Below are 447,888 nucleotides of genomic sequence, written 5' to 3' on the forward strand. Positions count from 1 at the left end.
AAAATCAAGCCGGCCAAATCCGTCTTGTTATTCTCAAACAGCTCGGCCAAGCTGCAGTGGAAGCTGGCTTCAGCCGTGAAGACATGGCAGCCTTGCTGCAAAGCATCTAATTGCCCATTGCAAGCGGGTTGGCTAATTTATCAAGTTGGTACAGCAATACAGGCCGATGCCATATCGGGAATAAAAATCTTAGTTTTGCAGAAACTCGCCTTTTTGTGGAAATCTTACTTTCAGGTAGCCTCTCATACAGCAGGCTACCTGAAAATTATTTTGGCTGTTGGGCATGGTTTAAGTTTAAGGTTTGCTGAAAAATAAGGCTTTGTCTTTGGTAATAATCCAGAGGATCAATATAAGCAGCAAACCAGTTTGGATGATTTTGCTATCGGGATGAGTGGCAAAAATTTCGTTGCCGAGGTTGGCAGATAGGTGGAACAACACAGCAATCAGGATACTGCGGCCGCTTTTCAGATACAGCCAGTTGGAAAGCAACACGAATACAATCATGCTGAACACAAAATTGGCGGTATATAGCGCGCCTTCAGCTACTACTTGGCTATGGTAGTAGCCTTGAATAAAGGCCAGCGGCAGATGCCACAGCGCCCAATATACGGTAAAGATCATGGAGGCGGCGAACATACTGAATCGGCTCAATAGCGCATCGGTGCCATAGCTGTGCCAGGCCAGCTCTTCAATGATGGCAGCAGAAATGAGGAGGAACCACGGCGAGACCATAGCTGAGCTAAATGAGGGGTTGCCGGAGAGGTGGAATTGCGCCATGCTGTGGCCAAACAGCAAGGAGATAAATTGTGCCAATATCAAAGTAAACGGCAGGAGCAGAAGGGTGCACAGCAGATAGCGTTTGGGAAAACCGCCCAGCTTCAGCAGCCGGTTGGCAGCATCGGCACGCAAGCTGGGGTTGCTTCGCAGCAGCCATAATGCCAGCAACATTGGCGATACCAGCCCGGCTATGCCTAAGCCGATTTGTACATATAGCATGGCCTTCGAAGGCTGATGATGGCTAATATAGGCGGCGGTGAACCACAATAGCCAGGGAATGAGCAGGGAAAGGGAGAAGAAGGTGAGGGGGCGGTAGGTTTGTCGCATGATAGTTTGGTATTTGCTATGCTGGAAAAGTTTTCAGGTAGCCTGTCTCAGAACAAAAGGCTACCTGAAAAACAAAATAGCGGCTTGAAAAATCGTCTGCTTGCCGTTACCCGTTTCAGGTAGCCCTCTGCTTGGTTTGGGGCTACCTGAAAGCGTAAGCTTCAACGAAGTTAAAACCGTTCGCCGTTTAAAGCGTGTAGCCAGTTTGCAGCTCTTCGTCGCCCACCAGCTCGAGCAAGAGTGCGTAGAGTGGGGCGAGTTCGCGGTAGCGGCGGGCGGTGCGGCGCAGGTAGTTGAGGAAGCGGGGGATTTCGGGGCGGTATTTGCCTTTGCCGTCGCGGTGCCACAGGCGGGCGAAAATGCCGGCCACTTTCAAGTGCCGCTGCACACCCATCCATTCGAAATCGCGGTAGAAACTGTCGAAATCGGCGGATACGGGCAGGCCGGCGGCGCGGGCTTTTTCCCAGTAGCGCACAGCCAGGTCGATCACAAACTCTTCTTCCCATTCGATAAATGCGTCGCGCAGGAGAGAAACCAGGTCGTAAGTAATCGGGCCGTAGAGCGCGTCTTGGAAATCCAGCACGCCGGGGCGGCCCGGGGTGAGCATCAGGTTGCGTACGATGAAATCGCGATGCACATACACTTGCGGCTGGGCGGTAAGCACGGGCAGGAGGGCGTTGAGCGTTTGCTGCCACAGCTGTTGCTGTTTGAAGTTCAGGCTTTTGCCCAGCTCTTTGGCCATAAACCAATCGGGGAACAGCTGCATTTCCCGGCGCATCACGGCTTCGTCGTATTCGGGCAGTACGCCGGGGCGGCTGGATTTTTGCAGTTCGATCAGCGTGTCGAGCGCATCCAAAAGCAGGGTGCGTTGCACTTCTGGGCGGGTGTCGTGTTCCAGTGCGGCCAAGTAGGGCACTTTGCCGAAGTCTTCCAAGGCGGCGAAACCGTGTTCGATATCGTGGTGGAACACTTGCGGCACATGCACGGCGGCAAAAATCTCGCGCACGCGCAAATAGGGTTTGATGCTCATTTTGTCGGGCGGTGCGTCCATGCAGATCACGCTCTCGCCGTTTTCGAATACGGCGCGGAAATAGCGGCGGAAATCGGCATCCGCTGCGGCGAAGGAAAGGATGAAATCCTGCTGCGGATAACGTTTTTGCAGCCAGTTTTGCAATTCTTTTTCTCGTTCCATAATGTTTTTCGGGTTAAAATATGCGCCATTTTAAACCCGCTGTAAAAAAATTGGGGTGATTCTTTGTCTTGCTTTTTCCGATTGAGCCCGATGGCGGCCGCCGTGTTGGCCGGTTTGAGCCTGCCGGCCATGCTGCAGGCCGAGCCGTTGTCGCTGGCGGCAGAGGGAGGGGCAGCCTGCCACAGGCTGGATGCGCCCAAACAGATGATTGCGCCGGTGAAAACCAGCGGCGAAGGTGCATTGGCCGAAGGTGTTACCCGCGTGAATGCCGACCGTGTTATCGGCCAGAGCGATGTGCGCGTGCGTGCTGAGGGCGATGTGGTGGTGGAGCGCGGCAACCAGGTGCTCAACGCGCAATGGATTGACTATAATCAGCCGCAAGATACCGTGCATGCCGGTGGCCGCTTCATTTTGGAGCAGGGCGGTGGGCACGTGAGTGGCGAAAATCTGCGTTATAAGATGGACACCCGCCAGGGTGAGGCCACCAATGCCCGCTTCGAAGTCGAAAGCAGCAGCGGCCGCCGCCTGCAGGGCACCAGCCGAACTCTGCGCATAGATGGCGAAAACCGCTACCACTTGGAAAACGGCCGCTTCAACACCTGCGACTCGGGCGATGAGAGTTGGTATATCCGTGCTAAAAACATTGAAGCGGACTACGAACGCAATATTGGCATGGCACGCAATGCTTCGCTGGTGGTGGGTGGTGTGCCGCTGTTTTATACGCCGTGGATTGATTTTCCGCTCAACGGCAACCGTAAAAGCGGCTTTTTAGTACCTACCTTCAAAGCTGGCTCCAACGGTGCGGAAATCACCGTTCCCTATTATTTCAACCTTGCTCCGAACTACGACTTCACGCTTACGCCCAAACTCTATAGCCGGCGTGGCCTGCAGCTGGCCGGCCAGTTCCGCTATCTGCGGCCTAAATACCAGGGAGATATAAGTTTGGCCGTACTGCCCAAAGACCAGCTTAGCCGGCACGCCACCCGTAGCAAAATCGATTGGAACCACCAACATCAATTCAGCCGCACCCTCAGCGGCGGTGTGGATTTCCACCAAGTATCCGATGACGATTACTACCGCGATTTCTACAACCGTACTGATATCGCCACCAATGTTAATCTCAACCGCCAGTTGTGGCTGCGCCACCAAACCGAATTGTGGACTGGCCGCTTCGACAGCTACGCCACTGTGCAGAAATACCAAACTCTGGCCAATGCCGACGGCTACAAAGGCGACCAACCCTATGCACTGTTGCCGCGCCTAAGCAGCCAGTGGCAGAAGCGTTTCGGCATCGCCAACTTCCAAATGTTCGGTCAATACAGCAACTTCCGCCACGATAGTAAACAGGAAGGCAGCCGTTTGGTGCTCAATCCCAGTGTGAGTGCGGAATTTAACCGCAGCTGGGGCTATATCCGTCCTAAGCTCGGCCTGCACGCCACTTATTACAGCCTTGACAGCCACAACGGCGTACAGGCACACAATTTCAGCCGCATACTGCCTACCTTCAGCGTGGAGAGCGGTATGGTGTTCGAGCGGCCGGCCAGCTGGCAGGGGCGAGATTATGTGCAAACCTTAGAGCCGCGCCTGTTCTACACCTACATCCCCGCCAAGCAGCAAAACGACATTCCGTTGTTCGATACTGCCGAAAATAGCTTCACCTACAGCCAGCTGTTTCGCGAAAACCGCTTCTCTGGCCACGACCGCATCAATGCCGCCAACTTCCTCACCATGGCAGTGCAAACCCGCCTGTATGATGCCCGAAACGGCGCAGAACGCTTCTCCGCCGGTCTCGGCCAGCGCCTGTATTTCACTCGCGACGATGTGCTGCTCGACGGCAGCCGCGTGCAGCGGCGCAGCGGCCATTCCGATTTGCTGGCCTTCGCCGACGGTCGGGTAACCGACAATATCTGGCTGAACAGCGAAGTGCACTACGACACCAGCCAAAATGCCGCGGCCAAATATCATTTCGGCCTGCGCTACAGCCCAGAGCCCGGCAAAACCGTGGGCGCGCGCTACCAATACCGCCGCCACGGCGAAATTTACGACGACGTATACGGCAAAGTACGCCGGGCAGACGTGTATTTCCAATGGCCGGTGAACCGCAACCTGTACCTGGTCGGCCGCCACAGCTATTCCTTCAGCGAGCATAAGCCAGTGGAACACCTTTTGGGCATGGAATACATCAGCGGCTGCGGCTGCTGGAGCTTGAGTGCCGTCGGTCAGCATTATGTAAACGGTGTGAACTCCAGCAAAAACGCCTTCTTCCTCCAGCTGCGCCTGCGTGATTTAAGCAGCTTGGGCAACAATCCTTTCGAGCAACTCCGCCAGTCGATTCCTGGCTACACTAACATTGATGAGGTAATGCGTAAATGAAAATGAAAACTTTGGTTTTGGTGCTGGGCATGAGCTTGGCTTTTCAGGTAGCCTTGGCCAACACCGTGCGGTCGGTAGACAACATCGTGGCCGTGGTGGAGAACGAAGTCATCACCCAGCGTGAGCTCGATCAGGCCGTGGCCCACACCCGCAGTCAAATGCCGCGCGGTACGCAAGTATCCGAGCAGGAATTGCAGCGGCAAACCCTGATGCAGCTGGTGAACCAATCACTTTTGGTGCAGGCCGGCCGACGCAACAATATTCAAGTGCCGGATGCTGAAGTGGAAGCCGAAATTGCCCGTATCGCCGCTTCCCGCCGCCAAAGCGTGGCTCAGTTTGAAGCTGCCCAAGCCCGCTTTGGCATCGACAAAACTGCCTTGCGCCGCCAAGTGCGCGATAGTATGCTCGCCCAACGTGTGCAACAGGGGCAAACTGCTGGTGAGGTCAAAGTGAGTGAAGACGAAATCAATGCCGCTATCGCCCGCGCCCGTGCCCAAGGCATTACCCTGCCGCAGGCCGCACCCAAAACCCAATACCATGCCCAGCATATTTTGATTGCCAGCCAAGGCGAGCGTGCTCAGCGGCTGGCGCAACGCCTGGCGCAAAATGCCCAACGCGGCGCCGATTTTTCCGCCCTGGCTCGCCAGTATTCGCAAGACGGCAGTGCTGCCAATGGCGGTGATTTGGGCTGGCTCTCCGAAGGCGAAACCGTGCCCGAGTTTGAACGTGCCATGCGCGGCTTGAAGCCTGGTCAGGTGAGCGCACCGGTACACACCCAGTTCGGTTGGCACGTGATCCGCCTAGTGGAAGCGCGCACGCCGAACACGCCCGATGCCCGCATCCGCGCCGGCGTGCACGATGCCATCGCTGCCCAGAAAACCCAAGCCGCCATGCAGGGCCTGCTCCAGCAGCTGCATCAAAACAGCTTTATTTCCATTCGGATGCAGTAGGCAGATTGGCCGCATGGGATGATTGGCCTATCCTCTGCGGCCAATTTACAGGCTACCTGAAAGTTTCAGGTAGCCTCATGCTCGGCCAATTTGCTGTTGCAGGCCATCAATGCCGTATTTATTTTTCAGGTAGCCTTTAAAGGCTACCTGAAACCCATACCAACCCTAACCGATAGAGAATAGAGATCCGACATGCGCCCGCTCACCGCCACCATCCGCCTCAGCCACCTGCGCCACAACTACCAACTGCTCAAACGCCTGCACGGCAATAAGATGCTCGCCGTGGTGAAAGCCGATGCCTACGGCCACGGCGCCGTGCGCTGCGCCCGTGCACTGGCCGCTTTGGCCGACGGTTTCGCCGTGGCCACGCTGGATGAGGGCATCGAACTGCGCGAAGCCGGCATCAGCGCGCCCATCGTGATGCTCGAAGGCGTGTTTGAGCCCGCCGAATACGCTGCGGTAGATGAATATCGCCTGTGGCCGGGCGTACAAAACCAATGGCAGCTCGAAAGCCTGCTGGCACACCGCTGGCGCGAGCCGGTAACCGTTTGGCTGAAAATGGATTCCGGCATGCACCGCGTGGGCTTCTTCCCGCAAAACTTCGCCCCCGCCCACCAAGCCCTGCGCCAAAGCCCGCAGGTGGCGCATATTGTGAACATGACCCACTTCGCCCGCGCCGACGAGCCGGAACAATCGATGACCGCCGCCCAGCTGGCCGCCTTCGACACCGCCGTGGCCGGCCTTTCCGGCGCACAGAGTCTCGCCAACTCCGCCGCCATCATCACCCACCCCGCCGCCCGCCGCGACTGGGGGCGCGCCGGCATCGCCCTCTACGGCATCGACCCCTTCCCCGGCGCCTGCCCCGAACTCAAACCCGTGATGCGCCTCACCAGCCGCATCTTTGCCGAACGCACCCTCCAGCCCGGCGAGCCCGTCGGCTACGGCGCATCCTTCATAACCGAACGCTCCACCCGCATCGGCATTGCTGCCTGCGGTTATGCCGACGGCTACCCCCGCACCGCACAAAACGGCTGCCTGCTCACCGTAAACGGCCAACCCAGCCGCCTCATCGGCCGCGTGAGCATGGATATGCTTGCCGTCGAGCTTGACCATCATCAAGGCGTGGGCAGCGAAGTGGAGTTGTGGGGCGACGCCGTTTCTGTAGCCACCGTGGCCCAATCTGCTGGGACGATTTCCTACGAGCTGCTGTGCCACATCAAACGGGCCAACTATGTGTATCAAGAGTAATCAATAAGTTGAAGGCTACCTGAAAAAAGCTTCAACAGCGTTTCTGCGAAGTTTCAACGCAGTTAAAACAGTTGTGCATTTTCAGGTAGCCTTTGGCCTGTTATTTGAGGCTGTATAAAGCCATCATTCATCGACAATACTACCCATGACAATACCCATGAAAAAACTTCTCCCCTTCCTGCTCTTCGCCCCCTTGTGCGCCCAAGCCCAACCGCTTGGTACAGGTACATACAAATACGTTGAATGGGGCGTCCACGGCGGTGCCGACATCCGAAAAATGCTAGTGATCGAGGTGTTGCCCAGCAGCCAGTACTGCCTGCTTTCCATCATGGATTACAAAGAAGACAGCGCCGCGGGCAGGTGGCAGCGCAGCGGCAACAGCATTCGTCTCGGCAACGGCCTGCGCCTGCAGCAGAGAAACGGCCAAGTGTATGCCGGCCAACAAGCTGTGCAATACGAACCCTATGCCAGCAAAGACAGAGAAGACTACGCCGCCGGGGTTTGTAAGGAAATAGAAGCCAATAGCACGCCGTCTCGGTAAAGTCGTTCCGCTGCTTGGAGGCTACCTGAAAAAGCAGCCCGGCATTCATCCCCGACGTTTTACCAAACCCGCCCAACACACATCAAACCACCCATGCCGCAAACCCTTTCCCCCGAAAGCCTGATCGAAGCCGCGTTGCTCACCCAGCCCGAGCCGTTGCCCGAACGCCGCCTGCGCGCCCTGTGCGAGCCGCCGCTTTCTGCCGATAAGCTCGAAGACGTGCTCGAAGCCCTACAACAACGCTGGCAGGGCAGGGCACTGCAATTGGTGCATACCCACGAGGGCTGGCGGTTTCAGGTAGCCTCTGCCGCCTTCGAGCGGCTTGGCAGCCTGGAAGAGCAGCGTACACCGCGATATTCCCGCGCCGTGATGGAAACTTTGGCCATCATCGCCTACCGCCAGCCGGTAACGCGCGGCGACATCGAAGCCATCCGTGGCGTGGCGGTGTCGCAAAACGTGATGCAAACCCTGCAAGAACGTGGCTGGATAGAAAGTGTGGGCAAGCGCGACACCATCGGCCGCCCCAGCCTGTGGGCCACCACCAAAACCTTCCTCACTGATTTGCAAATCGACACCCTCGAATCCCTGCCGCCCCTGGCTGAACTGGGTGAGTTGGTGTTGCCTGAGTTGGGTATTCATGGTGCAACGGCAGAAGAAGAGATGGTGGAAGAAGAGGACGTGGAATAGAGCATTCGAGCGCGCCCCATATTTTCAGGTAGCCTGATGAAGGCTACCTGAAAAGTATCCGCTCCAGTACAATCCCGCCATCTTTCTGCTCAGCACAAGCCCACGTTTTAGCTTCGCAGAAACCCACTCCGTTCGTTTTAACTGCGTTGAAGCTCACGCTTTCAGGTAGCCTTCCCCATGAGCGCCGATTTCAAACAACAACTTAAGCTCACCGACGCCACCGCCGGCAGGCTCGCCAAGCTGCATATCCGCAGCCTGTGGGATGCCGTGCTGCACCTGCCCCTGCGCTACGAAGACGAAACCCATATCACCCCGATCAAAGACGCGCCCGTGGGCGTATCCTGCCAAGTGGAAGGCGAAGTGGCGCATCAGGAAATCCAATTCCGCCCGCGTCGCCAGCTGATTGCCCAAATCCGCGACCAATCCGGCAGCGTGCTGCACCTGCGCTTTATCCATTTCTACCCCAGCCAGCAAAAACAGCTCGCCAAGGGCAAACGCATCCGGGCCATCGGCGAAATCCGCCACGGCTTTTTCGGCGACGAAATGGTGCACCCAAAAATCCGCGATGCCGAGAGCCAAAGCCTGGCCGAGAGCCTCACCCCCGTGTATCCCACCGTGTCCGGCCTCAGCCAGCCCACGCTGCGCCGCATTATCCGGCAAGCCCTCGATCAAACTGATTTGGCCGATACGCTACCTGAAAGCCTGCTGGCCAAACTCAAGTTGCCACTGCTAGCCGAAAGCCTGCACCTTCTGCACGCGCCGCCGCCTGAGTACGGCATTAGCCAATTATCGGACGGCAGCCTGCCTGCCTGGCAGCGGCTCAAGTTCGACGAACTGCTCGCCCAACAGCTTTCCATGCGCCTGGCCCGCGCACAGCGGCTCAGCGGGCAGGCCGTGCCGCTGGTGGGCGACGGCAGCCTGGCCGAGCCGCTGGTTCAGAGCCTGCCTTTTGCCCTCACTGCCGCGCAGGAGCGCGTGTTGGCCGAAATCCGCCAAGATTTGGCGCAGCCGCACCCGATGCACCGCCTGCTGCAAGGCGATGTAGGCAGCGGCAAAACCATTGTGGCCGCGCTTTCCGCGCTGGCTGCCATCGAAGCGGGCGCGCAAGTGGCCGTGATGGCGCCCACCGAAATCCTCGCCGAGCAGCACCACATCAAATTCCGCCAATGGCTCGAGCCGCTGGGCATCAGCGTGGTCTGGCTTTCAGGTAGCCTCAAAAAGAAAGAAAAAGACCAAGCCAAAGCCGCGCTGGCCGACGGCCGTATCCGCTTGGCCGTGGGCACGCACGCCCTGTTTCAAGACGACGTATCCTTCCAAAACCTCGGCCTGGTGATTGTGGACGAGCAGCACCGCTTCGGCGTGGCGCAGCGCCTCGCCCTGAAAAACAAAGGCCGCGACGTGCACCAGCTGATGATGTCCGCTACCCCCATTCCGCGCACGTTGGCCATGAGCTTCTTCGCCGACCTCGATGTTTCGGTTATCGACGAGCTGCCGCCCGGCCGCACGCCGATTAAAACCCGCTTGGTCAACAACATCCGCCGCCGCGAAGTGGAAGGCTTTGTGCTGGCTACCTGTAAAAAAGGGCAGCAGGCCTATTGGGTGTGCCCGTTGATTGAAGAGAGCGAAGCGCTGCAGCTGCAAACCGCCACCGATACGCTCGCCGAGCTGCAGGCCGCCCTGCCCGAGCTCACCATCGGCTTAGTGCACGGCCGCATGAAAAGCTTGGAGAAAGCCGCCGTAATGGCCGAATTTGCCGCCGGGCGGATTCATGTGCTGGTAGCCACCACCGTGATCGAGGTGGGGGTGGACGTGCCCAACGCCGCCCTGATGGTGATCGAACATGCCGAGCGCATGGGGCTTTCCCAGCTGCACCAATTGCGCGGCCGAGTGGGGCGCGGCGCTGCGGTGTCGAGCTGCGTGCTGCTGTTTGCCGAGCCATTGGGCGACACCGCCAAAGCCCGCCTCAAAGTGATCTACGAAAATACCGATGGCTTTGAAATCGCCCGCCAAGACCTCAGCATCCGCGGCCCCGGCGAATTTCTCGGCGCCCGCCAAAGTGGCCTGCCCATGCTGCGTTTTGCCGATCTGGAGCAAGACCTGCCCCTCTTGGAAGCCGCACGCCGGATCGCGCCCGAGCTCATCGCCCGCCACCCCGATATTGTGGAAAAACACTTGGAACGCTGGCTTGCCAGCCGCGAAGGGTATTTAGGGGTATGAGCGGGGAAAGACCACCTGAGAACGGATTCCGTTAAAATTGAAAGAAGTAGGCAAATTCAAAATATCGGTGTGGCAACACCGGCCTACAAAGGAAGTGGAGGGTAGGGAGGCGTGACCACGCTGCCGTTTGGGCGGAATTGGATGGGAGAAAAGATACTGCTACATATTTTGTCAAATTCTCACTGTATAAAGGATGGTTAAATATACACCTTTTGGTTTTATTACATTTCTCGGATTATGTCGCCGACACATTAAAACTCAAAATCCTATCCTATCGGGCAGGGCCATTATTCCTGCTGCACTTCGCTTGGCGGCGACCTGCCTGCCTCTATCTCCTACGGAGCTAAAAGCATTCAGGCTGCTTTGGGTTGGTATGGCTTTCCGCTCTTCAGTACGGCAAAGCAGTAAACGGCCAATTTGCACATGATGCACAAACAATCTGCTCGCCCCGGCATTGTAAATGCCATGACGGCTGGCATGTACAATGCCGCCCTCGCCGTCTTACCAAACAGCTCAACAAGCTGGTAAAAGTGCGGGCCTTGGGCAAAGACCGCAACGAGCTCCTGCGTCTCACCGATATTAACCACGGCTAGGCAGTGGCGTAACCGATAAGAGCTATGTGATTGAAATCACGGGCACCCGCGATAAACTCGACAGCTTCCTCGAAACCGTGCCCAAAGGTTTGATTCTGGAAACCGTGCGCACCGGCGCTGCCAGCATCGGGCACGGGAAGCGCAGTTTGAAGATTTGATGTTTACTTGACCGGCGTATAGCTGAAACACATTGTTTTATACAAGATGAGCTAACGCAGTAGGAAGTGCTTTAACTATAAAGCCGGTTGGATATTTTCAGGTAGCCTGTATGCAAAGCAGGCTACCTGAAGCCAGTAGCCGCCAAGCATACCGAAGACCAAAGTAACGATAGGGGCTTCACTTAACTGCTTTTGAATTGTTAGCGATAAGATCTTCTTATGCAAATAAAACAGAGGAAACCACTTTATCTTTGCTGGAGATTATAGTTAATGCGCAGTTTTCACTATTCCTCCATTTGTGAGGAATAGCGGAAATCCTTGCTGCAACTAGTTTGCAAGCGATAGAATCCCCATTCATTAAGGCATCCTGCTACATTTTCAATCGAGTTTTTACTGTGGATACTCCAGTTTACAACTTCTCCGCCGGCCCGGCTGTGCTGCCCGAATCCGTATTGCGTACCGCGCAAAGCGAAATGTTCGACTACAACGGCACGGGCTTTTCCGTGATGACTATGAGCCACCGCTCTGATGTGTTCATGAGTATCCTCTATCATGCCAAGCAGGATTTGCGCCAGCTCTTGAATATTCCTGATAACTATAAAGTTTTGTTTTTGCAAGGAGGTGCCAGCGCACAGTTCAACATGACCGTGATGAACCTGAGCAACGGCTTCAAGCGTGTTGATTCCGTGGTGAGCGGCAACTGGAGCCGCATTGCTCATCATGAAATGGGCAAATTGTCGGATGTCAACATCCATCTGGCCGCGCATGGCGGCGAGCAGTTTGATTACACCGACCTGCCGCCGGTTGCGTCTTGGGATATTGACCCGAGCTCCGCCTTCGTGCATTTCGTGATTAACGAAACCGTGCATGGTCTGCAATACCATGAAGTGCCCAAACTGGGTGCAGATATGCCGCCCTTGGTGTGCGATATGTCGAGCGAGATTCTTTCCCGCCGCATCAATGTGGCCGATTTCGGCGTGATTTATGCCGGCGCGCAGAAAAACATCGGCCCTTCCGGCACCACCATTGTCATCATCCGCGAAGACCTGCTCGAGCGCTGCTCCAGCCGCGTGCCCGATGTGTGGAACTATCGTTCGCACATCGACCGCCAAGGTATGTATAACACCCCGGCCACCTATCCCATCTACATTTCCGGCCTCGTGTTCCGCTGGTTGCAGTCGCAGGGCGGGGTAGGACAGATGGAAACCATCAACACCCTCAAAGCCAAAACCCTGTATGCCGCCATCGACAACAGCGGCGGTTTCTACCGCAACCGAGTTTCGCCTGCCGCCCGCTCCAAAATGAACGTGATCTTCACCACCGGGAACAAAGAATTAGACGAACTTTTCGTTCAAGAATCCACCACCCGCGGCCTACGCCTGCTGGGCGGCTACAAGAGCATGGGCGGTATGCGCGCCAGTATCTACAATGCCATGCCCTTGCAAGGGGTGGAGGCGCTGATTGAATTTATGCGCGAATTTCAGAAACGCTACGGCTGATGCGTGTTGAACATAATTCGCTGAAGTGATTGTTTTTTCATACAAGGTGAGTTTATGCAGTAGGAAGAAACCAGGGCATTGGCGATAGGCGTATAATGAGGCTACCTGATAATTATTTTCAGGTAGCCTCTGTTTTTACTTCGTGAAAGCCTCGCTTGAGCTTTGAGAAATTCTTTCAGGTAGCCTCTTATTTGGTTTGTTTCTGGTGTGCAAACAGATAGTTCACAGGAGAAAGCCATGATTAAAATAGAAAATGCCATCAGCGAAACCCTGCTGATTTCGCTCTATATGAAATACCGTGCCTCCCAGCAGGCCAATCCTATCCTCACCGACCCCGCCGCCTGCCGCTTGGTGCCGCAGATCGACTATGATTTTGCCAAGTTCGACCGCGCCAAGCCCACTCTCATCGGCACAGCCATCCGTGCCCGCTATTTCGACCGGCTCACCGCCGATTTCATCCGACGTCAAAGCCGCCCGGTGGTCGTTATCCTCGGCTGCGGGCTCGACAGCCGCCGCGAACGACTCGGCAGCGAAGCAGACGGCATACCGTTTTATCAGCTTGATTTGGAAGACGTTATCCAATGGCGGCGCGCCATCCTGCCGCCGCAAAGCAACGAAACCCTGATTGCCGCCTCCGCCTTCGACACTGAATGGATGGATGATTTGCATGTCCGCCACCCCGATGCCCAATTCCTGTTCGTGATTGAAGGCGTGCTGATGTATTTTCCCAACGACACGGTACGCGCCTTGTTCCAAAGCCTTGCCGCCCGTTTCCACGGTAGCGAAATCGCCTTCGATATGTGCAACCGCTGGGCGGTAAAAAACTCTGCCCGCCACGATGCCATGAGGCATGTTAGTGCCCGCTTTGAATCCTTTTGCGACAACGAACGCGAGCCGGAGAAATGGGCAGATAATCTGTGCTTCATTTCCAACAGCTATATCGTTGGCGACTTCTCTGACGAGTGGAAACGCATCGGCTTCGTCTCTAGCCTGATTATGCGCCTGGTGCGCGTTATCCGCGAAAGTAGCCGCATGTTGCACTATCGGATTGATTGAACGCGGCCTTGCCCTTTGTTTGGTGGAAATAAAGGCTACCTGAAAGCGCAAGCTTCAACGAAGTTAAAACGAGAACGCGGGTTTATGCGCGGCTATGGTTTCAGGTAGCCTTTATCTATGGAACGGGCTAACGGTTTAATCGTCGGGATCGAATTTGGAAGAGAGGATGCGGCCGCTGCGGGCGTCCACAATCACTTCATAATCGCCACGCCGGCCGTCTAAATCCACTTCATACACACGGCGGCCGTGCCAGGTGGTGAGGTACACGTCGGTTACGCGGGCACGGGTGTGGCGGGCAGCACAGGTGCTCGAATCAAAGTTCGGAGGTTGAGGAAACTGAAGCCGCGCGCGATAAATATCCCCACTTCGGCGCGATAAATCAGTCCTGATATTATTGCACCCTATGCAACAACGTTACAAATCCCACCTTACTTGGTGGGATTTTTTACATCAAGCCGGCTCTGCGTTGATGGGGTAGTTGGCAATCAACAGCTCGTCAGCCTCGGTAGTGGCCTCCTTATTGATGCTGTAGCGCAGGCTGACCTCTTTAAACTGGAAGCCGGTGAAGATCTCCCTAATGGCCGGCACGTCGTTAATCGATAGCAGGAAGCGCCCTTTGATGTGGCGTAGCTGCTCGGCCAGCCGTTCGAAGTCGTCCTTAGCGAAGATGCCTTTGCCGTACATCGTCTCACAGTCCCAATACGGCGGGTCGATGTAGAAGAAGGTGCCGGGCTTGTCGTAGCGGGCGATGAAGTCGTCGTAGTTGAGCCGCTCCAGCATCACCCCCTGCAGGCGGCGGTGGCTGTGTTGCAGCTCCTCGGCCAACCTGTCGGCGCGGAACTTGGGCGGGCGCGTGCTGGTGGCGGCGCAGCAGAACCCTGCCGCCTTGCCGCCGAAGCCCATGCGGTGCAGGTAGAGGAAGCGTACCGCACGCTGGATGTCGGTCAGGGTGGTGGGATTGCAATGCTGCAGCCGGCAATACTCATCGCGGCTGGGCAGCAGGTATTCGGCCTGCCGCAGCAGCTCGGGCAGGTGGTTTTGAACACACCTATATAGGTTGATGACATCAGCGTTGATGTCGTTGATGGCCTCCACTTTGGAAGGCGGCTTTTTGAACAGCACCCATGCCGCACCGCCGAACACTTCGGCGTAGCAGGTGTGGTCTGACGGGATTAACGGAATGATGGTACCGGCCAGGCGGTATTTGCCGCCCAGCCAGCCCCTAAGCGGACTGACGGGATTGATGTTGCCCATGATGCTTGCTCCTTGAAGTTTGGCGCTCGCGGGCACTCTGAGTTGTTAAAGAACCAAATTGGTTGGCCGCTTTGCAGCGCGGGCATTTGATTTCCAGCTCACCCTCGCCTTTGGCCAACAGCTTATTGCAGTTTTTGCAACGATATTGCATTTTTGCAGCCACACTGTTCCAAGTCTTCTACTTTTTCTTTGATGGCTTGCCATTGTAAAGCAGTGAGTTGCTCTGTTGATTTGCTGCCATTAACGATGTTTACTGACCCCGATTGGATAAGTTGGTCAACATCTCCTTCAATCTTGATATTTCCCAATTTGCGTTCCTTGCAGTCTTATTTTGTTGTTTTCTTGAAATTGATTTCGGCATGATCTCCAGCTTGAATTTGTTGGCCTACATTGCCTGCCACGAAGGTCTGCATGGGCTGGATACCTTGCAGCATAAATTGGCGTATTTGCGGGCTGGCTGCGCGAAAGGCTGCCAGTAATTGCTGTTCTTCATCATTGATGGCTTGAGCTGATCGGATGCCTAAAACCACATATTGGATATCAACACCAATTTTTGCGACTGCAGCCAAATATTCGGCATTCGGGTACGACTCGTTGTTCTCATATTTTAGCTGGGCTTGCTTTCTCACTCCTCCCACTGCTCCCATAGCTGTTTGATTTAAACCAATCTTTTCCCTTTCTTCCCGCAGTCTCTGGCCGATAGACACATCAAACCTCCAAAGTATGAAAAAAAATACTTAACTGGTACGTTTTTTCGTACCATAATCTAGCCATGTTCTAGCAAAGTATTTTGCCACAAATAAGGATAAAGCAACATGAAAAAAGTAAAGACCCCTGAGCAGGTCAAAGCGGAATTCCACCGCAAAGGATGGACATTTTCGGGCTGGGCAAGACAGAACGGATATCGAGAGCAAGAAGTCTACCGTGTCTTGAATGGCTTCACTAAAGGCAAGTATGGAAAAGCTCACGAAATTGCGGTGAAGCTCGGGTTGAAAGCTGCAGCATAGGGAGGCATGGAATGGCAAGCAGTAAAGGAACTAGGATTTTAAAAGTATTCAAAGCATTAGATGCACATCCAATTATCGGAATCAGCAATAAGGAGATTTCAGACGGCCTCGGCATTTCCCCTTCATATGTAAGCCGGGATTTGGAAGATCTGATTGAGGAGGGGCTGGTGGTCAAACTGGATAACGGCAATTTTTCCTATAGTATCAAAACGCTTCAGATTGCAGAGGGCTTCAGACGGCAAACTGAATATTTGAGAGGCAAGCTGGAAGAAACCGACCAGCGTGTGAACAGATTTTGAAAAGTGACGCTGGCGTCACTTTTGGAGAACCAACATGAACAAAGAAATTATCGAACACGACACCCTTAATATGGCAGCCAACCACGCGGCGATGAACAGCGTGATGGTGATGGAACAATGGGGGAATGGCGAGAGTTACAACGAGGAACGATGGGTGGAGCGTGCTAGGCAAGCGGCACGTAAGACCTTGGAAGGAATGTTTGAGCTAGGGCGGGCTTTAATTGTGCTGAAAGAGCACACGGAGCATGGCCGATTCCGCGAGATTACAGAAGAAGAATTAGGACTGCACTACCGTGAGACTGCCCGTTTAATGAATGCAACCCGCCGCTTTGCTACACCACAAATGCAGAAAGCTGCACCAAAGTTGATGGAGCTGGGTAAATCCAAACTGCTGGAGCTGCTGGTAGAAGAGGATGAGGCGATAGTCGATTTAGCTGACGGCGGCGACATCAATGGTCACACTCTAGACGACATTGACCGCATGACCCGCAACGAACTCCGCGCCGCTCTGCGCGAGAGCCGCGAAACCGCCGAGGCCAAAGACAAAATCATCGCCGACAAAAATAAGAAGGTGGACGAGCTGGCCGAGAAACTGGCCAAGAAGCAGACGGGCAAAGAGCCGAGCCCCGAAGACGTGGGCAGCGAGCTGACCATGCAGCTCTCCAGTTTGGAAGTGGCCGCCCGCAGCGACTTGAGCCGCTTTGCCGAGGTCTTCGAACAGATGCTGGCACACGGCGAAGCCAACGGCTACGACCACCGCCCGCAGATGGTGGCGGCCATCAACCAAATCATCCGAGATGCCGAAACCCTGCGCGAACGCTTTACCCTGCCGCAAGAAGCGCCGACCAACGCCAAGCCGGAATGGCTGGACGGGGAGTAAACCATGAACCCTGCATTGACCGAGAAACTGGCTGCCGTGGCCGCTCATGCAGCCACCCTCGGCCACGGCGAGAAGGCAGGCTACCTGAAAAGCCAGGCGGCCGAGCTGGGCATCAGCGTGGCCACGCTGTACCGCAAGCTGGAAGCGGTCAGCGTGAAGCCCTGCCGCAAACGGCGCAGCGATGCCGGCCGCTCGGAATTAAGCCTGCACGAGGCGCAGCTGATTTCGGCCGTGCTGATGGAGGCGATGCGGCGCAACGGCAAACGGCTGATGTCGGTAGCCCGCGCGGTGGAGATGCTGCGCGCCAACGGCAAAATCGATGCCGCCCGCGTGGATGAGGAAACGGGCGAGGTGCTGCCCTTGTCCGAGAGCACGGTTATCCGCGCCCTGCGCGAATACAAACTGCATCCCGACCAACTGCTGCAACCCGCGCCGGTGAACCGCATGAAATCGGAGCACCCGAATCACTGCTGGCAGATCGACCCCAGCCTGTGCGTGCTCTACTACCTGCCGCGCAGCGGCGAGGACAGCGGCCTGCGGGTAATGAAGCAGGAAGAGTTCTACAAAAACAAACCGAAAAACGTGGTCAAAATCGAAAACGACCGTGTGTGGCGCTACACCGGCACCGACCACGCCAGCGGCACTATCCTTGCCCGCTACTACTTCGGCGGCGAGACCAGCGCCAACCTGTGCGACTTCTTTATCTTCATGATGCAGGAGAAGGCGGACATCCTGAAAGACCCGTTCCGCGGCGTGCCGCGCATGGTGATGCTCGACCCGGGCAGTGCGAATACCTCGGCAGCGTTTAAAAACCTATGCAAGTCGCTAGACGTGCATGTGCAGATCAACAAGCCGGGCAACCCGCGCGCCAAAGGACAGGTGGAAAAAGGCAACGACATTGTGGAAACGGCGTTTGAAAGCAGCCTGCGCTTTACCGAGGTGCACGACATTGGGCAGACCGCACCTGCCCACCCTAATGAAAGCGAGGACGACGATATGTTACTACGAAAAGCCACTTTGACCCAAGCCACCCGCCGTTATTTCGGCCTGGTACGCGACCCGTTCAACGATGAAATCCGCAGCGCGGAAGACGTGTATATGACCCCTGATGTGCGCTATGTGCGTGAGGCAATGTTTCAGACGGCCTGCCACGGCGGCTTTGTAGCGGTGGTCGGCGAAAGCGGCGCGGGCAAGTCCACCCTGCGCGAAGACCTGCAAGACCGCATCAACCGTGATGGCAGGCAGGTCATCACCATCGAACCGTATGTGCTGGCGATGGAAGACAACGATGTGAAGGGTAAAACCCTGAAAGCCGCGCACATTGCCGCCGCCATCTTGGAAGCCGTATCGCCCGGCACCCGACCCTACCGCGATTCGGAAGCACGTTTCCGCCAAATCCACCGCGCCCTGCAGGAGAGCGCGAAGGCGGGCAACAAACATGTGCTGATGATTGAAGAGGCACACGGCCTGCCGATTCCCACCCTGAAGCACCTGAAACGCTTCTTCGAATTGAAAAACGGGTTTGACCGCCTGCTCGGCATCGTACTGATCGGCCAAACCGAACTGGCACAAAAGCTCAGCGAAAACAACCCGGCGGTGCGCGAAGTGGTGCAGCGCTGCGAGGTGGTGACGCTCTTGCCGCTGACCGACGGACGGCTGGCAGGCTACCTGAAACACAAAATCGAACGCGCCGGCGGCGACATCACCAAAATTATGGACGAGAGCGCAATTGACGCGGTGGCCGAACGGCTGACGGTGCGCGGCCGCAGCGGGCGCGGGGTGGAAGAGCACAGCCTGCTCTACCCGCTGGCGGTCAATAACCTAGTTAGTGCCGCAATGAATCAGGCGGCCGAGCTGCAGATGCCGGTGGACGGCGACATGGTAAGGGGGGTGTGAGATGAGTGCATTTTGGAACTGGTTTGTACAGGCAAGCTGCTGGCAGGTGCTCGGCAACGCGCTGACCTTGGCGCTGGCGCTGGTCATCATCGGCATCGGTATCGGCGAAGCGGTGCGTTATATCCGCATCAGTTGGAAAGGATAAACCATGTGGTCGGAATTAAAAAACGTTGCCCGCCGCGAAGCTCGGAACTGGTTGATTGCCGCCATCGTGGCAGTGGCCTAACCAAGGATATTCGGGACAACGACTGCCGCATCGTCGAAGGCTGCCTGAACCGGCTCATCGACTGGATCTGCGGTTTCAACTTTGCCGCCGACACCCCGCGCCCTCAGTTCGTGCTATACACCGAAGAAGCAGGCGACAAGACCTTGGCCGAACGCGACCAAATCCTGACCGGCTGCGGTGTCAGATTATCCGAAAGCTACTGGAAACGTGCTTACAACCTGAGCGACGACGATATTGTTCAGGTAGCCTCTCCGACAAATGCGACGCCGGCGTCACCTTTGGCCGACTTCGCCGAACACCGGCCGGCTGCCGATGTCGGCTTAGTCATCGACACCCTCGCCCCTCTTTCAGGTAGCCTCAATGCACAGGGGCAGGCATTAACCGATATCTTGATTGGCAGCCTGAAACAGGGTGCGGCCACGCCCGAAGCGGTACTGGACAGGCTGACCGCCGCTTATCCGAATATGGATGATGCCGCGCTTCAAGAGGAATTGGCACGCTTAATCTTCCTGGCCGAACTGGTCGGCAGGGTGGAAGCTGCTGAGGAGCTGGCCGAATGAACCCCGAAGACATCAAAGCCATCTTCGGCATGCAGCCCGAAGCCGCCGTAGCCTACCTGCGGCAAAAAGGCATCAATGTATCGTGGGACTGGCAGGACATGCTGGACGATGCGCACGCCACCGCCTTCACTGTGGCCAAAACCGCCGGCATGGATGTGGTTGGCGATATCTATGCCGCCGTGGTCAAAGCCGCTGAAAGCGGGCAGACCTTGGAGCAGTTCAGCGAGCAGCTGACGCCGGTATTGCAGGCCAAAGGCTGGTGGGGCAGGCAGGACGTGCCGCACCCGGACACCGGCGAAATCCAAACCGTGCGCCTGGGCAGCCCGCACCGCCTGAAAACCATCTACCTGACCAATATGCAGTCGGCCTATATGGCCGGGCGTTATGCCGAGATGACGGATGCGATAGATACCCACCCATACTGGGAATACGTGGCGGTCAACGACGAGCGCACCCGCGAGACCCACCGCCTGCTGCACGGCAGCGTTTATGCCGCCGACGACCCGGTGTGGGACAGCCTGTATCCGCCCTTGGACTACCGCTGCCGCTGCCGGGTTCGCCCCTTGTCGCGCAGCCGGGGCGAAGGCCGCGTGCAGCCCAGCCCGCAGCTGGAAACCCAAACCGTGGACATCGGTGTCAACCAATATACCGGCGAAGAACGCCATGCCCGGCGCACCGGCATCCGCATCAACGGCAAATTCGTCGCCCCCAATGCCGGCTTCAATGCCAACCAAGGCAAGGCCATGCTCTCGCGCATGGCTTCGGTGGCGGTGGATAAGGCGCAGGCCGCCCATCCCGATATTGCCCGTGTGGCGCTGCGGCAGATGATGGGCAACGAGCGTTTCAAATCCTCGCTCAATGCCGCCCAGCTGGCTTGGGTGCTGCAATTATTGAGGGGGTGATGGCTATGGTGTATCTAGACTGGAATCCCGATGACGAGCATAGCGGCGATGTACAAGTCGACCGTGCATACGATTTGAGTTCCATTTTATTGAGCTATAACGGCCTGACCATCCGTCTAGACGGACATCAGGCATTCGTCATCATGCAGGGGCTGGCCGAGGTGTTGAACTACGAACTGTTAGAACGCGCACTCGGGGAGGAAGACGATGCTTGAAATCAGCCTGGACGACAGCGACCTGAAACGCGGCCTCGGGCAGCTGCTGCACAATGCCCGCCACCCGCGCCCGATGATGCGAGCCATTGCCGCCGAGCTGCTCAGCATCACCGAAGACAACTTCGCCCACGAAAGCTGGGGTGGTAGGAAATGGCCGGCTACCGCTCGCGGCGGCAAAATCCTGCAAAAGAGCGGGCAGCTGGCCGCCAGCATCCACACTGCCTCCGGCAGCAACTTCGCCCGCATCGGCACCAACAAACCCTACGCCGCCATCCACCAGTTCGGTGGCACGGTCAAAGCCAAAAACAAACCCTATCTGGTATTCAAAGTCAGCGACGGCTTCCGCAGGGTCAAACAGGTCAAAATCCCCGCCCGTCCCTACCTGCCGATGAGCAAAGGCGGTACACTTCAGGCCGGCGCCGAATCCCGCCTGCTGGATGTCGCCCTCGATGCTTTGGCACGGGGTGTCCGAAAATAAAAAAGCGGGCAAATCCGCCCGCTCTATTTTGTTGCACCCAGTGCAACGTTGTTACAAATTTCCCATCCCCCTTCATCCATCCTCATCCAACTTAATCCCATTTATCTCACAGACCCCTTATATTTATCTCACTGGGTTTCAGGAAACCGGGAAAGGCTACTTGAAGGATATGGCGTCAATTTTAACGAGACTCTAATGTGTTCGTTTTAACTTCGTTGAAGCTTGCGCTTTCAGGTAGCCTTCTTGCTTACTGGATGCGGGTAACAGCTTTCACATCCACTTCGGTGCGGCGCCATTCTTGATCGATTTCAGCTTCGATGCGTACTTTATCGCGCGGGGAAACGTTCAGGCCACGCCATACGTCATCGTCGATTTCCACTTCGATACGGCCGCTGGCATCGCGGAAGATATAGTGTTCGTGGCGCACTTGGCGTTCGATGTAGCCTTCCAAGATAACGTAGCTGTCGTCCGGTACGCTGCGCAGGGCAGAAACGCTTACGGCATTTGGGGAGGCAGACGCTTGGCCATTTTCGGAGAAGCCGGCGGAAGCGGTGGCGGATACGGCTAACAGGGCGGTGAAGAGCAAAGCGTTTTTCATGGTGTTTTCCCTTATTCAAGATTGTGGTTTATCGGGCGGCAACCGGTGTTGCCTGAGTTGATGGCTCGCATTATAGGCAGGCAAGCTTAGCGGAAAATTAGGGTTGCGTGAAAAAATGTAAATTATGCAAACTGGCAAAAGCTGCCTATAGTGGGTGAATTTAAATCAGGGTGCAGCGGTATGGTTTAAATTTATCCGCTATAAAACAATCCGGCCGTATCCATTGCGGGATTCGGCCGGGCGGAACTACACGGCTTATTGTAAACCTTGAGTAAAGTTGTCCGCAGCATCCATTTCTTCGTTGCTCATGCGTTTGGCAATGTTGCTCATGATGGAGTTGGTGCGCTGGCCGCTTTGTGTAGATGCGGAGTTGGTCTACCACACAAGATTTGTGCTGACCGGCCAGGCGTGGGTAAGCCACTGTACCGTCTTTCTGGGTTTGGTTGCCCGGAATGCCCGCGCTACAGGAGCCGTGCCACGACATACATGCAGGCAAGCTACCACGATGCGTGCCTAATCTCTATTTTTATAAACGTGGTACTCTATACTAAATTTTACTTTTTGTTCTAGCTATGTCGCTTTTTAAAAACGCCAAATTTTATACCACCGTTAATCACTTAAGAGACCTACCCAATACCTCTGCCGAAATTGCTTTCGTGGGGCGCAGCAACGCCGGCAAATCCAGCGCCATCAATACGCTCACCGCCCACACCCGCCTGGCTTATGTTTCCAAAACCCCAGGCCGCACCCAGCATATCAACTTCTTCAGCTTGGCTAATGGGCACTATATGGTGGATTTGCCCGGCTACGGCTATGCCCAAGTGCCCGAAGCCGTGCGCGCGCATTGGGTGCAGCTGCTTGGCGGCTACCTGCAAACCCGCGCCCAGCTTATCGGGCTGGTGTTGGTGATGGACGCGCGCCATCCGCTCAAGGAGCTGGACAAGCAAATGCTGGAATTTTTTGCCAGCACCGGCAAACCCGTGCATATTTTGTTGTCGAAAGCCGACAAACTTTCCAAAAACGAGCAGATTAAAACCCTCGCTGCCGTGTGCCGCGCCCTCCAGCCTTTTGCCGAGCGACAAGCGGTAGGGGCGCAACTGTTTTCCAGCCTGAAAAAACAGGGTATGGAGGAAGTGGATGCCGTAGTGGCTGCATGGTTTGCGCAATGGGAGGCAGAATATGCCCGGCCGGAGAGCGAACAGGTTGCCGAAAACGGAGAAGAGGCTACCTGAAAAACGAAATAGTCGAAAATTGATTAGCCCGTGGCTGAAACCATTATTTTCCATGCTGGGTAAGCCAGCACCTTATGAAGTGATATGCCCCGCGGTAGAGAGAAACCGATTTTCAGGTAGCCTCAGTTATGGCTACCTGAAAAGCTGCTAAAGCAACATCAACAGGCTAGCTGAAAGCCGCATGGTTTAAACTTTCCCAACAGTATTTCAGGTTATAATCCGCCGCATGCAAAAATCTCTCTCTCTCTTTCTCAACGGCGAAGCCGCCACTGAAGCCTTCGGCAACCGCATCGCGCCCGATTTGGCCGCACCGCTGGTGGTGTGGCTGGAAGGCGATTTGGGCGCGGGCAAAACCACGCTGGTGCGCGCTATTTTGCGCCGGCTTGGGCATGCGGGCGCAGTGAAAAGCCCCACTTATGCCATTGTGGAAAGCTACCGGTCAAACGGCCTGGCGGTAAACCATTTCGATTTATACCGCTTTGCTGCGCCGGAAGAGTGGGAAGATGCCGGGCTGGGCGAACTGTTTGCCGAGCCCGCACTCCATTTCATCGAATGGCCGCAACGCGCTGTAGGCTTCGTGCCCACAGCCGATTTGCGTATCGCGCTGCAAAACAGCGGCAGCGGCCGTGTCTGTACCCTTTCCGCAGATTCCGAAAAAGGCAAGCAACTCATCGAATTATGGCAAAACTTACCCGCCGAACTTTCTTAAGCAGCGGCGCCGGCCTGCTGCTCCTGAGCATTGTGCCCACGGGCGAAGCGCACGGCACGCCGCAGTTTGTGGCCGTGCGCATTTGGCCGGCCTCTTCCTACACCCGTGCCACGCTCGAATCCACCCGCCCTCTGCAACATAAATACTTCCTGCTGGACAACCCACGCCGCCTGGTGGTGGACATTCAGGGAGCGAGCCTCGATAGCGTGGTGCAGAGCCTGCCGCAGAAGCTCAGCCGTAGCGACCCGTATGTGGCCGGCATCCGCGTGGGGCAGTTCAACCCCGACACCATCCGCGTGGTGATGGATTTGAAAACCGCCGTGAACCCGCAAGTGTTTGCGCTTACGCCGGTGGCTAATTTCAAACACCGCTTGGTGATCGACCTCTATCCCACCCAGGCTGTGGCGTTGGCACAAGAAGCGAACGATCCGCTGATGGCGCTCTTGCAAGACTACACCAATGGCCGTATCCGCCAAGACGGCACCGCCACTGCGCAGGCGCGAACCACCAGCGTGCCGCCGGTACAAAATCATGCCGGCGGCAACCGGCGCGGCAACCGCAAGCTGGTGGTGATGCTCGATCCCGGCCACGGCGGCGAAGATTCCGGCGCGGTCGGCCCCAGCGGCCTGCGCGAAAAAGACGTGGTGCTTTCGATTGCGCGCGAAGCCAAACGTGAAATGGAGCGGCTCGGCTATCAGGTGTACATGACACGCAATGAAGACGTGTTTATCCCGTTGGGTGTGCGCGTGGCCAAGGCACGCAGCCGCAAAGCCGATATTTTCATTTCGATTCATGCCGATGCCTTCACCACACCGCGGCCGCGCGGCACCGGCGTGTATGCCTTAAGCCGGGGTCGGGCTACCAGCGCTGCCGCCCGCTGGCTGGCGCAATCGCAAAACGCCTCCGACCAAATTGGCGGTATCCGCGTGAGCGGCAACCGGCAGGTGGACCACACGCTGTTTGACCTGGTGCAAACAGCCACCATCAACGACAGCTTGCGCCTGGGCAAATCGGTGCTCGACGAAATGGGCAAAATCAACCGTTTGCACAAAGGCCATGTGGATCAGGCCGGCTTCGCTGTGCTCAAAGCGCCGGATATTCCGTCGATCTTGGTGGAAACCGCCTTCATTTCCAACCCCACCGAAGAGCGGATGCTGGCCAGCAGCCAGTTCCGCCAAAAAGCCGCCCGCGCCATTGCCGCCGGGGCGCAGCAATATCTGGCCACGGCTGCGGTGGCAAGGCGTTAGCTGCTTGGCCGGTAGCCGGCAAGCGTTAAAGGCTACCTGAAAAGGCAAACCCGTTTGTAGAGGCAGGCGGGTTTACTTTTTCAGGTAGCCTTTGCATTCGCGCCGGGTTGGCTGCCTGTGCTACACTTCATGCATTGTTTGTTTGCTTGGAAATCATGATGAAATTGAAATTTGCCCCCGCTTTAGCCGTTTTGTTTGTGTTGGCCGCATGCAGCAGCGAGCAGCCGATTACGCCTGTGCCGGAGGCACAGAAGGCGGTGCCGGAAGCATCGACTTTGCCGGTGTCGGAAACCGGGTTCAGCCAAAATGCCGAGGTGCAGCGTTTTATCCGGCAGCAGGCCGGATTGGGTGTGATGGGCGAAGGCCAGTTGCAGCAGTTTTTCGCGCAGTCGGTGTATAAGGGCAATATTGTCAACATCATGAACCGTCCCGGCACGTCACGCCCGTGGTATGAGTTCCGCAGTGGCAATGCCGGCGCGGGCAAAATCAACGGCGGCCGCCGTTTCTACCAGCAATACCGCCAAGTGCTCGATCAAGTGGCGCGCGAATACGGCGTGCCGGCGGAAGTGTTGGTGGCAATTGTGGGCATTGAAACTAACTACGGCAGCAATATGGGCAGCTTCCGCCTGGCCGATTCGCTGCCCACGTTGGCGTTCGGCTATCCGCGCCGGGGCGAGTTTTTCCAGCAGGAGCTGCATGAATTCCTGCTGATGGCCAAAGAAGAAGGGCGCGATCCGTTCAGTTTCACCGGCAGCTATGCCGGGGCGATGGGGATGCCGCAGTTTATACCGTCGAGCTACCGCAAATGGGCGGTGGATTACGATGGCGACGGCCAGCGCAACATTTGGGGTAGTGTGCCGGATGTGGCGGCTTCGGTGGCCAACTATCTGAAGGCGCACGGCTGGCAGCGCGGCGGCAAAGTGATGGTGCCGGTGTCGATGGTGCCTACGACGGAATTGCTGGCGCTGATTGATGAAAAAACTGCACTGAATAAAACCGTGGGCGAGCTGCGTCGAATGGGGGTAACGCCGCTGGAGGAAGTGGCCGACCACGAAAAAGCCGTGCTGTTCCGCCTGGAAACTGCGCCCGGCCAGTATGACTACTATATCGGCCTCAACAATTTCTTCGCTGTTTGGCAATACAACCACAGCCGCCTGTATGTGAGCGCGGTGCGTGAAATCGCCAACGGCGTGGGCGGCGGCAAGCTGTAGACCACGTTGCAACAAAGGCTACCTGAAAAGCGATTGGCTGTTTTCAGGTAGCCTTTGGTTTGCACAAATAAAACGCTGTTTTTGTATTGGGCCATCTGTGCAGCAATAGAGGCTGGCTGAAAAGCAATCAACTGTTTTCAGGTAGCCTTTTCCGTTACAATACGCCACTCAAAAAATTCAGCCAAGAAAGCACACACCATGCCCAAAGTAACCATCTTGCCGCACAGCGAATTGTGCCCCGAAGGCAAAATCATCGAAAACGCCCCCGAAGGCGAAAGCATTTGCAGCCTGTTGCTCGACAACGGCATCGAAATCGAGCATGCCTGCGAGCAATCCTGCGCCTGCACCACCTGCCATGTGATCGTGCGCCAAGGCTTCGACAGCCTGGAAGAACCGAGCGAAATCGAAGAAGACCTGCTCGACCAAGCCTGGGGCTTGGAAGCCGAATCGCGCTTGAGCTGCCAGGCCAAAGTGGCCGGCGAAGATTTGGTGGTGGAAATTCCCAAATACACCATCAACCACGCCCGTGAACATCATTAAGCCTGGCGCTCCCCAGCCGCCGGCCGTACACATCTAGTTTCAGGTAGCCTCATCATGAAATGGACCGACACCCAACGCATCGCCGAAGAGCTCTTCGACCGCCATCCCGACATTGATCCGAAAACCGTCCGCTTCACCCAGCTGCGCCAGCTCATCCTCGATTTGCCCGAGTTTGATGACGACCCGCAGCGTTGCGGCGAGCGCATCCTCGAAGCCGTGCAGCAGGCTTGGATAGACGAAGTCGAGTAAGCAGCCAGCCAATATAGTGGATTAACAAAAACCAGTACGGCGTTGCCTCGCCTTGCCGTACTCCCTGTACTGTCTGCGGCTTCGTCGCCTTGTCCTGATTTTTGTTAATCCACTATATTTCAATTCCATTGAAGCACACACTTTCAGGTAGCCTCACTATCGATGCAGGCTACCTGAAAAATTCATTCCGAAAGCAAACGCCATGAAAATCGCCACTTGGAACGTAAATTCCCTCAAAGTGCGCCTGCCGCACGTGAGCGACTGGCTGATTCAGCATCAGCCCGATGTGCTCTGCCTGCAAGAGCTCAAGCTGGATCAAGATCAGTTCCCGCTTTCCGCCTTCGAAATGCTCGGCTACCGCGCCGTGTGGAGTGGGCAGAAAACCTACAACGGCGTGGCCATCCTCAGCAAAGAAGAAGCGCAAAACGTGCACACCGGCCTGCCCGCCATGCCAAACGACCCGCAACGGCGCGTGATTGCCGCCACCATCGGCGGTGTGCGCGTGGTGGACGTATATTGCGTGAACGGCGAGGCCGTGGGCAGCGAAAAATTTGCCTATAAGCAGCAATGGTTTGCCGCGCTGGCCGAATTTATCCGCAACGAATTGGAGCAACACCCGGAATTGGTATTGCTTGGCGATTTCAACATAGCTCCCGCCGATTTGGATGTGTACGACCCCGAAAAATGGCAGGGTAAAATCCTCTGCTCTGCCGAAGAGCGCGCCTGGTTTCAAACCCTGCTCGACCTCGGCCTCACCGACAGCCTGCGCCGCCTGCACCCCGCCGAACCGCTCTACACCTGGTGGGACTACCGCATGAATATGTTCCGCCGCAAACTCGGCCTGCGCATCGACCACATCCTCGCCAGCCAAGCTCTGCTGCCACGCCTTACCGCCGCCGGTGTAGACACCGCTCCACGCGCGCTGGAACGCCCCAGCGACCATGCGCCGGTGTGGGCGGAGTTTGAATAGCACATCGTTGCCGCAATGAAAAAGGCTACCTGAAAGCAATGCCTTGGCGAAACCGAGGTTGGGCTTTCAGGTAGCCTTTTTGTATCAAAATCAGAGCAAGCAGGGCTTACGATTGCATCGTCCAAGCCACGCTGCCGCCGGCGCGCATGGGGACGAGGTTACCGCCGTTGCCGATGGGGAAACTGTTGGGCACAGTTTGCGCTTGTTTCACCAGGGTGATGGTGTCGGTATTTTCCGGCAGGCCGTAGAAGCGGGCGCCGTTTTTCGAAGCGAAGGCTTCGAGTTTGCCGAGCGCGCCAATTTGCTCGAAGGCTTCGGCGTAGAGCTCGATGGCGGTGGCGGCGCTGAACATGCCGGCGCAGCCGCAGGCGTTTTCCTTGGCGTGTTGCGGGTGCGGCGCGGAGTCGGTGCCGAGGAAGAATTTGTGCGATTGCGCGCCGGATACGGCTTCGAGCAGGGCTTGGCGGTGGCTTTCACGTTTGAGCACGGGCAGGCAGTAGTGGTGCGGGTGCACGCCGCCCACCAAGAGGTCGTTGCGGTTGAGCAGCAGGTGCTGCGGGGTAACGCTGGCGGCGAGGTTTTCGCCGCTTTGGCACACGAGGCGGGCGGCTTCGGCGGTGGTGATGTGTTCGAACACGGTTTTGAGGCCGGGCACTTTATCCAGCATGGGCAGGAGGATGCGCTCGATGAATGCGGCTTCGCGGTCAAAGATGTCGATGGCCGGGTCGGTTACTTCACCGTGTACCAGGAAGCGCAGGTCTTGGGCGGCGATTTCTTCAAGCACGGGCAGGAGTTTGAACAGGTCGGTTACGCCGCTGTCGGAGTTGGTGGTGGCGCCGGCAGGGTAGAGTTTGAAGGCAACGATGCCGGCGGCTTTGGCTTCCCGCACCAGGGCGGGGGTGGCGTGGTCGGTGAGATAGAGCGTCATCAACGGTTGGAAGCGGCTGCCGGCGGACAGGGCGGCGAGGATGCGTTCGCGGTAGACCAAGGCATCGGCCACGCTAATCACTGGGGGCTTGAGATTGGGCATGATCACGGCGCGGCCCATCTGGTGGGCGGTGTGCGGCAAAACGTGGCGCAGGGTGTCGCCGTCGCGCAGGTGCAGGTGCATGTCGTCGGGGCGGAGGAGGGTGAGGGTTTGCATGGTAGGGGCTTTCGTGATTTGGAGCGTTATATTTTCAGGTAGCCTTTGGATGCCGGGCGGATAAGGCTACCTGAAACCGTGTTGCAAGATTGGTTAAAACGATATTGCGGTGAAGCCGGGTTATTTGTGTTGGATCACCAAAACGAACACGCCGTTATCCGTACCGGAAGCGAGCAGCTGGTGGCCGGTTTGGCGGCAGAAGGCGGCGAAGTCGTCGGGGGTGCCGGGGTCGGTGGCACGCACGGAGAGTATCTGCCCGGCTTCCAAAGTGGCCAGCGCTTTTTTGGCGCGGAGGATGGGCAAAGGGCATTTGAGGCCGCTGAGGTCGAGCTCCAGGGTGGGGGACATGATGGTGGTTTCTATATGGTTGGGTGGGAGTGGATTATAGCGGAAAGTGGGGTGTGGACTGAGCCTGTGGTGAAAAAAAGGCTACCTGAATTTTCAGGTAGCCTTTTTAATGTGGCAACAGCCTAGTGCAAAGCCTGCCACACTTTCAATGCGTCGGCGGTGGCTTTCACGTCGTGCACGCGCAGGATGGCGGCGCCGCGTTCGGTGGCGGCTATGGCGGCGGCAACGCTGCCGTGGATGCGTTGGGCGGGGTCGGCCTCACCGGTGATTTCGCCGATCATGCGTTTGCGCGATACGCCGATGAGCAGGGGTAGGCCGGTTTGTGCCTGCAAATCGGGCAGGTGGCGCATGAGTTGGGTGTTGTGCTGGAGGGTTTTGCCGAAGCCGAAGCCGGGATCGAGCACGATGCGTTCGGAGCAGATGCCAGCGGCTTGGCAGGCTTGGGCACGGGCTTTCAGGTAGCCCGCCACTTCACTTACTACGTTTTGGTATTGCGGGTTGTTTTGCATGGTTTCGGGCAGGCCCTGCATGTGCATTAGGCAGATGCCGGAGTTGGGGTAGGCGGCGAGCAGTTCGATGGCACCGCTGTCTTCCAGGGCGGATACGTCGTTGATGATGTCGGCCAGGCCCTTGCCGAGCAGGCGTTGCATGATGGCGGTGCGGCGGGTGTCCACGCTGAGCGGGACGTTCCATTTGATGATTTCGCTCACGATAGGTTGCAGCCGTGCCCATTCTTCTTCGGGGGAAACGTGGTCGGCACCGGGGCGGGTGGATTCGCCGCCGATATCGAGAATGTGTGCGCCTTCGGTAAGCAAGCGTTCGGCATGGGCGAGGGCGGCGCTGCTGCTGCGGGAATAGGTGCCGCCGTCGGAGAAGGAATCGGGGGTAAGGTTGATGATGCCCATGATTTTGGGCGTGGATAAGTCGATGCGAAAGCGCCCGGCTTGCCAAGAGGGTTGTGTCATGTGAGGCTACCTGAAAAAGAGGGAAAACAGAATTATAAGCCTGCGCTGAGAAAAGGTCTTCTTTGTTGTGCTAGGTAGTGGAAATAGGATTAGTGCGGTGTGTTTGAAACGAAAATAGCTGAAAAAATGATATTATGCAGTGAAAAAATAGTTAGCTTGAACAGTGTTTAGCGGCGGCTAGGGCGCGGATATTTTTGGCCTTATGGGATTAAGAAACAAAAATATCATGGCACTTGGGTGTGGGTGCCAGAAGTTGCTGTGCATCAAATGCATACAATATATGTCGGTGTTAATATTTACTTTGAAAAGTAAAAGGCATATACTGCGATTCAGCGTTGAGGGTGGTGGAAAAGCTTTATACAGCCAGCTGCCTAGTCCAGCTAACTAATAGAAGCAGGTGATGTTGTTTGGATAATAAGGCCTGCCAAGCCTTCCTGAGTTACAAAGTAGAGAGTATGAATTGGTTTCGGGAAGCTTTAAATTATTTGTTTTTATTTTGTTTTTGTGGAGATCTTGTCGAAAATGAATTACGATAAAACCGTAGCGGAAATGTTGAACGTGGATGGTGCCCTGGCTGCCGCAGTAGTGGATTACTCCAGCGGTATGTTGTTGGCCGGTGGCGGTAGCCCCTCAATCGATTTGGAAATTGCCGCCGCAGGTAACACAGAAGTAATCCGTGCTAAAAAGAAAACCATGCAAATGCTTGGTTTGAAGGATGAAGTAGAAGACGTTTTGATGACCCTAGGTACCCAATATCACCTGCTGCGTCCGCTGCCCCGTCATGACGGTCTGTTTCTGTACTCTGTGCTGGACAGAAGCAAAGCTAACTTGGCTTTGGCTCGCCGTTCTCTGATTAACGCCGAACGCAACTTGGGCTAATTGCAATATTCGAAACCGGCTGTCTATTACCAGACAGCCGGTTTTTATTGTTTGCTACACAGGGCATGGTGCGGGAAAAATACAATGACCTATGCACCTTTTCTACTATGCACTTGCCGTAGCCAGCAGCAGATTTTGCACCGCCATGTGGACGCGCACGGCCACCAAGGGCTACCTAAAAACAGCCCCGAAGCCGATGCCTACTTGCGCGCTGTCGCCCGATGTTTTAAATCGCGTGCGTGCGGTTCCGCACATACCCTATGCACCCCGCAAAGGGAAAGGCTACCTGAAAACGGTTGGTTGTCGTGGGGGCGTGGGCAGGCAGGCTGTTGTCTGAGTATTAAAACCGCATGTGTGTGTTTCCGCGCACTTTGCGCGTCCAGCAACGGAAAGGCTACCTGAAAATTGTTTTAGCCCAGCAGGAATAAATCACGGCCGTGTTGTTTAAGCCAGGCGGTAGCGGCGGGTCGGTGCGGGGTGTGTTGTTCGACTTCTGCCCAAAAGGCAGGGCTGTGGTTGGGGTGGCGCAGGTGGGCGAGTTCGTGCACGCAGACGTAGTCGGCCACATATTCGGGTGCGCCGACGAGCCGCCAATTGAGGCGGATATTGCGGCGGCGGCATACGCCCCAGAAGGTTTTGGCGCGGCTAAGGGCGGTGTGCTCTGGAATAAGTTGCAGGCGCTGGACGTGTGCGGCAAGGCGGGAGAGGAGATAGGCTTCGGCCAGTGGCTGGAGATGTTGGCGCAGGAGGGCTTGCTGCTGCGGCCATTCGGCTGCGGGCAGGAGGATGCGGCCAGTCTGGATTTGGATGGCGGCTTGGGCGTGGGATTGCAGTTGGTGTGGCTGGCCGTAGAGCCAGAGATGGCCGGGGGCAGTAGGCGGGGCAGGGCTTCGCCGGAGCATTTGCTGCAGGGCAGTTTCATTATATTGCAGCCAGCGGCGCAACTCGGGCAGACTTAGCTGTGGAGGAATGCTGAGCCGCAGGCTGTGTTCGCCGTGTGCCCGCAGGATGATGTTTTTCTTGGCACGGCGGCTGAGGTGGAGTTGGATGGTTTGGCCGTTGGCGAGGGTGTGGGTGAGGAGCGGCATGGCGGTTTTCAGGCAGGATTTTGGGGTTAGTGTAAGCAAATATGGTTTCAGGTAGCCTTAGGCTACCTGAAAATATTTATGCTGGTGCAACCACATCAGCCAACAACTGGCAGACCTACGTCCGATATTTGTGCCTAAAACTGCTGTTTAGTATGAATACCCGACCTGCGGTTTGATGTTTCAGGTAGCCTTTGAGCAAACAAAAGGCTACCTGAAAGTTTAATTGGATTGACCGGCGGCTTCCGGCTGGGCGGATACGGCTTCGACGGCAACAGCTTGGTGTAAGGTGGTGAGCTTGCGGGTGAGGATGTTGAGGATGAGGCCGTAGGCGGGCAGGAAGAAGAGTGTGCCGATCACGAGTTTGAACAGGTAATCGACAAAGGCGATGTGCGGCCAGTTGGCGGCCATAAAGGCATCGCTGCTGCCGGCGAAGGCGATGGAGAAGAAAAGCACGGTATCCACGGCGTTGCCGGCAAAGGTGGAAGCGGTGGGGGCAATCCACCAGGATTTCAGCTGACGCAGGCGGTTGAACACGACAATATCGAGAATTTGACCGACGGCATAGGCAGCAAAGCTGGCCAGGGCGATGCGGAACACGGGCATCACGAACACGGCAAGCGCGCTCCAGCCTGTCCACGCGCCTTCTTGGAACAGCACGGAAAAGGCATAAGAAACGAGCAAGGCGGGGAACATAACGAAGAAGATAATGCGCCGGGCGAGGCTTTGGCCGAAGATGCGCACGGTTAAATCAGTGGCAAGGAAGATGAATGGGAAGCTGAGCGCGCCCCAGGTGGAATGCACTTCAAAGCCGTTGGGCAGGGTTATGCTGAAGGGGAACTGCACGAGATAGTTGCTGGCAGCAATCACCAGGATGTGGAAGAAAACGAGCCAACGGAGGGCTTGCTGCTGTTGGGGGGGGGTGAAGCGGTAGTTTTGCATGAATGGTCCTTAGTTTTGGTTTAGATAAAAATCTGCGCGGGAGGGTTGCGAACCGCGCTGGGGTTGGAAACAGGGTTTCAGGTAGCCTTTTGGTTAATGCGGCAAAACTTAATCTTCGCCGCCTGCTTCAAAGGAGAAGCTGAGGCCGGCAAACCATTGGCTGAAGTGGTCGGCAATTTTTTGGTAGAACAAATCGCTGTAAATCAGCCAAACGGATTGGTTGGGCAGGAGGAACAGGCGGCCTTCGTTGTAGCTGCCGATGGTAAAGCCCTGCTGCATTTCTTCCAGCGATAATTGCGGCCCATCGCTGCGGGTTTCGGTGGCTTTGAAGTAGAACTCGGGGTTGGAGAGGTCTGCGTAGTAGGGCAGGCCATTGCGGTCTGTTTTGCACAATAGCTTGGGCGGTTCGAAATCCACATTTTTACCTTCAGGTGTTTCATACACTTGGATAGCATGTACTTGGGCAATCATAGCGAGGTATTCGGCAGGAAGCGGCTGACCGGCGTAGTGGGTGGGCAGGGTGTGGGGCATGATGTTTTCTATAAATTTAGGAGATAGGCGTATATGCTACCTGAAAAATATGGCTGCTATGTTTCCTGCCCAAACTCTGCCTGCATGATTTGGCAGGCCTGTTCAAAAACGGCTTGTTCTTCATTGTCGAAAACCGGCAGGGAGAGGGTGAGTCGTTTGGCTTCGTTTAGGCTGATGCGGCGGTTGGCTTGCACGAAGGCAATACAGGCCAGCAATGCCGCGCCGTGCTGTTTCAGCTGCTGAACTTCGGCAGCCAGTGCTGCGTTCTCCAGCGGAGGAAGAGCGGAGGAAGAGAGGCGGCACGGTTTTTAATTTCAGCAATCGGCATGGGTTTCAGCTAGCCCGTAGGCTTAGCATATCGTGTGTAAACAGCCGCTCGCGCGCCATTTGCTCGAACGGTGTGCCGGGGCGGCCATAGTTGGCAAACGGATGGATGGCAATGCCGCCGCGCGGGGTGAATTCGCCGAACACTTCAATATATTTCGGGTTCATCAGTTTGATGAGGTCTTTCATGATGATGTTGATGCAATCTTCGTGAAAGTCGCCATGGTTGCGGAAGCTGAAGAGGTAGAGCTTGAGCGATTTGCTTTCCACCATTTTGATGTCGGGGATATAGCGGATGAGGATGGTGGCGAAATCGGGCTGGCCGGTAAGCGGGCACAGGCTGGTGAATTCGGGGCAGACGAATTTGACGAAGTAATCGTTGCCGGGGTGTTTGTTGTCGAACGCTTCGAGGATTTCGGGGGCGTAGGTTGAGGGATATTGCGTGCCGGTGTTGCCCAGCAGGGAAAGGCCGCTGAGCTCTTCTTTGTTGCGCATGGGAGTCCTTAGTTTTGGTAACGCGGGAGGGTTGCGAACCGCAGTTTGGAAAAAAGGAGCGGATTATAAAGGATTTTTAGGCTACCTGAAAGCGCGGCTTCAACGAAGTTAAAATGCAGTTTCCGCCGGAAGCTGAGTTTCTGCGAGGCCAAGTTTTCAGGTAGCCTTTGGCAGGTTTGCGCTAAATTTCTCCGGTGCGCAGGGCGGCGAGGACGGGGGCGGTTTTTGGGGAAAAGCCGCGCCAGAGGCGGTAGGATTCGGCGGCTTGTTCCACCAGCATGCCCAAGCCGTCGGCGCTGCGTTGTGCGCCGGATTCAGTGGCGAAATGCATAAAGGTAGTGGGCTCGTGGCCGTAGGCCATGTCGTAGGCGAGTTCGCATTGTGCAAACACGGCAGGGGCAATGGCGGGCACTTGGCCGCTCAGGCTGCCAGAGGTGGCGTTAATAATAATATCGAAACCGGCGGCAGGCAGCTCGCCCAACTCGGCGGCACAGATGCCGAAAATGGCAGCCAGCTCTTGCACTTTGGCAGCGGTGCGGTTAGCAATAGTGAGACTGGCTGGGCGGCATTCGAGTAGAGGCAGAATCACGCCGCGCGCTGCACCGCCGGCGCCGATGAGGAGGATGCGCTTGCCGGCTAGGGCTACCTGAAAGTTGCGGCCAATATCGGCCACCAAGCCGAAGCCATCGGTGTTGTCGGCGTGGATTTGGCTGTTCCCCTGCCTAATCAGCGTGTTGGCTGCGCCGGTTGCGCGGGCGCGCTCGGAAAGGCTGTCTGCCCAGGCATAGGCATCGGTTTTGAAAGGCACAGTTACGTTTGCGCCCGCGCCGCCCGCAGCGAAAAAGGCGGCGGCAGTTTGGGCGAAGCAGCTCGGTTCGGCCAGCAATCGTTCATATTTGATGGTCACGCCTTCTTGGGCGGCAAACATTTGGTGGATAGTTGGTGAGCGGCTGTGAGCCACGGGGTTGCCGAAAACGGCGTAACGGGAAGCAGGCATGGTGTGCAGCAGAGAAAAGAAAAGTGCTGAATTATAGCCAAATATATGCCTCAACGCTTGCAAAGCTGCCATGTCGCCCCATCTTACTGTTTGACTGCCGAAGCAGGCAGCAGCGGCCGGCTGAATTTTTTGCAAACGGCGTATTTGCTGCTACAATCAATATTCGTTTCTTTTTTATTTGATATTCAAGAGGAGTTTTTCCACATGCAACCACGCAATGTTTACGATTACACCGACGTGGGCAGCAGCGTTTCCGCACAAAGCACCATTTTGCGTAAAACCTACGGCTTGCTCGGGCTCTCGTTTCTTCCGGCGGCTGCCGGCGCATTCGTCGCCATGGCCACCGGTCTGAGCCTGTTCAGCTTTACCGGCAACTATTGGATTGCTGTGGGCATTTTCTTCGCCTTTTTCTACGGCATTAGCTTTCTAATCGAGAAAAACCGCCACAGCAATGTGGGTGCTGCCCTGCTGATGGTGCTCACTTTCGGCCTGGGCTTCACGCTGGGTCCGATTTTGAACTACAGCCTGGCGCTTTCCAACGGCATAGAACTCATCGGCATTGCCGCCGTCATGACTGCCGCCGTATTTCTGAGCATGGCAGCCATGGCCAAATCGCCCACCTTCCAAACCAACAGCATCGCCCGCTTCGTTAGCGTGGGTTTCGTGGTGGCCGTTATTGCCATGGTTGCCAGCTTCTTCCTGCAGATTCCTGCACTCTCGCTCACCGTATCTGCCTTATTCTCAATCGTCAGCTCAGTGTTGATTATGTGGCAAGTGCGCGTGGTAATTGAAGGCGGTGAAGACAGCCACATTAGTGCCGCGCTGACTTTGTTTGTTGCCATCTACAACATCTTCGTCAGCCTGCTGCGCCTGCTGTTGGCATTTGCCGGTGAAGACTAAGTCGCTTTAAGTAGATTGGATAAAGGCTACCTGAAAAATTTCAGGTAGCCTTTTGTTATGGAAAAATATATAGCTCAACGTTATTACGCTGAAGCCAACGGCTTGAGCATGATGCACCACCATATGCTGTAATAGGCTTCTTTGCGCGGCTAGGGGAATTGGGCAAGCTGTTTCTCGGCAGCGGCATTGTCTTGGTTGTCTATCATAAACTCTGCATTCAGTGTTTCGTTTTCGGCTTGGGCATAAAAAAGTGGATTAATGATATTGCGTTTTCATGGTTTGCCATACCACTATCACTGGCGCCTTTGGTCACCCAGTAACCCAGAATTGCTTGAAAACTTTCACCGTTGCAGCTTATCCAGATTTCGTGTGGGCAAGGTTTTCACCGGTATTGAACGCATCGAGCAAAATGTGCAGGCTGTTGGTGCAGAAGTTGTGTAGGTTGCGCGAGAGGGCTTCTTCCAGGTTTTCGCCGATGCCGTCGCAGCATTCGTAGAGTTCGCGCCCGTCGGGCAGGGTAATGCCGACATCAAAACGGCTCACCACCGCACCGTTGCCGTGTTGGTGCGGAAACGCCCAGGTTTCAAGCTGCACGGGCACGGCGAAATTGGGCAGGATTTTTTCGCCCTGCGTTTGGCAGGCATAGCCGTGGGCTTGCAGGATTTCGGCGAGGGCCTCGTTGAGGTTTAGGGTATCGAGTTCTTGAGGCTCCATGAGTTTGTTCTTGAGGCTACCTGAAAAATATGGTGGCTGGTAGGACTATGTTGTTAGCGATTCTATCAAAGTTTGGTGTAGCCTTAGTGCTGTTTGGTCATTTCGCTAATACAGCGCCGTACGCTGCGTTTAAATGAAACCAAGCGGTTTCCTGGCGTGGCGGAGTAGATGTCGTCGACCAAACAGCGGCCGTTTGGGCTGCATTGCAGCACGAATTGCACTTGGGTGGCCGAGAAATCGCCGGGAAACTGCTGAAATACGGCTTCGATTCGGCCGTTGGCCAGTGGCCGGATGTTCAGCGTCCGGTTTAGGCTGGCTTGATCCCAATCCTGCCCGGCAATAATCGGGTCGTAATCGATGCAGCCGACTTCGTTCGGTGCTGTATGCTGTTTGTCTTCTTGGTATACAGCCTGTAGATCGGCGGAAAAATGGCGTTCCGGATGTGCATGAATGGTATTGCCGTTTTGATAGGGTACATATAGGCTATGGATCAAGGCCAGTTTTTGTGGGCGGAAATTGTCTGCCCCAGCTGTTGTGGCGCAGGCAAGCAATAGGGTGGTCAAAATATATTTTTGCATATTGCTTCTCCTAATAATTGTGGGCTGAAACAATGTTTCTTCATTATATCAGTTATATAAAAGGCTACCTGAAACTTTCAGGTAGCCTTTTGCCATACGGAAAAGCTTAATGCCTGAAATGCCGCACGTCCGTTACCACCATGGCGATGTCGTGTTCGTCCGCCGCATCGAAGACTTCCTGATCGCGCATCGAGCCTGCGGGATGGATGATGGCTTTGATGCCCTGTTCGGCAATCACGTCCACGCCGTCGCGGAAGGGGAAGAAGGCGTCGGAGGCGGCGCATGCGCCGTTTAAGTCTAGGCCTGCGTCCTGCGCTTTGCGGGCGGCGATGCGGGTGCTGTCCACGCGGCTCATTTGGCCTGCACCAATGCCGTAGGTTTGACCGCCTTTGCCGAATACAATGGCGTTGGATTTGACGTATTTTGCGACGTTCCAGACGAACAGCAAATCGTTCCATTCCTGCTCGGTCGGTTGGCGTTTGGAGACGACTTTCAAATCGGCGCGGCTGATGCGGTGGATGTCGGGCGTTTGTACCAACAGCCCGCCGCCGACGCGTTTGAGTTCGAAGCGATTCGCGCCTGCTTCGAGCGGGGTTGTTAGAGAAATTTGCAATACGCGCACGTTTTTCTTGGCGGCGGCGATTTCGAGTGCTTCGGCGGTGAACTTCGGCGCCATCAAGACTTCCATAAATTGGTTGTCGGTAATCTGTTGCACGGTTGCGCCGTCGACTTCGCGGTTGAAGGCGATGATGCCGCCGAACGCGCTGGTGGTATCCGTGGCGTAGGCGAGTTTGTAGGCGGTCAATGTATCGCCTGCAACCGCGACGCCGCACGGATTGGCGTGTTTCACAATCACGCAGGCAGGCGTGTCGAAGGATTTGACGGCTTCCCAAGCGGCATCGGCATCGGCAATGTTGTTATACGACAATTCTTTGCCTTGCAGTTGTTTGTAGGCGGCGAGGCTGCCTGCGGCGGGGTACACATCGCGGTAAAACGCGGCGCGTTGGTGCGGGTTTTCGCCGTAGCGCATGTCTTGAACTTTAATCCAGCTTTGGTTGAACTGGCTCGGGAATTCACCGATTTCGGGCGTGCCGCTCAACACGTCGTCTGAAAGCGAGGTTAAGTAGTTGGAAATTATGCTGTCGTATTGGGCGGTGTGGCTGAACGCCTTGCGCGACAGGTTAAAACGGGTTTTGTCGCTCAACGCGCCGCCGTTGGCTTCCATTTCGGCGGCGATGGCGGGGAAGTCGGCGGTGTCGGTAATGATGGCGACGTGTTTCCAGTTTTTCGCGGCGGAGCGCACCATGGTCGGGCCGCCGATGTCGATGTTTTCAATCGCATCTTCCAGCGTGCAGTCGGGCTTGGCGATGGTGGCGGCGAAAGGGTAGAGGTTCACGCACACCAGGTCGATATTGCCGATGTCGTGTTCTTCCATGGTGGCAACGTGATCAAGCAAATCGCGTCGGCCGAGGATGCCGCCATGGATTTTCGGATGCAGGGTTTTCACGCGGCCATCGAGCATTTCGGGGAAACCGGTGTAGTCGGATACTTCGATCACGGGAATGCCCGCATCGGCAAGCAGCTTCGCTGTGCCGCCGGTGGAGAGGATTTCGACACTGAGTTTATGCAGGGCTTGGGCAAATTCGACTGCGCCGGTTTTATCGGACAGGCTGATGAGGGCACGTTTGATGGAAGGCATGGGGGAGTCCTTTTGTGGTAGCTGGTGGGAAGGGGAGAGGCTACCTGAACAGAGCTTCCGAAGGAAGTAAAGTTTCTGCGAAGCTAAATTTCAGGTGGCCTTTATGGCAGGCATTTCATGTAGTGAATTAACAAAAACCGGTATGGTGTAGGTTCGCCTTGTCGTACTGATTGTACTGTCCTCGGCTCGCTGCCTTGTCCCGATTTTTGTTAATCCACTATATGAGGAGGGCTGTTAATTTACACGCCGCAGCTGGCTTTTGTGGATATAGCCTTGGAATACGGCATCGTTGCCGTATTCGTCTTTTTCGGTGTATACGCCCTGGTTGTCGTATAGCAGCCAGTTGTCTTTGCTCAAACCTGGAACAATTTGCACGCGTGTGCCGTTGGATAGCGTTTTGATGATTGGGGCTCTGCCAGTTGGGCAGCCAGGGTGGATGCTGTGGACATTTGCTGAGCCGTTAGGGCTGGCGACAATGTAGTTTTGCACAATAACGCCCTGGTTTTGGTGCACAAATCCGATGCGCCGGCCATCTAGGCGGATGTGGTACCAATTGCCCTGCCTGCTGAGGATTTCGCGTTGTGCGCTGCGGTAATCCAGCCTGGCGAGGATTCTGCTGTTGGCATTGGGCGCGGTGCGGACGTTTGCCGTGCCTCGGCTTCGATGTGGGGCAGGAAGTAGTCTGCAGCTTGGGCAGACAGGCTGGCGGCGGTGAGTAGGGCGGCTAGGAAGGTTTTCATTTGGAAGGGCTTCTGTTTGGGCTTAAAAGCCTGGTGGGCAAGGGGCTACCTGAAATTTCAGGTAACCTCATTCATCAACGGTTGTTTTGGATACGTTGATTAGCGCGGTGGGCAGCTGGGCTATTGGGGTAGGTTTGCATCAGCTTGCGCCAGGTGGCGCGGGCGATGTCTCGCTGCTGCATGCCCCATTGGCAGTGGCCGACACTGTAAAGGGCCTCGGCGGCTTTGGGGTTGGCGGCGAAGCGGGCGGCGAAGCGTTGGCCGGTGAGGATGACGGATTCGCAGTTGCGCAGTTTTTCGTGGCTCTGCATGAGCAGGAAGAGGGCGTTTTGCTCGGTGCGGCCGCCGCTGCCGCTGCGTTCGGCGAAGCGCAGCTGCTGTAGGGCCTGGCTGTAGAGGCCGCTGCGATAGAGTTGCAGGGCTTGTTGATAGGCTTGCTCTTGCGGGTTTTCAGCCGGAGTGGTGGCAGGCTCGGCACTGCTGTGGCTGGTGCTGCGGCGGGAGGCGGCTCGAGCATCGAGGAGCTGAGCGAGCTGCTGCTGGCGTTGTTGCAGTTCGCTAATTTGGCCGCGTAGTTCGACAATTTGTTGTTGCAGCTGGCTGATTTGCTGGTTGTGGGCGGTAAGTTCGGTTACGATGCGCTGCGAGGGTTGGGGGCTGCCGGCGGCGGATGGTCGTGTGGGGGGGAGAGCGGTACAAGCAGCGAGGCCGCAGAGGACAGCTGGAATAATCAGGCGCATGGGGTTTCCTCGGGATGACGTTTGCGCAGCAGTGTAAGGCCGTCGCCCAGGGGCAGGGTGAGGGCGGCGACGCGGGAGTCGGTTTGCAGGGATTGGTTGAAGGCGCGGATGCGCTCGATGGATTCGGGCGCGGGCTCGGCATTTTCCTGATACACGCGGCCGCCGAGTAGGAGGTTGTCGATGGCGATGAGGCCGCCGGGGCGCAGCAGGGTGAGGCAGCGTTCGTAGTAGTGGGCGGTGGGCGGTTTGTCGGCATCGATAAGGGCGAAATCGTAACTGCCGCTGCGGCCTTGCTCGATAAGTTGGTCGAGCGTGATGAGGGCGGGCTGGAGGTGGAGCTCGATTTTGTGTTCCACGCCGGCTTCGCGCCAGAAGCGGCGCGCGGTGTTGGTGTAGGTGATGTTGATGTCGCAGGCGGTGAGGCGGCCGTGTTCGGGCAGGGCGAGGGCGACGGCGGTGCTGCTGTAGCCGGTGAACACGCCGATTTCGAGGCAGCGCTCGGCGCGGATGAGCTGCACGAGAAAGGCGAGGAGTTGGGCTTGCTCGGCGGCCAGGTGCATTTTGCCCATGCGGTGCTGCGCGGTGGTTTGGCGCAGGTATTGCAACACTTCTGCTTCGGACGGGTTGATGCTTTTCAGGTAGCCTGCAAGGCCGGGGGGCAGATGGTCGGTGGCTGCGGTCATGGCGCGGCGCGGAGTTTAGTAGGAATAGTAGGTGTAGGGTTTTTTGGCGACTTTGCCGGCGGCGAAATCGGCCTGCTCTTCGGGGTTGAGCTCAACATCCCACAACAGGCCGCGGTTTTGGAGGCGGCGTTCTTGCTCTTCGGGGTGTTCTTCAATGTATTTTTGCAGGAACTGGGTGGCGTCGGATTGGTAGTTATACATGGCGTGTTTTCCTGTGGTGCGGGGTAGCGGCGATTATAACGGAAAGCGCTTGGTTTGGCAGCCGTTGTGGCGAAAGGTTATACTGCGCACTTTATCTTAAGCACGCGCCTGCGTGCACGCCGCAGGCTACCTGAAAAACAAGAAGAGAATACCCCCTATGCTGACTAGATGGCTGCGCAAAATCCTGCCGGGCAAACCTGAAGCCGCCTCAACACATTCACACAAACAGGTGCTGCCGCAAAACGAACACGGCATCACGCCGGACAGGATCAGCTATGCGGCAGAAAAGGTAGTGTCGCGGCTGCAGCAGGCCGGGTTTGAGGCTTATGTGGTGGGCGGCGCGGTGCGCGATTTGCTTTTGGGCATCGAGCCGAAAGATTTCGACGTAGCCACCAACGCCCGCCCCGAAGAAGTGCGCAAAGTATTCCGCCGCAGCCGCATCATCGGCCGCCGCTTTCAGATTGTGCACGTGATGGTGGGGCCGGAAACGATTGAAGTCACCACCTTCCGCGGCGGCAGCCGCCCTGCGCGGCAAAACGAACACGGCCGCATCATGCAAGACAACAGCTACGGCAGCATGGAGCAAGATGCCGCCCGCCGCGATTTCACCTGCAACGCTCTGTATTACAACCCCGCACGCGGGGAAATCACCGATTTCCACCACGGCGTGGCCGACATCCGCGCCAAACGGCTGGTGATGATTGGCGACACCCGCGCACGCTATCAGGAAGACCCGGTGCGCATGCTGCGCGCCGCCCGGCTTTCCGGCAAACTCGGTTTTCAGGTAGCCCCCGATACCGCCGCGTCGATTACCGAATGCTTGCACCTGTTGCCCAAAGAGCCGCTGGCGCGCCTGTTCGATGAAGTGATGAAACTCTTGTTTTCCGGCGCAGCCATCGACTGCCTCAAACAGATGCAGGCCTTGGGCATGGATGGCCAAAGCGTGCACCCCCTGCTTGCTTGCGCCTTGGAAAGGCTACCTGAAAACCAAGGGCGCGGCATCGTGGCGCTTACTCTCAACAGCACTGACAGCCGCCTGCGCGCCGACCAAGGCGTATCGGTGGGCTTTGTGCTGGCCGCCGTGTTGTGGCCGCAGGTGCGCGAAGCCTGGCAGCGCGCTCAGAATAGCGGGCTCAGAACCATGCCCGCACTCAGCGCCGCCGTAGCCGAAACCCGCGCCCACATGGAAAAAGGTTGGGGCGTGCCGCACCGCTTCACCGCCTCGATGCGCGAAATCTGGCAGCTCCAGCCCCAGTTCGAGCACCGGCGCGGCGCCCGCCCCTTCCGCCTGCTTGCCCAGCCCCGTTTCCGCGCCGCCTACGATTTCCTGCTGCTGCGCGCCCGCGCCGGCGAAGTGGAGCAGGGCATCGCCGACTGGTGGACAGCCTTCCAAGAAGCCGATGAAGAACAGCGCAAACAGATGATTCAAGCCGCCGAACAACGCCCAGACAGCGGCGACGCACCGGCCAAAAAACGCCGCCGCCGGCGCAAGAAGAAAACAGGCGCGGCGGATAAGGGCGCGGCTGAATAGGCGGGATTTGCTTGAAGTAGCCGTAGGCCGGATTCCCGAATCCGATACCTCATTCAAAGGCTACCTGAAAATCCCGCCGACTCCGTTTTCAGGTAGCCCAATTCCAATCACTCCATGATTAAACACACCAAATGAAGCAAGCTATTATTGCCTTGGGCAGCAACCTCGAGCAGCCCGTTTCCCAACTGCAAAGCGCGCTGGCCGCGCTGGCTGCGCACCCGCAAGTGCAGGTGCTGGCGGCTTCCTCGTTTTACCGCACCGCGCCGGTGGGCTATGCCGATCAGTCCGACTTCATCAACGCCGCAGCGTTGCTGGCTACCGATTTGCCCGCTGCCGAACTGCTCGCACTGCTGCACCAAACCGAAGCCGCCGCCGGCCGCGTGCGCAGCTTCCGCAATGCCCCGCGCACGCTGGATTTGGACTTAATCGACTACGCCGGCCAAACGCTCGACAGCCCAGCCTTGCAGCTGCCCCACCCACGCGCCCATCAGCGCGGCTTCGTGATGATTCCCCTGGCCGAAATCGCTCCGCAGCACATCCTGCCCGGCCAAACCGCCACCGCTGCCGAGCTGGCCGCTGCTCTGGGTAATGAAGGCGTACAACGTTTAGATGAAACAGACAGTTAAGTTTTTCAGGTAGCCTTTAAACGGCTGCCTGACCCCCGAAAGGCTACCTGAAACATTCCAAGGAGAAACTATGCAGTCAGACTACCGCTACATTGTTGTGGAAGGCCCCATCGGCAGCGGCAAATCCCCGCTTAGCCGCAAGCTGGCCGAGCATTTCGGCTGCACCCTCATCAGTGAACAGCCCGAGCAGAACCCGTTTTTGGAGCAGTTCTACCTCAATGCCGCCAACCACGGCCTGGCCGCCGAGCTCTACTTCCTGCTACGCCGCACCGAAACGCTCAACCTCATCGCCGCTGCCGACGAAATCGGCAATGCCAACCACAGTATGCAGCGTGTGGTGAGCGATTTCTTATTGGAAAAAGACCAGATTTTCGTGCCCACCATCCTGCGCGAAGACGAGCAGATGCTGTATTGGCAGCTCAAGCAAAAAATCATGCCCGAAATTCCCGTGCCCGATTTGGTGATTTACCTGCAAACCAGCGCCGGAGCCGCCGAAGCGCAGCTGCACAGCCGGGGCGACAACCACATCAACCTGTTCCCGCCCGGCTACCTGCAGCAGGTGCACGAGGAGTACCACCGCTATTTCTACCTCTACGACCGCGCCCCGCTGCTGATTGCTAATACCGAAGAGCTGGATTTTGTGAACAACCCCGACCACTTCCAACTGCTGCTGCATGCCATCGCCAATATGCGCGGCAGCCGGCATTATCTGAATTTGAGCGAACGCTAGGGCGGAATGGTAAAGGCTACCTGAAATGTTTCAGGTAGCCTTATTTTAAGACGGGGTGCGGCGGAAGCTCACGGCCTGCATCACGTGGCGCTGGTTTACGGTGTCGCTGCCGGCCAAGTCGGCCAGGGTACGGGCGATGCGCAGGATGCGGTGGTAGCTGCGGGCGGAAAGCGAAAGTTTTTCCAGCACGGCAGAGAGGGCGGCTTTGGCTTTGGGCTCGATGGCGGACAGCTCATCCAGCTCGGTTACGTTGAGCAAGGCATTGCTTTTGCCTTGCCGCTGCTGTTGGCGTTCGCGAGCGGCCAGTACGCGTTCCCGCACGGCAGCGCTGGGTTCGCCGGGTGTGGCTTGGGTAAGCTCGGCGGCGGAGAGGGCGGGCACTTCGATAATCAAATCAACCCTGTCCAGAAGTGGGCCGGAAATTTTGCCGCGATAACGGGCGATGCTTTCGGGCGTGCAGCGGCAGGGTTTGGCGGGGTGGCCGAGGTAGCCGCAGGGGCAGGGATTCATGGCGGCGACCAGCTGGAAACGGGCGGGATAGGTGGCTTGGCGGCTGGCGCGGGAAATGTGGATGAGGCCGTTTTCCAGCGGTTCGCGCAGCATTTCCAGCACCTTGCGGTCGAATTCGGGCAATTCGTCGAGAAACAATACGCCGTTGTGCGCCAGGGAAATTTCGCCGGGCTTGGGGTCGGAACCGCCGCCCACCATGGCGGCGGCGCTGGCGCTGTGGTGCGGCGAACGGAAGGGGCGGCGGCGGGAGAAGCTGTGCTGCTGGGGCAGCAGCGAACGCAGCGCCCAGGTTTCGGTGATTTCGTCGTCGGAGAGCGGCGGCAGGATGCCGGGTAGGCGTTGCGCCAGCATAGATTTGCCAGTGCCGGGCGGGCCGCTCATCAGGATGCTGTGGCCGCCGGCAGCGGCAATTTCGAGCGCGAGCCGCGCGGTGTGCTGGCCTTTTACATCTTGCAGGTCGGGATAGGGCGCTTCTTCGGCCGCTTCAGCACGGGCTTGGCAGCGGGGCAGGGCAGCGATGCCGTTGAGGTGGGCGGCCACGGCCACCAGGCTTTCGGCAGCCAATACTTCGGCACGTTCAATCAGCGCGGCCTGCCCGGCGCTTTCTTGCGGCAAAATAAAACGACGCCGCGCCTGCGTGCTCTGCCACACCATGGCCAGCGCGCCGCGCACCGGGCGCAGCAGGCCGGACAAGGCCAACTCGCCAGCCAGCTCGTATTTGGCCAATTCTTCGGGCGAAATGGCGATTTGGCCGGAGGCTGCGAGGATGCCCACGGCAATCGGCAGGTCGAAACGACCGGATTCTTTGGGCAGATCTGCCGGGGCAAGATTGACGGTGATTTTTTTGGCGGGGAAGTCGAAGCCGCTTTGGATGATGGCGGCGCGCACGCGGTCGCGGCTTTCTTTCACTTCAGTGTCGGGCAGGCCGACGATATTGAACGCGGGCAGGCCGTTGGCCAAGTGGGCTTCCACTTCCACCAAGGGCGCGGCCATGCCGCTGAGCGCCCGGCTGTATACCACCGCCAAACTCATGCCGCGATTCCTATTGCTGTTCGGAAGGGTTGGGCAGGGCGGCCGGAGCGGCGGCTTCCAGCTTGGCTAGGCGTGCTTCTAAAGCGGCCAGTTTTTCGCGGGTTTTGATGAGTACCTGTTGTTGGATGTCGAACTCTTCACGTGTTACCAAATCGAGCTTGCCGAATGTGCTGCCGAGCAGGGTTTTCACGTTTTTTTCCACGTCTTTCACCGGGCTTTCGGCAATGGCGTTGCCGATTTTTCCGGCGAGTTCGTCGAGGATTTGTTTGGCCAACATGGGGTTTCCTTTATTTTTGAAGGGTTGGGATGGGCGCATTGTATAAGTGCGGGAATAGGGCGGCAAGCAGTAAAAGGCTACCTGAAAAATTTCAGGTAGCCTTTTGGGCCCGATTTATTGCCACTCGAAACGCAGCAGGCGCATGATTAAAAACAGGCCGAGCAGGCTGATGAGCACATACAGGCTGCTGGACATGCTGTGCCAGAAAGAGAGCTCTCCACCGAGCAGGTTGGAGAGCCAATGCGTCTGCCCGCCGCGGAGGGCACGGATAAGCGGCACCAGCGCAAATTGCGAGATGGCCAGCAGCAGCCAAGTGAGGGCGACGATGCGCGAGCTGAGTTTGCTGCGTTGGCCGTAGCTGCGCTGCTGCGCCGAGAGGCCGGCCAAATAAAGAATGGCCCACACAAACAACCCGATATAGTTTACCGCGCTAAACAGCGTACCGGCCAGGTTGCCGGCCTGCTCTTTGGGCAGAGATTGGAACAATAGCGGCGCCACGCCGTAGCCGGCCAAAAGATACGCGCCAAACCACACGGCGGCCAACAGGGCCAACACTCGATTTGCAAACATTCGTTTCCTTTCTCTGCTTTTTGTTTAAAACGAAACGCAGTGTACCGTATTCTTTGCATACTTTCAGCTGCCGGGCCGATACTTTACCTGCTATAAAATCAGCCTACATTGCGTTACAATCCCGCACTTTACGTTGCCGACACACCATTATGTCCAATAAACCAAAACACGAACACGAAGCCAACAAACTGCACAAACGCCTGCGCCACGCCGTGGGCCAAGCGATTAACGATTTCAATATGATTGAAGAGGGCGACAAAATCATGGTCTGCCTCTCTGGCGGCAAAGACAGCTACGCCCTTTTGGACATCCTGCGCCACTTGCAAGCCTCCGCGCCGATCAATTTCGAGCTGGTGGCGGTGAATCTCGACCAAAAACAGCCCGGCTTTCCCGAACATGTGTTGCCGGAATATCTGACTTCCATCGGCGTGCCGTTCAAAATTGTGGAAGAAGACACCTATTCCACCGTGAAGCGCGTGCTCGATGAAGGTAAAACCACCTGCTCGCTGTGCAGCCGCCTGCGGCGCGGAATTTTGTACCGCACGGCCAAAGAGCTGGGCTGCACCAAAATCGCGCTCGGCCACCACCGCGACGACATCCTCGCCACCCTGTTTTTAAACATGTTCTACGGCGGCAAGCTCAAAGCCATGCCGCCCAAGCTGGTGAGCGACAACGGCGAGCACATCGTCATCCGCCCGCTGGCCTATGTGAAAGAAAAAGACTTGATCAAATACGCCGAAATCAAGCAGTTCCCCATTATTCCCTGCAACTTGTGCGGCTCGCAGCCCAATCTGCAGCGGCAGGTGGTGGGCGAAATGCTGAAAGACTGGGACAAACGCTTCCCCGGCCGTATCGAAAGTATGTTTTCCGCGCTGCAAAACGTGGTGCCCTCGCATTTGGCCGATACCGAACTGTTTGATTTTGCCGGTTTGCAACGCGGTCAGACCTTGAAACACGGCGGCGATTTGGCCTTCGACAGCGAAACCGTTTTCTTTAACGCCCCGCGTGACGATGAAGACGAAGGGCTACCTGAAAAACCCGCACGCAAAGTGATTAATATCTTGGGCAGCAAGCCGAAAACCGGAGTCTGCGGTGCGGGATAAATTCATTTCACTCTTACAGTTTATTCCCCTGCTGATACTGATGCAGGTGCTGCCGACATTGGCCTGGCTGCTCGGCGGCATGGGCAGAAGCATGGCTGCCCAAGCTGTGGCTGCACTGCTGTTTACGGTTGCCGCCGTGGCCATGTGCAGGCTATCCCTGCAGCTCTACCTTAAGCAGGCAGACGGCTATTTCCATGATTGGCAAAGCCGGTTTTCCGGCAAAAAACTGTTGTGGGCGGTGGGCTATATTGCGTTGATGCTGGCCACCAACCCGCTCTACGAAATACTGATGGCTGCGCTGGGCCTAGAAAGCAGCGTGGACAACCTGCAAAATCAGCGCATGGTTATGGAAATGCTGCAACGTGCCCCGCTGACGATGGCGGCCTATATCCTGCTATTTGCGCCGATTTTGGAAGAGCTGCTGCTGCGTGGCATTTTTTTCCAAAGCTTCGGCAGCGTAGAAAACCGCACCAAACGCTGGCTGTTGTTGTTGCTGTCTGCCTTCATCTTCGGCAGCCTGCACAGCCCGCCGGTACATTACGATTTCCTGTTGTATTTCACCATAGGACTGGTGCTCGGCGCGGCCTATCTACACACCAGAGATTTGAAATACCCGATTTTGATTCATATGGTAAACAACACATTGGGCTTGGCCGGGATGTTGTTTGAGTAAGAATGGGGGAAGGCTACCTGAAAGCAGTTTGATTTTTGGGTAGCCTGATGGAGATGTCGATGCCAACAGACGAATGGGCGGAGCTCAAAAGCAAACAAGAACGCTACCGCCGCCGCGTGCGTGAATTTGTGCAGCAAAACAGACTGGTGGGTGCGATGAACAACACCAAATGGCGGGAGCTGCGTGAGGCAATGGATGAATGGAAAATGCGCCGGCCTATGAAATCAAGTATTTGTTTGACGAAATATCGGAAGCGGAGGTTGAGCAAGCCATAGCTGAAACAACGGTGGCAATCGGCGATTGGGGCCATGAGCATTTTTATCCGATGTTCGACATTAGAATGGGTGAAAATTCGGAAATTGCGCTCGGTGTTTCGCGGGCACCTGATTGCGCGGGAAATCGTGGATAATAGCGAGGGTATCCGCGCGATATTGGATCGGTTTGCCATTCCATATGTGGAGGGCGAGTTGTGCTTCACGGTATATGGCTACCTGAAAGCTTGAGTGCCGGAAAAGCAAAGATACAGGCTACCTGAAAGTGTTTCAGGTAGCCTCTCTCTACACCCAGCCGCTTAAGTTTTCTTGTGCGATATCGGCCAGAGCCTCGATGAAGATGGGGTTGTCGTTGAGGCAGGGGATGAAGCGGAAGGTTTGGCCGCCGGCTTCGTGGAATTGTTCGCATCCTTTTATCGCGAGCTCTTCTAGGGATTCCAGGCAGTCGCTCACGAAGCCTGGGCAGAAAATGTCAAGTTCGCGGATGTTGTGTTTGGCAGGCAGTTCAGTGAGCAAATCGGTGGTGGCAGGACCTATCCAGCGGTTGCGGCCAAAGTGGCTTTGGAAGGCGAGATACCATTCTTGGGTGGTGAGCTGCAGGGCTTTAGCCAGCATTTCTGCGCTGGCATGGCATTCGGCCTCGTAAGGGTCGCCCTGCTGCACGGCGGCTTTGAGGATGGCATTAAAGCTGAACAGGATGCGTTGGCCGCGGCCGTGCAGCTGCCAGTAAGCGCGGATATGTGCGGCCATGGCTTGGATGTAACTGGGGTGGTTGTAGAAGCGGCTGATGGTGCGCAGACTGATTTGGTTGCGCTGTTGGAGCAATACGCTCAACACCTTATCCAGCGCGGCGCCACTGCTGCTGGCAGCGTATTGCGGATAGAGGGGGATGGCGAGCAAGCGGTCTACCCCTTGGGCTTTCATGACGGCGATAGCATCGGCCACGGCAGGCACGCCGTAGGACATGGCGTGTCCCACCAGCACTTGCGGCAGCTCGGCTTGCAGGGCGGCAGCCTGTTTGGCTGTGAATACAGCCAGCGGAGAGCCTTCTCTTTGCCAGATCTGGCGGTAGCTATGTGCGCTTTTTTTTGCACGGAAGGGCAGGATGATGCCGTGCAGCAGCGGCTGCCACAACAAGCGTGGCAGCTCGACCACGCGCGGGTCGGACAAGAATTCGCGCAAGAAATGGCGCATGGCTTCGGGTGTGGGCGCAGCGGGCGTGCCGAGGTTGACCAGAAGAATGCCGACTCGAGCTTGCTGCCGGCCGCCGTGTGGCGGCTCGGGTTGGAAGTGGGGCATGGGGGCTCCTTGGGTGTTTTTATTGGAGGCTACCTGAAAACATCGGCTCCAATATTTCTATAAGTCATCCTTCCTTGCCAATATTTTACGCACTCCGCTCACATCGGCGGGGGAAACGATGCCCGCGTCTTCCAAAGCCTGCATCAGGTTGGCGGCTCGGTTGTAACCGATGCGCAGTTGGCGTTGCAGCGAGGAGATGGAGGTTTTGCGGCTTTCCAGAATAAAGGCGACGGCTTGGTCGAACATTTCGTCGCCGGCGGCATTGGGGTTGACGGCGTTTACGGTTTCCTGCGCGGCTTCGCCGGAGAGCAGGCCTTCGATGTAGTTGGCGCCCTGCTGGCGTTTGGCGAAGGAGGCTACCTCGTGCACTTCGTGGTCGCTCACAAACGCGCCTTGCAGACGCACGGGCTCGGCGCTGCCGGGCTGGAGGAAGAGGAGGTCGCCGTATTTGAGCAGGTCTTCCGCGCCCATTTGATCGAGGATGGTGCGGCTGTCGATGCGGCTTTGCACGGTGAAGGCCATGCGGGTGGGGATGTTGGCCTTAATCAGGCCGGTTACCACGTCCACGCTGGGGCGCTGGGTAGCCACAATCAGATGCATACCGGCAGCGCGGGCTTTTTGCGCCAAGCGGGCGATTTGCGTTTCCACCGCTTTTTTCTCGGTCATCATCAAATCGGCCAATTCATCAATCACAATCACGATATAGGGCAGCTTTTGCAGCGGCTCGGGCTCGTCGGGGTTGGGGCTGAAGGGATTGGGCAGCGGCTTGCCGGAAGCGGCGGCCTCGGCCACTTTTTGGTTGAAGCCGGCCAGGTTGCGCACGCCGGCATGGGCGAGCAGGCGGTAGCGTTTTTCCATCTCGGCCACACACCAATTCAGCGCCTGCCCGGCCTCGCGCATATCGGTTACCACCGGGCAGAGCAGGTGCGGAATGCCTTCATACACGGAAAGTTCCAGCATTTTCGGGTCGATCATGATAAAGCGCACTTCATCCGGCGCGGCCTTATACAGTATCGACATAATCATGGCGTTCACGCCCACCGATTTGCCCGAGCCGGTCATGCCGCCCACCAAAAGATGCGGCATTTTGCCCAAATCGGCCACCACCGGCTGCCCGGCAATATCTTTGCCCAAGGCCACGGTGAGCTTGGATTGCGCGGCGGCAAACACCGGCGAGGAAAGGATTTCGCGCAGCAGCACTTCCTGCCGCTTCTCGTTCGGCACTTCGATGCCCATGGTGCTCTTGCCAGAAATGGTTTCCACCACGCGCACCGACTGCATGGAAAGCGAACGCGCCAAATCTTTGGCCAGATTGGTAATCTGGCTGCCTTTCACGCCTTGCGCCGGCTCGATTTCAAAACGCGTAATCACCGGCCCGGCGGTGGCGCTCACCACGGTAACCTGAATGCCGAACTCGGCCAGCTTGGCCTCGATGCGCTCGGCCATGTGCTGCAGGGCTTCGGGATTGATTTCCGGTTTGTGCTCCTGCGGGCGCGTGAGCAAATCCAATTCCGGCAGCAGATATTCGCCGTCTTCGACCTGCCGTTTGGGGGCGAACAAATCTTTCTGCCGCTCGGGCGCGGGTTTTTCTTTTTCAGGTAGCCCTTGGCTGGCAGGCTGGTTAATCTGCACCGCCACCGGCTTGCGGTTGCTGCTGGCACCTTCCACCGTTGTCACTTCTTCGGCGGTGATGGTTTTTGCCGTGCGCACCATACGGCGGGCAAACTTCGCATTCGGTATGTCGCGCACAAATTGGTGCGGCTGGCGGATAAGCCGATACCATAGCCATTCCAGCTGCGCCCCCGCTTTTTCCAGCAGCGTGAGCCACGATACCTGCAACAGCAGCGACAGCCCCGCCACAATCAGCACTGCCTGCACCAGCAGGCTACCTGAAACCCCCAGCAGCCGCATAAAGCCGCTGCCGAGTGATTGGCCGATTAAGCCGCCCGCGCCCATCGGCAGGCTGTCATGCAATTCTGCCGACCAGGCCGCTGCCTCCAAAAGCGGGCTGCCAAATAGCAGCAGCGCCGCACCGCTCAAGCCCATGCCCAAGTGATACGGCTTCTTGTTGCTCTGCTTCACGCTGCGGAAATTGCGGTAGAGCCACACCGCTGCCGCCAGCAGCAGCCACCACACCGACAGCCCGAACAGATAATAGGCCACATCCGCCGTGTATGCGCCCACGAGTCCGGCCAGATTGTGCGGCTCATTATCGGTGGGAATGCTGCGCGACCAAGCCGGGTCGTCCATGGTGAAGCTCGCCAGCGCCAAAGCCAGGCACACAGAAAACAGCAGCACCAACAGCCACAGCATATCCGCCAGCAGCGAAATGGATTGTGACGCCGCCGTAGCCGCCGAAGGCATATGGCTCCGGCGCGCGGATTTGGAAGGGGGATTATGCCGGTTTGGCTTCGGCTTGGCGGGTTTGCGGGAAGGTTTCTTGCTCATATTTCACAACTGCCGGCAGCCTGATAGGGGCTACCTGAAAAACGGTGGATAACTGATTACAGCCAGGGATGACGGCCGGGAGCGGCCATACAAAACGCCGCATTATAGCAGTATTGCCCAAGGCTCGGCGCGGCAAGGGCGGGCGGAAAAGGCTACCTGAGAATCTCAGGTAGCCTTTCGGGGTTGACTTGGCGCGGTAGGGTATGTGGCGCAGCCACGCACGCGGATAGGAACTTCAAGCAACGCGTGCGTGCGTTCCGCAACACCCTACCCATGCTGCCACTATGCGTTGCAGTACGGCGGCTCGGAATGGGCGTTATTGTGTCGAATTGTTGGCAGCAATCCGGCTGACTTTGCCGTTGCGCACGAAAATGGTTACGCCTTCGGTTCTTCTTGGCAGATATGTTCCGGCATTGGTCGCCACGGGGCTGAGCTCTCTGACTGCCACTTGACCTAGCGTCGGATTTTTGCTGGTAGTGCTCAAAATATTGAACTGAGATATAGCGAAGGTGCCGGCCGCGTTTACCATGCTGGTCGTTGTTTCATCCGCTTCCCGCGTAGTTACATAATTCAGTTGCAGCGAACCGCCGGCCCGCCTAGAGGAAGTGGGCTGGCCGCACAATTCGATAACTTCATTATGGGTGGTTTGCCCCGGCTTGATGTTTTGACGAACCCAGTTGATGTTGCTGCAACCGTTTGCGGAATTGCTGCCGGGCAGGCCGAGGGTTTCACATCCGGTGAGCGTGAAAGCAGCTATAGATAGATAGGTTTTTTCATGTCCATCATAATTTCCTTAATTTACGAAATATTCGGTGCATTTCGGGCAATTTGCCTGCCGTCATGCCTTAAAACATCGGATACATCGCTCTGAAAATACTGCCTTCACAGCTTGCTGGGAATATAGCTGGTTTAATAATTTTTTGCAAGCAAATCTTTTTAAATTTGAATGCGATACATCAAATATCGGCATCAATCCGCTTCTCATCAGATTATTCCCGCCCCGAAAATTTTCAGGTAGCCTATAATCCGCGCCGTCCTATAAGCAAAGCACACACCATGAGCCACACTGAATCCCAAGCCAACACCTGTTTCCACTGCGGCCTGCCCGTGCCGCGCCCTATACGCCGTTGAACCCGCAAAGCTTGGTGAGTGGCAGCCCCGAGCATCCGCCGATTAATGTGAATATGCCTGAGCCGTGCAGCGTGCGTTCGATAATTTGGCTGCACACGCGGCGGAATACCCTGTGCAGTTCGACAACGATGCCGACCACCGCCGCGCCATCGCCGATTTGCAGCCTTTGGGCGTGCTACTCGACAGCCTCGTGCAAAACAACACGCCGCGTGCCGGTGCCGCGCCCAGCCAAGGGTATTTGGTGCTCCTGCAAATGCGCGCCCGCCTCAACTGGATAGGGCACAACCTCGATCAGGCAGGCTATGCCGAACGCGCCGAAGCCGACTACGCCCGCCTGCTTGCCCTCGCTCCTGCCGCTGCCAAACCCGCCGTGCTGGGCGAATTCGGCAATTTCCTCGCTTCCAGCGCCCGCATGGAACGTGCCATCCCCATGCTGCGCACTGCCTACCAAGCCGGTCATAAAGAAAGCGGCCGGGATTTGGCCACTGCTCTTTTAACGCAAAATAAACGCAGCGAAGCCCTGCCGCTGCTGCGCGAATATGTGCGCAACTTCCCGCAAGACCAAAAAGGCCGGGCCATCCTCAATGCGGTGGAACAGGGCAGGGTGGAAACGCACACGGTGCATCCGAGCCATTTGCAGCGTTTGTCTAAGCAGCATCGGCGTTAAAATTGCCTTGCCGATTTGAATGCAAAACAGGCTACCTGAAGATTTTAGCTTCGCAGAAACTGCAGTTTTAACTGCGTTGAAACTTTGCTTTCAGGTAGCCTGTTTGCCTAGGAGAACACTATGCCGCAGAATCCACCGAAAATCTATACCGCCGCCCAGATGCGCGAGCGCGAACAGGCTGCTGTGGCGGCCGGCACCAGCTTTTTGCAGCTGATGGAAAATGCCGGGCAGGCCGCTGCTGCCGATTTGTTGCGCCGGTTGCCCGAGCCCGGCCGCGCCCTCTTGGTGTGCGGCAAAGGCAATAACGGTGGCGATGCGCTGGTGATTGCCCGCGTGTTGCAGCAGCGCGGCTGGCAGGCCGATATTGTGCTGCTCTTGGGCGCGATACTGTCGGATTTGGCCGAAACCAACCGCCAACGCCTTCAGGGCTTGGATGGTATCCGCTTCCTGCCGGCTGAGGCATTACCTGCCGAGCTGGAGCAAGGCTACAGCCTGATTATAGACGGCATTTCGGCACCGGTTTTTCAGGTAGCCTGCCGCCCGAGGCCGCGGAATGTTGCCGCCAGATCAACCGCGCTGTTGGCTACAAAGTGGCGCTCGATATCCCCACCGGCCTCAACGGCGACACAGGAGAAGCCGCCGCCGACACCTTCCGCGCCAACCTCACCTACGCCTTCGCCGCGCTCAAACCCGCCCACGCCGGCCCCACCGCGCAGCAGTGGTGCGGCGAGATTGTGTGTTTGGATATCGGGATTGATTAGGGCGAACGGCTGACTATAGCTAAAGCACTGCTCTTCCTAGAGCGTTGGCCGCTTTGTCATACATGTGTATTGCCTGCGGCTTGCCGCCTGGTATGAGAAATGTGCTTCAGCTATAGCAAAGACTATCTGAAAACGGAGTGTGGGTTTCAGGTAGCCTTTGATGTATTGGCGGCAATCTTGTCGGCTTGCGGTTTATTGCGTTCTCCCTATGGCTAGGGTTTTAATTTCTTCCTGCTGTGTTAGCTCGCTTTGCCGTATTACTTGTACTGTTTGCCGCCCGCCGCTTGGTATGAAGAAATAATGATTTCAGCTATATGAGAAAGGTGTTTCAGCCATAGCTCTCTTCCACGGTGGGAGTGGATGATTTTCAGGTAGCCTGCCGGAATGCAGGCTACCTGAAAAATGGGCAGATGCTTGGCCTGTTTAGGGTTTGCGGTAGATCAGGCGGATGGTGTCGCCTTCTTGTGGCTTCTGGAAGCTGGAGCAGCTTGGCGATGATTTGCCGGGTGTCTTCTTCGTTGTAGCTGTGGTTCGACCAGTCGGCAAAAGTGTGGTAGGCAGCTTGGATAAAGCCCTGGTGGATACGGATGTCGGCACGGTATTGTAGGTTTTGCACCAGGGTTTCGGGCCGGATGTTTTCGATATTGCCGTATTGGCCTGGGGGCAGGGTGAGTTCGTTGTTTTCTTTGTGCAGGGTAACTTGGCCGTTGATGTCTTGCCAGGTGAGGGTGTTGTTGTCTTTCTGCACGGTGCGGCCGGGGAGGTTGAAGCTGGTTTGCACGTTGCCGCCCCAGCTGATGTGGCGGCGGGCATTGAGGAGGAAGCCTTCTGGGAAGTAGGTGTGGAGCTATGGGGAGTCGGATACGATGTGGATTTTGCTGTCGATGCAGTAGTTGGAGAGTGAACGATGGATGGTGTCGCTGCTCCGGATGGTAATTTTATTCCTAGGCTGGCAGGGGTCGAGAACGAGGTTGCCTTACCATTGGGCACTGCCGGATAGGACGCCCAGCTTGGGTTGGGTTTGGAAGTTGGCCAGGTTGGAGAAGCGGTGCATGAGCTTGAGGGAGTAGGCATTGCCTGTTTGCTGTTGGTTAACATAGAGGCTGCCGCCTGCGGTTGCGCCACTGAATACGAGGAGGCCGGCAATGCCGACGATGAGGGCTTTGTTCATGATGGGCTTTCGGGATGGTGGGGGAGAGGAAATTTTAGCATGCCTGCGGTTTGCCGCCTGATAGGGGAATCAATAATTGCTTTGGCTCTACTGAGGAAATGGTTGATTTAGCTCTAGCCGAATAATTTCAGGTAGCCTTTCGTGATGAAAAGCCTACCTGAAATTATTTTTGCATGGGCTTACTTAACGATTTCCACCGGGCCGTGGTCATCGCAGTGGTCGCTGTGTTGGTGGTGCAGCCGGCCGTTTACGATGTAGTCGATGTGGTCGCCGTGCGGTACGGCTTCGTGGCCGCAGCCTTCGCCGTGAACATGGCCGTTACAGGTTTGCACGGGGTGGCAGCCGTCGGGGTTGGTGGCGTTTACATCGAGGCTGTGTTCATCATAGTGGCTGTTGTGTTCGTGGTGCAGGTGGCCGTCGTGGATGTAGTCGATGTGGTCGCCGTGTTTAATTGCGGTATGGCCGCAGCCTTGGCCGTGAACGTGTTGGTGGTTGGCATGGGTATGGCAGTTGCTCATTTTGTTTCCTTTCATAAGGGTGTGTTTGTAGATGGGGCGATGATAGTAGAAACGGATGTTGATTGCAAGTAATTTGTTGATTTATATAAATTTATAATCCAGTATAACGTAACGGGGTAGGGTATAACATTGGCGAGAGCAGCTGAGTTTGTTTAGGTTGAATCGAAAAAATTTCAGGTAGCCTGCTGGGAAAGGCTACCTGAAAAATATTGTGCGGCTTGCTTAGGCTTTGGCCAAGGCGGCTTTGAGCTGTTTGAGGCTATGCCAGGCTTGGGCTTTGAGCTCGGGCTGGCGCAGGAGGATGGCGGGGTGGGGGACTGTGAAGGCGGGGGTATGGCCGATGAGCTGTTCGAGCAGCCAGCGGCGGGCGGGGTCGTAGAAGCTGTTGCCGAGCAGGAGGACGGCTTGCGGCTGTGCCCAGGCGAATTCTTGGCGGATAAAGGCGGCGCAGTGCACTTGTTCTTCGGGGGTGGCTTTGAGGGCGATGCGCGGTGTGCAGCGTAGCCAGGCGGTGCGGAAAACTTGTTCGGGCGCCAGGCCGATGGCGGCGAGCATGTTGTCGAGCAGCCGGCCGTGCCGGCCGCTGATGAGCCGGCCGGTTTCGTCGTCGCTGGGGGCGGGGTTGAGGCTGATCACCATGAGGCGGGCGGGTATGGCGCTGTAGCCGCTGAGGGCTTGTTTGCGCTGGCTGTGTAGGGAGCAGGTGGCACAGGCGGCGGCTTGCTGTTGCAGCTCTTCTATGTTGGCGAAGGTGGCAGGGGGCAGTGCTGCCCAAAGCCGTTGCACGGCGGCGAGGGGGTCGCTTTCGTTATCGGTTTGCGTAGGTGTGGGCTGGAGTGGTTGGGAAGTGGCCATGGCAGCCAACACGTCGGCACGGTGGCCTTGCGGGGGCGGCGTGGTGCGGGCGGCCGGTTGGTTTGGCGCAAGGGTGTGGTTTGGATGTTGCTGAAGTCCGCCGGCCCCGATTTGACGAAGTTCACCTCGTTCACTTTCAGGTAGCCTAGGTTGGGCTGCGGGGGTGATGGAGTGGGGCGGGTTGGGTTGAAGCGCGTTGTGTCCGCTTGGGCGGGGGTCGTTACGCTCGTTTTCAGGTAGCCTTTGCGATTCGGGGCGGGTGTTTTCGGCAATGCGGGCGCTGCGTTTGAGCCACATGGGGCCGAGGCCGAGGGCTTCGTGCAGGCGGGGGTAGCGGCTGCTCAGCATGGTTTCTCCATCAGCAGGGCGTCTTCGCGGCTGCCGTCCAGGCAAGGGTAGTAGCCGGGGCGGCTGCCGCAGGGGATGAAGCCGTGTTGTTGATACAGGACAATGGCAGCTTGGTTGCTGTGGCGCACTTCGAGGAAGATGCGGCGGATGTTTTTGGCATTGGCCTGTTTGAACAGGTGGCCGAGCAGCAGGCTGGCCACGCCTTGGCGGCGGTGGACAGGGGCGGTGTCGATGAGATGCAGCTCGGCTTCGTCGAGGATGGTTTGCCATACGATGAGCCCGGCCAGCTCGCGGCCTTGTTCGGCCAAGAGCACGGTTTCGTTGGCATGGCCGATGCAGGCGGCGAATTGCTTTTCCGACCAAGGGGAGGGATTGCATTGCGCATCGAGCGCGGCCAGGGCAGCGCTGTCGCCCGGGCGGGCAAGGCGGACGATCATGCCGCTCCTTTGCGCGCGGCCTGTTCGGCGGCGGTGAGGGCGACTTTGTTGCGCACGTAGAGCAGTTCGGCCTCGGCGGCGGAAACGGTGGGGTAGCGGCCGGAGGCGGCCAGCGCCAAGTAGTGCTCGGCGGTGGGCATATCGGATCGGCCGGGGAAGGGCGGGAGCTCGGGCAGGGCGAAAGCGTTGCCGATGCCGCTGATGCCATCAGGGTTGAGGCTACCTGAAAGGTTTTCAGGTAGCCTGATTTCGCCGGCTTTGCCCACTTGGTAATCGCTCAAGCGTTGTTGGGTTTGGGTGTTGAACCAAGCATAGAACACTTCGCCCATGCGCGCATCAGTGGCTGCCAGCACGGCAGCTTGGCCGGGGCAGAGCGAAGCGACTGCATCGAGGCAGGGCACGGGGATGAGCGGGATGCCGAACGGTGCGGCCAAGCCTTGTGCCACACCGGCGCCGATGCGCAGGCCGGTAAATGCGCCCGGGCCTTGGGCATAGGCGATGGCGGCCAGTTCGCGCACCGTCAGCCCGGCTTCGTCCAGCAGGACGGCAATCTGCGGCAGGATGAGTTCGGACTGCCGGTTGCCGGTTTCCTGATGGAACAGGCGGGTGTGGCCGTTGTGCCGCAACGCCAACGACAACCACTGGGTGGAGGTGTCGATGGCGAGCAGCGGCTGTTCGGCGGAAACGGTGTGGCTCATGCTATGCAGCTTCAGTCTGCTGCCACGATTTTGGACAGGTTGCGTACCAGCGCGGAGAGCATAGACAAGTCGGCCGGTTCGTGGTGCTGCATGTCGGCAATCTGGCTGCGGGCTGCGGCGATTTTGGCGGCGGCACGGCTGTTGCTGCCGGCCTGCAGGAAGTCGCGCGTGAATTCCAAATGGATATTGGTGGCGTCTTCATACATGGCCAAACCGGCTTGCGACTGCCATTGGTTGTCGCTCGGCAGCTTGGCGATGGCGCGGTAAATCCAGCTCATGTTCAGCTTTTCAGAGAGCATGAAGTAGGCCTTGGCAACGGTGGCGATGGGCTTGTCGATTTTGGCAGCCAAATCCACCACGGCCAACACATTGGCGGCAAAGGGCAGACGCGCGAGCATGGCCACATCCTGCTGGCTGAGCACATCGTAGCTGCTGAGCCAGGTTTCGCGTTCGGCGATACTGGGGTGCTCTTCGGCCTGAATGCGCTCCGGCAGTTGCTGCATGAACTCAGTAGTAGGAGCGCGATAGTGGCTGATGAGGCTGCCGATGTTGTCGAAGGGGCGTTTGCTGCGCAGCAGCTGGCCGGCTACATGGCCGATAAGGTCGGCAATGTCGGCGCACAGGCGCATTTGTGCTTCGGCAGGCAGGCGGTTGTCGAGAGCCTGCACGGCTTGGAAACGGGCTTCACCGTCGAGCAGGATGTCGGCCACCCAGTAGGCGCGCACCACGTCGGCCACGGAAGCTTGGTTTTCTTCGCTGCAACGCTGGATGAAGTGCATACCCATACGGTTGATGACGCGGTTGGCCAGCTGGTTGGCGATGATTTCGCGCCGCAGATAGTGCTGCTGCATTTCGCTGCCGTATTGCTGCTGGAGCGGGGCAGGGAAATAGCGGATAAGCGCGGGCAGGAAGTTGGGATCGTCGGGGAGATCGCTGCCCAAGAGGTTGTCTTGGCAGTGCATTTTGCTGTAGGACAGCAATACTGCAACTTCCGGGTTGCTCAGGCCTTCCCCGGCTTCAGCGCGGCGTTTGATTTCGGCTTCATCCGGCAGGAATTCCACAGCGCGGTCGAAGCCGGCGTTTTCTTCCAGATAGCGGATGAGCGCGGCAGCGGTTTTCAGGTAGCCTGCCAGGTTGAGCTGGGCAACGGAGAGGGCTTGGGTTTGCAGATAGTTGTCTTGCAACACCAGTTGCGCCACTTCGCCGGTCATGTCCCGGAGCAATTCGTCGCGCTCTTCCAGCGTCAGGTGTTCGGCGCGTACAGCTTCGCCGAGTAAGATTTTGATGTTTACTTCGTGGTCGGAGCAATCTACGCCGGCGGAGTTGTCGATGGCGTCGGTGCAGCAGCGGCCGCCATTTTGCCAGTATTCGATACGGCCCAGTTGGGTGGCGCCGAGGTTGCCGCCTTCGCCCAACACTTTGGCGCGCATTTCGCCGCCGTTCACGCGCACTTCGTCGTTGGCCTTGTCGCGCACGTCGGCATGGCTTTCGGAAGCGGCTTTGATGTAGGTGCCGATACCGCCGTTGTAGATCAGTTCCACATCGGCTTTGAGCAGCTCGCGGATGAGCTCGTTGGGGGTGAGGCTGTCGGCTTCGATACCAAGCCAGGCTTTCACTTCCGGCGTGATGGCGATGGATTTGGCACTGCGGTCATACACGCCGCCGCCCTGCGAAATCTGCGCACGGCTGTATTTTTCCCAACCGCCGCCGCTTTGGAACAGGCGTTTGCGTTCTTCAAAGCTCTTGGCAGCACTGGGGTTCGGATCGATGAAGATGTGGCGGTGGTTGAAGGCGGCTTTGAGCAGGATATGCTCGGACAGCAGCATACCGTTGCCGAATACGTCGCCACCCATGTCGCCAATGCCGACTACGGTGAAGTCTTCGTTTTGGATGTCTTTACCCAAATGGCGGAAATGGCGTTTTACCGATTCCCACGCACCGCGTGCGGTGATACCCATGCCTTTGTGGTCGTAGCCGGCGCTGCCGCCGGAGGCGAAAGCGTCGTCCAGCCAGAAGCCGTGTTCGGCGGAGAGGGCGTTGGCGGTGTCGGAGAAGGAGGCGGTGCCTTTGTCGGCAGCCACTACCAAATAGGGGTCGTCGCCGTCGCGGCGGTGTACTTGCGGCGGCGGCTCGATGCCTTCGGCGGTGCGGTTGTCTGTGAGGTCGAGCAGGGCGTTGATGAAGATCTGATAGCAGGCGACGCCTTCTTTCAGGTAGCCTTCACGATCGGTAGCGGCATCTGGCAGTTGTTTGCACACGAAACCGCCTTTGGAGCCGCCGGGCACGATCACGGCGTTTTTCACCATCTGCGCTTTCACCAAGCCCAGCACTTCGGTGCGGAAGTCGTCGAAACGGTCGGACCAGCGCAGGCCGCCGCGCGCCACTTTGCTGCCGCGCAGGTGGGTGCCTTCCACGCGCGGGCTGTACACCCAAATTTCAAACAGCGGGAGCGGCTTGGGCAGGAAGGGGATGTCTTTGGACTTGATTTTCAGGCTGATTTCGGATTTCAGGCCGCCTTCTTTATCGGTTTGCCAGAAGTTGGTACGGCACACGGCCAAAATCACGGAGCGGAAAGCGTTGATGATGCGCTCTTCGTCCAGCGAAGGCACGTCGGCCAAGAGGCCGGTGAGTTCGCTGTTAATCATCAGCGCACGGTTATCGTCAGCTTCTTCAGGGTGCAGGCGGGCAGCAAACAGCTCCACCAGCTTGGCGGCGATGGCGCCGTGGCGGATGAGGGTTTGCTCGATGCGCTCTTGTGAGAACGGCAGGGTAACCTGTTTCAGGTATTTGGCCAGTGCGCGCAGCAGCACGCTATTGCGCCAGGTGATGCCGGCGGAGAGCACGAGGGCGTTGAAGCGGTCGTTTTCCACACGGCCTGCCCATACTTCGGCAAACAGTGCGGGCAGTTCGCTGCCCAAGGCATCACAGCCATCGGCTTGGGCGTGGACGGCCACATTGGGTTTGAGGGAGAAGTAGTTCAGGCCGACGGCGCTGTTTTCGGTGTGCAGGATATAGGGCACGGCGGTATGCACGTCGAACCCCATGTTCCCAATAATGGGCAGGGTTTGCGACAGCGGCGGGCTGATTTGCGGGGTGTAGAGGCGCAGCGCGTAGGGCGCGGCCGGATTTTCCTGCTCGGAGAAAACAGTAACCAACTCGTGGTCGTCGTTGAGGAGTTCGGCGTGTTTGAGATCGACAATCGCCTGATCGGGGCTGAAGGCTTCGCGGTAGGCGGCGGAGAAGGCGGTATCGTTTTCGTGGGCGGCAGATGCAGCTTTGGCCTTGGTTTTTTGTTTGGCTTCAGGCTGTTTTTTCTGTTCGGCTTTGGGTTGTGGTGCGGCAGCCTGTGGAGTGGCTTCGGCATTGGCTGTCAGGCCGGCAACGTGTTGTTCCAGCTCGCTGCGGGTAAAGGCAGGCAGTTTGCCGGCATTGGTGCGGCACAGGAATTGGATGCAGGCGAGCGGGTTGTCGTCGGTCAGTTGCACGGCGTATTCGCAGCTTTCGGCGGCCAGAATGGTTTTCAGGTAGCCTGCAATGCGTTGGCACAGTTGGCTGCCAAATTGTTCTTTGGGCAGATAGCACAGTACGGAAACGTAGCGTTTGAATACATCGCTGCGGGCAAACAGGCGCACGCGCGGGCGCTGGCCCAGCGCAAGCAGGCCGGCAGCAGCTTTGGTCAGTTCTTCATTGCTGGATTCAAACAGCTCGTCGCGCGGGTAGGTTTGCAGCAGGTGGCGCAGGTTGTGCTCTTGATGGCTACCATCGGCAAAATCAAAGTGGTTCAGCACATGTTTGGCTTTGTCGCGCAGTATGGGGATGTTCCAAATGCTGTCTGTGTAGGCGGTGGCGGTGTAGAGACCGATGAAGCACCATTGGCCGACAACTTGGCCGTTGGCGTTGAGTTTTTGGATGCTGACTTGGTTAAGATAGGCCGGGCGGTGGATGCGACTACGCTGCTGCGATTTGTTGAGCAGCAGGCGGTCGTGGCGCAGCCATTGTTTTTTGTCGGCATCGGAGAGGGCGGCAAAATCATCGGCAATCAGATTGCTGTTGCCGGCAAGAATGCCTCGCGCGGTGTTGGCTTTGGCCTGCAGGCGCGGGCTGCCAGAATGGTTGACCAAATCGTATTCGCAGAAGCCCATCAGGAGGAAATGGCGGTCGGCCAGCCAGCTGAGGAAGGAGACGATTTCCGCATCTTGGCTGCGGCCTTCGTTCAGAATCATCTGGTTGACCAGTAAAAGCTGGCCGCGCAGTTTGTGTTCGCTTTCCACAATTGTGCCCAATTCGGCTAAGAGGCTGCGGATTTGTTCGGCCAGTTTTTGATCCTGTGCGGCCTCGCCGCCTTCCAGATATACGGCCACCAATGTTTCCTGTGCGCTGCTTTCTTTGGCAGCTTCTTCAAGAGCGGCAGCTTTGCCGTCTGCATTGCGTTTTACCTGCCATGCGCTGTGCAACACAGCCAAAGGCACACGCTGCCCACGGTTGAGCAGCATCAACAGGGAATCGAGTAAGAAGGGGAGATGGTCGGCCACAATTTCCACCAGTGTGTGCTGTACGGTGTTGCCGGTGGGTGAAACGCGCACCACAGCTTTGCCGGCGGCACGGGGCTCTTGGGCGAGCTTACGGTGCGAATCGGCGGTAGATAAGAGCTCGGTGTCGCTATAGCGGGCTAGGTCGGCAAAGTCGGCCTGGCGATAGTAGCTGGCTAGGAAGGGGAGGAAATCTTCTGCAAAATTCTGTTGGCGGGCACTGTCTTGCAGGCGCAAAACGGGGGTCGGCAGGCTCATGCTGGGGCTCCTCTTGAGCTTCTTGGGTTGGTATGGTGGATTGCAACCTGAGCAACGCAGTTTGGCCGCGTTTCTCTTTGCCGGTTTTAACCCATCATAATGAAAATTAAGACGGGCTAATGATACGCGAAATATGCCGTTTGAGGTAGGGTGTGGCGGGGTGGTGGTGGTAGGATGTGGCGGAGAGGTTTCAGGTAGCCTCAGATGTGGGAAAGGCAATAGCCGAAATACTTTGTTTTATAGAGTGTTATAGCGAAAGTGATTATTTTTAGGGGCAAGGTGGTAAGCCCGTAGGGGCGCAATAATCCATCGAGGGAACGTGTCTTGTTGTTTACTGTATAAAGAATGTATTGCGATTGTTGCTTGTAATAAAGAAAAGGCTACCTGAAACACTTTTCAGGCAGCCCTCACTCTTAAATTCCAATCGGTCTCAGGAAACCTGCTGCTGATACCACTCGATAAATGCTGCTGGCTCGGTAAAGCCGATGAGCGGGCTACTGCGGCGGCCATCGGGGTGGATAACGAAGATGCCGGGCGGACCGGGCAGACCGTATTCCTGTAATAGCGCGCGATGCTCGGGCGTGTTGTCGGTGAGGTCGATTTTAAATACACGATCGGGCGGCACAGCAGCCTGCACTTCGGGGCGGCTGAAGGTTTTATGTTCCATCTCTTTGCAGCTGGCGCACCAGTCAGCATAAAAATCCAGCACCACCGGCTTACCACTGGCCAAAGCCCTCTGCATGGCACTGTTGAGCTGCTGCGGCGTGGTAAATACTTGGTGTGCGGTTTGCTGCGGCGGGAACACGGTGAGCGCTTGGTGCAGGAAGGTGGGCTGCATGCGCACGCTCTGCACGGCAAAAAACACGCCGATGGTGAGCAAGAGGCTGCCCAGCCCCATAGCCAGCGGCTTGAGTTGCCGCGCACGCAGGTGTTTGCCCAAGAGCAGGCCACCGGGAATCACCAGCAGCAGGGAATAGAGCGAAACGGTGAGAACATAGGGCAGGAAGGGGGCAGCCAGATACACGGCCACGGCCAAAAGGATGATACCGAAGGCGTGTTTGATGCTGTTCATCCACGTACCAGCCTTGGGCAGGATATGCCCGCCGAAAGTACCTACCAACACCAAGGGTACACCAGTGCCCAGCGCCATGCTGTATAAGGCCAGGCCGCCTAGCGCGGCATCGCCGGTTTGGCCGATATAGCCCAAGGCCACGGCCAAGGGTGGCGCCACGCAGGGGCCAACAATTAGTGCTGAGAGCATACCCATCACAAATACGGAAGCCATTTTGCCGCCGGAAAGCTTGCTGCTTTGCTGCTGGAAATAACTCTGGATAAAGGAGGGCAGCTGGATGGTAAATACGTCAAACATGCCCAGCGCCAGCACTACAATCAGCGCGGCAGCGGAAAGCACTACCCATGACTGTTGCAGCCACACGGTGAGCAGCGAGCCGGTGAGTCCGGCCAATACGCCCACAGCGGCATAGGTGAGCGCCAGCCCCTGCACATAAACCGAAGACAAAATCAGCCCACGGCGTTTGCCGGCATTGGCACGGTCTCCCACGATAATGCTCGACACAATGGGCAGCAGGGGATACATGCAGGCGGTAAAGCTCAAGCCAATGCCAAAACTAAAAAAAGCCAGCAGGTTCGCCCCCAATGTATCGCGTGACAGACTGAATGGGCTTTTGCGTTGCTGCGGCACGGGGCTGGCAGCGGGCGTGCCATCCTGCGGTGCAGTAAAGCGGTTGCTGCCGCTGGCAGGCGGGGTGGACGTATCGCCATATACACCCGTACCTTTAATTTCCAGCGTTTTCGTTACTGGCGGATAGCATATGCCCACATCTGCACAGCCTTGGTAGGTGAGCGTGAGGCGGTAAGCGGCGGGTGCAGTGGATTGGAAGGGCAGTTTGACAACAGCTTGGCGGTAATGCACAGTTTGTTTGCCGAAGAACTCATCTTCCTTTTCTTTACCCGGCGAAAATTCAGCTGCGCCCAACAGGCCGGAAGGCTCGGTTTCCACACGAATTTTCTCTTGATAGAGATAATAGCCATCGGCAATCTGGAACTGCACAGTCACATCTTGCTCACCCACTGCCACCGTGGGGCGGAATGCTTGCTCCGACGGCAGCAGGTTGCTGGCATCCACCGCATGCGCGGCCATACCTGAGCATAACAGCACGGGCAGGATGAAAGATTGAATAAATTTTTTGAACATAAAGGTTACCTGAAAATTAAAGACACAGAAATCTGCGTATATTATAAGGAAATAGTATCATGCCAGCTATGGGCTTAATTTAACAAAGCGATTGATGGGATTAACTTTGCCGCCACAGCCGACCTGCTGAATAGACGGATGGTCCACGCTGTTTCTGACAGCCACCGCAAAATAATTGCGCCCGTTGCCACCCTTCTGCTTGAAAAGCCGCCATCCCTCCCCATTTGGCAGGTCAAATGCTCTCTATCTAAAAGGAACTCCCATGTCTCATCACCATAACCACCAGCAACACCAAAGCCCAGAAACCGAATTCCCGCAGCAAGAAGCACAGGCTGAAGCTGCCAAGGCGCAGGACAACGCTGAAGCCACTGCCGAGCTTACGCCCGAGCAGCTTGCTCAGCGTGTAGCCGAGCTTGAAGCCGAGCTGGCCGACATCAACAAATACCATCAGGCCGAGTTACAAAACCTGGGCCGCCGCCATCAAGAAGAAATCCAGGCCGCTCACAAATTTGCCGCCAAGAAATTTGCCGGAGAGCTGTTGAAAGTAAAAGACTATTTGGAGATGGCACTACTTGATCAAAGCGGCAATTTCGACGCGCTGAAAATGGGCGTGGACATGACCCTTACCGAGCTCAAACATGCCTTCGAGCAGGCTCAGATTAAAGAAATCCTGCCCCAGCCCGGCGACAAGCTCGACCCGCACCGCCACCAGGCTTTCCAAACCGTGGAAAGCGAGCAAGAGCCCAACACCATCGTCAGCGTGATGCAGAAAGGCTATACCCTGCACGATCGCGTGCTGCGTCCGGCCACCGTATCCGTAGCCAAGGTGCCAGAGGCGAAATAGCTTTCGGCCTATAAACAGACTGAGACCTTTGCAAAACCCCAGATTTGAGTGCAGTTCAAAGCGGTAGCATCGCAGAATGCGTAGATAATATTGAAATATTTTCAAGCGTTCGAGAAGCGCACCGCGCAGAAATGTGCCAAATATGGGGTTTTGCAACGGTCTCAGACTTTCAGGTAGCCTTCTATATCGAATGAAGGCTACCTGAAAATTTTGGCAACACAGTAAAGCGATTGCTTCAATAAAAGGCTACCTGAAGGTTCCAGGTAGCCTTTGTTGCGACCATTTTTATCTGTTATTGCTGACCATCTGCCATTTTGCCGAAACGCCGGATGCCATTTTCGCACACCCATACGTCTAGCTGCATATCGTATTCTTCGGCAGGCAGGATGTCGGTTTCCTGGCAGGCGAAGCCGACACCGATTTTGTGCGGGCATAGGCGGTGACGGGTGGCGGCGAAGGTAACGTCGTAGAAGCCGCCGCCTTGGCCGAGGCGGTAGCCGCGCCGGTCGATGCCGACTAGGGGGATGATGATGCTGTGCAGGTTGTGGATGCGGATTTTGCGGCCGGCAAATTGGGGGATGTTCAGCTTACCTTGGCGGCGGCGTTCGGGGCGGCCTTGTTGCGGGAAAGGGGTAAACCACAGGCGCTGGCGGCGCGGCTCGATATAGGGCAGGTAGAGCTCGGTGCCGCGTTGGCGGGCGGCAGCGGCGAGGCTGTCGAGCCGCAGCTCGCTGCCGATGGGCCAATAGATGGCCAGCCGTTTGCCACGTTTCAGGTAGCCTTTGAGCAGGTTGTTGATGCGTTTCTCGGCACGCTGCCGTGCGGTGGGTGGCAGATCTTGCCGTTGGTGGCGGAAGTGGCGGCGGAGGTCGGTTTTACTTGGCATGGCAGGCTCAGTGGTTTAGGTGAGGCCTTTTTTCAGACGGGTCCAGCTTTCTGGGTCTTCCTGCCATTCTACGCTTTCACCGCGCAGTATGGCCTGCATCATTTGGGCGGTTTCGGTGTCGATTTCGCGGGCGGCTTGGAGCAGAGGCTCGTTGGCGAATATGGGCAGGTCGGGGTTGTATTTTTCGGCCATTTTGTCCATCTGGTAGCGGTCACGGGCAGCGTAAAATTCACTGAGTTCTTGTGCTTTTTCGGGGTTGATGCCGAGTTTTTCCAGAGCGAGGCGGCCGCTGCGGATGGCGGCATCCACGGTTTCGCGGATGATGTAGTTAGCACCGGCATGGTGCAGGTAGTAGGCGTGGATACGGTCGTGGGCACGGGTAATTATGGGTAGGTTGGGGTAGTGGCGCTGTACGAATTCTACGATTTCGGTTGCCTGCTCGAGGTTGCCGATGCAGATAATGAGCAGCTTGGCGTGTGCCAGGCCGATGGAATTGAGTAGCTCGGGGCGGGTAGCGTCGCCGTAGTAGGTTTTGCTGCCGTATTTGGTGAGGCCTTCCACGGTGTCGGCCTGGTAGTCGATAACGGTGGTGTGGAAACCGCAGGCGGTGAGCATGTTATTGATTTGTTGTCCGAAACGGCCGTGGCCGAGTAGGATGATGGGGTTTTCTTCTTCAATCATGTCTTGCGGGCGCTCTTGGTTTTCTTCCACGATGCCGCGCGGGGCGATCACTTTGTCGTAGAAGATGAACAAAAGCGGGGTGAGCAGCATGGAAAGGGCGACCACCAGCGAGATGCGGTCGGCCATGGCGCGCGGCAGCACATGGCTCTGGCGGGCGATGGAAAGCAGCACAAAGCCGAATTCACCGGCCTGCGCCAGACTCAGCGCGAGTAGCTTGCTGCCCATGCGTGGCAGGCGGAACAGTAGGCCTAGGATAAAGAGAATGCTGCCTTTCACTGCCAGCGTGGCTAAGGTGATGGTGGATACTACCCAGAATTCTTTGGATAAAAGGGTGAAATTCATGCCTGCGCCCACGGTGATGAAAAACAGCCCCAAAAGCAGGCCTTTGAAGGGTTCGAGGTGGCTTTCCATTTCGTGTCGGTAGGAGTTGTTTGCCAGCGCCACGCCGGCCACGAACGCGCCCAGCGCGGGGGAGAGGCCGATGAGCGACATCAGTGTGGCGATACCCACCACTAAGGCCAGGGTGAACATGGTGAACATTTCGTTGAGGCGGACTTTGCTGATGAAGCAGAACATGCGCGGCACAAGGTAGCGCACGCTCACGGCAATCGCCAAGATGGCGGCAATGCTCACGGTGGCAAGTACCCAGCCGGGTTGGTTCGCCAGAAGGTTGGTGGTGTGCTGGTTGCTTTGGTGGTGGTGGGTGGCGGCCAGGAGCGGTAAAAGTGCCAGCATCGGGATGGCAGCCACATCTTGAAACAGCAGGATGGCAAAGCCGGCCTGCCCGCCGGGTGACCGCATCAGGTTTTTTTCGTTGAAGGTTTGCAGCACGATGGCGGTGGAGGAGAGAGCTAGGATGCAGCCCACGGCTATGCCCATTTGCCAGCTTTTACCAATGGTTACGGTGATACCGGCAATGACTGCTATTGAGAGCAGCACTTGCAATCCGCCTAGTCCTAAGAGCTTGTGCCGCAGCTGCCATAGCTTTTGCGGCGCCAGTTCCAAGCCGACCAGAAACAGCATCATCACTACGCCGAATTCGGCAACGTGTTGGATGGATTCGGTTTCTTTGCTGGCCAAGCCTAAAATTGGGCCGATGGCGATACCAGCCATCAAATAGCCCAACACCGAGCCCAAGCCCAGTTTTTTGGAGGTAAGCACAGCAGCCACAGCGAAGGCAAGATAGATGAAAGTGTAGGGTAAGATAGAAGTCATGGGCTTGTGGTGCTAGGTGAGTGGTTGTTATAACAAGGGCTTAGGGTTTCAGGTAGCCTATTTGACGGGCGAGAGGCTGCCTGAAAATAGATAGTGGTGTTTGCACCGTTTGTTTGGGCGAAACTTGTTGCACTCGTTTTAACTTTGTTGAAACTTACGTTTTCAGGTAGCCTTTCGGCAATTATTGCCGCGCGGCTTCGGCAATCAGTTTGTTCACCAGCTGCGGCACGCCGTCTTTGGCTTTGGCTTCGATGATGCTGATATCGACCAAGCCCACCGGCGGGCGCGGATCGACCAGATAGCGTTCGGCTTCGTAGGGAGCATATTCCAACAGGCCAGCAGCGGGATACACCTGCATCGAGGTGCCGACTACCAGCACTTTGTCAGCCTGCGACACCCATCGGGCAGCGGTTTCAATCAGCGGCACAGCCTCGCCGAACCAAACGATGTACGGGCGCATGGGGTGGCCTTGGGGGTCGGTGTCAGCAGTGGATTGGTCGCCCGTCCATTCGATCACGTAGTTTTCATCAGCGCTACTGCGGGCTTTGTTCAATTCGCCGTGCAGGTGTAGCACGGTGCTGCTGCCGGCACGTTCGTGCAGGTCGTCCACGTTCTGGGTAACGATTTGAACTTGGTAGTATTTTTCCAGTTCGGCCAGCGCATGGTGGGCGGCGTTGGGCTTGGCAGCCTGCGCTTGGCGGCGGCGCTCGTTGTAGAAATCGATCACGAGCTTGGGATTACGCGCGAATGCTTTGGGGGTGCACACATCCTCCACTTTGTAGCCTTCCCACAGGCCGTCGGTGTCGCGGAAGGTGCGCAGGCCACTGTCGGCACTGATGCCGGCACCGGTGAGGACGACGATTTTTTGCATGGTTTGCTTTCTTTCAGGTTTTGTTTGAAATACTTGTTTTCAGGTAGCTTGAGTTGTTTGAAAGAGGCTGCCTGAAAAATAGGATATGGATTTTCAGGTAGCCTTTGTATTTAAAACCGGCGGTGTTGCAGGGCTGGCAGTTGATTGCGCACGGTGTGCAGGCGTTGGGGCTTGAGTTCGGCTATGATCCAGCCTTCGCCTTCGGGCCGCTCGGCGAGGATTTCGCCCCAGGGGTCGATAATCATGCTGTGGCCGTAGGTGCGCCGGCCGCTGTCGTGCAGGCCGCCTTGGGCGGCGGCGATAACGTAGCATTGGTTTTCGATGGCGCGGGCCTGCAACAGGGTCTGCCAGTGGGCTTTGCCGGTGGTGTAGGTGAAGGCGGCGGGCAGGAGGAGTACGTCGAACGGCTGCTGGGCACGGAAGATTTCGGGGAAGCGCAAGTCGTAGCACACGCCTTGGCCGTAGCGCCAGCCGTCGATTTCCACAGACGAGGGGATGCTGTTGCCAGCTTCGATGGTGTCGGCTTCGCGGTAGCTTTCGCCGATGCCGGTGTAGCTGAAGAGGTGGGCTTTATCGTAGCGGCTGAGGCACTGGCCGTCGCGGCCGTATACGAGCAGGCTGTTGATGATTTTGCCGCTTTCGTTGGCGAGCAGGGGGATGCTGCCGCCGAATAAGACGATGCGGTGGCGGGCGGCCAGCTCGGACATGAAGATTTGCAGGGGGCCGCGGCCGAATTGTTCGGCTTGGGCGAGTTTGTCGGTGTCGTGCCGGCCCATCAGCGGCCAGTATTCGGGCAGCAGCACCCAGTTGGCGCCGGCTTGGGCGGCAGCGGCTACTTGCTGTACGACGCTGCGGCGGTTGACGGCGGGGTCGGTGTGGGAAACGAGTTGGATGGCGGCGGCGCGGATGGTTTGCATGGTGTGTTCGATGTCGGATTGGAAAACTAAGGGGAGGCTACCTGAAAGCATCTGCTTCAACGGGGTTAAAGCAATATTTTGTTGCGGGCGGCTGTTTCGGCGAAGCCAAAATTATTTCAGGTAGCCCAAGGGTTTATTGTTGGTGCAACCGGGTGGCGTAATCCACTTCTTCGCGGCTGCCCATGATTACGGCTACGCGTTGGTGCAGGCCTTCTGGCTGGATATCGAGCATGTTTTCGCGGGCGTTGGTGGCCGCGCCGCCTGCTTGTTCGATGATGAGACTCAAGGGGTTGGCTTCATACATCAGGCGCAGTTTGCCGGGTTTGGCCGGGTCGCGCGCGTCTTTGGGATACATAAAGATGCCGCCGCGCATGAGGATGCGGTGGATTTCGGCCACCATGCTGGCCACCCAGCGCATATTGTAGTTTTTGCCGCGGGGGCCGGTTTCCCCGGCGAGCAGTTCGGCAATGTATTGCTGCATGGGCGGCTGCCAATGGCGCTGGTTGGACATATTGATGGCAAATTCGCGCGTGGCCTGTGGAATTTGCGGGTTGAGCTGGGTTTGGACAAATTGGCCTCTGGCATCCAGCGTAAACACAGCCACGCCGTGGCGCAGACAGAACACGAGCTGGGTTTGCGGCCCGTAGAGCGTGTAGCCGCTGGCTACTTGGGCGCGGCCGCTTTGCAGGAAGGATTGAGTGGAAAGCGGGCCTGCAGGTTTTTCCAAGATGGAGAAGATGGTACCGACCGAAATATTGATGTCGATATTGGACGAGCCGTCTAAAGGGTCGAACAGCACGAGGTAGCGGCCTTGATCGTTGGCGGATACAAACTGCTCCTCTTCCTCGCTGGCCAAGCCGGCCACGGCGGGGTTGGCAGAGAGGGAGTCAATCAAGATTTGGTTGGCGATCACGTCCAGTTTTTTCTGGGCTTCGTCTTGCACATTGCTGCTGCCGGCTTCACCCAGTACGCCGGCGAGCGCGCCCTGGCGCACTTGGCCGCTGATGATTTGGCAGGCTTGGACGATGGTGGAAACCACGCTGCCTAATTCGGCGGGGAGGTGGTGTTCGGCGAGGTGTTGCTGGAGGAATTGGGATAGAGTGGGCATGGGGAAAACTCGATTAGGATGTTTTTGTGGGTTATCTGTGTTAAAGGCTACCTGAAAAGTTTGGCATGGCAGCGCCGTTACGCTGGATTTGAACTGCGTAGGGACTTTATTTCCAGGTAGCCTGTTGGCATGGCCATATTTTACCCGCACAGCGGCTTGGCGGGGTAGGGTTTGCAGGGAGAAATTTGACGTGCAGCCATGTTTTGGCGTGGGAAGTTTAACGGCGCTTATTACTGCCGACGCGGCCTGGCTGAACTGTGCATTCCGCTTCGCGCTGAATGCATTTTACTTTGTGCCGGAATGGCGGAGTGAGGTGTTGGCTTGTCTGTTCGTAGTGTTGGCTAATCAAGCGTATTATTGGCGGTATCATGGCTTTAGTTAATCACCCTGTTCAGCACGTTTTGTCTAATCGGCGTGCGGTAGAAGGTAATCATGATGTTCACCTCTTCCTGTGTATAGGTTTGGTTTATTGCATTGTGACTGATTCCATGCAATTGGTTCAGTACTTCTTCAGATTGGAATACTTCGCGGTTAATACCGGTAATATATTGCTCGGCAGCGTGTTGTTCGAGGTTCGGACAGGGGTTATTGTTGGTTCGGTGAGGCGATTTTCTGGTTGGTGAAATCGGAGGTGGTGGACACGGTGGTGCACAGGCAAGTGGAAAGATTTAGCGGATCAATCAGTTGGTCGAGCACTTAGTTCAGATGGGGTTTGTGTTGTAGCGGGAGGGGAGTTAGGAGTGCGGCCAAGGCGAGGCTGCGCAGTAGGTGTGGGATATAAGCTTCTTTCTAGGCTGAGAGGCTACCACCTGAAAGTAGAACGTACATTGGGCGGTTGCCACAGAATTGGCTATTGTTCGTCACGGTGATACTCGTGAGTAAAAAAACTGCAATCATCGTGCCCGTGGGCGGTGAGCGGCTTGCGCCGGCGGTGGTGGTGCTGTTTCAGCCGTACCAGCAGCCATAGCAGCAGTGCTAGCAATAAGAAAGAGAGAGATAAATCAAACATCGTTATTCTCCCGCAAGTAATAGCGCAAAACACCTTGCATCCTCAATTATTTTGTAATTTATCTAGTAAGGCAACAAGTCTTGGTTGTATGGGATGAAGTTGTCTGGTTGTGGGTATCAGAATTAGTTTTACTATTTGTTTGTTATCGCAGCGCAAGGGTAAGAGTTCAAAGCTTGCCGCTTTTAGCAGAATGCTGTTTACATATTATGTTTCAACGAGCCTCTCTTTTTCGGAAACCCTCTGTATCTATTTTGAATTATAGCGATTTCTTTACATTTATGTCTAGTATAGTGACCAAAAAAGGTGAAAAAAGATAAAACATATGCGCAACAAGTGAATGGTTGTGGGCAATAAGCATAAAAATTCACTCGTTTACACATTATTTGTAAAAATCGTGCTTGTTTTTATGTCTATAGAAATGTCTATATATGGCGGCATCTACTATATTCTCGGTTTAGATTGAAAGTCTATTATGAACTCGATATCGATCTCCTGATTGTTTATTTAGTCGGTGTAAATGCATTAGCCGAGGTACTGCGCCTACATGATCCCGAAGGAGTTACCTCCACGGCGGCAATTTACAAATGGCGCGCACGCGGCGCTCGCTGCCGCTGGCGCAGCTGCAAAGGCTGACTACTCTGGCTGAAGTGCAGGGCAGGTCGTTGGACTTGAATGCTTTTTTGGAGCAGTAGCCTACTTTGCAGCATGTCCCGGCACAGCCCGGTAGTAGCCGCATAGTGGTCGATACCACTCTACGCGATGGTGAGCAATCTCCGGGCGCCGCCATAACCAAGGAAGAAAAAGTACGTGTGGCACGACAGCTGGAGAGGCTGGGGGTGGATGTAATCGAGGCCGGCAACGTCAGCTTGGAAGAAATCGTGATGGTGCTGGAAGTGCGGCACGACTTGTTTGGCCTGGAAACCGGCATCGATACCACTCAAATCGTACCCGCGTCTAAGCTGGTGTCCAGCATCACCGGCTATCCGGTGCAGCCCAATAATGCCATTATGGGTGCCAATTTTTGCCCACGAATCCGGCATCTACCAAGATGGCATACTTAAACATCTGGAAACCTATGAGGTCATGTCGGCCGAATCAGTGGGTTGGTCGGCCAACCGATTGAGTTTGGGTAAACTTTCTGACTGCAATGCCTTCAAAAACCAAATTGGCTGAGCTGGGTATCAAATTGGGTAGCGAGGAAACACTCAATACTGCTTTTGCCCGCTTCAAAGAACTGGCCAATAAAAAACGTGAGATTTTTGATAAATACCTGCATGTGCTGGTGTCAGACGAAATATTCAATCTTACGCCAGACCGTTACAAAATCATCTCCCAGCGCATCATTACCGAAACCAGCGAATTACCGCGTGCCGAAATTGTGTTTAGTGCCGATGGCGAAGAGCAGCATGCCGAAGCCACCGGCTCCGGCCCGGTGGATGCAATTTTCAAAGCCATCGAAAGCGTGGTGCAAAGCGGTGCTGAATTGCAGATTTATTCGGTGAACACGGTAACTTTTGGTACGGAAAGCCAAGGCGAAACCGGTGTGCGCCTGGCCAGAAACGGCCGCGTGGCCAACGGCCAGGGTGCGGACACCGATATTCTGGCCGCTACCGCCAAAGCCTATCTTTCCGCGTTGAACAAGCTGGAAGGCGGTGAAAAAGTGAAGGCGCAAGGCGGGATTTAGCCGGGTTCTGTTTTCCGTTTGCTTTTGAAGTACCGCCCTTCGGCATCATGTTGTGGGGCGGTTTGATTTTGCGCGAAAGGCTACCTGAAACTATGTGGTATGGTTTTCAGGTAGCCTTTTTGTTGTGCAGGAGGCGGGGATGTACACATCTGAGCAATGCAGGTATCCCCGCCTGAGTTTTGCAGCGCCAGACTTCTTTCAGGTAGCCTGAATCATTCTGTATGAGCAGGGCGGTTTGTGCCCCAGCTAGTTGATCCCTGCCACATCAAATCTGACTAAAGCCTGTGTTTTTATATTTAAACTAGCTGGTTTTGCCGCTTCGGTATTGCCTGGCTTACCGGCCCGAACAACATGGGCTGCGCCATGTTTGGCAAAGGCAAATTGGCTGGAAACGTGTTGTCCGCATTTAAAAGGCTACCTGAAAATTTCAGGTAGCCTTTTATGGATTGGCTTAGGCATCCGGCAGGGTGGTTGCTGTGTCGCTGTCTTGGGTGAACCGCGTGCAGACTTCGAGGATGTCGCTGCCGAACTTTTGAATTTTGGCTTCGCCCAAGCCGTAGATGTTTTGCAGTTCGGTGAGGCTGGCGGGGCGTTGCTGCACGATGTCTTGCAGGGTGCGGTCGCCGCACACGATGTAGGCGGGCACATTGTCTGCGCGGGCGCGTTCGGTGCGCCATTGGCGCAGGGCTTGCCAGAGGCATTCTTCGCGCTCGGTGCGCAGCCATTGTTCGCGCGGGGTGCGGGTGGCGGATTTTTCGCGTTTGAGCGGGCGCAGCATCACGGTCTGCTTGCCTTGCAGCACGGGGCGGGCGGCTTGGGTGAGCATGAGGGCGTGGTAGTTGTGCGGGTCGGTGGCGAGCAGGCCTTGGCCGATGCATTGGCGGATGACGCTGCGCCATTCTTTGTTGGACAGGGCGGCGCCGATTCCATAGGTGGAGAGCTGGTCGTGGCGGTTTTGGCGGATCCAGTCGTCGGCTTTGCCGCGCAATACGTGGATAACGTAGCCGGCGGCAAAGCGCTGGCCGACGCGGTAAACGCAGCTGAGGAGTTTCTGCACGTTTTCGGTGGCGTTGAAGAGGACGGGCGGGTGCAGGCAGTTGTCGCAGTGGCCGCAGGGGGGGATTTCTTCGCCGAAGTGGCGCAACAGGGCGGCGCGGCGGCAGCCGGAGGTTTCGCATACGGCAAACATGGCTTCGAGTTTTTGCTGTTCGATTTGCTTTTGGAAGTCGTTGCTGTTGCTGGTTTGGATGCGTTCGCGCAGCAGGGAGTAGTCGTTGAGGCCATAGCACAGCCAGCTGGCGGCAGGCTGTCCGTCGCGCCCGGCGCGGCCGCTTTCCTGGTAGAAGTGTTCGATGCTTTGCGGCATGTCGAGGTGGGCGACGAAGCGCACGTCGGGTTTGTCGATGCCCATGCCGAAGGCGACGGTGGCCACGATGATGAGGCCTTCTTCGCGGGTGAAGCGGTGCTGGTTTTCGTTGCGCTCGGTCATGGTGAGGCCGGCGTGATAAGGCAGGGCGCGGTAGCCGTATTCGTTTAAAAAGGCGGCGGTGTCTTCTACTTTTTTGCGGCTTAAGCAGTAAATGATGCCGCTTTCGCCGTGGGGGCGGTTATGCAGAAAATCGAGCAGCTGTTTTTTGCCGTTGTTTTTTTCGATGATTTGGTAGTAGATGTTGGGGCGGTCGAAGCTGGCGATGTATTCGGCGGCGTTTTCCAGCTTAAGGTAGTGTTTGATGTCGGCACGGGTTTCGGCGTCGGCAGTGGCGGTGAGGGCGATGCGGGGGATGGCGGGGTAGCGGTCGGCCAGGAGGCCGAGCTGGCGGTATTCGGGGCGGAAGTCGTGCCCCCATTGGCTCACGCAGTGGGCTTCATCGATGGCGAACAGGCTGATTTCGGTGTGGTCGAGAAAGCGCAGGAAGCGTTCGCTCACCAGGCGTTCGGGAGAAACGTAGAGCAGTTTCAGGTAGCCTGCCTCGATGGTGTCGGCAATCTGCTGCACCTGACTGCTGCCGATGCCACTGTGCACGCTGGCGGCGGCCACGCCTGCAGCCTGCAGGGCGGCCACTTGGTCGTCCATCAGGGCAATCAGCGGCGACACCACCACGGCCAGCCCGCGCCGCATCAGGGCGGGAATTTGATAACACAGGGATTTGCCGCCGCCGGTGGGCATCAGCACCAGCAGGTTTTGCCCTTCTGCCAGTGCGTTCACGATTTCTTCCTGCCGCCCCCGGAAGGCGTGATAGCCGAAAACTTCGCGCAGGATGTTGAGGGCGGAGAGCTGTGGCATGAGCAGTTTTCCGTTTGCGGGATTTGTTGGATATAATGGCGCGGATTTTATAGCGTTTGAAGGCTACCTGAAAGGATTTTTATGCAACTGAAGAGATTGGCCGGGCTGTGTGCGGTGTTAGTATTAGCGGGTTGTCCGAGCATGAGCAGCGGGCCGAGCCTGGGCGGCAGCTGGAGAGAAGTGGGGTTGAGCCAAAACGGCAATATGCGTTACGAAATAGACACTTCCAGTATTCGGAAAGAAGGCAGCCGGGTTAGCTTCCGCGAGCGGATTACCGTGTCGGATGTGGGGCGTGAGCATTATGTGAACACGCCGCATTTCAAAACGGCGGTAAACCAATGGCAGTTCGACTGCCAGACGCGTACACGCCGTTTGGCTGCGGTGGATATGTGGGATGCTTCCGGCAACAAGCTGGCTGCTAACCAATATGAAACGGCCAGGCGGCCTACCCAGCCGATTGTAAAAGGCTCAGCCGGCGGCAAGCAGTTTGAAATTGCCTGCGGCAGAACTTTGTGATTTTTTCAGAATTAAGGAGAGAAAATATGCGGATCAAGGGAGTTGTGGCCGGGCTGTGCCTGCTGGCCGCCGCTACACCCGCTTGGGCGGATGATGCGGCACAAACCGAGCTTTTGAGTGCACAGATGGCGTATCAGGAAGCATTAAAGGCGCAAACCGATAACGGCAGCCGTGTGAATACGTTGCGTACCCGTTTGGAAGCAGCGCAAACTGTTTTGCAGCAGAAACAGGCGGAAATCACGCAGTTGCAAACGCAATTGAATGAGGCGGATGTGGCCGCGCAGCAATCGAATACCACGCTGGAAGAAGCCGGCCGCCGGTTGGACGCGGCTTGGACGGCAGTACGCGGACAGCAGCGTTAAGCGGAGATTAATTGCAAATAGACTTGTAACTTTGCAGAAACTGGTTTTGACTAGTTAAACCTGCGCTTTCAGGTAGCCTTTCCGTACGGAGAGGCTACTTGAAAGTTTATGTGGTGGTTTTGATGTTGGAGTTTGTATGGGAGAGGCTACCTGAAAGCACGGCACAGCAAAGTTTCTGCGCAGTTAAAATTTCAGGTAGCCTTTGCTTACACAGCTATATCGGCATATAAAAAAACCGGCCTGATTATTCAGGCCGGTTGGTTTATGCTGCGAGGGCATAGAGCCCCGTACTGCGTGGGTTAAGCTTTAACAATCTTAACTTTGTAGCGGCCGTCTTCTTGACGGTAAGCACCGTGGATGTCGGTTTCGAAGCCGGGGAAGTGGGCACCGATTTCGCACAGCATCATCAGGAATTCCAAGATGGGCTTGCTCTCTTCGGTGATCATTTCACCAGGCATTACCAACGGTACGCCGGGAGGATAGGGCAGAATCATGTTGGCGTTGATCTTGCCTACCATGTCTTCCAAGTAGCAGTCTTCAATCTGACCTTTCAGCTCAAGCTGGAAGGCTTTGTGCGGGTTCATCACCATAGTCGGCAACACTTCGAATGCGCTGAACATGAGTTCAGGCAGGTTGTGTTTGCAGATCAGGCTGTGGATGCCTTGTGCCAATTCTTGAATCCGCATGTCTTTGTAGAAAGAGGGAGATTCGTTGAATACGCGCGGCAATACTTCTTCCACGGTGGCGTTGGCATCGTACAGGGACTTGAACTCGTTCAGTGAGCGCAGCAGACTGAGGGCTTTGGTGTCGTCTACGCCGATGCTGAAGAGCACGAGGATGTTGTAGGGGCCGGTTTTCTCCACGATGATGCCGCGGTCTTCCAAGAATTTGGAAACGAGGGTGGCGGGGATACCAGTTTTTTCCAGCTGGCCGTTTTTATCTAAGCCCGGGGTGAGTAAGGTTACCTTGACCGGGTCGAGGTACATGTGCTGGGCGTCGATATTTTTGAAGCCGTGCCATTTGTCGGTTTGATGCAGTTCCCAGCATTCGATGTTATCAACGTTTTCAGGTTGCCATACGTCGAAATACCATGAATCGGCATGGGCTTTGTATTTTTTGATTTCCTTACGGAATTTAACGGCACGCTCCAGGGAATCCTGCATCAGGCGTTTACCTGCGTTGCCGCGCATCATGGCTGCTGCCACTTCGGTAGAGGCTACCATGGGGTAGAACGGAGAAGTGGAGGTGTGCATCATGTAGGCTTCGCCGAAGGTGGCGGTGTTCAGGTTACCCTTAACGTGAATCATGGAAGCCTGTGAGAATGCAGCCAGCAGTTTGTGGGTGGAGTGGGTTTCAAAGATTACCTTGTCTTTAACCTGTTTGCCGCCCATACCGGTTTTGCCGTTGTAGATCGGGCTGAAGTTGGTGTAGGGAACCCAAGCAGAGTCGAAGTGGATGGATTTCACATCCAAGGTGTCTTTGATCTTGTCGGTGTTGTAGAACAGGCCGTCATAAGTGGAGTTGGTGATTACGGCGTGTACCGGCCAAGTGGCACCCGGAACTTTGGCGAGTTTTTCGGTGATGACTTCTTTGGTGAATTCTTTTTGCGGAATACCACCCAAGATACCGTAGGCGTTACGGGTCGGTTTCAGGTACACCGGAGTAATGTCGCTCATCATCAACAGATGAGTTAACGATTTGTGGCAGTTACGGTCGATCAGTACGGTACTGCCGGCGGGCACTGAGTACATACCCACGATTTTGTTGGCAGTAGAAGTACCGTTGGTTACGATGTAGCTATGGTCGGCATTGAAGGTTTTGGCGATGTATTCTTCGGCTTCTTTGTGCGGACCGGAGTGGTCGAGCAGAGAGCCTAGCTCGCCCATGGAAACGGAAATGTCGGATTTGAAAGTGTTTTTGCCGTAGAAGTCGTAGAACAGGCTGCCTACGGGAGATTTCAAGAAAGCGGTACCGCTCATGTGGCCCGGAGTACAGAATGTATATTTGTTTTTAACAACGTAGTCAAACAGGGCTTTGGTGAAGGGAGGTGTGATATTGTCGATATAGTGGCAGATTGCTTTTTCAATTTTATCAACAACGTCTTCGTTGCTGAACAGGTGGCAATCAATGAAGGTGGCGTGGTCGCCTACAGCACCGAAGTCCACGGGTTTGTCGCAGTCGGTAGGCTTCAGAATGAATACAGGCAACTCATCGTTGAGCGCAATAATTTTCTTGTCTAATTCTTGGTTGAAAATATCCAGTGTACAAAGCACGGAACCTATTCTGGCATCATGTTTCAAAAGCGTCAGTATTTCTTGCTGGTCATGGGCTATTCGGATGGCGTAACCACCCTTTTCCAAAGTTGCAATCAAGCTCTTCAGATAGTCACCAAGTTCCTTATGACCACAGCCTAATAATATATTCTTCATGATCTAAATCCTTTAGATAAATTAAAAAACAGCTGCTTTGCTAGCCGGATAAACCCGGCTTTTTGCTGCTGCTGCTGTGCCAGAATAGCACAGCAGCAGCGGCAACTTGTGTTTTGCCGTTTGCGAACACAACGACAAAAATAAACCTGCATACTACGGTATATGCAGGCAAGGGGGATAGTGCGTTAATGATATCCTGAGACAAGCTGTCTGGCGGCGGGTAGAATATCTGTCTTACAGTTAAATACTGCTAAGGAAATTTAACAGTTGCTTTAGCTGTTGCGTTCAAGTGGACAAATGCTAAAATCATTTGCATCCTTGCATGCATATAGAGCCAGTTGATTTTAAAGAGCAATATCTTAATAATTTGACTGAATTGGCAATTTATTTTGAATGCCTATCTATTTATTGATACATCATATCATAAAATATTGTGATATGGGTTGACTTTAGTCAGAAAATTTTAGAGTAAACATACTAACTAAAGGAAGCTGGTGGGAAGGTGCTGGCAGCAAGGGTTGAGTGTGAATTTACGTAAATGGAAATGGTGAGTACTGGGGTATTTAATCGTTGAGAAAAATAAGTTTCCCGCAAATATATTGGGAGGGGGTATTATGTAGAGCACATTTTCCTACAGGGCGGCAAGCCACAGACAATACAGGAGTACGGTAAGGTGAGTTAACGCAATTAGGATATGAAGTGCTTTGGCCATATTTTCAGGTAGCCTCTGCCTGCTGCCAAGCGGGGCATTGCCATTTGGGTGCATCTTGGAAGCGGTAGGCAGCCATTTTATCCAGCAGGGCAGAGATGCCACTGTCCACACATACTAGGCCGGTATTGGCGGTGGGCATGAAACCTTGGTTGGCGGTGTGCTGCAACAGGGTGGTAATGGGATCGAAAAAGCCGTTGATATTGAGCAGGCCGATGGGTTTGCTGTGCAGCTTGAGTTGGGCGGCAGAGAGCACTTCAAACAGCTCTTCGTAGGTGCCCAGTCCGCCGGGCAAGGCGATGAAGGCGTCGGCCTGTTCAATCATTTTGGTGCGCCGATCGGCCATATTGTCGGTGATGATGAGCTCGGTGAGGCGGCCATGAGCCATTTCTTCGTGGCGCAGGAAGGTGGGGATGATGCCGGTTACTTTACCGCCGGCAGCCAGGGCGGCAGAAGCCACTTCGCCCATCAGGCCGATGCCACCACCGCCGTACACCAGCCGGCTGCCGCGTTCGGCAATAGCACGCCCCAGCTCGCGGGCGGCTTGGCTGTAGCTCGGGTCTTCGCCGAGGTTGGAGCCACAATAGACGACGATGTTGTTCATAGCATTCATATTTATTCTTTCAGGTAGCCCGAGGCCTTAGCCAAATAATGCTTGCGGCACATTTCTGGGTTGCATGTGCACGCCTTAAACTGCATCTATATTCGGCGGCTTGGTGCAGGCCTCATCCTCTTGAAGGGTAGTGGTTTCGGCAATTAGCCGGTAAAGGTGAAAGGGCGAATTATAGCGAAATAGGAATTTTTGCGCACAAGCCGGAGGGTAGGACGGGCAAAGGCTACCTGAAAATGCTACAACAGCTTTTCAGGTAGCCTTTGGCTTTAGTGGGACTGATGTTTTCAGGTAGCCTGAAACTTGTATGGTGCAAAAAAAACAGGCTGCCGAAGTAATCGGCAGCCTGTTTGGCGTGTATCGTTAATGCCCGTGGTGGCAGCCGCCACCACCGGCCGAGGCCATGGCTTCGGCCGCTTGTGCGTCGGCGTGGTAGCTGGAGCGCACCATGGCACCGATAGCAGCGTTGGTAAAACCTATGGCGTAGGCTTCATGTTCGAACTGCTTGAACATTTCGGGGGTAACGTAGCGCAATACGGGCAGGTGGCTGTTGCTGGGCTGCAGGTATTGCCCCACAGTGATCATTTCGATGTTGTTGGCACGCATATCGCGCATGATTTCGCGCACTTCATCGTCGGTTTCGCCCAAGCCTACCATGATGCCGGATTTGGTGGGGATGTGCGGCATCATTTCTTTATAGCGGCGCAGCAGCTCGAGCGAATGCTGGTAGTTGGCGCCGGGGCGGGCCTGTTTGTAGAGGCGCGGGTGGGTTTCTAGGTTGTGGTTCATCACATCGGGCGGGGTTTTGGCCAGAATTTCGAGGGCAATATCCATGCGGCCGCGGAAATCGGGTACGAGGATTTCGATTTTAGTATTGGGGCTGCGCTCGCGGATGGCAGTGATGCAGTCGGCAAAGTGCTGGGCACCGCCATCGCGCAAATCGTCACGGTCTACCGAGGTGATAACAACGTAGCGCAAATTCATGGCGGCCACGCTGGAGGCGAGATGTTGCGGCTCTTCGGTATCGAGCGCGTTGGGGCGGCCGTGGCCGACATCGCAGAAGGGGCAGCGGCGAGTGCAGATATCACCCATAATCATGAAGGTGGCGGTGCCGCGGCTGAAGCATTCGCCGATATTGGGGCAGCTGGCTTCTTCGCACACGGTGTGCATTTTCTGATCGCGCAGGATATTTTTGATTTCAAAGAACTTCTTGCCGGTGGGCAGCTGAGCGCGAATCCATTCTGGTTTTTTCAGTTTCTGCTCCAGCGGCACAACCTTAATCGGGATACGGGCAACTTTGGCCGCACCTTTGTGTTTTACGCCGCGGCTGTTGTCTTGTTTGGCGGGGTTTTCTGTGGCCATGGCTTGTTCCTTTGCTGTGTTTTCAATGTGGTGTGTACTTTTCAGGTAGCTGGCGGGTGGTCAGTCGGCCTGTTTTTCAGGTAGCCTCAACTGCTGCTGCAAATGGTTGGTCAGTTTGGCGGCCACGTCGGCCACGGAGGGGACGGGCTGCACCAAGTCGGCGATTTGAGTCATTTCCAGCTCGGTGTAGCCGCAGGGGTTGATTTGGCGGAAGGGGCTTAAGTCCATATTTACGTTTAATGCCAAGCCGTGATACACCGCGCCGCGTTTAATGCGCAGGCCGAGGGAGGCGATTTTTTTGCCTTCCACATACACGCCGGGACGTTTCGGGTCGGCTGCGGCGAAGATGCCGTATTCAGCCAGGGTGGCGATGATGCTGTTTTCCAAACGGCTTACCAAGTCGCGCACGCTGATTTTGCGGCGTTTGAAGTCGATTAGGGTATATACCACCAGCTGGCCGGGGCCGTGGTAGGTAATTTGGCCGCCACGGTCGATCTGCACCACAGGGATGTTGCTGCGTGCCAAGAGATGCTCGGCTTTGCCGGCCATGCCTTGAGTGAACACGGGCGGATGTTCCACCACCCAAAGCTCGTCTTTCGTGCGCTCGCTGCGGGCATCGGTGAAGGCTTTCATGGCGTGGAAAATCGGGCTGTATTCGGCCAAGCCAAGCTGGATGACTTTCATCACAGCACCACTTTCACCAAGGGGTGTGAGGTGAGTGCTAGGTAAATATTATCGAGCTGCGACTTGCTGTGGGCGTTTATGGTAACGGTTATGCCCTGATAGTTGCCGTGACTACTTTCGCGGTGGCGCATATCGTGTTCGGCGGTGTCTGGCGCGTGCAGGCGCACGGTTTCCAATATCTGCACAGCAAATTCGGGATGTTTGGCGCCCATGATTTTGATGGAGAAGCGGCAGGGGAATTCCAGCAGGGTTTCTTGGTTGGTTTCGCTCATGGTGGCCTTTCAAACGGCCGCCGTTCGGAGTGGCGGCGCGGTATAATCAAGGCGGCATTTTACTGGAAAACCGATGGCTTGAACAACACGCCGCGGTGTGGCGGAAATAGGGTTTCAGGTAGCCTTTGGCGCCAGATAAAGGCTACCTGAAAAGATTAAATGCCTGTTTTTTATGTCTGCCTTAAATTAAGAATGATACGGGATTGGTTCGCTACTTTGTTTCATTCCGAAAGGGGAACCGCTATAGTGTGTCAGAAAACCGCTGCCTGTTCCGTCTAAGCTATGTCTTCCACTTTTTCGAAAGCTCAAACTATGCTACGCAAAATATTGCTACTCTTAGCCGCTATCATTCCAGCCGTTCTCATCCTCGGCTTTTTTGCCCCCAAATTCATCGCCCAAGCCAAACCTGGAGCCCATGCCATGCCCAGTAACCCCGCCTTTGCTCAACGCCTCGTTTCCTTGCACACTCCCGGCGGTCAGCCCGTACAAACCCTACTCAAAAGTAACCGCCCCACATTGGTTAAATTCTGGGCCAGCTGGTGCCCCTTGTGTTTGAGCGAGTTACAAACTACTGCCGAATGGCAGCAATCTGCCGAGTTTTCCGGCGAAAATGCCCGTGCTAACCTGATTACCATTGCCTCGCCTGGCTTCCTCGGCGAAAAGCCAGAAGCCGAATTTAAAGAATGGTTTGCTAAGCTAGACTACCCCGGCCTTCAGGTAGCCCTCGACGACGGCAGCCTAGCCAAAGCCGCCGGTGTTGGTGTGTATCCTAGCTGGGTATTACTCTCTGCCGACGGAGAAATCTTGCGCGTGCACAAAGGTAGTTTGCAGCATGAACAAGCCCTCGCCTTACTCGATAACCCTAATGCCGACCTCGCCGCCGTGCCCGTACAGCAGCACTACACCGCCGCCGACGGCAGCAGCCGCACCGCACAGACCAAAACCATCTACCTTGCCGGTGGTTGCTTCTGGGGTGTAGAAGCCTATATGCAGCGCCTGCCTGGCGTGGTGGATGCCGTATCCGGCTACGCTAACGGTCAAACTGCCAACCCCAGCTATGAAGATGTAATCCGCGGCAGCGGCCACGCTGAAACCGTGAAGGTGGATTACGACCCCGAGCGCATCAGCCTGGCAGACCTTCTACGCTACTACTTCCGCGTTATCGACCCCACCTCGCTCAATCAGCAAGGTAACGACCGAGGCCGCCAATACCGCACCGGTATCTACTACACCGACCCTGCCGAAGCTAAGACCGTACGCGCCGCCCTGGCTGCCGAACAGCGTAAACATCGCCGTCCCATCGTAGTGGAAGCCTTGCCCTTGCAACACTTCTATCCTGCCGAGGCCTATCACCAAGACTACCTCGCCAAAAACCCCAACGGCTACTGCCATATCGACATCGGCCTCGCTGACAAGCCGCTTGACCCTGCCGAGGGAAGCAGCCCTGCCCCCGCCAAAGGCTTCAACCCTGCCACCTACCGCAAGCCAGACGACGCCACCCTGCGCCGTACTCTCACCGACGAGCAATACCGCGTTACCCAAAAAGGTGACACTGAACGTGCCTTCAGTCACCAGTATGATGACCTGTTCGAGCCCGGCCTGTATGTTGATATTGTTAGCGGTCAGCCTCTGTTTAGCAGCCGCGACAAATTCAACTCCCACTGTGGCTGGCCCAGCTTCACCCGTCCCATCAGTCCTGATGCCATCACCAAACACGACGACTACAGCTACCATATGCACCGCACCGAAGTGCGCAGCAGCGCTGCCCACTCCCACCTCGGCCACGTCTTCCCCGACGGCCCAAAAGACCGCGGCGGCCTGCGCTACTGCATCAACGGTGCCAGCCTGCGCTTCATCCCCGAAAACCAAATGCAGCAGCAGGGCTACGGCAGCTACCTGAAAGATTTGCATTAAGTGTGGATAAATGCAGAAAAGGCTACCTGAAGGTTCAGGTAGCCTTTGTTTTGTATAGATAGCGGATAGGCTACCTGAAAAGGGATAGGAAGTTTTCAGGTAGCCTTTTGTATGGCAGGTAGCCGTTTGGTTGTTTATCTTCAGTTAGCCTCTTAAATACTCAGTGTATCCATCTCAAGTCTGTTTTATTTTAAAGCCAAGCTGCGTCCACGCAAATACTGCTAGAGCGGCAGCGGCTAGGGCGGTGCCCACCCAGCCTAGCGTACCCAGCCCCCAGTGGCGCGAGATGATGCCGCCCAAGAGCGCGCCGCCGCCGATGCCGATGTTGTAGCTGCCAGAGTAAATCGCATTGGCCACATCGGTGGCATCCGGAGCGTAGCGGATCACATGGGCAACCATGCTCAAGCCCAATACCCCGATGCCAGTTCCCCAAACCAGCGAGAGTGCAAACATGGCTGCCATGCTGCCGCCTAAAGGTCTCAACAGCAGTAATGAAACCAGCAGCAAGGCTGCCGAGCTGAGTAGAGTGGGATTCGGGTGTTTTGGATAGAAGCGCGAATACAGCCAGCTCGCCATCATGCCCGACAGGCCGAATACCAGCAGCAGCGCTGTGGCCGTATCCGGCGGCATATGGGTGATTTCCAGCACATAAGGCTCGATGTAGCTATAGGCCGTGAAATGCGCGCTCACAATCAGCACTGCCATCGCATACATTCCTAGTAGGTGAGGGCGTTTGGCCAACAGCGGCAAGCTTTTGAGCGAACCCGCGTTTTTGCTTTCCAGGCGCGGCAGGATTTTGGCCAACAGCACCATCACGCCCAAGGCCAACATGCCAATCAGCGCGAAGGTAAACCGCCAGCCCAGCCACTGCCCCACCAGCCGCCCCAACGGCAAACCCAACACCGTGGCCATAGATGTGCCCAATGAGAGCCAACCCAAAGTTTGCTGCCGCCTGCCCACTGGTGCCAGACGCATCACTAGTGAAGCGGTGATGGCCCAAAACAGCGCGTGGGTAAAGGCAATCAGCACGCGCGAAGCCAAGAGCACGGGAAAGCTCCACGCCACAGCGGAAAGCCCGTGCCCGGCCACAAACACGGCAAACAGCGCAAGCAGCAGCCTGCGCCGTTCCGCGTTGGCTACCAGCAGCATCAACGGCAACGAAGCCAGCGATACTACCCAGGCATACACGGTAATCATGATACCCGTGTCGGCGGCAGACATATTGAAGCCCTTGCCAATATCGGTGAGCATGGCGATGGGGATGAATTCGGTGGTGCATACCACAAAGGCCGCCACCGAAATCGCAAACACGCGCAGATAGGCCAGTAGGATGGGGGCATGGGGGTGATGTTTGAGCATGGGCGTATATGGAAAGCGAAGTAATGTTTTCAGGTAGCCTTTAAACCCTGATCCAGCAGGCGGTTTAAGGGTTCAATATTCTTGCAATCAGTGCCTTATCCCTGCCCACCATATTCGGAATCTGCACCTGAATGCCGTTGCCGGGGGCAACTTCCGCCGCTTCGCCCCTACGCTTCATGGCTTGCAGCACGATGGTTTGGTTGCCTTGCGGGTGAATGATTTCCAGCGTGTCGCCCACGGCGAAGCGGTTTTTCACTTCCACGGTGGCCCAGCCTTCGGCGTCGATTTCGGTAACGCGGCCGACGTATTGGCTCTGTTTGGCCACGGAATGGCCGGTGAGGTAGTTTTGGTAGTCTTGTGTTTGGTGACGCTCAAGGAAGCCGGAGGTGTAGCCGCGGTTGGCAAGGCCTTCGAGTTCGGCCAGCAGGCTGTAGTCGAAGGGGCGGCCGGCTACGGCGTCGTCGATGGCTTTGCGGTAGGCCTGAGCCACACGGGCGACGTAGTACACGGATTTGGTACGGCCTTCCACTTTCAGGCTGTCCACGCCGATGCGGGCGAGCTCGGCCACTTGTTCTACGGCGCGCAAGTCTTTGGAATTCATGATGTAGGTGCCGTGTTCGTCTTCCATAATCGGCATCATTTCGCCGGGGCGGTTGCTCTCTTCGATGAGGAAGATTTTGTTGGCGGCGGGGTGGCGCACTTGGCCGTTGATGCCTTCGAAGGCGGCGTTGGCTTCTTCTTGGGCTTTGTTGAAATCAAAGCCTTGCAGCAGGCGGGCGTCGCCCATTTCGTCGATTTCGGCAGGGTGGACTTTATAGTCCCAGCGGCAGGAGTTGGTGCAGGTGCCTTGGTTGGGGTCGCGGTGGTTGAAGTAGCCGGAGAGCAGGCAGCGGCCGGAGTAGGCGATGCAGAGTGCGCCGTGCACGAATACTTCGAGCTCAACATCGGGGGACTCTTGGCGGATTTCGGCAATTTCTTCCATGCTCAATTCGCGCGACAAAATAATGCGTTCCACGCCGATGCGCTGCCAGAATTTCACGCCCCAGTAGTTGGTGGTGTTGGCCTGCACAGAGAGGTGGACGGGCATATTGGGCCAGCGTTCGCGGGTAACCATAATCAGACCGGGGTCGGCCATAATCAGCGCGTCGGGCTTCATGGCAACCAGCGGCTCCATATCGGCCACAAAGGTTTTGAGCTTGCTGTTGTGTGGCAGGGTGTTGACGGTGAGGTAGAACTTTTTACCGTGTGAGTGGGCTTCGGCAATGCCGGCTTGCAATACGTCGAGCTTGGCGAATTCGTTGTTGCGGGCGCGCAGGGAATAGCGCGGGCTGCCGGCATACACGGCATCGGCGCCGTAATCGAAGGCGGTACGCATGCGCTCGGGACCGCCGGCGGGGAGAAGGAGTTCGGGAGATTTCATGATGATAAATATGTAATTGGAATAATAAAGATTTTTGCTTCGCGGAAGATCAGCTTTGGCTACGCCAAGACATTACTTTCAGGTAGCCTCTAAAGATTTTCAGGTAGCCTCTTTAAGTAGGCTACCTGAAAAACATCGGCTTCCACAGAAGCAGTAGTCAAACGGATTATAGCGCAAAATAGCGACTAACCGGTTTCGGCTGAGTCGTGCTTGGGCGCGGGCTCCCAAATCTGCGAGGTGAAGAGTTGTGCGTCGTGCACATAGGGGTTGTTTTGGTCCCACACGTAGCCGGCAAACACGGCGCTGAGCATGCGGTCGGTTTCCGGTGTGCGTTGGCTGCTGAAAATCATGTCTTGCAGCGTACCGGAATACCAGGCATCCACATAGTGCCGGAACACGTTTACGCCGGACATTAGCGGGCGGGCGAATTCGTTTTGCCAGTTTACCTGCTGACCGTTCAGCTGGCGGGCCACCAAATCGGCGGCGAGTTTGGCCGAGTGGGTGGCGATGGTTACGCCGGAGGAGAATACCGGGTCGAGAAATTCGGCGGCGTTACCCAAAAGGGCGAAGTGGCGACCGTAGAGCGATTTTACGCTAGCGGAATAGCCAGGCAGGTAGATGAACGGGAAGTCGTTATCCCATTGCGTGTTTTTCAAAATGCGGCGCAAGATTGGCACTTCCAGGGCGAATTTCTTCAGGATAACGGTGGAACTTTCCAGCCCAAGTTTTTCAGGCAGTCCTACTACACCGATGGAGGAGCGGCCGTTGGAAAAGGGAATCAGCCACAGCCAAATGTCGCGGTGTTCGGGGTGGATGCACACCAGGTTTTTGTTGCGGTCGAAGGCTGGGTCGGTGATGTGATCGTCGATGTGGGTGAAGTGCACGTGGCGTAAGGGCAGGTCGGAGGGGATGTCCCAACTGAGCATGCGCGGCAGTACACGATGGTAGCCGCTGGCGTCCAGCACGAAGCGCGCACCCAGCACATAAGGGTCGCCACCTTCCTGTTGCACCACCAGTTTGGCGAAATCACCGTGGTTGTCGAAGGCCTTTACCGTGGAGCCGAACTGCACAGTTACGCCCTGCTTGATGGCTTCGTCAATCAAGATTTTGTCGAAACGGGTACGCTCTACATTAAATGCAGTAGAAGGGCCGGGGGAGAATTTGTCGGTGAATTTAAAGCTGGTGTTGTGTTCGCCCCAAGATAAGGCAAAGCCGTTTTTATATTGAAAGCCGAAGCCGGCTTGCACGGCGAGCAGGAAACCGGCCTCATGCAGCAGCTCTATGCAGTACGGCAGTAGGCTCTCGCCGATAACGAAACGTGGGAAATGCTGCTTTTCCACCACGCAAACATTAAATCCCCGCTTGTTCAACAAAGCGGCCGCCACCGCCCCCGAGGGGCCGGCACCGATGATGACGACGTCGTAATGCTGAATCATGTTTTCCCTTTATTATTCGTTTCCGCCCGACTCTGCGGGCGTTGGCAAGATTATTCATTTGCATCTGCTTTGTCGGCACACCCCACGCACGGCGGCAAGGCTTAAATGGCTTAGAAATTGGTTTGATTATAAATGAATTAGATAAAAATTGTCTGAAACCAACCGCCGTGAGCAATACGGCACCACTCCTGCCTGCTAGAGCTGTGTTGCCCAGTAAGCAATAGGCCTATAGGCTACCTGAAAGCAATTAGCCTGCCAAGCCGTATTGGTTTTCAAATTAGCGGATTAACTTCGCTTCCGCTGTGGTGTGAGCCCGCCTTGCTGTGCCTTAGTTGCAGTTGGCGGCTCGCAGCCCGATGTCGGAGACAAATTTAATCCTCTACTGTTCCAAGAAGGCCGTACAATATTGCCCGTTATCCAGGTTACCTGAAACTCCAAGGACCCCGCCATGCAGGATTTCCACGTTGCACAACTGTCGCTGCCGCCGCAGGGCACCCACCTTGTCGAGGCTTCCGCCGGCACGGGTAAAACTTACAATATTGCCGCGCTATTTACCCGCTTGGTGGTGCTTGAAGGCTGGGCGCCGGAAAACATACTGGTGGTTACCTTCACCGATGCTGCCACCGCTGAGCTGAAAAATCGCCTGCGCGCTCAGCTGGGCGAAGCCCTGGCTGCTCTGCAAAGCGGGGAAACGCCGGCCGATGAATTTCTGCAACACCTGCTGGCCGAAGCATTGACCAAACAAGAGCGCAGTAAACTCATCCTGCAGCTGCAGGCCGCCCTTTCCGACTTCGACACCGCCGCCATCTACACCATCCACGGCTTCTGTCTGCGCGTGCTGGGCGACTACGCCTTTTTGTGCGGCGTGCCCTTTGAGCTGGAAACCGGCCCCGCTGATACCGCCGCCCGCCTGGTGGCCGCGCAGGATTTCTGGCGCGAACACGTGGCCGACCACCCACAAAACGCGCGCATCGCTGCCCGCTTCGGCATCACCCCCGCCTCCGTGCTGGCCGAATTTTCAGGTAGCCTCAAACGCACCTTTTTGGACTACAGGCTACCTGAAAACCGTCTGCCGCAAATACAGAAAGGCCTCCACGCCGCTTGGCAGAAGCTGCAACGGAATGCGGAGGAAATCGAAGCCGTGTACCGCCGCATCAAGCCGCAGCTTCACGGCGGCACATTCAATGCCTCTATCGACACCCTGTTTACCGAGCTCCGGCAAGCCGTACAAGAAGGCTTGGAGCAGCCCGTGCTTTCCAGGCCGGACAAGCTGCTGTGTTTTGAAGACAACGCCCTGCGCGGCAAAATCCGGAAAAACCAGCATATTGAAGAAGCCGACATCGCCGCCCTGCAGCCCTTGGCCGTTCTCGGCCACCGCCTGGCCGAAATTAGCGAGGCCGAGCAGGAAGCCGCCATCCGCCTCAAACTTGAATGTTTGGGCTACCTGAAAACCCGTTTGGCCGAAGACAAGCGCCGCAGCCCGCGCCGCGACTACGACGACTTGCTGCTCGATGTGCATGCCGCCCTGTCCAACCCCGAACATCCCGAGCAGGCGGAAGCGCTCGCCCAAGCCCTGGCGGCCAAATGGCGCGTGGCGCTCATCGACGAATTCCAAGACACCGACCCGCTGCAATATGCCATTTTCCACACCGCCTTTATCCGCCAAGGCGTGCCCGTATTTTTGGTGGGTGACCCCAAGCAGGCCATCTACGGCTTTCGCGGTGCCGACATCCATGCCTACCTCGCCGCCGCCGCCGATACCGCCCCCGAGCAAAGCTATACCCTGCACACCAACTACCGCAGCCACCGCAATTTGGTAAACGGCATCGGCCATCTGTTTGCTGCCCGCAGCCGCCCCTTCGTGCTGCCGCAGATTGCCTATCCCAATGTGCAGGCTGCCCGCGCCGAGAGCCTGCTCAGCCCTGCGCCCGAAGCCGCCGTGGCCGTGCGCTGGATCAATCCGGCTGGCGAAAGCGAAGGGAAGTTGCCGAATAAAGATTCTTTGCGCGAGCTCTGTGCCGATTATTGCGCCCGCGAAATTGCCGCACGGCTTAATCAGGCGCTTTCAGGTAGCCTTTCTATCGGCGGCAAACACGGCGGCGAAAACATGCCGCTGCATCCGGGCCAGGTAGCCGTATTGGTTCGCACCCACAGTGAAGCCGCCCTAGTCGCGCGCGCGCTCAAGCGCCGGGGTGTGCGCAGCGTATTGCTGCAACAGCAATCGGTGTTCGACACGCCCGAGGCCGAAGCCCTGCACGCACTGTTGCTGTTCTGGCTGGCACCGCAGCAAACCGAATACCTGCGCTTCGTGCTCGGCGGCATTTTCTATGGCTACACCGCGCAAGACCTAGCCGAATTGAACGGCAACGAAAACCGCCTGGCCGAGTGGATCACCCTGGCCGAAACCGCCGCCGAAACCTGGCAGCAGCACGGCATCTACACTGCGCTCACCCGCTTCGCCTGCCAAAGCGGCCTCGAGCAGTACCTTCTGCACACCCGCAACGAGCGCAGCTTCACCAATTTCTGGCAGCTAGCCGAAATCTTGGCGTTGGCCGCCGACGAATGCGTCACGCCTTCCGCATTGGCGCAATGGCTGGAAACACAGTTGCAAAACGTTGAAAAAAACAAAAAAAACACAGAATACCAGCTGCGGCTGGAAAGCGATGAAGACTTGGTAAAAATCGTTACCATGCACGCTGCCAAAGGGCTGGAATACCCGCTGGTGTTTTGCCCTTTCGTGTGGGATGCCAGCGACCAATTGGTGAAAGACTGGAATCTCATCAGCCAAAGTAACGGCCGCAACTTGTTGTTGGCCAAAGCCCAGCTGGGCAAAGAAGATGAGCGGCAGCTGTTTGCCGAAGACCTCGGCGAACGCCTGCGCCTGCTGTATGTCGCGCTCACTCGTGCCCGTGAGCAGCTCATGCTCTATGCCGCCCCTTGCAGCAACACTCCGGAAAACACCTTTGCTTACCTCTTGGCCGAAACAGGCGAAGACGATTGTCATGCCATCCGCAGCCGCTGGGATAGCCTGAAAGGCCAAGATCGAGCAGAAGCACTGCGCCAAGCTTGGCTCAAACGCATCCAAGGCGCCGCGCCTGGCCAGTTGCAATGGCTGGAAGACGAGCCGCCAGAAGCCCGCTACCACGCCCGCGACGAACAGCAGGGCAGTTATCGTGCCCTCGTGCTGCCAGAACGGCCGCTGCAATTTATCCGCCATACCAGCTTTACCGGCCTGAGCCGTCAAACTCTAGCTGCCGAAGAGTGGCTACCTGAAAAACTGCTGGCTGATGAGACCCCCGCTGCTGAAACCGAAAGGTTACCTGAAGGTGCAAGCGACGAGTTGCGTTCCAACGGTCAAAATGCAGTTCAGCCAAATGGGCAGGGCGACTTGTGGCCAAACGAAGCCGAAACCGCTCTGCTAGCCTTCCCCGCCGGCACCACCCCCGGCATCTGCCTGCACAGTATTTTGGAAAAAACCGATTTCGTTTGCCCCGCCGCCGAACAAGCGGCATCCTATGCCGATATCTTGGCCAAACACGGCTTCGAGGCCGAACAATGGCTGCCGGCGGTGTTGGAAATGGTGGAAGCTGTGCGCCGTGTGCCATTGGCAGAAAATATGCAGCTGGCCGATATTACCGCTGCCTGCCGCGTGGCGGAAATGGGCTTCGTGCTACACCTGCACGATTTCGGTTTGCAACGCCTGCGCCGTTGGTTTGCCCGTCCCGACATCGGGCTACCTGAAAATGCCGCCACCCACCTGCTGCAGCTGGATTTCCATACCGTAAACGGTTTCCTCAATGGTTTCATCGACCTAATTGCGGCAGACGAAAATAGCAGGGTATGCGTAATCGACCACAAATTCAACCACTTGGGCAATCATTTGGCAGATTACGGCCAAGCCGCCATGAGTGCGGCGGTGAGCGAACACCATTATTACCTGCAGGCGCTGATTTACGCCGTAGCCACCGCACGCTACCTGAAACAACGCCATGCCCTGCCCGAATACATCCATGTGCGCTACCTGTTTGTGCGCGGCCTGAATCCGCACGGCCAAGAAGGCCTGTGGTGCTGGGACATCCCTGTTTCCACCCTGCAAGAATGGCTCGAATAGTCGCAGCCGTGCCGACGGGGAAAGGCGTGGCAGAAAAATCAGCATAAATAACAATCCTTAGCCAAGTTTTCCAGAATGGATGTTGACTATTTGTCAAATCTACCTATAATATGCCGTTTTCGTAAGTATGGCGCAGCCGGAAAACGCCCAAGCGGGAATAGCTCAGTTGGTAGAGCGCAACCTTGCCAAGGTTGAGGTCGCGAGTTCGAGACTCGTTTCCCGCTCCAAGTTTTCAATCATCCGAATCCCAAGCGGGAATAGCTCAGTTGGTAGAGCGCAACCTTGCCAAGGTTGAGGTCGCGAGTTCGAGACTCGTTTCCCGCTCCACTATCCACTTAGTTGTTGGTTCGGGTGCTATGCGGGAATAGCTCAGTTGGTAGAGCGCAACCTTGCCAAGGTTGAGGTCGCGAGTTCGAGACTCGTTTCCCGCTCCAAGTTTTAGCAATTTGGCCGATACAGTCGGCCAAAAGCTAATTTGGCGGGATAGCAAAGTGGTTATGCAGCGGCCTGCAAAGCCGTGTACGCCGGTTCGATTCCGACTCCCGCCTCCAAAATACCATAGTGAATGTAAGCCGCAGGCAGCAAATAGCCATCGCGGTATTGGTTTAAATTAACCATACATCAATCAGCATGGCGGGGTGGCAGAGTGTTTATGCTGCGTGGGGTGCAACCCTCGCATAGGCCGGTTAAAATCCGCGCCCCCGCCTCCAATCATCCAGGCTGCCAGCCGCAGCCCGGCCCGAGTGGTGGAATTGGTAGACACAACGGACTTAAAATCCGTCGCTCCTTAATACGAGCGTACCGGTTCGATTCCGGTCTCGGGCACCACAAACCGCTTTTCGGCGGTTCTTTTATTTTGTCTAATTAATATCTGCTTAAGTATATATTGCTAAGTACTTCACTTCATACAGAGTTAATTCGTCTTGCTATAGTTCTGTGTTGTCTGCGGCTGGCAACCTTGTACGAGTAATATGGCAAGGTAAGCCGACGTGGTACTGGTTTAAAGTTAATTTGCTTATAGTTGTGTATTTGGCAAGTATGCGGGTGGATCCTTCTCATTTTTCTGCAGGAGTTTTGTCAGCAAAACCGCCAGCCTGATTATTTCAGGCCGGCGGTTGCTTAATAATGTGCGCTATATTACTGCCCGTTTTTGGCTGCCCATTCGGCGGGAGTGGCGGCTACGGAGATGGAAAGGGCATGCAGTTCGTTGCTGGCCAGCCGGTCGGCGAGGCCATCTTTGATCAGGCGGTGACGGGCAAGGCGGGGTTTGCCTTCAAAATCGGTAGACACGATGGCAGCGAAAAAATGATGGCCGTCGCCTTCCACTTGAATCATTTCGGCGTTGATGATTTCGCCAATCATGGCTTGGACTTGTTCGGGAGTGAGCATGTGGGATTCCTTTTGATTTCTTAAGAGGTTTGTGTGAGGGGCGTATTCTACCGTAAACTGTTAGGGTGCGCTTTGTTTGTGTTGGGAGGCACTTAAAAAGTTTCAGGTAGCCTGTGTCGCGTAACGGGCTACCTGAAACTTTGATGCGGTTTGAAAAACAGCCCGTGCGGGCGGCGATTTAGCGGAAGCCGTGCTCTCGCTTTATTGCGTTTTCGCTTTCGTTGCAGCCCAAGCTTCAGGTAGCCTCTGTGGCGGGCTGTAAAACATACAGGCTCACGGTTTCGCGTAGCCGAGCAACGGCAAGGGGGTTGGCGGCATCGCGGCTTTTGGGGTGTTGCGGTCGAGTGTCGAGGCGTTGGCTGACGGTGAGGCCGGCGGCGGCGATACGTTCGGCCAATTCATTCGGTCGGCGCAGGCCGAGGTGTTCGGCAAGGTCGGACATGATGAGCCAGATTTGGCCGCCGGGATTGAGGTGGGCAGGGGCGTGTTGCAAAAAGGCTTGCAGCATGGCACTGCCGGGGTCGTAGAGGGCGGTTTCGATATCGGCGGCGGGTTTGGCGGGCAACCAGGGCGGGTTGCAAACGATCAGGTCGGCGCGGCCTTCGGGGAAAAGGTCGGTTTGCAGAAGCTTGATTTGGGACAGGCCGAGGCGTTGGAAATTGGCACTAGCACAGGCGACGGCGCGCGGGCTGTTGTCGGTGGCGGTAATCGCTTGGAGACCGCGCCGGGCGAGCAGGGCGGCAATTACGCCGCTGCCGGTGCCGATGTCGAAAGCACTTTGAGCGTGGGGCGGCAAGGGAGCTGTGGCGATAAGGCTGAGATATTCACCACGCAAGGGGGAGAACACGCCAAATGGCACATGGATACGCGCACCAAGCGCGGCAATTTCTACGCCTTTTTTGTGCCATTGGTGGGCACCGGTGAATCCGAGCAGCAGGTTGAGCGGCAGCAGGAATGGCTCGCTGTTCGGTTCGCCGAACACGTCGGCTAGGGTGGCGGATACATCGGGAGCGCGCCGCAGGTTCAGCTGATAGCCAGCATCGATTTCCACTAGCAGCATGTTGGCCAACCGGCTGCGTTGGGCCTGCTGCATGCGGTGGGTGTGGAAATCGGGCGAGGTGGCGGGCGGCAGTTGGCGTTTAATGGCGGAGAGCAGCTGCACGGCCTGATGATAATCGCCGCGCCAAAGCAGGGCTTGGCTTTGGCGGAGGCTTTTGAGCGCGGCTTTGGCAGAAAGGCCTGCTTCAGCTACGGTGAGCGCGGTAGGCGGCTTCTGCGCGGCGGTGTTGCGCCATTTGGCTTGGCGGGTCTGGCCTTGTTCTTGCCAAGTGAAGATATGGGGCATAGTGGGTTCGCTTGGTTTGGGTTTCAGGTAGCCTTTGTGCAAGGAAGAGGCTACCTGAAATTTTACTAATGTATTTTCAGCTTTCTACTGGCCTCACACCTACTCTGCCAAGCCATCCAGCAACTTCTGATGGATCCCGCCGAAGCCACCGTTGCTCATCACGAGGATGTGGTCGCCGCTTCGGGCGTTGCTCAGGATGCTTTGCACGAAGGCGTCGAAATCGTTGCCGGTATGCAGTTTGCTGCCGAGCGGGGCGAGGGCGGCGGCCACATCCCATTCCACGCCGCCGCCGTAGCAGAACACTTGGTCGGCTTCGGCCAGGCTTTCTGGCAGGGCAGCCTTCATGCTGCCGAGCTTCATGGTGTTGGAGCGCGGTTCGAGCACGGCGATGATGCGCGCGCTGCCCACTTTCTGCCGTAGGCCGGCCACGGTGGTAGCAATGGCGGTGGGGTGGTGGGCAAAGTCGTCATACACGGTGATGCCACGCACGCAGCCTTTCACTTCCATGCGCCGCTTCACGTTTTGGAATTGCGAAAGCGCTTCGCAGGCTACCTGAATACTCACGCCAGCATGGCGTGCAGCGGCGATCACGGCCAGCGCGTTGAGACAGTTGTGTTCGCCCAACAGCTGCCAGCCGATGCGGCCGACGGTTTGGCCGTGGTGCAGCACATCGAATGCGCCGTTCTCGTCTGGTTCACCAGCCTGCCAGCCTTCTGCGCTGCCGAAGTTTTCCACCGGCGTCCAGCAGCCTTGCGCCAACACGGTTTGCAGGCTCTCTTTGCGGCCGTTGCACACAATCAGGCCGTTGCCCGGGATGGTGCGCACCAGGTGGTGGAACTGGGTTTGGATGGCGGCGAGGTTGGGGAAAATGTCGGCGTGGTCGTATTCGAGGTTGTTCAGAATGGCGGTGCGCGGGCGGTAGTGCACGAATTTACTGCGCTTGTCGAAGAAGGCGGTGTCGTATTCGTCGGCTTCAATCACGAAAAATGGCGAACGGCTGGCCGGGTCGGCTTTGGGCGCCTGCGGCAGGCGGGCGGAAATGCCGAAGTTTTGCGGGATGCCGCCGATGAGGAAGCCGGGAGCCAGGCCGGCGTATTCCAACACCCAGGCCAGCATGGAGGCGGTGGTGGTTTTGCCGTGCGTACCGGCCACGCCGAGCACCCAGCGGCCGTGCAGCACGTTTTCGGCCAGCCATTGCGGGCCGGACACATAAGGCAGGCCGCGATTCAAAATAGCCTCGATCACCGGCATGCCGCGCTTGGCCACATTGCCGACCACATACACGTCGGCGGGAAATTTGTTCAGCTGTTCGGCATCGAAGCCTTCGTGCACGGCAATGCCCAAATCGGCCAGCTGCGTGCTCATCGGCGGATACATTTTGGCGTCGCAGCCGCTCACTTTGAAACCCGCTTCCTGGGCGATGGCGGCCAGCCCGCCCATGAATGTGCCGCCGATGCCGATAATGTGGATGTGTTGCATAGCCGAAAGCCTTATCTGGAAATGGAAAGGCGGAATTATAACGGATTGGCGCGACAGCGGGCATTTGATGCTTGGCCGGCTTTCGGCGGAACAAAAGGCTGCCTGCGGGCGGCGGCTCGGGCGCGGCTGAAAATATTGATGATGCGGTTTCAGGTAGCCTTTCGGATAAACCCTTTGATTTGACAATAAAACCGCTAAAACTTAGAATCGCGCCGTTTTTAAATTTGCAGCCGGATAAAGCATGAGCAAACGTGTGTTGGTGGTGTCGTATTCGCAGAGCGGGCAGTTGGCGCGCCTGAAGGAGAGTTTCCTGAGCGATGTGCGCGGTGCGGAAGGAATCGAGGTGGACGATGTGGTGCTGCGGCCGCAGCAGTCGTTTGCGTTTCCGTGGCGTTTCCTGCCGTTTTTTGATGCTTTTCCCGAAACCGTGCATTTGCAGCCCGCGCCCATCGAGCCGCCGAAGCTGGCGCATGAGCGCTATGATTTGGTGGTGATTGCCTACAGCGTGTGGTTTTTGTCGCCCGCGCAGCCGGTTACGGCGTTTCTGCAAAGCGAGGCCGCGCGGCGCGTGTTGCATGACACGCCGGTAATCACGCTCATCGGCTGCCGCAATATGTGGCTGATGGCGCAGGAGAAAATGAAGCGGCTGCTGGCCGGTGCGGGCGCGCGGCTGGTGGGCAATGTGGTGAAAATCGACCAATGCGGCAGCGCGGCGAGCTTCATCACCACGCCGCTGTGGATGTTTACCGGCAAACGGCAGGCGGTATCGTGGCTGCCCCCTGCGGGCATCAGCGAAGCAGAAATCGCCGATGCGGCGCGTTTCGGGCAGCGCACCGCAGAAGCTTTGCAGCACGATGAAACATTAGACGAAACGCTGCTGCAACACATGGGCGCGGTGAAGATAAACGAAAAACTGATGGTCAGCGAGCGCGTGGGGCACCGAAGCTTTTTGGTGTGGGGCAAACTGGTGATGGCCGCCGGGCACGTATCGCCGCTCTTAAGGCGGCTGGTATTGTGTGTGTATATCGTGTTTCTGCTGGGGATGATTCTCACCGTGGTGCCGATCGGCGCGCTGCTCAAAACCTTGCTTGCCCCACTGCGCCGTGAACAGATGCGGCGGGAACGGGAATATTATGCTGCGCCGTCGGGGGAATGATGAGGAAAGGCTACCTGAATAATCAGATAGCCTTTTGTTTTAATGTACATAAATGGTTGTGAGCTACTAAGCATAGATCGGATTTCTGAATCAGACATCTCTGACATTGCGGCCATAATAGCAGTAGGCGAGGGCATCCCAAGTTTTGTCGGATACGGGTATCCGCTCTGCTTCGCTTTCAGGTAGCCTCACGTTAAAACTGCTTTTCCAATTCTACAAATACTTGCTGGCTTTTACGTTCTGCCCACACATGGCTGCTGCGGATGCGCTGCCAAGAGAAATTCAACTTCGGGGTTAGGCCTAGGATGGTCCAGTTTCTGTGCCACAGTGAAGCAGAGTATTGGATCTCGCGGTCGCGGCGTTGTTCGGGCGGGAAGCCTTGCGGAGTGATATTTAGCGCGGTGCCGCGGAAAAGGCGTTCGGCGAAGGAGACGTTAAGCCGGGTGGAGAGGCCGCCTAGAGCATCCCAATCGTGAATCCAGCCTGCGCCGATGCCGTGGCGGTGGTAGGCGGCATTGTTCGGTTTGCCGCGCAGGGTGGACTGTTCTGGCAGCATCTGGTTGAAATTCAGCCCGGCATACAGCGTGTTGCGCGATGTGGCGCGCCAGGCCAGGGAAATGCTTTCCCCCAAATACCAACCGTTATACATTTCTGCTTTTTCGCTCATTCGGTAATACTGGCGATAGGCATCCAATGCGGTATGAAGCTGCCAGCGCGGGGTGAGCAGGTGGCTGTATTCCGTGCGCAGTCCGGAAGCGTGCGCCCACATGTACATTTTCAGCGTGTGGTTGTTTTGTGGTTTGCGGTTTTCCCAATTGTCTGTGCCGCTAAGCTGGAATTGGTAAAACGGCATCACCAACAGCCGCTGCCGCGCATCTTGCCAGAGCCAGCCCGTGCCCAAGCGGCCGTAGGCGCTGTCGTAGGCCGACTTGTTGCTCCAGTAATAATTGGTGCCGCTCACATCCAGCTGCACGCGCAGGTTGTGATGCCCGGCCAATGCCTGGTTTTTTGTCAAGCCCAGGCTGTAGGCTATGCCCACTGCATCTTCTGCGCGCTCTCGGCTGCAGCCGAACGGGCTGCAATGCGGCAGCGCCGCGTTGTTCACATTGTTATCAAATGAAGGGGAAAGCCCACCGCTCCACTGCCATTGCTGCTGTTTGGTGATATGGTTCAGATAATGTTGCACATTATTCTGCACCTCCGCCGGCACTTCCGGCTTGTTCTGCACTGTTTCAAATAGCTGCGCCGATTCGTGCCATTGCTTATCTTCTGCCAGCATCGCCGCCAAATCCAGGCGGATGCGTACATCCTGCGGCTCTTCTGCCACCAATTTCCGGTAAATTTGCACCGCGCGCGCGTAATCGCCCGTATATTTTGCCTGCATGCCTTGCGCACGACGCAGCAACACTGTGTCTGGCTGCGGTATTTGCGCATACAGCGAAGTCAAATCCGCCAGCAATTCCGGCTGTGGTGGGCTGTTTAACACCTGCACTAACATATGCGCCAATAATTGTGGCCGTGCTAGCAAATCCTGCTGTGTGAGCACTGGCGCAGCTTGCTGCCCATCTGTTACTGCAGGCATTTGCACATTATTTTCCAACTGCCGCAGCCATTGCTGCTGCCCTGTTTGTAAAAAACGTTTCTGATCCTGTTCTGGCGTGGTGTCTCCCCAGCTGTGTTGCGCAACACACAACGTAGAAATAATCAGAAACACACTCGTTTTCATCTGCATATATACAAATAATCTATTGAAAATAATGAGAATATGATAGATATGGTTTCGTTAAGTTTGGACATTTCATGCAAACAAAACAGTTTCCTTATCTACAAAAATGAGATATATTACCATTATTTTTAACAAAGGCAGGACTTATTAAGTAACTATGAAACACCTAATTTTATCTTTGTTTGTGGCTGCTGCGTTGGCAGGGTGTGCGGGTAACGGCGGGGTAACCATTCCCGATGGCACTGCACCTGTGCCTCCGCTCATGCCGGCTGATCCCAGCAAAATTCTCGGCCCGGCGACCAGTGGCGATACCCCTACCGTTTTCCAAACGGGCAGCGGCCAACTGCGTTATGTGTCGTGGAATCAGATGATGTTTGGTCAATCTTTCCCGACCGACAAGTTTATCTATCGCGCACCTGATGGTAAAGATTACGCTTTTGATGGGTTTACCAACCCGCCAAACTTTTCAGGCCGTTTTGTTCCCGACAAAACACAACCCACCAAAATTACCCCTCAATCCACCCCGGAAGGCAATAAATTATTGGTTTGCTGCGAGGGCTTCGATTCCAACCTGCCCGCCGGCTATTTGACTGCCACTCGCTACGGTGTTTGGATCGGCAATGGGCAAATCGATATGTTTGCCGGCGGTATTGCTGCGCCAGTGGCTGATATGCAGAAACGCAACGGTGCTACTGCGCCTACTGGTAAAGCCACTTATGAAGTATGGGCATTCCGTGTGAAAGATGGCTCGGTAACGGCTTCCACATACAATCCAGCAGACGCAAGCAAACGTTCCTTGCTGACTGTTAACTTCAACACCGGCAAAGTGGGCGGCACCATCAAAGGCAATGCGGATTTCGGCGCGGATATTAATTTCCGCGATGTTACTCTCAGTGGCAATACTTTCAGCGGCAGCGTTACCTCCGGTGGCGTTGATGGGCAAGTAAGTGGCGGCCTGTTCGGCAAAAAAGGATATTATGGGCCAGCGGGTACCGAAATTGGTGGGAAAATCACTTTCGGTAGCAACCAAAGTCTCAACAGCGTATTCGGCGGTTCAGTACCACAGCGCAGTTACCGTGATGAAAACTCCACTTCAAATGATTTAACCCCGCTTACTCCTTAATTTAATTTTCAGGTAGCCTTTTGCAGGGTATGTGTCAATTTGGCGCACACCCTGCAATATATTTGGCTAATTAATGAAATTGTTTTTCAGGTAGCCTTTATTATTTCAAACTTTTTAATAGAATCATGAAAACACATATCCATCAACACCGACCAAGTATTTTATTCTTGGCTTTGTGTAGCATCTTTTCCGCCCCGGTTTGGGCATCAGGCGAAACTGAGGACACCAGTTCTGCCCAATTGGAAACCATTGAAATCCAAGGCCGCAAACATACGCCGCGTCAGCTTGGACGTGAACGTATCCGACGGGAGCAGCTGGATAAAGAAATGGTGCAGGATATCCGCGATATGGTGCGTTATGACCCCGGTATCAGTGTGGCCGAAGGCGGCCGGGCCGGCTCCAACGGTTTCAGTATCCGGGGTGTGGATAAAGACCGTGTGGCCATTGTGGTGGACGGTCTTGATCAAGGCGAAAGCCGCTCTTCCTCTGCCTTCCAGGAGCTGTTTGGTGCATACGGCAATTTCAATGCCAACCGCAACGCCGCTGAGCTGGAGCACATGAGCGAAGTAACCATCAGCAAAGGCGCGGATTCCATCACGGCCGGCAGCGGTGCGTTGGGTGGTGCGGTGATTTACCGTACCAAGTCGCCGCGCGATTATGTGGATGAAGACAAGCCTTATTATGTTGGGATGAAAACCGGTTATCTGAGCCGCTCCGAACAATGGTTGGCCAGCATTACCGCTGCCGGTCGATTGGGCAAGTTTGACGCTTTGGTGGTTGGTACCGTGCGCAACGGACATGAAACCAAAAACTACAGCGAAGCCAAAGATGTAAATCTCAGCTTCAACAATAACTACCAATTCGGCAACACAAAATATAGCGGCGTGGCGCGCGGCATTCCCGACCCACAAAACACCGAAGACCATTCCGATTTATTCCGCCTCGGTTACCACTTCAACGACAGCAACTATCTGAGCGGCATTTACGAAACTACACGACAAGATCGGGAAACAGATGAATTATCTAATCTTTTTGGCGCTTATGACAGCACTAGCTACCGCTACCGCCGCGATGTTGCCTACCGCCGCCGCGTTGGCCTAGAATATGAAAACCTACTGGACTGGGGGCCGTGGAATAAGCTGACCGTAAGCCTCGACCGGCAAAAAATCCGCATGACCACCATGACTTGGGATATTCCCACTCAAGATTACATCCGCCGAATGGGACGCAGTGCCGAAAACTACTTTATCCGCCGTAGTCTGAATTACGAAACCAACCAATTCAAAGTGGCCGCCGAAAAACATCTCGATTTTGGCAAAAATGTATTGTGGGATACGGCATATGGCGTGGGTGGATCTCACAAACGCAATACTAACAGTAACACCAGTTATTGGACTTTCGTTTTCTATCCCGATCGTCTGGCTTCCGACCGCGATGAAAAAGAATTTTTGGTCAGCACCCAATCCAATAACTACAATCTTTATTGGAACAACACTCTGCGCTTTAACGAACGCTTCAAGCTGAATCTCGGTGTGCGCTACGACCACACCAAAATGCACACTTTGGATACGGAAAGCTTCAACCCCGATGTAAAAGGCCAGCTCGAAGCCAAGGGTATTTGGAACCAACAAGCACGCTTTAGCTCGCCCAGTTATGTGGCTGCGCTGGATTGGAATATCAGTCCGTCTGTAACCCTGCAGAGTAAATACAGTACCGGTTTCCGCGCGCCCACCACCGATGAAATGTGGTTCTACTTTCCCAACACCTTGTTTTATGTTGAGCCCAATCCGAATCTGAAAGCGGAACGCTCCAAAAATGTTGAGCTGGGCATAGATGTGCACGGCAATTGGGGGCATGTACGCCTTTCTGGCTACCGCACCCGTTACACCGATTTCATCGATTTTGTACATCGTGGTTACAGAGAGGTTATGACTTGGAACTATACCAACAAAACCTTGAGCAACCGCGAATATGCCGACGTTTACCAGAACGTAAACCGTTCCCAAGCCGAAATTAAAGGTTTGGAGCTGAAAGCACGCTGGAATCTCGACAGCATCGGCCTGCCGGCCGGCATGTATACTACGTTGGCCGCCAATTACACCAAAGGCGAAGCTGACGGACGTATTCCAATTAATGCTATCCAGCCGTTTAACGGTGTTATCGGTTTCGGCTACCAGCAGCCTGACAGTCGTTGGGGTGTGGATTTGAATATCAGCTATTTCGCGCGCAAAAAACCAGAAGACACTATCGCCTCCTATGACGATACTGGCCGCACTTTCCCTTTTGTCCGCCACAGCAGCAACATCTGGCTGGCCGATCTGACTGCGAATTACCAGTTCAGAAAACACATTACTATACGTGGCGGCATCTACAACCTGTTTAACCGCCGCTACTATACCTGGGAAACCCTGCGCAGCATCCGCGAATTCGGCACCGTAAACCGTGTGAACAACCAAACCCATGCAGGTATCGAACGCTTCAGCGCCCCGGGCCGCAATTTCAGCCTTGTTATTGAAGCTAAGTTTTAAATCCTTGCCGATGGCAGAAACTCCGCTTCCTTGCGGAGGCTTCGTTTTAATTGCGTTGAAGCTCACACTTTCAGGTAGTCGCTGCACTTCTTGGGAGGTTACCTGGAATTACGTTGGCTACACACTTTAAAAAAGGAAAACAAACCATGCAAGATATCCCTTTCAAGCAATACCTGAAAGAAAACTGCCGCACCACCCACGACAGCGTGGACGAGCTGGTGATGTCGGTTAAACCTTTCGACAACACCGAAAACTACATCCGCTTTCTGCAGCTGCAAGCCGTGTTCCACAAAATTGTGGACGACATCTACAAAAACCCGCAGCTCAACGAAAAAATCACCGGCCTGGCCGAGCTTGCCCGCTACGATGATGTAATCCTCGATCTGCAAGACCTGAACGCTGCCGAAAAAGCCGTTTCCCTGCCCATTCCCAAACCCGAAGGCGCAGAAGCATTGGGCTGGCTCTATTGTGCCGAAGGCTCCAACGTGGGCGCCGCCTTCTTGTTTAAAGATGCGCAAAACAACCTTGGCTACAACGCCGAACACGGTGCCCGCCACCTCGGCCCGCACGCCGATGGCAGGGGCAAACATTGGCGCCGTTTTGCCGAGCAGCTGAACAATCTGGGCATTTCCGACAGTGAACGCGAACAAGCCCTGCAAGGCGCGCTCACCGCTTTTGCCTTCTACAAAAAACTGCTGCGCGAAATCTTCGAATTGCCCGAAGCCGCGTAAGGCTTGATAGCCGTTTTCGGCATAACAAAAGGCTACCTGAAACTTTAGCTTTGCAGAAACTTCTCTGCATTACGTTTTCAGGTAGCCTTTTTTAATAATGGTAGTTACAGCCGAAGTACTTATTTCTTGATACCAAGCGCTCCAACGCTGTATGTAGGAGTAAGTGCTTCAGCTATATGGGATCAAACTGCGGACATCATCTCATGCCAGATTGTTTGAGCTGCTCGTAGCCGCCACGGTTTTGTACGTTGGTGTAACCCATGCTTTCCAGCACTTGTTTGGCGGTTTCGGCACGGCGGCCGCTACGGCAGTAGAGGTTGATGGGGGTATTTTTATTGGGAACGTGGTCGGCAATCTGTTGGCCGATTTGGTCGTGCGGAATGTTTTTGGCGTTTTCCAGATGGCCTGCGGCATATTCCTCGGGCGTGCGCACGTCGATCCACACGGCTTCTTGGCGGGCGGGGGCGTGGCGCGGTTGGCTCTGTTGTTGGGCAGGCTTGCGGCTGTGCTGGCCGTGGGCGGAAGCGGCAACGGGCAGGGCGGTCAACAGGGCGATGGCGGCTAGAGAGAGGGTTTTCTTCATGATGTACCTTTCTTGATGGCGGGGGAGTTTTTCAGGTAGCCTGTTATTCATTAAAGGCTACCTGAAAACCGGTTTAGGCTTCGCGGGCGTCTTCCACGGCTTCGAGGGCGCGCAGGGAATAGATGTAGGCAGCGCCGGCGTTGAGAGAGATGGCAGTGGCGAGTGCACCGGCCACTTCGCTTTCGGTGGCACCGGCTTTCACAGCGGCTTGGGCGTGCACGGCAATGCAGCTTTCGCAGTGGGTGGTAACGGCCACAGCCAGGGCGATGAGTTCGCGGGTTTTGGCATCCAGCGCTTCGGCTGCGGCAGCGCTTTCGAGGGCGGCATAGCCGGCCAGCATTTTGGGGTGGTCTTTGCCGAGTTTGGTAAAGGATTGTTTAACGTGGGTAGCGTGTTTTTTCCAATCTAAAAACATGATGTTATCCTTAGCAATAAACTCAAATGAAATTTGAACGGATAGCTTTTATCGAAACTGCCTGATGCGGCGTATGATGGCATAAGTTTTAGAGCAAGAATTGACTGATCGTCTCATTCTTTTGACTGCGTGCTATAGCTGAAACAATTATTTTTTTCCTACAAGGCGACGAGCCATGAACGGTAAAAGTACGGCAAGGCGAGCCAACGCTGTATGAAGGAATAAGTGTTTTAGCGATATATTTCCGCCATTGGCCAATAAGGAGAATGAAAATGGATGTGTTAGACAAATTAATTTATCTGGCATGGCTGCGTGGTCGGATTGATGTGTGCTGCCGGCTGGGCGGTGGATTTCACTTGGTACACGAAACCGAGCCGGAAACAGCGCGGCTGCATTGGGTGGTGTCGGGTAGCGGCTGGCTGCGGGTAGGTGACGGGCAAGCAGTGGCTTTGCATACGGGCGATGCGGTACTGCTTCCCTATGATACGGCACACAGTATTACCGACAGTTTGGAAGGTTTGGCGCAACCAGCGGGCAAGCCGCAGCTTCACGGAAACGGAGTGTTGGCAGTGAAAGACTGCGGCGGCAACCGCTTGCAACTGTTGTGCGGCCAATACCGCTATACGCGCCATGCAGCGCTGTGGCTGGGTATGCCGGAATACCTGCTTTTACCGCTACCGGAAATGCGGCAAACGGCATCGATGATGCTGGATGAGGCGGAAAGGCTGCGCTATGGTAGCGGTACGGTGGTGAACGCGCTCTCGCAGGTGATGCTGGTGGCCGTGCTGCGACGCTATCGGCAGCAGAGCAGTGCCCCATCTTTTTTGTCGCAGCTGGAAGACCCACGTCTAAGCGGGCTGTTGCAGGCGGTGTTGCTCGCGCCGCAGGATGAGTGGCCAATTGCACGGATGGCGGAAATGGCGAAACTTTCGCGGGCACAGCTGATGCGTTTGTTTAAATCGGTAACCGGGGTGAGTCCGCACCGCTTTGTGCTGTCTATCCGCTTGCAGCAGGCGGCAGTGCAGCTGGCGGCAAGTGCGGATACGATTTTGCGCATTGCGTTGGAAAACGGCTTTGTGTCGGAATCGCATTTCAACCGCGCGTTTAAACAGTATTTCGGGCAAACACCGAAGCAATACCGCGTACAGCAGCTGGAAGAGGCAGAGAAGGCTGTAGCTTGAGAATAGTGAGAATAGTGTTTTAATTAATGAAGGCTACCTGAAAACATGCGCTGTGTTCGCTGTGCTTTCAGGTAGCCTTTAGTTGCATATGGCGGTATCTGGTTTTACCTATTCCAGATAAAAGGCTACCTGGAACTTTCAGGTAGCCTTTTGTGTGTATCAGAAATTAGAACAGGCGTTGGCGGCGGCGGCTGATTTCAAAGCCGTGGTTTTGGCTGTTGGTGCAGGTCATGCCACTGGTGCGGCTGGTGCACTGCCAGCCGTCGCCGCGCAGGGTTTGGCCGTAGGGCAGCACGCGGCTGTCGGGGCTAGCGAGGCTATCGCCAACGCAGCCCATTTGGGTGCGGCCGGTGCGGGAGATGGAGAAATTGCCGCCCCAATCGAGTTTACAATCACGCGGTTTGGGCCGGATGGGGCGGTCGGGCTGGGGAATCTGGCATTCCACTACGCCGGGGGAGTGGTCGTACATGCAGTTGATGTTGCCGCTGGGGCTGCGGAAAAGTTTGATGTCGGCATGGGCGGTGCCAGCGGCGAGCAGGATGGCTGCGGCGGTAAGGGGGAGGGTACGCATGATGTTACTCCTTATATAGAGAGTGGTTATAAAAGTGATTGGTAAACAGATAGTTAGAAGCGGTACAGGCTGTCTGGACTGATTTGGAAGCCGTGGCCTTCGGTATTGGTGCAACTTAGACTGCCGGATTGGGCAGTACATTGCCAGCCAGGTTGGTTAAAGAGTTTGAAGGGCTGGTTGTCGGGGAGGGCATAGCTGCCTGCTTGGAATTTGGCGTAGTTGTGGTGGTTGCAGTTGAGGTGGGCGGGGCCTTTTGCAAATAGGGAGATATTGCCGCTCCATTGGCCGTTCCAAGTTCCGAAGGGGCAGTCTTGAGGTTCGCGTTCTACAGGAATGGGTTTGGTAGGCGGGGGAATTTCGCAGGTGAGTTGGGGGGCGTAGCCACCGTATCGGCAGGTGATTTGGCCATCTACACTGTGGAAGAATGCCACTCTGGCATGGGTGCCGGCGGCGGCGAGTAGGATGGCTGCGGCTGCTATGGGTAAGGTACGCATGGTGTTGCTCTATTAGAGTGGTTGGGAAAGGAGAATTGTATCTCAAAGTTGGATGTTTTTTAGCTTTGTAAAAACTAGTTTTAGCTTCTTTAAATAATTTCTCAGAAACTCTACTTCCTTCGAAAAGCTTGTTTCAGATAGCCTTTTGCTGCATTCTAAAGAGGCTACCTGAAAAATATTTCAGGGTTTCACAGCACGGCTTGCGGATAGGCGCCGATGATTTTTACGAAGGCGGCGCATTCGGCAAGGGCTTCGAGGGCGGGCTGGATTTGGGGGCTGTCGGCGTGGCCTTCGATGTCAATAAAGAAGAGGTAGTCCCACAGGCCGGCGCGGCTGGGGCGGCTTTCGAGCTTGGTCATGGAGATGCCGTGCTCGGAGAAGGGTTGGAGCAGGCGGTGCACGGTGCCGGGGCGGTTGGGGGCGGAGACGATGAGGGAGGTTTTGTCGCGGCCAGAGGGCCGGGTGCGGCTGTGGCCGAAGATGAGGAAGCGGGTGTTGTTGTTGGGCTCGTCTTCGATGTTGGCGGCGAGTTTGGCCAGGTGGTAGTGCTCGGCGGCGGTCTGGCCGGCAATGGCGGCGGCTTGCGGTTCGGCGGCGGCGAGGCGGGCGGCTTCGGCGTTGCTGGCCACGGAAATGCGGGTGGCGTGTGGCAGGTGGTGGTTGAGCCATTCGTGGCATTGGACCAGCGCTTGGGTGTGGGCATACACTTTTTCCGGCTGAGGGCTGCCGCCGGGTTGCTGCAATAAATGGTGCTGGATACGCAGGAGCACTTCGCCGCAGGCACGCAGGGGGGTGGAAACCATGAGGTCGAGGGTGCGCCCGACCAGGCCTTCGGTGGAGTTTTCCACAGGGGCAACGGCGTAGTCGGCCTGGCGGGTTTCCACGAGGCAGAAGCATTCGTCGATGGAGGGGCAGGGCTGGGTGCGGGCGGCGTGGCCGAAGTGCTTCACGGCGGCTTGCTGGGTAAATGTGGCTTCGGGGCCGAGGTAGGCGATGGTGAGCGGGCGTTCTACGGCGAGGCATTCGCTCATGATTTCGCGGAACAGGCGGGCAACAGCTTCGTCGGACAGGATGCCGGCGGCGGTTTGGTTCAGGCTTCGAATGCGCTGCAACACTTGGGATTCACGCTCGGGGCGGTAGACGGTGCCGGTGCCTTTGAGCTCGCCAATGGCGCGGGCGTGGGCGGCGCGTTGATTGAGCAGGCTGAGGATTTCGGCGTCGATGGCGTTGATGGCCTGGCGGTGGGGGGCGAGGGATTGGTCGGGCATGGCACGGCCTTTGTGCGGGTTGGGGATGGGTTGATTGTATAGCAGATTAGCGTCCTTTTGATACAGGCCGCAGCGGAAGTGAAGTGGGCTTGCTATGGCGCAGAAAAACGGGGCGTTGGTGTGGGCTGAATGTTTTCAGGTAGTCTTGGAGCGGGCGGGAGGCTACCTGAAAAGCATTGCGGGAAAAGTTGGGCAAAGGCTGCCTAAGGCTGATACAAAACGTTTATAATCCCGCATTTTCAGGTAGCCTTTGTTGCCAAGGGCTGCTGCTTCAACCTAAAGATTAAAGAAATTCAACTGAAACATGGACAAACTGAAAATTACCGGCAACGGCCCATTGCACGGCGAAATTGTGATTTCCGGCGCTAAAAATGCTGCCTTGCCGCTGATGTGCGCCGGGCTTTTAACTGAAGACATTCTGCATTTGACCAACGTGCCGATGCTGGCCGATGTGAAAACCACGCACAAACTCTTGCAAGGCATGGGCGCGGAGGTGGAAAGCGACGGTGTGAGCGAATTCAAAATCAACGGCGGCACGGTAAACAATACTTGCGCGCCGTATGAGTTGGTGAAAACCATGCGTGCTTCCATTTTGGTGCTCGGCCCCACGCTGGCGCGTTTCGGCGAGGCGGAAGTAAGCCTGCCCGGCGGCTGCGCCATCGGCTCGCGGCCGGTAGACCAGCACTTGAAAGGGCTGGAAACCATGGGCGCGGAAATTGTGATCGAGCACGGTTATGTGAAGGCACGCGGCAAGCTCAAAGGCGCGCGTGTGGTGATGGATATGGTTACCGTGGGCGGCACGGAAAACCTGCTGATGGCAGCCACGCTGGCTGAAGGCACCACCGTGCTGGAAAACTGCGCAGTGGAGCCGGAAGTGGTGGATTTGGCCGAATGCCTGGTGAAGATGGGCGCGAAAATCAGCGGCATCGGCACGCCCTCCATGACCGTCGAAGGAGTGGAAAAACTGCACGGCTGTACTCACAGCGTGGTGCCCGACCGCATCGAAGCCGGCACTTTCCTCTGCGCCGTAGCCATGACCGGCGGGCAGGTACGCCTGAAAAATGCCGCGCCCAAAACCATGGAAGCGGTATTGGACAAGTTGGTGGAAGCAGGGGCGGAAATCCAAACCGGCGAAAATTGGATTGACATTAAAATGACGCAGCGTCCGAAAGCTGTAGACGTGCGCACCGTGCCGCATCCGGGCTTTCCCACCGATATGCAGGCGCAGTTTATGGCGATGAACGCGGTGGCCGATGGCAGCAGCCGGATGGTGGAAACCATTTTTGAAAACCGCTTCATGCATGTGCCCGAGCTCAACCGTATGGGTGCACATATCAGCGCCGAGGGCAACACCGCGCTGGTGAAAGGTGTGGAGCAACTTTCCGGCGCCGCAGTGATGGCTACCGACCTACGCGCTTCGGCCAGCCTGGTGATTGCCGGCCTGGTGGCCGATGGCGACACCATCGTGGAGCGCATCTATCACTTGGATCGCGGCTACGAGCATATTGAAGAGAAGCTGAGCAAAGTGGGCGCGAAAATCGAACGTTTGAAACAGTAGTCAATTCGACAGTAAAGGCTACCTGAAAAACCAACCGTAGGGGTTTCAGGTAGCCTCAAGCATCAGGAAGAAAAAACAGCCCGATATTCGGGCTGTTCTTTAAATATTTGCCGGTTTGGATTATCGGCAGGACAAGCCCAAGATGGTGGGCGGGTTGCCGTTGGACAGTTTGATGCGGCAAGTAGTGCCGGAAGTGCCGGATACCACGGCATAGCGTGCACCGCCTTCGTTGCGGGTGCTGATATTCATCGGCTCTTTCACGCCCATGGATTTGGATGTTTGCGCCAAGTTTTGCACCAATTCAGACGGCAGGCCGGAAGAGTCGTTGCCGATTTTTACACCGTCGGCCCATGCGGACGCAATCGGCAACAAGGCCAGCATCAGAATAGTTAATTTGCGTTGCATAGTTAGTTCTCCTGTGAAAAATGGCTACCGTTGCCGGTAGCTGTGGAAACACTCTACTATATCGGAGTAAGGGTTGACAATGATTATGCCGCTTTTTACCTACGGCAGTGTCGGTAAGTGTCGCATTTTGTGGGCAAGTAATCTAATGGCTTTAAATAAATTTCTTTATAAATTAGCCTATTAGTGGGCTAATTTGTTGCCTGATGTGAAGCGGTCGATAGCCAAGCGCGTACTGCCGATTAAATATTTTCAATGGATTGCCACACATGAACCGAAACAATTCCCCCCTGCCTGCCTACTGGCCGCCGTTTTGGCTGCGTGGCGGGCATTTGCAGAGCATTTGGCCGAAACTGGTGCGCATTGGTAGCCCGGCCTATCGGCGTGAGCTTTTGCCCGACAGCCTGGGCGCTACCGAAGTGGCCTACGATTTTGTGGATGGCAAACGCCCCGATGCCCCGCTATTGATGCTGTTTCACGGGCTGGAAGGCAGCAGCGCCAGCCATTATGCCCGCGCCCTGATGTTTGCCGCGCAACGGCACGGCTGGCACGGTGTGGTGGCGCATTTCCGCAGCTGCGGCGAAGTGGAAAACCGCGCGTCTGTGTTTTATCACTCCGGCGACAGCGCCGAAGTCGCGCACATGTTGCAATTAATGCACTCGCGCTACCCGCGCATCTGCGCCGTCGGTATTTCCTTGGGCGGCAACGCATTGGCCAAATACCTGGCCGAGCAGGGCAACCGTGCCATTCCGCAGGCTGCAGCCGTGGTGAGCGCGCCGTTAGATTTAACCGCCGCCTCGCATCGGCTGGAGCAGGGCTTGAGCAAAATGTTGTATGCACCTTATTTCCTGCGTTCGCTGTTGCCTAAAGCTGCTGCTTGCGCCGCCCGTTTTCCGCATATTGATGCCGCTGCCGTGCAAGCCGCCGCCAGCCTCACCGATTTCGACAACAGCTTCACCGCCCCCTTACACGGCTTTGCCGATGCCACCGACTACTACCGCCGATCCAGCGCCAAACCCCTGTTGCGCCAAATCGCCGTACCTACCCTGATTTTAAATGCGCTGAACGACCCCTTCATTCCTGCCGAATCACTGCCGCAGGCGGGCGATGTGTCGCCAGCCGTTACCCTGTTGCAGCCCGAATACGGCGGCCACGCCGGCTTTCCCGGCACGGCTGATTTAGATTGGCTACCGGATACCGTGTTGCGTTATTTCGATGGCGTGGCAGTAAAGGCTACCTGAAAAGGTAGGAAGATTTTTCAGGTAGCCTCTAATCAGAGTTGAAAGGAAACATCATGACCATTACCCAAAACTATCTCGCCGGTTTGCAGCAAGCCTACGTCCAATGCGGCGGTACAGACGAGTAGGCACACTTTGTCGACATCAAGCACGGTATCGCCCCTGAAGATGTCCATACTTTGCAAGTCACCTATCCGCAAACGTCTGCCTCCCCCTGCTTGAGCTGCTCGCTTTCGCCGACGGCACCTACTGGCGCGAATACCAAGGCGAAACAGTCAGCTTGTTTCTGCTCGGCTCTGATATTATGGAATATCCCTACTATCTGTTCTCCGCCTGGCAGATGCTGGAAAGCAAAAGTCCACAATATTTGTCCGACTACATCAACCGAGTCTACCCTGCTGAAGAAGTGGCCGTGGATGACCGTATCACCCGCGATGCAGCCAATGCCTGCTGGCTACATTTCTCCGACTGCATGAACAACGGAGGCACCTCGCAGATGTTTATCGATCTCACCCCATCGGCATCCGGCAAGGGTGGGCAAATCGTTCGCTACCTGCATGATCCCGACGAGCTGGAAGTGATTGCCGACAGTTTCGATGAATATCTGCTTGCCTTAATTGAAGATAGATACGATTTTATTCATTAAAGACGATTTTTAAGTAGAGTTAATAGATACCGTGGTAAAGAGGCTACCTGAAAACCGATATTCTCAGGTAGTCTTGATTTAATAAACTGCTACAATCAGCCAGCCGACGCAGTCGAAAGCGCGTATAATGCCTGCCGTTTGAATTTTCCAACCATGAAGAGAGGCTGCCATGACTATCCGCTACAAGCGTGTTTTATTGAAACTTTCCGGCGAGGCATTGATGGGTAACGATGCCTTTGGCATCAATCGTGCCACGATTATGGGCATTGTCGGGCAGATTGTGGAAATCGCCAAAATGGGCGTGGAAGTGGGTGTGGTGGTGGGCGGCGGCAACCTGTTTCGCGGTGTGGCCGCACAAGCCAGCGATATGGACCGTGCCACTGCCGATTACATGGGCATGCTTGCCACCGTGATGAACGCGTTGGCTTTGAAAGATGCGTTTGAAAGCCTTGGCCAGTCTGCGCGCGTACAATCAGCGCTTTCCATGCAGCAGATTGTCGAAACCTATGCCCGCCCCAAAGCCATCCAATATCTGGAAGAAGGTAAAGTGATGATTTTTGCCGCTGGCACGGGCAACCCCTTCTTCACCACCGACACCGCTGCCGCGCTGCGTGGTGCAGAAATGAACTGCGACATCATGCTCAAGGCCACCAATGTGGACGGCGTGTACACCGCCGACCCGAAAAAAGATGCTTCGGCCACGCGCTATCAAGACATCACGTTTGACGAAGCCATCGTGAAAAACCTGAAAGTGATGGATGCTACTGCCTTGGCGCTGTGCCGCGAGCGCAAACTGAACATCGTGGTGTTCGGCATCGCCAAAGAAGGCGCGCTCAAACGGGTGGTGCTGGGCGAAGACGAAGGCACTTTGGTGCATATTTGATTGAATTGGTAAGATTGCAGGCCGCTTCCTAATTAGGAGGCGGCCTGATGTTTTGGGTTTCAGGTAGCCTGCTATAAAATCCGCCCAACCCAAATTTGGCCTCCACAGAAGCTCAGCTTCCTTTGGCAATCTTGTTTCGGCTAGCCTTTCGTGCCGCAGAAAAAATGCCCGTTGCAACAACGGGCGTTGGTGTGTTGGGCAAGCCTGCTTATTTTTGCAGCAACACGCGCAGCATCCAGGCGGTTTTCTCGTGGGTTTGCATGCGGGTGGTGAGCAGATCGGCAGTGGGCTCGTCGTTGGCTTGGTCCACAGCGGGAAACAGCTCGCGGCAGGTGCGGATCACGGTTTCCTGTCCTTCCACCAGTTCGCGGATCATGGCAAGGGCATCGTTGCTGCTTTGGCCATCGGGGATAGACGTGAGTTTGGCGAATTCGCTGTAGGAACCCGGCGCTTTGAAGCCAAGTGCGCGGATGCGTTCGGCAATTTCGTCCACGGCCAGCGCCAGCTCGTTGTATTGCTCTTCAAACATGGTGTGCAGGCTGTGGAACATCGGGCCTTCCACGTTCCAGTGGTAGTTGTGGGTTTTCAGATAGAGGGTGTAGGTGTCGGCCAGCACTTTAGACAGGCCTTGGGCGATGGTTTGGCGTTGGGTTTCGTTGATACCGATGTTGATGCTCATGATGGCTCCTTATTAAACAGAGTTGGGAAAAAGAATTACTGTTTGATTGGTAGCCATTGTAGTGCTGAGTATTTTATTTTTACAATTAAAAATTACTTTTCGATTGATTTTTTTATTTTAATTAATACCCAAGAGAAGGCTACCTGAAAGGTTTCAGGTAGCCTTATATTATGTTCTGATATGTTTGAAAGATTGGCTATAAAAGGTGAGCGTGGGCATTTGCTGTTGTTTTAGCGTAGCACTTCCTGTTCGAGCGAATCGTTGCGGGTTTGCAGGCGCATGCCGTGCTGGCCGACGCTCCAGCATTGGGCATTGGCGCTGCGGCTGCACAGGCGCTTGCCATCGCTATACCATTCTTGATTGCGGTTGCCAGTGCAGGGTTCGAGGGTGATGCTGCTGCCGGTTTGGGTGAGGCATTGGCTATTTTGGCGGATGGTGCCGTTGCGGACGATACGTTCGAAATATTGATTGGGTGCGTTGCGGCAGGGGCGAAGGGTGAGGGTGCGGTTGTGGACGGTGATGCATTCGCTGCCGATACGCATGGTGTTGCCATCGGGGAGCTTGGATTCAGATTGTTTTTCGCGAGCAAAAGCAGTGCTGCTCGGGGCTTTTGTGTGGAGTTTGGGTGCATTGGGCGGGATGGGGCGCACGGGGCAATAGGGCAGAGGGCAGGCAGTGAGGAGGAGGGAGGAGAGCAGGATGAGGCGGCGCATGGGGTGATCCTCGTGGGTTCAGGTAGCTTTTTATATAGTGAGGCTGGGAATATGGCATAATTTGCTGCTGTGGAATTTAGCAAATGCTGGCTTGATAGGAAAGTGGTTTGTGTAGTTTTGTATAGCGGTTTGGTGTTGTTGTGGGCGGGGTTTGTCTGTTTGTGCGGCGAGGTGTTAAGCCGGATGCAGATGCAGTATTATCAGGCCGGAGAGCAGGCGGGTGCGCTGTTTATGGTGGTGGTGCACCCGGTAGCCGGAAAACCTTGCCGCAGCGGGCAAAGCAAGGTAGTATCCCGCCCGTTATGCACTATTGCCGTGGCAGCCGGAAGGCTACCTGAAAACATTTCAATTAAGGAAACCCTATGATCAAAGAAATCCAAACCTCAGCCGAAACCAAGATGCAGCGTTCGGTGGAAGTGCTGCGCGAAAACTTAGCCAAAGTGCGCACCGGCCGCGCTCACACCGGCTTGCTCGATCAGGTGGAAGTGGAATACTACGGCAGCATGGTGCCGGTGAGCCAGGTGGCCAACGTAACCCTGCTTGACGCGCGCACCATCAGCGTGAAGCCCTATGAGAGCAATATGGCTGCCGCAGTGGAAAAAGCTATCCGCGATTCCAACCTCGGCCTGAATCCTGCTTCTATGGGCGACCTCATCCGCGTGCCGATGCCGATGCTCACCGAAGAGCGCCGCAAAGACCTGATTAAAGTAGTGCGCGGCGAAGCTGAAGATGGTCGCGTGTCTATCCGCAACGTGCGCCGCGATGCCAACGACCACATCAAAAAATTGCTGAAAGATAAAGAAGTGTCGGAAGACGATGCCCGCCGCGGCGAAGAGCAGATCCAGAAGCTTACCGACAAATACATCGCCGAAGTAGATAAGCTGCTGGAGCATAAAGAAGAAGATTTGATGGTGGTGTAAACCATCCGAGCGATACGGCGGCACGGGCTGATATATTTGCCCGTGCCGCCTCAGGCTACCTGAAACCTGCCTAGCCCGAGGAAAGCATATGAGCAGCAGCACCCAAAGCATCCCTGAACGCACCAATATCCCACGCCATGTTTGCGTGATTATGGACGGCAACGGCCGTTGGGCGAAAAAACGCTTGCTGCCGCGCGTGATGGGGCACAAACGCGGCCTCACCGCCCTGGAAAACCTAGCCGCCCGCTGCGCCGAGCTCGGCGTGGAATACCTCACCGTATTCGCCTTTTCCACCGAAAACTGGCGCCGCCCCGAAGACGAAGTTTCCTTTTTAATGAAACTGTTTTTGCAGGCGCTAGACGGGAAGGTGGCCAAAATGCATCAAAACAACCTGCGGCTCAAAGTGATCGGTAACCGCAGCCGCTTCCCCGCCGCGATTGTGGCCGGCATTGAAGCCGCCGAACGGCTTACTGCCGACAACACCGGCCTCACGCTCACCGTGGCTGCTGACTACGGCGGCCGCTGGGATATCCTGCAAGCTGCCAACCGGCTGATTGCCGAAGGCAAAAGCGAAATCACCGAAGACGACCTCTCTCAGCGCCTTTCCTTGGCCGAAGCCCCCGAACCCGACCTGTTTATCCGCACCGGCGGCGAAACCCGCATCAGCAACTTCATGCTCTGGCAAATGGCCTATGCCGAGTTTTATTTCACCGACGCGCTGTGGCCGGATTTCGACGCTGCCGAGTTCGACCGCGCCATTTCTTCCTTCCGGGTGCGCGAACGCCGTTTCGGCCGCACCAGCGAACAACTGCCACCGGAACAGCAGCGCGATTGAGTAGTTGGTTTTCAATTGGGTAGTGCGGCGATGGGCGGATGCCTGTTGCCGCTTTATTTTAGCGCTACAACTCAAGCTCATACTATGAACTATAGTGAATTCTCCATCCACATCGAAAACCTCCGCCAATCATTCGCCAACCGCGATCTCGAAGACTATCTCCTGGCGCTCTATGCCCTGTTGCAAAGCCAACAGGATGCCGTTTGCACTCCCACCCTCTGCCTCAGCCTGCTGCAAGAAGCCTTTACTGCCCCGCCTGCACCGTTTAACGAACAATGGCTGCTCATCCGCCAGATGCCCGATGAGCAGCTGAAAACAAGCGATCCGTGGCAATACGCCTGCGCCGTGATTATTTTTCAGGTAGCCGAGTTGCAGCGCATGCGTGGCCAAGAGCTGCAAAATGAATTGCGCCATTACGGCATCACCTCCGAAACCGGCTATAGCTGGTACAACTTCGACCCGCTCACCCTTTTGGAATGCGGCGCGCAGGGGTTGGAAGATAGTTTGGGGGAAGAAGCGGTTGTGGCAGATGATTGGTCGCTGTTGGGCGATTTGTTGGACTTAGGGCGTTATTACGAATAAGTAGCACGAAAGGCTACCTGAAATTTTCAGGTAGCCTTTACTTTGGACAGCCAAAACCGTTTGCGCTAAAATGCCGCGTTTTCCGTTTTCCCTGATTTGACTGAAAGAGATATAAATTATGAAAACCGCACAAGAATTGCGCGCCGGCAACGTATTCATGGTGGGCAGCGAGCCGATGGTGGTACAGAAAACCGAATACATCAAAGGCGGCCGCTCCTCTGCCAAAGTGAGCATGAAGCTGAAAAACCTGCTCACCGGCGCAAACAGCGAAACCATCGTGAAAGCCGACGACAAATTCGACGTTATCCAGCTCGACCGCAAACAATGCACCTACAGCTATTTTGCTGATCCGATGTATGTATTCATGGATGAAGAGTTCAACCAATACGAAGTTGAAGGCGAAAACATCGGCGACAACCTGAAATTCATCGTAGACGGCATGGAAGACATGTGCGAAGTAACCTTCTACGAAGGCAACCCGATTTCCGTGGAATTGCCCACCATCATCGTGCGCGAAGTGGAATACACCGAGCCCGCCGTTAAAGGCGACACTTCCGGTAAAGTGATGAAACCCGCACGCCTCGTGGGTGGTACCGAAATCCAAGTGATGGCCTATATTGAAAACGGCGACAAAGTGGAAATCGACTCCCGTACCGGCGAATTCCGCAAACGCGCCTAATTGCCGAATCTGGCCGGTATAGCTCAGTTGGTAGAGCAGCGCATTCGTAATGCGAAGGTCGGGGGTTCAACTCCCTTTACCGGCACCAATCCAAGCCCCGCTTTTCGCGGGGCTTTTTGCTGAGCGGGTTTCAGGTAGCCTATATGCTTTACTTCTTCAAGCGCAATATTTCGCGCAGGGTGCCGTCGTATAGCCAAATCATGGCGCATAGGGCATACAGGCAGGCAGATGCGGGGGCATTGCCGCTGCGCATCATTTCGAGTGCTACCGGATCGCGCCACGACCAATACAGCCAGTAGATGCCATCGACGGAAAACCACATGCCAAACAATGCCAGCGGCAGGTATTTCCACTGCCGGCGTGCCAGTATGCGTGAGTTGGTGGGGGCGGAAAAAGTAGGTGCTGAAGGCCATCGGGAAACTGATGGGGGTGTCCCAGTAGGGCGCGGGCAGGAGGTAGGAGCTGGCAATAAAGATGGCGATGCCGCAGGCACGAAAAAACAGCTTTCAGGGGCGGAGGTAGTCGTGAAAGGATTTATGAAGGGTATGTTCAGGTAGCTTGGGGGTGTTATATTTACTGGAAAATTGGTTTAAGTAGGATTAATAGCTGTTCCAATCGAACATGAAACAAGGCGGGCTCCCTATTTGGAGACGGTTGTTTATTTGCTTGAGGATGAGACTGAATAGGTGGATAATTTAACCACATCGGAAGCAAAGGTAGCCCCTGGCTGGGAAATGAGATTACCTGAAAAATTTCTTGATTTTAGTGTATTGATAAGTAATAATAAAAGATATCAAGTTTGATTTAGGTTAAGAGAAGCACTATTGGTTAGAGTTTTCTGCCCAAAACGGCATGAAGAATGCCATTCTTTAATGGTGAATTCTAATTTGTAACGTTGTTTTATTTATTTATATTAAACAGGAGGTTATTATGGCTTCAGCAATAGAGCGTCCGGCTGCTTGGACAGGCTTTGTTAGCGGTGATTGGGAAAATAGCATTGATGTACGCGATTTCATCCAAAAAAACTACACGCCTTATGAAGGCGATGGTAGCTTTTTAGCGCCGGCCACCAATGCCACTACCAAGCTGTGGGCGGAGGTGATGGAAGGCATCAAGGTGGAAAATAAAACCCACGCTCCGTATAAAATTGATGCGCAAGTTGTTTCCGGCATCACCAGCCACGCGCCCGGCTATATCGACAAAGACTTGGAAACCATTGTCGGCCTGCAAACCGATGAGCCGCTGAAACGCTCCATCATGCCTTTCGGCGGTCTGAAGATGGTGAAAGATTCCTGTAAGATTTATGGTGTGGAGCTAAATCCCGAAGTGGAAGAAATCTTCACTAAATATCGTAAAACCCACAACCAAGGCGTGTTTGATGTGTACACGCCCGACATCCGCCGTTGTCGGAAATCAGGCGTTTTAACTGGTTTGCCCGATGCCTACGGCCGTGGCCGCATTATCGGCGACTACCGCCGTGTGGCCCTTTACGGTATCGACCGCCTGATGGAAGACAAAACCGAACAGTATCATTCTTTACAAGCCGATTTGGAATCTGGCAAAAACTTGGAAAGCGTTATTCGCCTGCGCGAAGAAATCAACGAGCAGCATATTGCACTGAAGCAGATGAAGGAAATGGCTGCCTCCTACGGTTTCGATATTTCCGGCCCAGCCAAAAACGCGCAAGAAGCCATCCAATGGACTTACTTCGCCTACCTCGCCGCCGTGAAGTCGCAAAACGGCGCAGCCATGTCGTTTGGTCGTGTGTCTTCCTTCTTGGATATTTATATCGAGCGCGACCTGAAAAACGGCATTATCACCGAAAGCCAAGCACAAGAATTCATCGACCATTTGGTGATGAAACTGCGTATGGTTCGTTTCCTGCGCACGCCCGAATACGACCAGCTCTTTTCCGGCGACCCGATTTGGGCTACCGAATCCATCGGTGGTATGGGCTTGGATGGCCGCACATTGGTAACCCGCACCAACTTCCGTGTGCTGCACACTCTGTACAACATGGGCCCATCTCCCGAGCCGAACATCACCGTATTGTGGTCTGAAAAACTGCCGCAAGGTTTCAAAGAGTTCTGTGCCAAAGTGTCTATCGATACTTCGTCTATCCAATACGAAAACGACGACCTGATGCGCCCCGACTTCAACAGTGACGATTACGCCATTGCCTGCTGCGTGAGCCCTATGGTGGTCGGTAAGCATATGCAGTTCTTCGGTGCGCGAGCCAACTTGGCCAAAACCCTGCTGTATGCAATCAATGGCGGCGTGGACGAAAAATCTAAAGACCAAGTCGGTCCGAAAACCGAGCCGATTAAAGACGCAGTGCTCGACTACGACACCGTGTTCGATCGCATGGATAAATTCATGGACTGGTTGGCCACTCAATATGTTACCGCTCTGAATTGCATCCACTACATGCACGACAAATACAGCTACGAAGCAGCCTTGATGGCTTTGCACGACCGCGACGTGCGCCGCACCATGGCTTGCGGTATTGCCGGCCTGTCTGTGGCTGCCGACTCTTTGTCTGCCATCAAATACGCTAAAGTGAAACCGATCCGCGACGAAAACGGCATTGCCGTGGACTTTGAAATCGAAGGAGAATACCCGCAGTTCGGTAATAACGACGACCGTGTGGACAGCATCGCCTGCGACCTGGTAGAGCGTTTCATGAAGAAAGTGGCTACTCATCCGACCTACCGCAACGCCATCCCAACCCAGTCTGTGCTGACCATCACATCTAACGTGGTATATGGCAAAAAAACTGGTAATACTCCGGATGGTCGCCGCGCAGGTGCTCCGTTCGGCCCGGGTGCTAACCCCATGCACGGCCGTGATGTAAGCGGCGCCGTGGCTTCGCTGACTTCCGTGGCCAAACTGCCGTTTGAGTTTGCCAAAGACGGTATTTCCTACACCTTCTCCATCATCCCCGGTGCGTTGGGTAAAGACGAAAGCTCCCGCGAACGCAACCTGGCCGGTATGATGGACGGCTACTTCCACCACGAAGCTGGTGTGGAAGGCGGCCAGCATCTCAACGTGAACGTGCTCAACCGCGAAATGTTGGTGGATGCGATGGAACACCCGGAAAAATATCCGCAGCTCACTATCCGCGTGTCCGGCTATGCCGTGCGTTTCAACTCGCTCACCAAAGAGCAGCAGCAAGACGTGATCACCCGCACCTTCACCAGCCGGATGTAATCATGCCCAGCTAGCAGGAATCAGTGCCGGAACTCATTCCGGCACTTTTGTTTCCTCCCGTTTTCAGGTAGCCTGATTCCTGTTGTAAAGGTTACCTGAGAATCTATAGCCCAAGATAGCCCAAGTAGGGTAGGGTGGGCTTTCAAAACACTACAAGCCATAAAGGCTACCTGAAACCCAACGCACACCAACCACCATGCCAGAATCCATCCCCATCAGTCCCGGTGCCCCACCGAAAAAACAGCCCGACACTCGCAGCCGCTCCTACAAAGGTATCGGCTACATCCACTCTATAGAAACCGGTGGTGCCGTAGACGGCCCCGGCCTGCGCTTCGTCCTCTTCATGCAGGGCTGCCTTATGCGCTGTCTCTACTGTCACAACCGCGACACTTGGGACAGGCACAGTGAAAAAGAGCTGCACTTCACTGTGCCCCAGCTCATGCAGCAAGTGCTCTCCTACAAACACTACTTTCGCGCCACCGGTGGCGGCGTAACCGCCACCGGCGGCGAACCCCTGCTGCAATACCAATTCATCCGCGACTGGTTTGTAGCCTGCCGCGAGCACGACATCCACACCTGCCTCGACACCAATGGCTACGCCCTGCACTACGACAGTGCCCTGGAAGAGCTGTTGGACAATACCAACCTCGTCATGCTAGATTTAAAGCAAATCGATCCCGAAATCCACAAAGTGTTGGTTGGCATCCCCAACACCAAAGTTTTGCGGTTTGCCCGCCATCTTGCCGAACGAAATCAGCCCACCCGCATCCGCTATGTCGTCGTACCCGGCTACACCGACGACGACCGTTCCGCCCACTTGCTCGGTGAATTTATTGCCGATATGCCCAACGCCGACACCGTGGAAATCCTTCCCTACCACGAACTAGGCGCCCACAAATGGGAGCTGTGCGGCGACGAATACAAGCTCAAAGGCGTGCATCCCCCGCCCAAAGAAACCGTCCTGCGGATAAAGGAAATCATCGAAAGCTATGGTAAACAAACCATCGTATAAGCCCGCCCGAATAGGCTGCCTGAAAAGAGGCTAACATATTTCAGGTAGCTTTCTGCCATATGGCAGAAAGCTAGGGCAAAGTTGCCATGCCTACTATATAGGCTGGAGGCGGTGAGCATTCGTGAAAAGGCTACCTGAAAAGCTGTTTTCGATTTTTCAGGCAGCCTGCCGCAAGCATCAGCTTCCAATAATTCAAGAATTTCAGGTAGCCTCACCGACACATCCCTTATACTGTTCATTTCACCCCCCCCTTTTTTTTACTCCAGAAAGGCTCACCATGAGCCACGCTCAAGGCTTCGTCCTCCTAAAAGAAAAACGCTTCGACTCTGCCTGCCTCCTGCACACCCTGTAACACGAATGGGGCATCAGCCTAGACGAAGGCGAAGACATCACCAACGAAGACGGTAACCTCACTTCAATATAAACAGCCTCCTCTGCGCCCTCTTACTCATGCCCGTCTTGCTGGCCGATGGTGAAGCCGAGCAAAACGCCGTCTTCAACTACTACTGGCCGGAAGCCGTGGAAGAAGACGCACATCCTGCTTGTCGTGATGCCCATTAGCGACGCCGCCCCAATTGACGTGATGAGCCTCTATAGCAAACTTGCCAGTGTTGCCCTTGCCGACGAAAACAGCATCGGCATCTATACCTCAGGCACCGCCGTCTTCGCCCCGATTTCTATCGTGACGTATGCAGCATTCTGCACGAAGTCGGCCTGCTCATTCTCGCCTGGATATTTATCGGCCTCTCTGGCAGCGAAGAAGGCAGCAATGCCTACATCATCGGTCTGGAGCAATTCAATAAAATGGAGCTCGAAATTCTCAACAACACGCACGAGCCCGCCGACCTACATACCTTTCTGTGCAATATCAGCGACTACCTCATCTCGCAAAACATCACCCTGCAAGACGGCGAAACCATCGGCTTCAATGCCGAAGAAAAACTCGCCATCACCCGCTCCACAGCCGTAGCCGGCGTGGCTGAAGAAACCCTGAAAATCGACTACTAAACAGTGTTGTTTCAGACGATCTTAACGGCGTAATTGTGGAAGAACGGCTGTAATAACAACTTTTTGATAAGGAGGAAAATAATGAAGTATGATAATTTTTTCCTGTAAGTGATCTTGCTACGAGCTGCCGCTTTTACCAAGATGTGTTGGATTTGCCCGTTAAATTCGATTTTTTCTAAAAACGGCATGGTTGCTTTTCGGGTAGGCGATGAAGAAGCTGCCATTATTCTCAAAGAACGGAAAAAGTTCCCCGGTATGACTCCTACTGTGTGGATTGAAGTGGAAGATGTGCAGGCAAGATATGCCGCATTATAGGGTAGAAATATCCGTTTCCTAAGCGAGCCATTCCGCATCCGTACCAGATGGATGGTGGAAATTGTCGATCTGTCGGGCAATCGGTTAGGATTTATTGATTATCAGGAATAAACGCAGATTAAAGTGCTCATGTAATAAAAAGAAACATGGGCATCTAGCGATATAGATAAAGGCTATCTGAAAGTGCCGGAAAGCATTTTCAGGTAGCCTTTCCTCCTATAAAAAACTGCCTGCAAACAATTGCAGGCAGTTTTGGTGCAAAATTGGCAGAACCGGCTTATTTGGCAGCGGCGGTACCGAAGTATTGCTGGTGGATGCGGTTGTATTCACCGCTGGCTTTGATGGCGGCCAGGGCTTTATTGAGGGTGTCGCGCAGTTCAGTGTCGTCTTGGCGCAGGGCGATACCGTAGTGTTCGGCTTCGAAATCGGGCACTTTAATCATGGTGAAGCCTTTGTCGCCGTTGTGTTTGATGAATTCCATCACCACGGAGCTGTCGCTCACGGCTGCGTCCACGCCGCCGTTTTGCAATTCTTTCAGCAAGAGGGGCAGGCTTTCGAAGCGGGTTACTTTGGGATTGGTGGCGCCCAAGAGTTTGGAAGCGGCCAAATCGCCAGTGTTGCCGGTTACCACGCCTACGCGGTTGAGATTTTTTAAATCTTCCACAGAAGCTACCTGTTTGCCTTCGGGCACGGCCACTACTTGAGTGATTTCAAAGTAGGGGTCGGTGAAGAGCATGCTTTGTTGGCGTTCGGGGGTGATGGTTACGGCAGCCACTACCACGTCGGCATCACCGTTGCGCAGGCTGTTGAAGAGGCTGTCCCAAGATTGGTCTTTAAATTCCACGCGGTAGCCGGCTTCTTTGGCTAAGGCGTTGATGAGGTCGATATCGAAACCGCTGAGGCTGCCGTCAGGGTTTTTAGATTCGAAGGGGGCGAATTCGGCATTGGTGGCCACGCGCAATACTTTTTCGCTGCCGGGGGCGGAAGCGCTGGAGGCGTTGGCATCGGCAGGTTGCGAGGCTTGCTGGGTGCCGCCGGAATTGCCGCAGCCGCTGAGGACGATGGCGGAGCAGGCCAGAGCGGTGGCCAGCCATTTTTTCATGTTCATTGTCGGTTCTCCTAGATTGGTTTGGATGTTAATTAATGATTGCGCTCTGTGCACATCATTCGGGAACACATCATACAACCATATGCGGAAATTCTAAAGGTTTATTGCAGAATATAGCCCAAGCACCTTATTTCTTCTGAGGCGGTAGCGCACTTTGTTGCCTTATTCATGCTGTCTGTAGGCCGCATTGCGGGAAGAAGTAATTGCTTCAACGATATCGGGTAAGGCTACCTGAAAGCATCGGCTGCTGCGAAGCTAAAATGCTATTTCATTGTTCAGCCTGTATCGAAGATAGCCTGCTTCGCTGCAACAGGCAGGCTCAAGCTACGCCGTGTGGGCGAAACTCCACTATAATAGCGGCTGTTATCATCTTAATCGGTGCACTTTAAACCATGTCGTATCCGTTTGCCCCCGAACAGCCCGAGCGCCGCCGCCTGCTCGCTTCGCTGGCTGCCGTTTCCGCCGTTGCTTGCCTGTCTCAAGCCGCCCGTGCCGGGGCGCAGCGTGAGGAGACGCTGTCGGACGATGTGACTTCGGTGATGCGCCATTCGGTGAATAATGTGAACCCGCCGCGCCTAGTGTTTGAAAACCCGTATAACGCGCCACGCTGGCTCAATGATATGTCGCTGCGGCTGGCGCGTTTTGTGTCCGACCCGCTGGAACGCCGCCGCCTGCTCATCAACATCCAATACGAAACCACCCGTGCCGGGCTGGATACGCAGTTGATTCTGGGACTGATTACGGTGGAAAGCGCGTTTCGGCAGTATGCCATCAGCAGCGTGGGCGCACGCGGGCTGATGCAGGTGATGCCGTTTTGGCAGCGCTACATCGGCAAGCCGGAACACAACTTATTCGATATCCGCACCAACCTGCGCTACGGCTGCACCATCCTGCGTCACTACAGCAATCTGGAAAACGGCAATATGGAGCGGGCATTGGCGCGCTACAACGGCAGCCTAGGTAGCCGGCGTTATCCCGACGCGGTGATCGGCGCGTGGCAGAACCGCTGGCAATGGTCTTAGTGGAACAGGCTACCTGAAAGTCTAATCAAACATCTACCCTTGCCGAAAAGCTCCCGATGGCGCAAGGCTTCGGGTATAATTACTAAAATTTTTCCCTAACTACTTCCATTTGAACACCATGCCCTGAATCTCCTGCACCGCCTTATTGTCCAAAGAATGGGGTGCGCTAGCACATAGCTTCCCGACGTATATGTGCGTATGCTGAGTATGTTTTTGGTGTTGCCTGCCAAAGAACTGCCTAGTAGTACGCCTGCGTATAGCGTTTAGTGATTGTGGCGGTTGCCAGGCTTTTGGCGGATTTAACGTGCGAAGAAGTGCGTACCCGTGCCATGGCTCCAATGGGGTTTATCGATTTCACTTTTGCTGCTAGCATAGTAGTTTTGCCGTTGTTCACCCGCTACGTCAACATTTTCGGCCTGTTTGCATCCACCGGTGTATTGTGTATGTTGGCTGTAGTGTGGTGTGTGGATTATGTCCAATCCGTAGCGGGGTCGTTTTCATGAAGATATGAGAATGAAGACTTCCGCATCAGCGAGGCGTTACGCAACAAACGCCTGATGCAGCTCAATTTCAGTATTTTTGTTCTGCAGGCGGTGATAATGGAAATTTTTGCCAGTCTGTCGATTGTGATGCGCGGTTTGGTATGTCCAAAGAATGGTATTGGTAGCTTTATCTGTCAGCGGTGCTGCTGGAATTGGCGATTGTGGTGGACGAAACGTGCAACAGGCTCAAGCAGGTGTTTGTAGCTAGTATCATGCTGATTGCAGCGGTTTTGTGCGGAATTTATGTCGACCAGGCTTTGCTCTTGGCTATTGGCGTATCGCTGGTGGTGTATTTTGTCGGCTTCAATATTTTGGAAGTCAGCCTGCTGTCTATCGTATCAAGAGTGGCGCCGATGGATTTGAGAGACATAGCCACATGTACAACATGGCGCAATCCATCGGCGTGCGCAATCTGGCGCCCCCGGTATGGCAGAGCTGCGAAGAGTGGCTTTTGGCCGTGTTGCAGCAGTTTGAAGGTGTGGAAGCTGCCAGCCTCAGCGCCGACCGTCCAACCGTTTACATCAAGGCGCGGCAGCATGGTTTCGATGAAGCCGCCGCCAAACAGATTATTTTAGGAGGAAATCATGTTGAATAAAGTGATGCTTATCGGCAACTTGGGGCGTGACCCTGAAGTGCGCTACCTGCCTAGCGGCGACGCAGTGGCCAATTTTTCTATTGCTACTAGCGAAAACTGGAAAGACCGCAACGGCCAGCGCCAAGAGCGTACCGAATGGCATAACATCAGTATGTTTGGCCGTTTGGCAGAGATTGCCGGCCAATATCTGAAAAAAGGCAGCAAAGTGTATATTGAAGGCCGCATCCAAAGCCGCAAATACATCGGCAAAGACGGCATCGAGCGCACTGCTTACGACATCGTGGCCAGCGAAATGAAAATGCTTGATGGTCGTAACAGCGGCAGCAGCCCCTACGAAGGCAGCGACCAATACGCAGCCGCACCCAGCAGCCCACGCCCGCAGCCCGCTCAAAGCTACAATGAACCGGCCTACGCTGCCGAGCCGCCCGCTCCGCCACGCCGCCAAGCCGCAGCACCCGCCCCGGCACCGATTGACGATATCGATGACGATATTCCATTTTAAACGGTAAGTTGATGACAACAATCCGCCGCCTGTTCCCGAATAGAAGCAGGCGGCGGGTTTGGTTTGGGTTTTCAGGTAGCCTTTTGCTGTAGAGAAATTGCCGGTTATTTGCTGTTTTCGGCAAACAGGTCTCGGTCGAATAAATCCGGTTCGGCTTGCCGTTGTCGGCAGTCGATGCGGATGTCTTCTTTCACCATGCAGCAGCAGGTGAGGATTTCGTTGGGCAGAAGCATGGCCAGCGGGCTTTCTCGGTATGCAACGCTGCCGGATAGGAGTTTGACGCGGCAGGAGCCGCAATAGCCGCTGCGGCATTGGTATTCGATTTCGTGGCCGGTGCGCTCCAAGGCTTCGAGCAGGGTTTCGCCTTCCTGCATGGTGAAGCGGGTGCTGTGGGTGGTAATCTGGGGCATGGCGTGCGGTGTTTGGTTTGGTGCAGTGAAAATTTCAGGTAGCCTTTCTTATGCGCGGGCAGGCATAAAGGCTACCTGAAATTGTTTGGCCTGGCCAAGGCCGGATTTCTTTTGGGGTTAAAGCTGACTGACGGTCTGCTTCAAGATGTAGAGGTTGGCCAGTTCGCCTTCCACTTGTTTACCGTCGGCATCCAGCGCCCAAATCTGGCCGTTGCCGATTTGGTAGAGCCGCTCGCCGCCGGCTTTGTCGAGCTGGAATACTTCTTGCGGCTTGCGCCAAGTGAAGCGGCCATCGGTTTTTTCAGTAAACGGCTGGCGCTGCTTATAGGTTTCGGTGAGTAGGTAGCTGCCGTCTTCTTGCAATATCAAGGTGGTTTCGATGCCTTCGCAAGAGGCGCAGGGCAGCACGCCATAGTAGCGGCCACTCCATTGGGCGGCAGGTTGTGCAGCAGTGGAAGCAGCTGATGCGGCAGGCTCAGCAGCAGGCTGTGAGGCAGCAACAGTGGAAGCAGCCGCCGGGGTGGAGCCCGGTGTGGCATTGTCTTGCGGGGCACAGGCGGCCAGCAGGAGGATAAGGGGGAGGGCGGATCTTGTTTGCATCTTAAATCCTTTCTCGATGGTTTGGCATTGTGACGAACTAACGGGTAAGTTGCCAACGGCCGTCGCGTTTGGTAATGAGAATGTTGTAACTGTTTTTGGCGTCTTCGTAGGAAGAGAGGCCGGTAAATACTTTGATTTCACATGTATAAATTCCACGTTTAACTTTACCGCCACCGGTACGGGTGCAGGATTTGCCCGTGGCTAAATGGCTGCCTTTAGGCAGGTTGCGGTTGGCCTCATTAGCCAGTTTTAGGACAGTTTGCTGCGGTGGGGGCGTGATAGTTATATCGCCGGTGCTTAGGTAATTGTAGCCGCCGTAGGCGATAGCCCCGACGATGAGCCAGCTAACGAGTTTTCCAATGTCCATAGAAATATCTCCTTAAATGAGTTGATTTTATTAACTTAATTCTGCTTTAAAAATCGACATATCAGTAGTAATAGGTGTTTCCAGAGGTGTATCAGTTTCAGCCTCTGCTGCGGCCAGTTGTTTCTTCTCGGCCAAATACTGCCCGATTTGCCGCACCAACTCCTGCGTGCCCTGATGGGCGAGTGCGCTGATTTCAAATAGGCGCGGGGTTTGCCAATTGAAGCCAGGCTCGCCGGGGGCCGGGTAGTCCCAGCCGACGGCTTCGAGGAATTCGGCTTTGCGTTCGGCAGCCTCTTCCGGCGTGAGCATATCTAGTTTGTTCAGCACTAACCAGCGCGGTTTGTCAAACAGTTCGTCGTCGTATTTTTTCAGCTCGTTGATGATGGCCAGCGCTTCGGCGGCGGGGCTGACGGCTTCGTCGAACGGGGCCAAGTCTACCACGTGCAGCAAGAGGCCGGTACGCGAAAGGTGTTTCAAAAAGCGGTGTCCCAGCCCGGCGCCTTCGGCCGCACCTTCAATCAGGCCTGGGATATCGGCCATCACAAAGCTTTGGCTTTCGTCCACGCGCACCACGCCCAGGTTGGGGTGCAGCGTGGTGAAGGGGTAGTCGGCCACTTTGGGGCGGGCGGCAGACACGGCGCGGATCAGGGTGGATTTGCCGGTATTGGGCATGCCCAACAGGCCGACGTCGGCCAACACTTTCAGTTCCAACAGCAATCGGCGCGCCTCGCCGGGTTCGCCGGGCGTGGCCTGTTTGGGCGCACGATTGACCGAAGATTTGAAATGGATGTTGCCCAAGCCGCCTTTGCCGCCGCGCGCCAGGCAAACGCGCTGGCCGTGCCGCGTGAGGTCGGCCACGATTTCGCCGGTGTCGGCATCTCGGATTAGTGTGCCTACGGGCATTTGCAGCTCGATATCGTCGGCGCCGGCGCCGTAGCGGTCGGAGCCGTGGCCTCTTTCGCCGTTTTTGGCCTGATAACGTTTCACAAAACGGTATTCCACCAGCGTGTTTACGTTTTCGTTGGCCACGGCGAACACGCTGCCGCCGCGCCCGCCGTCGCCGCCATCCGGCCCGCCGCGCGGCACGTATTTTTCGCGGCGGAAGCTGACCGCGCCGTTGCCGCCGCGCCCGGCGGCGACTTCGATTTTGGCTTCGTCGATAAATTTCATTTGCGCTTTCCGTTTTCAGGTAGCCTCTTTGGGGCTACCTGAAAATTTTGATTCGTTATGTAGGATGATGCTTGCGGCTGGAATGGGTATGGCTGTGCGCCGGATTTTGCTTTAGCCAGCCGTGTGCAAATATGCACATTATAAAGGACTGGCGCAAAGGCTACCTGAAAATTTGTGCCATGTTTTCGTTTTGCAGAAACTGTGCCTTGGCTGCGCCAATTATCGTCTCACTGTGTTACAGCGGACGTTTTCAGGTAGCCTGCTGCTTAAACCGACAGCATCACGTATTTGGTTTCCAAATATTCTTCCAGTCCGTATTTGCCGCCTTCGCGGCCGATGCCTGATTGCTTCACGCCGCCGAAGGGGGCGGCTTCGTTGGAAATCACGCCGGTGTTGATGCCGACCATGCCGTATTCCAAGCCTTCCATCATGCGTGTGGCCGTGCCGAGGCTGCGTGTGTAGCAATAGGCGGCCAGGCCGTATTCGGTGGCGTTGGCCTGTTGCAACACGTCTGCTTCGCTCTCGAAACGGAACGCGGGGGCGAGTGGGCCGAAGGTTTCTTCGCGCGCCACTTTCATGCCGGCATGGGCGTGGCGGATAACGGTGGGCTGGAAGAACAGTTCGCCTGCTGAGTGGCGCGCACCGCCGGCAACTACTTCGCCACCATGAGCGAGCGCGTCGGCCAGGTGTTCTTCCACTTTGGCCAGCGCGGCTTCATCAATCAGCGGGCCGCATTCCGTGCCGCTTTCCAAACCGCTGCCCACTTTCAGGTAGCCTGCCGCTTGGGCGAATTTGCGGACAAATTCGTCATACACGCCGCTTTGCACATAGATGCGGTTGGCACACACGCAGGTTTGGCCGGCGTTGCGGAATTTGCAGGCAATCGCGCCGGAGACGGCGGCATCGATGTCGGCATCGTTGAACACGATAAACGGCGCGTTGCCGCCCAGCTCCATCGAGGTTTTCTTGATGGTGGAAGCGCATTGCGCCTGCAGCTGTCGGCCGACGGCGGTGGAGCCGGTGAAGCTGAATTTTTTTACCGTATCGCTTTCGGTGAGCACGCGGCCGATTTCGCGCGACGAGCCGGTGATTACGTTGAACACGCCCGCCGGAATGCCGGCACGTTCGGCCAAGGCGGCAATGGCTAGAGCGGAAAACGGCGTTTGTGAGGCAGGGCGGATGACGAAGGTGCAGCCGGCGGCCAGCGCGGGCGCGGCTTTGCGCGTGATCATGGCGTTGGGGAAGTTCCACGGCGTAATCGCGGCACACACGCCGACGGGCTGCTTGAGCACCAAAATACGTTTGTCGGGCGCGGGGCCGGGAATGGTGTCGCCATAAACGCGCTTGGCTTCTTCGGCATACCATTCGATGTAGGACGCGCCGTAGGCAATTTCGCCGCGCGCCTCGGCCAGCGGCTTGCCTTGCTCCAGCGTGAGTAGGGTGGCGAGCTCCTCCTGTGCTTCCATCATTAAATCAAACCAACGGCGCAGGATTTGGCTGCGTTGTTTGGCAGTGAGCGCACGCCAGGCGGGCAGTGCGGCCTGGGCAGCGGCCACCACGCATTCGGCTTCCGCCGCGCCCATATCCGGCACGCTGCCGATGATTTGGCTGGTGGCAGGGTTGGATACGGCAATGGTACGGCCGCTGTCGGCATCAAGCCATTGGCCGTTGATGTAGCACTGGGTGCGCAGGAGGGCGGGATGGTTGGGCTGGGTCATGGAGGCTACCTGAAAAGGATTGGAAGTAATAGGAAAGTTACCCTGAAAAATGGTTTGATGCAGCATCCGGCAAGCCGGGAGATTACCTGACTGAGTAGGCCGGATCGGATAGTATTAGCTTGGTAAATCGAGTTGTTAACAGAAACGTGTTTTCAGGAAAGGTTACTGTTTCTCAGGGAATACCGCTCGATAATATTCAGCTACAGGTGCATTCTCATCAATATTGATGCCTAATTCTTTCAGATATTGCTGCGCTGCGTGGCGGCTTCTTCTACCAAATTTGCTGTCTGCCTTTATTGCATAACCATGTGTGGCAAGGAACTGCTGGATTTGCCGTGCCTGTTCGGCTTCCGATAAGGCGGTATCTACCTCGGTCGGTACGGGCTGTCGACAGAAGGGAACATACGTTTGTGCGGTTTCGCTTTGGCATATCTGTTCTACCGCGCTGCCAAAAGAGATGTTGATTTTCGGCACATAGTCTGCCGATGCGGCCCAGCCGTAGGCGCAGGCTGCCAGCCACAGGCCACCTGCCCAACGGGACATCAGCCAGAAGGCTTTGCGATTGCGTATCTGCTGATGGTAGGCGGCGGGAACTTTGCGCCGCTGCCACCACACTGCCAACCTGCTGGGTAGGCTAATCAGTATGCCTGCAATGGCAGTATATATGGCAACGTTCAACGCACTGAAAATTATTGTGCCTATTGGGTGCTGAGCCATGTTATCTTGCATATAAGCAATCATGGACAGTGTTTGCAGTGTCAGGAAGGGTACCCCAAAGAGCAGCCAAACACCTGCCGAATAAGCGGGCGAGACTTTGTCCATAATGCGGTTGAGCGCGACAGCCAGTGCATCCGACATTTCGCGGCTGATAAAGAATTGGCAGGCTTCCTGTACTATACGTCCGGTGTTTTGTACGGTGTCGGTACGATGGGCAGCAATGCGGCGCATGGCTTCGTCCAGCACAGGCTGCCCGGCATAGCGGTTGAAAAACGAAATGGCGCGTCTTTTATTCAAAAGGCCTTTTGTAGGGATTTTTTGGTTTAAGTATGCCAGCTCGTCTGCGAATAAATCATCAAAAATATGCGGCCGTAAGTAGGGATAGGGCGGGTTGGAAAAGGCATAGCAGGCGTATTGCCGCTGGTGTAGGGAGAAATCCAAACAGATAGCAGGGCTTTCACCGCGATAGGCTACCTGAAAGGTATTGGCACCTGTTTCTAGAGCAGATATGGTTTCAAAGGGGATTTTGGCGGTCAGGAATTTGGCGGTGGAGTGGTTCAAAAGGTCAGACAACACATTATAGGCAGGAATGGAGTCTGCATTTTCAAATTTGAGCGTCAGTTTGGCGGCTGCTTCAGCATAAGTGTGGCGAATGCGGGTGAAAAAACCGTGTCCGTTGCATTCGCGGCAACGCACCTTGCCACGGCCCGAGCAGGTGCTGCAGGTGGTATGCCCGCTGCCGTGGCAGCCATAGCAGCTTTTGTACACTGTTTTGTTGCCGCGATAATTGCCTTTGTAGTCATATTCCGGTACCTGTTCGCTGCGTCGACCCGACCCTCCGCACGAAGAACAGCTGTTATGGCCTCTGCCGCTGCACGATTTGCAGCGTACTTTGCCGCTGCCGCGGCAGGTGGTGCAGTATTCTCGCACGGAATAGCTTGGAAAACGGTGAAAAGAGTGTTTGTTGTCTGTCCAAGCCAGACCCTGCCCGTTTGCTTTGCGCAATTTGTTGGTAAAGCCAGCACGCAAATCGCGGTTGTTTGCCACTTCGTGCGCCAGCTGTGTGGTGTGGGCTTCGAAGGCAGCGGTATCCGAACCAAAATGTATTTCTGCTGCAGCATTACCCACTGATTTTTGGTCGTCTGAATCGGCATAAAACCGCCAATCGGCCAGGGCATGGATAATAAAATCCGTGTCGCTATGATTTTGCGGTAAAACGTCTTCGGCGGTTGCCTGGTTTCCGTTTACCAGATTGCGGATTTGCAAAAGCAGGTTGCCGGCCAAATCCTGATAACGTTCTTGGACCATGGCAAAATTTTCCAAATAGTCGGTTATGTGGATTTCTGCACGATAGAGTAGGGTAGGCCTAGTTGTTTTAAAGGCTACCTGAAAGCAATGATTGCCAGCTTTCAGGTAGCCTTTGCCTATTTACTCGAGCTCCAGCACGGCGGAGGTGTACACGTCTTGTACGTCGTCCAGTGTTTCCAGGGCGTCGATCAGGCGCTGCATTTTGGCGGCATCTTCGCCGGTGAGCACGGTTTCGTTTTGGGCGCGCATGGTGACGTCGCCGTCTTCGGCTTTGAAGCCGGCGGTTTCGAGCGCGGCTTTGATGCCGGCCCAGTCGTTGGGGGCGGTGATGACTTCAAATGAGCCGTCGTCGTGTGCAACAACGTCTTCGGCGCCAGCTTCGAGGGCGGCTTCCATCAGGGCGTCTTCTTCGGTGTCGGGGCCGAACAGGAGGTAGCCTTGGTGTTTGAAGTTGAAGGCTACGCAGCCGTCGGTGCCGAGGTTGCCGCCGTGTTTGCTGAAGGCGTGGCGCACGTCGGCCACGGTGCGGGTTTTGTTGTCGGTGAGGCAGTCCACCATCAGGGCGGCGCCGCCGATGCCGTAGCCTTCGTAGCGCAGTTCGGTGTATTCCACGCCTTCGAGGTTGCCGGTGCCTTTGTCGATGGCGCGTTGGACGTTGTCTTTGGGCATGTTGGCGTCCCAGGCTTTGTCCATGGCCAGGCGCAGGCGGGGGTTGGAGGCGGGATCGCCGCCGCCGAGGCGGGCGGCTACGGTGATTTCTTTGATCAGTTTGGTGAAGATTTTGCCGCGTTGGGCATCAACGCGGGCTTTTTTGTGTTGGATATTCGCCCATTTGCTATGGCCGGCCATATTGCTTTCCTTGTTTATCTGGTGGGATGACAAAGCGTGATTTTAGCATTTTCAGGTAGCGTGTTGAACAGCGGGGCGCGGGAGGAGGGGCGGATGGTTTTCAGGTAGCTTTTGTTGGGAATGGAGGCTACCTGAAAAACCAAACCGGCCATATAGACCGGTTTTGTATGATGGAAGCGGTATCACAGGCTCCACACATAATTGAGCCATTCGTTATCTTGCTTGGCGCCAAGGCGGGCATAGAAGCGCTGGCCGCCTTTGTTCCACGGGGCAACCGTCCATTTGATTTGCACGCAGTTGTGCTTTTGGGCTTCCTCTTTTAGCACGAGCATCAATTTTTCACCGGTGTTCTGCCCGCGATAGGCTTCGTCTACATACAGCTCTTTGATATATACAGCAGGGCGGTTATGCAGGGTGTAGGGTAGGAAGTAGTACACAATCATGCCGACCAGCTTGTCGTCGTCGGTGGCCACAAAGCTGTAGAAATCGGGCGGATTTTTGCGGAAGCCGCTGTTCACCACCACTTCCGGGGTAATAGCGAAGTCGTTGATATATTTTTCGAATACGGCCAAGCCTTTCATCAGCTCCCACAGCTGCGGGGCATCGCTTTCTACGGCTTTACGGATGACGATACTCATGTTTTGCTCCTAGTTACAGTTAAAGGAAATCTCGTGTGTGAATATACGCCTATACAGAGGTAGGAGGCTACCTGAAAAATGGCATAGCGGTTTCAGGTAGCCTTTAGCCTAATCGGCCAGCGGGTCAAGCATTTGGGAAAAGGCCTGCTCAAACTGGGCTAGGCCGTCTTGCTGGAGCTTGGCGGCCAAGGCTTCGAGGTCAATGCCGAGGGCGGCGATTTCGTCCAGAATCGGCTGTGCAGGCATGGCAGGGAGGGAGAGGGCATCGGCAGCGCGGTCATGGTCGGTAAAGGCGTGCAGCACGGCATCGGGCAGGGTGTTGACGGTGTGTGGGGCGATCAGGTTGTCCACATACAGGGTGTCGGGGTAGATGGGGTTTTTCACGCCGGTGCTGGCCCAGAGCAGGCGGGCGGTGGGCACGGTGTTGCTTGGCTGGCCGAAGAATTGCTGCCAATCTTGATAGGCGGCCTGCGCCAGGGACAGAGCGGTTTTGCCTTGCAGGTGCGGCGGTAGTTGGGGGTCGAGCGCGGTGTCGATGCGGGAGATGAAAAAGCTGGCCACCAGCTGCGGCGTAGCCTGACCTGTGCGTTGCGCCAATCCTTGCTGATAGGCTTGGTAGGCGCGTATGGTTTGGGCACGGGAGAACAGCAGGGTGAGGTTGATGTTGATGCCGTCGGCCAACAAGGCGGGCAGGGCGGCGAGGCCGGCATCGGTGGCGGGGATTTTAATCATGGCATTGGGGCGGCCGATCAAATTCCACAGGCGGCGCGCTTCGGCAATAGTGCCTTCGGTGTCGTGCGAGAGTGCGGGGTCGCATTCGATGCTCACCAGCCCGCTGTTGCCTTCTGCAGCAAACTGCGCAGCAAACACATCACAGGCGGCCTGCACGTCGGCCACAGCCAGGGTTTCATAGCGCGCTTTGGCAGAAAGCGGCTGCTGCTTTAATTGGGCGATTTCGGCTGTGTATAATGCGTCGCCGGCCAGCGCTTGGCGGAAGATGGCCGGATTGGAGGTAACCCCGCTTACGCCGCTTTGCTGCAACTTAGCCAACGTGCCGGAGCGCACGAGCGAACGGGAAAGGTTGTCGAGCCAAATTTGCTGGCCGAGCTGTTTGACTTCCTGCAAAATAGCCATATTTTGAGCCTCTGCTGAATGTGTAAATTTTGGAAATTACCTGATTCCGGCGGCCGCCGCAAGCCGGAATGAAGAAAGAAGAATGATGAGTGAACAACAATATCTCGCCCACGCCCGCGAAGTGCTGGCGATAGAAGCCGATGCGCTGCGCGCCCTGTCCGACTCGTTGGAAGGCAGTTTTTTCCGCGCCTGTGAAGCCGTGCTGGCCTGCGAAGGCCGCGTGGTGGTGAGCGGCATCGGCAAGAGCGGACATATCGGGCGCAAAATCGCCGCCACACTGGCCTCTACCGGCACGCCCGCCTTTTTCGTGCATCCGGCCGAAGCCGCGCACGGTGATTTGGGCATGATTGTGGATGGCGACGTGGTGCTGGCCATTTCCAACTCCGGCGAGAGCGACGAAATCGCCGTGATCCTGCCCGCGCTCAAGCGTAAAAACATCACGCTGATCGGTATGACCGGCCGCCCCGAATCCACGCTGGCGCGCCATGCCGACATCCACCTCACCGTGGCCGTGCCGCAGGAAGCCTGCCCGCTCGGCCTCGCGCCCACCAGCAGCAGCACCGCTGCATTGGCTTTGGGCGACGCTCTGGCCGTGGCGCTGTTGCGTGCCCGTGCCTTTACGCCTGACGATTTCGCCCTCAGCCACCCTGCCGGCAGCCTGGGCAAACGCCTGCTGCTGCAAGTGGCCGACGTGATGCACTCAGGCGATGAATTGCCCGTGGTGCGCCTGGATACGCCTTTTGCCGACCTGATTGTGTGCATGAGCGAAAAAGGCTTGGGCATGGTGGCCGTGGCCGACGAGGCAGGCTACCTGAAAGGCATTTTTACCGACGGCGATTTGCGCCGACTGTTCCAGCAGCAGCGCGACCTCTCCGGCCTCACTGCCCAAGCCGTGATGGGGGCGCATCCGAAAACCATCACGCCAAACCGCCTGGCTACCGAGGCGCTGAAAACCATGCAGCAAAACCGCGTGAACGGCTTGCCGGTGTGCGATGAGGCGGGCAGGCTGTTGGGCGCGCTGAATATGCACGATTTGCTCAAAGCGCGGATTGTGTAGGCGCGCCGGGTGGTTGCCATAAAGGCTACCTGAAAACCGAAGCTAAGTTTTCAGGTAGCCTTTATCTTTGGAAAAATTAGATGAAACAACAAACTATTTCTTATGCAGCGCCGCTGTTGGTGTTGGGCTGCGTGGTGTTTGGGCTGGGTAGCCTGATTGTGAAATTTGTGCAGGTAGGCTCGTATGCGGTGGCGTTTTGGCGGCTGGCGGTGGCGGCAGTGGTGTTTTGGCTGCTGATGCGCCATTTCGGGCAGAAGCTGCCGCAGAGCCGCCTGGCGTTGCGTTTTGCTGCGTTGGCGGGGGTGTTTCTGGCTATCGATTTGGCGTTGTGGCACGAGAGCATCCATGCGGTGGGGCCGGGCATTTCTACGCTGCTCAACAGCTTGCAGATTTTCTTTTTATCGGCCATCGGCGTGATTTTTTACGGCGAACGCTTGGGCAGGTTGCAGCTGGCGAGCCTGCTGTTGGCGGTGGCCGGGGTGGCGCTTATCGGCAGCCCGGAGTTCGGGCACAACGGCCGGGCAGTGTGGGGGTTTGTGAGCGGTACGGCTTCGGGGGCGATGCTGGCGCTGTCGATGGTGTTTGTGCGCAAAACGCATGAGGCAGAGCGGGTGGCGCTGTTTCCGATGATGATGGTGCTCAGCGCGGGCGGGGCGTTGGCATTGGTGGTGCCGGCGCTATTGCTCGACAGCGGGGCGCTGTATCCGGCCAGCTGGCGCGATGTGGGGCTGGTGCTGGTGTATGGCGTGGTGATGCAATGCTTTGCCTGGGGCTTGATTGCTTATGCGATTCCGCTGCTGTCGCTCTCGCTCACCGGGCTGCTGTTGCTTTCCGAGCCGGTGGCGGCGCTGCTGATTGATTATTTTCTGCTGGATAAGCCGATTAACGGCTGGCAGTGGATCGGTGCGGCACTGACTTTGGCGGCGATTTATTTGGGTTCTCTGAAGAAAAACACGGCTTGAGGCTACCTGAAAACGAGCGCGGCGCGTTTCTGCGAAGTAAACCCGCTTGGCCAATTAAAGCCATATTCCTGCCGATGCGTGGCATTTGGTTTTCAGGTAGCCTTGTTTTATAGCGTATGTGTGGTGTTTTATTGCTCTAAATTTTGGTTTGAATAAATAAAATTGCCGATATTTGGTGATGCGGTGCTTGACCGACCGGGGGCGATTCTTTACGATTGTTTGCAAAATCGTTGTTGATGTAAGTTGCGGCGGCCGCTGAGCTTTGGCAAATGGCCGCCATTCACATTTTAAGAGGTATTCGAACGTGTCTAATCCGCAAAATCCCAAGCGCGAAACCTTCTCCAGCCGTCGGGCGTTTATGTTTGCCGCCATCGGCTCGGCGGTGGGTTTGGGCAATATCTGGCGCTTTCCCTATGTAGCGTATAAAAACGGCGGTGGGGCGTTTATCCTGCCGTATTTGGTGGCGCTGCTCACGGCGGGCATCCCGCTTTTGTTTCTCGATTATGCGGTGGGCCACCGCTACCGCGGCTCGCCGCCTTTGGCTTTCCGCCGCCTCGACCGCCGGTTTGAAACCATCGGCTGGTGGAATGTGTTGGTGAACGTGCTCATCGGGCTTTACTACGCGGTGATTTTGGGCTGGGCGGCCAGCTACACCTATTATTCGCTCAATGCGGCCTGGGGTGCGAATCCTGCCGATTTCTTCTTCAAAGACTATTTGCAGATGGCTTCGGATGTGTCGGCGCAGATGCAGTTTGTGGCGCAGGTAACCGTGCCGCTGGTGCTGGTGTGGCTGGCTACTCTGCTGATTTTGGCCTTCGGCGTGCAAAAAGGCGTGGCGCGCGCGTCCACTTTCTTTATGCCGCTGTTGGTGGTAATGTTTGTGCTCTTGGTGGGGATTGCGCTGTTTTTGCCGGGTGCGGCCAAGGGTTTGGACGTGTTGTTTACCCCGGATTGGAGCAAGCTGGCCAGCTCGGAAGTGTGGGTGGCGGCCTATGGGCAGATTTTCTTCTCGCTCTCGGTGTGCTTCGGTATCATGATTACTTATTCTTCCTACATGAAGCGTGATTCGGACTTAACCGGCACGGGCATGGTGGTGGCGTTTGCTAACAGCAGCTTCGAATTGCTGGCCGGTATCGGCGTGTTTGCCGCGCTGGGCTTTATTGCCACGGCCAACGGGCAGCAGGTGGGCGATGTGGCCGCCGGCGGCATCGGCTTGGCCTTTATCGCGTTTCCCACCATCATCAACCAGGCGCCGGCTGGCGCGCTGATCGGCCTGCTGTTTTTCGGCTCGCTGGTGTTTGCCGGGCTCACTTCGCTGATTTCCGTGCTGGAAGTGGTGATTGCAGCGGTGCAGGACAAACTGAAAACCGGCCGCGTGGCTGCCACCTTGGTGGTGGGCGTGCCGATGATGACGGCTTCCGTGCTACTGTTCGGCACCACTACCGGCCTGCCGGTGTTGGATGTGTTGGATAAATTTGTGAACACCTACGGTATCGTGGCCGCCGGCTTCCTGTATGTGTTGTGCGTGGTGCTGAGCCGCCATCTGGGCGTGCTCTCCCGCCACATCAACAAAACTTCTTCGCTGAAAGTGGGCAAAATCTGGCTGCTGTTTGTGGGCGCGGTAACGCCCCTGGTGTTGGGCACCATGTTCTTCACCGACACACGCTCGCTGCTCACCGAAGGCTATGGAGGCTACCCGGCTTGGTTTGTGAACATCTACGGCTGGGGCACGGCTATCGGGGTGGTGGTGTTTGCCTTCCTACTTTCCCTCCTGCCGTGGAAACACGAAGACAAACTGCAAGAAACCCCTGTTGAAACCGAAGGAGACGAACAATGAGCACGATTGCGATTGTGATGATGGTGGTGGCGCTGGTGGTGATCTGGGGCGGATTGATTGTGTCGATCATGCGGCTGCCGGAAGACCACGGCAGCGGGCAGGAGTAAGCAGCCGATTGTGAACAAAGGCTACCTGAAAGTTTCAGGTAGCCTTTTTTAGTTTTCAGGTAGCCTCACTGCAAGTAGACATTAAGTTCGGCCAATCTGCATCAAGGCTACCTGAAATCTTTCAGGTAGCCTGACAAGCAGGGCAGGAACAGCACCGAAGTGGTAAAATCCAGCTTTCGGTTTTTAGTATGGAAACGGGCAAAAACGGCCCGCAATCAGGAAAATTTGGCAGATATGACAGAACAAATAACGCGCGAGAGTATGCAGTATGACGTGGTGATCGTGGGCGCGGGCGTGGCCGGGCTGTCGGCGGCGATACGGCTCAAGCAGCTCTCGGCCGAGGCAGGCAGCGACATCAGCGTGTGCGTGGTGGAAAAAGGCTCAGAAGTGGGCGCGCATATTTTGTCTGGCGCGGTGTTCACCCCCAAGGTGCTGAACGAGTTGCTGCCCGATTGGCGCGAGCGCGGTGCGCCGCTCAAGCAGCCGGTAAAAGGCGAGCGGCTGCTTTTCCTCACGCGCCAATCCGCGCTGCCGCTGCCCCTGCCGCCCAGTTTCCACAATCAGGGCAACTACATCATCAGCTTGGGCGTGTTGTGCCGCTGGTTGGCGGAGCAGGCTGAAGGTTTGGGTGTGGAGATTTACCCCGGCTTTGCCGCCGCCGAAGTGCTGTATCGGGAAGACGGCAGCGTAAAAGGCATTGCCACTGGCGATATGGGCATTGGCAAAGACGGCCAGCCCACCGATGCCTACCAGCCCGGCATGGAGCTGTGGGGGCGGCAGACGGTGTTTGCCGAGGGCTGCCGCGGTTCGTTGTCCGAACAGCTGATTGCCAAGTTCCAATTAGACCGCCACAGCCAGCCGCAAACCTACGGCCTGGGTGTGAAGGAGATTTGGGAAGTGCGGCCTGAACAGTCGCAGCCCGGCAACGTGGTGCACACCGTGGGCTGGCCGCTGGATGCCCGCACCTATGGCGGCTCCTTCCTCTACCACTTGGCCGATAACAAAGTGGCCGTCGGCTTCGTGGTGGGGCTGGACTATCAAAACCCCTACCTCTCGCCGTTTGAAGAGTTTCAACGGTTTAAAACCCATCCCGCTATCCGCCCCGTGTTTGAAGGCGGGAGGCGCATTGCCTATGGCGCGCGCGCGCTCACCGAGGGCGGTTTGCAGAGCCTGCCCAAACTCACTTTCCCCGGCGGCGTGCTGGTGGGCGATGCGGCGGGTTTCCTCAATGTGCCCAGCATCAAGGGCGCGCATACCGCTATGAAATCGGCCATGCTGGCCGCCGAAGCTGTGTTTGGCGTGCTGCAAAACAATGCGGCGGAAGAGGGCGCCGAAGCTGCGGCCTATGCTGAAGCCTTCCGCCAATCCTGGCTGCACGACGAGCTCTACCGCGCCCGTAATATCCGCCCCGCCTTTAAATGGGGCTTCTGGCCGGCCATGGGGCTCAATGCGCTGGATGTGTATCTGTTTCGCGGCCGCGCTCCGTGGACCATCGGCCATCACGGCAGCGATCGTGCCAGCCTGAAGCCGGCTGCCGTGTGCCGCCCCATTGAATATCCCAAACCGGACGGCCAAGTGTCGTTCGACCGCGCCAGCAGCGTGTATCTGGCCAACACCCATCACGAAGAAAACCAGCCGCCGCACCTGAAGCTCGCTAGCGAACAGACTGCTATCGAGGTGGGTTACCGCCGCTTCGCTGCCACCGAAACGCGCTACTGCCCCGCCGGCGTGTATGAAATTGTGCAGGAAAACGGTAAACCGCGCCTGCAAATCCATGCTGCCGACTGTATCCACTGCAAAACTTGCGATATCAAAGACCCCGCCGCCAACATCACCTGGAGTTGCCCTGAAGGCGGCGGAGGACCGAATTACGGCGAGATGTAGCGGCCGGTAGGTTTCAAGTAGCCTTTTTTTGATGAGTTTGGCAGGAAGCAGCGGATTGGGCGATTTGATTTTCAAGTAGCCTTTATGGCGCCGCTCGGCAGAACTATGCCGATATTCCTTATACACAGAGTAGATAGCTATTCGCTGATATCGGCACCATGCCCACTAAGTGTTCGACGTTCTGTTCAATAGGTTTCAAAACCCAATTAGGTTGAACAAACAGGCTACCTGAAACTTCACACTCCAAACAGGTAAAAGCAAACTCCCCAACCTTGCCGGTTGGGGAGTTTTAATACTGGCGGAGTAGGAGGGATTCGAACCCTCGATACAGGTTTTAGCCCATATGCACCCTTAGCAGGGGTGTGCCTTCAGCCTCTCAGCCACTACTCCGTGTTCGGAACGGCGGATAATATAGGAAGCGTACCTAAAAGGCAAGATATTTTGTGCCCAGGGCGGGTGCTTGGGTTTGATAGACTTGAAGTGTAAAGATTTTTAGCTGACAGAATAGCAGGCAGTTTGCAACGGATAAGCAGCATAAATGTACCAACGGCTTACCGCTTCATCGCTGTTTGCTATAATGTGCAAAGAAATGTTTTGTTCATTTAACGTACTACTGCGTTTGGGAATGGCTTGTGCCGACAAGCAAATTTTTCAGCCGCAACGGATAAATCAATATGAAACGATTGGGTTTTAAGCTGAGCAGCGGTATTGGCAGGGCGCTGTCGCACAAAATCAAACAAACGCAGCGCCTGTCGCGCAAAACGGCGGCGGTGATTTTGCTGTTGATGGGGGCAGCCTTGGTGTCGCTGGTGTCGCTAGGGTTTGCCAAATTGGCGGATTATGCGCTGCATCTGAACGCCAAATGGTCTCAGCAGTATCCGATGGCAGCGTTTGCAGTGTTGCCGGCAGCGATGATGCTGATTGTGTGGTTCACGCGCCGTTATGCGCCTTATACGGCGGGCAGCGGGATTCCGCAGGTGTTGGCCACGCTTTCGATGCCGAAAGTGAAAGGAAGCAACCGCTTGGTGGCTTTGGGGCGCACGGCTTTGAAAATCCCGCTTACGTTTTTGGGCATGTTGGTCGGGGCTTCCATTGGGCGCGAGGGGCCTTCGGTGCAGGTGGGGGCGGCGGTAATGCTGGCATGGGGCTCTTGGTGCAAACGCTACAATTTGGCATTCAAACGCTTGCAGGACAAGGAATTGCTGGCGGCAGGCGCGGCTGGCGGTTTGGCGGCGGCATTCAATGCGCCGCTGGCCGGGGTGATTTTTGCGATTGAAGAGCTGGGGCGTTCGGTGTCGCTGCATTGGGAGCGGCAGATTTTTATCGGCGTGCTGGCTTCGGGCTTTTTTTTGGTGGCGATTGAGGGTAACAGCACCTATTTTCAAGGCTTTAACGCCGGGCAAACGGCGGAGCATATGTTGCGCTGGGCCTTGCTTTGTGCTGCGGTGTGCGGCGTGGCAGGCGGGCTGTTTGCGCGTTTTTTAAGCAAGGGTGCAACTTGGCTGGCGCTGTCGAAATGGCGCAACTGGATGCGCCGGCACCCGATTTGGCTGGCGGGCGTGTTCGGCTTGATGCTGGCCGCCTTGGGCGTACTGTTTAACGGGAAAACCTACGGCACGGGCTATGATGTGGCGGCAGCCGCGCTGCACGGGCAGACGGATTTGGCCTACGGCCTGGCCGGAGCGAAGTGGGCAGCCACGGTGCTTTCCTATTGGGCGGGCATTCCGGGCGGGATTTTCACGCCTTCGTTGGCCATCGGTGCGCTCTTGGGCGTGCACATTGCCCAAGTTGCCGGCGCGGAAGCACCGGCGGCGATTTTGGCCTTGCTGTGCATGGCTGCGTTTTTAGCAGCGGCCACGCAAGCGCCGCTTACGGCCAGCGTGGTGGTGATGGAAATGACGGGCAGCCAGTCGCTGCTGTTTTGGATGTTGGTGTCGTCGATTGCGGCTTCGGTGATTGCCCGCCAGTTTTGCCCGCAGCCGTTCTACCATTTTGCGGCAGGACGTTTCCGCCAGCGCGTGCGCGAGGAATTGCAGCGGGAAGAGGAAGCGCGGTTGGCGGAAGGAGCGACAAAGTAATGGAAAAGGCTACCTGAAAATACTTTTCAGGTAGCCTTTCAGCCTCAAACGGCAGGTTTTAGCGCTGATTGTAAATACCGTAGTCGTAGCCTACGCAGAAGGCTGTACCATTCGCTCCTTTGCTTGTTCGGGTGCCGGTATAAAAGCATCGGTCGTTTCTCACACCATGTACCGCCTGACATGCGTTCATGGCCTGTTCGGCCGCTACTACATCATTGTCGTTGATGGCAAGGAATAGATCGTTGATTGAACGAGGATTATCCGTGGCTTTCACCAGTACTGCGCAAGTATTGCTGAAGGTGGCAAACACTTGGCAATTAGAAGAAACGCATTGCTTCTGTGCTTCTTCAACTGCTCTTTCTTCAGAAAGGTATCCGCCCGGCCAGCTTACCCCTCTGTTGTTAAAGTCCCAAGCCAAAGCCATCCAATACGGCGTGGCGCGGAAACGGGCGATACGTGCTTGCACCTCCGCCTCGCGCTGCTCCCAGGCGCGTATTTCAGCGGCGGTGGGGCCGGAGTAGGTTGGCTGTTGTTGTGCTTCGCGGTTCTGCTGGATTTGCTTGTTCAGCCCGTCTGCCAGCCACGGGTCGAAACCATCCGCCCAAGCCAAGCCCGCGCTGCCCAATAGCAGTGCCGCCAACGCGCCCGCTGCCGTGTTCATCATGGTTTGCTTCATCTTGCCGCTCCTGTTTGGAAAGGGGAATAAGGGTATTGCCGATGATCTGATTGTAACAAAAAACAAGATATTGTAAACATCTATCCCGCTGCTTGAAGGCTACCTGAAAAGTGAGGCATGTCGGGCATTGATGCCGGATTATGTGTTTGTATCTGTAAAGTGTCGGGTACCAATGCCCGATCTGCGGGCTGCCATTTTCTGCAGGGTGGGCTAAAGCCCACCCTGCACATGTATCGATTTTTCTGTGTGTTGGCTATTGCCTTTAGTTGGCAAAGGGCTACCTGAAAATGGGAAGATATGTTTTTCAGGTAGCCTTTGTTTGTGTTGGAAGAGGCTACCTGAAAAATGCTGCGGCAAAAAAAGCCGCCCGATTGAATGTGTCGGGCGGCTGCTTTTCTAGCTGTTTTGTTATGGCTTATTTGCTGGCTTTCAAAATGCGGCGGATGAAAATAAGCATACCGCCAATGAAGAAGGCCAAGCCGAGGAATTCGCCTGTGGTGTCCCAGTTTTCGAGGTTCAGCGCCAGTGGGGAGTCTGAGCCGCCGCTGGTAACAGACAGGGCAATAATCAGAGCCATAATCACGCCGATCAAGCTCTCGCCCACAATCAGGCCGGCGGCAAACAGGGTGCCTACGCGTTCGGCATCTTTCTGTTTGGCCTCATCTTTGCCAATATGGCGTTTCAGGAAGGCAGCCATGATGGCACCGATGGCAATCGGCATATTGATAGCCGGCGGCAGGTAGATGCCCATGCCCACGGCCAAGGTGGGCAGCATCAGTTTGGAGCCGCTGCGTTTGAATATTTCGTTGATGATGATGAGTACCACACCAATACCGATACCGGTGAGGATGTAGTTCCATTGCAGCGAGTGCGAGAAGATGGCTTTGGCGATGGTGGTCATCAGCGTGGCCTGCGGGGCAGCCAGAGCTTGGCTCGGATCCATATCCGGGCGCGGCATGGCGCCGGTGAAACCGTAGGCAGCGTGAAGCAGCTCAAGCACAGAAGATACCACAAATGCACCCACCACACAGCCGATAATCAGCGCCACTTCCTGCCGCCACGGGGTGGCTTTAATCAGGTAGCCGGTTTTCAGGTCTTGTAGGTTATCGTTGGAGATGGAGGCCACGGCCACTACGGCGGAGCCGCAGAATAGGGTGAGCGCCACTAGGAAGTTGCGCGAGCCTTCATCGGCAAACAGGTTGTTGGCACTACCGACACCCAGCAACACCAGTGAAATGGCCACCACGGAGATGATGCCGATGCCAGAAATCGGGCTGGAAGAAGAGCCTACCAAGCCGGCCATATAGCCGCAGGCGGCTGCCACCAGGAAACCGATAACGAAGGCCAGCAGGGTGCAGACCACTACCAGCAGCCAAGCCGTGCCTGTGGGCAGGTTGGCATCAGCCACGAAGTGGTAGAAGGAAAAGCCCAATAGCAGCATCATACCCAGTGCGTAGGCAATCATGGCTTTGGGCGACAAGTCTTGCTCAACGCGTTCCAGTGCAGCGCCCTCGCCGCCTCTGATGGCACGGAACGACATTTTCATGCCTTCGAGGGTGGGTTTGAGCAGGGTAATCAGTGTCCAGATAGCAGCAATACCGATGGTGCCCGCGCCGATAAAGCGCACTTTTTCTTTCCACAGCTGCATGGCGAAAGCGACCATTTCCATATCGGCTGGCTGCGGATTGGTAGCAGAGAAATAGGGGATGGCGATGCCCCAGGCAATCGCAATGCCCACCAGCATGGCAATACCGCTGGCCAGGCCGACCAAATAGCCTGCGCCGAGCAGCGCCAAGGAGAAGCCCATCGGGATTTGGAAAATAGATGCGCCGGCTTTGAACCACAGGCTGGCGCTGTCGGCCACTACGCGCAGGCCGTTGCTGGCGAAACTGAAAATACCGGAAATCACGCCGCCGGTAACGATTTCGCCGATACCACTGTCAGCCTTTTGCGCGGTGTCGGCATTTTCTTCGCCCACCACGCCGTCGCCGCTGCCGACTTTCAAAATCTCAGCCGCAGCCACGCCTTCGGGATAGGGCAAATCGCTTTTCACCACCATGGCATAGCGCAGCGGGATGGTGAAAATCACCCCCAAAATACCGCCGGCCATACACAGCAGAGTGGTTTGCCAAAACGGGAAACCTGTCCAATAGCCGCTCATCAAGAGGCCGGGCAGGATGAAGATCACGGAAGAGAGCGTACCCGCGGCAGAAGCCTGGGTTTGCACCATGTTGTTTTCAAGGATATTACTGCCTTTGGCGAACTTCAAAATTGCCATAGAAATCACAGCAGCTGGAATAGAAGAGGCGAAAGTGAGACCAACTTTCAGCCCCAAATAAATATTGGAAGCGGTGAACACAACAGTGATCAATGCACCCAATATCATGCCGCGCAGGGTAAGCTCCCTGTAGTTGGCATAAGGGTCGTGAGTTGAGAGAGACATAATCTTTACCTTCGGTTGGAATGAGGTTGCATTTTTTTTCGATATTCCGATTATGTCAATAGGAAATTAGCAAATGTAAATAATTATTTACAATTTACTAAAAAATAACAGAAAAGAAATTATGCATGATTATTTGAAATATTTTGATAATATATTGAATTAATTCTATATAACAAAATAATATCATAGTATGAAAAATCATTAATCAGGAAATGCTTGTTGTGTGTTAATTTATATTTAACGTAAACTTACATATGGATATGAGGATATATGGTAGAGACGGGGAAAGTAGAAGAGATATTTTGAGCAGAAAGAGCAGCAGATGCCGGCTAATTGTTTGATAGGGTTATATGCGGACAAGAGAGAGAAAGGCTACCTGAAAATTTCAGGTAGCCTGATTAATAGCGGGCGTTTACAGCACCGATTTCACGGCATTGACAACATTTTCCACGGTAAAGCCGAATTCTTTAAACAGTACGTCGGCAGGGGCGGATTCGCCGAAGCGGTTGATGCCGACGACTGCGCCGTTCAGGCCGACGTATTTGTACCAGCCGTCGGCGTGTCCGGCTTCTACGGCGATGCGCGGCAGGCCTTTGGGCAGGACGGCGGCTTGATAGGCGGCATCTTGGCGGTCGAACACGTTGGTGGACGGCATGGACACGACACGCACGGCGATGTTTTGCGCGGCGAGTGCTTTTTGCGCTTCCAAAGCCAGCCCGACTTCGGAACCGGTGGCAATGATGACGGCTTGAGCGTTGCCTTGGGCTTCGCTGATGACGTAGCCGCCGCGTTTGATGTCGTTCAGTTGTTGCTCGTTGCGCGCTTGGAAATTCAGGTTTTGACGGCTGAAAATCAGGCAGGACGGGTGGTCTTCGGCTTTTGCCGCTTCCGCCCATGCCACCAGCGATTCGGCGGTATCGCACGGGCGCCATACGTCCATATTCGGAATCAGGCGCAGGGTGGCGGTTTGCTCAATGGGTTGGTGGGTCGGGCCGTCTTCGCCGAGGCCGATGGAATCGTGGGTGAACACGAACACGGGGTTGATTTTCATCAGCGCCGCCATGCGCAGGGCGTTGCGTTCGTATTCGCTGAACATCAGGAAAGTCGCGCCGAAGGGTTTCACGCCGCCGTGCAGGGCAAGGCCGTTCATGATGGCACCCATGCCGAACTCGCGCACGCCGTAGTGGATGTAGTTGCCGCCTTTTTCGCGGGTAACGGAAACGCTGCCCGGCCAGTCGGTCAGGTTGGACGGGGTCAGGTCGGCAGAACCGCCCACCAGCTCGGGCAACTTTTTGGCGAGGATTTCGATGCTGTTTTGGCTGGCTTTGCGGGTGGCGATGGTTTCGGCTTTGGCGCACACTTCTTGCAAGGCCGTCTGAATATAGGCATCGAAGTTTTCAGGTAGCCTGTGTTCCATGCGGCGCACGAATTCTGCGGCTTCGGCAGGATATTTGGCTTGGTATTGTGCGAACAGCCCGTTCCATTCCGCTTCCAATTTCGCGCCTTGTTCTTTCGCGTTCCATGCGTCGTAAATTTCTTGCGGGATTTCAAATGCGGGGTAAGCCCAGCCCAGATGTTTGCGCGTGGCTTCGATTTCGTCTGCGCCCAAAGGTGCGCCGTGGGTTTTGTGGCTGCCCTCTTTGTTGGCGCTGCCTTTGCCGATTAAGGTTTTGCAGCAGATGAGGGACGGTTTGCCGGTTTCGGCGCGGGCGGCTTCGATGGCGGCTTGAATGGCGGCGGTGTCGTGGCCGTTTACGTTGGGAACGACGTGCCAGCCGTAGCTTTCAAAGCGTTGCGGGATGTTTTCGGTAAACCAGCCATCCACTTTGCCGTCGATGGAAATATTGTTGTCATCATATAAAACAATCAGTTTGCCCAAGCCCAGGGTGCCGGCGAGCGAACAGGCTTCGTGCGATACGCCTTCCATCAGGCAGCCGTCGCCCATGAAGACGTAGGTGTAGTGATCGACGATGTTCAAACCGTCTTTATTGAACTCGGCGGCAAGGATTTTTTCCGCCAATGCCATGCCCACTGCGTTGGCAATGCCTTGTCCCAACGGGCCGGTCGTGGTTTCCACGCCGTCGGTGTAGCCGTATTCGGGGTGGCCTGGGGTTTTGCTGTGCAGTTGGCGGAAGTTTTTCAGGTCTTCGATGCTCAGGTTGTAGCCGGTCAGGTGCAGCAGGCTGTACAACAGCATGGACGCGTGGCCGTTGGAGAGGATGAAGCGGTCGCGGTTGTAGAATTTGGGGTTGGCAGGGTTGTGGTGCAGGAATTTTGTCCACAAGACTTCCGCCATTTCCGCCATGCCCATAGGCGCGCCGGGGTGGCCGGAGTTGGCTTTCTGGATGGCATCGGCGGAGAGGAAGCGGATGGCGTTGGCAAGTTGGGAGGGCATAGTGTTTCCTAAATGATTGGTTTAGATAGAGTAATGAGGCTACCTGAAAATTACCCGGCAAGCGAAAACGGCGCAAATTATCGCACTTTTACGCAGTGCGTTCAAAACATCAGGCGAACAGCTTTTCCAGTGCGGCCTCAATATCGCGGCGCACCACGGCTTTGCTGCAGTTGCTGTTGATAACCGCATAGCGCTCGGGTGCGGCGGCGGCGCGCTCTAGGTAGCTTTGTCGCACACGGGTGAAGAAATCGGATTTTTCCTGCTCGAAGCGGTCTTTGTGGCGGCTGCGTTCGATGCGTGCCAAGGAAATTTCCAACGGCACGTCGAGCAGGATGGTGAGGCTGGGGCGCAGGCTGCCCTGCACCCATTGTTCGAGCTGGGCAATATCGGCTTCTGGCAGGCCGCGGCCGCCGCCTTGGTAGGCGAAGGTGGCATCGGTGAAGCGGTCGGACACCACGGAGACGCCGCGCTCCAGAGCGGGCAGGATAACACTTTCGATATGCTGGGCGCGGGCGGCAAACATGAGCAGGGTTTCGGCACGCAGGCAGGCCTGGGTTTGCGGGCTGAGCAGCAGGCGGCGCAAGGCTTCGCCCAAGGGTGTGCCGCCGGGCTCGCGGGTGAACAAGACGGGGCGCCCTTGTGCGGCAAACCATTCGCGGATTACGGCCAGCTGGGTGGTTTTGCCGGCGCCATCGATGCCGTCAAGGGTGATGAAATGGGCGGTCATTGTTTAACTCCGTTGAAGCTTTGCTTTTAGGTGGCCTGTTGCTGGGAGGAGGCTACCTGAAAGTATGCGGATGATTTTTCAGGTAGCCTTTTTGTTTAAGTATTGGTCTGTGGTTTAAATTTTACGGGCTTAGTTTACTTAAAATTTTCAAGATAAACACAGACAGTAGGATAAACATAACAAGCACGCTGGTTTTTAGATAGTAGTAACTGTTGCGTGTACCGCGAAACGAGCTCTGGATGTTTTGTGTACTGTTTTTGAGAACGGTATGCCCTTGGCTATCGGTGATTTCGCTGATATTGCCGTAGGTTCTGCCGGGAATACCGTTTTTATTTTCCAAGTAGCTGACGAAGTTTATAGAAGAGTTATGTAGTTGGCTGACTTGTGATCTGCCGCATAGCTGCTCTTTGATGCCCAAACAGCTGGCTTGGGCAAGCAGTTCATTTTTATTGTTGTAGATGAGTAATGTATGGCCAGAGCCCCTGATGCCGTTATAGCTGGATTTTAAAACCATATCGCCTTGCAGGGTTGAATATTGGGGTGTGGTCAGTTTTTCTTTTAGAGCAACAGGGGTAACGAAAAACAGTAAGCCAAACAGGAAGATGCTGTAAGTGTATAAGCCGATTTTATCCATACTAGGGAAAATCAGCGTATCAACTTTTCGGAGAAGGGATTGGGGCATGAGTTTTCCAATGGCGGATAAGGTGTCTTGGCTTTTCAGGCAGCCTTTGGCTGGATAGAGGCTACCTGAAAAATATGCGGGGTTTCAGGCAGCCTTTTGGTTTTAGGGTTTGCTTGGCTGCTCGGGAGGCTCGCTTTCGGCGGGGGCTTGGGCTTCGGTTTTCAGGTGTTTGCGCAATACGAAGGCTTGGGCGGCGAGGAAGATGCCCATCAGGATGAGCTGGCCGTAGCTTTTGAAGTGGATAAACAGGTTTTTGGCCTGCTCGGAGGCGTCGTAGTGGTAGAGGCCGAACCAGTAGTGCAGGGCGGCGAGCAGGAGGAAGAAGGCGGCCCAGGCGTAGGTGAGGCGCTGCCAGCCTTGCGGGCTGAAGCGGAATACGTCTTTGGCCACGGGCTGCATCAGGGGTTTGCCGATGAGGGCGCTCACGGCCAGGGCGAGGGCGAAGCTGAGGTTGATGATGGGGGTTTTCCAGCGCAGGTAGAGGTCGTCGCGCAGGAGGATGGTGGCGCCGCAGAAGAGGATGGTGAGCACGAGTACCACCCATTGCTGTTTGGTGAGCCGCCATTTTTGCCGCACAAGGTGGATGCCGTACACAATCAGGGTGGCGGCCAATACGGCGGCAGCGCCGGCCAAGAGGCCGAATTTCTTGGATGCGATGAAAAAGGCGATGAGGGGGAGGAGGTCGAGCAGGGCGGTCATGTTACGGTCTTTTCAAAATATAGCGGCGGACGTTGGCGTTGTGTTCGTCTAATGTGCGGCTGAATTCGCTTTTACCGGTGTTATCCATGCGGGAGACGAAATAGAGGTAGTCGGCGCCGCTGGGGTGGGCGGCGGCTTGGAGGGCGGCTTCGCCGGGCAGGGCGATGGGGGTGGGGGGCAGGCCGTCGCGGGTGTAGGTGTTGTAGGGGGTGTCGCGCTGGAGGTCGGCGCGGCGGATGCGGCCGTTATAGGCGCTGCCCATACCATAAATCACGGTGGGGTCGGTTTGCAGGCGCATGCCTTGGTTGAGGCGGTTGACGAATACGGCGGCCACGTTGGCGCGGTCTTCTTCGTGGGCGGTTTCTTTTTCGATGATGCTGGCCATGGTAAGCAGCTCGTAGGGGTTTTTATACGGCAAATTGCCGGCACGGTCGTTCCAGGCGGATTGCAGCTGGCCTTGCATGCGGCGGTAGGCGAGGCGGTAGATTTGCAAATCGCTGCTGTCGTAGTCGATTTCGTAGCTGTCGGGGAAGAAGCGGCCTTCGGGATGCTGGATGTCGGCATCGGAGGCGATGGCGGCGAGGAGTTGGCGGTCGCTCCAGCCGGCGGTGTCGTGGCGGATGTCGGCGGTTTGGTTGATGAGACGGCGCATTTGGGCAAAACGCATACCTTCGATGATGCGTACAGTGATGGTGTCGGGGCGGCCGTTTTTGAGGTGGCGCAGGATTTGCCAGGAGGAGGCGCGGGGCTGGAGGCGGTAGTTGCCGGGCAGGAACTGTTTATGGGTGCCGGTAAGGTAGGCGGCAGCCACGAACACCCAGCGGCTGTAGATGGCGTCGTTGGCAGCGAGGGTGCGGCTCACGCTGCCGATGCCGTTGCCGCGCTCCACGCGCAGACGTTGGCTATGGGTGTCTTTGGGGGCGAAGAGGAGGCCGGCAAATAGGGTGGCAGCCAGCAGGATGAGGACAAGCAGGGAATAGAGGATTTTTTTCAGCATGGGTTTCGGTGTGGCCGATTAAAGGGCGGCAGTATAGCCCAGGGCGGGGCGGCTGCGAAGCGGTGTGGTTGATTTGGAGGGTGGGCAAAGGCTACCTGAAACTGCTTTTTTGTTTTTCAGGTAGCCTTTTTGCAGTTTGCAGGCCGAAGTTTATTCTTCTTTGCCAAACCAGCGTTGCCAGCCTTCGCGGATTGGCGGGGCGGTTTTCAGCAGGTACACCAGCACCACTATATTGCCCGCTGCCACGATGAGGTAAAGCAGGTTGATGCTGTCGAACAGCCACAAGAGGATGGCGGAGAGCAGGGCGGCGGCCACCATGAAGAGGCCGTTGATGATGTTGTTGGCGGCGATGGCGTGAGCACGGAATTCTTCGCTGCTGGCGGTTTGCAACCAGGTGTAGAGCGGCACGGAGAAAAAGCCGCCGCAGAAGCCGAGCAACACGATGCAGAGCATCACGGCATAGGCATCGCCGCGCAACAGGAAGCTGCCGATGCCGCTGTATTCGTGATAGTGCGTGCCATGCACGAGGGCAACGAGCAGCAGGCCGAATATGGCCATGCCCACCGTACCCACGGCCACCCAGCCGAGGTTGAGCCGGCGGTGACTGAGTTTGGCGCACAGCACGGAGCCGCTGCCGATGCCGATGGAAAATAGGGTGAGCATCAGATTGAACACATTATCGTTGCCGCCCAGGTGCAGTTTGGTAAAGGTGGGCAGCTGGGTGGTGTACACCGCGCCGATAAACCAAAACCAGGAAATGCCGATGATGGCGGCGTAGATTTCGCGGTTGGCAAAGGCTTGTTTTAGAATGGCTTTGGAGTTGCGCACAATGTGCCAGTCGATTTTTGCTTCCGGGGTTTTCGGCGCCACGCGCGGCATAAACAGGCTGGAGATGAGGCCGCCGGCAGCAATGATGAGCAGGAAAACAGATACCGTGATGCCGCCGATGCCGGCCAGAATGGTGCCCAAAATTTGGCCGAACAGGATGGCGAGAAACGTGCCGCCTTCCACCAGGCTGTTGCCCACAATCAATTCGTGTTCGTCCAAATAATCGGGCAACACGGCGTATTTAAGCGGGCCGAACAGGGTGGAATGCAGGCCCATCAGGAAAATGCAGAGCAGCAAAAGTAGCAGTGATTGGCTGAGGAAGCCCACTGTAGCCAGCAGCATAATCAGCACTTCGGCCACCTTCACCGCCACCGCCATGCGGCTGCGGTCGAATTTGTTGCACAGCTGGCCGGAGAGGGCGGAAAACAGGAAAAAGGGCAACACAAACAACAGCGCGCTCACGTTAATCATTTGTGCCGGCTCGATGAAGCCGTTTTTACCCAAACCATAAAAGCTGATCATGGTGGCCAGCGCGATTTTGAACAGGTTGTCGTTGAGCGCGCCGAGGAATTGGGTGCCGAACAGCGGGGCAAAGCGGCGCGATACGGCAAATTTGAAGCCTGGATTCATGGTTTGTCCTGCGGGGGTGGGGAGTCGGGATGCACGGAATCGTCGTCCATCAGAATGCGGTGGGCGGGGCCTTCCAAATCGTCAAACTGGCCGTTGTGGCCGGACCACCAAAAGAAATAGCCGATTACGAAGGCTAGCACGATGCTGATGGGAATCAGGATAAACACGCTGTCCATCAAAGGTTTCCTTCCAAATCGGTGAGCAGCAGGGTGTGGCCGCCGAGGCGCAGGTATTGCTGGCGGATATCGGCCGCCAGGCCGCCTTCGGCATCATACAGGGCAATGCCCTCGCCATGCGGCTGCCAAACCAGCAGCTGGCCGGCCAGGGCTTCCAATGCGCGGGCAGGCGCGGTATCTTCCGGCGGCAGCGCGGCGGCGTGCGCCTGAATCATGGCGTTGCCGGAGACGGGCTCGTCGTCGTTGTCGGCGGTGAGCACGAGGAAACCGAGCAGGGTGCCGTTGGGGGTGCTGAGGGTGAATTGGCGCATTTTCAGGTAGCCTTTGTTGTTGGGCGGGTTCGGTATGACCCGCTTACTTTTTTCAGGTAGCCTTAATCGGCGGGCTGGCTGTTGAGCAGCCAGTATTGCAGGCCGACCAGGGTTTTGCCGTCTTGAATCTGGTTGTTGGCAATGGCTTCCCGCACGGCTTGGCGCGAGAGCAATACGGTTTCGACAAATTCGTCTTGGTCGGGCTTGCGGGTGCTGGTGGGCGTGATGCCTTCGGCGAGGTAGAGGTACATTTTCTCGTTGCAGAAGCCGGGGGCGGTGTAGAAGGTATGCAGCAGTCGAACGGATTGGGCGCGGTAGGGGGTTTCTTCTTCCAGTTCGCGCGCGGCGCACACGGCCGGGTCTTCATCGGGGTCGAGCTTGCCGGCGGGTAGCTCGAGCAGGGCCTGGCCGGTGGCGTAGCGCCATTGGCGCACCAGCACCACTTCGTCTGCTTCGGTAACGGCCAGCACACAGGCGGCGCCGGGGTGGCGGATAACAATGCGGTAGCTTTGGTTGCCGTTGGGCAGGCGCACAGTATCGTGGGCAATGGTAACGAATTTGCCGTCGAAAATCGGTTCGGAAGAGAGTTGGGTTTCGGTGAGGTTCATTGCAGTGGGGTGAGGCTACCTGAAATTTTCAGGTAGCCTTTTCTAGAAACAGATTATTGGGAAACGTAGCCGCGCAGTTCTTTGGCCTTGTTGCGGGCCTCGGTGGCGGTGCATTCGAGGCGGGCAAGCTGGCCGTTGTTGCCGCCGCCGGCCTGTTGGGCGGCTTGGGCACATTTGGCTGCGCTGCTGGCAGCCCAGGATTGGTAGTCTTGACCGATGATGTCTTTCACATCGGCAGGCACGCTCTGCCACACATTGCGCAATTCCTGCTGGGCGGCTTGGGCGCGCTGGGTGGTTTCAGTGAGCTGGTTGCCGGTGAAAGTTTCGGCTTCCTGCTTGAGGGTGGGGATGCGCTGCTGCAGCTCGCGGGTGTCGCATTCGATACGCAGTGCTTCTTGCTCTAGCGGATCGGTGGAGTCGGCCTTGCTTTGGTAGGTGCATTGGCTCACCCGCAGACGTGCCCATTGGCTTTGCGCATCTTTGAGCGCGGTTTGGACGGCGTCGGGCAGTGCTTGCCAAGTCTTGTTCAGGTTTTCTTGCGCCTGTTTGTTTTCGGTGCGCAAGAGTTCGATACGGGCTTGCAGACGGTTTTGGTCGAGCGAGTTTAGCTCTTGCTGGCGGGTTTCCTCGGCTGCGGATTTCTGGCGGATTTCGGCTACTTGTTTGGCCAAATCGGGGGCGGCGAGGTAGAAGGACAGGGGCGGCTGCAGGCCGGAGGAGGCGGTTTTGCTGTCTACGTTGATAACGAGTTTGTCGCCGCTGTCGGTTTGGCTGACGGTGTAGTTGAGCAGGCGAATGTAGCCGCCTTGGCCGTCTGGTTTGAGGGTGGGGTCGCCGGCGGTCATCATTTCGTTGTATTCGATGCCGTCGCTTTCATTGATCTCCATGTAGTCGGAAATGCTTTGTTTCAGGCGGGCTTGGGCTTCCGGTTTGGGGGCAAAGCGCAGGGTGGCTTCGCAGGCAAGTTGTTTGTTGTCTTCGGAAGCGGCTTGGGTGGTGCGGATGTCGGTGATTTCGAAGCCGAGCTGGTCGAGTGCGGCCTGGATTTCGGCGGCGCCAACCTGTGGGGCAGGTAGTTCGCTGCCGCTGGGCGGGAAGGCTGTGGCCTGAATCTGGGCTTTGAGCCGTTCGAGCGCTTCGGGCGCTTGGCAGCTGAGGGCGGCAGGTTTGGCTTCTTCTTTGCCACAGGCGGCCAGCGAGGCAGCAATCAGGAGGGCGAGGACGGGTTTAATCAGGGGTTTCATGTTTGGATTCCTTGATTAGGAGATGGATAACAGTATTCTAACCCGCCGTGGTGAGCCGTGGCGGGAAATTTTGCTTTTGCAGCTAAAGCGTTTTACCTCCTGCGGTGGTGGTTCGCCACGCACACACGCTGTTGGTAGTCCGACACTTGGGAGAAGGAAGCATGGTTTGGCTATCGTTGAGGCCGTAGTTTTTCAGCTAGCCTTTCGATGGCTGGAGGAGGCTACCTGAAACAGGAGGATTCTGTTTTCAGGTAGCCTGTGTTTGGTGTGGGCTGAAAGGCTACCTGAAAGTTTGCGTCATCCCGGTGCTATTGCAGCAGCAGCCCGAAGCGGATACCGATTTTGCGCCATTGGGCGGCATCATCGGCCAGCGCGCCGGCGGTGAGGGGGTTGTCTTCTGGCCATTGACGGCTGATGGCGAGGGTGTAGTTTTTGTTTTCGTAGCTCAGTCGGGTGCCTGCGGGCAGGGTGTGCGGCAGGCGGGCGCGGCAGAATAGTACGGCCAGGCGCAGGGCGGCCACGGCAAGCCACATGGTGGGGCTGATGGGCAGTTCGGCCATTTTTCTCAAATCACCGCGCTGACCGAGCACCAAGGTGGCAAGGATTTGCTGCTCTTGGCGGGAAAATCCGGGCATGTCGGCCTGCTCGAGGATGTAGGCGGAGTGTTTGTGATAGGCGGTGTAGGCAATGTCGGTGCCGATTTCGTGCACGAGGGCGGCCCAGCGCAGGTATTGTTGCCAATAGTGGCGCTCTTTTTCGGGTTCGCCTTCGGCGAGCATCTCGAAGAACTGGGCGGCAAGGGCGGTCACGCGTTGGGCTTGGTTTTGGCTGACGTGGTAGCGCTGTTGGAAGTGGGCGATGGTTTGCTCGCGCATGTCTTCGTTGAGTTGGCGGCCGATGAGGTCATAGAACACGCCGTCGCGCAGGGCGGCGTCGGTTACGGTCATGCTGTCGATATCGAGCTCGGCGAAGACGGCACTCATCACGGCCAGCCCGCCGGCGAATACTTCGATGCGGTCGGCCTTCATGCCGTCGAATTTGGCTTTTTTGGCGCTGCCGGCTTCAATCAGGCGGGCGGCGATTTTTTGCAGGGCGGCGGGAGTGATGCGGTTGTCTTCGGGATTGGCGGCGGCAATGAGGTCGCGCAGGGTGCGGGCGGTGCCGGAAGTGCCTACGGCCAGCTGCCAGCCGGTGCTTTTTAACAGCTTGGCAATGCGCTGGATTTCGCTTCGGGCAGTATTGACGGCCAGCTTGAAGGATTCGGCGGATACTTTGCCTTTGGGGAAGAAACGCAGGCTGTAGCTCACGCAGCCGAGATTGAGGCTTTCGGTGATATCGGGCTGCAGGCGGCTGCCGATCACGAATTCGGTGGAGCCGCCGCCAATATCGACCACCAGCATCTGCCCGCTGCCTGGCGGCAGGGTGTGGATGACGCCGGTGTAGATAAGGCGGGCTTCTTCGCGCCCGGCGATGATTTCGATGGGAAAGCCCAAGGCAGCTTCGGCGCGGGGCATGAAGGGAGCGATATTTTTGGCCACGCGGAAGGTGTTGGTGGCCACGGCGCGCACCTGCTCGGGCGGAAAGCCGCGCAGGCGTTCGTGGAATTTGGCCAGGCAGGCCAGTGCCCGCTCTTGGGCGGCTTGGTCGAGTTGTTTGTGTTCGTCCAGCCCGGCGGCAAAGCGCACCATATCTTTGATGGAGTCAACGATTTGCAGCTGCCCGTTGTGGTTGGTGCAGATTTGCAGGCGGAAACTGTTGGAGCCGAGGTCTACCGCGGCCAGCATATTGGCGGGAATGGTCATATTGCTTGTGTTGGATAGAAAGCGTGTATCTTACCTTGCGGCGCCTAGTGTGTCATTATGCTGCGGAATTTCAGCTCGCCTCTAGGGGAAGCGGCTTTGTTATAATGCGCTTGAGGCTACCTGAAAATTGGTTTTCTATTTTTCAGGTAGCCTGCGTTATGGTTTAGATTGAGTGTGAAAGGTTGGTTTATGCGGATTCGTGCGTGCAATGCTGTGCTGAAACGCGGTGTGGCGGCGGGACTGTTGGTGCTGCTTGGAGCCTGCTCGCTGGTGAACTATCGGCCGGTGGCCACTATTTCGAAAGTGGACACCACGCAGGGCTACCGGCTGGAGCAGAGCATCGCGCAGCAAAACGACGATGTATTCGTGGTGCTGCTGTTTTCCGGCGGCGGCACGCGTGCGGCGGCTTTGGGCTACGGCGTGCTCGAAGAGCTGGTCAAGCAGCCGGTGTATATCGAAGGGCGGGAAAAACCGCTGCTCGATAGCGTGGACTTGGTGTACGGCGTGTCCGGCGGCTCGGTATTGGCCACTTATTATTCGCTCCACGGGCGCGACACCATCCCCGCATTCGAACAGCAATTCTTGAAGCAGAATTTCCAAAAGCAGGTGAGCCGGCAAGTGTTTTCGCTGGCCAACCTGCCGCGCCTGACTTCGCCCGAATTCGGGCGCGGCGATTTGTTGCAGGAGCAGTTTGAAGCCACTCTGTTCGGCCACGCCACCTTCGGCGATTTGGCCAGGCGGCGCAAAGGCCCGTTTGCCGTGGTGTCGGCCACCGATATGTCGATAGGGCGGCGCTTTGATTTCACGCAAGAATTTTTCGACGTGATGTGCCTCAACCTTTCCGATTTGCGCCTGGCGCGCGCCGTGGCCGCTTCCAGCGCCGTGCCCGTAGTGTTCAGCCCGATTACGATCAACAACAACGGCGGCAACTGCGGCTACACCCTGCCGCCGCGCCTGCAAAACGCGCTGGAACACGGCAGCGACGAACAGCAGCAAACCCGAACCCGCCGCGAGTTCGGCCAAGAGTTGGCGCTATATCAAAACAGCAAAAGCCGCCCCTACATCCACCTGCTCGACGGCGGCCTCACCGACAACCTCGGTTTGCGCGGCCTGCTGGAAGCCGCTGAAATCTACCCCAGCCATACCCTATACCGCCAGCTGGCCAACCAAAACGTGCGCAAAATCATCGTAATCAGCGTGAACGCGCAAAACCAGCCCGACAGCATCATCGACCAAAGCGCCAAAGTGCCCGGCCTCTACGATGTGTTGAGTGCCATCATCAACGTGCCCATCGACCAAAATTCGCAGGAGTCGCTACGCCGCATCCGCGCCGTGGCCGACCAATGGAACAGCCAGGCCGGCAGCCGCAAAGGCCATCCGATCAGCATGCATTTCGTGAGCCTCAGCCTGCGCGACTTGCCCGATTCCCCCCTGCGCAAAAACGTGCTCAATATTTCCACCAGCTTTTACCTGCCGCGCGAAGACATCAACAACCTGAAAGAGGCTGCCCGCGTGCTGATGCGCCAATCGCCCGAATACGCCCGGGTGCTGACTGCCTTATCGAAAGAAGCGGGGTCAGAATCAGGGGCTCAAGAAGGCTCGACTGCTTCGGCTCAAGATGCCTGCAAAAACGGCACAGCGGCAGCTAGGGCGGATTGCTTGGAGGAAGGTAAGGCAGAGTGAGGATAGTTGGTTAAGCTGAAAGGCTACCTGAAAGATTTCAGGTAGCCTTTTATAGTGGGTGGATAAGCCAAGACATGCTGGGTTGCCTTACCGTATTGATCAGCTTTCAGGTAGCTTGCTTTTTACGTGCACCCCACACAAACAGCGCCACACCCGCCCATACCCACAGATAGCCGGCAAACTGCATACGGCTGAACGGCTCGTGGAAGGCAGTGAGTCCGAGTAGGAATTGCAGGCTGGGCGAGAGGTATTGCAGTATGCCGATGGTGGTGAGGCGGATGCGTTGCGCGGCGGCGGCAAACAGCAGCAGCGGAATCATGGTGGCGGCACCGCTGCCGATTACAATGGCCAAGGGCAGGGGTGGCAATTGGGTGAAGACCAGGCTGCCGTGCCAATAATGCCAGCCCAGATACAGGAGGGCAAAGGGCAGCAACATCAGTGTTTCCAGCGTGAAGCCGGGCAGGGCTGGCAGCGGGGCAAGTTTACGCAACAGGCCGTATATGCTCCAGCTGACGCCGAGGCCCAGTGCAATCCAAGGCATCTGCCCGCCCCATGCAGAAAGCCACACCACGCCCACGATGGCTAAAAGAATGGCGCCGATTTGCAATGGGCGCAGGGCTTCGCGCAGAAATAGGCGGCCGCAGAAGATGCTGGCGAGGGGTGCGATGAAGTAGCCTAGGCTGGCTTGCAATACCTGCCGTTGGGTGATGGCGGCCAAATAGAGCAGCCAGTTTGTTGCCAATAGGGTGGAACAGAGGGCGAAGGCGGTGAGGGTTTGGCGGCTTTTGATGGCTTGTGCGAGCTGGGTGCGGGCGGAAGGTGAGCAGGCTACCGTGCCGATGGCGAGCAGCGATGCCCATACGATACGGTGCGCCATCAGTTGCCCGGCGCCGATGGGCTGGCCGGCCAGGGGCAGCCAGTAGAGCGGGAAAAAGCCCCAAATCAGATAGCAGCCGATGACGCAGTAGAGGCCCCGGCGGTATTCGGTGGAGTGGGTGGTATTCATGATGTGTTGGTGAATGGTGTAGAGACTACCTGGAAGTGTTGGCTTCAGCGTGGCCATAGCTCAAGAGTTTATATTTTCATGCGGTGTGGATGCACCTTGCTGTATTACTTGTACTCTGCCGCTTGCTACCTTACATGAAAAAAATAAGTGTTTAGCTATCGAATCAAACGAAACCTATAAGCCAGTTTGTTTGGGTTACACGAGAACGGTAGAGGCTACCTGAAAATCCGTCGGGCGGTTTCAGATAGCCTCTATACAGCCGTTTGGCCGTTACATCAGGTTCAAATCACTTACACGCTCGAAGATGTGCGTACTTTCGCGGCCTTCTTCGTAGAGCTTGATGCGCAGGCGCAAGTCGTTGGCGGATTCGGCCTGGCGCAGGGCTTCGTCGTAGTCGATTTCGCCGTTGATGTAGAGGCGGAACAAGTCTTGGTCGAAGGTTTGCATGCCGTCGTCCTCAGCGCGTTCCATCAGCTCGCGAGCCTCAAGCAACTGGTTTTTGAATACGTGATCCTGCATAGCGGGGGTGTTGATAAGCAGGTCGATGATGGCATTTCGGCCTTTGCCGCCTTTTTTCAGCACCAAACGCTGGCCGATAATGGCCACTAGGTTCAGCGCCAAGTCCATCAGAATCTGCGGATGCCGCTCTTCAGGATACAAGTTCATAATACGCTCAACGGTTTGGCTGGCGTTGGTGGCGTGAATGGTGAAGAAGCACAAGTGACCGGTTTGAGCCAGTTGCAGGGCATATTCCATGGAGTGTTCGTTACGCACCTCACCCACGCAGACTACGTCGGGCGCTTGACGCATAGCACTTTGCACGGCTGCACCCCAGCTGTGGGTGTCGAGGCCGACTTCGCGCTGGGTGATGATGCTCTTGATTGGGCTGTGGATATACTCGATCGGGTCTTCGATGGTTACGATGTGGCCGGCGGAGTGTTTGTTGCGCCAGTCAAGCATCGCGGCCTGCGAAGTGGATTTACCGGAACCGGTGGGGCCGGCCAGAATAATCAGGCCGCGCTTGCGCATGGAGAGCTCTTTGAGCACTTGCGGCAGGCGCAGGTCGTCTATGGTGAGAATGTTGGTGGTGATGCGGCGCATTACCAAGCCGATGCGGCCTTGCTCGTGGTAGGCGTTCACACGGAAACGGATGCCGTTTTGCGATTGCAGGGAGTAGTTCAGCTCCCACTCCACCGGGAATTTGGCTTTCTGCTCGTCGTTAAAAGTGGAGTAAACGATTTGTGCGGCTTCTTCTTCGGCGAGCGGTTTTACCGGAATCGGCACCAGCGTACCGTCGATTTTGAACGAAGGCGGGAAGTTGCTGCTGATGAAGATATCGGAAGCGTTGCGTTTGAGCGATTCATCGGCCATTTTTTCCAGTAGCGGGTGCAGTTTGGCGCGCTCGCGGGTTAAGTGCTGGTTCGGGCCGTGGCCAATAGGCTGTGCCGGCGCGGCATGCAGCGGCGGATGGCTAGACACGGCTGGTGCGGGACGGGCGGTAGGCTGCTGCGGGGCAGTCTGAGCCAGAGTCGGTTTGGCTGGGGTCTGCATTGGTTGGGCGGCATGGGGTGCAAGGGCTGCTGCGTATTTAGATTTAAGTTGCGGCTGCGGTTGTGCTGCTTGCGGCTGCACTGGTTGGGCAGGCGGCGTAATGGGCTGTGCCACGAAACCTGGTTCAATCAATTCCGGTTTGCCGAATGTGCTTTCGGGCAAATCGGGCAGCGGCGGAATATCGAGTGTACCAGTGGCCAGCTGGCTTTCCATGGAAGCCAAATTGCCATTCGGCATCATGGCGGCAGTAACGGGAGTGGGTTCGGGCGGTAGGTCGTCGCGTTGGTTGGCCATTTCGGAGAGCAGCTCGGCCAAGTTTTGTTTGTGCTGATCGTTTGACATGATGTTTTCCCTTGTACGATTGTCGGTTTAGACGAGTTGGTCGGGGTTCTGCGCTTTGGCGCGGGCGGCATCGATGCTGATAATGCCGCGTTTGAGCAGGGCCTGCAGGGATTGGTCGAGCGTCTGCATACCGTGTGCTTGGCCGGTTTGCAGGGCAGAACCGATTTGGGCGATTTTGTTTTCGCGGATCAGGTTGCGCACGGCGGCGGTGGAAATCAGGATTTCGTGCGCGGCCACACGGCCTTTGCCGTCTTTGGTTTTGAGCAGGGTTTGCGAAATCACGGCGCGCAGTGATTCGGAAAGCATGGAACGCACCATCTCTTTTTCGCCGGCGGGGAACACGTCGATAATACGGTCCACGGTTTTGGCTGCACCGGTGGTATGCAGGGTGGCGAATACTAGGTGGCCGGTTTCGGCGGCGGTGAGCGCCAAACCGATGGTTTCCGGGTCGCGCATCTCACCCACCAGGATGATATCCGGGTCTTCACGCAGTGCGGAGCGCAGAGCGTTGGCGAAGCTGTGGGTGTGTTGGTGCAGTTCGCGTTGGTTCACCAAGCATTGTTTACTCTGGTGCACAAACTCGATCGGGTCTTCGATAGTGAGGATGTGGTGGTGATGGTTTTCGTTGATGTAGTTGATCATCGCTGCCAGGGTGGTGGATTTACCGGAACCGGTGGGGCCGGTTACCAGCACCAGGCCGCGCGGCTGGTCGGAAATTTTTTGGAATACTTTGGGCGCGTTCAATTCTTCCAGTGTGAGTACTTTGCTGGGAATAGTACGGAATACGGCAGCCGGACCACGTTCGGTGTTGAATGCATTCACACGGAAACGGGCGATGTTGGGCAGTTCGAAGGAAAAGTCGGTTTCCAGCCGTTGTTGGTAGTCTTTGCGCTGGTGGTCGTTCATGATGGAAGAGATCATGTTGCCCACTTCTTCGGCGCTCATTTCCGGCAGGTTGATGCGGCGCACGTCGCCGTGCACGCGGATCATAGGTGGTAGGCCAGCGGAGAGGTGCAAGTCGGATGCTTTGTTTTTCACGCTGAACGCGAGTAGGTCGGTAATCTGCATGGCGTTTGAAACTCCCTTTTCAGTAATTTTTTTGCAGTTTTGCTAAAAACAGTTCATTGTAAATACAGATGGCAGGATAAATAAAGGAAAACTTGTATTTTCATGTAAAATTGGCGGTTATCTGAAACAGGATACAGGGTTTTGGCATGTTTCTGGCTATTGGCCGGGATGATGCCCAGTCAGACAGAGGCTACCTGAAAATCCATTCTGTTTATTTTTCAGGTAGCCTCCTGCAATCTACCGGCCAATCAAACGCCATTTCAAACACCCTTTCTTATCATGATGACCCCGCAACAAAAAGGCCTAGCCTGGACGGCGGCGATGGCGCTGTTTATGCAGTCGCTGGACGCCACCATTTTGAACACCGCGCTGCCGGTGATGTCGGCAAGCCTGCACGAATCGCCGCTGCAAATGGAGCTGGCCATCATCAGCTATGCGCTTACTGTGGCCGCGCTGATTCCACTATCGGGCTGGCTGGCCGACCGGCTGGGTACGCTCAACGTGTTCCGGCTGGCGGTGGCGGTGTTCGTGCTCGGTTCGGTGGCCTGCGCCGCCTCGCCCACTTTAAACTGGCTGGTGCTGGCACGGATTTTGCAGGGCGTGGGTGGCGCGCTGATGATGCCGGTGGCGCGGTTGGCGATCATCCGCACCGTGCCCAAATCGGAATTGGTAGCGGCATGGAATTTGATGTCGATGACCGGCCTCATCGGTCCCATCGTTGGGCCGATTTTAGGCGGCTGGATGGCGGTAAACCTGTCTTGGCACTGGATTTTCTTTATCAATATCCCCATCGGTCTGCTTGGTATTGCCGTTGCCGGCCGCTATATGCCCAATGTGCGCACCGATACGCAACCATTAGATTGGCAAGGATTCCTGCTGTTTGCCGGCGGCCTGGTGGGGATTACCTACGGGCTGGAGCTGGCAGCGGAAAACCTGCACAACGGCAGCCGCTCCTTATTGATAATCGGGCTGGGCGCAGCGGCCATGTGGCTGTATGCCGTGTATGCACGGCGTGCTAAAAATCCACTGCTACCGCTTTCCTTGTTCCGGGTGCATACTTTCAGCATCGGGTTGGCTGCCAATTTGATGTTCCGAGTGCTCTCTTCCGGCATCCCCTTCCTGGTGCCGCTGATGCTTCAGGTAGCTTTTGGCTACAATGCCGAAATGGCCGGCTGGATGCTCGCGCCGGTGGCGTTGAGCTCGATTTTAATGAAGCCGTTTACCGCGCCGATTTTGGTGCGCTTCGGCTATAAGACCACGCTTTTGGGCGTGGCCGTGGCCATGTCGGCCGTGGTGGCCGCGCTGTCGCTGCTCGATTCGGACAGCTCGATAACGTTTTACATGCTGCTGGCCACCTGCTTCGGCCTGTGCCAATCCCTGATGTTTACCGCCATCAACACCCTTACCATCGGTGATTTGTCGAACGAAGAAGCCAGCGCGGGTTCGACCATGCTCAGCGTGGTGCAGCAGGTGGGCATCGGCATCGGCATTGCCGTGGCCGCTGTGATTTTGGGCGCATACCGTGCCGCCGTGGGCGAAACCGGTGCACTGCTGGAACAGGCCTTCAGCTACACCTACCTGTCGTTGGCCACCTTCGGCTTGGTGCTGCTGTGGCTGCTGGCCAAACTGCACTCTGGCGACGGCAGGCATTTAAACCGCAAGGCTACCTGAAACCTTCATCCGCACATTTGAATAGATTTGAAAGCCATCATGAGCAATACCACCCCCAACTACCTCACCCCCTCCGGCTGGCAGGCATTGAAAGACGAGCTCTACCAGCTGGTGAACAAAGAGCGCCCCGAAATCGTGCAAATCGTCAACTGGGCGGCTAGCAATGGCGACCGCAGCGAAAACGGCGACTATCTCTATGGCAAGCGCCGTATGCGCGAAATCGACCGCCGCATCCGCTTCCTCACCAAACGGCTGGAAGCGGCGCAAGTGGTCGATCCCGAAACCCGCGAAGCCACCGACCAAATCTTCTTCGGCGCCACCGTGGAGCTGCTGCGCGGCAACGGCGAAGAGCAAACCGTGCGCATCGTGGGCGTGGACGAAATCGATACCGCTCGCCACAAAATTTCCTGGACTTCCCCGCTGGCCCGCGCCCTGCTTAAAGCCCGCGAAGGCGATGAAATTGTGTTCCACGGGCCGGAAGGGAGGGAAGAAATCGAAGTGTTGTCTGTAGCTTATGTGAAGATAGAGTAGGGGCAGATATATCGTATGGGGAAAGGCTACCTGAAAATTTTCGGGTAGCCTTTTGCTGGCAGCGGTGTTGCCATGCTTAAACAACATCCGTTTTTAGCCGGCCTGGTGCAGAGATGATGGCCATGCTTGGATAGCGTGCCGACAGGTATAAAATTTATTCCTATAAGGTTGCAGGCTACCTGAAATTTAGCAGATTGAGTGAAACGAAATGACGGAATAGTTTCAGGTAGCTTTTCATCATATTGCAGGCTATAATCCGCCGCCATTAGTCGGGGTGCCGTGCAGGCGGCTGAGAAAATACCCGTTGTACCTGATACAGCTAGGGTCTGCCGGCAATTACTGGTTTCCGCGTCTTTTCGCTTCCAAAGCAGCATCTTCCGCGTTGGAAATCCTCATAAGGTGTCCAGCCTTGCTGTGGTTTCTACCTTGAGTCTGCCACTTTGGGAACAAAAATCCGCTTGGAAAAGTAATTGCCAATAGCCCCAATACTGGCGTAGGAAACTATGTAGGCGGCTAGGCATCAAACAGTACAGTTGAGGCTACCTAAAAGCACAGCTGAAGAGCCCGCCATATTCTCTTGATACAACACCACTTCTCGCCCGATCCAACAGCGGGCGTTTTTCTTGCCCGTTCCGCCAATCACTAGGAATAAAGTAATATGGAAATCAAATATCTAGATCAAGTTCGTGCCCGTAATCCGCTGGTGCACAACATCACCAACATCGTGGCGGCCAATTTCTCGGCCAATGGCCTGCTGGCGATTGGTGCGTCGCCGATTATGGCCGATAGCGTGGATGAAATGGCGGAACTGGCGGCAGTTAGCTCGGCAGTGGTGCTGAACATCGGCACGCTGAACAAGCAGAAGGTGGAAGCCATGCTGGTGGCGGGCAAATCGGCCAACCGCGCGGGCGTTCCGGTGGTGCTTGATCCGGTGGGCGCAGGCTTTACCCAGCTGCGGCGCGAAACCACGGCGCAGCTGTTGGCAGAAATCCGATTTGCTGCTGTGCGCGGCAATGCGGGCGAAATGGCGCATATTGCCGGGGTGGAATGGCAGGCCAAAGGCGTGGATGCAGGCAGCGGCTCGGCTGATTTGCACAGCATCGCCCAACGCATTGCGCAGCAATACGGTTGCGTTGCCGCCATCAGCGGCGAAACCGACTACGTTTCTAACGGCAGCCGCACTGCTAAGCTGAATAACGGCACACTACTATTCCCCAAAGTAACCGCTTCCGGCTGCCTGTTGAGCACGGTGGTGGGTGCATTTGCCGCCGTAGCCGCGCCGGAAGACTATTTGCACTCCGTGGCCGAAGCCTGCACCGTGTATGCCGTGGCGGGTGAATTGGCGGCGCAGGGCTTGCAGCCTGCGCAGAGTGGCTCGTTCGCATGGAAGCTGATCGACAGCCTGGCCGCTGTATCAGCACAGGAAGTAGCGGCACGCGCGAAAGTAGAATGGATTTAACGGCTTAATTAGGAGAGAACAGATGACGCAAATTGCACAAGCCCTCACCATCGCCGGTTCAGACAGCGGCGGCGGCGCCGGTATTCAGGCCGATTTGAAAACCTTTCAAATGCGCGGCGTATACGGCATGAGCGTGCTGGCGGCGGTCACTGCGCAAAACACGCTCGGTGTGCAGGCCATCCACGGCGTGCCGCTCGATATTATCCGCGCGCAAATCGATTCCATCGCCGCCGATCTTCAGGTAGCCGCTTTTAAAATCGGCATGCTCGGCACGGCCGAAGTGATTGAATGCGTGGCGGAAAAAATCTCAGGCAAACCGTTTGGCCGGCTGGTGCTCGATCCGGTGATGGTGGCCAAAGGCGGTGCGCCGCTGTTGCAGCAAAACGCCGTGGCCGCGCTCAAACGGCATTTGCTGCCGTTGGCCGACGTGCTTACGCCCAACCTGCCCGAAGCTGAAGCACTCACCGGCATCGACATCCAAACCGATGCCGATGCCGAACGCGCTGCCCGCATCTTGCAGGAAGCCGGTGTGCAAACCGTGGTGATTAAAGGCGGCCACAGCGGCGAATCACAAAGCGAAATCTGCCGCGACTGGGTGTTTATGCCCGATGGGCAGTTCACTTTGGAAAGCCCGCGCTTCCCCACCCCGCACACCCACGGCACCGGCTGTACCTTCTCCGCCTGCCTCACTGCCGAGCTGGCCAAAGGCGCAGCGGTGGAAGCGGCCATCCGCACCGCCAAACAGTGCATCACCGCCGCCATCTCGCAGCCCATCAACATCGGCCACGGCCACGGGCCGGTAAACCATTGGGCGATGCGCGTAGAGTGTGGGAAGTAAGCAGACAGCTTGGCTGTAGGCAAAAGGCTACCTGAAAAGTTTTGGTTTCGTTGAGACCATGTTTTCAGGTAGCCTTTCCCGTTGCAGGCGTAGGGCGTGTACGGAACACACGCTTGTTGTTTACTATCCCAAACCACGTGTACCGCACAAACCCTGCATAGCCTGCAAAGGCTACCTGAAAACCCGTATTTTCATTTTTTAGGTAGCCCATGCTGCCCCTCAGGCCGCCTGCTTGTTTCGTGTGTAGGGTGCGTGCCGCAGGCACACACCCTACACGTCGGCCAAGCATTCGCCTGTAGCTCGGCATTTCGCCTCCTATAGTGGATTAAATTTAAATCAGGACAAGGCGGCGAGCCGCAGACAGTACAAATAGTACGGCAAGGCGAGCCAACGCTGTACTGGTTTAAATTTAATTCACTATAATTGAAGAAATCATACCCGCCCGTTATCCTGCTTCAGGCTACCTGAAAACGGATTTCTGATTTTCAGGTAGCCTTTGCCTGTATGGCCGGAAGGCTACCTGAAACTTGATGTGCTGAAGCAAACGGCTTGGAACAAGATTCCAAGCCGTTTATTTATTGTGTCCATTCCGCCCGGAACATGCCCCTCAAGGCGTTGGAGAGGCGGATTTCTTCGGCGTGTTCCAGCATGTCGCGGGTGATGTGCGTTTCGATGACTGCATCCGCACCCAAGTAGGTTTGCGGCTGCTGCAACACGGCTTGGCGCATGACGCCGTTGAGGATGTCCAAATCCAGAGATGGGGTGAGCCATTGTCCTTGGTATTTGACGAATACGTTGCTTCTGCCGCCTTCGAGCAGGAGGCCGTCTGAATTGAAAAACAGGCTGTCGAACGCGCCTTGTGTTTCGGCGGTTTGCCACGCTTGGTCGTACAGGGCGCGGCGGGAAGTTTTGAAGCGGCGCAGGTAGTCGCGGCGCGGGAGGGGGTGCGGGGCGGGGATGACGCGCTGCGGGGCGTGCAGCTCGGCGGTGGCGGCATGACTGAGGATGAGGCCGTCTGAAACGAGTTCGGCTTTCAGGCGGAAGAGGCCGTCGGGCAAGTCGGCGATGTATTGCCGGATTCGGGTTTCGCAGTCGTCGGGCAGGAGCAGGTTGAGGGCTTGGGCGGAGGTTTTCAGACGGCCTAAATGCAGGTCGAGCAGGCGGCATTGCCTGTTTTCCACGCGCATGGTTTCGAAGATGCCGAAGGCGGGGCGCAATTCGTTGAGAAAACGGGCTTTCCAGCCGCATTCCCGATATTCGGCGGCGGGGTTGCTGTCGATGACGATGCCGGAACCGACGCCGTATATGCCTTGATATAGTGGATTAACTTTAAACCAGCACGGCGTTGCCTCGCCTTGCCTTACTATCTGTACTGTCTGCGGCTTCGTCGCCTTGTCTTGATTTAAATTTAATCCACTATCTAGGTCGTCTGAAATCGGTTCTGAAACGGGTTTGAGCAACAAGGTACGGATGACGACGTTGAATATGCCTTCAAACCCCAGCCCGCCCGCGCAGGGTTTCAGGTAGCCGATGCTGCCGGTGTACATGCCGCTCGGTTCGGTTTCGAGCGATTCGATAATCTGCATACTCATGCGTTTGGGCGCGCCGGTGATGCTGCCGCAGGGAAAGGCGGCGCGGTGTTCGTCTTGTCTGTCGCCTAAAATTGGTGTGGTGCCTTTCATCGGTTCGGTGCTGATGGTGCCATCCGCACCGATTTTGAGGAAGAGTTCGGGCGAGAAACACAGCGTCCACGCAGATTTCCCTTCCGTATCGGGCAGGTGGGACAAGACGGTATACAGAACGGGTTGGCGCAGGCGGCAAACCAATGTAGAGCAAGATTGCCGCCGCGTTCAGATTCAATCCCCATCAGCGGCAAACCGAATTCGTAGTCTGCAAACAACACAGCATGCAGCCCTTTTTGCCAGCCCTTTTGCAGCGCATCATCCAGTGAATCCAGTTCGTTATGATGGAAAAGGCGGATTTCCACATGATTTTGATAGAGTTTTTCGCGGCCGCTCACGGCATCATCAAACAGGGCGAAATAGGGTATGGCTGTGAATGGGCAAGATATGAAGGATAGGATCATACGCGCTTTAGGGGATGGAGTTTGGGTTTACCTGAAAAACGGATGATGGTTTTCAGGTAGCCTCATTACCATGAAACATGGATATAACTAAAGCGAATTGAATCTGCCATGGTGTAAACGCCATCTGGATTGCGGGAGAATAAAGGACAGTTGGTGGGAACAGCCGGCAAAGCGGCTGCGGCTTTAAAAGGGGTGGAATGCTACCTGAAAAAGCATTTCCACTCCGCTTAACTATGCAAAAGAGGGTGAAACAAACGGCCAATCAGCGCTCGGGTACGGGCAAAGCCAGCCGTAGCGGTCTTCAGCCAAGTCGTATTGGATGTCAGTAATCGCATTGTGGATGGCTGTGCCATGCTCTTGGCTTTGCAGCACGATTTCCTTTCCATTGATAACAAAGGAAGTAACCGGCGACACCACGGCTACCGTTCCGGTGAGGGTGGCTTCTGCTCTGTTTTCTGCCGCTGCTTGCAATTCGGCCACGGTGAAATTGCACTCACTCACTTTGTAGCCCAAATCGGCGGCTACATGCAATACGGAATCGCGGGTTATACCGTGCAGGAATTCTTCGGTGGGCGGCTGCTTGGTAATGATTTCGTTGCCATTAATCAGCGCAAAGTTGGACGCGTCGGTTTCCTGCACGTCGCCGTTCGGGCAGAACAAGCTTGGTTGGCGCCGTATTGCTCTCGGGCGCGCACCACGTTTTGCAGTGCGGAGGTATAGTTGCCACCGCATTTCACCCGGCCCATGTGCGGTGCACAGCGGATGTGTTCGGTTTCCACCAACAGCTTCATCGGTGAACCCACTTTGAAATAGTCGCCCACCGGCGAAGCCAAAATATACAGCATGGCCGAAGACGAGCCCACGCCGGCCTTGCCGATTGCCGGGTCGGTGCCGATAAGCGTGGGCGCAGATACATGGCGGCGGGCGCATCCGGCACAGGCAGTTCCAACAGTTTCATACTCTGCTGCATACAGGCGATATTCACTTCCAGATGGAAGATAACGATACAGCCATTTTACTGGCGGAAGGCCTTCAGCCCTTCAAAGCACTCACTGCCGTAATGCAGGCTGCTTGGCCGATGGCAGGGAGAGCGAATCGGAAGACTGCCGGCGCATCGGCTGCCATGCGCCATCGGAAAAAACCAACACCGGCATCTCGCGGTGGAAAACGCTGCCGAAAACGGCAGGAACTGCTTTTCCATAATATTTCTTTGTGATTTGTGCTAAGGCGCCAAAGATATTCTTGAAGCAAAGCGTTTGACAAGCCTTTTGTGCCAAAAATTGCATCCAAGAAGACTACCTGAACAACGGTTTCTGCGAAAAGCATACCTGCCATCAAGGCGTTTACGCTCCGCAGACGGGTTTTCAGGTAGCCTGTTTGCCGGATTGGGGCGCAGGTTTGGGATTAAATAGCAAATTGCGTTAAGCGGGGTGTGTTGCTCTGATGAATGTTGAGGTGAAGGTTTTGTAGGGGATAAGCACTCAATAGAAGCAGTTTCAGAAGCTTCGGTATTTATCGCATTGCCCTTATGCACCTTATGCAAAAGGCTACCTGAAAATCGGAATAAACCGTTTCAGGTAGCCTTTTGGTATTGGACTGGCACTTACAGGGAGGAGAAGGTGTCGCATTGCGCCGGGTCGCCGCTTTGCAGGCCGCGGCGGAACCATTGCAGGCGTTGGGCGGAGGTGCCGTGGGTGAAGCTGTCGGGCACGGCGTAGCCGCGGCTGCGTTGTTGCAGGCGGTCGTCGCCCACGGCTTCGGCGGCGTTGAAGGCTTCTTCCAAGTCGCCCTGCTCAAACAGCTGGCGTGCTTGCGCGCGGTTGGCCCACACGCCGGCTAGGCAGTCGGCCTGCAGCTCCACCATCACGGAGAGGCGATTGGCATCGCGCTCGCTCATGCGGGCGTGGGCACGGTTTACGCGCTCCATGGTGCCGTCGAGGTTTTGCACATGGTGGCCGACTTCGTGGGCAATCACATAGGCAAAGGCCGCATCGCCCGCTGCGCCGAGCTGGTTTTTCATGTCGTCGTAAAACGAGAGGTCGAGGTAAACCTTTTGGTCGGCCGGGCAGTAGAACGGGCCCATCGCGGATTGGCCGGTGCCGCAGGCGGTGGGGGTGCTGCCGCGGTAGAGCACCATTTTTGGCTGCACATATTGCCGGCCCTGGCTGCGGAAATATTCGCCCCAAGCGTCTTCGGTGGTGGCGAGAATTTGCGAGGAGAACTGCGCCAGCTGCTCTTCTTCGGGGCTGATGGTGCGCTGCTGCTGTTGTTGCATCTGCGGCATCTGCATGCCGCCGCCGGTGAGGCCGCTCAAATCCACGCCGTAATAGGCGCCGATGAGCACGATAATCAGGCCGGCAAGGCCCATTTTGCCGCCGCCTCCGCCACCTCTGCCGCCGCCAAGGCTGCGACGGTCTTCGATGTTGCTGCTGCTGCGTTGATTGTCGAGTTTCATATTGGAATTCCTTGGGTTGGTGTGGTTTAGGGCAATTATATAACAGGCTACCTGAAAAGCATGCGGAGATTAGAAACTTGCTTCGCTGGTTTTAGCTTCGTTGAAGCCGGTGCTTTCAGGTAGCCTTGGCGTGTGCGGCGTGGATTTATTCGATGGCGTATTCGATGGTTACGACTAGGCGCACTTGTTTGCCGACGGTGGTTTTGTCGTAGCTGCCGCCGTATTCGTCGTCGCCGCTGCTGCCACTGTCAGCATAGATATTGAACGAGCCTTGCGAAGCGGAGCGCATGGCGCCGACTTTGCCGCCGCCGGTGGAGGCGAATTCGGCAGCGCGGCGGCGGGCGTCTTCGGTGGCCTGCTTAATCAGGCTGTGTTTGATGGTTTCGAGGTTGCCGAGCAGGTATTGCGGGGCCTCGAAATTGATGGCGTCATTGCCGGCGCGCAGGGCGAGGATGTTTTGGTGGGCACTTTGGATGCGGTCGAGTTTGCTGCTGGCCACGGTGAGCTGCTGCTTGCCATTGTAGCCGTTGGGGGTGCGGATTTCGTTGCCGTGGGCATCGTGTTCCACCAAGAAGGCGGGGCTGATTTCGGGAGCAGCGGTTTGGATCTCGGCTGCATCAAAGCCTTGGCTGCGTAGGAATTGTTCGAGTTTGGGGCGTTGCTGGTTCAGACGGTCAAGCACTTCCTGATAGCTGGCGCCGTGTACACTCACGGCGGTGTTCCAGCGGGCGCGCTCGGACTGGAAGTTTTGTTCGGCCAGGCCTTTTACGGTGATCGTGCCGGGCTGGCGGAAATTTTTAAACTGGCCGCCCAACACGAAGGCTGCGGCCACGAGGCCGATGGCGAGTAGGGCACCGAGGGCTTTAACGCTGCCGGAGAGGGCTTTTTCTGTGGACATAATGCTTTCCTTTGCGCTTGGTGGAAGAGAGTCGGCGGAGGCTACCTGAAAAGGTATAGACGGATTTTCAGGTAGCCTTTGATGCTATTCCTGCCAGCCGCGTTTGAGTTTGTCCAGCTCCCGGCGGTCGCGTTTGGTGGGGCGGCCGTCGGGGTAGGTGGCGCTGATGCGGCTGGCCTGGTCGAGCGCTTTTTGCGCTTCGCGTTTGGCGGCGGTGGCGCTGTCTTCGGCGTAGAGGGCGCGTGCTTCGGGGGCGGGGCGGCGCTGGTGGTTGAGCGCGAGCACGGTGATTTTGTAGGGCAAGGAGTTGAGCGTGAGGTCGATGGTGTCGCCCGGCTCGATGTTTTTGCTGTTTTTCACTTTCGCACCGTTCACCAGCACACGCCCGAGCTCGATGTGTTTCTGTGCCATGCCGCGCGTTTTGAAGAAACGTGCTGCCCACAGCCATTTGTCGAGCCGCATGTGGTGTTCTTCGTGTGAATTTTTGCCTGCCATAGTTGCCTCCGTGTTCAAGCGGTTATTTTATACCAAAGGCCGGGAATACGGCTAACGGCTGGCGGTTAGATTTGTATGTAGTATGTATGCAAATGTATTCGTAATATTTTTATATTTATTATCATTGTGTTGATTTATTTTTATTGGGTGCTGATACGAAAAATATTGCGTATATAAACCGTTTTCGCTATTTTTGAATACATGGGCTGGGTGATTTATTCCGAGAGGCTTAAACGCAGCTGCATTGCCACCGAAGCGCAGTTTTTGCTGGCGCAATATGTGTTTGAAACCCTGCGCTACCGCCGCTACGAATGGAAGTGCGACGTGCTGAACCAGGCCTCGCGTCGTGCTGCTGAGCGATTGGGCTTCCGTTTCGAAGGCATTTTCCGGCGGTGGTGTATAAAGGCCGCAACCGCGACACGGCCTGGTTTGCCATGCTGGATTCAGAATGGCCGCAGATTAAGCGGCGGATGCAGCGCTGGTTGGACGAAGAGAATTTCGATGAACACGGTCGGCAGCGCCGTGCCATTACAAGAGATTAAATGAAATGGAAATATGGTTTCAGGTAGCCTCTTCCCACCGCCTGAAGGCTATCTGAAAGCACTGCTTCAACGGAGCTCAAACAAAGTGAGTTTCTGCGAAGCGGAAAATCCGATTAACCGACAACCCGTGAAAGATCCCGCCATGTGGAATTTAATCAACACCCCCGAAACCGAAATTTTCGGCATCGCCATTGCCCTGATACTGATGCTCGGCCTGCTCGAGCTGCTCTCGCTCTTGGCAGGCGGCTTCACCGACTGGCTCGATAATCTGTTGCCCGACAGCCTGGTGGAAGCGGATTTAGATGGCGATTTGCACGCCGGCATCGAAGGGGCGGGCGCATTGGTGCGCTTTTTGGATTGGCTGTATGTGGAGCGGGTGCTGCTGCTGGTGTTTCTCGCCATGTTCAGGCTGGTGGGCTATGTGCTGCAATCCTTGTGCGCGAGGCTGTTTGAAGGCTACCTGAACGCTTGGCTGGCAGTTGCGGCGGCACTGTTTCTTGCGCTGCCTTTGGTGCACTTCATGACGGGCGGGCTCTATAAAATCATGCCCAAAGACGGAACTACCGCCATTTCGCAGGAAAGCCTAGGCCAGCAGCATTATGTGATGGCCGAGCCCGACCCGATGGCGAAGGTGTGCTGAAGCAGGGCGATGCAGTGCTTTTGGTGTCGCTGGAGGGGAATACGTTTAAGGCGATTTTGAATCCGAGCGGGAGCTCGGTGGATTAAGGCTACCTGAAAATGGCAAGCTAAATAGGAGATATAGAATGACTCATACCATGCCAGATTTGCCACCTAGAGCCGAGCCTTCCAGCCGGCAGGATACGGAGCTGGTGTTCCGGCAGTTGGGGTTGCTGACGGCGGCATCGCTGGTGTGGCTGCTGATTGCTCTCTCTTGTTTGATGGGGGTGGCGAATACCACGCTGCGGATGCAACAGATCAGCAGTTTGCTGCTGAGTGGCTTTTTCTTGGGGCGGTGCTGGCAGCGATTGTGCAAAATCCGTTATAGCGCGTCAGAGGATTGCCTGTTGGTATATGCCGTGTCGCTGTGTGGCTGGCGGTTGGCGGGAAGTTATCCGTTGGACGGATTTACCGGGTTGTATCGCAGCGGCAAGGGCTCGATTGCCGAAGTGTGGCTGGCGGGCAAAAACGGCGGGCAGGATGTGCTGCTGGACAGGATATTTTTGGGCACGGGTGCTCTGCAGAAACGCTTTGTGGCTGGTTTGGCAGATTTGAGCCATGCCACTGGGCTGCCTTTGCTGGAGCCCAGTGAGGCTACCTGAAAATAGCAGCCAAATTTTATGGTACTCAAAGCGGATGCCTAAACAGCTTTCAGGTAGCCTGCAATGGAGTAAATTATGACGGATTGGGTGGGGAGATTGCTGGTTTTGCCGGTTTATATTTTGCTCAGCCTGTTTTTCAAATGGATTCTCTCGTGGGGCGGAGCGGAAAAAATCGAGGGTTGGAAAGCGGGCTGGCTGATCGGCTGGGTGGCGGACGATTGGGATACGGAGCAGATCCGGATGTGGGCACTGCTGACATGGATCGGCTGGACGGTGTTTTGCCTGCTGGCTTTGGTAGTGTAGGGTAGTCAGACGGCTTTCAGGTAGTCTGCAATATATAAAGAGGAAGCCATGCAACAGAATAAAAACAAAATCGTGATGTTGTATCCGGGCTAGTTTGGGGATGTGATGTTGGAAGGCATGCTGGTTAGTGTGGCGCTGGCATTGTTTGCGTTTATGGCGGCAGACCCTGTTCAGTACCTTGGGTGTGGGCTGGAGGCTGGCTCTGCTTGGCCTGCTGGCAGCCTTGATATTTGCCGGTGTGGGTGGGCTGATTGCCGTGTGGCCTCAGCGCAATTCCGCTTCTTTCTGCCCGGCACACACAATTTGGTGGGTAATCGTACCGCCACAGTATTGCGTAACCAGTATGTCCAATTCTTCCTGTGCGGCGCGTAGTTCGTCGTCTCCCACTTCGGCTAATGCTTCAATCACAAACACACAGTTGGTTGTATTTGGGCTAATGACGGTGCGTGCCACTTCACGCCAGTTCCAGCATCGGCAAATGGCGCCGGCGTTGTCTTTATAGAAAATCTCGCCCTCTGCTAGCGCCTGTGCCTCATCTTTGCCCAACACAATCACCGGCACTTCATCCGCTCCGGCGTAGGTTAGCTGCAAATTACCCTGCATGGCATCCAAATCTTCTCCGCCCACTGCACGGTGTATTTGAGCGAAATATAGTTATAAATATCTACCAACGGGCTGATGCTGCCCAAACCTTTTCCTTTAGAAACGCGTTTATATAGCGCTTCTACCGAGCTTGGATATTCTTTGGCTTTCACACCAAATTGTCGATATGCCTCGCGCCAGGCAGCAATTTTCGGCAATTGTGCTACAGGCTGTTCTCCACAATTTTCCGCTACATTATTTGCCACCTGCTGCAATTGTGGCAGGAAAGCAGACACATCTGCCTTATTGTTCACCCCACATGCCACACTAATACCAATACGCAATCCAGGAAATTGGGTAAACAATTGTTGGTCTGCTACAAATTTCATCTTAATATTCCTTACTAGCTCAATCTTGTCCGAAAGTAGGCAGATTATACGAATAGCAGATTGGCAAGCCAATACGGTAAAGGCGATATAATCCCCGCTTTCTGCCCGCCAAAGGCTACCTGAAAATGCCCGTTCCCCCGCCCGATACGCCGAACAGCCCCGGCATCGCCACGCTGTTCGGCCAGCCGGTTACCGACCTGCCCGCCGACCTCTTTATCCCGCCCGATGCGCTGCAGGTGGTGCTGCACAGCTTTGAAGGCCCGCTCGATCTGCTGCTGTATCTTATCCGCAAGCAAAACATCGACGTGCTGGATATTCCCATGCTCAAGATTACCGAGCAATATCTGGCTTATATCTCGCAAATGGACGAGCAAAACCTGGATTTGGCCGCGGAATATCTGCTGATGGCGGCCGTGCTGATTGAAATCAAATCGCGCCTGTTGCTACCCGTGCCGCCCGCTGCCGCAGACGAAGACATTGCCGACCCGCGCGCCGAATTGGTACGCCGCCTCTTGGCCTACGAGCAGATGAAGCTCGCCGCTGTGGGGTTGGATGCGCTGCCCCGCGCCGGCCGCGATTTCGCCTGGGCATATCTGCCGCTGGAAATTGCCACCGCCGCCAAGCTGCCAGAAGTACAGCTGGCCGACCTCACCCAAGCCTGGCTAGCTATCCTCTCCCGCGCCGGCCAACGCCGCAGCCACACGGTGGTGCAGGAAAACGAAGCCCTTTCAGTGCGTGCCACCATGAGCCGCATCCTGCGGCGTCTGCAAGACGGCGGCTGCCGCTTCAGCCGATTGTTTGAGCCGGAAAGCGGCGTGGCGCAAGTGGTGGTGTGCTTTATCGCCCTGTTGGAGCTGGTGAAAGAAGGGCTGGTGCGCCTCACTCAGGAAGACGGCGCATTTGGCAATATTTTAGTGAGCCTGCCCGGAGAGGCAGATGAAACTGCCGTGCCGCAAAGAGAAGGCGAAGATGAAAATAAATAGAAAGGCTACCTGAAAAACCGTTTGCCATTTTTCAGGTAGCCTTGACAAAGCCTCCTGCCAGTCAAACAATAACGCCCCTCCGCCTCCCAAAGGCTACCTGAAAACATATTGTCTTACAGTAGAAACCACTATGCCCGCAAATTCCGCTCTCTATCGCATCCTCATCCAACACTACCTCGATCTCCCCCACTCCCGCGCCATCGGCCTGTGCTATGAAGGTATCCGTGCCCGCCGCCCCGTGCTCAGTTTCGATTGGCGGCCTCATCTTGTTGGCCGCCACGACACCCAGATCATCCACGGCGGCACCATCACCACCCTGGTCGATATGGTTTCCGCCTGCGCGGTAACCGCCCAGCTGCCCAGTGCCGAAATCCTCGCCACCCTCGATATGCGCATCGACTATATGCACCCCGCCACCCCCGGCCGCCGCATCTACGGACGCGCCGAATGCTACCGCCTGGCCGGCCAAGTGGCCTTCGTGCGCAGCTGCTGCTACCAAGAAGACCCTGCCGACCCCTTCGCCTTGGGCATGGCCACTTTCATGCGTACCCCGCTCACCCCAGAAGAACAAGCTAAACTACAGGAGATGTTGCAAGCATGAACAACACCCTATTCACCCTTTCCAGAGAACTCACGGCAGAAGCCGCCGAACTCATCCCCTACACCGGATTCATTGGCCTGCAATGCGGCGAATCCAACGGAAATCCCCTGTTTGCCTTACCATACAAACGCGAAAATATCGGCAACGTTTTCCTGCCTGCCCTGCACGGTGGCATGCTCGGCGGCTTCATCGAAAGCTGCGCCGTGCTCTTCCTCTACCGCCAGGCCGGCCTCGCCGAGTTGCCTAAAATGATCGATTTCTCGCTCGACTACCTGCGCAGCGGCAAGCCGGAAACCACCTACGCTCGCTGCTCCCTCACCCGCCAAGGCAGCCGCATCGCCAACGTGGCCGTGGAAGCCTGGCAATCCGATCCCGCCAAACCCATCGTCGTGGCCCGCTGCCACTTCCAAATGCCCGCCGCCCAATAGCTTTCCACCTTCGACATGTAAAAAATTTCAGGTAGCCTGTTAACAGAAAACAGGCTACCTGAAATTTTTATAATGAATGAAAAAAGAATGCTGCGGTGTTGGTTCTCCTCGCTGTCCTATCTGCAGCTCGCCTTTTTATCCAATTCTTATTTCCATCCGCTCTATTGGGATGACACATCAAACCCTAATCCACATACTCTCCCTCATCCTTATTCAAAAACGCATACGGTACGCCAATCAGCAGCCCACCGCCAATCCAATTTGCCACAAAAGCCACGCTGCAATGGCGCAGGATATTCAGCGCTTCGAAATGCGACACGCTATCGGCAATCTGATTGAAGCCCACCAGCGCAAACGAAGCAAAGTTTGCCGCCACGTGTTCGTTGGCCAAAAACACAAACATATACACCGCCGCAAACACTGCCGCAATCTTCGCCGCCTGTTCCTTCAGCAGCAGATAGGATAACACCGCCACGTTTACAAACAGATTAGCGAAAATCCCCTCCGACAGCACTAGGCCGTTCGGTCGTTCCAGTTTGTGCCCCACCATATTGGCCAAATAGCCATCCGCCGAAATATGGGCAAACGCGCTGGTTTGGTTGAACAGCCAAGCGGTGAAAATCGAGCCGATTAAATTAAATGCCGTGCAGTAGAGCAAAATAATCAGCGCCTTTTCCCATTTGATTTTTTTGAGGAAGGTGCCGGCCGTGAGGTACATCATATTGGAAGTGGTAAGTTCCGCATTAAGAAACAAGATATACACCAGCCCCCAAGAGAAGAAAAACGGAAAGGCAAAACGCCCCAGTGAAGGATGCACTTGTGGGGAGGTGTTTATTTTTGCACTGGGATGACCGGAGGCAAAAAACGGCGGAAAACTTTATCAGGTGCGGATTTGAGCGAAGCTGGTGCGAGAAAAAACTTGCACCAGCTTTTGCTTGGGTTTGATAAAAAATGCGTTATCTTTTGCACCGGAATAAGCGGGGATTAAACGCTTTTAAAGCAGAATTTAAGCAATTATGGTTTTATCAGGAGGTGGGTATTTAAAGAGCACGGCCAAGCCAAACCACTTTACCAATAATAGATACATTACTGCTGGCGGCATCCCCATTTTCCAGCGGTACCGTGAACGGCTGATATTCCTGATTGGCACTGGTGATCAGCAAAGAATCAGGCAGGCGTTGAACGCGTTTGACAAAAATCTCATTACCGATGCGCAAGGCATACAGACCATCAGAGGCCTCGGTTTGGCTGTGATCGACCAAAATGGCATCTTTATCATTTAGCACGCCGACCATGCTGTCGCCTTTAACCATGACCACTGTCAGCGTGGAAAAATCAGATGTAATGTAGCTCTCTAGCCAATCGCGGCGGAAGGCGAGGCAGGATTTTGGCCGGTCGTTATCCACCCAAGCGCCTTGCCCAGCAGATACAGATACTTCATAGAACGGGATAAAGACAAATTCATCAATATCTACAACATTCCCATTTACATCTAATGGCTGAGTGCTGCCTATCCGGCTTATACGCCTAGCTTCTTGCAGACTTTTTACTATCTGATCAGTCTTCTTCAACTGCTCTTGCAGTATTCGCTGCCCTTCCTGCTCTAATTCGTCAGAAATACTTTGCTCTCCTTCTAAATAGGGAGCACCTTGCCCTGTGGCCAGCCATAACAGGTTCACTTGAGAGGCGTCAGCGATTTTGATCAGGTTGGTGGTGCTGGGCTCTGCACCCTCTTTAACCCATTTTGTGGCCGTTGGGTAGGCCACATCCACTCTTCTTGCTAGTTCGGAGACACTACCAAGCCTCTTTACGACTATCTCCATGCGCTTCGCAAACTCAACGTTAAAGTTTTCCATACGAAGACTAACCTCAGCCTATAAATAACTATAACGTTAATCTTAAAATAAATTATCCTTGAAATCATGTATTTATAACTAAACCTAATAAAATCTCCTAGATTTTAAGTTTAACGCTATAAATTTTACTTGCTAATTTTAAGTTTAACGCTATAATGCCTACATCTAGTCAATTCCCAAACTGACAAAAAATAGGTATTTCAAGATGAAAAAAAATACAGCTCAAAAGGTAACAGCAGAGCCTTTGGATTGGCACCGCGCCGACATCATTGCTGCGTTGAAAAAACGGGGTTGGACTATCCGGGCACTGGCCGAACAAGCCAATGTGCATCCGACCACAATTTACGGCGCGCTCATCAAACCCTATCCGAAAAGTGAGCGGGTTATCGCTGATGCGCTGGGTTTGAAGCCCGAACAAATTTGGCCACAACGTTATGCAGCACGCAATTTCCATCCAGTGCTGCGCCGTGCAGTTAATGTCTAAATACGTATTTAGATAATACGTATTGTACGGATAGAAATCCAAAAAATCACGAATTTAAATTCTCGATTGATAAATTTTTACCATGAGAACCATCAGACGACAGGCGAAAGCCACTTCTCTAGACCATGCGATTGAGCTGGCCAAACGGTATGCCAAGGAACAGCACCGTCCATCTAAAGTGATGGCCGACCTGATGGGGGTGGAGCTTAAAACCTATTACCGCTGGTTGTTGGATAACACTTTGCCGCTCAATCGGATAGCCCAGTTTGAGGCACTAACGGGCAGCCGATTTATTAGCGAATACCTAAGCGTGCTGCACGGCGACCGGGTAGTCATTGAAATTCCGCGCGGCCGCAAGGGCAAAGCGGCGGATATGGCACAAGTACAAAGCCAAACAGCCGAGGCTTTGGCGCTGTTGGCTAAATGGCACGAAGACGGCAGCGGCGTAGACGAGACTATAGCGGCATTAACTAATGTGTTGGCTTTGCTGGCTTATCAGCGCGAGAACGTGAAAAAGGCCGGTAATCCGGAATTGGATTTTGGGGATGAAAGCCATGAGTGAATATTTAAGTGCGGCTGAATTAGCACAGCTCAACATCCCTTCTCTGCCTAAAACCCCTAAAGGTATCTCCGATAAAGCTAAGCGCGAATATTGGCCAAGCCGTAGGCGTGCGCAACGCGGTGGCGGTATGGAATACCAAGTAGCCGGGCTACCTGAACCCATCCAAATCGCGGTGCGGGAGCGGCAGGCGGCTCAATTGTTGGCGCAGTCGCAGCCGGCGGCACTGCCGAGCGTTGCCAAGGCCAAACGGCCTGTGGCGGTGCGGCGGATGGAGCAGTTGGGTTTGCCGATTGACGACTATGCGATGGGTTTGAACGACAAGCAGCGCGACTGTGCCCATGCGCGGATGGCACTGGCGGCGGAGGTGTTGCGGCTGCATGAGGTAACCGGCTTTGGCATTACGGATGCGGTGCAGTTTGTGGTGCGGCAGGTGGAAAGCGGGCAGTTATCGGAAACGCTGGCGTATTTGGTGCCGGTGGCCAATGCCCGCGCCAACAACCAACGCGGCATCAGTGTACGCACGCTGAAAGGCTGGGTGGCGGCCTACCGTGCCGCCACCTCGCCCAACGAGCGGCTGGCTGCCTTGGCACCGCGCCCGACCAAAAAAGAGACGCCGGTGGTGCAGATTGCCTGGCTGGCCGACTTTATGGCGCACCACTGCCGCCCGAGCGCCCCGAAGTTGGCGCACAGCTATCAGGAATTTGCCAAAGGCTGGCTGGCTACCCAACCGGCCTACGAACTGCCGAGCTTGGATACGGTGCGGCGGGTGTGGAAAAAGCTGCCGCAGATTATGCAGCAGCGCGGGCGGATGACCGGGGCGGCCTATAAATCGCTGCTGCCCTATATCCGGCGCGACTGGCAGGCTTTACGGCCAAATGATGTGTGGATCGGCGATGGCCACAGCTTTAAAGCCAAAGTGCAGCACCCTATCCACGGCCAGCCGTTTAAACCCGAAGTAACCGTGATTATCGACGGCTGCACGCGCATGGTGGTGGGGTTTAGCTTTTCGCTCGCCGAAAGCTGTGTGGCGGTAGCAGATGCGCTGCGTATCGGCATCAAACACAACGGCGTGCCGCTGATGTACTACTCCGACAACGGCGGCGGCCAAACCGGCAAAACCATCGACCATGAAATCACCGGCCTGACTGCACGGCTCGGCATCCACCACGAAACCGGCCTACCGGGTAACCCACAGGGGCGCGGCATCATCGAGAGATGGTGGCAGGACAACCTGATCCGGCTGGCCGCGCAATACGAAACCTTTACCGGCTCCAGCATGGATCGGAGTACGCAAAACCTGCTCTACCGCAAGATGGACAGCGCGTTTAACGCATGGCGACAGGGCAAGGAATTGACACCCGAACAGCAGCGCTACAAGGCCAAGCTGCCGAGCTGGCAGCAGTTTATGGCGGATGTGATGCAGTGTATTGCCGATTACAACAACCGGCCGCACAGCGAGCTGCCGAAAAACGCCGACGGCGTGCACTACACCCCGCTGCAATACCGCGACCTGCGGATGCAGCAGGAAAACCTCGCCCCCGACCTGCTGGCTGAAGCGGAGCTGGACGTGCTGTTTAGGCCGCAGGAAGTGCGCAAGGCGGCACGCGGGCAGATTGAGCTGTTCGGCAATGTGTATTTTTCGACCGAATTGGCCGAGCTGCACGGCGAAGACGTGCGGGTGGCCTACGACTACGACGATGCCGAGTGGGTGTATGTGTACAAGATGGACGGCAGCTTTGTGTGCAAAGCCAAGGTGGACGGCAATAAACGCGCGGCCATGCCGATTACGGTGCGCGACCAACTGGCGGAAAAACGTGCCAAAGGCCGCATCAAACGCGCGGAAAACACCATCCGGCTGGCGAAAGAAGAAACCCGCCCGGCCATCGAGCACCAGCCCGATTTTGGCCTGCTGGTTGGCAATGGGAACTACGAACCCGTGCCGGCGAAAAAACCTCAGATATTTATGTTTGAGAGCGACCGCGACGAATGGGAGCGGACGCAGGCGAAGTAAAACAGGCAGCCTGCGGCAACAGGCTACCTGAAACCCTGAAAACCCCTTTTTAAAAGGATTTTAAAGATGAGCATCAGACAGGATTTACAAGACTATATCAGCGATAACGGCCTCTCGCAATCGGCGGTGGCGCGTGCGGTGGGCGTCACCTCGCCTGTGGTGAACCAATACTTGCACGGGAAGTATCCGGGCAATGTGCAGGAAATCGAACGCAAGATTGCCGCCTATCTGCAAAAGCAGCGCGAGCGCGAAGCCGAAAGAAAGCTGGAGGTGGACTATGTACTGACGACTACGGCCAAGCGGGTGCGCGACGTGCTGCGGCTGGCGCACGTGGAAGGCGAAGCGGTGGTGCTGTTCGGGCAGGCCGGCTTGGGCAAAACCAGCTCGCTGCGCGAATACTGCAAACAGGCACCCGACGCGCTGATGATTGAAACCGATCCGACCTATACCGCCAAAGTGCTGCTGCAAAAGCTGGCCGCCATGCTGGGCGCAGAGGGCAAAGGCAGCTTGAACGAGCTGATGGATGCGGTGGTGGGCAGGCTGAAAGACAGCGGCCGCATTATCTTAGTGGACGAGGCGGAAAACCTGCCGCTGCGGGCGTTGGAATGCCTGCGCCGCGTGCACGACAAAACCGGCTGCGGTTTGGTGTTGGCCGGGATGCCGCGCCTGTTGGTGAACCTGCGCGGCAAAAACGGCGAATTGAAACAGCTCTACAGCCGCATGGCCTTTAAATTGGATTTAGGCGAGAGCGTGCCGGATGAAGATTTGGCGCAGATTGTGGCCCAAGCGATGCCGGATATGGATGAGGAGGCCGCCGCCGAGCTGGTGCGCACCGCCGCAGGCAACGCACGGCGGCTGGACAAGATGTTGCGTGGGGTAGTGCGGCTCGCCCGGATTAACCGACAGGAACCCTCCGTGGAAATGGTACGGCAGTTTGCCGAGATGTTGATTCACTAAGCAAAGAGGAGATGAAAAATGTGTGAATTTTGGACATGGTTTAACCAAGCTAATTTCGGCAGCGTAGTAGGCGCGGCGCTTACTTTGGCGGTTGCGATTGCGGTTATCGGGTTGGGCGTGGGCTACGCCATCCAGTTTGTGCTCAAAGGTATCCAAGACGGGAGGAAATAATGTGGCAAGACAGCTTAAAACCGGCGCTGCGGCGCTGGATGGTGGGCACGCTGATTGCGCTGGCCTATGCCGCCATGACCGGCAGCTGCACCCCGCAACCGGCCGCAAACAGGGTGCTGGTACAGGCCGAGCCGGCAACCGAACGCATGGCTGCCTTGCAACGGCAGGTCGACCGCGAAGCAATGCAATGGGAAGCGGCCTACAGCCGCATGAGCGACCAAGAGCGGATGCGCGGCATCGTGTATGACCCCATCCCAAGGCTACCTGAAAACGAAAGGACAAAACCATGATTAGGCGACCGATTAGACGACGCGGCTACAACTTGAGCGACGAGGAATTTAAGGCGCAATTAACGGAGCAGCGGATATTGCAGCGAAAGGCTAGGCAGGCACAACAAACACAGCTCAAACAGGCGAGCTACCGGAAAAAACAGAGGAGATAAGCATGGGTCAGCAGGAAAAACTCGAAAACAAAATGGCGATTTGCCAAGCAATGGACGGCCAGCCGCCGCTACGGATTGAGCGGCTCGCCCAGTTGAGCGGCGTATCCGGCCGGGACTTGACCGATGCGCTGCTTGAACTGGAAAGGGTTGGTGCCGTTGCCTCCACCCTGAAAGGCGACAAGATGGTTTACAGCCTGGCATCTGCCAAACCTGTGTCGGACAAAAAACCTGCCGGGAAAAGTGAAAAAGAGATGCGCGAAAACGTGCTGCGCTACTTTAAAGGCCGCCCGAGGCAGGATGTAAGCACCCGCAGCATCAACGCCATGCTCGGCAGCCATCAGGCAGGCACCAGTGTATTGAACAAACTGAAAGAAGAAGGCCTGATTGAGCGCTCCGGACACGGGATATGGCGGCTGGTAGGCGGGCTACCTGAAAATCAGGACGGCGGGCAACCTGTGACACTTCAAACGGTTGTATTGGCTGAAATGGGCACCGAGCCTGCCCCGCAGCCGAGGCTGGAAGAAGACGATACCGTAGTTTTAACCGCAGCCAATGCCGACGAGAAGCCCAGCGACGAGCACGACATCAAAATCGGCGGCTTTAGTGACGGTAGTTTCAGCATCGACAAGGGCAACGGCCTATGGAAGATGCAGTTGAGCCGCGGGCAAATGTTGAAAGTGGTGGGGTTTGTGAAGAAGTTTTTGGCGATGGAGGGGGCGTGAGATGAAGGAACGTCCGATTTTATTCAGCGATCCGATGGTGCGGGCGATTTTGGCCGGCCGCAAAACGCAGACCCGGCGCATCGTTAAGCCACAGTCTGCCGTGCTGACCGACCAAATGGCGCGCCGCTTAGGGGTACGCCCGCCCGCTGTTGAAAACGCCGCCGTCATCCCTTGCCCTTACGGCCAGGCAGGCGACCGCTTGTGGGTGCGTGAAGCATGGGCGCTGCACCCGGAAACAGGCAGCCTGCTCTACAAGGCCGATGATGCCGCACCCGACAACATCAAATGGAAGCCATCCATCCACCTGCCACGCAAACACAGCCGCATCCTGCTTGAGGTGGTCGACACCGGGGTGGAGCGCCTGAAATCCATCAGCCGGGAGGATGCGCAGGCGGAGGGTACGGATAGCGACCCGGAGACGAATTGCCCAATCGACAGATTTTTCAACTATTGGTGCTACCTAAACGGCTTTGATTCTTGGGATGCAAACTCGTGGGTTTGGGTGGTTAAGTTTAAGAAATTAGAGGTTTGAAATGGATAAGCAAAAGGTACTGGAAAAAATCAAAAAATGCCTGGCGCTGGGCGAATCGGCCAACGGACACGAGGCGGCGCAGGCCATCCGGCAGGCACAAATCCTGATGAAAAAGTACGGCATCAGCGAAATGGATGTGGAGCTGTCTGCCGTAACCGAAAAAGGCGTACCGGTCGCTGCAACACTGCCGACTTGGCATCAGATATTGATTTCCCAGTGTGCCAAGGCGTTCGGGGTGAAAAGTTACCAGTGCACGCAGTGGGGTTTGGCCGAAGCACGGTTTTTCGGCATCGGCATCAAGCCGGAGCTGGCCGCCTACGCTTACGAGGTATTACTGCGCCAACTGAAAAAAGAGCGGCGCGAATACATCAAAACCGAGCTTAAAGCGGTGCGCCTGCCGCGCAATAAGACAGCCCGCGCCGACCAATTTTGCACAGGTTGGGTATATGCCGTTGCGCAAAAAGTCAAAGAGTTTGCCACCGAGCCGGAAGAAAAAGACATGCTCGAACGCTACCAAAAACAGCTCGGCGAAATGGAGCAGGCCAAAAAACGCGACGTGCACGGCGGCTCAAAAGCCAGCAGAGAGCAGGATTTGGCTGCCGGAGTAAGAAAAGGCCGCGAGGCGCAGCTGTACCACGCGATGGACGGCGGCGAAGAGCAGAAACAATTAGGTTTAAACGGATAAAGGAGCAGGAAATGACACAGCGAATCAAATTTGGCGACATGGTGCGCTTCCATGATGGGGTTAAAGCGGTGGTGTTGGACTGCGACGGCACTACCATGACAGTCGGCTATCACAGTGATGGATTTGACTATTTCAAGGTGGCCGATATTGGTAAGGGCATTGAGCTGATTCCAAATTTGGAAACGCAAAGGCTCGATTGGATGATCCTGCGCGGGTGCCCGGACAACATGAGTGCCGAAGAGAGGGAGTTCGCTTTGGGAGCCGTGCGCGAACTCATCGACGTCTATATCCGGCTGGCTGCCGAACAGGGAGCGGCAGCATGAAAACCCGTTGCCCGTGCTGCGGCGCGGAAAACTCGCTGGATGCGCTGATTGCCCACGAGCAGGCGCGGCAGAGCCTGTGGACGCTGGCCAATATCGGCGGGGCGATGACGCTGGGGTTAGTGAAATACCTCGGCCTGTTTCGCCCGAACAAGTCCGCGCTCTCTCAAGCTCGCATGGCCACGCTGATGGCCGAACTGTTGCCGGACATCCAAGCCGGGCAGATTTACCGCAACGGCCAATCCTACCCCGCCCCAGTGGCCGCCTGGGCTTATGCGTTTGGCGAGGTGCTGGCCGCCCGCGACAGCGGCCGCCTGAAAACCCCGCTCAAATCCCACGGCTACCTGTACGAGATTATCGCCGGTTGGGCGGGTAATGTGGCATCGGTGTCGGTATCCATCAACGACAGCACCTCCACCCCGGCCATTATCGGCGGCAACCGGCCACGGGGAAGCAAAGTGGTGGATGCCGTACAACAACTGGAGGAAATGAAAAATGAGCAAGCCACTGCCCAAGTTTGTCAGCGATGAGCTACTGACCGGGCTGCAAAAACTGATGATGCTGAGGCTGGAAGGTGCGCCGCCCGCCGACGGCATCAAATTGACGGCCAGTGTATGGGTGGAGGCCATCGCCTCAGTGAATATCAGTTGGGCCGAACAGTTGGACAAAGGGCGAATCACCGCGGGATTTACCCGGTTATTTGCCGAAATCGAACGCTGGCCGACACCCAAGATGCTGATTAGGTGTCTGCCGCCGAGGCCGGAGCCGCCGAAGTTGGAACACAAACGGCAACTCACGCCGGAAGAAGAAGCCCGGGGACGGGAAAACCTGAAAAAACTGTATCAAATAATCGCTGAAATCTTTGAAAGGAAAAAGCAATGGTAGCAAAAAAGAAAACCCGCATTAAACAGGCCGCGCTGACGGCCGCCGTACAGAGCCGCGTGGAAGCCTCGGCGCAAATCCGCCGCATCGGCGACTTGGCACGCGAAGTAAAACGCTTGGAAGCCGAGATGGGCGACAAGCAGGCGGCCATCGAGCAGGAGTACAACGAGCTGGCCGACCCGCTGCGCGCCGAACTGGCCGAGCTCACCGGCGGCGTGCAGGCCTACTGCGAAGCCAACCGCGAAGAGCTGACCGAAGGCTACAAAACCAAGACCGTGGATTTTGTAACCGGCATCGTGAAATGGCGTGCCGACCCGCCCAGCGTGCGTGTAACCGGTGTGGCGGCGGTGTTGGCCTACCTGAAGGAAAAAACCGCGCTGGCTCGCTTTGTGCGGCTGAAAGAAGAAATCAACAAGGAGGCCATCCTCAACGAGGCCGAGCTGTTTGCCGACGGGCAGGTGCCGGGTATCAAGATTATGAGCGGGGTGGAGAAAATCGTGATCGAACCCAGCGACCCGGAATTAGCGGGGGTGTGAGATGGCTGTAATGCTGAATGAAGGCAAGTCCTGCGCCGATAAAGCAGGCAGAGAAATCAACTGCACCCTGAAAATTGATGTGTCCGACACCATCAATACTTGCGGCTACCGCGCTCTGGAGTTGGCACGGCACTACTGTGCCACGGCTGAAGCCTACCGCCGAGAAGGCCGCTGGTGGTTTGCCTGGGCGGCTATATGGTTTGCCATCAGTGCCGCAATTTGGTTTGCTATGTAGGAGCTTGAAAAAATGAAGAAATATCTATTGGTAGAAATGCCCGATTTTTCGGTTTGGCGCGTGCCGGTGCAGGTTATCGCTGATGCCTACACCGATTATTACGCCGAGCGCGACGGCCAAGACCGCGAGAAGGTCAAAGCCCAAACCGAGCGGCTGTTTACCACGCATGAATTTGAAATCGAAGATTGGGCGGCCAACAGCATGGATTGGGACGAGGTCAAAGCCCATGCCGTACAGGTCAAGGCCAGCGAGGTGGATTACCAAGAAGGCTGGATAAACGGCAACAAATGTGTAACCGACGATGAAGGGCAGACAATGGTTAAGGATACCTGAAACCCATAACAACCCGATAATTACACTATGTGTAAATGTGTAATTCCCAATTTTTGAAACCCGCGCGGCACGGTTTGCCGCAGTTTAAAACAGTTAAATAGGAGTTAAACCATGAATAAACCGGATTTAATTAAGGCTATCGCCGAACACGGCAAGATGAGCCGCGCCGAAGCCGAAATTGCGCTGCTGGCGGTGCAGCATACCATCCGCGAGGCTTTGGCCAACGGACGGAGGGTGCCACTCAACGGCTTCGGCGTGTTTGAGGTGGTGGAAACCGCCGCCCGTACCGGCCGCAATCCGAAAACCGGGGAGCCGGTGCAGGTGGCGGCCAAACGCAAGGTACGGTTTAAGCCGAGCGCGCAGCTCAAAGAGCTGGTGAATCAGTGATGCTCAATCCATGCCGCTGCCGGATGCGGCGGCATGAGTGGATCATTACAAGAGGCTACCTGAAAAATGCAGGCCAATCTGAACAAACTGAAAGCCAAAATCCACATTGGCAAAGCGCAACTGGGTTTGGACGACGACACCTACCGTGCCCTGCTGCGCCGAGAAACGGGCAAAAGCTCCTGCGCCAAAATGACCCTGCGTGAGCTGGAAGCGGTGCTCGCGGCCATGCAGCGGCAGGGTTTTGCCGCCAGCCGCCCGATGGGGCGCCGCCCCAGCCCGCGCCGCTCGGCCTTCAAGATGATCGGCAAGGTAGAGGCGCTGCTGTTGGATAACGGCCTGACTTGGGCTTATGCGCACGGGATGGCCAAACGGATGTTTGGCGTGGACCAAGTGCATTGGCTGTCCGACGATAAACTGCACAAACTGGTGGCGGCCTTGCAGATTTATGCCAACCGCCGGAAAGGGGAAAAATAATGTCGTTTGAACACTACGATGAAACGGATTTTGATGCGGTGCGCCACCTGCTGCCCGACAGCGTGATGGAGATGGTGGGGCTGATTGGCGCCGAGCCGACGCTCGCGCTGCTGCGCGCCTACGGCGGCACCACGTTCCCGGTGAGCTGCAACGTGAAACGCGCCGGGCAGGCCACCCATGCGGCGCTGGCCGAAGTGGTGGGCGAGCAGGCGGCAGACAAGCTGTGCCGCGCCTTCGGGCAAAGGCAGCGGCTGTGGCTGCCGAAATGCGAACGGGCAGTGCGAGAGCTGCTGCACCGTAAAATCCGCCGCCAGTTTGACGAGCTGGTGAGCCGCGATAACATGACCGCGTTTTGGGCGGTGCAGAATTTGGCGCAATGCCACCACCTTACCGACCGCACGGTGTGGGACATCCTCAAAAAGACCGACAATGCCCCGCCGCCGGAGAGCCGGCAAATCTCGCTGCTTTAACCGTGTGAGCCACCTCAAGCATTTTCAGGCAGCCTGCCGTTGGACAATAACCCCAGTGTAACCACTGGGGTTTTTATCATGTTTATTACCATTACAGCCGGCCACAGCAACACCGACCCGGGCGCCGTGAACGGCAGCGACCGCGAGGCGGACATTGCGCAGGACATGCGCAATATCGTGGCCTCTATCCTGCGTACCGATTACGGCTTAGAGGTTAAAACCGACGGCGAGGGCAAGGGCAATATGCCGTTGCGTGATGCGGTAAAGCTCATTAAAGGCAGCCGCTTGGCGGTGGAATTTCACACCAACGCGGCACTCAACAAAACCGCCACCGGCATTGAAGCCTTATCCGTCCCGAAAAACAAGGCGGCCTGCCAGCGTATATGCGCGGCGGTGGCCGCTGCCAGCGGCTGGAAGCTGCGCGGCGAGGGTGGCTATAAGCCCGACAATGCCGGTCAGCACAGCCGTTTGGCTTATGCGCAGGCGGGCGGCATTATCTTGGAGCCGTTTTTTATCAGCAACGATGCGGATTTGGCGCAGTGGAAGCAGACCAAGTGGAGTATCTGCCGCGCGGTGGCCGAAGCGATTGCGGCGGAGGTAGCGGCATGAGTCTGAAGAAAACATTGGTGGCTCTGGCTTTGGGTAGTTTGCCCAAGCACACCCACCCGCACCTGCCGCCACGGCGCGATGTGTGGATGGACCAGCCACTACCGAACTGGAAGCGCAGCGGCGTGGCAGCGGCCAAACGGGCGGCCAAACGGCGCAGAAAGGCGAAACGATGAGCGGATTTAAACACTGGATGACCGGGGCATTTACCAACCCGACCACCGGCCAGGCATCTCATACCAAAATTTGGGCGAATGTTTCCTGTGCGGCCATGACCTACAAGTTTTTGGTAACGGATGCGCCGATGGAAATATGGGCGGTTTACGGCTGCATTGTGGGTGGTTACGTCCTAGGTAAGCGCGGCTTGAGCATCATCCCGCAACTGGCACAAATCAAGCAAGGAAAGGAGCGCGAAAATGATGTGGATGCCCCTACTGAGTAAGCTGCTGCCCGCAGGTAGCTTGTGGAAAAAGCTGCTGCCGCTGCTGCTGGCTTTGGCCGTGGCGGCCACCTGCTACCGTGCAGGCTACCTGAACCGCGACGGCAAAGCTAAAACTGAGATGGCCGCAGTGGCCGCCGCACACCAACAGGCACAGCTGGAGGCGGAACGCGCCTACAGCGCCAAGCTGGCCGAAGTCAGCGCGGAAAAACAGAAGTGGCACGACTTCTCGCAGCAGCAATCGGCCAAGCTGGCTGAAACCACCCGTCAATTGGACACCCAAACCACACGCATCAAACAGGAGATAGCAAATGCAGTCAAAAACGATCAAAGCAGCGGCCGTTGTTATAGCGGCCTTGGCGCTGGCAGCCTGCAGCTCTACAAACAAGCCCTCGGCTACAGCGCCGATTAAAGTGGTGGAGCGGCCGACCTTGCCGCCCGCTCCGGCGGAACTGTTGGCCGATTACGAACGCCCAGCGCCGCCGGTTTCAGGTAGCCCTGAGGCGCTGCTCAACCACGCCGCCGAGTACGGCGCATGGTGCGGCAAGCGCGATGCGCAGGCGCGTGGCTGGCAGGCTTGGTATGGCAACGGCCGAGGGGCTAATCGTGAGTAGATACCGCGAATTAGTACAACAGCAACTGGCGGTAGATCATGCCGGCATCGAGCTTAAGCTGGCGCGGGCGCGCGAGCAGGAAGGATTTGTGCTCTCGGTGGAGCACAAGCTGTCGGCCGGCAGCTGGAGCTACCAAATGGGCATGACCGCCAACCTGCGCGTGGTGTTTTACCTACCACACTGCCGCCTGCCGCCGAATCAGCAGTATCAGGCTGTGAAAGAGGCTTTGTCGGTTTGCGGCGAAGTGGAAGCCGATGTGGACAAAGGCCGCCCCTGCCTATATGTGGGCAGCCGGCGGCAGCCCGGTATCGATTGCCAAGTGATATTTGGGGAGGATGCGGATGAGCACGCCTTTGACTATTGAGTATGTATTCGGCGGCGGGGTGAGCTTTTTGGTGGCCGCTCTGTGGTATTACATCAAAAGCCTAGCCGACCGCTTTAAAGAGGCCGAACACGACCGGCAGGAGCTGCGCGAGCGGTTGCATACGGTGGAAATGGGCTATCAAACCAAAATCGAGGCGCGGGAGGCGCGGAGCGAGATTTTGGGCTTATTAAACGAGATTAAAAACCAACTGGAAAAAGTCAGCGACAAGCTGGACAGGAAGGCGGATAAAACATGAACGACCCCGTTGTAACCATGCTGCGCGAAATCAGCGCAAAACAGGATGTAACCATTGCCAAACAGGAAGCGATGGACAAACGGCTGGCCGAAATACAGGCCGATTGCCAGCGTATTGCCCGTACCAACGGCGGCTTGGCCGGTGCGGTATCCGGCGCGGTAAGCGGCGGCGTGGTGGCCACCGGCATTGCCTTTATCCGCGCTAAATTCGGCTTTTAAATTGGATTGATTATGGCTCACCCGAAAGAAACCCGCGACCGCCTGCGCCAGCTGTATGTATCCGGCAATCAAACGCTGGAGACGGCGGCGATCATGTGCGGAACCACGCAGGCCACCGCCCGCCGCTGGCGCGAACAGGCGCGCGAGCGCGGCGACGATTGGGACAAAATGCGCGCCGCCTACACTTTGGCCGGCGGCAGCATCGAGGAGCTGGGGCGGGCAACGATGGCCGGCTTCTTGCAACAATACAGCTCGACCATGGAGCTGCTGCAACAGGACGGCGACCTAGGCCCGGCAGAAAAGGTCAAGCTGTTGGCCAGTTTGGCCGATGCCTATAACAAGACCGTGGCCGCAAACAAGCGGGTATTGCCCGAAATACAGGAATCTGCGGTTGCCATTAAAGTCATCGAAAAACTGTTTGCCTATATTGCAGACCGGCATCCCGATATGTTGGCTGCGTTTGATGAGGTACTACAAGGCTTTCAAACTGTCATTGAGAAAGAGTTTTAATCATGCAGGGAAAATTAAGCCAATCCGAACTGCGCGCCAGAATGTCCGCCATACGGGCAGACATCAACCGGCGCATCAGTGCGGCGGATATCGGATTGTCTGCCGCACCTGCGGATATTGCCGAGCGTCGCGCCAAAGTGATGCAGTGTACGCCCGAAGCATTCCGTTTTTTCTGCAAGACTTATCTGCCGCATTATTTCCCCGACGACAGCGAATCTGTTTTCCATACATGGGCATACACAGAACTGCCCGAAATCGAAAAAGAACCGGAGTCGGTCTTGCAGGGTTGCGCGGCATCGCGCGGCGAAGCGAAAACATCGTTGACCGTACAGGCGTTTTCCCTTTGGCGCGAAGTGCGCAATGCCAAACACAATACCGTCATCGTGTCCGACACCGAAGACCAAGCCGACGCCATCGTCGAAGCCATCAAAACCGAACTGACCGACAATCCCGCGTTGCAGTTGGACTTTCCCGAAGTCTGCGGGCAGGGGCAGGTATGGCGTATCGGTGAAATCCGAACCCGCCAAAACAACCAATTCAAAGCCTATGGCGCAGGACAGGGCATCCGCGGCGCGAAAAAAGGCGAGGTGCGCCCCGATGCGGTCTATCTCGACGACTTGGAAAATGAAAAACACACCGAAAACATCCGCCTGCGCGACAAACTGACTAAGTGGATAGGCAGCGTTATCAATCCTTTGGGCGGCGCGGGCGCGAAGTGCGACATTTTATATGTCGGTACGATTTTATGTTTGGACAGCGTATTGGCTCGGGTGTTGAAAAACCCGTTTTGGCGCAGTGTGCGCTTTTCCGCCATCATGAAGTGGCCTGTCAATATGGACTTGTGGGCGGAATGGGAAAATATCTACCGTAACACGCCGAAAGAAAACCGCGCCAACGAAAAGGCGGCTCAGTCGTTTTACGAAGCAAACGAAGCGGCAATGTTGGAAGGCAGCGAAGTGAGTTGGAGCAAACGACCGCTTCTCGCCCTGATGAAAATCCGCGCCCGCGACGGTATCCATGTTTTTAACTGTGAATATCAAAATCAGCCGGGCAATCCCGAAAATGCGATTTTTGCTGATTATTTGGACAACTGTTATTACCGCACTCTGCCGCATGATGTCGTGTATTTTGGTGCGGTTGATCCTTCACTGGGCAAACAGGGCAAAGGCACTGATCCGTCTGCCATTCTTGTCGGCGGCTACCAACGCGCCACCGGCACGCTGTTTGTGGTGGAGGCGTCCATCAAGAAGCGTGTCCCGAGCCTGATTATTCAGGATGTCATTAGAATGCAAAAGCAGTACAGCTGCCTACTGTGGGTCATCGAAACCGTTCAGTTTCAGGAGTTCTTCAAGGACGAACTGATTAAAGAGGCGGCAAAACAGGGGGCGCATGTTCCTGCGCGCGGAGTCAAACCAAGCGCAGAAAAAGTGATGAGAATTGAAAGTATCCAGCCGCATTTTGCCAACGGATTTATCAAACTGTTACCGGAGCAGCGTGTATTGATTGAGCAGTTGCGGGAGTTTCCCGATGCCGACCACGACGACGGCCCCGATGCACTGCATATGCTGTGGATGCTGGCGCAAAGCGGCTTCGGGGCGATTGACTACACCGCCGTACCGCGCCACAACGACAGCAACGGGGTGCTGACTTTCGGCAGCGGCGCTTGGTAACAACCCGCTGAGGCGGCTCAAACGGTTTCAGACGGCCTTACATCTGACAATAGCGGCAAGATTAACTGCATCTTGCCGCTTAATTATGTCTATCAAATCCCGTTTTACCGCCGTTTTATCCGCTATTACAGGCAACACCGAGCCTGCGCCGAAAGCACCGCGCAAGGGCGAGCAGACCGCGCAGCTGGCCAAAGCCCGCGGCACCATCGGCGAGCATCCGAGCAAGGGACTGACACCGCAGAAGCTGCACCAGATTTTAGAGGGGGCGGAAGACGGCGACATCACGGCGCAGTCGGAATTGTTTGCCGATATGGAGGAAAAAGACGGCCACATCTTTGCCGAAATGAGCAAGCGCAAACGCGCTTTAACCGGCTTGGATTGGCGGGTATCCGCTCCGAAAAATGCCGATGAGGCCGGGCGGCAGCTGGCGGAAGAGGTGGCGGGCTGGCTCTACGGCCTGCCGGACTTTGAGGCGCTGCTGTTTGACCTGTTGGATGCGCTCGGCCACGGCTTCGCCGCGGTGGAAATCAGCTGGCAGCAGGTGGACGGCTTATGGCTGCCGGCCAAGTTTACCCACCGCCCGCAGGGTTGGTTTACCCTGAAACACAACCGGCTCAAGCTGCTGGGCGTGAACGGGCAGGAGCCGCAGGACTTGTGGCCGCTGGGCTGGATTGTGCACCGCCATCAGGCGCGCAGCGGCTTCTTGGCGCGCGGCGGGCTGATGCGCTCGCTGGCGTGGCCGTATCTGTTTAAAAACTACTCGGTGCGCGACTTGGCCGAGTTTTTGGAGATTTACGGCCTGCCGGTGCGGCTCGGGAAATACCCGGCAGGCGCGTCGGACAAAGAAAAAACCACCCTGCTCAACGCACTGGTGGGCATCGGCCACAATGCGGCTGGCATCATCCCGGAAACCATGATACTGGAGTTGTTGGACGCGGCCAGCGGCAGCGGCGACACCTTTATGAGCATGGTGGACTGGTGCGAGCGCACCCAATCCAAAATCATCTTGGGCGGCACGCTGACCACGCAGGCAGACGGCAAAACCAGTACCAACGCGCTGGGGCAAATCCACAATGAAGTGCGGCATGACTTGCTGGCGTCCGACGCCAAGCAGCTGGCGGCCACGCTGACCCGGCAGCTCATTGCGCCGCTGCTGTATCTCAATAAGGGCATCACCGACCCAGCCAACATCCCCTATTTTGAGTTTGACACCCGCCAGCCGGAAGACATGAAGCTGTATGCCGAGGCGCTGCCCGAATTGGTGCAGCTCGGCATGAAAATCCCGCTGGAATGGGCGCACGAAAAGCTGGCCATCCCGCAGGCGGCAGACGACCAAGACATGCTGGCCATGCGTGATGCCAAGCCGGAACTACGGCAGGCGCAGGCCAGCCGCTACCGGCAGGTAGCCTTGTCGCGGCAGGGCGAAATCATCTATCCCGACCAGCTGGCATTGGACGACGGTATTGCAGGCTACCTGAAAAATACCGAGCTGCCTGCATTGCTCGAGCCGCTGATTAAGCAACTCGGCCAAGCCATCGCCGAAGGCGGCAGCTACGAGGATGCGGCGGCACGCCTGCTGGCGGCCTACCCGCAATTGGACACCGCGCAGCTGCAAGAGGCGCTGGGGCGCATGCTGTTTGTGGCGGACTTGTGGGGGCAGATCGGTGGGCGCTAATCAAGTGGATTTGGCCTATGCCTTCGGACTGCCGCCGGAGCGTGCCATCCGTTATTTTGAGACTTTGGGCTACACGGTGCCGACCGATTGGCCGCAGCGGATGCAACAAGCAGCGGCCAAGGCGCAGACCATCGCCGGCATCTACCGGCAGGATGTGGTGGCCGACATCCACCGCGCGCTGGGCGAATCGGTGGCCAAGGGCACGCCGTTTGCCAAATTTAGGGATGCGGTGGAGCGGCAGCTGACGGCTAAGGGGCTGCATCTGGATCAGGCAGGCGATATGGTGGATGCCGCCACCGGCGAGCTGCTGGGCAAAGGCATCACGCCGCAGCGCTTGGAGGTGATTTACCGCACCAATATGCAAAATGCGTATATGGCCGGACGTTGGCAGGAATTGCAAGACAACCGTGCCGCCATGCCTTATCTGCAATACACCGCCGTTATGGACAACCGCACCCGCCCGCTGCACCGCGAGCTGCACGGGCAGGTGTATCACATCGACGACCCGTTTTGGGATACCTATTATCCGCCCAACGGCTTTAACTGCCGATGCACGGTAACCGCCTACAGCGCGGCCGATTTGACCCGGCGCGGGCTGGAGGTTTCTGACAGCGAGGGGCGGCTGGAGGAGGTGTACCGCGTGGTGAATAAAGCGGGCGACACCGAACCGACCCGCGCCATCCGTTTGGCCGACGGTCGCTCCTTTATGGCCGACCGCGGCTTTGACGGCAACGTGGGCAAGCGGCACTTGGCGCAGCTGGGGCAGTTGCAAATGCAACGGGCGGTGGATTTACCGCCGCGGTTGGCGAGTATGTCGGTTAATCAGGCATTGGATAACCTGATTTTGCGCCGGGCGGTGGCAGATGATTTGTATCAGGCCTATCAGAGATTGATGACGGCCAACCGGCCGCAGAACCAGCCTGCATTTGTCGGCGCGGTCGGCCTCCACACTTTGGATGAGTTGGCCCGCCGGCAACTGCCGTTGCCGCAGAGTGCGATTATTGCCTCATCGGACAGCTTGGTGCGCCATGCCCAACGTTCGGTTAAGGCCGGGGTGGATAAGACGCTGCCGGCACATTTCTGGCAGCATTTGCCCGACCATATCCGCCAGCCGTTATCGGTATATTTTGAGGCGGCGGCCAACGCCGAAACCAACCCGTCCTTGCTCTACTTTTACGCAGACCCGATGGATGCGGATTATCTGTATAAGCTGGTGGTGCAGATGGATTATGACGGCTTCCGCCGCTCGAAAAATCCCACTACGGGCAAGCGTGAAAACCTGATTGTGAATGTGGTGGATACAGGAACAAGAATTAAGAGAACCGGCACGGATTGGCCTAAATATGTCCTGCTGCACGGGAAGGATTTGAAATAGGGTAAATAAGGCGGTGGTAGGACTTGAACCTACATCATAACCTCGTGATACGAGCTTAACCTTTAGCCTTAGCCTTGCGGCATTACATTAGGAAACTCCCGCCCTATTTGTGAATTACAGTATAGCTATGATCGAAATCGAAATCAAGACGTTAGAGTTGCAGCAAAACATCAGCCGCGCAGCGCAGGGATTGGAGCAGCGCGGCAGCCTGATGCGCCTGATTGCCGGCAGGCTGCATCAGGCGGTGGATGAAAATTTTAACAACCAAGGCCGCCCGGCTTGGGCGGGGCTGAAGCTGGGCAGCCAGCTCTCCCGTGCCGGGGCGCTGACGAAACGCGGGCAGGTATCGCAGGCGCGGTTTGACAAGCATGTGCGTAACCACAAAATCCTGCAAAACACCGGCCGCCTGCGCAACAGCATCACCGAGGCCAGCGACAACGATAGCGCGCGGGTGGGAACCAATGTGGCCTATGCCGCCATCCACAACTTCGGCGGGCAAACCGCCGCGCACATGATTTACCCGCGCCACAAAAAGGCGCTGGCATGGGCCACCGGGGCGTATCCGGTAAAAAGCGTGAAGCACCCCGGCAGCCGCATCCCGGCACGTCCGTTTATGCAGCTCACGCCGCAAGACGAGCACGAGCTGGTGGAGACGGTGAGCGACTATTTGGCCTCCGTCTGCGGCCTACCGAAAGGCAGTTAACGACACTCCGCCCAAAATCGCGCCAAACGGCGTTTAAACGGCTTGGGTATAGTTTGGTATATCCCCGCGCCAGACCCCCGCTAAAAAACGCGCTTTATAGCCTCTTTATAACCATCGCACCGCAGCCGCCCCGCCGGCTGTTTCATCCGCGCCAAAACCAAGTGAGGCGCTTCAAAGATTTTTTCCCCAATTCCGGCTGCACAATGCGGCCATGAACAAGCATACCTCTCCCCCGTTTTTACTGGCTGCCTGTTCCGTCCCGGTGGACGGTACGGTGCAGCGCATCCAGCTGATTCCCGCCGGCGAGTTCCGCGCCAACGACGGCCGCCCGGTTGATGCGCCGTTTTGGCGTTTAAACCCGCAGCGTGCCGCCGCCTTGGTGGCCGAGCTTAATGCGCGGCCGGTACGGCTGATGGTGGATTACGAACATCAAACCCTGTTTACCTCACAAAACGGACAGCCCAACCCGGCATCGGGCTGGCTCTCCGGTTTTGAATGGGTCGACGGCAAGGGGCTGTATGCCGAGGTGCAGTGGACGGCCGCGGCCAAGCAGCGGATTGCCGGCGGCGAATACCGTTATATCTCGCCGGTGTTTCAATACACGGCCGCAGGCGACATTCTGAATTTACTGCCGCCCGCGCTCACCAACACCCCGGCGCTTGACCAACTCGACCCGGTGGCCTTGGCTGCCGCCTCCCGATTACTTAACCCCCTCCAACCCTCTCAAAAGGACGAAGCAATGAACGAAGCACAAAAGCTGATGCTGTCGCTGCTCGGGCTGCCTGAAACCGCCAGCGAGGCGGAGCAGCTGGCCGCGATGCAGCAAATCCAAAGCAGCACCGACGGCAAAAAGCTGGCTGAAGCCTTGGCCGCCGCCAAAGAAGCGGCCAAGCCGGAAAACAAGCCGGCCGAGCCGAACCCGCCCGCCGCCCCTGCCGCACCGGCAGGCCAGCCGGCCAATGACGAGACCGGCGCACCCAATACCGCCGCCGCCTCGCAGCAGGTGCCGCTGTCGGCACTGCAAGGCTTGCAGCAGCAGGTGGCCGCTTTGAGCCAGCAGCTCGCTGCACACGAAGCGGAGAAAACCGCACAACTGATTACCGCCGCCCTCTCCGACGGCCGACTGCTGCCGGCACAAAAGGCATGGGCGGAAGGCTTGGGCAAATCCAACCCGCAGGCGCTGGCCGAATTTTTGGCCACGGCGCAGCCTTTGGCCGCCCTAAGCGCCACGCAGACCGGCGGCATCCCGCCTGCTGCCGCAGAAAAAGGCCTGACTGCCGACGAGGCAAAGGTGGCGGAGATGCTGGGCATCAGCGCCGAAGATTACGCAAAACAAAAACAGGAGTAAGCAGCCATGATTATTACCCCGGACGCCCTTAAAGCCCTGATGACCGGCTTTAAGAAAAACTACCAAGACGGCTTGCAGATTGCCAAAAGCCAATATAAGGACATCGCCACCGTGGTGCCATCCAGCACCAAATCCAACACCTACGGCTGGCTCGGCCAATGGCCGGGTTTTAGGGAGTGGGTGGGCGATCGTGCCTTTAATGATATGGCAGCGCATAGCTACGCCATTGCCAACAAACACTTTGAGAGCTCTGTCAAAGTAAACCGCGACGACATCGAGGACGACAATATCGGCATTTACGCGCCGCTGTTTACCGAGATGGGCCGCGCCGCTGCCGCCTTCCCCGACCAGCAGGTGTTCGAGCTGCTGAAAAAAGGCAACGCCACCCTGTGCTACGACGGCCAAAACTTTTTTGACACCGACCACCCGGTATTTGAAAAAGTGGACGGCACCGGCAACAAAACCTTGGTTAAAAACCTGTTTACCGCCACCGGCGGCACGCAGGGCACGCCGTGGTATCTGCTGGATACCAGCCGCGCACTAAAACCGCTGATTTACCAAGAGCGCAAGGCCATGCAGTTTACTGCCATGACCAAAGGCGATGACGAGGGCGTGTTTATGCGCAACGAGTACCGCTACGGTGCTGATTGCCGCTCCAATGTGGGTTTTGGTTTTTGGCAGATGGCCGCGATGTCTACCGAGGCATTGACCCCGGAAAACTTTGCCAAGGTGTACGACGCCATGATCAGCCAAAAAGGCGACGGCGGCCGCCCGCTCGACATCAAGCCGACCCTGTTGTTGGTACCGACCACGATGGGCGACTTAGCCAACAGCATCATCAAACCCGACAAATACGAGAACGGCAAATACAACCCGCACCACAACAAAGTGCAGGTTATCGCTACCCCGTGGTTGTTGTAACCCCTTTTGCGGCGGCTTTAACCGGTTTAAAGCCGCCGTTTTGGAGCAAATAAATGGCAAAAAACAAACCCCAAGACGATGCAGTGCAAAAGCCGCTGCAAGGCACGCCGGACAATCCGCCCGAGCAGCAGCAAGAAGCGCAAGGCGGTCAAACCGAGCAGCAGCCGGAGGCGCAGGACAGCCTGCCCGAAAACCAGCCGGAACAGCAGCAAGACCATCCCGACACCCCGCCTGAAACCAGGCCGTCTGAAGGACAGCCGGGGAGCAAGCCTGACGACACTGACACCGCGCCGAACGAAGCCGAAACCGAAGAAGTCCTTGCCGAGCAGCCCAACCCGCCTGCACAGCCGGTATTGGTGCCGGTGGCCAGCGGCGAAGCACCGGTTGAGGGCGCGGAAATGGTGGCCGTTAAAACCCGCAACGCTACGCGGTTTTACCGCTGCGGCCTCGAATTTACCCGCGAAATCCGCATTGTGGAACGCAGCGCAATGGACGAGGCCGATTGGCAGCGTTTATTGGCCGAACCGAATTTGACGGTACAGGGCGTGGTGTTGATGACGCCCGATGCCGCCTACGACGAGGACGTGCCGCAATGATCAGCTATGCCACGCTCGACGAACTGTGCCTGCGCTACGGCGACAACACCGTATTGCAGCTCACCGACTTAGAGCGGCGCGGCCAAATCAATGCCGACATCGCACAGCAGGCGCTATTGGACGCCACCGCCGAAATCGACGGCTACCTGAACCGCTACACGCGGCCGTTTCCGCAGATTCCGCGGCTGCTCACGGTGTACTGCTGCGACATCGCCATCTACCGCTTGGCCACCGGTATGCGCCAAGGCAACGATGATATGGACACCCGCTACAAAAACGCCATCGATTACCTCAAGCAGGTGGCGCGCGGCACGGCCACCATCAGCGGGCTGCCTGAAAACGGCCAGCTCGGCACCGGCGACACCGTGATGTTTAACAAGCCGCAACAAAAGGTATTCGGCCGTGATCGCCCTTATTGAGGCTGCCATCGTGCAGCGCCTGCGCCAAGGCTTGGGCAAGCTGGTTACCGGCGTGCACAGCTACGGCGGCGAGCTGGACGACGAGGGGCTGTATCAGGTGGTGCAGCAGTTGCCGGCCGCTTGGGTGACTTTTGCCGGCATCGACAAAACCGAAGCCGTTAAAGTCAACCGCACCAAGCACAAGGCCGAAGCCAAGTTTGTGGTGATGGTGGCCGCCCGCTCCCTGCGGAGCGAGGAAGCCAGCCGCGCCGGCGGCATCAGCCACTGGGAAATCGGTAGCTACCAACTGATTTACGCGGTGCGCCGCCTGCTGGCCAATCAGGATTTGGGCTTGGCCATCGACAAGCTGCAGCCGCGCGCGGTGCGCACCCTGTTTAACGGCAGGATGGAGCGGCAGGAAGCCATGAGCGTGTATGCCTGCGAATTTGCCACCCATTGGATCGAGGAGGCGTTGGACAACGGCCACTGGCCGCAAGTGCCGCCGCCCCCGCCGCCGGGCAGCCCGCCATCGACGCCGCACCCCGACCAAATCTTTGTAACCTATCAGGCGGCCACCAGCCCGCCCGACCCCGAACTGAAAGGTGCGAACCTACATGTGCACGCGCCGCCCGACAACCCCACCCCCGCCATCGAGGCGGAAGTTGAATTAGGAGATACGCCATGACCATCTTGGTAAGAGCCGCCGCCGGCCTGAAAGTGCCGAAGGAAGGCGAGCCGCACCGCTATATCGACGAGCATCAGGCCGTCGCCGTGGAGGAGAGCGCCTACTATCTGCGCTGCCTCGAGTGCGGCGACTTGGTGCGCGAATCCGAGGCCGAATCCGAGCCTGATCCCAAACCCGCCAAAGGAGGCAAATAATGGCCAGCGCCAACATCAGTTTTGACAAAATCCCGGCATCTACGCGCAAACCCGGCGTGTACGCCGAATGGAACCTCAAACGCGCCATGCGCAACCTGCCTACCAACCGGCAGCGCGTGCTGTTGATTGCCCAGCACACCACCGACTTGGGGGCAGTATCCGCCCTGACGGATGTGTATTCCGCCGCCGAAGTGGCCGAGCGCTACGGTGCGGGCAGTCAGGCACATTTAATGGCCGATGCCGCCATTAAAGCCTACGCCAATGCCGCCCTGAGCATCATCACGCTGGCCGACAACAGCGCCGGCGTGGCCGCCGCAGGCAAAATCACCATTACCGGCAATGCCACCACGCAGGGCGTGCTGCGCGTGGGCATCGGCAACGCCGACGTGCTGATGGTGCCTGTGGCCGCCGGCGACAGCGCCGATACCGTCGGCAAAGCCGTCAAGGCTGCGATTGCCGCCCAGCCCGGCCTGCCGGTGTCTGCCGCCGAAGCCGCCGGCGTGGTGACCATCACCGCCAAAAACAAAGGCACCGAGGGCAATGCCATCCGCCTGTTGGCGGCCTGCACCGCCGCCGGTATCACTACTGCCGTTACGGCAATGGCGGGCGGCGACGCCAACCCCGACATCCAGCCCGCGCTCACTGCCGTAATCGCCGAAGGCCACGACATTATTGCCTGCGGCATCAGCGACGAGGCCAATCTGCTCAAACTGCGTGCACACCTCGAAAAAGTCGGTGCGCCTACCGAAAAACGCTGGGCCGTCGGCGTGTACGGCCACAGCGGCACCTTGGCTACCGCCACCACCTTGGCCGGCAAACTCAACAACGGTTTTATGCTTTGCGCCTGGTATCGCGGTACGCCCAGCCTGCCGTGCGAACTGGCGGCAGCTTTTGCATCCGTGATGGCGAGCGAAGAAGACCCCGCCCGCCCGTTGAACACGCTGGCTCTGGAAGGCATCGGCCTGTGCGACAGCAAAGACAAAACCATGCGTACCGAGCAGGAAAACGCGCTCTACAACGGCGTGGCACCGGTGGAAACCAGTCCGGACGGCAGCCGGGCGCAGATTGTGCGGGCGATTACCACCTACACCAAGACCGCCAACGGCACCGCCGACGAGAGCCTGCTGGACGTGACCACCGTGCGCACCCTGATTTACGTGAGCAAAGCCTGCATCCAGCGCGTGGCCTTGCGCTTTCCGCGTGAGAAACTCTCCGACAAAACCCCGGCGCGGGTGCGCAGTGAGCTTATCGACGTGCTGATGCGCTGCGAAGAGCTGGAGATTTTAGAGCAGGTGGAAGCCAACCTGCCCAACCTCATCGTGGAGCGCGACCGGCAAAACGTGAACATGCTGGACGTGCGCATCCCATCCGACGTAGTGAACGGCCTGCACGTGGTCGGCATGGTGGTAGACCTCTATTTATAGGAGCATAAAACATGAGTACCGAATACATCGGCAGCGTAACCCTCTATCTCGACGCCGCGGAGGTGGAAATCACCAAAATCGACGTCAAAGACAGCACCGGCCGCAAGCCCGTGAAAACCATGAACCGCAGCCGCCGCACCAAAGGCTTCACCCGCGGCGTGGGCCAATACGACATCACTGCCACCGCCGTGATGCCTACCGACGGCACCGCCATCAACTGGGGCAGCATCGAGGACGCCAAAATCTCACTGGTGCCCGACGTGCCCGGCGCGAAACCCACCAGCTACCTCGGTTTCTGCGTAACCGAGGTGGGCGAAAGCTACACGGTGGACAACGAGATGGTGATCGACATCACCGGCTTTGCCATCCGCAAGGTGCTGGAGTAAAGGCTACCTGAAAATGGTAAAATCAAGCCCTGTCCTGAATCGGCAGGGCTTTTTTATGGAGAAGGGAAAATGAGAAAACTATTGTGCGGCGTGCTTATCGCCCTCGGGCTGGCCGCCTGCGGAAAGCAGGAGCAGCAGGCACCGGCGGTGTCTGAACCGGCTTCGGAAGCACAGGTGCAAAGCAGCTATTGCCCGCCGCCGTTGGGCATGACGGCTGAAACTTTATTGGAAAACATAGATGCCGGGCTGAAAAGTACAGGCGCATCAGCACGGGTAATCAACAAAGAGATTGTCCAAAACGAATGCGGCCATGATGTAATGATGGTAACCGATTTTGGTGGGGTTATTATTAAGATTGACGATAACCAAAATGTCTTATCTTTGGCTGCTGGGTATGAAATGACCGGCAATACCGTGAAAGATGTTGCTCACGCTTTGCCGGCAATACAGGTGATGACCTCGCCGTATGGCCGTGCCAAATTAGGTGAGCTGGCCATTGGGCAAGATTTGCTGAAAGCACTGCCTGAAGTTTTGAATGCCGCCGCCAGACAACAAGGCGAAGCCACTCAAGATATTATTCGTGATGGCTACAAATACAGCATCACGGTAGAAAACCGGAATGTGGCTTTTGTAGTGAGGAAAGCAGAATAGCGACCCCTCTGAAACGTCTCAACTACTTCCCCCTAAGCCTTTAAACGACAATTAAACCTACTCTTTATCTTGGTTTAATCAACGTTTAAAGGCTTTTCTTATGTCTGATAAAAAACCCTCTAATTCCATTGGTGCCGACCTGCTCCCCGCTGCCGTTACCGATTACAACCTTGTGGTGGCCGATGACCGCAAAACAGTTTCGGGTAGCCTGAAATACGGCATCGAATATGCAGGCAGCCTGCATTATGACTTTGTGATGCACCTGCCAACTGTGCGTGAAGACATGAATATCGACCCGCTGTTGGACGGGCAGGCGCGGATGCTGGAGAGCTACGCCCTGGCCATCGACCGCTTGGGCGACATTCCCGCCGAACAGATTGATGCCAACCTGTTGGCCGACGGTTTGGCCGCCGGCGATTTTGATGCGCTGTATTTCGCGCAGGAATTGCTGGCAAAAAAGCGGCTGCGCCCGAACTCGACCGCTACCGATTAGCGGTGTTGCTGCTCGGACGCTTCGGGCTGTCGGAAGAGCGGGTGGGTGAGATGACGCTGCCCGAACTCAACAGCTTTGTGCGGCAGGCACGCCAGCTTTTATCCACCTATCAACCCATGCCGGTGCCCATCCCCGTTCCGTCTGCACCGCCTCCATCCCCCTCTAAGCCCAAACCGTCCGGTAAGGGTGCCACCACCTACATCAGCAAAAGGCAGAAAAAATGAGCAGTAACACCTTAGAACTGGTTGCCAAGTTTAAGGACAATGCCAGCCAAGGCCTGCGCCGGCTGCTGACTGAAAGCCAGCGTGCGGCCACCGGGCAGGCGCGTGTGTGGGCGCAGGCCGGGCGGCAGCGGCAGCAGGCCATCAGTGCCTACCAGCGGCTTGGCATCCGCTCCGAGCAGCAAATCCGCCGCGAAATGCAGCTCACGCAGGCGGCCTATAACCGTTTGGCACGTTCCGGCACGCTGTCGCAGCGCGAGCTGGCGCGGGCGGCGGAAGCCAACCGCCGCAACCTGCAACGGTTGAACAATGAACTGCGCAGCGGCGCCGGTGCCGCAGGCAGCTGGCGGCAACGCTTGGGCGGTGCTATGACTACAGTGGCCGCCGCCGGGGTGGGCGCCTACACCGTGCTTAAACCGAGCATGGACAACCAAAAACAGCTTGAAGCCAATATCAGCCAAGTGGCGTGGCAGGCTTTTGGCGAAGATAACAGCAAAACGTCTGATTGGATTGCTACCACGGGTAAGCAGCAAATCCGCGACTTGGTAACCGAGCTTGTAGCCAAAAACGGCGGCAATGCCGATGCCGCGCTCAACCTGATCAACAGCCAAATGGCTAACGGCATGAGCTTCGAACAGGTGCAGAAAGGGGCAACCGCCACCTATCGCGCCATGATTGCCTCCGCCGAAGGTGCCGGACAATACGATCCGGAGAGTGTGGCCAAACTGATGAAAGTGCTGCACGACTTCGGATTCCAAGGCGAAGAGCTGGCTACCGCGTTTGAACACGCCATGAAATCGGGGATGCAGGGCAACTTTGAAATCGCCGATATGGTAACCGAGCTGCCTGCTTTGCTGCCTGCCGCCAAAAACTCCGGCTTGAACGGCATCCAAGGCTTCGATTACCTACTGTCCATCCTGCAATCTGCCTCCAATAAATCCGGCTCCAACAGCGAAGCCGCCAACAATGTGCGCAACCTGTTGGAAAAAACCTTATCTGCCGACACGGTAAAACGCCTGTCGCGCATGGATAATCCAAATGACCCGAGCAAGGGTGTTGATTGGGCTAATTCAGTTTTACAAGGCAAGGCCAACGGCGAAAACGCGGTACAGGTGTTATCACGTTTGGCCAACACCATGCTGGAGCGCGACCAGCAATACCAACAACTTAAAGCCAAGGCCGATGCCGGCGACCAAACCGCCGCCGAGCAGATGAATATCATGCGCGGTTTCGTGCTGTCGCGAATTTTGCCGGATATTCAAGCCAAAGCCGGTTTGTTGGCCGCCTCTGATGTACAACAGGTGCAGGAATATATCCAAGGATTGGCCGGGATTGACCCGAAAACCAATAGCTTGGTGGATAGGAAAATCGGTGTAATGAGCCGGGATGATCTGTTCATACAAGAGCAAAACCGCTCATTGGCACAGCTCGGCCGCAAACCCGCGCTCGATACCCTGAATTCTGCCGAAACCAAATGGACGGAAGTCTCTTCCCGCTATCCCAAAGCCACTTTGGCTGCACAAGCCGCAGGCGGTGCAGGACTTGGCGCCGGCCTTTTATCGTTGTTTCGCAGCGGCGGCTCAGGCTGGGCAGGCAATCTGCTGTCTAAAGTGGGAGGTAGTGCACTTGGTTTCGGGCGCGGTGCGTTAAGCTGGGGTACCGGCGTGCTGACTGCGGCACCGCGTTTAAACTTTGCCGCCGGCCTGCTGCTGCATTCGGAAGAGCTGAATGCAGGCGAAGGGGCGGCGCTGGAAAGGATGCGGCAATTAAACCAACAGTATCAAGGGCAGGCCATGCCGCGCTCGCCGCTGATTACCTATAGCGATTCGCCGCGTGCGGCCAACCAATCCCCACTCAACAGCCCGGAATTGCAAAAAAGCGCGGAGCAAATCCAGCAGTCATCACAAACCTATCAGCAATCCAGCGAGCAATATGCGCAAGCGGTGAATCACAACCAGCAGGCCGCCGCCCAGTTTTTGGAGGCTTCGCGCCTGATGGGCACGGCAGCGGGGCAGTTGGCGGCAGCGGCGCGGCAGCCGGTGCCGGTAACCGTATCGGTGTCGGGCGGCAACATCACCGCCGCCGTATCGCAAGCCGCCGAGCGCGACAATCGGAGGAATTAACAGATGAGTTGGCAAGATACCCTGCTTGATGCCAGTTACAAGGGCGTGGCCTTCGAGGCCACCGGCGACACCCTGCGCGGCGTGCACGCGCTGGCCGAGCACAGCTACCCTTTTGTGGACGGCTCGGATATTGAGGACACGGGCTGCGAAGCCTTGGAATTTAACCTTACCGCCGTTTTGTATGGTGACGACTACGAGGCGCGGCTGCAACGCCTGCTCAAAGTGCTGCGCGAACACGGCAGCGGCGAGCTGGTGCACCCGATTTACGGCAGCGTGCCGGACACGGTGGTGGCCGATTTCGAGGTGCGGCACAGCGAGGACAGCCCGGACTATGCCGAAATCAATATCAGCTTCAAACAGAGCGTGGCCGCCGCGCCGTTTTTCGGGCGCGAGCTGGCGCTGGCCTTGGCCGACGAGGCGGATTGGGTGGCCGACTTGGCCGCCTTCCAAGGTTTTGCCGTGCTGGAAAAGGCCTTGGGCAAAATCCGCACCCAGCAGCACAGGTGGAACAATTTTCACGCGGCGGTATTAAACGTAATCGGGCGGCTGTACGGCCAAGTGAACGGGGTATTTTCAGGTAGCCTGAACCTGCTCAACAGCCCGCGCGTGCTGCTCACCGAGCTCAAAGGCGTGTTTGGCGCGCTGGCCGGGATGCACCGCACGGCGGAAAGCAGCCTATCGGGTTGGCGCGATTTGGCCGGCGGTACCAAAACGGCCGCCGCCGTACCGTGGCAATACCGGCAGGGCTTGGATAACGGCGCCACGCCCGCCCGCTCGCAGGCCGCCTTGCCGGATGTGGCCGCGCTCACGGCAGCGATTGCCATTGTGGGCAGCACCGCGCTGGCCAAAGAGCTGGCGGATATTTTCGCCGCCGAGCAGGACGAGCCAGAACTTACGCCGGCGGAAATCAGCCGCCTGCTGGCCGATGTGCGTGCCCAGCTCAATAGCGCTTTGGCCGCCAACCGCTTGGCGGTGATGATGCTCTCCGCTTCCGCCGAGCAGGCCGAACAGTTGGCCGCCTTGCTGCTCTCGCTGTATCAGGACAACCCGCCGGATCCCGAGCAGCTCTACCGCCAACTGGAACAGCGCCGCCTGTTGCCGCAGCAGCCTTATTTGGAGGGCAGCGCCGAATTGGCCGACAGCGTGCGCACGTTGGCGCATACCCTGCAAAAGCAGGCACAGGCCTTGATTAACCTGCGCCCGCCCTTGGTGCAAAAGGTGGTGCCACAGGATAGCAGTCTGCACCTGCTGGCTTTTTTATGGTACGGCGACCACAGCCGCCAAGCCGAGCTGCTGCGCCTCAATCCCGGCATCGTGCATCCCAACTTTATCGCCCGCGGAACCGTATTAAATGCCTACGCCCAATAACACCGTAAGCCTGCTCATCGCAGGCAAAACCCACAGCCAGTGGACAGACTACGACATCGACAGCGACCTCCTCACCCCGGCCGATGATTTTCAGGTAACCCTCGGGCGGCCGGTAGACGCCAAACCGGATGCGGTGCAGCCGGGCGACACGGTGGAGGTGCGGGTGGGCGAGGATACCGTATTGAGCGGGCGCATCGACCGCGTGAGCACCACCACCGCCAAAGGGCAAAAAACGCTCACCATTTCCGGCCGCGACGATGCCGGCATCCTGTTGGATTGCTCCTGCCCGATTTTTAACGCGCAGGATATGGATTTAAAGCAGATTATCGACACCATCGTCAAACCCTTGGGCATCAGCAAAATCCGCATCGATGCGGCGCAAACCGCGCGCACCAACAAAGTGCAAATCGAGCCGGGCAGCCGCGCTTGGGATGCCTTGGCGCAGTATGCCGAGGCCAACGGGCTGTGGCCGTGGCTGGAGCCGGACGGCACGCTGGTGATCGGCGGACCCGACTACACCACCAAGCCGGTGGCCGATTTGATTGTGCGCGTATCCGGGCAGGGCAACAACGTGGAGCAGTTGCAGGTGGAGCGCGATTTTTCGCAGCGTTATAGTGAGATTACCGTGCTGGGGCAGAGCCACAGCGGCAAGCACAACCTGCGCGCCACGGTAAAAGACGACACGGTCAAGGTGCACCGCCCGCTGATTATCGTGGAGGCGGATGTGGACAACCAAGCCGCCGCCGAGCGCAAGGCCAAGAAGCGGCTGGGCGACAGCAAATTGGACGGCCTTACCATCACCGCCACCGTGCAAGGCCACCGCAACGACGACGGCGTGCTGTGGCAGCCCGGCCAGCGTCTGCAAGTATTGAGTGAGCCGGACGGGCTGGACGGCATCTATTTCCTGATGGCGCGCAAATTTGTGGGCGGGCGCGGCAAGCCCACGCAAACCATCCTCACCCTCAAAGAGGACAAGGCGTGGATTCCTGAGGCCAAGCCGCCGAAAAACAACAAAGGCCAAGGCAGCAAAGGCCGCCGCAGGGGCAGCCGCAAACGCCGCAGCAGCGGGCGGAAAGGCCGTCAGGCAAGACAGACGATGGCTTTTGAATAAGGATAAAAGGACGATAAATGGACGCTAAACAAGTGGACGGCCGCATCAAGCGGATGCTGGGCGGCATCCGGCAGGCATTCAGGGGCAAAATCGCCCGCACTGATGCCGCCGCTGGCGTGCAGCGCGCGCAAATCGAGGGGCTGGATGGCGAGACGGTGCAGGCTTTGGAGCATGCCGAGCAGTTCGGCTTCACAGGTCATCCGCCTGCCGGCAGCGACTGCATTGTGTTGCCCTTAGGCGGCCAGACCAGCCACGGCATCGTCGTCAATACCTGCAACGGCGCCTACCGCATCACCAACCTGCAAGAGGGCGAGACTGCGGTGTACAACGCCGACGGTGCCAAAGTCGTGCTTAAAAAAGGCCGCATCATCGATATCGACTGCCAAGTGCTCAACATTAAAGCGCCGGGCGGGGTCAATGTTGAGGCGCCCAATGTCAATTGCAGCGAGCAAATCACCGCCGCCGGGCAAATCAACGGCAACGGCGGCATGGCGATTCAGGGCGGCAACGGCGCCAGCTTCGAGGGCGATGTGCGCCAAACCGGCGGCAACTACACCACTGACGGCGACGTGGTGGCTTCCGGCAAATCCCTCACCGGCCACCAGCACCCCGGCGACAGCGGCGGCACCACCGGCGCCCCTATTTAGGCTGCCCTCTGAAGCCACTCAAGCAGTTCCCCCGGCGTCCATAACCCATAATGCGGCTATGGACGCTTTACTTAACCCCACCACCGGTGATTATCTGCCGAATCAGTCCGCGCAAGGCATCGAAAACGAAGTCTATGTGCGGCTGGTTACCCCGCTTGGCAGCTACTGGGCCGAACCTGCATTAGGCAGCCGCCTGCATGAATTGCGCCGCATGAAAGACCTGCCGCGCATGGCGGTGCTGGCCAAGCAGTATGCCGAGCAGGCCTTGCAACCTATTTTGGATGCCAGCCGCGCCCGCCGCATCAATGTGGCCGCCTCTTTGGCACGGCGCGGCTGGCTGCGGCTGGATATTGCGGCGGTGGATGCAAGCGGCCGGAGTTTGAATTTAATCCACGAGGTGCGGCTGGCATGAAAACCAAAAACTTTGAGCAACTGCGCAGCGACTACCTGCGCGATTTGAGCAACCAGCAGCCTGCCGCCCACACCCACCCCGGCAGCGACAATTACGCCCGCGCCACCGCTTTGGCCGCACTGGCCGAGGGGCAATATCAGCATCAAGAGTGGATTTTGCGGCAGGTATTTGCCGATACGGCGGACACCGCCTATTTGGAGCGCCATTGCGCCATGTACCGCATTTGGCGCAAGAGTGCCGCCGCCGCGGCGGGCAGTATCCGCATCAGCGGCGCGCCCAATACCGTGCTGCCTGCCGGGCTGGTGGCCCAAGTAGGCGACACCGCCTACCAGACTTCTGCCGCCGGCCAAACCGACGGCAGCGGGCAGGCGGTGTTGGCCTGCCATTGCCTGAGCACCGGCGCGGTAGGAAACCAGCCGGACAATACCCCGGCCAAACTGCAAAGCCCGCCTGCCGGCATTGAGGCAGATGCCGTGCTCACCAGCATGGTGGGCGGCACCGATATCGAGAGCGATGCTGCGTTGTTAGACAGGCTGCTGTCGCATTTGCGCCAGCCGCCCGCCGGCGGCAATGCCTACGACTATTACCGCTGGGCAATGGCCGTGCCGGGGGTGGAGGCAGCATTTGTGTATCCGTTGCGGCGCGGCTTGGGCACGGTGGACGTGGCCATCCTTACTGCGTCCGGCCTGCCGTCGCCCGATGTAGTGCGTGCCGTGCAGCAATATATCGACGAGCGCCGCCCGGTTACCGCCAAAAACGTGCAGGTGATGGCGCCGCAACGCGTGCCGCTCAATGTATCGGTGCGCGTATCGCTGGCCGACGGCTATACCCTGCCTGCGGTTAAGGATGCCTCCGCCCGTGCCTTGTCGGCTTATTTTGCAACCATCAAGCCGGGCGACACCGTCTATAAAAGCCATATCGAGGCACTGATTAGCGACACTCCGGGCGTGCGCGACCGCGTGCTCGACAGCCCGGCCACCAACCAAAACGCCACCATCACCCCGCACATCCAATGGCTCGCCTTGGGCACGTTTGAGATGACCCTGTTATGACCTACGCCGACCTGCTCCCCCTCTACTATCCGCCCGTCAGCTACGACGTGCGCGCCACCGGGCAGGCCGCCGAGCGGCAGGCGGAAGCCGCCATATTCGACGGCGTGCAGGCACAGTCGGCACAGGTGCTGGCTGCCGCCTACGCCCCCACTGCCGGCGGCAACATCGCACGCTGGGAGCGCCTGCTCGGCATCAACCCGCAGCAGCCCGACAACTACGCCCGCCGCGTGGCCGACGTGCTGGCCAAACTCAATGAGACCGGCGGCCTGAGCATCCCGTATTTTATCCGGCTGGCCGCCGCCGCAGGCTACACCATTACCATCAGCGAGCCGCAGCCCTTCCGCGCTGGTGTAAACCGCGCCGGCGACCGCCTCGCCCGCGAAGACATTATGTGGGTGTGGTGGGTGGATGTGGCCGCCCAATCGCAAACCGTGTGGCGCTTTCGAGCAGGCAGCGGCACCGCCGGCAGCCGCTTGAGCCAATACAGCGATGCCGTAATCGAGAGCCTGTTCAACCGCCTCAAACCCGCCCACACCGCCATCCGATTTACCTACCGCTAAAGGACTAAACCATGCACCCCATCGAAACCCCCGATAAGACCTTCCACGACGGCGACGGCGTGTCCGAATTGGGCACCATCCTACCCGCGTGGTGGCTCAACCAAGTGCAATCCGAGCTGCTGGCCGTGCTGACTGCGGCCGGTATCCAGCCGGATAAAGCCAAGCCCAACCAAGTGGTCGAGGCTTTGCGCAAAATCATCGACGAGCAGGCCGGCGGTAAAGGCTTACCCGTAGGCGCGGTAATCGGCTTTCCGCGCGCGATTACTAGCCCGGAAGGCTACCTGAAAGCCGACGGCAGCACCTTTAATCAATCCACCTATCCCGACCTGTACCGCGTATTGGGCGGCAACAAGCTGCCCGACCTCACGCGCTCCGATGTAGGTATGAACGCCTATTTTGCCTTTGACGACATCCCGGACGGCTGGATTAAGTACGACGAGATTGCCGCCAAGGTCACGCAGGCCGCCTATCCCGAGCTCTACCGCAAGCTGGTGGCACAGTACGGCAGCATTGCCAACGTCAAGCCGGTAGCTGATTACTTTGTGCGCAACGTGAGCGACAACAGCCAAATCGGCAAACAGTATCCGTGGCAGGTAGGCGACCACCACCATATGATTGCCTACGCTGCTTACGGTAATGACGACTTCAACTGGAGGCCGCTACCGTATGAGAACTACTACACCCCGACAGAGGTTAAGGTTGGAGACCAGTTCTTTGTTAGCTTAGGCCAATTTAACGGTACTGAGGGCGACAACCAAGCTAGTAAGAAGATTACGCAAAACCACGTTGATGCGTTGGAGGGCAGATACCATCAGAAACACGCCACTATCCTTTCTTGGGATCACGCTTATACCGACCGATTCACCGCGCAACCTTATTACCAAGACAACACCCCGAAATACATCGGTATGGTGCTGTGCATCAAGGCTCAAAACAGCTTGGACGACGTGGTGATGTGGATTAAGGCATTTGGCAAAGTAACCAATGCCGGAGCACTGGATGCCTCCACATTGGCCGCCGGGCTGCAAAACAAGTCCGACAAGGGGCACACCCACCGCGCGGCTGAAATCAGCGACTTGGGCGATGCGGTTAAGCAGCAGATGGCTGCTGCCATGCAGCACCAAGCCAGCACCAACGGCTACACCAAACTGGCCAACGGTCTCATCGACCAATGGGGCGAGGTGTTGATGGGCTGGCAAAGCGAAGGGCCGGTTAAAGTGGTGTTTCCCATTGCGTTTACCTCCGAGTGCTACAACGTGCAAATCACCGTCAAAAGCAGCGGCCGGTCGGGCTCGGTGGGCACGGACTTAACCATCGGCGCGGGAGAAATAACGGCCACCGGCTTTAGCGCCATGCTTAACACATGGGCTCAAGGTGCGGCCGCCAATGATTTCCAAGGCTTCGCTTGGCGCGCCATCGGCAAATAACGGGAGATAACTCATGACACTGTATTACTCACAATCCAACGGCGGATTTTACGACGACCAAATCCACAGCAGGCTACCTGAAGATGCGGTAGCAATTAGCCCCGAGCAACACGCCGAATTGCTGGCAGGGCAGTCTAATGGGCAAGTGATTATGCCGGGCAAAGACGGCAAGCCGGTGCTGGCCGAGCGGCCGCCCTGCCCATCCAGCACTTGGGATGGCGAGCAGTGGCATATCGACCCGGAGTGCGCCGCCCGGCTCAAAGCCGAGCAGCAGGCCGAAGTGTGGGAGCGCATCAAAGCCAAGCGCTATGACAACCTGCGGCATGGGGTATTTGTCAAAAGCGTGGGTAAGTGGTTTCAAACCGATGATGCCAGCCGCACCCAATATTTGGCGCTGGCAGTCATGCCGAGGCTGCCTGAAAAACTGTCTTGGAAAACGATGGACAACAGCTTTGTGATTATGACCAAAGCCCTGCTGGGCGAACTGATGGAGCAGATGCTGATTGACGAGCAGGCCGACTTTGCTAATGCCGAACGCCACAAAGCGGCCATGCTTAAAGCCGCCCACCCACTGGAATACGACTACAGCGACGGCTGGACGGCAAACTTTGATAGGCAGCCAGCCGCCGAGCTTGAGGAGGCGCAAGTATGAAGCCGAGATACTACCTAGCCCTCTATAAAGGTCATCGGGACGGCTCCGGTTGGCGCGTATGGTGTGCAAGGGCGACCGACTGGCTCACCCGTGCCCTTACGCGCGGCCAATACAGCCACGCCGAGATTGCCTACGGCCCGGCTGAAGGCGGTGGGTACGACTGCATTTCTTCTTCCGTGCGCGACGGCGGCGTGCGCGCCAAAACCATGCCGCTGCCCGCCGATAAGTGGGATCTAATCCCGCTGCCCGACAGCATCAATGAGCACGGCCAGCTCGACCGCCTATACCGCAATACCGTCAGCCAACCCTACGACTGGTTCGGTGCCGTCGGCGTGGTATTCAAAACCCGCCAACGCGGCGATAAGTGGTTTTGCTCCGAGTGGTGTGCCGCCGCATTGGGGTTGCCCGACGGCTGGCGTTGGTCGCCCAACGACCTCGCCGCCATTGTGCCCGCCCTATATAAGGAGGAGGCATAAAAATACCCGCCACAGGGGCGGGGGAGCAAAAAATCAAGACGGCGACACGGCGGATGCGGACACACCCGCCGCGACAGCCAAGCAGAGATAGCCTGCATTGACCCAAGGCCGCCACCCTCGAGGGCGCGCGGATTGTATCACGCAATGTAGGAAAAATAATGCAATACCGATGCAAAAGCTGCGGCAAATTACTGGCCGTTGGCAGCGGCACTGTGCAAATCAAGTGCCAACGCTGCAAAACAGTAAATCAATTCAGTTTTTTAACAACCCAGAGCACCCACGAGTGCCCAACTTCAGCAAGGAGTCAGCCTCATGGGAAAGCTAGACAAAATACCCGGCAAGAACGGGTTTAAATACCGCCGCCAATACGGCGTGGTCATCATTTGCGCCAACGAAGCACAGCAAATCGAGGCCTACAACCAACTCAAACGGCAGGGCTACCGGCTCAAGGTGGTGAGTGTATGAAGATTGAGATTCATCACCGTTGCGCCAACTTCAACAGCTATCGCGCCGCACGGGTCAAATCCTTATTCAACGTGGAAAGCGGCGCGGATTTCCGCCTGTCGGCTGAGCTGCCGCTGCATGAGCGGCCGTGGCAGATTGGCGTGGTGGTCGGTCCTTCCGGCTCCAGCAAAACCAGTATCGGCAAAAGCATCGGCCAAGCCTACGCCCCAAAGTGGCCGGCCAACCGGCCGCTGGTGGATGCGATTGCCGCCGATGGTGATTTCGATGCCGTAACCGCCGCCTTATCCTCGGTCGGTTTGGGCGATGTGCCCGCTTGGCTACGCCCCTATCCCGTGTTGAGCAATGGCGAACAGTTCCGCGCCACCTTGGCGCGGCTGATGGCCGAAGCGCCCGATGGCATCAGCGTTGTGGACGAGTTCAGCTCGGTGGTAGACCGCCAAATCGCCCGGGTGGGCGCTGGCGCGTTTGCCAAAGGCTGGCGCCGGCACCAAAACAAACAAGTCGTGCTGCTATCCTGCCACTACGACATCCTCGACTGGATACAGCCGGATTGGGTGTTAGACACCGAAACTGGCTGCTTCCAATGGGGGTGGCTTCGGCAACGGCCACGATTCGAATTGGAAATATGCCCTTGCCGCCAAGCCGACTACCGGTTGTTTGAGCCGCATCATTATCTGAAACTGCCTCCGGTAATTGCCGGCAGCCATTACATGGGGTTGATTAATGGGCAGCCCGTGGCACATGTTGCCTTCAGCCCGCGCCCCGGTTTAGTGGAAGCACGCGCCTGCCGGCTGGTGGTGCTGCCGGAATGGCAGGGTGCCGGAGTCGGTACGCGCTTTCTAAACGGCTGTGCCGAAATGTGGCTGCGTGGAGAAAACCGCTATCACCGCCCGCTGCGTACTCTAATCAACACCTCTCATCCCGGCTTGGCCGCCGCCCTGCGCCGTAACCCACAATGGACGCAGGTATCGGCTGCCCTATACGGTGCCGATAAACTGCGCTGCCGCGACAGTCTGCGCCGCTCCGCCTTAAGGCACGGGAAGGATACCGGTAAAGCCCGCAGTACCACCGGCTACGGTGGTCATTTCCGCGCCGTGCAAGGCTTCCGCTATTTAGGCAACGGTCAGGAGGAATAGCGTAGCCCGGCCACTCTTGGGCATAGCATGGAAATCCCCGTTTAACCGGCCATTAAACGGGGATAAATTTGTGCAAAAGCTGATACAATTTGCTACGCTGCGGCGGTGCAAAAGCTAATGCCAATTCAGGCAAAAGCTGCCGCCGCCTTACACACTGTGTTGAGCACATCCGCTGCAATCACACCCGTGGCCGACGTGAGCGTGAGCAGCATGCCGGCAATCAGCGAACGCAGCGCATACTTCGCCTTGTTGCGCTTAAACACCCCCACCTTCTTGCGGCAGGCTAGCTCAATTTTTTCCACAAATACGGATTGTGCCATGACAGCTTCCTTTTTTAAATTAAATAGGTTTCAAATCATTTGGTTGATTGTTCTCATGCAGTCTTCGATGAGTCTAGCAAAGGCTACCTGAAAAATTTTCTTATGCCGGTGTCGGCATGGCCATGCCGGCCTACAGTTTTGCTGCTGAGGTTTACCGGAATATTATATTATACGATGTAGTTAGGGTTGCTGCTTAGAGCAGTACGGGATTCTTGGTACACAGAGTTTGCCTGTGTATTGCCAATAACATGCAAGGGTTATTTTGGTTTCGCTGCTGATGGTGGTGATAGTTTCATGGCATTCCTTTGTTTCAGGTAGTCTTTCAGACGGCCTTGAAGCTGCCTGAAATCATTCTACGGCATAGCGCAAAATAGTTTTGAGCTTTTCCGGTGCGGTTGGCGTTGTTCAGATAAATTTCGCAGTTCGTAGCGCTGCTGCGTTGCAGGACGTGTTTTTGGTAGAACTTGTCCATTTTGGCGAACGAAGTGAGTTCGTCATCAAACCTGCCAACATGTAGAATGCTCACGCATTTGCTATTAGCCATGCGTTCAAAGCATACTTCTTTATACAGGTTTCTTAATGCGTGTTTTGGCCTGTGCATCTTGTCACATTTCAGGCGTGATGAAATCAGACTGGGCGATCATAATGGTGTAGACCAAATTGCCTTTATCCAATTTATCCTCTCTCGCCGTTTTTGCTGCCAAACGCCTTCCAGCGGCTACACGGAAAAATCGTCAACAGTCTGCCTGGCAGTGGATTTTGTAATTTATCTTCACGGCATACGTCAAGTTGTACAGAGCGCTCATGCGTTCGGAAAAATTAGCAGTATCGCAGCATTGGGGTTGCTTTCGCCGTTTATCATAATGAATGATTGCGGCAGCACATCCAGCAATACAAGCGACGCCTTAATACCGTATGAATCTTTAGTTAACCTTCTTCCATTCTTGTTTCATAATAGTTTCCCTCCTGTAGAAAGGCTACCTGAAACCTACTTTCAAGGCTGGCTATATGGCCCCAGTGTGCTTTGGCTGCCTTCCGATGCCTTACTCGAAGCCGCATCCCATACGGGTGTTATACAGTACGCGCAGGGTTGGCAGTCGCCGTGTCTACGCGCGCTGCCCCAGTATTCCACTTGTCCCGCTTGCGCATAGGTGGTGATGGCCATTAACACATGCCGCCTGCACTCATGGATGTAGCGTATGCCTTCGATGATGGATTTTTGGTCGAAATTCAGGCTAGGGAAGTCGCGCATGTTAGTCGTGTTTTTCGGCTCCGTGTAAACCGTGTCCGTGCCCTTGTCCACGGCGGTTTTCAGGGAGGGCAGGCTGCCGGCGAGGCAGGCGAGTTCGGGGATGCTGCTGTGCTCGGCGGGCTATGAGCTAGATGGCGGTTTAGCGCTGATTTAAATCGACATCGCTGGGTGGGTATTTTCAAGCAGTCTCTTTCAGGTAGCCTTTACGCAAATAAATATAGATAAGGCTACCTGAAAACTTCTGCCTACTCACTTCGGATATGGCTGAAGTCGCCGATTCTCCCTTGGTATTTAAGTAGGCAGCTTCCTGCAATATGCAGTAAAATCATGCCCAATTTTTGTTAAGCGCACAAACCGCCCAAATCACTTTTTGAAAGATACCAAAAAGCCATGAGAACCTCCGAACTACGCCAAAAATTCCTAAAATTCTTCGAATCCAAAGGCCATACCATCGTCCACTCCTCATCGCTCGTGCCGCACGACGACCCGACGCTACTGTTTACCAATGCCGGCATGAACCAGTTTAAAGACGTGTTCCTCGGCTTCGACAAACGTGCCTACAGCCGCGCCACCACCGCGCAAAAATGCGTTCGCGCAGGTGGCAAGCACAACGACTTGGAAAACGTCGGCTACACCGCTCGCCACCACACCTTCTTTGAAATGATGGGCAACTTCTCCTTTGGCGATTACTTCAAACGTGACGCGATCCACTTCGCTTGGGAATTCCTCACTTCCCCCGAATGGCTGAACCTGCCCAAAGAAAAACTCTTGGCAACCGTGTATGCCGAAGACGACGAAGCCTACAACATCTGGCTGAACGAAATCGGTATGCCGGCCGAGCGCATCGTCTGCATCGGCGACAACAAAGGCGCGAAATATGCGTCTGACAACTTCTGGCAGATGGGCGACACCGGCCCATGCGGCCCGTGTTCCGAAATTTTCTACGACCACGGCGAAGAAATCTGGGGCGGCATCCCCGGCAGCCCCGAAGAAGACGGCGACCGCTGGATTGAAATTTGGAACTGCGTGTTCATGCAGTTCAACCGCGACGAACAAGGCAACATGAACCCGCTGCCCAAGCCGTCCGTCGATACCGGCATGGGCTTAGAGCGCATGGCGGCCGTGATGCAGCACGTTCACAGCAATTACGAAATCGACCTGTTCCAAGACCTGCTCAAAGCCGTTGCCCGCGAAACCGGCGCGCCGTTCAGCATGGACGAACCCAGTCTGAAAGTCATCGCCGACCACATCCGTTCCTGCTCCTTCCTGATTGCCGACGGCGTGATGCCGTCCAACGAAGGCCGCGGCTATGTACTGCGTCGCATCATCCGCCGCGCCGTGCGCCACGGTTACAAACTCGGTCAGAAACAAGCATTTTTCTACAAACTCGTGCCCGATTTGGTGAAAGCAATGGGCGATGCGTATCCCGAGTTGAAAGAGAAACAAGCGCAAATCGAAGAAGCCCTGAAAAACGAAGAAAGCCGCTTCGCCCAAACTTTGGAAACCGGCATGGCTTTGCTGGAAAATGCATTGACCAAAGGCAGCAACAAATTGGACGGCGAAATCATCTTTAAACTCTACGACACATACGGCTTCCCCTACGATTTGACCGCCGACATCTGCCGCGAACGCAATATCGATTTGGACGAAGAAGGCTTCAACCGCGAAATGGAAGCCCAACGCGCCCGCGCCCGCGCCGCGCAAAACTTCAAAGCCAACGCGCAACTGGACTACACCGGCGCGGACACCGAGTTCACAGGCTACGAAAAGCGCAGCCAGGAAACCAAAATCATCGCCTTATACAAAGGCAGCGAAGCCGTAGAAGAACTCCAAGCAGGCGAAGCAGGCGTGGTCGTTTTGGAACAAACCCCGTTCTACGCCGAAAGCGGCGGTCAAGTCGGTGACGTGGGCTTTATCTTCGCAGGCGAAAACCGCTTCCGCGTCGAAGACACGCAGAAAATCAAAGCTGCCGTACACGGACAATTCGGCGCAGTCGTATCAGGTCGTCTGAAAGTAGGCGATGCCGTATCCGCCGAAATCGACAACGACATCCGCGACAGCATCATGCGCAACCACAGCGTTACCCACCTGATGCACAAAGCCCTGCGCGATGTTTTGGGCACGCACGTCGAACAAAAAGGCAGCCTGCAAAACGCCGAGCTGACCCGCTTTGACATCTCCCACACGCAAGGCATCAGCGCGGAAGAAATCGCCGAAGTCGAACGCCGCGTCAACGCCGCGATTATCGCCAACGTGCCCGTCAAAGTAGAAACCATGTCCATTGAAGACGCGCAAAAATCAGGCGCAGTCATGCTCTTTGGCGAAAAATACGGCGACTTCGTCCGCGTCATCACCATGGGCGACCACTCCACCGAACTGTGCGGCGGCACCCACGTCGCCCGCACCGGCGACATCGGCTTCTTCAAAATCATCAGCGAAGGCGGCATCGCCGCAGGCATCCGCCGCGTAGAAGCCATCACCGGCCTTGCCGCACTGGCATGGGCGCAAAACCAAGAAAGCCTGATGAAAAACATCATCGCCGAAGTCAAAGCCCAAACCGAAAAAGACGTACTCGCCAAAATCCAAGCCAACGCCGCCAACGCCAAAGCCTTGGAAAAAGAGTTGGCAAAAGCCAAAGCCGAACTCGCCGTCCACGCAGGCGCCAAACTTTTGGACAACGCGAAAGACTTGGGTGCCGCCAAACTCGTTGCCGCCCAAATCGAAGCCGACGCAGCCGCACTGCGCGAAATCGTTACCGATTTAACCGGCAAATCCGACAACGCCGTGATTCTTTTGGCGGCAGTAAACGACGGCAAAGTCTCCCTGTGTGCCGGCGTATCCAAAGCCCTGACCGGAAAAGTGAAAGCCGGAGATTTGGTCAAATTCGCAGCCGAACAAGTCGGTGGCAAAGGCGGCGGCCGACCGGATTTGGCACAGGCAGGGGGGGCGGATGTTTCCCAAGTCGGCACGATGCTCGATTCGGCGGAAGGCTGGGTTAGAGAGAAGCTGGCTTGATGCCGTTTGATTAAATGGGAAAGGCTACCTGAAAATTTTCAGGTAGCCTATTGGGACAAACCTTCAAATTTAAGGAAAGACTACATGGACAGCAGACGCAGATATAGCGGCACGGCACGGCACGGCACGGCACGGCACGGCACGGCACGGCACGGCACGGCACGGCAATTATAACTTAGAAATCAATAAAATATCAAGCCTTTCTTGCATTTTCGGAGGGGTTTGATATGGCAGGCAACAAATCCCTTCACGCGGCAAACAAAGCCAAAAATGATGAGTTCTACACCCAGCTTTCCGACATCGAAAACGAGCTGCGGCACTACAAACACCATTTCAAAGACAAAACTGTCTATTGCAACTGCGACGACCCGCGCGTCAGCAATTTCTTCCATTATTTCTCCTACAATTTCGAGCATCTCGGCTTGAAAAAACTGATTACCACCTGCTACAAAAACCAAAACAGCGACCTATTCAGCCAAAACGACAGCGAACAGGCGGTTTATTTGGAATACACGGGCGATAAAGACGGCAACGGCATTCCCACGCCCGAAGAAATAGCAGTCAAACCGCTGAAAGGCGACGGCGACTTCCGCAGTGAGGAATGTATCGAATTGCTGAAACAGGCGAATATAGTCGTAACCAATCCACCGTTTTCGCTATTTCGGGAATATGTGGCGCAGTTAGTGGAATACGGCAAACACTTCATCATCATCGGCAATAAAAACGCCATTACCTACAAAGAAATTTTTCCGCTGATTAAAGACAATAAAATGTGGCTGGGTTCTACGCCGATGGGAACGGATATGCTGTTCGGCGTACCTGATAACTATGCCGAAATCCTTGTTGAAACCAAAAAAACAGGCAGCAGTTACCGCATTGTGGACGGGGAAGTCAAGGCACGCGCCCAAGCCTGCTGGTTTACCAATCTGGATATAGCCAAACGCCATGAAGAACTGATTCTATACCGATCCTACAACCCCGCCGATTATCCGCAATACGACAACTACGATGCCATCGAAGTATCCAAAGTTGCCGATATTCCCAGCGATTACGATGGTGTGATGGGTGTGCCGATTACGTTTTTGGATAAATATAACCCAAAGCAATTTGAAATAATTGGAACTAGTGATAGAGGGGGCGACGGATTGTTGGAACATATCAAAAAAGATCATGATCGATATGATGCCCCTGTTGTAAAAGGGAAAGGTATGTATAAACGTATAATGATTAGGAGAAAATAACCATGAAAATCCAAATGACCACCCTGACCATCCGCGAACTGACGGGCTACGACAGCGAAACCAAAAAAGCGGAAGGCTATATCGACAATAACGAAGACGGCGTGCGCGCCTATGGCGGCAAACTGGACGTGCGTCCGCCCTACCAGCGCGAGTTTGTCTATAAAGACAAACAGCGCGATGCCGTGATTGATACTGTATTGAAAGGATTTCCGCTCAATGTGATGTATTGGGCGGTGCGCGATGACGGTACATTTGAAATTGTGGACGGGCAGCAGCGCACCGTTTCCATCTGCCGGTATGTGAACGGCGATTTTGCCTATATGAAGCGTTACTTCCATAACTTGCAGGCAGACGAGCAAGACAAGATTTTGAATTACGAACTGACCGTTTACCAATGTGAAGGGACGGACAGCGAAAAACTGGACTGGTTCAAAACCATCAATATTGCAGGTGAGAAGCTGACCGACCAAGAGTTGCGTAATGCCGTGTATTCGGGGAATTGGGTAACGGATGCCAAACGCCATTTCAGCAAAACCGGCTGCGCCGCTTACCAAATCGGCAAAGATTATCTGAACGGTACGGCCATCCGCCAAGACTATTTGGAAACCGCTATCGGGTGGATTGCCAACCAAGACGGAGACGAAGCAGTCTGCAAATATATGGCAGTTCACCAACATGATAAGAATGCCGATGATTTATGGCTGTATTTCAAAAATGTGATTGAATGGGTAAACCTGAAATTTCCCGTCAAACGCACCAAACTGATGAAAGGACAGCCTTGGGGATTCCTATACAATCGTTTCAAAGGCGCTGATTTGGACAAAGACTCATTAGAAGCGGAAATTGCCAAACTGTTTGCCGATGATGATGTGGAAAACAAAAAAGGGATTTACCAATATATCCTGACCCGCGAGGAAAAACATTTGAACATCCGTGCTTTCTCCGACAGTATCAAACAGAAGGTTTATGAAAAACAAGGCGGCATCTGCCCACACTGCAAACAGAAATTTGAATTATCGGAAATGGAAGGCGATCACATAACGCCGTGGTGCGAAGGCGGAAAAACAGTTGAAGAGAATTGCCAAATGTTGTGCCGGGACTGCAACCGTAGGAAGTCCAGTAAATAGCAAGCGTAACTAGCATTCCACTAACCACCCGCACAGATACCCACAAAAGGCTACCTGAAATTTTCAGGTAGCCTTTCCATACAAACAGCCTACACTCTTCAAACTAGAGTGCAGGCTGTTTTGATGCCGACGGCGTTACAGTGCAAATGCGGTGAAACAATACACGGTAATGCCCACAATAATCACGTACACAAGCGCATAAGGCATGGCCGAGCGCAGGAAGGCGCCTTCTTGGCCTTGCTGTTCGCAGGCGGCGGTGGCGATGGCGATACTTTGCGGCGAAATGATTTTGCCGCCGGTAGCGCCGGCCGTGTTGGCGGCGGCGAGCCATGATTTATCCATATTCAGCTGATCGGCCACGGAGGCTTGCAGCTTGCCGAACAAGATGTTGGAAGAGGTGTCGCTGCCGGTGGCGAATGTACCGATGGCACCCACCAGCGGTGCAACCAGCGGATAGAATGTGCCGGTGGCGTCCACCAAGCCTTTGGCAATCACGGCAATCATGCTGCTGTGGCTCATAATCGCGCTCATGGCCACTAGACAGATGACGGTAATGCCCGAAGCCTTCATTTTCACCAAAGTCTGGCCCAAAATCTGGAACAGTTTGCCGGCGGAAACGCCTTGCACCAAGCCGCCGATAAATGCGCCCAAAAACAGCATCAGGCCGGCGTTAGACAACCAGCCGAAGGCGAAATATTTGCCTTCCGCATAAATCGGCAGGTGGATTTTGCTCACCAGAGTGGATTTCAAAAACGCGCTGATGGGGCCGGACAGGGGGCTAGCCATAATGATGAAGAACAGGATGAAGCCGTACACCGCCCATGCTTTCGCCATTTGCCCCATGCTGATGGCTTTATCGACTGGCGTGCTGTTTTTCTCGGTCATTTTTGCATACAGCACAATGAAGACGATGCAGGCGATGCTGCCCAAAATGGCGGGCGTTTCCGCGCCAATGAAATAAGCGGCGACAAACTGTACGCCTAGCGACAATCCGCCTACCACGGTAGATAGGATAATATTGGGAACGATGTATTTTTTAGAGGTGTCGGTCAGCATTAAGATGACAAATGGTACCAAGAACATTAAGAATCCCAATTGAATCACCACGTCGCTGGCGATAGCATGGGTTTGCTCGGAAGTAACCGCAGAACCGAACACTTCTTTTGCTAGCGTAATCACGGGGATGCCAACCCCACCGAAACCGGTGGCTACGCTGTTGCCAATCAACGATACGAGCGCCGCAAAGCGCGGTGTGAAGCCCAAACCGATTAAGATAGCGGCTGGAATTGCCACTGCCGTGCCGAAACCAGCCATACCTTCCAACAGGCCGCCGAAGCCCCAAACAATCAGTAGAACTTGAATGCGTTTGTCGCTGGAAATATTGGTAAATTGCTGTTTAATCACTTCAATCTGTTTGCTTTCCAGTAGCACGTTGTAACTGAACAATGCCATCAGAATCACAATTAGAATAGGGAAAATGGCTTTCAAGACACCTTCGGCAAATGCCCAGCCGATGTATCTGACACTGTAGCCTTCCGGTGGCGTAAATCCGCTGATATTGGGAACGGCGAAAATGGCAATCAAAACAGCGGACAATGCTGCTAATATTGCGCTGTGATCGCCGCGCATTTTGAAGCCAATCATCGAAATAATTAGAAATAAGATTGGAAAGACAGAAAGGGCGATACTCATGATGTCTCCGTTATATGTCAATGAAACGCCGTAAAGACTGGGGGCATGAGGTACAGGTGTTGTTTGGGGGTGTGTAGCTGATTAAAACTTGGAGCGTGAGCGTTCTGGTTCGCAACAGGGCAAACGCCAAATTGCAGTCTTTAGCTTTGTAGGAACTACAGGCTACCCGAAAACAGCTTTTGCTCTACAAAAAATGCAGATGGAAATGTCCGCGTGCCATTGTTTAATTGCTGCCAAAGCGGCCTGCATTCGGTTTAGCCGGAATTTCTGTTGTTTTGCTTTCAACAACTGGTGCAGCGATTTGGGCGCAGGTTTCATCGGTACATGGCTGTCTGTCCAGCTGAGCTGCTCGCCAGAGGGGCAGCCTGCGGAATTTGGTGGTCATCATGCCGAACACGCGGTAGGCAGTTTTGCTGAATAAAATGCCGTCAAATCCGCATCAAGCCAGTTATTTGCTCAAAAGTGTACAAAGCTCCTTAGTTTTTAATTAGATAGGGCACAGTTTCATCGGGCGTGTGTTGTGCTTCTTTGCACAGGCGCTATATCTGCTAGGTAATCAGGATTTTCGGGGCAGCCTTCCAAGACGTGCCATACATGGTGCAGGCGGTAGGCAGGTCGTGGGTGGTTTTCGATCCCAGCAGATGCGGTAACAGGATTTTGCCAATCGGTCCGAGGTAAGCGGTGCCATGTGCCGAACCGCCGATATGGTATACACCGGGCAGTGGTTCATGTAGGCGCTACAGCAGATACATTGCAGCGTGCGGTGCATCTGTTCTTAGGTGGGTGATACTTTGCCCGATACCGCTGTGCGGTATCAGGTTGTAGAGTGTCGGAACATCCGACAATTTGGCCGCCACTTTTTCAATGGCGACGTGCGCATTACCCGCATCGGCCTTTACCATCGTCTCCCATTAGACGCAGTGTGCCGGTTTCGGTCATGGCAAAGTTCACACTGCTCAAGCCGATATCGGCGGTGTAGTAAATGTTGCACAATATCATGCGGACAAAGCCGGTGAGTTTGTCCATATCGTCGGTCAGCTCTGTGCCGGTGTTTTTGTAGAGCAGTCCGTTTAGTTTTGTGGATGGCGGGCATCACAATGTGGGGGCGGCTTTCGCCGGCCATTTGCGCAATATATTTGCCCTAATCGATTTTCACCGCTTTAATGCCGCATTCGGCAAGATAATGGTTCAGCTCGATCTCTTCGCTCACCATCGATTTGCCTTGGTGGTGCATCACGATACTGTGGATAATGCAGCAGACTTCTTTGGGCATTTCCACCCAATGCACTCTCACACCCAGTTTGGTGAGATTGCTTTCCAGCTGTTCCAGCAAATCAGGCGTTTGGACAGCGAACGCTGGCGAATGTGCTTACAAAGGGTGCACAGCATCTGCAATTCCTGTTCGTCCGACAACACAATTTTGCGCTTGGTCATCAGCATATTCATTGCCGTGCACAGGATTTTGCACAAAGGTTTGTCGGTAAGGGCTTCGCGTGCGTTACTCACGATTTCCGTGACCTGTGTTTCTTTCAGCATGGTCACTTTATCGTTCATTATGTTGCCAGAAATGTCGGATTGTTTAACGGAGAATGTGCCGCCGAAGCCGCAGCATTCGCTTTCGTGGTCGTGCACGATGCGCTCCACGTTTTGCAGGCGTCAATCAGCTTCCAGCCTGTGATGTGCACGCCCATTTCGCGGCGTGCCGTACAGGAAGTATGCACCGCCGCTTTCACTGGCTCGCCCACGTCTTTAGGCTCGTAGCCGATGCCCACCAGAAAATTGGTGAACTCAACGCACGGCTGGCCAATTCGTTGGCGCGCTGTTCGTATTCGCTGCCTTTAAACAATTTGGGCCAATGGTGCTTCATCATACTGCCGCAAGAGCCGGAAAGCATAATGATGAGTAGTTTTCGGTGAGTAAAGCGAGCTGGGCTTTGGCTACATTGAACGCCTCTTCGCAGTATCCCGATAGAAAATGCAGGTTGCCTGCAGCAGCTTTGTTCCATCGGATAATGCACTTTGATGCCTTGCTGTTCTAATAGCGTAATGGCATCCATACCTGCTTCCGGCATAAATAAGTCCAAAAGGCAGAGCCGAAAAATTAAACTTCGGCAGGCTTGCCGCCACTGTGTGTGTGGTGGTTTGGTTGGTGTTCATAATATGCTTCTTATTTCTTAATAATTTAGAGAAGCCGATGCGAGTCTTACCAACGGAAAATCCATACTACTTTAAGCGATATGCTTTTAGATGGTCAAGATGCTTGTGAAATTAGGGCTAATGCCAGACACCGTTGATATGGAGGAGGGTAGATTTGACGGATTTAAAGCACGAAATTCGTTATTATGCAAGGGATAGTAGAAACTTTTGTGTGGTCAATGAATTGCCCATGCTATTCGGTTGAAGGCTACCTGAAGGTTCAGGAGGATAGGCATAACAAAATGTCAACGTTGCCACGCCGATATTTCGCAATTCAAACAACAGTTTTATTTTTATTAATCGATTTTCGATACAAAAAGGCTACCTGAAAAGTCCCAGGTAGCCTTTGGTTTATAGCAGATTAACTTAACTTCCGATACAGCATTAGCTTACCTTACCGTGCTCTGTACTGTCTGCAGTTTGCTGCTTTGTATCAAAAATTAATTAATCTGTTATAACTGTGTCGGTAGCAAAATAGTTCAACTGGCCGGCATTATCGCGCAGGAATAGTACCCATGCGGCGGGTGAGGGAGGTGTGCGGCTCGTTAAACAGGCTGGCGTAATAGGTGGCGTTGGTCATCACGCGTTTAACATAGTCGCGGGTTTCATCAAACGGGATGGTTTCGGCATACACCGCGCCTTCGAGCGCTGTGGAGGCCTGCCAGTTGCGGGCGCGGCCGGGGCCGGCGTTGTAGCCGGCGGTGGCGAGCACTTCGTTACCCAAGCGATTGCGGGCATCACCTAGATACCAAGTGCCCATGCGGATGTTGCCTTCGATGGTGTGCAATTCGGCAGGGTCCATGCCGATTTTGCCGGCAATTTCGCGGGCGGTGGCGGGCATCACCTGCATCAGGCCGGTGGCACCCACGCGGGAGCGCACGCCGATCATGAAGCGGCTTTCTTGGCGGATGATGCCGTAGGCCCAGGCGGGGTCGATATTGGCTTGGGCGGCGTAGCGGCTCACGCTGTCGCGGAAGGGGGAGATATAGCGCAGGTTGTAGTTGATTTGGCTGTTGGTTTTATCGGCGGCATAAATGCCCATCTCGTAGAAGCCGGCATCGTGGGCGAGCTTGGAGGCGGCGAGCAGGGCGGGTTCGTTAAAACCGTCCACGGCATAGCGCCACTCGGCCTGGGCTTGCTTGCGCATATCCCAATCGCTGCTGCGCTGGGAGGCACGGAATAAGTTGAGCGCGCGGGAAACCGCACCATCGGCGGCCACTTGTTCGGTTTGGTTGCTGCCGGGCTCGGCGGCGGTGTTGCGGGTGTCCACTTTACCGCCGAGGGCTTCGGTGGCAAGCAGGGCATAGAAATTGCGGCCGGAGGCAGCGGCTTGGCGATAGTACTGCTGGGCTCGGGTGGAGTCGCCGCTGGCGGCCAGACTGCGGGCAAGCCAATATTGCCAGGTGGGGTCGGCACGCAGGGAGTCAGGCATGGCTTCGATGATGTTTTGCAGCTCACTCCAGCGGCTGAGGCGCAGAGCGCTGCGGGCATACCATTCCCAGTGTTCTTTGCCCAGCTGGCTGCGGTCGGCACGGTTGAAGGCGTCGAGCGCGGCAGGGAAGCGCTGGTTCAGCGCGTAGTGGTGGCCGAGCACGGCCCAGGCGAATCCGGTTTGGGCCGGGCTGAGGCTGGCGGAGAGGCTTTGCAGGCGTTGGGCGGCATCGGCCTGTTTGCGGGCATTTTGGCCGATTACGCTGTGCAGCAGGGCTTCACGGCCGCCTTGGCTGTCGGGCGTGGCGCTGGTGAGCGGCTCGGGCAGGGGTGAGCCTAAGGCGGCGGCCAAGCGGCGGGCATCGCTGATTTGGTTGTTGGCCAGCAGGCCGCGCACGCGCCGCCAAGCAGCATCGGCGGGCAGTCTGCCTTGGGCGGCGAGCTGTTCGAGCAGGCGGTTGCAGCCTTCGGGTTGGCGGCCGAGTTCGGCCAGCACTTCTTGGGCGGCATTTTGATTTTCCTGCCCGGCCAGCGCGGCATAGCAGCGGGTTTCTTTATCACGGTCGGCGGGTTTCAGGTAGCCGTATTGCCGAACAAACTCTTGCCATTGGCCGTTGCGGCCGAGCTGTTTGAGCCACTGGTTGCGCAGGCTGTTGGCCATGGCGCTGGGCTGGGCTTGGGCGAGGAATTGGGCGGCCTGGCTGGCATCGCCCTGTTTGAGCGCGGCTTGGGCGGACTGGAAGAGCTGGTAATCGGCCAGCACTTTGTCTTCGGAATCGCTGCGGCGGCCGCCGGGCAGCTGGACGGCGGCACTGCTATCGGTGTTGATGGGCTCGACCGGGGTTTCGGTTTGGCTGGAGCAGGCGGCGAGCAGGCCGGCAGCGAGGAGGGGGAGACTGTGTTGATATACTATTTTTTTCATGCTTGATGTCGGTTTGGATAATTCGGAACGGCCTAAGGCTACCTGAAAGCGGCGGGGCAATGAAGCGGCAGGCGCGAACAGACGGCGGGTTTTACTGCTTTTTACGCAGGAAAAGATTTTCAGGTAGCCCAATAAAGGAGGTTGCCGGAAAACCAAAATGCCTCAGCCGCGCTCTACAGCCGCGAGAAATCCGGGCGCAGGCGGAGGAATGCACCGATGGGTTGATGGAACTGCTAGAGAAACTGGGCGGCTGAGGAATGCTTGGATGATGAAGACAGAGATCTTTTCAAAACCACGGATTTGAGTGCGGTTCAAAGCAGCAGCATCGCAAATCATTTGGCTTTATTGGGCACAGATAATATGGAAATATTTTCAAGCATTCGAGAAACGTACCGAGAGGAAATATGCCGAAAACGGGATTTTACAAAGGTCTCAGGCTACCCTGAAATTTTCAGGTAGCCTTTTGTGTTTGGGGCTGCTCCACCCAAACAAGCTGCTCTTGCTATTGCCTTTCAGGTAGCCACCATTGTGGCGGGGTAAGCGGCTGTCGGATTCGAGAGCTTGGCCTACCTATCTTCAGCTTTTCAACAGCTTTATTTCAGGTAGCCCTCTTCCCGTTTGAGACTACCTGAAATCATCAAACGCTATTTGCGCCAATAGGCGGGGGTAAAAAGCATAAACACGGTGAAGATTTCCAAGCGGCCGAGTAGCATGACGATAGAGCACAGCCATTTTTGGGCGTCGGCTAGGTTGGCGTAGCTGCCGGCGGGGCCCACGCTGCCGAGGCCGGGACCAGCGTTGGTAATGCAGGCGGTGGTGGCAGTGAGGGCGGTTACGAAGTCGAGGCCGGTGGCCATGAGGGCGAAGGTAGCGAAGATGATGGTGAGGAAATAAACGGCAGTGAACACGAGCACGGTCATGGCGGTACGCTCTGCGATGTGCATACCATTGATTTTTACGGTGTGCACGGCGTTGGGGTGCAAGAGCAGCATCATTTCACGCAGACTGAATTTGAACAATACGATGGCGCGGATGGTTTTGAGCCCACCACCGGCGCTGCCGGCGTTGGCGAGGATGTTGGCGAGGAAAAACATCCACAGGGATACGGGCAGCGGCCAGGTGGCGAAGTCAGTGTTGGCGTAGCCGTTGGCCAGGCCGATGGAGACGAAGTTGAAACCGACGTAACGCAGGGCGTGCGGCCAGTCGGCGTAAAAATCTTTGTGCCACAAATAGAGGGAGCATACGATAATGCTGGCAATTAGGGTGGTAATCATCACGCGCACTTCACTGTCGCAGCGATAGGCATTGAGGCTGCATTGGCGGAAGGCGTAATAATGGTTGGTAAAGTTGATAGCGGCCATAACACTGCCAATGGTGATGATGATTTCGATGAGTGGAGAATTGAAATAGGCGATGTTTTGGTCGTGGGTGGAGAAGCCGCCTAGGCCGAGGCAGGACATGGCATGGCACACGGCATCGAGCCAACTCATACCGGCCAGGCGCAGGGCAAGGCAGATAAGGAGTGTGAAAAAAACGTAGATTAACCAAAGGTTTTTGGCGGTTTGGGAGATGCGAGGGGAAAGTTTGCTGTCTTTGTGGATGCCAGGGATTTCGACTTTAAAGAGCTGGGTGCCGCCCACGCCGATCATGGGCAGGATGGCCACGGCTAACACGATGATGCCCATTCCGCCTACCCAGTTGAGCAGATGGCGCCAGAAGTTAAGTGAGGGGGGGAAGCTGTCGAGGTTGGTGAAGACGGTGGCGCCGGTGGTGGTAAGGCCGGATATGGCTTCAAAAAAGGCGTCGGTGTAGCTGATACCGGGCAAATGCCAGTAGAATGGCAGGGAGGCGACCATGGCAAAGCCTACCCATAAAAGGAAGACGAGGGTGAAGCCGTCGCGGGCGCGCAGCTCGCGGTGGTGGCGGCGGGTGATGAGCCAGATGATGCCGGAAACGAAGATGGTGCCAGCGGCGGTGTCAGCAAATATCCAGAAAGCAGCATCTTGGTAGAGATACGACACGATGGTGGGCGCCAAGAGCAATAGCGAAAATACGAAGCCAAGGCGGGAGAAGATGTGGATGATGGGAGCGAGTTTGTAGTACATGGTGTGGCTTAGGTGGCCTGTGGAAAAGGATGTATTTTACTTGTTTTAACGGGGTGTTGTGGTGGCGGTTGAGGCTACCTGAAAACGGATACAGCAGTTTCAGGTAGCTTGCGGCATGAGCAAATGAGCGTGGGTCATAGCTAAAGCACTTATTTCTTTATACGACGTTAGCCTGTCTTGCCATACTTTTACCTATACTGTCTGCGGCTCGCTGCCTTGTATGAAGAAATAAGTGCTTTAGCTATAAGTGCGTTTCGGGTCATTGGGCCGCAGTTCGGCCGCCAGTTTGTCCAAAATGCCGTTGACGAATTTGTGGCCGTCGATGCCACCGAAGGTTTTGGTGACTTCAATTGCCTCATTGATGATCACGGGGTAGGGCGTTTCCGGCATATCACGCAGCTCGAAAGCGGCGGCTAGGAGCACGGCGCATTCGATGGGGCTGAGGTCTTTTTCGTCGCGGTCGAGCAGCGGGCGGATAATCTGCATCAGCTCGCGGCGTTTGGCCTGCACGCCGAAGAAAATGGCGGTGAAGAGCTCGTTGTCAGCCTTGGCGAAGTATTCGTTTTCGCGGATATTTTTGGTCACTTCGGTATCGGGCAGCTGATTGAGCGCGGCCTGATACAGCGCCTGCACGGCAAATTCGCGCGCGCGGCGGCGCGGGGTGCGGTTTTTCGGTTTCATTACTCGGCTTTCTGAAATCAAGGGCTACACGATGGCATCGGGCAGGTTGTTGCCGGCCGGATTGAGGTGGCGCAGCAGATTGGCGCATTCTACCGCCACCACGGCGGCTTCGGCGGCTTTGCTTTGGATTCGCGCGTGGGCTTGTTCGTCGTTTTCGGTGGTGAGGATGGCATTGGCGATGGGGATGTTGAAATCCAGCCCTACACGGCTGATGCCGGCGGCGGATTCGTTTGACACCAATTCGAAATGGTAGGTTTCGCCGCGAATCACCGCGCCCAAGGCCACCAGCGCATCAAAGCTGTGCGACTGCGCCATATTTTGCAGCGCCAGCGGCACTTCCAACGCGCCGGGCACGGTGGCTACGGTGATGTTGCCGTCGGGTACGCCCAGTTCCACCAGTTTTTCGGTGCACACATCAAGCATGGCGCTGCCGATTTCGTTGGAAAAACGGGCTTGTACGATGCCGATATTCAGGCCTGCACCGTCGTGGTTGGGGGGGATGATGGTCATGTCCGCTGCTCCGTTGTAGTGAAATAAGCAAAAGCGGCATGCGCCGCAAAGAAAGCGGATTTTACACCAAAGCGCACGTTTTGGGGCTGTGAAGGAAGATGGCTTGCGTTACAATGGCGGCGTTTTGCCCCTTCCGTTTTCAGGTAGCCTCCCATGCCAACCATCACCCTTATCGCCGCCGTGGCGGACAATCGCTGCATCGGCAGCGGCAACGCCATGCCCTGGCATATTGCCGAAGATTTCGCCTTTTTCAAACGCTACACCTTGGGCAAACCCGTGGTGATGGGGCGCAAAACTTGGGATTCGCTGCCCAAAAAACCCTTGCCCGGCCGCCGCAATATCGTGATTACCCGCCAGCCGCGCTGGCAGGCCGAAGGCGCAGAACGTGCCGACAGCTTAGATGCCGCGCTGGCCGTGCTGGCCGACGTGCCTGAAATCATCATCATGGGTGGTGCGCAGATTTACGCCCAAGCCCTGCCGCTGGCTACCGATTTACGCCTCACCGAAGTGCGTTTGGATATCGACGGCGACGCCTTTTTCCCCACCTTTGACCCCGCCGAATGGCAGGAGGTTGAACGCAGTAGCCACACCGCTGCCGCCAACGGCATCCGCTTCGATTTCGTGCACTACCGCCGCGCACCGCAGGCTAGCTGAAAGATTGAGGCTACCTGAAAAATGCTGCACCGCCTGATCGAGCGCCATTGGCAAACGCCCAACCCGCTGCTCACGCCGATTTTATGGCCGCTGGCACGGCTGTTTGGCCTGTTGGCAGCGCGGCGGCGTGAAGGCTACCTGAAAGGCAGGCGGCCCAGCGAAAAGCTGTCCGTGCCGGTGGTGGTGGTGGGCAATGTGCAGGCCGGCGGCAGCGGTAAAACCCCTGTGGCACAGGCCTTGGTGCGCGCCTTGCAGGAGCGCGGCATCCGCCCCGGCATCATCAGCCGTGGCTATGGCCGCAGCGGGCAGGGCGTGCACGTATTAAACAGCCAAAGCACCGCCGCGCAGGCCGGCGACGAACCGCTGCTGTTGCACCGCAGCACCGGCGCCCCCACCGCCGTGGGCAGCCGCCGTGCCGAAGCGGGCAGGGCGCTTTTGGCCGCGCATCCCGAAGTACAAATCATCGTTGCCGACGACGGCCTGCAACACTACGCCCTGCAACGCGATTTCGAGCTGGCCGTATTCCCCGCCGCCGATGTGGGGCGGCCGCTGGATTTGCTGCCCAACGGCAATTTGCGCGAGCCTTTGCAGCGCTTGGAAAGTGTAAACGCCGTGCTGCTCGCCAACAGCACGCCCGACAGCCCCGAGCCGGATTGGGCGCTGCCGGATAACGTGCTGCTTTGCCGCAGCCGCCTGCAATGCGGGCAGATTTACCGTCTGCACCGCCCGCACGAACCCTTGCCCGAAGGCTACCTGAAACAGCGCCGCGTTATCGCCGCCGCCGCCATCGCCAAGCCCGAACGTTTCTTTGCCGAACTGGCGCGGCTGGGCATCGAAACCGAACGGCAAATGGCCCTGCCCGACCACGCCGCCTGGCAGATTGCCGATTTGCCCGCGGCCGATTGCTACATCGTTACCGAGAAAGACGCGGTGAAGCTCGCCGCCGACACCGCGCAGGAAGTATGGGTATTGCCCGTGCGCGCCGAATTGCCGGAAGCCTTAGTGCAGGCCGTAATCCGCCGCTGCCTGCCAGATAGGGAACACAGGCTACCTGAAAACGGAAAGGCTACCTGAAAACAGCGGCGCGGCAGGCCGCGCGGAAAAGTTTCGGGCAGCCTCACAGCGCAAGCAGTTTTGCCAACAGGCGTTCGCGCCCGATACCCGCCGCGTCAACCCAACCAACCGGAGACCCCAAACCATGGACAAAAAATACCTCGACCTCCTCGTTTGCCCGCTCACCAAAGGCGCACTCGAATACCATGCCGGCCGCCAAGAATTGTGGAGCCGCCAAGCCAAGCTGGCCTTCCCCATCCGCGACGGCATCCCCATCATGCTGGAAAACGAAGCCCGCCCCCTCACCGAAGAAGAGCTGCACGCATGAGCACCCCGTTTACCGTCATCATCCCCGCCCGCCTGGCCTCCAGCAGGCTACCTGAAAAAGCCTTGGCCGATATTGCCGGTAAACCCATGGTGGTGCGCGTGGCCGAGCGCGCCAAGCTGAGCGAGGCGCAGCGCGTCGTCGTGGCCACCGACCACACCGCCATTGCCGCCGCCTGCTCCGAATACGGCATCGAAGCCGTGCTCACCGGCAAACAGCACGCCAGCGGCACCGCCCGCCTGGCCGAAGCCGCGCTGCTGTTGGGCATGGCCGATGAAGACATCGCCGTAAACGTGCAGGGCGACGAGCCGCTGATCGACCCCGCCCTCATCAACCGCACCGCCGAATTGCTCGGCAGCAGCAGCGCGCAAATGGCCACCGCCGCCCACCCGATTGCCGACGCGGCCGAGTTTCTCAACCCCAACTGTGTGAAAGTGGTGCTCGACCAACGGCGCAACGCCCTCTATTTCAGCCGCGCCCCCATCGCCTGGCCGCGCGACGCTTTCGCCGAAACGCAAGCCGTGCTGCCCGAAGGGTTTGCCCCGCTGCGCCATATCGGCCTATATGCCTACCGCGTGGGCTTTTTGCACCAATACGTCGGCCTGCTGCCCTCACCGCTGGAAAGTATCGAATCGCTCGAGCAGCTGCGCGTGTTGTGGCACGGCGGCAAAATCGCCGTAACCGTGTGCGACAACGCCCCCGCCGCCGGCGTAGACACCGCCGAAGATTTGCGGCGCGTACGCGATTGGTTTGCCCGGCATCCCGAAGAGGCTAGCTGAAAATAAATAGCTCGGCTGAGCAAAGCCAATATGGTTTTAACTTCGTTGAAGCTGATGCTTTCAGGTAGCCTGTTCTCCCGAGACAGCTTGCCTCCGTCTCCGCCTTGAACGACCGCTTTTAAGGAGTTGTGTTATGCGTTTGCTCTGCCGCGTTGGTTTCTCCGCTCTCCTGATTGCTGTTGCCCTCTCTGCCGCTTATTTTGCGAACACCACCCGCCCGCCGCAAAATCCCGCTGCCCGCGCCAAAGCTGTTCGGCTGCCTGAAACCATGCCGCCGCCCGCATCGGCACAGGTCGGCAACGCGGATAAGGCGCCGCCCATCGTCCGCGCCGCCCGCAGCCAAATCGGCCAAACCGTGCGCTATGACCCCGCCTATACTGCGCTAGATTATCCGATGGGCGATGTGCCGATAGCAAAAGGAGTGTGCACCGATGTGGTGATTCGCGCACTGCGGCAGCAGGGCATAGACTTGCAGCAGCTGGTTCACCAAGACATGAAAGCGAATTTTTCCGCCTACCCGAACCGCTGGGGGCTAAAACGCCCCGACCCGAATATCGACCACCGCCGCGTGCCGAATCTGGAGGTTTATTTCGCACGGCACGGCTGGGCGGTGCAAGACGGATACCGCGCGGGCGACATCGTTATCTGGCGGTTGGCAGGCAGCAGGCTGCCGCATATCGGCATCGTATCCGACCGCAAACAGGGTGATACACCGCTGATTATCCACAATATCGGCGCAGGCACGCGCGAAGAGGACATCCTGTTCCGCCACGAAATCGTCGGTCATTTCAGGCAGCCCGCCAATAGGGCACCGTGAAGTGGCGGCGCGGCCAAGCCCGATGCTGTTTTTCAGGTAGCCTCCTCACGCCAAGCAGGCTACCTGAAATTAACATCTGCCTAACAAAGAAACGAATATGACCACACCCGACAACACCGTCCGCCTTTCCAAACGCATGGCCGAGCTCGGCCTCTGTTCGCGTCGCGAAGCCGATGCCTATATCGAGCGCGGCTGGGTGAGCGTGAACGGCGAGAAAGCCGTGCTCGGCCAAAAGGTGGGCGCTGGCGACCGCATCGAGCTGCACCGCGCCGCGCATGAAGAACAGGCCGGGCGGGTGACCATCCTGCTGCACAAGCCTGTGGGCTTTGTGAGCGGGCAGGCTGAAAAAGGCTACCGCAGCGCCGCCGAGCTGGTTACCGAAGCCAACCATTGGCCGGAAGACCGAAGCCCGCAAAAGCTTAAAGCGGCACACCGCCACGGCCTCGCCCCCGCCGGCCGGCTGGATATCGATTCGGTTGGGCTGCTAGTGCTCACGCAAGACGGACGCGTGGCCAAAAGCCTGATTGGCGAAAACAGCGGCGTGGAGAAAGAATATCTGGTGCGGGTGAAGGGCAAACTTTCCGAAGAAGGCCTGCGTCTGCTAAACCACGGCCTGAAGCTAGACGGTGAAGCGTTGCGGCTGGCCAAGGTGTCGTGGCAAAACCAAGACCAGCTGCGTTTTGTGCTGAAACAGGGCAAAAAACGCCAAATCCGCCGCATGTGCGAGCTGGTGGGGCTGCGCGTGGTGGGGCTCAAGCGCATCCGCATCGGCAAGGTGAAACTCGGTGCGCTGCCGCCGGGGCAGTGGCGTTATCTGGCGCCGCACGAGCGGTTTTGATTGGGAAGATAGCGGATTAAAATAAGAATGCTACAGTGTTGTCTCGCCTAGCTGTACTACCTATACTGTGTCCGCGGCTCGCCGCCTTGTCTCATTCTTATTTTAATCCACTATGAATATGCTAAAGGCTACCTGAAAATACGGCACGGCAGAGTTTTTGCGAAGTTGGAGTTTCAGGTAGCCTTTAGTGTATTCATTTGGGACAGGTGTTGTGATTTCAGGTAACGTGTATGCTGTGTTCTTCGCTTGTTCCTGCAGTTGATTTGAGAAAAACTGCAATCAAAGCTATACGCCCGGGCGACGGCTATGGCAAAATGCCTGCTTGATTTTATTTCTGTATATTTTAAGGAGTGCCACCATGTCCATCAGCAATGTAGTTCGCATGATTGAAGAGAACGATGTCCGTTTCGTTGATTTGCGATTCACCGACACTAAAGGCAAACAGCACCATTTCACCGTGCCCGCCGCGGTGGTGCTGGACGATCCGGAGGAGTGGTTTGAAAACGGCCATCCGTTCGATGGTTCGTCTATCGGCGGCTGGAAGGGCGTTCAGGCCTCCGATATGATGCTGCGCCCCGACTCGGTTACTGCCTTCATCGACCCTTTCTACGATGATGCCACCGTGGTGCTCACTTGCGATGTGATCGATCCGGCCAGCGGCCAAGGCTACGACCGTGACCCGCGCTCCATCGCCCGCCGTGCCGAAGCTTATTTGAAAGCCAGCGGCGTGGGCGACACCGCCTATTTTGGCCCCGAGCCTGAATTTTTTGTGTTCGACGGCATTGAGTTTGAAACCCATATGCACAAAGCCCGCTTCGAAATCAGCTCCGAAAGCGCCGCGTGGTCGAGCGGCCTGCATTTGGACGGCCAAAATACTGGCCACCGCCCGATGGTGAAAGGTGGCTACGCCCCCGTTGCGCCGGTGGATGCCGGGCAGGATTTGCGCTCCGCCATGGTCAATACCTTGCAGGAAATCGGCATTGAAGTGGAAGTGCACCATGGCGAAGTGGGCACCGGCAGCCAGATGGAAATCGGTACTAAATTCAGTACCTTGGTACACCGTGCTGACCAAACCCAAGACATGAAATACGTGATCCACAACGTGGCGCACAACTTCGGCAAAACCGCCACCTTCATGCCCAAACCTTTGATGGGCGACAACGGCAGCGGTATGCACGTGCATCAATCCATTTGGAAAAACGGCCAAAACCTCTTCGCCGGCGACGGCTATGCCGGCTTGAGCGACACCGCCCTTTACTATATCGGCGGCATCATCAAGCACGCCAAAGCGCTGAATGCCATCGCCAACCCCTCCACCAACTCCTACAAACGTCTCGTGCCGCATTTTGAAGCGCCCACCAAGCTGGCTTATTCCGCCAAAAACCGCTCCGCTTCCATCCGCATTCCCACCGTGCACAGCGTGAAAGCCCGCCGCGTTGAAGTGCGTTTCCCGGATCCTACCGCGAACCCCTATTTGATGTTCGCCGCGCTGTTGATGGCTGGGCTGGATGGTATCCAAAACAAAATCCATCCCGGTGATCCGGCCGACAAAAACCTCTACGACCTGCCGCCGGAAGAGGATGCATTGGTGCCGACCGTGTGTGCCTCTTTGGAAGAAGCCTTGTTCGCCCTCAAAGCCGACCACGAATTCCTCCTGCGCGGCGGCGTGTTCAGCCAAGACTGGATCAACAGCTACATCGCCTTCAAAGAAGAAGACGTGCGCCGCATCCGCATGGCGCCGCACCCGCTGGAATTTGAAATGTATTACTCGCTGTAAGGCAGAATGAAAAGGCTACCTGAACAATCAGGTGGCTTTTTTATACCGAATGTTTGCCCTGGCTGCTGCCTTTCGCAGGTTCAGGTAGCCTTTGTCCCATGATTGCACGAGACAAAATGGCGGCAGATTGAGCAAAATCGGATAGTTTGGAGCAGAGGAATGCCAGTATGATGCCACCTGTTTTAAATTATCCAAGCAATAAGGAACACATCATGGGCGCACGCCGCAAATTTCCGATTCCGCTCAGTTATTTCAGCACCACCATCGGCCTATTCGCGTTGGGTTTGTCGTGGCGCTATGGCGCAGCGGCAGGCCTGATGCCGGCTTGGCCGAGTGAATGGCTGCTGGCAGCGGCGTTTGTGGTGTGGTTGGTGCTGGTGGCGGCTTACGTTTGCAAGATATTGGCTTATCGCGATGATTTTTTAAGCGACTTAACTGATTTGGTGCAATGCTGTTTTCTCAGTGCCATTCCGATTACCACCACCTTGGCAGGCATTGCTGGACTGCCGTATGCCGCCGGGGCGGCACGCGTGCTGGTGTATGCCGGCATTTCTGGGCAGCTGGCGTTTGCCATGTATCGTGCTGCCGGGCTGTGGCGCGGGCTGCACAGCTTGGCAGCCACTACGCCGGTGATTTATCTGCCTACGGTGGCTGCTAATTTCGTGAGTGCCACGGCGCTAGATGTGCTGGGGAAGCATGATTATGCGGTGTTGTTTTTCGGTGCGGGGCTGCTGTCTTGGTTTAGCCTGGAGGCGGCGATTTTAGGCAGGCTGCGCACGGCGGTGGCGGTTGCACCGCAGGTGCGCGGGATAGTGGGCATCCAGCTTGCGCCGGCCTTTGTGGGCTGTGGGGCGTATTTTGCGGTGAACGGCGGCGCAATCGACATTTTTGCGCTGGCCTTGATGGGATACGGCTGTTTGCAGTTTCTGCTGTTGCTGCGCCTGCTGGGCTGGTTTGCCGAGGGCGGGTTTAGCATGAGCTGGTGGAGCTTCTCGTTCGGCTTGGCGGCCATGTGCGGCGGCGGGTTGCATCTGCTGGAGGCGGGCAGGTTGGTGTGGCTGGGCACGGTGCTGGCGGTAAGTGGCTCGGCTGGGGTGGCACTGCTGTTGGCGGGAACGTTGTATTTGGTGTGGCAGGGGCGGTTTTTGGTGCGTTAGGCTGCTTATGCCCTTGTTGTAAAGGTTAAAGGCTACCTGAAAACGGTTTATACGGTTTCAGGTAGCCTTTTTGTAGCAGAGGAAGGTATCAGAGCAAATCCAATTGCGCTAAAGCCCGTTGCAGCTGGTCGGCCGTCCAGTGGTTGCTGGCGGCGAGGGTCATGAGGGCGGTGGCGGTTTCGATGTTGCATTTGCCGCCGCCCACTGCGCCGGCCTGGCGCAGGGCGTTGCCTTGGGCGTAGGCGGTGCCGGTGCGGCCGTAGTGGGCTTGGCTGATGTTGAGCAGCAGGCCGCCGTTTTGGGTGAAGTGTTGCACGGCGGCGAGCAATTCGGGGCTGGCGGGGGCGTGGCCTTGGCCGTAGGAAAGCAGGATGGCGGCTTCTTGGGGGAAGTGGCGCAGGCTGTGGGCGATTTGCTCGGGGCTGCTGCCGGGGGTAAGCAGGTGGCTGCACACGCGGGCGGCTGGGTTGAATCTGGTGGGCAGGCCGCTGAGGCGGCGGGGTGGGGTGCTAGGCTGCCAGGTGTTGAAGTGGGCGTTGTCGAAGCCTTGGTCGAGCTCGGTGCTGCATTTGCTACTGCCGATGGCGGGGTAGAGCCGGCCGCCGAAGGCGATAACGGTGCTGTGCAGTTGGGGGTTTTGCAGGGCGGCGATGGCGGTTTGCAGGTTGGCGGGGGCATCGCTGTTGGCGGCGTGGTAGGGCTTTTGCGCGCCGGTGAGGACGATGGGTTTGCCGCCGTTGTCGAGCGCAAGGGCGAGGAAGTTGGCGGTGTAGGCGAGGGTGTCGGTACCGTGCAAGACGAGGATGCCGTCGTGCTCGGGCAGGGCGGCTTGCAGGATGGCGAGCCATTCTGCCCAATGTTGGGTGGTGATGTTGGAGCTGTCGATCAGGGGCTGGCAGATGTGCCAGTGAAACACGGCTTGTTCGGCATAGGGCTGCAGGGCTTGTTCGGCGAGCTGGGCATCGGGAACGAGGCCGTTGGGGCTGGGCTTCATGCCGATGGTGCCGCCGGTGTAGAGGACGAATATTTTTTGCATGGCGGGATGGTTTGCTGGAAATGGGATATGGGATTATAGGGGCTAGTTGGAAAGTTGGGGTAGGGGATTGGGGTTTCTTTTTCAGGTAGCCTTGGTGTGTTGGTGGGATGAAGCACAGGCTACCTGAAAAACCAATTAGTCGGTGTAAACAGGCAAATAGGGCTGGATTAGGTTTGCGGGCAGGTGTGCGGTTTCGTGCGGCAGATAGGTGCCGGCGTAGATGTGTTCGCCGATGGCGGGGTCGTGTACGAACCAATCGTAGTAGGCTAATTCGCCTTGGGCATCAAACCAGTCGCAGCGGGCGGTTTGTGCATTGATGTGGTAAGAGTGGGTGTAGCACAGAAGCTGGAGGCCGTTGCCGGTGTCGCGGTAGTCGGCAAAACCGTCTTCTTGTGCGAAGGGCGGAGTGTGGTAGTGATAAATCCGGCAGGCTGTGATGCGGCCGGCAGCGGCTGTGTAGCAAAAGAAGCCGCGTATGCGGTTTTGGGAGTCGAATTCGGCGGTGGTTTGGCTGATGAGCTGGCCTTGTTCGTTGAGCTCGGTGGTGCAGACGGCAATGTCTTGATGATTGCGGATAATGATGAATTGGCGGTTGGAATCGGGATCGAGTGTGAGCATGGCATGGCTTAAAGGCTACCTGAAAAGCGTTTTGCTTTTCAGGTAGCCTTTTAGTTAGCTGATGGAATTACTGAACTTTAATCAGTTTAACATCGAATACCAGCACGGAGTTGGGCGGAATGCTGGGGTTGCCTTTGTCGCCGTAGGCGAGTTCGGCGGGGATGTAGAGGGTGTATTCGCCGCCTTCTTTCATCAGTTGCAGGCCTTCGGTCCAGCCTTTGATCACGCCGTCGAGCTTGAAGGTAGCGGGTTCGCCGCGTTTGATGGAGCTGTCGAACACGGTGCCGTCGAGCAATCTGCCTTCGTAGTGTACGGTTACAGTGCTCTTAGCAGTAGGCTGTTTGCCGGTGCCCTCGGTTTTCACGCTGTATTGCAGGCCGGAGGGAGTGGTTTTCACGCCTTCTTTGGCTTTGTTGGCTTCGAGGAAGGCTTTACCTTCTTCCAGCTGGCGGGTGGCCAGTTTGCCCATCTGGGCAGTGTGGTATTGCTGCAGGATGTTGTTGGCTTCTTCGTCGCTCACGGGCAGCGGCTGGCTGGCCATACCGGCCTGCAGGCCTTTAATCAGGGTGGCTTGGTCGAAATCTAAGATAGTGTTGGCGTCGCCCAGCTGTTGGCCTTGCAGGTAGCCGATGAGGTAGCTGGCTTTTTGCTGTTCGGTCATGCCGGCCAATACGTCGGAGGCGGCGGCAGGGCCTGAAGCGGCAGCGGGGCCGGATGCGGTTGAAGCTGCGGCAGGGGAAGATGCGGCCGGAGCAGAGGCGCTGCCGGAAACGGGCTGTTGGTTACAGGCGGCCAGGGCGAATACCACGGCGGCGGCCAGCAGGCCGGTGCGGAATGTGTTGGTTTGCATAAAACTCCCTAATATGAATGAAAAGAAACAACAGCGGGCATTACATCATTTCTGCCGTGCCGTTTCAATCGGTTTTACCTGAATTAAAAGGTCTCGGCTTGTTTTTTCGCGGCGGAAGTGATGAAATTCCGCCTTTGCACCGAACACACAGAAAGATTTGCTATGCAACCTGTTTGCCTGCCGCGCGGCCCGATTATGGCCGATGTTGCCGCCTACCGCTTGAGCGAGGAGGAAAAACAACGCCTGCTGCACCCCGCCGTGGGTGGCGTGATTTTGTTTCGCCGCAATTACCAAAACCGCAGCCAGCTTCAGGCTTTGTGTGCCGAAATCAAGGCTTTGCGTACGCCGGAGTTGGTGATTGCCGTGGATCATGAGGGCGGGCGCGTGCAGCGCTTTATCGAAGGCTTCACCCGCCTACCGGCCATGAGCACGCTGGGCGGCATTTGGGAAAAGCAAGGCCAAGCAGCGGCAGAAGCGGCGGCGGAACAGGTGGGTTGGGTGTTGGCGACAGAATTGCGCGCTTGCGGGGTGGATTTGTCGTTTACGCCGGTGTTGGATTTGGATTGGGGACAGTGCGCCGTGATCGGCAACCGCAGCTTCCACTGCCAAGCCGACACCGTTACCACGTTGGCGCTGGCGCTACAACGCGGGCTCAACCGGGGCGGTATGCAAAGCTGCGGCAAACACTTCCCCGGCCACGGCTTTGTTTCCGGCGACAGCCACCACGTGTTGCCCGAAGACCCGCGCAACCTGGCCGAACTGATGGCGGCAGATATCCAGCCTTTCCGCGCCCTGGCTGCCGAGGGCATGGCCGCCGTGATGCCCGCGCATGTGGTGTACCCGCAGGTGGACAAACAACCTGCCGGTTTTTCGAGCATCTGGCTGCAACAAATTTTGCGCCAGGATTTGGGTTTCAACGGCGTGATTTTCTCCGACGACCTCACCATGGAAGGCGCCAGCATGGCCGGCGGCATCCGCGAGCGGGCAGCGCAATCTTTTGCCGCCGGCTGCGATATCGTGCTGGTGTGCAACCGCCCCGATTGGGTGGATGAGCTGCTCGAAGGCTTCAGGCTACCTGAAAACCCGCAACTGGCCGCCCGCTGGCAATACATGGCCGGGCGCGGCACACCAAGCGATTACGCCGCAGTAATGCAGCAGCCCGCATTCCAAGCCGCCCAAGCCTTCACTGCCGCACTCTCCTCGCCGCAAGATTTGGCTGGTGGTGTGAAAGTGGGCGAGGCGTTTTAAGGAGAATACTTATGCTGAACCCGAAAATTTTCAGCCTGCCGGAAGAAGAGCTGTCGGTAAAAGACGTGCCGCAGGGCTATGCCATCGTTTCCGACCAGGTTGCCAAAGAAGGCATGCCGATTCGTTTTCTGTATCGGGAAGAGCCTGATTCGGCCTTCCCGCCCGATAGCGGCTGGCGGATGTTTTCCAGTTTTGAAGACGATGATTATGCCGACAATGCGGCCAACTTCCACCTCTACAGCCTGCAACGCATGGCTAACTACCAGCCGGCGATCGCCAAATTGCTGCACAGCTCCACCGGCTCGGTGTTTGAGCAGGATTTACACCAGCCGGATTTTGTGGCGGTGAGCGATTGGGAGATTCCGCAGGAGTGAGCTTGGTGTCATCATTGTGATGGCGGGCGGTATAGAGGCTACCTGAAGTGGTTTTTTGATTTTCAGGTAGCCTTTTGTTGTGGCCGGGTAAGCCAGGCTGATCAATTAGCTTGTGGCCAATTCAAAATATTTCTGCATCACCAGCAGGTTGGTGATCAGTTCTTGCCTGTGGTTGAAGAAGGGCTGCATATAGGCGTTGGCGTTGCGGATGATGCGTTCGGCGGCGTAGGGGTGTTGTTGGTAGAAGGCGAGTTTTTCTTCGAAATCGCTGTAGTCTGGCTGGAGGTGGACGTAGTGGACTTCAGGCTGCAGCAGGCCCTCCAGCAGCCAAGTTTCGTAGGCGGGGGTGGTCATGAAACAGAGGGAGCGGGAGGCGAGTATCCATTTGAGGTTGGTGGCGACGTCGTTGCCTTCGATGCTGAGGATGTATTTGTATTGCAGCTGTTGGCCTACGCTCATGAAGCTGCGGTGGTAGGGCTGGCCGATGGATTGTTTGTGTACGCAGCCGACGTCGCACAGAGGGTGGTTGTGGTATTGGCGCAAGAAGCGCAGGCGCTGTTCTTGGAAGGCGGCGCCGCGCCAGATGAGTTGGTTGCGTTTGGCGGCAAATGGGGTGCGGTCGGGGTAGATGTAGAAATGGCGCACGCTGTCGAGCTTGAGTAAAACGGAGTATTGGTTGTCGCTCCGGATAGGGCGGCTTTTCACGAAGGCGGGCTGGGCGGAGATGTGGGTGACATCGCCGAATTCGTAGGCGAAGCGGGCTTCTGCCGGGAAGTAGCGCAGGAGGGTGGCGAGGTCGTAGTAGTAGGCGGAGGTGTGGCTGCCGCGTTTGAAGTTACCAGCTTGGCCTACCGGGGTGAGGCTAGCTGAAAGGGTAAACGGCTGGTTTTGCCGGTTGCAGTAGTCCACGCGCTGCCGGATTTGCTGCTGGGTTTCGCTGGGGAGGCGGACAAACTCGGCCAATACGGGCTCGATGGATTTGGCGAGTAAGCGGTGTGGCAACAGGCCGAATGGACTGTGGCGGGTGTAGTAGGCGAGTTTGTGCAGGCGGCGGTGGTAGATGCCGAGATCGATGGGCATGGCGGTTTAGCAGGGTTGTATCAGTTGTTTGGCTTCCTGGCGTTTGAGCTTCCAGCCGTGGGAGTAAACGAGGCAGGTGAGGTAGTATTTTGATTCTATGCGGAATAGGGGGATGAAGAAGAAGGTGAATTTGGTGTAGGCATTGGTGATGTGTAGATTAACGCGGTTGTTGCAGTTGCCGCAGAGGCAGCTTTCGCCGAGGTCGTCAAAATAGCCTTTACTGCCCCAGATGAAGATCATGGCGATTTCTCTTTGTACTTATATGGTTATGTGTGAAAGCCGAGCCAGCACGTTGCGGCCGGCTCGGCTGGTTTAGCTTATACGATTTCGGCTTTGGTGATCACTACGGGCTCAACCGGCACATCGTCGTGGTAGCCGTGGCGTTTGGTGGCAACACCTTCGATAGCATCAACTACATCTTGGCCTTCCACCACTTTGCCGAATACGGCGTAGCCCCAGCCGTGCAGGCTGGGGGAGGTGTGGTTGAGGAAGTCGTTGTCTTTGGTATTGATAAAGAATTGAGAGGAGGCACTGTGCGGGGCCTGGGTACGCGCCATGGCGAGGGTGTATTTATTGTTTTTCAGGCCGTTTTGTGCTTCATTTTTAATCGGGGCGCGGGAGGGCTTTTCCTGCATGTTTTCGTCCATGCCTCCGCCCTGAATCATGAAACCTTTGATCACGCGGTGGAAAATAAGGCCGTCGTAGAAGCTGTCTTTCACGTATTGTTCGAAGTTGGCAGCGGTTTCGGGGGCTTTTTCGTGGTCGAGCTCGATGCCGATAGTGCCGAAGTTGGTATGGAGTTTGATCATGTTTGCCGTCCTGTAATGGGTTGGAGGAAAGGGAAGAGTTTACCTGAAAAACAGTTTGGGGTTTCAGGTAGCCTTTTTATGTTGGGATTATTGCGAAAGAACGCGTACTTGGCGGATAACGATGGGCGTGCGCGGCACGTCTTGATACATATCCACGGTGCCGGTGGGCACACCGGCGATTTTGTCCACCACTTCCTTACCGGCAGTTACTTTGCCGAACACGGCATAGCCGTAGCCGCGTGCGGTGGGGGCGGTGTGGTTGAGGAATTCGTTGTCTTTCAGGTTGATGAAAAACTGGCTGGTGGCGGAGTGCGGCTGGGCCGTGCGCGCCATAGCGACGGTGTAGCGGTTGTTTTTCAGGCCGTTGGCGGCTTCGTTGTCGAGGGCGCGGCGGATGGGGGCTTTTTCGGCCATTTGGGCGGTGAGGCCGCCGCCTTGGATCATGAAGCCGGGAATCACGCGGTGGAAGATGGTGCCGTTGTAAAAGCCGCTGCGGGCGTAGGCGAGGAAGTTTTCTACGGTTTTCGGCGCGCGGGTTTCATCCAGGGAAAGCTCGATATTGCCTTGGCTGGTTTCAAGCAACACGCGGGTTTCGGCGTGGGCGGCGAGGGCGGAGCAGCCGAGTACGGCGGCTAGGATGAGTGTGCGGAACGGTTGGTTCATGATGTTGGTTAAGATATGGAAATGAATAAAGGCGTTAGGGTAAAGGCTACCTGAAAATTTTGCAAGCATGGCTAAAGTACTTCTGCCGGCCGCGTTAGCTGGCGTTGCGGTATTGCTCATGCTGTTTGCAGCCCTCGCCTGGCAAGAAGAAAGAAAGGCTTTCACTGTCATAGAATGCCGGTTATGGTGGGGAGAGTTGTTTGCAATACAGAACTCATTGATTGTGTTAAAATCGTCCGCTTTTTACATTCTAATTTTCCACAAAGGCACACCCATGATTTCCACTTCCGGCATCACCATGCAGTTTGGCGCGAAGCCGCTGTTTGAAAACGTCTCCGTCAAATTCGGCGAAGGCAACCGCTACGGCCTCATCGGCGCGAACGGTTCGGGCAAATCCACCTTCATGAAGATTTTGGGCGGCGATTTGGAGCAGACCAGCGGCGAAGTGGCGATTGAACACGGCGTGCGTTTGGGCAAGCTGCGCCAAGACCAGTTTGCCTACGAAGACATGCGCGTGCTGGACGTGGTGCTGATGGGACACACCGAAATGTGGGCGGCGATGACCGAACGCGACGCGATTTACGCCAACCCCGAAGCCACCGAAGAAGACTATATGCACGCGGCCGAACTGGAAGCCAAGTTTGCCGAATACGACGGCTACACCGCCGAAGCGCGCGCCGCCGAATTATTGAGCGGCGTGGGCATTGCCGAAGAACTGCACAACGCCACCATGGCGGAAGTCGCCCCCGGCTTCAAGCTGCGTGTGTTGCTGGCGCAAGCCCTGTTCTCCAAACCCGACGTGTTGCTGTTGGACGAGCCGACCAACAACTTGGACATCAACACCATCCGCTGGCTGGAAGGCGTGCTGAACCAATACGATTCCACCATGATTATCATCAGCCACGACCGCCACTTCCTGAACGAAGTCTGCACCCACATGGCGGATTTGGACTACAACACCATCACCGTTTATCCCGGCAATTACGACGACTATATGCTCGCCAGCGCACAATCCCGCGAGCGCGCATTGAAAGACAACGCCAAAGCCAAAGAAAAATTGCAGGAATTGCAAGAATTTGTGGCGCGGTTTAGTGCCAACAAATCCAAAGCCCGCCAAGCCACCAGCCGCTTGAAACAGGCCGATAAAATCAAAGCCGAAATGGTGGAAGTGAAACCGTCTACCCGCCAAAACCCGTATATCCGCTTTGAAACCGACGAGAAAAACAAGCTGCACCGCCAAGCCGTGGAAGTGGAAAACTTGGCCAAATCGTTTGATAATACCTTGTTTGAAAAGCTGTCTTACATTCTGGAAGCAGGACAACGCCTCGCCATCATCGGCCCGAACGGCGCGGGCAAATCCACTCTGCTGAAACTGTTGGCTGGTGCGTTTGACGAAAAACTTTCCGACATCAAACCCGATGCAGGCAGCATCAAATGGGCGGAAAAAGTCACCGTCGGCTACTATCCGCAAGACCACGAAAACGACTTCGACTGCGACATGGACCTGACCGAATGGATGCGCCAATGGGGGCAGGAAGGCGACGACGAGCAAGTGATTCGCGGCACGCTCGGCCGTTTGCTGTTCGGCAGCAACGACGTGGTGAAGAAAGTGAAAGTGCTCTCCGGCGGTGAAAAAGGCCGTATGCTCTACGGCAAACTGCTGTTGCTGCGCCCCAATGTGCTGATTATGGACGAACCCACCAACCACATGGACATGGAAAGCATCGAGTCGCTGAACATGGCGCTGGAAAAATATAAAGGTACGCTGATTTTCGTATCGCACGACCGCCAATTTGTATCCTCGCTTGCCACCCAGATTATCGAGCTCGACGGCAAAGGCGGCTTCGAGTACTACATGGGTGATTACGAAGGCTACTTAGCCAAGAAAAGCTTGGTGTAACACCAAAGGCTACCTGAAAGAGAAATCAATTTTCAGGTAGCCTTTTCCAGATGGTTCAAATAAAAATATAAAAAAAGGGAAAGCATGTTCACACTCAATGGATTTGGCACCACATTTGTTGGCGAATGCGATTACGATCCGGACGGCACTTACATCACCACGGCATGGATTGTGGCTTTATGGATACCGCTGATTCCGCTGTATAGCGCACGGATTTTGTCGGTGGAACCGACCATGTTCTCTGGGCAATATCGAATAACAGTATTGCACCTGGGTATATTGCTGCTGCTTGCAGTGGCGGTATGTAGGCTAGTGTGGTGGCGGTGGCATGGCAAACGTACCGGGCCACGCGAGTTTATGCGTTTGGAGGAAGAGGGTATCCGTTATTGTTTATCGGGTGCGGGCGAAGGTTTTGTAGCTTATGAATGGTTGCAATTTGTGAATTTGCGGGGTGAAATTTTCCCAGCAAATTGTTATTGCAATACCGCATGCCGGAACAGGCCGGCGTAGTGCCGCAAACGCTCAGTTTGAATTTAAATCGGATTAAGCCGTTGTCTGCGGCCGGCAACCGGGTGTGGCTTAACAGCGCGGGGAATGCTTTGGAATTGGCGGAGGAAATCAGAAATCGCTGCCGGCCGGGGCAGTTGTATGGCAAATTAATGTATTGATTGCCGGTTTGGCGTGATGCTGTGTTTTCAGGTAGCCTTTACATGGAAAAGGCTACCTGAGAACTTAAATGCTTAAGCGCCTTCTTGCTCCAGCACAAATCTTGCGCCTTTGTCTTGCGCCAAGAGTTCGGCGAGGGCAGGCAGGTTGGCGGCGAGCTGTTCGGCCAGCAGATAGGGCGGATTGATAACGAACATGCCGCTGCCGTGCATGCCGAAGCCGTCGCTGCGCGGGGCATGGGCATGCAGTTTGGCTTGCAGCCAATGGGTAACGGGCAGTTTGCGCAGTTCGGCGGGTATCTGGCGGCTTTCTTCACGCGAAAGGCAGGGATACCACAGCAAATAGCAGCCGGTGGCGAAGCGACGCAGGGCGGCCTGCAGGGTTTTGACTACTTGGCGGTAGTCTTGTTTTTGTTCGTAAGGCGGGTCGATGAGGATCAGGGCGCGGCGGGGCGGGGGCGGCAGGAGGGAAATCAGGCCTGGGTAGCCGTCGCTTTGTTTGGCGATGATGCGGTGGTCGGCGCGGGTGTTTTCCTGCAGCAGGGCGAAGTCGGCGGGGTGCAGCTCAAACAGTCGCATTTTGTCGCTGTCGCGCAGCAGGCTTTGGGCGAGGCGGGGCGAGCCGCAATAGAAGTCGGGCGCGGGCAGGATATGGCGCAGGTGTTGGCGGAATTGTTCCAGCTCGGCGGGCAAGGCAGGCGTGGCGAGCAGGCGGCTGATGCCTTGTTGGTGTTCGCTGGTTTTTTGTGCGGCATCGTCTGTCAGGCGATATAAGCCGGCACCGCTGTGGGTGTCGATATACCAATAGGGTTTGTCTTTGCGGTTGAAGTAGCTGAGAGTAAGAAACAGGATAAAATGTTTGAGCATGTCGGCATGGTTGCCGGCATGGAAGGCGTGGCGGTAGCTGAGCATGGGGTGGCGCTGAGTTAGGAAAAGCGGCATTTTATAGCGGGTTGGTTGGCTTCCGCTACTTTGGCTAAATATTGCAGATAAAAAAAGGTGTGGCAGTTGGCCACACCTAAACACACACACATCAAGAGGAAAATGAATCCAATGTTGCAAGAAACAGGAGTATCTCTATTTCAACCAACCAGCTTTGCTTGCCAGCCGGGCACTAAATCCTTTCAACTTGGAAGGAATTATAAAGATAATGGCTGGGAGAAATATTGACCAAAATCAAATGAACGACAATTCATAGCCAGAAAGTTTGGCAATTTATGCGTAAAAGAGGCTCCGTTAGCAAATTATCGGTGTGTTCCGGCTTTTCAGGTAGCCTCAAATAGCTTAAACGGGCTGCCACAGGGTGTGCCGGCATGCTAAAATGTCTGTATATTAACAAGATGCCGTGCAACAGAACAGTTAGCGGGCAGGGGAATGACCCTTGCCAACCGGCCTTAACTAGGGAGTGGCAGCATGCGGCCTGGCCGCAATAGCCGCCAAAAGAAAGATTTAAATACGGTTGGAACGAATGATTAAATTTGCACTCGGGCGCAAAGCCGTTAAGCTGGTGAAAACAAATCGGACCGAGCAGGATAATCTGCCTGATGCCGAAGCCTACTACCGCCGTGCCCAACAGCTGCTGGAAGCAGAAGACACCCGCGAAAAAGCCGTGGCCGATATGCTCCAAGCCGCCGAAATGGGGCACCAGCAGGCGCAATACGAACTGGGCGAGTGGAACCGCCAAGGCCAAAATGTGCCGCAAAACTATGCCACCGCACTATATTGGCTGGAGCGTGCCGCCGCTTCAGGCTACCTGAAAGCCGCCTACAGCCTGGCTTTGATGCAGGCCAACGGCGAAGGTATGCAACAAGACGTATTAGCCGCCAGCCAAGTGATGCAGCATCTGGCTGCGCAAAAATTCCCGCCGGCTATCGTGTGGCTGATGGAAAACGCGGCCGCCCACGGCCAGCACCAAAAAGCCTTTGCCTGGGCCTCCCATGCCGCCGCGCTGGGCGAACCGCAGGCGCAATATCATATGGCCTATGCCCTCCTGCACGGATTGGGCACCAAAACCGACGTGCGCCAAGGCATCAGCTGGCTCAAACGTGCTGCCGAACAGGACTACGGCGATGCGCAATGGCAGCTCGCCCGCCTGTATGAAACCGGCCGCTTCGGCGGCATGGACAAAGCCAAAGCCTTGCATTGGTATGAGCGTGTGGCTGCCAAAGGCGTGGTGGCTGCCCAAAGCAAGGCCGGGCATATGCGGCTTAACGGTATCGGCTGCGCTGCCGACCCCAAGGCCGCCGTACAATGGATTATCCAAGCTGCCAACGCCAACGACTCGGAAGCACTGAACCTGCTGGCCAAACAGCTACTCACCGGGCAGGGCATCCAGCAAAACTTCGATGCCGCCGTGCGCTGCCTGGAGCAAGCCGTGCGTTTGGGTAATGCCGACGCCATGTATCAGATGGGCGATGTGTACCGCTACGGCTTAGGTGTATCTAAAGATGACAAACTGGCGCGGCAATGGTATGAACAGGCCGTGCTCAACGGGCATGAAGAAGCCAAAGAAAAGCTGGCCGAGCCGGTGAAACCCCAGCGCCGTGCGTCCGATCCGGTGTGCCACTTGCCCGATCCGGAAGAACAGCTGGCCGAAGAACACTACCGGCAAGCCTTCGTTTGCCACTTTGGCCTCAATGGTGCGACCCAAGACATCGGCCAAGCCTTCTCGCTCTATAAAGCCGCCGCCGAATACGGCCTGCCGCGTGCGCAAACCAACCTCGGCATGATGTTTTTCCTTGGCGAATTTGTGGGTAAAGACTACGAAAAAGCCGCTGCTTGGTTTAAAAAAGCCGCCCTCCGGCACGACCCTGTGGCGCATTACAACCTCGCCTGCCTCTACTACCACGGCTGGGGCGTGCGCGCCAACGCCGGCGAAGCGATTTCCCACCTTAAAGCCGCCATCGCGCAAGGCCATAAGAACGAAGGCGAGTGGCAGAAGCTCTTGGAGCAATGGCAGGAAGAATTGGCTTAGGGCTGCCTGAAATCAAAAGGCTACCTGAAAAATGGCAAACGGTTTTTCAGGTAGCCTTTATATGCAGTGATGGCGAAACGCAACGCCTGCCTTAAAATATTTCACCGCAGGCACCGCCTGCCTGCACTTTAAACCCGCAGCATCCGCCCTTATTTGCCGCTTAGAATTTACTCAAGGCCGACTTGCCCGCAAACCCCGCTTTGCGCCACAATAAGCCCATCCCGCATAACACAGAAAAAGGAATAAATCATGTCTGAGATTGATCACAGCGATCCTATTATCTTCACTGAAAGCTGCTGCAATAAGGTAGCCGAGCTGATTGCCGAAGAAAACAACCCCGATTTGAAACTGCGCGTGTTCGTGAACGGCGGCGGCTGCTCCGGCTTCCAATACGGCTTCACTTTCGACGAAATCGTGAACGACGACGACTTCCAAATCGAAAAAAGCGGCCTCGTTTTCCTAATCGACCCGATGAGCTACCAATACCTGCTCGGCGCGGAAATCGACTACACCGAAGGCCTGCAAGGCTCGCAGTTCGTTATCCGCAGCAACCCGAATGCCGTAACCACTTGCGGCTGCGGTTCTTCGTTTTCAGTTTGATTGATTCAAGCGCATGAATAAAAGGCTACCTGAAAGTTTCAGGTAGCCTTTTAAACAAGAATGCTACAGCGTTGTCTTGCCTTGCCGTATTACTCATACTGACGGTGACTTGCCGCCTTATCTGTAATCCGCTATATATTGAATGGCATAAAAAAGCCGGCTGGAAACAGCCGGCTGGTTTTATTTCAAGCGAGGCGATCCCAGCTATCTGCTTATGCGCCGTATACCGGGAATTGGTCGCACAAGGCTTTCACTTCGTCAGCCACGCGAGCCAGGTTGGCTTCGTCTTCGGGTTTGTCCAGCACATCGGCCACCAGATTCGCCAGTTTGCGGGCGGCAGCTTCGTCGAAGCCGCGGGTGGTGATGGCGGCGGTACCTACGCGGATGCCGGAAGTAACGAAGGGTTTTTCCGGGTCGTTCGGGATGGCGTTTTTGTTGATGGTAATCAATGCGTTGCCCAGTGCGGCTTCAGCAGCTTTGCCGGTGATGTGTTTCGGGCGCAGATCCACCAGGAAAACGTGGCTTTCGGTGCGGCCGGAAATGATGCGCAGGCCGCGTTTTACCAGCTCTTCGGCCATGGCGGCGGCATTGATTTTCACTTGTTTGGCGTATTGCTTGAATTCAGGCGACAGGGCTTCTTTGAAGGCCACGGCTTTAGCGGCAATCACATGCATCAGCGGGCCGCCTTGCAGGCTGGGGAAAATAGCGGAGTTGAGCGCTTTTTCGTGGGTGTTGTCACGGCACAGAATCACGCCGCCGCGCGGGCCGCGCAGGGTTTTGTGGGTGGTGGTGGTAACGAAGTCGGCGTGCGGCACGGGGTTGGGGTATTCGCCGGCGGCAATCAGGCCGGCGTAGTGTGCCATGTCCACAAACAGATACGCGCCTACTTTATCGGCGATTTGGCGGAATTTCGCCCAGTCGATTTCCAAGGCGTAGGCGGAGGCGCCGGCCACAATCATTTTGGGTTTGTGCTCAAGCGCGAGGCGTTCCACTTCGGCGTAGTCGAGCACTTCGTTTTCGTCCAGGCCGTAGGTGATGGCATTGTAGAGCTTGCCGGAAATGTTTACCGATGCACCGTGGGTAAGGTGGCCGCCGTGGGCGAGGCTCATGCCGAGGATGGTGTCGCCGGGTTTCAATACGGAGGCATACACGGCTTGGTTGGCCTGCGAGCCAGAGTGGGGCTGTACGTTGGCATAGGCGGCGCCGAACAGTTTTTTCACGCGCTCGAGGGCGAGTTCTTCGGCCACGTCCACGTGTTCACAGCCGCCGTAGTAGCGCTTGCCGGGGTAGCCTTCGGCGTATTTGTTGGTGAGCTGGCTGCCTTGGGCTTCCATCACAGCGTAGCTGGCATAATTTTCGGAGGCAATCAGTTCGACGTGGTCTTGTTGGCGGTGCTCTTCAGCGGTAATAGCAGCGGCGAGTTTGGGGTCATATTGTTCGATGGTGATGCTGCGGGAAAACATGCTTGGATCTCCTTTAGTAAAGGCAATGGTAGGACGCTGGTGGTGTCGGGGGCGCTGTATTGTAGCTGAATTCGGTGGTTATAGTTAAGGTACTTACTTGCTTCTTACTGCGTTGGCTTGCTTTGCGGTACTACTTGTACTGTGTGCTGTACTGTTCAGTGGTCTCGCCGCCTTGTATGAAAATATTATAGCCTGACCTAGATAGCCAGGACAGACTATCTCTTACCATTTGTTTCAACATGGTAATCTGAGACTTCATTTCGTTGTTGTTAAATCGCCATTCGCACTCTTTCAAATACAGCTCGAAATACTTTTTTCGGAATACCGTTGAACTTGCATAAATGATGTTTGGCCCGGTTCTAGAAATTCTCAACCCCGTTAATGTGGTTTTGCCTGCCTGCAAAATGAGTGTGGTAATTAATGTGCAAGCGGCTAAACTCGCTAACATCCAATACGTTGGGATACTGTAACAATCGGTATAAGCTACGCTGTCCGGCCTTATCTGCTCCCGGATAATCGGCAGTAGGGTAGTCGCTAATATTGGCTACGGTAACGGTGTAAACCTTGCCATTACGCTTTAACAGCCCGAATACCACAACTTTGCCGGCTGTTCCGAGACTGCGTTTGCCTTTGCGGCCGCCTTCCAAATAACTTTCATCTGCGAGAAAGGCTATCTGAAATTTTTAGGCAGCCTTTTAACGGGTGGCAAGATATAGAGAGAAGATTGGGTGATGAACGTTTGCCGAATTACGGTGCGAGGTTGTCTTGCAGCCATTTCAGGTAGACTTCCGCGCCGCCGGATACGGGCAGCAGCAGGATTTGCTGGCAATCGTAGCTGTGGTGTTCGAGGATGAGGCGTTCAACGGCGGGATAGTGCCGAGTGGCGGTTTTGATGGTGAGGCGAATTTCATTGTCGCAGCAGAGTTTGCCCTGTCAGATGTATTGGCTTTGAATGGTTTCGTATTGCACGCAGGCGGCGAGTTGATGTTGCAGCAAGAGGCCGCTGATGCGTTCGGCTTCGGCTTGGCTGGGGCAGGTGGTGAGGACGATGGCGGGTTGGCAGGCGGACATGGTGGTAAGGAGAAGATAGGGTTTCAGGTAGCCTTTCCAATTCAAAGGCTACCTGAAACCGGTCGGCTTATTTTTCCAACAGGCCGGGCACGAAGCGCAGCAGGGTGTCGCGCAGGGGGATGAGTTTGCCGTGGAAGAAGTGGGAGGATTGGGGCAGCACAACCACGGGGATGTCTTGCGGGGCGGCCCAGCTGAGGGCGTTGGCCAGCGGCACCACTTCATCAATTTCGCCGTGGATCACCAAAGTGTGCGCCGGGTCGGCGGCTTGGGCGGCGGGCACTTCATACATGCCCACGGCTGGGCCGAGCAGTACGAGGGCATCGGGGCGGCGCTGCTGGGCGGCAAACAGGCTCACGTAGCCGCCGAAGGAGAAGCCGGAAATGATGAGTTGGGCGGCATGGGGGTGTTGGCTCTGGGCGTAGTCGATTACGGCGAGGCAGTCGTCGGTTTCGCCGCGCCCGTAGTCGTGCTCGCCTTCGCTTTCGCCCACGCCGCGCAGATTGGGCAGGTAGCAGTGGAAGCCTAGGCGGGCATAAACTTTGGCGGCGGTTTGGATTACTTTGTTGGTGAACGTGCCGCCGTGCAGGGGATTGGGGTGGTTGATGACGGCCACGCCGCGCTCGGGGGCTTCGGGCGGCAGGTAGATGGTGTGCAGGCGGCCGGCGGGGCCGTTTATCCAGAGTAGGTGTTGTGGAGTTAGCATAGTTTTTTAGTTTGTGAATGAGATTCATAGTAATTTAATTTTAAAGCAAGACGGCGTTGGCTTGCCTTGCTGTACTACTATACTATCTGCAGCTCACCGCCTTGTCCTGATTTAAACTTAATCCACTACAAGTTTCAGGTAGCCTGAATGGGTTTGAGGGCTACCTGAAAACTAGTGGCAGGTAATGCTCTAGGCCTAGCCAAGGAACAGGCGGTAGGCGGTGTTGTCGGTTTGTTCGGTGTGCACATAGCCCAGCTCTTGCAGGAAGGTGGCAAAGGCTTGGTTGTCAGCGGGTGGTATGTCGATACCCACCAGCACACGGTCATAATCCGAACTGTGGCTGAGGTAGTGGAACAGGGTAATGTTCCAACTGCTCTGCATGCGGTCGAGGAAGTAGGCCAACGCACCGGGGCGTTTGGGAAATTCAAAACTGAACAAACGTTCGTGCGCTACTTTGCCGGTATGCCCACCCACCATGTAGCGAATGTGAATTTTAGCGGTTTCATTTTTGGTAAGGTTGGTGTTGGGCAGGCCGGCGGTGGTGAGCGCGGCACTGACTGCGGCCAGGTCGGCTGCGCCTTTACTTTGGATACCCACAAAGATGTGGGCGGTGGAGTTGTCGCTGTAGCGGTAATTGAACTCGGTGATGTTTCGGTTACCCAATATGTTGATGAATTTTAGGAAACTACCGGGCTGCTCGGGGATCGATACGGCAAAAATACTTTCGTTGCTCTCGTCCAGCTCGCTGCGCTCGGAAACATGACGCAAGCTATGGAAATTGATGTTGGCGCCGCTGGTGACAGCAATCAGGGTTTGGTCTTGCGCCTGCTCGCGGGCGATGTAGGCTTTGAGGCCGGCCAAGGCCAGCGCACCGGCGGGCTCGCAGATGCTGCGGGTGTCATCGAAAATATCTTTGAGCGCGCCGCAGATGGCGTCGGTGTCCACCGTGATGATTTCATCCAAAAATTCGCGGCACAGGCGGAAAGTTTCTTCGCCTACCAGCTTCACCGCCGTGCCATCTGAAAACAAGCCAACGTCTTTAAGCTCGACCAGTTGGCCGTGTTCGATGGAGGTTTTCATGGCGCAGGAATCGTGGGTTTGCACGCCGATTACCTTGATTTCGGGGCGTACTTGTTTGATGAACACGGCCACGCCGGCTGCCAGCCCGCCGCCGCCGATAGGTACGAACACGGCATCAATCGGTTTGGAGTGCTGGCGCACGATTTCCAGCCCGATGGTACCCTGGCCGGCAATCACATCAGGATCGTCAAACGGCGGGATATAGGTTTGACCGCTGGCGTCAGCAAGCTGCATGGCGTGGTCGTAGGCATCGTTGAACGACACGCCTTTGAGCACCACTTTGCCGCCGCGCGAGCGTACTGCGTCCACCTTAATTTGCGGTGCGGTTTCAGGCATCACGATGGTGGCTTCGCAGCCGAGCTTCTGCGCGGAAAGCGCTACGCCCTGCGCATGGTTGCCGGCGCTGGCGGCAATCACACCTTTTTGCAGCATTTTTGGTGGAAGCTTAGCCATTTTATTGTATGCCCCTCTGATTTTGAAGGAGAAAACCGGCTGTAGGTCCTCGCGCTTGAGCAGAATGCAGTTGCCGGTGTGCGCAGAAAGGTTGCGAGCGAAATCGAGTGGCGTTTCAACAGCCAAGTCGTAAACGGAGGCAGTGAGGATGCGGGTGAGGTAGTCGGTGTAGGGCAGTGGCATGATAGGGTGTTTTGAACGAGACTAAAAAGCAAGATACTCTGTTTGCGCCGCCGCTGGCAAGAAAAATCAGGTTAAACGCTTAGCAAAGCGGGTTTGAATGGCTATAATTAGTGCGATTTTGCTGCATGATTGGCATTTGGCAGCAGTCTATCTGAAAAGTTTTCAGTTTCAGATAGACTCAAACCAAACGTTGTTGCCGGCAAACCATTCAACCAAATCAAACAGACAACGCAATGAAACAAAAACTCACCCTCCTCACCTTATCCCTTTTAGTGGCCGGCTGGCAGGTGCAGGCTGCGCCACAAGCTGCCTCTTCCCCCCGCCAAGCCTCTGCTCCCGCTGCTTCTCTTTCGGTTGTTTCCGCCAGTTCTGCCGCCACTCAGCCCGTGGCTGCCGTGGGGCTACCTGAAATCAAAGCCTCAGCCTATGCTGTGTATGACGCGCAAAGCGGCCAGATACTTGCATCGCACAAATTAAACGAACACATCGAGCCCGCTTCCCTCACCAAACTGATGACCGCCTATTTGGTGTTCAAAGCCCTAGAAGAAGGCAAGCTCAAGCCAGATCAAACCTTTACCGTTTCCGAGCAAGGCTGGAAAGTAGAAGGATCGCGCATGTTTCTCGATCCGAAAACCCCTGCTCGCGTGGATGATTTGCTCAAAGGGGTGATTGTGCAGTCTGGCAACGATGCCTCCATTACCCTGGCCGAAGCTGTGGCCGGTAGCGAAGCACAGTTTGTGCAGCTGATGAACGCCGAAGCCAAACGACTCGGCATGAACGACACCCATTTTGAAAATAGTACCGGCCTGCCCGGCGCGCAGCACTACACCTCGGTGCAAGACCTCATCACCCTTTCCGCCGCTATCATTCACGACTATCCGCAATACTATCGGCTCTACGCCATCCAGTCTTACAGCTACAACAACATCACCCAGCCCAACCGCAACCTGCTGCTTTACCGCGACCCTGATGTGGATGGCATGAAAACCGGCCACACCGACAGCGCCGGCTACAATCTAGTTGCCTCCAGCAAACGTAACGGCCGCCGCGTGATTTCTGTAGTGGTGGGCACTGAAAGCATGCAGGCGCGCGCCGCCGAGAGCAGCAAATTGCTCAATTGGGCGCTGCAATCTTATGATACGCCCAAGCTGTATGATGCCGAGACCGCCATTTCACAGGTGAAAGTGTATAAGGGTATAGAAAACGCCGTGAACGTGGGCTTTATTGACACCACCTACATCACCGTGCCGCACGGCCAAGCCGCCCAGCTTCAGCCCGTGCTAGAAACCGTGCAGCCCGTGCTTGCGCCGATTAGCAAAGGCCAAGTACTCGGCACGGTGAAATTTATGGATGCGCAAAACCGCGTGGTGGCACAGAAAAACGTGGTGGCGCTCAACGACGTGGCTGAAGCCGGCTTCTTCGGCCGCCTGTGGGATAGCATCGTGCTGTGGTTTAAGAGCCTGTTTAGCGGGTCTTGATATGGCTTGATTGATGCGAGAAAGGCTACCTGAAATTGTTCAAGTAGCCTTTTGTTTGGGTGGTAGGGTGCGGTAATGTTGGATTGTGGGTAGGTAGACGTTGCCACACCGACATTTTGTTCTGCCTGTCGCGCACGATGAGGTGGTTTTGCTGCAAATCGAGCTGGTTACCGTAGAACTCCGCCACACTGATTTTGTGCCCTGTATAGGCTTGCAGGCTGAAATGTTGGATAAGTTGAGCGAGGGAGGCACTTGGTATCGGGCTGCGCGCTGCACAGCCTGTTCATTACGTTTGGTGATAACAGTGTGCAGAGTGTGGGTTGGCGATATGCAAATGGTATTTGGGCGTTCGGCTTCACCATGGGCGGCGGTGTAGGTGAATTGTTGGAAGTCGAGCACGCCGCCGAGCTTGTGGAAGCAGCTGATGGCGGTACGGCATTGACGGTGTTGCCATTCGGGCAGGCTGGCGTAGGGCAGTGTTTCTAGGTATTGGAAGGATATGGGGGTTTAATTTCGTTGAAGCTGCCCTTTCAGGTAGCTTCTTTATGACCTCTTAATCAGTTTCAGGTAGCCTTTTACCCCAAGCTCAGCCGATGCGTTTGAACGGGGGCAGGCAGGCGAGGAGTTGTTTGCCGTAGCGGGCGGTGAGGATGCGGTTGTCGAGGATGGTGATGCGGCCGTAGTCGTGTTCGGTGCGGATGAGGCGGCCTACAGCCTGGGTGAGTTTGATGCCGGCTTCGGGCACGGTGATTTCCATGAAGGGATTGCCGCCGCGCCGCTCGATCCAGCGGCTGCGGGTTTTTTCGATGGGGTGGTCGGGCATGGTGAAGGGTAGTTTGGCGATGATAACGTGGGCGCAGTCGCTGCCGGGCAGGTCGAGGCCTTCGGCGAAGCTGTCGAGCCCGAACAGGATGCTGGCGCGGCCTTCGGCGATGGCTTGGCGGTGGCGTTCGAGCAGGATGGCTTTGGGCACGTCGCCTTGGATGAGCAATAGGGGCAGGTGGCTTTCAGGTAGCCTTAAGGCCACGTCTTGCATCTGTTTGCGCGAAGAGAACAAAACGAGGGTGCCGACGGCTTCTTCGGGGCTGATGAGCTTGGGCAGCCATTCGGCGATTTCGGCGGTGTGGGCATCGGCCTGCTTGGGACTGGCGGCCACGGGCGGGATGTAGAGCTCGCCTTGGGCGGGGAAGTTGAAGGGGCTTTCCAGCGCGAGGGTGGTGGTTTCAGGTAGCCATTGCAGGCCGGTTTGTTTCAATAAATGGTCGAAGTTGCCGAGCGATTGCAGGGTGGCGGAGGTGAGGATGGCACCGGCGGCGCGGCGCCACAGGCCGGCGGCGAGCATGGCGGCGGCGCTCACGGGGGAGGCGTGGAAGGAGTAGTCGGTTTTGTCGTTGTTGTGACTGCATTCGATCCATTTGGCCAGCGGCGGGGCGTCGCCCACGGGCTCAGTGGCGAGCAAGTCCCACACGGCGCTGATTTGCTCGATGCGGGCGCGGAAGATGCCGAATTCGCTGCTGAGGCGGTCGATTTGGGCGCTGTCGCTGTCTTTTTCGCGGCGGGCGGCGGAGAGGGCGTCGTTGAGGCCGTTGGCGTGTTTGTAGAGGCTTTGCGCGGCGGCGGCGGTGTTGGATACGAGCAAGGCGAGCCCTTCGGGGATTTGGCCGTCTTGCCACAGCCATTGCGGATCGCGGCCGCTGTCGTTGTAGGCGAGCTCGGGGGTGTCGCCGAGGTGGAACTGCCATTCGTCGAGACTGTCGAGCAGGGCGGCGGCAGCTTCGTCGGCCAGGTTGGCCAGCTCGGCTTTGTCGGCCACGGCGGCGATTTTGTCGGTGATTTGCGGCAGTTTTTCCAGCGCCCACACGGCTTGGTTCAGCGAATGCTCGGCGGCAAACTGGTTGAGCGCTTTTTTGGGTAGGTGGTGTGCTTCGTCGATGCAGTAGAAGCTGTGTTCGGGCGCGGGCAGAATCACGCCGCCGCCCATGCCGATGTCCACCATGAGCAAATCGTGGTTGCTCACCACCACATCCACGGTTTCGAGCGTGTCGCGGGCAAGGTAGAAGGGGCATTCGGGGCGGTTGGGGCAGGCGGCTTTGAGGCAGCCGTAGTTGTCGTTGTTTACCTTAAGCCAGAGGGTATCGTCGATTTTCTCCGGCCAGGTGTCGCGGTCGCCGTTGAAGCGGCGTTCGGCGAAGGCGTCGGCCAGCTCGCGCAGAGTTTGGATTTCTTCGGGCTTGGGCTTGCTGTCCCACAGGATTTGCGGGGTGTCGAAGCCGGCCAGGCTTTGCTGCGCCTGGCTTTGGGTGAGCTGGTAGAGCTTGTAGGGGCAGAGGTAGCGGCCGCGCCCTTTGGCCAGGGCAAAGGTGAGCTCGAGCCCGCTTTTTTCCACCAAAAACGGCAAATCGCGCCCCACCAGCTGCTCTTGCAGCGCCACGGTGGCGCTGGATACCACCAGCCGCTTGCCGCGCGTTTGCGCCATGATGCCGCCGGCTAAAAGATAGGCCAGGCTTTTGCCCACGCCGGTGGGGCCTTCAATCACGGCAATGCTCTCGCCCTCGCGTTTGGGCGGCTCTTCGCCGTCGGCTTTTTCCAGCGTGCGCGACAGGGTGTTGGCCACGGCGGCCAGCATTTCGCGCTGCGCTTTGCGCGGGCGGAAATGGGGCAGGTTTTCGCTGATAGCCTGGTAGTGACGGCGGATGGCGTCTTTTTCTAAATCGGTGAGCATGGCGGTGGCGGCAGGAAAGAAGCGGGTATTATAGAAGATTATGGGAGGGCTTGGGCGGGAGTGGAGGCTACCTGAAAAATATAGGACAGGGCAGAGAAGGCATAGGTGTTCCAAAATCAAAATAAGACAACGCCATATCCTTCATGGAGACGGCTATAAACTTTCAGGTAGCCTGTTGCGCGATAAAGGCTACCTGAAACCTGATGGCGTGCAGAATGAAAGGCAAGTACAATCCGCCGCATCAACCATCAAACAGCTGGAGAGTGAAATGTCTGAACTCTTGGAATTTTTCCGCACCGAAACCGTGGGTGCGGCGGCAGAAACGCTGGATTTTTGGCTCAACGAATGCAGTTTGGACGAAGCGCCTTCGGCAGAGGAAGTGGCGCAGTGGCAGGCGGTGCTGGACGAGCGCGGCGGGCGGTTTGTGCGGTTGGCGATGATGTGTGCCGATTGGCTTGAGGAGCACCGGGCGTGAACCGCTGGCTGTGGCTAAGCGTTTTGTGGTTTGCGGGCATGATGTATGCGCTGCTGCTACATCAGGGCAGCAACGCGCCGCTGCCGTTTGCCCATTTCGATAAAGTGGTGCACGCGGCTTTGTTTTTCGGCCAGTTTTGGCTGCTGGCTAAAGTGTTTTTTCTGCGGCGGCGGCCTGTGCCGTGGAAAGCTTTGCTGCTGGCGGCGCTGGTGTTGGTTGCGGGCAGCGAGTGGGCGCAAGGCGCGCTCACGGCATCACGGCAGGCCGATTGGCGTGATGCGGCAGCAGATATAGTTGGTGCGGCGGCAGCGCTGTATTTTGCCGCGCAGGTGCAGGCGGCGCGTGCCGGTAAGCGGTCGGGCTTGGGCGAAAAGTGTTGAGATGATGCTTGCTAAACGCCGCTCCCGGGCTTATAATGCGCCTTCTTTCGGAATGTAGCGCAGTCTGGTAGCGCACTTCGTTCGGGACGAAGGGGTCGGAGGTTCGAATCCTCTCATTCCGACCAGCTTTTCAAAAAGACTTGGTGCTGCCAAGTCTTTTTGTTTTGGTGCGGCGCAAATGCTGTGCCGTTCTCGGTCTTAAAGGCTACCTGAAACTTAGGTTTCGGCCAGGCTGAATATTTCCCATTCCATCCAGTTATTGCAAAGAAATCCGTTATGACCGCCTCTCTTATCCAAGATCTGCAAGCGCGCGGCCTGATCGCGCAAACCACCGACATCGAAGCTTTGAGCACTTTGTTGAACGAACAGAAAATCGCCCTCTACTGCGGTTTCGATCCGACCGCCGACAGCCTGCATATCGGCCACTTGTTGCCCGTGTTGGCCTTGCGCCGTTTCCAACAGGCGGGGCATACGCCGATTGCTTTGGTGGGCGGCGCAACCGGCATGATTGGCGACCCCAGCTTCAAAGCGGTGGAGCGCAGCTTGAATTCCGCCGAAACCGTTGCCGGCTGGGTAGAAAGCATCCGCAACCAGCTGAAACCGTTTTTGAGCTTTGAAGGCGAAAACGCCGCCATTATGGCGAACAACGCCGACTGGTTCGGCAGCATGAACTGCCTCGATTTCCTGCGTGACATCGGCAAGCATTTCTCTGTGAACGCCATGCTGAACAAGGAATCCGTCAAACAGCGTATCGACCGCGACGACGTGGGCATTTCCTTCACTGAGTTCGCCTATACGCTGCTGCAAAGCTATGACTTTGCCGAGCTGAACAAACGCCACGGAGCAACGCTGCAGATCGGCGGTTCCGACCAATGGGGCAACATTACCAACGGCATCGACCTGACCCGCCGTTTAAACCAAAAACAAGTATTCGGCCTGACCCTGCCGTTGGTAACCAAATCCGACGGCACCAAATTTGGCAAAACTGAAGGCGGCGCGGTATGGCTGAACGCGAAGAAAACCTCGCCGTATCAGTTCTACCAATTCTGGCTGAAAGTAGCCGATGCTGATGTGTATAAATTCCTGAAGTATTTTACTTTCTTGTTGGTGGAAGAAATCGCCTCTATTGAAGCGAAAGACCAAGCCAGCGGCACCAAGCCCGAAGCGCAACGCATCCTCGCCGAAGAAATGACCCGCCTGATTCACGGCGAAGCCGCCCTGCAAGCCGCGCAACGCATTTCCGAAAGCCTGTTTGCCGAAGACCAAAGCCATCTCACCGAAAGCGACTTCGAACAGCTCGCCCTCGACGGCCTGCCCGCATTTGAAGTTTCAGACGGCCTCAACGTCGTCGAAGCCTTGGTTAAAACCGGCTTGGCCTCGTCCAACAAAGAAGCGCGCGGTTTTGTGAACAGCAAAGCGGTATGGCTCAACGGCCAAGCCGCCGAATCGAACAACCCGAACCACGCAGCCGAACGCCCCGATGATGCCTATCTGCTGACCGACGCGCACAAACGCTTCGGCAAATACACCATCCTCCGCCGTGGCAAACGCAACCACGCGCTTTTGGTGTGGCAATGATTTGAATGAAAACCAAAGGCTACCTGAAAACCCAGCTGCTCCGGCCGGATTTTCAGGTAGCCTTATTCTTAGGTTTGTGCTTTGAAAACACAGCTTATTTCCCTAGGATAAAGGCTACCTGAAACCGGTTTTCCGGCTGCTGTTCAGGTTGTCGGCAAGGTTGTTTTCATCGTATGATTCTGCCTCTGGCCAGCCGGCAGACAGTAGATTTTGCAGAACAGGCAGGCCATCAGCCTGTTCTGCAAAATCTAATTGAGATCAGAAAGTTAAACATGCTACAGGCAATCAACCCAATCCGGCTGGCCGATAATTCAGGCCGCCCGCCGGAAACCATTTTGGTGAACGTAACGCCGCAGGAAACCCGCGTGGCGCTGTTGGAAGAAAACAAAGTGTGCGAGCTGCACATCGACCGCAACAGCGGCCACGGGTTGGTGGGCAATATTTATTTGGGCGTGGTCAAACGCGTGCTGCCCGGCATGCAGAGCGCTTTTATCGACATCGGCTTGGAGCGCGCCGCCTTTTTGCACATTGTGGACGTGCTCGAACAGCGGCAGAAGCCGGAGGAAACCCAGCGCATCGAGCACATGCTGTTTGAAGGGCAAACCATCCTGGTGCAGGTGATTAAAGACCCGATTAACAGCAAAGGCGCGCGCCTTTCCACCCAAATCTCCCTAGCCGGCCGCTTTCTCGTGTATCTGCCGCAAGACAACCACATCGGCATTTCCCAGCGCATTGAAGACGAAGAAGAACGCAACGAATTGCGTACCCGCCTCAAAGCCCTGCTGCCCGAAAACGCCGGCGGCTACATTATCCGCACCAGCGCCGAAAACGCCCGCGATGAAGAATTGCAGGCCGACATCGGCTACCTGGCCAAGCTGTGGCAAGACATTCTCGCCCGCTCCAAAACCAGCCCGGCCGAAACCATGCTGTATGAGGATTTGCCTCTGAGCCTGCGCGTGCTGCGTGATATGTTCAACAGCAACACTCAGAAAATCTTCGTCGATTCCGCCAATAATTACCGCCTGATGCAGGAATTTGCCCGGCAATACGTACAGGGCGCGGTGGAACGTATCCAACACTATCAGGGCGAAAAACCCTTGTTCGAGCTCCATCATGTGGAGCAGGAAATCAACCAGTCGCTCAAGCCGCGTGTGGATTTAAACTTCGGCGGCTACCTGATTATCGAGAGCACCGAAGCCATGACCACCATCGACGTGAACACCGGCGGCTTCGTGGGCGCACGCAATTTCGACGAAACCATCTTCAAAACCAACCTCGATGCCTGCCACGCCATCGCCCGCGAGCTGCGCCTGCGCAACCTCGGCGGCATGATTATTGTGGATTTCATCGATATGGCCAGCGAAGAACACCGCCAGGCCGTATTGGGCGAGATGGCCAAAGCCCTGCGCTTCGACCGCACCCGTGTTACCCTCAACGGCTTCACCAGCCTAGGCCTGGTGGAGCTCACTCGCAAACGCTCGCGCGAAAACCTCAATCACATCCTGTGTGAATCCTGCCCCACTTGCCAGGGCAGGGGCTACCTGAAAACCCCGCAAACCGTATGCTACGAAATCCAACGCGAAATCGTGCGCGAATCCCGCCGCTTCGATGCCCGCGAATTCCGCATCCTCGCCGCGCCGGCCGTTATCGATTTGTTTTTGGATGAAGAATCGCAATCGCTCGCGTTGCTGATCGACTTCATCGGCAAACCCGTTTCCCTGATGGTGGAAAACAGCTACATGCAGGAGCAGTTTGATATTGTGCTGTTGTGATGGGGTTGGATAAGAAAAAAGCTAGCTGAAAACACAGCACAGCAAGTTGCTGCTAGCTAAAATTTTTTAGCTAGCTTTTTGGTTATGGGAAGGATTTACACGGTTTGGCGATACAGCAAGAGAAAAGGCTACCTGAAGCTGTTTTCAGGTAGCCTTTTGTGCTGTGCGGCGATTATTTCTTCAGCGAATCACGGATTTCGCGCAACAGCAAGATTTCTTCGGATGGCTCGGCAGGAGCTTCTTCCGGAGCGGTTTTTTGCAGTTTGCTGATACTTTTGATCACGGCGAAGATAGCGGTGGCGATAATTAGGAAGCTGATCACGGTGTTGATAAACAGGCCGATATTCAGGGTAACCGCGCCGGCGGCTTGGGCGGCGGCCAGGGTGGCGTAACCGTTGGCAGGGGCATCTGCACCTGCTTTCAGGGTGATGAACAGGTTGGAGAAGTCCACTCCGCCCAAAATCAGGCCGATAGGGGGCATGATCACGTCGTCCACCAATGATTTGACGATGCCGGAGAAGGCGGTGCCGACTACCATACCAACGGCGAGGTCAATCACGTTGCCGCGCATGATGAAGGCTTTGAATTCGTCACGTAATGCCATGTGAGTTTCCTTGAATGGTTAAGAACGGCGGCATGATAATGGTTTTAGCCGTCGCCGTCTTGTAGGTTACGGATAAATTTTGTTAATTGTGGCTGAATGGCGAGGAAAGCAGCAAATTATTCGATTTCCCCGCTGTTGGCAGGCAGGATATGGCGGCAGAAACGCCAGTCGGCAACGGCTTGGTCGTCGATATAGGCTTGCGGTTTGGGCAGGAAGGCTTGGAAACAGTGGGCGATTCCCAGCTCTTCCGCACTAGCGCGGGCGTAGTCGGCACCGCCGCTGCTCCACAAGTAGAGCAGGTGGCCGGCATCGTGCAGGCGGCGGATGTGGGCGATTACGGCGGCCATGGGGATGCGCGTTTGGCCAACGCTACGGACGAGGGTGTCGTCAACATCGACGAATATGGTTTTGGGGCGGGGCGTATTCATGTGAGGCTACCTGAAAAAAGACCGGGCTGAAGCACTTCATTTCATACGGCCATATTGCTGCCGGGTATGGAAGGAGGGCTTCAGCCTGATTTGTCAAAGCTGGTGCAGGTAAGGCACAAACCCAGGCTGTTGCCTGTGCCGCCTTATTCCGGGTGCATCAGTGCCTGGATTTCAGCCAGGGAAATATCGGGCACGGCGCCGTGGCGGGTAACATTGAGCGCACCGATGGCGCAGGCGAAGGCCAGGGTGTCTTCGGGGCTGGCGCCGGAGAGCATTTGGAACAAGAAACCGGCAAGGAAGCTGTCGCCCGCGCCCACGGAATCGGCCATGCTCACGCGGAAACCGTGGTGGGCTAGGATTTTGCCGTGGCGGAAATACACCGCGCCGTGCTGGCCGAGGGTGATGCAGATGTGGGCGGTGTCGGTGTGGCCGGCGAGGTAGCGCAGGTTTTGTTCGAGGCTGTGGTAGGGCGAGCCGAAGGCGGCGGAGAGCTCGTAGAGTTCCTCGTCGTTGAGCTTGATGAGGTCGGCATGACGCATGAGGCTGAGCACGCGTTCGGGCTCGTAATGCGGTTTGCGCAGATTGACATCGAGCACGCGGAAACGGGCGGCGGGCAGGATTTGCTCCAGTGCGGCACGGGACACGGGATCGCGCCCGGAGAGGCTGCCATACACGAGCACGTCGGATTCGGCCACGCGCGCGCGCGCTGCTTCGGTTACGCTGATTTTATCCCAAGCGCAAGGATAAACGATGTCGTAGCTGGCGCTGCCGTCTGGCTTGAGCAGCACTTTCACCAGGCTGGTGGCGTGTTCTTCGTCGGTTTGTACCAAGTCGGCGGCCACGTTGCGCGCGGCAATCTGGCGCAGCAGCTCTTCGCCGTCGGCATCGCGGCCGCATCGGCTGATGATGCTGCAGTCTGCGCTGAACGAGACCAGGCGCACCAAAACATTGAGCGGCGCGCCGCCGAGGGCTTTGCCGCCGGGGAAGTCGTCCCATAATACTTCGCCGAAGCTGCTGATTTTCATATCTATTCTATATTTGATTATTAAGTATAAGTAATAGTTTACTAAGTTATTGTTTTTCTATCCATTCTAGAAAATTATCTTCATTCCAGATTGTTGCATTGTTTTTAATAGCCTGCTCAATTTTTTTATGACCGGCATTATTTCCACAAACTAAAATTTTAAGGTTTTCTCCTGCTTTTTTAGTAACCCATAGCATATAAATATTTTTAGCTAATTCCTCTAGATAATCTTTACGATCTTTTGCGAAACCAGTAAAACAAATTTGTAATTTATCAGGATGTCGATTCTTAGGATATGATGGCTTGAAGGGCTGTAAATACTTAATCAAGATTCTTGATGGAAATTATTTCCTTAGTTTCTTGTATAGTTATTTCACTATTTTGGATACTATTTAAAATAAAAGTCTTAACCATTTTCTCTTTTAAATCGAAAGTTTGCAAATGTGTTTCATTAGCAGAAATTCCCCTTACATTTTTTTCTGCAGTTATGCCTTCTTTGTTAGTATATATAAACTGTATGTACATTAAATTAATTCCTTAAATGAAAAAATTTAATTTATATAAAAACTAGTTTTATTTGGTTTAGGGTAAAAAGGTAATCACACATTAAACAAGAAGTGCATCACATCGCCATCCTGCACCACGTATTCCTTGCCTTCCACGCGCATTTTGCCGGCTTCTTTGGCTTTGGCTTCGCCGCCGAGCGAGACAAAATCGTCGTAGGCAATCACTTGGGCGCGGATGAAGCCGCGTTCGAAGTCGGTGTGAATCACGCCGGCAGCCTGCGGGGCGGTGTCTCCTTTGTGGATGGTCCAGGCGCGGACTTCTTTCACGCCGGCGGTGAAGTAGGTTTGCAGGCCCAAGAGGTCGTAGCCCGAGCGGATCAGGCGGTTCAGGCCGGGTTCTTCCAAGCCCATTTCGGCGAGGAATTCGGCTTTTTCATCGTCTTCCAATTCGGCGATTTCGCTCTCCATTGCAGCGCATACGGCAACGACGGGGGCGTTTTCTTTTTCAGCCAATGCTTTCAGGCGGTCGAGGTGCAGGTTGTTTTCAAAACCGTCTTCGGCCACGTTGCCCACATACATGGCGGGTTTGGCGGTGAGCAGGAACAGCGGTTTGAGCATGGCGAGCTCGTCTGCGTCTAAGCCGAAGGAGCGCACGGGCTTGCCTTCGTTGAGGTGCGGCAGGATTTTTTTGCACAGTTCCACCAATTTTTGCGCGTCTTTGTCGCCGGAGCGGGCGCGTTTTTCTTCGCGGACGATGGCTTTTTCAACGCTGGCGAGGTCGGCAAGCGCCAATTCGGTGCCGATGGTTTCAATGTCGGCAATCGGATCGACCTTGCCGGAAACGTGCACGATGTTATCGTTGTCGAAGCAGCGCACGACGTTCACGATGGCGTCGGTTTCGCGGATGTTGGCGAGGAACTGGTTGCCCAAGCCTTCGCCTTTGCTTGCGCCGGCGACCAAACCTGCGATGTCCACAAATTCCACAATGGCGGGCTGCATTTTTTGCGGATTAACGATTTTCGCCAGCTCCGCCATGCGCGGGTCGGGCACTTCCACGATGCCAACGTTGGGCTCGATGGTGCAGAAGGGATAGTTCGCCGCTTCGATGCCCAATTGGGTCAGCGCGTTAAAGAGGGTGGATTTGCCGACGTTGGGCAGGCCGACGATGCCGCATTTCATGCTCATGTGTGTTCCTTAAATGCCGTTAGAATAAAATCGGCGGATTTTAACATAGAAGGCTACCTGAAAGCTGCGGTTTGGGGTTTCAGGTAGCCTAATAGGCGATTTGAAGCGGGCTGAAAACGGCAGCACGGGATGGTAGCCGGGCAGAAGCACGGCTTCGGCTGAGCCAAAATATTGTGACACTTTGTTGAAGCTGCGTTTTCAGGTAGCCTGCGGGGTAGGGCGGAAATAGGCAGTTTGCCCATAAGGCTGCTATAATGCCGCCCCTGTTTGGCCGGCCGCATAGCTAAAGCGGTTATTTCTTCACGCAGCTAGGAAGGAGTAAGTGCTTTGGCGTTATGCCGATAACCATACAGAGCCACACATCACCATGCTTGAACACCTGCCTTATTTCCAGCAACATCTGCCCCGCGATTTGAGCCGCGTTAATGCGGTGATTGAGCGCGCGGTGCAATCGGAAGTGGCACTGATTTCGCAAATCGGGCGCTACATCATCAGCGCCGGCGGCAAGCGGCTGCGGCCGGTACTTACCATTCTTTCCGGCAAGGTGCTGGACTACGATGAAGACCCGCTCTACGCGCTGGCGGCGATGGTGGAATTCATCCATACTTCCACCCTGCTGCACGACGATGTGGTGGACGAAAGCGAGCTGCGGCGCGGCCTGAAAACGGCAAACAATATGTTCGGCAACGCCGCTGCCGTGCTGGTGGGCGATTTCCTCTACACCCGTGCCTTCCAGCTGATGGTGTCTTCAGGCAGCCTGAAGATTTTAGACGTGATGGCCGATGCCACCAACATCATCGCCGAGGGCGAAGTGTTGCAGCTGATGAATATCGGCAACACCAACATCACCGAAGCCGAATATGCGCAGGTGATCCAATATAAAACCGCCAAACTGTTTGAAGCTGCCGCACAAGTGGGCGCGATTTTGGCCGGCGCCACGCCCGAGCAGGAAATTGCGCTGAAATGCTACGGCTGCCATATCGGCACCGCCTTCCAGATTATTGACGACGTACTGGATTATTCCGGCAACATCGAAGAAACTGGTAAAAACGTGGGCGATGATTTGGCCGAAGGCAAGTCAACCCTGCCGCTGATTTACCTGATGCAAAACGCTGAGCAACCGGTGGCCGAAGCTGTGCGCTACGCACTGGAGCACTCGGACCGGAGCTATTTCAAGCAAATTCATGCTTATGTGGCGCAATCCGATGCACTGGCCTATTGCGTGAACGAGGCGCGTAAAGCAGTGGACGAGGCCTTGTCATGCTTGGCCGCGTTGCCGGACAATGAGGTGTTGCAGGCCATGCGGCAGCTTGCCGAAGAGTCGCTGGAGCGTGTATCATAGCGGCCTTTTTTTCGGGAATATATAATTGCATCTGAATGTTATCCCGCTGTTTTTGGTGCTGCTGATTTTGCTGGGCGTGCTCAGCAACAACCAATCCATTACCATCTCGGCCACTGTGTTGCTCCTGATGCAGCAAACCGTGCTGGCGCGCTATATCCCGCTGGCCGAACAATACGGCATTCAAGCTGGTATTATTCTGCTTACCATCGGCGTGCTCAGCCCGCTGGTGTCGGGCAGAATCCAGTTTCCCGGTTTGGCCGGGTTGATGAGCTGGAAAATGCTGGCGGCGGTGTTGGCGGGCATATTGGTGGCCTGGCTGGCCGGGCGCGGCGTGCCGCTGATGAGCGAGCAGCCGGTGCTGGTAACCGGCCTGCTGCTGGGCACGATTATCGGCGTGGCGTTTTTGGGCGGCATCCCGGTGGGGCCGCTGATTGCAGCGGGGATTTTGTCGCTTATTGCCGGAAAAGTTTGATTGGAAAGTTTGAGTATTTCTCGCCGTAGTTCAATGGATAGAACGTATGCCTCCTAAGCGTAAAATACAGGTTCGATTCCTGTCGGCGGGGCCATGATGAAAAGGCTACCTGAAATGTTTCAGGTAGCCTTTTTCTTACCTGCCGTTTGCAGGAAAGGGGGGTTAACCCGTATTGCGCAAGCCTTGTGCCACGCCGTTGATGGTGAGGTGGATTAGGTGGATGAGCTGCGGGTTGCCCGGGTGCTGGCGCAAGCGGGCGAGCAGGGCTACCTGAAGCCAGTTGAGCGCGTTCAGGTAGGGAATGCGCAGGGCCAGGGAGCGGGCGAGGCTGCGGTTGTCGGTGAGCAGGTGGTCTTGCTCGATTAATTGCAACAGGACGTGACGGCTGCGTTTGAACTCGCCTGCAATGCGTTCAAACATGGCTTGGGCAGCTTGCGGCTGGGCGGCCAGGCCAACATAGGCACGGGCGATGTCCAAATCTGCTTTGGCCATCACCTGTTCCATATTGGAGAGCATGGCTTGGAAGAAGGCGCTGTGCCGCACCATATGGCGCAGGCGGTCGAGGTTGGCGGGGTTGTCGCGCAAGAGCTGTTCGACCGCGCTGCCGAAGCCATACCAAGCAGGCAGCATCAGGCGGTTTTGCGTCCAGGAGAACACCCAGGGAATAGCGCGCAAATCCTGTATCCGCGCCAGAGTTTTGCGGCTGGCGGGGCGGCTGCCGATGTTGAGGCTGGCGATTTCGTTGATCGGGCTGGTTTGCAGGAAGTAGCCCACGAAATCGGGATGGGTGATGAGTTCGCGGTAGTAGGCGAAGGCAGCGTCGGAGAGCGACTGCATCAGCGCGGCATCGGGCTCTTCGGTGCGGTGCGGCAGCAGGCTGGCTTCCAGCGCGGCGGCCACCAAGGTTTCGAGGTTGCGCTCGGCGTTGTCGGCATCGGCGTATTTGGCGGTGATGACTTCGCCTTGCTCGGTGATGCGGATCTGCCCGGCCACGCTGCCGGCGGGCTGCGCCAGCACGGCTTCGTAGGATGGACCGCCGCCACGCCCCACGCTGCCGCCGCGCCCGTGGAACAGGCGCAGGCGCACTTGGTGTTTGGCAAACAGTTTCACCAAAGCCTGCTCGGCCTGATACAGCACCCATTGGCTGGTTACATAACCACCGTCTTTGTTGCTGTCGGAATAGCCGAGCATGATCTCCTGAATATTGCTGCGGCCGGCGAGCAGGTGGCGGTACCACGGTAGGGAGAAAAGATGATCCATCACGCCGATGCAGTCTTGCAGCGCTTCGATGGTTTCAAACAGCGGCACTATATTGAGCCGGCTTTCAGGTAGCCCTTCGGTGTTTAGGCGCAACAGGCCGGTTTCTTTCATAATCAAGGCCAAGGCAAGCATTTCGCTCACGTTTTCGGCATTGGAGATGATGCTTTGGCGGATGGCTTCCTCGCCGAAGCCGGCTTTAATTTCGGCCGCGGCACGGAAGATGGCCAGCTCGTGTTCGGTATCTTCGCTGTATTGGGCAAACGGGCTGTGGAGCGGGCGCGGGGAAGACAGTTCGCGCAGCAGCACACGTTCGCGCTCGGCTTCGTTCAGCACGGCGAAGTCTTCCAAGCCGGCGGCGGCAAAGAGCTCGGCTACCACGTTGATATGTTTTTGGGCGTGTTGGCGCAAATCTAGCGGCATCAGATAAAAGCGGAACACGGAAGCGGCACGGATCAGGTCGGCCAAGCGGCCGTCGGCCAGCAGGCGGCTGCCGTTAGTGCATAAGGAAGTGTGCACGGTGTGCAGGTCAGCTAAAAATTCTTCCACCGTATCATACGGTTCGAGCAGGCCAAACTGGCTGCCCAAGCCGCTGCCGAAACGGTGGGCGGTGGCCACGGTGCGGGCGAGAATATAGGCCAGGGCGCGGCGGTAGGGCTCTTCTTCGTGGGCGCGTTCGGTGTCGGGAGATTTAGCTGATAAAGCCAACACTTCGGGGCTCACGTTCACGCGCCGGATCGACATCGGCAGCTCTTCATACAGTTTGTAGAGCTGGCTGCGGTAGAAGCGGAATACGGCACTGGCCTGCTGGGAGAAAGCTGTGCGCAGGGTGTCGGCGGAAACGAAAGGGTTGCCGTCGCGGTCGCCGCCGATCCAGCCGCCGATGTGCAGCACATTGGGCAGGCGGGTGTGTGGGAAGGCTACCTGAAGGGAGGCCTCCAGCTTGCGGTATACGCCGGGCACGGCGCTGAAGAAGCTGAGCGGAAAATACATGATGCCGTTGCTGATTTCATCGGCCACCGTGATTTTGAAATGACGGTTTTCATTGGTTTGCCACAGCGTCCACAGCATAGTTTGCACCTGCTGCTGCAATCGTTCTTCGTTTTGTCCAGCCTGGTTGGCGCGTTGGTCGAGCAGGTTGCGGATTTGGCGGTGCAGGGTGAGGGTGGTTTGACGCTGCACTTCGGTAGGATGCGCGGTGAGCACGGCGGCCACTTCGGTGTGGTTTAGCTGCTGCTGCAAGGCTTCGGCGCTTACGCCTTGCTGTTGCAGCAAATCAAGGGTGTGGCCGAAGGTGGATTTGGCGTTGTCGCGGGTTTGGCTGTGCGCCAGACGGCGGCGTTGGTGGTGTGCGTCTTCGGCAATATTGAGGATTTGTGCAAACAGGCTGCAGGCGCGGATAAGGTCTTCCAGCTGTTGGTCGTTGAGCTGTGGCAGGCTGCGCGACACCACGTCTTGCGGTGCTTCACCGCCCAGCAGCGCGGCCACGGCTTCCTGCACGGGGCAGTCGGTTTGTGCGGCCAGCACGGTTTGCAGCGCGCCGGTAAGGAAGGCAACGTCGTCGAAGAGCGGCGCGTCTTTGTAGGGATGTTGGCCGGAAGGTTCGGGCATCATGGGATATTCCTTTGCGGAGGGTTATTCTTGGGTTAGCCGGGAAAAACGCAATGTACTGTTTGGGTAATCCAAGCCGTACACGCACCAGATCAATACGAAATAGGCAATGGCATGCAGCAGCCAGCCGGCAGGAAGGCTACCTGAAAACAGCGGAGCCGAAGGCAGACAGGTAAACAAGATGCCCGCCAGCACCGATGCCAGAGCCAGCCATTGGTATACGCGCATGCCGAGAAAATACGGCGTTTGCGGTTCGCCGCGCAGCGATTCTTCCACAAAGCGGAACGCACCGCTGAGAATCAAATACATACCGGCGATAAACGAAGCAGGCATTTGCAGCCGGTATAAGCGCCACAGCAGGAAAAAGCTCAGAAAATTGGCGGCGATGGAATAAAATTGGGTGGGGTGCAGATTTTTCCCCTGCCAGCCGGCCAGTTTGCACACACGCGATTTATCATGGAAAAAGCGGATGCCAGGCATATCGGTGGGGATACCGTGGCAGCAGCCCTGAATCAGGCAGCGGCAGCGGCCGAAAAGCTGGATGGGGCAGGCAGCCAGTGCAGCCGCGCCCAGCAGCGTCCAACCGCCCAAATCCGAACCGGCGGCAATCAGGCAGCCGGCCAGCACGATGCCGAACACGCTGCCGTAGTAGCCAAACGGGCGCAGCAGCGCCGATGAGCCTTCCACCCATTGCGCCCATAGGCCCGCGCCGATAAACCCGGCCACCCCCAGCAGCCACACTGCCCATAAATACTGCGGCAGCAGATAAGCCAATACCAGGAAACCGCTCACACCGCCCAATGCGGCATAGAAGCCGTGGTTAATCAGCCGCAGGCGGCCAAAGCGCCATTCGTGCCACGAGTTGGCAATATATTCGGCGGCGCGCAACAGAGCGTGGTAGATCGGCTGCCGGTGTCGGATTGCCCAATAGGCGGCCATCCCGGCTAACATATCAGCCAAGGTATGGTTGTGCGTGGTCAGGCAGCTGACAATCACCAGTGTCGCCAACAAAGCCCATACCATACGCCACTGCGGGCGGCATAGGCAAGAATATCGTGCAGCCAATAGCGCCCAAAACACATGAAACGAAGGCAGCGCTGCGGCGGCGCTATCATACTCCCGCCCCAGGGCAATCCAATGTAGCCACAACGTATTTTCAGGTAGCCTGCCATAGCGCACGGCAGCCGGAATAATCAGATAACAATAGAAAATTAGTGCCATGCCCCAGAATGTGTCTAGAGCAAAGCTGCGCAGCTGGCGGTTTTGCCGCAACCACAGCGGCAGCAGCCCGGCCCACGGATAAAGCAGCACATAAAACACCACGCTGAAGCCCCACAGCGGCACGTCCTCATCCCAAGCGCCGTTGCTATACCACGCATCGGGCGGCACCCCCAGCCACACAAACGCTTCATACAACAGCAGCCATACCAACCAAACCTTCAGCCCGAGCAATAGCCGCCTGGAGAAAGCCACCTCATGCCCGTTATCCGGCGGCAGGCTGAACAGGCTGTAGTGCAGCATCGGCCGGGCGCCGAACTGCTTGGCCATCACCTCGCGCTCAAAGCCGACAACATAAGCCACTATGAGCAATGCAAACAGCGGCGATACCAGCCACAGCCCGCCGGGCGACTGTGCATACAGTGCCGTGCCCGTGCAAAGTAGGACTGCGCCGGTATAAATCGGGTGGCGGCACAGGCGGTAGGCGCCGGAAGCCACAAAATGCTGTGGCGGAAACGCATTCATTGGCAGGCCGCCGCCGCGGTACCACAGGTTGTGCATTGCCCACAGGATTAATGAGAATCCGGCCGCTGCCAGCAGTGCGCCGGCCAGTGGGTAGGGCGGTACCGGCAGCCGCACCACCTCCGAAGTGTGCTGTGCCCAATATTGCAGCAACAGCGGCAGCAGCAGGCAGAACACCAAGGCATAAACAATTTTTTGCAGGGTAACGCTTATTTTTGCCATAACACCCTCTCGTATAAGGCCCAGCCTTCCACGGCAATATTTTCAGGTAGCCTCAAGGTGGCGCGGCTTTTCCATTTTTGTTCTCGGCTGGATAAAAATCTGCGGCTGAACAATAGCCGCAACAATGGGTTGCGCGCTGCAATAGCCAGCAGCGGCTCGTCTTTTATCGTTTCCGGTGCAGCAAACGCCAGATGCAGGCCGAATGCCGGCGCTTTCAGCCTACCGGCTTCCAGCACGAAATCTTCAGTTAGCACACCGTTGTAGTACAAACGTTTTAGCGGCACTTCGCCGCGCCATTCGATCCACACCACATAGTGCTGCTCCGATACGAAACGCCCCCAATACAGCTCGCATAACGGCAGCTGTTGCGGCCAAAAATCCATTTCCAGCGTTTCGGCATAACCCAAGCCGCTGTATTCCTGCCCGTTTAAGGCTACCTGAAAACGGGCGCTGGGCGTGTGGGCATGCCAAACGAGCCGGCGTTTGCCACCGGCCGGCAAGGTAAGCCGGACACCGTCGGACAAAGCCTGCCAGCGGCCTTCGAGGCCAAGTTTGGGTTGTCGGATGCTGTTGGGGGATAGTTGCGATGCGCTCAGGCAGCTGCGTTCGATGGTGCAGCCGTGGGCCGGGCTGAAAATCAGGGCAGAATAGGGCAACTTGATGCCGTAGTAATGCAGCTCGGCCGCATAGGCAATCAATGCGTTGCCGGCAGCATCAATACCGTCGAAATAATGTTTGCGCAGGCGGAACATGATGGGAGAAAAACTATTTGGCCGGATGAGGCTACCTAAAAAATAGCAGTTTCGTGCCAGCCGATATTTTCAGGTAGCCTTGGCTGGCATGGCCGGTATACTGTTTGATTGCAGTTTAAGCGGCAGCTGGTCGGAAGGAAACGGCTTACAGCGCGGCTTCGTCCCGCTCGCCGGTGCGGATGCGCACCACGCCTTCTACCGGCAGGATGAAGATTTTGCCATCGCCGATTTTGCCGGAGTTGGCCGCCTGCACGATGGCTTCCACTGCCTGCTCGACCATGCTGTCTTCCAGCACGATTTCCAACCGGATTTTGGGCAGAAAATCTACTGCGTATTCCGCGCCGCGATAGATTTCAGTGTGGCCTTTTTGGCGGCCGAAGCCTTTCACTTCGGTTACGGTCATGCCGTTTACGCCGATATCGGTGAGCGCGTCGCGCACGTCGTCGAGTTTGAACGGTTTGATGATGGCTTCGATTTTCTTCATGGGTTCCTCTGGTAGGTTGGTATATAAGGTTTTAGGCAGTTAAGCTACCACAAGGCAGCAGTGCTTTCAATCGACTCACTCCGACGACAGATTAGGGCAGACTTGGCGTATAATCACGCCTCCCCAACCCTCTCTCATGCGAGTCTGCCCATGCCTATCCTCTTCCTGCGCGGCGAGCGCGCCCTCTCCGGTTTCCGTGTTGAAAAACTGCTGCAAAAAGCTGCTGCTTTGGGGCTACCTGAAGCCGAAATCCGCAGCGAATATTGGTATTTTGCCGATTGCGCCGAAGGCTTGAATGCAGCAGATGCGGAAAAGTTGGAAGCCTTGCTGGCGGGGCAAGTGGCATCGGAGTTACCGCAGTCTTCAGGTAGCCTGCATCTGTTTCTCATCACGCCGCGCATCGGCACGATTTCGCCTTGGGCTTCCAAAGCCACAGAAATTGCGAAAAACTGCGGTTTTGCCCAAATCCGGCGCATCGAACGCGGCATGGCAGTGTGGCTTTTAGGTAGCCTTTCCGAAGCGCAGAAACAGCAATGGGCGGCTTTGCTGCACGACCGCATGACCGAATCCGTGCTGCCTGATTTTCAGGTAGCCGCCAAATTGTTCGCCCATCCCGAAGCGCAAACCTTCGATACGGTAGATGTGCTCTCCGGCAGCCGTGCCGCGCTGGAAAAAGCCAATACCGACTTGGGCTTGGCACTCTCGCCCGACGAAATCGATTATCTGCTAGATAATTATCAGGCTTTAAAACGCAATCCGTCTGACGTGGAACTGATGATGTTCGCGCAGGCCAACAGTGAACACTGCCGCCACAAAATCTTCAATGCCGATTTCATCTTAAATGGCGAAAAGCAGCCCAAATCGCTGTTCCGCATGATTCGCGACACGCACGAAGCCGCGCAGGCCGGCACGGTGGTGGCGTATAAGGATAATGCCTCGGTAATCGAAGGCGCGAAAATTGCCCGTTTTTATCCCGATGCGGCGGCCAATCAGGGCTACCGTTTCCACGAAGAAGACACCCATATCCTGATGAAGGTGGAAACGCACAACCACCCCACGGCGATTGCACCGTTTGCTGGCGCGGCCACCGGTGTGGGCGGCGAAATCCGCGATGAGGGAGCCACCGGGCGCGGCGCGCGCCCCAAAGCGGGACTGACTGGCTATACGGTTTCCAACCTCAATATCCCCGATTTGAAACAGCCTTGGGAAGGCGGCTACGGCAAGCCCGCCCACATTGTCTCCCCGCTCGACATCATGATTGAAGCCCCCATCGGCGGCGCGGCGTTCAACAACGAATTCGGCCGCCCGAATCTGTTGGGCTATTTCCGCACCTTTGAAGCCGAATTCGACGGCCAAATGCGCGGCTACCACAAGCCGATTATGATTGCCGGTGGTTTGGGCAATATTCAAGCAGAACAAACGCATAAACACGAAATCCCCGAAGGTGCGCTTTTGGTGCAGCTCGGCGGGCCGGGCATGCTCATCGGCTTGGGCGGTGGCGCGGCTTCGTCGATGGATACGGGCGCGAACGATGCTTCGCTCGATTTCAACTCCGTGCAGCGCGGCAACCCCGAAATCGAACGGCGCGCGCAGGAAGTGATCGACCGCTGCTGGCAGCTCGGCGCGGCCAACCCGATTATCGCCATTCACGACGTGGGCGCGGGCGGCCTGTCCAACGCTTTCCCCGAATTGGTAAACGATGCCGGGCGCGGTGCGGTGTTTAAGCTGCGCGATGTGCCGCTGGAAGAGCACGGCCTGACGCCGCTGCAAATCTGGTGCAACGAGGCGCAGGAGCGTTATGTATTGTCGATTCTGGAAAAAGATTTAGATGCTTTCCGCGCCATTTGCGAACGCGAGCGCTGCCCGTTTGCCGTGGTCGGCACGGCTACCGACGACGGGCATTTGCAGGTGTGCGACGATTTGTTTGCCAATAAGCCTGTAGATTTGCCGCTGAACGTATTGCTCGGCAAACCGCCCAAAACTACGCGCACCGATAAAACGCAACAGCAGCCTGAAAAACCGTTTTCAGGTAGCCATATTAATTTGAAGGAAGCCGCCTACCGCGTATTGCAACTGCCGGCCGTAGCCGCGAAAAACTTCCTCATCAATATCGGCGACCGCAGCGTGGGCGGCTTGACCCACCGCGACCAAATGGTCGGCCGCTGGCAAACCCCCGTGGCCGACTGCGCCGTGACCATCATGGGCTTCGATACGCATCGCGGCGAAGCGATGGCCATGGGTGAAAAACCTGTCGTTGCGCTGTTTGACGCGCCCGCTTCGGGCAGGATGTGTATCGGTGAAGCCATTACCAATATCGCGGCGGTTAATATCGGCGATATCGGCAACATCAAATTCTCCGCCAACTGGATGGCCGCCTGCGGCAATGCTGGCGAAGACGAGAAACTCTACCGCACGGTGGAAGCCGTGTCGCAGATGTGCCAGGAAATCGGCGTGAGCATCCCCGTGGGCAAAGACAGCCTATCGATGAAAACGGTGTGGCAGGACGGCGCGGAGAAAAAATCCGTGGTGTCGCCGTTGAGCCTGATTGCCACCGCCTTCGCCCCCGTGCAGGAGGTGCGCAAAACGGTTACGCCCGATATCAAGCCGGTGGCAGACAGCGTGTTGCTGCTGGTGGATTTAGGGCAGGGCAAAGCCCGCATGGGCGGCTCGACCTTAACGCAGGTGTATGGCGAATTGGGCGGCGAAGCGCCCGACATCGAAGCAGGCTACCTGAAAAAGTTTTACGATGTGATTCAGCAGCTGGTGCAGGAAGGCAAACTGCTTGCCTACCACGACCGCAGTGACGGCGGCCTGTTTGCCACACTGGCGGAAATGGCGTTTGCCGGCCGGAGCGGCTTGGAAGCGAATATCGATGAATACGCGCAGGTTCTGTTTAAAGAATGGGAACGCAAACTGCCGAACGCGATTGTGGAAGAAGTGTTGCCGCTTGCCCATCTGACTGCCTTATTCAACGAAGAGCTGGGCGCGGTATTGCAGGTGCGAGAGCAGAATTTTGCCGATGTGATGGCGGCATTCGATAAACAAGGTTTGGGCAGTGCGGTTTACTGCATCGGGCAGGCGCATTGCGGCAGCAATTTCACGCTTGTGAATGACGGGGAGACTTTGTTTGACCAACCCCTGGTAGATCTGCAACGCGCCTGGCAGTCCACCAGCCACCAAATCCAACGCCTACGCGACAACCCGGCCTGCGCCGATAGCGAATTTGCCTTGCTGGCCGATAAAGAACGCAGCCGGTTGTTTGCCGATTTAAGCTTTGATGTGAAACAGGATATTGCCGCGCCGTTTATCAACAGCGGGGCGAAACCCAAAATCGCCATCCTGCGCGAACAGGGCGTGAACGGCCAAGTGGAAATGGCCGCCGCCTTCACCCGCGCCGGTTTTGATGCCTATGATGTGCATATGTCCGACCTGATGGCAGACCGCGTGAAGCTGGACACCTTCCAAATGCTGGCCGCCTGCGGCGGGTTCAGCTACGGCGACGTGCTGGGTGCGGGCGAAGGCTGGGCGAAATCTATCCTGTTCCACAGCAAACTGCGCGACCAGTTCGCCGAATTCTTCGCTAGACCAGATACCCTCGCGCTCGGCGTGTGCAACGGCTGCCAGATGATGGCTAACTTGGCTGAAATCATCCCCGGTGCAGATGGCTGGCCGAAGTTCCGCCGCAATGAATCCGAACAGTTTGAAGCCCGCCTGAGTATGGTACGCGTGCCGCAATCGCCCTCGCTGATTTTGGCCGATATGGTGGGCAGCAGCCTGCCCGTGGTGGTTAGCCATGGTGAAGGCCGCACTGATTTCGACCACTTGGGGCGAGCTGAAAACCAAGTTTCAGGTAGCCTGAAAACCGCCATGCAATATATCGACGGGCAGGGCAAGCCCACCCAAACCTACCCGCTCAACCCCAACGGCTCGCCCGATGCCATCGCCGCCGTCACCACTGCCGACGGCCGCGTAACCATCATGATGCCGCATCCGGAGCGGGTGTACCGCAGCGTGCAGATGAGCTGGCTGCCGGAAGAGTGGCGAGACAGCGAACTGGCCGGCTGGTATCGGATGTTTGCCACGGCACGGAAGGCGCTGGGTTAGGCCGTCGGACAACACAAGGCTACCTGAAAGTATCGGCTTCAATGCCGTAAGAATGTAGAAGCTGCATACTTTCAGGTAGCCTCAATCATGGCGAAAACGGAGATAGGGTATGGAAACCAAGCTGCTGGTGTTAAAACCGGCCAAAATATTCGGCGATCCCAACGAGTTGGCCAACTTCTGCTTTGCCAACGGCCGGGGCTTTCCCGCATCCTACCAGCGCTTTGCCACGCAATATGGCTGGGGCCGCTCGCTGGGCAACTATCTCGTCCATATCCCCGCCGATCCGCAATATTGCGATTCCTGGCAGCAGGCCAGGGCAGCGGTGAAATCTACCTATATCGCTGATTTGGATGAATACGAAGGCTTTTTCTCCGCGCAGCACCTCGGTCTGATGGCAAGGATGGAGTTTTTTGCCAAAAGCGAATCCGGCACTTATCTGTTTTGGGATATTGAAAGCCGACCGAGCCAAGACGAATTCGATATTTATGCTTTCGATTTCAGGGAAGAGCCCTTCTTAATCGGCCGCTCGCTAGACGAAGTCTGGTTCAACCTCACCCGCGAATCCGCTGTCACCGCCGCCCTGCGTGCCGCGCCGCGTCAGGCCGTGTTTGAAGGATTTGATTCGATTTCATAAGCGGGCAAGCCAGCCCGATATTTTTCAGGTAGCCTCATCATGAATTGGGAAACCCTCACGCAAATCGACCGCCGCCACATTTGGCACCCCTACGCCGCCATGCCCAACACCCAGCCGGTGTACGCCGTGGCGCGGGCGGAAGGCTGCAGCATCGAGCTGGCCGACGGCAAACGGCTGGTGGACGGCACTTCTTCTTGGTGGGCGGCGCTGCACGGCTACAACCACCCGCGCCTCAACGCTGCGGCCGCCGCACAATTGGCGAAGATGAGCCATGTGATGTTCGGCGGGCTCACCCACGAGCCGGCGGTGCGGCTCACGCAGTTGCTACTGGAATTGCTGCCGCCGACCCTCAACCAAGTATTTTATGCCGACAGCGGCTCGGTGGCGGTGGAAGTGGCGATGAAAATGGCGCTGCAATACCAGCAGGCCGTGGGGCAGGGGAAACGCTGCCGTTTCGCCACCATCCGCGCCGGTTATCACGGCGACACCTGGCATGCCATGTCGGTATGCGACCCGGAAGAAGGCATGCACGGCCTGTTTTCGAGCAGTCTGCCGGTGCAGTATTTCCTGCCGCAACCGGCCAGCCCGTTCCACGGCGAATGGCAGCCGGAAAGTATCCGCCCGTTGGAAAACTTGTTGGCAGAAAAACACGATGAATTGGCGGCGCTGATTTTAGAGCCGGTGGTGCAAGGGGCGGCGGGCGGAATGTATTTCTACCATCCCGAATACCTGCGGCAGGCGCGGGCATTGTGCAGCCGATACGGCGTGCTGCTGATTTTTGACGAAATCGCCACCGGATTCGGCCGCAGCGGCGAAATGTTTGCTTTGGAGCATGCCGGCGTGGTGCCGGACATTATCTTGTTGGGCAAGGGGCTCACCGGCGGCTATCTCACCTTGTCGGCCGCGGTGTGCACCGAGGAAGTTTCCGCGGCCATCAGCCGGGGCCAGGCGGGCGCGTTTATGCACGGCCCCACCTTTATGGCCAACCCGCTGGCCTGCGCGGTGGCGGCTGAGAGCGTGGCGATGCTGCGGGAAAGCCCGTGGCGGCAGCGGGTGGCCAATATCGAGCAAACGCTGCGGCGTAAGCTGGCTGCGGCGGCGCAATGGCGTTGCGTGCGCGAAGTGCGGGTGCTTGGCGCGATTGGCGTGCTGGAGATGGCGCAGCCGGTCAACACGGCGTCCTTGCAGCCGCGGCTGGTGGAAAAGGGCGTGTGGGTGCGGCCGTTCGGGCGGTTGGTGTATCTGATGCCGCCGTTTGTGATCAGCCAGCAGGAATTGGATTTCTTGGCCGAACAGACCTTGGCGGCAGTGGCGGAGGAATACGGCGAAGCATGGCCGCAGTCCGAATAATGCTACACGCGCTGAAGGCTACCTGAAATTTTCAGGTAGCCTGTTTGCAGAGAGGAGAACAGTATGCAGAAACAGGTTTATTTTGTTAGCGGCATCGACACCGGTATCGGCAAAAGCATCGCCACCGGCCTGTATGCTAAAGAGCTGGCCGCCGCCGGCTGCCGTGTGATTACCCAAAAAATCGTGCAAACCGGCTGCCAAGGCATCGCTGAAGACATCCAAACCCACCGCCGCCTGCAAGGCATCGGACTCACCGAACACGACCGCAACGGCAGCACCTGCCCCTATGTGTTTGCCTACCCCTGCTCGCCGCACTTGGCTGCCGAGCAGGAACAGCGCCCCATTGACCTGAAAACCATCGATGCAGCCACCCAAACCCTGCTGCAAAGCTACGACACCGTGCTGCTTGAAGGGGCGGGCGGGCTGATGGTGCCGCTAAACCGCGAGCAAACCCTGCTCGACTTTGCCGCCGAACGCGGCTACCCGCTGGTGTTGGTTACATCCGGCCGCCTGGGCAGCATCAACCACACCCTGCTCAGCCTTGCCGCCGCCCACCATGCCGGCCTGCCGGTGCACCGGCTGGTGTACAACCGCTATCCTGCTGCCGACCCCGTAATCGGCGCGGAAACCGAACGCTATTTGCGTGATTACCTGCAGCGGCATTTCCCCGAGGCGGAATGGGCGGTGTTGGCAGAGGCTACCTGAAAACCGAGTGCAGCATTTTTTCAGGTAGCCTTGCACACAGCTTTAGCCCGAACCCCCACATATCCGCTATAATCCGCATTTTCGTTTACCTCTCTCCCCAAACCGAACCATGGGACAAAAAATCCAAGCCGTAAAAGGCATGAACGACCTCTTGCCGGTGGAGCAGAAAGATTTCAAGCTTACCGCCGCCTTCTGGCAGGCCTTTGAAAACCGCATCGGCCAATGGGCGCACCGCTTCGGCTACCGCCAAATCCGCACCCCGATCGTGGAGCAAACCGGCCTTTTCGTGCGCTCCATCGGCGAAGACACCGACGTGGTGGGCAAAGAAATGTATACCTTTGCCGACTCCAACGACACCCTCAGCCTCAGCCTGCGCCCCGAAGGCACCGCCTCCTGCCTGCGTGCCGTGGTGGAACACAATCTACTGTACAACGGCGGCCAGAAGCTGTGGTATATGGGCCCCATGTTCCGCCGCGAACGCCCGCAGAAAGGGCGCTACCGCCAATTCCACCAAGTGGGCGTGGAAGCGCTGGGCTTTGAAGGCCCCGATATCGATGCCGAAATCATCGTCATGTGCGCCGATTTGTGGCGCGAGCTCGGCATCAGCCAATATCTGACTTTGGAAATCAACAGCCTGGGCAACCGCGAAGAACGCGCCGCCCACCGCGCCGCCTTGGTAGGCTACCTGAAACAACACGAAGCCGCGCTGGACGAAGACAGCCGCCGCCGGATGCACACCAATCCGCTGCGCGTGTTGGACAGCAAAAACCCCGATTTGCAGGAAATCTGCAACGCTGCCCCGCGCTTGGCCGATTATCTCGGTGAAGCCTCCCGCGCTCACTACGCCGGTTTCAAAGCCCTGCTCAACGGTTTGGGCATTGCCTATGTGGAAAACCACCGCCTCGTGCGCGGGCTGGACTACTACAACCAAACCGTGTTTGAATGGACCACCGACAAACTCGGCGCCCAAGCCACCGTGTGCGGCGGCGGCCGCTACGACGGCCTGATTGAAGAACTCGGCGGCAAACCCACCCCTTCCATCGGCTTTGCCATGGGCGTGGAGCGGCTGCTGCTGCTGGTGCACGAATACGGCAATCTGCAAGCCGATGCCGCACCCAATATTTACGTGATACACCAAGGCGGCGATACCCTGCTGCCCAGCATGCAATATGCCGCCGCCGCCCGCGCCGCCGGCTTCAGCGTGCTGCAACATTCCGGCAGCCAGAAACTGGCCGCCCAAATGAAAAAAGCCGATGCCTCCGGTGCCAAAGTGGCGCTGATCGTGGGCGAAGGCGAGCTGGCCGAAGGCAAAGCCAGCCTCAAAGACATGCAGCAAGGGCGCGGCCAAGTGAGCGTGCCTGCTGCCGATTTGCTTAAACAATTAAACGAATGGATACGCTAAATGGCTGTTTACGATTTAAAAGACCAAGAAGAAATTGAAAACTTCAAATATTTCTGGCGCAGCTGGGGGCGTTGGCTGTTTGCCCTGCTTGTGGTGGCCGCCATCGGCTACTTCGGCTGGGTGATGTACAGCAGCCACCAGCGCAGCGTGAACAACGAAGCCGTGGCCGTGTTCGACCAGTGGGCGGAAAACCAGCAGGCCGGCAAGCCCGCCGAAGCTGCCAAATTGCTTACCCAACTGCAAAGCCAATATCCGACCAGCATCTCCGCCGCCCAAGCCACCCTGATGCAGGCCGGTGCCGCCTTCGACCAAGGCAAATACGACGAAGTCATCGGCCACCTGAACTGGGTACTCAAATACCACCAAGAACCGCTCATCCGCGCCATGGCCATCCAGCGCCTGGCCACCGTGCAGCTGCAACAGCAGAAATACGATGCAGCCATCGCCACCCTCGGCATGAACACCGATGAAGCCTATTCCGGCATCCTGTTGGAAACCAAAGGCGACGTTTACGCCGCCCAAGGCAAACGCAGCGAAGCCGCCGCCGCCTACAAACAGGCGATGGACAAACTGCCCCAAGACGACCAAGGGCGCGAGTTTATACAGCTGAAAATCGACCAGCTGAACTAAGGCAGGCCAAAGCCTATAACGGCTGTTGCCGGCGGATGGAAACCCATCGCCGACAACAGCCGTTTTTTCAGGTAGCCTTTTGGATTTCAGGTAGCGTGTAGCTTGAATAAGATATTGCTTGCGCGGAAGTGAATACAGGCTACCTGAAACTATGCCTGGATGGTTTGGAGGCTTGCCAATGCCAAAGCCAATACCGAGCAGCTTTAGTTTGCAAACAAAGGCTACCTGAAACCATTTCAGGTAGCCTTTGCACATTCCCTAGCAATCACAATCAAGCCGCAGGCGTTTTGCCTTGCTGGCCTTTGATGATGCTCATGCCGGCGGAGACGAGGCTGCCGATGTCAGCCACGTTGGCGGGCATAATCAGGGTGTTGCCTTCTTTGGCCAGTTTGGCGAAGGCGTCCACGTATTGCTCGGCTACTTTCAGATTAACGGCTTCGTTGCCGCCGGGTTGATTGATGGCGTCGGCCACCAGGCGGATGGCGTCGGCGCTGGCTTGTGCTACCAGTTTCAGGGCTTCGGCTTCGCCTTGGGCGCGGTTGATGCGGGCCACTTTTTCGCCTTGCGAGGCGTTGACGGCGGCTTGGGCTTCACCTTCGGATTTTTTGATCTCGGCTTCGCGCTCGCCCGAAGCAAGGTTGATTTGCTCGATTTTCAAGCCTTCGGATTGGGCGATGCGGGCGCGTTTTTCGCGTTCGGCGGTGATTTGCGCCTGCATGGCGCGCAGAATTTCCTGCGGCGGCACGAGGTCTTTGATTTCGTAGCGCAATACTTTCACTCCCCAGGATACGGCGGCTTCATCGAGTGAGGCGACCACGGTGCGGTTGATGTCGTCACGCTCTTCAAAGGTTTTGTCCAGTTCCATGCGGCCGATGACGGAACGCAGGGTGGTTTGGGCAAGCTGGGTGATGGCGGTGATGTAGTTGCTGGAGCCGTAGGAGGCGAGTTTGGCATCGGTTACTTGGAAGTAGATGATGCCGTCTACAGTGAGCTGGGTGTTGTCGCGGGTGATACACACCTGGCTGGGCACATCGAGCGGGATTTCTTTGAGCAGGTGCTTGTAGGCCACGCGGTCGAGGAAGGGGATGAGGAAGTTGAGGCCGGGGTTGAGCACGGCATGGAAGCGGCCGAGTCGCTCCACCACATAGGCTTCCTGCTGCGGCACAACGGTGAAGGCTTTAAAGCCGAATACAACGATAACGGCAAATAGGATTGCCAGGGTAACGATATCCATCAGTTTTCCTCCAGAGGTTGCAAAATCAAGATGTTGCCGGATTTTCCGGCGATGCGGGCGGTTTGCCCGGCCTGCGCGGGGAATGGAGCTTTGGCCTGCCAATAGGTGCCGCGATATTGCACCAGCCACAGGCTGCCGGATTGGGGTTGGTGCAGCAGCACGGTGTTGCCGATGTCTAAATCGCCTTCGGCATCGGCGGCGTGGGCGCGGCGGTTGCGCCGGATGCGGTACACGGCGGCGATGCCGGCCACAGAAAGCAGCACGGCCACCAGCAGCGATACGCCGCTGCCCGCACCGAGCCAGGCGGCTATGCCTGCACCGAGCAGGGCGATGCTGACCACCAGCAAGTAGAACGTACCGCTGAACATTTCGAGAACGAACAGGGCGGCTGCGGCGATAAACCAATACCAATAGTGCATGGGCGGCTCCTTTCTTGTGTGGGCTGGGTTTTAGCTTCAGGTAGCCTTTAGCCTAGCTGATGAGGCTCCCTGAAAAGCTCAGCTGCACCGAAGTTAATATGGTGCAGGCCAGCTCAGCCTATGCCTGTGCTTCCTGCAAACGGGGCAGAGCGGCAGTAAGGTCGATGCCGGCAGCAGCGGCGGTTTGCACCAGTTGACGCGGGTCTGCGCCTTGAGCGGCTTGCCCCATGGCCCACAAAAAGCTGCTGCGGGTGCCGCTGCGGCAGTAGGCGAGGGCGGGCGCCGGGTTGTCGGCCAGGTGTTTGGCAAACTGTGCGGCAGCGGCGGCATCGATTTGCGGCATCAGCATGGGCTGGTGAATAACGTGCCGGATACCGGCTTCGGCCGCCCAGCGGCGGATTTGCTCAAAGCTTGGCTGGCCGGGCTCTTCGCCGTCGGGGCGGTTGCAGATGATGGTTTGCACGCCGGCGGCAACAGCGGCAAGGATGTCTTGGCGGCTGATTTGCGGAGAAACAAACAGGCCGGGGGCAAGGATGGGGAAGGGGGCTTGGTTTGACATGGTTTTCCTTGTTTATGAATGGGTTGGTTTGGCTCGGACGAGCTCGATGGATTCTTTGGCAGTGAGGTGATCGATTTCCAAAACCATCACTTTCACGTAATCAAAATGTTTGCCGATATAGGGCAAGAGGCCGTTTTGGCCGGGGGAGTATTTGTGCCCCACGGCTTCGAGCGCAGCCTGTTTTTTGGCGGGGTCGGTAACGGTGCGCACCGTGCCGAACACAATGGCGCTGCGGAAATAAGTGGTGAATTCCTGCGGCACGATATCGTTTAGATCCACCACGCAGAAGGAAACGTGGTTGTCGCACGCGAGCAGCTCGTGTTTATGGCCTGCGGGTGCGCCATGCAGGATGATTTTGCCTTCGTGGTAAACATAGCTGATCGGCACGGCGTAGGGATAGCCGTTGTCGCCGTGCAGCGCGAGTACGCCGGATTTGCCGCGCTGCAAAATAGCGATGGCTTCGTCATTGGATAGCTGCTGGTTTGCGTGTTTCATCTCCCTGAACACGATTTTCTCCTTGTTTTGCCATAGGCCAGTTTCAGGTAGCCTTTTACCAACAGGGGAATGATACCAAATTCCACGCCCGAATGCTGGGCTTAAATGGCTTGGAGGCTACCTGAAAATAGAGCGGCGGCAGGGTACGGCGTTTGGTTTGCAGGCGGCGTGGGCGGCTATATAATGGCGGCTGTTTTCTATGTCTGCTTACTAAGGAGGTTGCCATGCACAAACCGTCGTTTGCCCGCACTATTTTGCTGGCCTTATTGTCTGTATCCGCCCTGCCCGCGCTGGCAGACAATACCCAGCGTGTTCATCAGACCTGTTCGCGTTATTTAGACGAACAGCCGGATTATTATGAATCGCGAAGTACCCGCTTCAGCTTACGTGCCATGCCGCAGGCAGCGGTGAAGAACCATTCTGTGACTTCATATGAAGCAGCGCCTTCAGCCGCTCCCGCAGCGCAGGCGACAGCCACCAGAGATTCCATGGTTGGTCTAGAAGGAGCATATGGTTCGGTTCGGCATGCAGAAGTGGCCGCCCCGTCGCGCCAAAACACCGAGCGCTACGGCCATTATGAGCCTAATCCTGTGCATGCCGTGGCCGAGCAACCCGTTTCCACCTTCAGCATTGATGTGGACACCGGCAGCTACGCCAACATCCGCCGCTTCCTCACCCAAACCGGCCGTCTGCCGCCCGCCGATGCCGTGCGCATTGAAGAAATCATCAACTATTTCGACTACGGCTACGCCAAGCCTGCCGACGGCAAACCCTTCGCCGTGCACACCGAAACCGTGGATTCCCCCTTCCGCAGCGGCGCCAAGCTGATCCGCATCGGCATCCAGGCCAAAGAAGTGAGCCAGGCCGCGCTGCCGCCGGCCAACCTCGTGTTCCTGGTGGACGTGTCCGGCTCCATGTATAGCCGCGACAAACTGCCGATGGTGAAATACACCCTCTGCACCCTCGCGCACCAAACCCGTGCCCAAGACCGCATCACCCTCGTTACCTATGCCGACGGCAATAAAGTCGTGCTGCCGCCCACCCCCGGCAACCAGCGGCAGAAAATCCTCGCCGCGCTCGACAGCCTGAGGGCAGGCGGCTCCACCGCCGGCGAAAACGCCATCCAGCAGGCCTACCAAGCCGCACAGCGCGCCTATATCCGCAACGGCATCAACCGCATCCTGCTCGCCACCGACGGCGATTTCAACGTGGGCATCACCGATTTCAACACCCTGCGCAGCATGGTGGCCGAAAAACGCAAAAGCGGCATTTCGCTCACCACGCTCGGCTTCGGCAGCGGCAACTACAACGAACGGCTGATGGAGCAGCTGGCCGATGCCGGCGACGGCAACTACAGCTATATCGACAGCCCCGAAGAAGCGCAGAAAGTGCTGCACCGCCAGCTCTCCTCCACGCTCGCCACCGTGGCGCAAGACGTGAAAATCCAAGTGGAATTCAACCCCGCCACCGTGAAGGAATACCGCCTGATCGGCTATGAAAACCGCATGCTTGCCCGCGAAGACTTCAACAACGACCAAGTGGACGCAGGCGACATCGGCGCCGGTCACAACGTCACCGCACTGTATGAAATCATCCCCGCCGGGCAAACCGGCTGGCTGCCCGAAAGCCGCTACCAGGCCGCCCCCGTAGCAAACAATAAAGCTGGCAGCGAATACGCCTTCATCAAGCTGCGCTACAAACTACCCGGTCAGAGCAGCAGCATCCTCATCAGCCGCCCCGTGGCCGTGGGCAGCAAACCACTCGCCCAAGGCAGCAACGCCACCCGCCAGGCCGTGGCCGCAGCCGCCTTCGGCGAACTCTTGCGCGGCGGCAAATACAGCGGCAACTTCGGCTGGCCGCAAACCCTCGAGCTCGCCCGCCGCGCCCAATCCCCCGACCGCCACGGCCTGCGCCGCCAGTTTGTGCAGTTGATTGAAAAAGCACAACAGCTCAGCAGCAAGCCGCAGTAAGGTTTCAGGTAGCCTTTGCCTGGTTGGAAAGGCTACCTGAAAATTAAAACTGGTAGGTTGAATACTCATGCCCTGCAAGCATGTTGTAGGGCGATTTTCTGTTTGCTCCTATATTTTCAGGTAGCCTCTTACTCCAACCCCAAAGGAACCCCCATGCCCAGTTCCCCAAGCATTTTCAAAGCATACGACATCCGCGGTATCGTCGGCCAAACCCTCACCGAAGAGGCTGCCGAACAAATCGGCTGCGCCATCGCCACGCGTGCCGCCCGGCAAGGCCTGCGGCAGATTGCCGTGGGGCGCGACGGCCGGCTCAGCGGCTCGGCATTGCAAGCGGCGCTGATGCGCGGGCTCACCGCAGGCGGGCTGGAGGTGGTCGATGTGGGCATGGTGGCCACGCCTATGCTGTATTTCGCCGCCGTGCAGCATTGCTCCGGCAGCGGCGTGATGATTACCGGTAGCCACAACCCGCCCGATTACAACGGCTTCAAAATGATGCTTGGCGGCAATACCCTGGCCGGGGAAAGCATTCAAGAGTTGCGCGGCATCATTGAAGCGCAGGATTTTGTTTCAGGTAGCCCGCAAGGCAGCGTGCGCCGTTTGGATGTGGCAGACGAATATATTCAACACATCGCCGGCCATATCCGTCTGCAGCGGCCGTTGAAAATCGCCGTCGATGCCGGCAACGGCGTGGCAGGGGCGTTTGCCGGGCGGCTGTATCGTGCGCTGGGCTGCGAAGTGGAGGAGCTGTTTTGCGAAGTGGACGGCCATTTCCCCAACCACCATCCCGACCCCGCCAAGCCCGCCAATCTGCAAGACCTCATCCGTGCCGTGCAGGCTGGCGCGGCCGAAGTCGGCCTTGCTTTCGACGGCGACGGTGACCGCCTCGGCGTGGTTACCCGCAGCGGCAGCATCATCTATCCCGACCGCCAACTGATGCTGTTTGCGCAAGATGTGCTCGGGCGCAATCCCGGCGCCAAAGTGATTTACGACGTGAAATCCACCCGCCTGCTGGCGCCGTGGATTAAGCAGCACGGCGGCGAACCGGTGATGAGCAAAACCGGTCACAGCTTTATCAAAGCCGCCATCAAGCAGCACGGCGCACTTTTGGCGGGTGAAATGAGCGGGCATGTGTTTTTCAAAGAACGCTGGTTCGGCTTCGACGATGGCCTCTACGCTGGCGCGCGCCTGCTGGAAATCCTTTCAGCCAGCCCCAACCCCAGTGCTGTGTTGGAAGCCTTGCCGGAAGGCGTGTCCACCCCCGAATTGAATATCGCCCTGCCCGAAGGCGCCGATGGGCACGCATTGATTGCCGATTTGGCTCAGGCCGCCCGGTTCGACGGCCTGCAAGAGCTGATTACCATCGACGGCCTGCGCGCCGAATTTGCTGACGGTTTCGGCCTGCTGCGCGCTTCCAACACCACGCCGGTGTTGGTGTTGCGCTTCGAGGGCGACGACCAGGCCGCGCTGGCGCGGATTCAGGCGCAGTTCAAAACCCTGGTGGAACAACACGGCGGCTTGCAGTGGCCGTTGTGAAACCGAGCCGGATAAAGCAAACTGCACCGTGGCAATACGGTGCGGTTGGTTTTCAGGTAGCCTGATTGCTGTAGGAAAAGGCTGGTTAGGGGCTGGCAGTATTCAATACTGGATTGTGCCGTTTGCAGTTGGCTGCACGGTGCTGCCGCCCGGGCTGTCGAACACGGGCTCGGGATGGCTGGCACGGACTGAACCGGATCTTCCCTCCACTCCAATGAAATAGTTGTAGTCGGACAGGCGTTCAAAGCTTTGCTGCAACGATACTTCCACCACGCGGTAGCTGCTGCCACCCATGCTGCGGCTGAGGGTGTCGGCGCGTTTGCGGAAGTTTTGCAGGGCTTCGATGGCGAGGCTTTCTTCAATTTGGCGGCGGCTTTTCTGCGCCGGAGAGTCGGCGGGCGCGGCTTTGCAGGATGTTTAAGCGGCACGGTCATCCAGTTGTTGAGCACGGTACGGTTGGTGATTTCGCTGAATTTGAGCAGGTTGTAGTTGAGCGGCTCGACTAGGGCGGGGCCAAGGCTGAGGCCGGCCAGCAGCGTGGGCAGGAGGAGGGCGGTTTTTTCATAAGCGTTTTCCTTTAAGGAGGGATAGTGTGGCGATTATATGGAACGGTCATACCGAAGGCTACCTCAAAACACTTCAGGTTTGCCTGCGCCAAGGTTTTCAGGTAGCCTTGCGCGCCATCTGATATTAGAAAGGACATACCGTGATTACTGTGAACACTTTGCGCAAAATGAAGTGCGAGGGCGAGAAAATCGCCATGCTCACCTGCTACGAAGCCAGCTTTGCCGCGTTAATGGATGCGGCAGGGGTGGATATGCTGCTGGTGGGCGATTCGCTGGGCATGACGGTGCAGGGGCAGAAATCCACCCTGCCGGTGAGCCTTGCCGATATGTGCTACCACACGGCGGCGGTGGCGCGCGGCAGCAGTAATGTGCTGATTGTGAGCGATTTGCCGTTTGGCGCCTACCAGCAGAGCAAGGAGCAGGCTTTTGCCGCTGCGGCCGAATTAATGGCGGCAGGGGCGCATATGGTGAAGCTGGAGGGCGGCGCTTGGATGGCGGAAACTACCGAGTTTCTGCAGCTGCGCGGTATTCCGGTGTGCGCACACATCGGGCTCACGCCGCAGTCGGTGCATGTGTTTGGCGGCTATAAGGTGCAGGGCAAGGGCGATGTGGCGGCGCAGGCGTTGCTGAACGATGCGCTGGCGCACGAGAAAGCCGGCGCGGCAGTGGTGCTGATGGAGTGCGTGCCCGCTGCTTTGGGCAAACAAATTACCGAAACGCTGGCCTGCCCCACCATCGGTATCGGCGCGGGAGTGGACTGCGACGGGCAAGTGCTGGTGATGCACGATATGCTCGGCGTGTTCCCCGGCCAAACGGCGAAGTTTGTGAAAAACTTCATGCAGGGGCAGGATAGCATTCAGGCGGCGGTAGCGGCTTATGTGCGCGAAGTGAAGGAGAAAACCTATCCCGCGCCGGAGCATACCTTTGCAGCTTGAGGCAGGCTAAATAAAGTGAGGCTACCTGAAAACGCAGCACCGCTTTTGGCAGGCTAAATTCAGATTGCCTTGCCATTGTTTTCAGGTAGCCTCGCGATTGAGCCAAAAAGGCTACCTGAAAACCTTGGCCAAACCATTCCCACTACCAATTAACAAAGAAGATAGAGCAACCATGCCGCACCGCACCCCCGCCGGCAGAAAATCGCCCGGCTTGTGCACGACCACGGCTTTATGTCGGTGGAAGAGCTGGCGCGCAGCCTAAACGTGACCCCGCAAACCATCCGCCGCGACATCAACGTTTTGTGTGAACACAATATACTGCGCCGCTACCACGGCGGCGCCGCGCCCGGCAGCAGCGTACAAAACGAAGATTACGCCACGCGCAAAAACAAGCTGCAAAGCGAAAAAGCCCACATTGCCGACCTGATTGCCGAGCACATTCCCGATAACGCTTCCCTGTTTATGAGCATCGGCACCACCATTGAAGCGGTGGCGCTCGCGCTGGTGAAAAACCATAAAAACCTCTGCATCATCACCAACAATATCCATGTTGCCTCCATCGTGTCCGGCCGGCCGGACTACACTGTCATCATCACCTCCGGCGTGGTGCGGCCGGTGGACGGCGGCATCACCGGCGTGGCCACCATTGATTTTATCAACCAATTCAAAGTGGATTACGCCATTCTCGGCGCCTCCGGCATCGAAGCCGACGGCTCGCTGCTCGATTTCGACTACAAAGAAGTGAGCGTGATGCAGGCCATGATGGCCAATGCCCGCCACTGCTACCTAGCCGTAGACCACAGCAAATTCGGCCGCAATGCCCTGGTGCGCATAGGCGATGTAACTGAATTTCACGCCCTGTTCACCGATGAGCCACCCAGCGCCGGCCTGTGCAAAAAACTGGACAACGCGGGCGTGCGCTGGCATCTGGCGGCCAAAGAAGGGGAAGAATAGGGCGGCAGGCTACCTGAAAGAGGTTCGGCATAAATTTTCAGGTAGCCTTTGATTAAGCCGATACGGCTCTGAACGCCAAGCTTGAATAAAGCGAAAATGCCGTTTGATGATTGAAAAAAAGGTATTCACGCGGCAAGAAACTGGTGGCTGCACCAGCTTTGCAGTATATTTTGCTTAAATTGATTTTGTTACGGAGAACACACTATGTTGATATTGAAAAGGCCGGAAGAAGTGATTATGGCAGTGCTGGGTGCGCTGTTCGTGGTGCTGACTTATGCGGCAGTATCCTATTTCGGCGCACAGGGGCAAACTGCGCTGCTGGTGGCGGTGCTCACGCTGATTGTGCTGCTGCCGGCGTTTTTGCTGTGGCAACGCAACCGCGCAGCTTGGCTGTGGCCCTGCCTCCTCGGCCTGCTGGCAGCTTGCTGGTGGCCGTATTTCGATGCCTGCGGCGAGCAATCGCTGCCGGTGGGCTTGTTGCAGCAGGATGCAGCGGCTGCGGTTTCAGCCCTGCCTTGGTATGCGGGCTGGACGTTTAAGCTGATCTTCGCCGCACTGCCGGTGCTGGTGGGGTATGGCTGGATAGTGTATCGGCGGTATTATCGGAAGAAAAAACCGATATAAGCATAGCCGGAATTTGAATAGGAAAAAGGCTACCTGAAAATTTAGCTTCGCAGAAATTTTGCTGCATTGCGTTTTCAGGAAGCCTTTTTGTTTTGCCTTTCATATCAAATCATCTTGCCTTGACCAGGAAAATCATTCTTTTTTGATTTGGCACAATAATTTACTTAATAAAACTAGAATGATAGCAGTTTCCAATTTGAGTCCTATATTAATAAGATTTATTATCACAGTAAACCTAGGTAAGGAATAATCAAAACAATTTCTTTCTAGGCCTCCTAACTCCACTCCAGAAAGCCCAACTATGTCCACCACTCCACTCTCCCAGCTGCGCAAAGGCGCGGTTGCGCATATCGATTCCATTGTCCCCAATCCCGTGTTCGGCGAGCTCGATGCCTTGGTGTCGCGCCGTCTGGCGGATTTGGGCTTTTCCGGCGGCATGCCTTTGCAGGTGATTGCCGTGGGCGGCTTCGGGCGCGGGCCGTTTGCGGTGCGCTTGGGCAACCAGTCGCAGTTTTCTTTGCGGCACGATGAGGCAGGGAAGATTATGTGCCATTTGGTCGATGCGGAACAAAAGCAGCCTGCACCTTAAAGGCTACCTGAAAACAAAAAAGCAGCCTGCAACCCTGCCGACCAAAGTGCAGGCTGCCTGAGCCCCGTGCCGCGCCGACCGAAAGCAGCCTGCACGCGGCAAACAGAAGGAAAACCGAGAAAAATCAAAAAGGAAATACGATGGAACTGAGCTATTTCGCCCTCATCGGCGCGCCGAACTGCGGCAAAACCGTGTTGTTCAACGGGCTGACCGGCGCGCACGCCAAAGTGGCCAATTATCCGGGCGTAACGGTGGACAAGCGCGAAGGCGCGTTTTTGGACGACGAAGCCGTGCGCATTGTCGATTTGCCCGGCACATACAGCCTGCGCACCACCAGCCCCGACGAAGCGGTGGCGAAAGACGTGGCGGTGGGCAAACTCGGCATTCCGCCCGACGCCATCATTGCTGTGGCCGACGCGACCAACCTGCGCATGACGCTGCGCATGATTTTGGAGCTGAAAACGCTGAAACTGCCGATGGTGGTGTCGCTGAACATGAGCGATGTAGCGCAGCGGCGCGGTTTGAATATCGACGCGGCGAAGCTGAGCGAACTTTTGGGCGTGCCCGTGCTGGAAACCGTGGCCGTGAGCGCGTCGGGCGTGCAGGCGGTGCGCGAAGCCGTGGCGCAGTTGCCGCGCAAACGCTCGTTCCCTGCCAACCCTGCCTCTGCCGAACGCACGTTGGACGAATTGGACAGCGACGCGCTTTATCACGAAGTCGAATCCATTTTGGCGCAAGTCGTGCGCACGGAAATGACCTTGCCCGCTTGGCACAAAAAATTGGACGAAATCGTGCTGCACCCCGTGTGGGGCGTGGTTTTGCTGATGGTCATCCTGTTTATGGTGTTCCAAGCGGTGTACACCTGGGCCGCGCCGATTATGGAAGCCATCGAAGGCGGCTTCGGCTGGCTGGGCGAATGGGTGGCCGCCAATATGCAGCCCGGCATTTTGAACGATTTAATCGTAAACGGCGTGATTGCCGGCACGGGCAGCGTGTTGGTGTTCCTGCCGCAGATTACCATCCTGTTCGCCTTCATCCTGCTGCTGGAAGACTCGGGCTATCTGCCGCGCGCCGCGTTTTTGCTGGATAACGTGATGGCGAAAAGCGGTTTGTCCGGCCGCTCGTTTATTCCGCTGCTGTCCAGCTTCGCCTGCGCCGTGCCCGCCGTGATGTCCGCCCGCACCATCCACGACCCGCGCGAACGGCTCGTTACCATCGCCGTCGCCCCGCTGCTGACCTGCTCCGCGCGGCTGCCCGTGTACGCGCTGATTATCGCCGCCGTCATCCCCAACCAAACGGTGTTTGGCATATTCAACCTGCAAGGGTTGACCCTGTTTGTGTTGTACATCGCCGGCATCCTATCCGCCGCTCTCGCCGCCTACCTCATGAAACGGCTGGCGCGGATTAAGGGCAACGTGCAGCAGTTTCCGCTGTTGATGGAGCTGCCCACCTTCCGTACGCCCAACTTCAAACACATCCTAACCAGTCTGTGGGACAGGGTGAAAGCCTTCCTGAAACGCGCCGGTACGATTATTTTCGCGCTGACCGTGATTCTGTGGGGCTTGGTGAGCTGGCCTGCGCCGCCCGAAGGCGCAACCGGCGCGGCAATCGATTACAGCCTGGCCGGTATGCTCGGCCACGCCATCCAGCCGCTGTTCGCCCCGTTGGGCTTCACTTGGGAAATGTGTATCGCCATGATTCCGGGCATCGCCGCGCGCGAAGTGGTCGTGGCCGCGCTGGGCACGGTGTATGCCGTGGGCGCGTCGTCTGAAGATGCAGTACAAAACGCGCTGATTCCCATCGTCCACAGCAACTGGGGCCTGCCCACCGCCTTCGCCTTCCTGGCCTGGTATGTCTATGCCCCCATGTGCGCCGCCACTTTGGCCGTGATTCGGCGCGAAACCAAATCGCTGAAACACACTATTATGGTTACAGGCTATATGTTCGCACTCGCCTACCTCGCAGCCTTTATCGTGTATCAAATTACTTCAAGGATATTATGATGATTCAAATGCAATTTATTATAGTTGCCATCATCATGCTCGCCTGTGTGGTGTTCCTGCTGCGGAAGTTTGTGTTTAAACCAAAAAAAAGGAAACCTGATTGCAGCAGCGGATGTGGGAAATGCGGGGGCTGTGGGTAAGATTGTTGTTTAGTTGATTTTGATGTAAGGAAAAGCAGCCTGCATTTTAGATGGGTAGAGTGCAGAGTGTTTGTGGTAAGAAGGCTACCTGAAAAATTTCAGGTAGCCTTTAATCTGGCCAAGCTCTCATTTTCAACGCCCGGTATGCACAGCCAGGCATTGTTCTTGCCGTTGCAGGAAGGCTTCGCTGCCGCCGAGTTTGTCCAACTGCTGTTTCGGTGAAAGCTTCGGCAGGCTGCGGAGATCTTCCGTGCTGAATTTTTGCACCGGCTCTTCCCACAGGCAGCAGCAGTAGGGTTCAAGCACGCGCTCGCTTTGGCCGGCAAGGCCGTGTTTGGCCAAGTTGGCTTGCCATTGCGGTACGGCGAGTATATTTTGGACAGGCTTCCACGATGCGGCAGCTGATGCCGTCCTTATCCGGCGCATAGAAGCGCGGTATGAGGGCAAAGGTGAGTGTCAACACCACCGTTACCACATTCCAACCGATGAGGGGGCAGCGTTTGTGGCGGTCGGATTCATCGGCTTGAATCTCAGCCATGCAGGCTTTCCATGCGTAGCATCATCACGGGCTGGAAAACGTGCTCCAGCGCTTCGATTTTGGCGATAGCAGCCTTGATGTGCTTTTCTTTAGACTGGTGAGTGAGAATCACGATTTCGGCATTTTCGTGATTGATTACACCTTTTTGTAGAAGAGCTTCGATAGAGATGCCCTGTTCGGCAAGGATGCGGCCGATATCGGCCACCACGCCAGGTCTGTCTTGTGCCGATACACGCAGGTAGTAGCTACTGGTGATTTCGTTTATCGGCAGCACGGACAGCTCTTCGTTGTTGCGGAAGGCTAAAGGCGGCACACGCTGTTCGTTGGCAGCGTGAATTAGGCGGGCGGTGTCAATGATGTCGGCCACCACGGCGCTGGCGGTGGGAGCTGCACCAGCGCCAGCGCCGTAATACAGGGTCTCACCCACCATGTTTGATTGCACCAGTACAGCATTCATCACACCTTCCACCTGCGCCAGCAGACGGCATTCGGGCACGAGTGTGGGATGTACACGCAATTCAATGCCTTCTTCGGTTTTGCGAGTGATGGCCAAGAGCTTGATGCGGTAGCCCAGCTCTTCGGCGTAGCGGATGTCTTGGCTTTCCAGCTTGTTAATGCCTTCCAAGTAGCAGTGTTGGAAATTAATTGGCGTGCCGAAGGTCAGCGCAGACATAATACTCAGCTTGTGCGCTGCATCGTGGCCTCCGATGTCGAAAGTCGGGTCGGCTTCGGCGTAGCCCAGCTCCTGTGCCTGCTTGAGCACTTCGGCAAACGGGCTGCCGTGGGCGCGCATATTGCTCAGAATGAAGTTACTAGTACCGTTGATGATGCCAACCACCGATTTGATACGGTTGGCGGCCAGGCCTTCTCGCAGGGCTTTGATAATCGGGATGCCGCCGGCCACTGCTGCTTCAAACATTACCATCACGTTTTTTCCCGCCGCCAGTGCGAAAATTTCATTGCCGTATTCAGCCAGCAGTTTTTTGTTGGCAGTAACCACGTGTTTGCCGTTTTCGATGGCACACAGCACCACTTCGCGTGCCGTATCCGTGCCACCGATCAGTTCCACCACGATATCCACATCCGCACTGCGGGCTACCTGAAACACATCGTCCGACACCACCGTGTCGCTTGGGCATAATTTTCGGATACGATCGGTGTTGTGGCTGGCAGCCATGCTGATGCGCACTTCGCGCCCCAGGCGGCGCGTGATTTCCTGCGCGTTTTCTGCCAACAGTTTGACCGTACCACTGCCGACGGTGCCCATCCCTAAGATGCCGATTCTGACTGGTTGCATGCTGATTCCTTGTTATGATTACGGCTGTGCCGAGTGCCGTTTTGCTCTGAAAATGCTGGTCTGCTATATGGGCGACCAAGCAAGCTGATAAACAATATAGTGGATTAAGTTTAAATTAGGACAAAGTGGTGAGCCGCAGACAGTATAAGTAATACGGCAAAGCGAACCAATGCAATTCTGGTTGGAAATTAATTCACTATAAAACCCGAAAGCTAACATGAATCTATTATCTTAGCTGAAAATATTGTTTTTTACACCTTAATTAAGGAGAAATTATACATTTCTTCTACACCTCCACGAGGCCAAAGGTTTTAACCTCCTTGAAGCCCGTATTTTCAGGTGGCCTCCAACTCATCAAAATAAAAACAAATTATGCTTATTCAAAGACACTAGACGGTTTCCACCTGCCACATCTACTGCTATCAAGACGGCCAAATCGAAATCGACTGCCGCACCTACTTCCAGGTTGAGTCTTGCCTGATGCGGGCAATGGTCTACACGTGTGTTGCGCCCGCCAACTATGATGATGTCGGGGTTGTCGCAAACGAGGGCTTCCACTGGTACTTCGATCAGGTTAGCCAGCCGAGTGTGAAACGCAGGTTGTTGTCTAATTTGGCGTTATATTAGCTGGCTATTTGTACGGCGTTGCCGCCAATAGTGGAGTAACAAAAATTAGGACAAGGTGGCGAGCTGCAGATAGTACAAGTAGTACAGCAAGACGAATCAACGCAGCACTGGTTTTTGTTAATCCACTATACGGTGTAAACAGCGGCATGGCCGCAGGCCACCCATTTCCACGCTATTGCCCGGCCTGACGTATGGCCGATAGGATTAGTTCTTCCGTCCTATGGTTTTCACTGTGCCAAAAACCGATTATCTACCTACTCAGAATTCGGCAACCACGCCTATTGCCTGTCGAAATGATATTTTCAGGTAGCCTCTTGTGCACAGTAAGCTACCTGAAAACTCATTTCTCTACTTACTTTTGAATAAACTGCTATTACAAGGGCACACGCCGAATGCAAACCAAGCTGTTCCGCCTCACCGTGCTCAACACACGTTTCTTCTCCGGTTTCGCTGCTGCCGAAACCACATCTGCCGCCAGCAAATCCGTTGCCAATAGCCGAACTGGAAACCATCTACACCATCGCTGAAGCCCAAGCCAAACAGCAGCTCGGCTCCTCACGCATCACCACGCAAGACTTGCAGCACATGCCGGTGAGTAACAACATTTCCGATCCTTCAACCAAGTCTGCACCTTCCTCAACAAAGAAATCGGTTTCGAATTCAACAAAGACAGCTATCTCGCCTCGCTGGCTTATTTCCATAACGATTACTACAACCGCATTGTTGATAACAGTCGTGTTGGTGGCTACAACCGCAATGTGCACCGCTTCTTCAATGCCCGCTATTCGTTCTAAAGCTCGATTGCCAAGTAATTTATTCAGCTCAGCGTGGAAAATCTTCCTAATATGTTGTTCAGATTGGTTTTTACTGTGTACTCCTATTGTTGGGGCGTAATAAAAGGCTACCGGAAAATTCAGGTAGCCTTTTATCAGCTTATCCGGCCCTATGCGCCGTCATCTAAATGATCCAGCCGAGCGAGGATGGTGCGTTTACCATTTGTATCGGCAGGGGAGACGATGCCTTCGGCTTCCATTTGATCCACCAGGGTGGCGGCTTTGTTGTAGCCGATGCGCAGGTGGCGTTGGATGGAGGAAATGGTGGCTTTTTGCGTACGCAAAACGATGGCGACAGCTTCGTTGAACAGGGGGTCTTGGTCGCTGTTGCCGCTGCCGCTGTTGGCATTGCTGAACAAATCGTCGCTGCCCACGCCGGAGGTAAGGATGTCTTCCACATAATCGGGCGCACCGAAACCTTTGAGGTATTCGGTCACGCGCTGCACTTCGCTATCGGCCACGAAGGCACCGTGTACGCGCTGTGGGTAGCCGGTGCCGGGCGGCAGGAAGAGCATATCGCCTTGGCCGAGCAGGTTTTCTGCACCCATTTGATCGATGATGGTGCGGCTATCCACTTTGGAGGCTACCTGAAAAGCGATGCGGGTGGGGATATTGGCCTTAATCAGGCCGGTAATTACGTCCACGCTGGGGCGCTGGGTAGCGAGAATGAGGTGGATGCCGGCGGCGCGGGCTTTTTGGGCGAGGCGGGCGATCAGCTCTTCGATTTTTTTGCCGGAAGTCATCATCAGGTCGGCAAATTCGTCCACGATCACGACGATGTGCGGCAGGTGGGTGAGTGGCTCGGGATTGTCGGGGGTGAGGCTGAAGGGGTTGGCCAGCCGTTCGCTGCGGATGGTAGCATCTTTGATTTTTTGGTTGTAGCCGGCGAGGTTGCGCACGCCCACATGGCTCATCAAGCGGTAGCGTTTTTCCATTTCGTTCACGCACCAGGTGAGCGCGTTGGCGGCAAGCTTCATATCGGTTACCACTGGCGCGAGCAGGTGCGGGATGCCTTCATATACGGAAAGCTCGAGCATTTTCGGGTCGATCATGATCATGCGCACTTCGTCGGGTGTAGCCTTGAACAGCAGCGACAAAATCATGGCGTTCACGCCCACGGATTTGCCCGAGCCGGTGGTGCCGGCTACCAAGAGGTGTGGGGCTTTGGCGAGGTCGGTTACCACCGGCTGGCCGGTGATGTCCTGACCCAGCGCGAGGGTGAGCTTAGATTTGCTTTTGGCAAACACCGGTGAGTTGAATACTTCGCTTAGGCGAATCATCTGCCGTTTGGGATTAGGCAGCTCTAAACCCATACAAGTTTTGTCCGGGATGGTTTCCACTACGCGGATGGCAGCCACGCCGAGCGAACGGGCGAGGTCTTTTTCCAGGTTAATCACCGAGTTGCCACGCACGCCTACATCAGGCTCGATTTCGTAGCGGGTAATCACCGGGCCGGCATAAGCATCCACCACGTTTACTTTTACGCGAAATTCGGCCAGTTTTTCTTCGATTTTGATGCTGTTATCCAGCAGCTGTTCTTCGCTGAGAGTGGCTTCATTGTCATATTGCGGTGGCAAGAGCAACTCGTTCATCGGCACATGGTAGTGGCCGAAATCGGCAAACGATACGGCGGAAACGGCCGAAATCGGCGTGGGCTGCGGCGGCAGGTCGGGCAGGGGAGGGATGCCGGGCGCGGCAGTGGGTGTAGGGTTTGCCCACGCGGCTTGCGCCTGAGCTTCGACTGCACCTTGCTCCAAGACCTGCTGCCATTCGTTGCCGTTGTCGAACTCGATGGCCGGTTCGGCAGCCGGTACTTGCTCGGTGAGCGAGAGGTCGGGACGGAAGTGATATTGGGCACCAGATTGGTCGGCGGTGTCTGAATACGTTTCGGCGGTATCGTCGCTCACAGTTTCAGTTAAGCTCCAAGGCGGGCTGTCTTCAACGGTGCTTTGCGGAGAAAAAAGCGGCGGCTGTTCGGCGGCCGGTGCCGACTCTTCCTCAGCGGGCGGGGCGTCAGGGCTTTCGGGCGCAGCGCCATGATTGAAAGGGGTGAAGCGGGTGGAAATCGGCAGCGGCTGAGTTTGCTGAGGCGGCATAGCCGTCGGCACTTGCGCGCCCTGGCTGTGGTTCACGCGCGCGGCGGCAGGAATCACACTCTCACGCACGGTTTGGCGTTTGAAGCGGCTGCGCTGGCGGTTGGCCGGGGCATCGGTTTTAGCCAGATTAGCCAAAATTTCATCTTCATTGATTACCGGCAAATCTGGTTGCTGCGGGGCGATGGCCGGTTGGGGCGCGGGCTGAGGCTGCCTGCGCGCACGCAGGCGCTGACGCAGGAGATTGCTGCGGATGTCGTCGGGGCTGATGGTGTGCCGCTCTTCGGCAGGCTCTTCAGGCGCAGGTTCGGCCACGGGCGGCAGGTGTGCTTGGATTTTTTCGCGCACATACTGCACAGCGGGATCGGCCGGAGTGATTTCTTCGCGCGGCTCGGCAGCGGAAGAGGGGGCTTTTATCGGCCAGTTCAGCACCACGGTTTCCAGCGGTTTGGCTTCGGCTGCTTCGTTTTTATGTAGCATACGCGTGGCCTCGGAAAGAGAAATGATGCTCGACTCGGGTTGGTTTTCTTCGTTTTCGATATTTTCAGGTAGCCTGTGGCGGGTGGCCTCGGCTTCGGTGATAACCGGCAAATTGGCGTCGGGAGCGGATAAATCGTGGATTTCCGGCTCGGCGGCAGTTTTGGCTTCGGTTTCGGTGGTGTGAGAGCTTTCAGCATTTTCAACCTGCTCAGCAGTGGCATCAATGGCGATTTCTGACAACAGGGCAGTTGCTTCCGTTACGGCCGTTTCTTCTTCGGCGGGGCTGAAAATCGGTAGTTCTTCTTGGTTTTCGCTCACGTTACGGCGGCGTGCTTTTTTCTTCACACTACCGGCAAGCAGCTCGATTTTGCGCTGCAATTCGTCTTGCACTTTTTGATAATGCAGCTTCACTTGAGTTTGCGCACGCTGCGGCAGCACGTTGGGGCGGGCAGGCTGTTGCTGCGGGGTGTTTTCCGCTTCGGTATCAGTGGATTGCTGGTTGTTTTGGTGCCGGTTGAGATAGGTAAACTCCAGAAGCCATTCGTGCTCTTCGCGCGCACGCCACCACAAGAGCACGGCGATGCCGGCCAACAACAGAATCAGCAGAAAAACTAAAAACATAAACAGCAGCTCCCGAATTTGGCGCAAAGGTTGGTATTTTAACGTGTTTCCCGCCGAAATTAAACCTTGTGGCCTGGGTAAAAGCTCGACTTTGGCGCATTTCTGCGTGATGTGCTTCCCGATGGCCTGCCTATCTGTATGATATGTTTGCGCGTTCTGTGATGCTGACGCTTTGATTGTTGCTCAAATCTAAGGCTTTACAAAGATCTCCGCCCGCAATATGCGGGCGGAGGGGGATGACCAAACGGTTTACTTCTTTGGAATATCAAAGGTGGATTTCGACATTGTCGATGAGGCGTGTACTGCCCAAACGGGCGGCGGCCAACACCACCAGTTCGCTATCGCCAACATGGGCTACCTGAAGATTGCCTGCGTGGCGGATTTCTACATAATCCACCTGCCAGCCGGCCTGTTTCAGGTTTGCTGCCGCCTGTTGTTCCAGCGCGGCATAGTCGCGGTTGCCATTTTCCACTGCGCGGGCAATGGCTTGCAATTCGCGGTAGAGCTGCGGGGCTTGTTTGCGTTCGGCTTCACTCAGGTATTGGTTGCGGCTGGAGAGCGCCAGGCCGTTGGCGGCGCGGCCGATGTCCACCGGTACGATTTCTACTCGGAAATTCAAATCGGCAGCCATGCCTTGCAGGATGGCCAGCTGTTGGTAGTCTTTTTTGCCGAAACAGGCGTAATCGGGCTCAACAATGTTGAACAGCTTGGCCACCACGGTGGCCACGCCGCGGAAATGCCCCGGGCGGAACGCGCCGCACAGCTCGTTTTGCAGATTGGGCGGCTCGACGTTGTATTGCTGGGCCACATTCGGATACAGCTCCTGCTCGCTCGGTGCGAAGAGCACGGCCACGCCTTCGCCGGCCAGTTTGGCGGCATCCTGCTCCAGCGTGCGCGGATAGCGGTCGAAATCCTCGCCTTGGCCGAATTGCAGGCGGTTGACAAAAATGCTCACTACCACCTGGTCTGCCCGTTTGGCCGCTTCGCGCACCAAGGCTAGGTGCCCTTCGTGCAGGTTGCCCATGGTGGGCACGAATGCCACGCTGCCGGCTTCGCGGCGCCAGTCGCGCAGTTCTTGAATGGTATGGATAATTTTCATGGCGGGTTTGCCCTATCAATAAAATGCGGCGCAGTATACTCCGCCATGCTGGGAGAGGCTACCTGAAAAACAGACGGTGGGGTTTCAGGTAGCCTTCATTGTTGGATCGCGGCATGAAGCGTGGATGGCTTGTTTGCATTGATGTAATGCGGTTTTATGTGCTTCAAAGTTTCAGGTAGCCCGAGCATGAGAGGGCTACCTGAAAAATATGCCGGATATGAAGCAGGCTACCTGAAAATTCTAAAATGGGGTTTCAGGTAGCCTTTCCGGGTATAAACAAACCTACTTCCGCACCAGCCGCTCCGCCGCAGCACGGGCACGGATTTTGATTTCTTCCGTCAGATAATCCTTCATCTGCGCGTATACCAGCGTGATCACGGCAATGTCGTCGCTGAAGCCCAGTGGGCCGAGCAGGTCGGGGATGCTGTCGATGGGGCTAACGAAATACACCAGCGCGCCCACGATAATCAGCTTGGCGCGTTTGGACACGGCGGGCGATTGAAACAGGAAATACAGCGCATACAGCTGTTCCACCACCGGCCGCCCCAGCCGCAGTGCAAAACGGCGCAGCTTGCGCAAAAAGCCGTCCGGCTCGAAACAGCGACGGCGGAATTCCGGCACGAAATCTTCGGGGCGGACAGGGTTGTCTTGGTTCATAGCAAACTCTTTGCGTTGGATACGGCACAAATAGGCGCAACAGCGGCAGGTTTCAAGTTTAATCTCCCGGCAGTAGCAGCTGCGGGGTCATTGCGGCTTTCAGTTTGGCACAGAGCCTGCCGACTTCATCAACCTTCACACCAAACCACCAAATGCCGGATTTTCTCACCGACCAATATTGGCCGCTTAGCCAGCTGCCGTTGAGCAGATAGCCGCACAGCTGCCCCAGCCAGGGCTGGTGCCCCACCAGTATCAAATAATCAGCCCTTTTATGCGCAGCAATCAGCGCGGGCAGCTCTTCCACACGGTTAATCGGATTAAGCTTGGGTTTCACGGTATAGGGCAGGCCGAGTGCTTCAGCGGTTTGCCGGCTGCGCAGTGCCTGCGAAGCCCACACTTCTACACGGCCGTTCAGATACAGCCTCAGCCACTTGGCAGCCGCATCGGCCTGCTGCCGGCCTTTGTCGGTGAGGCCGCGTTCCAAATCAGGCACACCATATTCGGCTTCGGCATGCCGCCATAAAATCAGGTTCATCTTGCCTTCCTTATTCTCTGATACAATTCGCATCTTAATGCTTGGCAGCCGCAGAGGCTACCTGAAAAGCACGGTTTCAATAACACAAACAAATGACAATCTTTCCACACACCCTGTCGCCGTTTATTTGGCAGCCCGATCCGCCCGCCGTTTTCGCCGCACTGCGCTGCCTGATATGGTGATGATTGAAGGGTTTGTGCCGGAATTGGTGCGCTTTTTGGCAGAGTAGGGCAGTGCGTTGCAGCAGACGTTATTTCAGGTAGCCTTTTGGCTGTGGAAGAGGCTACCTGAAATAACGCTCCCAAGGACCCTTGTGCCTTTCCTTTCTTACTCTGCACCAATCTGCCCGCTTGGCTGTTTACTTATAGTGATGCGTGCCGACAAGGCCCATTGGCACGCTGCTTTTGCTGTGGCCACCTTGTGGGCTCTGTGGATGGCCGCCGGTGGCTGCCTGATTTCGGCATTCCTCGCCTTCGTGCTCGGCACATTTCTGATACTCAGAGCCGGCTGTGTGATTAATGATTTTGCCGATCGTAATTTCGACGGTACGGTGGCGCGCACCAAAAACTGCCCATTTGCCACCGGCAAAGTGAGCACGCGCAAAGCGCTACTCTTAGTACTGGCCTTGTGCATAGCTGCCCGCCTATACCTGCAGGCTATGCCACACGTTGTTGTGCTGCTGATGCCACTACTGGCTGCGCCATTCACGCCCGCTGGCCGTATTGGTTCGTGCTTATTTATGTGATGTGGCACCAATGCGGCCAATACCGCGCTATCCGTAGCCGCAACTGGGAGGCCTGTTTTAAAGTATCCTTAATCCAGCAACCGAATCAGCTGAGCTTTGTAGCTTGGTTTGCTGGCACATTACAGCGGTGGCTAAAAGACTGCCTGAAAACTTGGTCGCCGGGCACAAAATTGCCCTTCGGTGGCAGCACAGGTACAATTCCAACTTTGAATGTATTTTTATGCGAGAGAAGTAACCATGAGCCTAATCGGCAATATCCTGCCCTTATCGCATATTGTGCTGGATTTGGAAGTGAGCAGCAAAAAACGCCTGTTTGAAGAAGCCGGCCTGCTGCTGGAAAGCGAATCCGGCCTGAGCCGCACCGCTGTGTTTGAATGCCTGTTTGCGCGCGAAAAGCTCGGCACCACCGCGCTGGGGCACGGTGTGGCCATCCCGCATGGCCGGTATGCCGAAGTGCAAGCGGCCACCGGTGCGTTTATCCGCCTGAAAGAAGCCGTGGATTTCGATGCGCCCGATGGCGAACCGGTATCGCTGGTGTTTGTGCTGCTGGTGCCGGAAAACGCTTCCGGCGAGCATTTGGAAGTGCTCTCTGCCTTGGCCATCAAGCTTTCGGATAAAGCCGTGCGCGAGCAGCTTCTGGCTGCCGAAAACGCCGAAGCCGCCCACCGCATCCTCACTGCATAACCAACAGGACGCCCATGCCCAGCATCTCCGTGCGCAAGCTCTATCAAGACAACCAGGCCAAACTGAGTTTGGCTTGGTCGGCCGGCACGGCGGGCGCAGACAACCGCATCAGCGTAGATGCCGATAAACCCGTGTTGGCGCTGGTGGGGCATTTGAATTTTATCCACCCCAACCAAGTGCAGGTGTTGGGCGTGGCCGAAGTGGCCTATTTGGATAAGATGGCCGCAGGGGAAGTGAAGGCGAGCCTGGACGAACTCTTCGATTTGAGCATTGCCCTGGTGATTGTGGCCAACGATCTGCCCGTGCCTTTCATGCTGCGCGATTATTGCCACACCCATAACGTGCCGCTGCTCACGTCCAAAACCGAAAGCCCGTTTTTGATGGACGTGCTGCGGATTTACCTGCAGCGCGTGCTGGCCGCCTCCACCGTGAAGCACGGCGTGTTTTTGGACGTGTTTGAAATCGGCGTGTTGCTGATGGGTGAATCCGGTTTGGGCAAGAGCGAGCTGGCCTTGGAGCTGATTTCGCGCGGGCACGGTTTGGTGGCCGACGACGCGGTGGAACTCTACCGCACCGGCCCGGAAACGCTAGAAGGGCGTTGCCCGGCCGTATTGCGTGATTTTCTCGAAGTACGCGGCTTGGGCGTGCTCAATATCCGCACCATTTTCGGCGAAACCGCCGTGCTGCCTTCCAAGCAGCTCAAGCTCATCATCAACCTGACGCTGGCCGACGACAACTACATGAAAACGCTCGACCGCCTTTCCATCCAGAGCGAAACCGAAACCATCCTCAACGTGGCCGTACGCTCGGTGACGCTGCCGGTAGCCGTCGGCCGCAACCTCGCCGTGCTGGTGGAAGCAGCGGTGCGCAACTATATTCTGCAGGCGCGCGGCAAAGACAGTACCAAAGAATTTTTAGAACGCCATACCGCCATGCTGAGGGAAGACGAACGCAGCCATGAGGATAGTGCTGATTAGCGGGCTGACCGGCTCGGGAAAAACAGTTGCCTTAAAACTGCTCGGTGATATGGGCTTCACGTGTGTGGACAATATTCCGCCAGCGCTCCTGCCACAATTGGTGGCTCAATCTGCTGCCAGCCACATCAGCAAGCTGGCCATCAGCCTCGATATCCGCCTGCCGTATCCCCAAGACACCATCCAAAACTGCCTGCGCGCCATACGCCGCCAAGGCCATCCCCTACGCCTATTGTTTCTCGATACCGCCACCGCCACCCTCATCCGCCGACTCGATCGTCAAGGCCGCCGCCATCCCCTCGCCGCCAACACTCTCACCCTGGGCGAAAGCATAGCAGCTGAGCGGCAGATGCTCCAGCCGTGGCAGAGTTTCGCCTTTTGTATCAACAATTCCCACGACGGCATCGGTGATTTGAAATTCCGCATCCAAGAATGGCTCGCCCTCAGCCACGGTGGTTTGCAGGTGGTGATTGAATCATTCGGTTTCAAATACGGCACACCACTGGATTTGGATTTCCTTTTCGATACCCGAGCCTTACCCAACCCGTATTACGATGAAAACCTGCGCCCGCTAACCGGCCGCAATGAAGCCGTGCGTGCCTATTTTGCTCAATTCAAAATCGTGCAGCAGATGGTGGCCGACATCAGCGGCTACCTAAACCGCTGGCTGCCAGAATACGCCCGCCAAACCTGCGTGCATATGCTTGTGGTCGGCATCGGCTGCACCGGCGGCCAGCACCGCTCTGTATTCGTGGCCGAAGCCGTGGCCGAACGCTTGCGCGACTACCCCGTGTGGGTGCGCCATCGCCAGCTTCCCGCCACCGCTGCTTACCATGTGTAAAAACAAAGGATTGGTTCTGTTAAGGTTTGAGTTTTCAGGTAGCCTAAAACATCAAACAGGCTACCTGAAGCCCACAGAAAGAAAACATCATGAGCATCCAATGGTTTCCCGGCCATATGTACAAAACCAAAAAAGCCCTCATTGAGCGGCTGAGAAGCACCGATATGGTCATCGAAATGCTGGATGCCCGCCTGCCTGCCTCCAGCCAAAATCCCCTGCTTGCCCAACTCTCACGCGGCAAACCTAAACTTTATCTACTAAACAAACAAGATATTGCCGACCCCGAGCTTACCCGCATGTGGCTTGCTGAATTGCAAAACCGGTCCGACACCAGTGCCGTTGCCCTTGATGCTTCCGAACGCCAGGCCGCCCAAAAGATCACTGCCGCCTGCCGTGCTCTCGTCCCTCACCGACAAGGAATCGATCGCCCCTTGCGCGTGCTCATCTGCGGTATCCCCAATGTGGGCAAGTCCACTCTGATTAACGGCATGATCGGCAAAAAATCTGCCAAAACCGGTAACGAACCCGGCATCACCAAAACCGAACAACGCCTGCTGCTTGCCGACGACTTCTGGCTCTACGACACCCCAGGCATGCTTTGGCCGAAAATCATCGTTCCGCAAGGCGGCTACAACCTCGCCGCCAGCGGCGCCGTAGGCCGCAATGCGCTGGATGAAGAAACCGTTGCCCTCGAGCTGCTCAATTATCTGCGCCAACACTACCTGCCCCAACTGCAAGCACGTTATCAAGCCGATCCGGAAGAAAGCCAAAGCTGGCAAGACACCGACTGGCTCGAATGGATCGGCCGTCGGCGCGGCGCCCTGCTTGGTGGTGGTCGCATCAACTACCAAAAAGCCGCCGAAAACACCCTCACCGATTTCCGCGACGGCCAAATCGGCCGCATCACCCTCGAAACCCCCGAGCAATGGCAAGCCTGGCTCGCCGCCGCCCGCGAAGAGGAAGCCCGCCTGCAAGCCAAACGTGCCGAGCGACAGGCCGAACGGCGTAAAGGGAAATAGGCGATATATACTAAAGGCTACCTGAAAACCGATTTTCAGTTTTCAGGTAGCCTTTAGTTTGACCGTGATGGCGTTATTTCACCAGCTTCAGGCCTTTGTGTTTGCCGGTGGGTTTGCTGTCTTTTCTGCTGCCGCCAGCTTCGGGTTCGGGTGGAGTGCCGGGTTCGTAGGGAGTGATATCGAAATTCATGCCTTCGCCGGTTTCGCGGGCATAGAGGGTGCCGATATGGCTGACTGGAATCCAAATGTCATACGCCACGCCGCCGAAGCGGGCGGTGAAGCTGACCCAGTCGTTGTCGATGGAGAGGCCGGCACAGGCGGTGGCGCCGATATTGAGGATGATTTGGTTATCTTTCACAAACTGCATGGGCACACGGGTGTGTTCGTTCACCCATACTTGTATGTAGGGAGTGTGCCCTTGGTCGCTGCACCATTCATGCAGGGCGCGGACAAGGTAGGGTTTAAGGGTGGGGTTCATGAGCAAGATTCCTGTGTGGCGAAGGGCTACCTGAAAAACATATAGCTAAAATACTTATTTCTTCCTACTGCGTTGGCTCGCCTTGCCGTACTACCTGTACCGTCTGCGGCTTGCCGCCTTGTATGAAAAAATAATTATTTCAGCTATATGCCTAGCGGCGCATGGCTTTTTCGGCGGCAGTGAGCGCGGCGATAAAGGATTCACGCTGGAAAATGCGCTCGGCGTATTTCAGGATGGGGGCGGCAGATTTGCCCAGTTTGATGCTGTAGTGGTCGAGCCGCCACAGGAGGGGGGCGATGGCCACGTCGATCACGGAGAAGTCGTCGCCCAGTACATATTTGTTTTTAGAGAAGGCGGAAGCGATCAGGGTAAGGCCTTGGCTGATGGCTTCGCGCGCTTTGGCCTGCTCTTTGGCTGATGTATCAGGGTTTTCGAGTTTCTGCACGTGGCTGAACAGCTCTTTTTCCATGCGGAACAAGACTAAGCGGCCACGGCCGCGCATCACGGGATCGCCGGGCATGAGCTGCGGGTGGGGAAAGCGTTCGTCGATGTATTCGTTGATGATGTTGGACTCAAACAAGATGAGGTCGCGTTCAACCAATACGGGAACTTGGTTGTAGGGGTTCATTACGGAGAGATCTTCGGGTTTATTGAAGATATCTACGTCTTTGATTTCGAAATCCATGCCTTTTTCATATAGCACGAAGCGGCAGCGGTGGCTGAACGGGCAGGTGATGCCTGAGTATAAGACCATCATAATTGTATTCTCCCTAAATGGTTTCGCCGGCTTGGCAAGGCTGCCGGCATATGCTGGCAGCATAATTATAGCCTGCCGGCGGTTTTATGGCTAGGAAATCTATGTAACTTAATGATATTTATATATTTAATTCAAATTGACGGCAAGAATGGAGGCTACCTGAAAAGCAAACAATGTTTCAGGTAGCCTTTGTTTATGGCTTTAAATATCCAGCTCGGCTTTGTCGCCCTCGGCTTCCATCCAGCTGCGGCGCTGGGCGGATTCGCCTTTGCCCATGAGTTTGACGAATACTTCACGGGTTGGCTCGCTGCTATGCTCGGGGATATGAACGCGCAGTAGGCGGCGGGTGTCGGGGTGCATAGTGGTGTCTTTGAGCTGGTCGGGGTTCATTTCGCCCAGGCCTTTGAAGCGGCTGATGGAATATTGGTTTTCGCGCAGGCCCTCTTTGCGCAGTTTTTCCAGGATGCCTTCAAGCTCGGCTTGGTCGAGGGCGTAGAATTTGCGGGCAGTTTTTTTCCTGCCTTGGGCGGCTACGTCCACGCGGAACAGCGGCGGCTGGGCAACGTAGATATGGCCGCGCCGGATGAGTTCGGGGAAGTGGCGGTAGAAAAGGGTAAGCAGCAGCACTTGGATGTGCGAGCCGTCAACGTCGGCATCGGAGAGGATAGCGATTTTGCCGTAGCGCAGGCCGGAGAGGTCGGGATTATCGCTTTCGCCATGTGGGTCTACGCCGATGGCCACGGAAATATCGTGGATTTCGGTGTTGGCGAAGAGTTGGTCGCGGTGCACTTCGAAGCTGTTGAGCACTTTGCCGCGCAGGGGCAGTATGGCTTGAGTGTTGCGGTCGCGGGCGAGTTTGGCGGAGCCGCCGGCGGAATCGCCTTCCACAAGGAAAAGCTCGTTTTCGCGGATGTCTTCGCTTTCGCAGTCGGTGAGCTTGCCGGGCAGTACGGAAATGCCGCTGCCTTTGCGTTTTTCGATTTTCTTCACCGAACGCATGCGCTCTTGGGCTTGTTTGATGGCGAGCTCGGCAATTTTCTTGCCGGCTTCGAGGTTTTGGTTGAGCCACAATTCGACGGGGTCGCCGGCGAGGGCGGCCACGAGTTTGAGCGCGTCGCGGTTGGTGAGTTTGTCTTTGGTTTGGCCTTGGAATTGCGGGTCGAGCATGCGCACGGAAAGCACGAAGGCGACGCGGTTGAATACGTCGTCGCTTTGGATTTTCACGCCGCGCGGCAAAAGGTTGTGGTGGGTGATGAAGTTGGATACGGCATTGAATAGGGCTTGTTTGAGCCCGGCTTCGTGGGTGCCGCCGGCGGGGGTGGGGATGAGGTTGACATAGCTTTCGGTGGTGATGCGGCCTTCTTCCAGCCAGGTGAGGGCACAGGATACGCCTTCGCCATCGGCAAAATCGCCATGGTGGCTACCTGAAACATGGTTTTGCAACGTAAGCAGGGGCAGGGTGTTTTCCTGCTCGGCCAGCAGGGTTTTCAGGTAGCCTTCCAGGCCGTCGGGGTAGTGCCAGGTTTGGGTTTCGGGCAGGCCGTTGCGCCGGCGGGTGAGGGTAACGGTTACGCCGGGCAGCAGCACGGCTTTGGCGCGCAGCAGGCGTTCGATTTCGGCGATGTCGTAGTTGGGGCTCTCGAAGTATCGGGCATCGGGCCAGATGCGCAGGGTGGTGCCGCTGTCTTTGGCGGGGCATTTGCCGGTTTCGGCCAACGGCTCGACCACGTCGCCGCCGGCAAAGGCGATGCGGTATTCGCGCCCTTCGCGGCGCACGGCCACTTCGAGGCGGCGGGAGAGGGCGTTGGTTACGGATACGCCCACGCCGTGCAGGCCGCCGGAGAAGGCATAAGCGCCGTCACCACTGGTTTTGTTGAATTTGCCGCCGGCATGCAGGCGGGTGAACACAAGCTCGACCACGGGCACGTTTTCTTCGGGATGCAGACCCACGGGAATGCCGCGCCCGTTGTCGGATACGGAAAGCGAGCCGCCTTCGTGGATTTCCACATCGATGCGGCTGGCGAAGCCGCCGAGGGCTTCGTCGGCAGCGTTGTCGATGGCTTCCTGGCAGATGTGGGTGGGGCTGTCGGTATGGGTGTACATGCCGGGGCGTTCTTTTACCGGCTGCAAGCCTTTGAGGACTTTGATGCTGCTTTCTGAGTATTGCTTGGTCATGGGTGTGTTCACGTTTTAAATCCAGCTTATTTTAACATATCGGGATTGGCGATTTATGGCTATCAACCTGTTCCCAGCCTACAAGAAACAGGCTACCTGAAAGTGAGTAGAACAAAATTTCAGGTAGCCTGTGTTGGGAATGGGGCTGGGCTTTAGCTTGCCTCGACATCTTGCTGCAAAGCGGCGAGCAGTTCGGCCTGGCTGCACACAGCGGTGCCCAGTTTGGCCACCACCACACCGGCGGCGGCATTGGCGATGTGCATGGCTTGGCGCAAATCCAGCCCGGCGGCCAGGCCGAGGCCTACGGTGGCGATAACGGTATCGCCCGCGCCAGATACGTCGAACACTTCCTGTGCACGGGTGGGCTGGTGGCTGATGTGCTTTGCCTCATACAGGCTCATGCCTTCTTCGCTGCGGGTGAGCAGGATGGCGTTTAATTGCAGGTGGCGGCGCAGGGCTTCGGCTTTTTCGGTGAGCTCGACTTCGTTGCCCCACGAGCCGACCACTTGGCGCAGTTCGTTGCGGTTGGGGGTGATGAGGTAGGCACCGGCGTATTTTTCGTAGTCGTCGCCTTTGGGATCGATCAGCACGGGTTTGTTGTGCTCTTGGGCGAAATCAATCATATCGGCTACCTGAAACAGGCAACCTTTGCCGTAGTCGGAAAGGATAACGGCATCATAGTCTGGCAGCAGGCTGCGGAAACGATGGTTGAGCCGGTCCAGCACATCTTGGCTTGGTTTTTCTTCAAAATCAATACGTAAAAGCTGCTGATTGCGCGAGAGTACGCGCAATTTCACGGTGGTGGCGATGGTTTCATCGTGTTCTAAAAAGGTTTGTACACCGTTGCTTTGAACGATTTTTTCTAGCTCATTGGCAGCTTCGTCCTGGCCAACTACCGACAGCAGGGCTACCTGTCCGCCTAGGGCTGCGATGTTGCGCGCCACGTTGCCGGCGCCGCCGGCCCGCTGATCCATGCGCTCGATTTTGGCTACAGGCACAGGGGCTTCGGGGGAAATGCGCTCTACCTCGCCAAACCAGTAGCGGTCGAGCATGATGTCACCCACCACCAGCACGCGGGCGGATTGGAACTGCTGGGGGAGAGTGGTGAGAGAAGGGAGGATCATGGCTAATCTCCGATGTCGGTAAGATGGACGGGCGTTCTTATGCAAGCAATTCGCACAGTTGTTTGGCCTCGTATGAAGGATATATTTCTGTAACAGGCTACCTGAAAATCAGTATCCGCTTCAGGCTGTTTGCAAGATAAATTTGGTGGCGGACTGCACATGGATTTCGGTGGTGTCGAACAACGGCACGGCAGTGTCTTCGGGGCGCACCAGCAGGCCGATTTCAGTGCAGCCGAGGATGATGCCCTGTGCGCCTTGGGCAGCCAGCTGCCCGATAGTTTGCACATAAAAGCGGTGGCTGCCTTCAGCAAACTTGCCCACGCAGAGCTCTTCAAAAATGATGCGGTGGATTTCGGCCTGCGTGTCCTCGTCCGGTACAATGGCTTGGATGCCGCGTTCGGCCAGACCTTTGCGGTAGAATGCGTCCTGCATGGTAAAGCGTGTGCCGAGCAGGCCAACGGTGCGGATGCCTTGTGCGCGGATGCGTTCGGCCACGCTGTCTAAAATATGCAGGAAGGGCACGCCGATGGCGGCCTGTATTGGGGCGGCAACTTTGTGCATGGTGTTGGTGGCCAGGAGGACGGCGTCTGCGCCGGCCTGCTCCAGAGTGCGGGCGGCTTGGGCGAGGATTTCGCCGGCTTTGTGCCAATCGCCGCGCTGCTGGCAATCCACGATTTCTTGAAATTCAACGCTGGCGAGCAGGATGGGTGCGCTGTTGTTACCGCCTTTTTGCCGGTTGATAAGGCGGTTGATTTGGGTGTAGTAGGCGGCGGTACTTTCGGGCGACATGCCGCCAATGATGCCGAGTGTGTTCATGCGGTCTTTCTTTCGGATGGGTTTCAGGTAGCCTGCGGGCAGTATGGGCTACCTGAAAAATCAGCGGCGGTGCCGCCGCACGAAATCCAATTCATTTTTGGCAGCCTGATCGTTCGGATTCAGCCGCAGGGCTTGCAGGTAGTATTGCTCGGCGGCCTGCCATTGGCCTCGCTCTACGGCGGCATAGCCTTGCCCGCGTAGCGCCATGCCTTGGAAAAAGACAGATTGCGCCCGGTCGGGCAGGGTTTTGGCAGCTTCGGACAGGCGGTTGAAGATTCTGTCACTGGTTGCGAAATCTTTTTGCCCGTTGGCCACCTGGCCGCGTTCGCTCAAAAACTGCGGTTCGTACGGCGCAATTTCCAATACGGCATCCAAATCGGCGGCGGCAGCGGCGTAGTTGCTCTGCTCCACGGCGGTGAAGGCACGAAAATAGCGGGGCAGCAGCCAATCGGCCGATACCACTTTCACCGTCTGGCGGCGGTTTGCCGCTTCGGCCAGCAGCAACAGGGTATGCGGCCGGTTACTCGAAGCGCGCACATTGCCTTGGCGGCGGAATTCGGCATCGGCCTGTGCGATTAGGCGGTTCAAAATCGGCAGGGCTTGGGCATTCTGGTGACGCTGGATGAGGGAGGTGGCCTGCGCCAGCTCGCGTTGCATATTTTCCGGCAGGGGGCTTGTCACCTGCGCGGCAGCGGGCGGTGGTGCGGTACGCACGGTTTGCGATGGCGGAGCGGCCAAGGTGGCCTGTACTGGCAGCATGGCGCAGAGGGTGAGGGCAATCAGATGTTTTTTCATGATTATTTCCCATGAATAGAAGTAGGTGGGTTCCGCGATCAAATGAGGCTACCTGAAAAGTTGCCGTATCGGTTTCAGGTAGCCTTGAGTGGTATGCAGGCTACCTGAAAGCATGAGCTGCCATGAAGAGGCGTTATTCGCCCATCGCGGCCAACAGCTCGGCCTGGTGTTCAGCAATCAGGGCGTTGGTGATTTCTTCCATATCGCCGTCCATCACGAAGTCGAGCTTGTGCAGGGTGAGGTTGATGCGGTGGTCGGTAACGCGGCCTTGCGGGTAGTTGTAGGTGCGGATGCGTTCGCTGCGGTCGCCGCTGCCGATGAGGGATTTGCGTTCGGCGGCTTCTTTGGCCTGGGCTTCGCGTTTTTGCTTGTCGTTCAGGCGGGCGGCGAGCACTTTCATGGCTTGGGCTTTGTTGGCATGCTGGCTGCGGCCGTCTTGGCATTCTACTACCATGCCGGTGGGCAGATGGGTGATGCGGATGGCGGAGTCGGTTTTGTTGATGTGCTGGCCGCCGGCGCCGGATGCGCGGAAGGTGTCGATGCGCAGTTCGGCGGGGTTGAGCTGGATTTCTTCGAGCTCGTCGGCTTCGGGCATCACGGCCACGGTGCAGGCGGAGGTGTGGATGCGGCCTTGGCTTTCGGTGGCGGGCACGCGCTGCACACGGTGGCCGCCGCTTTCGAATTTGAGCCGGCCGTAGGCGCCGATGCCGGCGATGCGGGCGATGACTTCTTTGTAGCCGCCCAAATCGCTTTCGTTGGCGGAAACGATTTCTACCTGCCAGCGGTTGCGTTCGGCATAGCGGGTGTACATGCGCAGCAAATCGGCGGCAAACAGGGCGGCTTCGTCGCCGCCGGTGCCAGCACGGACTTCAAGGAAGATATTTTTGCCGTCGTCTTCGTCTTTGGGCAACAGGAGTTTTTGCAGCTCGGTATCCAGTGTTTCGATTTTGGCTTTGGCGGCTTCGATTTCTTCGGCGGCGAAGTCTTTCATTTCGGGGTCGGCTAGCATGTCTTCGGCGTCGGCAAGGTCGCTTTCGGCTTGTCGGTATTGGCGGTAGGCTTCCACTACGGGGGTGAGCTCGGCGTGCTCTTGGTTGAGCTGGCGGAAGCGGTTGATGTCAGCGGTGGCCTCGGGGGTGCTGAGCAGGGCGGTGACTTCTTCGAGCCGCTCGGAGAGGGATTGGAGTTTGTCTAGAACGGATGGTTTCATGTGGGATCTTTCAGATATAGCGAATTAAAATTAAGAATGCTACAGCGTTGGCTCGCCTTGCCGTACTACCTGTACTGGCTGCGGCTTGCCGCCTTGTCCCATTCTTATTTTGGTCCACTATAATTTTCAGGTAGCCTCAAGCGATAGAGGCTACCTGAAAAGGATTATAGCAAATGCGGCTGGGTTTGCCGCTGTGCCTACATGCGGCTGAGTTCGCGCTGTAGGGCTTGGATGTTTTGCTGGCGATCGAGCACGTCGCTTTGCAGACTGCTGACGCGGGCTTGGTGGGCCTGGTAGGCTGCGCCATCGCCTTTGGGCATGGTGCGGCTTTCGGTGAGGGCTCTTTGCGCGGTGGCCAGGGCACGGCGTTCGTTGGCCAGCTCTTGCTCGAGAATCATGCGCCGGCCGCTGTTGGTGCGGCCAGAAGGGGCGGTTGCGGCCACAGGTTGCGGGGCGGGAGCACGATATACGGCCGCCTGCTGGCTGCCGGCGGAGGCAGTACGCTGCGGAACGGGTGCGGGAGTGGGGCGCGGGCGGGCGGCACTATAGCGGCCGATGGTCGGTAGGTCGGCGCGGTGGCAGCCAGGGCCTGGTTTACTGCTGTAGCTGCCGTTACCGCAGGAATAAACGGGGCCGGCAGCTGCGCTGAGGCAGCTTAGGGCGAAAATGGTAAGTAGCGTAGTTTTCTGCATTTTATTTTCCCTTTTCTAACGATTGCTGGCTGGAAAATTCCTGTTCGACGGCTTGATACACGGCTTCAAGTTGTTCTTGCAGAGCGAGCCAGTCTTCTTCTATTTGTGCTAATTGTACTTTGACTTCGGCTGTTTTGGCTAAGTATTGGTGCAATTTGGCTTTATTGTGTTCCTTATATGCTTCTTCGTCGGCGAGGAAGGCTTCGCATTCGGCTTGCTCGGCGCTGAGTTTGGCCATGAGCTGTTCGGCTTTCTCAATTTTCTGCTGAATGGGTTTGCCGCGCTGGGCGCGTTGTTGGCGGATTTGGGCGGCGAGGCGTTTTTCGTCTTTGCGGTTTTGTCCAGCGGCAGATGTGGGTGGGGCGGCTTCGGAGTTGCTTTGGGCCAGACGCATGCGGCGGTAATCGTTGAGGTCGCCTTTGAAAGTTTTCAGGTAGCCTTGGTCGATAAGCAGGAAGCTGTCGGTGGTGGCTTCGAGCAGGCTGCGGTCGTGGGAAACGACGATGAGCGCGCCTTGGAAACTTTGCAGGGCCACGGTGAGGGCGTGGCGCATATCGAGGTCGAGGTGGTTGGTGGGTTCGTCGAGCAGGAGCAGGTTGGGCTGCTGCCACACGATAACGGCCAGCGCGAGGCGGGCTTTTTCACCGCCGGAAAAGCCGGTGATGGGCTGGATGGCCATGTCGCCGGCGAAGTCGAAGCCGCCGAGGAAGTTGCGGATGTCTTGCTCTTTGGCTTCGGGGCTGAGGCGCTGGATGTGCCAGAGCGGGCTTTGGTCGGCGCGCAGGGTGTCGAGCTGGTGCTGGGCGAAATAGCCGATTTTGAGTTTGTCGGTGCGGATGATTTGGCCGCTTTGGGGCTCCAGGCTACCTGAAAGGGCTTTGATGAAGGTGGATTTGCCGCTGCCGTTGACGCCGAGCAGGCCGAGGCGGGCGCCGCTCTCGAGCGAGAGGGTGATTTGGTGCAGGACGGTGTGGCCGCCGTAGCCGAGATCGACCTGTTCGAGCTTGAGCAGGGGGTTGGGCAGGTGTTCGGGCGGGGGGAAGGAGAAGCTGAAGCTGCTGTCGAGGTGGGCGGGGGCGACGAGCTCGAGTTTGGCCAGGGCTTTTACGCGGCTTTGGGCTTGTTTGGCCTTGGTGGCTTTGGCTTTGAAGCGGTCGATGAAGGATTGGAGATGCTGGATGTGCGTCTGCTGTTTGACGTAGGCGGCCTGCTGGTTGGCAAGGCGTTGGGCGCGTTGCTGCTGGTAGAAATCGTAGTTGCCGCTGTAGCTGTGCAGCTGGCGCTGGGCGAGCTCGATGGTGTGGTTGGTGGCGGCGTTGAGGAAGTCGCGGTCGTGGGAGATGATGATTTGGGTGCAGGGCAGGGCGGCGAGGTGGTTTTCCAGCCACAACACGGTTTCGAGGTCGAGGTGGTTGGTGGGTTCGTCGAGCAGGAGCAGGTCGGCGCGGCACATGAGGGCTTGGGCGAGGTTGAGGCGCATGCGCCAGCCGCCGGAAAAGGATTTAACGGGGCGGCTGTGTTCGGATTGGCTAAACCCAAGCCCGTTCAGTAGTTTGGCTGCGCGGGCAGGCGCGCTGTAGGCGTCGATTTCTTCAAGCTTGGCGTGGCATTCGGCAATGGCGTGCCCGTCGTTTTGCGCTTCGGCCTGCTTTAGGGCTACCTGAAAAGTTTGCAGCTCGGCATCGCCTTGCAACACGTAATCCAGCGCGCTGATTTCCAGAGCGGGGGTTTCTTGTGCCACGGCGGCGAGCTTCCAATGTGGGGGGAGGTGGATGTCGCCGGCGTCGGCACCGATTTCGCCTTTAATCAGGGCAAACAGACTGGATTTGCCGCTGCCGTTTTTGCCGATGAGGCCGACTCGGCGGCCGGGGGTGATGCGGGCGGAGGCTTGTTCGAGCAGGACTTTATTGCCGCGTTGCAGGGTGAGGCGGTTGATTTCTATCATATTATTTGATATGTGGGAATCTGAATTTTTTAGATGAAGAGGCTACCTGAAAAATAGTTTTCAGGTAGCCTTTGCTGTGCGGTTTGGCTAACGGTGTAATTCCAAGGCTAAAAACAGTTTGCTGTTGCCGCGCTGGACGAGTAGGGCGACGGTGCGGTCGGCATGGTTGAGGGCTTGGTTGAAGCTGTTTTCGTCGCTCACGGCGGTGCGGTTTACCATTAGGATGATGTCGCCGCGCCGCAGGCCGGCCTGTTGGGCTGTGCCTTCAACCTGCAAAACTAAGAGGCCTTGCCCTTGGCTGCGCAGTTGCAGGCCAGTGGGCTCGGAGGTGAAGCCGCTGCCGTTATCGGCATTGGTGCCGCTGCCGGATTGGTTGCCGGCATCGGCGCTACTGGTGTTGCTAGAACCGAGGGTGACTTGTACTTCTTCGCGTTTGCCGTTGCGCCAAATACCGAGGGTGAGCTGGGTGCCGGGCGGTATCATGCCGATGAGCACGGGCAAGTCGCTGGAAGCTTTCACGTTTTCGCCATTCACGCTTTGCACGATGTCGCCGGGCTGGAGGCCGGCTTTGTCAGCAGGGCCGTCGGGAGTTACCTGCGAAATCAGTGCGCCATTGGCGGCTTGGAGGCCGAAGGATTTGGCCAAGTCGTAGTTTACTTCTTGAATCACCACGCCGATGCGGCCACGTTCAACTTTGCCGTTGCGGCGCAGCTGGTCGGCCACATTCATGGCCACATCGATGGGGATGGCGAAGGAGATGCCCATAAAACCGCCGGATTGGCTGTAGATTTGGGAATTTACTCCCACTACTTGCCCGCGCAGGTTGAACAGTGGGCCGCCGGAATTGCCAGGGTTGATAGCCACGTCGGTTTGGATGAAAGGGGTGTAGTTTTCGTTGGGCAGGCTGCGGCCTTTGGCGGAAACGATGCCAGCAGTTACGCTATTGTCGAAGCCGAAAGGTGCGCCGATGGCGGCTACCCATTCGCCTACACGCAGGGTTTTGGGATCGCCGATTTTGACGGTGGGCAGGCCTTGCGCGTCAATTTTCAAGAGGGCGATGTCGGTTTGGGTATCGGAGCCGACCAGGCGGGCGGTGTATTCGCGGCGGTTGTTGAGCACGACTTTGATGCTGTTCATGCCGCTGAGGACATGGGTGTTGGTGAGGATGTAGCCGTCGGAGCTAATGAGGAAGCCGGAACCGAAGTTGTATTCGTCGTCGCCGGGCTCGACTAAATCGGCTTGGTTGGGCTGCAGGCGTTTGAAAAATTCGGAGAAAGGATCGTTTTCAGGCAGCTGATCGATATTGTCTTCGCCACCGGCCTGAGCAGTGTTTTCATTGGTGCGGCTGGCTTGAATATTGACCACAGCGCCGCCCTCTTGCGCAACTAATTTGGTGAAGTCAGGCAACAGCATATCAGCACCGCCTGCGGGTGCGCTCACGGTTCGGACAAATGAGGAATCGTCAGTAGAGGCTTCTTCTTTGCCGCATCCGCCTAAGAGCATCAGGGCAAGCAGGAGGGAAAAGATGGAGCGGGTGGTGTTTGGCATAGTGCATATTATAGCCGGCAGAAAGCGCATTGTATAACTAAAGCATTTATTTAGCTATGCCAGGCTGGAATGCCTTGCTTTTGCGGGATGTGCTTGGAGTGTGAAGATTTAGTTGTGTGAAAACTTGCTATGCTAGACCGTAACCTTGTTGAAACCGTGTTTTCAGGTAGCATTAAGTCGGGAGGGTATGTCTGAAAGCACAAAAAGACAGGCCGTTACCTGTCTTTTTATAAGCGGCTACTTAGGCCGGCTGGATATTGGATGCTTGTTTGCCTTTCGGGCCGGTGGTTACTTCGAAAGAAACTTTCTGACCTTCTTTCAGGGTCTTGAAACCGTTCATGTTGATGGCCGAGAAGTGGGCAAACAAATCTTCGCCACCCTCATCGGGAGTGATGAAACCAAAACCTTTAGCATCGTTAAACCATTTAACAGTACCAGTTGCCATACAATACATCCTATCTAAAAAACAAAATATCGGAAAAAGCAGGGTTGGCAAAGCAGGAAAACGACTGTGTTGGGTAAAACGGTTTGTTCAGCTGCCGAGCTGGAACAATTTATCCAGCCTGCCGCGCTTGCGGAGATAAGTTTCGCGCAGCCGGGATTAACAGTCAAGTAATGTTTGAATAATAATGTTAAAAATCGCAAAAAAAAGACAGAAATCCGAGCTTTTACCCTTATTTTGTGTTCTGCCGTGCGGTTGAATATAATTGTCTGGCATCAGTCTGCGGTTAGGCTGTGCAAAAAAGCAACCGGCAAACAAAGTTGATTTACAATCTAAAACCGAATTACGGCTAAAGCCGTTGAATTCCTGTTGCGGCGTTAGTCTGCTTCACCAATAGCAGATAAAGCAAAGGTTTCGGCCAACTACAGTACACCTTGAAGAGTCAAAGCTATGTCCAATACCGAACAGGCGCTCCAGCCAGAAACCGTCTGGCAAAATGTGTCTCCGCCCAAGAAATATGGCGTATTCCTGATTAATGATGATTACACACCAATGGATTTTGTGGTTGGCTTGCTTACTGATATTTTCAGGCTACCTGAAAACCAGGCGGCAACAGTGATGTTGCAAGTACATCACAAAGGCAAAGGTCTGTGCGGTGTTTACCAAAAAGATATTGCTGATACCAAGCATCAGCAAGTGCAAAACCTTGCTAGGCAGGCCGGTCATCCACTGCTGAGTATGGTTGAGGAGGTGTGAGCCATGTTGTCGAAAGAGCTGGAAAGCATTTTGCAGGTGATCTATGCCGATGCACGTATGCAGCGTTATGAATTTATCGGCATCGAACACTTATTACTCTCGCTGGTGCAGGAGAGCGACGAGGTACGGGCGGTGTTAAAAAGCTGCGGTGCAAACATTCCGGTTTTGGCCGAACAGCTGGCCATCAGTATTGAAGAAAACACACCGGTGCTGCCTGAGGATTCGCCAACCAGCAGCGAAACCCAGCCCACGCTCGGCTTCCAGCGCGTGATTCAGCGTGCGATTGTGCATGTGCAGTCGGCAGGCAAACGGCAGGTGCAGCCGGTGGACGTACTGGTGGCGATTATGTCAGAAAAAAACAGCCATGCCGTGTATTTCCTGGGTTTGCAGTCGATTGGCCGTAGCGAGATTCTCAACTATATCGCGCACGGCATCGTGCCAGATCGAGTAATGGAAACAGATAAAGGCGATGAAGTTGAGCAGGAAGGTGGCGAAGAGGGCAAACCTATCCGTCATGCCCTAGCCAAATATACCGTTAACCTTAATATTGAAGCACGCGAAGGGCGTATCGATCCGCTGGTTGGCCGCACCATGGAATTGGAACGCCTCATGCAAACCCTGTGCCGCCGCCGCAAAAACAACCCGCTTTTGGTGGGTGAGGCCGGTGTGGGCAAAACCGCATTGGCCGAAGGCTTGGCCTACCGCTTAGAACACAGCGATGTACCTGACGCACTCGCCGGCGCCACTGTGTTTGCGCTGGATATGGGCTCGCTCTTGGCCGGCACCAAATACCGCGGCGATTTTGAAGCCCGCATCAAGGCTGTACTCAAAGAGCTGGCCAAAATCAAGCATTCCATCCTGTTTATCGACGAAATCCATACCATCATCGGCGCAGGCAGCACCACCGGCAGCACCATGGATGCTTCCAATCTGCTCAAACCGGCTCTCTCTAAAGGCCATCTGCGCTGTATCGGCGCCACCACCTATGACGAATACCGCACCATTTTCGCCAAAGACCACGCCTTAAGCCGACGTTTCCAGAAAATTGATGTGCCCGAACCCAGCGTGGCTGAAACCGTGGAAATCCTGAAAGGCCTGCAACCCGCGCTCGAAGACTTCCACCAAATCCGCTTTTCCCAGCACGCCCTGAATGCCGCCGCCGAGCTTTCGGTACGCTACCTGAACGACCGCTTCCTGCCCGATAAGGCCATCGATTTGATTGACGAAGCCGCCGCCGCCCAGCGCATCCTGCCCGGCGACAAACGGCGCAAAGTGATTGAAGCAGCACAGATTGAAGAAGTGGTGGCCAAAATCGCCCGCATTCCCGAGCAAACTGTTTCCAAAGACGATAAAGAAGTGTTGCGCCATTTGGAGCGCAACCTGAAAAACATGGTGTTCGGCCAAGATGCTGCCATCGAAGCATTGGCTGCCGCCATTAAGATGTCCCGTTCCGGTCTGGGGTCGGCGGAAAAGCCCATCGGCAGCTTCCTGTTTTCCGGCCCCACCGGCGTGGGCAAAACCGAAGTTGCCCGCCAACTCGCCTTCATTTTGGGCGTGCCGCTGCAACGCTTCGATATGTCCGAATACATGGAACGCCACGCCGTGGCCCGCCTCATCGGCGCACCGCCCGGCTATGTAGGCTTCGAGCAGAGCGGCCTGCTTACCGAGGCGGTAAACAAGCAGCCCTTCTGCGTGCTGCTTTTGGACGAAATCGAAAAAGCCCACCCCGACGTGCACAATATCCTCTTGCAAATCATGGACTACGGCACGCTCACCGACAACAACGGCCGCAAAACCGACTTCCGCAACGCCATCGTAATCATGACCACCAATGCCGGGGCGGAAAGCCTCAGCCGTCCCGTGCTCGGCTTCACCCGCCAGCGCATGAGCGGCGACGAGGGCGAAGCATTGAAAAAAGCTTTCACCCCCGAATTCCGCAACCGTCTGGATGCCGTGATTTCCTTCGCCCCGTTGGACAACGAAGTCATCGCCAAGGTAACCGACAAATTCCTGCTCGCCCTGGAGCAGCAGCTTTTGGTGAAAAACGTAGAAGCCCACTTCACCACCGGCCTGCGCAGCTATCTGGCCGAGCAGGGCTTTGATCCGCAAATGGGTGCCCGCCCTATGCAGCGGCTGATTCAAGACAAAATCCGCCGCCTGCTCGCCGACGAGCTGCTTTTTGGCCGCTTAAGTAAAGGCGGCGAAGTAACCATCGGCTACGATGCCAAGGCTGATAAAGTCACCCTTGCCTTCTCTGCAACCAAAGCCAAGCGTGGTAAAGTGGCGGATGCCAACGGCTGATGCAGGGCAGATATGGTTTGCGCTGTAAGCGTGTTGTAGCTTCTTAAGAAACGCAACTTCTTTTGAGGGCGAGGATTTGACTGCATTGAAGCTGATATTTTCAGGTAGCCTGAACTGCGCTTAGGCTACCTGAGGAGTGGTTCGCAGAAATTGCGCTATTGTGTTTCAGGTAGCCGTTTCTTCTATCCTATCACCACACAGTCATCCCGCATAAAAATTGTCTGTAAGCAGTTTTCCCACCCCTTTGGGGGCTTGCCAAACCCACGTCTTTCGGGCAAAGTTCGTCATTTTCTTGGTCACCCTTTATCTCGTTTGGCAAACCATTCATTATGTCTGAACCCATTCTCTCGCGGCTGGATACCCTGCTCAAAGTTGAAACGCCAGAAGCCATTGATATTTATCTGCGTCCGGCTTCGGTGTTTGCCCGTTCGCGCGCTTGGTTTGTTGATTTCATTCTCCGTGGCATTTGGCTGATGCTCTCCACCATGCTGTTTGCATTTATCTTCTCTGGTGCGAATGGCGGTGATGACGGCAATATCGCTAAGGGCCTGTTCTTCTTTATGCTGTTTGTTAATATTTTCTTCACGCTCTGGTTGTATTTTGTGGTGTTTGAAGTGTGCTGGAACGGCCAGACGCCGGGCAAGAAAATATTCGGCTTGCGTGTGATCAACGACAACGGCACGCATATTTCCTGGTCGGCTTCGTTGCTGCGCAACCTGCTGCGCGTATTCGACAGCCTGCCGTTTTTCTATGGTATCGGCATGATTTGCGGCCTGTGCAATCCCTACGGTCGCCGCTTGGGCGATATCATGGCATCCACGGTGGTGGTGTATGTGGATAAAACGCGCGGGCAGGCCGAGCGTATGGATTTGGGCAATATCGAAGCGATTACCCCGCCCGTGGCGCTCACGCGTGAGGAGCAGCAGGCAATTTTGAGCTTTGTCGAGCGCCGCCGCCATTTGAGTGCGGCGCGTACCGGCGAGTTGGCGCAAATGATGGTGGGGGCGATTTTCGGCCGTCAGGAAGACGAACGCAGCGCCGAGCAGCTGATTTTGGGTTTGGCCAAATATTATGCGGGTGAACAGCGGAAGGAGGCGGCGTGAGGCAACTGTTTTTTGAAGAACAGCATCAGGCGTTCTGGCGCACGTTCGAGCAGGATTTGCAGCAGCTGGAAAAACGGCGCGGCAGCCTGGGTGCGCAGAAAACCGCTTTGTTTATGCAGGACTACCGCACAGTGTGCCACCATTTGGCGGTGGCCACCGACCGCTGCTATTCCGGCGGCCTTACCGATTATTTGCAATATCTGTGCGAACGTGCGCACCAGCTTTTGTATGTGGGGCAGCAGGTATCGCTGTGGGTGCGCTGCCGCGACTTCGTGATGCAGGGCTTCCCGCAGCTGGTGCGGCGTGAGAAAAAACTGGTATGGCTGGCGCATGCGCTGTTTTACCTGCCGTTTATCGTGGCTTTCCTGCTCACGGCGTTTTATCCCGACAGCGTGGACAAAATCGAAGGCTTACAGCATGGTCCGCAATTGGCGGATAGCTATAAAGAGATGCTGGATCAGTATAGTGAGGGCACCAACCGTGAGGCGTGGCAAAATTTTTTGATGGCCGGCTATTATATTTTCAACAATATAGGTATCGCATTTCAAAGTTTTGCCAGCGGCATTCTGTTTGGTTTGGGCACGGTGTATCTCACGGTGATGAATGGTTGGGTAATCGGCGGGGCAATGGGCTATATGACCCGCGATCCGGCCGGACCGGCCTTTTTCTCGTTTGTAGGTGCGCACGGCGCATTTGAGCTTACCGGTATTGTGATGGCGGCAGCAGGCGGCCTGCGGTTGGGTTTGGCGCTGCTCAACCCACAGGGTTTGTCGCGGCGCGATGCCTTGCGCATTCAGGGCAAACAGGCGGTGGGGCTGATGAACGGCGGTTTCCTGATGCTGTTTATTGCCGCGTTTATTGAAGGCTTTTGGTCGCCAATTACCAGTATTCCGATGATTTTGAAATATATTGTTTCCATAGCGATGTGGCTGTTGGTGTATGCCTATCTGCTGTATGCGGGCAGGAGAGCGGCATGAATATTTGGGAAACCCGCCTGAATTTCCGCCCGCGTAGTGGCTGGGAGGCTTTAGATTTGGGCGCTCGCCTGTTTCAGGAGCGGCCGGCGCTGTATATGGCGGTGTGGGCAACCCTGTCGCTGCCGGTGTATGCGTTGGTGCTGGCTTTGTGCTGGCAGCAGCCTGAATGGGGCGGTTTTTTGGTGTGGTGGCTTAAGCCGTTGTTTGAAGCGCCGGTGCTGTGGCTGATGTCGCAGCAGGTATTCGAGCCGCTGCCGCCATACCGGCAATGCGTGCGCACGGCATTTAGGCAGATGTGGCGACCGCGCTTGATTGGTGATTTAACTTGGCGGCGGTTCAGCCTGCGCCGCAGCCTGGTGCTGCCGGTTACGCTCTTGGAAGGCTTGAGCGGCAAGGCGCATCAGCGCCGCTGCAACGAATTGTCGCGCCAAAGCGGCAGTGCGGCCAGCTGGCTGGCGTTTTTCGGCATCCATCTGGAAAGTATCTTGGCTTTTGGCCTGCTTGCGATGCTGTTTTGGCTGTGGACGGGCGATCCGGCGCAAAACATTGTGGCCGGCCCGTTCGGAGGGGCGCGTTCCACCGATGCTTTGCAGCAGATTGGGGCGTTGGTGTCTTCGGGAGAAGGGTTAATTTTCCAGCATTTGCTCAATGGCATTTATGTGCTGCTGCTGTGTTTCTGGGGGCCGATTTATGTGGCCTGTGGTTTCACGCTTTATCTGAATGCCCGTACCAAGGCCGAAGGCTGGGATATCCGCCTGGCTGCCCGCAAAATCCAAGACCGCCTGCTGGGCAGTAGCAGCGCGTTGTGGGCATTGGCTTTAGCCGTGTTTATCGGCTTCAGTTTTTCAGGTAGCCTGCATGCCGAACCGCTGCCCCAGCGTGAAAAGGTAGAGCAAATCCGTGATAACACTCTGCGTAAGGCGCCGTTTCAAAGCATTAAAACAAAAACCGAATACTGCTGGTTCAAATGCGATAAAGACGATGATGCTTCATCACGCCAGCTGCCGGAGCTGCCTGATGTGAAAACCCCATCGCCAGCTTGGTTTAACGCCCTGATGTATGCCTTAATCGGCCTGCTGCTGGCCTTGGTGTTATGGATTTTATACCGTTGGTATCAAGCCAACGGCGGCTTCGGCTTGAGTCAGGGCGAAGAAGTGCCGGAAACCTTGTTCGGCATGAAAATTACGCCCGAAAGCCTGCCCAACGACGTGGCTTCCGCCGTGCTGGCCGAATACGAACGCGACCCGCGCGCCGCCATGAGCCTGCTCTACCGCGCCAGCCTCTCGCAAATCAGCCTCCGATACGGTCTGCCGCTGCGCAGCAGCGACACCGAAGGCCAAGTGCTCAAACGCGTGCGCCAGCGCCAGCCGCAGCTTTTGGACTACTGGCAGCCGCTCACCGACAACTGGGTAGAGCTGGCTTATGCCCACCGCCTGCCCGAGCGCGAAGCGGTACACAGCCTGTGCCGCCAATATCGCCAAGTGTTTGCTGGCGGGGATCAGGAATTTTCAGGTAGCCTGCGTGCCGCCGGGGAGGGTAGGGCATGAAAAACCGACGTTCCATCCTCATCGGCCTGATTGCCGTATTGCTTATCGGCGGCTTAATCGCCGTTGCCGGCCTGTCCAAGCAGGAAAGCAAAACCTGGCAGTCGCTCGATCCGCAGCAGGAAATGCGCGAAGGCTCGCTCTACGCCCTGAAAACCCTGCTCACTCGATATGGCGTGAAAAATATCCAGCACGAGCACAGCCTGTTTGGCTTAAACGAACTCAACTCATACGACAGCAATCGACTGTTGATCGTGGCCGACAACCGCATGCGTGATAAGGAAGATGCCGAACGCCTGCTGGAATGGGTAGGGCGCGGTAATCACCTAGTGATGGCGCTGCCCAGTTATGCTGATGACAACCCGTTAAAAGCAGACGGCAAGCCGGATAATAGTGAGGATAAAGACACACTAAATTTCCGCCAAACCATGCTGCGCCACCTGCAAATCGGCACCGTGGAGCTGGAAGAAACCAACAGCAAAACCCTGCCCAATCTGCCTGCCTGCGTGAAAGCTGCCGATCAGCGCCGCGAAGCCGCCCGCCAAATTGGCGATGAAGTTGCTTTGCAGATTGATCCGCACTGCAACGCCGGCTTGAGCAGCATCCAATTGCCCGAGGGCGCCGCGATCCAAACCTTCACCGGCTCTGGATACATCTCTAATAGCGGCTGGGTGGTGCAAGATAGCAAACTGGTGCTGTTCCAAGGCAAAACTGGCTACGGTGCCGTGCAAACCATCCGCGTGCGCTATGGTGACGGCAGCGTATTGCTCACCTGGAACGAAGACTGGCTGGGCAATCCAAGCCGTCCTGATTTTAATCGCAATCACCTTGCCCTCTACGATCATCCCTATCTCGCTGTTTATCTGGCACAGGAAAAAGACAGCATCTTATTGGCCGACAAAGTTTATCCGTCTGATTACAGCAGCTCCGAGCCGATGATATGGAAAATGCTCAAAAGCCAGCCTGTGCTACTGGCCATAGCCTTGGCTGCCGCTGCCATACTGCTATGGCGTATCGTGGTGCGTGTGGGTGTGGTGCAACAATTGCCACCTGCGCCGGAACGCTACCTGAACCAGCACCTGCTCGCACAAGGTCAGTTCCTCACCCGCCACCTGAGCCGCCGCGCCATCCTTAGTGATATGCAGCGCCGACTGCTCGAAGGCCTACAACAGCGCCACCCGGCCTGGAAGCAGATGAGCAGCCGCAAACAGCTGGAGTTTTTGTGTGCCCAAACCAAGCTGCCGCCCTCCGTGGTCGAGCCCTGGCTCACACCCTTGCCGGAACAGGTCAATTTGGTGCAGTGGCTGCAAATGCTTGCCGCCCACCAGCGCATCGTGCGCAAGATAAACCGCTCGTGGTATTGAACGGCAGAGGCTACCTGAAAATATAAATGTCATATTTCAGGTAGCCAGACCCAACCTATTTTTCAGGTAGCCTCAACCGAACCACAGGCTACCTGAAACCCAAACCTCCGATTAACCAACGAAACAAACAACGCAAAAGGATGATTCGATGACGGACATCAATTTTTCCCAGCCCCACCAAGCCAGCACCAACCCCGCCATCCAGCAGGGTGCGCGCGCCATTCAAATGCTGCGCGCGCGGCTGAACGAAGTGCTCATCGGCCAACAGCAGGTGGTGGACGAAGTGCTCACCGTATTCCTGGCCGGCGGCCATGTGCTGCTCGAAGGCGTGCCGGGCACCGGTAAAACCCTGCTTGTGCGCTCGCTGGCGCAAACTTTTGCCGGCGAATTCCGCCGCATCCAGTTCACCCCCGACCTGATGCCATCCGACGTGACCGGACACTACCGCTACGATGCGCAAAACAGCCGTTTCGAGCTGCGCCAAGGCCCGGTGTTTACCCACTTGCTGCTCGCCGACGAAATCAACCGTGCCCCGGCCAAAACCCAATCCGCCCTGCTCGAAGTGATGCAGGAGCGCAGCGTAACGCTCGACGGCCACACCCACCACCTGCCTAGCCCCTTCATGGTATTGGCCACGCAAAACCCGATCGAGCAGGAAGGCACCTATCCGCTGCCCGAAGCCCAGCTCGACCGCTTCATGTTCAAAGTGATGATCGGCTATCCCGCCCCGGCCGACGAAGCACGCATGCTGAGCGCCGTCATCAACAGCAGCAACAACGACCTGCTCAGCGGCAGCCAGCCCGCGCATGTGTTCCAGCCGCAGCAGATTGAGCAGCTGAAAAAACTGGTGGCGCAAGTGGGCGTCGATCCGCAGATTATCGATTACACCGTGCGCCTGGTGGCCGCCACCCGCGACTGGCCTGCCTTATCCGTGGGTGCCGGGCCGCGTGCCGGCATCGCCCTCATCAGTTGCGCCCGCGCCTATGCCCTGCTGGCCGGCCGCGATTTCGTTACCCCCGACGACATCAAAGCCATTTGGCTGCCCGCCATGCGCCACCGCGTGCGCCTCTCCACCCAAATGGAAATGGAAGGCATCCAAGTGGAGCAGGTGTTGAACGAACTGGCCGCCTCCGTGCCCGCCCCGCGCTTGTAAGGCCTGCCCATGAGACCATCCAGACTGCTGGTGCTGCTGTTTGCCGCCCTCGTTGCCGTGTGCACCGCCGGCTGGCTGGCAGGCTACCTGAACGCAGATAACGGCCGCATCGTCCAATACATCGCCGGCGGCCTCGCCCTCCTGCTCGCCCTGGCCGCGCTGGTTGATGCCTTCTGGCAGCGCCGCCAGCCCGAACCGCGCTGGGAGCGGAGCCTGCCGCACCAGTTTATCCAAGGCCGGCCGCACCAGGTGGAGCTCACGCTCACTCCGCCGGCCAAAGGCCGCTGGCGGCAGCCGCAAACCATCCTGGTGGCCGACCTGTTCCCGCCCGACTGGGACACCGACACCCCGCATCTGATTATCGACACGCGGCCCGGCCGCCTTTCCACCATCCGCTACCGGCTTACCCCGCGCCGGCGTGGCCGTGCCGAATTTGCCGGCATCGAATACTGGCTTGCCAGCCCGCTCGGCCTGTGGCAGCGGCGGCAGCGGCAGGAGCTGCCCGCCAAAGTGGACGTGCTGCCTGATTTCAGCCGCATCCTCGGTGCCGATTTAATCGGCTTGCAACGCTGGCTCAACCTCGTGGGCGTGAAAAAATTGCCGCGCCTAGGCCTCGGCCAGGATTTTCACCAGCTGCGCGACTACCAAGACGGCGACGACATCCGCAATATCGACTGGAAAGCCACCTCCCGTATGAGCCGCCCCATCGTGCGTACCTATCAAGACGAGCAAGACCAACAACTCATCTTCCTGCTCGACTGCGGTCGCAATATGCGCCTGCAAATGGAAGGCAAAAGCCATTTCGACCACGCCCTGCAGGCTATGCTGCTGCTTTCCTACACTGCACTCAAGCACGGTGATGCCGCCGGCCTGCTCACCTTCGCCCATCCCGTGGCCCGCTTCGTGCCGCCGCACAAAGGTATGGAGCAGCTAGGTCGCTTGGTGCAGGGCGTGTTCGATATCGAGCCCTCACAGCAGGCCGCTGATTTTGAAAGCGCTGTGAACTTATTGCTGCAAAAGCAGAAACGCCGCGCCCTCGTGGTAGTGCTCTCTCACTTGAACCACGAAGATAGCCGCCACCTGCTGCAACACATCCAGCGCCTGCGCAAACACCACATGGTTTTATTCGGCGGCTTGCGCCCGCTTGCGCCCGAAGAAGTGCGCCAACAGCCCGTGCGCAACGAAGCAGATGCCCAAGCCTACCTCGGCGCTCTGCAATACGAAAGCCACGTGGCCGAAGCTATCCGACACTTTGATGCCGCCCGCATCAATGCCATCAATGTTTTGCCCAACCAACTGAGTACCGAACTTATCAACCGCTATCTCCAGCTCAAACGTCGTCAAGCGTGGTAGGGCGGGCTACCTGAAAGTATTTCCTTTTCCTGTTCTTGCTGAGGGCTGGTAATAGGTGGTAAACCGTAACCAATATTTGTATCTGCTGTAAATTTTCAGGTAGCCTCAAATGCTAAAGAGGCTACCTGAAAATTTTAGGTAGCCCTGTCTTTAACTTCAAACGCTCAAACTTATAGCTGAAACAATCATTTTCTTACAGGGAGGCTGGTCCTAGGCAGTGTGGGAGGGCTGTAAGGCAAGCTAATGCTGTATGAAGCGCAGCGTTTCAGTCAGTGGTGCATCCAAATCTTCAAGCCATGAGCACATAAACTTTCAGGTAGCCTTTTCGGTTTATGGCCAAAGAAAAACACAGCCGGTTGTAATAACGGGCTGTGTTTGTTTCTCAAAAGATTAGTACAGTTTCGGCGGCAGCTGTTGGCTGCGCAGGCGTTTTTGCAAACGTTTTACTGCAGCTGCTTTTTTGCGTTTGCGCTCAGTAGTCGGTTTTTCGTAGGCTTCACGGGCACGCAGCTCTGTGAGCAGACCGGTTTTTTCGATAGAGCGCTTGAAACGGCGCATGGCTACTTCAAATGGTTCGTTTTCTTTTACGCGAATAGAAGGCATTTTGTTATCCTTAAAATATTTTATTTGTTGCCGGGCAATGGTGCCCGAGAAAATGGTTTGATTTATCACTTTTGCACTGGCTGGTGCGGGCTGGATAAGAGCCGGGGTGGAAAAATCACCTCCTAATTGGGGCGGCTGCACAGGCTAGGCGGTGCGCCAAAAATATTTAGGCAGCAAGAAGGTCTGCATATAAAGGCGAGAATTATCGTGGCTGCGGCGGGATTTGTCAAGCAGGGCAAGGCGGTAGCAGCGCATGGGTGGTAATAAGTGCTTCGCTAGAAAACTCATGCTTGATTTGAACTGGAAACATGGGTTTCAGGTAGCCTTTGCTTGCTTACTCTGGGCTCAGCCACACGGCGCTGACCATACGGCCGGTTTGGCCGTCGCGGCGGTAGGAAAAGAAGCGATCGCGTTCGAGCACGGTGCAATGCTGGCCGCCATAGATTTGGCTAACGCCAGCACGGCGCAGGGTTTGTGTAGCAAGCAGGTAGATATCGGCTAGGTATTTGCCGCTACCGATGGGCTCGAAGGCGGCTTCGGCGGCGGGGTCGGCCTGGGTGAAGGCGGCCAAAATGTCGCCGCCCACTTCAAAAGCGTCGGGGCCGATGGCAGGGCCGAGCCAGGCGAGGAGGTCGGCAGGGTTTGCTTGCATGGCGGCGATGGTGTTTTCCAGCACACCACCGGCGAGGCCGCGCCAGCCGGCGTGGGCGGCGGCCACGACGCTGCCGGAGCGGTCGCAGAGGAGTACGGGCAGACAGTCGGCAGTCATGATGGCGCAGGCGGCACGGCGGCTGCGGTCGAAAGCGGCATCGGCTTCTGGCGGGGTGTCAAGGCAGTTGGCAGCGGGCACTACGCGGTTGCCGTGCACTTGGCGCAAATAGGCCAGCGGCAGGGGAACGTGTGCCTGCACACGGCGGCGGTTTTCGGCCACGGCGGCGGGGTCGTCGCCCACGTGGTCGCCCACGTTCAGGCTGGCGAAACGGCCTTGGCTGACGCCGCCTTGGCGGGTGGTAATCAAGGTGTGGACATTGCTTGGCGCGGGCCAATCGGCGTGCAGGAGGCTACCTGAAATTTCAGGTAGCCCTAAGTTGGCGGCAAAGCTGTTGGCGGGGAATTGGCCGTTCATGCGGTTTCATCCGGTCGCAGTTGCGGGCAGACGGCGAGGATGGCACTGAGGATGGCTTCGCCCAAGCGCAGGGAGCGCTGGCCGTTCCAGCCGAAGTCGTCGTCGGGCAGGTTGATGTTGTCTTTGAAGGGCATTTCGAGGGTATAGGAGAGGCAGCCGAAGGTTTCGCCCACGTAGGATTTGGCAATGGCGAGGTTGGCTTGGCCGGGGGCGGTTTTGGGGTAGCCGTGTTCGTCTTGGAAATCGGGGCTGGCCTGGCGCAAGGCGGTTTTGAAGGAGGCTTCGAGCGCGGCGATGCGTGCATCATAGGAAGGGTTGCCTTCGCAGCCGGCGGCGAATACGTAGGGTAGGGCTTCTTCGCCGTGAATATCGAGGAATAAATCTACGCCGGTTTCGTACATTTTCTGGCGCACGGCATACACTTCGGGGCTGCGCTCGGGGCTGGGGTTTTGCCATTCTCGGTTGAGGTCGGCGCCGGCGACATTGGTGCGCTGGTTGCCCAGGGCGGCGCCGTCGGGGTTCATATTGGGCACGATATAGAAGGTGGCGCAGTCGAGCAGGGCGCGGGCGGTGGGGTCTTGGTAGTCGAGCAGGCGGGAGAGCAGGCCTTCGGCAAACCATTCGGCCATGCTTTCGCCGGGGTGCTGGCGGGCGATAATCCAGATTTTGAGGTCGCTGGCGGCTTGGTGGCCGATGGTGAGCAGGTTGATGTCGCGGCCTTGTGCGGTGCTACCAAGGTCGTCGATTTGGCACAGGCCGCTGCCTTGGGCGTCGCCGAGGAGGTTGAGGTGCTGCTCGTGGGAGTAGGGCTCGAAATAGGCGTAATACACGCTGCCGGCCAGCGGGGTGTGTTCGATGGTGAGCACGCCGTCTTCATAACGGGTGGGCACGCGGAACCAGTTGCTGCGGTCGTAGGAAGCGGTGGCCTGATAATCTTCCCAGCCTTCAGGGTAGCTGGATTGGCCGGCGTTTTCGATGCGGATACGGCAAGGCTGGTAGGCTGCGCCCTGCAGGCGGAAATAAAACCACTGGCTGAAGGAGGCGGCATTGTCGCCGCGCAGGGCGAGGCGGATGTTTTGGCTGTCGGCGCTGTCGATTACGCTGATGGCGCCGGCATCGAAGTTGCTGCTGATTTTGGGCATGGCAGGTCTCGCTGCTTGAGGAGGGGAGGCAGGGATTGTAATGCTTTTCAGGTAGCCTTTCTAGGGAAGGCGGGGCGAGGAAAGGGCGGCGGAAACTGGATTTTTTGCGGCAGGGGCTCTAAACTGTGCAGCGGATTGGCTGGCGGTATTGTTTCGGGCAGCTTGTTTGCATCGTGCCGCTACCGTGCTTTTATATTGATTTTAAAGGAAGAGACAATGAAGATTTTGTTATTGGGCGCACCCGGTGCGGGCAAAGGCACGCAGGCGCAGTTTATTACCGCCGCTTTCGGTATTCCGCAGATTTCCACTGGAGATATGCTACGCGCTGCCATTAAAGCCGGTACGCCGCTGGGTTTGGAAGCCAAAAAAATTATGGATGCAGGCGGCCTGGTACGCGACGACATCATCATCGGCATGGTGAAAGAGCGCATTGCACAGGATGACTGCAAAAACGGCTTCCTGTTTGACGGCTTCCCGCGCACGCTGGCGCAGGCTGAAGCCATGCAGGAGGCAGGCGTGATTTTGGATGCGGTGGTGGAAATCGATGTGCCCGATGAGGTGATTCTCGAGCGTATGGCCGGCCGCCGTGTGCACCTGCCCTCCGGCCGTACTTACCACATCCGCTACAACCCGCCTAAAGTAGAAGGCAAAGACGACGTTACCGGCGAAGATCTGATCCAGCGCGACGACGACCGCGAGGAAACCGTGAAAAACCGCCTTGATGTGTACCATAAGCAAACTGCCGTACTCATCGGCTTCTACAGCCAGCTTACCGGCGACAACGCGCCCCGCTATATCAAAATCGATGGCACACAGCCGGTGGAAGCCGTGAAAGCTGCTGTATTGTCTGCCTTAGGTAAATAAGCCGGCGCAGAAGTTTTCAGGTAGCCTTCAGCCAAGTAGCAGGCTACCTGAACCAAAAGGCTACCTGAAAAAGGAAAAGCAATGAAAAAACTATGGTTTGCAACCTGCGTATTGGCGCTTTCCGCCGCCGCTTCAGCCGAATTGCGCGAAAACCGCTCTTACATGCCGGAAGAGGAAAAGCCGTGGGAAGAGGCTGCCGTGGTGCTGCCCGATTATCCCGATCTGCAGCGCGGCGAGTGGTTTGAGCTGTATATCAACCCCACCTACCGCAATAAAGTTTGGCTACAACTGCCCGTGCAACAAGCTGCCGACCGCAGCATGCGCTATGTGCTGGCAGTACAGCTGCAGGGCGGGCAGCCGAATATGAGTTATGAGGGTATGCGCTGCGGCGACCGCCACCTTAGATCCTTTGCCTTTGGCGACAACACCAACCGGCGCTGGATTGCTCCGCGCAATAATGTATGGCGCAAGTTCGACAGCTATGTGAACGCCAACGACCCGGTGCGCAGCCGCCTGATGGCGATTTTCTGCAACGATGGCCGCGCGCTCACTGCGCAAGAGCTCGATCAGCGCATCCGCAGCATGGGCGGGCTACACTGACAGTGTGAACGCTTAAATCAAAATAAAGGCTACCTGAAAACCGGTTTGGGTTTCAGGTAGCCTTTTTCCAGCCAGCCACAAATTTAGGTTAAACCCTGCTAAAGCAGCCTTGCCGCATTGTTGCCAACCCCCGATTTGCCTTACAATCGCCGTTTTCAACGGCAGAGGCCACCATGTCTTCGTCTTCTACCCCGCACACTACAGCCAGCAGCTTGGTCTTATATCGCCGACTGTTTGGCTACTTGAAAAACTATCTGCGTATTTTTGCCCTGGCCGTGCTCGGCATGGTGGTGGTGGCTGCTACCGGGCCGATTTTTGCTTGGTTGCTCAAACCGCTGATTAACGAAGGCTTTGTGGAGAAAAACCTCTCCGCTATGCGTTGGGTGCCGCTGGCGATTATCGGCCTGTTTATCTTGCGCGGTATCTTCAACTTCATCAACGAATACAGCACCAGCTACCTCTCCGGCCACCTGGTGCAGCAAATCCGCCGCGAAATGTTTGCCAAAATGCTCAAGCTGCCGGCCGGCTATTTCAGCCAACACGGCAGCGGGCGGATTATGTCGCGCATCATGAACGATGCCAGTCAGATTACCGAGGCCGGTTTCAATGTGGTAACCGTAACCGCCAAAGACGGCATCACCGTGGTGGGGTTATTGGGCTTCCTGCTGTATCTGGATTGGCAGCTCACGATTATCACGCTGATTTTAATTCCCGTGTTGGCTTGGTGCGTGCGCCAGGTGAGCAAACGCCTGCGCCAGCTTTCGCGCGAAAGCCAGCAATATGCCGGGCAGATGACGCAGGTGCTGGGCGAGAGCATCACCGGCGAGCGGGTGATTAAAGTGTATGGCGGGCAGGAGCACGAGAAAAAACGCTTCGATGAAACCGCTATCAACGTGCGCCGCAACGGCGTGAAGCAAACCGCTGCCAACTCCTTCAGCACGGCGGTAACCCAGCTGATGATTGCCACCGCACTGGCCGCCATCCTTTATTTGGCTGCCGCCCGCGCCGCTTCCGATTCGTTTAGCGCCGGCGATTTTATGTCCTTCCTTTCCGCCATGCTGATGATGTTTGATCCCATCAAGCGCATGACCGGCATTTCTTCCTCGCTGCAGCGCGGCCTGGCTGCCGCCGAGAGCGTGTTCCAGTTTTTAGACGAACCGGTTGAGCCCGATAACGGCACCGAAACCCTCAGCGAGCACACCGGCGATATCGAGTTGGTGAACGTGAGCCACTACTATGAAGGCGCCGCTCGCAACAGCCTCGACAACATCAATTTGCACATTCCCAATGGCAGCGTGGTGGCCTTGGTGGGCGCGTCCGGCTGCGGTAAAACCACGCTGGCCAACCTATTGCCGCGCTTCTTCGATCCCACCGCGGGCGAAGTGCGTATCGGCGGGCGCGACATCCGTGAGTACAGCATGGCCTCCCTGCGCAAACAAATGGCGCTGGTGAGCCAAGACGTGGTGCTGTTTAACGGCACGGTGGCCGAAAACATCGCCTACGGCCGTTTCGATGCCGACCCCGCCGATATTGAAGCAGCAGCCAGAGCCGCCAACGCCTGGGAATTCATCTCTGCCATGCCGCAGGGTTTGCAAACCGAAATCGGCCAAAACGGCCTCAAACTCTCCGGCGGCCAGCGCCAGCGTATCGCCATCGCCCGCGCCCTGTTAAAAAACGTGCCCATCCTGATTTTGGATGAAGCCACCAGCGCGCTCGACACCAAATCCGAACGCCTGGTGCAATCCGCGCTCGACAAACTCATGCAGCAGCGCACCACTTTGGTGGTGGCACACCGCCTCTCTACCATCGAGCAGGCCGATAAGATTGTGGTGATGCACGAAGGCCGGATTGTCGAGCAAGGCAAACATGCCGAGCTGCTTGCCAAAGGCGGCCGCTACGCCGACCTATACCGTATGCAGTTCCACGAACAGCAAGAGCAACAGGCGCAACAGGCAGAAGTCGCCGAAAGCCTATCGGGCGTGCTTTAACGCTGCTGTATAGGAGTAAAAGCAAAGGCTACCTGAAATCTTTCAGGTAGCCTTTTAGTATGTTTGTTGCCAAGTGTTGCATGGATTGGATTGCAATGTTGGTATTCCGGCCAATAAGCCGGATTAGCACGCATTAAGGCTGCCTGAAATGTTCAGCCAGCCTTCCATTCAATCAAGCCGAAAAAATTCAGGCAGCCCGCACGTTGAAACAGACTACCTGAAAACTTCTATTCCGCTATTTCATGATGGCGCATCACCCACCAGCCGCTCCATAGGCCGACCAGGATAAACGCACAAGCCAGCAGCGACCACCAAGCAAACGGCACACTCAAGAAATATTCCACTGTGCCGCATTGGCCGTAGCCGCGGATAATCGGCTCATACCAATCAAACAGCGGCGCACCCTGCAAGCGGAAAGTCCACGGCGCACCACAGGAAGGCTGCTGGTCTATGGGCAGACTTTGCAGATGCAGCTGGCTGATGGCTGTCCAGCCGCCCCATAGCGCCGGAATACTCACCAGCATCGCCGCCACCGTCCGCGCCCAGCGGCGTTTCAGCGGCAACAGCATAGAAAGCAGCGAAAGCAGCCCCACGAAAATAATCGACACTCGCTGGATAATACACATCACACATGGGTCCATACCCCGCCCATACTGCATATACAACGACATCGCCGTGCACACCACCGCCACGGCAAAAATGCCCAACAGGATTTTCCGATAAGAACCAATCATGATCTGCTTTCATCCGGCTTGTAAAACAAAGGATATTATTATAAGCCCGCCACCGGAGAACGCCAAACGGCAAAGGCTACCTGAAAAATAAGCTTATCCGATACGCCGCTTTGAAGTACACATTTTCAGGAGACTGCATCATTGTTATTCGGCAACAGCGAAGAAGGGAGTATCCGGCCAACAACCAAACTCTTTGCGTTGCGTATGGTATTTGCACTCTATTTGTTGTTAAAAATTATCAAATTCATTTGTATTAGGTTGTAAAAGACTATAATCGCGCCTTGAAAATTTATCTATGTTTACTTTTTTTATCAAAGGAAAATCATGCAACACCTGTTCAAACCCACCTTTATCGCCGCCCTGCTGGCCGCTACCGCGCCCGCATGGGCCGATAATGCTGCCGAAAATGAAGGCGGCAGCGCCGAATTGGAAAGCATCCAAATCACCGCCCGCAACCGCAGCACCCGCACCGAAAACCGAAACAGCTACACCACTTCTGCCATGCGCACCACCACGGGGCTTTCGCTGTCGCCCAAGGAAACGCCGCAGTCAGTGAGCGTGATTACCAAACGGCAGATGAGTGACCAAGGCATCACCAGCATGGAAGATGCGCTGAAAACCACTACGGGCGTCAACGTTATCCGCGATACCGGTACGGCGCGCTTCCAATCGCGCGGTTTCTATATCGACCAGATTGAGGAAGACGGCATCAGCAGCGTGGTACCCGGCGCAGTAGCCAACCCCATGTACGATGCACAATCTGCTACTGATTTGGCAGTGTACGATCATATCGAAGTGGTACGCGGTGCCACGGGGCTTACCCAAGCCAACGGCGAGCCGGGCGGTACGGTCAATGCCGTGCGCAAACGCCCGACCTCATTGCGTCAAATACAAGGCGATGTTTTGTTTAACCGTTTTGGCACAGCCCGTACCACCGTTGATGTTTCCGGACCGCTGAACAAAACGCAAACCCTGCGCGGCCGCGTGGTGGGCGTGGCAAGCAGGGACGGCAGCTTCAAAGACAGCGCGGCGGGCAACACATTCACCTTATACGGCGTGATGGATGCGCAGTTGGGCGAGAATACCAAGCTCACTTGGGGCGGGCTGTATCAACGCAAAATATCCACGCCAGACGACTGGGGCATTCCGATGGGTGTGAACGGCAGCGACTCCGGCCTGCCGCGTGACACCTTCCTCAGCTATGATTGGAGCCGCAACAGAGCCCGTAAAATCAATCTGTTTGCTGAATTGGAGCACTATTTTTCCGATGATTGGAAACTGACCGGAACGCTCAATTACAACAACAACCATTCTTTGAAACGCAACGGCGGCATTTACAGCGGCAATACTTCCTATGCAGGCTGGACAACCGGCGGCGTTCTGCCTTCCGGCTGGCTCGGCCGGTATGACCGCAACGAAAAGCAGTTCACCATCAAAACCAATCTGAACGGCAAATACCGTCTGTTGGGGCAGGAACACGATGTGTTCTTCGGCTATACCTACAACCACAAAAGCGGCGGTGGCGAACGCCGCCAGTTCCGTCATCTTCGGTCTTACGATCCGTCTTCTTTCCGGGGCAACGAAGTGGCCGAGCCGGATTGGTATGCCGGCACACCGTGGATGTTATGGGACTACGACAACACCGAGCGCAGTTATTCCTTAATGGCCGGTACGCGTTTCAACCCCACAGAAAAGCTGCACATTTTGGCCGGCACGCGCTACACCAACATGACCACCAAATCTGTGGTGGACTATCACTACACCGGCGGTGCGGTCGATAATGACCCGGATAGTGTTACCGAGCGCAACCACCATCGTTTTATTCCGTATTTCGGCATCACTTACGACATCACGCCGCATCACAGCATATACGCCAGCTACACCAGCATCTTCAAGCCCAACGGCAGCAAAGACCGTTATGATCGTTATCTGCCGCCGGTATTGGGCAGCAACTACGAAATCGGCTGGAAGGGCGAATGGTATGAAGGCAAGCTGAATGCTTCCGTCGCCTTGTTCGACATCGAGCAGAAAAACCGCAGCGTTCAGGTGTACGACAATATCATGTCGCGCTGGTATAACGAGCCGGTAGGCCGTGTGCGCAGCCGCGGCGTGGATATGGAAATTTCCGGTAAGCTAACGGACGATTGGCAGCTGTTTGCAGGCTACACGCTGAACAACAGCAAATATCTGGATGCCGAAAACCGCGGTGCGATTCCTGCGGGCACCAATTTCAGCAAACACACGCCGCGCCATATGTTCCGTCTCTACACCAGCTACCGCCTGCCCGGTGCGGCAAACAAATGGACGATTGGCGGCGGCGTAACGGCACAAAGCGAAACCTCCAGCCTGGCCAATGTGAAGCAGGGCGGTTATGCGCTGTTTAACGCCAATGTGCAATACAGCTTCAACGACAACATGAAGCTCAGCCTGATTGGCAGCAACCTGACCGACCGGCGCGTGTATGAAAACCAGAAAACCCGGCAGAACGGCATTAACAACTATCTGATCGAGCCGCGCAACATCATGCTGAAATTCGATTGGAAGCTGTAATCCCGCCGTGCGGGCAAAGAGAAAAGGCTACCTGAAAATTTTCAGGTAGCCTCTGTTCGGCGGCGTGGGGCAGGGCGGTTTGCCGTGCCGTTTGCTCAGTTAGAACTTGCTTTTGATGTCGTTGATCAGGCCTTCGGCTTTGCCTTTGGCTTCGCTCATCAGCTCTTCAGCGGATTTTTTGCCTTTTTCCAGCACATCGGCCGCTTGTTTTTCCACATCGGCAATGGCTTCTTTAGCTTTGCCCACGCCTTCTTGAATCAGGCCTTCGGCTTGCAGTTTGCTGCTGCCGATGGCATCGCCCACTTCTTTTTTCACTTTGCCTACGATATCGTCGAAATTGCTCATAAAAATACTCCTGGGTTGTGTGCTATTAAGAGTTGAAACTATAAACCTTTTTTGCTTTGCAAGTAAAACCGATTAACCTTGCTTTACCATCCAATATTATAGTGGATTAAAATAAGAATGGGACAAGGCGGCGAGCCGCAGACAGTATGAGCAATACGGCAAGGCGAGCCAACGCAGTAGCATTCTTATTTTAATTCACTATATCCATATCCCATTTTCAGGTAGCCCTGTGAAAACTCTCCGCCGTTTCCTCCGTCTTGCCGCCCCGTTTTGGTTTGCCAAAAGCCAATGGCGCGAATGGCTGCTTTTGGCTGCCGTGGTCGGCTGTTCGCTCGCCATCGTGCGCGTTAGCGTGCTGATTACCGATTGGAACAAAACGTTTTACGATGCGCTTGCCGCCTTCGACAGCGCCGCCATGCCAGCGTTGGCCGGCGAATATCTGCTGTATATCACCTTGGTGACCGCCTTGGTCGCCTTCGGCAACTGGTTGCGCAAAATCCTGCTGTTCCGCTGGCGCAGCCACCTTACGCAGCAGTTCCAGCGGCAATGGCTTGGCCGCAGCCGCCACTACCGACTGCAGCTGCAACACGGCGGCGGGCCGGACAACCCCGACCAGCGCATTGCCGAAGACATCTTCCTGCTCTCGGAAAAAAGCATCGATTTGTTCAAATATTTCATCATGAACGCCGCCAAACTCGGCGCATTCGTGGTGATTTTGTGGCAGCTATCCGGTGTGCAAACCTTCAAAATCTTCGGGCAAAACATCACCGTGCACGGCTATCTGGTGTGGGTGGCGCTGGCCTATTCGGCAGCCTGCACGCTGCTCACCCATCTGATCGGCCGCAAGCTCCAGCCGCTCAACGTGGAACGCCAGCACCGCGAAGCCGACTACCGCGCCACCCTCCTGCGCGTGCGCGACCACGCCGAGCAAATCGCCCTGTATCTCGGCGAAGCTGCCGAACAAATCCGCCTGAACCGCCGCTTTGAAGCCGTTCGCCGCAACTGGCGCGAGCTCATCGGCCGCGAACTGCGTCTGGAAACCTTTTCCGCCGCCTATCTGCGCCTCTCCATGTTTATCCCCATTATCGCCACCCTGCCCATGTATCTGGCGCATACCCTCACTTTCGGCGACATGATGAAGGCTCGCAGCGCATTTTCCAACGTGCAGGACGGCTTCGGCTGGTTTATGGATTACTACAAACGCATCATCGAATGGGCATCCGTGGTGGAACGTCTGGACGGTTTTCAGGTAGCCCTGAATACGCTGGACGATGTGCCGCAAAAGCAGCCCGCACATGATAGCGACGGCGAATCCGGCCAAACCGCCGCACTCAAATCAGACAGCCTTACCCTCCACACCGCAGACGGCCGCACCCTACTGCACGGCCTCTCGCTCGCCGCCCGCGCCCCCGAATGGCTGCTGCTCGAAGGCAGAAGCGGCATCGGCAAATCCACCCTGCTGCGCACGCTGGCCGAACTGTGGCCGTATTACCAAGGCCGTTTCGCCATCCAAGGCCGCAGCCTGTTTCTGCCGCAACGCCCCTATCTGCCGCACGACAGCCTGCGCAACGTGCTCGCCTACCCATACGCTGCCGCACCTGATAATGCCGCCATCGCCCAAGTATTGAAGCAAACCGGCCTGCCGCGTCTGGCCGCGCTCGATCCCGATGCCGAACACGAGTGGCACAATATCCTCTCTGGTGGCGAACAGCAGCGCCTCAGCCTTGCCCGCGCCTTGCTGCATCGCCCCGATGTATTGTTTCTGGACGAAGCCACCAACCAGCTGGACGACACTTCCGCCGCCGAACTCATGCACACTCTGCGCCAATGCTTGCCGGATGTCTTGTGCATCGGTATCAGCCATCAGGCACGGATTCAGGAACTGTTTGAGCGAAGGGTGGATTTGGCTGGATTTATGGAAGGGGAAATGGCGGGTTGCGAGGCAGAGGGCACCACTTGAAACAAAGGCTACCTGAAATTTCAGGTAGCCTTTCTATTGCCGTGGTTCGGCATTGTTGTAACGATATTTGGTTTTACCGATTTCTTTTAAAGTCTGGCGAACTCCACTATTACGCTCGTTTTAACCGCGTTGGAATCTTGTTTCTGGCTAGCTTTCAGCGAATGGCTGCTGGTTTACTAAGAGCAAGAATATAGTCGGTTGCCCAAATTTTCTCAGTGATGGCTGCCTAGTGGAGGCTACCTGAAAGCAGTTAATGCCTTCATTTATCATACTCAATCTGTTTGCTAGATCCATATTGCTAGCACTTGGGAGACAATTCCGGCAAGCAAGTTTTAATCTATGCAATATTTCGCACAAGCCGGCAAAATAGGCTACAATCGCCCCGTTTTCGACCACCCTCCAAATAAAGGTTGAGCCATGCTAACCGGTAGTCTTGTCGCCATCATCACTCCGATGCGTGAAGATGGCAGTGTCCACTACGAACAATTCCAACGCCTGATTGATTGGCATGTTGCCAACGGCACCGATGCCATTGTCGCTGTTGGTACCACCGGCGAGAGCACCACGCTCAGTGTGCCGGAAAAGATTGAAGTGATCGAGGCAGCCATCCGCTTTGCCGACGGCCGCATTCCGGTGATTGCCGGTACCGGTGTGAACAGCACCAGCGAAGCCATCGAGCTGTCTCGTGCGGCAGTTGGCTCCGGCGCGTATGCCACGCTGTCTGTGGTGCCGTACTACAACAAACCGCCGCAGGAAGGCATCTACCGCCACTTCGCTGCTATTGCCGAAGCGGCGGATATTCCGATGATTGTGTACAACGTGCCTGGCCGCACTGTGGTCAACATGAACAACGACACCGTGCTGCGTTTGGCTGAAATCCCCAACATCATCGGCATCAAAGAGGCCAGTGGCGACATTGGCCGCATGGTGGATCTGATTAACCGCGTGCCTGAAGATTTTGCCATCTATTCTGGCGACGATCCCACCGGTATGGCCGCCATGCTGTGCGGCGCACACGGTGTGATTACTGTGGCCGGTAACGTGGCGCCCAAACTGTTTGCCGATATGTGCCGTGCCGCATTGGCCGGTAATCTGGCTGAAGCTCGTGCGCTGAACGCCAAACTGGTGCCGTTGTATCAAGAAATGTTTTGTGAGCCCAGCCCGGCCGCGCCGAAATGGGCGCTGGAAAAACTGGGCTTGTGCGGCCGTGCTGTACGCCTGCCGATGGTCAGCCTGAGCGAAACCGGTCAGGCACGAGTGAGCGCTGCATTGCAAAAACTGCAACTGATTTAATTGGATTTAATTACAAGTTTCAACCCTGAAGGACATAGCTGCATGAACGTATTCAAACTGCCCGCCGCCTTGTTGATGGCCAGCCTGGTGGCCGGTTGCGCTACTAAAACCGAAACGCCAAAGCTGGACTACCAAACTGAAAACCGCAAAGTGGTGAGCTTGGAAGTACCGCCCGATTTAGACAACCCTTCGCAAGGCAATGTATACAACCTGCCCGCCGGCGGATCGGTACGAGCCAGCGATGTTGCCCGCAGCCAGCAGGCTGCTGCCAATAAAGCGGGTTCGCCGGTGTTGGCTGAGGTGAAAAACATCACCATGCAGCGAGAAGGTGGTGAGCGTTGGCTGAATATTGCCAACAAAAACCCGGCCGAAGTGTGGCCGCTCTTGCACGCTTTCTGGCAAGAGCAGGGCTTCGTGATTGCCCGTGAAGAGCCGGGTATCGGCCTGATGGAAACCGATTGGGCGGAAAACCGCGCCAAACTGCCGCAAGACGGCCTGCGCCGCCTGTTTGAACGCGTCGGCTTGGGCGGTGTATATTCCACCGGCGAGCGCGACAAATTCACCATCCGCCTCGAGCGCAACAGCAAAGGCGGTACCGATGTATTCTTCACCCACCGCGGTATGAAGGAAACCTACGCCGACCACAACAAAGACACCACCATGTGGCAGCCTTCACAGCGCGATACCGCTTTAGAAGCTACGCTGCTCGGCCGCTTCATGCAGTATTTAGGTGCCGACGAACAACAAATTGAGCAAGCGCTGAAACAGCGGCAGGCTGCCGCCCCGCGCAACGGCGATTTGGCCAGCCTGGAAAAAGGCCGCCTGATTTTGCGCGGTAATCAAGCCCGCAATTGGCGTCGTGTCGGCCTTGCGCTCGACCGCATCGGCCTGAGCGTTACTGCCCAAAACACCCAACGCCAAGCCTATTTGGTTCAGGTGGCTCCTGCCGAAGGGAAAGCCGTGCGCACCGAGAAACCCGGCTTCTTCAGCCGCCTATTCGGCCGCAGCAGCAAACCTGCCGAACCGCAGGCACAGCCTGAATTTGTGGTGGCTGTGCAGCCGCAAGGCAATAACAGCAGCCAATTGGTGTTATCCAACAAAGACGGCAGCCCCTACCAAGGCGCGGATGCACAAACTTGGCTGAGCCGCCTGTATAACGAACTGCGCTGATGGCACAATGAGAAAGTAGCCTTTAATGCAGATTAAAGGCTGCTTCTGTATTGTTTGTATTCAAGGCTACCTGAAAGTTTGTTGTATCCAAGAGGCTGTTTTTCCTTAATCCAGCTATGCCGATAGTTTTCAGGTAGCCTTATCCCTCTCGCCAGGCAGCTTGGAAAGCCTTTATGGCAAACAAAAACAAATAGAGAACTGTTACAATACGCCGCATTCGTTTCCTTATTTTCGACCATCATTCAGGAGTTGCACACATGCTTTTGTTCTTGCTAATTATTGTTACCGTTGCCATCGGTTGGCTGGTTAAGGTTTACAACACCTTGCAAAGCAGTATGCAGAGCATTCGCGAAGGGTTTTCCAATTTGCAGGCTGGTTTGAAAAAACGCCAGCAGCTCAGTGGGCAGATTATCGAAATTGCATCCGGCTATTTGGAACACGAGCAAATCACGCAACTTAAAGTAGCTCAGGCTAACAATACCCAACAGATGATGGCTATGGCGCAATCGTTTCCGCAACTGAAAGCTGATGCCACCTATCAAAAGCTGATGGGGCAGTTGGAGCGCTTGGAAAATGAAATTCTCGAGCGTCGTGAAAGCTACAACAACCGCGTGCGCCGTTTCAACAGCTACCGCAACTCCTTCCCCGCCGTGTTGGTGGCGCAGAAGCTGTCGTTTGGCACGGTGGAATATTTCAACAGCGATGATGAAAAATTTGATGCACAGGCACAGAGTTTTGCCCGCGACGATACCGAATGCTTGCAAAAAATTATTGGCAGCAGCGCACAGGCGGTTAAATCGGCGTCTGAACACGCGGCACGAGCAGCTAAAGAGGGCGTATCACAGCTAAAACAGCAATATGGCGATAAGCCCGATGTGACGGATCTCCAGCAGGATGTGTCAGTACAAAATGAGGCATCGCAGGATACCGAACAGCCAAACGTTCCGCCGCAATAAATAAAAGATTGGTAGTTTACACTTTCAGGTAGCCTTCAGGCTACCTGAAAACATGGGCTGTCACGAAACTGGAATAAGGTAAGCAGCATCCAGCTAATCTTTTATTTATTGAAACAATTAGTGATTCAGGCTACCTGAAAGTGCCATATTTAACAGAATCAAAATTGGATTAGTGATTTTGTTCTATTATTTCTATAGCTAAGGTGCTTTACTATCCTAATTCGTTGGCTCAATTTGCCGTACTATTGCCGTATTGTCTGCAGCTTGCTGCCTTTTAATATAGGCAATAATTACTTCAGTCATAAAATTCTTGAAATTCAATTATTCCAATTAAATCTTCCTAGTTCTACCGCATATTGCCATGAATAAAACCAGATGCTACCTGAAACTTACCGCGCTGTTCACGATACTATTTATCCTGTTGCTGCTCGCGGGCAATGTGTTATTTATTTTGAAATACACCGCCGCAGCCGTAGCCTGTTTCCTGGCCGCCTTCCTGTGCATGGCCGGGCAGATGGCTTCGTTGGCCAAGTTTTTACGCGAAAAACAGCTGGTCGCCCAACAGATGCAGCAGGCTGTTTCACAGCAGGTAGAAAATGAAGCTCAACCGACAGGTAAGGAGGTAACGTGAAAGAATTAGTATTAGCCAGTACCAACGCTGGAAAATTGCGTGAATTCAACACTCTGTTTGTCAAACTCGGCTGGCAGGTATGTCCCCAGTCGGATTTTGCCGTGCCCGAATGCCCGGAACCGCATGTTAGTTTTGTGGAAAACGCGCTGGCAAAGGCACGGCATGCCAGCCGACATAGCGATTTGCCCGCACTGGCTGACGACAGCGGTATTTGCGCGCCTGCCCTAAACGGCGCACCGGGCGTGCTCTCCGCACGCTATGCCGGAGAGGAGCTGCGTTCTGATGCTGCCAACAACGCCAAACTGAGTGCTGACTTGGCTGCGCAGGCCAACCGCGCTGTGTATTACGTTTGCGTGCTGGTTTTAGTGCGCCACGCCGATGACCCGCAGCCGCTGATTGCAGAAGGTGTGTGGCACGGGCAATGGCAGGAACAGGCCGCCGGGAGCAACGGCTTCGGCTACGATCCACATTTCTACCTACCCGATTTGCAGCAAACTGCCGCCCAGCTTGCACCAGACACCAAAAACCAACTTAGCCACCGTGCTCAAGCTTTGCGGCAACTGGCAGAAAAAATCCGTGCCGGATTTTAACAGCATGAAACACCCGTTACCCATTCTGCAGGTCAAAGGCTACCTGAAAATAAACATAGTAAATTTTGCCAAAACAAACGCAGTGAGTTTTTGCGGAGCTAAAACTAATGCAGCAGGTTTCGTCAAAATCGGCATGGCCGGCTACGCTATGCTGCTGGCCGCCTGTTCTACCTTGCCCGCCAGTGCCGAACCTGCCAGGAACAACATCATTAGCGGCGAAGTGGTTCGTGCGTGGGACGGTGATACGCTACATCTGCAAGACCGCTCCGGTCAACGGCATAAAATCCGCCTTGCCGGCATCGATGCGCCGGAATTGGAGCAAGCCCAGGGCAAAGCCTGCCGCGACCGTTTGGCCGAACAAGTGCTGCATCAACAAGTACAGGCCGAAATCGTGGATACCGACCGCTACGGCCGCAAAGTGGCACAAATCCGCCTAAATGGCCAGGATATCAACCGACAGCAGGTGGCCGACGGCTGCGCCTGGCACTATCGCCGCTACGCCCGCGAATGGCAGAGCGAGGCCGAATATGCTGCCTATGCCGAAGCTGAAGCACAAGCCAAAAACCAGCGGCTCGGTCTGTGGCGGCAAGCTTCTCCACAGGCACCGTGGCAGTTTCGTCATCGGCAGCCACAACAGTATTGGCATTGAAAAGGCCACCTGAAAATGTGAGCCTCAACGAAGCTAAAACGAGGTTGCAACAAAGTAAAAACGGATGGAATAAGCTTTGCCAAAACCAGGCATCTGCTTAATCAAAATCGTTCGCAATAAAACCACCTATCCCTGCCAACACAATGCTATAATTTACAAATTTTTCCGCCGCCGTGCGGGTTAACTTTATTCAGAAAGACAATATGGCAGCCTTCAACACACAAAAAGTCCTGTCCGTACACCACTGGACTGACGCCTATTTCACCTTCACCTGCACCCGCGACGACAGCCTGCGCTTTGAAAACGGCCAATTCGTCATGGTCGGCCTGCTGGTGGACGGCAAACCTCTGATGCGTGCCTACAGCGTGGCTTCCGCCAACTGGGAAGAGCATCTCGAATTTTTCAGCATTAAAGTGCCAGATGGCCCGCTCACCAGCCGCCTGCAGCACCTCAAAGTTGGCGACGAAGTGCTCATCAGCAAAAAGCCCACCGGCACCCTGATTTGTGGTGATTTAAACCCTGGTAAACATCTCTATTTGCTCTCAACCGGCACTGGTATTGCCCCGTTTTTAAGCATCACCAAAGATCCGGAAGTGTATGAGCAGTTTGAAAAAGTGATTCTCGTGCACGGTGTGCGCTATAAAAAAGACCTCGCCTACTACGATCGCTTCACCCAAGAGCTGCCTAATCACGAATACCTGGGTGAAATGATTCGTGAGAAACTGATTTACTACCCAATTATTTCTCGTGAGGAATTTCAACATCAAGGTCGTCTCACCGATTTGATGCGGAGCGGCAAACTGTTCGAAGATATCGGTCTGCCACCGATTAACCCACAAGACGACCGTGCTATGCTGTGTGGCAGCCCGGCCATGCTCAAAGACACCAGTGATGTGCTCAACAGCTTTGGCTTAACTGTGTCGCCCAAAATGGGGCAGCGCGGCGATTATCTGATTGAGCGCGCGTTTGTAGACCAATAAAGTTTGAGTATTTTAGTGAAGAAAAGGCTACCTGAAAACGCAGCGAGGCGAAGTTTCTGCGAAGCTAAAATTTCCGGTAGCCTTTGAGGACGGATGGATTGCTGCCTTGTGTGAGAAATGGGCTCTCTATCAGCTGCTGTCTGCTTTTGGCAAATACAGAATCAGTGCTGTTTTCCAGCGTATCAGCAATATGGTTATCGATTCATCCCGCACCAGTAAAGGCAGCACGATGGATTCACCGCATGTAATCAGGTTGGCGGTGATGTCGTAGTAGAACAGGTTGCTTGTCGGTACGCTGTCGAGCAAGTGCAGTAAAGTAGAGCAAATAGCAAAATTGGTGTAGGGTGGGATATGTTGCTTGAATGAAAACTGCACCCAAGATGCAGTTTCATGATCAGGGTTGTCCAGCTAGTGAACAAGAAAGTTTTCGATTAAATTACAGGTAGCTCGCGGATAGGTAGAAATTGTAGACACCTACAGCATAACGTAATTCTTCGTTATTACTGTCTAGCCAAGAGGGCAGTTTGGTGTGGGAATCGGTGCAGTAGTGTTAGTAGACGTCGACTGGAGTCTTCATGTTTTATCAGACATAGAAGGGGAGAACTTGAGAAATTTAGCGGGACTTGTTTTACTTGTTTTTATTTTGTTTAAGCTTTGCTTTCAGGCGGCCTTCGTAGCGGATTCACATACTTTGTGATGTGAGTTGGCGAGTATAAGCTTAAGCTGCTCAGGCATATGGGAAGATGCAACGTTGTATGATAAATATATAAGAAAAAGCTTAACTATTTTAGTTAAGCCTTTGGATTTTTGGTCGGAGTGAAAGGATTCGAACCTTCGACCCCTTGCACCCCATGCAAGTGCGCTACCAGACTGCGCCACACTCCGACTTCCGAAAGGAATGATTCTAAGCTGTTTTTTGCGGCTTGGCAAGGATTGCTTCGATTTTTTCTAAAATTACCTGCAAATCCTGCCAAACTTCTTCAGCAGTGGCAGCGGGGCGATTTAGGCTGTCGTGGCCGTTTAGATTGAAACGGTCGATGTAGGTGGGGAAACTGCCGCTTAATTTACGGATCTTCACCACATCTTGCCGGGTGTATTGGTTGCCGCCATGGCCGATCACTACGCCGTTATCTTGCTGCCATTGGAAGAATTGTTCGGGCTGGATATCGGCTAGATAGCACAATTCTTCCAGGCTGAAGTAGCGTTTAACCGGAATGGGCGGTAAGGCGCGTTCAGTTTTGTTTACCATAGTGGTGTTCCACCATGCCTTTGAGTTTTTGGCTGGCGTGGAAGGTTACCACTCGGCGAGCGGTAATCGGAACTTCTTTGCCGGTTTTGGGATTGCGGCCAGGGCGTTGCGGTTTGTCACGCAGTTGGAAGTTGCCGAAGCCGGAAATTTTGATTTCCTCACCGCGTTCTAAAGTGGCGCGGATCTCTTCGAAGAAGAGTTCAACGATTTCTTTTGCATCGCTCTTGCTAATATTGCTGACTTTTTCTACCAGAATATTGGCCAATTCTGCTTTAGTGAGTGTCATTGAGTTTACCTCTAAAGTTACTAAGTTGAGGATTATCGCTAATTACTTTTTAGAAATCAAGTGAATGCTGCTACATGCGGAAAAATCTGTGAAATGAGACGACAGATTATGTGGCAATTTGTTCATTATGCCTATAAACAGTGGATTTCACTGGCAGCTGTTCCAAAAAGGCTACCTGAAAAATGGCTGTGCTTTGATATGGCCAAAGCTCATTTTTTCTACAATGCGAGCTAACGCAGTAGGAAGAAAACCAGTGCTTTGGCTATATTTGCAGCCAGGTTTGTAGTGCGACTGGATTTTCGATAGTAAGCCAGGCGGTGTTGGCGGCGGCAAGCCGTACAGTGGCAGAGGTGTGATACAACACGCCGTATCGGAAGTAGTGCAATTTGGCTTGGCTGCTGGCTTTCTGCTGCTGCCATTGGACGGCGAAGTCATTGGCAGCATAGCCGTTGATGGCAATGATGCGGTCGCCTGCAGCAAGGCCTGCTTGTTCGGCGCTGCCGCCGTTGAGTACGTGGCTTAGGGTGATGTCGCTGCTGTTTTGCTGGAAGCGGGCACCGAAGTCGTTGGCTGGCAGAGTAGGGGGTAACAGCCCGCAGCCGCCGTTGTGCGAGGGTGGCAAGGGCAACCAATGCAGGCGCAAGCCAGCGTGGGCGAGGGCGGTTTCGAAAGGCAGGGCTTGGGTGCTGCGGATGAGTTGGTTAAACAGGCTACGTAAGTCGAGGCCAGTGATGGTTTGGGCAAGCTCTTCCCATTCGGTTTCGTGCAGGGGTTGTTTTCTGGTTAGCCAGTCCTGATAGAGGGCTTGCATGATGCTGTCGAGACTATGCCAGCTTTGCTTGCGTATATACAGGTCGAGGCAAAGGGCGGCGAGGGTGCCTTGCTGGTAGTAGCTGGTAATGACATTGGGACTGTTCTCGTTTTGCTTATAGTATTTGTCCCAGGCGTGGAAGCTGGATTGGGCTAGGGTTTGCAGGCGGTGTCCGGGATTGCGGTGTACTCGGGTGATGGTTTTGGCTAAGAGCTCGAGATAGGCGGTGGGGCTGATACAACCGCTACGCACGAGGAATAGGTTGTCGTAATAGGAGGTGATGCCTTCGAATGCCCATAAAAGCTCGGTGTAGGCTTCTTGGTTGAGATCAGATTGGGCGAGGGCGGCGGGTTTGATGGATTTGACGTTCCAGGCATGGAAGTATTCGTGGGAAATCAGGCCGAGCAGCTGGGTGTAGTTGGCAGAGGCTTCGACAAGATTATTTTCAGGTAGCCAGCTACGATCGGCGAGCAGGGCGGTGGATGATGTGTGCTCGAGGCCGCCGTAGACGTGATCGCCCAGGTGCAGCAAGAAGGTGTAGTGCGTAAATGGGGCGGGGTTGGGGAAGAATTGGAGTTGGGCGGTGCAGATGGCTTGGGTGTCGGCCAGCAGGCGTTGACGGTCGAAGTCGGGGTAGTGGCCGCTGAGGACGATGCGATGTGGAATGCCGGCAGCGGTGAATTCGAGAATTTCGAGGGTGCCGGATTCAAGCGGGCAATCGATAAGATGACGGTAGTTGTTTGCTTGGTAGAGATGGTTATCCAGTCTGGGCAGGGCGGTGGCGGTTTGCCATTGGCTGGGGAAACAGAGTTCGACTTGGTGTGGCTCTTCGGTGTGTGAGGCTACCTGAAAAAACAGGGCGGCGCCGTCGAAGAAGGCGCGTTCGCTATCTAAATAGCAGCCGCGTACGGAGAGATCGAAGGCATAAACGTCGTATTCAATGAGCCAATCGCCGGGTGTGTTTTCTTCGGCCTGCCAGATATTTTTGCTGACGGCTTGTAAGTTGGCAGTTTGGCCGTTACAGCTGGCTTCAATACGGACGATGTGCCGGGCAAACTCGCGAATCATATAGCTACCGGGCACCCAGTTGGGCAGGGTAAGGCGGACGGCTTGGCTGCCGCAGTGGCTGAAACGCAGGCAGACGCGGAAGAGATGCTGTTCAGGCAAGGGAGTAATGGTGTAGTGGAGCATTTGCTTGTTTCGCTAGAACTGAATGGGATACAGCTTTTTCAGGAAACCTGTTTTGTTAAAAATGAAAATTTGCTTTATATACTGTTTAAGTTACATGCAATACCAGTATTAAAGGAGAGTACAGCTATCTTTCAATATAGAGAATAGAGATTTTTCATGAGAACATAAACCTATAACTACAAAGTAGTGCGGCAGTTTGCTGTGATGACGGTGGTTTGGGGTGTGGTTGGAATGTTGGTTAGAGTAACTGTGACTGCACAGCTCTATTTTCCGCAGCTGAATCTATCTGAGTTGGGGCCGTGGTTCCATTCTGGCCGTTTACATCCACCGCATACCAATGCCATTATTTTTGTATTCGGTAGCTGTGGCTTAATTGCCACATCTTAATTATGGTGCAGCACACTTGTAACGCTCGTCTATATGGCGGTTGACTACCAGCCTTTACATTCTGGAGCTGGCAGCTGGTGCTTCTGCTGGCGGCGGTTACCCTGCCAATGAACTTTACCAAGGCAATTGGAGTATACCGATCAATATTGCCTACTACTACGACAAATTCAAAACGCACTACGATGAAGAGGAGCGGCACATCATCGATGATAATGATTCGATCAATAACAACAACCAGACTCCCTAAAGCCGTGAATACGGAGCACAACAATGAATACATCCCTCTTTAAACTGACAATTTCCGGAACTACTACATTACTGGCATCGTCGCAATCAGCTTTATCAGGCTGATATGGCTAATTTTGTCGCAAAGTAAAGTTAAGATACCAGCCAAAAGCGAAGATGTAAAAACCACCGGCCACAATTGGAACGGCATCGAGGAATACAACGATCCGCTGTCACACTCTAGTGTTTTACCTCATATTATTCTGATTTGACTGTTTTCCATCGGCTATCCTAACCACCTATGTGTGGGGCAAAGCCAATCCGAACGGTGCCGCCAAACCCGCAGCGGCAACAGCATCCGATCCCGCACCAGCTGCCGCTTCGTCAGCCAGTACAGCTTCTTCCGCCTCGCAGCCTGTGGCTAAGTAAGAGAGCGTCCATTCGAAGGCTACCTGAAAAAGCCAAGGTATTTTTCAGGTAGCCTTTCCTATACACCGCGTTTACAATATAGCCAAATTCTCTTTAACAGGACATAAGTCATGCTAGATATCCAACTTCTCCGTACCGATGCCGCCGCTGTAGCCGCCAAACTGGCACAACGCGGGTTTGTTTTTGACTCTGCCGCCTTCGACGCATTGGAAGCGCAGCGTAAGGCTCTGCAAATGCGTACCGAAGAGCTGCAATCCCGACGCAACAGTGTGTCTAAACAAATCGGTGCACTTAAAGGGCAGGGCAAACATGCCGAAGCCGAAGCAGCTATGGTCGAAGTAGCACAAATCAAAACTGATTTGGAACAGGCTGATACCGACTACCAAACCGTACAGGTACAAATCGATGTCTTGCTGCTCGGTATTCCGAATTTACCGCACGAGAGCGTGCCGGCCGGCAAAGATGAAACTGAAAACGTGGAAGTGCGCCGCGTAGGTACTCCGCGTCAATTTGATTTTGAAATCAAAGACCATGTGGACTTGGGCGAAAAGCTCGGCCTCGATTTTGAAACCGCTGCTGCACTTTCCGGTGCCCGCTTCAGCCTGATGAAAGGTCAGGTTGCCCGCCTGCACCGTGCCTTGGCACAATTTATGCTCGACACCCACACCCAGCAGCACGGCTACACCGAGTGCTACACCCCTTATATCGTTAGCGATAGCACTCTCATCGGCACTGGCCAGCTGCCCAAATTTGGTGAAGATCTGTTCCATGTTATCCGCGGTGGCGACGAGAGCAAAACCAAGCAGTACCTTATTCCCACAGCCGAAGTAACTCTGACCAACACCGTGCGCGAGCGCATCCTGCCGGCCGATGCCCTACCCATCAAGCTCACCGCCCACTCGCCCTGCTTCCGTAGCGAAGCAGGCTCGCACGGCAAAGACACGCGCGGCCTTATTCGCCAGCACCAATTTGATAAGGTAGAAATGGTGCAAATTGCTCACCCCGACCACTCCTACGCCGCACTAGAAGAAATGGTCGGTCACGCCGAGCGAATCTTGCAACTGCTCGAACTGCCTTACCGCGTCATTACCCTGTGTACCGGCGATATGGGCTTCGGCGCCGCCAAAACCTACGATTTGGAAGTGTGGGTGCCCGCGCAAAATACCTATCGCGAAATCTCCAGCTGCTCCAACTGCGAAGATTTCCAAGCCCGCCGCATGAAAGCCCGCTTCAAAGATGAAGATGGTAAAAATCGCTTGGTGCACACCCTGAACGGTTCCGGCTTAGCAGTAGGTCGTACCTTAGTGGCGGTGCTGGAAAACCACCAAAACGCCGATGGCAGTATCAGCATCCCTGCTGCCTTGCGCCCCTATTTGGGCGGCGTGGATAAGCTCGTCCCCTAAGCCCAAAGGCTACCTGAAAACCTATTTTTGGTTTTTCAGGTAGCCTTCATGTCATGCCAATTAGCTGATTAGATGATAGATTTACACTGCCATTCCAATGTTTCAGATGGTGCTCTGCCACCACGCGAAGTGGTGAAACTAGCACACGCCAATGGTTGTACCTTGCTCGCGCTTACCGACCACGACCATACTGGCGGTCTGGCCGAAGCACGTCAGGAAGCGGAGGCCTTGGGCATTCGGCTGATAAACGGCGTGGAAATCTCCGTGAGTTGGCGCAAACGTACCATTCATATTGTCGGTCTCAATTTCGATGAAACCGATACCGTGCTACAAAACCTGCTGGCTAGGCTGCGCCGCGGTCGGTTGGAGCGTTTTCTGCGTATGGCGGAAAAGCTTGAGAAGAAAGGCCTTACTGGTGTCTGTGAGGGAGCGCTTGCGCTGGTGCCAAACCGTGAAATGGCCAGCCGCACCCATCTGGCGCAATGGCTGATGGAACAAGGCCATGTGCGCAACAAACAGCAGGCTTTTAAAAAATATTTGGGTGATGGCCAGCCCGGCTATGTGAGGCATGAATGGGCTACGCTCGAAGAAGCTGTGGCTGCCATTTTGGGCGCAGGTGGCATTGCAGTTGTCGCTCACCCCATTCGCTATGGTCTCTCCGCCACCGCGCAACGTAATTTATTCACTGAATTTAAAGCGCTGGGTGGGCAGGCTATTGAGGTACACAGCAGCACGACCGACTTGAACGACCGCCTCAACTATGCCCGCCTCGCTGAGCAATACGGTTTCCTCGCCAGCGCCGGTAGCGATTTCCATCGCATAGGCGACTTCGGCAGCGGTCGCCTCGGCGCCTGCCCACCACTGCCCGAACGCTGTCGGCCGGTTTGGCAAGAATTTTGCTTGTAGTACTCCATTCACGTACTAATGCTTTGTGCACGGGAAAACGATATAAGGAAATGAACCATGATCAAACAGTTTGAAATCAACAACTATGTGAGAAAGCAGCTGCAAGACTACCTTACTGAGAAAAAGCTCACGCTGGAGCAGGCCATGGCTGAAGAAATAAGCAACAACGAAATTGCCGCCATCGTGCATGCCGGCCTGCCCGGCATGGTGCGCAAGATTTATTCCCTAGGCAAAATGCAAACCTTCTTCTGGGAAAAGCGCGAACTTATCCAGGGATTTATTGCAGACCGACTGCAAAGTGTGAATGGAGAAAAGACAAAAAAAGCTAAATAAGGTAACCTGCCGAAAAGTGTCAGGCTGTATTCCTTGTGAGGAAGGAATGTAGGACTGATAATCGAAGATTTTATTAATAATTAGAGGAGTGATAAATATGTTTTTGGTTTTACTAGCCCTGATTTTGGCCGGTGTAGTGGCTTTCTTCTTTTTCCGCAACCGTCGCATTGAACAGGAAATTGAGCGCCAGCGCCGTGAAGAGGAAATTGAGCGTATCTTGGAGCGCAAAAAACAGGAAATCGAGCAGAACAGAACGCTGAACTGATTGCTTGATAGGGCACTGCGCGCGCTATTGCTCAAATTGCCGAAAAAGGCTACCTGAAACCTTTAGGTAGTCCTTTTTTATATCGCACGCTGGCTAATAAGCAACACTATTTCTCTATTTTTCCTTCTTTATCTTGCATTGTTTCAGCTTTGGTTTGCTGCCGCTTGGCACGGGGGTGGGTATCATCGTACACGCGAGCGAGATGGTCGAAATCCAGCTTGGTGTAGTGCTGGGTGGTGGCGAGCTGACTGTGGCCGAGCAGCTCTTGTACAGCACGGATGTCGCGGGTGTTTTGCAACAGGTGGCTGGCGTAGCTGTGGCGCAGCATATGGGGACTGAGGTGGCAGCTGCCGTAACGGGCGGCGAATTGTTGCAGGCGTTTTTGGATTTGGCGGGCACCGAGGCGGCGGCCGGTACGGCCGGTGAAGAGGGCTGTTTCGTTGGGTGCGGCGGTACGGGTTTTCAGGTAGCCTTCGAGGGTGCGGATGCTTTGGGCGGTGAGGGGAAGATGGCGTTGTTTGCAGCCTTTGCCGGTTACGGCCACCCAGCCGCTTTGCAGGTTAAGGTCGGCCAGGTTGAGAGCACAGGCTTCAGCAAGGCGCAGGCCGCTGCCGTAGAGCAGCTCAAAGATGGCAAGGTCTCGACTGTCGAGCGGATTTTCTGGGGCTTGGTCGAGGAGTTGGTTGAGCGACTCGGCAGGTACAGCTTTGGGCAGGCGTTCAGGGGATCTGGGGGCTTTAAGACCGTGGGTGGGGTCGGTTTTCAGATAGCCTGTTCGTATCAGCCAGCGGCAAAATTGCCGCCAAGCGCTGAGGCGGCGGGCGATGCTGTGTGGGTGCTGGTTTTGTTGGCCAAGCTGGCGCAGGGCGGCGGTGAACAATGGTCGGGCAAGTGTGCTTTGCGGCTGAAAATTGGCCAGCCAGGCGAGGTCTCGGCGGTAGGCGGCTAGGGTGTGGGGGGAGTGGTTTTGCTGTTGCAGGCTGTGCAGCCAGGCTTCGATTTGTGCTATCCAACCGCTGCTCATTGCTCTGCTCTGTGGTGAGTAAAATGGGCGCGGAAGGCGGCGGGAGTATGCTCGATAAGCTGGGCGGCGTAGTTGAAAAACACCATTCCGCATTGTACACGGGCGATTTCGGTGTGGTCGGCTGCCCGGGAGAGTTTGGCGAAAAACGGGAAGCCGGCCTTGCCAATTTCGCCTAAGGCTACCTGAACTAGCAGCTCTTCGCCATGAAAGGCTTGGGCGCGGTATTGTACAACAGCATCGGCCATAATCAGACCGGCACCGAAGGCATCGGTTTCAGTGCAGCCGTGCGCGGCAAGAAAGCGTAAGCGGGCTTCGTGGGCGATGCGCAAAACGGCATCGTTGGCAAGGTGGTTACCATAGTTGAGGTGGCCGACTTCTAGCGTGATGCAGGTTTCAAAACAGAAGTGTTCCGGCAGGTTGATTTGGATGCGCTGAGCGGCTGGCATACTAGGGCTCCGCTGATTAAAAACCAGGTTATCTTAGCATTTGTTGCCTAATTATTGAACGTGTTGCAACAACATTCTGTAAAACAGCTGTGTAAATACCTTGACAAAATCTGCTCCAAACCCATATGCCTTGCAAGAAAACAATATGCAAAGGAAATAATCATGCGATACGACAAATTAACCGCTAAATTCCAACAGGCCTTGCAAGAAGGCCAGAGTTTGGCCTTGGCTGCGGATAGCAGCTATCTGGAAGCAGGTTTCGTGTTAAAAGCCCTGCTTGACGACCAAAACAGCGGAACATCTGCACTGTTGGCTCATACGGGCGTGAACGTGCCGCAAGTGAAGCAGCGTTTGCAGCAACATTTAAACAGCCTGCCGAAAGTGTCCGGCCAGGGGGGCGATATTCTGCCCAGCCGCGAATTACAGGCGGTGTTGAATCTGACGGATAAGGCCGCCGTCAAACGCGGCGATGCCTATATCGCCAGCGAACTTTTCCTGCTCGCCTTGGTGCAGCAGAACGACGCGACCGGCAAAATCCTGAAAGAAGCCGGTGCGACCGAACAAAACATCAATGCCGCAATTGATGCGGTACGCGGAGGACAAAACGTGAACGATGCCAATGCCGAAGACCAACGCGATGCTCTGAAAAAATACACGCTTGACCTAACCCAGCGCGCCCGCGACGGTAAGCTTGACCCCGTTATCGGCCGCGACGATGAAATCCGCCGCGCGATTCAGGTATTGCAACGCCGCACCAAAAACAACCCCGTGCTGATCGGCGAACCGGGTGTGGGTAAAACTGCCATCGTCGAAGGCTTGGCGCAACGCATCGTCAACGGCGAAGTACCTGAATCCCTGCGCAACAAACGCCTGCTGGTTTTGGATTTGGCGGCATTGATTGCCGGTGCGAAATACCGCGGCGAATTTGAAGAACGCTTGAAAGGCGTGTTGAACGATTTGGCGAAAGACGACGGCAACACCCTGATTTTCATTGACGAAATCCATACTTTGGTCGGCGCGGGCAAAACCGACGGCGCGATGGACGCGGGCAATATGTTGAAACCAGCTTTGGCGCGCGGCGAATTGCACTGCATCGGCGCGACCACTTTGGACGAATACCGCCAATACATCGAAAAAGATGCGGCACTCGAACGCCGCTTCCAAAAAGTATTGGTCGGCGAACCCAGCGTGGAAGACACCATCGCCATTCTGCGCGGTTTGCAGGAACGCTATGAAATCCACCACGGCATCGACATCACCGACCCTGCCATCGTTGCCGCCGCAGAATTGAGCGACCGTTACATCACCGACCGCTTCCTGCCCGATAAAGCGATTGATTTAATTGACGAAGCCGCCAGCCATATCAAAATGGAGTTGGACAGCAAACCCGAGCAGATGGACAAACTCGACCGCCGCATCATCCAGCTCAAAATGGAAAAAATGCATGTTGCCAAAGAAAGCGACGACGCCAGCAAAAAACGTTTGGAACTGATAGACGAAGAAATTGACGGCCTGCAAAAAGAATACGCCGATTTGGACGAAATCTGGAAAGCCGAAAAAGCAGCGTCTTCCAGCACCGCCGACATCAAAAAACAGATGGACGACATTAAAATCAAAATCGAGCAGGCCAAACGCCAAGGCGACTTTGCCCGCGCGTCCGAACTCGAATACGGCGAGTTGCCGAAATTGGGCGCACAGTTGCAGGCGGCGGAAAGCAACCCCGACGGCAAAAAACAAAACAAACTCTTCCGCACCGAAGTCGGCGCGGACGAAGTGGCCGAAATTGTATCGCGCATGACTGGTATCCCCGTCGCCAAAATGATGGAGGGCGAACGCGACAAACTATTGAAAATGGAAGAAGTATTGCACTGCCGCGTGGTTGGACAAGACGAAGCCATGCGTGCTGTGTCCGACGCCATCCGCCGCAGCCGCTCTGGCCTTGCCGATCCGAACAAACCTTACGGCAGCTTCCTGTTCCTAGGCCCGACCGGCGTGGGTAAAACCGAGTTGTGCAAAGCCCTGGCAGGCTTCCTGTTTGACAGCGAAGACCACCTCATCCGCATCGACATGTCCGAATACATGGAAAAACATGCCGTTGCCCGCCTAATCGGCGCGCCTCCGGGCTATGTCGGCTACGAAGAGGGCGGCTACCTGACCGAACAAGTCCGCCGCAAACCGTACAGCGTGATTCTTTTGGACGAAGTGGAAAAAGCCCATCCCGACGTGTTCAACATCCTGCTGCAAGTATTGGATGACGGTCGTTTGACCGACGGACAAGGCCGCACCGTGGACTTTAAAAACACTGTTATCGTGATGACTTCCAATATCGGCAGCCAGCATATCCAACAGATGGGTACGCAGGACTACGAAGCCGTGAAAGAAGCGGTGATGGAAGAAGTGAAAGCCTACTTCCGCCCCGAAATGATCAACCGTATTGACGAAGTGGTCGTGTTCCACGGACTGAATCAGGAGAATATCCGCAACATCGCGAAAATCCAGCTCAAAGGCTTGGAAAAACGTTTGGAAGCGCAACACCTGCACCTGAAAGTGGACGATGCCGCTTTGGATTTAATTGCCGAAGCCGGTTTCGACCCCGTGTACGGCGCACGCCCGCTCAAACGCGCCATCCAGTCGGAAATCGAAAACCCGCTGGCCAAGGCCCTGCTCGAAGGCAAATACGCGCCTGACAGCACGATTCATGTGAAAGAAGAAGGCGGCAGATTAGTGTTTGCCTGATTTGAAAGCTTGAATATTTGAGACAGCAGGCTACCTGAAAATGATTGAACCGTGTTTTCAGGTAGCCTGCTTTACAGCCCACAGAAAATATACGATACGGAAACCGCAATAAACTAAAACCTCACGCAAAAAGGAAGCACTATGAATTTCAATAATCTGCTCAACCAAGTATTGGGTGCCGTGCAGCAAAGTGGCAACAAAGTGATGTCTGATAACAATCCGCTCAACTCATTCGGTGGTGGGGCGTTAATCGGCGGGCTGGCTGCGATGCTGCTGAAAAAAGGCGGCACGAAATCATTGCTGAAGGCCGGCTCGGCCGCTGCTTTGGGGATGATGGCCTATCAGGCCTACCAAAACTGGCAGGGAGGCCGGCAAAACAGCACGAGCACGGTGGCCGCTTTGCCTGAAGCAGCTTTTGCAGCGCGGGGGCAGTTGGCTGGAGAGCGCAGCCGTGTGATTTTGCGCACCATGATTGCAGCCGCTGCTTCAGACGGCTTAATTGATGAAACGGAAAAGCAGCTGATTGCCCAAGAGGGCGGTGCCGATGCTGAAGTGCAGCAGTGGCTGGCCAACGAATATGCCCGTCCGGCTTCTATTAACGAGCTGGCCGAGGCGGTGGGCGGCGATCAGGCACTGGCTGCCGAAGCCTATTTGGCTGCCCGCGCGGTTTGCGGCGATTTGGTGCGCTGTGAGATTGCCTTCTTGTCCCGGCTGTCGCAGGCTTTGGGGCTGGATGACGGTTTGGTGGAGCAGTTGGAGCGGCAGTTGGAGTTGGCGCAATAAAACACCAGCCGTTTGGTATAAGCAAAAGGCTACCTGAAAATTTTCAGGTAGCCTTTAATCCGTTCTGGATGAAGCATCACACCGCAGGCGGGGTTTCTTTGGCGGGCTCGGCGGCGTCATCTGCCGGGGCTGGAACAGCCGGCTCGGCGGCAAGTGCGGTTTCTTTTTCCGGGCTGGCAGCTGGGGCGGGTTCGGTGGTGTCGGCAGGATTGAACACGGTGGCATCGGCAGCGGCGTCGGCTTCGTCTAAGTCGTTTTGCAGGGGTACGGGCGCATCGTGCGGCACGAGTTGTACGCGCTGCTCGGCGTTACCGGCATGAGCTTCCGGGGCTTGCTCGGCCAGGTAGGAGAGGGTAACGCTTTGGCCGCTGCGCTGTTCGAGCTGGCTGCGGTAGGCTTCGGGCGTCATCAACTCTTCAGCACCACGGCTCAGCTGTGCGAATACGTTTTGATAGCTGCGGGTGAGCTCATCCACCGCTTCGGCAGTGTCGATAAAGTGATGGTTTACGGCTTCGCGGTAGTCTTGTAGGGCTTTTTTGGCTTCTTCCAACTCGGCTTGCTGTTTGCTGTTGCCACGTTTGAACAGCAGGGTGATGAGCATGCCGATAAGGAAGCCGCCGAGGCCGGTGAGGATAAATTGGGTAATGAGGGGCAGGTTGTTCATGGGATTTTCCTTTGTGGTAGATGGGCGGTATTGCTATTGTATAGCAATTTAGGCGGTTTGTTGCCTTGTGTAAAGGCTACCTGAAAAGTTTGCTGCGTTAATGCAGCACTCGCTGCAGATTATCTGCGCTGTGGCCGGTTTCTTCTTCGGGCAGGCCTTGGTAGATATCGAATTCGATGCGGGCGCCCACGGCGTGGCAGAAGCTGATTACTCGGGGCGAAAAGCCGATGGCCGGGGTGGAGTCGCGCTCGTCGGTGCTCACGGTGAGCACAACCATCAAGTAGGCTTCGAGCCGGTGGGCTTTGGCTAACTCGGCAATTTTGTCTTGTACCGGCAGTAAGGCGGCGATGAGTTCGTCGGCGATTTCGTTTAGGCGGAACACGTCATCGCCGCGCAGTACGGGTGTGCCGTATTGCCAGCTTGAATGGCCTAATATCCTGCCGCCCATGCCTGTGCAGCTGCCCTCATACACCGCGCGGGTGGGGGCAAGATTGAGGGCGGCGCTGACGGCATCGGGGTCGAAACCGTGGCCGGTAAGGGCGAAGTAGAGATAGCATTCGTTGAGATTGGGCGTATCCATCGGCTTATTTTCATTGGATTAAATAGACGGCGAGGCGGATAAGGAGTAGGCTCATCAGCGCGGCGATGATGTCGTCCAGCATCACGCCGAAGCCGCCGCCCACTTGGCGGTCGAACCAGCGGATGGGCGGCGGTTTCACCGCATCGAAGAAACGGAAGGCGGCGAAAGCAGCCAGCCACCACACCCAAGATTGCGGGGTGAAGGCGAGCACCAGCAGCATGGCCACGATTTCGTCCCACACGATGCCGCCGTAGTCGTGCACGCCGAGGGCGGCTTCGGTTTGGTTGCAAATCCAGATGCCGACGGCAAACAAGGGCAGGCACAGCAGGGCGAGCAGCCAGCCGTCGATGCCCAGCGCCATCAGTGCGGCGGCGAGGGGCAGGGCGGGCAGGGTGCCGAAAGTGCCGGGGGCAACCGGGGCGAGGCCGCTGCCGAAGCCGAAGCCGAGGAAACATACTGGGCGGCGCAGCAGCCAGGCGAAAGTGGGGCGGAAGGCGGGTTTTTGTTTAGCCAAAGTGGTCGAATCCTAAATGGGTAAGGTACAGTTCGCTGCCGTTGGTGCGCAGTAGTTTCAGGTAGCCCGTGTCGTTGATGCGGCCGATGCGGGTTACCGGAGTGCGGCTGCTTTCGGCCGCGGCGAGCACGGCTTGGCGCGCTTGCGGCGGGGCGGTGAACAATAATTCGTAGTCGTCGCCGCCGGCGAGGGTGAGCTCGTATACGGTTTGTTCGGGCAGGCATTGGCGCAGGCCGGGCGCGGTGGGCACCAGGTCGGCGTATAGCTCCGCGCCCACGTTGGAAGCGCGCAGGATGTGGCCGAGGTCTTGGGCCAGGCCGTCGGAAATATCCTGCGCCGCTGTGGCAACGGGCAGTAGGGCGTGGCCGAGGGATACGCGCGGAGTGGGGCGCAGGCGTGCGGCTTCGCATTCGGCAAACAGGTTTTCAGGTAGCCTGATGTTCTGCCAGATATGGTGCAGGGCGGCGGCGGCCAGGCCGATTTGACCGGACACCCAAATATCGTCGCCGTTTTGTGCGCCGCTGCGGCGCAGGCCTTGGCCCGAGGGCAGCTCGCCGGTGATGCTTACGTTGAAAACGAGATCGCCTTTGGTGGTGTCGCCGCCGATGAGGGTGATGCCGTATTGGCGCAGCATAGCGAACAGGCTACCTGAAAATGCTTCCAGCCAGCCGGGATTGAGCTCGGGCAAGGCGGCACTGAGCATCACCCAGCGTGGCCGCGCGCCCATGGCGGCCATATCGGAAATGTTTACGGCCAGGATTTTGTGCGCGAGGTCGGCAGGGGCAACATCGGGGAAGAAGTGGCGGCCGGCCAGCAGCATATCGCTGCTGAAGCATAAATCGTGGCCGGGGCGCGGGCGGACGATGGCGGCATCGTCGCCGATGCCAAGCAGGAGATCGGGGTCGGCCGGCTGTTCGGCAGCGAGGTAGCGGCGGATGAAGTCGAATTCGCCGAGGGGCTTTGCGGTGGATTGGGGCATGGTGGGGTGTTTGGTTGTAGGGTGGAGGCTACCTGAAAGCGTCAGCTTCAAGGAAGTTAAAGCGATTGAAGCGAGTTGCTGTGGAGCTAGAATTTTCAGGTAGCCTTGGGTTTACGTTTTTGTGTTGCTGAAGCCGAAGAGTTTTGCTGTGCGGAACTCGGCTTGGGCTGGGTTGGGGGGATTGTTGTTGATTTCGTTGAAGCCGCGTTTTATCTTCGCAGAAATTCAGTCTTGGCTGCGCCAAGGCATTGTTTTCAGGTAGCCTCTAATCGCGCACATAGATGGTTTCTACGTCGTAATCGTCGTCGTCCCAATCGTCTTCGTCATCGAGCTCGGCGGGGGGCTGGGTGTGGCTGAGGGCAGAATCCATGCCGCACTCCCAGCGCAATACGGAGAGTAGGTGGTGGATATCTTCCGGCAGCGGGGCTTCGAATTGTACGGTTTCGCCGCTTTCGGGGTGAACGAAGCTGAGCCGGTAGGCGTGTAAGGCTTGGCGGGCAAGTTGGTGTACGGCTTCTTTCACGGCATCAGAGCAGGGGTGGCGCGGGTTGCCATACACGGGGTCGGCGGCGAGCGGGTATTTGGCTTCGCGCATGTGTACGCGGATTTGGTGGGTGCGGCCGGTTTCGAGGGCGCATTCGATGTAGCTGTGGCTCTGGTAGCGTTCGAGCACTTTGATGTGGGTCACGGCTTTTTTACCGCCGAAGCCGACCACGGCCATTTTGAGGCGGTTGTGCGGGTCGCGGCCGATGAGGGTGTCGATTTTGCCGTCGAACGGCACGATGCCGTCGGCCACGGCACGGTAGATGCGCTTCACGCTGCGCTCTTGCAGCTGCTGCACGAGGCTGTTTTGCGCGGCCGGGGTTTTGGCCACCACCATCAGGCCGCTGGTGTCTTTGTCGAGGCGGTGCACGATGCCGGCACGGGAGATTTCGGCCAATGTCGGGCAGTGGGCCAGCAGGCCGTTGAGCAGGGTGCCGCTCCAGTTGCCGGCGGCAGGGTGGACGACAAGGCCGGCGGGTTTGTTCAACACAATCACGCTGTCGTCTTCAAACACAATATCCAGCGGCATGGGCTCGGGCGTGAAGGCGGCGGTTTCGTGGCTGTGCTGGATGTGCACTTCCAAGGTTTCGCCGCCGATGAGCCGCTCTTTGGGGCGGGCAACCTGGCCGTTGAGCAACACGTTGCCGTCTTTAATCCAAGTGCTCAGGCGGCTGCGGGAATAATCGGGCAGCAGTTTGGCCAGCGCGGCATCGAGTCTTTGGCCGGCCAAATCGGTGGGCACGGTTAAATTTATACAATTTTCCGCGTCTGCCCCTGCCGAAAAGTCGAAATCATCGTTATAATCGGCGTCATTGTTGGTATAGGAAGAAATGTTCTGCATGAAAAAGATTCTTTTAGTTACCGGCCTGGCAGTGATGCTGTCGGCCTGCTCCAGCACTTCAACCACCGCTGTGAGCCAAGATGCCCAGATTACGCAGGATTGGTCGGTAGATAAGCTGTATGCCGAAGCGCACGAGGAAATGGAGAGCCGCAATTATAGCCGTTCGGTGCGTTTATATGAAATTCTGCGGGCGCGTTTCCCCAACACCCGCCAAGCAGTGCAATCGCGGCTGGATACGGCTTATGTGTATTATAAAGACGAGCAGCAGCCGCAGGCGCTGGCGCATGTGGAGCAGTTTTTGAAGCTGTATCCCAACCATCCGAACACCGATTATGCGCTGTATCTGAAGGGCTTGATTGTGCTCAATCAAGACAAATCCATCTTCAATAAGCTGGCCTCGCAGGATTGGTCCGACCGCGACCCGAAAGCAAACCGCGAAGCCTATCAGGTGTTCAACGAGCTCATCACCCGCTTCCCCAATAGCAAATACGCCAACGACGCGCGCGCGAAAATGACGCGCCTGGTGGATGCGCTGGGTGGTAACGAAATGGCCATCGCACGCTACTATATGCAGCGCGGCGCGTACTTGGCCGCCGCCAACCGCGCGCAGGGGATTGTGAGCCGTTATCAAAATACGCGCTATGTGGAAGAGGCGCTGGCGATTATGATGACCGCCTACACCCGTTTGGAAAAACCGGAGTTGAGCAACGACACCCGCCGCGTGTTAGCGCAAAACTTCCCGCAAAGCCCTTATTTGCAAAAAGAATGGCAGCCGGACGATATTCCGTGGTGGCGCTATTGGAAATAGTATAGATTTTGGAGGCTACCTGAAAGCGGTTTTTCAGGTAGCCTTTATCAGCTAGAACTTCTTAACTTCAAAACAAGGATATGAAAATGAAAAAATTACCCCCTATCTTCGCCGCCTGCCTGCTGAGCTTCTGTGCCGTAGCCAGCGCCACCACCTACGAATGCACCGACCGACAAGGCCGCCGCACCTACACCGCCACCCCCGGCCCTAATTGCCGTGCCGTCACCCTTGGCCGCGTGACCACCTATCCCGCCCCCGTAAGCACCGCGCCTGGCAGCCCGAGCTACAGCAGCCCAGCTGCCCAGCCTGCTGCCAATGAAAGCCAGCGCCAAGCTGCCACCGAGCGCCTACGCCAAGCCCAGCAGAATCTGGAAGAAGGCCGCAAAGTGCGCTATGGCAACGAGCGCAACTACGCCCGCTATCTGGAGCGCATCGGTAAGCTGGAAGAGGAAGTGAACAAAGCCCAGCAGGAAGTGAACAACCTGAATAAATAAATCCGGTTGTGCTTTAATTTCTTGCAGTAATGTTTTCAGGTAGCCTTTGGTGTGATGCAGGCTACCTGAAAAACGAATCAACCCAATTTTTCCCGTTTAACATCCCACCCGATTTAACTTCGTTGCAGCTTACGCTTTCAGGTAGCCTTTATGCCCGCCATCCCCACGCACTACCGCAACCTGCACGTGTCCGAGACCGCTTCGGATAAGGAGATACGCGAGGCCTACCGCCGCCTGTCGAAACGCTATCATCCCGATTTTAATCCCGACAACCCCGAAGCCCTGCGCATCATGCAAATGGTAAACAAGGCCTATGCCGTGTTGTCCGACCCCGAGCAACGCAAACGGCACGATGCCTGGATTGCCGCCCAGCGCCAGGCCAAAGCTACCAATCCCTTGCTGCAGCAAGCCGCTGCACGGCAGCAGGCCAAGCTGGTGCCTTGGGGGCAGAAGCTGAAAGCGCAGTGGCAGCGGCTGCGTGCCAACAAAGCATTTTGGCTGGTGTTCTGCACCGGCTTGTTGCTTGGGCTGCTCGTGTTGCAACTTTGGTGGTGGCTGGATAAAACTCCGGCTGCGCCTCAAGATACGCCTTCCGCCGTGAGCCAGCTGGCCGCCCAAGGCAGCGCCTACCAACGCCCGGCCAAAGCCCCCAACGGCAACATCTGGCCGTATTTTTCCGACTATATTTCAGGCTACCCTGTGGCCGCGCAAAACGGCATGTCTATCGCCAGCATTGCCAACCACGGCGCCGACCGCATGGTGGAGCTGCAAATGCAGCAAGACGGCAGCTGGCAAAACATCCGTACTTTCTACATGCCCGAGAAGGGGTTCTTCACCCTCTACGAACTCGGTGCCGGCCAATACCGCTTGCTCTATCTTGATTTAGACAGCGGCCGCCACACCCAAACCGATGTTTGGCAAATAGAAAAACAAAATGATGCGCCGGTGTACCCCGATGCCAGCATCACCCTCCCGCCCACACAGCAAGGATAATCATGAGCGCCTCTCCCGCCGCCAAATACACAGAAGAAACCGTACTTTGGGTAAAACGCCACACGCCCAAACTGATGAGTTTCGCCATCAGCCGCCCCGATGAATACCGCTTTGCCGCCGGCCAATTTTCCCGCCTCGGCTTCCCCGAAGGCAGCGGCTTCATTTGGCGCGCCTATTCCGTGGTTTCCGCCGAATACGACGACACCCTCGAATACTTCGCCGTGCTCATCGAAGGCGGCCCCATGTCGGCTCGATTCGAACAGATGGAAGCCGGCAGCACCATCTTGCTCGACAAAACCGCCACCGGCTTCCTGCTGCCCGAACGCTTCCCCGACGGTAGCGACCTCATCATGCTCAGCACCGGCTCCGGCATCGCCCCCTTCCTCTCCATTCTGCAACAGCCGCAGATTTGGCAGCGCTTCGACCATCTCGCCCTGGCTCACTCCGTTTCCCATGCCAACGAAGCCGTGTTCAACCAGCATATCCGCGATTTGGCCGAACACCCATTAGTGGGCGAGTATTACGATAAACTGCGCTTCGTTCCCGTGCTCACCCGCGAGCAGCAGCCCGGCAGCCTCAGCCAACGCCTGCCGCAGCTGTTGGAAAACGGCAGCCTCAGCCAAGCCTTCGGCCTGCCGTTCAGCACCGAGCGCAGCCGCTTCATGCTGTGCGGCAATCCCGCTATGGTAAAAGACACCTTCCAAGCCCTGCTCAAGCTTGGCTTTGCCATGCATCGCAACCGCATCCCCGGCCACATCATGATGGAAAACGGCTTTTAATGCCTTTAACTAATGTCGGAAATTGCAAAGCAGGATGTTGCCAACGTTTTCAGGCAGCCTCAATTAACAGGCTACCTGAAACCGATTTGGGCCCGCAAGATTACAGGCTGGCTGAAATTCATCAGAGCTAACGAGATGCTGATAAACCACAGGCTCGTGCATCAAGCATCTATTAATTCTCAAGTATCCTCAAAAGCCCATCCAAGGCTACCTAAAAATTAAGCCCTTGCCACCAGCCGCTGCTCAGTCCACAATAAGCCTCTTCCCCACGAACAGCAAAACACAGCCATGAGCCATTCCCAAGCCTTCAGCCGCACCGACGACGTACGCATCCGCAGCATCAGTGAGCTGCTGCCCCCCATCGCCCACCTCTACGAATTGCCCATCAGCGAAACCGCCACCGATTTGGTGGAAACCACCCGCCATCAGATTGCCGACCTGGTGCACGGCCGCGATAAACGCCTGCTTACCATCATCGGCCCCTGTTCCATCCACGATCCCAAAGCCGCCCTCGAATACGCCCAGCGCCTGTTGCCCCTGCGCAAAAAATACGAGAAAGAGCTGCTTATCGTGATGCGCGTTTATTTTGAAAAACCGCGTACCACCGTGGGCTGGAAAGGGCTCATCAATGACCCTCATCTCAACGGCACCTTCGATATCAACTTCGGCTTGCGCCAAGCCCGCCGCCTGCTGTTGGATTTAAACAACCTCGGCGTGCCTGCTTCCACCGAATTTCTCGACATGATCACCCCGCAGTATTATGCCGACCTCATCTCCTGGGGCGCCATCGGCGCGCGCACCACCGAAAGCCAGGTGCACCGCGAGCTCGCCAGCGGCCTCTCCTGCCCCGTCGGCTTCAAAAACGGCACCGACGGCAACCTCAAAATCGCCATCGATGCCATTGGTGCCGCCTCTCATCCGCATCACTTCCTTTCCGTCACCAAAGCCGGCCACTCCGCCATCGTCCACACCGCCGGCAACCCTGACTGCCACGCCATCCTGCGCGGCGGCAAAGAGCCGAATTACAGCGCAGAACACGTTAAAGCCGCTGCAGAACAGCTGGCCAAAGCCAGCGTAACGCCCAAACTGATGGTGGATTTCAGCCACGCCAACAGCCGTAAAAACTACACCCGCCAAATGGAAGTGGCGCACGATGTGGCCGTGCAGCTGAAAAACGGCGAGCAAAACATCATGGGCATCATGGTAGAAAGCCACTTGGTGGGAAGCCGCCAAGACAAACCCGAAACCTACGGCCAAAGCATTACCGATGCCTGCATCGGCTGGGATGCCACCGAAGAGTTGCTTGCGCTGATGGCCGAAGCCAATCGCGGCAGAATATGAGCAAAGCGGCTTTTGCCGATTTTTTACTAAATACAATGCCTCCAATACGCTTCAGATGGCCCAATACAACAAAAGGCTACCTGAAAACCTATAAATATTTACAAATTACACCAAACTGTTAAAATCTATAATTTTTCAACGATGCCATTAACTGCAGAGCAGGAGCAAAGGTTTGCGGCTGCCTGAGGGAGATACACTTATGCAAGATTTCCGTGAAAACCCAAACGAGGATTTCCGCCAAGCCTATGCTTCCACCGCATTGGAAAATGATTTATTCGATAACGGTAAAATGGAAGTGGATCTGGCCAGCCCTTGGCAGCGGATAGGTGCACGATTGCTAGATATAGTGATTTTTGCCGCTATTTTTATGGTCTTCTTTTTTGTTATCGCAATTTTTATCAAAGATTCGATGATGGTTATCGGACTTAGTTTGCTCTTCGTTTTCGCCTTTGGTATTTACCAAATGGTCATCATGTCCCGCGATGGGCAAACGATAGGTAAAAAAGCCTTGAATATCCGCGTGATCACTGAAAATGGCAATAACCCCGGTTTCGTTAAATATTGCTTGGTGCGCGAATTTGGCTACAACTTCATTTTTACCCTTATCGGAATTGTTAGCAAATCATTGGCCAATTCGCTGGCACTTATCGCCACCATCGCCTGTATCGTGCTGCTGTTTATGGAAAGCCGCAACCGCCAAACCTTACAGGATTTGCTGGCAAAGACATTGGTCATCAAAAACTAAGCCATTTTTTATTCATACACAAGGCTACCCGAAATCATTTTCCCGCTTTCAGGTAGCCTTATTTATCTGGCCTAATTTGAGGACAAACCATGCAAAACTTCCGCCAAAACTATCGGCCTCCTCAATCAGAAGCCGCGCCGCAGGCAGCGGATCGGATGAAGGAAGTGGAGTTGGCCGATCCGTGGCAACGCTTGCTGGCCGGGGCAATCGACCGCATCCTGCCTATTATATTTTTCATTCTTACCATAACGGTTGGTGCGAACCCACGATATGCACGTGCCAAATTGCTGTGGTTGTATGATTCTATACTAATCATTGGTTGTCTAACTGTGCTGTCATTTCTCTGGCAGGCTGTTATCATGAGTCGAAGCGGTCAGAGTATCGGACAGAAAATCCTGCGTATCCGTGTGATTACGGATACCGGCGAGAACCCGGGCTTTGCTAAATATGTGCTGGCGCGCGAAGTGTTTTTCTTTGCCGTTTTGCTTTCGCTATGCGGGCTGCTCAGCGGCCTGGGTTTGGGCCACATTATCTATTGTGCTGTGCAATTGCTGTACCTGATTATGCTATGCCGCAAGCGCGGCAATTATCAAACGCCGCAGGATTTGATGTTGCAGACTTTGGTGGTGAAGATGTGAGTGCCGGCATAACGAAAGGCTGCCTGAATCATTCAGGTAGCCTTTCGTATTATGGTGGGCGGATATGAAACTTGTTGCGGCGAGATTTCAGCTAGCCTCTACTACTTCCTCCTTGCCAAACGCCTGCCGCAGTTTGCTCCAGATGAGGGCGAGCAGAAATAGGATAGCCTGCAAAATCACGATACTGGGGCCGGTGGCGGAGTTAATGTGGTAGCTGAGCAGGGTGCCAGCGAGACAGGTGAGAACGGAGGCGGCCATGACGATGATCATCATGTGCTCAAAGCGTTTGGTAAGCAGGAAGGCGGTGATGCCGGGGGAAATGAGCATGGCCACCACCAGCACTACACCGGCCACCTGCATGGCGGTGATGATGGTAAGGGCAAGCAAGGCAAGTAGGCCGTAATGCAGAAGCTGCGGGGATAGGCCGGCGATGCGCGCTTGGGCAGGGTCGAAACAGTAGAGCATAAAGTCGCGCCGTTTGAGCAGCATGACCAAGGCCACGGCGGTGCAGATGGCGAAGGTTTGCAGCAGCTCTTCGCGGCTCACGCCCAACACGTTGCCGAACAGGATGTGGGTGAGGTGTTGGTCGGTTTCTACTTTAGTAAACAACACGAGGCCGAGCGCAAACATACCGGAGAAGACGATGCCCATCACGGTGTCTTCTTTTAGGCGGCTGTTGTTTTTCAGGTAGCCTACACCCACGGAACAGAGCAGGCCGGAGACAAACGCGCCAATTTGCAGCGGGATACCGAACACGAAGGCAAGCACAATGCCGGGCAGCACGGCGTGCGACACCGCGTCGCCCATTAGCGACCAGCCTTTGAGCACCAGATAGCAGGACAACAGCCCGCAGGTGATGGATACAATCAGCGCGGTGAGCAGGGCGTTCTGCATGAAGGGGAAGGCGAGCGGCGCGGCAAACCAGTTGATCAGCTCAGACATAGCCGGCCTCCGTTTCTTCCGCTGCTCGCGGCACAGCGCCTAATTTTTGCCGCAACAGGCCGTATTTGGGCGCAAACACGAAGGAGAACAGGAACAGCAGGCTTTGCAGGGACACAATCACGCCGCCGGTGGCACCGTCGAGGAAAAAGCTGATATAGGCGCCCAAGGCGCAGGTAAGTATGCCGAGCGATACGGCAATTAGCACTAGTTTGCCGAAGCGGTCAGTAAGCAGGTAGGCGGTGGCGCCAGGAGTAACCACCATGGCAATCACCAAAATCGCACCCACAGTTTGCAGCGCGGCCACCACGCAGGCGCTGAGCAGACAGAAAAACAAAATTTTATAGCGCAGTGGCGAGAGGCCGACAGCCACGGCTTGAGTTTCGTCAAAAAACACCAAGAGCAAGTTTTTCCAAGTGGGCAGCAGAAACAGCAGGCATACGCCAATGATGATGGCTACCTGAAAAATATCTTCGTCGGCAATACCCAAAATATTGCCCAACACAATTTCCTGCACGTTGACCGCAGTCGGGTTCACCGACACGATAAACAGGCCGATGGCGAAAAAAGTGGTGAAGATAAAGCCGATCACCGCGTCTTCCTTTAGCTGCGTGATGGCACGTATCCACAAAATCGACAGTGCTGCCAAAATGCCGGATACAAACGCGCCGGCAGAATAGGGCAAGCCGAGCGCATAGGTAACCGCCACGCCAGGCACCACCGAGTGCGATAGTGCGTCGCCAATCAGCGACCAGCCTTTGAGCATTAAATAAGACGACAAAAACGCGCACATACCACCCACCGCCGCGCTCAGCACGATGGCCTTCACCATGTATTCATAGGCAAACGGCTCCAGCAGCATCTCTAGCATGAACTTTCCCCTTCGCTGCCGTTTTCCTGCTCCGCGCAGCTGCCTTGGGCATCGCTGCAGCAAGGTACGGCTGGTGAATCATTTTTGGCTTGACCGTAGAACACGGCGGGGCGTTCGTCGTCGGTGAGCACGGTGAGTACACGGCTGTCTTCGTCATCGTGCAAATCGCTGCCGGAGAGGCGGAAGTGGCGCAATACGCCGCCGAAGGCCAGTTCGAGGTTGTGTTGGTTGAAAGTGTGCTCAGTACGGCCAGCGGCCAGCACGGTACGGTTGATCATCACCACTTGGTCGCAGAAGTCCGGCACCATACCGAGGTTGTGGGTAGACACCAAAATTAGATGCCCCTGCCCCCGCAGCTGGCCGAGTAAATCCACAATCGCGTCTTCGGTTTTCACGTCCACGCCAGTAAACGGCTCGTCCAGCAAGATAATCTTGCCCTGTTGCGCCAGCGCGCGCGCCAGGAATACGCGTTTTTTCTGCCCGCCGGAGAGTTCGCCGATTTGCCGCTGCGCCAAATGGGCAATGCCCACCCGTTCCATGGCTTCCTGCACTTTGCGTTTGTCTTCCGCTTTGGGCAGGCGCAGAAAATTCAGGTAGCCGTAGCGACCCTGCATCACCACGTCGTACACCGACACGGGAAACTGCCAATCCACTTCCTCGCTCTGCGGCACATAGGCCACCAGATTGCGCTTGAGCGCCTGCGGCACGGGCAGACCGCATAGGCGGATGCTGCCCGATTTCGGCTTAATCTGCCCCATCAGACTTTTAAACAGGGTGGATTTGCCGCTGCCGTTTACGCCCACCAGCGCGCAGGTGGTGCCGCCTTGCAGCGTGAAACTCACGTCACGGATAGCCGTGTGGCCGTTGCTGTAGCGAACCGTTACCGATTCAACGCTGATGGAGGCGGCTTGTTCAGACATTATTTTCCAAATCCTCTAACAATGGTGGAAACCGTGATGTTGAGCAGGTCGAGGTAGGTCGGCACCGGGCCGTTTTTGGCGGAAAGCGAATCCACATACAACACACCGCCGTATTTGGCACCGGTTTCGCGCGATACCTGCTGCATCGGGCGCGGCGATACGGTGCTCTCGCTAAACACTACCGGAATATGATTTTGCCGCACAGTGTTGATCACGCGGCGCACCTGCTGCGGCGTACCTTGCTGCTCGGCGTTAATCGGCCACAGATACACTTCTTTGAAACCATAATCACGTGCCAGATAGCTGAACGCGCCTTCGCTGGTTACCAAGAAACGCTGATTTTGCGGCACGCGTGCCAGTTTTTCGCGCAAAGGGCGGTCTAGGTTGCGGATGCGCTGGGCATAAGCGGCGGCATTGCGGGTGTACGCTGCTGCATTTTGCGGGTCGTACTTAATTAGTGCGTTTTTAATGTTTTCCACATAGATTAAGGCGTTGCGGGTAGACATCCAAGCGTGCGGGTTGGGCGTGCCACGATAAGGACCTTCGTGAATTGACATCGGCACAATACCCTGCGTTACCACCACTGCCGGCTTGTTGCGCACGTTTTGGAAGAAACGCTCAAACCAGCGTTCCAGGTTCAGTCCGTTCCACAACACCAAATCGGCAGATTGGGCTTTAGCAATGTCTTGCGGTGTGGGCTGGTAATCGTGGATTTCTGCGCCCGGCTTGGTAATCGATTCCACCACGGCCGCATCGCCCGCCACGTTTTGGGCAATATCCTGAATTACGGTGAAGGTGGTAACCACTTTGAATTTAGCATAGGCCGGTGCAGCAAAGCCCAAGGCGGCCAACAGACAGAATGCAGATAATAATCGGCGCATTGTTTTCTCCTAAATTTAAGTTGAGCTAATTAAATGGACAACTAAAGCAAAGATTTTGCCTGCTATAGTAAATTCCTGAAACAGATACTTCATTTGGCTCGCTTTAACTGTACTCCTGTACTGCCTGCAACTCGCCGCCTTGTATCAGGTTCAGGAATTTTACTATATTAGCGCAAATAACAACTATTATCAATTATTTTATTATGGATTTTATATAACAACAGGAAAAACCAACAGAAACAACAGGTCTATACTGTATACGGGATTATTTTATTCGCATTTTACCGTGCCGTGCTAACAATCATTGCCATATGCAATAGCCTCTTTGCCAATTTAAATGAAGCAACCCAACCAGACTAGCAAACAGTTTTTACTGTTTTTACCGTCTGCTTTGTTATCTTGTGTTAATTTTGTCTGGACAGGCTACCTGAAAATTGAAAATCAGGTTTTTTTAGCTAAAACTTTTATTTCTTCCTACTGCATTTGCATTGGTTTGCCGTACTACTGCGTTGTTTGCAGCTTGCCGCCTTGCATGAAAAATATGCTTCAATTATAACTTCATTGAAGCTAACGCTTTAGTTTCGCAGAACCCAGCCTTAGCTGTATCAAAAAGTTGTTTCAAGTAGTCCTTCTATTCAACCGGACGATCTACCTTACTAGTGCGCTTGTGGCGGCGGAAGCGCCACAATTGGCGCACAGCGTGGACGGTGGTGGAAAGCCCGCCGGCCAGCAGCAGAAATATCAGAGGCACCACCAACAGATAAGGCGCAAACCACAGCAACAGCGCCAGCGCCAGCATACTGATGCCCAGGCTCAGGTAGGATTTGGCTTCGTTTTCATCCACCGTGCGCGTGCCGTAGAAGTTGCCGCGAAACATGCTGGAAAGCTGCAGCAGCTGGCGTGCTGCTGCTTGGGCACTCTGGCGACTGTGCCGCTTCTTGGAGAGCACTTGGTGGCGCCGGCGTAGGGCGGCACGGCGTTCACTGCTGTTGAGCACAATTTCGGTGGCGTTAGTAAGGTCTTGCAGAAACATCTGCTCCAACTGGTACACCACCACTGCGTCTTCGATTACCACGTCTAACTCACGATTGAGATACCAGCTGGCAAAGTTGAGATTGGTCGAGCCCACGCGCGCCCATTGGCCGTCGGCAATGGCGCTTTTGGCGTGAATCATCGGGCCGTCCCATTCAAACACGCGCACACCGGCCTCCAAGAGGCTGCGGTAGCGGATGCGCGACACGCGGCCTATCCAGCGTATATCGGAAGTGCGCGGCACCAGGATGCGCACGTCCACGCCGTCGTTGGCAGCGTTGATGAGGGCTTGAGTGTAGAGGCGGGTGGGCATGAAATAGGCATCGGTAAGCCACAGGTTGCGCCGCGCTAGTGCCAGCGCGTTCAAATCCAGCCGCATCATATTGTTGTTGCTGGGCGTGGTGGCCACCACGCCGGCGCGCACCGTACCAGCGGCGGTGCCGTCATAAGGGGTGATGTTTTTAGGTAGCCTTTCGCCTTGCGAGCGCAGCGTGTCGGACAAAGCCTGCACTACTTCGGCCACCACCGGCCCCTGCAGTTTCAGCCCGGTATCGCGCCACGGCGCCACACCTTTGGCCAGATTGCCTTCCCAGGCGGAAGACACGCACAATCCACTCACGAAGGCGGTGTGGCCGTCTATCACGAAGGATTTGCGGTGGTTGCGCGAGAGCAGGCCGATGCCGCTGGCAAAACCAGGCGGGTTGTAGGCCACCACTTGCGCGCCGGCCTGCTTGAGCGGTTCAAAAAAGCGGCACACAGCCGGCCACAGGTTGCCCAGCCAGTCGTACACCAGCACCACGCTCACACCCTGGTGGCATTTTTCCACCAGCAAATCGCGCAGCCGCACGCCGAAATCGTTGGCGGCAAAAATATACATTTCAATCAGCACATAATGCTCGGCAGCAGCCACTGCTTCCAGCCAGGCGGGAAAGTTTTCGCGGCTGTCTTGCAAGAGCTGCACGCTGTTGCCGCCGTGCATTTCGCTGCTGCTAGAGCGCACATGCAGCTGCTCGAGCAGCGGCTGCGGGTGGTCGAGGAGGAGGGTACGGTTAGACATGGTGTGGTTTTGGTTGGTTTGAGGTTTCAGGTAGCCTTTTGTGCTGGATTGGTTTGATGCTTAGTAAGCCGGTTCTTGAGCCAGCACGGCAGCAAGGCTGCTGCCAACCGGAACGCCCAGGTCGTCTGAGCCTGAGTCTTTCATCACAATTAAAGGGCTGGGCTGCCCGAAATCGTAACAATAGAACACGCCGCCGCCATCGAATGCAATCGGCAGCAAATCGGGCGTGTAATACCAGAATTGGTAGCTGAAATAATAGGACACGGTTTCCGCCGGTGAGAAGTAGCCAAAATCTTGCCCATTGCCCGTGATGCCGCCGTGCACGGAATATTGCCAAAGCTGCACCAGTTCGTCGGGGATATAAAAGTGGGCTGGCAGGCAATATCCGGTGGCACTGAGCTGTGCTGAGTAAGGTTCGAGATAGTTTAATGCGTTGGCGTGTTCGGCTTCGGGCAAAGGGGTGCGGAATGCGGTAATGTCGTCCGGCGTGGCAGGAGAGTGTCGGTCGTAAAATTCAAATGCTTGATACCACATTGCTTTATTCCTTCACTAAGAATGCTTTTCGCAAAGCTGTCAGGCATTGCACGTAGCCTTGGGCTTAGGCAAATCAAACTGGTGCAGCGGAAACACAATCCACCCGCTATGGCTTTTCAGGTAGCCTGCAGCCTTTAAATTTGCCGATGGATAATGCGGCGGATCAGCAGGCGGTTGGGGGCGAGGGCGGCGGCCACTTCTGGTTCGGCTGGCAGCGGCTGGCCCAATAGCTGTGCCGCCGCCAGTTCGCCGCACAGCGGGGCGGTGGCGAGACCGCGGCTGCCGTGCCCGCTGTTCACAAACAGGCCGGGCAGGTGGGGGCAGGGCAGTTCGGGCAGGCGGTAGTTTTTATCATGGGCGAGTTTGGCGTATTGCACGCGCATCGCCGCCCAGTCGCCCAACGCGCCCACGGCGGGTAGATGGTCGTAGCAGTCGGCGCGCACGGCGGCATGACCAGATTGGTAGGCGGGCAGGGCGGCAGCAAGCTCAGGCGAGAGTTGTGCCAGTTTGGCGTGGTTGCCGTCGTCTTCTGTGGCACGCAAATCGCTGCTTTGCTCGTTGGGCACGAAGCTGGCGCCGAAACAGTGCTGATGACGATACTCCGGCGAAATATAGGCATCGGCGCTCAGGGCGCAGCGCAGCCGGCGGCTGAGGGGCGCGGCATCGGCCAGGCTGGTTTGGCCGCGGATAAATTGCAGCGGCAGGGCTTCGGGCAGGATATCGGCCAATTGCTCGGCGCCGCAACAGAACACGATGTGGCTACCTGAAAAAGTCTGCATGCCTTGCGGCGTATCCACGGCAAGCCGCCATTCGCTGCCGTGGCGTTGCAGATTGATGAGTCGATGCTGCGTGAGCACGCGGATGCGGGGTGATTCGAGCAGGGCGGCGGCGAAGGAAGGCGGGTTGAGCCAAGCGCCCTGCGGCCAAAACAGGCCGCTCTGCCCACTCAGCGGGATGCCGGAGAGTGCTTCGGCCTCGGCGGTGCTGACGGCATAATAAAGATGGCGGTTGGCGCGTTGCTCGGCCAGCTCGCGGTTGCGGCGGGTTTCGCTCTGATTGTGGTTGAGGTGCAGCACGCCGCAGGCTTGCCAATCCGGGCTATTGGGCAGAAGGTGTTCGAGCAGGCGGCGGCTGTAGCCGTAGCTGCCGAGCAGGAGGCGGGTTTGCAGGGTGGGGTGGGCGGAGATTTTGGCGTAGAGCAGGCCTTGCCGGTTGCCAGAGGCGGCGCGGGCAGGCTGATCGTTTTGCTCGAGTATCAGGCTGTCGATGCCGCGTCGGGCGAGGGCGTGGGCAGTGGCCGCACCGGCAATGCCGCCGCCGATAATCAGCACGCGTTCCACAGGGATGGGCGGCGGGGCAATTTGCCAGGGTTTGCTTGGGCTAGCCTGTTGCGGCACAGGCGGACTGTTTTGCCAAACCAGTTCACCGAAGCCGTATTGTGCCAACCCGGCGGCAGCGGCGGCGGGTAGCAGATAAATATCGTGTTGCAGCGGGTTGGTATCGGCGGGGATAAAGTTGGCAGCAGAGGCGGCACAACTTTTCAGGTAGCCTTTATCGGGCTCATGGAGGCTACCTGAAAAATCGTCGCTGAGAAAAATGCAGGCAGCGCGGGGATGCCGGGAGATGGCGGCGGCAAGCTCTTGTTCGGCGGGGATGCCTTGCCAGATGAGGGCGGGGGTAGTCATGGCGTTTGCCAACTGGTGCGGGCGGGAATGGGAGACGGGAGGCAGTATAGACAGAAGCAGCTGGTGACGGCAACTTTGGCTTGGCATGTTTTGGTGGCATCAGGCAAAAGGCTACTTGAAAGCATAGTGTCAACAAAATTCAAACCGCTGCCGGTTTCCAGGTAGCCTTTTACAAACTAAACTCCGCCGAATGCTTGAAATGCGCTTGCCTGCCCCCAATTTGCCGGGCAATGAGGCTTTAGCCATCCTATTCAACTGAAAACAATAACCGAGAAGATAATGACCCAATCCCAGCATAATCCCGCTGAAACCCGCACCCTGCCGATGTTGCCGCTGCGTGACGTGGTGGTGTACCCGCATATGGTGCTGCCGCTGTTTGTCGGCCGACCCAAATCCATTGCCGCACTGGATGCTGCCATCGAGCAAGACGGGCCGGTGTTCCTTTTGGCGCAGAAAAGTCCGGCCAACGAAGACCCCGGCACAGACGATTTGCACACCATCGGCACGCTGGCCAATATCCTGCAAGTGCTGAAATTGCCCGATGGCACGGTGAAAGTGCTGGTGGAAGGCATGCAGCGCGCCCGCGCATTGGCCGTGAACGACGGCGGCGATTATTTCCAAGCCGAAATTGAAGTGCTGGCTGCCGAAGAAAACACCGACGGCCACGACTACGAAGCCCTGCGCCGTACGCTTTTGGCGCAGTTCGACCAGTTCATCAAGCTCAATAAGAAAATCCCCGGCGAAGTGGCCGGTACCATTCACGGCATCACCGACCACAGCCGCCTGGTGGACACCATTGCCGCCCACTTGCAGCTCAAGTTGGAGCAGCGACAGGAGATTTTGGAAATCACCGATGTGGCCGAGCGCATGGAACATCTGCTTGGCCAGCTGGAAGCCGAGCTGGATATTTTGCAGGTGGAAAAACGCATCCGCGGCCGGGTGAAACGGCAGATGGAAAAATCCCAGCGTGACTATTATCTGAACGAGCAGGTAAAAGCGATTCAGAAAGAGTTGGGCGAGGGCGACGAGCGCGAAGAGCTCGATCAACTCGAACAGCAGGTGCGCGAAGCCGGCATGAGCAAGGAAGCGGAAGAAAAAGCGCTGGGAGAAATGAAAAAGCTGCGCATGATGCCGCCGATGTCGGCCGAGTCTTCCGTGGTGCGCAACTATATTGAAACGCTGGTAGACATTCCGTGGAAGAAGAAAAGCAAGGTTAGCAAAGATATTGTGCAGGCCGACTTGGTGCTTAATGCCGACCACTATGGCTTGGAAAAGGTGAAAGAGCGCATTTTGGAATACTTGGCGGTGCAAAAGCGCATGAACAAGCTCAAAGGCCCGATTCTGTGCCTGGTAGGGCCACCCGGCGTGGGCAAAACCTCGCTTGGCCAATCCATTGCCAAAGCCACCGGCCGTAAATACGTGCGCATGGCTTTGGGCGGCATCCATGACGAGAGCGAAATCCGCGGCCACCGCCGTACCTACATCGGCTCGATGCCGGGCAAAATCATCCAAAACATGATTAAAGCCGGCGTGAACAATCCCTTGTTCCTGCTGGACGAAATCGACAAACTCGGCCGCGATTTCCGTGGCGATCCGGCCAGCGCACTGTTGGAAGTGCTCGATCCGGAGCAAAATCACTCCTTTGCCGACCACTATGTGGAAGTGGATTTCGACCTGAGCAATGTGATGTTCCTCGCTACTTCCAACAGCATGGACATCCCGCCCGCGCTGCTCGACCGCATGGAAATTATCCGGCTCTCCGGCTACACCGAAGACGAAAAAGTAAATATTGCCATGCAATATCTCGTGCCCAAACAGATTGAACGCAACGGGGTGAAGAAAGGCGAAATCGATATTCAAGAAAGCGCAGTACGCGACATCATCCGCTACTACGCCCGCGAAGCCGGCGTACGCTCGCTCGACCGAGAAATCGCCAAAATTTGCCGTAAGGTGGTGATGAAGCAGGTATTGGAGCAAGATAAAAAAGCCGGCGCCAAACGCGCTGCTGCACCGCAAATCGTGGTGGCGGATGCCGCCAACCTGCACGAATATCTTGGCGTGCGTCGTTTCGATTACGGCGTGGCCGAGAACGAAAACCGTGTCGGCCAGGTTACCGGCCTGGCGTGGACAGAAGTCGGCGGCGAGCTGCTTACCATCGAAGCTGTTGCGCTCAAAGGCAAAGGTAATATTTTGCGCACCGGTAAGCTGGGTGATGTGATGCAGGAATCTATTTCTGCCGCTTGGAGCGTGGTGCGCTCGCGTGCCGAAGTATTGGGCATTGCACCGGATTTCTACGAAAAAACCGATATTCATGTGCACGTTCCGGAAGGTGCTACGCCCAAAGACGGCCCCAGCGCCGGTATCGGTATGACGCTGGCCATCGTGTCCTCGCTCACCGGTATTCCCGTGCGTGCCGACGTGGCCATGACCGGTGAGATCACTCTGCGTGGCGAAGTATTGCCCATCGGCGGTTTGAAGGAAAAACTACTGGCTGCTCTGCGCGGCGGCATCAAGCATGTGCTGATTCCGCAGGAAAATGTGAAAGATTTGGAAGAAATTCCGCAAAACGTGAAAGAAGGGCTGGAAATCCATCCGGTGCGCTGGATTGACGAAGTGCTCTCCTTCGGCCTGGAATACCAGCCGCAACCTTGGCAGGACATGCTTGCGGCCAAACCGAAAACCCCGGCGAAATCCGGCGGCCACGCCACCAAGCATTAGGGAGAAAGTGGCAGGCTTTGTTGTGTGAAAGGCGCAAACCTGCCACTTTAGCTGAAAATAGCCGCCTGCCAGCCGTTTATTTGCTTGACCGATGATTTTGAACTTGCTATAAAGCAGCCTGTTGCAGACAAACGCATTGGTGCCGACCACAATCGGCCGATTCTTCATTACTCCTCAACTAGAAAGGGACTTAACGTGAACAAGTCTGAATTGATTGAAGCGATTGCTAAGGAAGCTGACATTTCCAAGGCTGCTGCCGGCAAGGCACTGGATGGTTTTACCAAGGCTGTTACCACCGCTCTGAAAAAAGGCGACACCGTAACTCTGGTGGGCTTCGGTACTTTCTATGTGGGCGAGCGCGCCGAACGTAAAGGCCGCAACCCGCAAACTGGTAAAGAACTGATTATTCCAGCCGCCAAATCTCCGAAATTCCGTGCAGGTAAGGCGTTGAAAGACGCGCTGTAAACCGCACTTTCTTGCATAAATGGAAAAAGACAGGCTTTCTCGCCTGTCTTTTTTCTTGCCACTATTTTCAGGTAGCATCTTATGTTTGGCAAGATAGCAGAGATCTCGGGCTATAATAAACTGTCTGTAGTCATATAGCGGATTAAATTTGCTTGCGATACAAGACAGCTAGCCGCCGACAGCACCAGCAGCATGGTAAAGCGAGTCAAAGCCATCGAGAAAGTTAAGTTAATTCGCTATAGCCCGCCACCCGCAGAACCGTTACAATACCGCATTTAATTTTCACCACGTTTCCTTTTTATTTTTTTTATGTTTGCCATCGTCGAAAAACACCGCCGCCTGTCTCAAGTGCTCCTGGGGCTGATTACTGTTACCTTTGTGGGATTCGGTGCCCAAACCCTTACTTCGGGTATGCACAGCAGCTATATCAGCAAAATCGGCAATACCCACATCACTGCCGAGCAAGTGCAGGAACTGCTGAGGGAAGCGCCGCGCCATAGCGACCAACCCATCAGCAAAGACGATGTTTACCAATCGCTGGTGCAGCAAGCCTATTTCGATCAGGGTGCGGCAGAGCTGGGCGTTGGCGAGCTTTCTATTGAGCAAATCAAGGGCGTGATTACGCGCGATCCTTCATTCCAAGTCAACGGCCAATTTAGCCCCGAGCAGTTTCAAGCCTATCTGCGCCACAGGGGGATTACCGAAGAGCGGCTGATTGAGGAAATGCGCAGCCAGTATCGCCGCCAAACCCTTATCAGCCTGTTGAGCAACGGCAATATCGTTAGCGACAGCCAGGCAAACCAAATCCTTGCCCTTACCGGCAGCGAGCGTGAGTTGCGTACTGCGCCATTCAATGCGACCGATTTTGCCAGCAAAGTACAGCCTACTGATGCCTCCTTGCGCAGCTATTTTGAAGCCAACAAAGCCAAATATGCCTTGCCTTTGGCAGTGAAGCTTGAGTTTGTTGATTTGAATGTAGAAGAGCTGGCCAAACAGCAAACTGTGAGTGCGCAGGAGTTGCAAGAAGCCTACCGCAATCTGCCCACCGCCGCCAGCGAAGCCAAACCGCAGTTTGAGAGCGTGAAAGCCCAGCTGGAAGAGAGTGTGCGTCAGCGCAAAGCCGCCCAAGCCTTGGGTAATGCACGCGAACAGTTGGCACAATTGGCTTTCGACAACCCCGACAGCCTGCAAAAAGTGGCACAGGAAATGAAGCTGCCGCTGCAAAAACATGAAGAATGGCTCAGCCAACCCGAAGCGGCCGCCGCCAAACTGCCGCAAGCCGTGCAGGAAGCCATGTTCAGCGCCGAGGTGATCGAGCGCCGTCACAATTCTGAAGTATTGGATATGGGCAACGGCGTATTGCGCGTGTTGCGTGCCACCGATGTGAGCAAAGCCCGCAATCAAAGCTTTGAAGAAGCCAAGGAAGCAGTGCGCAAAGATTATGTGGCTGTGGAGAGCGCCAAGCTGGCCCAAGCCGCTGCCGCCCAAGCCTTGAGCAATCTGCAAGCTGGCAAAGCAGTGGATAACTTGCAATGGAGCAATCCGGAAAAAGCCGGTGCCGCCCAGCTGCAACAAGCTGTTGGCCTGCAAAACTTTGCCGCCATCGTGAAAGCCCATCCACAAAACGGCAAACCTGGCTACGCAGTGATTACTCTGCCTAACGGCAACGCCGCCTTGGTGGAAGTACGCGCCATCAGCCTGCCAGAAAACAGCAAACAGCAGTTGCCTGAGCTGCGCCAACAAGTTGCCGGGCGCAATACTGAAGCGTTCTACCGCCAATATTTGCAAGTGCTGCAACGCAAATACCCGATACAGCATGGCTCGCAGAAATTGGATCGGGATGAAAACTGATTGATTTTGCTGCTTGAAAAGGCTACCTGAAAGTTTCAGGTAGCCTTTTGCTATTTCTACTTGGCTTCGGGCTGAGTGATAGCAGGAAGGGCGGCTTGAGGGTTTTATAGTGGATTAAAGTAAGAAGGCTAGGAAATATTGGTTTGTCAGACTGGGTGCATTCCAGCTTCTTGCTCCAACAGAATAAAAGCCTGATGGTTTGCGTAGATACACTAAAGGCTACCTGAAACTTTCAGGTAGCCTTTCTATTGCTGCAATTATGCTTGGAGCAAGCCGACGATTCAGTTTAACCCGCTGCCAGATTGCGTAGCTCACGCACCGCATCGGCAATTTCACCCGCAGTCAGACCGATGGGGCCGATGCCGCGGGCGGCCAGCAGTTCTGCCGCCGTGCCGTGCATCCATACTGCCGCGCAGGCCGCATCTTGCATGGGCAGATGTTGTGCCAGCAGTGCGGCCATCAGGCCGCTCAATACGTCGCCGCTGCCGGCAGTGGCCAAGCCGGGATTGCCGCTGTCGTTTTCATACACAATCCGCCCGTCTGGTGTGCACACCAAGGTTTTCGCACCTTTGAGCACCACATAGCTGCCGTAGCGCTCGGCAATATTGGAGGCCGCCAAATAGCGGTTACCCTGCACCTCTTCCACTGTAATACCCAGCAGGCGTGCCGCTTCCAGCGGATGAGGTGTGAGCACCACATTATTGGGCAAGAACATAGTCTCTACCGCCAGCAGGTTCAGCGCATCGGCATCCAGCAGCAGCGGTGCATCAGTATGGATAGCTGCTGCCGTGGTCTGCTCCAACAGCTGGCGCGAGGCATCGCTCATGCCCAAGCCGCAGCCAATAGCGTAAACGCTGATGTCGCGCCGCTGCACCAGTTGTGCGGCGGTGGTGATCATGATTTCCGGATAATTAGGCAGATACGGTATCGGCAGGCTGTTTTGCGCAAAACCGAGCCATACTTTGCCCGCCCCGCCTTTCAAGGCCGCGCTGGCTGCCAGCACCCCGGCGCCGGACATGCCGGCCGCGCTGCCCACCACAGCCACCGTGCCGAACGTGCCTTTATGGCTGTCTTCGGCGCGTGGTTTGATTAAAAGGGGGAAACGGAAACGGGCAGTATGCTGCCACTGCGCCAACTGCTGGGATAAATCTGCCATATCAAACCTCATGTTATTCAATTAGACAAATGCCAAGCAAACGGCATACCGAGCGTACGGCCATTACGCCGAATATTGAGCTAGGGCAAATACGGTGCAGGCCGCCATTGACCCGGTGCAAGATTCAGCTGCCACAAACCCAACCGACCGATGCACACGCGCACCAGCCGCAGGCAGGGGTAGCCCGCCTTGGCCGTCATGCGGCGCACTTGGCGGTTTTTGCCTTCGCTGATGCGGATTTCCAGCCAAAAATCCGGCACGCTCTTGCGCACCCGAATCGGCGGCACGCGCGGCCACAGGCAGTCGGTTTCCGATTTTTCAGGTAGCCTGATCTGCGCCGGGCGGGTAACGAAATCGCCCAAATCCACACCACGCCGCAACAAATCCAGTTTTGCTTCGTCCGGGCTGCCTTCGAGCTGCGCCCAATAGGTTTTCACCGTTTTATAGCGCGGGTCGGCAATTTTGGCTTGCAGGCGGCCGTTAGCCGTGAGCAGCAGCAGGCCTTCGCTGTCGGTGTCCAGCCGACCGGCGGGATAAACATCGGGCAGCCCGATAAACTCTTTCAGCGAGCGGTGTTTCTCATGCGGGCTGAATTGGCAGATAACCCCATAGGGCTTGTTGAAAACGATTAAATCAGACATGGTGTGCAGGTCGGTTGGGGTTTCAGGTAGCCTTTTGGGCTGGAATGGCTAGATTATATAGCTGAAATCAAAGCTATTCTAGCCACCTACGCCCGTATTTCCAAGCAATGCAAGCCATCCGGCGGTATAATCGCCCTCGGCTGAGTTGAGGCTACCTGAAAACGCAAGCTGCAACAAAGTTGGAACGTAGCGAAGTTTCTGCCAAGCCAAAGCCTAATCCCATCTACATAGCGAGAATACCATGTCCCCATCCCCCATCCGCACCGGCCGCGCCGCCGGCCAACTGCGCCCCGTCAGCATCACCCCCCACTTCCTGCCGCATGCCGACGGCTCCGCCCTGATTGCCTGCGGCAACACCAAAGTGATTTGCACCGCCAGCATCGACGAATCCGTTCCGCCCTTTCTGCGCGGCAAAAACCAAGGCTGGGTAACCGCCGAATACGGCATGCTCCCCGCCTCCACCGCCAGCCGCATGCGCCGTGAAGCCGCCCAAGGCAAGCAGTCCGGCCGCACCCAGGAAATCCAACGCCTGATCGGCCGCTCCCTGCGTGCCGCCGTAGATTTGAGCCAGCTGGGCGAACGCCAAATCCTGATCGATTGCGACGTGATCCAAGCCGACGGCGGCACTCGTACCGCTAGCATTACCGGCGCATACGTCGCCCTGCATCTGGCCATCGGCAAGCTCTTGGCCGCAGGCAAACTCGCGCACAACCCGATCCACGAAGCCGTGGCCGCCATATCGCTCGGCATCGTCGGCGGCGTGCCCCTGCTTGATTTGGACTACCCCGAAGACTCCGGTTGCGACAGCGACATCAACCTCGTGATGACCGCCTCCGGCAACATCATCGAAATCCAAGGCACCGCCGAAGGCGCCGCCTTCAGCCCCGCCGCGCTCACCCAACTGCTCGCGCTCGGCCAAAAAGGCATTGCCGAGTTGATTCAACACCAGCAGGCCGCCATCGCCGCTGCTTGAAAACCGGTTTAGCAGTACAATCCATTTTCGTTGCAGCGGCATTTTCAGGTAGCCTCAAAGTATGCAACGGGCTACCTGAAAACGAAGTTTCCGAAGGAAGCTGAGTTTCTGCGAAGCTAAAACCTAGTCGCAACGAAGTTAAAAACAAACTGCAATCAAAACGAAGGAAACCCATGAAACTCTACACCAGCCCCACTTCCCCCTATGGCCGCCTTGTCCTGCTCGCCGCCCTCCCACGGCATGAGCTCGATTTCGCCATTGCCTACACCAACCCTTGGGAAAACCCCGCCGAGCTCCAAGCCCTCAACCCCTTCTCCCAAGTGCCCGTTTTGCAAACCGACAGCGGCACCGTCATCAGCAACAGCCCGTTTATATTGGACTTCCTGCTCGGCCACCCCCTGCACACCGCCGAGCAAACCGCCACCGCCACCGCCGCCTTTGCCTTCTCCCTGCTCGACCAGCTGGTGAAACTCTTCGGCCTGCAAAAATTCAAAGCCGAAAACACCCCCGACCACCCGCTCACCGAACGCGCCCGCGCCGCCTGCATCCGAGGCCTGGCCGCTGCCCCGCAGCTGGATGCCGAGAGCGGCGACGTTTCCCACCTCGCGCTGGGCATGGCCTTGGTGTTCATGCAATACCGCCTGCCCGATTTGCAGCCCCACCTCAGCCCCGCCAACCAAAGCGCATTGGCACAATTCACCGCCCGCGCCGACGTACGCGCCGTGTCGCCGGAAAACTTAGAAACCCGCCCAGCCACCTTGGCGCAGCTGCGGCAGAGTTTGGTTTAGCCCTATCCGTATCCCCGCCGATACGGCAAAGGCTACCTGAAAAACAGCGCCACCGAATTTTCAGGTAGCCTGCCGTTATAATGCGTGCATCGCCAAAGCAATACCAAAAGATAAGAAAGGATTACCAGCATGGGTACTCCGCAAACCGCGATCATCCCGGAAACCATCACCGCCGCTATTTATATCGAGGCCGACGTGCGTGATGCGGCCAAAGTCAAAACCGCCTGCCGCGAAGCCCTCGCCGCGCTGGCCAACTGCCAAACCCGTTTCCCTGGCCACGAGTTGGGTGTGACCATTGCCTTCGGTGCAGACTTCTGGCGCGGTCTGAACCACAGCGGCGAAGGCGAAGAAATCCGCCCCTTCGTGCCGCTGGGCAACGGCCTGTGCCCGGCCACCCAGTGCGATTTGATGATCCATATCCAATCCACTCACACCGGCCTGAACTATTTGCTGGCGGAAAAAGTGCTGGCTGCTTTCGGCGAATCGCTTGAAATAAAAAACGAAACCCACGGCTTCCGTATGCCGGAAGAGCGCGGGTTGGACGGCTTCGTGGACGGTACGGAAAACCCGCACGGCGATGAAGAAATCGCTTCCGTCGGCATCATTGCCGAAGGGAAAAGCGCGGGCGGCAGCTATGTGGTGCTGCAACAATACCTGCACGACTTGAAAAAATGGGACGGCATCAGCGTGAAAGAGCAGGAGCAGGCCGTCGGCCGCAGCAAAGCCGACAACATCGAGTTTGCCCGCGAAGACCGTTTGCCTGATTCGCACCTGGGCCGCACCAACATCAAGGAAAACGGTGTCGGCCTGAAAATTGTGCGCCGCAGCCTGCCTTTCGGCCAAGTGAGCGGCGAGCACGGCCTGCAATTCATCGCCTACAGCGCCAGCCTGCACAATATCGACGAGCAGCTGAAATTCATGTTTGGCAAAAAAGATGGCAAAATCGACCTGTTGCTGAAACATATGTCCACCGCCAAGCGCAGTGCCTACTACTACGCGCCGAGCGTGGAGCGCTTGGCTGATCTGTGATGTTGCAGATTGGTTTGATTGGCCGACATACAAAGGCTACCTGAAGTTCAGGTAGCCTTTAATTTGATGAGAACATGGGTTGGCTTGCTATAAAAGGCTACCTGAAAACGTTGCGGAACAGCGTCGCGTTTGTTTCAGGTAGCCTTACTCATCAAGCTATCAAGCAGTCTGGCCGATTAAACCGCCTCCTGATCAGCCGGTTTGCCCCCAATCATTTTGCCGATGATGCTGCCGAGCACAATCCCGGCCAGGGCGAAGGGCAGCCACTCCAGCGAATAGGCTTTCAACGGCAGTTGTTCGGTAAAGCCCGCACCGGCCACGGAGAGGATGGAAACCGCGCTAGCTAGACCGGTGGCGAGGCGGTGGGTAAGCAGGGGCATCGGGCGGATGAAGTTGTCGATAATCAGCAGCAGCAGGATGGTCATGGCAATCGGGTAGAGCACCATCAACACGGGCACGGATTTGCCGATAACGGCGCTCAAGCCTTGGTTGGCCAAGATGAAGCTCATGAGGGTTACGGCGATGACGTAGCTGCTGTAGCGGATGCGTGGGAACAGGCCGTAGAAGAATTCGCCCACGGCGGTTACCAGGCCGACTGAGGTGGTGAGGCAGGCGAGGGTAACGATGATGCCAAACAGAATACGGCCGAAGCTGCCGAAGGTTTGGTAGGCGGCGGTATTGAGCAGGAAGGAGCCGATGTCTTGCTGTTTGGCAGCCAAATCGGCCAGGGTGTCGGGCGATACGGGCAGGCGGTTGCTCACCCAAGCTAGGCCGACATAAATAACAGCCAGCGATACGGCGGCGATGATGCCCGCCACAAAAGTTTGCTTCATCACCACTTGGTTATCGCGCTGATCCGCCGGCATTTTAGCCTTAATGGCATTAATCACAATCACGGAAAAGGCCACGGAGGCGAGCACATCCATGGTTTGGTAGCCGCCGATAAAACCGGCCAGGAAGGCGGATTGGCCGCCAAAGTTGGCAGCCGGCATGGTGGGCGGGTTGCCATAGAGCCACCACACGGATTTGCCGATCAGGGCAAGGATGGCGATGAGCAGGGCAGGGGTGAGGATGGCGCCGATGCGCTCGACCATTTTGGAGGGGTTCAGGCTCAGCCACAGGGTGATGGCGTAGTAAACCACGGTGAAGGCGAGAAGCGAGCCGCTGCCAGCTTCGCCGATAAAGGGCAGCACGGCCATTTCATAGGAAGTGGCACCGGTGCGCGGGATGGCGAAGAAGGGGCCGATGGTGAGATAAATCGCCATCAGAAAAATGACGGCAAACCAAGGGTGGATGCGGGTGAGGGAGGTTTTGTAGCCATTGTGATAGAAGGCGCTCACCATGATACCCAACAGAGGCAGGCCAACGCCGGTAATCACGAAGCCGAGGAGGGTGCTCCAAAATTCTGGGCCACTATTGAGGCCGAGAGTGGGCGGAAAAATCAGGTTGCCGGCGCCAAAAAAGATGGCGAACAGCATAAAGCCGATAATAAAGGTGTTTTTATTCATGATGTTCTCTGGTAGGCTACTATTGCTTGGATATGGCCGATAACTGCGGTAAAAAGGTATTATGATACCGAATCGGTTGTTAAAGGGATAGGGCGGCTGGCTAAACGGATTTTGGCTTCGTTGAAGCTTATGCTTTCAGGTAGCCCTTTTAAAGCTACCTGGGAAAAGCGATCTGCCTGAAACCAAATCTACACGGCACAGAAGATGTAAAAGGCTTTATCCCGGCAGAAGGACACAGTATAATTTAATAATTTCGCCAACGAATTACCCCTTTCTTTCTTTGCGCTGATTTTATGCCGCTGCTGTCAATAGAATTTGCTGCCTTTTTCCTGTGCTTCTTCCCTGTTTACTGGCTGTTGGCCAAGCGGCCGCGCTGGCAGAATTGGCTATTGCTATTTACTGGGTTGGGTTGGTTGTGGCATTTGCATTGGGGGTTTGCCGTGGCCGTGCTAGCGTTTTCACTGGGTACTACGTTGATTGCTGCCGGTCTGTCGCAGGGAAGGGGACAGACGGCGCGTCGTAGATGGTTCACGGTTGGCGTGCTGCTGGCGATGTTGAATTTGTCGTTTTTCAAATATGTGGATTTCTTCCTGCCGCTGTTGCAGCGAAGCGGGCACGATGCGGCACTGGGTATTTTGATGCCGCTGGGCATTTCCTACTACACCTTTCAAGGCGTGGCTTATCTGGTGTCGCTCTACCGCAATGAAGACGTACGGCTCAAATGGCGCGAGCTTTTGCTGTATTTCAGCTTTTTCCCCACCATCACTTCCGGCCCGATTGCCCGTACCGGTCAATTAAAAAGCATCTATGGCACAGACGGCGGCATGGCGGCGCAAATCCGCAGCGAACAGCCGCGCACCATGATCCGCCCGGCGTTGGCTATTGGCCTGATTGTGCTGGGTATCTGCAAAAAATGGTGGCTGGCCGGGGCGCTAGGCGGTAACTGGGTGGATCCGGTGTTTGAAAACCCGCTGCAATACGACTCCATCACAGTGCTCACTGCGATGTATGGCTACACCATTCAACTATTTATGGATTTTTCCGGCTACACCGATTTGGTGGTGGGCATGGCTATGTTGCTCGGCTTTCAGCTGCCGCAAAACTTCGCCATGCCACTGCGCGCGTTTAATCTGCGCGATTTTTGGAACCGCTGGCACATCACGCTCTCCACCTGGATTCGCGACTACATCTATATCCCGCTGGGCGGCAGCCGCAAAGGCTGGCGGCGCACACAAATCAATTTGATGATTGCTATGCTGCTCTCCGGCATCTGGCACGGCCATGGTTGGAATTTCCTGCTGTGGGGCGCGTTGCACGGCGTTGGGCTGGTGGGGCTGAATATCGGTGATAAAATGCTGGGTGGGCGCGAGAAACTGTCCGGCTTGTCCCGTTTTGGTAAACTAGTAGCGGTACTGTTTACCGTAAACTTTGTCTGTCTCGCCTTTGTAGTATTCCGCACTGAAAGTCTGGCCGATACCAGGCTGATGTTCCGATCGTTGTTGGGTGGAGGCGGCAGTGGCGTACCGGAATTGGAAACCTTATTAGTGCTGGGTGCGATGGTGTTCGCACTGGCCGCCTACGGCCTCTTATCCAAGCTGTTTGACAGCGCAATAGTGCTCTTGGAACGCCTGCCGATGTGGATGTGGCCGCTACCGATGGGTGCCGCCATGTGGCTATTGATGGTGTTTGCCCCTTCCGGCATTCCGGGCTTTATGTATGCCAACTTTTAATAACCATAATAATAAGAAAGGATTGGGCAGTTATGAATCCCAGCAAAGCCAAACGCAGAGCCAATAAGAACAAACACCGCAACAAAGCCGCACGCCGCAAATCTAGTACAAAAAAACGCCCTGAGCAGCTGGAATTACCGGTATCTGTATCGGAGCAGGTAGCAACCAACCCCGATTCGCAAGCCAAACCCGCAGCCAAAGCGGCCAAAACCGAATCCGCATCGCTAACCCATTTTCAGGTAGCCTCAGGCAAAACAACCAGAGCAGGGCACAAAACGCCGCAGCGCAAACCGAAACCTGCACAATTTGCTACCGTGCGTCCGGCCAAAACCGCTCACTCCGTGGCCGACGCAATCGGCATCCCGAGTGCAACACCGGATAACCAAAGCAAGCCCACCTCCCCGGTGTGGCGGCTGTATGCGGCTATGCTGCTCACTGCACTGTTCACCGTGTGGTTTAGTCAAGATTCTATCAACGCCTATTGGCAGCAAACCTACCACCGTGCTAGCCCTTTGGAAAAATTAACCGACTATGGTTGGTGGCGTAACGGCAGCCGTTGGCAGCAGGCAGCCTTGCAGCGGCATGAAGCTGCTCTAAGCTGGCTGGAAACCGAAAACAAAAGCTGGCGCGAGCAGCACGCCACCGCACACATCCCGCCGGGTGTAGTGTTACCCACTGCATCTGCTGTACCGCCCGAAACCAGAACCAAATCCGCTTCCGAGCCGGCTGCGGCACAAAACACCGCATCCAAACCACTGCACGAGTGCGTGCAGCTTTCAGCAGGCGACAAAGTATTCTTTGCTGGCGATTCCATGATGGAAGGTGTAGCGCCGCATGTACAGAGATGGTTGAGCAGCCAATACGGCATCGACTCACTCAACCTCAGCCGTCAAAGCACTGGCCTTTCGTACCCCAGCTTCTTCGACTGGCCGGGCACCATAGAAAAAATCTTGCGGGAAGATCAAAAAATCAAGTTGCTGGTGGTGTTCCTGGGGCCAAACGACCCTTGGGATTTCCCCAATCCTGAGCCGGGCACCCAAAGCTACCTGAAATTCCAAAGCCCTGAATGGGAACAGGTTTACCGGCAGCGTATTGAACGCATTGTTGTTGCCGCCAAAGCAGCTAACGTTCAGATTATCTGGCTGGGCATTCCGCTGATGAAGAGTACCCGCTTCAATGCCCAAATGCGTTACTTAGACAGCCTATTTGCCAGTGAGCTGGCCGGAAAAACCATCTGGTTACCTACCGACAAAATCATGGGTGGCGAAGATGGGAAATACCGAGACAGCATCAGCATCAACGGACAAACCGTCCGTTTGCGCAGTAAAGACGGCATTCATTTCACCATAAAGGGGCAACAGCTTCTGGCCGACCAGATAGCAGGCCGCATCGACTATCAGCCCACCAATTCCGTTGCGCCCGCCACCCCACCGCCTCCGAAACTGTGATGGCGAATAGAAAATCATAATTTAAGGATAGCTCGAGTAATGTTGTTTTCCAAAAAAGGCCGCCAACTGGCCTTAATGACTGTCTGCCTGCTCGCCTGCCAGGCCTGCAGCGCCGAAACCGCCGCCCAAGGCTCTTCTGAAAAAGCCGAGCTCACCAACTACGGCAGCTGGCAGCCCGTGTGGCTCGACAAGCTGCAACGGCTCAACCGTGGGGACGACGTGAAATTCCGCATCATCCAGCTGGGCGACTCTCATACCGCCGGCGACTACTTCACCAACGAATTGCGCACCCGCCTGCAACAACAGTGGGGTGATGGCGGCATCGGCTGGGTATATCCCAACACTGTATCCGGCCAGCGTAACGCCCAAGTGCTGCATAGCAGCAGCGGCTGGCAGGTGTTGAGCAACCGCAACGCCCGTGCCGAATTCCCATTGGGCGGCATTCTTAGCCGCTCCTCTGGCGGCAGCGGTAGCGTAACCGTTAACCCCCGCAGCCCTATCAGCGAAGCCCAACAAATCACCATCACCGCCCGCCCCGTGTTTGCCGACAGCGAACTTAAAGTGCACAGCGCACAAGGCAGCCAAGTCGCCTCCCTGCCCAATCTCGGCAGTAACGCTTGGCAGTATTTCTCCTTCACCTCCCAGCTGCCGCTCAGCTACCGAGCTCAAGCTGGCGATATTTGGGAAATCGGCCACATCAACATCGAAAACAACCACCCCGGCGTAACCGTATCGGCCATGGGCATCAATGGCTCGCAGCTCTCCCAATGGAGCGGCTGGCGCGCCGATTGGCAGCAGGATTTGTCTGCCACCCAGGCCGATTTGGTCATCCTGGCCTACGGCACCAACGAGGCGTTTAACAGCCATCTCGACATGGCGCAAACCAAACGCATCTGGGCCAATACCATCCATAAAATCCGCGAAGCCCTGCCTGGTGCCGGCATCCTGATTATCGGCGCACCTGAGTCGCTTCAAGGACGGCACGGCCAATGCGGCCAACGCCCGCCTTATCTTGACGCCATACAGCAAATGCAGCGCGAAGTGGCGCAGCAGGAGCAAATTTTGTATTGGTCGTGGCAGGCTGCTATGGGGGGCGTGTGCAGTATGAAAAGCTGGATGGCACAAGGCTTAGGCGCGCGCGACGGTGTGCATTTCACCGCTCAAGGTTACCAAACCGCTGCTGGCAAACTGGCCGACGACATCATCAAACTGGCCAATAAATAACCCGCCCAAACAGATTTCAGGTAGCCTTAGATACGAGGCTACCTGAAAATACAATAGACCCATTACCTATTCGCTCCGGAGCCCAACCATGCCGCAATGCCAAGACATCATCCGCTGGTGCAACGAATTTTTGCGCACTGCCGAATTCCACGACTACGCCCCCAACGGCCTGCAGGTGGAAGGGCGGGAAGAAGTGCATAAAATCGTGTGTGCCGTTACCGCCAGCCAGGCTGCCATCGATTATGCCGTGGCGCAGGATGCCGATATGCTTTTGGTGCACCACGGCCTGTTTTGGAAAAGCGAGCCGATCACCATCACCGGCTGGAAACACCGCCGCATCGCCACGCTTATCCGGCACAACATCAATATGGCCGGCTATCACCTGCCGCTCGATGCCCACCCTGAACTGGGTAATAACGCGCAGCTGGCAGTACGCATGGGGTGGCACATAGAAGGCCAAACCGGTGAGCAAAACCTACTTATGTTCGGCACGCCAGAGGCAGAGGCAGACGGCCATGCACTGCTGGCTAATCTGGCTGAGTGTTTGGGACGCAAGCCGGTTTCCGCCGGCAATTTGTCGCGGCCGGTGCGTAAGCTGGCCTGGTGTACCGGTGGGGCGCAGGGTTTTTTCCAGCAGGCGATCGATATTAGTGCAGACGCCTTCGTTACCGGCGAGATTTCCGAAGCGCAATACCATTTGGCGCAGGAAAACGGTGTACTGTTCGTGAGTGCCGGCCACCACGCCACCGAACGTTACGGCATCCAGGCGCTGTCAACACGATTACAGCAAGAATGGCCGCTGGAATGCCTGTTTTTTGATGAAGACAATCCAGCCTAAGTTTAAGTTGTCGTGTAATCTTTACATCTTGCTTTTCAGGTAGCCTTGGATGCATTTTTATCATTTGAACAAGCTGTTACATTGTTGCACTTATGCCCATGCCCCCTGCTGCGGCAAGACAAATCTTTACTTTATTTTAAATATTTCTTTAAGTGTTGATTTAGGTTAAGTTAAATCACGCCGCTGCGCTATTGGCAGGATGAGGCCTTTGCAAAGTTGCCTCTTTGCGACGCCACAACGGCTGTTGTGCAAAAGCCTTGGTATTTCGGTATTTTTAAAGTATTAGGATGATTGAGTAATGACTAACCAAGAAATCAATCAAGAACAACGGCGCTTTTTGGTACTGGCCACTGCCGGAGCCGCTGGTGTGGTGCGCTGGGGGTAGCCAGCCTTTCGTTGTCAGTTTTTCCCTTCGGAAAAGGCCAAAGCAACCGTTGCGCCGATCGACATCGACATGAGAAAAATTGAAACCGGCCAGTTGGTTACCGCCGAGTGACGCGGCAAGTGGATTTGGGTGCACGCTGGAAAGGGGGCTTCTTTTGCCTGTGCTATGGTTCCAAATTCAACTTGGTCAGCCGTGCGTTCAAAGGAATGCCAGCGCCGTCCAATCTGGTGATCCCTCCTTATAAATATCTATACTGAAACCACCATCCGCGTGGGTGAAGACGGCTTATACCGAGGAACAAATCAAGACCAATCAAACTATAACCTAAACCAATACTATCTGCCAGCCACACTTACTGCGGTGGAATACATCATACGAGATGTGTCTGACGGCTGGATTATCCGCTATATGTACTCCTCGGCACTTCGTTGTTCTTCATCGTGGTGTACCTGCTATATTCCGCGGCCTGATTTACGGCTCGTTCAAAAAACCGCGCGAGCTCGTGTGGGTGTGTAGTGCGCTGATTTTCCTCGCCCTGACGGCGGAAGCCTTTCAGATGTCGTTTGGGGGCACGCAGGTAATCATCAACCTGTTCGGTGCCATTCCCGTAATCGGCCCTGATTTGTCCACTTGGATTCGCGGCGACTTTAACGTTTCCGACGTTACACTCAACCGCTTCTTTGCCCTGCACGTGATGGCCATGCCGCTGGTGCTGGTCGGTTTGGTGATGGCGCATTTGATTGCGCTGCACGAAGTGGGCTCCAACAACCCAGACGGCGTGGCAATCAAGTGTAAATCAAAAAACTGAAAGACGAAAACGGCATCCCGCTCAACAGCTTCCCCTTCCATTCGTATTACACCATGTAAAAGATATTTTGGTTCCTGATTGTGTTCTGCTCCATCATGTTCTTCGCTCCTGAAAGCGACCGCTTCCTCGAAGCGCCCAACTTCAACGTGGCCATCTCACTGAAAGCTCCGGAGCACATCGCCCCGGTATGGTATTTCACCTCGTTCTACGCCATCTTGCGCGCTGTTCCCTCGTTTCCTGGCACGTAGATGTGAGGTGTAACCGGTATGGGTGCGGCAGTGATTCTGATTGCCCACCTGTCTGGCTCAACCGCTCGCCGGTAAAGTCTGTGCGCTACCGTAACACCACCTTCAAAACCTTGCTGGTGCTGTTCCTGTTCGCCATCATACACTGCCGCTGGCCTACTTCCTGAAGAAGGAATAAAAGAATACTGGAAAAACGTGCACTAAGCATACCGCAGCAAGAAACACAGCTTGGAAACAGCTTGTGTTTTTTGGGGAAAGAGGCTACCTGAAAAGCTGAAACGACAGTTTAATTTCAGGTAGCCTCAAATCAGTCCAGGCTACCTGAAACCATAAACCACCAGCAAAGAAAGCAAGCCGCAGGCCGGATGCTGGTATCTAACAAAGCGCCTGATATACTGAATACTTCAAATCACAGCAGCTATATTTTTAGGTAGCCTCAAACCGATTCAGGCTACCTGAACCCCAATCAAAGAGCCACCGAATGCAAGCCTTTATCAAAGAAGCCTACCAACTGTTTGCTCCCTATACAGTCCGCTTCCCTCTCAATATCTGCACCTGCGAATGCTGCACGCCTAAAGACTGCCAACGCGAACTGCTGCGCTACCGATTACGCGAGATTCCTGCCAACAACCTAGCCGGCTATCTGGGCAGCGTGCCACTGGCAGACGAAGCCGCCACCGCGCGCGATATGAAGCATTTCCTGCCGCGCATTTTGCAGGCCTTGGTAAACGACGAAGATGTGCGCCCCACCGATGAAATGCTGCTCGACAAATTGCGCTGTGACCTGCCCGAATGCTGGTCGGAAGATGAAATCCGCTGGCTGCACCGCTTCGCTGCCGCTTGGTTTGCACACCAAATTGCCGCTCCGCGCTACGAAGGCTGTCTGTCCACGTGGCTCGTCATGTTCCACTTTGCGGGCCTAGACGTAACCGACAAGCTGCTCGCCCTGTGGACACAGTCTGCTTCTGAAACCAACGCCCTGCGCGAATTTATCGGCCTGTATCTGACCATACCCTATGGTGCAAACGAACCGGACTGGTATAAAGCCTGTTATCTCCCCGACCATCGCCCGCATCGTGAGTATCTAGTCACCAAACTTTCTGTCTGGTTTGCTGACCCGCACACCCGCGCCACCTTTCGCCGAGCCTCTGAGCAAGCCTTGCTGGCCGGCCGTGAAAAGCCGGAAGAAACCCTGCTGTGGGAACAATGCTACAACTGGCTGGCTTGAAGACTACCTGAAAAACCGGCCGAGCAATTTGAGCCACATAGCAATTCACGTTATTTGAGCTTTACTGCTGCACCGCTTGCAACCAACCTTGAGCTTACTTCCAGAGTAGGGCAGCATTACCACTTTGCTTGCCAATAAAAAGCATCTTCTGAATAAAAGCAAATCCGTCATCCATCCTCTAAAAGGCTACCTGAAATTCTAGCGCCGCTGTTTTCAGGTAGCCTTTCTTCCACCTGCCAAAGGCTAGCTGCAATCTGCCGTTCGGTTTTGGCTGGCTTTCAGGTAGCCTGCTTATTGTGCGCTATAATCCCGCTGTTTTCATTTCACACAAACGGTTGCCCAAATGCGCAAAACCCTCCTCCTCGTTGACGGCTCTTCTTATCTCTACCGCGCTTATCACGCGATGGCGCAGTTGTCCGCGCCTGACGGTGCGCCGACGGGTGCGCTTTATGGCGTGTTGAACATGTTGCGCCGGCTGCGGGCGGATTATGTGCACGATTATTGCGCGGTGGTGTTTGATGCGAAGGGTAAGAATTTCCGCCACGAGATGTTCCCCGACTATAAGGCGACGCGCCCGCCGATGCCGGACGATTTGCGCCCGCAGGCGGAAGCCTTGCCGGATTTGGTGCGGTTGATGGGTTGGCCGGTGCTGGTGATTCCGCAAGTGGAAGCGGACGACGTTATCGGCACGCTGGCGGCGATGGCCGGCAAAGCAGGTTGGAATGTGGTGGTGTCCACCGGCGATAAGGATATGGCGCAGTTGGTCAACGATCGTGTGACGCTGGTGAACACGATGAGCGGTGAAACGCTGGACATTGAAGGCGTGAAGGAAAAATTTGGTGTGCGTCCCGACCAAATCCGCGATTATCTCGCGCTGATGGGCGACAAGGTGGACAACGTGCCGGGCGTGGAAAAGTGCGGCCCGAAAACGGCGGTGAAATGGCTGGAAGCCTACGGTTCGCTGGCCGGTGTGATGGAACACGCTGCGGAAATCAAAGGCAAGGTCGGCGAAAACCTGCAAGCCGCTTTGGAACAACTGCCGCTGTCGTATGATTTGGTAACGATTAAAACCGATGTGGACTTGCACACCGAGCTTTCAGACGGCCTCGAAAGCCTGCGCCGCACTACGCCTAAATGGGCGCAGCTGGTTGTCGATTTCAAACGCTGGGGTTTCCGCACTTGGTTGAAAGAAGCGGAAAGCCGTATGCACGAAGCAGCGGACGGCGATTTGTTCGGCAGCGATACGATAGGCGAACAGGCGGCGTTGGATATGGAAACGTCGTCTGAAAGGCTACCTGAAAAAGCCGTTGCCCCCGATACGCTGGATTATCAAGCCATTACCACCGAAGCGCAGTTTTCCGCCTTGTTGGACAAACTGGCTCAGGCGAACAAAATCGGCATCGATACGGAAACCACGTCATTAGACGCGATGAATGCCGCGCTGGTCGGCATCAGCATCGCGTTCCAAGCAGGCGAAGCGGTTTACATCCCCGTAGGGCACAGCCTGACCGCCGCGCCCGAACAGCTTGATCTGCAAGACGTATTAGGTCGTCTGAAACCGCATTTGGAAAAACCCGCCCTGAAAAAAATCGGGCAAAACCTCAAATACGACCAACACGTTTTCGCCAACTACGGCATCGCCCTGAACGGCATTGCCGGCGACGCCATGCTCGCTTCCTACATCATCGAGAGTCATCTCGGACACGGATTGGACGAATTGTCCGAACGCTGGCTGGACTTGGAAACCATTACCTACGAATCGCTGTGCGGCAAAGGCGCGAAACAAATCGGTTTTGCCGACGTCGCCATTGAGCAGGCAACCGAATACGCCGCCCAAGACGCAGATTTCGCCCTGCGCCTCGAAGCGCACCTGCGCGCGCAGATGGACACCAAACAGATTGAAATGTATGAAAAAATTGAGCTGCCCGTCGCGCAGGTATTGTTTGAAATGGAACGCAACGGCGTGCAAATCGACCGCGCCGAACTCGCCCGTCAAAGCGCAAAACTCGGCGCAGAGCTGATGAAGCTCGAACAAGAAGCCTACGCCGCCGCAGGCCAGCCGTTCAACCTCAACTCTCCAAAACAGCTTCAAGAAATCCTGTTCGACAAAATGGGCATTCCCACCAAAGGCCTGAAAAAAACCGCCAAAGGCGGCATTTCCACCAACGAAGCCGTGCTCGAACAGCTCGCGCCCGACTACCCCCTGCCTAAAATTATCCTGCAAAACCGCAGCCTGGCGAAACTCAAATCCACCTACACCGACAAACTGCCCGAAATGATTTCCCCCAAAGACGGCCGCGTGCATACCACCTACGCCCAAGCCGTCGCCATTACCGGCCGCCTCGCCAGCAACAACCCCAACCTGCAAAACATCCCCATCCGCACCGCCGAAGGCCGCCGCGTGCGCCACGCCTTCACCGCACCGCAAGGCAGCGTCATCGTTTCCGCCGACTATTCCCAAATCGAGCTGCGCATCATGGCGCACCTCTCCGGCGACAAAACCCTCATCACCGCGTTCCAAAACGGCGAAGACGTACACCGCCGCACCGCCGCCGAAGTATTCGGCATCGCCCCCGAAAACGTCTCGCCCGAACAACGCCGCTACGCCAAAACCATCAATTTCGGCCTGATTTACGGCATGGGTCAATACGGCCTCGCCAAATCGCTGGGCATAGACAACCTGTCCGCCAAAACCTTCATCGACCGCTACTTCGCCCGCTACCCCGGCGTCGCCGAATACATGCAGCGCACCAAAGAACAAGCCGCCGCCCAAGGCTTCGTCAAAACCCTGTTCGGCCGCCGCCTCTACCTGCCCGACATCCGCAACAAAAATGCCAACGCCCGCGCCGGAGCCGAACGCGCCGCCATCAACGCCCCCATGCAAGGCACCGCGTCCGACCTCATCAAATGCGCCATGATAGACGTGTCCCGCTGGCTGGTTTCAGGTAGCCTGAATAGCAAGCTGATTATGCAGGTGCATGACGAACTGGTGCTGGAAGTACCCGAAGCCGAACTGGATTTAGTCAAAGAAAAACTGCCGCAGATTATGGCGGCAGTGGACGAAGGGATGTTGAAAGTGCCACTGGTGGCTGAGGTAGGCGTGGGAATGAATTGGGAAGAGGCACATTAAAAAGGTTAGTTACATTTATTGATTAACACAAAAAGGCTACCTGAAATTTTCAGGTAGCCTTTCATCTCAAGTACTAAACTGCTCTTACTGCGTCAGCACATCCACACCCTGCGGCGGGGTAAAACGGAATTGGCTGCGGGAGAGGTTGGATCTGGTATTCAGATTGTTGAATTTGATAGTGGTTTGGTTGCCAAAGCTGTCTTTTAGGCGCATTTCGGCCAGATCGTCACCTTTGAAGCCAAGGCGGATGTATTGGTAGCCGGCGTTGGAATGCTTTGGCGTGGCCAATACGTAGTCGATGCCGCCGGCGGAGCCGTCTTCTTTTAGGGTGTAGCTGGCGGAGAGGGCGTCTTTATTGGAGAGGATGGCGGCGGGGCTGTCGCCGATGGCTTGGTTTTGCGCGGTTTTGGTGATTTGCGCCAAGTCGATGTCGTAGAGCCAAATGTAGCTGCCGTCGCCTACGATGGTTTGTTTGTAGGGGCTGGTATATTCCCATTTGAAGAGGCCGGGGCGTAGGATGCTGAAGCGGCCTTGGGCATTGCGGGTTTTGTTGCGGCTTTGCACGCTTTGGCTGAAGCTGCCGCTGATACCGTCGGTGTCGGCATTGAATTTTTGCAGGGCTTCGATGCCGCCAGCCTGGGCGCTGCCGATGGCTATTGCCAAAACGGCTGCGGCGGCCAGGCGGAAGGTTTGGGTTTTCATCGTTTTTCCTTTGTGCGAATCAAAACGGAATACGGCGCATTGTACCAGCTTGGGCGTGGCGGGGCAGGGCGGTGGGAATTGTGAAGATAGCAGGGCAAAGGAATTTTTCCGCTGCGGCAAGGCATTAGGCAAAATAGGGTGGCGAATTTTTAACCGGATTTTATTCCTGCGCTATAATTCACGGCTGCGGTAAGCGGCGGAAAAGATTGCGGTAGATGCAGCGAGCCGCAGACAATACAGATAGCACGGTAAGGCGAGCCAACGCGGTAGCATCCTCATTTTAATTCACTATACTTTTCAGGTGGCCTCACCCGCCTTCTTGGAGAACCTTATGATTCAAGCTGTATTATTCGATTTAGACGGCACATTGGCCGACACTGCGCTGGATTTGGGCGGCGCACTCAACCGCCTCTTGGCCAGAAACGGCCTGCCTGCCGTGCCGATGGAACAAATCCGGCCAGTGGCCAGCCATGGTGCCAACTATCTGATTAAGCTGGGCACGGGCATTGAAAAAAGCCACCCCGACCACTCGCGCTGGCGGCAGGAATACCTGGCCGAATACGAACACGGCTTTTGCGATGAAACCGTGTTGTTTGAAGGCATCAACCTCATGCTCGAGCAGCTCGCCCGCCGCCGCATTGCCTGGGGCATCATCACCAATAAGCCGCACCGTTTCACCAGCCTGCTCGTGCCCGAGCTGGGCTTTATCGCCCCGCCTGCCGTGGTGGTGAGCGGCGACACCTGCGCCGAGTCCAAACCTAGCACGCTGCCGATGCACCACGCCTGTCGGCAAATCGGCATTGCACCTGAGCGCTGCCTGTATGTGGGCGATGCCGAACGCGATATGGTGGCGGGCAAAAACGCCGGCATGGCCACAGCCCTGGCCAACTGGGGCTACATTGCCGAGAGCGACCCGGTGCACGAATGGCCGGCCGATGCACGGCTGGATGCGCCCGGGCAGATTTTGGATTTACTATAGCCGAGTAGCTTAACCTTTACCTAATGGAGAACGTCTTAATGAAAAAAATCAGCTTATTGCTGCCTATTTGCGCCACACTGGCCTTGAGTAGCTGCTTTATGTCGCAGAAATCGTAAATCATGCACCGCGAAGAGCTGTATAACGCACAAGACCAGGCTCAACTACGCATTTACGGCCAATACGGCCACGATGTGGTGCACATGATCCCGAACAGCAGCTGCGAACAATGGGCAGAAAACAAGGCCGACGCCGCCACACCAGATTTACTGGTGGCCTGCCGCGCCGCATCCGCAACCTTTCGGTGGGCATGCCTACCACTCAGCGCAGCAACACTGTGAATGCCGATACCGGCGTGGTGTTCCGCGAATCGTATAAAGAATTTGTTGTGCCCGCCAGCAAACCGCTGGTGCTCGATGGCGCGTTTCCCAGTAAAACCACCAGCCAGGTACACCGCTGTTACACCGCCAGCAGCCTCACCCCGCAGGCTGGCAAGAATTACGAAATACAGTATTCGCGCGGCGGGAACAGCTGCGATGTGGCTGTAGTGGAAATCCTGCTGCAAGCCGAAGGCGAAGTGCATCCCACCCGCCCCGCATCCATTCAATATTGCCCAATGCCGGGCACCAGCTATTAAGCAGCAAAGGCTAGCTGAAAGCATAGGCCTCAGAGAAAATCTCAAGCAGCAATCCAGTTTTCAGGTAGCCTGTTATTTGCATAGAGGCTACCTGAAAGCATCAACCATAGCTTCAGGTAGCCTTCCTTTCCAAAGAAACCTCATGTCCTTTTCCCTTATCATCATCGGCGACGAAATCCTGCACGGCAGCCGCCAAGACAAGCACTTTACCTTTTTCAAACAGCTGCTCAAAGAGCGCGGCCTGCTGCTTGATTCTGTGCAATACCTGCCCGACAATCGCCAACTCCTCGTCCACCGGCTGCGCCAAAGCTTTGCCGAAGGCCTGCCCACCTTTGTTACCGGCGGTATCGGCAGCACGCCGGATGACCACACCCGCCAAGCTGCGGCCGAAGCCCTCGGTCTGCCACTGGCGCTGCACCCGCAGGCCGCTGCCAACATCGAAGCCGTATCCCTCAAACACGGCGACAGCCTCGGCAGCCTCGGCCACCAAATCCGCCTGCGCATGGCCGAATTTCCCCAAGGCAGCAGCCTGATTCCCAATCCCTACAACAACATCGCCGGCTTTTCTATCTGCGAACACTACTTCCTGCCCGGCTTCCCCGTAATGGCACAGCCCATGGCAGCTTGGGTACTCGACGAATACTACGCCCATCTCCAACACCAAACCGAACGCCGCAGCGTCAGTGCTTGGATCGACTTGCCCGAATCCCGTATCAGCGCCCTGATGGCCGACATCGAACAGCACTACCCCGGCATCCGCAGCTTCAGCCTGCCTGCCACCCCCACCACCCAGCAGCGCTACCACCTGCTGTTCGGCCTCAAAGCCGAAGGGGAAGCTTGTAGCCGGCTGGATGCAGCTTGGCAGACAGCCGAAGCCGGCTTGAAAAAGCAGGGCGCCACACAGATTGAGCTGGCGCCGGAAGACGTGTAAACAGAAAGAAATCGGTTTCAAGTAGCCTTCAGCATGATTGAGGCTACCTGGAATTTTTTATAACCAAAGCACTTCATACTGCTTTATCTAGCTTTATTGTACTAGCTGTACTGTCTGCGGCTCATTGCTTTGCGTGAAACAATAATTATTTCATACATATACCTTAACCACGCTGTCAATCGGAATGTCGGATTCGAGGCTCTGGCTTACAGGAGCGGCAACATAAAGGCTACCTGAAGCTATTTTCTTCCTTACTACGCCGGCGAGGAAATCTTATAGCAACAAAACCAGTCACTAGCTGCTTAGTGATAATACAAGAATGGAAACAAATGGCGACAAACATGCGGGCATTTCAACCCCGCCAATTTTGCAGCACCCATTTGATGTCGTCACCTAGCTGCTCGACGCTTATGGTGTGCCAATTGGACTCACAGCTGAGAGCGGCAGGGTTTTCAGGTAGCCTGAACAAGGCGGACGATTGCGTGCCGCCGAGTAGTTTGGGCGCTTGGTAGCAGACGATTTCGTCCACCAAATCCTGCGCCAAAAATGCGCTACCCAGTGTGGCTCCGGCTTCCAACATCAGCTCGCCGATGCCGCGAGCGGCCAAATCGGCCAGCACGGCATTCAGGCTGATCCGGCCTTGGGCGTCAGCTTTCAAACGGCAGATTTCGGCGGCGGCGGGCGCGGGGCTGTTGGACAAGGTATAGATGAGCGTGGGAGCACTGCCATCAAGTAGATGGCTGCCGGCAGGCAGGCGCAGGCGGCTGTCGAGCAGCACGCGCAGCGGGGGGCGCAGGGTGGGGAAGTCGCGCACGGTGAGGCGCGGATTGTCAGCCAGGGAAGTGCCGATGCCGGTGAGCACGGCACAGCTTTCGGCGCGTTGGATCTGCACATCGTGCCGAGCGGCGGCACCAGTAATCCATTGGCTTTGGCCGCCGGCGAGCGCGGTTTTGCCGTCGAGGCTGGCGGCGGTTTTCAGCTTCACAAACGGGCGACCGCGTTCGATGCGGGAGAGGAAGCCGCGGTTGAGCAGCCGCGCTTCGCGTTCCATCAGGCCGCAGGCTACCTGAATGCCGGCGGCTTCAAGCATGGCCAGCCCTTTGCCCGCCACCAGGGGATTGGGGTCTTGCATGGCGGCCACTACACGGCGCACGCCGGCGCGGATCAGGGCTTCGGCACAGGGCGGGGTGCGGCCGTGGTGGGCACAGGGCTCAAGGGTAACGTAGGCGGTGGCGCCTTGCGCGGCGCTGCCGGCCTGGCGCAGGGCGTGCACTTCGGCATGCGGCTCGCCGGCCTTGAGGTGGAAACCTTGGCCGACAATCTGCCCGCCCTGCGCAATCACGCAGCCAACGCGCGGATTGGGCGAAGTGGAAAAACGGCCTTGCCAAGCAAGGGCAATGGCTTGCTGCATCAGGGCGTGGTCGGTGGGGGAGAATTGGGGCATTTTGAGTAAGAAATGGATAGAGGGAAACGGAGTAAATAAGGTTTTCAGGTAGCCTTTAAACGGAAAGAAAGGCTACCTGAAAAGGATGCCGATATTTTCAGATAGCCCAATCGGCAATCCTTGCTACTGGGTTCTGACTTATTCTCAGCAGTTTATGCACTTTCTCCAACGTGAACCAGCCTCCGCGCCTATCTCCGGCCCGATAGCACTGATAAGCCTGCTCGACCAATTGCCAGCATTGATCGAATACCAGCTTGGGGCCTTCTTCTACTGCCATGTCCAAACCTAAATATAAGCCATCAAAAGTAGAATCTAAAGTCCAGTATTGCCCAGGATAAGCCATTCTTTCGGGGAAATCATTTGGCGCACACATTTGCACAAATATTATCATGTCCTTAAAGCTGTGCAGGTCGTTAAACCCGAATTCCGTCATTCCTTTCACGGTTATATTCCCACGCGCATGACTCTTACTTGTTGGAGTTTGTGTTTTCGGATTTTCAAGTAGCCTCAAGGCTTAAACGGCAGGCCGAAGTGGCTGTAGCTGCGTTCAGTGGCGACGCGGCCGCGCGGGGTGCGCTGGAGGAAGCCTTGTTGGATAAGGTAGGGCTCGATCACGTCTTCGATGGTGTCGGGGCTTTCGCCGATGGCGGCAGCGATGTTCTCCAGCCCAACGGGGCCGCCGGCAAATTTGTGCAGCACGGCTTCGAGGAATTTGCGATCCATCATGTCGAGGCCTTCGTTGTCCACATCGAGCATTTGCAGGGCGGCATCAGCCAGGGCGGCATCCACGCGGCCGTTACTTTTCACTTCGGCATAGTCGCGCACGCGGCGCAGCAGCCGGTTAGCGATGCGGGGGGTGCCGCGGCTGCGGCGGGCAATTTCGAGTGCGCCGGTGTCGTCGAGGCTCATTTGCAGTAGGCAGGCGGAGCGGGAAACGATGGTGGCGAGGTCGGTGCTGCTGTAAAACTCGAGGCGGGAGACGATGCCGAAGCGGTCGCGCAGGGGGTTGGTGAGCATACCGGCTCGGGTGGTAGCACCAACGAGGGTGAAGGGAGGCAGGTCGATTTTCACGCTGCGGGCAGCAGGGCCTTCGCCGATCATGATGTCGAGCTGGTAGTCTTCGAGGGCGGGGTAGAGGATTTCTTCCACCACGGGGCTGAGGCGGTGGATTTCATCGATGAAGAGTACGTCGTGCGGCTCGAGGTTGGTGAGCAGGGCGGCAAGGTCGCCGGCGCGTTCGAGCACGGGGCCGCTGGTTTGGCGCAGGTTCACGCCGAGTTCTTTAGCGATGATGTGGGCAAGGGTGGTTTTGCCCAGGCCGGGTGGGCCGAACAGGAGGGTATGGTCGAGGGCTTCGCCGCGCTTTTTGGCGGCTTGGATGAAGATGCCGAGCTGCTCTTTGGTTTTGGCCTGGCCAATGTAGTCGGCGAGGGTTTTGGGGCGCAGGGCGCGTTCGAGCTGCTCTTCCTGGCTGGAAATCTGGCGGGCGGTGATGAGGCGTTCGGGTTCGGCAGCGGTGAGGGAATCGGTGTGGAGCATGATGAGGAAGGGGTTTCAGGTAGCCTTAGTGGTTTAATTTCATTGCGGTTTTGTTTTAGCTCCGCAAAAGCTCTGCCTTGGCTTCGCCAAAATATCACTTTCAGGTAGCCTGTTGGCGAGGAAGGCTTCGATTGATCCGGGCTGGCGCCGGCTGTTTTCCAGCCATTCCGGCAGCCATTCAGTGATGCGTTCGCTGATACGGCGGATGAAGGTGCCGGGCTGGGGTTCGTCGATATATTCTTGCTGGCGTACTAGGACGAGCGGATCTTCGCTGCCGGGTTGTTACCGGGCAAAGGCGAGGGCTTCGGCATGGGTGGCGAAAGCATGGAAGTAGTCGTCGCCTTCATATAAATCGGGGACGCCGCGCTCGGGATGGCACCATACGCGGTATTCGAGCACGTCATCGTAGAAATAGCCACTGCCGGAATGGCAGTGGGCAGGGTAAATACCCACTTTTTCAGGATAGGTGGCGGGCGGGTAGGGGGATTGGCTCATTTTGTGCGGTGCTTGTTTGGAAAATAATCAGAAGGCTACCTGAAATGGCAGCCTTCTGTTACTGGGCTAGGGGGCAGATGCGCCCTTCGGCGGGACGGAAGCGGCCGAGGCGGTGGCAGGCGCAGATGCCGGCGTGGCCGGGGTACTGGAATCGGCGGGCAGGGAGCTGTCGGGCAACAGGTTTTCATCGGCTTGCGATTCGATGCGTTTGCCGTTCATGCTGAAGGTTTTGTTGCGCACGACGATGTGGGTGCTCACGATTTGGTTGCCGTCGATTTTCAGGTAGCCTTGCCGCGCCATGCTTTCGAGCACGCTGTCGAGCCACAGGCGCACGGCTTCTTTGATTTCGTGGTCGGCATCGGGTAGGGAGGGATCGACACTGATGTAGTTTTTAGCTTGGGCGACGGTGAGCCGCTCGATCACTTGCTGCGGTACGGCAATGTGGAAATCGGCATCGGTTTGGGCGAGCATTTTGTCAATGTCGTTCAAATCAGCGGTAGTGAGGTTGCTGAATTTGAGTTCGCCGTTGCCGCTGATCATGCCTTGCGGGGTGGTGAGGTCAAACTGTTTGAGCCGGATAACGGGATCGTTGGTGAACAGGCCGGCGGCTTCGTTGCGCAGGGCGGCAAGCAGGGCTTCGCGCATTTGCTCGTCGCTGAGGCGCTGGGTGATGAGCTGGTCGCGGCGGGTTTTGAGCGCGGCGAGGCTTTCGGCATCGATGTGTTCGGCGCTCACATGGATGGCCAGCGGGCCGTAGTTGTCGCTGCCGTAGTTGAGCTTGGCGAAGCCGAATTTGCCTTCGGTGTTCACCCAGCGGCCGTCTTGATCCATGCGGGTTTCGATTTGCAGGTCGTTGAGGGTGATTTTGGCGGGCGGCACTTGGCCGTAGGGGTTGATGAAGCTGCCGATTTGCAGGTCGGACACCATGTTCAGCACATCGTTGAGGCGGATGTCGTAGTTGATGCTGTCTTTCCACTCCACTTCCACTTGGCCGAGGGTGAGCTTGCTGTTGCCCAGGGCCAGGTTGTGGCTGCCTTCGTGGGTTTCGGTGTGCAGCTGGAGGTTTTTGTAGGAAACGCTGCCTTTGTCGGCCAGGGTGATGGTGAGGCCGGGGTTGTTCAGGCTGCTTTGGTATTCAGTAAAGTATTTGGTGTAGTCGGTGCTGCCTTCGAGGCCTTGCCAATTAATGGCGATGCCGGAGAGCTCTTGGTATTTGAAAGCGGGCACCTGCCAAGTGAGGCGGCCGTTGCCGTTGAGTTGGATCACGTTGCGCAGGCTGGCAGGGGCTTGGCTGCCGAAGAAGCGTTGCAGTATTTCGCGGCTTTCGGGCTGGAAAACGAATTCGGTGTCTACCACGGCGCGCACAGGCATGCTGCCGTTGGCAAACAGGCTGTGTTTGATGTTGCTCTCCAGCGTGATGGGCTGGGTGAGGATGGTTTTAATGTTGTCGGGCAGTTTGTCTTGCAGCTGCGCCAGGAAGGTGGGCTTGAAGCGCACCACGGTGGTTTCGTGCGAACTGAACCAGCTGCGCTCGTAGCGGCGGGATTCGACTTGCAAGAAGGATGTGTGGCTCAGGATTTCATGCTGTTTGTTCAGGCTTTGTTCGGCTTTGATGCCAAGATAGTAGGGCGCGCCGAGGAATAGGGCGGCCAGCAGCAGGATGAGGCCGGAGAACAGCCAAAGGAGTTTTTTCATGCAACAACCAAAATGCGTGATATTAGGAAAGCGCAAGGATAACACCAAAACGGGGCACTGTCTTGGTGCTGGGCAAGCAAGAGGCTACCTGAAAACGGATTTTTACTTTCGTTAAAATTGTTTTCAGGTAGCCTGTGTGCCCTTAACGGGCTAAAACGGACAGTAAATTAGGCGCCGGTGCCGCTGAGGGCATTGATGCTGTAGCCGCCGTCCACGTAGGTGATTTCGCCGGTGATGCCGGAGGATAGGTCGGACAGCAGGAAGGCGGCAGTGTTGCCCACTTCTTCGATGGTTACGTTGCGGCGCAGCGGGTTTTGCGAAGCAACGTGGTTGAGCAGGCGGCCGAAATCAGCGATGCCGGCGGCAGCCAGGGTTTTAATCGGGCCGGCAGAGATGCCGTTGCAGCGGATGCCTTCGGGGCCGACGCAGGCGGCGGTGAAGCGGATGGCGGCTTCCAAGCTGGCTTTGGCCATGCCCATTACGTTGTAGTTGGGTATGGCCCGCACGGCACCCAGATAAGTAAGCGCGAGGATGGCGCTGTTGCGGTTGCGCATCATCGGGCGGGCTGCTTTGGCCAGCGCGGGCAGGCTGTAGGCGGAAACGTCGTGTGAAATTTCAAAGGCTTCTCGGCTGATGCTGTCTAAGAAATCGCCGCTGAGGGCTTCTTTGGGCGAGAAGGCGATAGCGTGCACCAGGCCGTCGAGACCATCCCATTTTTTGCCCAGGTCGGCAAATACTTGTTCAATTTCAGCATCATTTTGCACATCACAGCGGAATACCAAATCGGAGCCGAAGTCGGCCGCCATTTTGCGTACGCGTTCTTCCAATTTGTCTACCACATAGGTAAACGCCAGCTCAGCGCCTTGTTCACGGCAGGCTTTGGCGATGCCGTAGGCAATGGAACGCTCGGAAATCATGCCGGTAATCAGGATTTTTTTGCCTTGCAAAAAGCCCATTTTTTTTGTCCTCGGGGAAGTTGTCTGTGTGCAGGCTGTTTGGTTTTCAGGTAGCCTGCGCCCAAAAGCGGGGCATTATAGCTTAATTTAAGGTGCCAGAGTAAATCCGGCGCTGTTTTGCGTGTGCTGCAAACAGCCGAAACCCGCTGTTTTCGGCAGCGGGCTTCAACTTTTCGGTTTTGAGTATTGGGATGTTAAGCAATTGGTTTCGCTAGGCGCACTCCTGTGGAATTGGGTAGATATAGCTTCTTCAGCTATGCCCATAAGAAAGGGGTGTAGCTATTATACACAAACGATAATTGTTATCAATATTTAAATAGAAAATATTTTTATTAATACGCATGGATGCGATTTATTTTCACAATCCTAGCAACAGGCAATACGAGCGACTGTCCAGCCGTTATATAATGCCGCCCGACTTTCGTTTTCAATCCTTTAACGCCATGAACACAGCGCACTCCACCGTTTCCGCACAACTGTTGCACGCCAACCAACTGGGCACCGATGAAATCGCCCGTGCTTTATCTGCCATTTCTGCCCACCAAGTGGACTATGCCGATATTTACTGCCAGCGTACCGCCTATGAAAGCTGGCATTTGGAAGAGGGCATGGTGAAATCCGGCAGTTTTCAGATTGATCAAGGTGTGGGCGTGCGGGCGGTGTCGGGCGAGAAAACCGCGTTTGCCTATGCCGACAGCTTAAGCCCGGCCGTATTGCGGCAGGCGGCAGAAGCGGTACGCACCATCGGCGCAGCGGGGCAGGAGCGGCAGGTTAAGCTGGCTGGTTCAGCCAGCCGCCAGCAGGTTGCACTCTACACGCCAGACAACCCGATTCCCGGCTTAGATTCAGCCGCCAAGGTGGCGCTGCTCACCCGTGTGGAGCAGCTGGCCAAAGCTGCCGATCCACGGATTGTGCAAGTGATGGCCGGGCTGACTTGCGAACACGATCTAATCTATCTGGCGCGGTTAGACGGCATCACCGCTGCCGATATCCGCCCGCTGGTGCGCCTGAGCATTACCGTGGTGGCCAAGCAGGGCGAGCGGCGCGAAGTAGGCAGCTTTGGCGGCGGCGGGCGGCACGGGCTGAACTATTTCAACGAAGAGCGGCTGCGCAGTTATGTGGAGGCGGCGGTAAAACAGGCCTTAGTCAACCTAGAATCGCGCCCCGCGCCCGCCGGCAGCATGACCGTGGTGCTCGGCAGCGGCTGGCCGGGCGTGCTGCTGCACGAAGCCGTGGGACACGGACTGGAAGGCGATTTCAACCGCAAAGGCACCAGCGCGTTTGCCGGCCGTTTGGGCGAACGCATAGCAGCCAAAGGCGTAACCGTGGTGGACCAAGGCAATATCGAGCTGCGGCGCGGGTCGCTCAATCTGGACGACGAAGGCAACGCCACCCGCCAAACCGTGCTGATTGAAGACGGCATCCTGGCCGGCTACCTGCAAGACGAAACCAACGCCCGGCTGATGGGCATGGCGGTAACCGGCAACGGCCGCCGCGAAAGCTACGCTGCCGCACCGATGCCGCGCATGACCAACACTTTCATGCAAAACGGCACCCGCGAGCCGGAAGAAATCATCGCCTCAATCGAAAAAGGCCTGTATGCCGTGAACTTCGGCGGCGGACAGGTGGACATCACCAGCGGCAAATTCGTATTCAGCGCCTCCGAAGCATGGTGGGTGGAGAACGGCAAACTGCAATACCCCGTGAAAGGCGCCACCATCATCGGCAGCGGGCCGGAAGTGCTCAAACACGTGAGCATGATCGGCAACGATATGGCGCTCGATAGCGGCATCGGCGTGTGCGGCAAAGAAGGCCAGAGCGTGCCCGTGGGCGTGGGGCAGCCTACTCTGCGCATTGATGCCGGCTTAACTGTAGGCGGCAGCGAAACGGCTTGACGGAAAAGGCTACTTGAAAAAGGGTTTCAGTAGCCTTTGTTGCATCTTGTTTTTGTATTGTTGGCGCATCATCGCTTGGTATAAAGATATGTTACAGTATGGCTGATTAAACCAAGCTTCAAAACAAAAGATGTTTTTATTTAGACAAGGAAGGCTGCGGCTCGCTTCGCTTGCCTTGCCCTGCTCCATCATCTGTTGCTTGAGTTTCATAAAAAATCGCCCTTGGTCTATGACACAAGGGCAATCTTTGCTTACTCGAATGCAGGCTGGCTGTCAAGAAACCGCCTAAGATACTGTTCAGATTGGGTTTTACTGCTCGCCCCTGTTGTCGGGGCGTAATATAAGGCTACCTGAAACTTTTAGCTTCGCAGAAATTTCCTGCGCTACGTTTTCAGGTGGCCTTTGTTTACTTTCTAAACTGTTCTTCGTATTACTGTTTTCTGAAGTCTTTCAAAGTGCCGTCCATGTTGAAATCGATAGAGTATTTGGCACGCGGGGTTTCGATGGTGGAAGTAATCCAGCGGCGGGTTTGGTCCGGCACCCACAGTTGGAAGCTGGTGAAAGTCAGCTCGGTTTCGGTGGCTTCCACTTCCTTGGCTTTCTCGTTCCAAGTTTTGGCGATGGTGGCCACGGTGGCAAACTTGATGTCGTTCAGGGGAGTAACGTTGTCTTTCATGTCGCCGCCGCCGGAAATCTGCACCGGTTGCGGTTCGCTCCACTTGCCGTCTTCATAGGTGTAGTGGTCGATATTATCCGGTTTTTCCGGGTCTTGGATGTCGATTTCAATGCGCGGACGGTTGCTGCCATAGAATTGAACGTTTTGGAATACATTCAATTCCTTGCCGGAAAACTGCGGCAGGGCTTTGAGGGAATCTTCTGCTGCCTGCAAAGCTTGGGCGTTGCTCAGGAAGTTATCCATAGAAGCTGCTTCCTGCTGGCTGCCGCTCTCAGCCTGCTGGCTGCCCTCCTGGCTTTGCGAGGCTTGTTGCTGTTGCACGGGGGCTTGTTCATCGCCGCCTTTGCCACCACAGGCGGAAAGGCCGAGTACTGCAGATACACACAACAACCAAAGTGCTTGTTTAGATTTCATAAAGTCATTCCTTCTTTCAATATTGGTTGGATAAGTCAGCATTGCTGCTGGGTGGTATTGTAAAGAAAATTGCTGTGTTTTTCAAAATCGTAGCCGATAAGACACGGTATCCGCCCAAAATTTGGTTGTTAGATGTTGGCTCGCACAATATAAGGATTGATGCATTTATAATTCCTCGTTTTTGGCGTATTTCTTCACAATGCGTTTTTCGGATGCTGTCTATTTTCGATGTATCTGCGCGCTCTGTTTTGCTTGTTTTAAACTACACTTTAAAAAATGAGGAGTTTGTAAATATCATAGGCTATCTGCAACCGAATCTATCTTTTTCAGGTAACCTTTTTCCTGTCTACTAAAACCACAGGCTGATCAAAGCCAAAATAGGCAGCCCGCCTTGCTTGAACAGAATACTTTTGTTGGGGGCGCACCGCAGGCGGTAACGGTGATGCAGTTGAGCAGCAAAACGGCGGCGAATTCTTTCGGCTGGGAGGCAAACAAGATGGCGTAGACGAGCATGAGGGCAGTGCAGCCGTTGTAGATGCCTTGGTTGCGCATCAATACGTTGAAGCGCGGCTCGGAGAGTTACTCTTGGCTGAGCTTGAATACGCGGGCGGTGGCGGGGGAGGTGGTGGCGAAGGGTTCGAGATACATGATGTAGCCGAATAGGGCGGCAGTGAGTAAAACGAGGATCTGCGAGAGGATGGGCATAGTTTCCCTTAGTTGTGTGTGGTGAAAGTGTAGTTTTATTTTAATTTTAATGGATTAAGACAATATGGAATCGATCAGCAGACCGCTGCCGAAAAGTAGGTTGACGGCCAAGGTGAAACGTACGATGTGCGGCAGTTCGCGACCGGCGGCGGCGGGGTTGGTGGCGGTTTGCAGGCGGTGCAGGTGGGTGGCGGCCAACGGCAGCGCGGTTAGCCAGAAGAGGCCGCTAGGGATTTGAGGGGCGAGGGCGGCGTAGCAGATGAGGGCGGCGGCGAGGAGGAGGCGGTGCAGGGTTTTGCTGCGCTCAAAGCCAAGCCGGGTGGCGGGGGTGGTTTTGCCTGATTGGCGGTCGCTTTCGATGTCGCGCATATTGTTGATGTGCAGTACGGCAGCGGCGAGCAGGCCGCAGCCAGCGGCGGGCAGCCAGCCCTCTGGCGGGCAGCTGCCTTGTTGCAGATAGGCGCTACCCTGTACACCGAGCAGGCCGAAAAACAGGAATACGCTGATTTCGCCAAGCCCGTGGTGGCCGTAGGCGTGGCGGCCGAGGGTGTAGGTGAGGGCAGCGATGAGGGCGAGGCTGCCTAAGAACAGGAAGGCGAGCCACTGCTGCGGGTGGCGCAAGCTGAGGGCGATGAGTGTGCTGCCGAGGAGCAGGGCGGCCAGTATGCTGGCAGCGAGGAGGCGGCGGATGTGTGGGAGGGGGATTTGGCCACTGGCGGTAAGACGCTCGGGCGCATCAGGGGCGCGATAACGGTCGGTACCGCGTATGCCGTCGCCGTAGTCGTTGGCAATATTGGAGACGATTTGCAGGGCCAGTGCGGTGAGCAAGCTGAGCAGGAACACGCTGCCGCGCCAGCTTGCTGGGCTGCTGTGCCAAGCGATGGCATTGCCGCAGCAAACGGCGGCAAGGGCCAGCGGCAGGGTGCGCGGACGAATGAGGCGGAATAGGGCGTGCATGGCGGGAGTGGCTTGGAGGCTACCTGAAAAATTCAATCGGCAGTTTCAGGTAGCCTGATACGAAAAACAGGCATGATACCCGATTCTGCGCTATCGGGCTGGGGCTTGCGCTTTTTGCTTGTGTTGGGTCAAGCCGGAAGGTGCATAAATTGTCGGGCAGCTTCAAGCGTTTTCGGCTAAAATACGCAGTTTGGTTTCGGCACAGCTTGCTGTGTTGCTGCCTCTATTTTAACTTCGCTGAAGCTCCGCCTTTTCAGGTAGCCCGTATCGGCCAAGCCGATGCTTTTGCCTGCCATCACGACCGCTTACTTTTTGCCAAAATATGAACAATATCCGCAACTTTTCCATCATCGCCCATATTGACCACGGTAAATCCACGCTCGCCGACCGCTTCATCCAACACTGCGGCGGCTTGGAAAACCGCGAAATGAGTTCGCAGGTTTTGGATAGCATGGACATCGAAAAAGAGCGCGGTATCACGATTAAGGCGCAAACCGCCGCACTAAATTATAAAGCCAGAAATGGCGAAACTTATTTTTTAAATCTGATTGATACGCCTGGGCATGTCGATTTCTCCTATGAAGTTTCCCGCTCGCTTTCTGCCTGTGAAGGCGCGCTGTTGGTGGTGGACGCATCGCAGGGCGTGGAAGCGCAAACCGTGGCCAACTGCTACACCGCGATTGATTTGGGCGTGGAAGTGGTGCCGGTGCTGAACAAAATTGACTTACCCGCCGCCGATCCCGACCGCGTGGCGCAGGAAATTGAAGACATCGTCGGTATTGATGCAGTGGGCGCAGTAACCTGCTCGGCCAAATCGGGGCTAGGTGTGGAAGACGTGCTGGAAGAAATCGTTGCGAAAATTCCCGCGCCGGAAGGCGACGAAAACGCGCCGCTGCAAGCCGTGATTATCGATTCGTGGTTCGACAACTATGTTGGCGTGGTGATGCTGATCCGTGTGAAAAACGGTCGGCTGAAACTGAAAGACAAAGTGCGCTTCATGTCCACCAAGGCTGAGAGCCAAGTGGAGCAGCTTGGTGTGTTTACGCCGAAATCGGTGAACAGGCAAGAGCTTAAAGCGGGCGAAGTAGGCTTTTTGATTACCGGCGTGAAAGAGCTCGGCCAAGCCAAAGTGGGCGATACGGTTACTTTGGTTGCCAACCCTGCTTCTGAGCCGCTGCCCGGCTTCAAAGAAGTACAAAGCCAAGTGTTTGCCGGCCTCTATCCGGTGGAAAGCCACGACTACGAAGCCCTGCGCGATGCGTTGGAAAAACTACAACTCAATGATGCTTCATTAAAATTTGAGCCGGAAGTGTCTCAAGCCCTTGGCTTTGGCTTCCGCTGCGGCTTCCTCGGCCTCTTGCACTTGGAAATTGTGCAGGAACGCCTGGAGCGCGAGTTTGATATGGACTTGATTACCACCGCGCCTACCGTGGTGTATGAAGTGATTTTGAAGAGCGGCGAACATATCGAAGTGGAAAATCCTTCTAAACTGCCGGATTTGGCCACGGTGGAATCCATTTTGGAGCCGATTATCACCGCCACCATCCTGGTGCCGCAGGAATACGTGGGTAATGTGATGACGTTGTGTAACCAGAAGCGTGGCGTGCAAATCAATATGCAGTATCTCGGCCGCCAGGTGATGCTCACTTATGATTTGCCGATGAACGAAGTGGTGATGGACTTTTTCGACAAGCTCAAATCCACCTCGCGCGGCTATGCCTCGCTGGACTACCATTTCAAAGAGTTCCGTGCCGCCAATTTGGTGAAACTAGATATTATGGTGAACGGCGACAAAGTGGATGCGCTCAGCCTGATTGTGCACCGCCAAAATGCCGTATACCGTGGCCGCGAGCTGGCAGCGAAAATGCGCGAACTGATTCCGCGCCAAATGTTTGACATCGCCGTGCAGGCTGCTATCGGCAGCCAGATTATCGCTCGCGAAAACGTGAAGGCGCTGCGCAAAAACGTATTGGCAAAATGCTACGGCGGCGACATCACGCGTAAGAAAAAACTGCTGGAAAAACAAAAGGCCGGTAAGAAACGCATGAAGCAGGTGGGCAATGTGGAAATCCCGCAGAGCGCATTTTTGGCGATTTTGCAGGTGGGGGATAAGTAGCCACATTCAGGCTACCTGAAAAACGAGAGCCTGAATGAAAGGAAGCCTGATAATGAAAAACATTTTTTGATACTGGCGATTTATATGGCTTCCTCCGCCTATGCCACGCCCAACCTGCAGATGGAAAAGCCGACGCTATCCGAAAACCTTGCCGTTTCTGCCGCGCCGGAAGCGTTGGAACAATTCCGCCAATTCTGCCCGCAAGGCACACCGGTGCTGTTTTTGAATGAATACGATCCTCAGCAGCAATATTTTCAGGTAGCCTGCCGCCAGGGGCAGATGGTGAAACCGCCTATGGCTTTGGTGTGGGGCTGGGCAGATAGCACGCCAGATACAGATAATTTAGCTGCAGACCACCGCTGCCGTGTTTTGGCTTTGAGGGCTGCAGTTGAGGTGATGTGGTGTTTCCGGTAGCTATGACTTCCGTTTTCAGGAATCAGCCGTTAAGAACGAGCGATTTAGAGCCGGTGAGGCGCAAAAAATTAGTGGTAGAGTCGGTTTCGGCTATGGCCTCAGTTTTATCGAAGGTGTAACCATCAGCGGCAGGAAGCTATGAACAAAGATTTTAGGCGGGCTGCCAGTTTTCAGGTAGCCTAAAGCTTATCAAACTCATTTCAATACAGGAAATATAAAAGTGGAACAATCCAACACAATCCTTTATGCCGCTATAGCTGCTCTGGTGGCCGGTATCGTGCTGTTTGCCGTGAGCAGGAAAACGCGGCAAGAAAACAGTGAATGGAGCAGCGGCCTGCAATGGGGCTACCTCCTGATGATGGTAGGCTCGTTTGGCCTGCTGGCCAAGCTGATGAGCCTCACGGCAGTGCTACTGCTGCTGGTGCTGTTTACCGGCGCGGTATGGCTGTGGGCGCGTTCGGCACGCAAACAGCGCAGGCAACTGACTGATCACGCTGAAGAAGCGGAGCAAGACGACAACCATTTCCGCGATTATATGGGCAGCTTCTTCCCGCTGATTTTGGTGGTGTTTGTGCTGCGCACTTTTGTGGCCGAGCCGTTTCAGATTCCCTCCAGTTCGATGCGGCCGGGGCTGGTGAAGGGCGACTTTGTGCTGGTGAACAAGTTTAGCTACGGCATCCGCGTGCCGGTGTTGAATAATGTACTGATTCCGGTGGGCCAGGTGCAGCGCGGTGATGTGGTGGTGTTTAATTATCCGGTGGAGCCGGATACCAACTACATCAAACGCATTGTCGGCCTGCCGGGCGATGTGGTGGAGTATCGTAATAAGGTGCTGACGGTAAACGGCAAAACCGAGCAGGATAATTTGGTGGGCGGCTACCAATATCCCGATGATTACAAACCGGAGCGGATTCTGGAAGCCACCCGCTTTTCCGCCGATTGGGAAGGCCGCCATTTCGATGTGCTGAAAAATGAAAACGCGCCCACGGTTTCCATCCCCTTCTTGGCCGAATCCGCCAATAATTTTGCTGCGAACGGCTACCAAAGCGGCTTGCGCGAAAATTGCGAATATGAAGCAGACGGCAGCGGCTTTAAATGCACGGTGCCGGCAGGCAAGTATTTCGCCATGGGCGACAACCGCGACAGCAGCGCCGATTCGCGCTACTGGGGCTTTGTGGACGACAAGCTGATTGTGGGCAAAGCGTTTTTCGTGTGGATGAACGTGGGCGATACTTCGCGCATCGGTAACACTATCCGCTGATAGGAAAGACAAACCGGCCGGCTGGCCGGTTTTTGCTGTTTATGTAAAAGGCTACCTGAAAGTTTCAGGTAGCCTTTATCCTTTTTGTAGATCAGAGGGATATGGTGCCTTGCTTCACTCCTGGTGGCGACTATTTGGATTGATCCGGCTGGAGCCAGCGGAAGGCGCGGCGCAGTTCGGCGGTGCCGTTGGTTTCGTAGCAGCGGCCGTGGGCGAGGATGATTTTTTCGGGCTGCCAGCCGAGTATTTGTGCCAGGCTCTCGCGGGCGGCGGCGCGGTTGCGGAAAGTGGCGCGCCAGTCGGGCGGGGTTTTGCCGTCGGGTTCAGCAATACCTACCCATTTCATTACCTGCGCCCAGAAATGGCTGGGGAATTTGCCAGGCTCGAAGTTTTCTATGAGGTCGGTGAGGATGAGGGTGCGGCTAGCGCGGTGGAAGAATACGGTTTCAGTCATGGCGCAGCTGCCGAGGAAGGGGAGCTGTGCGATGTCGTCTGCCCATTGGGGTGGGGCGCTGGGGCCTAAATCGGCATCGAAGGCTACGGCAATGCGCTGGGCAGCGGCGCGTTCGCGTACGCCGAGGCTGGCCCAGGCGGTAGCTTGGGGATAGTGTTTTTGCCAGGCGGGGATGTGGGCGTAGTGGATGCGGTTGGGCGAGACGAGGTGGCGCACTTCGCCCAATGCGTTGATTTGGGATAACAGTTCCGGGTTTGGCTCGATGGGGGAGTGGCACCAGAGGCCGCCATCGGCGAGGCGGATAACCGTCATGCGGGTGCTGAAAGGGATACTCAGGCCGAGCGGAAAGGCCATGCGCACGATGCCGCCGTCGGCAATCCAAATATTGTTGCCGAAGGGTTTGAGAGTGTGGAGCGGGCGGTAGAGGTGGATGGGGGTGCTCATACGGTTTCCTTGCTGGCGGTAAGCAGCTGTCGTTGAAGCCGGTGGTTTCAGGTAGCCTGTTGGTACATTGAGGCTACCTGAAAGCGAGCGGTGTGAGCTTCTGTGAAGTTGAAACTATCGGCTCATCCGTCTGTTCTATTCCGCCCAAATCACGGTTTCGGCGGCATCGCGGCGCGGTTTGGGTTGAATGTCGCGGGCACGGTAGCCGAAGGTGGCGGCCACGGACACGCCGTATTCGGCGGGGTCGAGCAGCCCGGCTTGGGCGAGGATGTGCTCCACGGCGGCGTAGTCCATGCCTTCCACGGCGCAGGAATCGATGCCGATCATGGCGGCGCCGGTGAGCATATTGGCCAGGGCGATGTAGCTTTGCTTGCTTGCCCAGTCAAACAGGGCGCGTTCGTCGTCGGCAATGGCGATATCGTGGGTTTGAAAGCTGCGGTAGCGCTCGAGGGCGGCGGCGTGCTGCTCGAGGGTGAAGCCGCGCCGGTTCATCAGCTCGCTGAAAAAGGGGCTGTCGTAGCGGGCGTGTTTTTTCGCCAGCAGGATCACTAGGTGGCTGGCTTCGGCAATGGTGGCCTGCATGCCCCAGGCCACGGGCTTGATTTTTTCGCGCAGCTCTTGGTTTTGTATCACCAGAAACTTCCACGGTTCGGAGCCGACGGAGCTGGGCGAGAGGCGGCCGAAATCGAGGATGGCGGCGAACTCTTCGGCGCTGATTTTGCGTGCGGGGTCGTAGTAGCGGGTGGAAACGCGGCGACGGAAAATATCGAGGGCTTGCTGGCGGGTGAGGATCATGATGGTTCCTTTCTATGGTGTTGCATGTTTATCGAAGGGATGATTGGTTTGGGCGGCGCAGAAACTGGCTCCATGTGTTTTTCAGGTAGTTCCTGATAACGGTGTTCGGGCATGCCGATTTGGCGGCTGACAGGGTTATTTGCTAGATGGAAGAAGCCGTCTTCGATTTCGTAGAGTGGGTGGCTCCAAAAGGCGTGGACGATAGCCGCATCGGGGTCGGCTTGGGCGAGCCAGCTTTGCAGTTGCGCGGCCAGGACTGCGCCTTGATTAAAGTTATAGCCTTGGGCGAAATCGGCTTTGAGCAGGAATACGGCCGACATCAGCCGGCAATAAGTTTGCACAAACACGGCCAGGCTGCTGTTGGCCAATACCCATTCCTGCTCCCAAGCGTTTTCGGCACGCGGCGAATACAGCCACACCGCATCATCTGCGGCCACCACGAAATAGCTGCCGCCATAGCCGTATTTGCCGAAACAGCGGGCTTCGCCGCGCGGGGTTTGGATGACGATGGTTTCATCGGGGAGGCGGACGAAGTGGAAACGGGCGGGCGGATAGTCGGCCAGATAGGCGATGCCGTCTTTGAAAACAGCATCGAGGCTGGCCGGTTCTCCAACGCTATAGGAGGCGGGGCGGAGGATGGGAATACGGTCGGCAGTGAGGGCGCGGGCTAGGTTCATGGCGGTGTTGGGGTTTGGCGTTGTCGATGGGCAGACTACCTGAAAGCCAAGTTAAAACTAAGGTTTATATCGATTATGGCGGGTATTTTCTACTTTCAGGTAGCCTGTTTCAGCAAGGCTACCTGAAAATTTTGCTATGCATTTGACTGCAGTGAAGTTTTGCAGAAACTCAGCTTCGACTGAGCCGAAACTTCGCTTTCAGGTAGCCTTTTGCCAACGAAACCGGCCTACAGTGCGGGCAGCCATTGGCTGAGGGTGTAAATCAGCAGGCCGACCAGGCCGCCGACTAAGGTGCCGTTGATGCGGATAAACTGCAAATCGCGGCCGATGGAAAGCTCGAGTTTGTCGCTCATTTGGCGGCTGTCCCAGCTTTTCACTTTGTCGGCGATAAATTTGGCCGCGGCATGGCGGTGGCGGCGCACCAGGCTGCGGGCGAGCAGGGCGAGGCGCACGTTGAGGCGGCGCAGCTGCTGCGGGGTGGCGGCATGTTGCTGCAGCAGGTAGGTGAGCAGGCTGTTCAGCCGGCGTGCAGCGGCGGAATCGGGGCGTTGGGCATCGGCGGCGAGGCGGGTGGTAAGGTTTTGCCACAGTTGGGCGATTTGCTGTTGCAGCTCGGGAGAATCGGCCAGGCGGCGTTTGGCCAGGGCGAGTTTGCGCTGCCAAGCTTCTGATGTGGCGAGCTCTTGGGCGAGGGTGCGGTATTGGCGGCGGAAGGCGGTGCGCAGCTCGTGCTGCGGGCTGGTGAGGGCGGCTTCGAGGTAGTTGTCGGCCCAATCGAGGGCTTTTTGCGCCACCCAGCTGTCGATTTGGCCAACGAGGCGGCCGCGTAGTTTGGCTTTGAGTTTGTCCCAGGTGTCGGGCTGGCTAGTTTCGATTTTTTCAGCCCAGGCGCGGAGGTTTTCTCCGAGCAAAACGCGGGTGTCGGGCTGTTTGATCCAATGGCGGATTTGGCCGAGCAGGGCGGTTTGCAGGTTTTCAGGTAGCCCTTGCTGATCGAGCAGGAGCAGGGCTTGGGAGAGGGCGGTGCCGAGTTGTTTGCCGCTGCCGTGTGTGGTTAAAAAGGCGGCGCCGAGGCGGGCGGCTTCTGGCGGCGGGATGGTTTGCAGTGCAGCGGGGATTTGGCGCGCGAGGGCGGGCAGCCATTCTTGGCGAGTGCTGCTGCGGGCCAGCCAGCGGCGCAGTTTTTCGGCGATGCGCAGACGGTAGATGCGGATGGCGATGGGGCGCTCGGGCAGGAAGTTGGTTTCGATGAAGCGGCCGAGTTCGTCGGCAATGCGGTTTTGGTTGCGCGGCAGGATGGCGGTGTGGGGGATTTTGAGGCCGAGCGGATGGCGGAAGAGGGCGGTTACGGCAAACCAGTCGGCCAGCGCGCCTACGGTGGCGGCTTCGGCGAAGGCTTTCAGGTAGCCCAGTGCGGGGTGGCGCTGCAAGAACAGTGCGGAAACGATAAACAGTAATACGGCCGCCAGCAGCAGGCCGCCGGCCTGGCGGCGGCTGCGTTGCAGCCTGGCGTGGGCGGCGGCTTCTCGGGCGTGGCCGGACAGGGTATTCATGGCTATAGGGCGCGGGCGGAATAGAGCGGCACTTTGCTCTCAGCCGACAGGCGTTCGATATAGGCCTGCAGCTTGGCGGGGAAGGCGATGCCTTTCACCAGGGTAAGGTTGCGCAACACGGGGAAAATGATGATGTCTTCCATGCCGGCGGCGCTGCCGTTGAGATAAGGCTGTTCGCCCAACAGCGCGGCCAGCTCGGGCAGGGTGAGATGGATGCGCTCGAGATAGGTGTTGGTTTCGGCTAGGTTTTGCTCGAAGCTGCCGATATTTTGCTCTTTTTTCTGCACGAAGTAGGCAATGGCTTCGGCGGTGGCGAATTCGGGCAGGGGCGGCTCGAGGCGCACTTCGCGCGGCATCACCAGATGGTTGTAGTATTTGTTTACTTGGTCGAACCAGGCCTGCACGGCGGGGCGGACGGTTTCGTCCAACCGGGCTTGGCCGGCGAATTCGTCCACATAGCGCACAATATCGAGGCTCTCGCCCATGTGGCTACCGTCGGGCTTTTGCAGGATGGGCACTTGTTTGGCGCCGATTAACTTGATGGGCGTGGCCTCGTCGTTGTTCAGCAAAATGATTTCTTCCACCGGCACGTTGCGCAGGCCGAAAATCATGCGGGCGCGTACGCAGAAGGGGCAGTGGTCGTAGATATAGAGCTTCATGGCAGTCTCCTTGGCGGGGTTTGATTTCAAACAGGCAGATTGTAGCACGGCGGCAGAAGGCTACCTGAAAGTATCGCGGATTAAAAAGGAGCCAACGCTGTCGCATTCTTATTTCCATTCACTATATCTGCCTGCCAAAGCCGTTGGCCTAGCAGCGCCGGGCGAATGTTCAGCGGCGCGGTTTGCTGTTAAAATCCGCTTTCTGTAACGAAACGGCAAAGCATCATGAGTATCGCCAACAATAAAAAAGCCTTTCACGATTATTTTATCGAAGACCAGCTTGAGGCCGGATTGGTGCTCGACGGCTGGGAAGTGAAAGCCGTGCGCGCCGGCCGCGTGCAGCTGAAAGAAAGCTATATCCACTGGAAAAAAGACGCGTTTTACCTAGTGGGCTGCCACATCACCGCGCTGCCCACCGCCTCCACCCACGTTAAGCCCGATCCGGTGCGCCAGCGCAAACTGTTGCTCAAGCAGAGCGAAATCAACAAGCTGATCGGCAAGGTGGAACGCAGCGGCTACACCCTCGTGCCGCTCAACCTGCACTACCGGCGCGGCTACATCAAAATGGACATCGGCCTGGCCAAAGGCAAAAAACAGCACGACAAACGCCAAAGCATGAAAGAAGCCGACTGGAAGCGCGAAAAACAGCGGCTGCTGAAAAACCGCTGAGTTGCTTGTGTGCCAGATTAAAGGTTACCTGAAAGCGCTATGCCGCCAGATTTCAGGTAGCCCAACCTTCAGCAGGAGCCCCTTATGAAACAATCCTCCCTTTTCCTCCCCATCGTGCTGATTATTTTCGGCGCCGTTTGGTTTCTCAGCAGCACCGACATCCTGCCCACCACCGCCACGCTGCTGGCTCTAGCGCTGGTGTTGGGCGGCCTTGCCCTGCTGCTGCTCGACGGCATCAACACCCAAAGCATTGTGCACGGCCCCATGCTGATGTATATCGGCGCTGCGGTTTACCTGCGCAACCAAATGTTTATCAACACTGCCCCGCTGGCCGCGCTCGGCATGATGCTGCTCGGCGCACTCATGCTGCTCGCCCGCAGCGGCATCGTGCCGCAAAAATACGGCGCCCACGGCATCCCGCTGCGCCGCAAACGCCGCAACGGCGAACAGGAATAACATCAAGGCTACCTGAAAAAGTTTTGGCCTGGCAAAAGCCCGGCCAAGCTCTCGTTTTCAGGTAGCCACTTACCGGAATTATTAGGAAAAACAATATGGCCATCATCATCAAAACCCCCGAAGAAATCCAAAAAATGCGCGAACTCGGCTGCCTGGCCGCCGAAGCCCTCGACTACATCGGCGATTTCGTCAAACCCGGCGTGACCACCAACGAACTCAACCAGCTGGTGCACGATTATCATATAAACGTGCAAGGCGGCTACCCAGCGCCCCTGCACTACGGCAACCCACCCTTCCCAAAATCCTGCTGCACCTCCGTAAACCACGTTATCTGCCACGGCATCCCCGACGATAAACCCCTGAAAAACGGCGATATCCTCAATATCGACATCACCATCAAAAAAGACGGCTTCCACGGCGACTCCAGCCGCATGTATGCCGTGGGCACCATCAGCCCGCAGGCGCAGCGCCTGATCGACATCACCCACCAAAGTATGATGGCCGGCATCGAAGTCGTGAAGCCCGGCGCCACCCTCGGCGACATCGGCTACGCCTGCCAGCAAATCGCCGAAAACGCCGGCTACTCCGTGGTGCAGGAATTTTGCGGCCACGGCATCGGCCGTAGCTTCCACGAAGACCCGCAAGTCGTCCACTACGGCAAAAGAGGCACCGGCCCCGTGTTGCAGCCCGGCATGATTTTCACCATCGAGCCCATGATCAACCAAGGCAAACGCCACCTGCGTATCCTCGAAGACGGCTGGACCGTGGTTACCAAAGACCGCAAACTCTCCGCCCAATGGGAACACGAAGTGCTCGTTACCGACACCGGCTACGAAATCCTCACCATCAGCCCCCGCACCGGCCGGCCCTAATCCCGCCCAATCCGGTCTGGCTCGGCCGGAGCAGATTCAGTTTCCAGCCGCGCCAGGCAAACCGACGGCACTGATTTCACTGCCATAAACACCCTCGCTACCTGATTTCCACCGCACTTTCAGGTAGCCTTTTCCCTTCGCCTAGCCCCGCCATGAACCGCACCTACCAAATCTTCTATTCCTTCTACACCGACGATGCCCACATCGACGGCGGCAGCCCCGTTACCGTATCTGCTGCCGAGCTGCCCCAATATTTCAGCCGCCTGCAGCAGCACCACGACTTCCTCGGCATCATCGACCGGCACGACAACACCTTCCAAATCCTGCTCGAAGAATTCAGCGGCTTTTACTGGGGCGAAATCCCCGACCCCGTAAAAGTGGGCGCACACGGCCGCTTCTACAGCGCCGAAGAGCTGCTCGAGCTCCTGGACAACCTGCCCGCAGAATTCGTGCCGCAAAACTTCGACGGCCTCAGCTTCCAGCCCTGGCAAGAATATTTTGAAGACACCCCCTACGGCAAAGAAGCCCAACACCTGTTTGAAAGCAGCGGCGACACCGGCGAAATGGTGCGCACCGCCGAAGACATCTGCGAATCCTGCCGCCTCGGCGCATGGGACAACCTCTGCGACGACGGCCTCGCCCTCCTGCAAAGCGAACTTCCCGCCAGCCCCGCCGCCTACACCGAAATCAACTACCAGCGCCTCTGCCGCAGCCTCGATTGGCTCGAAGACCTCGTGGCCGAAAACGGCGCATTCGACGAAGACAGCATGGACGACTTGTGCGACATGCTGCTCGAACGCATCGTTGATCTCGACAACTACCGCCAGCCGCGGCACTAGGCATAGCCCATCGAAAGGCTACCTGAAAGCGTATAGGGTGGGGTTTATGCCAGCTAAACAGCAAGAAAGGCTACCTGAAAAATGTTTTAGGTAGCCTTTTTGTCTTCCAGCTGTGTGGTGCTGTTTTGTGCGGCTTCGTCCAAATCTTTGAGCCAGGATAATTTTTCGGCGATTTTGGCTTCGAGGCCGCGTGGCACGGGTTGGTAGAAATCGGGCTCGGCCAGGCCTTCGGGCATATAGGTTTCGCCGGCGGCGTAGGCGTGCGGTTCGTCGTGGGCGTAGCGGTAGGCGCGGCCGTAGCCGAGCTCTTGCATGAGCTTGGTGGGGGCGTTGCGCAGGTGGGGTGGTACTTCGGCGCTGCCGTGTTGCTTCACGAATTGGCGCATTTGGTTGTAGGCGGTGTAGCCGGCGTTGGATTTGGCGGCGGCGGCCAGGTAGAGCACGGCTTGGGCGAGGGCGAGCTCGCCTTCGGGGGAGCCGAGGCGTTCGTAGGTGTGGGCGGCTTCGTTGGCGATGGTGAGGGCGCGGGGGTCGGCCAGGCCGATGTCTTCCCAGGCCATGCGGACGATGCGGCGGGCGAGGTAGCGGGGGTCGGCGCCGCCGTCGAGCATGCGGCAGAGCCAGTAGAGGGCGGCGTTGGGGTGGGAACCGCGCACGGATTTGTGCAGGGCGGAGATTTGGTTGTAGAAGCTTTCGCCGCCTTTGTCGAAACGGCGGATTTGGCTGCCGAGGCTGTCGGCCAGGAAGTCGGCGTTGAGGCGGCTGATGCGGCGGGTGGCGGCGGCGCGCAGGAGCTGTTCGAGCAGGTTGAGCAGGCGGCGGGCGTCGCCGTCGGCGGTTTGGATGAGCAGTTTTTGCGCGTCTGCTTCGAGGCTGAGGTTGCGGTATTCGGGCAGGGCGAGCACTTTGGCGGTGAGCGCGGCGAGTTCGTCTGCGGAAAGGGCTTGCAATACGTAAACTTGGGCGCGGCTGAGCAGGGCGGGATTGACTTCGAAGGAGGGATTTTCGGTGGTGGCGCCGATGAAGGTGAGCAGGCCGCTTTCCACATAGGGCAGGAAGGCGTCTTGCTGGGCTTTGTTGAAGCGGTGCACTTCATCAACAAACAAAATAGTAGCGCGGCCTTGCTGGAGGGCGATTTCGGCTTTGTTTACGGCTTCGCGGATGTCTTTTACGCCGGAAAACACGGCGGATACGGGCAGGAATTGGGCGTTGAAGCTCTGCGCGAGGATGCGGGCGAGAGTGGTTTTGCCCACGCCGGGCGGCCCCCACAGCAACATGGAGTGGGGTTGTCCGCCTTCCACGGCCACGCGCAGGGGTTTGCCCGCGCCGATCAGGTGCTGCTGGCCGACTACGTCGTCGAGCGTGTGCGGGCGCAGGCGTTCGGCCAGGGGGGCGGCGGGGGTTTGGGCGAAGAGGTCGTTGGGCATGGCAGGCTACCTGAAAAGTGGTAAGGCGTTGGGGTGGATTTTATAGCAAATTCTGTGCGGCGGCTTCTGGGGGAACGGGCTGGTTGTGGTATGATGCGGCGCGATGGGTTTCAGGTAGCCTTAAGCACATTGGCTGCGGATACTGAAAGGCTACCTGAAAGCTGTGTTTCCGATTTTCCCAAAATAGCCCAAGTATGGGCTGTTTTTAACGCTTGACTGATTCTTTCCTTATGCGATTCCGTTTTGATTTTACGGTGCTGTATGCCTTACTGGCGTTGAATGGGCTGGTGTTTGTGCTGATGCAGCTGCCGGGTTTTGAATTTTTGCAGCTGGCCGGCTCGTTGTGGCCGTTGGAGCACCTGCGCTACCGCTATTGGCAGTGGCTGAGCCATATGTTTTTGCATGCGAATTTCACGCATCTGCTGTTTAATATGGTGGTGTTGTGGTCGTTTGCGCCGATGCTGTTGCTACGCTTCGGCCAGCGGCGCTTTTTGCTGCTGTATTTGCTGTGCGGCTTGGCCGGGGCGCTGCTTTATACGGGCTGGAACGAATACCTGATTGCCAACGGCGTGCGCAATGTGGCCGAGCAAATCGGGCTGGACGAAGCTACAGTACGCTCGGCACTGCTCTCCGGCGGCCTGCCCAATGTGCCAGACGGCTTGGCGATGGCGTTTTATACGCACCTGCTGGGCGCATCGGGCGCGGTGTTCGGCGTACTCGCGGCGTTTGCGCTGTGCTTCCCGGATGCGCCGCTCACGGTGATGTTTTTGCCGATGCGGATTAAGGCGAAATATTTGGTGCCGGTGGCGGTGGGGTATGAGCTGTTTGCCCAGTTCGGCGGGGTATCGCTATTTGGCGACAATATCGCGCATCTGGCGCACGTGGGCGGCGCGGTGTGCGGCGCACTATTAGCCTGGTATTGGCTCAGCCGCCGCGAGCCGGTGTCGTTTACCGATTCTGGTACTTCGGATTTCAGGTAGCCTTTTTATACAAATCATTATTCCAACGGTGTTTTTATGAAATACATCAGCACGCGTGGGCAAACCGCGCCAAAATCTTTCAGCGAAGTTTTGCTTATGGGCCTCGCGCCCGACGGCGGCCTGATGTTGCCGGAGCGTTATCCGCAGGTGGATGTGGCCACGCTGCAACACTGGCGCGGCTTGAGCTACGCCGAATTGGCTTTTGAAATCATGAGCCTGTTTATCGATGATATTCCGGCAGCCGATTTGCGCCGCCTGACGGGCAACACCTACACCGAAGCCGTGTTCGGCACGCGCGAAATTACTCCGGTGCGCACCCTCTCCGACGGCATCAAAATCCAAGCCCTGTCCAACGGCCCCACGCTGGCCTTCAAAGACATGGCCATGCAGTTTCTCGGCCATGCCTTCGAATATGTGTTGGCGCGTGAAGGCAAATGCCTGAATATTATCGGCGCTACCAGCGGCGACACCGGCTCTGCCGCCGAATATGCCTTGCGCGGCAAGTCTGGCATTCATGTGTTTATGCTGTCGCCGCACGGCAAAATGAGCGCCTTCCAGCGGGCGCAAATGTATAGCCTGGCCGATGCCAACATCCACAATATTGCCATCGAAGGCATGTTTGACGACTGCCAAGATATTGTGAAAGCGCTGCAAAACGATGCTGCCTTCAAGCAGCAATACAGTATCGGCACGGTAAACTCCATCAACTGGGGGCGCATCGTGGCGCAGGTGGTGTATTACTTTGCCGGCTATTTCCGCGCCACCGCAAGCAACAGCGAAGAAGTGAGCTTCTGCGTGCCCAGCGGCAATTTCGGCAACATCTGTGCCGGGCATATCGCCAAACAGATGGGCCTGCCCATCCGCCGCCTGATGGTGGCCACCAACGAAAACGACGTGCTGAACGAGTTCTTCCGCACCGGCCGCTACCGCCCGCGCAGCGCTGCTAAAACCTACGTTACCTCCAGCCCTTCGATGGATATTTCCAAAGCCTCCAATTTCGAGCGTTTTGTGTTTGACTTATTGGGGAGAGGCAGTGTTCAGGTAGCCTCTTTGTGGCAGCAGGTGGCCTCGGGCGAAGGTTTCGATTTATCTGCCGAACTGCCGCGCATCCGCGACACTTTCGGCTTCGTGTCCGGCTCCAGCCGCCATGCCGACCGCCTCGCCACCATCCGCGCCATACACACAAGCGACGGGGAATGGCTCGACCCGCACACCGCCGACGGCATGAAAGTGGCGCGCGAATTGCGTGAGGCGGGCGAAACCGTCGTGTGCCTGGAAACCGCGCTGGCGGCCAAGTTTGCCGACACCATCAGCGAAGCCGCCGGACATGAAGTGAAACCCCCGCGCCCCGCCGCACTTGCCGGGTTGGGAAACCTGCCGCAACACGTTATCGTACTGCCCAACAGTGCGGCAGCAGTGAAAAGCTTGATTGAGCAGGCTTTGGCTTAATTGACAGACAATGAAAAGGCTACCTGAAAATATCGGCTTCAACGGAGCTCAAGCCAATTTCAAGTAGCCTTTGGGTGTATTATGAGCCGGTACGAACGCTTCAGCCTGAGCGGCATTGCACTGCCGCTGCTTCCACCGCTTGTGTGAGCTGCTGCGGCGATACTTCGCCCAGCAGGGTTTTGCGGTAGTTGCCGCAGGCCGGGGCGCGGATTACGGTGAAGGGCAGGGCGCCGGTTTGGTTGCCCAAGCCGCGCATCCAGGCGGTGCTGTCATTGCCGGTGTAACGCAGGATTGGGTAGCGCACTGGCACGCTCTGCAAAAAGAGGCTCACATCGGCAGGCTTATCCAGTGCCACGCCTGCCATGTCCACGCGCACTCCGCGCCGCTGTCGTTTTTCGGCGGCATACCATTGCGAAAGCGCCGGCATCTCGCGCCGGCACGGCACGCACCATGTCGCCCACACGTTTACTACCTGCACCCGCTTCTGCGCGCCAGTATCGAGCGAGGCAGGGCGGTTATCTGAATGGTTCACCAAATCTGCCGCATACAGCGGCACAGCGGCCAGCAGGGCGGCCAATCCAACATATTTTTTCAAAACAGATTTCCAAATTGTGAAAACAAGAGTGCCTATTGTACGATATAGTGGCTTAGAATTGAATCGACCGATGCTGATGCAGCTATTCCTTCCTGCCGCATTGACTCGTCTTAGCGTATAGTTTGTACTAGTCTGCAACTAGCTTACTTATGTATGAAAAAATAATTGCATCAACTATCTCTGCCGACAAACCGCTGTTTAAATCATCATTTCTCTGCGAGCACCCCATGAGCGAAACCGTTTTGCTGTATCACAACCCGAATTGTTCCAAATCCCGTGCCGCCTTAGAGTGGCTGCAACAGCAGCCGGGCATGGCCGTGCAAACACTGGATTACTGTGCCAATCCGCCTTTCGAAGCCGATTTGCGAGGGTTGCTACAACAGCTCGGCACCCAAGATGTGCGCAGCATCATGCGCACTGCCGATGCGGCCTATGCCGAGCTGGGTTTGGACAAGCCGGATTTGAGCCAAGACGAGCTGATTGCCGCGCTGCACCAACATCCGGCATTGCTGCAACGCCCGATTGCGGTATACCGACAACGCGCCGCCATCGGGCGGCCGTTGGAAAACATTATTGCCTTGTTCGATTAACTGATTGAGTTGTAAGTATATGTGAGACCACCATGCTGGCCATATTCCGCGGTTCCCTGTTGCGCCAAGTTTGGCGGGGCATCAAGCTCTGTCTGCTGGTGTTGCTGGTGCAGGCCGCATGGTGCACTTGGCTGGTGTACAGTTACAGCACGCGTACCGCTTCCCGGCGGGCAGATGCAGCGGTGGTGCTGGGCGCGGCGGCCTGGGGCAAAAATCCTTCGCCTGTGTTCCGCGAGCGCATCAACCACGGCATCACGCTCTACCGCAGCAATCGAGTGGGCAAGCTGATTTTCACCGGCGGCACGCCCAAGGCGGGCTATATGACCGAAGCCGAAGTGGCCCGCCGCTACGCACGCAGCCACGGCGTGCCGAATGAAGACATCCTGCTGGAAACCACTTCGCGTGATACGCAACAGAATTTGGAAAATACAAAAACTTTAATGTATAACAACGGCTTGGAAAGTGTTGTCATCATCAGCGACCCCTACCACCTCGCCCGCGCTGCCGCCGTGGCCGACTATGTGGGGCTGGATTACCAAACTGAGCCCACGCCCACCAGCCGCTACAGCGGGCAGAACCGTGCTAAATTCTTAGTCAGCGAAGTGCTGTCGCTGATGGCCTTCCAATGGTGGCGGTTGAGCGAAACCGCTGCTGCCTACGGGCGGGATTACCTGCTTTCGCGGCAGGCAGGGCAGTAGTTTTCAGCACACCGCTTCTTTGCTGCCGCCATTATCTCCCCGCCGGCAGGAAAAGGGATAGAGAGGCAACGGTATTTCCCCCTATTCAGTTCACATAATTTTCAGGTAGCCTTTTGCATGATTTGGGTGGCTTATTTTGCATTTTCGGTTTGGGTGCAGCTGTTTTTGGCAATGGTGGCTTTGAAGGTTTCGGGGTGACCAGTGAGGGTGAAATGGTGGGTGGTGGGGTAGTAGAGGTTGCTTTGGGCGAGCAGGGGGTCTTCGCACACAAGGGCGCGGGCTTCGGTTTGCAGTTTGGCGCGGATTTGTGCAACTGGCTGTTTGGCGAGCTCAGGATCGTTGAGAGTGAGGTATTTGTGCATGGTGCGCGCGGTGTGGTCGAAGCGGACGCGCTGTAGGGTGAGTTTTTCTTCGGTGAGGGGGAGGCGTTGGTTCATTCCGGGAATGAGGAGGATGAGGGCGGCGATTTGGCCGTTTTCTTCCTGTTGCGCCGGGCTTTGACTGCTTTGGATTTGGGCACAGCGGCCGGCGGGGATGGTGATGTTGATGGGGACGGTTTCGCCGCTGATGGTGTAGCGGGTGGTGAGGCTGCGAGTTTGGTTGAGGGCGGGGAATTGGGGATGTTCGCACCAGGAGGCTTCGGCCAGGGTTTGTAGGGCTTGGACGGTGGGCTCGCGTTCGGCAGCGGGCGGCAGTGGGAGCAGTTGGCTGTTGATGGTGGCATCAATCAGGATGTTGCCGCCTTGTGCGGTGGCACGACGGATGGTGAAGGGACCGGATTTGATGGGCGCGTCGTGGTTGATGCTACGGATGAATTGGGGCAGGCCGGCGGCTTGGCGGGCGGGCTGCTTGGTTTGGGCGGCAAGGGGCAGGGTAGCGGCGGATAGGATGAGGGCTAATTTGATTGCTTGCATGGTGGTTTCCTTTTTATGCGGGTTGGAGGCTACCTGAAAACTGTGGTTTGGTTTTTCAGGTAGCCTTTTTTTGTTTACGTTTTCTTGCAGCACAAGAGGCTGTGGCCGAGGCCGAGGTTGTCGTGGATTTTGGCTATTTGCAGGCCGGCGGCTTTGATGCAGCGGCTGAGGTCGGCGCTGTGGAAGATTTTGCTGTTACCGTTGGCTAGGGCGGTGAAGTAGAGGCTGGTTTGGGTGAGGCAGTAGGCGGCGGTTTCATATTTTTGCCTGTCCCACAGAGGCTCGAGGATGTAGAGGGTGCTGTTTACGCTCATGCTGGCTGCGGCACGGCTGAGAATGGAGGTAACTTGCTGTTCGGTAAAGCAGTCGAGGAATTGGCTCATCCAGATGGCGTCGAAACCTTCGGGGAATGGGGTGGTGGGGTCGAGTAGGTTGGCGGGGTGGCCGTGGATGCGGTCGGCGCCGGGCAGGCTGGTGGTGTGCTCTTTCATCAGTTGGATTTGTTGGGGCAAATCCATGATGGTGACCTGCACTTCCGGGTTGTATGCCACGCATTGCAGTGCCCAGCGGCCGGTGTTGCCGCCCACGTCGAGTAGACGGCTGATGGGTTGGGAGAAGACGATTTCCAACGTGGCGGGGAAGGATTGGTCGGAATAGAAGTGGTCGAAGGCGAGCCATTTTTCGAGGGTGCGCGGGGGAAGGCTGGAGAGGCCTTCGTATATGGTTGGCCAGCTACCGAACACTTTAAGCCCGGCGGGGCGGCCTTCGAGCAGGGCGGCTTCGAGATCGAACGCGGCTTGGTAGCATACATCGTGCACGAAATCCATGTTGATGGGGGACATGGAGTCTTTAATGAGAAACCAGCCGACTTTGCTGATGCGGTAGCGTTCGTTTTCGCAGAGGACGGTGCCGATGGAGAGGGAGGCTTCGAGCAGCACTTGGGCGGCATAGCGGCTGAGCTTGGCTTCTTGGGCGATTTCTTCGAGGGTTTGGCCTTCGGCGGCGCGGTTGAGGCGATCGAGGATGCCGAATTTCACCATCAGGCGGGAGGCTTGGAAGGCGATGGGGCCGAAGATGATTTGCTGGGCAAGGCGCTGGGCTTCTTGGGCGGCGTACTGCTCTTGGCTGTAGCGTTCGAGAGTGTGTTTGGCGTTCATAATAGATTGGCCGATAAAAGGGTTTAGGTTTTCAGGTAGCCTTTAAGCATAGTGGAAAGCTACCTGAAAGCGTCAGCTTCAACGAAGTTAAAACGGAGTTTCCGAAGGAAGCGGAGTTTCTACGAAGTCAAAACGGATTTTAGATAAGGCAGTATCAGCCTGCCCATTGCCCGCTGATGCGGGCGGCTTCCTGCAGGCGTTCGGGAGTGCCCACGTCGAGCCACAGGCCGGTGTGCATTTCGCCGCACACTTGGCCTTGCTGCATGGCTTGGTGCAGCAGGGGGGCAAGTTTGGCGCACTGGTGTGCTGCGGTGTGGGCGAAAAGCTCGGGGCGGTAGAGGCCGATGCCGCTGAACGTGTGGGCGGGCTCTTGGGATCCGGTGTCGGTAACTTGGCCGCCAGCTTGGAGGCGGAAATCGCCTTGCGGGTGGTGCGGAGGGTTGGGCACGAGCCAGAGGTGGGCGAGGGTGTGCGCGCTCATTTGGGCGGCACGCTCGATGGCGGTGCGGCAGTCGAAATCGGTGAGGATGTCGCCGTTGATCACCAGGAAAGGCTCGCTGCCTAAGAGCGGCAAGGCGGTGGCGATGCCGCCGGCGGTTTCCAGCCCGCCGGGTGCTTCGGGCGAATATTGGATAGACACGCCATAACGGCTGCCATTGCCGAGGCCTTGTTCGATTTTTTCGCCGAGCCAGGCGTGGTTAATAACGATTTCTCTGATGCCGGCGGCCGCCAGGCGGCGCAAATGCCAGCCGATGAGCGGCTCGCGGCCGCAGGGGAGCATGGGTTTGGGCAGGGTGTCGGTGAGCGGTCGCATCCGCTCGCCGCGCCCGGCGGCCAGAATCATGGCTTTCATGGTTTCAGGTAGCCTTAAGAGTGAGAAAACCGGGCGATTATATAGCGGAATGGGTTTTCAGGTAGCCTTTTTGGTGGCAAGAGCCGGTAGGTTTGGCACTAATGTCCGAACTGCGGCTACCTGAAAATAAAAAAAGATGAGTATGAATGTGGCAATGACGAGCTATGTTTGAGTTAAAAGGCTACCTGAAACGGATAAACGCTTTTCAGGTAGCTTTGGCTTAACACCTGAGCGCAGCTATTTCGCCTTGGGCGTGCGGTGGGAGCCGCGCACCATGTCGAGCAGGAACAGGCGGCAGTCGAGGTTGCCGTTGTAGAGGGGGATTTTGCGTTTGGGGGACAGGCGCATGAGTTTGGGCAGGTCGCGGTCGGCGGTGAGCAGGCCGCAGAGCCAGCCGGGGTAGTGCTGTTTGAGCCAGAAGCCGATCTGGGGGTAGAGGGCGTGCAGGGTGTGGATTTCTTCAAGGCGTACGCCGTAGGGCGGGTTGGCGAGGAGGATACCGTTTTCACCGTTGGGGCGGGTGTCGCGCACGTCGGCTACCTGAAAAACGATGTGCCCGGCCACTTGGGCTTCGCGGGCGTTGATGGCGGCGGTTTGGATGAGGCGGCGGTCGGTGTCGCTGCCGGTGATGGGAGCAGGGGCTTGCGGCAATACGGCGGCTTGGGCTTCTTGGCGCAGGCGCTGCCAGAGGCCGGCATCGAAGTTGGCCAGCTGCTCGAAACCGAAGCGGCGGTCGAGGCCGGGAGCGCGCCGGGTAGCGATGAGGGCTGCTTCGATGGGGAGGGTGCCGCTGCCGCAGAATGGGTCTTGGAAGGGCTGGCTGCCGTTGTAGCCGGCGAGCAGGAGCAGGCCGGCAGCTAGGTTTTCACGCAGGGGGGCGCCGCCGGTGTCTTGGCGGTAGCCGCGTTTGAACAGGGCTTTGCCGCTGGTGTCGATAAAGAGGGCGGCGTGCTGTTCGCTGATAAAGGCGTGGATGCGGATGTGCGGATTGGCTTTATCCACACTGGGGCGTTGACCTTGGCTGCTGCGGAAGCGGTCGCATAGGCCGTCTTTGATTTTGAGGGTGGTAAAGTCGAGGCTTTTCACGCGGGCGCGTTTGCCTTCCACCTTGATTTTGAAGGTTTGCCCGGCATGGAACCAGTCTTCCCAACGAATGCTTTTGGCGGCACGGTAAATGTCGTCTTCGCTGCGGTAGGGCTGTTTGGCCAGTTGCAGCAGGATGCGGCTGGCGGTGCGGGAGTGGAGGTTGGCGCGGTAGGTGGCTTCTAGATTTCCTTGGCAGGATACGCCGCCGTCGGTGGGGGCGATATGGGTGCAGCCTTGGGCGGCAAGCTCTTGGGCGAGGATGGTTTCGAGGCCGCGCGGGCAGGTGGCGAAGAGGGTATGGATGGTCATGACTGGCAATCGGGGTTGGTTTGGGCTGCGATTATAGCGGGAAACGGACAGATTGCGGCGGAAGGCTACCTGAAAACCATCCGGTGGCAGCTTGCGCAGTATCATTGCCATTTTAATCCGCTATACAATACGGGATTTTCGGTTTCAGGTAGCCTTATCTATGAACACAGATTTCTCCGCCCGGCTGGTGCACTGGCAAAAGCAACACGGGCGGCACGGCCTGCCTTGGCAGGTGTGCGAGCCTTATGCGGTGTGGCTTTCGGAGATTATGCTGCAGCAAACGCAGGTGGCCACCGTGTTGGAATACTACCCGCGTTTTCTGGCGGCATTTCCAAACGTAGCCGCGCTGGCCGCGGCGGATGAAGACGAAGTGCTCGCGCTGTGGGCTGGGCTGGGCTACTACAGCCGCGCCCGCAATCTGCATGCGGCGGCCAAACAAGTGATGCACGATTTCGGCGGCCGCTTTCCCGATACGCGCCAAGACCTTGAAACGCTCAAGGGCGTGGGGCGCAGCACGGCAGCAGCCATTGCCGCCTTTGCCTTCGGCAGGCGCGAGGCGATTTTAGACGGCAACGTGAAGCGCGTTTTGTGCCGCGTGTTTGCGCAAGACGGGGCAATCGGCGACAAAAAATTCGAAACCGCTTTGTGGAATTTGGCCGAAAGCCTGCTGCCCGCAGCCGAGGAAATGCCCCCCTACACGCAGGGGCTGATGGACTTGGGCGCGCTGGTGTGCAAACGCAGCAAACCGCGCTGCGATGTCTGCCCGATGGCGGAAATCTGCCTGGCCAAACAGCAAGGGCGGATTGCCGAGCTGCCGCGCAAGAAAACCGCGGTGGCGGTGAAGGAAGTGGCGCTGTATTGGCTGGTGTTGCGCGACAAGCAGGGTCGGGTACTGCTGGAAAAACGCCCAGCCGGCGGCATTTGGGGCGGGCTCTACTGCGTGCCCTGCTTTGAGCGGCTGGATGATTTGTATGAACGCGCAGCTGCTTTCGGCGTGGCCGCGGAAGATTTAGCCGAAGGAGATTTGGTGAGCCACCGCCTCACGCACCGCCTGTTGCAAATTACGCCTTTGCAGGCAAACGGAGTGGCGGCAGCTGCAGCACACGGTAGCCTGTGGGCCAATACGGCGGAATATGGTTTGCCCAAGCCGTTGGCAGAATATTTGTGGCGCGGGTAAAGTAAAAGGCTACCTGAAAACAGCACACTAATCCGCCAAAATTTTCAACACTGCAACAACTCACGTCCTGATACTTAATTTTCTTTACTTCTTTTTAAATAAAATATAGAATTATTATCAATTCTACTAAGGTAACAGCCTGATGAACAGGCTGTTTTTCATGCAGTCATCCCCATTCCGAGAACCAAACATGCATACTCCGCCCCATCCGCTTTCATGCCTACAGAGCCGCCTATTATCCGCCCTGTGCCTGCCAGCTATATTCGGTTTCATTGCTGTGCCTACTCAGGCGGCCGGTAAAAACAGCGATAGTGCCGTATTGCCCGTGATCGAAATCCGGGGGCAGCGTGCACTTTCTACCCTTGCCGGTCAATCCCGCCTTACCCGCGAAAATATCGACCAACAACAAGCAGACAATGTTGCCTCCCTTCTTGACCTGCTGCCTGGCACCAGCAGCTCCGGTTCGCCGCGCCCCGGCGGGCAAACCCTAAATATCTGGGGCTTCGGCGACAACGAAGACATCAAAATCTCCATCGACGGCGCTGCCAAAAACTTCGAACGCTACCGCCAAGGTTCGGTGTTTATCGAGCCGGAACTGCTACGCCAAGTAACGGTAGACAAGGGCTCATTTGACGTGTCGCGTGGCAACGGTGGCTTCGGCGGCGCAGTGAAGCTGGAAAGCCGAGATGCACGGGAGTTTTTGCGCGAAGGGCAAAATGTGGGCGGCCTTGTCAAAATCAGCTATCACACCAACGATGAACAATGGCAAACCAGCGCCGCCGTCTTCCTACAAAACAACAACCAAAGCTGGGACGGTTTGCTCTACACCTCCGTACGCCGTGGCCATGACATCCAACAACCCGACGGCGAACGTCTGGCCTATTCTGCCAACAACCAACAAAGCTTCCTCATCAAAAGTAACTACAGCCCCGCCCCCGAGCACCATTTTACCCTTTCTGCCATGTATGGCCGCCATCACGCTTGGGAGCCCTTTGCCGCCAAACGTGGTGAGCTCGCCCGCCCATCCGAACGCGACATCCGTCTCTATGGCTTAGACGGTGCTTGGAAACGCAAACTGGTGTATCGACGCCAAGACGACCAAAGCTATTCCCTCAAATACCACTACATGCCCGAAAATTCGTTATTCGATCTCACCATGCAACTCAACCATACAAAAACCGTGCAAGACGACACTCGCCCGGAAAACGCTGGTTCCGGCTTCCTCGGCAGCATGGGCAATGAAAGCCACACTGCCTACCAAGATACCGGGCTCGATATCAGCAATATTAGCCACTTCAGTACTGGCCCGATGCAACACCGCCTCACTCTCGGC

The 447,888-nt window shown here is 56.3% G+C and carries 442 protein-coding genes, 11 tRNA genes and 16 pseudogenes (2 of these 469 running past the window's edge); 260 read left to right on the forward strand and 209 right to left on the reverse strand.

From position 1 onward, the window contains the following. Positions 1 to 110: the 3' portion of a 3-dehydroquinate synthase gene (aroB, locus tag A7P96_RS06005; protein WP_067525551.1), read on the forward strand. 967 nt of this gene lie to the left of the window's left edge; 110 of the gene's 1,077 nt are visible here — the last part of the coding sequence; its start codon lies off the left edge, out of view; its stop codon occupies positions 108 to 110. A gap of 184 nt (positions 111 to 294) precedes the next feature. Here the strand turns inward: aroB and A7P96_RS06010 are convergent, their stop codons facing one another. Next, a complete protein-coding gene (locus tag A7P96_RS06010; protein ID WP_067525553.1) occupies positions 295 to 1,104 on the reverse strand; it encodes a CPBP family intramembrane glutamic endopeptidase in 810 nt (269 codons plus the stop codon). A gap of 187 nt (positions 1,105 to 1,291) precedes the next feature. Beyond that, the gene (gene amgK, locus A7P96_RS06015) at positions 1,292 to 2,296 is read right to left on the reverse strand and encodes an N-acetylmuramate/N-acetylglucosamine kinase AmgK (protein ID WP_067525555.1); all 1,005 of its coding nucleotides are present in this window, start codon (positions 2,294 to 2,296) and stop codon (positions 1,292 to 1,294) included. A gap of 63 nt (positions 2,297 to 2,359) precedes the next feature. Here amgK and A7P96_RS06020 point away from each other — a divergent pair, with 63 nt between their 5' ends. The 9 genes and pseudogenes from A7P96_RS06020 to A7P96_RS06060 all read left to right on the forward strand — a co-directional run bounded on the left by A7P96_RS06020 (position 2,360) and on the right by A7P96_RS06060 (position 13,618). Next, positions 2,360 to 4,669, forward strand: coding sequence for an LPS-assembly protein LptD (locus tag A7P96_RS06020; RefSeq protein WP_067525557.1), 2,310 nt, complete (start codon positions 2,360 to 2,362; stop codon positions 4,667 to 4,669). Next, entirely contained in the window at positions 4,666 to 5,619 is a 954-nt protein-coding gene (locus A7P96_RS06025; protein WP_067525559.1) for a peptidylprolyl isomerase, read from the forward strand. The genes A7P96_RS06020 and A7P96_RS06025 overlap by 4 nt, the downstream gene beginning before the upstream one ends. A gap of 192 nt (positions 5,620 to 5,811) precedes the next feature. Beyond that, positions 5,812 to 6,867 carry an alanine racemase gene (gene alr, locus A7P96_RS06030; RefSeq protein WP_067525561.1) on the forward strand — a complete coding sequence of 352 codons (1,056 nt, stop codon included), beginning with the start codon at positions 5,812 to 5,814 and terminating at the stop codon, positions 6,865 to 6,867. 157 nt (positions 6,868 to 7,024) lie between these two features. Next, on the forward strand, positions 7,025 to 7,408 hold the full coding sequence (locus tag A7P96_RS06035; RefSeq protein ID WP_067525563.1) for a hypothetical protein: 384 nt from the start codon (positions 7,025 to 7,027) through the stop codon (positions 7,406 to 7,408). Between the two features lie 93 nt (positions 7,409 to 7,501). Next, entirely contained in the window at positions 7,502 to 8,095 is a 594-nt protein-coding gene (gene scpB / locus A7P96_RS06040; RefSeq protein ID WP_067525565.1) for an SMC-Scp complex subunit ScpB, read from the forward strand. A gap of 177 nt (positions 8,096 to 8,272) precedes the next feature. After that, on the forward strand, positions 8,273 to 10,312 hold the full coding sequence (recG, locus tag A7P96_RS06045) for an ATP-dependent DNA helicase RecG (protein ID WP_067525566.1): 2,040 nt from the start codon (positions 8,273 to 8,275) through the stop codon (positions 10,310 to 10,312). Between the two features lie 497 nt (positions 10,313 to 10,809). Next, positions 10,810 to 11,063, forward strand: a pseudogene (locus A7P96_RS11225) (acetolactate synthase small subunit); the annotation flags it as partial. A gap of 395 nt (positions 11,064 to 11,458) precedes the next feature. After that, a complete protein-coding gene (gene serC / locus A7P96_RS06055) occupies positions 11,459 to 12,562 on the forward strand; it encodes a 3-phosphoserine/phosphohydroxythreonine transaminase (protein ID WP_067525567.1) in 1,104 nt (367 codons plus the stop codon). 237 nt (positions 12,563 to 12,799) lie between these two features. Next, entirely contained in the window at positions 12,800 to 13,618 is an 819-nt protein-coding gene (locus A7P96_RS06060) for a class I SAM-dependent methyltransferase (RefSeq protein ID WP_067525568.1), read from the forward strand. Positions 13,619 to 13,753: 135 nt separating this feature from the next. On the opposite strand, the gene A7P96_RS10980 is transcribed toward A7P96_RS06060, so the two are convergent. From A7P96_RS10980 to A7P96_RS06075, 5 genes are all read right to left on the reverse strand, one after another. Continuing rightward, positions 13,754 to 13,885 (reverse strand): PepSY domain-containing protein, encoded by a 132-nt coding sequence (locus A7P96_RS10980; protein ID WP_197476456.1) that lies wholly within the window; start codon positions 13,883 to 13,885, stop codon positions 13,754 to 13,756. Between the two features lie 183 nt (positions 13,886 to 14,068). Beyond that, positions 14,069 to 14,872 carry a DNA adenine methylase gene (locus tag A7P96_RS06065; protein WP_067525570.1) on the reverse strand — a complete coding sequence of 268 codons (804 nt, stop codon included), beginning with the start codon at positions 14,870 to 14,872 and terminating at the stop codon, positions 14,069 to 14,071. After that, complete coding sequence (locus A7P96_RS10320; protein WP_082887927.1) at positions 14,841 to 15,023, reverse strand: Com family DNA-binding transcriptional regulator; 183 nt, start codon at positions 15,021 to 15,023, stop codon at positions 14,841 to 14,843. The genes A7P96_RS06065 and A7P96_RS10320 overlap by 32 nt, the downstream gene beginning before the upstream one ends. Continuing rightward, entirely contained in the window at positions 14,995 to 15,180 is a 186-nt protein-coding gene (locus A7P96_RS10985) for a hypothetical protein (protein ID WP_067525572.1), read from the reverse strand. The genes A7P96_RS10320 and A7P96_RS10985 overlap by 29 nt, the downstream gene beginning before the upstream one ends. An 18-nt stretch (positions 15,181 to 15,198) precedes the next feature. Next, a complete protein-coding gene (locus A7P96_RS06075) occupies positions 15,199 to 15,579 on the reverse strand; it encodes a helix-turn-helix domain-containing protein (protein ID WP_067525574.1) in 381 nt (126 codons plus the stop codon). 108 nt (positions 15,580 to 15,687) lie between these two features. Between A7P96_RS06075 and A7P96_RS06080 the strand changes: the two genes are divergently transcribed. The 9 genes from A7P96_RS06080 to A7P96_RS06115 all read left to right on the forward strand — a co-directional run bounded on the left by A7P96_RS06080 (position 15,688) and on the right by A7P96_RS06115 (position 21,335). Continuing rightward, positions 15,688 to 15,879, forward strand: a complete 192-nt coding sequence (locus tag A7P96_RS06080; RefSeq protein WP_064104181.1) for a DNA-binding protein — start codon at positions 15,688 to 15,690, stop codon at positions 15,877 to 15,879. 11 nt (positions 15,880 to 15,890) lie between these two features. After that, complete coding sequence (locus tag A7P96_RS06085; RefSeq protein WP_064104182.1) at positions 15,891 to 16,178, forward strand: winged helix-turn-helix domain-containing protein; 288 nt, start codon at positions 15,891 to 15,893, stop codon at positions 16,176 to 16,178. A gap of 34 nt (positions 16,179 to 16,212) precedes the next feature. Continuing rightward, positions 16,213 to 17,058, forward strand: a complete 846-nt coding sequence (locus A7P96_RS06090) for a hypothetical protein (protein ID WP_067525576.1) — start codon at positions 16,213 to 16,215, stop codon at positions 17,056 to 17,058. Positions 17,059 to 17,061: 3 nt separating this feature from the next. After that, complete coding sequence (locus A7P96_RS11230) at positions 17,062 to 18,954, forward strand: AAA family ATPase (RefSeq protein WP_067525578.1); 1,893 nt, start codon at positions 17,062 to 17,064, stop codon at positions 18,952 to 18,954. 1 nt (position 18,955) lies between these two features. Further along, on the forward strand, positions 18,956 to 19,099 hold the full coding sequence (locus A7P96_RS10755; RefSeq protein WP_023888069.1) for a hypothetical protein: 144 nt from the start codon (positions 18,956 to 18,958) through the stop codon (positions 19,097 to 19,099). 5 nt (positions 19,100 to 19,104) lie between these two features. Next, positions 19,105 to 19,740, forward strand: coding sequence for a DUF935 family protein (locus A7P96_RS06100; RefSeq protein ID WP_231863645.1), 636 nt, complete (start codon positions 19,105 to 19,107; stop codon positions 19,738 to 19,740). Next, positions 19,737 to 20,642 carry a phage minor head protein gene (locus A7P96_RS06105; protein ID WP_067525580.1) on the forward strand — a complete coding sequence of 302 codons (906 nt, stop codon included), beginning with the start codon at positions 19,737 to 19,739 and terminating at the stop codon, positions 20,640 to 20,642. Before A7P96_RS06100 ends, A7P96_RS06105 begins: the two co-directional genes overlap by 4 nt. A gap of 74 nt (positions 20,643 to 20,716) precedes the next feature. Next, on the forward strand, positions 20,717 to 20,857 hold the full coding sequence (locus tag A7P96_RS06110; protein WP_156496290.1) for a hypothetical protein: 141 nt from the start codon (positions 20,717 to 20,719) through the stop codon (positions 20,855 to 20,857). Next, complete coding sequence (locus tag A7P96_RS06115; protein ID WP_049258199.1) at positions 20,850 to 21,335, forward strand: phage virion morphogenesis protein; 486 nt, start codon at positions 20,850 to 20,852, stop codon at positions 21,333 to 21,335. The genes A7P96_RS06110 and A7P96_RS06115 overlap by 8 nt, the downstream gene beginning before the upstream one ends. Positions 21,336 to 21,582: 247 nt before the next feature. On the opposite strand, the gene A7P96_RS06120 is transcribed toward A7P96_RS06115, so the two are convergent. Next, positions 21,583 to 21,933 (reverse strand): YgiW/YdeI family stress tolerance OB fold protein, encoded by a 351-nt coding sequence (locus tag A7P96_RS06120; RefSeq protein ID WP_067525584.1) that lies wholly within the window; start codon positions 21,931 to 21,933, stop codon positions 21,583 to 21,585. Between the two features lie 572 nt (positions 21,934 to 22,505). Between A7P96_RS06120 and yihA the strand changes: the two genes are divergently transcribed. The 7 genes from yihA to xth all read left to right on the forward strand — a co-directional run bounded on the left by yihA (position 22,506) and on the right by xth (position 28,091). Then, on the forward strand, positions 22,506 to 23,165 hold the full coding sequence (yihA, locus tag A7P96_RS06125) for a ribosome biogenesis GTP-binding protein YihA/YsxC (RefSeq protein ID WP_067525586.1): 660 nt from the start codon (positions 22,506 to 22,508) through the stop codon (positions 23,163 to 23,165). Positions 23,166 to 23,391: 226 nt separating this feature from the next. Continuing rightward, positions 23,392 to 23,874, forward strand: a complete 483-nt coding sequence (tsaE, locus tag A7P96_RS06130; protein WP_067525588.1) for a tRNA (adenosine(37)-N6)-threonylcarbamoyltransferase complex ATPase subunit type 1 TsaE — start codon at positions 23,392 to 23,394, stop codon at positions 23,872 to 23,874. Continuing rightward, positions 23,844 to 25,121, forward strand: a complete 1,278-nt coding sequence (locus tag A7P96_RS06135; protein WP_067525590.1) for an N-acetylmuramoyl-L-alanine amidase — start codon at positions 23,844 to 23,846, stop codon at positions 25,119 to 25,121. Before tsaE ends, A7P96_RS06135 begins: the two co-directional genes overlap by 31 nt. Before the next feature lie 155 nt (positions 25,122 to 25,276). Further along, the gene (gene mltB, locus A7P96_RS06140) at positions 25,277 to 26,332 is read left to right on the forward strand and encodes a lytic murein transglycosylase B (protein ID WP_156496291.1); all 1,056 of its coding nucleotides are present in this window, start codon (positions 25,277 to 25,279) and stop codon (positions 26,330 to 26,332) included. A gap of 198 nt (positions 26,333 to 26,530) precedes the next feature. Next, positions 26,531 to 26,872: an ISC system 2Fe-2S type ferredoxin gene (fdx, locus tag A7P96_RS06145; protein ID WP_067438493.1), complete on the forward strand. Its 342-nt coding sequence runs from the start codon at positions 26,531 to 26,533 to the stop codon at positions 26,870 to 26,872. A gap of 54 nt (positions 26,873 to 26,926) precedes the next feature. After that, complete coding sequence (gene iscX, locus A7P96_RS06150; RefSeq protein WP_067525594.1) at positions 26,927 to 27,121, forward strand: Fe-S cluster assembly protein IscX; 195 nt, start codon at positions 26,927 to 26,929, stop codon at positions 27,119 to 27,121. 202 nt (positions 27,122 to 27,323) lie between these two features. After that, positions 27,324 to 28,091: an exodeoxyribonuclease III gene (xth, locus tag A7P96_RS06155; protein WP_067525596.1), complete on the forward strand. Its 768-nt coding sequence runs from the start codon at positions 27,324 to 27,326 to the stop codon at positions 28,089 to 28,091. Positions 28,092 to 28,197: 106 nt separating this feature from the next. Here xth and pyrC read toward each other — a convergent pair whose 3' ends face one another. The 3 genes from pyrC to folP all read right to left on the reverse strand — a co-directional run bounded on the left by pyrC (position 28,198) and on the right by folP (position 30,548). Beyond that, positions 28,198 to 29,235 (reverse strand): dihydroorotase, encoded by a 1,038-nt coding sequence (gene pyrC / locus A7P96_RS06160; RefSeq protein ID WP_067525598.1) that lies wholly within the window; start codon positions 29,233 to 29,235, stop codon positions 28,198 to 28,200. Between the two features lie 120 nt (positions 29,236 to 29,355). After that, positions 29,356 to 29,583 (reverse strand): sulfurtransferase TusA family protein, encoded by a 228-nt coding sequence (locus A7P96_RS06165; protein ID WP_067525600.1) that lies wholly within the window; start codon positions 29,581 to 29,583, stop codon positions 29,356 to 29,358. A 122-nt stretch (positions 29,584 to 29,705) separates the two neighbouring features. After that, positions 29,706 to 30,548 (reverse strand): dihydropteroate synthase, encoded by an 843-nt coding sequence (gene folP / locus A7P96_RS06170; protein WP_067525602.1) that lies wholly within the window; start codon positions 30,546 to 30,548, stop codon positions 29,706 to 29,708. A 522-nt stretch (positions 30,549 to 31,070) separates the two neighbouring features. On the opposite strand from folP, the gene A7P96_RS06175 reads away from it, so the two are divergent. Together A7P96_RS06175 and A7P96_RS10760 are read left to right on the forward strand one after the other, a co-directional pair. Beyond that, a complete protein-coding gene (locus A7P96_RS06175) occupies positions 31,071 to 31,427 on the forward strand; it encodes a hypothetical protein (protein WP_067438504.1) in 357 nt (118 codons plus the stop codon). An 84-nt stretch (positions 31,428 to 31,511) separates the two neighbouring features. Then, complete coding sequence (locus tag A7P96_RS10760; RefSeq protein ID WP_156496292.1) at positions 31,512 to 31,829, forward strand: hypothetical protein; 318 nt, start codon at positions 31,512 to 31,514, stop codon at positions 31,827 to 31,829. Positions 31,830 to 31,837: 8 nt separating this feature from the next. Here A7P96_RS10760 and A7P96_RS06180 read toward each other — a convergent pair whose 3' ends face one another. From A7P96_RS06180 to aroE, 6 genes are all read right to left on the reverse strand, one after another. Further along, on the reverse strand, positions 31,838 to 32,515 hold the full coding sequence (locus A7P96_RS06180; RefSeq protein ID WP_067525604.1) for a M48 family metallopeptidase: 678 nt from the start codon (positions 32,513 to 32,515) through the stop codon (positions 31,838 to 31,840). A 219-nt stretch (positions 32,516 to 32,734) separates the two neighbouring features. Further along, positions 32,735 to 33,454, reverse strand: a complete 720-nt coding sequence (locus A7P96_RS06185) for a 7-cyano-7-deazaguanine/7-aminomethyl-7-deazaguanine transporter (RefSeq protein WP_067525606.1) — start codon at positions 33,452 to 33,454, stop codon at positions 32,735 to 32,737. Positions 33,455 to 33,562: 108 nt separating this feature from the next. Further along, positions 33,563 to 33,985 carry a hypothetical protein gene (locus tag A7P96_RS06190; protein ID WP_067525608.1) on the reverse strand — a complete coding sequence of 141 codons (423 nt, stop codon included), beginning with the start codon at positions 33,983 to 33,985 and terminating at the stop codon, positions 33,563 to 33,565. A gap of 56 nt (positions 33,986 to 34,041) precedes the next feature. Next, positions 34,042 to 34,200: a hypothetical protein gene (locus tag A7P96_RS10765; RefSeq protein ID WP_156496293.1), complete on the reverse strand. Its 159-nt coding sequence runs from the start codon at positions 34,198 to 34,200 to the stop codon at positions 34,042 to 34,044. Between the two features lie 118 nt (positions 34,201 to 34,318). Continuing rightward, positions 34,319 to 34,804: a preQ(1) synthase gene (gene queF / locus A7P96_RS06195; RefSeq protein ID WP_067525610.1), complete on the reverse strand. Its 486-nt coding sequence runs from the start codon at positions 34,802 to 34,804 to the stop codon at positions 34,319 to 34,321. 181 nt (positions 34,805 to 34,985) lie between these two features. Further along, complete coding sequence (gene aroE / locus A7P96_RS06200) at positions 34,986 to 35,801, reverse strand: shikimate dehydrogenase (RefSeq protein ID WP_082887956.1); 816 nt, start codon at positions 35,799 to 35,801, stop codon at positions 34,986 to 34,988. A 204-nt stretch (positions 35,802 to 36,005) separates the two neighbouring features. Here aroE and A7P96_RS06205 point away from each other — a divergent pair, with 204 nt between their 5' ends. Continuing rightward, complete coding sequence (locus A7P96_RS06205; protein WP_067526339.1) at positions 36,006 to 36,701, forward strand: Bax inhibitor-1 family protein; 696 nt, start codon at positions 36,006 to 36,008, stop codon at positions 36,699 to 36,701. A 354-nt stretch (positions 36,702 to 37,055) separates the two neighbouring features. Here the strand turns inward: A7P96_RS06205 and A7P96_RS11240 are convergent, their stop codons facing one another. The 8 genes from A7P96_RS11240 to A7P96_RS06240 all read right to left on the reverse strand — a co-directional run bounded on the left by A7P96_RS11240 (position 37,056) and on the right by A7P96_RS06240 (position 42,056). Next, on the reverse strand, positions 37,056 to 37,415 hold the full coding sequence (locus tag A7P96_RS11240) for a DUF6348 family protein (protein WP_231863646.1): 360 nt from the start codon (positions 37,413 to 37,415) through the stop codon (positions 37,056 to 37,058). An 83-nt stretch (positions 37,416 to 37,498) separates the two neighbouring features. Continuing rightward, complete coding sequence (locus A7P96_RS06215) at positions 37,499 to 37,993, reverse strand: hypothetical protein (protein WP_067525612.1); 495 nt, start codon at positions 37,991 to 37,993, stop codon at positions 37,499 to 37,501. A 106-nt stretch (positions 37,994 to 38,099) separates the two neighbouring features. Beyond that, positions 38,100 to 39,692: a bifunctional phosphoribosylaminoimidazolecarboxamide formyltransferase/IMP cyclohydrolase gene (purH, locus tag A7P96_RS06220; RefSeq protein ID WP_067525614.1), complete on the reverse strand. Its 1,593-nt coding sequence runs from the start codon at positions 39,690 to 39,692 to the stop codon at positions 38,100 to 38,102. Positions 39,693 to 39,926: 234 nt separating this feature from the next. Continuing rightward, positions 39,927 to 40,304 carry an SH3 domain-containing protein gene (locus tag A7P96_RS06225; protein ID WP_369799154.1) on the reverse strand — a complete coding sequence of 126 codons (378 nt, stop codon included), beginning with the start codon at positions 40,302 to 40,304 and terminating at the stop codon, positions 39,927 to 39,929. Further along, a complete protein-coding gene (locus A7P96_RS11245; protein WP_231863647.1) occupies positions 40,226 to 40,432 on the reverse strand; it encodes a hypothetical protein in 207 nt (68 codons plus the stop codon). Before A7P96_RS11245 ends, A7P96_RS06225 begins: the two co-directional genes overlap by 79 nt. Before the next feature lie 74 nt (positions 40,433 to 40,506). Continuing rightward, positions 40,507 to 41,172: a tol-pal system YbgF family protein gene (locus A7P96_RS06230; protein ID WP_067438530.1), complete on the reverse strand. Its 666-nt coding sequence runs from the start codon at positions 41,170 to 41,172 to the stop codon at positions 40,507 to 40,509. Next, positions 41,163 to 41,855 (reverse strand): O-methyltransferase, encoded by a 693-nt coding sequence (locus A7P96_RS06235; RefSeq protein WP_067525616.1) that lies wholly within the window; start codon positions 41,853 to 41,855, stop codon positions 41,163 to 41,165. The genes A7P96_RS06230 and A7P96_RS06235 overlap by 10 nt, the downstream gene beginning before the upstream one ends. 15 nt (positions 41,856 to 41,870) lie before the next feature. Next, on the reverse strand, positions 41,871 to 42,056 hold the full coding sequence (locus A7P96_RS06240; protein WP_003823186.1) for a DUF3460 family protein: 186 nt from the start codon (positions 42,054 to 42,056) through the stop codon (positions 41,871 to 41,873). A 157-nt stretch (positions 42,057 to 42,213) separates the two neighbouring features. Between A7P96_RS06240 and pcnB the strand changes: the two genes are divergently transcribed. The 3 genes from pcnB to A7P96_RS06255 all read left to right on the forward strand — a co-directional run bounded on the left by pcnB (position 42,214) and on the right by A7P96_RS06255 (position 44,943). Beyond that, complete coding sequence (gene pcnB, locus A7P96_RS06245; protein ID WP_067525618.1) at positions 42,214 to 43,587, forward strand: polynucleotide adenylyltransferase PcnB; 1,374 nt, start codon at positions 42,214 to 42,216, stop codon at positions 43,585 to 43,587. Between the two features lie 131 nt (positions 43,588 to 43,718). Further along, a complete protein-coding gene (gene folK / locus A7P96_RS06250) occupies positions 43,719 to 44,213 on the forward strand; it encodes a 2-amino-4-hydroxy-6-hydroxymethyldihydropteridine diphosphokinase (protein WP_067525620.1) in 495 nt (164 codons plus the stop codon). A 70-nt stretch (positions 44,214 to 44,283) separates the two neighbouring features. Then, positions 44,284 to 44,943 (forward strand): deoxynucleoside kinase, encoded by a 660-nt coding sequence (locus A7P96_RS06255; RefSeq protein ID WP_067525623.1) that lies wholly within the window; start codon positions 44,284 to 44,286, stop codon positions 44,941 to 44,943. A gap of 45 nt (positions 44,944 to 44,988) precedes the next feature. Here A7P96_RS06255 and A7P96_RS06260 read toward each other — a convergent pair whose 3' ends face one another. From A7P96_RS06260 to A7P96_RS06270, 3 genes are all read right to left on the reverse strand, one after another. Further along, entirely contained in the window at positions 44,989 to 46,485 is a 1,497-nt protein-coding gene (locus tag A7P96_RS06260; protein ID WP_067525625.1) for a YifB family Mg chelatase-like AAA ATPase, read from the reverse strand. Between the two features lie 10 nt (positions 46,486 to 46,495). Then, on the reverse strand, positions 46,496 to 46,762 hold the full coding sequence (locus A7P96_RS06265) for an accessory factor UbiK family protein (protein ID WP_003822106.1): 267 nt from the start codon (positions 46,760 to 46,762) through the stop codon (positions 46,496 to 46,498). Between the two features lie 114 nt (positions 46,763 to 46,876). Continuing rightward, on the reverse strand, positions 46,877 to 47,332 hold the full coding sequence (locus A7P96_RS06270; RefSeq protein WP_067446265.1) for a DUF4149 domain-containing protein: 456 nt from the start codon (positions 47,330 to 47,332) through the stop codon (positions 46,877 to 46,879). Positions 47,333 to 47,481: 149 nt separating this feature from the next. On the opposite strand from A7P96_RS06270, the gene ttcA reads away from it, so the two are divergent. From ttcA to A7P96_RS11520, 3 genes and pseudogenes are all read left to right on the forward strand, one after another. Further along, on the forward strand, positions 47,482 to 48,435 hold the full coding sequence (gene ttcA / locus A7P96_RS06275; protein ID WP_067525628.1) for a tRNA 2-thiocytidine(32) synthetase TtcA: 954 nt from the start codon (positions 47,482 to 47,484) through the stop codon (positions 48,433 to 48,435). Continuing rightward, positions 48,425 to 49,108 carry a CPBP family intramembrane glutamic endopeptidase gene (locus A7P96_RS06280; RefSeq protein ID WP_067525630.1) on the forward strand — a complete coding sequence of 228 codons (684 nt, stop codon included), beginning with the start codon at positions 48,425 to 48,427 and terminating at the stop codon, positions 49,106 to 49,108. Before ttcA ends, A7P96_RS06280 begins: the two co-directional genes overlap by 11 nt. Positions 49,109 to 49,167: 59 nt before the next feature. Continuing rightward, positions 49,168 to 49,611 (forward strand): annotated as a pseudogene (locus A7P96_RS11520) (DUF6678 family protein). A 54-nt stretch (positions 49,612 to 49,665) separates the two neighbouring features. Here A7P96_RS11520 and hemH read toward each other — a convergent pair. The 3 genes from hemH to A7P96_RS11415 form a co-directional block, all read right to left on the reverse strand. Beyond that, on the reverse strand, positions 49,666 to 50,679 hold the full coding sequence (gene hemH, locus A7P96_RS06290) for a ferrochelatase (RefSeq protein WP_067525634.1): 1,014 nt from the start codon (positions 50,677 to 50,679) through the stop codon (positions 49,666 to 49,668). A 57-nt stretch (positions 50,680 to 50,736) separates the two neighbouring features. Continuing rightward, positions 50,737 to 53,127: a DNA translocase FtsK gene (locus A7P96_RS06295; protein WP_067525636.1), complete on the reverse strand. Its 2,391-nt coding sequence runs from the start codon at positions 53,125 to 53,127 to the stop codon at positions 50,737 to 50,739. 316 nt (positions 53,128 to 53,443) lie between these two features. Then, on the reverse strand, positions 53,444 to 53,575 hold the full coding sequence (locus A7P96_RS11415; protein WP_255361174.1) for a hypothetical protein: 132 nt from the start codon (positions 53,573 to 53,575) through the stop codon (positions 53,444 to 53,446). A 747-nt stretch (positions 53,576 to 54,322) separates the two neighbouring features. On the opposite strand from A7P96_RS11415, the gene A7P96_RS06300 reads away from it, so the two are divergent. Then, complete coding sequence (locus A7P96_RS06300) at positions 54,323 to 54,925, forward strand: hypothetical protein (RefSeq protein ID WP_067525638.1); 603 nt, start codon at positions 54,323 to 54,325, stop codon at positions 54,923 to 54,925. Between the two features lie 120 nt (positions 54,926 to 55,045). Then, a pseudogene (locus tag A7P96_RS06305) lies at positions 55,046 to 55,686 on the forward strand (NAD(P)H-hydrate epimerase). A gap of 391 nt (positions 55,687 to 56,077) precedes the next feature. Here A7P96_RS06305 and A7P96_RS06310 read toward each other — a convergent pair. The 8 genes from A7P96_RS06310 to dsbD form a co-directional block, all read right to left on the reverse strand. Continuing rightward, positions 56,078 to 56,467 carry a hypothetical protein gene (locus A7P96_RS06310; RefSeq protein ID WP_067525640.1) on the reverse strand — a complete coding sequence of 130 codons (390 nt, stop codon included), beginning with the start codon at positions 56,465 to 56,467 and terminating at the stop codon, positions 56,078 to 56,080. 195 nt (positions 56,468 to 56,662) lie between these two features. Continuing rightward, positions 56,663 to 56,857, reverse strand: coding sequence for a hypothetical protein (locus A7P96_RS06315; protein ID WP_067438582.1), 195 nt, complete (start codon positions 56,855 to 56,857; stop codon positions 56,663 to 56,665). A gap of 179 nt (positions 56,858 to 57,036) precedes the next feature. Then, positions 57,037 to 57,375 carry a hypothetical protein gene (locus tag A7P96_RS06320; RefSeq protein ID WP_067525642.1) on the reverse strand — a complete coding sequence of 113 codons (339 nt, stop codon included), beginning with the start codon at positions 57,373 to 57,375 and terminating at the stop codon, positions 57,037 to 57,039. A gap of 222 nt (positions 57,376 to 57,597) precedes the next feature. Continuing rightward, a complete protein-coding gene (locus A7P96_RS11525; protein WP_067525644.1) occupies positions 57,598 to 58,578 on the reverse strand; it encodes a uracil-DNA glycosylase family protein in 981 nt (326 codons plus the stop codon). After that, positions 58,572 to 59,015, reverse strand: coding sequence for a ribosomal protein S18-alanine N-acetyltransferase (gene rimI / locus A7P96_RS06330; RefSeq protein ID WP_067525646.1), 444 nt, complete (start codon positions 59,013 to 59,015; stop codon positions 58,572 to 58,574). The genes A7P96_RS11525 and rimI overlap by 7 nt, the downstream gene beginning before the upstream one ends. Further along, positions 59,012 to 59,713, reverse strand: a complete 702-nt coding sequence (gene tsaB / locus A7P96_RS06335) for a tRNA (adenosine(37)-N6)-threonylcarbamoyltransferase complex dimerization subunit type 1 TsaB (RefSeq protein WP_067525648.1) — start codon at positions 59,711 to 59,713, stop codon at positions 59,012 to 59,014. The genes rimI and tsaB overlap by 4 nt, the downstream gene beginning before the upstream one ends. An 11-nt stretch (positions 59,714 to 59,724) precedes the next feature. Continuing rightward, positions 59,725 to 64,500, reverse strand: a complete 4,776-nt coding sequence (locus A7P96_RS06340; protein ID WP_067525650.1) for an NAD-glutamate dehydrogenase — start codon at positions 64,498 to 64,500, stop codon at positions 59,725 to 59,727. A gap of 430 nt (positions 64,501 to 64,930) precedes the next feature. Continuing rightward, a complete protein-coding gene (dsbD, locus tag A7P96_RS06345) occupies positions 64,931 to 66,715 on the reverse strand; it encodes a protein-disulfide reductase DsbD (RefSeq protein ID WP_067525652.1) in 1,785 nt (594 codons plus the stop codon). Between the two features lie 262 nt (positions 66,716 to 66,977). Here dsbD and grpE point away from each other — a divergent pair, with 262 nt between their 5' ends. Next, positions 66,978 to 67,559: a nucleotide exchange factor GrpE gene (grpE, locus tag A7P96_RS06350; RefSeq protein WP_067525654.1), complete on the forward strand. Its 582-nt coding sequence runs from the start codon at positions 66,978 to 66,980 to the stop codon at positions 67,557 to 67,559. A 292-nt stretch (positions 67,560 to 67,851) separates the two neighbouring features. On the opposite strand, the gene A7P96_RS06355 is transcribed toward grpE, so the two are convergent. From A7P96_RS06355 to A7P96_RS06375, 5 genes are all read right to left on the reverse strand, one after another. Continuing rightward, positions 67,852 to 68,445: a 5-formyltetrahydrofolate cyclo-ligase gene (locus A7P96_RS06355; protein WP_067525656.1), complete on the reverse strand. Its 594-nt coding sequence runs from the start codon at positions 68,443 to 68,445 to the stop codon at positions 67,852 to 67,854. 15 nt (positions 68,446 to 68,460) lie between these two features. Next, entirely contained in the window at positions 68,461 to 70,341 is a 1,881-nt protein-coding gene (locus A7P96_RS06360) for a monovalent cation:proton antiporter-2 (CPA2) family protein (protein ID WP_067525658.1), read from the reverse strand. A 181-nt stretch (positions 70,342 to 70,522) separates the two neighbouring features. Further along, positions 70,523 to 71,212: a Sir2 family NAD-dependent protein deacetylase gene (locus A7P96_RS06365; RefSeq protein ID WP_067525659.1), complete on the reverse strand. Its 690-nt coding sequence runs from the start codon at positions 71,210 to 71,212 to the stop codon at positions 70,523 to 70,525. Positions 71,213 to 71,322: 110 nt separating this feature from the next. Continuing rightward, the gene (locus A7P96_RS06370) at positions 71,323 to 72,129 is read right to left on the reverse strand and encodes a carbon-nitrogen hydrolase family protein (RefSeq protein WP_067526341.1); all 807 of its coding nucleotides are present in this window, start codon (positions 72,127 to 72,129) and stop codon (positions 71,323 to 71,325) included. Positions 72,130 to 72,262: 133 nt separating this feature from the next. Continuing rightward, a complete protein-coding gene (locus A7P96_RS06375) occupies positions 72,263 to 73,237 on the reverse strand; it encodes a class 1 fructose-bisphosphatase (protein ID WP_067525661.1) in 975 nt (324 codons plus the stop codon). Between the two features lie 1,468 nt (positions 73,238 to 74,705). On the opposite strand from A7P96_RS06375, the pseudogene A7P96_RS06380 reads away from it, so the two are divergent. Then, positions 74,706 to 75,930, forward strand: a pseudogene (locus tag A7P96_RS06380) (alpha-isopropylmalate synthase regulatory domain-containing protein). Between the two features lie 451 nt (positions 75,931 to 76,381). Here A7P96_RS06380 and recQ read toward each other — a convergent pair. After that, positions 76,382 to 78,214: a DNA helicase RecQ gene (gene recQ / locus A7P96_RS06385; RefSeq protein WP_067525663.1), complete on the reverse strand. Its 1,833-nt coding sequence runs from the start codon at positions 78,212 to 78,214 to the stop codon at positions 76,382 to 76,384. A gap of 81 nt (positions 78,215 to 78,295) precedes the next feature. On the opposite strand from recQ, the gene A7P96_RS06390 reads away from it, so the two are divergent. Both A7P96_RS06390 and A7P96_RS06395 read left to right on the forward strand, forming a co-directional pair. Continuing rightward, positions 78,296 to 78,730 (forward strand): surface-adhesin E family protein, encoded by a 435-nt coding sequence (locus A7P96_RS06390; RefSeq protein ID WP_067525665.1) that lies wholly within the window; start codon positions 78,296 to 78,298, stop codon positions 78,728 to 78,730. Positions 78,731 to 78,756: 26 nt separating this feature from the next. Beyond that, a complete protein-coding gene (locus A7P96_RS06395; protein ID WP_067525667.1) occupies positions 78,757 to 79,092 on the forward strand; it encodes a hypothetical protein in 336 nt (111 codons plus the stop codon). A 299-nt stretch (positions 79,093 to 79,391) separates the two neighbouring features. On the opposite strand, the gene A7P96_RS06400 is transcribed toward A7P96_RS06395, so the two are convergent. From A7P96_RS06400 to A7P96_RS06420, 5 genes are all read right to left on the reverse strand, one after another. Continuing rightward, positions 79,392 to 81,521 carry a lysine decarboxylase LdcC gene (locus tag A7P96_RS06400; RefSeq protein WP_067525669.1) on the reverse strand — a complete coding sequence of 710 codons (2,130 nt, stop codon included), beginning with the start codon at positions 81,519 to 81,521 and terminating at the stop codon, positions 79,392 to 79,394. A gap of 716 nt (positions 81,522 to 82,237) precedes the next feature. Further along, complete coding sequence (locus A7P96_RS06405) at positions 82,238 to 82,843, reverse strand: TIGR00730 family Rossman fold protein (protein WP_369799148.1); 606 nt, start codon at positions 82,841 to 82,843, stop codon at positions 82,238 to 82,240. Positions 82,844 to 83,203: 360 nt separating this feature from the next. Further along, positions 83,204 to 84,202 (reverse strand): lipoyl synthase, encoded by a 999-nt coding sequence (lipA, locus tag A7P96_RS06410; protein WP_067438633.1) that lies wholly within the window; start codon positions 84,200 to 84,202, stop codon positions 83,204 to 83,206. A 60-nt stretch (positions 84,203 to 84,262) separates the two neighbouring features. Further along, positions 84,263 to 84,886, reverse strand: a complete 624-nt coding sequence (gene lipB / locus A7P96_RS06415; RefSeq protein ID WP_067525673.1) for a lipoyl(octanoyl) transferase LipB — start codon at positions 84,884 to 84,886, stop codon at positions 84,263 to 84,265. Then, positions 84,886 to 85,158 carry a YbeD family protein gene (locus A7P96_RS06420; RefSeq protein ID WP_067438640.1) on the reverse strand — a complete coding sequence of 91 codons (273 nt, stop codon included), beginning with the start codon at positions 85,156 to 85,158 and terminating at the stop codon, positions 84,886 to 84,888. Before A7P96_RS06420 ends, lipB begins: the two co-directional genes overlap by 1 nt. Before the next feature lie 312 nt (positions 85,159 to 85,470). Here A7P96_RS06420 and msrAB point away from each other — a divergent pair, with 312 nt between their 5' ends. Next, positions 85,471 to 87,072, forward strand: a complete 1,602-nt coding sequence (gene msrAB, locus A7P96_RS06425; RefSeq protein ID WP_231863649.1) for a bifunctional peptide-methionine (S)-S-oxide reductase MsrA/peptide-methionine (R)-S-oxide reductase MsrB — start codon at positions 85,471 to 85,473, stop codon at positions 87,070 to 87,072. Between the two features lie 174 nt (positions 87,073 to 87,246). Here the strand turns inward: msrAB and A7P96_RS06430 are convergent, their stop codons facing one another. The 3 genes from A7P96_RS06430 to A7P96_RS06440 all read right to left on the reverse strand — a co-directional run bounded on the left by A7P96_RS06430 (position 87,247) and on the right by A7P96_RS06440 (position 91,287). Continuing rightward, entirely contained in the window at positions 87,247 to 88,431 is a 1,185-nt protein-coding gene (locus A7P96_RS06430; RefSeq protein ID WP_067525677.1) for a sugar transporter, read from the reverse strand. Between the two features lie 64 nt (positions 88,432 to 88,495). After that, positions 88,496 to 89,851 carry a tRNA 5-hydroxyuridine modification protein YegQ gene (gene yegQ / locus A7P96_RS06435; protein ID WP_067525679.1) on the reverse strand — a complete coding sequence of 452 codons (1,356 nt, stop codon included), beginning with the start codon at positions 89,849 to 89,851 and terminating at the stop codon, positions 88,496 to 88,498. 185 nt (positions 89,852 to 90,036) lie between these two features. Next, positions 90,037 to 91,287, reverse strand: coding sequence for an NAD(P)/FAD-dependent oxidoreductase (locus A7P96_RS06440; protein WP_067525681.1), 1,251 nt, complete (start codon positions 91,285 to 91,287; stop codon positions 90,037 to 90,039). Between the two features lie 448 nt (positions 91,288 to 91,735). On the opposite strand from A7P96_RS06440, the gene recB reads away from it, so the two are divergent. The 7 genes from recB to A7P96_RS06470 all read left to right on the forward strand — a co-directional run bounded on the left by recB (position 91,736) and on the right by A7P96_RS06470 (position 96,226). After that, entirely contained in the window at positions 91,736 to 95,398 is a 3,663-nt protein-coding gene (recB, locus tag A7P96_RS06445; RefSeq protein WP_067525683.1) for an exodeoxyribonuclease V subunit beta, read from the forward strand. 151 nt (positions 95,399 to 95,549) lie between these two features. Continuing rightward, positions 95,550 to 95,625: transfer RNA gene (locus A7P96_RS06450), tRNA-Gly, on the forward strand. Positions 95,626 to 95,649: 24 nt separating this feature from the next. After that, a tRNA-Gly gene (locus A7P96_RS06455) sits at positions 95,650 to 95,725 on the forward strand. Between the two features lie 31 nt (positions 95,726 to 95,756). After that, positions 95,757 to 95,832, forward strand: a tRNA-Gly gene (locus A7P96_RS06460). A gap of 43 nt (positions 95,833 to 95,875) precedes the next feature. Next, positions 95,876 to 95,949: transfer RNA gene (locus A7P96_RS06465), tRNA-Cys, on the forward strand. A gap of 81 nt (positions 95,950 to 96,030) precedes the next feature. Continuing rightward, positions 96,031 to 96,108, forward strand: a tRNA-Cys gene (locus A7P96_RS10785). Between the two features lie 27 nt (positions 96,109 to 96,135). Continuing rightward, positions 96,136 to 96,226 (forward strand) — tRNA-Leu (locus A7P96_RS06470). A 309-nt stretch (positions 96,227 to 96,535) separates the two neighbouring features. Here the strand turns inward: A7P96_RS06470 and A7P96_RS06475 are convergent. The 3 genes from A7P96_RS06475 to mpl all read right to left on the reverse strand — a co-directional run bounded on the left by A7P96_RS06475 (position 96,536) and on the right by mpl (position 99,611). Next, entirely contained in the window at positions 96,536 to 96,787 is a 252-nt protein-coding gene (locus A7P96_RS06475) for a BolA family protein (protein ID WP_067525684.1), read from the reverse strand. 235 nt (positions 96,788 to 97,022) lie between these two features. Further along, positions 97,023 to 98,132, reverse strand: a complete 1,110-nt coding sequence (locus tag A7P96_RS06480; protein WP_067526343.1) for a class I SAM-dependent methyltransferase — start codon at positions 98,130 to 98,132, stop codon at positions 97,023 to 97,025. A 99-nt stretch (positions 98,133 to 98,231) separates the two neighbouring features. After that, a complete protein-coding gene (mpl, locus tag A7P96_RS06485) occupies positions 98,232 to 99,611 on the reverse strand; it encodes a UDP-N-acetylmuramate:L-alanyl-gamma-D-glutamyl-meso-diaminopimelate ligase (RefSeq protein ID WP_067525686.1) in 1,380 nt (459 codons plus the stop codon). A gap of 241 nt (positions 99,612 to 99,852) precedes the next feature. Here mpl and A7P96_RS06490 point away from each other — a divergent pair, with 241 nt between their 5' ends. Next, positions 99,853 to 100,767: a hypothetical protein gene (locus A7P96_RS06490; protein WP_067525688.1), complete on the forward strand. Its 915-nt coding sequence runs from the start codon at positions 99,853 to 99,855 to the stop codon at positions 100,765 to 100,767. A 193-nt stretch (positions 100,768 to 100,960) separates the two neighbouring features. Here A7P96_RS06490 and A7P96_RS06495 read toward each other — a convergent pair whose 3' ends face one another. Next, on the reverse strand, positions 100,961 to 102,349 hold the full coding sequence (locus A7P96_RS06495) for a porin family protein (RefSeq protein WP_231863650.1): 1,389 nt from the start codon (positions 102,347 to 102,349) through the stop codon (positions 100,961 to 100,963). A 511-nt stretch (positions 102,350 to 102,860) separates the two neighbouring features. On the opposite strand from A7P96_RS06495, the gene A7P96_RS06500 reads away from it, so the two are divergent. The 3 genes from A7P96_RS06500 (at position 102,861) to A7P96_RS06510 (ending at position 106,875) form a co-directional block, all read left to right on the forward strand. Then, positions 102,861 to 103,616, forward strand: a complete 756-nt coding sequence (locus A7P96_RS06500) for a transferrin-binding protein-like solute binding protein (RefSeq protein ID WP_167508173.1) — start codon at positions 102,861 to 102,863, stop codon at positions 103,614 to 103,616. A gap of 239 nt (positions 103,617 to 103,855) precedes the next feature. Continuing rightward, positions 103,856 to 106,144, forward strand: coding sequence for a TonB-dependent hemoglobin/transferrin/lactoferrin family receptor (locus tag A7P96_RS06505; RefSeq protein WP_185737515.1), 2,289 nt, complete (start codon positions 103,856 to 103,858; stop codon positions 106,142 to 106,144). Positions 106,145 to 106,290: 146 nt separating this feature from the next. Then, positions 106,291 to 106,875: a biliverdin-producing heme oxygenase gene (locus A7P96_RS06510; protein WP_067525693.1), complete on the forward strand. Its 585-nt coding sequence runs from the start codon at positions 106,291 to 106,293 to the stop codon at positions 106,873 to 106,875. A gap of 196 nt (positions 106,876 to 107,071) precedes the next feature. On the opposite strand, the gene A7P96_RS06515 is transcribed toward A7P96_RS06510, so the two are convergent. Both A7P96_RS06515 and A7P96_RS06520 read right to left on the reverse strand, forming a co-directional pair. After that, complete coding sequence (locus A7P96_RS06515) at positions 107,072 to 107,458, reverse strand: rhodanese-like domain-containing protein (RefSeq protein WP_067525695.1); 387 nt, start codon at positions 107,456 to 107,458, stop codon at positions 107,072 to 107,074. 73 nt (positions 107,459 to 107,531) lie between these two features. Beyond that, entirely contained in the window at positions 107,532 to 107,873 is a 342-nt protein-coding gene (locus tag A7P96_RS06520) for a carboxymuconolactone decarboxylase family protein (RefSeq protein WP_067525697.1), read from the reverse strand. A gap of 272 nt (positions 107,874 to 108,145) precedes the next feature. Between A7P96_RS06520 and A7P96_RS06525 the strand changes: the two genes are divergently transcribed. Continuing rightward, complete coding sequence (locus A7P96_RS06525; RefSeq protein ID WP_067525699.1) at positions 108,146 to 109,054, forward strand: AraC family transcriptional regulator; 909 nt, start codon at positions 108,146 to 108,148, stop codon at positions 109,052 to 109,054. Between the two features lie 166 nt (positions 109,055 to 109,220). Here the strand turns inward: A7P96_RS06525 and A7P96_RS06530 are convergent, their stop codons facing one another. The 3 genes from A7P96_RS06530 to pheA form a co-directional block, all read right to left on the reverse strand. After that, the gene (locus A7P96_RS06530) at positions 109,221 to 109,625 is read right to left on the reverse strand and encodes a DUF6636 domain-containing protein (RefSeq protein WP_082887929.1); all 405 of its coding nucleotides are present in this window, start codon (positions 109,623 to 109,625) and stop codon (positions 109,221 to 109,223) included. A gap of 53 nt (positions 109,626 to 109,678) precedes the next feature. Further along, positions 109,679 to 110,119 (reverse strand): hypothetical protein, encoded by a 441-nt coding sequence (locus A7P96_RS06535; protein ID WP_067525701.1) that lies wholly within the window; start codon positions 110,117 to 110,119, stop codon positions 109,679 to 109,681. 188 nt (positions 110,120 to 110,307) lie between these two features. After that, entirely contained in the window at positions 110,308 to 111,387 is a 1,080-nt protein-coding gene (pheA, locus tag A7P96_RS06540; protein ID WP_067525702.1) for a prephenate dehydratase, read from the reverse strand. Between the two features lie 304 nt (positions 111,388 to 111,691). Between pheA and murA the strand changes: the two genes are divergently transcribed. Continuing rightward, the gene (gene murA / locus A7P96_RS06545) at positions 111,692 to 112,945 is read left to right on the forward strand and encodes a UDP-N-acetylglucosamine 1-carboxyvinyltransferase (protein WP_067525704.1); all 1,254 of its coding nucleotides are present in this window, start codon (positions 111,692 to 111,694) and stop codon (positions 112,943 to 112,945) included. Positions 112,946 to 113,065: 120 nt separating this feature from the next. On the opposite strand, the gene A7P96_RS06550 is transcribed toward murA, so the two are convergent. Next, positions 113,066 to 113,350, reverse strand: a complete 285-nt coding sequence (locus A7P96_RS06550) for a hypothetical protein (RefSeq protein ID WP_067439523.1) — start codon at positions 113,348 to 113,350, stop codon at positions 113,066 to 113,068. A gap of 266 nt (positions 113,351 to 113,616) precedes the next feature. Between A7P96_RS06550 and A7P96_RS06555 the strand changes: the two genes are divergently transcribed. Beyond that, a complete protein-coding gene (locus tag A7P96_RS06555) occupies positions 113,617 to 114,588 on the forward strand; it encodes a YheT family hydrolase (RefSeq protein WP_067525706.1) in 972 nt (323 codons plus the stop codon). 32 nt (positions 114,589 to 114,620) lie between these two features. Here the strand turns inward: A7P96_RS06555 and A7P96_RS11000 are convergent, their stop codons facing one another. Next, complete coding sequence (locus tag A7P96_RS11000) at positions 114,621 to 114,761, reverse strand: hypothetical protein (protein ID WP_197476457.1); 141 nt, start codon at positions 114,759 to 114,761, stop codon at positions 114,621 to 114,623. Positions 114,762 to 114,808: 47 nt separating this feature from the next. On the opposite strand from A7P96_RS11000, the gene A7P96_RS11005 reads away from it, so the two are divergent. Beyond that, positions 114,809 to 115,231 (forward strand): SMI1/KNR4 family protein, encoded by a 423-nt coding sequence (locus tag A7P96_RS11005; protein WP_369799155.1) that lies wholly within the window; start codon positions 114,809 to 114,811, stop codon positions 115,229 to 115,231. Positions 115,232 to 115,400: 169 nt separating this feature from the next. Next, complete coding sequence (gene pyrH, locus A7P96_RS06565; protein WP_067439517.1) at positions 115,401 to 116,114, forward strand: UMP kinase; 714 nt, start codon at positions 115,401 to 115,403, stop codon at positions 116,112 to 116,114. Between the two features lie 208 nt (positions 116,115 to 116,322). Here the strand turns inward: pyrH and A7P96_RS06570 are convergent, their stop codons facing one another. Both A7P96_RS06570 and A7P96_RS06575 read right to left on the reverse strand, forming a co-directional pair. Then, positions 116,323 to 116,793, reverse strand: a complete 471-nt coding sequence (locus A7P96_RS06570; RefSeq protein ID WP_067525707.1) for a Dps family protein — start codon at positions 116,791 to 116,793, stop codon at positions 116,323 to 116,325. Positions 116,794 to 117,023: 230 nt separating this feature from the next. After that, positions 117,024 to 117,506 (reverse strand): ricin-type beta-trefoil lectin domain protein, encoded by a 483-nt coding sequence (locus A7P96_RS06575; protein ID WP_067525710.1) that lies wholly within the window; start codon positions 117,504 to 117,506, stop codon positions 117,024 to 117,026. Between the two features lie 102 nt (positions 117,507 to 117,608). Here A7P96_RS06575 and A7P96_RS06580 point away from each other — a divergent pair, with 102 nt between their 5' ends. The 6 genes from A7P96_RS06580 (at position 117,609) to A7P96_RS06605 (ending at position 120,610) form a co-directional block, all read left to right on the forward strand. After that, positions 117,609 to 117,872 (forward strand): hypothetical protein, encoded by a 264-nt coding sequence (locus A7P96_RS06580; RefSeq protein ID WP_156496297.1) that lies wholly within the window; start codon positions 117,609 to 117,611, stop codon positions 117,870 to 117,872. After that, entirely contained in the window at positions 117,869 to 118,426 is a 558-nt protein-coding gene (gene frr, locus A7P96_RS06585; protein ID WP_064083836.1) for a ribosome recycling factor, read from the forward strand. The genes A7P96_RS06580 and frr overlap by 4 nt, the downstream gene beginning before the upstream one ends. An 88-nt stretch (positions 118,427 to 118,514) precedes the next feature. Further along, positions 118,515 to 119,261, forward strand: a complete 747-nt coding sequence (locus tag A7P96_RS06590; RefSeq protein WP_067525714.1) for an isoprenyl transferase — start codon at positions 118,515 to 118,517, stop codon at positions 119,259 to 119,261. Positions 119,262 to 119,345: 84 nt separating this feature from the next. After that, positions 119,346 to 119,843: a hypothetical protein gene (locus A7P96_RS06595; protein ID WP_067525715.1), complete on the forward strand. Its 498-nt coding sequence runs from the start codon at positions 119,346 to 119,348 to the stop codon at positions 119,841 to 119,843. Positions 119,844 to 119,961: 118 nt separating this feature from the next. Further along, on the forward strand, positions 119,962 to 120,522 hold the full coding sequence (gene efp, locus A7P96_RS06600; protein WP_067525717.1) for an elongation factor P: 561 nt from the start codon (positions 119,962 to 119,964) through the stop codon (positions 120,520 to 120,522). Positions 120,523 to 120,534: 12 nt separating this feature from the next. Further along, positions 120,535 to 120,610: transfer RNA gene (locus A7P96_RS06605), tRNA-Thr, on the forward strand. Positions 120,611 to 120,670: 60 nt separating this feature from the next. Here the strand turns inward: A7P96_RS06605 and A7P96_RS11255 are convergent. Next, complete coding sequence (locus tag A7P96_RS11255) at positions 120,671 to 120,844, reverse strand: hypothetical protein (RefSeq protein WP_193390858.1); 174 nt, start codon at positions 120,842 to 120,844, stop codon at positions 120,671 to 120,673. Here A7P96_RS11255 and A7P96_RS11260 point away from each other — a divergent pair. From A7P96_RS11260 to A7P96_RS11010, 4 genes are all read left to right on the forward strand, one after another. Continuing rightward, on the forward strand, positions 120,843 to 121,079 hold the full coding sequence (locus A7P96_RS11260) for a hypothetical protein (RefSeq protein WP_231863651.1): 237 nt from the start codon (positions 120,843 to 120,845) through the stop codon (positions 121,077 to 121,079). The two genes, A7P96_RS11255 and A7P96_RS11260, sit on opposite strands and share 2 nt — an antisense overlap. A 373-nt stretch (positions 121,080 to 121,452) precedes the next feature. Beyond that, on the forward strand, positions 121,453 to 123,732 hold the full coding sequence (gene pflB / locus A7P96_RS06615; RefSeq protein WP_067525719.1) for a formate C-acetyltransferase: 2,280 nt from the start codon (positions 121,453 to 121,455) through the stop codon (positions 123,730 to 123,732). 196 nt (positions 123,733 to 123,928) lie between these two features. Next, entirely contained in the window at positions 123,929 to 124,744 is an 816-nt protein-coding gene (pflA, locus tag A7P96_RS06620; RefSeq protein WP_067439492.1) for a pyruvate formate-lyase-activating protein, read from the forward strand. Between the two features lie 804 nt (positions 124,745 to 125,548). Then, a complete protein-coding gene (locus A7P96_RS11010) occupies positions 125,549 to 125,752 on the forward strand; it encodes a DUF4261 domain-containing protein (RefSeq protein ID WP_067525721.1) in 204 nt (67 codons plus the stop codon). A 592-nt stretch (positions 125,753 to 126,344) separates the two neighbouring features. Here the strand turns inward: A7P96_RS11010 and A7P96_RS06635 are convergent. Continuing rightward, positions 126,345 to 127,175: a basic amino acid ABC transporter substrate-binding protein gene (locus A7P96_RS06635; RefSeq protein ID WP_067525723.1), complete on the reverse strand. Its 831-nt coding sequence runs from the start codon at positions 127,173 to 127,175 to the stop codon at positions 126,345 to 126,347. Positions 127,176 to 127,567: 392 nt separating this feature from the next. Here A7P96_RS06635 and A7P96_RS06640 point away from each other — a divergent pair, with 392 nt between their 5' ends. From A7P96_RS06640 to A7P96_RS06650, 3 genes are all read left to right on the forward strand, one after another. After that, the gene (locus A7P96_RS06640; RefSeq protein ID WP_067525725.1) at positions 127,568 to 128,197 is read left to right on the forward strand and encodes a lytic transglycosylase domain-containing protein; all 630 of its coding nucleotides are present in this window, start codon (positions 127,568 to 127,570) and stop codon (positions 128,195 to 128,197) included. A 918-nt stretch (positions 128,198 to 129,115) separates the two neighbouring features. Beyond that, positions 129,116 to 129,334 (forward strand): hypothetical protein, encoded by a 219-nt coding sequence (locus tag A7P96_RS06645; RefSeq protein ID WP_067525727.1) that lies wholly within the window; start codon positions 129,116 to 129,118, stop codon positions 129,332 to 129,334. Next, positions 129,321 to 129,836 carry a single-stranded DNA-binding protein gene (locus A7P96_RS06650; protein ID WP_067525728.1) on the forward strand — a complete coding sequence of 172 codons (516 nt, stop codon included), beginning with the start codon at positions 129,321 to 129,323 and terminating at the stop codon, positions 129,834 to 129,836. The genes A7P96_RS06645 and A7P96_RS06650 overlap by 14 nt, the downstream gene beginning before the upstream one ends. A gap of 104 nt (positions 129,837 to 129,940) precedes the next feature. On the opposite strand, the gene yfaE is transcribed toward A7P96_RS06650, so the two are convergent. The 10 genes from yfaE to tal form a co-directional block, all read right to left on the reverse strand. Next, entirely contained in the window at positions 129,941 to 130,246 is a 306-nt protein-coding gene (gene yfaE / locus A7P96_RS06655; RefSeq protein ID WP_067525730.1) for a class I ribonucleotide reductase maintenance protein YfaE, read from the reverse strand. Between the two features lie 117 nt (positions 130,247 to 130,363). Next, complete coding sequence (locus A7P96_RS06660) at positions 130,364 to 130,846, reverse strand: copper resistance protein NlpE (RefSeq protein WP_067525732.1); 483 nt, start codon at positions 130,844 to 130,846, stop codon at positions 130,364 to 130,366. A gap of 37 nt (positions 130,847 to 130,883) precedes the next feature. Then, positions 130,884 to 131,213, reverse strand: coding sequence for a hypothetical protein (locus A7P96_RS06665; RefSeq protein ID WP_067525734.1), 330 nt, complete (start codon positions 131,211 to 131,213; stop codon positions 130,884 to 130,886). A 30-nt stretch (positions 131,214 to 131,243) separates the two neighbouring features. Then, positions 131,244 to 132,383: a GTPase ObgE gene (obgE, locus tag A7P96_RS06670; RefSeq protein WP_067525736.1), complete on the reverse strand. Its 1,140-nt coding sequence runs from the start codon at positions 132,381 to 132,383 to the stop codon at positions 131,244 to 131,246. A gap of 266 nt (positions 132,384 to 132,649) precedes the next feature. Next, positions 132,650 to 134,101 carry an NAD-dependent succinate-semialdehyde dehydrogenase gene (locus A7P96_RS06675; RefSeq protein WP_067525738.1) on the reverse strand — a complete coding sequence of 484 codons (1,452 nt, stop codon included), beginning with the start codon at positions 134,099 to 134,101 and terminating at the stop codon, positions 132,650 to 132,652. 162 nt (positions 134,102 to 134,263) lie between these two features. Next, entirely contained in the window at positions 134,264 to 136,126 is a 1,863-nt protein-coding gene (locus A7P96_RS06680; protein ID WP_067525740.1) for a hypothetical protein, read from the reverse strand. Between the two features lie 120 nt (positions 136,127 to 136,246). Beyond that, positions 136,247 to 136,975: a YebC/PmpR family DNA-binding transcriptional regulator gene (locus tag A7P96_RS06685; protein WP_067525742.1), complete on the reverse strand. Its 729-nt coding sequence runs from the start codon at positions 136,973 to 136,975 to the stop codon at positions 136,247 to 136,249. A gap of 14 nt (positions 136,976 to 136,989) precedes the next feature. Then, the gene (locus A7P96_RS10790; RefSeq protein ID WP_156496300.1) at positions 136,990 to 137,127 is read right to left on the reverse strand and encodes a hypothetical protein; all 138 of its coding nucleotides are present in this window, start codon (positions 137,125 to 137,127) and stop codon (positions 136,990 to 136,992) included. 30 nt (positions 137,128 to 137,157) lie between these two features. Further along, a complete protein-coding gene (locus tag A7P96_RS06690) occupies positions 137,158 to 137,613 on the reverse strand; it encodes a GNAT family N-acetyltransferase (RefSeq protein WP_067525744.1) in 456 nt (151 codons plus the stop codon). Positions 137,614 to 137,721: 108 nt separating this feature from the next. Continuing rightward, the gene (gene tal, locus A7P96_RS06695; RefSeq protein WP_067525746.1) at positions 137,722 to 138,747 is read right to left on the reverse strand and encodes a transaldolase; all 1,026 of its coding nucleotides are present in this window, start codon (positions 138,745 to 138,747) and stop codon (positions 137,722 to 137,724) included. 82 nt (positions 138,748 to 138,829) lie between these two features. Here tal and A7P96_RS06700 point away from each other — a divergent pair, with 82 nt between their 5' ends. The 5 genes from A7P96_RS06700 (at position 138,830) to A7P96_RS06715 (ending at position 144,594) form a co-directional block, all read left to right on the forward strand. Continuing rightward, positions 138,830 to 139,804: a KpsF/GutQ family sugar-phosphate isomerase gene (locus tag A7P96_RS06700; protein ID WP_067525748.1), complete on the forward strand. Its 975-nt coding sequence runs from the start codon at positions 138,830 to 138,832 to the stop codon at positions 139,802 to 139,804. Positions 139,805 to 139,884: 80 nt separating this feature from the next. Further along, on the forward strand, positions 139,885 to 140,766 hold the full coding sequence (locus A7P96_RS06705) for a DMT family transporter (RefSeq protein WP_067525750.1): 882 nt from the start codon (positions 139,885 to 139,887) through the stop codon (positions 140,764 to 140,766). A 304-nt stretch (positions 140,767 to 141,070) separates the two neighbouring features. Next, entirely contained in the window at positions 141,071 to 142,603 is a 1,533-nt protein-coding gene (locus tag A7P96_RS06710) for a sodium-dependent transporter (RefSeq protein ID WP_067525752.1), read from the forward strand. Then, positions 142,600 to 142,710 carry a methionine/alanine import family NSS transporter small subunit gene (locus A7P96_RS10340; RefSeq protein WP_035580098.1) on the forward strand — a complete coding sequence of 37 codons (111 nt, stop codon included), beginning with the start codon at positions 142,600 to 142,602 and terminating at the stop codon, positions 142,708 to 142,710. The genes A7P96_RS06710 and A7P96_RS10340 overlap by 4 nt, the downstream gene beginning before the upstream one ends. 234 nt (positions 142,711 to 142,944) lie before the next feature. Next, positions 142,945 to 144,594, forward strand: coding sequence for an electron transfer flavoprotein-ubiquinone oxidoreductase (locus A7P96_RS06715; RefSeq protein WP_067525754.1), 1,650 nt, complete (start codon positions 142,945 to 142,947; stop codon positions 144,592 to 144,594). A gap of 296 nt (positions 144,595 to 144,890) precedes the next feature. Here A7P96_RS06715 and A7P96_RS06720 read toward each other — a convergent pair. After that, positions 144,891 to 144,984: transfer RNA gene (locus tag A7P96_RS06720), tRNA-Ser, on the reverse strand. A 284-nt stretch (positions 144,985 to 145,268) separates the two neighbouring features. Here A7P96_RS06720 and A7P96_RS06725 point away from each other — a divergent pair. After that, positions 145,269 to 146,672: a chloride channel protein gene (locus A7P96_RS06725; protein WP_067525756.1), complete on the forward strand. Its 1,404-nt coding sequence runs from the start codon at positions 145,269 to 145,271 to the stop codon at positions 146,670 to 146,672. A gap of 58 nt (positions 146,673 to 146,730) precedes the next feature. On the opposite strand, the gene A7P96_RS06730 is transcribed toward A7P96_RS06725, so the two are convergent. The 13 genes from A7P96_RS06730 to ppx form a co-directional block, all read right to left on the reverse strand. Beyond that, positions 146,731 to 147,348 (reverse strand): DUF4189 domain-containing protein, encoded by a 618-nt coding sequence (locus A7P96_RS06730; RefSeq protein ID WP_067525758.1) that lies wholly within the window; start codon positions 147,346 to 147,348, stop codon positions 146,731 to 146,733. 415 nt (positions 147,349 to 147,763) lie between these two features. Beyond that, entirely contained in the window at positions 147,764 to 149,791 is a 2,028-nt protein-coding gene (locus tag A7P96_RS06735; protein ID WP_067525759.1) for an OPT family oligopeptide transporter, read from the reverse strand. 412 nt (positions 149,792 to 150,203) lie between these two features. After that, positions 150,204 to 152,186 (reverse strand): transketolase, encoded by a 1,983-nt coding sequence (tkt, locus tag A7P96_RS06740; protein WP_067525761.1) that lies wholly within the window; start codon positions 152,184 to 152,186, stop codon positions 150,204 to 150,206. 109 nt (positions 152,187 to 152,295) lie between these two features. Beyond that, complete coding sequence (tmk, locus tag A7P96_RS06745) at positions 152,296 to 152,913, reverse strand: dTMP kinase (RefSeq protein ID WP_067525763.1); 618 nt, start codon at positions 152,911 to 152,913, stop codon at positions 152,296 to 152,298. A gap of 121 nt (positions 152,914 to 153,034) precedes the next feature. Beyond that, positions 153,035 to 153,595 carry a hypothetical protein gene (locus A7P96_RS06750; protein WP_156496301.1) on the reverse strand — a complete coding sequence of 187 codons (561 nt, stop codon included), beginning with the start codon at positions 153,593 to 153,595 and terminating at the stop codon, positions 153,035 to 153,037. Between the two features lie 102 nt (positions 153,596 to 153,697). Beyond that, positions 153,698 to 154,294 (reverse strand): inner membrane-spanning protein YciB, encoded by a 597-nt coding sequence (locus tag A7P96_RS06755; protein ID WP_067525767.1) that lies wholly within the window; start codon positions 154,292 to 154,294, stop codon positions 153,698 to 153,700. A 1-nt stretch (position 154,295) separates the two neighbouring features. Then, complete coding sequence (gene mltG / locus A7P96_RS06760) at positions 154,296 to 155,291, reverse strand: endolytic transglycosylase MltG (protein WP_067525769.1); 996 nt, start codon at positions 155,289 to 155,291, stop codon at positions 154,296 to 154,298. 150 nt (positions 155,292 to 155,441) lie between these two features. Continuing rightward, positions 155,442 to 156,749, reverse strand: coding sequence for an MFS transporter (locus A7P96_RS06765; RefSeq protein WP_067525770.1), 1,308 nt, complete (start codon positions 156,747 to 156,749; stop codon positions 155,442 to 155,444). Further along, the gene (gene ccoS, locus A7P96_RS06770; RefSeq protein ID WP_003822854.1) at positions 156,746 to 156,925 is read right to left on the reverse strand and encodes a cbb3-type cytochrome oxidase assembly protein CcoS; all 180 of its coding nucleotides are present in this window, start codon (positions 156,923 to 156,925) and stop codon (positions 156,746 to 156,748) included. Before ccoS ends, A7P96_RS06765 begins: the two co-directional genes overlap by 4 nt. Continuing rightward, positions 156,925 to 157,236 carry a hypothetical protein gene (locus A7P96_RS06775; protein ID WP_067525772.1) on the reverse strand — a complete coding sequence of 104 codons (312 nt, stop codon included), beginning with the start codon at positions 157,234 to 157,236 and terminating at the stop codon, positions 156,925 to 156,927. The genes ccoS and A7P96_RS06775 overlap by 1 nt, the downstream gene beginning before the upstream one ends. A gap of 62 nt (positions 157,237 to 157,298) precedes the next feature. Continuing rightward, positions 157,299 to 157,844 (reverse strand): NUDIX hydrolase, encoded by a 546-nt coding sequence (locus A7P96_RS06780; protein ID WP_067525774.1) that lies wholly within the window; start codon positions 157,842 to 157,844, stop codon positions 157,299 to 157,301. A 53-nt stretch (positions 157,845 to 157,897) separates the two neighbouring features. Then, the gene (locus tag A7P96_RS06785) at positions 157,898 to 159,088 is read right to left on the reverse strand and encodes a lysozyme inhibitor LprI family protein (protein WP_067525776.1); all 1,191 of its coding nucleotides are present in this window, start codon (positions 159,086 to 159,088) and stop codon (positions 157,898 to 157,900) included. A 308-nt stretch (positions 159,089 to 159,396) separates the two neighbouring features. Beyond that, entirely contained in the window at positions 159,397 to 160,890 is a 1,494-nt protein-coding gene (gene ppx / locus A7P96_RS06790) for an exopolyphosphatase (RefSeq protein WP_067525779.1), read from the reverse strand. 189 nt (positions 160,891 to 161,079) lie between these two features. Between ppx and A7P96_RS06795 the strand changes: the two genes are divergently transcribed. Next, complete coding sequence (locus tag A7P96_RS06795; protein WP_067525781.1) at positions 161,080 to 162,573, forward strand: patatin-like phospholipase family protein; 1,494 nt, start codon at positions 161,080 to 161,082, stop codon at positions 162,571 to 162,573. Positions 162,574 to 162,679: 106 nt separating this feature from the next. Here the strand turns inward: A7P96_RS06795 and rarD are convergent, their stop codons facing one another. From rarD to A7P96_RS06810, 3 genes are all read right to left on the reverse strand, one after another. Continuing rightward, positions 162,680 to 163,579 carry an EamA family transporter RarD gene (gene rarD, locus A7P96_RS06800; protein ID WP_067525783.1) on the reverse strand — a complete coding sequence of 300 codons (900 nt, stop codon included), beginning with the start codon at positions 163,577 to 163,579 and terminating at the stop codon, positions 162,680 to 162,682. A 270-nt stretch (positions 163,580 to 163,849) separates the two neighbouring features. After that, on the reverse strand, positions 163,850 to 165,016 hold the full coding sequence (locus tag A7P96_RS06805; RefSeq protein WP_369799156.1) for a PilT/PilU family type 4a pilus ATPase: 1,167 nt from the start codon (positions 165,014 to 165,016) through the stop codon (positions 163,850 to 163,852). Positions 165,017 to 165,499: 483 nt separating this feature from the next. Then, on the reverse strand, positions 165,500 to 166,540 hold the full coding sequence (locus A7P96_RS06810; RefSeq protein WP_067525785.1) for a type IV pilus twitching motility protein PilT: 1,041 nt from the start codon (positions 166,538 to 166,540) through the stop codon (positions 165,500 to 165,502). 279 nt (positions 166,541 to 166,819) lie between these two features. Here A7P96_RS06810 and A7P96_RS06815 point away from each other — a divergent pair, with 279 nt between their 5' ends. The 4 genes from A7P96_RS06815 (at position 166,820) to thiD (ending at position 171,039) form a co-directional block, all read left to right on the forward strand. Continuing rightward, on the forward strand, positions 166,820 to 168,211 hold the full coding sequence (locus A7P96_RS06815; RefSeq protein WP_082887931.1) for a DHA2 family efflux MFS transporter permease subunit: 1,392 nt from the start codon (positions 166,820 to 166,822) through the stop codon (positions 168,209 to 168,211). A 39-nt stretch (positions 168,212 to 168,250) separates the two neighbouring features. Further along, positions 168,251 to 168,742 carry a transcription elongation factor GreB gene (gene greB, locus A7P96_RS06820; protein WP_067525789.1) on the forward strand — a complete coding sequence of 164 codons (492 nt, stop codon included), beginning with the start codon at positions 168,251 to 168,253 and terminating at the stop codon, positions 168,740 to 168,742. A 658-nt stretch (positions 168,743 to 169,400) separates the two neighbouring features. Continuing rightward, a complete protein-coding gene (gene thiM / locus A7P96_RS06825; RefSeq protein WP_067525791.1) occupies positions 169,401 to 170,201 on the forward strand; it encodes a hydroxyethylthiazole kinase in 801 nt (266 codons plus the stop codon). 22 nt (positions 170,202 to 170,223) lie between these two features. Continuing rightward, positions 170,224 to 171,039 carry a bifunctional hydroxymethylpyrimidine kinase/phosphomethylpyrimidine kinase gene (gene thiD, locus A7P96_RS06830; RefSeq protein ID WP_067525793.1) on the forward strand — a complete coding sequence of 272 codons (816 nt, stop codon included), beginning with the start codon at positions 170,224 to 170,226 and terminating at the stop codon, positions 171,037 to 171,039. Between the two features lie 575 nt (positions 171,040 to 171,614). On the opposite strand, the pseudogene A7P96_RS06835 reads toward thiD, so the two are convergent. The 5 genes and pseudogenes from A7P96_RS06835 to A7P96_RS06855 form a co-directional block, all read right to left on the reverse strand. Next, positions 171,615 to 173,089: pseudogene (locus tag A7P96_RS06835) on the reverse strand (bifunctional chorismate-binding protein/class IV aminotransferase). Between the two features lie 267 nt (positions 173,090 to 173,356). Further along, positions 173,357 to 174,279: pseudogene (locus A7P96_RS06840) on the reverse strand (aminotransferase class IV). Positions 174,280 to 174,728: 449 nt separating this feature from the next. After that, positions 174,729 to 175,580, reverse strand: a complete 852-nt coding sequence (locus A7P96_RS06845) for a neutral zinc metallopeptidase (protein ID WP_067525795.1) — start codon at positions 175,578 to 175,580, stop codon at positions 174,729 to 174,731. A 145-nt stretch (positions 175,581 to 175,725) separates the two neighbouring features. Continuing rightward, positions 175,726 to 176,478: an SIMPL domain-containing protein gene (locus tag A7P96_RS06850; protein WP_067525796.1), complete on the reverse strand. Its 753-nt coding sequence runs from the start codon at positions 176,476 to 176,478 to the stop codon at positions 175,726 to 175,728. A gap of 84 nt (positions 176,479 to 176,562) precedes the next feature. Next, positions 176,563 to 176,973 (reverse strand): RNA-binding S4 domain-containing protein, encoded by a 411-nt coding sequence (locus A7P96_RS06855; protein WP_197476459.1) that lies wholly within the window; start codon positions 176,971 to 176,973, stop codon positions 176,563 to 176,565. Between the two features lie 201 nt (positions 176,974 to 177,174). Here A7P96_RS06855 and A7P96_RS11530 point away from each other — a divergent pair. The 5 genes and pseudogenes from A7P96_RS11530 to A7P96_RS06875 all read left to right on the forward strand — a co-directional run. Then, positions 177,175 to 177,333: pseudogene (locus A7P96_RS11530) on the forward strand (GNAT family N-acetyltransferase); the annotation flags it as partial. A gap of 35 nt (positions 177,334 to 177,368) precedes the next feature. Beyond that, positions 177,369 to 177,515, forward strand: coding sequence for a hypothetical protein (locus A7P96_RS11270; protein ID WP_231863668.1), 147 nt, complete (start codon positions 177,369 to 177,371; stop codon positions 177,513 to 177,515). An 85-nt stretch (positions 177,516 to 177,600) separates the two neighbouring features. Next, the gene (locus tag A7P96_RS06860; protein ID WP_231863652.1) at positions 177,601 to 178,155 is read left to right on the forward strand and encodes an OB-fold-containig protein; all 555 of its coding nucleotides are present in this window, start codon (positions 177,601 to 177,603) and stop codon (positions 178,153 to 178,155) included. 124 nt (positions 178,156 to 178,279) lie between these two features. Next, positions 178,280 to 178,795 (forward strand): hypothetical protein, encoded by a 516-nt coding sequence (locus A7P96_RS10795; protein ID WP_156496302.1) that lies wholly within the window; start codon positions 178,280 to 178,282, stop codon positions 178,793 to 178,795. A 75-nt stretch (positions 178,796 to 178,870) separates the two neighbouring features. Further along, positions 178,871 to 179,098: a hypothetical protein gene (locus A7P96_RS06875; protein ID WP_067439358.1), complete on the forward strand. Its 228-nt coding sequence runs from the start codon at positions 178,871 to 178,873 to the stop codon at positions 179,096 to 179,098. A 264-nt stretch (positions 179,099 to 179,362) separates the two neighbouring features. Here A7P96_RS06875 and A7P96_RS10355 read toward each other — a convergent pair whose 3' ends face one another. Together A7P96_RS10355 and A7P96_RS10360 are read right to left on the reverse strand one after the other, a co-directional pair. Continuing rightward, the gene (locus A7P96_RS10355) at positions 179,363 to 179,689 is read right to left on the reverse strand and encodes a hypothetical protein (RefSeq protein ID WP_231863653.1); all 327 of its coding nucleotides are present in this window, start codon (positions 179,687 to 179,689) and stop codon (positions 179,363 to 179,365) included. Continuing rightward, complete coding sequence (locus A7P96_RS10360; protein WP_082887934.1) at positions 179,680 to 180,069, reverse strand: B3/4 domain-containing protein; 390 nt, start codon at positions 180,067 to 180,069, stop codon at positions 179,680 to 179,682. Before A7P96_RS10360 ends, A7P96_RS10355 begins: the two co-directional genes overlap by 10 nt. A gap of 125 nt (positions 180,070 to 180,194) precedes the next feature. Between A7P96_RS10360 and A7P96_RS06885 the strand changes: the two genes are divergently transcribed. From A7P96_RS06885 to A7P96_RS06895, 3 genes are all read left to right on the forward strand, one after another. Then, positions 180,195 to 181,052: a ScpA family protein gene (locus tag A7P96_RS06885; protein ID WP_067525802.1), complete on the forward strand. Its 858-nt coding sequence runs from the start codon at positions 180,195 to 180,197 to the stop codon at positions 181,050 to 181,052. A 130-nt stretch (positions 181,053 to 181,182) separates the two neighbouring features. Beyond that, the gene (locus tag A7P96_RS06890) at positions 181,183 to 181,653 is read left to right on the forward strand and encodes a PaaI family thioesterase (RefSeq protein ID WP_067525804.1); all 471 of its coding nucleotides are present in this window, start codon (positions 181,183 to 181,185) and stop codon (positions 181,651 to 181,653) included. Beyond that, positions 181,650 to 182,081 carry a PaaI family thioesterase gene (locus tag A7P96_RS06895; RefSeq protein ID WP_067525806.1) on the forward strand — a complete coding sequence of 144 codons (432 nt, stop codon included), beginning with the start codon at positions 181,650 to 181,652 and terminating at the stop codon, positions 182,079 to 182,081. Before A7P96_RS06890 ends, A7P96_RS06895 begins: the two co-directional genes overlap by 4 nt. Positions 182,082 to 182,265: 184 nt before the next feature. Here A7P96_RS06895 and A7P96_RS06900 read toward each other — a convergent pair whose 3' ends face one another. Both A7P96_RS06900 and A7P96_RS06905 read right to left on the reverse strand, forming a co-directional pair. Next, positions 182,266 to 182,898: a formate/nitrite transporter family protein gene (locus A7P96_RS06900; protein WP_231863654.1), complete on the reverse strand. Its 633-nt coding sequence runs from the start codon at positions 182,896 to 182,898 to the stop codon at positions 182,266 to 182,268. 223 nt (positions 182,899 to 183,121) lie between these two features. Further along, the gene (locus A7P96_RS06905) at positions 183,122 to 183,937 is read right to left on the reverse strand and encodes a helix-turn-helix transcriptional regulator (RefSeq protein WP_067525808.1); all 816 of its coding nucleotides are present in this window, start codon (positions 183,935 to 183,937) and stop codon (positions 183,122 to 183,124) included. 205 nt (positions 183,938 to 184,142) lie between these two features. Here A7P96_RS06905 and A7P96_RS06910 point away from each other — a divergent pair, with 205 nt between their 5' ends. The 55 genes from A7P96_RS06910 to A7P96_RS07150 all read left to right on the forward strand — a co-directional run bounded on the left by A7P96_RS06910 (position 184,143) and on the right by A7P96_RS07150 (position 221,316). Then, positions 184,143 to 184,421 carry a helix-turn-helix domain-containing protein gene (locus tag A7P96_RS06910; RefSeq protein ID WP_067525809.1) on the forward strand — a complete coding sequence of 93 codons (279 nt, stop codon included), beginning with the start codon at positions 184,143 to 184,145 and terminating at the stop codon, positions 184,419 to 184,421. Between the two features lie 82 nt (positions 184,422 to 184,503). Further along, entirely contained in the window at positions 184,504 to 184,983 is a 480-nt protein-coding gene (locus tag A7P96_RS06915) for a hypothetical protein (RefSeq protein WP_067525811.1), read from the forward strand. Further along, positions 184,976 to 186,994 (forward strand): Mu transposase C-terminal domain-containing protein, encoded by a 2,019-nt coding sequence (locus A7P96_RS06920; protein WP_067526346.1) that lies wholly within the window; start codon positions 184,976 to 184,978, stop codon positions 186,992 to 186,994. Before A7P96_RS06915 ends, A7P96_RS06920 begins: the two co-directional genes overlap by 8 nt. Positions 186,995 to 187,060: 66 nt before the next feature. Further along, positions 187,061 to 187,951: an AAA family ATPase gene (locus A7P96_RS06925; protein WP_067525813.1), complete on the forward strand. Its 891-nt coding sequence runs from the start codon at positions 187,061 to 187,063 to the stop codon at positions 187,949 to 187,951. A gap of 18 nt (positions 187,952 to 187,969) precedes the next feature. Next, positions 187,970 to 188,122: a hypothetical protein gene (locus A7P96_RS10800; protein WP_156496305.1), complete on the forward strand. Its 153-nt coding sequence runs from the start codon at positions 187,970 to 187,972 to the stop codon at positions 188,120 to 188,122. Continuing rightward, complete coding sequence (locus A7P96_RS06930; RefSeq protein ID WP_067525814.1) at positions 188,122 to 188,412, forward strand: hypothetical protein; 291 nt, start codon at positions 188,122 to 188,124, stop codon at positions 188,410 to 188,412. The genes A7P96_RS10800 and A7P96_RS06930 overlap by 1 nt, the downstream gene beginning before the upstream one ends. Before the next feature lie 154 nt (positions 188,413 to 188,566). Beyond that, complete coding sequence (locus A7P96_RS06935) at positions 188,567 to 189,286, forward strand: hypothetical protein (protein WP_067525816.1); 720 nt, start codon at positions 188,567 to 188,569, stop codon at positions 189,284 to 189,286. A 1-nt stretch (position 189,287) separates the two neighbouring features. After that, entirely contained in the window at positions 189,288 to 189,818 is a 531-nt protein-coding gene (locus tag A7P96_RS06940) for a hypothetical protein (protein ID WP_067525818.1), read from the forward strand. 1 nt (position 189,819) lies between these two features. Continuing rightward, a complete protein-coding gene (locus A7P96_RS06945; protein WP_067525820.1) occupies positions 189,820 to 190,503 on the forward strand; it encodes a DUF2786 domain-containing protein in 684 nt (227 codons plus the stop codon). Between the two features lie 11 nt (positions 190,504 to 190,514). After that, positions 190,515 to 190,826, forward strand: a complete 312-nt coding sequence (locus tag A7P96_RS06950) for a hypothetical protein (RefSeq protein ID WP_067525822.1) — start codon at positions 190,515 to 190,517, stop codon at positions 190,824 to 190,826. Further along, positions 190,823 to 191,353, forward strand: a complete 531-nt coding sequence (locus A7P96_RS06955) for a hypothetical protein (protein ID WP_067525824.1) — start codon at positions 190,823 to 190,825, stop codon at positions 191,351 to 191,353. The genes A7P96_RS06950 and A7P96_RS06955 overlap by 4 nt, the downstream gene beginning before the upstream one ends. Beyond that, positions 191,319 to 191,708 (forward strand): hypothetical protein, encoded by a 390-nt coding sequence (locus A7P96_RS06960; RefSeq protein ID WP_067525826.1) that lies wholly within the window; start codon positions 191,319 to 191,321, stop codon positions 191,706 to 191,708. The genes A7P96_RS06955 and A7P96_RS06960 overlap by 35 nt, the downstream gene beginning before the upstream one ends. Then, positions 191,702 to 192,241, forward strand: coding sequence for a host-nuclease inhibitor Gam family protein (locus A7P96_RS06965; protein ID WP_064105034.1), 540 nt, complete (start codon positions 191,702 to 191,704; stop codon positions 192,239 to 192,241). The genes A7P96_RS06960 and A7P96_RS06965 overlap by 7 nt, the downstream gene beginning before the upstream one ends. A gap of 1 nt (position 192,242) precedes the next feature. Then, positions 192,243 to 192,476: a hypothetical protein gene (locus A7P96_RS06970; RefSeq protein ID WP_064105035.1), complete on the forward strand. Its 234-nt coding sequence runs from the start codon at positions 192,243 to 192,245 to the stop codon at positions 192,474 to 192,476. A 12-nt stretch (positions 192,477 to 192,488) separates the two neighbouring features. Further along, positions 192,489 to 192,809: a hypothetical protein gene (locus A7P96_RS06975; RefSeq protein WP_067525828.1), complete on the forward strand. Its 321-nt coding sequence runs from the start codon at positions 192,489 to 192,491 to the stop codon at positions 192,807 to 192,809. A gap of 111 nt (positions 192,810 to 192,920) precedes the next feature. After that, on the forward strand, positions 192,921 to 193,196 hold the full coding sequence (locus tag A7P96_RS06980) for an HU family DNA-binding protein (RefSeq protein WP_067525830.1): 276 nt from the start codon (positions 192,921 to 192,923) through the stop codon (positions 193,194 to 193,196). Positions 193,197 to 193,262: 66 nt separating this feature from the next. Next, positions 193,263 to 193,670: a gp16 family protein gene (locus A7P96_RS06985; protein WP_067525831.1), complete on the forward strand. Its 408-nt coding sequence runs from the start codon at positions 193,263 to 193,265 to the stop codon at positions 193,668 to 193,670. Continuing rightward, the gene (locus A7P96_RS06990; protein WP_067525833.1) at positions 193,670 to 194,140 is read left to right on the forward strand and encodes a Mor transcription activator family protein; all 471 of its coding nucleotides are present in this window, start codon (positions 193,670 to 193,672) and stop codon (positions 194,138 to 194,140) included. Before A7P96_RS06985 ends, A7P96_RS06990 begins: the two co-directional genes overlap by 1 nt. A 78-nt stretch (positions 194,141 to 194,218) precedes the next feature. After that, the gene (locus A7P96_RS06995) at positions 194,219 to 194,749 is read left to right on the forward strand and encodes an N-acetylmuramoyl-L-alanine amidase (RefSeq protein WP_067526347.1); all 531 of its coding nucleotides are present in this window, start codon (positions 194,219 to 194,221) and stop codon (positions 194,747 to 194,749) included. Further along, positions 194,746 to 194,922 (forward strand): hypothetical protein, encoded by a 177-nt coding sequence (locus tag A7P96_RS11015; protein ID WP_153716917.1) that lies wholly within the window; start codon positions 194,746 to 194,748, stop codon positions 194,920 to 194,922. The genes A7P96_RS06995 and A7P96_RS11015 overlap by 4 nt, the downstream gene beginning before the upstream one ends. Further along, positions 194,919 to 195,188: a hypothetical protein gene (locus A7P96_RS07000; RefSeq protein ID WP_082887935.1), complete on the forward strand. Its 270-nt coding sequence runs from the start codon at positions 194,919 to 194,921 to the stop codon at positions 195,186 to 195,188. Before A7P96_RS11015 ends, A7P96_RS07000 begins: the two co-directional genes overlap by 4 nt. Further along, positions 195,163 to 195,597, forward strand: a complete 435-nt coding sequence (locus tag A7P96_RS07005; protein WP_156496306.1) for a hypothetical protein — start codon at positions 195,163 to 195,165, stop codon at positions 195,595 to 195,597. The genes A7P96_RS07000 and A7P96_RS07005 overlap by 26 nt, the downstream gene beginning before the upstream one ends. A gap of 19 nt (positions 195,598 to 195,616) precedes the next feature. Further along, complete coding sequence (locus A7P96_RS11275; RefSeq protein WP_231863655.1) at positions 195,617 to 195,799, forward strand: hypothetical protein; 183 nt, start codon at positions 195,617 to 195,619, stop codon at positions 195,797 to 195,799. Next, positions 195,768 to 196,163, forward strand: a complete 396-nt coding sequence (locus A7P96_RS10805; RefSeq protein ID WP_067525837.1) for a hypothetical protein — start codon at positions 195,768 to 195,770, stop codon at positions 196,161 to 196,163. The genes A7P96_RS11275 and A7P96_RS10805 overlap by 32 nt, the downstream gene beginning before the upstream one ends. After that, the gene (locus tag A7P96_RS07015) at positions 196,141 to 196,419 is read left to right on the forward strand and encodes a hypothetical protein (RefSeq protein WP_067525839.1); all 279 of its coding nucleotides are present in this window, start codon (positions 196,141 to 196,143) and stop codon (positions 196,417 to 196,419) included. Before A7P96_RS10805 ends, A7P96_RS07015 begins: the two co-directional genes overlap by 23 nt. Next, positions 196,416 to 196,637 (forward strand): hypothetical protein, encoded by a 222-nt coding sequence (locus A7P96_RS07020; RefSeq protein WP_067525841.1) that lies wholly within the window; start codon positions 196,416 to 196,418, stop codon positions 196,635 to 196,637. The genes A7P96_RS07015 and A7P96_RS07020 overlap by 4 nt, the downstream gene beginning before the upstream one ends. Before the next feature lie 12 nt (positions 196,638 to 196,649). Beyond that, positions 196,650 to 197,147 (forward strand): DUF1804 family protein, encoded by a 498-nt coding sequence (locus A7P96_RS07025; RefSeq protein WP_067525843.1) that lies wholly within the window; start codon positions 196,650 to 196,652, stop codon positions 197,145 to 197,147. Between the two features lie 2 nt (positions 197,148 to 197,149). Further along, the gene (gene terL / locus A7P96_RS07030; RefSeq protein WP_231863656.1) at positions 197,150 to 198,817 is read left to right on the forward strand and encodes a phage terminase large subunit; all 1,668 of its coding nucleotides are present in this window, start codon (positions 197,150 to 197,152) and stop codon (positions 198,815 to 198,817) included. Between the two features lie 91 nt (positions 198,818 to 198,908). Then, positions 198,909 to 200,492: a DUF935 domain-containing protein gene (locus A7P96_RS07035; protein WP_369799157.1), complete on the forward strand. Its 1,584-nt coding sequence runs from the start codon at positions 198,909 to 198,911 to the stop codon at positions 200,490 to 200,492. Then, entirely contained in the window at positions 200,482 to 201,867 is a 1,386-nt protein-coding gene (locus A7P96_RS07040; RefSeq protein ID WP_067525847.1) for a phage minor head protein, read from the forward strand. The genes A7P96_RS07035 and A7P96_RS07040 overlap by 11 nt, the downstream gene beginning before the upstream one ends. A gap of 109 nt (positions 201,868 to 201,976) precedes the next feature. Then, the gene (locus tag A7P96_RS07045) at positions 201,977 to 202,570 is read left to right on the forward strand and encodes a phage virion morphogenesis protein (protein ID WP_369799152.1); all 594 of its coding nucleotides are present in this window, start codon (positions 201,977 to 201,979) and stop codon (positions 202,568 to 202,570) included. 211 nt (positions 202,571 to 202,781) lie between these two features. Further along, a complete protein-coding gene (locus A7P96_RS07050) occupies positions 202,782 to 203,918 on the forward strand; it encodes a phage protease (RefSeq protein WP_067525850.1) in 1,137 nt (378 codons plus the stop codon). Between the two features lie 6 nt (positions 203,919 to 203,924). Further along, positions 203,925 to 204,839, forward strand: coding sequence for a Mu-like prophage major head subunit gpT family protein (locus A7P96_RS07055; protein WP_067525852.1), 915 nt, complete (start codon positions 203,925 to 203,927; stop codon positions 204,837 to 204,839). Positions 204,840 to 204,892: 53 nt separating this feature from the next. Continuing rightward, entirely contained in the window at positions 204,893 to 205,435 is a 543-nt protein-coding gene (locus tag A7P96_RS07060) for a hypothetical protein (protein WP_067525854.1), read from the forward strand. Continuing rightward, positions 205,432 to 205,854 carry a gp436 family protein gene (locus A7P96_RS07065; RefSeq protein WP_231112895.1) on the forward strand — a complete coding sequence of 141 codons (423 nt, stop codon included), beginning with the start codon at positions 205,432 to 205,434 and terminating at the stop codon, positions 205,852 to 205,854. The genes A7P96_RS07060 and A7P96_RS07065 overlap by 4 nt, the downstream gene beginning before the upstream one ends. Continuing rightward, positions 205,838 to 206,518 (forward strand): DUF1834 family protein, encoded by a 681-nt coding sequence (locus tag A7P96_RS07070; RefSeq protein ID WP_067525856.1) that lies wholly within the window; start codon positions 205,838 to 205,840, stop codon positions 206,516 to 206,518. The genes A7P96_RS07065 and A7P96_RS07070 overlap by 17 nt, the downstream gene beginning before the upstream one ends. Next, positions 206,515 to 206,712 carry a hypothetical protein gene (locus A7P96_RS07075; protein ID WP_067525858.1) on the forward strand — a complete coding sequence of 66 codons (198 nt, stop codon included), beginning with the start codon at positions 206,515 to 206,517 and terminating at the stop codon, positions 206,710 to 206,712. Before A7P96_RS07070 ends, A7P96_RS07075 begins: the two co-directional genes overlap by 4 nt. Continuing rightward, a complete protein-coding gene (locus A7P96_RS07080) occupies positions 206,712 to 208,136 on the forward strand; it encodes a phage tail sheath subtilisin-like domain-containing protein (RefSeq protein ID WP_067525860.1) in 1,425 nt (474 codons plus the stop codon). Before A7P96_RS07075 ends, A7P96_RS07080 begins: the two co-directional genes overlap by 1 nt. 11 nt (positions 208,137 to 208,147) lie before the next feature. Next, positions 208,148 to 208,522, forward strand: coding sequence for a phage tail protein (locus A7P96_RS07085; RefSeq protein ID WP_049249282.1), 375 nt, complete (start codon positions 208,148 to 208,150; stop codon positions 208,520 to 208,522). Positions 208,523 to 208,591: 69 nt separating this feature from the next. Further along, on the forward strand, positions 208,592 to 209,173 hold the full coding sequence (locus A7P96_RS07090; RefSeq protein ID WP_067525862.1) for a hypothetical protein: 582 nt from the start codon (positions 208,592 to 208,594) through the stop codon (positions 209,171 to 209,173). A gap of 100 nt (positions 209,174 to 209,273) precedes the next feature. After that, a complete protein-coding gene (locus A7P96_RS07095) occupies positions 209,274 to 209,666 on the forward strand; it encodes a hypothetical protein (protein WP_067525864.1) in 393 nt (130 codons plus the stop codon). A gap of 5 nt (positions 209,667 to 209,671) precedes the next feature. Next, on the forward strand, positions 209,672 to 209,890 hold the full coding sequence (locus A7P96_RS10810; RefSeq protein ID WP_156496307.1) for a hypothetical protein: 219 nt from the start codon (positions 209,672 to 209,674) through the stop codon (positions 209,888 to 209,890). Continuing rightward, positions 209,887 to 212,010, forward strand: a complete 2,124-nt coding sequence (locus tag A7P96_RS07100) for a phage tail tape measure protein (protein WP_067525866.1) — start codon at positions 209,887 to 209,889, stop codon at positions 212,008 to 212,010. The genes A7P96_RS10810 and A7P96_RS07100 overlap by 4 nt, the downstream gene beginning before the upstream one ends. Positions 212,011 to 212,013: 3 nt before the next feature. Next, entirely contained in the window at positions 212,014 to 213,378 is a 1,365-nt protein-coding gene (locus A7P96_RS07105; RefSeq protein ID WP_067525868.1) for a DNA circularization protein, read from the forward strand. Beyond that, complete coding sequence (locus tag A7P96_RS07110; RefSeq protein ID WP_067525870.1) at positions 213,362 to 214,489, forward strand: phage baseplate assembly protein; 1,128 nt, start codon at positions 213,362 to 213,364, stop codon at positions 214,487 to 214,489. The genes A7P96_RS07105 and A7P96_RS07110 overlap by 17 nt, the downstream gene beginning before the upstream one ends. 17 nt (positions 214,490 to 214,506) lie before the next feature. Next, a complete protein-coding gene (locus tag A7P96_RS07115) occupies positions 214,507 to 215,136 on the forward strand; it encodes a phage baseplate assembly protein V (RefSeq protein ID WP_067525872.1) in 630 nt (209 codons plus the stop codon). 58 nt (positions 215,137 to 215,194) lie between these two features. Further along, entirely contained in the window at positions 215,195 to 215,548 is a 354-nt protein-coding gene (locus A7P96_RS07120; protein WP_067525874.1) for a phage GP46 family protein, read from the forward strand. Beyond that, positions 215,545 to 216,600 carry a baseplate J/gp47 family protein gene (locus tag A7P96_RS07125; protein ID WP_067525876.1) on the forward strand — a complete coding sequence of 352 codons (1,056 nt, stop codon included), beginning with the start codon at positions 215,545 to 215,547 and terminating at the stop codon, positions 216,598 to 216,600. Before A7P96_RS07120 ends, A7P96_RS07125 begins: the two co-directional genes overlap by 4 nt. Further along, the gene (locus A7P96_RS07130) at positions 216,597 to 217,160 is read left to right on the forward strand and encodes a YmfQ family protein (protein ID WP_067525879.1); all 564 of its coding nucleotides are present in this window, start codon (positions 216,597 to 216,599) and stop codon (positions 217,158 to 217,160) included. Before A7P96_RS07125 ends, A7P96_RS07130 begins: the two co-directional genes overlap by 4 nt. 11 nt (positions 217,161 to 217,171) lie before the next feature. After that, on the forward strand, positions 217,172 to 218,587 hold the full coding sequence (locus tag A7P96_RS07135; protein ID WP_067525881.1) for a phage tail protein: 1,416 nt from the start codon (positions 217,172 to 217,174) through the stop codon (positions 218,585 to 218,587). Positions 218,588 to 218,600: 13 nt separating this feature from the next. Next, positions 218,601 to 219,239 (forward strand): DUF4376 domain-containing protein, encoded by a 639-nt coding sequence (locus A7P96_RS07140; RefSeq protein ID WP_067525883.1) that lies wholly within the window; start codon positions 218,601 to 218,603, stop codon positions 219,237 to 219,239. Continuing rightward, positions 219,236 to 219,715, forward strand: a complete 480-nt coding sequence (locus A7P96_RS07145; protein WP_067525885.1) for a cytoplasmic protein — start codon at positions 219,236 to 219,238, stop codon at positions 219,713 to 219,715. Before A7P96_RS07140 ends, A7P96_RS07145 begins: the two co-directional genes overlap by 4 nt. 158 nt (positions 219,716 to 219,873) lie before the next feature. Beyond that, positions 219,874 to 220,068: a Com family DNA-binding transcriptional regulator gene (locus A7P96_RS10375; RefSeq protein WP_082887962.1), complete on the forward strand. Its 195-nt coding sequence runs from the start codon at positions 219,874 to 219,876 to the stop codon at positions 220,066 to 220,068. Next, positions 220,028 to 220,180, forward strand: coding sequence for a hypothetical protein (locus A7P96_RS11020; RefSeq protein ID WP_197476461.1), 153 nt, complete (start codon positions 220,028 to 220,030; stop codon positions 220,178 to 220,180). Before A7P96_RS10375 ends, A7P96_RS11020 begins: the two co-directional genes overlap by 41 nt. Further along, positions 220,177 to 221,316 carry a GNAT family N-acetyltransferase gene (locus tag A7P96_RS07150; protein ID WP_067525887.1) on the forward strand — a complete coding sequence of 380 codons (1,140 nt, stop codon included), beginning with the start codon at positions 220,177 to 220,179 and terminating at the stop codon, positions 221,314 to 221,316. Before A7P96_RS11020 ends, A7P96_RS07150 begins: the two co-directional genes overlap by 4 nt. 125 nt (positions 221,317 to 221,441) lie before the next feature. Here A7P96_RS07150 and A7P96_RS07155 read toward each other — a convergent pair whose 3' ends face one another. Further along, positions 221,442 to 221,636 carry a hypothetical protein gene (locus A7P96_RS07155; protein ID WP_067525889.1) on the reverse strand — a complete coding sequence of 65 codons (195 nt, stop codon included), beginning with the start codon at positions 221,634 to 221,636 and terminating at the stop codon, positions 221,442 to 221,444. A gap of 1,111 nt (positions 221,637 to 222,747) precedes the next feature. Further along, positions 222,748 to 222,990 (reverse strand): annotated as a pseudogene (locus A7P96_RS10385) (U32 family peptidase); the annotation flags it as partial. A 288-nt stretch (positions 222,991 to 223,278) separates the two neighbouring features. Here A7P96_RS10385 and alaS point away from each other — a divergent pair. The 3 genes from alaS (at position 223,279) to A7P96_RS07180 (ending at position 228,271) form a co-directional block, all read left to right on the forward strand. Beyond that, complete coding sequence (alaS, locus tag A7P96_RS07170; protein WP_067525893.1) at positions 223,279 to 225,903, forward strand: alanine--tRNA ligase; 2,625 nt, start codon at positions 223,279 to 223,281, stop codon at positions 225,901 to 225,903. A gap of 227 nt (positions 225,904 to 226,130) precedes the next feature. Further along, entirely contained in the window at positions 226,131 to 227,144 is a 1,014-nt protein-coding gene (locus A7P96_RS07175) for an adenine-specific methyltransferase EcoRI family protein (RefSeq protein ID WP_067525895.1), read from the forward strand. Between the two features lie 2 nt (positions 227,145 to 227,146). After that, on the forward strand, positions 227,147 to 228,271 hold the full coding sequence (locus tag A7P96_RS07180; RefSeq protein ID WP_067525897.1) for a DUF262 domain-containing protein: 1,125 nt from the start codon (positions 227,147 to 227,149) through the stop codon (positions 228,269 to 228,271). 135 nt (positions 228,272 to 228,406) lie between these two features. On the opposite strand, the gene A7P96_RS07185 is transcribed toward A7P96_RS07180, so the two are convergent. The 7 genes and pseudogenes from A7P96_RS07185 to ribH all read right to left on the reverse strand — a co-directional run bounded on the left by A7P96_RS07185 (position 228,407) and on the right by ribH (position 237,807). Beyond that, a complete protein-coding gene (locus tag A7P96_RS07185; protein ID WP_067525899.1) occupies positions 228,407 to 229,963 on the reverse strand; it encodes an L-lactate permease in 1,557 nt (518 codons plus the stop codon). Positions 229,964 to 230,227: 264 nt separating this feature from the next. Further along, positions 230,228 to 231,469 (reverse strand): annotated as a pseudogene (locus tag A7P96_RS11285) (LUD domain-containing protein); the annotation flags it as partial. Continuing rightward, positions 231,464 to 232,061, reverse strand: a pseudogene (locus A7P96_RS11040) (heterodisulfide reductase-related iron-sulfur binding cluster); the annotation flags it as partial. The pseudogenes A7P96_RS11285 and A7P96_RS11040, both read right to left, overlap by 6 nt. 590 nt (positions 232,062 to 232,651) lie before the next feature. Continuing rightward, positions 232,652 to 234,511, reverse strand: a complete 1,860-nt coding sequence (locus A7P96_RS07195; RefSeq protein ID WP_067526351.1) for a lytic transglycosylase domain-containing protein — start codon at positions 234,509 to 234,511, stop codon at positions 232,652 to 232,654. 644 nt (positions 234,512 to 235,155) lie between these two features. Further along, positions 235,156 to 236,616: a TrkH family potassium uptake protein gene (locus A7P96_RS07200; RefSeq protein ID WP_067439319.1), complete on the reverse strand. Its 1,461-nt coding sequence runs from the start codon at positions 236,614 to 236,616 to the stop codon at positions 235,156 to 235,158. 237 nt (positions 236,617 to 236,853) lie between these two features. Next, positions 236,854 to 237,297, reverse strand: coding sequence for a transcription antitermination factor NusB (gene nusB, locus A7P96_RS07205; RefSeq protein WP_067525901.1), 444 nt, complete (start codon positions 237,295 to 237,297; stop codon positions 236,854 to 236,856). Between the two features lie 24 nt (positions 237,298 to 237,321). Beyond that, a complete protein-coding gene (ribH, locus tag A7P96_RS07210; protein ID WP_067525903.1) occupies positions 237,322 to 237,807 on the reverse strand; it encodes a 6,7-dimethyl-8-ribityllumazine synthase in 486 nt (161 codons plus the stop codon). Between the two features lie 153 nt (positions 237,808 to 237,960). On the opposite strand from ribH, the gene A7P96_RS07215 reads away from it, so the two are divergent. The 8 genes from A7P96_RS07215 to tehA all read left to right on the forward strand — a co-directional run bounded on the left by A7P96_RS07215 (position 237,961) and on the right by tehA (position 245,207). Further along, positions 237,961 to 238,461, forward strand: coding sequence for a dihydrofolate reductase (locus tag A7P96_RS07215; RefSeq protein WP_067525905.1), 501 nt, complete (start codon positions 237,961 to 237,963; stop codon positions 238,459 to 238,461). A gap of 21 nt (positions 238,462 to 238,482) precedes the next feature. Next, on the forward strand, positions 238,483 to 239,535 hold the full coding sequence (lpxK, locus tag A7P96_RS07220; protein WP_067525907.1) for a tetraacyldisaccharide 4'-kinase: 1,053 nt from the start codon (positions 238,483 to 238,485) through the stop codon (positions 239,533 to 239,535). Between the two features lie 124 nt (positions 239,536 to 239,659). Then, entirely contained in the window at positions 239,660 to 239,842 is a 183-nt protein-coding gene (locus A7P96_RS07225) for a Trm112 family protein (RefSeq protein WP_049258544.1), read from the forward strand. After that, positions 239,839 to 240,618: a 3-deoxy-manno-octulosonate cytidylyltransferase gene (gene kdsB, locus A7P96_RS07230; RefSeq protein WP_067525909.1), complete on the forward strand. Its 780-nt coding sequence runs from the start codon at positions 239,839 to 239,841 to the stop codon at positions 240,616 to 240,618. The genes A7P96_RS07225 and kdsB overlap by 4 nt, the downstream gene beginning before the upstream one ends. Before the next feature lie 268 nt (positions 240,619 to 240,886). Then, positions 240,887 to 241,435: a DUF1287 domain-containing protein gene (locus A7P96_RS07235; protein WP_231863664.1), complete on the forward strand. Its 549-nt coding sequence runs from the start codon at positions 240,887 to 240,889 to the stop codon at positions 241,433 to 241,435. Between the two features lie 97 nt (positions 241,436 to 241,532). After that, on the forward strand, positions 241,533 to 242,273 hold the full coding sequence (locus A7P96_RS07240) for a pseudouridine synthase (protein WP_067525911.1): 741 nt from the start codon (positions 241,533 to 241,535) through the stop codon (positions 242,271 to 242,273). A 358-nt stretch (positions 242,274 to 242,631) separates the two neighbouring features. After that, positions 242,632 to 244,050, forward strand: a complete 1,419-nt coding sequence (glnA, locus tag A7P96_RS07245) for a type I glutamate--ammonia ligase (RefSeq protein ID WP_067525913.1) — start codon at positions 242,632 to 242,634, stop codon at positions 244,048 to 244,050. A gap of 212 nt (positions 244,051 to 244,262) precedes the next feature. Next, the gene (gene tehA / locus A7P96_RS07250) at positions 244,263 to 245,207 is read left to right on the forward strand and encodes a dicarboxylate transporter/tellurite-resistance protein TehA (protein ID WP_067525915.1); all 945 of its coding nucleotides are present in this window, start codon (positions 244,263 to 244,265) and stop codon (positions 245,205 to 245,207) included. Positions 245,208 to 245,295: 88 nt separating this feature from the next. Here the strand turns inward: tehA and A7P96_RS07255 are convergent, their stop codons facing one another. From A7P96_RS07255 to A7P96_RS07265, 3 genes are all read right to left on the reverse strand, one after another. Further along, entirely contained in the window at positions 245,296 to 246,243 is a 948-nt protein-coding gene (locus tag A7P96_RS07255) for an asparaginase (protein ID WP_067525917.1), read from the reverse strand. Positions 246,244 to 246,378: 135 nt separating this feature from the next. Beyond that, positions 246,379 to 246,861: a hypothetical protein gene (locus tag A7P96_RS07260; protein WP_067525918.1), complete on the reverse strand. Its 483-nt coding sequence runs from the start codon at positions 246,859 to 246,861 to the stop codon at positions 246,379 to 246,381. A gap of 67 nt (positions 246,862 to 246,928) precedes the next feature. After that, complete coding sequence (locus A7P96_RS07265) at positions 246,929 to 247,711, reverse strand: FKBP-type peptidyl-prolyl cis-trans isomerase (protein ID WP_067525920.1); 783 nt, start codon at positions 247,709 to 247,711, stop codon at positions 246,929 to 246,931. Between the two features lie 162 nt (positions 247,712 to 247,873). On the opposite strand from A7P96_RS07265, the gene nagZ reads away from it, so the two are divergent. Together nagZ and A7P96_RS07275 are read left to right on the forward strand one after the other, a co-directional pair. Beyond that, complete coding sequence (gene nagZ, locus A7P96_RS07270) at positions 247,874 to 248,959, forward strand: beta-N-acetylhexosaminidase (RefSeq protein WP_067526354.1); 1,086 nt, start codon at positions 247,874 to 247,876, stop codon at positions 248,957 to 248,959. 11 nt (positions 248,960 to 248,970) lie between these two features. Then, entirely contained in the window at positions 248,971 to 249,333 is a 363-nt protein-coding gene (locus A7P96_RS07275) for a DUF2185 domain-containing protein (RefSeq protein ID WP_067525922.1), read from the forward strand. 105 nt (positions 249,334 to 249,438) lie between these two features. Here the strand turns inward: A7P96_RS07275 and A7P96_RS07280 are convergent, their stop codons facing one another. The 4 genes from A7P96_RS07280 to A7P96_RS07295 form a co-directional block, all read right to left on the reverse strand. After that, positions 249,439 to 250,413: a glycosyl transferase family 90 gene (locus A7P96_RS07280; RefSeq protein WP_067525925.1), complete on the reverse strand. Its 975-nt coding sequence runs from the start codon at positions 250,411 to 250,413 to the stop codon at positions 249,439 to 249,441. A 6-nt stretch (positions 250,414 to 250,419) separates the two neighbouring features. Continuing rightward, the gene (locus A7P96_RS07285; protein ID WP_067446754.1) at positions 250,420 to 250,653 is read right to left on the reverse strand and encodes a zinc-ribbon domain-containing protein; all 234 of its coding nucleotides are present in this window, start codon (positions 250,651 to 250,653) and stop codon (positions 250,420 to 250,422) included. A 77-nt stretch (positions 250,654 to 250,730) separates the two neighbouring features. Then, complete coding sequence (locus A7P96_RS07290) at positions 250,731 to 251,222, reverse strand: peptidylprolyl isomerase (RefSeq protein WP_067446756.1); 492 nt, start codon at positions 251,220 to 251,222, stop codon at positions 250,731 to 250,733. An 87-nt stretch (positions 251,223 to 251,309) separates the two neighbouring features. Continuing rightward, positions 251,310 to 251,885, reverse strand: coding sequence for a peptidylprolyl isomerase (locus tag A7P96_RS07295; RefSeq protein WP_067526355.1), 576 nt, complete (start codon positions 251,883 to 251,885; stop codon positions 251,310 to 251,312). Positions 251,886 to 252,159: 274 nt separating this feature from the next. Here A7P96_RS07295 and A7P96_RS07300 point away from each other — a divergent pair, with 274 nt between their 5' ends. Both A7P96_RS07300 and A7P96_RS10395 read left to right on the forward strand, forming a co-directional pair. After that, positions 252,160 to 253,785 (forward strand): ABC-F family ATPase, encoded by a 1,626-nt coding sequence (locus tag A7P96_RS07300; protein WP_067525927.1) that lies wholly within the window; start codon positions 252,160 to 252,162, stop codon positions 253,783 to 253,785. 84 nt (positions 253,786 to 253,869) lie between these two features. Beyond that, positions 253,870 to 254,295: a hypothetical protein gene (locus A7P96_RS10395; protein ID WP_082887938.1), complete on the forward strand. Its 426-nt coding sequence runs from the start codon at positions 253,870 to 253,872 to the stop codon at positions 254,293 to 254,295. Positions 254,296 to 254,525: 230 nt separating this feature from the next. Here the strand turns inward: A7P96_RS10395 and A7P96_RS07310 are convergent, their stop codons facing one another. Beyond that, on the reverse strand, positions 254,526 to 255,362 hold the full coding sequence (locus A7P96_RS07310) for a 23S rRNA (adenine(2030)-N(6))-methyltransferase RlmJ (RefSeq protein WP_067526356.1): 837 nt from the start codon (positions 255,360 to 255,362) through the stop codon (positions 254,526 to 254,528). Positions 255,363 to 255,918: 556 nt separating this feature from the next. Between A7P96_RS07310 and A7P96_RS07315 the strand changes: the two genes are divergently transcribed. After that, the gene (locus A7P96_RS07315) at positions 255,919 to 257,424 is read left to right on the forward strand and encodes an SEL1-like repeat protein (RefSeq protein ID WP_067525930.1); all 1,506 of its coding nucleotides are present in this window, start codon (positions 255,919 to 255,921) and stop codon (positions 257,422 to 257,424) included. 249 nt (positions 257,425 to 257,673) lie between these two features. Then, a complete protein-coding gene (gene erpA, locus A7P96_RS07320) occupies positions 257,674 to 258,024 on the forward strand; it encodes an iron-sulfur cluster insertion protein ErpA (protein ID WP_067525932.1) in 351 nt (116 codons plus the stop codon). A 212-nt stretch (positions 258,025 to 258,236) separates the two neighbouring features. Here the strand turns inward: erpA and glyA are convergent, their stop codons facing one another. From glyA to ilvA, 5 genes and pseudogenes are all read right to left on the reverse strand, one after another. Further along, a complete protein-coding gene (gene glyA, locus A7P96_RS07325) occupies positions 258,237 to 259,487 on the reverse strand; it encodes a serine hydroxymethyltransferase (protein WP_067525934.1) in 1,251 nt (416 codons plus the stop codon). A gap of 130 nt (positions 259,488 to 259,617) precedes the next feature. Then, positions 259,618 to 260,146, reverse strand: a pseudogene (locus A7P96_RS10400) (IS1595 family transposase); the annotation flags it as partial. An 88-nt stretch (positions 260,147 to 260,234) separates the two neighbouring features. Beyond that, a pseudogene (gene cutA / locus A7P96_RS07335) lies at positions 260,235 to 260,558 on the reverse strand (divalent-cation tolerance protein CutA). 67 nt (positions 260,559 to 260,625) lie between these two features. After that, entirely contained in the window at positions 260,626 to 261,261 is a 636-nt protein-coding gene (locus A7P96_RS07340) for an alpha/beta hydrolase (protein ID WP_067525935.1), read from the reverse strand. A 195-nt stretch (positions 261,262 to 261,456) separates the two neighbouring features. Continuing rightward, on the reverse strand, positions 261,457 to 262,977 hold the full coding sequence (gene ilvA, locus A7P96_RS07345; RefSeq protein WP_067525936.1) for a threonine ammonia-lyase, biosynthetic: 1,521 nt from the start codon (positions 262,975 to 262,977) through the stop codon (positions 261,457 to 261,459). A gap of 233 nt (positions 262,978 to 263,210) precedes the next feature. Between ilvA and A7P96_RS07350 the strand changes: the two genes are divergently transcribed. Both A7P96_RS07350 and A7P96_RS07355 read left to right on the forward strand, forming a co-directional pair. Then, positions 263,211 to 264,455, forward strand: a complete 1,245-nt coding sequence (locus tag A7P96_RS07350; protein ID WP_067525937.1) for a D-alanyl-D-alanine carboxypeptidase family protein — start codon at positions 263,211 to 263,213, stop codon at positions 264,453 to 264,455. Between the two features lie 252 nt (positions 264,456 to 264,707). After that, the gene (locus tag A7P96_RS07355; RefSeq protein ID WP_067525938.1) at positions 264,708 to 264,941 is read left to right on the forward strand and encodes a hypothetical protein; all 234 of its coding nucleotides are present in this window, start codon (positions 264,708 to 264,710) and stop codon (positions 264,939 to 264,941) included. 100 nt (positions 264,942 to 265,041) lie between these two features. Here A7P96_RS07355 and dinG read toward each other — a convergent pair whose 3' ends face one another. Continuing rightward, positions 265,042 to 267,177: an ATP-dependent DNA helicase DinG gene (gene dinG / locus A7P96_RS07360; RefSeq protein ID WP_067525940.1), complete on the reverse strand. Its 2,136-nt coding sequence runs from the start codon at positions 267,175 to 267,177 to the stop codon at positions 265,042 to 265,044. 268 nt (positions 267,178 to 267,445) lie between these two features. Between dinG and A7P96_RS07365 the strand changes: the two genes are divergently transcribed. The 5 genes from A7P96_RS07365 to rng all read left to right on the forward strand — a co-directional run bounded on the left by A7P96_RS07365 (position 267,446) and on the right by rng (position 271,382). Then, a complete protein-coding gene (locus A7P96_RS07365; protein WP_064104855.1) occupies positions 267,446 to 267,652 on the forward strand; it encodes a hypothetical protein in 207 nt (68 codons plus the stop codon). Continuing rightward, positions 267,649 to 268,032 carry a hypothetical protein gene (locus A7P96_RS07370; protein WP_082887939.1) on the forward strand — a complete coding sequence of 128 codons (384 nt, stop codon included), beginning with the start codon at positions 267,649 to 267,651 and terminating at the stop codon, positions 268,030 to 268,032. The genes A7P96_RS07365 and A7P96_RS07370 overlap by 4 nt, the downstream gene beginning before the upstream one ends. Positions 268,033 to 268,080: 48 nt before the next feature. After that, a tRNA-Pro gene (locus A7P96_RS07375) sits at positions 268,081 to 268,157 on the forward strand. A 151-nt stretch (positions 268,158 to 268,308) separates the two neighbouring features. Beyond that, entirely contained in the window at positions 268,309 to 269,610 is a 1,302-nt protein-coding gene (gene tyrS / locus A7P96_RS07380) for a tyrosine--tRNA ligase (protein ID WP_067525941.1), read from the forward strand. A 272-nt stretch (positions 269,611 to 269,882) separates the two neighbouring features. Continuing rightward, complete coding sequence (rng, locus tag A7P96_RS07385; protein WP_067525942.1) at positions 269,883 to 271,382, forward strand: ribonuclease G; 1,500 nt, start codon at positions 269,883 to 269,885, stop codon at positions 271,380 to 271,382. 172 nt (positions 271,383 to 271,554) lie between these two features. Here the strand turns inward: rng and mscL are convergent, their stop codons facing one another. From mscL to A7P96_RS10820, 6 genes are all read right to left on the reverse strand, one after another. Beyond that, complete coding sequence (gene mscL / locus A7P96_RS07390) at positions 271,555 to 271,986, reverse strand: large conductance mechanosensitive channel protein MscL (protein ID WP_067444724.1); 432 nt, start codon at positions 271,984 to 271,986, stop codon at positions 271,555 to 271,557. Positions 271,987 to 272,102: 116 nt separating this feature from the next. Next, the gene (locus tag A7P96_RS07395) at positions 272,103 to 272,414 is read right to left on the reverse strand and encodes an HAD family hydrolase (RefSeq protein WP_067525943.1); all 312 of its coding nucleotides are present in this window, start codon (positions 272,412 to 272,414) and stop codon (positions 272,103 to 272,105) included. Between the two features lie 143 nt (positions 272,415 to 272,557). Further along, a complete protein-coding gene (locus A7P96_RS07400; RefSeq protein ID WP_067525944.1) occupies positions 272,558 to 273,439 on the reverse strand; it encodes a carbohydrate kinase family protein in 882 nt (293 codons plus the stop codon). Positions 273,440 to 273,485: 46 nt separating this feature from the next. Continuing rightward, the gene (locus A7P96_RS10815; RefSeq protein WP_156496308.1) at positions 273,486 to 273,767 is read right to left on the reverse strand and encodes a hypothetical protein; all 282 of its coding nucleotides are present in this window, start codon (positions 273,765 to 273,767) and stop codon (positions 273,486 to 273,488) included. 270 nt (positions 273,768 to 274,037) lie between these two features. After that, positions 274,038 to 275,129: a redox-regulated ATPase YchF gene (ychF, locus tag A7P96_RS07410; RefSeq protein ID WP_067525948.1), complete on the reverse strand. Its 1,092-nt coding sequence runs from the start codon at positions 275,127 to 275,129 to the stop codon at positions 274,038 to 274,040. Positions 275,130 to 275,138: 9 nt separating this feature from the next. Beyond that, the gene (locus tag A7P96_RS10820; protein ID WP_156496309.1) at positions 275,139 to 275,309 is read right to left on the reverse strand and encodes a hypothetical protein; all 171 of its coding nucleotides are present in this window, start codon (positions 275,307 to 275,309) and stop codon (positions 275,139 to 275,141) included. A 187-nt stretch (positions 275,310 to 275,496) separates the two neighbouring features. On the opposite strand from A7P96_RS10820, the gene A7P96_RS07415 reads away from it, so the two are divergent. From A7P96_RS07415 to A7P96_RS07425, 3 genes are all read left to right on the forward strand, one after another. Next, on the forward strand, positions 275,497 to 276,471 hold the full coding sequence (locus A7P96_RS07415; protein WP_067526359.1) for a polyprenyl synthetase family protein: 975 nt from the start codon (positions 275,497 to 275,499) through the stop codon (positions 276,469 to 276,471). A gap of 25 nt (positions 276,472 to 276,496) precedes the next feature. Beyond that, complete coding sequence (locus A7P96_RS07420; protein WP_064090801.1) at positions 276,497 to 276,943, forward strand: DUF441 domain-containing protein; 447 nt, start codon at positions 276,497 to 276,499, stop codon at positions 276,941 to 276,943. 19 nt (positions 276,944 to 276,962) lie between these two features. Next, positions 276,963 to 277,037: transfer RNA gene (locus A7P96_RS07425), tRNA-Arg, on the forward strand. Positions 277,038 to 277,105: 68 nt separating this feature from the next. Here A7P96_RS07425 and ppc read toward each other — a convergent pair. The 4 genes from ppc to A7P96_RS07445 form a co-directional block, all read right to left on the reverse strand. Continuing rightward, positions 277,106 to 279,814 carry a phosphoenolpyruvate carboxylase gene (gene ppc / locus A7P96_RS07430; RefSeq protein WP_067525950.1) on the reverse strand — a complete coding sequence of 903 codons (2,709 nt, stop codon included), beginning with the start codon at positions 279,812 to 279,814 and terminating at the stop codon, positions 277,106 to 277,108. Positions 279,815 to 279,835: 21 nt separating this feature from the next. Continuing rightward, on the reverse strand, positions 279,836 to 281,773 hold the full coding sequence (locus A7P96_RS07435) for a prolipoprotein diacylglyceryl transferase family protein (protein WP_067525953.1): 1,938 nt from the start codon (positions 281,771 to 281,773) through the stop codon (positions 279,836 to 279,838). Continuing rightward, complete coding sequence (locus A7P96_RS07440; RefSeq protein WP_067525955.1) at positions 281,761 to 282,525, reverse strand: hypothetical protein; 765 nt, start codon at positions 282,523 to 282,525, stop codon at positions 281,761 to 281,763. The genes A7P96_RS07435 and A7P96_RS07440 overlap by 13 nt, the downstream gene beginning before the upstream one ends. Positions 282,526 to 282,670: 145 nt before the next feature. After that, on the reverse strand, positions 282,671 to 283,009 hold the full coding sequence (locus A7P96_RS07445) for a P-II family nitrogen regulator (RefSeq protein WP_003823108.1): 339 nt from the start codon (positions 283,007 to 283,009) through the stop codon (positions 282,671 to 282,673). Positions 283,010 to 283,159: 150 nt separating this feature from the next. On the opposite strand from A7P96_RS07445, the gene purL reads away from it, so the two are divergent. The 6 genes from purL (at position 283,160) to A7P96_RS07475 (ending at position 291,834) form a co-directional block, all read left to right on the forward strand. Then, positions 283,160 to 287,113 carry a phosphoribosylformylglycinamidine synthase gene (purL, locus tag A7P96_RS07450; RefSeq protein ID WP_067525956.1) on the forward strand — a complete coding sequence of 1,318 codons (3,954 nt, stop codon included), beginning with the start codon at positions 283,160 to 283,162 and terminating at the stop codon, positions 287,111 to 287,113. Between the two features lie 109 nt (positions 287,114 to 287,222). Next, positions 287,223 to 287,747, forward strand: a complete 525-nt coding sequence (locus tag A7P96_RS07455) for a hypothetical protein (protein WP_156496310.1) — start codon at positions 287,223 to 287,225, stop codon at positions 287,745 to 287,747. Positions 287,748 to 287,786: 39 nt separating this feature from the next. Then, a complete protein-coding gene (gene bioA / locus A7P96_RS07460) occupies positions 287,787 to 289,097 on the forward strand; it encodes an adenosylmethionine--8-amino-7-oxononanoate transaminase (RefSeq protein ID WP_067525958.1) in 1,311 nt (436 codons plus the stop codon). A gap of 63 nt (positions 289,098 to 289,160) precedes the next feature. Next, on the forward strand, positions 289,161 to 289,802 hold the full coding sequence (bioD, locus tag A7P96_RS07465; protein ID WP_067525959.1) for a dethiobiotin synthase: 642 nt from the start codon (positions 289,161 to 289,163) through the stop codon (positions 289,800 to 289,802). Between the two features lie 109 nt (positions 289,803 to 289,911). After that, positions 289,912 to 291,204: a histidine--tRNA ligase gene (gene hisS, locus A7P96_RS07470; protein ID WP_067525961.1), complete on the forward strand. Its 1,293-nt coding sequence runs from the start codon at positions 289,912 to 289,914 to the stop codon at positions 291,202 to 291,204. Then, positions 291,205 to 291,834, forward strand: a complete 630-nt coding sequence (locus A7P96_RS07475) for a tetratricopeptide repeat protein (protein WP_067525962.1) — start codon at positions 291,205 to 291,207, stop codon at positions 291,832 to 291,834. 271 nt (positions 291,835 to 292,105) lie between these two features. Here A7P96_RS07475 and A7P96_RS07480 read toward each other — a convergent pair whose 3' ends face one another. The 4 genes from A7P96_RS07480 to A7P96_RS07495 form a co-directional block, all read right to left on the reverse strand. Beyond that, positions 292,106 to 293,068, reverse strand: coding sequence for an SPFH domain-containing protein (locus tag A7P96_RS07480; protein WP_023886699.1), 963 nt, complete (start codon positions 293,066 to 293,068; stop codon positions 292,106 to 292,108). Beyond that, complete coding sequence (locus tag A7P96_RS07485; protein ID WP_067525963.1) at positions 293,068 to 293,487, reverse strand: NfeD family protein; 420 nt, start codon at positions 293,485 to 293,487, stop codon at positions 293,068 to 293,070. The genes A7P96_RS07480 and A7P96_RS07485 overlap by 1 nt, the downstream gene beginning before the upstream one ends. A gap of 118 nt (positions 293,488 to 293,605) precedes the next feature. Further along, complete coding sequence (locus A7P96_RS07490) at positions 293,606 to 294,046, reverse strand: TIGR01244 family sulfur transferase (RefSeq protein WP_067525965.1); 441 nt, start codon at positions 294,044 to 294,046, stop codon at positions 293,606 to 293,608. Between the two features lie 12 nt (positions 294,047 to 294,058). Next, positions 294,059 to 294,553, reverse strand: coding sequence for a pyridoxamine 5'-phosphate oxidase family protein (locus A7P96_RS07495; protein ID WP_067525967.1), 495 nt, complete (start codon positions 294,551 to 294,553; stop codon positions 294,059 to 294,061). Positions 294,554 to 294,765: 212 nt separating this feature from the next. Between A7P96_RS07495 and A7P96_RS07500 the strand changes: the two genes are divergently transcribed. Together A7P96_RS07500 and A7P96_RS07505 are read left to right on the forward strand one after the other, a co-directional pair. After that, positions 294,766 to 296,511, forward strand: a complete 1,746-nt coding sequence (locus A7P96_RS07500; RefSeq protein WP_231863658.1) for a VWA domain-containing protein — start codon at positions 294,766 to 294,768, stop codon at positions 296,509 to 296,511. Positions 296,512 to 296,664: 153 nt separating this feature from the next. Next, positions 296,665 to 298,044 carry a phosphomannomutase/phosphoglucomutase gene (locus A7P96_RS07505; RefSeq protein ID WP_067525969.1) on the forward strand — a complete coding sequence of 460 codons (1,380 nt, stop codon included), beginning with the start codon at positions 296,665 to 296,667 and terminating at the stop codon, positions 298,042 to 298,044. A 102-nt stretch (positions 298,045 to 298,146) separates the two neighbouring features. Here A7P96_RS07505 and A7P96_RS11290 read toward each other — a convergent pair whose 3' ends face one another. Next, complete coding sequence (locus tag A7P96_RS11290; RefSeq protein ID WP_067439164.1) at positions 298,147 to 298,338, reverse strand: hypothetical protein; 192 nt, start codon at positions 298,336 to 298,338, stop codon at positions 298,147 to 298,149. A 412-nt stretch (positions 298,339 to 298,750) separates the two neighbouring features. Between A7P96_RS11290 and panB the strand changes: the two genes are divergently transcribed. The 6 genes from panB (at position 298,751) to A7P96_RS10410 (ending at position 303,855) form a co-directional block, all read left to right on the forward strand. After that, entirely contained in the window at positions 298,751 to 299,545 is a 795-nt protein-coding gene (gene panB / locus A7P96_RS07515) for a 3-methyl-2-oxobutanoate hydroxymethyltransferase (protein ID WP_067525970.1), read from the forward strand. Positions 299,546 to 299,776: 231 nt separating this feature from the next. Beyond that, positions 299,777 to 300,499, forward strand: a complete 723-nt coding sequence (locus A7P96_RS07520; RefSeq protein ID WP_067525972.1) for a DeoR/GlpR family DNA-binding transcription regulator — start codon at positions 299,777 to 299,779, stop codon at positions 300,497 to 300,499. Between the two features lie 204 nt (positions 300,500 to 300,703). After that, positions 300,704 to 301,123, forward strand: a complete 420-nt coding sequence (locus tag A7P96_RS07525; RefSeq protein ID WP_082887940.1) for a hypothetical protein — start codon at positions 300,704 to 300,706, stop codon at positions 301,121 to 301,123. 301 nt (positions 301,124 to 301,424) lie between these two features. Then, positions 301,425 to 301,712, forward strand: a complete 288-nt coding sequence (locus A7P96_RS07530) for a FeoA family protein (RefSeq protein ID WP_067446818.1) — start codon at positions 301,425 to 301,427, stop codon at positions 301,710 to 301,712. Between the two features lie 140 nt (positions 301,713 to 301,852). Beyond that, positions 301,853 to 303,715: a ferrous iron transporter B gene (locus tag A7P96_RS07535; RefSeq protein WP_067525974.1), complete on the forward strand. Its 1,863-nt coding sequence runs from the start codon at positions 301,853 to 301,855 to the stop codon at positions 303,713 to 303,715. An 8-nt stretch (positions 303,716 to 303,723) separates the two neighbouring features. After that, positions 303,724 to 303,855 (forward strand): FeoB-associated Cys-rich membrane protein, encoded by a 132-nt coding sequence (locus A7P96_RS10410; RefSeq protein ID WP_082887630.1) that lies wholly within the window; start codon positions 303,724 to 303,726, stop codon positions 303,853 to 303,855. A gap of 132 nt (positions 303,856 to 303,987) precedes the next feature. Here A7P96_RS10410 and A7P96_RS10825 read toward each other — a convergent pair whose 3' ends face one another. Next, positions 303,988 to 304,281 carry a hypothetical protein gene (locus A7P96_RS10825; RefSeq protein WP_231863659.1) on the reverse strand — a complete coding sequence of 98 codons (294 nt, stop codon included), beginning with the start codon at positions 304,279 to 304,281 and terminating at the stop codon, positions 303,988 to 303,990. Positions 304,282 to 304,385: 104 nt separating this feature from the next. Further along, positions 304,386 to 305,690: a homoserine dehydrogenase gene (locus A7P96_RS07545; protein WP_067525977.1), complete on the reverse strand. Its 1,305-nt coding sequence runs from the start codon at positions 305,688 to 305,690 to the stop codon at positions 304,386 to 304,388. A 1,019-nt stretch (positions 305,691 to 306,709) separates the two neighbouring features. Between A7P96_RS07545 and A7P96_RS11420 the strand changes: the two genes are divergently transcribed. Both A7P96_RS11420 and A7P96_RS11295 read left to right on the forward strand, forming a co-directional pair. Next, positions 306,710 to 306,844: a hypothetical protein gene (locus A7P96_RS11420; protein ID WP_255361175.1), complete on the forward strand. Its 135-nt coding sequence runs from the start codon at positions 306,710 to 306,712 to the stop codon at positions 306,842 to 306,844. 120 nt (positions 306,845 to 306,964) lie between these two features. Next, entirely contained in the window at positions 306,965 to 307,111 is a 147-nt protein-coding gene (locus A7P96_RS11295) for a hypothetical protein (protein WP_255361180.1), read from the forward strand. 149 nt (positions 307,112 to 307,260) lie between these two features. Here A7P96_RS11295 and A7P96_RS07555 read toward each other — a convergent pair whose 3' ends face one another. The 4 genes from A7P96_RS07555 to A7P96_RS07570 form a co-directional block, all read right to left on the reverse strand. After that, positions 307,261 to 310,344 carry a DNA translocase FtsK gene (locus A7P96_RS07555; protein WP_082887941.1) on the reverse strand — a complete coding sequence of 1,028 codons (3,084 nt, stop codon included), beginning with the start codon at positions 310,342 to 310,344 and terminating at the stop codon, positions 307,261 to 307,263. A 265-nt stretch (positions 310,345 to 310,609) separates the two neighbouring features. Beyond that, a complete protein-coding gene (panC, locus tag A7P96_RS07560; protein WP_067525980.1) occupies positions 310,610 to 311,443 on the reverse strand; it encodes a pantoate--beta-alanine ligase in 834 nt (277 codons plus the stop codon). Between the two features lie 282 nt (positions 311,444 to 311,725). Next, a complete protein-coding gene (locus tag A7P96_RS07565) occupies positions 311,726 to 312,100 on the reverse strand; it encodes a YkvA family protein (RefSeq protein WP_067525982.1) in 375 nt (124 codons plus the stop codon). A 58-nt stretch (positions 312,101 to 312,158) separates the two neighbouring features. After that, complete coding sequence (locus A7P96_RS07570; protein ID WP_067525984.1) at positions 312,159 to 312,635, reverse strand: histidine phosphatase family protein; 477 nt, start codon at positions 312,633 to 312,635, stop codon at positions 312,159 to 312,161. A 370-nt stretch (positions 312,636 to 313,005) separates the two neighbouring features. Between A7P96_RS07570 and A7P96_RS10835 the strand changes: the two genes are divergently transcribed. From A7P96_RS10835 to ylqF, 5 genes are all read left to right on the forward strand, one after another. Continuing rightward, positions 313,006 to 313,380, forward strand: coding sequence for a UbiA family prenyltransferase (locus tag A7P96_RS10835; RefSeq protein WP_067525986.1), 375 nt, complete (start codon positions 313,006 to 313,008; stop codon positions 313,378 to 313,380). 237 nt (positions 313,381 to 313,617) lie between these two features. After that, positions 313,618 to 314,064 (forward strand): PTS IIA-like nitrogen regulatory protein PtsN, encoded by a 447-nt coding sequence (ptsN, locus tag A7P96_RS07580; RefSeq protein ID WP_067525988.1) that lies wholly within the window; start codon positions 313,618 to 313,620, stop codon positions 314,062 to 314,064. 14 nt (positions 314,065 to 314,078) lie between these two features. Then, complete coding sequence (gene hprK, locus A7P96_RS07585; RefSeq protein WP_064090763.1) at positions 314,079 to 315,041, forward strand: HPr(Ser) kinase/phosphatase; 963 nt, start codon at positions 314,079 to 314,081, stop codon at positions 315,039 to 315,041. Beyond that, complete coding sequence (rapZ, locus tag A7P96_RS07590; protein WP_067525990.1) at positions 315,022 to 315,879, forward strand: RNase adapter RapZ; 858 nt, start codon at positions 315,022 to 315,024, stop codon at positions 315,877 to 315,879. Before hprK ends, rapZ begins: the two co-directional genes overlap by 20 nt. Before the next feature lie 89 nt (positions 315,880 to 315,968). Beyond that, positions 315,969 to 316,898, forward strand: coding sequence for a ribosome biogenesis GTPase YlqF (ylqF, locus tag A7P96_RS07595; protein WP_067525992.1), 930 nt, complete (start codon positions 315,969 to 315,971; stop codon positions 316,896 to 316,898). Positions 316,899 to 316,971: 73 nt separating this feature from the next. On the opposite strand, the gene A7P96_RS07600 is transcribed toward ylqF, so the two are convergent. The 11 genes from A7P96_RS07600 to A7P96_RS07650 form a co-directional block, all read right to left on the reverse strand. Next, a complete protein-coding gene (locus A7P96_RS07600) occupies positions 316,972 to 317,376 on the reverse strand; it encodes a ClpXP protease specificity-enhancing factor (protein WP_067525994.1) in 405 nt (134 codons plus the stop codon). Between the two features lie 151 nt (positions 317,377 to 317,527). Next, positions 317,528 to 318,133 (reverse strand): glutathione S-transferase N-terminal domain-containing protein, encoded by a 606-nt coding sequence (locus A7P96_RS07605; protein WP_067525995.1) that lies wholly within the window; start codon positions 318,131 to 318,133, stop codon positions 317,528 to 317,530. Between the two features lie 201 nt (positions 318,134 to 318,334). Beyond that, complete coding sequence (locus A7P96_RS07610) at positions 318,335 to 320,308, reverse strand: DNA topoisomerase IV subunit B (protein ID WP_067525997.1); 1,974 nt, start codon at positions 320,306 to 320,308, stop codon at positions 318,335 to 318,337. A gap of 152 nt (positions 320,309 to 320,460) precedes the next feature. Beyond that, positions 320,461 to 321,432 (reverse strand): D-glycero-beta-D-manno-heptose-7-phosphate kinase, encoded by a 972-nt coding sequence (rfaE1, locus tag A7P96_RS07615; protein ID WP_067525999.1) that lies wholly within the window; start codon positions 321,430 to 321,432, stop codon positions 320,461 to 320,463. A gap of 120 nt (positions 321,433 to 321,552) precedes the next feature. Next, on the reverse strand, positions 321,553 to 322,248 hold the full coding sequence (locus A7P96_RS07620) for an aspartate/glutamate racemase family protein (protein WP_067526000.1): 696 nt from the start codon (positions 322,246 to 322,248) through the stop codon (positions 321,553 to 321,555). A gap of 60 nt (positions 322,249 to 322,308) precedes the next feature. After that, entirely contained in the window at positions 322,309 to 323,043 is a 735-nt protein-coding gene (locus A7P96_RS07625; protein ID WP_156496311.1) for a tetratricopeptide repeat protein, read from the reverse strand. 133 nt (positions 323,044 to 323,176) lie between these two features. Beyond that, positions 323,177 to 324,253, reverse strand: coding sequence for a peptide chain release factor 1 (gene prfA, locus A7P96_RS07630; protein WP_049258447.1), 1,077 nt, complete (start codon positions 324,251 to 324,253; stop codon positions 323,177 to 323,179). Positions 324,254 to 324,450: 197 nt separating this feature from the next. Beyond that, the gene (locus A7P96_RS07635) at positions 324,451 to 324,945 is read right to left on the reverse strand and encodes a hypothetical protein (protein WP_067526004.1); all 495 of its coding nucleotides are present in this window, start codon (positions 324,943 to 324,945) and stop codon (positions 324,451 to 324,453) included. A 1-nt stretch (position 324,946) separates the two neighbouring features. Continuing rightward, positions 324,947 to 326,890 carry an ATP-binding cassette domain-containing protein gene (locus A7P96_RS07640; RefSeq protein WP_067526006.1) on the reverse strand — a complete coding sequence of 648 codons (1,944 nt, stop codon included), beginning with the start codon at positions 326,888 to 326,890 and terminating at the stop codon, positions 324,947 to 324,949. An 87-nt stretch (positions 326,891 to 326,977) separates the two neighbouring features. Beyond that, positions 326,978 to 328,438: a DegQ family serine endoprotease gene (locus A7P96_RS07645; RefSeq protein WP_067526007.1), complete on the reverse strand. Its 1,461-nt coding sequence runs from the start codon at positions 328,436 to 328,438 to the stop codon at positions 326,978 to 326,980. A 241-nt stretch (positions 328,439 to 328,679) separates the two neighbouring features. Continuing rightward, entirely contained in the window at positions 328,680 to 328,883 is a 204-nt protein-coding gene (locus A7P96_RS07650; protein ID WP_003822547.1) for a cold-shock protein, read from the reverse strand. A 447-nt stretch (positions 328,884 to 329,330) separates the two neighbouring features. Here A7P96_RS07650 and clpS point away from each other — a divergent pair, with 447 nt between their 5' ends. The 8 genes from clpS to A7P96_RS07690 all read left to right on the forward strand — a co-directional run bounded on the left by clpS (position 329,331) and on the right by A7P96_RS07690 (position 339,431). Beyond that, a complete protein-coding gene (gene clpS / locus A7P96_RS07655; RefSeq protein WP_067526009.1) occupies positions 329,331 to 329,636 on the forward strand; it encodes an ATP-dependent Clp protease adapter ClpS in 306 nt (101 codons plus the stop codon). A 3-nt stretch (positions 329,637 to 329,639) separates the two neighbouring features. Continuing rightward, on the forward strand, positions 329,640 to 331,937 hold the full coding sequence (gene clpA / locus A7P96_RS07660) for an ATP-dependent Clp protease ATP-binding subunit ClpA (RefSeq protein WP_067526011.1): 2,298 nt from the start codon (positions 329,640 to 329,642) through the stop codon (positions 331,935 to 331,937). Positions 331,938 to 332,266: 329 nt separating this feature from the next. Beyond that, on the forward strand, positions 332,267 to 333,040 hold the full coding sequence (locus A7P96_RS07665) for an RDD family protein (RefSeq protein WP_064084878.1): 774 nt from the start codon (positions 332,267 to 332,269) through the stop codon (positions 333,038 to 333,040). Then, a complete protein-coding gene (locus A7P96_RS07670; protein WP_067526013.1) occupies positions 333,037 to 334,017 on the forward strand; it encodes a stage II sporulation protein M in 981 nt (326 codons plus the stop codon). Before A7P96_RS07665 ends, A7P96_RS07670 begins: the two co-directional genes overlap by 4 nt. Next, a complete protein-coding gene (locus A7P96_RS07675) occupies positions 334,014 to 335,564 on the forward strand; it encodes a DUF4129 domain-containing protein (RefSeq protein ID WP_067526015.1) in 1,551 nt (516 codons plus the stop codon). The genes A7P96_RS07670 and A7P96_RS07675 overlap by 4 nt, the downstream gene beginning before the upstream one ends. Continuing rightward, a complete protein-coding gene (locus A7P96_RS07680; protein WP_067526017.1) occupies positions 335,561 to 336,925 on the forward strand; it encodes a DUF4350 domain-containing protein in 1,365 nt (454 codons plus the stop codon). The genes A7P96_RS07675 and A7P96_RS07680 overlap by 4 nt, the downstream gene beginning before the upstream one ends. A 148-nt stretch (positions 336,926 to 337,073) precedes the next feature. Continuing rightward, the gene (locus A7P96_RS07685) at positions 337,074 to 338,078 is read left to right on the forward strand and encodes a MoxR family ATPase (protein WP_067526019.1); all 1,005 of its coding nucleotides are present in this window, start codon (positions 337,074 to 337,076) and stop codon (positions 338,076 to 338,078) included. Between the two features lie 9 nt (positions 338,079 to 338,087). Beyond that, positions 338,088 to 339,431 (forward strand): DUF58 domain-containing protein, encoded by a 1,344-nt coding sequence (locus A7P96_RS07690; RefSeq protein ID WP_067526021.1) that lies wholly within the window; start codon positions 338,088 to 338,090, stop codon positions 339,429 to 339,431. A 390-nt stretch (positions 339,432 to 339,821) separates the two neighbouring features. Here A7P96_RS07690 and rpsU read toward each other — a convergent pair whose 3' ends face one another. From rpsU to A7P96_RS07705, 3 genes are all read right to left on the reverse strand, one after another. Further along, positions 339,822 to 340,034: a 30S ribosomal protein S21 gene (gene rpsU / locus A7P96_RS07695; protein ID WP_023886457.1), complete on the reverse strand. Its 213-nt coding sequence runs from the start codon at positions 340,032 to 340,034 to the stop codon at positions 339,822 to 339,824. A gap of 334 nt (positions 340,035 to 340,368) precedes the next feature. Next, entirely contained in the window at positions 340,369 to 341,160 is a 792-nt protein-coding gene (gene pgeF, locus A7P96_RS07700; protein WP_082887943.1) for a peptidoglycan editing factor PgeF, read from the reverse strand. After that, positions 341,157 to 342,302 carry a M14-type cytosolic carboxypeptidase gene (locus tag A7P96_RS07705; RefSeq protein ID WP_067526023.1) on the reverse strand — a complete coding sequence of 382 codons (1,146 nt, stop codon included), beginning with the start codon at positions 342,300 to 342,302 and terminating at the stop codon, positions 341,157 to 341,159. The genes pgeF and A7P96_RS07705 overlap by 4 nt, the downstream gene beginning before the upstream one ends. A 216-nt stretch (positions 342,303 to 342,518) precedes the next feature. On the opposite strand from A7P96_RS07705, the gene adk reads away from it, so the two are divergent. The 3 genes from adk to msbA all read left to right on the forward strand — a co-directional run bounded on the left by adk (position 342,519) and on the right by msbA (position 345,754). Next, the gene (adk, locus tag A7P96_RS07710; RefSeq protein WP_064106105.1) at positions 342,519 to 343,166 is read left to right on the forward strand and encodes an adenylate kinase; all 648 of its coding nucleotides are present in this window, start codon (positions 342,519 to 342,521) and stop codon (positions 343,164 to 343,166) included. Between the two features lie 81 nt (positions 343,167 to 343,247). Beyond that, positions 343,248 to 343,766 carry a CNP1-like family protein gene (locus A7P96_RS07715; protein ID WP_067526025.1) on the forward strand — a complete coding sequence of 173 codons (519 nt, stop codon included), beginning with the start codon at positions 343,248 to 343,250 and terminating at the stop codon, positions 343,764 to 343,766. Between the two features lie 173 nt (positions 343,767 to 343,939). Beyond that, entirely contained in the window at positions 343,940 to 345,754 is a 1,815-nt protein-coding gene (gene msbA / locus A7P96_RS07720) for a lipid A export permease/ATP-binding protein MsbA (protein WP_067526027.1), read from the forward strand. Positions 345,755 to 345,981: 227 nt separating this feature from the next. On the opposite strand, the gene A7P96_RS07725 is transcribed toward msbA, so the two are convergent. Then, positions 345,982 to 346,488, reverse strand: coding sequence for a disulfide bond formation protein B (locus A7P96_RS07725; protein WP_067526028.1), 507 nt, complete (start codon positions 346,486 to 346,488; stop codon positions 345,982 to 345,984). A gap of 324 nt (positions 346,489 to 346,812) precedes the next feature. On the opposite strand from A7P96_RS07725, the gene A7P96_RS07730 reads away from it, so the two are divergent. Then, positions 346,813 to 349,038 carry a TonB-dependent siderophore receptor gene (locus A7P96_RS07730; protein WP_067526029.1) on the forward strand — a complete coding sequence of 742 codons (2,226 nt, stop codon included), beginning with the start codon at positions 346,813 to 346,815 and terminating at the stop codon, positions 349,036 to 349,038. A gap of 99 nt (positions 349,039 to 349,137) precedes the next feature. Here the strand turns inward: A7P96_RS07730 and A7P96_RS07735 are convergent, their stop codons facing one another. Beyond that, positions 349,138 to 349,383 carry a CsbD family protein gene (locus A7P96_RS07735; protein ID WP_049258466.1) on the reverse strand — a complete coding sequence of 82 codons (246 nt, stop codon included), beginning with the start codon at positions 349,381 to 349,383 and terminating at the stop codon, positions 349,138 to 349,140. A 229-nt stretch (positions 349,384 to 349,612) separates the two neighbouring features. Between A7P96_RS07735 and A7P96_RS07740 the strand changes: the two genes are divergently transcribed. The 8 genes from A7P96_RS07740 (at position 349,613) to A7P96_RS07775 (ending at position 357,612) form a co-directional block, all read left to right on the forward strand. Further along, positions 349,613 to 351,343: an ABC transporter ATP-binding protein/permease gene (locus tag A7P96_RS07740; RefSeq protein ID WP_067526033.1), complete on the forward strand. Its 1,731-nt coding sequence runs from the start codon at positions 349,613 to 349,615 to the stop codon at positions 351,341 to 351,343. A 417-nt stretch (positions 351,344 to 351,760) separates the two neighbouring features. Beyond that, positions 351,761 to 352,636, forward strand: coding sequence for a 4-hydroxy-tetrahydrodipicolinate synthase (gene dapA / locus A7P96_RS07745; protein WP_023886465.1), 876 nt, complete (start codon positions 351,761 to 351,763; stop codon positions 352,634 to 352,636). 42 nt (positions 352,637 to 352,678) lie between these two features. Next, positions 352,679 to 353,806, forward strand: a complete 1,128-nt coding sequence (bamC, locus tag A7P96_RS07750; RefSeq protein WP_067526035.1) for an outer membrane protein assembly factor BamC — start codon at positions 352,679 to 352,681, stop codon at positions 353,804 to 353,806. Between the two features lie 257 nt (positions 353,807 to 354,063). Beyond that, entirely contained in the window at positions 354,064 to 354,762 is a 699-nt protein-coding gene (locus tag A7P96_RS07755; RefSeq protein WP_082887944.1) for a LemA family protein, read from the forward strand. Between the two features lie 361 nt (positions 354,763 to 355,123). Further along, a complete protein-coding gene (locus A7P96_RS07760; RefSeq protein WP_067526037.1) occupies positions 355,124 to 355,393 on the forward strand; it encodes an NGO_0222 family membrane protein in 270 nt (89 codons plus the stop codon). Beyond that, a complete protein-coding gene (gene rdgB, locus A7P96_RS07765; protein ID WP_067439028.1) occupies positions 355,390 to 355,983 on the forward strand; it encodes an RdgB/HAM1 family non-canonical purine NTP pyrophosphatase in 594 nt (197 codons plus the stop codon). The genes A7P96_RS07760 and rdgB overlap by 4 nt, the downstream gene beginning before the upstream one ends. Positions 355,984 to 355,987: 4 nt before the next feature. Then, a complete protein-coding gene (locus A7P96_RS07770) occupies positions 355,988 to 356,632 on the forward strand; it encodes a thermonuclease family protein (protein WP_082887963.1) in 645 nt (214 codons plus the stop codon). 203 nt (positions 356,633 to 356,835) lie between these two features. Continuing rightward, complete coding sequence (locus A7P96_RS07775) at positions 356,836 to 357,612, forward strand: ferredoxin--NADP reductase (protein WP_067526039.1); 777 nt, start codon at positions 356,836 to 356,838, stop codon at positions 357,610 to 357,612. 129 nt (positions 357,613 to 357,741) lie between these two features. On the opposite strand, the gene A7P96_RS07780 is transcribed toward A7P96_RS07775, so the two are convergent. The 5 genes from A7P96_RS07780 to A7P96_RS07800 form a co-directional block, all read right to left on the reverse strand. After that, positions 357,742 to 357,987 (reverse strand): hypothetical protein, encoded by a 246-nt coding sequence (locus A7P96_RS07780; protein WP_067526042.1) that lies wholly within the window; start codon positions 357,985 to 357,987, stop codon positions 357,742 to 357,744. A gap of 433 nt (positions 357,988 to 358,420) precedes the next feature. Continuing rightward, positions 358,421 to 358,497 (reverse strand) — tRNA-Pro (locus tag A7P96_RS07785). 19 nt (positions 358,498 to 358,516) lie between these two features. Then, positions 358,517 to 358,861, reverse strand: coding sequence for a hypothetical protein (locus tag A7P96_RS07790; protein WP_067526043.1), 345 nt, complete (start codon positions 358,859 to 358,861; stop codon positions 358,517 to 358,519). Further along, the gene (locus A7P96_RS07795; RefSeq protein WP_067439019.1) at positions 358,845 to 359,147 is read right to left on the reverse strand and encodes an integration host factor subunit alpha; all 303 of its coding nucleotides are present in this window, start codon (positions 359,145 to 359,147) and stop codon (positions 358,845 to 358,847) included. The genes A7P96_RS07790 and A7P96_RS07795 overlap by 17 nt, the downstream gene beginning before the upstream one ends. Positions 359,148 to 359,409: 262 nt before the next feature. Then, on the reverse strand, positions 359,410 to 361,149 hold the full coding sequence (locus A7P96_RS07800; RefSeq protein WP_067526044.1) for a M61 family metallopeptidase: 1,740 nt from the start codon (positions 361,147 to 361,149) through the stop codon (positions 359,410 to 359,412). Between the two features lie 204 nt (positions 361,150 to 361,353). Between A7P96_RS07800 and A7P96_RS11300 the strand changes: the two are divergent. From A7P96_RS11300 to A7P96_RS10845, 7 genes and pseudogenes are all read left to right on the forward strand, one after another. Further along, positions 361,354 to 361,661: pseudogene (locus tag A7P96_RS11300) on the forward strand (cbb3-type cytochrome c oxidase subunit I); the annotation flags it as partial. Continuing rightward, on the forward strand, positions 361,577 to 361,783 hold the full coding sequence (locus tag A7P96_RS10840; RefSeq protein ID WP_067526050.1) for a hypothetical protein: 207 nt from the start codon (positions 361,577 to 361,579) through the stop codon (positions 361,781 to 361,783). The pseudogene A7P96_RS11300 and the gene A7P96_RS10840, both read left to right, overlap by 85 nt. A gap of 67 nt (positions 361,784 to 361,850) precedes the next feature. Then, a pseudogene (locus A7P96_RS11305) lies at positions 361,851 to 361,994 on the forward strand (cbb3-type cytochrome c oxidase N-terminal domain-containing protein); the annotation flags it as partial. A gap of 306 nt (positions 361,995 to 362,300) precedes the next feature. Then, entirely contained in the window at positions 362,301 to 363,593 is a 1,293-nt protein-coding gene (gene serS, locus A7P96_RS07810) for a serine--tRNA ligase (RefSeq protein ID WP_067526052.1), read from the forward strand. Positions 363,594 to 363,665: 72 nt separating this feature from the next. Further along, positions 363,666 to 364,499: a PHP domain-containing protein gene (locus tag A7P96_RS07815; RefSeq protein WP_067526053.1), complete on the forward strand. Its 834-nt coding sequence runs from the start codon at positions 363,666 to 363,668 to the stop codon at positions 364,497 to 364,499. 57 nt (positions 364,500 to 364,556) lie between these two features. Continuing rightward, on the forward strand, positions 364,557 to 364,832 hold the full coding sequence (locus A7P96_RS07820) for a hypothetical protein (RefSeq protein ID WP_067444782.1): 276 nt from the start codon (positions 364,557 to 364,559) through the stop codon (positions 364,830 to 364,832). Positions 364,833 to 364,929: 97 nt separating this feature from the next. Continuing rightward, positions 364,930 to 365,097: a hypothetical protein gene (locus tag A7P96_RS10845; RefSeq protein ID WP_153705441.1), complete on the forward strand. Its 168-nt coding sequence runs from the start codon at positions 364,930 to 364,932 to the stop codon at positions 365,095 to 365,097. A gap of 106 nt (positions 365,098 to 365,203) precedes the next feature. Here the strand turns inward: A7P96_RS10845 and A7P96_RS07825 are convergent, their stop codons facing one another. Further along, entirely contained in the window at positions 365,204 to 366,121 is a 918-nt protein-coding gene (locus A7P96_RS07825) for a tyrosine-type recombinase/integrase (RefSeq protein WP_067526054.1), read from the reverse strand. Then, positions 366,118 to 366,567, reverse strand: a complete 450-nt coding sequence (locus A7P96_RS07830) for a thioesterase family protein (RefSeq protein WP_067526055.1) — start codon at positions 366,565 to 366,567, stop codon at positions 366,118 to 366,120. The genes A7P96_RS07825 and A7P96_RS07830 overlap by 4 nt, the downstream gene beginning before the upstream one ends. Before the next feature lie 162 nt (positions 366,568 to 366,729). Between A7P96_RS07830 and clpB the strand changes: the two genes are divergently transcribed. Further along, positions 366,730 to 369,303 carry an ATP-dependent chaperone ClpB gene (gene clpB / locus A7P96_RS07835; RefSeq protein ID WP_067526058.1) on the forward strand — a complete coding sequence of 858 codons (2,574 nt, stop codon included), beginning with the start codon at positions 366,730 to 366,732 and terminating at the stop codon, positions 369,301 to 369,303. Between the two features lie 141 nt (positions 369,304 to 369,444). Further along, the gene (locus tag A7P96_RS07840) at positions 369,445 to 370,086 is read left to right on the forward strand and encodes a tellurite resistance TerB family protein (RefSeq protein ID WP_067526068.1); all 642 of its coding nucleotides are present in this window, start codon (positions 369,445 to 369,447) and stop codon (positions 370,084 to 370,086) included. A gap of 76 nt (positions 370,087 to 370,162) precedes the next feature. On the opposite strand, the gene A7P96_RS07845 is transcribed toward A7P96_RS07840, so the two are convergent. From A7P96_RS07845 to rluD, 5 genes are all read right to left on the reverse strand, one after another. Then, the gene (locus A7P96_RS07845) at positions 370,163 to 370,750 is read right to left on the reverse strand and encodes a YhcB family protein (protein ID WP_067526069.1); all 588 of its coding nucleotides are present in this window, start codon (positions 370,748 to 370,750) and stop codon (positions 370,163 to 370,165) included. Between the two features lie 97 nt (positions 370,751 to 370,847). After that, positions 370,848 to 371,330, reverse strand: coding sequence for a DUF4279 domain-containing protein (locus A7P96_RS07850; RefSeq protein ID WP_067526070.1), 483 nt, complete (start codon positions 371,328 to 371,330; stop codon positions 370,848 to 370,850). Between the two features lie 10 nt (positions 371,331 to 371,340). Then, positions 371,341 to 371,844 carry a phosphatidylglycerophosphatase A gene (locus A7P96_RS07855; RefSeq protein WP_067526072.1) on the reverse strand — a complete coding sequence of 168 codons (504 nt, stop codon included), beginning with the start codon at positions 371,842 to 371,844 and terminating at the stop codon, positions 371,341 to 371,343. Further along, on the reverse strand, positions 371,837 to 372,823 hold the full coding sequence (gene thiL / locus A7P96_RS07860; protein ID WP_067526073.1) for a thiamine-phosphate kinase: 987 nt from the start codon (positions 372,821 to 372,823) through the stop codon (positions 371,837 to 371,839). Before thiL ends, A7P96_RS07855 begins: the two co-directional genes overlap by 8 nt. A 265-nt stretch (positions 372,824 to 373,088) precedes the next feature. Continuing rightward, complete coding sequence (gene rluD, locus A7P96_RS07865) at positions 373,089 to 374,207, reverse strand: 23S rRNA pseudouridine(1911/1915/1917) synthase RluD (protein WP_067526074.1); 1,119 nt, start codon at positions 374,205 to 374,207, stop codon at positions 373,089 to 373,091. Between rluD and A7P96_RS07870 the strand changes: the two genes are divergently transcribed. The 7 genes from A7P96_RS07870 (at position 374,206) to A7P96_RS07905 (ending at position 380,005) form a co-directional block, all read left to right on the forward strand. Further along, the gene (locus tag A7P96_RS07870) at positions 374,206 to 375,015 is read left to right on the forward strand and encodes an outer membrane protein assembly factor BamD (protein WP_067526079.1); all 810 of its coding nucleotides are present in this window, start codon (positions 374,206 to 374,208) and stop codon (positions 375,013 to 375,015) included. The genes rluD and A7P96_RS07870 overlap by 2 nt on opposite strands. Positions 375,016 to 375,101: 86 nt before the next feature. Next, positions 375,102 to 375,509 (forward strand): DUF4124 domain-containing protein, encoded by a 408-nt coding sequence (locus A7P96_RS07875; protein ID WP_067526081.1) that lies wholly within the window; start codon positions 375,102 to 375,104, stop codon positions 375,507 to 375,509. Positions 375,510 to 375,659: 150 nt separating this feature from the next. Then, on the forward strand, positions 375,660 to 376,502 hold the full coding sequence (locus A7P96_RS07880; RefSeq protein WP_067526083.1) for a J domain-containing protein: 843 nt from the start codon (positions 375,660 to 375,662) through the stop codon (positions 376,500 to 376,502). A 2-nt stretch (positions 376,503 to 376,504) separates the two neighbouring features. Beyond that, positions 376,505 to 377,281: a ferredoxin--NADP reductase gene (locus tag A7P96_RS07885; protein WP_067526085.1), complete on the forward strand. Its 777-nt coding sequence runs from the start codon at positions 376,505 to 376,507 to the stop codon at positions 377,279 to 377,281. Between the two features lie 288 nt (positions 377,282 to 377,569). Then, positions 377,570 to 378,622 carry a 3-deoxy-7-phosphoheptulonate synthase AroG gene (gene aroG / locus A7P96_RS07895; protein WP_067526088.1) on the forward strand — a complete coding sequence of 351 codons (1,053 nt, stop codon included), beginning with the start codon at positions 377,570 to 377,572 and terminating at the stop codon, positions 378,620 to 378,622. Between the two features lie 199 nt (positions 378,623 to 378,821). Continuing rightward, positions 378,822 to 379,367: an RDD family protein gene (locus A7P96_RS07900; protein WP_067446934.1), complete on the forward strand. Its 546-nt coding sequence runs from the start codon at positions 378,822 to 378,824 to the stop codon at positions 379,365 to 379,367. A gap of 89 nt (positions 379,368 to 379,456) precedes the next feature. Next, positions 379,457 to 380,005 (forward strand): RDD family protein, encoded by a 549-nt coding sequence (locus A7P96_RS07905; protein WP_082887945.1) that lies wholly within the window; start codon positions 379,457 to 379,459, stop codon positions 380,003 to 380,005. 87 nt (positions 380,006 to 380,092) lie between these two features. Here the strand turns inward: A7P96_RS07905 and A7P96_RS07910 are convergent, their stop codons facing one another. The 7 genes from A7P96_RS07910 to mnmC all read right to left on the reverse strand — a co-directional run bounded on the left by A7P96_RS07910 (position 380,093) and on the right by mnmC (position 387,924). Then, complete coding sequence (locus tag A7P96_RS07910; RefSeq protein WP_067526093.1) at positions 380,093 to 380,947, reverse strand: metal ABC transporter permease; 855 nt, start codon at positions 380,945 to 380,947, stop codon at positions 380,093 to 380,095. Then, a complete protein-coding gene (locus tag A7P96_RS07915; RefSeq protein ID WP_067526095.1) occupies positions 380,940 to 381,815 on the reverse strand; it encodes a metal ABC transporter permease in 876 nt (291 codons plus the stop codon). Before A7P96_RS07915 ends, A7P96_RS07910 begins: the two co-directional genes overlap by 8 nt. After that, positions 381,809 to 382,735 (reverse strand): ATP-binding cassette domain-containing protein, encoded by a 927-nt coding sequence (locus A7P96_RS07920; protein ID WP_067526097.1) that lies wholly within the window; start codon positions 382,733 to 382,735, stop codon positions 381,809 to 381,811. The genes A7P96_RS07915 and A7P96_RS07920 overlap by 7 nt, the downstream gene beginning before the upstream one ends. Beyond that, positions 382,735 to 383,616 (reverse strand): metal ABC transporter substrate-binding protein, encoded by an 882-nt coding sequence (locus tag A7P96_RS07925; RefSeq protein ID WP_067438950.1) that lies wholly within the window; start codon positions 383,614 to 383,616, stop codon positions 382,735 to 382,737. Before A7P96_RS07925 ends, A7P96_RS07920 begins: the two co-directional genes overlap by 1 nt. A gap of 631 nt (positions 383,617 to 384,247) precedes the next feature. Further along, positions 384,248 to 385,705 carry a phosphatidylserine/phosphatidylglycerophosphate/cardiolipin synthase family protein gene (locus A7P96_RS07930; RefSeq protein WP_067526099.1) on the reverse strand — a complete coding sequence of 486 codons (1,458 nt, stop codon included), beginning with the start codon at positions 385,703 to 385,705 and terminating at the stop codon, positions 384,248 to 384,250. A gap of 60 nt (positions 385,706 to 385,765) precedes the next feature. Further along, positions 385,766 to 386,239 (reverse strand): SMI1/KNR4 family protein, encoded by a 474-nt coding sequence (locus tag A7P96_RS07935; RefSeq protein ID WP_067526101.1) that lies wholly within the window; start codon positions 386,237 to 386,239, stop codon positions 385,766 to 385,768. A 134-nt stretch (positions 386,240 to 386,373) separates the two neighbouring features. Beyond that, positions 386,374 to 387,924 carry an FAD-dependent 5-carboxymethylaminomethyl-2-thiouridine(34) oxidoreductase MnmC gene (mnmC, locus tag A7P96_RS07940; protein WP_067526103.1) on the reverse strand — a complete coding sequence of 517 codons (1,551 nt, stop codon included), beginning with the start codon at positions 387,922 to 387,924 and terminating at the stop codon, positions 386,374 to 386,376. Between the two features lie 279 nt (positions 387,925 to 388,203). On the opposite strand from mnmC, the gene lon reads away from it, so the two are divergent. The 3 genes from lon (at position 388,204) to A7P96_RS07955 (ending at position 392,958) form a co-directional block, all read left to right on the forward strand. Continuing rightward, positions 388,204 to 390,642 (forward strand): endopeptidase La, encoded by a 2,439-nt coding sequence (gene lon / locus A7P96_RS07945; RefSeq protein ID WP_067526104.1) that lies wholly within the window; start codon positions 388,204 to 388,206, stop codon positions 390,640 to 390,642. A gap of 159 nt (positions 390,643 to 390,801) precedes the next feature. Continuing rightward, positions 390,802 to 391,107 (forward strand): HU family DNA-binding protein, encoded by a 306-nt coding sequence (locus A7P96_RS07950; RefSeq protein WP_161802039.1) that lies wholly within the window; start codon positions 390,802 to 390,804, stop codon positions 391,105 to 391,107. A gap of 309 nt (positions 391,108 to 391,416) precedes the next feature. Continuing rightward, complete coding sequence (locus tag A7P96_RS07955; RefSeq protein WP_067526106.1) at positions 391,417 to 392,958, forward strand: peptidylprolyl isomerase; 1,542 nt, start codon at positions 391,417 to 391,419, stop codon at positions 392,956 to 392,958. A 286-nt stretch (positions 392,959 to 393,244) separates the two neighbouring features. Here A7P96_RS07955 and A7P96_RS07960 read toward each other — a convergent pair whose 3' ends face one another. Further along, complete coding sequence (locus tag A7P96_RS07960; RefSeq protein ID WP_050754434.1) at positions 393,245 to 394,114, reverse strand: NAD(P)H-hydrate dehydratase; 870 nt, start codon at positions 394,112 to 394,114, stop codon at positions 393,245 to 393,247. 80 nt (positions 394,115 to 394,194) lie between these two features. Beyond that, the gene (locus tag A7P96_RS07965) at positions 394,195 to 394,755 is read right to left on the reverse strand and encodes a pseudouridine synthase (RefSeq protein WP_067526108.1); all 561 of its coding nucleotides are present in this window, start codon (positions 394,753 to 394,755) and stop codon (positions 394,195 to 394,197) included. Between the two features lie 241 nt (positions 394,756 to 394,996). Here A7P96_RS07965 and rph point away from each other — a divergent pair, with 241 nt between their 5' ends. From rph to A7P96_RS07980, 3 genes are all read left to right on the forward strand, one after another. After that, positions 394,997 to 395,728: a ribonuclease PH gene (gene rph, locus A7P96_RS07970; protein WP_067526110.1), complete on the forward strand. Its 732-nt coding sequence runs from the start codon at positions 394,997 to 394,999 to the stop codon at positions 395,726 to 395,728. 173 nt (positions 395,729 to 395,901) lie between these two features. Further along, positions 395,902 to 396,516 carry a glutathione S-transferase N-terminal domain-containing protein gene (locus tag A7P96_RS07975; protein ID WP_067526112.1) on the forward strand — a complete coding sequence of 205 codons (615 nt, stop codon included), beginning with the start codon at positions 395,902 to 395,904 and terminating at the stop codon, positions 396,514 to 396,516. A gap of 129 nt (positions 396,517 to 396,645) precedes the next feature. Next, positions 396,646 to 397,545, forward strand: a complete 900-nt coding sequence (locus tag A7P96_RS07980) for a Dyp-type peroxidase (protein ID WP_067526113.1) — start codon at positions 396,646 to 396,648, stop codon at positions 397,543 to 397,545. A gap of 176 nt (positions 397,546 to 397,721) precedes the next feature. Here the strand turns inward: A7P96_RS07980 and brnQ are convergent, their stop codons facing one another. Beyond that, on the reverse strand, positions 397,722 to 399,053 hold the full coding sequence (brnQ, locus tag A7P96_RS07985) for a branched-chain amino acid transport system II carrier protein (protein ID WP_067526114.1): 1,332 nt from the start codon (positions 399,051 to 399,053) through the stop codon (positions 397,722 to 397,724). Positions 399,054 to 399,346: 293 nt separating this feature from the next. Between brnQ and A7P96_RS07990 the strand changes: the two genes are divergently transcribed. The 8 genes and pseudogenes from A7P96_RS07990 (at position 399,347) to polA (ending at position 410,089) form a co-directional block, all read left to right on the forward strand. Next, positions 399,347 to 400,783 (forward strand): MBOAT family protein, encoded by a 1,437-nt coding sequence (locus A7P96_RS07990; protein WP_067526115.1) that lies wholly within the window; start codon positions 399,347 to 399,349, stop codon positions 400,781 to 400,783. Between the two features lie 425 nt (positions 400,784 to 401,208). Further along, positions 401,209 to 402,231, forward strand: a complete 1,023-nt coding sequence (locus A7P96_RS07995) for a DUF459 domain-containing protein (RefSeq protein WP_067526368.1) — start codon at positions 401,209 to 401,211, stop codon at positions 402,229 to 402,231. A 39-nt stretch (positions 402,232 to 402,270) separates the two neighbouring features. After that, positions 402,271 to 403,455 carry an SGNH/GDSL hydrolase family protein gene (locus tag A7P96_RS08000; RefSeq protein WP_067526117.1) on the forward strand — a complete coding sequence of 395 codons (1,185 nt, stop codon included), beginning with the start codon at positions 402,271 to 402,273 and terminating at the stop codon, positions 403,453 to 403,455. Between the two features lie 88 nt (positions 403,456 to 403,543). Further along, the gene (locus tag A7P96_RS08005) at positions 403,544 to 404,293 is read left to right on the forward strand and encodes a Nif3-like dinuclear metal center hexameric protein (protein WP_067526120.1); all 750 of its coding nucleotides are present in this window, start codon (positions 403,544 to 403,546) and stop codon (positions 404,291 to 404,293) included. A gap of 298 nt (positions 404,294 to 404,591) precedes the next feature. After that, positions 404,592 to 404,960: pseudogene (locus A7P96_RS11045) on the forward strand (ubiquinol-cytochrome c reductase iron-sulfur subunit); the annotation flags it as partial. A gap of 39 nt (positions 404,961 to 404,999) precedes the next feature. Next, positions 405,000 to 405,874, forward strand: a pseudogene (locus A7P96_RS10850) (cytochrome bc complex cytochrome b subunit); the annotation flags it as partial. 338 nt (positions 405,875 to 406,212) lie between these two features. Further along, a complete protein-coding gene (locus tag A7P96_RS08015; protein ID WP_067526123.1) occupies positions 406,213 to 406,959 on the forward strand; it encodes a hypothetical protein in 747 nt (248 codons plus the stop codon). Between the two features lie 343 nt (positions 406,960 to 407,302). Continuing rightward, a complete protein-coding gene (gene polA, locus A7P96_RS08020; protein WP_067526124.1) occupies positions 407,303 to 410,089 on the forward strand; it encodes a DNA polymerase I in 2,787 nt (928 codons plus the stop codon). 84 nt (positions 410,090 to 410,173) lie between these two features. Here the strand turns inward: polA and lolA are convergent, their stop codons facing one another. Then, entirely contained in the window at positions 410,174 to 410,791 is a 618-nt protein-coding gene (gene lolA / locus A7P96_RS08025; protein WP_067526125.1) for an outer membrane lipoprotein chaperone LolA, read from the reverse strand. A gap of 331 nt (positions 410,792 to 411,122) precedes the next feature. Here lolA and A7P96_RS08030 point away from each other — a divergent pair, with 331 nt between their 5' ends. The 3 genes from A7P96_RS08030 (at position 411,123) to A7P96_RS08045 (ending at position 413,335) form a co-directional block, all read left to right on the forward strand. Continuing rightward, entirely contained in the window at positions 411,123 to 411,770 is a 648-nt protein-coding gene (locus A7P96_RS08030; RefSeq protein WP_067526126.1) for an HAD family hydrolase, read from the forward strand. Positions 411,771 to 411,996: 226 nt separating this feature from the next. After that, complete coding sequence (locus A7P96_RS08040; RefSeq protein ID WP_156496312.1) at positions 411,997 to 412,404, forward strand: hypothetical protein; 408 nt, start codon at positions 411,997 to 411,999, stop codon at positions 412,402 to 412,404. 142 nt (positions 412,405 to 412,546) lie between these two features. Then, positions 412,547 to 413,335: a molybdopterin-binding protein gene (locus A7P96_RS08045; protein WP_067526134.1), complete on the forward strand. Its 789-nt coding sequence runs from the start codon at positions 412,547 to 412,549 to the stop codon at positions 413,333 to 413,335. Positions 413,336 to 413,687: 352 nt separating this feature from the next. Here the strand turns inward: A7P96_RS08045 and ribD are convergent, their stop codons facing one another. The 6 genes from ribD to fabI all read right to left on the reverse strand — a co-directional run bounded on the left by ribD (position 413,688) and on the right by fabI (position 419,464). Beyond that, positions 413,688 to 414,779, reverse strand: a complete 1,092-nt coding sequence (ribD, locus tag A7P96_RS08050) for a bifunctional diaminohydroxyphosphoribosylaminopyrimidine deaminase/5-amino-6-(5-phosphoribosylamino)uracil reductase RibD (RefSeq protein ID WP_067526136.1) — start codon at positions 414,777 to 414,779, stop codon at positions 413,688 to 413,690. Between the two features lie 97 nt (positions 414,780 to 414,876). After that, the gene (locus A7P96_RS08055; protein ID WP_067526138.1) at positions 414,877 to 415,212 is read right to left on the reverse strand and encodes a hypothetical protein; all 336 of its coding nucleotides are present in this window, start codon (positions 415,210 to 415,212) and stop codon (positions 414,877 to 414,879) included. Positions 415,213 to 415,286: 74 nt separating this feature from the next. Then, positions 415,287 to 416,318: a Holliday junction branch migration DNA helicase RuvB gene (ruvB, locus tag A7P96_RS08060; protein ID WP_067526140.1), complete on the reverse strand. Its 1,032-nt coding sequence runs from the start codon at positions 416,316 to 416,318 to the stop codon at positions 415,287 to 415,289. Positions 416,319 to 416,600: 282 nt separating this feature from the next. Next, a complete protein-coding gene (locus A7P96_RS11050; protein WP_197476463.1) occupies positions 416,601 to 416,813 on the reverse strand; it encodes a hypothetical protein in 213 nt (70 codons plus the stop codon). A 66-nt stretch (positions 416,814 to 416,879) separates the two neighbouring features. Further along, positions 416,880 to 418,508, reverse strand: a complete 1,629-nt coding sequence (locus A7P96_RS08070; RefSeq protein WP_067526142.1) for a YdgA family protein — start codon at positions 418,506 to 418,508, stop codon at positions 416,880 to 416,882. Between the two features lie 167 nt (positions 418,509 to 418,675). Continuing rightward, positions 418,676 to 419,464: an enoyl-ACP reductase FabI gene (gene fabI, locus A7P96_RS08075; protein ID WP_003822686.1), complete on the reverse strand. Its 789-nt coding sequence runs from the start codon at positions 419,462 to 419,464 to the stop codon at positions 418,676 to 418,678. 443 nt (positions 419,465 to 419,907) lie between these two features. Between fabI and tldD the strand changes: the two genes are divergently transcribed. Continuing rightward, positions 419,908 to 421,359 carry a metalloprotease TldD gene (tldD, locus tag A7P96_RS08080; protein WP_067526369.1) on the forward strand — a complete coding sequence of 484 codons (1,452 nt, stop codon included), beginning with the start codon at positions 419,908 to 419,910 and terminating at the stop codon, positions 421,357 to 421,359. A gap of 9 nt (positions 421,360 to 421,368) precedes the next feature. Here tldD and A7P96_RS08085 read toward each other — a convergent pair whose 3' ends face one another. From A7P96_RS08085 to menA, 5 genes are all read right to left on the reverse strand, one after another. Beyond that, on the reverse strand, positions 421,369 to 421,569 hold the full coding sequence (locus tag A7P96_RS08085) for a hypothetical protein (RefSeq protein ID WP_067526144.1): 201 nt from the start codon (positions 421,567 to 421,569) through the stop codon (positions 421,369 to 421,371). Between the two features lie 220 nt (positions 421,570 to 421,789). Further along, positions 421,790 to 422,449, reverse strand: coding sequence for a hypothetical protein (locus tag A7P96_RS08090; protein ID WP_067446405.1), 660 nt, complete (start codon positions 422,447 to 422,449; stop codon positions 421,790 to 421,792). A gap of 366 nt (positions 422,450 to 422,815) precedes the next feature. Beyond that, positions 422,816 to 423,001: a hypothetical protein gene (locus tag A7P96_RS11055; protein ID WP_231863667.1), complete on the reverse strand. Its 186-nt coding sequence runs from the start codon at positions 422,999 to 423,001 to the stop codon at positions 422,816 to 422,818. A gap of 27 nt (positions 423,002 to 423,028) precedes the next feature. Then, positions 423,029 to 423,154: a DUF1304 family protein gene (locus tag A7P96_RS11425; protein ID WP_255361176.1), complete on the reverse strand. Its 126-nt coding sequence runs from the start codon at positions 423,152 to 423,154 to the stop codon at positions 423,029 to 423,031. A gap of 54 nt (positions 423,155 to 423,208) precedes the next feature. Beyond that, positions 423,209 to 424,111 carry a 1,4-dihydroxy-2-naphthoate octaprenyltransferase gene (gene menA / locus A7P96_RS08100; RefSeq protein ID WP_067526146.1) on the reverse strand — a complete coding sequence of 301 codons (903 nt, stop codon included), beginning with the start codon at positions 424,109 to 424,111 and terminating at the stop codon, positions 423,209 to 423,211. A 322-nt stretch (positions 424,112 to 424,433) separates the two neighbouring features. On the opposite strand from menA, the gene lepA reads away from it, so the two are divergent. From lepA to lepB, 3 genes are all read left to right on the forward strand, one after another. After that, entirely contained in the window at positions 424,434 to 426,227 is a 1,794-nt protein-coding gene (gene lepA / locus A7P96_RS08105) for a translation elongation factor 4 (RefSeq protein WP_067526148.1), read from the forward strand. 84 nt (positions 426,228 to 426,311) lie between these two features. Then, positions 426,312 to 426,641 (forward strand): hypothetical protein, encoded by a 330-nt coding sequence (locus A7P96_RS08110; protein ID WP_067526150.1) that lies wholly within the window; start codon positions 426,312 to 426,314, stop codon positions 426,639 to 426,641. A 220-nt stretch (positions 426,642 to 426,861) separates the two neighbouring features. Then, on the forward strand, positions 426,862 to 427,902 hold the full coding sequence (lepB, locus tag A7P96_RS08115) for a signal peptidase I (protein WP_067526152.1): 1,041 nt from the start codon (positions 426,862 to 426,864) through the stop codon (positions 427,900 to 427,902). A gap of 130 nt (positions 427,903 to 428,032) precedes the next feature. Here the strand turns inward: lepB and A7P96_RS08120 are convergent, their stop codons facing one another. From A7P96_RS08120 to grxB, 5 genes are all read right to left on the reverse strand, one after another. Further along, positions 428,033 to 428,800 (reverse strand): DUF4336 domain-containing protein, encoded by a 768-nt coding sequence (locus tag A7P96_RS08120; RefSeq protein ID WP_067526154.1) that lies wholly within the window; start codon positions 428,798 to 428,800, stop codon positions 428,033 to 428,035. Positions 428,801 to 428,935: 135 nt separating this feature from the next. Further along, the gene (locus tag A7P96_RS08125) at positions 428,936 to 429,595 is read right to left on the reverse strand and encodes an NAD(P)H-dependent oxidoreductase (RefSeq protein ID WP_067526156.1); all 660 of its coding nucleotides are present in this window, start codon (positions 429,593 to 429,595) and stop codon (positions 428,936 to 428,938) included. Beyond that, a complete protein-coding gene (locus A7P96_RS08130) occupies positions 429,592 to 430,272 on the reverse strand; it encodes an SUKH-4 family immunity protein (protein WP_067526158.1) in 681 nt (226 codons plus the stop codon). The genes A7P96_RS08125 and A7P96_RS08130 overlap by 4 nt, the downstream gene beginning before the upstream one ends. A 227-nt stretch (positions 430,273 to 430,499) precedes the next feature. After that, a complete protein-coding gene (locus tag A7P96_RS08135) occupies positions 430,500 to 431,825 on the reverse strand; it encodes a DUF445 domain-containing protein (RefSeq protein ID WP_067526160.1) in 1,326 nt (441 codons plus the stop codon). Between the two features lie 2 nt (positions 431,826 to 431,827). Further along, the gene (gene grxB, locus A7P96_RS08140) at positions 431,828 to 432,484 is read right to left on the reverse strand and encodes a glutaredoxin 2 (protein ID WP_067526164.1); all 657 of its coding nucleotides are present in this window, start codon (positions 432,482 to 432,484) and stop codon (positions 431,828 to 431,830) included. A gap of 222 nt (positions 432,485 to 432,706) precedes the next feature. On the opposite strand from grxB, the gene smpB reads away from it, so the two are divergent. The 4 genes from smpB (at position 432,707) to A7P96_RS08160 (ending at position 435,320) form a co-directional block, all read left to right on the forward strand. Continuing rightward, positions 432,707 to 433,153: an SsrA-binding protein SmpB gene (gene smpB, locus A7P96_RS08145; protein WP_255361181.1), complete on the forward strand. Its 447-nt coding sequence runs from the start codon at positions 432,707 to 432,709 to the stop codon at positions 433,151 to 433,153. 84 nt (positions 433,154 to 433,237) lie between these two features. After that, positions 433,238 to 433,609: a hypothetical protein gene (locus A7P96_RS08150; RefSeq protein WP_023886748.1), complete on the forward strand. Its 372-nt coding sequence runs from the start codon at positions 433,238 to 433,240 to the stop codon at positions 433,607 to 433,609. A gap of 95 nt (positions 433,610 to 433,704) precedes the next feature. After that, positions 433,705 to 434,481, forward strand: coding sequence for a type I methionyl aminopeptidase (gene map, locus A7P96_RS08155; protein WP_067526166.1), 777 nt, complete (start codon positions 433,705 to 433,707; stop codon positions 434,479 to 434,481). A gap of 152 nt (positions 434,482 to 434,633) precedes the next feature. Continuing rightward, entirely contained in the window at positions 434,634 to 435,320 is a 687-nt protein-coding gene (locus A7P96_RS08160; RefSeq protein WP_067526168.1) for a hypothetical protein, read from the forward strand. Between the two features lie 86 nt (positions 435,321 to 435,406). Here the strand turns inward: A7P96_RS08160 and A7P96_RS08165 are convergent, their stop codons facing one another. Continuing rightward, complete coding sequence (locus A7P96_RS08165; protein ID WP_067526170.1) at positions 435,407 to 436,747, reverse strand: replication-associated recombination protein A; 1,341 nt, start codon at positions 436,745 to 436,747, stop codon at positions 435,407 to 435,409. Between the two features lie 230 nt (positions 436,748 to 436,977). On the opposite strand from A7P96_RS08165, the gene A7P96_RS08170 reads away from it, so the two are divergent. Beyond that, positions 436,978 to 437,727, forward strand: coding sequence for a rhomboid family intramembrane serine protease (locus tag A7P96_RS08170; protein WP_067526171.1), 750 nt, complete (start codon positions 436,978 to 436,980; stop codon positions 437,725 to 437,727). Between the two features lie 36 nt (positions 437,728 to 437,763). Continuing rightward, positions 437,764 to 439,176, forward strand: coding sequence for a threonine synthase (gene thrC / locus A7P96_RS08175; protein WP_067526172.1), 1,413 nt, complete (start codon positions 437,764 to 437,766; stop codon positions 439,174 to 439,176). Between the two features lie 100 nt (positions 439,177 to 439,276). On the opposite strand, the gene A7P96_RS08180 is transcribed toward thrC, so the two are convergent. Further along, positions 439,277 to 439,771 carry a TlpA disulfide reductase family protein gene (locus A7P96_RS08180; protein ID WP_125080193.1) on the reverse strand — a complete coding sequence of 165 codons (495 nt, stop codon included), beginning with the start codon at positions 439,769 to 439,771 and terminating at the stop codon, positions 439,277 to 439,279. Between the two features lie 227 nt (positions 439,772 to 439,998). On the opposite strand from A7P96_RS08180, the gene arsC reads away from it, so the two are divergent. Further along, entirely contained in the window at positions 439,999 to 440,361 is a 363-nt protein-coding gene (gene arsC, locus A7P96_RS08185; RefSeq protein ID WP_067526372.1) for an arsenate reductase (glutaredoxin), read from the forward strand. Between the two features lie 32 nt (positions 440,362 to 440,393). After that, entirely contained in the window at positions 440,394 to 441,059 is a 666-nt protein-coding gene (locus A7P96_RS08190) for a YdcF family protein (RefSeq protein WP_067526173.1), read from the forward strand. A gap of 131 nt (positions 441,060 to 441,190) precedes the next feature. Here A7P96_RS08190 and A7P96_RS08195 read toward each other — a convergent pair whose 3' ends face one another. The 4 genes from A7P96_RS08195 to A7P96_RS08210 form a co-directional block, all read right to left on the reverse strand. Then, positions 441,191 to 441,973: a hypothetical protein gene (locus A7P96_RS08195; RefSeq protein WP_067526174.1), complete on the reverse strand. Its 783-nt coding sequence runs from the start codon at positions 441,971 to 441,973 to the stop codon at positions 441,191 to 441,193. Positions 441,974 to 442,047: 74 nt separating this feature from the next. Then, positions 442,048 to 443,130, reverse strand: coding sequence for a methyltransferase (locus tag A7P96_RS08200; protein WP_067526176.1), 1,083 nt, complete (start codon positions 443,128 to 443,130; stop codon positions 442,048 to 442,050). 154 nt (positions 443,131 to 443,284) lie between these two features. Then, entirely contained in the window at positions 443,285 to 443,983 is a 699-nt protein-coding gene (murU, locus tag A7P96_RS08205) for an N-acetylmuramate alpha-1-phosphate uridylyltransferase MurU (RefSeq protein WP_067526180.1), read from the reverse strand. A gap of 237 nt (positions 443,984 to 444,220) precedes the next feature. Next, a complete protein-coding gene (locus tag A7P96_RS08210) occupies positions 444,221 to 445,378 on the reverse strand; it encodes a class I SAM-dependent RNA methyltransferase (RefSeq protein WP_067526182.1) in 1,158 nt (385 codons plus the stop codon). A gap of 160 nt (positions 445,379 to 445,538) precedes the next feature. On the opposite strand from A7P96_RS08210, the gene mutY reads away from it, so the two are divergent. After that, positions 445,539 to 446,555 (forward strand): A/G-specific adenine glycosylase, encoded by a 1,017-nt coding sequence (gene mutY / locus A7P96_RS08215; RefSeq protein WP_067526184.1) that lies wholly within the window; start codon positions 445,539 to 445,541, stop codon positions 446,553 to 446,555. A 277-nt stretch (positions 446,556 to 446,832) separates the two neighbouring features. Continuing rightward, positions 446,833 to 447,888, forward strand: partial view of a TonB-dependent hemoglobin/transferrin/lactoferrin family receptor gene (locus tag A7P96_RS08220; RefSeq protein ID WP_231863660.1) — the start only. It continues 1,113 nt past the right edge of the window; only the first 1,056 of its 2,169 coding nucleotides appear in the window; the start codon lies at positions 446,833 to 446,835; its stop codon lies off the right edge, out of view.

The sequence above is a fragment of the Eikenella sp. NML03-A-027 genome (assembly GCF_001648395.1).
GTDB classification, from domain to species: Bacteria; Pseudomonadota; Gammaproteobacteria; order Burkholderiales; family Neisseriaceae; genus Eikenella; species Eikenella exigua.

Bases quoted from the DNA above. Each gene is read 5' to 3' on its own strand.
- A7P96_RS10375 (WP_082887962.1), top strand. From the start codon at position 219,874: ATGCAATACCGATGCAAAAGCTGCGGCAAATTACTGGCCGTTGGCAGC.
- A7P96_RS06320 (WP_067525642.1), bottom strand. From the start codon at position 57,375: ATGAGCAACTGCCATACCCATGCCAACCACCAACACGTTCACGGCCAA.
- A7P96_RS08170 (WP_067526171.1), top strand. From the start codon at position 436,978: ATGCGATTCCGTTTTGATTTTACGGTGCTGTATGCCTTACTGGCGTTG.
- adk (WP_064106105.1), top strand. From the start codon at position 342,519: ATGAAGATTTTGTTATTGGGCGCACCCGGTGCGGGCAAAGGCACGCAG.
- A7P96_RS06675 (WP_067525738.1), bottom strand. From the start codon at position 134,101: ATGACCCAGCCCAACCATCCCGCCCTCCTGCGCACCCAGTGCTACATC.
- A7P96_RS10395 (WP_082887938.1), top strand. From the start codon at position 253,870: ATGTTCACACTCAATGGATTTGGCACCACATTTGTTGGCGAATGCGAT.
- grpE (WP_067525654.1), top strand. From the start codon at position 66,978: ATGTCTCATCACCATAACCACCAGCAACACCAAAGCCCAGAAACCGAA.
- A7P96_RS07960 (WP_050754434.1), bottom strand. From the start codon at position 394,114: ATGGCAGATTTATCCCAGCAGTTGGCGCAGTGGCAGCATACTGCCCGT.
- A7P96_RS07645 (WP_067526007.1), bottom strand. From the start codon at position 328,438: ATGCCAAACACCACCCGCTCCATCTTTTCCCTCCTGCTTGCCCTGATG.
- bioD (WP_067525959.1), top strand. From the start codon at position 289,161: ATGCAGAAACAGGTTTATTTTGTTAGCGGCATCGACACCGGTATCGGC.
- A7P96_RS07500 (WP_231863658.1), top strand. From the start codon at position 294,766: ATGCACAAACCGTCGTTTGCCCGCACTATTTTGCTGGCCTTATTGTCT.
- clpS (WP_067526009.1), top strand. From the start codon at position 329,331: ATGTCCAATACCGAACAGGCGCTCCAGCCAGAAACCGTCTGGCAAAAT.
- A7P96_RS11420 (WP_255361175.1), top strand. From the start codon at position 306,710: ATGCAAACCAAGCTGTTCCGCCTCACCGTGCTCAACACACGTTTCTTC.
- panC (WP_067525980.1), bottom strand. From the start codon at position 311,443: ATGAAAATTATCCATACCATTCAAGAACTGCGCGACTGGCGCCGCGAA.
- A7P96_RS06570 (WP_067525707.1), bottom strand. From the start codon at position 116,793: ATGAGCATCAACATCGGTATCAACGAAACCCAACGCCAAACCATCGCC.
- A7P96_RS06205 (WP_067526339.1), top strand. From the start codon at position 36,006: ATGCAACCACGCAATGTTTACGATTACACCGACGTGGGCAGCAGCGTT.
- A7P96_RS07870 (WP_067526079.1), top strand. From the start codon at position 374,206: ATGAAAAAGATTCTTTTAGTTACCGGCCTGGCAGTGATGCTGTCGGCC.
- A7P96_RS07310 (WP_067526356.1), bottom strand. From the start codon at position 255,362: ATGCTCAGCTACCGCCACGCCTTCCATGCCGGCAACCATGCCGACATG.
- pheA (WP_067525702.1), bottom strand. From the start codon at position 111,387: ATGCCCGACCAATCCCTCGCCCCCCACCGCCAGGCCATCAACGCCATC.
- A7P96_RS07770 (WP_082887963.1), top strand. From the start codon at position 355,988: ATGAAACACCCGTTACCCATTCTGCAGGTCAAAGGCTACCTGAAAATA.
- A7P96_RS06875 (WP_067439358.1), top strand. From the start codon at position 178,871: ATGACGGATTGGGTGGGGAGATTGCTGGTTTTGCCGGTTTATATTTTG.
- dapA (WP_023886465.1), top strand. From the start codon at position 351,761: ATGCTAACCGGTAGTCTTGTCGCCATCATCACTCCGATGCGTGAAGAT.
- A7P96_RS06715 (WP_067525754.1), top strand. From the start codon at position 142,945: ATGACAGAACAAATAACGCGCGAGAGTATGCAGTATGACGTGGTGATC.
- A7P96_RS07225 (WP_049258544.1), top strand. From the start codon at position 239,660: ATGGACAAAAAATACCTCGACCTCCTCGTTTGCCCGCTCACCAAAGGC.
- A7P96_RS07000 (WP_082887935.1), top strand. From the start codon at position 194,919: ATGAGCGGATTTAAACACTGGATGACCGGGGCATTTACCAACCCGACC.
- A7P96_RS06510 (WP_067525693.1), top strand. From the start codon at position 106,291: ATGCAAGATATCCCTTTCAAGCAATACCTGAAAGAAAACTGCCGCACC.
- A7P96_RS08005 (WP_067526120.1), top strand. From the start codon at position 403,544: ATGCCGCAATGCCAAGACATCATCCGCTGGTGCAACGAATTTTTGCGC.
- scpB (WP_067525565.1), top strand. From the start codon at position 7,502: ATGCCGCAAACCCTTTCCCCCGAAAGCCTGATCGAAGCCGCGTTGCTC.
- A7P96_RS07285 (WP_067446754.1), bottom strand. From the start codon at position 250,653: ATGATCTTCATCTGGGGCAGTAAAGGCTATTTTGACGACCTCGGCGAA.
- A7P96_RS08195 (WP_067526174.1), bottom strand. From the start codon at position 441,973: ATGCAAGCAATCAAATTAGCCCTCATCCTATCCGCCGCTACCCTGCCC.
- tsaE (WP_067525588.1), top strand. From the start codon at position 23,392: ATGCAAAAATCTCTCTCTCTCTTTCTCAACGGCGAAGCCGCCACTGAA.
- clpA (WP_067526011.1), top strand. From the start codon at position 329,640: ATGTTGTCGAAAGAGCTGGAAAGCATTTTGCAGGTGATCTATGCCGAT.
- lepA (WP_067526148.1), top strand. From the start codon at position 424,434: ATGAACAATATCCGCAACTTTTCCATCATCGCCCATATTGACCACGGT.
- A7P96_RS07265 (WP_067525920.1), bottom strand. From the start codon at position 247,711: ATGCAAACCAACACATTCCGCACCGGCCTGCTGGCCGCCGCCGTGGTA.
- A7P96_RS07850 (WP_067526070.1), bottom strand. From the start codon at position 371,330: ATGGATACGCCCAATCTCAACGAATGCTATCTCTACTTCGCCCTTACC.
- A7P96_RS07490 (WP_067525965.1), bottom strand. From the start codon at position 294,046: ATGTCAAACCAAGCCCCCTTCCCCATCCTTGCCCCCGGCCTGTTTGTT.
- A7P96_RS07600 (WP_067525994.1), bottom strand. From the start codon at position 317,376: ATGAACCCCACCCTTAAACCCTACCTTGTCCGCGCCCTGCATGAATGG.
- A7P96_RS06885 (WP_067525802.1), top strand. From the start codon at position 180,195: ATGCCCGTTCCCCCGCCCGATACGCCGAACAGCCCCGGCATCGCCACG.
- A7P96_RS06645 (WP_067525727.1), top strand. From the start codon at position 129,116: ATGTACAACATGGCGCAATCCATCGGCGTGCGCAATCTGGCGCCCCCG.
- prfA (WP_049258447.1), bottom strand. From the start codon at position 324,253: ATGAAACCATCCGTTCTAGACAAACTCCAATCCCTCTCCGAGCGGCTC.
- A7P96_RS06315 (WP_067438582.1), bottom strand. From the start codon at position 56,857: ATGAACAAAGCCCTCATCGTCGGCATTGCCGGCCTCCTCGTATTCAGT.
- A7P96_RS07665 (WP_064084878.1), top strand. From the start codon at position 332,267: ATGTCTGAACCCATTCTCTCGCGGCTGGATACCCTGCTCAAAGTTGAA.
- A7P96_RS06700 (WP_067525748.1), top strand. From the start codon at position 138,830: ATGATGAGTGAACAACAATATCTCGCCCACGCCCGCGAAGTGCTGGCG.
- A7P96_RS06060 (WP_067525568.1), top strand. From the start codon at position 12,800: ATGATTAAAATAGAAAATGCCATCAGCGAAACCCTGCTGATTTCGCTC.
- A7P96_RS07545 (WP_067525977.1), bottom strand. From the start codon at position 305,690: ATGCAACCAGTCAGAATCGGCATCTTAGGGATGGGCACCGTCGGCAGT.
- A7P96_RS06480 (WP_067526343.1), bottom strand. From the start codon at position 98,132: ATGCCCCATATCTTCACTTGGCAAGAACAAGGCCAGACCCGCCAAGCC.
- A7P96_RS06085 (WP_064104182.1), top strand. From the start codon at position 15,891: ATGGCAAGCAGTAAAGGAACTAGGATTTTAAAAGTATTCAAAGCATTA.
- A7P96_RS07350 (WP_067525937.1), top strand. From the start codon at position 263,211: ATGAAACAAAAACTCACCCTCCTCACCTTATCCCTTTTAGTGGCCGGC.
- tehA (WP_067525915.1), top strand. From the start codon at position 244,263: ATGGGCGCACGCCGCAAATTTCCGATTCCGCTCAGTTATTTCAGCACC.
- A7P96_RS08085 (WP_067526144.1), bottom strand. From the start codon at position 421,569: ATGAAACTCAAGCAACAGATGATGGAGCAGGGCAAGGCAAGCGAAGCG.
- tal (WP_067525746.1), bottom strand. From the start codon at position 138,747: ATGGCTATTTTGCAGGAAGTCAAACAGCTCGGCCAGCAAATTTGGCTC.
- recG (WP_067525566.1), top strand. From the start codon at position 8,273: ATGAGCGCCGATTTCAAACAACAACTTAAGCTCACCGACGCCACCGCC.
- A7P96_RS07340 (WP_067525935.1), bottom strand. From the start codon at position 261,261: ATGCTAACTCCACAACACCTACTCTGGATAAACGGCCCCGCCGGCCGC.
- A7P96_RS07885 (WP_067526085.1), top strand. From the start codon at position 376,505: ATGAGCGCCTCTCCCGCCGCCAAATACACAGAAGAAACCGTACTTTGG.
- A7P96_RS10760 (WP_156496292.1), top strand. From the start codon at position 31,512: ATGACCTATGCACCTTTTCTACTATGCACTTGCCGTAGCCAGCAGCAG.
- A7P96_RS07760 (WP_067526037.1), top strand. From the start codon at position 355,124: ATGAATAAAACCAGATGCTACCTGAAACTTACCGCGCTGTTCACGATA.
- A7P96_RS06980 (WP_067525830.1), top strand. From the start codon at position 192,921: ATGAATAAACCGGATTTAATTAAGGCTATCGCCGAACACGGCAAGATG.
- purL (WP_067525956.1), top strand. From the start codon at position 283,160: ATGCCTATCCTCTTCCTGCGCGGCGAGCGCGCCCTCTCCGGTTTCCGT.
- A7P96_RS06635 (WP_067525723.1), bottom strand. From the start codon at position 127,175: ATGAACATGAAAAAATGGCTGGCCACCGCTCTGGCCTGCTCCGCCATC.
- A7P96_RS07020 (WP_067525841.1), top strand. From the start codon at position 196,416: ATGAACGACCCCGTTGTAACCATGCTGCGCGAAATCAGCGCAAAACAG.
- A7P96_RS08165 (WP_067526170.1), bottom strand. From the start codon at position 436,747: ATGCCCAACGACCTCTTCGCCCAAACCCCCGCCGCCCCCCTGGCCGAA.
- amgK (WP_067525555.1), bottom strand. From the start codon at position 2,296: ATGGAACGAGAAAAAGAATTGCAAAACTGGCTGCAAAAACGTTATCCG.
- A7P96_RS07845 (WP_067526069.1), bottom strand. From the start codon at position 370,750: ATGAACAACCTGCCCCTCATTACCCAATTTATCCTCACCGGCCTCGGC.
- A7P96_RS06495 (WP_231863650.1), bottom strand. From the start codon at position 102,349: ATGCCTGCAGTAACAGATGGGCAGCAAGCTGCGCCAGTGCTCACACAG.
- serS (WP_067526052.1), top strand. From the start codon at position 362,301: ATGCTAGATATCCAACTTCTCCGTACCGATGCCGCCGCTGTAGCCGCC.
- erpA (WP_067525932.1), top strand. From the start codon at position 257,674: ATGTCTGAGATTGATCACAGCGATCCTATTATCTTCACTGAAAGCTGC.
- A7P96_RS11245 (WP_231863647.1), bottom strand. From the start codon at position 40,432: ATGAAAACCTTCCTAGCCGCCCTACTCACCGCCGCCAGCCTGTCTGCC.
- nagZ (WP_067526354.1), top strand. From the start codon at position 247,874: ATGCAACCTGTTTGCCTGCCGCGCGGCCCGATTATGGCCGATGTTGCC.
- A7P96_RS07140 (WP_067525883.1), top strand. From the start codon at position 218,601: ATGACACTGTATTACTCACAATCCAACGGCGGATTTTACGACGACCAA.
- A7P96_RS07120 (WP_067525874.1), top strand. From the start codon at position 215,195: ATGGACGCTTTACTTAACCCCACCACCGGTGATTATCTGCCGAATCAG.
- A7P96_RS06500 (WP_167508173.1), top strand. From the start codon at position 102,861: ATGATGTTTGGTCAATCTTTCCCGACCGACAAGTTTATCTATCGCGCA.
- A7P96_RS06940 (WP_067525818.1), top strand. From the start codon at position 189,288: ATGAAGGAACGTCCGATTTTATTCAGCGATCCGATGGTGCGGGCGATT.
- A7P96_RS06255 (WP_067525623.1), top strand. From the start codon at position 44,284: ATGCAGTCAGACTACCGCTACATTGTTGTGGAAGGCCCCATCGGCAGC.
- ccoS (WP_003822854.1), bottom strand. From the start codon at position 156,925: ATGGACAGCGTGTTTATCCTGATTCCCATCAGCATCGTGCTAGCCTTC.
- A7P96_RS08210 (WP_067526182.1), bottom strand. From the start codon at position 445,378: ATGACCATCCATACCCTCTTCGCCACCTGCCCGCGCGGCCTCGAAACC.
- nusB (WP_067525901.1), bottom strand. From the start codon at position 237,297: ATGAAACCGAAAAACCGCACCCCGCGCCGCCGCGCGCGCGAATTTGCC.
- rluD (WP_067526074.1), bottom strand. From the start codon at position 374,207: ATGCAGAACATTTCTTCCTATACCAACAATGACGCCGATTATAACGAT.
- A7P96_RS06135 (WP_067525590.1), top strand. From the start codon at position 23,844: ATGGCAAAACTTACCCGCCGAACTTTCTTAAGCAGCGGCGCCGGCCTG.
- map (WP_067526166.1), top strand. From the start codon at position 433,705: ATGGCCATCATCATCAAAACCCCCGAAGAAATCCAAAAAATGCGCGAA.
- tyrS (WP_067525941.1), top strand. From the start codon at position 268,309: ATGACCGCCTCTCTTATCCAAGATCTGCAAGCGCGCGGCCTGATCGCG.
- A7P96_RS07725 (WP_067526028.1), bottom strand. From the start codon at position 346,488: ATGATTGGTTCTTATCGGAAAATCCTGTTGGGCATTTTTGCCGTGGCG.
- rpsU (WP_023886457.1), bottom strand. From the start codon at position 340,034: ATGCCTTCTATTCGCGTAAAAGAAAACGAACCATTTGAAGTAGCCATG.
- dinG (WP_067525940.1), bottom strand. From the start codon at position 267,177: ATGCTCACCGATTTAGAAAAAGACGCCATCCGCCGTCACTACCAGGCT.
- bamC (WP_067526035.1), top strand. From the start codon at position 352,679: ATGAACGTATTCAAACTGCCCGCCGCCTTGTTGATGGCCAGCCTGGTG.
- A7P96_RS07735 (WP_049258466.1), bottom strand. From the start codon at position 349,383: ATGAGCAATTTCGACGATATCGTAGGCAAAGTGAAAAAAGAAGTGGGC.
- A7P96_RS07075 (WP_067525858.1), top strand. From the start codon at position 206,515: ATGACCATCTTGGTAAGAGCCGCCGCCGGCCTGAAAGTGCCGAAGGAA.
- A7P96_RS06730 (WP_067525758.1), bottom strand. From the start codon at position 147,348: ATGAAGCAAACCATGATGAACACGGCAGCGGGCGCGTTGGCGGCACTG.
- A7P96_RS07650 (WP_003822547.1), bottom strand. From the start codon at position 328,883: ATGGCAACTGGTACTGTTAAATGGTTTAACGATGCTAAAGGTTTTGGT.
- A7P96_RS08200 (WP_067526176.1), bottom strand. From the start codon at position 443,130: ATGAACGCCAAACACACTCTCGAACGCTACAGCCAAGAGCAGTACGCC.
- A7P96_RS10845 (WP_153705441.1), top strand. From the start codon at position 364,930: ATGTTTTTGGTTTTACTAGCCCTGATTTTGGCCGGTGTAGTGGCTTTC.
- murU (WP_067526180.1), bottom strand. From the start codon at position 443,983: ATGAAAGCCATGATTCTGGCCGCCGGGCGCGGCGAGCGGATGCGACCG.
- folK (WP_067525620.1), top strand. From the start codon at position 43,719: ATGAAGCAAGCTATTATTGCCTTGGGCAGCAACCTCGAGCAGCCCGTT.
- A7P96_RS07955 (WP_067526106.1), top strand. From the start codon at position 391,417: ATGTTTGCCATCGTCGAAAAACACCGCCGCCTGTCTCAAGTGCTCCTG.
- lipB (WP_067525673.1), bottom strand. From the start codon at position 84,886: ATGAAAGTCATCCAGCTTGGCTTGGCCGAATACAGCCCGATTTTCCAC.
- A7P96_RS06735 (WP_067525759.1), bottom strand. From the start codon at position 149,791: ATGTCTCTCTCAACTCACGACCCTTATGCCAACTACAGGGAGCTTACC.
- A7P96_RS06340 (WP_067525650.1), bottom strand. From the start codon at position 64,500: ATGAGCCTGCCGACCCCCGTTTTGCGCCTGCAAGACAGTGCCCGCCAA.
- ruvB (WP_067526140.1), bottom strand. From the start codon at position 416,318: ATGCTCCACACCGATTCCCTCACCGCTGCCGAACCCGAACGCCTCATC.
- A7P96_RS06705 (WP_067525750.1), top strand. From the start codon at position 139,885: ATGAAACAACAAACTATTTCTTATGCAGCGCCGCTGTTGGTGTTGGGC.
- A7P96_RS06915 (WP_067525811.1), top strand. From the start codon at position 184,504: ATGAGAACCATCAGACGACAGGCGAAAGCCACTTCTCTAGACCATGCG.
- A7P96_RS06765 (WP_067525770.1), bottom strand. From the start codon at position 156,749: ATGAATCCAGGCTTCAAATTTGCCGTATCGCGCCGCTTTGCCCCGCTG.
- A7P96_RS06690 (WP_067525744.1), bottom strand. From the start codon at position 137,613: ATGAGTATCGTCATCCGTAAAGCCGTAGAAAGCGATGCCCCGCAGCTG.
- A7P96_RS06910 (WP_067525809.1), top strand. From the start codon at position 184,143: ATGAAAAAAAATACAGCTCAAAAGGTAACAGCAGAGCCTTTGGATTGG.
- A7P96_RS07275 (WP_067525922.1), top strand. From the start codon at position 248,971: ATGCTGAACCCGAAAATTTTCAGCCTGCCGGAAGAAGAGCTGTCGGTA.
- A7P96_RS06975 (WP_067525828.1), top strand. From the start codon at position 192,489: ATGAAGAAATATCTATTGGTAGAAATGCCCGATTTTTCGGTTTGGCGC.
- A7P96_RS07090 (WP_067525862.1), top strand. From the start codon at position 208,592: ATGAGAAAACTATTGTGCGGCGTGCTTATCGCCCTCGGGCTGGCCGCC.
- A7P96_RS06550 (WP_067439523.1), bottom strand. From the start codon at position 113,350: ATGCAACGCAAATTAACTATTCTGATGCTGGCCTTGTTGCCGATTGCG.
- A7P96_RS06105 (WP_067525580.1), top strand. From the start codon at position 19,737: ATGAACCCCGAAGACATCAAAGCCATCTTCGGCATGCAGCCCGAAGCC.
- A7P96_RS06090 (WP_067525576.1), top strand. From the start codon at position 16,213: ATGAACAAAGAAATTATCGAACACGACACCCTTAATATGGCAGCCAAC.
- A7P96_RS07485 (WP_067525963.1), bottom strand. From the start codon at position 293,487: ATGCACTATTGGTATTGGTTTATCGCCGCAGCCGCCCTGTTCGTTCTC.
- pflB (WP_067525719.1), top strand. From the start codon at position 121,453: ATGGCTTCAGCAATAGAGCGTCCGGCTGCTTGGACAGGCTTTGTTAGC.
- lolA (WP_067526125.1), bottom strand. From the start codon at position 410,791: ATGAAAACCCAAACCTTCCGCCTGGCCGCCGCAGCCGTTTTGGCAATA.
- ylqF (WP_067525992.1), top strand. From the start codon at position 315,969: ATGAGCATCCAATGGTTTCCCGGCCATATGTACAAAACCAAAAAAGCC.
- clpB (WP_067526058.1), top strand. From the start codon at position 366,730: ATGCGATACGACAAATTAACCGCTAAATTCCAACAGGCCTTGCAAGAA.
- A7P96_RS07520 (WP_067525972.1), top strand. From the start codon at position 299,777: ATGTCGGTGGAAGAGCTGGCGCGCAGCCTAAACGTGACCCCGCAAACC.
- A7P96_RS06535 (WP_067525701.1), bottom strand. From the start codon at position 110,119: ATGCGTACCTTACCCATAGCAGCCGCAGCCATCCTACTCGCCGCCGCC.
- A7P96_RS06185 (WP_067525606.1), bottom strand. From the start codon at position 33,454: ATGCAAAACTACCGCTTCACCCCCCCCCAACAGCAGCAAGCCCTCCGT.
- A7P96_RS07365 (WP_064104855.1), top strand. From the start codon at position 267,446: ATGTCTGAACTCTTGGAATTTTTCCGCACCGAAACCGTGGGTGCGGCG.
- A7P96_RS08070 (WP_067526142.1), bottom strand. From the start codon at position 418,508: ATGAAAAAACTCCTTTGGCTGTTCTCCGGCCTCATCCTGCTGCTGGCC.
- A7P96_RS06595 (WP_067525715.1), top strand. From the start codon at position 119,346: ATGAACTATAGTGAATTCTCCATCCACATCGAAAACCTCCGCCAATCA.
- A7P96_RS06685 (WP_067525742.1), bottom strand. From the start codon at position 136,975: ATGGCCGGCCATAGCAAATGGGCGAATATCCAACACAAAAAAGCCCGC.
- yihA (WP_067525586.1), top strand. From the start codon at position 22,506: ATGTCGCTTTTTAAAAACGCCAAATTTTATACCACCGTTAATCACTTA.
- tmk (WP_067525763.1), bottom strand. From the start codon at position 152,913: ATGACCGCCCATTTCATCACCCTTGACGGCATCGATGGCGCCGGCAAA.
- A7P96_RS07690 (WP_067526021.1), top strand. From the start codon at position 338,088: ATGAGACCATCCAGACTGCTGGTGCTGCTGTTTGCCGCCCTCGTTGCC.
- A7P96_RS06985 (WP_067525831.1), top strand. From the start codon at position 193,263: ATGCAGGCCAATCTGAACAAACTGAAAGCCAAAATCCACATTGGCAAA.
- A7P96_RS06405 (WP_369799148.1), bottom strand. From the start codon at position 82,843: ATGAATGCTATGAACAACATCGTCGTCTATTGTGGCTCCAACCTCGGC.
- A7P96_RS06955 (WP_067525824.1), top strand. From the start codon at position 190,823: ATGAAAACCCGTTGCCCGTGCTGCGGCGCGGAAAACTCGCTGGATGCG.
- A7P96_RS07795 (WP_067439019.1), bottom strand. From the start codon at position 359,147: ATGACACTCACTAAAGCAGAATTGGCCAATATTCTGGTAGAAAAAGTC.
- A7P96_RS06660 (WP_067525732.1), bottom strand. From the start codon at position 130,846: ATGCAAACAAGATCCGCCCTCCCCCTTATCCTCCTGCTGGCCGCCTGT.
- A7P96_RS08040 (WP_156496312.1), top strand. From the start codon at position 411,997: ATGGGCAGAAAACAAGGCCGACGCCGCCACACCAGATTTACTGGTGGC.
- ilvA (WP_067525936.1), bottom strand. From the start codon at position 262,977: ATGCCACTGCCCTACACCGACTACCTCACCCGCATCCTCACTGCCTCC.
- purH (WP_067525614.1), bottom strand. From the start codon at position 39,692: ATGCCTTCCATCAAACGTGCCCTCATCAGCCTGTCCGATAAAACCGGC.
- A7P96_RS07815 (WP_067526053.1), top strand. From the start codon at position 363,666: ATGATAGATTTACACTGCCATTCCAATGTTTCAGATGGTGCTCTGCCA.
- A7P96_RS06215 (WP_067525612.1), bottom strand. From the start codon at position 37,993: ATGCAAAAATATATTTTGACCACCCTATTGCTTGCCTGCGCCACAACA.
- A7P96_RS11255 (WP_193390858.1), bottom strand. From the start codon at position 120,844: ATGTGGTTTTCCGTCGATGGCATCTACTGGCTGTATTGGTCGTGGCGC.
- xth (WP_067525596.1), top strand. From the start codon at position 27,324: ATGAAAATCGCCACTTGGAACGTAAATTCCCTCAAAGTGCGCCTGCCG.
- A7P96_RS06165 (WP_067525600.1), bottom strand. From the start codon at position 29,583: ATGTCCCCCACCCTGGAGCTCGACCTCAGCGGCCTCAAATGCCCTTTG.
- A7P96_RS06815 (WP_082887931.1), top strand. From the start codon at position 166,820: ATGATGACCCCGCAACAAAAAGGCCTAGCCTGGACGGCGGCGATGGCG.
- A7P96_RS07105 (WP_067525868.1), top strand. From the start codon at position 212,014: ATGAGTTGGCAAGATACCCTGCTTGATGCCAGTTACAAGGGCGTGGCC.
- rfaE1 (WP_067525999.1), bottom strand. From the start codon at position 321,432: ATGATCCTCCCTTCTCTCACCACTCTCCCCCAGCAGTTCCAATCCGCC.
- thiM (WP_067525791.1), top strand. From the start codon at position 169,401: ATGGAAATCAAATATCTAGATCAAGTTCGTGCCCGTAATCCGCTGGTG.
- hemH (WP_067525634.1), bottom strand. From the start codon at position 50,679: ATGCCCCACTTCCAACCCGAGCCGCCACACGGCGGCCGGCAGCAAGCT.
- A7P96_RS07065 (WP_231112895.1), top strand. From the start codon at position 205,432: ATGATCAGCTATGCCACGCTCGACGAACTGTGCCTGCGCTACGGCGAC.
- A7P96_RS06420 (WP_067438640.1), bottom strand. From the start codon at position 85,158: ATGAGCGAAACCAACCAAGAAACCCTGCTGGAATTCCCCTGCCGCTTC.
- pflA (WP_067439492.1), top strand. From the start codon at position 123,929: ATGCCAGAATCCATCCCCATCAGTCCCGGTGCCCCACCGAAAAAACAG.
- A7P96_RS06575 (WP_067525710.1), bottom strand. From the start codon at position 117,506: ATGCGCCGCCTCATCCTGCTCTCCTCCCTCCTCCTCACTGCCTGCCCT.
- recB (WP_067525683.1), top strand. From the start codon at position 91,736: ATGCAGGATTTCCACGTTGCACAACTGTCGCTGCCGCCGCAGGGCACC.
- A7P96_RS06440 (WP_067525681.1), bottom strand. From the start codon at position 91,287: ATGATTCAGCATTACGACGTCGTCATCATCGGTGCCGGCCCCTCGGGG.
- A7P96_RS07215 (WP_067525905.1), top strand. From the start codon at position 237,961: ATGCCAACCATCACCCTTATCGCCGCCGTGGCGGACAATCGCTGCATC.
- pgeF (WP_082887943.1), bottom strand. From the start codon at position 341,160: ATGAACGGCCAATTCCCCGCCAACAGCTTTGCCGCCAACTTAGGGCTA.
- A7P96_RS11010 (WP_067525721.1), top strand. From the start codon at position 125,549: ATGGAGCTCGAAATTCTCAACAACACGCACGAGCCCGCCGACCTACAT.
- A7P96_RS08160 (WP_067526168.1), top strand. From the start codon at position 434,634: ATGAACCGCACCTACCAAATCTTCTATTCCTTCTACACCGACGATGCC.
- rarD (WP_067525783.1), bottom strand. From the start codon at position 163,579: ATGAATACCACCCACTCCACCGAATACCGCCGGGGCCTCTACTGCGTC.
- A7P96_RS06490 (WP_067525688.1), top strand. From the start codon at position 99,853: ATGAGCAAACGTGTGTTGGTGGTGTCGTATTCGCAGAGCGGGCAGTTG.
- polA (WP_067526124.1), top strand. From the start codon at position 407,303: ATGCGCAAAACCCTCCTCCTCGTTGACGGCTCTTCTTATCTCTACCGC.
- A7P96_RS06680 (WP_067525740.1), bottom strand. From the start codon at position 136,126: ATGGTCCAAGAACGTTATCAGGATTTGGCCGGCAACCTGCTTTTGCAA.
- A7P96_RS06025 (WP_067525559.1), top strand. From the start codon at position 4,666: ATGAAAATGAAAACTTTGGTTTTGGTGCTGGGCATGAGCTTGGCTTTT.
- dsbD (WP_067525652.1), bottom strand. From the start codon at position 66,715: ATGTTCAAAAAATTTATTCAATCTTTCATCCTGCCCGTGCTGTTATGC.
- mpl (WP_067525686.1), bottom strand. From the start codon at position 99,611: ATGCAACACATCCACATTATCGGCATCGGCGGCACATTCATGGGCGGG.
- A7P96_RS06240 (WP_003823186.1), bottom strand. From the start codon at position 42,056: ATGTATAACTACCAATCCGACGCCACCCAGTTCCTGCAAAAATACATT.
- A7P96_RS11425 (WP_255361176.1), bottom strand. From the start codon at position 423,154: ATGCCCATCCTCTCGCAGATCCTCGTTTTACTCACTGCCGCCCTATTC.
- A7P96_RS06945 (WP_067525820.1), top strand. From the start codon at position 189,820: ATGGATAAGCAAAAGGTACTGGAAAAAATCAAAAAATGCCTGGCGCTG.
- brnQ (WP_067526114.1), bottom strand. From the start codon at position 399,053: ATGAATAAAAACACCTTTATTATCGGCTTTATGCTGTTCGCCATCTTT.
- A7P96_RS06295 (WP_067525636.1), bottom strand. From the start codon at position 53,127: ATGAGCAAGAAACCTTCCCGCAAACCCGCCAAGCCGAAGCCAAACCGG.
- A7P96_RS06995 (WP_067526347.1), top strand. From the start codon at position 194,219: ATGTTTATTACCATTACAGCCGGCCACAGCAACACCGACCCGGGCGCC.
- A7P96_RS07060 (WP_067525854.1), top strand. From the start codon at position 204,893: ATGGCAAAAAACAAACCCCAAGACGATGCAGTGCAAAAGCCGCTGCAA.
- A7P96_RS06360 (WP_067525658.1), bottom strand. From the start codon at position 70,341: ATGACTTCTATCTTACCCTACACTTTCATCTATCTTGCCTTCGCTGTG.
- A7P96_RS07900 (WP_067446934.1), top strand. From the start codon at position 378,822: ATGCAAGATTTCCGTGAAAACCCAAACGAGGATTTCCGCCAAGCCTAT.
- A7P96_RS07930 (WP_067526099.1), bottom strand. From the start codon at position 385,705: ATGTCTAACCGTACCCTCCTCCTCGACCACCCGCAGCCGCTGCTCGAG.
- A7P96_RS06785 (WP_067525776.1), bottom strand. From the start codon at position 159,088: ATGAAACCCCTGATTAAACCCGTCCTCGCCCTCCTGATTGCTGCCTCG.
- A7P96_RS06810 (WP_067525785.1), bottom strand. From the start codon at position 166,540: ATGCAGATTACCGACCTACTCGCGTTCAGCGTGAAAAACAAAGCATCC.
- A7P96_RS08015 (WP_067526123.1), top strand. From the start codon at position 406,213: ATGCAAGCCTTTATCAAAGAAGCCTACCAACTGTTTGCTCCCTATACA.
- A7P96_RS06850 (WP_067525796.1), bottom strand. From the start codon at position 176,478: ATGTCCACAGAAAAAGCCCTCTCCGGCAGCGTTAAAGCCCTCGGTGCC.
- A7P96_RS08090 (WP_067446405.1), bottom strand. From the start codon at position 422,449: ATGAAATCTAAACAAGCACTTTGGTTGTTGTGTGTATCTGCAGTACTC.
- ptsN (WP_067525988.1), top strand. From the start codon at position 313,618: ATGAGCCTAATCGGCAATATCCTGCCCTTATCGCATATTGTGCTGGAT.
- A7P96_RS07280 (WP_067525925.1), bottom strand. From the start codon at position 250,413: ATGCCCATCGATCTCGGCATCTACCACCGCCGCCTGCACAAACTCGCC.
- A7P96_RS06555 (WP_067525706.1), top strand. From the start codon at position 113,617: ATGAACCGAAACAATTCCCCCCTGCCTGCCTACTGGCCGCCGTTTTGG.
- A7P96_RS07290 (WP_067446756.1), bottom strand. From the start codon at position 251,222: ATGATCAAACTCCATACCAACTTCGGCACTATCGGCATCGAGCTCGAC.
- A7P96_RS07440 (WP_067525955.1), bottom strand. From the start codon at position 282,525: ATGTTCCGCCTGCGCAAACATTATTTCGACGGTATTGATGCTGCCGGC.
- efp (WP_067525717.1), top strand. From the start codon at position 119,962: ATGAAAACCGCACAAGAATTGCGCGCCGGCAACGTATTCATGGTGGGC.
- A7P96_RS06930 (WP_067525814.1), top strand. From the start codon at position 188,122: ATGTGGCAAGACAGCTTAAAACCGGCGCTGCGGCGCTGGATGGTGGGC.
- A7P96_RS11525 (WP_067525644.1), bottom strand. From the start codon at position 58,578: ATGCTGAGCAGCCGCTACCCCCGCCTGCACGAAGCCCTCGGCCTCGGC.
- ychF (WP_067525948.1), bottom strand. From the start codon at position 275,129: ATGAGCATGAAATGCGGCATCGTCGGCCTGCCCAACGTCGGCAAATCC.
- A7P96_RS07975 (WP_067526112.1), top strand. From the start codon at position 395,902: ATGAAACTCTACACCAGCCCCACTTCCCCCTATGGCCGCCTTGTCCTG.
- A7P96_RS11050 (WP_197476463.1), bottom strand. From the start codon at position 416,813: ATGAGCCAATCCCCCTACCCGCCCGCCACCTATCCTGAAAAAGTGGGT.
- A7P96_RS10805 (WP_067525837.1), top strand. From the start codon at position 195,768: ATGGCAACGGCCGAGGGGCTAATCGTGAGTAGATACCGCGAATTAGTA.
- A7P96_RS07610 (WP_067525997.1), bottom strand. From the start codon at position 320,308: ATGACCAAGCAATACTCAGAAAGCAGCATCAAAGTCCTCAAAGGCTTG.
- A7P96_RS07620 (WP_067526000.1), bottom strand. From the start codon at position 322,248: ATGAACACACTCGGCATCATTGGCGGCATGTCGCCCGAAAGTACCGCC.
- A7P96_RS07415 (WP_067526359.1), top strand. From the start codon at position 275,497: ATGCTTGAACACCTGCCTTATTTCCAGCAACATCTGCCCCGCGATTTG.
- A7P96_RS07680 (WP_067526017.1), top strand. From the start codon at position 335,561: ATGAAAAACCGACGTTCCATCCTCATCGGCCTGATTGCCGTATTGCTT.
- A7P96_RS06270 (WP_067446265.1), bottom strand. From the start codon at position 47,332: ATGTTTGCAAATCGAGTGTTGGCCCTGTTGGCCGCCGTGTGGTTTGGC.
- A7P96_RS07980 (WP_067526113.1), top strand. From the start codon at position 396,646: ATGGGTACTCCGCAAACCGCGATCATCCCGGAAACCATCACCGCCGCT.
- A7P96_RS10340 (WP_035580098.1), top strand. From the start codon at position 142,600: ATGAGCACGATTGCGATTGTGATGATGGTGGTGGCGCTGGTGGTGATC.
- kdsB (WP_067525909.1), top strand. From the start codon at position 239,839: ATGAGCACCCCGTTTACCGTCATCATCCCCGCCCGCCTGGCCTCCAGC.
- A7P96_RS07100 (WP_067525866.1), top strand. From the start codon at position 209,887: ATGAGCAGTAACACCTTAGAACTGGTTGCCAAGTTTAAGGACAATGCC.
- A7P96_RS07800 (WP_067526044.1), bottom strand. From the start codon at position 361,149: ATGCTCCACTACACCATTACTCCCTTGCCTGAACAGCATCTCTTCCGC.
- A7P96_RS07400 (WP_067525944.1), bottom strand. From the start codon at position 273,439: ATGAAAATCAGCAGCTTCGGCGAAGTATTATGGGACGACTTCCCCGGC.
- A7P96_RS07050 (WP_067525850.1), top strand. From the start codon at position 202,782: ATGAACAAGCATACCTCTCCCCCGTTTTTACTGGCTGCCTGTTCCGTC.
- ppc (WP_067525950.1), bottom strand. From the start codon at position 279,814: ATGATGCCCGAACCTTCCGGCCAACATCCCTACAAAGACGCGCCGCTC.
- A7P96_RS06375 (WP_067525661.1), bottom strand. From the start codon at position 73,237: ATGCCCACTCTATCCCAATTCCTCCAGCAACACCTCGCCGAACACCAC.
- A7P96_RS07840 (WP_067526068.1), top strand. From the start codon at position 369,445: ATGAATTTCAATAATCTGCTCAACCAAGTATTGGGTGCCGTGCAGCAA.
- A7P96_RS06590 (WP_067525714.1), top strand. From the start codon at position 118,515: ATGAGCAGCAGCACCCAAAGCATCCCTGAACGCACCAATATCCCACGC.
- A7P96_RS07755 (WP_082887944.1), top strand. From the start codon at position 354,064: ATGCTTTTGTTCTTGCTAATTATTGTTACCGTTGCCATCGGTTGGCTG.
- A7P96_RS06395 (WP_067525667.1), top strand. From the start codon at position 78,757: ATGCGGATCAAGGGAGTTGTGGCCGGGCTGTGCCTGCTGGCCGCCGCT.
- A7P96_RS06855 (WP_197476459.1), bottom strand. From the start codon at position 176,973: ATGGCAGGCAAAAATTCACACGAAGAACACCACATGCGGCTCGACAAA.
- A7P96_RS07525 (WP_082887940.1), top strand. From the start codon at position 300,704: ATGTTGATATTGAAAAGGCCGGAAGAAGTGATTATGGCAGTGCTGGGT.
- A7P96_RS07005 (WP_156496306.1), top strand. From the start codon at position 195,163: ATGATGTGGATGCCCCTACTGAGTAAGCTGCTGCCCGCAGGTAGCTTG.
- A7P96_RS11290 (WP_067439164.1), bottom strand. From the start codon at position 298,338: ATGGGTGGCAGCAGCTACCGCGTGGTGGAAGTATCGTTGCAGCAAAGC.
- fabI (WP_003822686.1), bottom strand. From the start codon at position 419,464: ATGGGCTTTTTGCAAGGCAAAAAAATCCTGATTACCGGCATGATTTCC.
- greB (WP_067525789.1), top strand. From the start codon at position 168,251: ATGAGCAATACCACCCCCAACTACCTCACCCCCTCCGGCTGGCAGGCA.
- A7P96_RS11055 (WP_231863667.1), bottom strand. From the start codon at position 423,001: ATGCGCAACCAAGGCATCTACAACGGCTGCACTGCCCTCATGCTCGTC.
- A7P96_RS07530 (WP_067446818.1), top strand. From the start codon at position 301,425: ATGTCCACCACTCCACTCTCCCAGCTGCGCAAAGGCGCGGTTGCGCAT.
- A7P96_RS10410 (WP_082887630.1), top strand. From the start codon at position 303,724: ATGCAATTTATTATAGTTGCCATCATCATGCTCGCCTGTGTGGTGTTC.
- tsaB (WP_067525648.1), bottom strand. From the start codon at position 59,713: ATGAGCCACACCGTTTCCGCCGAACAGCCGCTGCTCGCCATCGACACC.
- A7P96_RS07935 (WP_067526101.1), bottom strand. From the start codon at position 386,239: ATGTGGTATCAAGCATTTGAATTTTACGACCGACACTCTCCTGCCACG.
- A7P96_RS07435 (WP_067525953.1), bottom strand. From the start codon at position 281,773: ATGGCAAAAATAAGCGTTACCCTGCAAAAAATTGTTTATGCCTTGGTG.
- tkt (WP_067525761.1), bottom strand. From the start codon at position 152,186: ATGCCCTCCCAACTTGCCAACGCCATCCGCTTCCTCTCCGCCGATGCC.
- A7P96_RS07255 (WP_067525917.1), bottom strand. From the start codon at position 246,243: ATGCAAAAAATATTCGTCCTCTACACCGGCGGCACCATCGGCATGAAG.
- A7P96_RS06355 (WP_067525656.1), bottom strand. From the start codon at position 68,445: ATGCCAAGTAAAACCGACCTCCGCCGCCACTTCCGCCACCAACGGCAA.
- A7P96_RS07130 (WP_067525879.1), top strand. From the start codon at position 216,597: ATGACCTACGCCGACCTGCTCCCCCTCTACTATCCGCCCGTCAGCTAC.
- A7P96_RS10835 (WP_067525986.1), top strand. From the start codon at position 313,006: ATGCGTGCCGACAAGGCCCATTGGCACGCTGCTTTTGCTGTGGCCACC.
- A7P96_RS07150 (WP_067525887.1), top strand. From the start codon at position 220,177: ATGAAGATTGAGATTCATCACCGTTGCGCCAACTTCAACAGCTATCGC.
- yfaE (WP_067525730.1), bottom strand. From the start codon at position 130,246: ATGCCCCAGATTACCACCCACAGCACCCGCTTCACCATGCAGGAAGGC.
- A7P96_RS07640 (WP_067526006.1), bottom strand. From the start codon at position 326,890: ATGATAGAAATCAACCGCCTCACCCTGCAACGCGGCAATAAAGTCCTG.
- A7P96_RS06390 (WP_067525665.1), top strand. From the start codon at position 78,296: ATGCAACTGAAGAGATTGGCCGGGCTGTGTGCGGTGTTAGTATTAGCG.
- A7P96_RS07235 (WP_231863664.1), top strand. From the start codon at position 240,887: ATGCCGCCGCCCGCATCGGCACAGGTCGGCAACGCGGATAAGGCGCCG.
- A7P96_RS07195 (WP_067526351.1), bottom strand. From the start codon at position 234,511: ATGAAAAAAATAGTATATCAACACAGTCTCCCCCTCCTCGCTGCCGGC.
- hprK (WP_064090763.1), top strand. From the start codon at position 314,079: ATGCCCAGCATCTCCGTGCGCAAGCTCTATCAAGACAACCAGGCCAAA.
- A7P96_RS06180 (WP_067525604.1), bottom strand. From the start codon at position 32,515: ATGCCGCTCCTCACCCACACCCTCGCCAACGGCCAAACCATCCAACTC.
- A7P96_RS07910 (WP_067526093.1), bottom strand. From the start codon at position 380,947: ATGTCTGAGCTGATCAACTGGTTTGCCGCGCCGCTCGCCTTCCCCTTC.
- A7P96_RS07675 (WP_067526015.1), top strand. From the start codon at position 334,014: ATGAATATTTGGGAAACCCGCCTGAATTTCCGCCCGCGTAGTGGCTGG.
- A7P96_RS06260 (WP_067525625.1), bottom strand. From the start codon at position 46,485: ATGAGTTTGGCGGTGGTATACAGCCGGGCGCTCAGCGGCATGGCCGCG.
- A7P96_RS06920 (WP_067526346.1), top strand. From the start codon at position 184,976: ATGAGTGAATATTTAAGTGCGGCTGAATTAGCACAGCTCAACATCCCT.
- A7P96_RS07475 (WP_067525962.1), top strand. From the start codon at position 291,205: ATGGCTGTTTACGATTTAAAAGACCAAGAAGAAATTGAAAACTTCAAA.
- A7P96_RS06080 (WP_064104181.1), top strand. From the start codon at position 15,688: ATGAAAAAAGTAAAGACCCCTGAGCAGGTCAAAGCGGAATTCCACCGC.
- A7P96_RS06190 (WP_067525608.1), bottom strand. From the start codon at position 33,985: ATGCCCCACACCCTGCCCACCCACTACGCCGGTCAGCCGCTTCCTGCC.
- ribH (WP_067525903.1), bottom strand. From the start codon at position 237,807: ATGACCATCATCCCCCCCAACCACGACGGTGCAGGCCTGAATATCGGC.
- A7P96_RS06475 (WP_067525684.1), bottom strand. From the start codon at position 96,787: ATGCTCACTCCCGAACAAGTCCAAGCCATGATTGGCGAAATCATCAAC.
- A7P96_RS06365 (WP_067525659.1), bottom strand. From the start codon at position 71,212: ATGCAAAAAATCGTCGTCCTCACCGGTGCCGGCATCAGTGCCGACAGT.
- A7P96_RS07175 (WP_067525895.1), top strand. From the start codon at position 226,131: ATGGCAGGCAACAAATCCCTTCACGCGGCAAACAAAGCCAAAAATGAT.
- A7P96_RS10800 (WP_156496305.1), top strand. From the start codon at position 187,970: ATGTGTGAATTTTGGACATGGTTTAACCAAGCTAATTTCGGCAGCGTA.
- A7P96_RS10755 (WP_023888069.1), top strand. From the start codon at position 18,956: ATGAGTGCATTTTGGAACTGGTTTGTACAGGCAAGCTGCTGGCAGGTG.
- folP (WP_067525602.1), bottom strand. From the start codon at position 30,548: ATGACACAACCCTCTTGGCAAGCCGGGCGCTTTCGCATCGACTTATCC.
- yegQ (WP_067525679.1), bottom strand. From the start codon at position 89,851: ATGAAATCTCCCGAACTCCTTCTCCCCGCCGGCGGTCCCGAGCGCATG.
- A7P96_RS07775 (WP_067526039.1), top strand. From the start codon at position 356,836: ATGGCAGCCTTCAACACACAAAAAGTCCTGTCCGTACACCACTGGACT.
- A7P96_RS06530 (WP_082887929.1), bottom strand. From the start codon at position 109,625: ATGCGTACCCTCCCCCTTACCGCCGCAGCCATCCTGCTCGCCGCTGGC.
- A7P96_RS07395 (WP_067525943.1), bottom strand. From the start codon at position 272,414: ATGAATACGCCCCGCCCCAAAACCATATTCGTCGATGTTGACGACACC.
- A7P96_RS07295 (WP_067526355.1), bottom strand. From the start codon at position 251,885: ATGAACCAACCGTTCCGCACACTCATCCTAGCCGCCGTACTCGGCTGC.
- A7P96_RS06235 (WP_067525616.1), bottom strand. From the start codon at position 41,855: ATGACCGCAGCCACCGACCATCTGCCCCCCGGCCTTGCAGGCTACCTG.
- A7P96_RS06520 (WP_067525697.1), bottom strand. From the start codon at position 107,873: ATGTTTTTAGATTGGAAAAAACACGCTACCCACGTTAAACAATCCTTT.
- A7P96_RS07180 (WP_067525897.1), top strand. From the start codon at position 227,147: ATGAAAATCCAAATGACCACCCTGACCATCCGCGAACTGACGGGCTAC.
- A7P96_RS07480 (WP_023886699.1), bottom strand. From the start codon at position 293,068: ATGGATATCGTTACCCTGGCAATCCTATTTGCCGTTATCGTTGTATTC.
- bioA (WP_067525958.1), top strand. From the start codon at position 287,787: ATGAATTGGGAAACCCTCACGCAAATCGACCGCCGCCACATTTGGCAC.
- A7P96_RS07965 (WP_067526108.1), bottom strand. From the start codon at position 394,755: ATGTCTGATTTAATCGTTTTCAACAAGCCCTATGGGGTTATCTGCCAA.
- A7P96_RS07505 (WP_067525969.1), top strand. From the start codon at position 296,665: ATGCCCAGTTCCCCAAGCATTTTCAAAGCATACGACATCCGCGGTATC.
- A7P96_RS06795 (WP_067525781.1), top strand. From the start codon at position 161,080: ATGCGGATTCGTGCGTGCAATGCTGTGCTGAAACGCGGTGTGGCGGCG.
- A7P96_RS07790 (WP_067526043.1), bottom strand. From the start codon at position 358,861: ATGGTAAACAAAACTGAACGCGCCTTACCGCCCATTCCGGTTAAACGC.
- aroE (WP_082887956.1), bottom strand. From the start codon at position 35,801: ATGCCTGCTTCCCGTTACGCCGTTTTCGGCAACCCCGTGGCTCACAGC.
- lipA (WP_067438633.1), bottom strand. From the start codon at position 84,202: ATGGCCACAGAAAACCCCGCCAAACAAGACAACAGCCGCGGCGTAAAA.
- A7P96_RS06640 (WP_067525725.1), top strand. From the start codon at position 127,568: ATGTCGTATCCGTTTGCCCCCGAACAGCCCGAGCGCCGCCGCCTGCTC.
- A7P96_RS08000 (WP_067526117.1), top strand. From the start codon at position 402,271: ATGTTGTTTTCCAAAAAAGGCCGCCAACTGGCCTTAATGACTGTCTGC.
- alr (WP_067525561.1), top strand. From the start codon at position 5,812: ATGCGCCCGCTCACCGCCACCATCCGCCTCAGCCACCTGCGCCACAAC.
- A7P96_RS06935 (WP_067525816.1), top strand. From the start codon at position 188,567: ATGGGTCAGCAGGAAAAACTCGAAAACAAAATGGCGATTTGCCAAGCA.
- thiD (WP_067525793.1), top strand. From the start codon at position 170,224: ATGACGCAAATTGCACAAGCCCTCACCATCGCCGGTTCAGACAGCGGC.
- A7P96_RS06400 (WP_067525669.1), bottom strand. From the start codon at position 81,521: ATGAAGAATATATTATTAGGCTGTGGTCATAAGGAACTTGGTGACTAT.
- rph (WP_067526110.1), top strand. From the start codon at position 394,997: ATGTCCCCATCCCCCATCCGCACCGGCCGCGCCGCCGGCCAACTGCGC.
- grxB (WP_067526164.1), bottom strand. From the start codon at position 432,484: ATGAAGCTCTATATCTACGACCACTGCCCCTTCTGCGTACGCGCCCGC.
- A7P96_RS06895 (WP_067525806.1), top strand. From the start codon at position 181,650: ATGAACAACACCCTATTCACCCTTTCCAGAGAACTCACGGCAGAAGCC.
- mutY (WP_067526184.1), top strand. From the start codon at position 445,539: ATGAACACAGATTTCTCCGCCCGGCTGGTGCACTGGCAAAAGCAACAC.
- A7P96_RS06515 (WP_067525695.1), bottom strand. From the start codon at position 107,458: ATGAAGAAAACCCTCTCTCTAGCCGCCATCGCCCTGTTGACCGCCCTG.
- hisS (WP_067525961.1), top strand. From the start codon at position 289,912: ATGGGACAAAAAATCCAAGCCGTAAAAGGCATGAACGACCTCTTGCCG.
- A7P96_RS07625 (WP_156496311.1), bottom strand. From the start codon at position 323,043: ATGAAAAAACATCTGATTGCCCTCACCCTCTGCGCCATGCTGCCAGTA.
- A7P96_RS07715 (WP_067526025.1), top strand. From the start codon at position 343,248: ATGAAAAAACTATGGTTTGCAACCTGCGTATTGGCGCTTTCCGCCGCC.
- ttcA (WP_067525628.1), top strand. From the start codon at position 47,482: ATGTCCAATAAACCAAAACACGAACACGAAGCCAACAAACTGCACAAA.
- A7P96_RS06265 (WP_003822106.1), bottom strand. From the start codon at position 46,762: ATGTTGGCCAAACAAATCCTCGACGAACTCGCCGGAAAAATCGGCAAC.
- A7P96_RS07260 (WP_067525918.1), bottom strand. From the start codon at position 246,861: ATGCTCACACTCGATCCCGATTCCAACCGCCAATTCATCATTATCCGC.
- ppx (WP_067525779.1), bottom strand. From the start codon at position 160,890: ATGACCATTCCCGCCAATATGCTGGCCGCGGTAGACCTCGGCTCCAAC.
- A7P96_RS07565 (WP_067525982.1), bottom strand. From the start codon at position 312,100: ATGAACCAAGACAACCCTGTCCGCCCCGAAGATTTCGTGCCGGAATTC.
- A7P96_RS07995 (WP_067526368.1), top strand. From the start codon at position 401,209: ATGCTGCTCACTGCACTGTTCACCGTGTGGTTTAGTCAAGATTCTATC.
- mltG (WP_067525769.1), bottom strand. From the start codon at position 155,291: ATGCTGAAAAAAATCCTCTATTCCCTGCTTGTCCTCATCCTGCTGGCT.
- A7P96_RS07880 (WP_067526083.1), top strand. From the start codon at position 375,660: ATGCCCGCCATCCCCACGCACTACCGCAACCTGCACGTGTCCGAGACC.
- A7P96_RS08120 (WP_067526154.1), bottom strand. From the start codon at position 428,800: ATGAGCACCCCCATCCACCTCTACCGCCCGCTCCACACTCTCAAACCC.
- A7P96_RS07905 (WP_082887945.1), top strand. From the start codon at position 379,457: ATGCAAAACTTCCGCCAAAACTATCGGCCTCCTCAATCAGAAGCCGCG.
- A7P96_RS06950 (WP_067525822.1), top strand. From the start codon at position 190,515: ATGACACAGCGAATCAAATTTGGCGACATGGTGCGCTTCCATGATGGG.
- A7P96_RS06120 (WP_067525584.1), bottom strand. From the start codon at position 21,933: ATGAAAAACGCTTTGCTCTTCACCGCCCTGTTAGCCGTATCCGCCACC.
- A7P96_RS06755 (WP_067525767.1), bottom strand. From the start codon at position 154,294: ATGACCGCCCTGCTCGACCTCCTCCCCCTCATCGCCTTTTTCATCGCA.
- frr (WP_064083836.1), top strand. From the start codon at position 117,869: ATGATCAAAGAAATCCAAACCTCAGCCGAAACCAAGATGCAGCGTTCG.
- A7P96_RS06775 (WP_067525772.1), bottom strand. From the start codon at position 157,236: ATGCGCCAATTCACCCTCAGCACCCCCAACGGCACCCTGCTCGGTTTC.
- A7P96_RS08030 (WP_067526126.1), top strand. From the start codon at position 411,123: ATGATTCAAGCTGTATTATTCGATTTAGACGGCACATTGGCCGACACT.
- lon (WP_067526104.1), top strand. From the start codon at position 388,204: ATGACCCAATCCCAGCATAATCCCGCTGAAACCCGCACCCTGCCGATG.
- queF (WP_067525610.1), bottom strand. From the start codon at position 34,804: ATGCGCAACAAAGAAGAGCTCAGCGGCCTTTCCCTGCTGGGCAACACC.
- A7P96_RS07080 (WP_067525860.1), top strand. From the start codon at position 206,712: ATGGCCAGCGCCAACATCAGTTTTGACAAAATCCCGGCATCTACGCGC.
- A7P96_RS07875 (WP_067526081.1), top strand. From the start codon at position 375,102: ATGAAAAAATTACCCCCTATCTTCGCCGCCTGCCTGCTGAGCTTCTGT.
- A7P96_RS06035 (WP_067525563.1), top strand. From the start codon at position 7,025: ATGAAAAAACTTCTCCCCTTCCTGCTCTTCGCCCCCTTGTGCGCCCAA.
- A7P96_RS06725 (WP_067525756.1), top strand. From the start codon at position 145,269: ATGAAACGATTGGGTTTTAAGCTGAGCAGCGGTATTGGCAGGGCGCTG.
- A7P96_RS08055 (WP_067526138.1), bottom strand. From the start codon at position 415,212: ATGACGGAATTCGGGTTTAACGACCTGCACAGCTTTAAGGACATGATA.
- rng (WP_067525942.1), top strand. From the start codon at position 269,883: ATGCTACAGGCAATCAACCCAATCCGGCTGGCCGATAATTCAGGCCGC.
- A7P96_RS07915 (WP_067526095.1), bottom strand. From the start codon at position 381,815: ATGCTAGAGATGCTGCTGGAGCCGTTTGCCTATGAATACATGGTGAAG.
- A7P96_RS08125 (WP_067526156.1), bottom strand. From the start codon at position 429,595: ATGATCCTCACCCGCCAGCAAGCCCTCGATATTTTCCGTCGCCGCGTT.
- A7P96_RS08130 (WP_067526158.1), bottom strand. From the start codon at position 430,272: ATGAACCTAGCCCGCGCCCTCACTGCCGACCGTATTCCCATCCTCCGC.
- A7P96_RS11015 (WP_153716917.1), top strand. From the start codon at position 194,746: ATGAGTCTGAAGAAAACATTGGTGGCTCTGGCTTTGGGTAGTTTGCCC.
- A7P96_RS06370 (WP_067526341.1), bottom strand. From the start codon at position 72,129: ATGCAAACCATCCGCGCCGCCGCCATCCAACTCGTTTCCCACACCGAC.
- menA (WP_067526146.1), bottom strand. From the start codon at position 424,111: ATGCACGCCCTATTCCGCCTCATTCGTCCGCGCACCCTGCCGCTGGCC.
- glyA (WP_067525934.1), bottom strand. From the start codon at position 259,487: ATGTTTTCCCGCAGCATCACCATCGAACAATATGACCCCAAACTCGCC.
- A7P96_RS07825 (WP_067526054.1), bottom strand. From the start codon at position 366,121: ATGAGCAGCGGTTGGATAGCACAAATCGAAGCCTGGCTGCACAGCCTG.
- A7P96_RS07570 (WP_067525984.1), bottom strand. From the start codon at position 312,635: ATGAACCTGATTTTATGGCGGCATGCCGAAGCCGAATATGGTGTGCCT.
- mltB (WP_156496291.1), top strand. From the start codon at position 25,277: ATGATGAAATTGAAATTTGCCCCCGCTTTAGCCGTTTTGTTTGTGTTG.
- A7P96_RS11000 (WP_197476457.1), bottom strand. From the start codon at position 114,761: ATGGACATCTTCAGGGGCGATACCGTGCTTGATGTCGACAAAGTGTGC.
- aroG (WP_067526088.1), top strand. From the start codon at position 377,570: ATGAGCCATTCCCAAGCCTTCAGCCGCACCGACGACGTACGCATCCGC.
- A7P96_RS07110 (WP_067525870.1), top strand. From the start codon at position 213,362: ATGCCTACGCCCAATAACACCGTAAGCCTGCTCATCGCAGGCAAAACC.
- A7P96_RS06845 (WP_067525795.1), bottom strand. From the start codon at position 175,580: ATGAAACTCGACAATCAACGCAGCAGCAGCAACATCGAAGACCGTCGC.
- A7P96_RS07095 (WP_067525864.1), top strand. From the start codon at position 209,274: ATGTCTGATAAAAAACCCTCTAATTCCATTGGTGCCGACCTGCTCCCC.
- A7P96_RS07025 (WP_067525843.1), top strand. From the start codon at position 196,650: ATGGCTCACCCGAAAGAAACCCGCGACCGCCTGCGCCAGCTGTATGTA.
- A7P96_RS08190 (WP_067526173.1), top strand. From the start codon at position 440,394: ATGCTGGCCATATTCCGCGGTTCCCTGTTGCGCCAAGTTTGGCGGGGC.
- A7P96_RS08045 (WP_067526134.1), top strand. From the start codon at position 412,547: ATGTCCTTTTCCCTTATCATCATCGGCGACGAAATCCTGCACGGCAGC.
- A7P96_RS07705 (WP_067526023.1), bottom strand. From the start codon at position 342,302: ATGCCCAAAATCAGCAGCAACTTCGATGCCGGCGCCATCAGCGTAATC.
- A7P96_RS06065 (WP_067525570.1), bottom strand. From the start codon at position 14,872: ATGGGCAACATCAATCCCGTCAGTCCGCTTAGGGGCTGGCTGGGCGGC.
- A7P96_RS07115 (WP_067525872.1), top strand. From the start codon at position 214,507: ATGGACGCTAAACAAGTGGACGGCCGCATCAAGCGGATGCTGGGCGGC.
- alaS (WP_067525893.1), top strand. From the start codon at position 223,279: ATGAGAACCTCCGAACTACGCCAAAAATTCCTAAAATTCTTCGAATCC.
- mscL (WP_067444724.1), bottom strand. From the start codon at position 271,986: ATGGCATTACGTGACGAATTCAAAGCCTTCATCATGCGCGGCAACGTG.
- terL (WP_231863656.1), top strand. From the start codon at position 197,150: ATGCAGGGAAAATTAAGCCAATCCGAACTGCGCGCCAGAATGTCCGCC.
- A7P96_RS07820 (WP_067444782.1), top strand. From the start codon at position 364,557: ATGATCAAACAGTTTGAAATCAACAACTATGTGAGAAAGCAGCTGCAA.
- A7P96_RS06525 (WP_067525699.1), top strand. From the start codon at position 108,146: ATGGATGTGTTAGACAAATTAATTTATCTGGCATGGCTGCGTGGTCGG.
- A7P96_RS08135 (WP_067526160.1), bottom strand. From the start codon at position 431,825: ATGAATACCCTGTCCGGCCACGCCCGAGAAGCCGCCGCCCACGCCAGG.
- msbA (WP_067526027.1), top strand. From the start codon at position 343,940: ATGTCTTCGTCTTCTACCCCGCACACTACAGCCAGCAGCTTGGTCTTA.
- A7P96_RS06970 (WP_064105035.1), top strand. From the start codon at position 192,243: ATGGCTGTAATGCTGAATGAAGGCAAGTCCTGCGCCGATAAAGCAGGC.
- mnmC (WP_067526103.1), bottom strand. From the start codon at position 387,924: ATGACTACCCCCGCCCTCATCTGGCAAGGCATCCCCGCCGAACAAGAG.
- A7P96_RS07055 (WP_067525852.1), top strand. From the start codon at position 203,925: ATGATTATTACCCCGGACGCCCTTAAAGCCCTGATGACCGGCTTTAAG.
- A7P96_RS06780 (WP_067525774.1), bottom strand. From the start codon at position 157,844: ATGAACCTCACCGAAACCCAACTCTCTTCCGAACCGATTTTCGACGGC.
- A7P96_RS07605 (WP_067525995.1), bottom strand. From the start codon at position 318,133: ATGATGGTCTTATACTCAGGCATCACCTGCCCGTTCAGCCACCGCTGC.
- A7P96_RS10790 (WP_156496300.1), bottom strand. From the start codon at position 137,127: ATGGCCGGTTTGGTTTTTCAGGTAGCCTCCATTCCCAACAAAAGCTAC.
- A7P96_RS06965 (WP_064105034.1), top strand. From the start codon at position 191,702: ATGGTAGCAAAAAAGAAAACCCGCATTAAACAGGCCGCGCTGACGGCC.
- A7P96_RS11260 (WP_231863651.1), top strand. From the start codon at position 120,843: ATGCCAAACAATGCCAGCGGCAGGTATTTCCACTGCCGGCGTGCCAGT.
- A7P96_RS10825 (WP_231863659.1), bottom strand. From the start codon at position 304,281: ATGCGCCGGATAAGGACGGCATCAGCTGCCGCATCGTGGAAGCCTGTC.
- pcnB (WP_067525618.1), top strand. From the start codon at position 42,214: ATGCTGACTAGATGGCTGCGCAAAATCCTGCCGGGCAAACCTGAAGCC.
- msrAB (WP_231863649.1), top strand. From the start codon at position 85,471: ATGCTACGCAAAATATTGCTACTCTTAGCCGCTATCATTCCAGCCGTT.
- pyrC (WP_067525598.1), bottom strand. From the start codon at position 29,235: ATGCAAACCCTCACCCTCCTCCGCCCCGACGACATGCACCTGCACCTG.
- A7P96_RS07535 (WP_067525974.1), top strand. From the start codon at position 301,853: ATGGAACTGAGCTATTTCGCCCTCATCGGCGCGCCGAACTGCGGCAAA.
- A7P96_RS06010 (WP_067525553.1), bottom strand. From the start codon at position 1,104: ATGCGACAAACCTACCGCCCCCTCACCTTCTTCTCCCTTTCCCTGCTC.
- A7P96_RS06890 (WP_067525804.1), top strand. From the start codon at position 181,183: ATGCCCGCAAATTCCGCTCTCTATCGCATCCTCATCCAACACTACCTC.
- A7P96_RS07085 (WP_049249282.1), top strand. From the start codon at position 208,148: ATGAGTACCGAATACATCGGCAGCGTAACCCTCTATCTCGACGCCGCG.
- A7P96_RS07925 (WP_067438950.1), bottom strand. From the start codon at position 383,616: ATGCGCCGATTATTATCTGCATTCTGTCTGTTGGCCGCCTTGGGCTTT.
- A7P96_RS07125 (WP_067525876.1), top strand. From the start codon at position 215,545: ATGAAAACCAAAAACTTTGAGCAACTGCGCAGCGACTACCTGCGCGAT.
- A7P96_RS10795 (WP_156496302.1), top strand. From the start codon at position 178,280: ATGACTCATACCATGCCAGATTTGCCACCTAGAGCCGAGCCTTCCAGC.
- A7P96_RS06750 (WP_156496301.1), bottom strand. From the start codon at position 153,595: ATGCCCCAATCCCTTCTCCGAAAAGTTGATACGCTGATTTTCCCTAGT.
- arsC (WP_067526372.1), top strand. From the start codon at position 439,999: ATGAGCGAAACCGTTTTGCTGTATCACAACCCGAATTGTTCCAAATCC.
- A7P96_RS07300 (WP_067525927.1), top strand. From the start codon at position 252,160: ATGATTTCCACTTCCGGCATCACCATGCAGTTTGGCGCGAAGCCGCTG.
- A7P96_RS10320 (WP_082887927.1), bottom strand. From the start codon at position 15,023: ATGCAATATCGTTGCAAAAACTGCAATAAGCTGTTGGCCAAAGGCGAG.
- A7P96_RS06925 (WP_067525813.1), top strand. From the start codon at position 187,061: ATGAGCATCAGACAGGATTTACAAGACTATATCAGCGATAACGGCCTC.
- A7P96_RS11240 (WP_231863646.1), bottom strand. From the start codon at position 37,415: ATGGAGCCTCAAGAACTCGATACCCTAAACCTCAACGAGGCCCTCGCC.
- A7P96_RS07315 (WP_067525930.1), top strand. From the start codon at position 255,919: ATGATTAAATTTGCACTCGGGCGCAAAGCCGTTAAGCTGGTGAAAACA.
- pyrH (WP_067439517.1), top strand. From the start codon at position 115,401: ATGACTATCCGCTACAAGCGTGTTTTATTGAAACTTTCCGGCGAGGCA.
- A7P96_RS10360 (WP_082887934.1), bottom strand. From the start codon at position 180,069: ATGAAATTTGTAGCAGACCAACAATTGTTTACCCAATTTCCTGGATTG.
- A7P96_RS06230 (WP_067438530.1), bottom strand. From the start codon at position 41,172: ATGCGCCTGATTATTCCAGCTGTCCTCTGCGGCCTCGCTGCTTGTACC.
- A7P96_RS07635 (WP_067526004.1), bottom strand. From the start codon at position 324,945: ATGCAGAAAACTACGCTACTTACCATTTTCGCCCTAAGCTGCCTCAGC.
- A7P96_RS07445 (WP_003823108.1), bottom strand. From the start codon at position 283,009: ATGAAGAAAATCGAAGCCATCATCAAACCGTTCAAACTCGACGACGTG.
- A7P96_RS11020 (WP_197476461.1), top strand. From the start codon at position 220,028: ATGGGAAAGCTAGACAAAATACCCGGCAAGAACGGGTTTAAATACCGC.
- thiL (WP_067526073.1), bottom strand. From the start codon at position 372,823: ATGCCCCAATCCACCGCAAAGCCCCTCGGCGAATTCGACTTCATCCGC.
- A7P96_RS06990 (WP_067525833.1), top strand. From the start codon at position 193,670: ATGTCGTTTGAACACTACGATGAAACGGATTTTGATGCGGTGCGCCAC.
- fdx (WP_067438493.1), top strand. From the start codon at position 26,531: ATGCCCAAAGTAACCATCTTGCCGCACAGCGAATTGTGCCCCGAAGGC.
- glnA (WP_067525913.1), top strand. From the start codon at position 242,632: ATGTCCATCAGCAATGTAGTTCGCATGATTGAAGAGAACGATGTCCGT.
- A7P96_RS06665 (WP_067525734.1), bottom strand. From the start codon at position 131,213: ATGGACATTGGAAAACTCGTTAGCTGGCTCATCGTCGGGGCTATCGCC.
- A7P96_RS06905 (WP_067525808.1), bottom strand. From the start codon at position 183,937: ATGGAAAACTTTAACGTTGAGTTTGCGAAGCGCATGGAGATAGTCGTA.
- rapZ (WP_067525990.1), top strand. From the start codon at position 315,022: ATGAGGATAGTGCTGATTAGCGGGCTGACCGGCTCGGGAAAAACAGTT.
- tldD (WP_067526369.1), top strand. From the start codon at position 419,908: ATGAACACAGCGCACTCCACCGTTTCCGCACAACTGTTGCACGCCAAC.
- A7P96_RS11230 (WP_067525578.1), top strand. From the start codon at position 17,062: ATGAACCCTGCATTGACCGAGAAACTGGCTGCCGTGGCCGCTCATGCA.
- A7P96_RS07830 (WP_067526055.1), bottom strand. From the start codon at position 366,567: ATGCCAGCCGCTCAGCGCATCCAAATCAACCTGCCGGAACACTTCTGT.
- A7P96_RS07920 (WP_067526097.1), bottom strand. From the start codon at position 382,735: ATGTCTGAACAAGCCGCCTCCATCAGCGTTGAATCGGTAACGGTTCGC.
- A7P96_RS07145 (WP_067525885.1), top strand. From the start codon at position 219,236: ATGAAGCCGAGATACTACCTAGCCCTCTATAAAGGTCATCGGGACGGC.
- A7P96_RS06175 (WP_067438504.1), top strand. From the start codon at position 31,071: ATGAATTACGATAAAACCGTAGCGGAAATGTTGAACGTGGATGGTGCC.
- A7P96_RS06430 (WP_067525677.1), bottom strand. From the start codon at position 88,431: ATGCTCAAACATCACCCCCATGCCCCCATCCTACTGGCCTATCTGCGC.
- A7P96_RS07185 (WP_067525899.1), bottom strand. From the start codon at position 229,963: ATGAGTATCGCCCTTTCTGTCTTTCCAATCTTATTTCTAATTATTTCG.
- A7P96_RS07015 (WP_067525839.1), top strand. From the start codon at position 196,141: ATGAGCACGCCTTTGACTATTGAGTATGTATTCGGCGGCGGGGTGAGC.
- A7P96_RS07240 (WP_067525911.1), top strand. From the start codon at position 241,533: ATGACCACACCCGACAACACCGTCCGCCTTTCCAAACGCATGGCCGAG.
- obgE (WP_067525736.1), bottom strand. From the start codon at position 132,383: ATGAAATTTATCGACGAAGCCAAAATCGAAGTCGCCGCCGGGCGCGGC.
- A7P96_RS06960 (WP_067525826.1), top strand. From the start codon at position 191,319: ATGAGCAAGCCACTGCCCAAGTTTGTCAGCGATGAGCTACTGACCGGG.
- A7P96_RS07155 (WP_067525889.1), bottom strand. From the start codon at position 221,636: ATGGCACAATCCGTATTTGTGGAAAAAATTGAGCTAGCCTGCCGCAAG.
- A7P96_RS07555 (WP_082887941.1), bottom strand. From the start codon at position 310,344: ATGTTTTTAGTTTTTCTGCTGATTCTGTTGTTGGCCGGCATCGCCGTG.
- lpxK (WP_067525907.1), top strand. From the start codon at position 238,483: ATGCTGCACCGCCTGATCGAGCGCCATTGGCAAACGCCCAACCCGCTG.
- murA (WP_067525704.1), top strand. From the start codon at position 111,692: ATGGACAAACTGAAAATTACCGGCAACGGCCCATTGCACGGCGAAATT.
- A7P96_RS07455 (WP_156496310.1), top strand. From the start codon at position 287,223: ATGGAAACCAAGCTGCTGGTGTTAAAACCGGCCAAAATATTCGGCGAT.
- A7P96_RS08150 (WP_023886748.1), top strand. From the start codon at position 433,238: ATGAAACAATCCTCCCTTTTCCTCCCCATCGTGCTGATTATTTTCGGC.
- A7P96_RS08110 (WP_067526150.1), top strand. From the start codon at position 426,312: ATGGCTTCCTCCGCCTATGCCACGCCCAACCTGCAGATGGAAAAGCCG.
- thrC (WP_067526172.1), top strand. From the start codon at position 437,764: ATGAAATACATCAGCACGCGTGGGCAAACCGCGCCAAAATCTTTCAGC.
- A7P96_RS07685 (WP_067526019.1), top strand. From the start codon at position 337,074: ATGACGGACATCAATTTTTCCCAGCCCCACCAAGCCAGCACCAACCCC.
- A7P96_RS07135 (WP_067525881.1), top strand. From the start codon at position 217,172: ATGCACCCCATCGAAACCCCCGATAAGACCTTCCACGACGGCGACGGC.
- A7P96_RS06115 (WP_049258199.1), top strand. From the start codon at position 20,850: ATGCTTGAAATCAGCCTGGACGACAGCGACCTGAAACGCGGCCTCGGG.
- rimI (WP_067525646.1), bottom strand. From the start codon at position 59,015: ATGATCGTCCGCCTTGCCCGCCCGGGCGACAGCGCTGCCCTGGCCGCG.
- A7P96_RS07730 (WP_067526029.1), top strand. From the start codon at position 346,813: ATGCAACACCTGTTCAAACCCACCTTTATCGCCGCCCTGCTGGCCGCT.
- A7P96_RS07990 (WP_067526115.1), top strand. From the start codon at position 399,347: ATGCCGCTGCTGTCAATAGAATTTGCTGCCTTTTTCCTGTGCTTCTTC.
- ribD (WP_067526136.1), bottom strand. From the start codon at position 414,779: ATGCCCCAATTCTCCCCCACCGACCACGCCCTGATGCAGCAAGCCATT.
- recQ (WP_067525663.1), bottom strand. From the start codon at position 78,214: ATGCCACAGCTCTCCGCCCTCAACATCCTGCGCGAAGTTTTCGGCTAT.
- iscX (WP_067525594.1), top strand. From the start codon at position 26,927: ATGAAATGGACCGACACCCAACGCATCGCCGAAGAGCTCTTCGACCGC.
- A7P96_RS07200 (WP_067439319.1), bottom strand. From the start codon at position 236,616: ATGTACTACAAACTCGCTCCCATCATCCACATCTTCTCCCGCCTTGGC.